This window comes from Stutzerimonas stutzeri, from assembly GCF_024448895.1.
Classification (GTDB): domain Bacteria; phylum Pseudomonadota; class Gammaproteobacteria; order Pseudomonadales; family Pseudomonadaceae; genus Stutzerimonas; species Stutzerimonas stutzeri_Q.
Genome location: NZ_JAMOIC010000002.1, coordinates 1 through 381,292, shown reverse-complemented (window position 1 = coordinate 381,292; position 381,292 = coordinate 1). Strand labels below are relative to the sequence as shown.

The window sequence follows — 381,292 nt, the reverse complement described above, 5'->3', positions numbered from 1 at the left end:
ATGCGCCTGCACAAGCTGAAAGCCAGTGACACGACAGGCACCTACCTGGTCGATTCGCCGGTGACGGAAAACGACATCCTGCTGATGGCCAAGCAACTGGCCAGTCTGCGCCTGCGCAAGGGACGCGCCCTGACGTCGCCTAAGGAGGTGTTCAGTCACCTACAGGCGCTGCTGGCTGACTATGAGCATGAGGTATTTGCCCTGCTCATGCTCGACAGCCGCCACCGGGTGATTGCGTTCGAGGAGCTGTTCAGGGGGACTCTCGATGGAGCCAGCGTGTACCCCAGGGAGGTCGTGAAGCTCGCCCTGGAGCACAACGCCGCCGCCTTGATCCTGGTGCACAACCACCCTTCGGGTGACCCTGAGCCCAGCATGGCGGATCGCAACCTCACCACGAAACTGCGGGACGCACTGAATCTCGTCGGTGTGCGCACGCTCGATCACATCGTGGTGGGGAACGAAGGCTGCGTGTCACTGGCAGAGCTGGGCTACCTGTAAGGAGGCGATATGAAGCTACTGCTACGCACGTTCGCAGCCGCGTTCATGTTTGCCGGCATCTTTGCCGGTTGCCTGACGGTGTTGCTTCTGGTGGCCCTGATGCTGCGCTTCCCACCGCTACTGGTCGCCATGGTGCTGGCTTGCTGGCTCCTTAACCGACTACAGCAAGCTGCAGATAAAAAATCTCACTGATAACTCGATGCGCCAGAGAGAGCAGCTTGGATGCCGCTCTCTCTAACTTAGCCATCTAATTATTTTTTGTGCAAACCAGCTTCCGCAGCCTTACACCAACTACGCCTCTGGTGTTTCATGCCCGCTCCCCATTCGCGTCGGTTGATGGGAGGCGTTTTTTTACGATCTTCCCGGTCGTATTGTCCATTCGGTACTGGGTGATGCTGCCGTCAATGATCCGGTTGATAACCTCTCGGGCAACCTCGAGCGACACCGCGAACCATTCGCGGGGGCGGTAATGTTTGCCATCCTTTCCGATCAGTTCCACATTCAAGCGCTGCGCCGCAAGGAAAGCATGCACCAAAGCCTCGAAGCGCTGGGGGTTCATATTGAAACACTCGAAGTCCGTGACCTTCTGAACCGGGCTCTCCAAAAATGCAATATCCCGCTCGGCATTGCGAATCCGCTCATCTACAGTCTGCTCGGTGTAGCCGATCTTGTAGAGATACGGGAACTGCTTCAGCGCGGGATTCTGGCTTAGCGTTTTGACGATGTAGATGCATCCCGTACGACGGTCGCGATGCGTGACTCGAATGTCCTGAAAAGCCTGGGCCAACGCCTCGTCACGATCCTGCAAGATGCGCCGACCGGTCTCGTCCATGTAAAGTGCCCGACCCAACGAACGGCGCAGCATGTTCGACTCGGTACCGTTCTCGAAAATCAGCCGTAGCCGGGCATCCGTATGCTCGCCACGTCCATGCTCTTCACCAACCTCATCCACGAAGCACATGACGCCGTTTAGGATAAACGCCTCACCAGGTGCGACTTGCCAGTTCTCTGCAAAACGGACTGTCTCGGCTTTGCCACTTTTGAGATCCGCATGCAAATCATTGAAGATCGACTTGAAGCGCCAGAAGTCCTCGCAAGGTGTGCGCTGGGCGACCTCATCCGGGACTTCTTTCGTCAGCGGGACATGCTTGAGATCCAGAATGCTGGTGTCACCCAGTTCCAGTAGCCCTAAATCATCCCCTCCCAGGATGTCATCGATGCAGATGACATCCTCTGGAGCCACCGCTGACTGAGGCGGGGGCTCGTCCTTGAGCACACCTTGTGTCAGGGAAAAACCGGACAGCAGTCCGTGCCGGTCGAAGGGCATCAACGCCTCATGATCCTCAGTTCTCTCCAGCGTCGCCGCCAGACGCTTGGCCATTTGACGTTCGGATAGATGGTCGCCATGCGCTAATGGCCGCCGCCCGTGATGATCGATGAACTGATTGATCTCCTCAAAGCGCGACGCCAGCAAATCCCCCTTACCAGGCGAGGCTGCTCGGGGCTTCACGTTGAGCAAGCCATACTCGTCCGACGCGCCAAAAACATCGTCCAGAGAACTATGCACTCGCTGCTTCTTTCCATGCAGGTTCATTCCATTGCCCCTCACACTTCCTGAGCCTGCTGCTGAAGCTTCTCGCGCTTACGCCTCTTGAGATACTCCAACCCTTCGGCATAGCGCGCCTCAATAGGATCATTCGAGGTCAAAGAAGGCTCCCGACCTTTCTCCTGGCGGAACTTCACAATACGTGGCCAGAGAATCACCGCCTCCTCGTCAGTCATGGTGATTCGAGCGCCCGCTACCACATCCTGAATGGTCTTCAGCATCGCCGGCGTAACGGACTTAGACAGGATCTCGTAAGCTCCATGGAACGGGTTAACCTGGTCAATCAGGTCGATGGTGACATTATCGATATTGATGAACCTGTCGCCCATTTTCACAAATTGGCGGCTGCCTTCTGGGGACTTGGGCGGCGGAAGAGGCAGTTTCTGGCCTGCGCCCCCATCAGAGTCTTCCAGCTGGATACCTACACCACCCGCATTGCTGCCAGAAGCATCCTCCTCCCCAATGATCACCGCCCCAGGCGGCAGATCTTTTTCATCGAACAGTCCACCTGAGCTACCAATCATGGCCTTGGTCAGCACGCCAACCCGGACCTGCTCAATCTCATCCGGGGTCAGGTCGGGGTACTTCGTTTCGATGATCTTCGGCAGCTCAACCTCGTTGATTACCTCGGGCTCGACACCACCAATCAGTGACTCGCCAACCTTGGGCTTCTGAAGCAAAGCGGCGACGATGTCATCACTGTCCCCATTAAGAATCTTGATGACCTTATCGGACACCGGGGCGGTAACGTCGTTGATGATGATCGTGCCGGGTTCAACAACTTCGCCATCCTTGAGCTGCGAGCGCGGCTTGAAGTTCACGGTCGGTGCCAGAACCTGCTCCATCAGCAAGGACAGGGTGATCGCCTTGAGCATGTTGTTCACCGACACTTTCACGTCTTCATCTTCGGCGTCCGGCTGGGCGATCAGGTTGGTGAACTGCGCGTGGGTTTTGCCCGGAGAATCACGCGTGGCACGACCGATGATTTGCACCACCTCGGTCATCGAGGCCCTATAGCCGATGGTCAGGACATGCTCACACCAGGGCCAGTCGAAGCCTTCCTTAGCCATGCCCAACGCAATCACAGCATCGAGATCATCGCCAGATGTGACGCCCCGCAGGTACTCCACGACCGAGGCACGAATCGGGCCATCATCAACCAGATTGGCCACTCTCATGAGCGAGCCATCAGAGCGGCGAACAGTGATGATTCCGGTGTTTGGATCTTGTTTGAGCACGGCCCCCATCACATCAAGGATGTGGTCAACTTCCCCGTGCTTGTCCTTGGTGGACTCACCACTGTTGACGTTCGGGATGTGAATGATGGTCTTTTTACGGGTATCCAGAACATCCTTCAGAGCATCGATGTAGCGCCCCTGGTAGAAGTGGTAGCCAAGGCCTAGCGACTTCAGGTAGCGGTAGCCATTCAGCTGTTCGTAGTAGGTGTAGGTCACCTTATCGAACTTTACCTCGTCCTCCGGCAACAGAATCGGCACTGTGTCACCGCGGAAGTAGGAGCCGGTCATCGCTACGATGTGAGCACTGGACTCCTTCATCACGGCATCCAGCAGCGCACCGAGGCGGTTTTCGCCGTCGACCGAAACGTGGTGGAACTCGTCAATGGCGATCAGCGTGTCATTGAAGTCGGCAGGGGTAAGCTGCTCGAAGGCAAAGCGCAGAGTCGCGTGGGTGCACACCAGCGTTTGCTCAGCAGGGTTATCCATGAATCGCTTGAATGCCTGCACCTTGCCAGGCTCACCGCCTGGCACGCACAGGTTGTTGTGCGGCAACACTGACCAGTCAGCAAAGAAACCATCCTTGGTCAGCGCGGTATCCCGGAATGAGGCGCCGATGGACATCTCCGGCACCGCTACGATCACCTTGCGAAGCCCTTGGTTGATCAGCTTGTCGAGGCCCAGGAACATCAAGGCCCGCGATTTCCCGCTGGCCGGTGGTGCCTTGAGCAGCAGGTACTGACTGTTACGGGAGGCGAAGGCCCTGGCCTGCATCTCGCGCATCCCCATCTCATTCAGCGTCGCACTCTTGCCCGTCTGGGCGTACTCAACCTTCAGCAAATCAACCATCGTGGGTGCATCCTTTCAAAGTTGTTCAGCGGTGACCGTCTTGGCTGCGCGCGGTTTACGAAGCTTCTTGGCAGCAGCCTCAGCAGCCTTCTGCTGATTCTCCTGCTCGATCAGCTTCTCATAGCGTGCGAACAGATGCTCTAGCCGCTCAAAAGCATCACGGAACGGCCGAGCACGGTAGAGATGCTCAACGGCAGCATCGAGCGCCTTGTGCGCAGCCTTAAGATCATCGGGCATTAATTCCGGGTCATACAGATTAGCAAGTGACTTATCGGGGTAGTTTTCGCGGGCCATCAGCACATCTTCTGCAAGTAACTCGATCTCCCTGCGCTGGGCATCGGTTACTTCTGGCCAAGGAAAGGTGTTGTAAACCAGAGAGGCTGAGTAACGGTAACGGCTCTCAAGCCGTCCACCAACCACCCTCAGCCAATCCATATGAGTCTCTGATGAAAGCACTCCGAACTCAAAGAGGCCAGCTTCCGGAATCATCAAAACTTGATTGCTGGTGATTACCGATGCGTCCATATACCCAATAGGGGCATAAACTCTTCGCTCAGACGTAACCCTAGGAACAATAAGGTATTGCCCATCTCTAGGCTGCCTAATCTCAGGGAAAAGATGTGGCACCAACGATGCTTTCTCGCGAGTCTCTTTCTTATCGCTGAGGAGTCGCTCTTGCCTTACGGAATCAACTCTATCTTTAACTAGCGGCATATCAAGAATTTCTTCAATTCTCGCATCTCTCAGCCAAAGGCACCATCGATCCTTCGATTTCAAAAACTCATCAGCACCAACAAACCTCCTAATCCACTTGGCAGATTTTGGCTCCAGCCGAATAAGCTCATCCTTCTCAGAGCTATCCATTATAAGTCCGCTGCTCTTTGTATAGTTATTACCATCCATAATCATACTGACATCGCACAGCGCAGCAGATCTAGACAGTACAGGTCCGCAATCAGAGTCAAGGAGGTAAGGATTTATGTTTTTCGCCTTCGACTCCATTAATTCACCAGAAGACTCATCAAATATCTTGAATTCTTTTCTTGAGGAAGAGAGTCCAATTACAACGACATGGACGCCAGCGTTTGACTTTGCGCTATTCTTCCAAACAAATGGTCTGTACGCAAAAGATATAGAAACCCCAATATCTTTTATCGATGGCCACAAAACCCCCACCTGCTCACCCTGAGCAATAGAGTTTGTTGCAACAAAAGAGCACTCACAAATCGTTCCGCAGACAAACTCAGCGGCCTTATAAAACCAGCACGAAACATAATCAAGGCACTTAAAGCCTTTAACCCCACCAAGAATTCTCTCAAGATCATCAGACTGAGCGCTTGTCCTGTCCTTCTTACCAACAAATGGAGGATTTCCACATATATAAACCTCAGCCGGAGATTTATTTTCACCAAACCGCGGACATATCGATTCCCAACTCATGGTCAAGCTATTTCCATGCACGATATTCCCACTCGCTTTCAGCGGCAGCATCGGCTCGGCATGCCCGAACGCCACCTGGAACTCCTGGTGCATCTGGTGCTCGGCCAGCCAAAGAGACAGCAGGGCAATCTCATGCGCGAAATCGTCAATCTCGATGCCGTAGAACTGAGACAGCTGGATACCCGTCATGAAGATGACGTTCTGCTTGCTGACGGCGTTCAGCGCACGGAACACCTCCATCTCGAAGCGGCGCAGCTCCTTGTAAGCGATGATCAAGAAGTTGCCAGAGCCGCAGGCAGGGTCGAATACCTTGATGGACGACACCCGCTCCAGCAGGGCCTGGAGCTTCTTCTCACTGCCACGGGAGCGTTCCAACTCGGCATAAAGCTTGTCGAGGAACAGCGGCTTGATGACCTTCATGATGTTGCTCACGGAGGTGTAGTGCTGCCCCAGCGTGCCGCGCTGATCCTCATCGATCACCGCCTGGAACATCGAGCCGAAGATGTCGGGGTTGATCTGCGACCAGTCCAGGGTGCTGCATTCCAGCAACAGACGGCGCGACTTGGCCCCAAACACCGGGATCGGCGTTTCCTTCTCGAACAGGCCGCCGTTCACATACGGGAAGTCGCTCAGGTGCTTCGGCAGTGACTGCCGCAGGCTGCTGTTGTCCGACTCGTTGAGCACAGCAAACAGCTTGCCCAAGAACTCAGCCAGATCCTCGCCATCCTCGCGGGTCGTCGACTTAATCGCATCTGTGAACTGGTTCTTGGCGAAGATCCCCGTATCTTCAGCAAAGAAACAGAACAGTAGCCGGGTCAGGAACACGTTGAGCGCATGAACCTCTTCAGCAGTGCTGATTTGGTTACGCTCACGAATCAGATCGAACAGCCGCCCCATTTTCTCAGCAGCCTTTACGTCTGCCACGCTTTCCGAATGGGTATAGCTTTTCTCGAGGCCGGCCAGCGGCAGGAAGAAGGTGTACTGCTGATGCAGGTCGGTGAACGGCGTTTCCATGCGCTCATCAGCCTTCACGTCATAGGCCACCAGATCATTGAAGTTGGTAACGATGACGAAGCGGATCTTCTGGGCCTTGATGACATCGCTGTCCTTCAGGCTTTCCGCCGCCTCATGAACATTTTCGCCCGCCGGAATCGCACGGAAATAGAGCTGGCCTTTCAGCGCCACATCACCCGCGACCTTAGCCACGTTGCGAGCACCGCCGTTCCTGACCTGGGTGATGGTGCTCTTGGCAAAGCCATAGGCATCCAGGAAGCCATAAATGAACTCGGCCTGGGCATCCTCACGCTGGGTAAGAGATTGAAGGGTGTCGTAGAGCTGAGTTTGGTTGATCGACATGAAGTCTTCCTTTTATTTATCTGTGGCCAGCCAAAAGCTTTGCCGCCCTAAAGCTTGCAGGGCAGGGCGTGCTCGCCGCTTCCCTGCGAGGTATATGTGATCGATGCCACACCTTAACCGGTTGGATAACTTCGGGCCAGTATCGGTAAGATGCATGGACACTGCGCAAGCGATTCAATGTCGTGGTCGAGAAAACTGTGCGCGAACTGCGCGGTGTGGCGTGCCTGGAGATCGAGAACGAGATCGAACCCAAGCAGGAGATATGCTCAAGCAGATCATTCGGTAAGCGCCTGCGAGAGTTAGCGCCTATCCAAGAGGCCGTCACCAGCTATGCGACGCGCGCTGCTGAAAAGCTCCGCAAGCAGGAGTCGCTCTGCAGGCAGGTGAGGGTCAGTCTGTGCACCGGGATGTTCAATCCAACTGAAGCGAAATATGCCAATGGCGTCCTCTGCCAGCTGCCCTACCCGACCGACGACAGCCGACTGATCGTCAAGGCTGTTCAGGCTGGATTGCAGCAGGTCTTCAGAGAAGGCTTCAGCTACGCCAAGGCTCAAGTGCTGCTCCTGGATCTGTGCCGCAAGAACGAATACACGCCGGATCTGTTTGCCCCTGAACAGCCCGTGAAAACCGAGCGACTGATGAGCACTCTGGACGCGATCAACAATCGCTGGGGACGCGGCACACTGCAGCCAGGACGCATAGCCAAGCCAGTCGAGTGGGCAATGCGCAGAGAGTTGCTTTCCCCCGCCTATACCACTCGCTGGTCTGAGTTAATGGTCGCAAAAGCCAAGTAGCCTTCGCATTCACTTATCCGCGACGAGCACGGCTCAGAGCCCCCTTACGCAGGCAACGCGCCCCTGCAGGCTTCAAGCGCAGGTGCTGATCGTCCTTGACTAGGTATTTCATGGCGTAGTGCGTATGGGGCCGTCTCGACTGATCGTCCCTCTGGATCTGGCCAATGCCTAGCTTGTCGCCGTACTGATCCTTGTCGTGATTGCAGCTATGGGCATAGCCCTGACCACGAGTGACCGCCTCCCACAGCTCGCTGATCTCAATCGCCTTCCAGACATCCCGGCACACCTGGTTGCCATTGAAGAAGTAGGCTGCATGGATGTGGTATCCCCTACCATCATTCCGATCCCCTTGCTCCACTGAGTACGTGTAGCCGATCAGGTGCTCGAAAGTCAGGTGACGGCTGTGCTCGTAGATCAGATCATCCAGGTGATCAAAGACTCGCTCGACTCGAAGTCTGGCCTGAGCTTCAGGTCGGTAATACAGATCCAGTCTGATGACCGTTGTGCGGGAGTACAGGCTCATCACAGCATCCGTGTACGCCTCCATTTCCCTCGCCTGCTGCTTGGCCAGCTCTCGTCGATCCCCTGGCCTGCGTCGATACCGTTGCTGACGAGTCAACTCACGGATCCGCTCGGTCAGGACGTTCATGCTCTGCTGATGACTTAGCCAGTAGGTACCCGTCTCACTCATGCAAATAGGGCCATTGGGTGAGCGCTGAAGGCCGATGTCGTCACAGGCCTCCCGGAACGCTAACAGGTGCTCGCTGTAGTCGTATGGCACACGATCATCGAACAGGTTGTACATCTGCTGGACGTTGGTGAAGTACCGGGAGAGTCTGGTCTGCTCGACCTGCTCATAGCCTGACCGTTTGTGCGTGATCCGATATGCGGGTGTATCGCTGCGCTCGATAGCCTGGACGAGTGATTCGATCTGCAGGGCTATGTCGGACTGTGAGAGGTGGGTGTTGTGCTTGCGGTTGTTCATGGCTGAGTACCTGATTGGTTGTTGGTGCATACCAGGTACGTGGTCTGTTTCTTTTTACTGGTCTTCTTTCCCTCTGGTGTAGTCAGTGATGATGGGTAGTGATGGATAGTAAGAGTTGGTAGTTAATAGCTATATCAATAGATGCAGCCCTGCCCATAACCGACCGTCCCGACCAGGCCGGGCAATGGGGAGCAACATTGCCGAGCCTGTCGAGAGATTTGCCGCATTGAGCTTTGGGAGAGTTAGCTGAGAGCCCAAAGCTGTTCGAGTCGGCATAAGCGCCATGACCAGCCGAAGCCGATCATGGCGCTGCTGGCGCTAGCTGGCCATGCTCAGATGGCCGATGGGGCGTGCGGAGGCTCCCTCAGCCAGATCGCGCTCCTCGATCTTGGCCAGGATCCAGTCGTGCACCTCGCTATCGACCCAGCCGACGCAGCGGTCGCCCAACGATACAGGCTTCGGGAAGGTGCCTTCGCCGATGTACTTGTACAGGGTCGACCGAGACAGGCCGGTCGAGTCGATGACTTCTTTCAGACGGATGATTCGCATGAGCAGGCTCCTCTGTGGCTCAGAGGATCTGCAGGGGCAGTAAAAAATCACCTGCCCTAGCTTGGCCTAGGGCACCTTGGTCTTGGTCAAGAGCGCCAGCCTATAGCGCAGCTCCAAACCCAACGCCTCCTCTCCCACATACGGGTCAGACCTCCCTCCGCGCACGTCCCATACCCAAAGGCATGTATTACTGGCTTTGGGCGCTGGATAGACAATCAGCGACACGACGCTCCAGCTATCCCCTGCATCAGGTGCAGGTATGAGCCTCACCAGCTGTGGCCTGTATTCTGGCCATACGCTCATACGGCGCAGCCCTTTGTAGATGCTTTCGGCCCATCGACACGCCTCAGCATGCAAGCTTTCCTTAAAGTCACTCCATCGGTCAGGCTCGCTCGATCTAGGGCTAACCGTCAGTGGCTCGACTGACTTACCGCCAACGCTTTCGAAGCCTGCAGCCTTCAGATCGGCAATATCGCACTTAGGATCAGACCAGAGAGCCGTCAGCAGCTGTGACGCATGACTTGCCAGCCTGTGATAAAGCATCTCTTTAACCTGATTATCCACCCCTGCTAACTGCACCGTCGAAGGCAGCGCAGCTTCGACCAGGCTGTACTTTTGCGGCCCTTTAAATGCATACACCACCAAGCCCCGATCCTGCTTCCCCTGCCTCACTGGAAGCTGGGGGTGGTCGAGGTTCAGGTAGTAGATGCTCATAGTCTTCGAGCCAACCAAGACCCCATTCGACACCCCCGGCACATAGCTTCGAAGAAAGCCCAAGCTCAATAGACGAATCAATTGGTGCTTGATCGACGAGGAGTCGAGCCCCGTCATTTCTCTCAGCTTACGCCCGCTAAGCTCCGCCACCACACCGCACTGATCGGCCTCACTGATAAGAGCCGCCAATAAAATTCGGGTTGCAGCGCCCAGCCGTCCCTTAGCCCCCGGGGCAGCAGGCCGACCATCTTTGCGGATAGCTGGACGGGATGATTTTTCCTTCTGAGCTATCGATGTCGACGTAGCCCCCAGCCCAGTCGCATAGATATTCGGCTCAAGAAAAAGGCGAACGATGAGCTCGTGGTGGGCAAGATCCCTGTCCACTTCGCAAAGCACTCGGCGCACGTACTCCGAGGCTACGTAACCGACACCTGGGCGCCCAAGACCACCGTGCTGCTTATTTTCTATCAGAAGCCCAGCCCTGATCAGCTCCCTCGACGCATCTCTAGCGAACCTCTCCGTCAAGCAGAGCTCCTTCGCTACCGACTTGATCTCATAAGGCGCACCCAGCCAGTCAGGCTTTCTGAGCATCAAAGCCTGAAGAAAAAATCTTGATTCAGCATTGACATCTATTAGTGACGACAGAGCTATCATGCGCAAATAGGCCCGGGTAAACACAGATTTGAAGTGATTTTATACCTATAAAATCAGTATCTACAATTCATGTAACGAATACGTTAACAATCCATTTAACACATCCATTAACAGTTCACTATTAACATCCTCTAACGAGGCAGTTAACATTGCCGTTAACAAGATGCAATTAGCTGAGCATCCACCGCGCAGCGGCACCGCTCAGCAACAGGAGAAAATTGGATGGAGACGACCGGGAATAAGCCGGGCTGGCTAAAGAAGCTCGATCGTGAGGAGACAGTGTGGGCCGCAAACTACCTGCTGAATCGATGGCCTGATGAACTTGAGCCTAAGCCCGACCCGTCGCCCGCCATGGTTTTCATCACCTTTGGTGACTCGATCCGCACCCTGGAGTCAGATGTCGCAGGCGTGAAGCTCATTGAGCGACTGAGAAACGCCATCAGACAGCGGCGCTATCGGCAAGCCGAAGGCGGTCGAAAGACGTGCTCGTTCACCCTGCCTCTCAACACCAAGGACAAGCTAAAAATCCTTGCAAAAAAAGCTGACACCACCGAAACAGCGATCATAGAAAGCCTGATCGCAGGCGCCCTGCAGTCGAGCCAAGAGCAGAAAGAGGGAAAGCGACGCGAGGCCCTGGAGAAAACAATCACCCGCAACTCAAGCAAGCTTGCGCAGGAGCTGAACAAGATCAGGCTCGAAGTGACTACCAAGCACCTGGACGCCAGCCTGAGACGACTGGCTGGCTGGCAGGTATACCTCAACGAGCAGGCCCCCGAGCTTTCGGCTGAGCAGGAGTCCGAAGCTAACAGGATTGCCGAGAAGCAAATGCGCGAGATCCAGGAAGCAATCAGGGCCGTCGTAGCGAAGTATGAAATGATGAGCCCAAGGAACATCTGAAATCATCACCCCAGGGCAGCGACCCGCCTCAGTGTGGGTCAAAGTGTGGGTCTGGACGACACACAAAATTAAATCACTTTAAAATCAATAACATATTCAAAAAGAAAACCGGCCACAAGCCGGCTTTTTTATGCCTGCTGCAATGACCAAATCCTCACTCGCATAAGGGCATTGCGGCAGGAGCCAAAAGGCTACATCCCTTGCCGACCTTGGCTTACCGCAGGTTGGTGGCCGGCACTGCCATTGGCTCAGGCGTCGGTGAGATTCCCGCTTTGCCCAATGCGATTTTCGAGGTTTCTGGAAGTGACAGCCCTCCCAGCAACGCCAAAATCGCTACCGCTATCAGGTAGACAGCCGGTGCCATGTTGTTACCTGTAGCGGTGATCAGCCAGGTGGCGATGAAAGGCGCTGTCCCGCCAAAAATTGTATAGGCCATGTTGTAGGTGATGGCCGATGCGGTATAGCGAGTGCGGGTTGGAAAAATTTCACTCAGCAATGGTGCCGTGACGACGTTGCAAATGACGGCCCCAAGCCCCAGCAGCAGACTGCCGGCCAGCGCCATTGCGAACAGCCCGGACCCCGCCATCATCAGAGCAGGATAGATCCCGACAGCCAATACGCCCGCCGCGAGGCACATGGTGGCTCGCCGGCCGATGCGGTCGGTGACTATGCCAATCAACGGACAGGCAGCGGCGGTCGCAAACAGGGTAATAAGGCTGATCAACAGCGCAGCAGCGCGACTGAAGCCTCCGGCTTGTTGCAGATACGTCGAGAAATACGTGGTGAAGGTATAGAAGGCCAGCGCGGTCAGGGAAATGAACGCACCGAGCTTGCACATCGAGCGCCCCTGCAGGCGCAGCGTTTCCCGCAAGGGCGAATGTGGTACCTGATGGTTCTCTTCCAGCGCCTGAAACGCGGGGGTTTCGTCCAGACGCAGACGCAAGTACAAGCCAATCAAGCCCAGAGGTGCGGCCATGATGAATGGCACTCGCCAGCCCCAGGCTGCCATTGCTTCCTCTGACAACGCGGCGTTGAACAGATAGGCAATCATCGCTGCGCTGGCGAACGCCAGGAAGGTCGATACCGGAACGTAGCTGCCCAGGCGCCCGCGCTTGTCGTCGGGGCAATGCTCCATGACGTAGGCGCAGGCGCCGGCGTATTCCCCACCGGCCGAAAATCCTTGAGCGCAGCGGATGACAGTTAGCATCAACGGTGCCCAGATCCCGGCAGTGGCATAGGTAGGCAGCAAACCGATCAGAGTCGTCGCGCCGGCCATGATGAAGATTGTCAGCGCCAGCGTGCGCTTACGGCCGATCCGGTCGCCCAGTTGGCCAAAGAACACACCTCCCAACGGGCGAAAGGCAAACGCGACCGCAAATACTGCAAAGGTTTTAAGCAACGCCGTGCCTGCACTCTCGCTGGGAAAGAACAGCTCGGCAATCAAGGTGGCGAAAAAGCCGTAAAGGGCGAAGTCGAACCATTCGACAAAGTTGCCAACGGACGCAGCGACGATAACGCGACGCAGGGTTCGCGGTGCTACATGAGTCTGTGAGGTGAAATCGGTCATAAGCGGGCTCTGCTCAATTGGCTGATGGGCGTGCAGGGCAGTAAAAGGCGCAACTTAGGCAAGAACAGAGATCGGTATTCTTATCGTTGAGCTGATACGTCAGACCGCCCGAAGCAGCTATGGCCAAATTAGACCTAGACCACATCGCTGACCGCCCGAAACGCGACCATCAGGGTTCGCAGAACGACACGTCGTGACGCGACGGTGCCACTCCGCCGCGCGCGCAGGGCAGATCTGAAAGCTAAATGAACACGGTGCGACGGCCTGACCGACAAGCGCAGCGCTCATATGAGGTGGTCGGCAACAAACCATGGGGTGCATGGCCGTCTTGTGATCAAGAGGACCTCATGAATGCTCCGCCTGGCGGCCGCGTTGTGCCGCCCGATAGGCATGGCGTCGAACAGGCCTGACGCCTTGGTTAGTCCGGCTAACAGGCAGCCCAGACTGCCAGGCTCATCGGTGGGCTCGGCCGGTCAGTCGAACGTCAATTTGACGCCCGCATACAGGGTCCGCCCCGGCGCGGGCTCGTAGTAGCGACCGAAGTTGTCGTTGATTCGCAGGTTGTCGTAGTAATCGCGACCGAAGAGGTTGTCGATACCCAGATACGGCTCCCATCGCTGATCGCCATCCACCAACCGCCAGCCAATACGCGCGTTGGTCACGGCGTAACCGGAGACGCGGCTGTCATTGGCGTTGTCGGCGTACTGAGCTCCGTTGGCCGTCAGGTTGATCCGTGCATACCAGTCCTCACGGTCATATCCCAGTTCGGCGAAGAGGCTCTGGCGCGGGATGCCGGCTATGCGGTTGCCGTCATTGTTTTCAAAGCGATCGAAACGATAGTCGTTGTAGCTCCAGGCACCGGTGAGGCGCCAGTACTGGCCAGCCAGCCACTGCGCGCTTAGCTCGACGCCGTCGCGACTTGAACGACCAGCGTTGGTGTAGAAGGTACGCCCGTCGACGACAGGCACCAGTTCGTCTTCGATGCGCATGCTGTAGACCACCGCCTCGTAGCGCAGCCCGGGGTGCTCGCCCTTGAAACCTATCTCGCGATTGGTGGCCTGCGCAGGGCCAAGCGAGGGGTTGAAGCCGCCGCCCTCCGGATTTGCCAGTTCATTGATCGTCGGGGTCTCGAAGGATGTGGCGTAACGCGCATAGAGGACATGGTGTGCGCCCAGCTGACGACTCAGGCCGAGGCTGTAGTTCCAGTCGTCCAGGGTCTGGCCGCCCGATGCGTTACCGTCGCTGAGATAACGGTCCTTGGCCCTTAAGCGCACGCTGTCGTAGCGCACGCCAGTAGTTAGCAACCAGGCGTCAGTGAGACTCAGCTGGTTTTCCAGAAACACCCCGCGGCTGTCTGCCGACTCGCGCTGGCGCTGAGTCAGCGAGCCGGTAGCCCCACCGACCAGGTTGTTATTGCGGCTGCGCTCATCGCGCTGGCTTTCCAGATCCACCCCAACCGTCAGCTGATTGGGCAAGCCCAACCATTCACGGCGGAACGTCCGCTGGGCACCCACACCAGCAAACCAGCGGTCGTAGCTCGTCTGGCCGTTGGCAGCCAGAGGCAGGCGGTTGCCAAACTCGCGGCGACCGTAATAGCTTCGGATCTGATAGGTGTCATCCGCCGCCGCCTGGCCATCCCAGACGAGCGAAAGTCGCTGTTGCCGAATCCATTCATCGGAGTCGAACTGCAGGCTCTGCGGCCTCGCCTGCGAGCGCCGTTCACGGACCTGCGCCAGCGTGAGCGCGCCGGAGTCCTCGGCGCGGTTGTCGATAGCATGAAGCGTGGCTGAGAGAACGCCGCCCTGCCCTTGCCACCGTAGCTTGCCGGTCAGATTGTTGGTCTCGGCGGCGCCTTGCGGTCGATAGCCGTCCAGGTGCGTCGAGCTCACCGCCAGCAAGCCGCCGAGCGATCCGGCAGTGCCACTGGTTTCCGCCCGCGCTCGGCGGTAGCCCAATTCCCCACCCGTAATTTCAAGCTGCGTGCGCGGCGTTTCGCTCGGTTGACGGGTCTCGATCGACAAGACGCCGCCCGCCGCGTTGCCGTGGATCGCCGAGGATGGCCCGCGGATCACTTCGATGCGCTCCACAAGCGAAGCGTCCAGTCCGTCCATCTCGGTCTGGCCGTCGGGCATGGTAAGCGGCACGCCATCGACCAGCACGCGAACGCCCCGCACGCCGAAGCTGGAGCGGGCACCGAAGCCACGAATCGACAAGCGCATCCCTTGGGCCAGGTTGTATCGGCTTTGCGACACTGCGCCGGGGACAGGTGCGAGCAGGCTATCGAGCGTAAGCAATTGCTCGCCAGGCTGATCCAGTACGGAGCGCGCACTCACAGCCATGGGCAGAGTCAACCAGTCGCTCTCACTGCGAGGCGAGGTGACCAGTAGCGGATCAAGAGTAACAGCGTCAGGGGTTTGAGCTGCGAGGGGGCCAGAACTGGCAACCATCGCGCCAACGAATAGCCTCTTGAACATGGGCAGGTCCTTTTGATAGGCGAAATCACGCCATGAGCGCTAACGGCAGAGGCGAAATCTGAGGGACGTTACGGTCGTCAGCGCGTAAGGCTAATCGGCGTAAGTAGACAAGACCAGAGCGAAGCGCTTCGGGTTCAGCCTTTGAACATCGCGCAGCCAGGTGCCAGATAGACAACCAGTTACGCAGACTAAGTGCGCTTACACCGGCATTGCAGCAATCCAGCAAGCGTGGTTAAGCAAAGAGATAGGTCAGACATGCACAGCTATTGGCGGGGAGCCAAGCATCTCTGCGGGGGATAGGCGGGAGTCGAGCTGTAACTGAATAAAGCAGCCGGTGCGGCTGACATCAGACGCACCGGCTGGCTACGCCGTCAGGCTTTGCCTTTCTTTCCGCTGGCAGCGGAGCCCGACACGGCAGCTCCCGACCCGAGGTCTGCGCCAGTCATGGGATCAACGGACACATCGGATTGGGTTCGCACCGCCATCTGTTGCACGACCTTCTTCTGGTCCTTGCTCAGATCGACGGACGCCATACCGTCGCCACCGTCCACGGCCGGTTGCGGGACTTCGACGAACTCCCACTCGGGACCCTGGTTCCACGGGCCGCGCAGGTCGCCTTCGCCCTGAGACAGGTTGTAGTAGACGTTGGCGAACTGCGGATCGCCCGGCAGCTTGCCCTGCGGGAAATTCGGCTGGATGGCATGCAACGCCTTCTCGAACGACTTCTGGTGAGCGATTTCACGGGTCATCAGGAATTTCAGCGCGTCCTTTATACCCGGGTCATCAGTGACGTTGATCAGGCGCTCGTAAACAATCTTGGCGCGCGCTTCGGCAGCGATGTTCGAACGCAGATCGGCAGTAGGCTCGCCGATGGAGTCGACATAGGCCGCCGTCCAGGGTACGCCTGCCGAGTTGGTCAGAGCAGGACCGCCGCCGTAAAGCAGCGAGGTGATATGCGAATCGTTGCCGCCGCCGGTGAGCGAGCGATACAGGTCCGCTTCCTTTTCCACGCCTTCGGCCAGATCGCCTTTGGCACCCTTGTTGAGCATGCCGACGATGGAACCGATAACCTCAAGGTGGCTGAGTTCTTCGGTAGCGATATCCATGAGCAAGTCTTTGCGGCCTGGATCATCCTCGGACACGCCTTGGACGAAGTAGCGCATCGCTGCGGCAAGCTCGCCTTGCGGACCGCCGAATTGCTCGAGCATCAGATTGGCCAGTCCCGGGTTGGGGGCTGCTACACGCACGGTATATTGAAGTCGTTTGTTATGGACGAACATGGTTCACCTCTCAGTAGTGGACTTCCCTATGAATAGCCTCCTTGAAGATCAGGTCGCTCCGATTGACATCAGCAGATACGAGCGACTCTATTGATGGAGTACCGACTGGCCTGAGGGTCACATTGTTTTTTTCTATCTCGCATATTGAATATGCCAATGGGAGGTTCGACGGGTTTTTCAGTCTTGCCCGCAAGGCTTCACCTTTCCCCTGAAAATCCAGTAGCCGTAGGTGCTGTAGGCGAGCGTGAAAGGAATCAACACAGCAAACCCGACGAGGATGAATGTCTGGCTCGAGGCTGAAGAAGCTGCCTCGGTGAAGGTCAGCGACGGGGGAATCACCATGGGATACATCGCGGCGAAGAGCGCTGCGAAGGCAATGACGAACCCGGTGATAACCACGAACAGCGGCAGAAAGTCATGGCGAGCAGCCAGTGCGCGCTTGAAGCCGGGGATCAACAGGGCCAGCAGAACGAGCAACGGGCCGGCGATCCAAGGCTGCGACAAGCGCCTGCCGTAAGTCGGATCCAGCTGCACAGTCCAGAACACAGCGATGGACATCAGGACCAAGGTAAACATCGCTAACCATCGCGCCTGCCTACGCGCCCGATGCTGTATCTCGCCTTTGGTGCGCCAGATCAGCCAGCAAGCCCCCATGAGCGCATAGCCGAGCACCAGGCCAGCGCCGCAGAAAACCGAGAAGCCGCTTAGCCATCCCCATCCATTGCCACTGTACTGCTGGCCATCATGAGGAATTCCCTGCATCAATGCCCCGAGCACGACGCCCTGGCAGAACGCGGCCAGGGTGGAACCACCCAGCAGAGCAAGATCGAGCAACCGCCGCCGTTGGCGAGTGGCCGCGCCATCACGATACTCAAGCGCCACGGCGCGAAAGATCAGAGCGAACAGCATGAGAAAGATCGGCACATAGTTCGCCGTGAGAAAAATGCTGTAAGCGGCCGGAAACAGCGCGATCAATCCCCCTCCGCCAAGTACAAGCCAGGTCTCGTTGCCATCCCAGATCGGCAGAATGGAAATCCCCATGATGTGCCGGTCCTCGTCGCTGTGGTTGGCGGCGAAGAGAATCCCCACGCCGAGATCGGTTCCGTCGAGGATGACGTAGCTAAGGATCGAGAACGCCAGCGCGGCGGCGCCCAGCAAAGGCAGAAGCTCCTCGGACGGCATGTGGTCTCCCCTGTTGATTGAAGCTGGTCGGCCGTCAGTCGCCGATCTGGCTGGCGAGACCGGGTTCCGGTCCCCGTTCGTCCTGTTTCGGCGGTTTGGCCAGCGCACGCAGCAGGTAGTAAAGCCCCAGACCGAACGCCAGCAGGTAGACCGCCAGAATGCCGATCGTCGAACTGGTAACGAAGGAAAGCGATACGGGTGAGTTGCTGTCCGCGGTGCGCAGCAGGCCGTACACGGTGAACGGCTGGCGCCCCACCTCGGTCACCACCCAACCGCTGAGCATGGCGATGAACCCCGCCGGCGCGAGACAGACGGTGGCGCGCTGCAACCAACGGGTCTGGAACAACCGACCACGCTTGCGCAGCGCCAGGCTGGCGATGCCCAGCACAGTCATCGCGACGCCCAGCCCGACCATTATTCGAAAGGCGTAGAACACCACTGGCACAGGTGGAATATCTTCGGCCGGAAACTCTTTGAGGCTCTTGATCGTTCCGGTCCAGTTGTGCCGAAGGTACAGCGAGCCAAGGTTCGGTATTGCTACCTCGAAATGGTTGCGCTGCTCTTCCATATCAGGGACTGCGAACAGCCTTAGCGGCTCACCCTGCCCTGACGGCGGCCGCTCCCAGGCGCCTTCCATCGCGGCCACTTTCTGGGGCTGGTGTTCCAGCGTATTGAGCCCGTGCAAATCACCGGCAACTATCTGCAACGGGCCTATCACCGCCACCACCCATAGGCCCATGGAAAACATCAACCGCGCGCCGGGGTTGCGATTGTCACGCAGCAGATGCCAGGCGCCGTTGGCTGCGACCACCATTGCCGTGCAGAGAAACGCGGCAAAGACCATATGCACGAAACGATAGGGAAACGAAGGGCTGAAGATGATCGCCAGCCAGTCTTCGGGCATGAAGCGACCGTCAGCCCCTACGCTGAAGCCGGCCGGCGTGTGCATCCAGGAATTGGCCGAGAGAATCCAGAAAGCGCTGAACAGGGAGCCGACCGCAACCATCAGGGTGGCAAAAAAATGCAGGCGCGGCCCGACCTTGTGCAACCCGAATAACATGATGCCGAGAAAGCCGGCCTCGAGAAAAAACGCCACCATCACTTCATAGAACATCAACGGCCCGATTACCGAGCCGGCTTTCGTGGCGAGCCGGCCCCAGTTCGTGCCGAACTCGAACTCCATCACCAATCCAGACGCAACCCCTACTGCGACCGTCAGGGCGAAAATGCGCAGCCAGAACTTGTAGCTGTCGAGATAGATCTGCTGCTTGCGGCGCAGCCACAACGCTTCGAGCACCAACAGGAAGTTAGCCAAACCGATGGAGAAGGCGGCCAGGACGATATGAAAGGCGATCGTGATACCAAACTGCAGCCGCGCAACGAAAACGGCCGGATCGCTGATCTCCACGGTTTCTCCTGTGTTCTCCAATGCGGCGAGACGCGCCTCGGACACTCGCGTCGTGAAAGATGTATCAGCGTGTGACGTTTGCCAGCGCTCGAATGTTCAGGCTGATTGTTCAGTTTCTGAGGGTTCAGCAGTTGATCGATCAGCAAGCCACGCGCCGAAGCTGAACGTATCCTGCGCGAGCGAATCTACTTGTCCACTTCCGCTACCGCTCAGGTGACACCATGCTGCGACTGAAACGCGCTTGCACACGTTCAATCCTTCCGATGCTGCTGGCGGCACTACCGATCGCAGCGTCGCCGGTACTGGCCGATTCGAAAAGCTCGTTTGGCTGGGTCGAGGAAGGGCTGATCATGCCGGAGGAAACCCGCGTGAAGTTCAAGCTCGACACCGGCGCACTCACCTCCTCGATGCATGCCGAGAACATCGACCGATTCAAGAAGGACGGCGACGACTGGGTGCGCTTCACTGTCGAGCTGGAGGACATGGACAGCGATAAGCAGGTCGAGACGCGACTGGAGCGCAAGGTGGTCCGGAAGATCAAGGTTCGCGGTGCGGGCGGCGCGGAAGATCGGCCGGTGGTGCTGATGAAGGTATGCCTGGGCAATCGCATCCATGAGGAACAGTTCTCGCTGAACGACCGCGACAAGATGAATTACCCGGTGTTGATCGGCCGTCGCATGCTCGAGGACGTTGGCCCGGTTGATTCGTCGAAGACCTTCACCACCGAACCAAACTGCAAGGGCAAGAACAAGAGCTGATCCCGTCATCCGTCGGCGCGGCTTCGCTCGGGGGAACCAGCACCGCCATCGCGACGTTCTGATGCGAAACGTCCTACATTCCCTGCGACTGCTGGAGCCCCGACATGAATGCTAGCCAACCGACCGTCGTCATCTGTGGCGCCACCGCTGGCGTGGGCCGTGCCACTGCCCACGCCTTCGCCCGCGCTGGCTATCGCGTTGCGCTGATCGCACGCGGTGCTGAGGGGCTCGCCGACACTAGTTCCGAACTGCAAGCCGGCGGTGCGACTGTGCTGGCCATTTCTGCGGACGTGGCCGATGCCGAAGCCATAGACCGTGCGGCCGAGCAAATCGAGAACGAACTGGGCTCCATCGACGTCTGGGTCAACGCGGCCATGGCAACGGTATTCGGGCCAGCGGAGAAGATCACGCCAGCCGAGTACAAGCGCGTCACGGACGTCACCTATCTGGGATTCGTACATGGCACGCTGGCCGCGCTGCGATACATGCAACCGCGTGATCGCGGCACCATCGTGCAGGTCGGCTCAGCGCTGTCCTATCGCGCCATCCCACTGCAATCGGCCTATTGCGCGGCAAAGTTTGCCGTCCGCGGCTTCACCGATTCCTTGCGTTGCGAGCTGATCCACGCCAAGAGCCGGGTTCGCCTCACCATGGTGCAACTCCCGGCGCATAACACGCCACAGTTTGACTGGTCGCGCAACAAGATGGCCCGGCGGCCACAGCCGGTGCCGCCCATTCACACGCCAGAGGTAGCCGCGCGAGCCATCCTGCGCGCTGCGACAGAAGCCCCACGAGAGCTGTGGCTTGGCAGCGCCTCGCTCAAGGCGATCATCGGCAACATGTTCATGCCTGGGCTGCTGGACAAGATGATGGCCAAGCAGGCCTGGAGCGGACAGCTGACCGACGAGCCAGCTGACGATACTCAGCCGGACAACCTTTTCGAACCGGTTGAAGGGCTGCACCGCACCGACGGCCGCTTCCACGAGCAGATCAAGGACGATGCCGTCGCCCTGAGCAGCGAAACCGTGGGCAAGCTGGCCGTGGCCGGACTTGCGGCAGTAACCGTAGGCGCAGTCGCTTTGGTGGCCTCCATCGCATCGGGCCGCGGCCGGAATTAGCCAACTGTGCGGAGCTCATGCCGGGCCTGACGAACCACCGAGTAGCCAGCGGAAATCGCCAAGCCGGCCATGATCAGCGCGACGATCAAGTCGGGCCAGGCAGAGTCGGTACCAAACACACCGGCTGCAGCGATCATCACGGCGATATTGCCGATGGCATCGTTGCGGCTGCACAGCCAGACCGAGCGCATGTTGGAATCGCCCTCGCGAAAGGCATAGAGCATCACGGCAACTATCACGTTAGCGATCAGTGCCAGCGCCCCGATAACACCCATGGTCAGCGGTTCCGGCACCACATCAGCGTAGATCGACCAGCCTGCACGGCCCAGCACGAACACGCCGAACGCCAGCATCGACAGGCCTTTGACCATCGCAGCCCGCGACCTCCAGACCAGCCCCATGGACAGCACTACGAGGGTGATGGCGTAGTTGGCAGCGTCGCCGGCAAAGTCGATGGCGTCGGCCAGTAGCGAGACCGAGCCCGAACGCAACCCGCTGACGATCTCAACGATGAACATGGCAAGGTTGATCGCCAACGCGATCCACAGCGCCTTGCGAAAACCCGGGCTGACCACCGGAGTCGAGCACCCGGAGTCACAACATCTCGACGACATATGAATGCCTCCTGAACTATAGTCGAGCCCATTGCACACCCTGGAGCAGCTCCAGGGTCAAGCCCTGTTTATCGGGCAGCGATCGACTGAGGTGAGGAGACGAAGATGCGCATAGGCGAACTCAGTACAGCGGCAGGCGTGGATGTAGAGACCATTCGCTATTACGAGAAGATCGGGCTGATGCCGGCCCCCCAACGTGGCGCCAACGGCTACCGCGCCTACTCCTCACGGCAACTCGCGCAGCTGACTTTCATCCGACATTGCCGCGCGCTGGATATCGGGCTGGCCGATATACGCAGGCTGCTGGCGTTCTCCAGCCACCCGGAAGACAGCTGCGGCGACATCAATCACCTGATCGACGACCAGCTCGAACGCGTGCGCTCGCGGCTGGAGAGCCTGCATGCGCTGGAGCGCCAGCTTCAGGAACTGCGCAGCTGTTGCAGCGGCAATCAACCTACGCATGGCTGCGGCATCCTCACCGAGTTGAAGAGCACCCGGCCAGACGAAGCCAGGCGCGCAGCTGAACATTGACGCCCTGGATTCGGCACCGCGCCATGCTGACAGCGAAACGCCCCTTGGATAATCTGCACCTCTTTTGCCGCGAGCTGCCCCGATGCCTTTGTTCGACATGCTGTTGCTCATCGCTGCCGGCTTTGCCGCCGGAGGCATGAATGCCCTTGCTGGCGGAGGCACCTTCTTCTCGTTCCCGGCGTTGCTCGCCACCGGCTTGCCGCCTGTGACCGCCAACGCAACCAACGCTGTCGCGCTCTGGCCTGCCAGCCTGGCCGCGGCCTGGGCAGCGCGTTCGGCGCTGCGTCCGCTAGGCGCTTATCTGACTCCACTATTGCTGGCCGGACTGATTGGCGGTCTGATCGGCGGCTTGCTACTACTCGCCAGCGGCGACGACGTGTTCAGTTTGCTCATCCCGTGGCTGCTGCTGATCGCCACTGCCCTGTTCGCCGCTAGCCCTTGGCTAAGCCGCTGGCTGACGGCACGCCGCAAAGAGGTAAACGCGATACCGCCCCATGCGCCGGCATCATTGGCTGCGCACGGTTTGGTATCCATCTACGGCGGCTTCTTTGGCGCAGGCATGGGCATCCTTCAGCTCGCGGCCTTTTCCATCGAAGGCCATCAGCTGGTTCGCGCCAATGCGCTGAAAAACCTGATATCGGCCGTGATCTACAGCGTAGCGACTGCCACCTTCGTGATCGCGGGACGCGTGAGCGGCTATGAGCTGGCAATCCTGCTAGTTGGCACTACGCTCGGAGGATATGCCGGCGGCGCGTTGAGCAAGAAACTGCCAGCCGCCTGGCTTCGCGCCTTCGTCATCGCGGTTGGCAGCGCCATGACGCTCTATTACTTTCAATCCATCTACTGGCGCTGAGCGGCGTCTGGCCCGGCCGGCTTATGGCTTATGCGGCCCAGCTCTGCTAGTGTCCTGCCCGTTTCAGAGCCGCCTCAGAGAACAGGTTTCGCCATGGCCCGCAAGAAAGTCGCCCTCGATTTCGAACAATCCCTCGCCGAGCTGCAACAGCTGGTCGAACGCCTGGAAAGCGGCGAGCTTTCGCTGGAGGACTCGCTGACCTGCTTCGAGCAGGGCATCGGCCTGACCCGCGACTGTCAGGCGTCGCTTAGCCAGGCCGAGCAGAAAGTGCAACTTCTTCTCGAGCGTGACGGCAAGCTCCAGGAAGTCCCCTTCGAGGCGGATCCTGAAACATGATCAGCGACTACCAGAAGCGCTGCCAGAAGCGCGTCGACAACTGCCTCGATACGCTCTTCACCCCACCCCGCCCGCAACTCGAACGTCTCTATCAAGCCATGCGCTACAGCGTGATGAATGGCGGCAAGCGCGTGCGACCTCTGCTGGTCTACGCCGCCTGCGAAGCGCTCGGCGGCGACAGCGCTCGAGCCGACGGCGCAGCCTGTGCGGTCGAGCTGATCCACGCCTACTCACTGGTGCACGACGATCTGCCGGCGATGGACGATGACGATCTGCGCCGCGGCCAGCCCACCACCCATAAAGCTTTCGACGAAGCCTGCGCCATTCTGGCAGGCGACGGGCTGCAGAGCCTTGCCTTCGAGGTTCTGGCGGGCGACGCGCTCAATCCGTCCGACCCGGCGTTGCGCCTGGAGATGTTCGCCAGCCTTGCCCGTGCCGCAGGGCCGGCAGGCATGGTGGGCGGCCAAGCCATCGACCTGGGCTCGGTTGGCCTGAAACTCGACCGCAACGACCTGGAATTGATGCACCGGCACAAGACCGGCGCTTTGATTGAAGCGAGCGTGCGACTCGGTGCGCTCGCCAGCGGTTACGCTGATGCACAGAAGCTGGCAGCCCTGCAGCAATACGCACAGGCGGTCGGGCTGGCATTCCAGGTGCAGGACGACATCCTCGATGTCGAAAGCGATACGGCGACTCTCGGCAAGCACCAGGGTGCCGACATCGCCCGCGACAAACCCACGTATCCGGCACTGCTGGGCATGCAAAGCGCCAAAGCCTACGCGCTGGAATTGCGTGACATGGCGCTCGAAGCGGTTGCCCCGTTTGCCGAACGCGCCGAGCCGCTGCGCCAACTGGCCTGCTTCATCGTCGAACGCCGCAGCTGAATCGCCGCGCCGCCACCCTGATCGCGCAGCAGTCGGCGGCGACCGTTGGTGCGTGAGCCGTTCTTATCGTAGTAACCATCGGGTAAACTGCGGCTCTTTTTTCAGCCAAAACGATTCGCCCGATGCCCAAGACGTTTCATGAGATTCCTCGGGTCCGCCCTGCGACGCCCGTTCTAGATCGCGCGGCCACCCCCGAGCAACTACGCCGGCTGGGCGAAGCGGAACTCGAAGAACTTGCCAACGAGCTGCGTCAGGACCTGCTTTACAGCGTGGGCCGGACCGGCGGGCATTTTGGCGCGGGTCTCGGCGTGATCGAGCTGACCATCGCGTTGCACTACGTCTACGACACACCGGCGGATCGCCTGGTCTGGGACGTGGGCCATCAGGCCTATCCGCACAAGATCCTCACCGGCCGTCGCGAACGCATGGGAAGCCTGCGCCAGAAGGATGGGCTGGCCGCCTTTCCGCGACGCAGCGAGAGCGAATACGACACCTTTGGCGTCGGCCACTCCAGCACCTCCATCAGCGCCGCCCTGGGCATGGCAATCGCCGCCCGCCTGCAAGGCAAGAAGCGCAAATCCATTGCCGTGATCGGCGACGGTGCACTGACCGCCGGCATGGCATTCGAAGCCTTGAACCACGCGCCCGAAGTGGGTGCCGACATGCTGATCGTACTCAACGACAACGACATGTCGATTTCGCGCAACGTTGGAGGGCTGTCCAACTATCTCGCCAAGATTCTCTCCAGCCGCACCTATTCGAGCATGCGTGAAGGCAGTAAGAAGGTGCTGTCGCGACTGCCCGGCGCTTGGGAAATCGCCCGGCGCACCGAGGAATACGCCAAGGGCATGCTGGTTCCCGGCACTCTCTTCGAGGAGCTTGGCTGGAACTACATTGGCCCCATCGACGGCCACGACCTGCCTACCCTGATCGCCACGCTGCGCAACATGCGCGATCTGCCAGGGCCGCAGTTTCTCCATGTGGTGACCAAGAAGGGCAAGGGCTTCGCCCCGGCGGAAGTCGACCCCATCACTTGGCATGCGATCAGCAAGCTGGAGCCGGTCGGCGCACCTGTTGCCCCCAAGAAACCCAGCGGCCCCAAGTATTCCAACGTGTTCGGCCAGTGGCTGTGCGACATGGCCGCGGCCGACCCACGCCTGACCGGCATCACGCCGGCGATGAAAGAAGGCTCTGATCTCATCGATTTCAGCGAGCGCTACCCGGACCGCTATTTCGACGTTGCCATCGCCGAGCAGCATGCCGTCACCCTGGCAGCCGGCATGGCCTGCGAAGGCGCCAAGCCCGTAGTGGCGATCTATTCAACGTTCCTGCAGCGCGCATATGACCAGCTGATCCATGACGTCGCGGTGCAGAACCTTGACGTCCTCTTCGCCATCGACCGTGCCGGACTGGTTGGTGAGGATGGCCCGACCCACGCGGGCAGTTTCGACCTGTCCTACCTGCGCTGCATCCCCGGCATGCTGGTGATGACGCCGAGTGACGAGAACGAAATGCGCCGCATGCTCACCACTGGCTATCACTTCCAAGGCCCGGCGGCGGTGCGTTATCCGCGCGGAACGGGACCAAACGCGACGATCGAGCCTGGCCTCGAGCCATTGGAGATCGGCAAGGGTGTGATCCGGCGGCAAGGAAACAAAGTTGCGTTGCTGGTCTTCGGCGTGCAGCTGACCGAAGCCCTGCAGGTGGGCGAGACGCTCGACGCCACGGTAGTCGACATGCGTTTCGTCAAACCCTTGGATGAAGCCCTGATCCGGCAGATGGCTGCAGACCATGAGCTTTTGGTGACTCTCGAAGAGAACAGCATCATGGGCGGCGCTGGAAGCGCGGTTAGCGAGTTTCTCGCTGCGAATAACCTGCAGATGCCGATCCTTCACCTAGGCCTGCCGGACTACTATGTCGAGCACGCCAAGCCCAGCGAAATGCTCAGGGAATGCGGTCTCGATGCGGCTGGCATCGATGCGGCTATCCGCGTACGACTGGCTCAACTCTGATATCAGATCGGCGCGAAATCCGCCCGCGCCGATCTGACGGCAAACGTTAGCGCACCAGAGTCTCTGTCGGGAACTGGCCTCGTTTGGGGCCAATCCGGCTCTCCGGGGTTCACGCCAGCGCAGCGCCACGCGAATCCCCAAGCAATGACCTGCGGCACCCAGACGCCTGGCAGTTGCTTGTCTTTCGCCTACGCAGCCCGTAAGGTTCGCGCGATTTTCTTATCCGCCCAGGTGTGCTCGACCGCAAGGTCCGCATTAAACGGGAAGCCGGTGCGCTCGATGAGCAAACCCGGCGCTGCCCCCGCAACGGTAATCGACCGTGGTCTTCGGACCACCGCCTGCTCAATGCCACTGTGCCAACGCACGGGAAGGCGAGCGAGGTGCGCGTCGAGAGCCCGGAGACCGGCCTGACGGATTCGACTGGTGTTGCGGAGGGCAGCACCGTCAAGCGCTGATGTTCGTCATTCCGCGTTTGTTCCTGCCCTCCTCAAAAGTGCTGATCTTTTGAGGATTGATCCTGATGAAATTGTCCCGTCTTGCGTTGGCCGTCGTGTTCATGCCCGGCCTTTCTGCATACGCCCAAATGCCTGATGGCGCTGACACGCTGCAACTCAACGATACTGTCGTGTCGGCCAACCGTGTGCCGCAGCTACGAACTGAGACTGCCGCCGCGACCACAGTATTCACGCGCTCAGACATCGACCGTCTTCAGGTGCACTCTGTCGCCGAGCTGCTCGAGCGCGTACCGGGTGTAAGCGTCGTTCGCACCGGGGGCGCTGGTAGCCTCACCAGTATTCTTGTCCGCGGCACTGCGAGCGGGCAAACACTTGTCTTGGTGGACGGTCAGCGGATTGCTGCGGCCTCCAGCGGTACAAGCAGCATCGAATTCATCAACCCGGACCATATCGAGCGGGTGGAAGTCGTTAGAGGCGCGCGGTCCGCGCTATACGGCTCCGATGCGATAGGCGGCGTGGTGCAGATATTCACCCGTCAAGGCAGCGGGACCGGCCTGGCTCCGCGCATGCGCATCGGCGCTGGCAGTCATTCCACGTTCGAGCGAAGCCTCGCACTGTCCGGCGGAGATGATCAGACCCGTGTCAACCTGGCCGCCTCACTCGCTGAAACGGCTGGGATTGACGTGACCCGCCACGGTGACAGCCTTAATCGTGATGACGACGCCTACCGCAATCGCGCGTTGAGCTTCAATCTGGGTCATCGTTTCAGCGAACACATGGAAGCAGGTCTCAGCGCGCTGGATCAGCGCGGACAGGTCGAGTACGACGACGTATTCGGTCCGTCTCAGCCGAGCACCGACTTTCAACTCAGCTCAATCTCCAGTTTCGTCAATCTGACCATTAGCGATCGTTGGGCCAGTCGCTTCGAACTAGGCCACAGCGAAGACAAGCGCGATACCGGAAACGATATGGCGGACGCCAGCCCTGACATGTTCTACAGCTTCAGCACCTATCGTGACTCGGCCAGCTGGATAAACACGGTATCCCTGGCGCCCGCTCATGAGCTCACATTGGGCGCGGATTGGTATGAAGACCGCTTACACAGCACCACGGACTTTGTAGAGGACTCGCGGTGGAACCACGCCGGTTTCGTTCAGCATCGCTACACCGGCAGCCGTTTCTCTACCGAGCTAGGCATACGCCATGACAAGAACCAGCAGTATGGGAGCGAAAACAGCTGGAACGGCGCCCTGACGGTGCCTCTGGATGCCCGCAACGATCTGGTTTTTTCCTACAGCGAAGGATTCCGCGCCCCGACGTTCAACGATCTCTACTATCCGGACGAGTGTTTTTTTGGCACTTGTTACTCAAGCGCGAACCCGGACTTGTCGCCCGAGCACTCGCGCAGTTACGAAATGCAATGGCGTAGTCGTTACAGCGAAAGCGGATCGCTGGAGCTATCGCTCTATCGCACCGATATCAAGGACGCAATCGTCTCGGATATCAGTACTGGCTGGCAGCCCTACAACGTCCAGACAGCCCGCATCAATGGCTTCGAAGCTGCACTGACCGAGCAACTGTTCGGCTGGCAAGCTCAACTGGCGCTCGGGCTGATCGATCCACGGGATCGCGACAGCGGCCACACCCTGCCTCGCCGCGCCAAACGCACTCTTAGCATGGATCTGGATCGCCAATTCGGAAACTTCTCGTTTGGCGGCAACTGGCGCGCCGTCAGCGGACGCTACGATAACGCAGCCAATTCAGTCGCATTGGGCGGTTATGGGCTGGTAGGCCTACGCGGCGGTTGGCAGGCGAGTCATGAAGTCAAACTGGAAGCCAAGTTGAACAACCTGTTCGACAAGGACCACGCCGAGGCAACGTACGGCTCAGGGCGCTACGGTTACAACACCGAGGGCCGGACCGCATCGCTCGCCGTAACCTGGACGCCCTCTATCTAAGGCCGACTCGGTGCGCCTTCGGGCGCCGCCTCTCCCATCACCTCGCAGAGCTTCCCGATTGCTGCAAGCATCTGGAAGCTCGGGCGCTCCAGCCCCTTGTCCGGGATCTCCCACAGATAGCCATTGCGTACCGCTGAGAGCTGCGGCCAGGCTTTCCATTCGGCCAACTGCGCGCCACTGCCCGCCAGAATCACTTCAGGATTGCGCGACAGCACTGACTCAATGCTGACCTGCGGTGCCGGCAACTGAAGATCGGCGAAGACATTGCGTCCGCCGCACACCTCGATGGCATCGCTGATGATCTGTCGACCGCCCAGCGTGTATAGCGGCCGATTCCATATCTGGTAGAACACCGACAGCGGCTGCTCGCGACGGTATTGATGGCGCAACCGCTCCAGGCCCTTCCCGAACTGCCTCTTGAGCCTGCGCCCCTGCTCTTCCCGACCGACACGCTGCCCGATTATCGCGAACTGCGCGGCCAATTGCGTCAAGGATTCAGGCTCAACCACCAGCACCTGTATGCCGAACTGCGCGATCTGATCGCGCTGCGCACGGGTGATGCTGTCCGGCCAGAGCAATACCAGCGTGGGCTGCAAAGCCAGCAGGCTTTCCATCTCCAGCTGACCGATACGGCCAACCGAAGGGATATCCACCAGCGGCGCAGGTCGTTCGCCGCCATCGAGCACGCCGACCAATATCTCGACAGCTTCCAGCTCGAGCATGATTTCGCTAAGCGAGGGCGCCAGACTGACGACTCGCTCGGACGCAGACAGCAACGACGAGGCCGTTAGCAGAAGACAAATCAGGAGGGGGCGCATCACTGCAACTGACGAGGAACGCGATACAGCACGAGCAATGTCAGGCTGCCGCAGACCAGCAGCAACTGGCCAACAGGCTCCAGACCGAGCGGTGCGCCTAGCGCGGCAACCCAGGCGGGCAATCCGGCGATGCGCAGAGCACGCAGACGGGTCTTGCGCAATGCAGCCCACGCCGTGGGCTCAGTGTCACCGCCGAAGGCCTTCTCGGTGTGAATGAGCGCATGTTTGTATGCAGTGAAGCGAGGCAGGCTGAGAAAAAGCAGGCCCAGGCCCGCAAAGAACAAGGGGAATGCGAGGCTATCGCCAATGTCGCCAGTCAGCCGGGGAAGCTGACCAGTCACAAGTACCGGCATGAGGATCAACAGCAACATCAACCAGCCATCCCGCGACAGCTGGCGGCGGGCGGTGGCTCGGTTCACGATTGCTCGGCTTCGCCCTGGTGGATTTCGCCGAGCATATGACCAAGCTTGCCAGCCTTGGTGGCGAGGTATTTCTGGTTGTGCGGGTTATGGGCTATTTCCAGCGGCATGCGCTCCGCGACACGGATGCCAAAGCCTTGCAGTGCCTTGACCTTGCGTGGATTGTTGGTCATCAGCTTGATCTCGGCGATGCCCAGATGCTCAAGCATCGGCAGACAGATCGCGTAATCCCGCATGTCCGGCGCGAAGCCGAGGCGCTCGTTGGCCTCGACGGTATCGGCACCGCCATCCTGCAGCTCATAAGCGCGAATCTTGTTCAGCAGGCCAATGCCTCGCCCTTCCTGCCGCAGGTAGAGCAACGCGCCACGACCTTCTTCGGATATTGCGCGCAGCGCCGCTTCCAACTGGAAGCCGCAATCGCAGCGCAAGCTGAACAGCGCGTCGCCGGTCAGGCACTCGGAGTGCAGTCGACCCAGAACAGGCTTGCCGTCAGCCACGTCACCGAGGGTCAATACGACATGCTCCTTGCCAGTGTCCTGGTCGAGAAAACCATGCATGGTGAACACGCCGAACGGTGTCGGCAGTTTGGAAGCGGCGACGAACACGACAGACACCGGAGAGACTCCAGAAGGCAGAAAAGCGGATATTGTAACAGCTACTGCAAGCTGCAAGCTGCAAGCGAGTCGGTGTCATGGTTGTAGATCAGAAGCGGTCAAGCTCACCCCTGAAGCTTGAAGCCCGTAGCTGCTCTTATATTTTCGACTCGAGCTTTAATACGCCTTGATCCTCGCGCCAGCTGACACGACCCAAAAAGCTCATGCCAAGCAAGGCTTCAGTGGGCGAACTACCTTCCACCACCACGGCTTCGACGCCTAGCACATCAATGGCGCCGACCTTGACGCTATTGAGGTTGACCCGCCAGGCCTTTGCCGTCCCACTTGCCGTGCCGACCACGATCTGCCGGCCATCGACTCGATAATCGATCCCCAGGCGACGTGCCTGGATCTCGTTGATGGCTACCGAGGTGGCGCCAGTGTCGACGAGAAACTGTACGGGTTGCCCGTTGATCGAGCCAGCCACCCAATAGTGCCCACCTTGCCCCTGCGCGATGCTCAACTGCCGACGCTCGGGCTCGGCAAAGCCAGTGCTCAGCTCGCGACTCAGTCCGTAGCGCCGCTCGACACCCTCGACCCGCAACACGGCACCGGTGGAATCAGCACTGACGACCTCGACACCACTTGGCCCAGCCTGGCCGACGCGCACCAGCTTGCGCTGACCATCGACATTCATCACAACGGCCCCTGGAAACAGGCCGACCACCTGCACGCGAGGCGCCGCCGAAAGGGGCGCTGAGAAAATCGAGGACAACAAGAGAGAGCCGGCGAGCAGCAGGGCAACGGTGCGCATCAGGGGCGGCTTCCTTGAAACGGGAGAGATCGGCATTCTTCCACGAGGGCGTGAGGAGATACAGCGATCAGGCGCACAGCCAGCGCGTCCCGTCTGCACCCTGGCTGATGACGAACCTCATCCCAGCCAGAACACGGCCAGATGCATCAACCCGCAGGCCGCAAAGCCGGCGAGGATGTCATCGAGCATGATTCCCAGCCCGCCGTGGACGTGTCGGTCGACCCAACTGATCGGCCACGGCTTGAAGATATCCAGCACGCGGAACACGGCAAAGCCGAGCAACAGCCAGTACCAGCCGGCAGGCACCAGCCAGAACGTTATCCAGATGCCGGCGAACTCATCCCAGACGATGCCTTCGTGGTCGTGCACGCCGAGGTCCTGGGCGACCTTTCCGCAAAGCCAGATGCCGAACAGCATGCTGGCGACAATCACCGCCGCATAGCTCCATCCCGGCAACATCTGAAGCAGCGGCACGAATGCAAGCGCCACCAGGGAGCCCCAGGTGCCCGGCGCTTTCGGCAGCGTACCGGAGCCAAAGCCGAAGGCCAGGTTGTGCCAGGGATTGCTCCATACCGACACCGGCATGGATTCGGTGGCTGGTTGTAGGGAGTCGCTCAAACGGCTGTCCTCTAGTCGTTGCCAAGCGGTATGTGTCGCTCAGTCATTGAAATGGTTGAAGCCAACACGTGCAGTGTTCACGACGCCACCGGCAGCATCGAGCAGCTGCACACCTAAGCCCTCAGCGACTCGGCCGATGACCTGGACGGGCCAGCCGTCGGCCAGCAGATCGGGTAGATGCGCAGGAGGCAAGGTGAACGCCAGCAGGTAGTCATCTCCGCCGCTCAAGGCGCACTGAAGCGCTTGCTCGGGACCGACGCAGGCAAGCAGGCTGGCCGAAAGCGGCACCCGGGCCTGCTCGATGATCAGCGAAACGGACGACGCGGCCGCGATGTGCGCGCAGTCAGCCAGCAGGCCATCGGATATATCCAGCGCCGCAGTAGCCTTGCCGCGCAACGCCTGACCGAGCGCGAGTTGGGGTTGCGGCGACCAGTAACGACGAAGAAGCGCGGCGGCTTCGGCATTATCACTCTCACGCTCACCCAATACGAAAGGCAGTGCGCCAGCAGCATCGCCAAGCGCGCCACCAACACATAGGAGATCGCCGGGTTGCGCACCGCTACGCCGCAGGGGCATCCCAACGGGAACGCGCCCGAATACCGTCACGGTCATGCTTAAAGGGCCGCGCGTCGTATCGCCGCCAATCAGACGCATGTTGCACCCAGCCGCCATCGAATCCAGCCCACGTGCAAACTCGGCCAGCCAGACGGGGTTCGCTGAAGGGATGGTCAAGGCAAGGGTGAAGCCGATGGGCGTTGCACCCATGCCCGCCAGATCGCTGGTCGACACCGCCAAGGCGCGCTGACCGAGCAGATAGGCATCACAGGACTCAGGGAAATGCACACCGGCGACAAGGGTGTCGGTCGAAACCGCCAGCTGTTCGCCCGCAGGCACGTCAAGCAAGGCGCAATCGTCACCTATGCCCAACACGACATCGCCGCCAGCCCTGGCACAAGCGGCGGCGGCGAAGTACTGGCGGATCAGCTCGAATTCACCCATCAGGCTGAACAGATCAGCGCTTGTGTGCGCTGACCTCAGCGCTGCGCAGGCTCGGGGCCAGCTTATCCAGCACACCATTGACGAACTTGTGCCCGTCAGTGGCCCCGAATACCTTGGCCAGCTCGATACCTTCGTTGATGACCACCCGATATGGCACGTCGATGCGGTGCATCAACTCATAGGTCGACAGCCGCAGAATCGCCAGTTCAACCGGGTCGAGCTCTTCAAGCGGACGATCGAGATTCGGCACGATGGCACCGTCGACCTCGGTCTTCGCGCGCGCGACGCCGGTGAGCAGCTCGTGAAAGTAGTTACCGTCTACCCCGGAGAAATCGTTGTCGACGCGAAACTGCGCTTCGATTTCGTTGAGGCTCTGACCCGCCATGTGCCACTGATACAGCGCCTGCATGGCCAAGCTCCGCGCGACACGGCGCGTAGCGATCTTGCCCTTGGCTTTAGGCTGCGGAGCATCCTGACTGTCGTCGTGATTAAGGCTCACTTGGCCTCCAGCTGCGCCAGCAGACTCACCATTTCCAGAGCGGAAAGTGCGGCTTCGGCGCCCTTGTTGCCGGCCTTGGTACCGGAGCGCTCGATTGCCTGTTCGATGGAGTCAACGGTCAGAACACCAAAGGCGACCGGCACGCCGAATTCCATGGAAACCTGGGACAGGCCCTTGGTGCATTCGCCAGCGACGTATTCAAAGTGCGGGGTGCCACCACGGATGACCGCGCCGAGGGCAATGATCGCGTCGTACTCGCCCTGCTGAGCGACTTTCTGCGCCACCAGAGGAATCTCGAAGGCGCCCGGCGCGCGGATGATGGTGATGGCGTCTTCCGGGATGCCGTGGCGTACCAACGCATCGACGGCGCCGCTTACCAGGCTTTCGACAACGAAGCTGTTGAAGCGGCCAACGACCAGGGCGAACTTGCCCTGAGGGGCGATGAAGGTACCTTCGATGGTCTTCAGTGTCATAGGTGGTTTCTCATCTCTTTAAAGAACAAAGGCGCCGCGTTGCGTTGCGGCGCCCTGACATCTTTTATTCGGCGGGCAGGTATTCTACAACTTCCAGGTCAAACCCGGATATCGCGTTGAACTTCATCGGCGAACTCATCAGGCGCATCTTTCGCACACCGAGGTCGCGAAGAATCTGCGAGCCTGCACCAACCGTGCTGTAAGTAGCCGGGCTTGGCGACAGCTGGCGGTTGAGCTGCGCCAGCAATTGCGAGCCGGTCAGCGGATTGCCCAGCAGCAGCACCACGCCACTGCCGGCCTTGGCCACTTCGCTCATCGCGGCACGCAAACTCCAGCGCCCGGGCACAGTGACCATCAGCAGATCACGCAGCGGCTCCATGTTATGCACGCGAACCAACGTTGGCTGCTCCGGTGAAATCTCGCCGCGGGTCAAAGCCATGTGAATGGTGTCTTCGACGCCGTCGCGGTAGGTGACGAGATTGAACTGCCCCAGCTCGGTCTCCAACGGCTGCTCGGAGACCCGCTCGACGGTGCGTTCGTGGATCATGCGGTAGTGGATCAAATCGGCGATGGTGCCGATCTTCAGCCCGTGCTGTTCGGCGAAGAGCTCGAGTTCCGGACGACGCGCCATGGTGCCGTCGTCATTCATGATCTCGCAGATCACACCGGACGGCTCGAAACCGCCCATACGCGCCAGATCACAAGCCGCTTCGGTATGCCCTGCGCGCGCCAGAACGCCACCAGGCTGAGCCATCAACGGGAAGATGTGACCAGGGCTGACGATGTCTTCGGCAACTGCATGCTTGGCCACGGCTGCCTGCACGGTGCGCGCGCGATCAGCCGCAGAGATACCGGTGGTCACACCGACTGCAGCCTCGATGGACACGGTGAATTTGGTACCAAAGCCGGAGCCGTTTCGCGGTGCCATCAGCGGCAGCTGCAGCGTTTCGCAGCGCTCGCGAGTCATTGGCATGCAGATCAGGCCACGAGCGAAACGGGCCATGAAATTGATGTGTTCGGCGGTTACGCATTCGGAGGCGACGATGATGTCGCCCTCGTTCTCGCGGTCTTCGTCATCCATGAGGATGACCATTTTGCCGGCGCGAATGTCTTCGATCAGTTCTTCAGCGGTATTCAGAGCCATGTGGCCGTTCCTTCTGTTCTTTAACGAGCCGGGTTCAGGTAGCCATTCTCGGCCAGGAAGCTTTCCGTCAGGCCTGAGGCATTCGGCTCGGCCGCCTTGTCGCCCATCAGCAGGCGCTCCAGGTAGCGCGCCAACAGGTCCACTTCCAGATTCACCTGCCGCCCGGGGCGGTAGTCAACCATGATGGTTTCAGCCAGGGTGTGCGGCACTATGGTGAGTTCGAATTCGGCGCCGTTGATCGAGTTGACGGTCAGGCTGGTGCCGTCGACCGTAATCGATCCTTTCAGGGCAATGTACTTGGCCAACTCACGCGGCGCACGGATGCGGAACTGCACGGCGCGGGCATTCTCCTCGCGTGAGACCACTTCGCCGACACCGTCGACGTGACCGCTGACCAGATGCCCACCGAGGCGACTGGTCGGCGTCAGTGCCTTTTCGAGATTGACTCGGCTGCCTGCTTTCAGATCGATGAAGGCGGTGCGCGCCAGCGTCTCGCGACTGACATCAGCCCAGAAGCCGTTGCCCGGCAACTCGACCGCCGTCAGGCAGACGCCATTGACCGCGATGCTGTCGCCGAGCTTGACGTCAGCCAGATCCAGCTTGCCGGTCTCGACCAGAACCCGGACATCCCCGCCCTTTGGCGTCATCGCGCGGATCGTGCCGATGGACTCGATTATTCCTGTGAACATATGGCCTCCCGCGGAAGGCTATTGAAACGATGCATATGACGAACTCCTGTTTTGGATAAAACAGGGCGCTGCAGATCGATAGGGAGTAGACGCGCGCACGAACGGCGCCCGTCGAGGCATCCCGCTCTCTCTCATCCGGACTATACCGTCGGCCCCGGAATCACACCGGGTCTGCTGACCTTGCCAATGCAAGCGCTCGCGGGCTAGGCAAGGAAAACTGCCATTACCGCCGGTGGGGAATCGCACCCCGCCCTGAGAACGTTGGGCCCCTCAGGGCCCGGCGCAGTTTTTACCACAGATGCACTGATTCTGCAGCCGGCAAACGACCGTTTGAATGCCAGACGGCTTGCGAAACATTATTTAACATCCTCAGCAACTACCGCTCCGCTTGTTTGTCCATACCCATCGCAACGGCGCTCATTGCGCGCGCTCGATGCGCAAGACGATCAGGATGGAACGTCACTCCCGCACTTCGTACCGACACGCCGAGCCAGGATCTGCTCGCTTTTTTGCGATCCCACCGCGCAGCACAAAGGACACGATCAGGAAGAACGCTCCGAACCTTCATATGTGCCAGGAGGGATGGGTATGTCAGGGGTTACGGCTACGGACAACATGGCTGCCGTTCAGGCTGCCGAGATCGACCGCAACGGTTATACGGTCGTTGAAAACTTCATTTCACCCGAGGAACTGGAGCAAGCCCGCGCTTACATCAACGACCAAGCGGCCAGGCATGGCGGCGAGTATTTCGCCATGCACGGGATCGAAGCGCTGAGCGGCTGTATTGCGAGCACGATGACGCTCTCGGCCCCGTTCAAAGAAATGCTTGCAGCCCTGTACCGACTTCAGGCCGGCCGCGAGGCGGCTGCAACGGAGCAGGTCTTTCCAGTGATTCGTTGTGTGCAGGGCCGCAAGGGTCTTCGCCAATCGCACTTCTACCACTTCGACGCCACGGCGGTCACCGCACTGCTGCCCTTGGTCATTCCCACCGAAGGCGAACACTGCGGCGATCTGATCATCTTCCCGAACACGCGTCGGGTTGGCTTCAACGCGCTGCGCAACGTGATCGAAAAGGCCGTGCTGCACAACACGGCCAGCCAGAAACTCGTGGCGTTCGCCGTACGACGGGGCTGGCTCAAGCCGATCCGACTGAAGCTGATACCGGGCAATCTTTATCTGTTCTCGGGCTATCGAAGCCTGCACGCGAACGATGAATGCGACCCGGCGATGCTGCGCGCCACCGTGTTGTTCCACTTCGGCAACCCGCACTACGACAGCGGCGTCGCGCGGTTTCTGTTGGGGACCAACAAGCGACGCGCCAAGCTGGATCACAATGGGCTCAGGCCAGTCAACTGACAGCGCCCAGGAAACGCCATGCCTCGCCGCTGTTATGGCGAGGCATTTGAGCGTTCATTTGCAGCGTCAGCCTCGAGTATCCTGCCTCGTCTTCTTCTCAGCACAAGCCGATGGGGTTCTGCATTGACTGATCAAACGGTGACTTACTACCTGGAAATGACGGACCCGTCTCAGCTACGGGCGAAGCCAGTGCCGCAGGACTTATTCGTCAGCGAGTGCGAAATAAAGCAATACCGCTACAACCAGTTTTTATATCGACTCATCGGCGGCCCTTGGCAATGGACCGAAAGGCTCGACCAGCCGGACGACGTCTGGCAACAAGAGATCGAAGGTCCGGATCACCGCACCTGGGTCGCCTATCACCGAGGCGCCATCGCGGGCTATTACGAGTTGCGCCGTCAGGGCGACGACGTGGAGATACTCTATTTCGGACTGGAGGCCAGCTTCTTCGGCCGCGGCTTTGGCGGCGGCCTGCTCAGCCACGCGATCACAAGTGCCTGGGGGTGGCCTGGGGCCCGACGCGTTTGGGTACACACCTGCACCCTCGATCACCCGAGCGCGCTGCAGAACTACCAGGCTCGGGGTTTCACACTGTACGACACGAAGATCGGCATCGAATGAGATCGGGCTTCAGCCCAACGGCACCGCGACGATTTTCCAGTCATCGCCAATTGCGCGGATGTCCTTGATCTGCAGTTCTCGCGCCTCGCTCATGCGCTCCAACGGCAGATCCAGCAAGGGCCGAGCCGATGAGCCGAGAAACTTGGCGGCGATGAATAGCTGGTATTCATCGACCAGCCCTAGCGCCGCAAACGCCCCAGCAAGGCGCGGCCCGGCTTCGAGCAGGACTTCGTTGGCGCCGCGTTCGGCTAACTGACGCAGCAGGCCGGCCAGATCGACTCGCCCTGACTCACTCATCATCGTAAGCAGCTCGTGACCAGCCGACTGGTAATCGGCTGCGAGGTCCGCTCGGGTACTTGCTACCAGCGCCGGGCCTGCCTGAAAAAACGGCGCATCCAGCGGCACGCGCAGCTGTCCGTCTACCATCACCCGCAGCGGCGGCCGCTGAATGGCTAATGCGGTCAGGCCCTCATCGAGCCCTAGCTCAGCTGCGCGCACGGTCAGGCGGGCCTGATCCATCAACACCGTATCGGCACCTGTCAGTACCACGCTCGATTGCGCGCGTAGCCGCTGCACTTCGGCACGGGCGGCAGGGCCGGTGATCCATTGGCTTTCACCACTGGCCATCGCGGTGCGGCCATCCAGGCTCATGGCAAGCTTGGCCCGCAGGTAAGGCAAGCCGGATTCCATGCGTTTGATGAAACCAACGTTCAGTGCGCGGGCATCAGCCTCCAGCACCCCGCTCGCCACCTCTATACCGGCGCTGCGCAAGCGCTCGAGACCACGTCCGGCGACCTGAGGATTCGGGTCCTGCATCGCAGCGACCACACGGCTGACGCCTGCCTCGACCAAAGCCTCGGCGCAGGGCGGCGTGCGCCCGTGATGACTGCAAGGCTCGAGGGTGACGTAAGCAGTGGCACCCTGCGCGCGATCTCCGGCCTGGCGCAGGGCATGGACTTCAGCGTGCGGCTCGCCAGCACGAACATGCCAACCCTCGCCGATGAGCTCGCCATCCTTGACGATGACGCAGCCAACGCGTGGGTTCGGATGCGTGGAGTACAGCCCTTTGCGTGCCAGCTGCAGCGCCAGGGCCATCCAGGCGTGATCGTTGGTGCTCATTCGGTTTTTACAGGCTCGCGTGACAGGCGTTCGATTTCCTCGCGGAATTCGTTGAGATCCTGAAAGCGGCGGTAGACCGATGCAAAGCGGATGTAGGCGACTTCATCAAGCTTCTGCAACTCGACCATCACCAGTTCGCCGAGCACGCGCGACTTGATCTCGCGCTCGCCGGTTGCGCGCAGCCGATGTTTGATATGGGCGATGGCCTCTTCCAGGCGTTCGACGCTGACCGGGCGCTTTTCCAGCGCGCGCTGCATGCCGGCGCGCAATTTCTCTTCGTCGAACGGCTGGCGGCTGCCGTCCTGCTTGATCAGCCGCGGCATGACCAACTCGGCCGTTTCGAAGGTGGTGAAACGCTCGCCGCAGGCGAGGCATTCACGGCGCCGGCGCACCTGATCGCCCTCGGCTACCAGGCGCGAATCGATGACTTTGGTGTCATGTGCACCACAGAAGGGACAATGCATAGGTTAGAGCTGTCAGACATCGGGAGGGCCATGGTAGCGCATCACGCCGGCAAGACAAATCGAGCGGATTGTTGCTATACAGGCGCGCATTAACGCCACGTTTTGGAGTTCTCCGTGCAGTTACGCCCATTTGTTCTGCCCGCTTTGATAGTGATGCTGGTTGGCTGTTCCAGCCAGCAGACCCAGCGGCCGACCGCCCCCGTGACCTTCGAGGAGCTGCCGCAGGAGACCACTCTGATGCACGAGCTGCACGGTAGCCTGATCGGCGTACCGGCTGACAGCGAGGTCGAACTGGCCCTGTTGGAGGTCAACCGTCGGGACCAGCCTGACCGCCTGCTCAGCAATGTTCAGCTGCAAGGTCGCGGAACCGAGCTGCCCTTCATTCTCAAGTTCAACGCCGAGGAATTCCCGAAAGAACAACAGGTAGAGCTGCGGGGTCGAGTGACGCGATCGGGCCAACTGATCATGCGTCTGCCGGCCGTTGAGGTCACCAGCTCGGCCAGTCAATCACTAGGCCCGCTGCGCCTGGTGCCCGCGCCTTGATGCCACCGGCTGAACTGCAGGTTGCCCTGACTGACCTGCTGGGCGACGCCCGCCTGTCTGTCGAATCGCTGCCCGGTACCGATGTACGCCTGTGGCTGATCGATGCCGCGAATATGGAGCGCGCCTTCAGCCCCGAGGAAACCCGCCGGATTCTCGACGAGCCGCCGTACTGGTGTTTCTGCTGGGCTAGCGGCCTGGTATTGGCGCGCTGGCTCGCAGCAAACCCCGAACGAGTGCGCGGCAAGCGCGTGCTGGATTTTGGCTCGGGCTCAGGCATAGCCGCCATCGCAGCGGCCAAAGCCGGAGCTGCGGAAGTGGTGGCCTGTGACCTCGACCCGCTGGCCCTGGCCGCCTGCCGCGCCAACGCTGACCTGAACGGTGTTCGACTGAGCTACTCGACGGACTTTTTCGCAGAAGCGGACCGTTACGACATGATCATCGTGGCCGATGTGCTCTATGACCGCGCCAACCTGCCCTTGCTGGACCAATTTCTCAGCCGCGGCCAGGTTGCGCTGGTTGCCGACTCCCGCGTCCGCGATTTTCAGCACCCGCTGTACGAGCGCCTGGATGTATTCGATGCCTGCACCTGGCCGGATCTGGCCGAGCCTGCGGAATTTCGCCGGGTCAGCCTTTATCAGGCCAGCCGGCCTGCCGCAGCTGAGGCGCAAATCGCCAGCTAAGCTTTCGTGTCCGGAGTAGCGGAGAAGCCAGCCATGCCAAGCGAGAAACCACTGCGCCTGTTCTTCGCCTTGCCCTGCCCGCCCGGGCTGGCAGCAAATATTTGCAGCTGGCGCGACAGCCACAATCTCCGCGGTCGACCTGTTCTGAAAAACAACCTGCACCTCACCCTGGCCTTTCTTGGCAGTCAGCCCGCCACGGTCCTGAACGGCTTGAGTCAGCTAGGTGATCTGTTGCACGGCAATGCCTTCACCCTGCGCCTGAATCAGGTGCAGACGATCGGCCACAGCTTCCTCTGTCTGACGCCCAGCCAGGTCCCGCCAGCCTTGCTTCATCTGGTCGAAGACTTGCGCAGCGGGCTGTCCGCGCTGGGCGTCGCGCTCGATTCGCGGTCATTTCTGCCGCACGTGACGCTGGCGCGCGAGGCCGATGCGCTGCAGCCAAGCACCGCTTCGCCAGAATTCGAATGGCGTGTGGATCGCTTCGGTCTGTTCCGCTCGGAAAACCTCAGCGGCGGCGTGCACTACGATGAATTGGCGCACTGGGTGCTGACTGCGCCGAGCGACTGACCAATACGACCTAGCCACTTGCTTCCGCTCAGCATCGCCCCCACATAAGATGCTCGCCTTTATCGCACGCGCATATTCCGAGACTTCCGATGAGCCAGACTCCCTATATCTTCGACGTCACCGGCGCCAACTTCGAGCAGCTGGTGTTGGAAAACTCCTTTCATAAACCGGTGCTGGTGGATTTCTGGGCCGAATGGTGCGCGCCGTGCAAAGCGTTGATGCCCCTGCTGGCGAAGATCACCGAGGAATATCAGGGCGAGCTGGTTTTGGCGAAAGTCAACTGCGACATCGAACAGGACGTGGTCGCCCGCTTCGGCGTGCGCAGCTTGCCCACGGTGGTGCTGTTCAAGGATGGTCAGCCGGTAGATGGTTTCGCGGGCGCTCAACCCGAATCAGCGATTCGCGCGATGCTGGCACCGCACGTACCGGCACCCGCCGAGCCTGAAGCCGATCTGCTGGAGTCTGCACAGGCAATGTTCGCCGAAGGCCGTATCGGTGACGCGGAAGCGCTGCTCAAGCAGTTGCTGACCGAGGACAACGAAAACGCAGCAGCGCTGATTCTCTATGCGCGCTGCCTGGCAGAGCGTGGAGAATTGGGCGAAGCCGAAACGGTGCTCAATGCAGTGAAAGGCGACGAACACAAGCAGGCGCTGGCCGGCGCTCGGGCTCAGCTGACTTTTCTTCGCCAAGCCAATGATCTGCCAGAAGTCGCCGACCTCAAAAGCCGTCTCGCACAGAACGCCGACGACGATGAAGCCGCCTATCAGCTGACCATTCAGCAACTGGCGCGCCAGCAGCACGAGGCCGCATTGGAAGGGCTGTTGAAGCTGTTCGTGCGCAATCGCGGATACGCCGAGGGGCTGCCGCACAAGACGCTGCTGCAGGTGTTCGACCTGCTCGGCAGCGATCACCCGCTGGTCACCACCTACCGCCGCAGGCTGTATCAGGCGCTGTATTGATCTCAAATGGATTAATGGGTATCGCTGCGCTCAACGCCATCCTACGACGCGAAGTGACCTGATCCGTAGGGTGTATGACGCTCTTTTCATCCACCTTTCCCACCGCTCGGTGGATCGGTGAAGCGGGATCCACCCTATGAAGCTGCTGCAGGTGGTCGACTTGCACGACAGCGATCCCCACTGGTCACCACCTACCGCCGCAGGCTGGACCAGGCGCTTTATTGATCTCAAATGGATTGATGGGTATCGCTCCGCTCAACGCCATCCTACGACGCGAAGTGAACTGATCCGTAGGGTGGATGACGCTCTTTTCATACACCTGTGCCAACGCCCGGTTGATCGGTGAAGCGAGATCCACCCTTACGAGCTGCTGCAGGTGTTTGACCTCCTGGGTAGCGATCACCCACTGGTCACCATCTACCGCCGCAGGCTCTACCAGGCGCTTTATTGATTCTCAGGCAGGGATCGATGGGTATCGCTGCGCTCAACGCCATCCTACGACGTGCAGTGAACTGATCCGTCGTAGGGTGGATGACGCTCTTTTCATCCACCTGTGCCACCGCTCGGTGGATCGGTGAAGCTGGATCCACCCTACGACGTGCAGTGGACTGATCCGTAGGATGGGTTGAGCCTGCGATACCCATCGAAGCTGAACCCGTGTTCAGCAAAGATTCGCGCCTCAGCCCAACGACCGCAGCAGCTCCGCGCAGTCACGCGCGTGCAATTCGGTCAGTTCCGGCCACGGATTTTCCAGAAGATTGACCAGCACCGCGCGCGCACCGGCAGCACGCGCGCATTCCAGATCGAAGCGATAGTCGCCCACCATGACCAGCGCGCTTGGCTCAACCAACCATTTTTCCGCCAGATGCAGCAAGCCACCGGGATCGGGTTTCGGCGGCGCCTCGTCTCGCCCGAGAATGTCTTCGCTGGCAAAGCAGTCGCCCATGCCCACCGCTTGCAAAGTGACCAGCGCCAGCTCGTGCGCATTGCGCGTGAGCACGCCGAGACGACACCCTCGATCACGCAACGCATGCAACAGCTCACGCGCACCAGGCGCCGGCGCGGCGGCATAGGCGAGCTCGCGCTCATGCTCAAGTAACCAGGCGCGTTTGCCTGCTGCTTCCTCAGCCGGGAGCGCGGCAAGATGGTGGAGGATGTCGTCCTCCTCGGGAATTTCGAGCGCCCGCTTGATCGCGGGGAAATCATGCACGGCCAGCGTCAGGGTGCCGTCCATATCGAACACCCAGTGCCGCGCCTGCGCCAGACTCATTTCCAATCCTCTCGCACACGAATCAGTCCTTCCTGCGCCACCGAGGCGACCAGCTGCCCGGCCCGGTTGAAGATGCTGCCACGCGCGAACCCCCGCGCATTGCCCGCCCATGGGCTGTCCATGGAGTAGAGCAGCCACTCATCCGCACGTACTTCGCGGTGAAACCAGATGGCATGGTCGAGGCTCGCCAGCTGGATGAACTTGCTCCACGAACTGACGCCGTGTGGCTGCAATGCGGTGCCGATGAAGCTGAAGTCCGATGCGTAGGCGACCAGATATTTATGCAGTGCTGGGTTATCCGGCAGCGAACCGTCGGCGCGGAACCAGATGTGCCGGATCGGCTCGATTGGCTGCGGATTGATCGGGTCCTGCAGGGTCACCGGCCGGATCTCAATGGGTTTGGGCCGGCGCAGCTTTTCCGCGACCCGCGCAGGCACCAGCGGTGTCAGCTTGTGCAGCAGCTCCCACTCGCTGAGCAGGTCTTCGGGGCCGACCACTTCAGGCATCGGCAGCTGATGCTCAAATCCGGTCTCGTCCGCCTGGAACGAGGCGCTGCAGGTGAAGATTGTCTGGCCCTTCTGAATCGCGCTGACCCGGCGAGTGGTGAAGCTGCCGCCGTCACGCACGCGGTCAACGTCATAGACAACCGGCTGATGGGAGTCGCCCGGGCGCAGGAAGTAGCCATGCATGGAGTGCACGTGGCGCTCCGGTGCGACGGTCTGGCTGGCAGCCGAAAGCGCCTGGCCTACCACCTGGCCTCCGAACAACTGCGGAAACCCCAGATCCTGGCTGGTGCCGCGGAACAGGTTTTCTTCTATTCGCTCCAGCGACAGCAGGTTGACCAGCGTGTCTAGGGTGTCGCTCATGGTGTTGTTCCTTTATGAATTACGGGCACGGGGCAGGAGCGCAATGTTACGGATTCCGCCATGCCGGCTCCACTGGTTGCGCTTATCGGCGAGTTTCGGCCCAGGCTTCCTGAGTGATGCGATACAACTGATGAGGTCGCAGCGGATGCCCCTCGGAGATGTTCGGATGTTCGAAGTCGTCATCGGGCTCATGCCGCATGCCGAGCGCCTGCATCAGCCCCAGCGAGGCGTCATTGATCGCCGCGGTGTAAGCCACGACGTCCGGTAGCTGCAGCCGGTCGAAGCCGCATGCCAGCGACGCCTCCGCCGCTTCGCGCGCATAGCCCTGCCCCCAATGTTCATGGGCAAGCCGCCAGCCGACTTCCACAGCTGGGCAGAATGGCAACTGCAAACGGCTCCAGGCCAATCCGGCCAATCCTATAAAGCGTCCGTCCTCTTTCAGTTCCAGCGCCCAGAAGCCAAACCCGAATCGCGCGAAATGAATCCGGCAGCGCGCCATCGCCGCCGCGCATTCATCTCGCGAGAGCAGCCCGGGAAAGTAGCGCATCACCAGCGGATCAGCGCACATCTCGGCCAGTGGATCGAGATCCGAATCGCGCCATGCGCGCAGGCGCAGACGTGGCGTTTCCAGTTCGATGCGTTCCATCGGTTCACCCATGCGGTTTCCTTGAAGAATGAAATACCTGCTCTGCATACTGGTCGCTGATTTCAACAGGCGCCACCCGATGTCCCTGCCGCTGGTATTCCACGACGACTACAGCCCGCAGCTGCCCCCGGGGCACCGCTTCCCGATGGAGAAGTTCCGGCTGCTGCGTGACCATCTCGTCGAGTGCGGATTGACCACTGACCAAGCACTGCTGCGCCCCGAACTGTGCTCGACCGACATGCTGGCGCTGGCCCATGACCGACATTACGTCGAGCGCTACTGCGGCGGCGACATGAGCCGCGAGGAACTGCGGCGCCTCGGCCTGCCCTGGAGTCCGCAACTGGCCCAGCGTACGGTCCGCGCAGTCGGGGGCTCATTGTTGGCCGCAGACCTTGCATTGCAACACGGGCTGGCCTGCCACCTGGCGGGCGGCACCCACCACGCCCATCACGACCACGCCTCTGGTTTCTGCATCTTCAATGACCTGGCGGTGATCGCACTTTCGCTGCTCGAGAGCGGCCGCGTCGGACGCGTTCTGATCTTTGACTGCGATGTGCATCAGGGCGATGGCACGGCACGTATTCTGGAAAATACCGCAGATGCGGTAACGGTTTCGCTGCATTGTGAAAAGAACTTTCCTACCCGCAAGGCACGCAGTGACTGGGACATCGGCCTGCCACCTGGAATGGGCGATGCCGAATACCTGAAAGTGGTCGACGACACGCTCAGCTACCTGCTGCCGCTGTATCAGCCTGACCTGGTCATTTATGACGCCGGCGTAGACGTTCACCAGGACGATGCGCTGGGTCTGTTGAATCTGAGCAATAAAGGCCTGGCCATGCGCGACAGCGCTGTGCTTGACCATTGCCTGGGTCGCGACATCCCGGTCGTGGGCGTGATCGGGGGCGGCTACGACAAGGACCGCTCCCTGCTCGCTCGCCGCCACGCGCAATTGCATTTCAGCGCCGCCGCCGCATGGCAGCGTCACGGCCTGCGTTGAGGGGCCGACGTCGCCCTTGAGCTGTCAGCCTGCGCAATGGTCCGGCCCAGGACCACCCGCTACAATGCCCGCCCGTCCCGCCACTACCGGCTGCGCTCATGTCTTTTGCTGAAACCCGTGTCGCCATCATCGGCGGTGGCCCTGCCGGGCTGATGGCCGCTGAAGTGCTGAGCCAGGCCGGCGTTGCGGTCGATCTGTATGACGCCATGCCCTCGGTGGGACGCAAGTTCTTGCTGGCCGGGGTTGGCGGCATGAACATCACCCATTCGGAAGCCTTCGAGCCGTTCGTGGCGCGCTATCGCGAACGAGCGCCCGATATCCGGCCCTTGCTAGAAAGCTTCGACCCGCAGGCGCTGCGCGACTGGATTCACGGCCTGGGCATCGACACCTTTGTCGGCAGCTCCGGGCGCGTTTTCCCTACCGATATGAAAGCCGCACCGCTGCTGCGGGCCTGGTTGCGGCGGCAGCGCGACAGCGGCGTGCGGATTCATACACGTCACCGCTTTCTAGGCTGGAACGCGGATGGCAGCTTGCGTATGCAGGGTCCGGACGGTGAGATGAATACCGTCGCCGATGCCGTGCTGCTGGCCCTTGGCGGCGGCAGTTGGGCACGCCTGGGCTCCGACGGCGCCTGGGTTCCTCTGCTGGAAAAGCAGGGCATTGCTATCCGCGCGCTGCGGCCGGCGAATTGCGGATTCGAGGTGGCGGGCTGGAGTCAGCACCTGCAGGAGCGGTTCGCTGGTGCGCCGTTGAAGACCGTCGCCCTTGCCCTCGCGAGCGGCCCGTCACGCAGGGGTGAGTTTGTGGTAACGGCCAGCGGCATCGAAGGCAGCCTGGTGTATGCGCTTTCCGCCGAGATCCGCCAGGCGATCGAGCAGGACGGCAGCGCAACCGTCCTGCTGGACCTGCTGCCGGACCACTCGTTGGAAAAGGTCGTTGGAGCTTTGAGCAAACCGCGCGGATCGCACTCCATGGCCAAGCACCTGAAACGGCAGCTCGGACTCGATGGCGTGAAGGCAGCCCTCCTACGCGAACTGGCGCCCGCAAATGCCTTCGATGGCCCGCAGCGACTGGCAAGCGCTATGAAGGCATTGCCCATCACCCTAGTGCGCCCTCGCCCGCTGGATGAAGCCATCAGCAGCGCGGGCGGTGTGCCCTTCGAAGCATTGGACGAAGCCCTGATGCTACGCCAGCTGGCCGGCGTGTTCTGCGCAGGTGAAATGCTTGACTGGGAAGCACCCACCGGCGGCTATCTGCTGACAGCCTGTTTCGCCAGCGGCCGCGAAGCCGCACACGGCATGTTGCGCTGGTTAGCGGAGCGCTAGCGCTTCTTCGCAGGCTTGCCGCCGCCCAGGCTCGGCACCTTGCGGATCGGTTTGGCGTTGGGCTTTTCGCTTTCATCGAACCAGTTGCCCAGATGGACACGGCCCTTGCCGGGAGACTCTTTTGCCTTCTTTGGCTTTTTCGGTTTCTTGATGATCTGCCCGCCCAAGAGCGTGGTCGGCACCCGGTGATCGGGGACGAAACCAAGTTCATCGTGACGCGTCAGCACTTGCTGTATCAGCGTTTCGATGGCGGCGAGCTGATCCACTTCATCGGCGGCAACCAGCGACACTGCTTCGCCTGTCGCACCCGCACGCCCGGTTCGGCCGATACGGTGCACGTAATCCTCGGCGACCGTGGGCAGGTCGAAGTTGACCACCTGCGGCAGGTCATGGATATCCAGGCCACGCGCGGCCACGTCGGTGGCTACCAGCACCTGCACTTCACCGGCTTTGAAGCGTTCCAGCGCCCGCAGCCGCGAAGCCTGCGGCTTGTCACCGTGGATTGCATCGCTGGAGATGCCCTGCGCCTGCAACTCCTCCACCAACTGATCGACACCTTTGCGTGTCTTGACGAAAACCAGCACCTGGGCCCAGCGTTTTTCCGCCAGCAGGTGCAGGAACAGCTCGGACTTGCGCTTCTTGTCCACCGGCACCAGCCACTGCTTCACAGTCTTGGCAGCGGCATTGCGCGGGCTGACCTCGATGGACAGCGGGTCGCGCAACAGCTTCTGCGCCATCTGCCGGATTACATCGGAGAAGGTCGCGGAAAACAGCAAGGTCTGGCGCTTTTTCGGCAAGGCGCTGAACAGCGCGTCCAGCTCTTCGGAAAAGCCGAGGTCGAGCATGCGGTCGGCTTCGTCCAGCACCAACGCCTGCACCTGGCTGAATTTCACGGCGTTCTGTCGATAGAGGTCGAGCAACCGGCCCGGCGTCGCTACCAGCACGTCGATGCCTTTGCGCAGCGCCATCATCTGCGGATTGATGCTGACGCCGCCGTAGACCGCGTAGGTGCGCAGCGGCAGGTCTTGCCCGTATGTTCTGAACGACTCATGCACCTGCTCGGCCAATTCCCGGGTCGGCACCAGTACCAGCGCGCGAATGGAATTGCTTGTCACCTGCGGTCCTTCGTGCAACAGCCGTTGCAGCAACGGCAAGGCGAAGCCGGCCGTCTTGCCAGTACCGGTCTGCGCGGCGGCCATCAAATCACGGCCCTTGAGCACGGCAGGGATGGCCTTGGCCTGAATCGGCGTCGGCTGGGTGTAATCGAGGGATTCGAGAGTGCGCAGCAGCTGATCGATCAGGCCGAGGGAGGCGAAGGTCATGGCGAAAACCGGGAGGAGGAAAACGAGGCGCGCAGTTTACTCGGAAAGGAAGCTGGAAGCTGGAAGCTGGAAGCTGGGCGTAGGGTGGATGTCGCTTTCTACATCCACCGTTGGTCGCCGATTGGAACATGCGCCGCCGGCAGACCCAGGAGTGACGCGCCAACAGCGCTATCGCAGCAGCAACTTGCCTTCGATAGGCACGTAACGAGTGGCGGCGCGAATCAGCGAATTCGCTGTAAGGCCCGGCGCGCCGTAGGCCGTCGCGTCAACACCACCGGCGCGTACGCGATCAAGCAGCAAGTCGAAATCACCGTCACCAGAGGCCAACACCACCTCATCGACTCGCGTGATCACATCCAGCACATCGATGGTGATGCCCACGTCCCAGTCTCCCTTGGCCGAACCGTCGCTGCGCTGGATATAGGGTTTGAGCTTCACCGTAAAGCCAAGATTGCGCAGGATCTGCTGGAACTGCTGCTGCTTGGAATCACCCCGGTCGATGGCGTAGGCATAGGCCTCGACGATTTCTCCGCGCTCGCTGAGTTCGGCCCACAGCGCGCCGTAGTTGAAGTGGCAGCCGTGAGCCTGGCGCACCGTGTAGTAGAGGTTCTGTACGTCGGCAAACAGGGCAATCTTCTTCACGCGGCGACCCGGGAGGAGGAATGGCCGATCAGTATGGACGGCAATAGCACGCATGTCGCCGGCTGGTGGCATCGGCTAAAGTGCGCCCCTGTTTTCCAAGAGTTGCCTGCACTGCGATGAATGCCCTGACCATCCTCCGTGACGCCTGGTTCTTCTATTCCCGCAACCTGCCGTCCATCGTCCGCCTCTGCTTGCCGTTGATCGTGCTGGAGAGCTGCGCCCGCCTGGCCGTCAGTCACCTGTTCGGCAAGGACGTCATGCCGGCGCAGGAATTGCTGATCGGACTGGTTTTCTACCCGCTGTACATCGCCGCGCTGATCCTGTTTCTCGATGCCCGCAGCCGGGGTCATGCGCCGCCGCTGCGGGAAGTGATGATGCGCGCGCTGCCGTTGTGGCCGTCGATGGCGGTGCTGGCCGGGCTGGGCACCCTGCTGATCATGCTTGGCGCTTCGCTGTTCGTGCTGCCGGGGCTCTGGGTGATGGTCAAGATCGCGTTCGCCGAGTACCTGCTCGTCCTGCGCGGCTTGAGCCCGTTGGCGGCATTGAAGCAGAGCTTTCTCGAGACCCGTGGCCACTTCCTGCTGATCCTCGGCTGCATCATGGCAGTCCTGCTGCCCTTGTGGCTTCTCGAAGCCTTCATCGCCGCTCAGCTGTGGGCCGGCGAAAGCCCACCGGGCGCGCTCGCCGTGTTGGTCGACAGCATTGTCGGGGTGGTCCAGCTGCTGGCCACGGTGGTGCTGTTTCGCTGCTTCATGCTCTGCAGCGCACCAGCCATCGTGCATGACGGAGAAAATTGACGCGGCCGGCGGCAGGTAGCGAGCTGCCGGTCTAGGCTTGGTCTCCACCCTTTGCGGAGGCCATACCCATGACCGATCAGAACCCCAGCATCCTTTCCCACGTATCCCTGGGCAGCAACCGCTTCGATGAAGCCGCTGCTTTCTACGATCAGACCCTCGCCGCCCTCGGCTGCACGCGCATCATGGCCCACCCTGGCGCCATCGCCTGGGGCCGTGAATATCCCGAGTTCTGGCTGCAAAAACCGATAGACGGCCAGTCCGCCACCGTAGGCAACGGTACGCATATCGGTTTCTTTGCGCCCGACAAGGCCTCCGTCGACGCCTTTCACCGGGCAGCGCTGGCTGCTGGAGCTACCGACGAAGGTGCTCCCGGGTCGCGTGAAGAGTATGGCGAGCCCTACTACGGCTGTTTTGTCCGCGACCTCGATGGCCACAAGATCGAAGCCGCCTACTGGGACGTCGAGCTGATGCAGCAACTGTATGACGGTGCGCCGACCGCCTAGCCGGTGCCGTGGGTATTCCGAGCACCTGCCAACCGCGGCAGCAGCAGGTGCTCGAACATCCGCGGAAAGCAGCGCGCCACCAGCCGCGCGCGCCAGTCCAGATTGGACAGCACCAGCAAGCGACGCCGCTTCAAGGCTCCTTGATAGATGGATTCGGCGACGTCCTGCGGAGACGCCACACGGCCCACAGCCAGCGCCGGTTGCGGCGCGGTGGAGCCATCGCCGATCAACACGTTCTTGCGCAGATCGGTGGCGGTATAGCCGGGACACACCATCATCACGTTGACGCCGGTCTCGGCCAGCTCGGTGCGCAGCGTCTCGAAAAGCCCGTGCAGAGCGTGCTTGCTCGCGTTGTAGGCGCCGCGATCCGGTACTGGCGCGTACTGCGAAAGCGAACTGAGTACGATGATCTGCCCACTGCGAGCGACAAGGCTCGGCATCGCTGCCTGTGTGCAGTGCAAAGCCCCGTAGAAGTTGACCGCCATGATCCGCTCGAACACCGCCAGGCTGGTCTCGGCAACACGGCTGCGGTGGGTGATGCCGGCGTTGTTGATCAGCACATCGATCCCGCCGAAGCGCTCCACTACCAGGGCGACAGCCTGCTGCACCGCGGCCTCGTCCGACACATCGCAGCGCAGGCCCAGGGCATCGGCATTGTGATGATCGACCAGATGCTGCACCAGCCCGTCGATGGCGTTCTGATCGAGATCGAAGATCACCACCCGCGCGCCCGCCTGCGCCATTCGTTCAGCCAGGGCGCGGCCGATGCCGGCACAGCCGCCGGTAATCAGCACCACCTTGCGATCGAACACCTTGTTGGTGAATACCTTGCGATACATAGACCTCTCCACCGCCGAATCCAGGCGCTACGGGGTTTACCCGCGGCACCGCTCTGGCTCCAGCATAGCCAGCCCGAGGCAGATCCGTCGCGCATGCTCGGTCGCAGCACCCGATATCGCGTACCCATACAGCCAATCTGGACAGCCAGCCGCGCGACGGCCATGCTGCTTTAGCGTCAATCGCAAGGGGCAGTGAATTACCTTGAAGTCATCATTCTGGATACCGTTTGCAGCGGCTCTGGCAGGACCATGCCTGGCAGCAGCCGAAGCCGAGCCATCGCGAGTACTGACTGTCGGTTATTACGATTTTCCACCGGCGATCTACAGCGATCGCCAAGGCCGTCCGCAGGGCCCACTGGTGGACATTACCCGCCGCGTAATCGAGCGAGCCGGCTATCAAGCGGACTTTCGCGGCCTGCCGAGTGCGCGACTGTACGCGGCGCTGCAGAACGGCAGTGTGGATCTGTGGCCAGGAGCACCGGGCAAGCCGGAATTGCGTGCCGACACGCTGGAGGGGCGCGAAACCCTCGCCGACATCAGCCTCAACCTCTATCACCGGCCTGACACGCCGCCGCCCTCCGGGCCAGACAGCCTGCGCAAGCGCGGTGTCATCATCATCGGCGGCTACAACTATTGGCCGCAGGTGAACAAGATGCTGCATGACCCGGCACTGGGCATTCGCCTGCACCGAACCGCCACGCACACCTCCGCGCTGGAAATGCTCAAGCATCGCCGCGCCGATTACCTGCTGGACTACGAAATCCCGATCAATCAGGCGCTAAAGCTGCTCGGCATGGAAAAACTGCCGCATATCGAAATACACAAGGTGGCCATTCGTTTCATCGTCTCGCGCCATGCCGAGGACAGCCAGAACGTCGTCGATGCGCTGGATAGCGCCTATGCCGAGATGGTTGCCGCCGGGGAAGACCTCAGCCTTCCGGAAGAATGACGATTATCGGGAGTTGTTACTGATCCGGCATCAGCAGCTCGGGCACTTCGCGGCCGGCGACGAACAACTCGTCGACGAGCTGCGTCACCTCTGCCTCGCTGCGCACGCGGTACCACTTGCCCGCCGGATAAACGCTCAGCGTCGGGCCCTGGTCGCAGGGGAACTGGCACTGGGTGCGGGTGATGTGCACGCCGCCCTCGCATTCAAGCTTGCCCGCAGCCTTGAGCTTTTCCCGCAGCCCTTTCCAGAGCGGCAAGGCACCGCGACGGGTGCAGCGCGGGCCGTTACACAGCAGCACACGGTGCTCATGCAGGGGAATCTTCGACCAGGCGTGTACGGCGGGAATTGGCGAGACGTCGGCGCACGGCAAATGCAACTCCGGTCGATCAATCAAGGCGCAGGCCGCTTCGACGGGCAGCGCCTCGGCGGTGCCGATCGCACTGGCCACGAAAATCTGTTCAGCGCCTTCGAGCTGCATGAGCTCGCTGCGTAGCCAGTCGAGATGAGCGCTGCTGCTCTGCGGCTCAAGGTCGACCACCAGTAGCGGTCGAGCACTTTCAGGGACCGCCTGCCAAAGCGGGCCGTAGCCCGAACCCGTATCGATCACGTCCAGCAGTGCTTGCTCGCCGCGCAGCGTGGCCAGACGTGCCCGGAATACTTCGGCGAAAGAACCTGCGGACAGATCGGGGCCGGCGAACAGGACCCGTGCGTAGGGTGAAACAGCGGTAGTCATTGGCTCTCTCCTTAGCGGCGCGCAGTCTAGCAGCGCCAGACAGAGGCGAGTGATCACTAGCCGGGCACGACTCCGATGGTTTTGAGCGCAGAAAGCAGCTCATCACGATGAGCGAATTCCCGAGTGACCGCCGGCAGCATCGGCCGCCGCAGCAGCAACACCGGCAGGCCTCGCTCGCGAGCCACCTGCAGTTTCGGTTCGGTGGAATCGCCGCCGCTGTTCTTGCTGATCAACACATCGCAGTTCAACCGCTCGAACAGCTGGCGCTCGCGTTCCAGATCGAACGGGCCGCGATCACCAATGACCTCGGCGCGAGTAATGGTCGGCTGAGCATCCAGGCAGCGCACCGTCCAGTGCTGGTGTTCAGGAATTTCGTGCAGGTGCGCCAGCGGCTCGCGCCCGAGCGTGAAGAACGGCCGCTGGAAATCGCCCAGGGCACCGATCAGCTCCGCCCAGTCGTTCACCTCGCGCCAATTGTCCCCCTCGCCTGCTTCCCAGGCTGGCCGACGCAACGCCCAGCATGGAATTCCCGCCTGTTCCGCCGCTATTGCTGCGTTAGTGCTGATCTGCGCCGCGTAGGGGTGCGTGGCGTCGACCAGCAGGTCGATACGTTCGGCCGTGATGTATTCCGCCAGCCCTTGCGCACCGCCAAAGCCACCGACGCGGACCTGACATTTGAGGTCGTCGGGCACGCGGCCCAGGCCGGCGAGGCTGTAGATATGCGACGGCCCGAGGCTGCGAGCAAGTCGCAGGGCATCGCCCGTACCGCCAAGCAGCAGGACGCGCTTCATCGCGGCTTCTCGACCTGCAGCAGCGTGATCGGCAGCGCGCCACGCCAAGTGTCGAAACCGCCAAGCGGCTGAGCGTGTGCCACCGACACCCGGGTCAGCTCGCCGCCGATGCGCTCACGCCAGCTCATCAGCAGCGCCTCGCTCTGCAGGGTCACGGCATTGGCCAACAGCCGGCCACCGGGCTTCAGGCTGGCCCAGCACTGCTCCATCACACCCGCAACCGTGACGCCGCCACCGATGAAGATCGCATCCGGCGCAGGAAGATTTGCCAATGCCTGCGGTGCGTGACCGGCCACCAATTTCAATGCGGGAACCCCCAGCGCGTCGCGGTTATGTTCGATATGGGCCTGACGCCCCGCATCGGCCTCTACCGCGATGGCGCGGCAACTGGGATGCGCGCGCATCCATTCGATGCCGATGGAGCCGCAGCCGGCGCCGACGTCCCAAAGCAGCTCGCCGGTCATGGGTGCGAGGCGAGCCAGGGTCAGCGCCCGCACGTCCCGTTTGGTCAGCTGGCCGTCGTGTCGGTAGAGGTGATCGGCAAGACCGGGTGTGAGCGGCAGGCACTGGGCATCCGCGTCGGCCAGGCATTCGACGGCCAGCAGATTCAGATCCGCGACGGCATCGAACGCCCAGTCTGCTGCAAGGGAATCCAGCCGCCGTTCCTTGGCGCCGCCCAGATGCTCAAGCGCGGTCAAACGGCTCGCGCCGAAGCCCCGGTTCGTTAGCAACTGCGCCACCTGAGCGGGGCTGGTTCCGTCATTGCAGAGAATTAACAGGCGGGCACCGGGGAAAAGCCGGGCGTTCAGCGCCGCGAGCGGCCTCGCGACCAGGGAAACAACCTCCGCGTCCTGCAGTGGCCAGCCAAGGCGCGTCGCCGCCAGTGATACGGACGACGGCGCTGAAAACACGCGCATCTCAGCGGCATCCAGTTGGCGCGCCAAGGTGGCACCGACGCCATAGAACATTGGATCGCCGCTCGCCAGTACGCACATCGGCGTGCCCCGGCGTGACAGGACCGGGTCAAGACTGAACGGGCTCGGCCAGTGTTCTCCCCTACCCTGCAGGTCGTCGGGCAACAACGCCAGCTGCCGTTCGCCGCCGATGATGCGTGTTGCCTCACCGAGTGCCTGTCGAGCCGCTTCGCCGAGCCCGGCCCAACCGTCCTCGCCGATCCCTACCACCGTCAACCAGGGTGTCATCCGCTTTCCCCACATCGCCAAGCCCTGCCTTTGTCGGGCGACAGGCTTGGCTGTCGCGTCGTCGGGCAAAGCGGGCATAATAGCGCCTTCGTCGGTGCCCGCCGCGACTACGCCAAGGGCCTAAGAGGGAATACGGAGCGATCTGATGATCGTGACCGAGCTGCCCCCGCAACTGTAAACAGCGAATCCTCCGCACGCATGCCACTGGGAAACCGGGAAGGCCGCGGATGATGAAGACCTGTCAGCCAGGAGACCTGCCGACGACGCTGGTCGCGAGTGCCAACATCGGGCGGGGTGTACCGATGCCAACGGAGTTCTCCGAACTCTGCCGGTCTGGTCGCCGCGTCTTTAGTTTCAGGTGACACCGTGCGCGACCATGCCTTCCATGACTGAACTGCCCGTTCCACACCCCAGCGCGTGTCCCGGCCTGCTGCGCATCGTGCAGGCGCTGGACGGTGGCATCTGCCGAGTCAAATTGCCCGGCGGCGTTCTTGCCGCGAGCCAGGCCCGCGCAATCGCCGAGGCAGCGCAGCGCTTCGCCAGCGGTGTGCTCGAGCTGACCAACCGCAGCAACCTGCAGATCCGTGGTGTACGTGCCGAATCGGAGCAAGACCTGATCCGCGCATTGCTCGCCGCGAATCTCGGCCCGTCGGTGGCCGATGCCGACGACGTGCGAAACCTCATGCTGAGCCCCGCTGCCGGGCTGGATCACCAGCAGCACATGGACACCCGTCCGCTGGCCGAAGACCTGCTAACCCTGCTGCAGGACAACCGAGCGCTGCACGCCTTGTCCGCCAAGTTCGCTATCCAGCTCGATGGCGGCGAGAGCCTGTGCATGCTCGAACATGCCCATGATCTCTGGTTGCGCGCCCTCCCCGGCGCCCCGCAGCAGCTTGTGTTCGGGCTGGCGGGTTGCCCGACTGACAGGCCTCTGGGCATGGTCGCTGCGGCGGACGCCGTACAGCTGGTCGAAGCGATCCTGCTGACCTTTCTTGAGTGCGCTGGCCCGGAGCAGAGCCGTATGCGCCAGCTGCTCGAATCCACCCCGGCCGAAGAACTATTGCGGCAGGTAAAGGCACGCCTGCCCATTGCTGTTTCGCCCGCGCCGGCCGATTGGCAACGGCACACCCCACCGGCAGACGCGCCATTTGGCATCGTCGCGCAACGCCAGCCAGGACTGGCGATGGTGGCGGCCAGCGCGCCGCTGGGGCGGATCGACGCTCAACAGCTTCTTGCTGTCGCCGAACTGGCGGGGCTGCACGGCGATGGCAGCCTACGACTGACGCCCTGGCAGGGCCTGCTGATTCCAAACGTGCAGATCCATGAGGCGGACACCGTACTCGCAGCCCTCGAACAAGCAGGACTGCTCACCAATAGAGCCGCCCCGCTGGCCACCCTGATCGCCTGCACCGGCTCCGCCGGCTGCGCGCGGGGCCTTGCCGACACTAAACACGACGCCCTCACACTGGCAGGCTGCCTGCAACAGCACGATGCCCGCCCGCAGGTACATCTCAGCGGCTGCTCGCGCTCATGTGCGGCCGCGCATGTCGCACCTTTCACCCTGCTTGCCGTGGGCGACAACCGATACCAGCTGTTCGAGCGCGCGGCAGGAATGGCCGGCTTCGGTCAAACACTGGCCTCACCTATGACCATCGACCAAGCGGGCGCATGGCTCGCCCAACACCACGCAACGGGACGCACCCATGCTTGATTACATCCGCGACGGTCAGGAAATCTACCGGCGCTCCTTCGCCACCATTCGTGCAGAAGCCGACCTCAGCGCGATTCCGCCTGACATGGAAAAGCTCGCCGTGCGGGTGATCCACGCCTGCGGGATGGTCGACATCGTCAGCGACCTGGCATTTTCTCCGGGCGCCGGTGCGGCTGGCCGAGCAGCGCTGCAGGCCGGCGCGCCGATCCTCTGCGACGCGCGCATGGTTGCCGAAGGCATTACCCGGCCGCGCTTGCCGAAGAACAACCGGGTCATCTGCACCCTGCACGAGGACGACGTGCCGGACCTCGCCAAGAGTCTCGGCAATACCCGCTCAGCCGCTGCGCTGGAGCACTGGCGTGAGCATCTGGAGGGCAGCGTGGTGGTGATCGGCAACGCGCCGACTGCGCTGTTCTACCTGCTGGAAATGCTCGATGCCGGCGCGCCAAAGCCTGCGCTGATCATCGGCATGCCGGTCGGTTTCATCGGTGCGGAGGAGTCCAAGGATGCGCTGGCGGCGGACAGCCGCGGCGTGCCCTACGTGGTGGTGCGTGGTCGGCGCGGCGGCAGTGCGATGGCGGTAGCAGCGGTCAACGCCATCGCCACGGAGGTGGAATGATGGCGGGCAAAGGACGGCTGATCGGTCTGGGCGTGGGCCCGGGCGATCCTGAACTGATTACGCTGAAGGCCCTGCGTCTGCTGCAGAGCGCGGCGGTGGTCGGTTATTTCGTGGCCAAGGCGAAAGCCAACAAGGGCCACGGCGGCAACGCCTTCGGGATCATCGAGCAACACCTGACCGACCAGCAGCAGCGCATGCCGCTGGTCTATCCGGTCACCACCGAAAAGCTCGCGCCGCCGCTCTCCTACGAGGATGTGATCGCAGACTTCTACGATACTTGCGCGATTCAGATTGCCGCCGAGCTCGACGCCGGGCGAGACGTGGCGGTGATCTGCGAAGGCGATCCGTTCTTCTACGGTTCCTACATGTACCTGCACGACCGACTGGCGGCGGACTATCCGGTCGAGGTCGTGCCCGGTGTTTGCTCGATGCTGGGCTGTACGTCGGTGCTCGGCACGCCACTGGTCTATCGCAATCAGAGCTTGTCGGTGCTGTCCGGCGTGCTGCCGGAGGCGGAGCTCAAGCAACGCCTGCGCGATGCCGAAGCAGCGGTGATCATGAAGCTCGGGCGCAACTTCGAAAAGGTCCGCCGCGTGCTGCAGGAGCTCGGACTGGAAAAGCGCGCGCACTACGTCGAACGAGCCACCATGGCCAATCAGAAGATCGTCCCGCTGGATGAGGTGGAGCCCATGTCGTCCCCGTACTTCTCGATGATCTTGGTTCCTGGCGAGAAATGGCGCGGCTAGCAGCCGTACCGAGCCCAACCCACGTTTTCTGATATCGGATCCCTATGCCCGACCCAGCCACCACAGCACCCGCGATCGTCGTACTCGGCGCCTCCGCCCTCGACACCGCCAGACGGATTCAACGCCTCTATCCGGGAGCACAGGTTCATGGGCTGAGCGGACGCGCTGACGAGGTCGACACGCCGTACGAAAACTTCGGCGAGCACTTGCGCGATCTGTATCGAGCCAATACCCCGATCATTGCGCTGTGCGCGGCAGGCATCGTGATCCGCAGCCTGGCCCCGGTACTCGGCGACAAGGACAACGAGCCGCCTGTGCTGGTGGTTGGCGAAGACGGCAGCGCCGTGGTGCCGCTGCTCGGCGGCCTGGCAGGCGTAAACCGGATGGCGCGAGAGATTGCCGCTGTGCTGGAAGTCAGCCCGGCCATCACCACCAGCGGCGAGCTGCGCTTCGGCGCCTGCCTGCTCTCCCCCCCGCCCGGTTACGTGCTGGCGGATCTGGAGCAGGGCAAGCGGTTCGTCAGCGACCTGCTGGCAGGTGCGCCTGTGTGCGTCGAAGGTCCGGCGCCCTGGCTGGATGAACTCAGCCTGCCGCTCGACCCGAGCGCGCAACACCGGGTGAGCGTCAGCCCGCTCAAGCAGGATGATGCTTCTACCCTGTGCATCCACCCCCAACAGGTCGCGATTCACGTCGAAAGCGGCGGCCCGGAATTGGATGCCGAGGTGCAGCGGCTGATCGATGAATCCGGCTTTTCTCTGCGCAGCCTCGCCTGCCTGGTCGCTCCGCTCGACCTCATGACCGACGCCGATGTGCAGTACACCGCCAACCAGTTGGGCCTGCCGATCCGTTACAGCGAGGACGCAGCGCAGCTGCCGCCGCCACACAGCCGCAGCCATCGCGCACGACTGCTACTGGCAGATGAGCCCATCGACATCGAGAAGATTGGTCAACCACGCGGCTCCCTGACGGTGATCGGCCTCGGCCCGGGCGCGGCCGAATTCATGGTGCCTGCGGCGCGGCAGGCACTGGACAGTGCGCAGGACCTGCTCGGTTACGAAACCTATATCCGCATGGCCGGCCCGCTACGGCCGGGTCAGATCAGCCACAGCAGCGACAACCGCGAAGAACTGCAGCGCGCGGGCCACGCGTTCGAACTCGCCGCCAGCGGTCGACGGGTCGTGGTGATCTCGTCCGGCGACCCCGGTGTGTTTGCCATGGCTGCCGCGGTACTGGAAGCGCTGCACGCATCAAGCGACCCGCGCTGGCACGCTGTGGATCTGCAGGTGCTGCCAGGCGTTTCCGCGGCGCTTGCCACCGCCGCCAAAGCCGGCGCGCCGCTGGGCCACGACTTCTGCATGCTCTCGCTATCGGACAATCTCAAACCCTGGGCGATGATCGAAAAGCGCCTGGAGCACGCAGCTTCGGCCGATCTGGTCATGGCCTTCTACAATCCCATTTCCAAGGCGCGGCCGTGGCAGCTCGGTCGGGCGTTGGAAATCCTCCGCCAACAGCGCAGCCCGGAAACCCTGGTGGTGCTGGGTCGCGATGTGGGGCGACCAGCCGAAGCGCTGACCGTCACCACGCTTGGCGAGCTAGTGCCCGAACAGGTGGACATGCGCACGCTGGTCATCATCGGCTCATCGCAGACCTGCCGATTTGCCAAGCCCGGCAGTGGCGAATGGGTCTATACCCCCAGAAGCTATCCGGACAACTGAACCGAACCCGCGTTTTAGACGTGATCAATACAGGCAAACCCATTACCCTAGCGACGCTTGATGGTTCTGCCCCAAAGGCAGAGGCAAGAGGGAAGCAGGTACGCCCACGGGCTATTCCTGCGCTGCCCCCGCAACTGTGAACGGCGAGTTCACCTGCAATGAAGTCACTGGCCTGATCGGCTGGGAAGACGCAGGTGCACGACGACCCGCGAGCCAGGAGACCTGCCATCAGCGTGCCGATCCCGGCGCCTTTCAACCCGCATCCCTCGGAGGGAGAACGATGCATATCGAACCTGGCGTACTCAACGCCGCAAAAATCGTCTTTGCCAACGCTGCTGCCGTTTCAACATTGGCGGTGTTCCTGCCCAAGCTGATGTGGCGGCCCGACATCTGGATCAAAACCCTGCTCGCCGCGCTGTTCTTCTCCATATTCATGGAGGTCTTTCACATGCCGGTCGGCGCCTCGGAGCTCCATTTCGTGGGTGCGTCGGCGGTGTACGTGATCTTCGGCTTCGTGCCGACGCTGTTCGGATTCGCCATCGGCTTGCTGCTGCAAGGGTTGCTGTTCGAGCCGACCGATCTGGTGCACCTGGCGGTCAACTCGCTGTCCCTGATCCTGCCGCTGATCGCCGCTCACGGCCTGCTCGGCCGGCACTTCTTCGCCGAAGGCGGGCGCGTGATTCGCTGGGCCGAAGTGGTCAAGTTCGACGCGGCCTTCTACGGCGGTGTAGTGCTGATGGTCGGTTTCTGGCTGTCGCTGGGTAACGAACCCACGCCGCTGCAGAATTGGGCGCTGTTCGCCGTGTCCTACCTGCCGCTGGTGTTGCTCGAGCCGCTGTTCACCTGCCTGGTTGTGCGCACGCTCAAGCGTTATGCGGACAACCCGCTGATCAGCCGCTTCACTACGGTCAAAACCCTCGCGACTGCCTGATCAGGCCAGGCCCGGCGCTGACGTTCAAGCCTCGTCAGCGCTGCGGCGACGCAGCAGATAGCTGTCCATGATCCAGCCATGCCGCTCGCGCAACTCGGCGCGGGTGCTGCGGATCTGCTCTTCAACCTCCCCTACCTTTCCGGCAATCAGCACTTCATCCGCAGTGCCCACGTATGCGCCCCAGTAGATATCCATCTCCTGATCGACGAACAGGCAATAGGTGTCCCGCGCATCAAGCATCACCAGCACACTATCCAGCCCCTCGGGAAAACCCTCGGCCAGTCGCCGGGCGGGCATGACCTGAAAGGCCTGGCCGATGCTGTTGAAGCAGACCTTATGCCTGGCCGCCAGCGCCTGCAGACTGGTGATGCCGGGAATCACCTCGTAGGTGATGGGCTCCGGGCTGGCTTGCACGATGTCCTCGACGATACGCAGCGTGCTGTCATACAGCGCCGGGTCGCCCCAGACCAGAAAACCGCCCACCTCACCATCGGCCAGCTCGTGGTGAACCATCTGCTCGAACACCCGCTGTTTGTCCTGATTAAGGTCGACGACGCTGGCCCGGTAGTCGGCGACACCTCGAACGCGCTCGGGGCATTCGGCTTCGACGAAGCGATACCCCGGCTGTTCGATGAAGCGCTCGCAGATGTGCTTGCGCAGGTGGATGAGTGAATCCTTCGAGGCGCCCTTGTCCATCAGAAAAAACACGTCGACGCGGTTCAGCGCCTTGATCGCCTGTACCGTCAGGAAATCGGGATCGCCTGCACCAATGCCGATGATCAACAGGGTCTTCACGGGGTGGGGCTCCATTCGCTAAAGATTTGTCGTTTAGACAGGGTCGTTCAGGGCCGCGAGCGTATCGATGTGTCGATACTCCGCGCCCAGTTGTTCGGCCAATTGCCGTGCGCGGCCTAGGCGAATAGGTGAGCTCTCGATATCCACCAGCAGGGCCGGACAGCGGCTTGGGTTCAGGGCTCCAGCGTCACGCAGCCGGCCATCCGTGAGGATCAGCAGTCGATGCTGTTCGGCGGGCTTCAGGCGTTGTCGACGCGTCTGCCAATCGGCCGCCTGCTGCAGTGCGTCCAGCAAGGGCGTACCGCCGCCGGCACCGAGATCAGCCAGCCATTGCTGCTGTGCAGCTTCGACCTTGCGGCCCGGCCACACCCAGTCGGCGCGCGTTCCGTTGGCTTGCATCAAAGCCAGACGGACACGTTGACGCCGTGCCTGTTCGAAGACTTCACCGAGCAGCCCCTTGGCCTTGCTCAGCGCGCCATGTCGACGCGTCGAGCCCGAAGCATCGACGATGACCAGCCACAGCTCGCTTGCCCGGAGGCTGCGGGGTCGCATCACCAGATCTACACGGCGGAGCGGTCTTCCGTTGAGCAAAAAGGTGGCTGCCCAGTCGATCCGTCCCGCTGCGCCACTGCGAGCGGCGCCCTGCCGACCACCGTTAATGCTGCCCGGTGCTGCTCGTGCATCCGCGCCGCGGGCGCTGGGTGGGCGGATGCTCAGGACTTTTTTGGCCATTGCGGCGGCTCTCGACGAGCGCCAACGGGCTGCGCCTGGGCCGGCATCTGCCCCCAGTCACCTGCTCCCTCGTTTTGCTGCCGAGGCGCGCTGGGCTGGTCGGGCTCACGTGGGGGCGGTGATTGCGGAGTCGATGAAGGAGGCGCTGCGCGGCCCTGACGATGGCGCAGCACGAAACCGGCGACGGCCTCGATATCTTCATCCTCGATTCGAGCCGAGGCGCGCCAGGCCGCATGAGCACGGGCCGCGCGCAGCCAGACCAGATCCGCTCGCAAACCATCGACTTGAGCTGCAAAGCAGCGCTGGCTGATCTGCTCCAGTGCGGCATCGTCCAGCGGGATGTCCAGCAAGAGTGTCCGAGCGCTCTGGCAGCGCGTTCGCAACGCCTCCTGCTCAACCGACCAGCTGGACAGGAACCTGACGGGATCGGCATCGAAACCCAGCCGGCGGCGCACGATTTCCGCTCGCTGAGCGGGCTGCGGCTGGGCATCGAGCGCAACGTTCAAGCCGAAACGGTCGAGCAGCTGCGGACGCAGCTCGCCTTCCTCGCTGTTCATGGTGCCGATGAGGACGAAGCGCGACGCGTGGCGATGGGACACGCCGTCACGCTCGACGTGATTGACGCCGCTGGAGGCTGCATCGAGCAACAGGTCGACCAGATGGTCCGGCAACAGATTCACCTCGTCGACGTAGAGCACGCCGCCATCGGCCTTGGCCAGCAAACCCGGAGAAAACTCGGCGCGTCCCTCGCCCAATGCGGCATCGAGATCCAGCGAGCCGACGATGCGTTCTTCACTGGCGCCCAGCGGCAAGGTGACGAACTGGCCGCTCGGCAGCAGGTCCGCCAGCCCGCGCGCCAGGGTCGATTTGGCCATGCCGCGAGGGCCTTCGATCAACACACCGCCAATCGCGGGATCGATTGCTGCCAGACAAAGGGCCAGCTTGAGGTCATCGGCTCCGACCACGGCGGCGAGTGGAAAATGGCTATCGGGCATGGCAGGCATCCGTGGGAGCGAAAAGCGGTACGTAGGATGGGTTAGCAGCGCAGAACGCCGGACGACGATACGCAGGCGATCGTGATGCGCCGCGTAACCCACCACGCGATGGCACGTGCTGCACCGATGGCGGGTTACGCCACAGCGATATCCTGCTAGCAAAGGACAAGCGAGACTCGCGGCCAGTCCGCTCCCGTGGCTCGAAGGAAATGCGCCTGCTCATGATTCCTCACTGTCGATCAGCAGGTTTTCCAGCGCTTCCCGATACTCGCCTGGCTCTTCCCAGAGACCGCGCTGCTGGGCTTCCAGCAGGCGTTCGAGGATGTCTTTCAGCGCTTCGGGATTGTGCTGCTGGATGAACTCCCGAGTGTCGCCGTCCAGCACGTAGGCATCCGCCAATAGCGCGTACTGGTGATCGTCGATCAGTTCGGTGGTGGCATCGAAGGCGAACAGGTAATCCACCGTGGCAGCCAGTTCGAACGCGCCCTTGTAGCCGTGGCGCTTCATGCCGGCGATCCACTTGGGGTTCGCCGCACGCGAACGCACCACCCGGCCCAGCTCTTCTTTCAGGCTGCGGATTTTCGGGTTGTCCGGCTGGCTGTTGTCGCCGTGGTAACTCGCGACCGACCCGCTGCGCAGGGTCTCGGCGGCGGCCAGCATGCCGCCCTGAAACTGGTAGTAGTCGTTGGAGTCGAGAATGTCGTGTTCGCGGTTGTCCTGATTCTGCAACACGGCCTGAACCTGCTGCAGCCGCTCGGCGAAGCGCGCCCGCGCCGGCAGGCCTTCGGCATCCTTGCCGTAGGCATAGCCGCCCCAGTTCAGGTAGACCTCGGCCAGGTCTTCGCGGCTCTGCCAGCGGCGGTCTTCGATGACGTTCTGCACGCCGGCGCCATAGGCGCCCGGCATGGAGCCGAAGATGCGCCAGCCGGCCTGACGCCGCGCCTCCGGCTCATCAAGGCCACCGTCTTCAAGTTCGAGCGATTCGCGCCAGACCCGAGCCGACAGCGGGTTCATGTCCTCTGGTTCGTCGAGATCGGCCACCGCCTGCACCGCCTCGTCGAATACGCGGATCAGGTTGCTGAAGGCATCGCGGAAAAAGCCGGAAACCCGCAGCGTCACATCCACCCGCGGCCGACCCAGCTCTTCGAGCGGCACGATCTCAAAGCGTTCCAGACGCCCGCTTCCCGCCTGCCAGACCGGTCGCACACCCAGCAGCGCCATGGCCTGGGCGATATCGTCGCCGCCGGTGCGCATGGTCGCGGTGCCCCACATGGACAGGCCAAGTTGCCGCAGATAATCACCGTGATCCTGCATATGCCGTTCGAGCAGCCGCTCGGTCGCCTGCACGCCGATTCGCCAGGCCGTAGGCGTCGGCAGGTTGCGCACATCGACGGTGTAGAAGTTACGCCCCGTCGGCAGCACATCGATACGTCCCCGGCTCGGCGCACCACTGGGGCCAGCAGGGACGAAACGGCCCTGCAATGCGGCCAGCAAGCCGGCCATTTCTTTGCTCCCACAGCTGTCGAGCAATGGTGCGATCCGGCCTCGCAGCTGCTGCACCACGTCACGACTGGCGGGCCCGACACCTGCGGATTCGCTTTCGATCATCTCCAGCGCAAGCAGCTCCAGCCGCTCACGGGTATCGCCCGCGGTGCGCCAGAGACTGGCGTCGCAGTGTGCCAACAGGTCCGGACGCGGCCCGTGCCAGGCCGCCGCCATGTCGCAATCGACGGGGTCAAAGCCCAGGGCCAGATCATCGGCCAGGGCGCGCAGCAGACTTGCATTGGCGCCCTGCCCGTCACCACGCGGAATACGCAGCAGCGCGAGCAAGGTGTCGCGCCGCAGTTGCCCGCCGGGAGACTCGCCAAAGACGTGCAACCCATCGCGTATCTGCGACTCTTTCAGGTCGCAGAGGTAGGCATCGAGCTGCGGCAGCCAGCTGTTCGGATCGTCGCTGAGCTGCAGCCCCAGCTCTCGGTCGAGATTGGCCGCACGCACCAGCACCAGGATCTCGCTGCGCAGCTCGGCCGCACGGCGCAGGTCGAGCTGGCTGGCTTCGTAGTACTCATCGGCCAATCGTTCGATGTCGCGCAGCGGGCCGTAACTTTCGGCGCGGGTCAGCGGCGGCATGAGGTGATCGATGATCACCGCCTGGGTGCGCCGTTTGGCCTGAGCGCCCTCGCCCGGGTCGTTGACGATGAAGGGATAGATATTAGGCATGGCGCCGAGCACCACGTCCGGCCAGCAGCCGTCGGACAGACCGACGCTCTTGCCGGGGAGCCATTCGAGATTGCCATGCTTGCCGACGTGGATGACCGCATCGGCGCCGTAGATTTTGCGCAACCATCCATAGAACGCGAGGTAGCCATGCGGCGGCACCAGATCGGGATCGTGGTACATCGCAGCGGCGTCCAGCTGATAACCACGCGCCGGCTGGATGCCAACGAAGGTAGAACCGAAACGCAGCCCGGCGATCATCAGCCGACCAGCCCTAAACATCGGGTCCTGCTCGGGCGCGCCCCAGCGATCGATCACCGCCTGCTGATTGGCGGCCGGCAGACGATCGAAGAACGCCCGGTATTCCTCCAGCGACAGGCTCTGGGCACAGGGCCGCAGGTCGAGGTTGTCGAGATCGTTGGTGACGCCACCAAGTAGCTCATGGATCAGCGCAGTGCCGCTCTCGGGCAGGTCGGCAACCGGATACCCCTGCGCCTGCAGCGCACGGAGGATGTTCAGAGCGGCGGCCGGGGTATCCAGGCCGACGCCGTTGCCGATGCGGCCGTCTCGTGTGGGGTAGTTGGCCAGGATGAGGGCGACGCGCTTGTCACTGTTCGGCAGCCGCGCCAGTCGGGTCCAGCGCCAGGCCAGCTCTGCCACGTGGTCCATGCCCGGCAGATGCGGCTGGTAGCAGATCACGTCGCTCTGGCTGCGCTCGCTGCGCCACGCCAGGCCCTTGAAGCTGATGGGTCGGGTGATCAGCCGACCGTCCAGCTCCGGCAGCACGACATGCATCGCCAGGTCACGCGAGCCCAGACCCTGGGCATTGGCATGCCACTGTTCATGATTGTCCAGCGCGCAGATGGCCTGCAGCACCGGCACGTCCAGCCGAAACGGCCGCAGGTTTGGCGCGTCCGGGCTGGACTGGGCGAAGCCCGTGGTGTTGATGATCACCGCGGCGCCGCTCTGCTCCAGCCAGGCTTCGACCTGCGTCAGACAAGCCGCCTCCTTCAGGCTCGCAACTGCGATGGGCAAGGGGTTAAGCCCTTGGGCAGTCAGCCTCTCGCAGAAGGTATCGATAAAGCCGGTGTTCGCCGCCTGCACTTGAGTGCGATAGAAGATCAGGCCAACCACCGGTGCATCCGCGCGCCAGTCGCGCTGCCAGTCAGCCAGCGTCGCGGATGGATGATGCGGGTGATAGATCGCCACCCGCGCCAGCGCCTCTGGCTCGTGCCAGGGGTAGTCACGGCCCAGCCAACGGTTGGCGATGCAATGGAAAAACTGCCGCGCGTTGTCCAAACCACCCTGGCGCAAGAACTGCCACAGCCGGTGGCTATCCTCGGCCGGCACGTTGCTCAGCTCGCTCAGCTCGGGATCGGCACAGTCATCGCCCGGGACCATGATGACGGTAGCGCCGCGCTGGCCTAGCTCCACCAGCCGCTCGATCCCGTAGCGCCAGTAACTGACGCCACCGTGCACGGAAATCAGGATGACCTTGGCGTGCTGCAACACCTGCTCGACATAGAAGTCGATGGACGCGTTGTTGCCCAACTGCGCCGGGCTCGCCAGCCGCAGGCTGGGGTAGTCCTCGGGCAGTTGTCCGGCCACCTCGGCAAGCAGTGACAGGTGCGAATCACCCGTGCACAGCACGACGATGTCCCCAGGCGTCTGGCCCAGGTCGGCAATGCTGTCGGCCGGCAATTGCTGGCCGGGCTGGGTGCGCAGCAGATGCACGGCCGGTCAGCCCGCCAATGCAGCGTTCAGTTCGGTATCTATCGCCGACGGGTCGAGTGACTGGCCGATGATGATCAGCCGGCTGACGCGTGCTTCACCAGCCTGCCAGGGACGATCGAAGTGCTTGTCGAACCGTTGCCCGACGCCCTGCAACAGCAGGCGCATGGGCTTGCCCGGAACCGCGGCGAAGCCCTTGATGCGCAGGATTCCGTGCTTGATCACGGCGCTCTTCAATACGTGCAGCAGCTTGTCTTCAGGCACCTCCGGCAGCTCGACCGCGAACGAGTCGAAGGCTTCATGATCGTGTTCTTCATGGCCTTCGAGATCGTGATGCGTCTTGCGCCCATCGATGTGCAGCTCGGTTTCGCAATCGAGACCCAGCAGCACGTTCAACGGCAGCTCGCCGCCGTGCGCCTCGATGACCTTGACTGCTTCGGGAAGCTCCTCAGCCACCTCGGCCCGCACCGCAGCGAGCGCCTCGGGGCTCAGCAGGTCGGCCTTGTTGAGGATGACCAGATCGGCACTGGCCAGCTGATCGGCGAACAGCTCGTGCAGCGGCGACTCGTGATCGAGGTTGGGATCGAGCTTGCGCTGAGCATCGACCTGATCGGGGAAGGCGGCAAAGGTGCCGGCCGCCACCGCCGGGCTGTCGACCACGGTGATCACCGCATCGACGGTGCAGGCGTTACGGATCTCAGGCCAGTTGAAGGCTTGCACCAGCGGCTTGGGCAATGCCAGGCCCGAGGTTTCGATGAGGATATGGTCGAGATCGCCCCGGCGCGCCACCAGCTCGCGCATGACCGGGAAGAACTCTTCCTGGACGGTGCAGCAGAGGCAGCCATTGGCCAGTTCGAAAACGCGGCCGTTGGCCTCTTCTTCGCTGCAGCCGATGGAGCACTGCTTGAGGATCTCGCCATCGATGCCCAGCTCGCCGAACTCGTTGACGATCACGGCGATCCGCCGCCCTTCGGCGTTGGCCAGCATGTGGCGCAGCAAGGTGGTTTTGCCGGCGCCGAGAAAGCCGGTGACGATGGTGACGGGAAGTTTGGAAAGGGTTTTCATCGTGGCCCTGCGAGCATCGGAAAAAGATGAGCAGGCAGGCGGACACTTACGTGGCGACAACGCGCCAACAAGCACCACCGGAGCACCCCGCCCGGTTGTCAATGTGTGGCGAGGCAGGTCTCCTGGCTCACGACCGGGCGACGCATGGCGCGTCTGCCATCACCCTCGCCTTCCCGCGTCATGCGCAGTGGCTGGAGCGCCAGCTACTCGGCGCACCCAAGGGTCAGTCATTTACAGTTGCGGGGGCAGCCACGGCTTTCCGTGTTCCCTCTTAGCTCTGGCAGCGCCAGAGAACCTCGACCCGTGAAGGCTACGCAGAGCCTGAGAGCGGGTCAATCGCCACGGTTGACCTCGGGAAAAGCTTCGTGGTGTCCTTGCGCGCCCTTTGTTCACACCGTGCCAGCCGCGGTCCATACGCCCGAGCGCCATGCCCATCCAGACCGCCCTAAACGATCCAGCCGCATCCAGCCCCCGAGCAGGGTCAGGCGGATCGTTGTACGTCGCGGGTCTTGGATGCCGCCAGGGGTGCAGCCGGATCGAGCTCGAGGCGCTTCTGCATCGTGCGTTACGCGAGCATGGATTGACGATCACCGCGCTCAGTTGCCTGGCCAGCAGTGAGCGAAAAGCGGACGAGCCGGGCCTGCACGAGCTGGCAGCGCACCTGGCGTTGCCCCTTGCCTTGCTGTCAGCCGCGCAGCTCGCGCCTTATGATGCGGCGCTCAGCGAGGCCTCGCCGCTCAGCAAAATGCTGACCGGCAGCGCCGGACTCGCCGAGGCCAGCGCCCTGGCACAAGCCGATACCCTGAGTCACGACAAAGCCCGGTTGCTGTGCAGCAAGCTGCGTTCTGCCAATGCGACCTGCGCGCTCGCCGTCGCCCGCCTTTCCTGATTGGAGTTTGCATGACCGTCTATTTCATCGGCGCCGGCCCTGGCGACCCGGAACTGATCACCGTCAAAGGGCAGCGCCTGGTGCGTAGTTGCCCGGTCATTCTCTATGCCGGCTCGCTGGTCCCTGCCGCCGTGCTCGAAGGCAACAGCGCCGAGCTGGTGATCAACACGGCGGAGTTGCACCTGAGTGAAATCATCGAGCTGATCCAGCAGACCGATGCCAAGGGCCAGGACGTGGCACGGGTACATTCGGGCGACCCGTCGCTTTACGGCGCCATCGGCGAGCAGATTCGTCATCTGCGCCGGCTGGGCATCGCCTTTCAGATCATCCCGGGCGTGACCGCAACGGCCGCCTGCGCTGCACTGCTGGACGTCGAACTGACGCTGCCGCAGGTCTCCCAGACGCTGATCATGACCCGCTACGCCACAAAATCCGACATGCCACCCGGTGAGCAGCTGCATGATCTGGCGCGGCACGGCGCAACCATGGCGATACACCTTGGTGTGCAGCACCTGTCGCGCATAGTGGCCGAGCTGTTGCCGCATTACGGCGGGGATTGCCCAATTGCCGTGGTGCACCGCGCCAGCTGGCCCGATCAGGATTGGGTCATGGGCACGCTGGCGGACATCGAGGCGAAGGTCAGCGAGAAAGGCTTTCGCCGTACTGCATTGATCCTTGTCGGCCGGGTGCTGACGGCCGAGGCGTTTGCCGATTCGGCGCTATACAACGTCGACACAAGACACCTCTATCGGGCGCCGAAAGACTGAGTCCTGCGGCTTACTTCCGTGGTTTGACCCGCGCCGTCGGTTCGGCGATCAAGGGGTCGTCGGGCCAGTAATGTTTGGGATATCGGCCTTTGAGGTCCTTCTTCACCTCGATGTAGGTGTTGGCCCAAAAGCTAGCCAGATCCTGGGTCACCTGCACCGGCCGGCGCGCGGGCGACAGCAGATGCAGCTTCACCACTTGCCGGCCGCCAGCGATGCGCGGCGTGTTGGCCAAACCGAACAGTTCCTGCAGACGCACCGCCAGCACCGGCGGTGATTCGTTGTAGTCGAGCCGCACGCGCGAACCGGATGGCACGGCAATGGCGACCGGTGCCAGTTCGTCGAGTCGCTGTGGCAGCGGCCAGAGCAACAAGGTCGCGAGCATGCTCTGAAGGTCGAGCCCAGCGAAGTGCGCCAGCCGCGAAACCTTGCCCAGATACGGCAGCAACCAGTCTTCGAGCCGCTCCAACAGTGCCGCGTCGCTGACGTCGGGCCATTCACTTGAGTCGCCCGTGCGCAGATCGAGCTGCCTGAGCAGGCCGATCCGCGCCTGCCACTGGCGCAGCTCCGGGGTCCAGGGCAGCAGCTCCAGACCCTTGCGCCGCACCAGCCCGAGCAGCGCGCGGCCACGGGCCTCGTCATCCAGCCCCGGCAAGGGTTCGCGACTGAGGATCAGCTCGCCGACGCGCCGCTGCCGCTCGGCGCGCAGCACACCTTCGCGCTCGTCCCATTCCAGTTCGTCGCGCTGGCTGACCTGCTCGGCCAGCACCTCCTCGAACAGTGCGGGGTCCAGTGCCGCCGCGCGGTAGATGCGCTCCTCGCGCTGGCCCTGACGACTGCCCAGTTCGGCGATCACCAGCCAAGCCTCTTTCATCAGGGCGTCCGGCTCGCCGAATACAGCCGCTCGACCGTTGGCCAGTCGATATTCGCCGCCGCCATCACGGCGCTGCCGGGCGATCCGGTCGGGATAGGCAAACGCCAGCAACGCGCCGTGCCAGCGATGATCGGAAGCATCGACCGGTGTCGGCGCCGAAGGCCCGCGCAGCAGGCCGCGAAACTGTCGGGCCAGCTGGCGCACCCGTTGTGCGCCGGCATGCCGCCCCGCGCTGCCGTCGAGCAGGCCGAGACGGGTGGAAATGTCAGCGCCGCCGCGCTCGCCGCCGCGCTGGATATCGCGCTCCACCAGCAGTGCAGCGAGATCGGCGGCCAGCGGCGCGAGGCCCAGCGCCTGACCGCGCAGCAGCAGATGGGCGATACGCGGGTGAGCGGGCAGTTCGGCCATGGCCTGGCCGTGGGCCGTCAACTGCCAGCCGCCGCGAGCACTCCGACCGAGCGCACCGAGACGCTCCAGCAGATCCTGCGCCTGCCGGTAAGCCGCAGCAGGCGGCTTGTCCAGCCAGGCGAGCTCATCCGGCTCGACACCCCAGCGCGCCAGCTGCAGCGCCACGCCGGCCAGATCCGCCTGTAGGATTTCCGCATCCCCATAGGCGGCCAGCTGGGCGTGCTGGTCTTCGGACCAAAGCCGGTAGCAGGTACCGGGTTCCAGGCGTCCAGCCCGCCCCGCCCTCTGCGTTGTGGACGCCAGTGAGATACGCCGTGTTTCCAGCCGCGTCATGCCGCTGCCGGGATCGAAGCGCGGCACCCGCGCCAGCCCCGCATCGACCACCACCCGCACGCCTTCGATGGTGAGGCTGGTCTCGGCGATGTTGGTCGCCAGTACCACCTTGCGCTTGCCGGCGGGCGCGGGTTCGATGGCCGCGCGTTGAGCCATCAACTCCAGTTCACCGTGAAGCGGGCAGAGCATCACTTCGCCCCGATCCGCCAGCTGCTCGGCGAGCATGTCATTCACGCGGCGAATTTCGGCCTGCCCCGACAGGAAGACCAGCACGCTGCCCGGCTCCTCATCGAGCGCCTGCAGCACGGTCTGCACCACACGCGGCTCAATTCGCTCGCCAGCTTGAAACGGACGCCCCCAACGCTGCGCAACCGGGTACATCCGCCCTTCACTGCGCACCACCGGCGCCTCGTCGAGCAGAGTGGAGAGCCGCGCGCCTTCCAGCGTCGCGGACATCAGCAGGAGTTTTAGTGGTTCTTCGCGCAGCAGCACTCGTGCGTTCAGGGTCAGCGCCAGGGCCAGATCGGCATCCAGGCTGCGCTCGTGGAACTCGTCGAAGATCACCAGCCCGACATCTTCAAGCGTCGGATCATCCTGCAAGCGGCGCGCAAGAATGCCTTCGGTCACCACTTCGATACGGGTGTTCGGCCCGACCTTGCTTTCGAGCCGGATGCGATAGCCGACCGTTTCACCGACCTTTTCGCCCAACTCGCTGGCCAGCCGCTCGGCCGCTGCCCGGGCTGCCAGGCGACGCGGTTCGAGCATCAGGATTTTTTGCCTGGCCAGCCAAGATTCACCCAGCAGCGCCAGCGGCACGCGGGTGGTCTTGCCGGCGCCGGGGGGCGCTTCGAGTACCGCTTCGTCACGGCTTTGCAGGGCCTGGCGCAGCGCCGGAAGGGCTTCATCGATGGGCAGGGAAATCATGGGTGCTCCGCTTTCGGGGTCGCGATTATAGCGGGCCCGGGCTCACACGCAGCGGCGAACCGAGCCGGGGCCACGGACATCGCAACGATGCCGAACAGAGCGCACCTCAGGAGTGTCTGATATCGAGAAAACATCACGCAGCCCTTGTATAGTTGCGCCACTTTTCCCGGAGGTCCTTTATGCGTACTCGTTCCCGTGTCATCGGCGGCGTGCTGGCCGTCTCCCTGGTTACCCAACTGACGGCGTGCGGCACGCTGTTCTACCCGGACCGCCGTGGACAGATCGACGGCAAAATCGACCCCGCCATCGCGATCGCCAATGCTGTGGGCCTGTTGTTCTATGTGATCCCTGGCCTGATCGCTTTCGGTATCGATTTCGCGACCGGTGCGATCTATCTGCCGGAGGGCAGCTATTCGATGGCACCCGAGAAACTTCAGGAAGCCATCGGGGCCGACGGCGTCGTAGACCAGGCCAAACTCAAGGCCATTATCGAAACGGAAACCGGTCGCAACCTGCCGTTCGATGACCCTCGCCTGATCCAGCACAGCGGTAGCGTCGAGCAACTCGCCGCCTTTGGACTCCGTCCGGCCGCCTGATGCAACACACCCGCGAGCGCAAGGGCGTCAGCGCCGAACACGCCAGGTTAATGCGCCGGGCCACACGGCTCGCACTGGCGGTCGCACTGACGCTGGCCGCGAGCAAGGCACTGGCCTGGTGGCTGAGCGGGTCGGTCAGTCTGCTGGCCGGGCTGACCGACTCGCTACTGGATGGCGCCGCCTCGCTGCTCAACCTGCTGGCGGTGCATTACTCGCTGCGCCCGGCCGACGATGATCATCGCTATGGTCATGGCAAGGCCGAAGCCCTGGCAGGGCTGGGTCAGGGTGCTTTCATTTCCGTCAGTGCGATCCTGGTCTGCGTCCAGGGTGTGGACCGCATGCTGCATCCGCAACCGCTGGGTGCGCCAACACTGGGCATCGCTGTGATGCTGCTGTCGCTGGCGCTGACCGTGGCGCTGCTGATGTACCAACGGCATGTGGTGCGCGAAACCGGCTCCACGGCGATTCGCGCGGACTCGTTGCACTACCGCTCCGATCTTCTGCTCAACGCCAGCATCCTCGTCGCCCTCGTATTGGCTGGCTACGGCTGGGAGCGTCTGGACGCCGTATTCGGCATCGCTATTGCGGCGTACATCTTCTGGAGTGCGCTGAGCATCGTTCGTGAAGCGGGCGCGGTGCTGATGGATACCGAGCTTGCGCCCGAGATCAGCGAACACATGCACCAGCTCGCATGTGACGTGCCCGGGGTGGTCGGTTGCCACGACCTGCGCACCCGGGTTTCCGGCACCCGTTGGTTTGTGCAGATGCATCTGGAGTTACCCGGGCAGCTGCCGCTGATCGAGGCGCATGCCTTGTGCGAGCAGGTCGAGGCGGCAATTCATGCCAGGTACCCTCGGGCGGAGGTGCTGGTGCATGCTGATCCGTTAGAGGTGGTGAAGCCGAAGGGCGGGACAGGATCCGATTGACGGATTCGCCGATCCGCGCGATCTGTTTACAGGCGATTACCGAGTGGCCCGCTCGCTTGGTTTCGCCCTGCTGGGCGAGTCACTTTTTCTTGAGTGGCCAAGAAAAAGTAACCAAAAAGAAGGCCACCCCTGCATCCGGGTTTTGCTTCGCAAAACTTCCCTCCCTCCGGTGCTGCTCCGGGGGGCGTCGCGAAGGGACATCCATGTCCCATCACTCCTCACTCGGCATCCATGCCTCGCGTCCCCCTGCGCAGCACCTACGCTCGGCCTTCTGAAGGGGAATCGAATCCGAGTTGTCTGAATGTTTTTGAACAGCGAAAAAACGCTTTGTTTATCCCTGACAAACGAACTACCAGACGCCTCCGAACGCCCCTTTCAGCAGGCCGAATGGAATCCGCGCGGAGGGGAGCGAGCGGCATGGATGCCGCGAGAGGCGTAAAGGGCCAGGGATGGCCCTTGTACGCCGGCCCCGTAGCGGGGATGGAATGAGGGAAGTCGAGCGCAGCGAGACCCGGATGCAGGGGCAAGACTTTTTGCTTACTTTTTTGGCGTTTGAAAAAAGTGAGGCGCCCAGCAGGGCGAAACCAAGCTATCAAACCGCTCGGAAGCGAGCTCATCTAGGGCCCCCGTTTCAAACGCCAAAACGAAAAAGACCACGCCTGGGCGTGGTCTTTTCGATTCGTTGGGCCGATGGTAACGGCTTCTTCTCTCGACACCTCGTGAGCATCGGGGGCCCGGACCGTCGACCTTGATAAGGTGTTCGGAGATCACGGCGGGGATCGCGTGCCGTGTCATTTCTGCCGGGGGCTGAAGTTGAATAAAGCTTACGCCCGCCGCACCGGCAGAAGTTTGCGAAGATTGCTCATCTATCGCCTACTTGCGCAATCAATGCGCGTCATAACATGATTCACCGCAATCATCTGACTCGAGCCACTAATAATGAGCAAACTAGACCGTTACGACCTGCGCATCCTTCATGAGCTTCAGCATGACGCGCGGATTTCAAATCAGGAGTTGGCCGAACGCATCGGCCTATCACCCTCGCCCTGTTCCCGCCGCGTCAAACAGCTTGAGGACGACGGTTATATAGCGCGCCAAGTTGCGCTGCTGGACCGCAAGAAGCTCGGCCTGACACTGACTGCCTATGTGCTCATCGGCATGGACCGACACACACCGGAGCGCTTCGAGCATTTCGAAGGGGTGATTGGCAAATGCCCGGAAGTGCTCGAATGCAGCCTGGTCACGGGAATGGACGCCGACTACCAACTCAAGGTAGTGGTACCGGACATGGAGCACTACCAAGCCTTCCTACTCGGCACCCTGACCCGCATCGAAGGCGTCTCCAGCGTTCGTTCCAGCTTCGTGCTGCGCCAGGTGTCGTCAAGCACCGAGCTGCCCCTCGAGCACTTGCGAGGCTGAGACGGGACGCACAGTTTAAGCCACACAACGAGAAGGGTTACTGCCTATAATCCGCGCCGTTCTGTCCCGCTCGGTCGGCGGATAATCATCCGAGCGGACCCGGACAACCGCTGTGCCTGTTCAGGCACGTCAGAGCTCCAGCCATCGATGCGCAAGGGAACTGCCCATGAAAGACACCAACCGCGTCATGCAGAGCTACGGCCGCTGCTGCGCCAGCGCCGACTTCTTCGACGACTTCTACGCATGCTTTCTCGCCAGCTCACCGGCGGTGCGGGAGAAGTTCGTCAAAACCGATATGGCGGCACAGAAGCATCTGTTGCGCGCCGGCATCCTCAATCTGGTGCTGTTTGCCCGCGGCATGCCCGACACCAAGCTTCAGGCGCTGGGCAAGAGCCATTCCCGTGCCCATCTCGACATCCGCCCCGAACTCTATGACCTCTGGATTGCAGCGCTGCTGAAGACCATCGGCCAGCACGATGCCCAACTGGAAAAGGAAGACCTGCAGGCCTGGCGTGTGGTGCTGAACAAGGGCATCGGCGTGATCAAGTCGCACTATTGAGTAGTGCCCCCGGGTTTAGAACAGAGCCTCTTGTTCGAACCCATGGAGCGCCGCGCCGTCCAATCTCCTGAGCAGCTGTACACCCTCTACGGGCGTATACTGCGCCGCTCGCGCCCGGCCTGCCCCGAGCGCATTCGTCGATGTCAGTCAGGAGAAATGCGTGGATCCGGAAGTATTTGAGAAGTGGATGATGATCGTCCTGGTCGGCGGGCTGATGGCCTTCATGGCATTCATCATCTGGGACCTGGCCAAGAAATCGAAGGCCGGGAGGATGGGCACAGCGGTCCTCTTCCTGGGTCTGGGTCTGTGCTTGTTTGCCTTCCTCGCCAAACCCATCATTGGCTATATCATCGAGGTCACCCAGGGCATTCCGCACTGATCGCACTACCCGGCTGGCGCCTCACAAGCGCGCCGGCACTTCCCGCCACTCCCCTGGCTGCAAGCCGTCAAGCGACCAGGGGCCAATTCGGACCCGCACCAGCCGCAACGTAGGCAGCCCCACCGCCGCGGTCATCCGCCGGACCTGCCGATTGCGCCCCTCACGTATCACCAGTTCCAGCCAACTGGTCGGCACGCTCTTGCGAAAACGCACCGGCGGGGTGCGCGGCCAAAGCTGAGGCTCATCCAGCTGCTGCGCTTCGGCGGGCAGGGTCATGCCGTCGTTCAGTTCGACGCCATCACGCAAGCGCTGCAGTTGTTCGGCACTGACCTCACCTTCCACCTGCACCCAGTACGTCTTTGCCAGCTTGTGCTTCGGGTCTGCGATGCGTGCTTGCAGCTGACCATCGTTGGTCAGCAGCAGCAACCCCTCGCTGTCACGGTCCAGGCGCCCGGCCGGATACACGCCAGGCACCGGTACGAAGTCTTTCAGGGTTGCCCGGCCATCGGCGTCGTTGAACTGGGTGAGCACGTCGAACGGCTTGTTCAACACCAGCAAACGCGGTTCGGCAGGCGGCGCCTTGGCGACCCGACGGGGCTGTGTTCGACCCAAAGCGGGGCGCGGTTGGCGATGAGGTGAGTTGCGCGGCATGACGTGGCCTTCGTAAACAAGCCGGACATGCTAGGGAAGGCATCTGCGACCGGCAAGCGCCGGTGCCTTTCCCGTTCGCGGATGACCGCAATCGCGCGGCAATGGCATCTAAGGCTCAACGCACGCCAAGCGTGGCCTGCAGTGTTGCCAGGTCTGCGTGCTACGTAGGATGGCGTTGAGCGAAGCGATACCCATCAACTGACACACGCTATGCGTAATCTCAAAGCGCACCACCGAGGTGCGTTGCGTGCCCTGCCGCCAGACAACGCGCCCCGTTATCGGACAACAGATGCTTCCCGCCCTGTAAAAGCGCATTTACCTAACGGCCGCAAAGCACCGACGCAGAAGGCTTCCGCCGAATTGGCACGGATGCTGCGATAGCGCTCCCTGTCCCCATGGACCAACCCCACAGTTGCGCATGGACAGCCAAGGAGCCGCCCACAATGAAACGCCGTCCCCTACTGAAGTCCACCCTCGCCGCCAGTGCCCTGATGCTCAGCGGTCTGTTCCCGTTCACGCTGCAGGCTGCCGAGACCATCAAGGTCGGCATCCTGCATTCGCTCTCCGGCACCATGGCCATTTCGGAAACCTCGCTGAAAGACATGGCGCTGATGACCATCGACGAGATCAACGCCAAGGGCGGCGTTCTCGGCAAGCAGCTTGAGCCGGTGGTGGTCGACCCTGCTTCAAACTGGCCGCTGTTCGCTGAAAAGGGCCGCCAGCTGCTGACCCAGGACAAGGTTGCGGTGACCTTTGGTTGCTGGACCTCCGTTTCGCGCAAATCCGTACTGCCGGTCTATGAAGAACTCGACGGCCTCCTGTTCTACCCCGTGCAGTACGAAGGTGAAGAGCTGTCGCCCAACGTCTTCTACACCGGCGCCGCGCCAAACCAGCAGGCCATCCCCGCCGTTGAATACCTGATGAGCGAAGACGGCGGCAGCGCCGAACGCTTCTTCCTGCTCGGAACCGACTACGTTTACCCGCGCACCACCAACAAGATCCTGCGCGCCTTCCTGATCAGCAAGGGCGTGCCGGAATCCAGCATCGAAGAGGTCTACACGCCGTTCGGCCACAGCGATTACCAGACCATCGTCGCCAACATCAAGAAGTTCTCCGCCGGCGGCAAAACCGCAGTGGTGTCGACCATCAACGGCGACTCCAACGTGCCCTTCTACAAGGAACTGGCCAACCAGGGCCTGGACGCTACCGACGTACCGGTCGTGGCCTTCTCGGTGGGCGAAGAAGAACTGCGCGGCATCGACACCAAGCCGCTCGTTGGCCACCTGGCCGCCTGGAACTACTTCCAGTCGGTGGAGAACCCGGTCAACGAACAGTTCGTCAGCAAGTGGAAGGCCTACGCCAAAGCCCAGAACCTGCCGGGCGCCGACAAGGCGGTAACCAACGACCCGATGGAAGCGACCTACGTCGGCATCAACATGTGGGCGCAGGCAGTCGAGAAAGCTGGCACCACGGATGTAGGCAAGGTCCGCGACGCCCTCGCCGGCCAGACCTTCGAAGCGCCGAGCGGCTACACCCTGACCATGGACGAAAAGAACCACCACCTGCACAAGCCGGTGATGATCGGCGAAGTCCAGGACGACGGTCAGTTCTCGGTGGTATGGGAAACCGAAAGCCCGGTCCGCGCGCAGCCGTGGAGCCCGTATATCCCCGGTAACGACAAGAAGCCGGATCACGCGGTGAAGTCGAACTGATCGAAGCGTCAATCGCATCGCCTCCGTAGGGTGGGCCTTAGCCCACCAGTGAATTCACTGGTGGGCTGAAGCGGAACGCCGCCCGCCCCTACGAGACGGTAACGGTGGATGGATGAAGCGCCTTCCACCCTACAACCGCTCCACTCATAGGTTGGATCGGGACGCGGAGTCGACGCTTTTTCATCCACCTGTCGACCATCACAAGCTCCACCAAGAGAGCTACGGGGTCCCTCGGGAACAAACGAATGAACACTGCCCTGTACCGAATTTTCCTGTTGCTCCTGCTGGCCCTGCCCTGGGCGGCGCACGCCGGAGACGCGACCGACTACGCCAAAGCGAGCCCGGCAAAACAAGCCAAGCTGCTGGAAGGCTGGGCCAATGCGCCAGCCCCTGAGCGGCTGGAACTGATCGAAGCCCTGCGCGCCAACCGCGTGGCAGTCGACAAGAACAAGACGCCCTTTATCGAGGAGAATGGCGACTACCGTGCCCTCGAAGGCGAAGCCGAACCCGTTGGCACGCCAAAGAAGCTGCGCCTGAACAACCGCCTGCGTGGCCTGCTCAATACTGCGCTAGCTACCCATCAACTGTTTTCCGAAGACCCATCCCAGCGCCTGAGCGCCGCCAAACGCCTGCAGCGAAGCGGAAAGCCGGAACAATTGCCGCTGCTCGAGCAGCGCCTGAAAGCCGAAGAAGATCCGGCCGTTAGCGAAGCTCTGACACTGACGCTCGCCAACCTGCAACTGAGCGCCGAAGATCCAGCCGTGCGTCTGGCCGCGGTGCGCCTGCTCGGCGAAACCGGTGCGCCACTGGCGCGGGTGCGGCTGGAGAACCTGCTGGCCGATGAAGCGGAAACCGATACCGCCGTGCGCAAGGCCGCCGAGACCAGCCTGGCTCAGGTCAAGCGCAAGCTGCTGATTGGTGAACTGCTCGGCCAGGCCTTCAGCGGCCTGTCGCTGGGCTCGATCCTGTTGCTCGCCGCGCTGGGCCTCGCCATTACCTTCGGGCTGCTCGGCGTGATCAACATGGCCCACGGCGAAATGCTGATGCTCGGTGCCTATTCCACCTACATGGTGCAAGTGCTGATGGCGCGTCTCGCCCCTGAAGCGCTGGCGTTCTATCCGCTGGTGGCACTGCCGGTAGCTTTCTTCGTCACCGCCGCAGTCGGCATGGCGCTGGAACGCACGGTGATCCGCCACCTCTACGGCCGTCCGCTGGAAACCCTGCTAGCCACATGGGGCATCAGCCTGATCCTGATTCAACTGGTACGCGTGCTGTTCGGCGCGCAGAACGTTGAGGTCGCCAACCCCGACTGGCTGTCCGGCGGGTTGCAGGTGCTGCCGAACCTGGTGCTGCCCTACAACCGTATGGTGATCATCGGCTTCGCACTGTTCGTGGTGCTCTTGACCTGGCTGCTACTGAACAAGACCCGCCTCGGCCTGAACGTGCGTGCCGTAACGCAGAACCGTAACATGGCCGCCTGCTGCGGCGTGCCCACAGGGCGCATCGACATGATGGCCTTCGGGCTCGGCTCCGGTATCGCCGGGCTGGGCGGCGTAGCCTTGAGTCAGATCGGCAACGTCGGCCCCGACCTCGGTCAAGGCTACATCATCGATTCCTTCCTGGTCGTGGTGCTGGGCGGGGTCGGCCAACTGGCCGGCAGCATCTTCGCCGCGTTCGGCCTTGGCATCGCCAACAAAATTCTCGAACCGCAGATCGGCGCCGTGCTGGGCAAAATCCTCATCCTCGCGCTGATCATCCTGTTCATTCAGAAGCGTCCGCAGGGGTTGTTCGCGCTGAAAGGGAGGGTGATCGATTGAATAGCTACCTTTCCTCCTTCGCAGGAACGATGAGGGGCGCCCAGTTCTCGCTAGTGATCAACGCCCCAGCCCACAACCGCGCAGGATCGCCAGCAAGCTGGCTCCTACAAAAGGCAGCAAGCGCAGGAATCGGCGCATACGCCACCAACCATCGTCAGGACGGCCTCGTATGAATCAGCCCCTTACCCTAACGGCTGCGCAGAAGGCTGGACCGAAAGTCACCGCCGTTGCCCTCGGCGTGGTGCTCGCAATCCTGCTGGCCATGCCGCTGCTGCATCTGCTTCCCGCTGACAATGCCTTTCACGTTTCGGCCTACACCCTGACGCTGGTCGGCAAGATACTCTGCTATGCCATCGTCGCCCTGGCGCTGGATCTGGTCTGGGGCTATGCGGGCCTGCTGTCGCTCGGCCACGGCCTGTTCTTCGCCCTCGGCGGTTATGCCATGGGTATGTATCTGATGCGTGAAACCGCTGGCGACGGTCTGCCAGCGTTCATGAGCTTTCTCGCATGGACCGAGCTGCCCTGGTATTGGTACGGCACCTCCAGCTTCCTCTGGGCGATGTGCCTGGTGGTGCTGGCGCCTGGGTTGCTGGCCTTCGTGTTCGGCTTCTTCGCCTTCCGTTCGCGGATCAAGGGCGTGTACTTCTCGATCATGACCCAGGCGCTGACGTTCGCCGGCATGCTGTTGTTCTTTCGTAACGAAACCGGCTTTGGTGGCAACAACGGGTTCACCGACTTCAAGACCATCCTCGGCTTCTCGATCTCGGCTCCGGCCACCCGCGCCACGCTGTTCCTGGCCACCGTCGCGCTGCTCGTTGGCAGCCTGTTCCTGGGCTGGAAGCTTGCGCGCAGTAAGTTCGGTCGCGTGCTGACCGCGCTGCGCGATGCGGAAAACCGCCTGATGTTCTGCGGCTACGATCCGCGCGGCTACAAGCTGTTTATCTGGACCCTGTCCGCCGTGCTCTGCGGCCTGGCCGGGGCGCTCTACGTGCCGCAGGTCGGCATCATCAACCCCAGCGAAATGGCCCCGACGCAATCCATCGAAGCCGCCGTCTGGGTCGCCCTGGGCGGTCGCGGCACGCTGATCGGCCCGCTGCTCGGCGCCGGCATCGTCAACGGCATGAAGAGCTGGTTCACCGTGGCCTTCCCTGAATATTGGCTGTTCGCCCTCGGCGCGCTGTTCATCATCGTCACCCTGTACCTGCCAAAAGGCGTCATCGGATTGCTGCGCCGGAGGGGCGAACAATGAAAACCGCACCCGTACCCGAACTGATCGATCCGGTGGACGCCAGCGGCAGCGGCCGCGACGCCATTGGCCTCGGCCGAGCGAAGAGCGCCGGGCTCGATGCCCGCCACGGCACCATCCTCAGCCTCGAAGACATCAACGTCAGCTTCGACGGTTTCAAGGCGCTGACCAACCTAAGCCTGTACATCGGCGTGGGCGAGTTGCGCTGCATCATCGGCCCCAACGGCGCCGGCAAGACCACCATGATGGACGTCATCACCGGCAAGACCCGTCCCGACAGCGGCACGGCCTTCTTTGGCGACACCCTCGACCTGACACGTATGAGCGAATTCGAGATTGCGCAATCCGGCATCGGCCGCAAGTTCCAAAAGCCGACGGTTTTCGAAGCGCTTTCCGTATTCGAAAACCTGGAGCTGGCGCAGAAGACCGACAAGTCGGTGTGGGCCAGCCTCAAAGCCAAGCTCAACGGCGAGCAGCGTGACCGCATCGATGAAGTCCTGACCACTATTCGCCTGGACACCTCACGCAATCGCCCGGCAGGGCTGCTGTCCCACGGGCAGAAGCAGTTTCTCGAGATCGGCATGCTGTTGATGCAGGACCCGCAACTGCTGCTGCTCGACGAGCCCGTGGCCGGTATGACGGACGCCGAAACCGAGTTCACCGCCGAGCTGTTCAAGAGCCTGGCACGCAAGCACTCGCTGATGGTGGTCGAGCACGACATGGGCTTCGTTGACACCATCGCCGACCACGTCACCGTGCTGCACCAGGGCCAGGTCCTGGCCGAGGGCTCGTTGCAAGCCGTGCAGAACGATGAGCGAGTGATCGAGGTTTATCTCGGACGGTGATTGATTCGAAGGGTGGGCGGCGCCCTTCTCATCACCCATGACATCCCATGGTGGATGGGTGAAGCGTCATCCACCCTACGCCCGCCGAACGTAGGGCGGTAAACGGAGAAGCCGGTCGCCGGCGTCCGCATCATCGCAAGCTAATCGTAGGGTGGATAACGCCAGAGGCTTATCCACCAAAGTGAAGGAGTCGCACATGCTGCAAGTCCAACAACTGCATCAGTACTACGGCGGCAGCCATATCCTCCGCGGTCTGTCGTTCGATGCAAAAATCGGCGAAGTGACCTGCCTGCTCGGGCGCAACGGCGTCGGCAAGACCACTTTGCTCAAATGCCTGATGGGCCTGATTCCGGCCAAGGAAGGCGCGGTGAATTGGGAGGGGAAGCCGATTACCGGCTTCAAACCGCACCAGCGTGTGCACGCCGGCATCGCCTATGTGCCCCAGGGGCGCGAGATTTTCGGGCGCCTCACTGTGGAAGAGAATCTGCTGATGGGCCTGTCGCGGTTCAGCGCGAAAGAGGCCAAGGAAGTGCCCGAGTTCATCTACGAGCTGTTCCCGGTGCTAAAGGAAATGAAGCACCGCCGCGGCGGCGACCTGTCTGGCGGTCAGCAGCAACAGCTCGCCATCGGCCGCGCGCTCGCCAGCAAGCCACGATTACTGATCCTCGATGAGCCCACCGAAGGCATCCAGCCCTCAGTGATCAAGGAAATCGGCGTCGTGATCAAGAAACTCGCAGCCCGCGGAGACATGGCGATCCTGCTGGTCGAGCAGTTCTACGACTTCGCCGCCGAGCTGGCCGACCAGTATCTGGTCATGAGCCGCGGCGAGATCATCCAGCAAGGTCGCGGCGAGACCATGGAAACCGAAGGGGTACGTGGGCTGGTGGCGATCTAAGCGGTTAACAAGCGGTTAACAAGCGGATTGGTTGCCAAGGGAAGCGCGCTAGGCAAGTTCTGGTAGGAGCCAGCTTGCTGGCGATCAGAGCGGTCGCTGCTGGATGCGTTCGCACAGCTTCGCGAGACAAGCTCTCCTACAAACTGGACGCCACTTGTTCAGGGGGCTCGGTCGCAATGAACCTTGCAGCTCGGGCAGCGTGTTGCTGCCGAGCGGCGTGAACGGATTACTCCCCGATCTCCTTGCGGACGATCTTGCCGTCCTCCACCACCGCCATCGTCGTCGGGGTGATGAAGCCGCCATCGTCCGTAATGCCGTCGATCGAGTAGAGGTTGTACTTGGGGTCCATTGCGCTGATCGCCTCGGCCATCTTGGCGCGGACCTGCTGCGGTTCGGTGCTGCCAGCCAGCTCCATGGCCTTGGCCATCGCGTGGAACGCCAGGTAGTTGTAGGCCGCTTCGGAGCCCGGCACCTTGCCGTGTGCCTGCTTGTAACGCTCGACAAACGCCTTGGCCGCCTCACCCTCGTATTCGGACAGCGGCACCACGCCAATCGCGCCCTCAAGCAGGTCGAAGCCGCCAGTGACGGCGGCGATCTCGTCCAGTTTGGCCTGATCCATCACGATGAAACCGCCGGGAAAGCCCAGCTGCCTTGCTTGCTGCATGACCAGCCCAGTCGGCTCAGAAGCGCCGCCAACGAACATCACATCCGGATTGGAAGCGATCACGCGGCTGACGCCGGTATAGAAGTCGGTCGACTTGTTGTAATCCATGGGATTGCTTTCGACGATCTCTCCGCCTTTCTCCTCCCAGGCCTTGGTCATCATGTCGGTCCAGATCTTGGCGTACTCGTGGGTCGCACCGGCGATGCCGAGCTTCTTGCCGTAATGCTTGAGTGCGTAGTCGGAAAAGGCATCGACGTAGCCGGTGAATTCCGGCGGGATGCGCACGGTCAGCGGATTGCCCTGCTCGGTCACCGACGGCACGCTGGTGTAAGCCATGATCAGGAAATCATCGGCGACGTTGAAGTCCTGCAGGGCGAACACGCCACCGGTATGCGGGACGAAGACTGCAGCGGCCTTCGACTCCTTCACCAACCGCTTGGCGTTGGTCGCCGCCTGGCTCGGTGAATATTTGTCGTCGAGGCTGATGAGATTCACCTTGTAGGTCTCGTCGCCGATCTTGAGCCCGCCCGCCTTGTTGGCATCCTCGACCGCCATGCGCAGGCCGGACAGGGTGTTCTCCCCGTAGAGCGCGGCGCCACCGCTGAGTGGGCCGGTGAAACCGATATTGAGCGTCTGCTCCGCAAACACCTGTGAAGAAGTAAAGGCGGCGGCGATTGCCAGTCCAAGCGCTTTGAGCGTTCTCATTGTTATCTCCTGGGTCATGACTGTTCAGGCGCCGATATAGGCTTTGCGCACGGCTTCGTTACCCAGCATGGCCTGCTGGTCACCTTCCATCACCAGGCTGCCGCCTTCGATGACATAGGCCCGGTGAGCGATCTTCAAAGCGGCAAAGGCATTTTGTTCGGCCAGCAACACGCTGGTGCCGGATTTGTTGATGCGCGAAATCACTTCGAACATCTGGTTGACCACCAAAGGCGCCAGCCCCAGCGAGGGCTCATCGAGCATCAGCAGCCGTGGGCGGCTCATCAGCGCTCGGCCAATCGCTACCATCTGCTGCTGGCCACCGCTCAGCGAGCCGGCCGACTGGTTGCGTTTGTCGTGCAGGATGGGAAACAGATCGAGTACTTCCTTCAGGTTGCGCTTGTTGCCCTCGCTGTCGCGGCGATGCAGATAGGCGCCAAGGGCGAGGTTCTGCGCAACCGACATCTGCGGGAACAGCTTGCGACCCTCCGGGCAGTGCACCACGCCAGCGGCAACCAGGCCGGACGGCCTGAGCCCGTCGATGCGCTTACCCTCCAGCGTGATGGTGCCGGCAGTGGGCTTGAGCAGCCCGCTAATGGTGTTGAACAAGGTTGTTTTACCGGCACCGTTAGCACCGAGCAGTACCACCAGTTCGCCGGCGCCAACCGTCATCGAGACTTGGTTCAGCGCTTTGAAACTGCCGTAGCAGACATCGACCCGATCAAGCTGCAGCATCGTAGTCACTCCCCAGGTAGGCTTCGATGACGGCCGGGTTCGCCTTGATCTCGGCGGGTGTGCCCTCGGCGATCTTCTCGCCGTAGTTGAGCACCATGATCTTGTCCGCCAGACCCATGATCATGTCCATCTTGTGTTCGATCAGGCACACGGTCAGGCCGTGCTCGGGCATCTTGCGGATCAGCTGCGCCAGCCCTTCAGTTTCCTCTGGATTGACACCCGCAGCCGGCTCGTCGAGCAGCACCAGCTTCGGCTCGGTGGCCAACGCCAGGGCAAAGGCGACGCGCTTGCGTTCTTCCTGGGAGATATCCAGCACTACGCGATTTTCCAGATGCGCAAGGCCGACGAAATCCAGCGCAGCGCGGGCCTTCTCGCGGCACTCGCGCTCTTCCTGCTGCAGGCGTTTGGAGTTGATCAGCACGTCCCACAGGCCGGAACGGGTGCGCAGACGATGCCCCACGATGAGGTTGTCGAGGACGGTTGCTTGCTCGAACAGATGCGTGGTCTGGAACGTACGACCGACGCCGAGCCGGGCCACACGGTCGCAACGCATCCGCGAAACATCGTGGCCGTCGATCAAGATGCGCCCGGAGCTGGGCTTGTGGACACCCGAGATAAGGTTGAAGAAGGTGCTCTTGCCGGCACCGTTGGGGCCGATGATGGCGTTGATCTTGCGCGCTTCGAACTCGACGCTGACGTCGTGTACCGCCGCCAGGCCGCCGAACATACGGGTCAGGTTTTCGACCTTAAGCATTGTTGTTCACCTCGCTGCCTGGGCTGACCTTGGTGGCGGCACGTGGGTCCTTCGCCCGCGCTGCCGCGGTGTCCTTGCGCAGCTTCCAACCGAGAAAGGTGCCGATCACGCCGCGGGGCATGAAGATCACCAGCACCACGATCAGCGGACCGAAGATGATCATTCGGTAGTCTGCAAGGACCTGCATCGACTGGGTGATCCAGACGATTCCCACGGTTCCGGCCAGCGGCCCGAACAGGGTGCCGAAGCCACCCACCAGCAGATAGGTGATCATGTCGAAGGTGTGGTTGGGGTTGGCCTCCTCCGGGCCGATGAAGCGAATCATCGAGGCGTAAAGCCCACCGGCGACACCGGCATAGGTGGTCGACAGGACGAACGCCAGCAACTTGTTGCGCATCAGGTCGATGCCCAGCGACTGGGCCAGCGCATCGCCGTTGCGGATCGCCATAAAGGTCCGACCCAACAGCGAAGAAGCAAGGCGCCCGGCGAACCAGATCGCCAGTACCAGAAACAGCAGCGCCAGATAGTAGAAGGGCACTGTCTGGCTGAAATCCACCAGCCCGAAGCCATCTGGCGCTGCGATGCCGCGAATGCCAATGGCGCCGTGGGTCAGCTCTTCCCACTTGTCGATCAGTAGGTAAATGATGAAGCCCACACAGAGCGTGAAGATGGCGAAGAAGTGCTCCCTCAGGCGCAGCGAGACGATGCCGACCAACGCACCCACCGCTGCCGAGACCAGTGCCGCGGCCACGAAAGCCGGCCAGAAATTCCAGCCATGGTCAGCCGTGAGAATCGCCAATGTGTAGGCGCCGATGGCGAAGAAGCCGCCGTGGGCCAGGTTCAGCTGGCCGCAGTAGCCGGTGATGATGTTCAGGCCGTAGACCGCTATGGCCCAGATGAAAGCACTGGCCATCACGTAGACCTGATACTCGCTCTTGGCGAACAGCGGGAAGGCCAGGGCCAATGCCAGCAGCACCAGCTTGGCGCCGCGGCCGGTCAGTAAGGACGCGAAACGATGCATCAGTGAGCCCCCTTGGCGAACAGCCCGGTCGGGCGGAAGGACAGGATCACCACCAGCAACGAGAAGGCGATGATGTCCTTGTAGTCGGACGAGAGGTAGAAGCCGCCGAAGCTCTCCGCGAAGCCGAGGATCATGGCGCCGATGATCGCCCCCGGAATACTGCCCATGCCGCCGAGCACGATGATGACGAAGGCCTTCATGATCACAAGATGCCCCATCGCCGGGTACACCAGGTTGATCGGTGCGTAGAGTGTCGCGGCAAAGGCGGCGAGCATGCCGGAGATAGCGAAGGTCAGCATCGCCACGCGGTTAGCGTCGATGCCGACGAGAAACGCACCTTCGCGGCTCTGCGCCATGGCGATGATGGTCGAACCCAGCATCGTCTTGCGCAGGAACAAATGCAGCGCAAACATCAGGGTAAAGGCGCCAACGATGATTAGCAGGCGCTGCTCAGGGATGATCAGCCCGTCGAAATTGAGGATGCCGGCATAAGGCGAGGCCATGCGGCGGAAGTCCGAGCCCCAGAGCATCTGCACCACCGCTTCGAGAAACAGCAGGATGCCGATCGCCGCGATCTTGTCGTGAATTGGCGGCGCATTGCGCAGCGGGTGAAAGACCAACCGTTCCGACAGCACCGCCAGCACCGCCACCACAACCCCGGAGGCCAGCATGGCGATCCAGTAATGCAGGCCGAGGTCGGTCATGAAGAAATACGACGCGAACGCGCCGACCATGTAGAGCGCGCCGTGGGCGAAGTTGGGGATGTGCAGGATGCCGTAGACGAGCGTCAGGCCGAGAGCAACCAGACCGTAGATGCTGCCCAGGGTCAGGCCGTTGAGCACTTGCTGGAACAATAGATTCAATGCGGCGTCTCCGTGGATCTTGTTGTTATGTGTGCCACCGAGCGATAGCCGATGCCGAAAGACAAGCCGGTCGAACGCGCGACCGCCGCCGGACGCATCGGAACTTCGCCTGACTGACATTGGCACTCGCTGGCAACCTCGTCAAACAGCCAGCTCGGAAGAGATAAAGGGCCATAAAGCAGCGTGATGCTGGCTGCTCGACATCCCAGCTTGCTTGGATGCAGCCTTCTTAGCTGAGCGAGGAGAACGGGAGACGTCTGCGAATCGCACGCCGGTGTAGGCACGTTCGCCGCGGGGCGCGCCTCCTACAACTGTTGAAGCGTTGTGTGGTGGTTTGGATTTGTGGGAGGCCCGACCTCGGGGCGAAGCTTGTTGAAGCCGGCAGACCTGCACCTGCGTTCGCCGCGGGGCGCGCCACCTACAACGGGACGCTGGCGGGTCGCGCACCAATAAAGGGCGCAAATCGCCTCATGCCAAGCATGCGCACCGCAACAGGGCATAGATAACCGTTCGTCCCGCTCGCCAAACACCGCATAGCCGCCAGTCCCAGCCTGGACGCGTCGCGAGCGCACCGCGGTGGCGCGAGAGGCACGACAATTGCTCGATCATCCATCAAACCTCTAATCGAACGGCTTATGACTGCGCTGACGCCACTGTTCACCCCACGTTGGAATGCCGAGCTTGAACTGGGTTACGCCCGCTTCGACGACTCGACACGCCCGGTGTTACGGCGTCACAGCGGGCCCCTGAGGGTTCAAAAACACCTGTATCCGGAGGGCTCCGAGGTCTGTCAGCACATCATTGTGCATCCACCGGGCGGCATCGCCGGTGGTGATCGATTGGATATAGCCGCTACCGTTGGGCAGAACGCCTGGGCCCAGCTAACCAGCCCCGGAGCGGCGAAGTGGTACCGCGCCAGCAGCGCCGCGTTCCAGACATTGACGCTACGTGTCGAAGCAGGCGCTACGCTTGAATGGCTGCCACAGGAGACCATCGTCTACTCCGCAGCGCAGGCCGAGCTGAGCACGTCCATCGACCTGCAAGGCGATGCCCGTCTGTTCTACTGGGACATCGTCGCGCTCGGTCGACCGGCCAGTGGCGAGCGCTTCGACGCCGGTTATTTCCAGGCGCAGCTGGACATCCGCCGTGACGGGGAACTGCTCTGGCATGAACGGCAACGCGTGGTCGGTGGAGACGGCCTGCTGGACTCGCCGATCGGTCTTGACGGCCAGCCGGTGTTCGCCACCCTGATCGTCAGCGGTGAGATCGATCCCGGACTGCTGGAGCGGTGCCGCGAATCGCCGAGCCAGGTACGCGGCGATCTGACCCAGCTGCCCGGTCTGCTGATCGGGCGTTGCCTGGCGAGCGAAGCATTGCACGCACGGGCCTGGCTGATCGACATGTGGCGGCTGCTGCGCCCGGAATTGCTGGGCCGCCAGGCGGTGCCGCCGAGGATCTGGAGTACCTGAACAACGGTGGGTGAGGCTCTGCCGTTACCCACCTGCACTGGCGCTCCGTAGAGGCGCGCCAGCCTGAATTAGCTGGGTGGTTTCGACCACCGGCCGGTGGATGTAAAAGCGACATCCACCCTACGACTGGAGCTGTTATGGATCTGTCACCGAGAGAGAAAGACAAGCTGCTTATCTTCACCGCCGGGCTGGTAGCCGAGCGACGCCTGGCGCGCGGCGTCAAGCTGAACTACCCCGAGGCGATGGCCTTTATCTCCGCGGCATTGCTCGAGGGTGCCCGCGACGGCAGGACTGTTGCCGAGCTGATGCACTTCGGCACCACCCTGCTGACCCGCGAGCAGGTGATGGAAGGCGTACCCGAGATGATTCCGGAAATCCAGGTCGAGGCGACCTTCCCCGACGGCACCAAGCTGGTCACCGTGCATCAACCAATCCCCTGAAACGCAGGTCCATGTCTATTGCGGCAGCGTCCGCTTCGACCCCGAACCGTTTTTTGAAGGATTCAACCGTGCAGATACGTGACGCCCTGGACGCCGACCTCGAAGGCATCCTGCAGATCTACAACGATGCGGTGCAGAACAGCACGGCGATCTGGAACGACCGCCTCGTCGACATCGACAACCGCCGCGCCTGGCTGGCCGAGCGCCACGAGCAGGGCTATCCCGTTCTGGTCGCCATCGATGACGAGCAAAAGGTAGCCGGCTACGCCTCCTTCGGCCCCTGGCGCCCCCACGACGGTTTTCGCCATACCGTCGAAAATTCAGTCTATGTGAGCCCTGACCATCGCGGCAGCGGCATCGGCCGCAGCCTCATGCAGGTGCTGATCGAGCGCGCCCGCCAGCTGGAAAAGCACGTGATGATCGCCGCCATCGAGAGCGAGAACCGCGCCTCGATTCATATGCACCAGCAACTGGGCTTCATGCACGCCGCGCAGATGCGCCAGGTGGGCTGCAAGTTCGGCCGCTGGCTGGACCTGACCATGATGCAACTGACGTTAGATAGGAGGTCCGAGCCATGATCCCCGGCGAATACCAGATCCAGGATGGCGACATCGAGCTCAACGCTGGCCGCCGTACTGTGCAGCTCACCGTTGCCAACAGTGGCGACCGGCCGATTCAAGTCGGCTCGCACTACCACTTCTTCGAAACCAACGATGCTCTCGCCTTCGACCGCGCCACCGCGCGCGGCATGCGCCTGAACATTCCAGCGGGTACAGCCGTGCGCTTCGAGCCCGGCCAGAGTCGCGACGTGGAGCTGGTCGATCTGGCCGGGGACCGCCGGGTGTTCGGCTTCGCCGGACGGGTGATGGGCGAGCTGTAGGGCGAATCGGACGATCAAGCCTTCAACAAGCGGGCGAATAAATTCGCCCCTACAGGGCAGGTGCACCCCACAAACTCGTAGCGTCAACGCAGCACCGTAGAGGCGAATTATTCGCCAAAAGACCACAGCAGCGCGCAAGACGCGCAGAGCAACGCAGCACCGTAGGGGCGAATTTATTCACCCAAAAAGCCACAGCAGCACGCACGACGCGCAAGGCCAACGCAACATCGTAGGGGCGAATTTATTCGCCCGAAAGGCCACAGCAGCACGCACGACGCGCAAGGCCAACGCAGCACCGTAAGGGCGAATTCATTCGCCCCTGAACGAACCACCGGCGGCCTACGTCCGCGCCCAGGCATCAAGGAACAGTCATGAAGATATCCCGCCAAGCCTACGCCGACATGTTCGGCCCCACCGTCGGCGACAAGGTGCGCCTGGCTGATACCGAGCTGTGGATTGAGGTCGAAAAGGACTTCACCACCTATGGCGAGGAAGTGAAGTTCGGCGGCGGCAAGGTCATCCGCGACGGCATGGGCCAGGGCCAGCTGTGCGCCGCTGATGTAGTCGACACGCTAATCACCAATGCGCTGATCCTCGACCACTGGGGCATCGTTAAGGCTGACGTAGGGCTTAAAGACGGCCGCATCGCCGCCATCGGCAAAGCCGGCAATCCGGACATCCAGCCGGACGTGACCATCGCCATCGGTGCGGCGACCGAAGTCATCGCCGGCGAAGGCATGATCCTCACGGCGGGCGGCATAGACTCGCACATCCACTTCATCTGCCCGCAGCAGATCGAAGAAGCCTTGATGAGCGGGGTGACCACCATGATCGGCGGCGGCACGGGTCCGGCCACCGGCACCAACGCCACCACCGTGACGCCCGGCCCCTGGCACATGGCAATGATGCTCAAGGCCGCCGATGCCTTCCCGATGAACATTGGCTTTACCGGCAAGGGCAACGCCTCGCTGCCCGAACCCTTGATCGAGCAGGTCAAGGCCGGCGCCATTGGTTTGAAGCTGCACGAAGACTGGGGTACCACCCCGGCCGCCATCGACAATTGCCTGAACGTGGCGGACCAGTACGACGTGCAGGTGGCGATCCATACCGACACGCTCAACGAATCCGGCTTCGTCGAGACAACGCTGGGCGCCTTCAAGGGCCGCACGATCCACACCTATCACACCGAAGGCGCCGGCGGCGGCCATGCGCCGGACATCATCAAGGCCTGCGGTTTGCCGAACGTGCTGCCGAGCTCGACCAACCCGACCCGGCCATTCACCCGCAACACCATCGATGAGCATCTGGACATGCTCATGGTCTGCCACCATCTCGACCCGAGCATCGCCGAGGACGTGGCTTTTGCCGAGAGCCGGATTCGCCGCGAAACCATCGCTGCCGAAGACATCCTTCACGACCTGGGTGCGTTCTCGATGATCAGCTCCGACAGCCAGGCCATGGGCCGCGTCGGCGAAGTGATCACCCGGACCTGGCAGACCGCCGACAAGATGAAAAAGCAGCGCGGCGCCCTGCCCGGAGATGGCGCCGGCAATGACAACTTCCGCGCCAAGCGCTACATCGCCAAGTACACCATCAACCCGGCGATCACCCACGGCGTCAGCCACGAGGTGGGCTCGATCGAAGTTGGCAAGTGGGCGGATCTGGTGCTCTGGCGCCCGGCGTTCTTTGGCGTCAAGCCGACGCTGATCCTCAAGGGAGGCGCCATTGCCGCCAGCCTGATGGGCGACGCCAACGCCTCCATCCCGACGCCGCAACCGGTGCACTACCGGCCGATGTTCGCCAGTTACGGCGGCTCGCTGCATGCCTCAAGCTTTACCTTTATCAGCCAGGCCGCGTTCGACGCTGGCGTGCCCGAGCAGCTAGAGCTGAAGAAGAAGATCGGTGTGGTGAAGGGCTGCCGCCAGGTGCAGAAGAAAGACCTGATCCACAACGACTACACACCGGACATCCAGGTCGACCCGCAGAACTATCAGGTATGTGCCGACGGCCAGCTGCTCTGGTGCGAACCGGCCGAGGTGCTGCCGATGGCGCAGCGGTACTTCCTATTCTGATCAGATAGCCAGGCGCGAATCTTGAATAGCGAGGGGCGGCAGCGAAGAGCAGTAATCCCCGGCCGCCCCAGCCACCCCACCCCCGTAGGAGCCAGGGGGACGCCCAGTCCTTGCTGGCGATTCTTTTGACGCCCCCTGATCGCGAGCAAGCTCACTCCTACAAGAACAGCATCACACTGCGACTGACCGCAGAGATCGGTGAGCGCTTTCGGTTTACCGCCACAGCCACACCCCTCGTATGAGCCGGCTTGCTGGCGATCAGTGTTCTGCTGTCGCGAAGCCGCGTCAGCACCGATCGCGAGCAAGCTCGCTCCTACGAAAAGCGCTGTGCTCGGTTCGCGGTGATCGCCGCGGAATCTGTAGGAGCCAGGGGGACGCCCAGTCCTTGCTGGCGATCCTCTTGACCCACCCTGATCGCGAGCAAGCTCGCTCCTACAAAAACAGCATCACACTGCGACTGACCGCAGAGATCAGTGAGCGCTTTCGGTTTACCGCCACAGCCACACCCCTGGTATGAGCCAGCTTGCTGGCGATCAACGTTCTGTTGTCGCGAAGCCGCGCCAGCACCGATCGCGAGCAAGCTCGCTCCTACGAAAAGCGCTGTGCTCGGTTCGCGATGATCGTTGCGGCATCTGTAGGAGCCAGGGGGACGCCCAGTCCTTGCTGGCGATCCATGTTCGGTTGTCGCGCTCCCTGAACGCAACTGGGGCGACGACGGTGTCCGTTGAGGCTCAGCTCTACCGGTTGGTGATGCCGTAGGCATTCGCATGCGCTCTTGCACCTAAGAAACGCCCTGGGTGCACGCTTAACGTGCGTCATCGAACGCTGTGCTGCAGGAAAGCGCAGGAAAGCCGAATCGAACAGCGAGGCACCTTTCTTTGTATACAAAAAATCTAACGGTGACGCTCACCATGTCTACTCTTTGCTGAGGCGCAGACCAGCAGGGCCATCGGTCGATCCACAAATGCTCGCGAACCTGCCGTACGCGGAACAAGAACTGCATACAAAAAGCGAACAACAATCTGCACAGGGCGCATACCGATGAATCACGACGACTATCAGATCAAGCAGATCGACCCGAGCTTGCACAACGAAGACCTTGCGCCACTCGCCCCTGCAAAACGCAAGTGGGGCTGGTTCGAGATTTTCAACGTCTGGTCCAATGACATTCAGAGCCTGTTCGGCTACACCCTGGCCGCGACGCTGTTCATCAGTTACGGCCTCAACGGCTGGGCCGTGCTGGCGGGCATTGTAGTCGCGGGTTTCATCGTAATGGGGCTGGTGCAACTGACCGGCAAACCCAGCGTCAAGTACGGCATCCCGTTCCCGGTGATGGCGCGCGCCAGCATGGGCGTACGCGGTGCGAACTTCCCGGCGGTGGTGCGCGGGATCGTCGCGATCTTCTGGTACGGCGTGCAGACCTACTTTGCCTCCACCGCCGTGGCACTGCTCATTCGTACCTTGTTCGGTCCAGGCTCTGAAGCCACGTTGCTGGGCCTGACCACCATCGACTGGATTGCCTACGTGATCGTCTGCGTCTTCCAGGTTGCGCTGTTCGTCAGGGGCGTGGACTGGGTAACGCGCTTTCTCAACTGGGCCGGCCCGCTGGTCTATCTGGTGATGATCGCCATGATGATCGCCATCTGCTACAAGGCCGGCCCAGGTCTCGCTGGCGCACTGGGCAGTATCTTCAGTGGCACTGGTACATATGCCGGCGGGCCGATTGCTGCGTTCGCCGCGGTGGTCGGCACGATGGTCGCCTACTTCGCCGCGGTGGTGATCAATTACGGGGACTTCGCACGCTTCGTCAAGGACGAGCGTCAGATGCGCATCGGCAACTTCCTGGGGCTGCCGGTGAGTCTGGCGATCTTCTCGCTGATTGCCTTAGTGATCACGGCCGGCACCGTGGTGGTGTTCGGCGAGACGCTGACCAACCCGACCGATATCGTCGCGCGCATCGACAATGTCGGCCTGACGCTCGTCGCGGCGATCACCTTCTTCGCCGCCACCGTCGGCATCAACCTGGTCGCGAACTTCATCCCGCCGGCGTATGACATCGCCAACCTGGCGCCAGCGCGCATCAGCGCCCGCACCGGCGGTTTCATCACTGCGGCCATCGCCTTCTTCATCGGCGCCCTGTGGGTGTCGTTCATCAGCGCGGTCGGCATCGCCGCGTTCGTCGATACCCTCGGCGCGGTACTGGCACCGCTGTACGGCATTATCGTTGCGGACTACTACCTGGTGCGTCGCCAGCAGCTGAGCGTGCAGGACCTGTTTTCCGCCGAGCCCGGTTCGAGCTACTACTTCAACGCCGGATGGAACCGCAAGGCGATCATCGCCTTTGGTGTCAGCTCGATATTCTCCGTCGCATCAGTCTGGACGCCTGGCCTGGAAAGCCTGTCAGGCTTTGCCTGGCTGCTCGGCGCGCTGTTTGGCGCGGTGGTGCATTACCTACTGATGCGCAAGCAGATCGTGCCGGCAAGCGTGGCGCCGACGTTTACCCCGCAGGGATGAATGCATACTCCAATCGGCCCGGCAATTTGTCGGGCCGATTCGGATAGAGGTTTCGCTCATGGTAAAGTGCCACGCCCTTCGCCGCGCTCTGACCAAGACGACACCCGCATGAAACGATCGGTAACCGATGACATCTCGGCGATCAGCCGTATCAACGCAGTCCCCGCCATTCTTCAAGTCATCTCGGACACGACCGGTTTGCGCTTCGCCGCCGTGGCGCGTGTCACTGACGATTCCTGGACGGCATGTGCGGTACTCGACCGGATCGACTTCGGCATGCAAGTCGGCAGCGAGCTGGACGTCGCCACAACGCTTTGCCACGAGATCTACGCATCCCACGAAACCATCGTCATCAGCAAGGTCAGTGAGGACGAGCGCTATTGCGATCACCACACGCCGAAGATCTACGGTTTCGAGAGCTATGTTTCGTCGCCCGTGTTCCGTACCGACGGCAGCTTCTTTGGCACCGTCTGCGCACTCGATCCGCACCCAGCGAATCTGCCCGAAGGGACGACCCGGGCGATGATTGAATCGTTCGCGAAACTACTGGGCATTCAGCTGGAGGCCGAGGAGCGTTTCGAGGCCACTGAGGCGGCGCTGATGGATGCAAGGCAAACCGCCGAGCTGCGTGAGCAGTTCATAGCCCTGCTCGGCCATGACCTGCGCAACCCGTTGTCCTCGATCATGTCTGGCGCGCAGCTGATGCTGCGGCGATCGAAGGAACCGGCGATTACCGGTATAGCCGAACACATGTTGACGGCGACTCACCGCGCCTCGCGGCTGGTCGATGACGTACTGGATTTCGCCCGCGGGCGGCTGGGCAATGGCATTCCGTTGAACATTCGCGACTGCGACAAGTTGCACGAGACGCTGGCGCATATCGTCTCGGAAATGCAGAGCAGCTACCCACAACGCAGGCTTCGCTGCGAGATTGAAAGCCTGGCCACCATCCGTTGCGACTCGGACCGGCTGGCGCAACTGTTATCCAATCTGCTGGCCAATGCCCTGACCCATGGGGCGTCCGATGGCGTTGTGCGGGTGAGCGCCCGAATCGAAGCCGGGCACTTCATCCTTGCGGTTAACAATCCGGGCGAGCCGATACCAGCCGAGCGACTCGCACATCTATTTCAACCTTACTGGCGGGAACCCTCGAGCACCCAGTCAGGGCTTGGGCTGGGACTGTACATCGCCAACGAAATCGCGCTGTCACACGGCGGTGGCATGCAAGCGACTTCTACCTCCGATGCGGGCACCACCTTCATTTTCAGCATGCCCACCGGAACGGCCGCAGGTTAGGCATGCTCGGCTTTCATCACTTCATAAGCGCCGAGGTAGGCGCCGGCTAGCTGGGTTTTCTGCTGATCGCTCAGCAGCTTTCCAGCCATCTGGAAGAACTTGTGCTCTTCCTCCTGCAGATGGTGATGGACCTTGTCCGACAGCTTGCGGGCCTGGGCCAGCCAGCTTGGACTGCTTGGATCGGTTTCTTCCAGTGCCTCGACCATTTCGTCCATCTCATGGTGCTCGGCGATGGCATGCCGGGACAGATCGACGCCGCTGTCGTCACCCATAAGCGGAATATAGAAGTGCCGCTCTTCGGCTACCGAGTGCACCCATAGCTCGTGCTTGAGTTGGGCAAACAGCTCTTTGCGTTCGGTGGTATCACCGCTGGTCTGCACCAGACGTTCGGAGAGGTCGCGCTGGATGTCGTGACTCAGACGAAGGGCTTCGAAGATCATCATGGGTGGTATTCCTCTTCCATGAAAGGGCGTGGGGGACGCGATGTGTGACACGCAGGCGCGTAGTGAGTGCGGTCACGCCGCTGATTTTTACGGTTATCCCACCCCTGATCCGCCTTGGCTGTCAGCGCAACTGGCTGTCCTTACTGCCGCGACGGTTGTAGCCGCTGAACTTGGCCTCCTGCTTGTCGTACTCGGTCTGGCACTTCACGCACAACCGAACGCCAGGCACCGCCTGCCGCCGTGCTTCCGGAATCTTCGCATCGCATTCTTCGCAATGGGTCAGGCTTTCGCCTCGTCCCAGACGACTGCGCGCACGCTGCACCGCATCTTCGATGGTGCTGTCGATCTGTTCCTGAACTGCACCTTCATTAGCCCAACCGGTGGCCATTGCACACCTCCTCACACGCTTTCGAGCCACTTTCAGTGGCACTTACCCTTCATTCGAAGGCGGCAGGAGAAAACGGTTCAGTCCAGGCGATTGGCGGCGCCAGCGATCAGTTACGCCAACGGCCAGGCACCACCCGTCGATTTGCTGGCGCCAAATCGACGAGTGGAGCACGAGCTATGGACGTCTTGGCTATCCTTCGGGCCGGAAAACGGTAAAGACCCATGTGCCAGAGCGCTTTGAATGTCCTGGCTGGTCTTCACCGCACGCAGTCGTCACTGGTCGGCTGCCCCAGAACTCAACCAGTGAAGCGGTATATGGACATGAGATACCTGATGGCAATGGCCATCGTGCTAACCGGTTGCGCCAGCCAGCCTGAGGTCGTGGAACGAGAAGTCGGGCAGTTCGACCTCAAGCTCGGTACGGCGCCGACCCGCAGCATGGCGCAAGGATTGGTTCAGCCAACCACTGCAAGCGCCTTTCGCGGCGGCCTGGATCTGACGCACGACAGCGGCTGGTACGTTGGGCAGTGGTCGCCCAGCATTGGCGTCTTGGATGGCAGCCAGCTGGAATTCAACAGTTACCTCGGCTTCGCCCAGCAGCGCCTGGATAATGCACCGGGGTACGAGCTTGGCGTGATTCGTTACAGCTTCCCAGAGCTGGAAAATCGCAACCGCGAGGCCTACTACGCCGGATTCAACCTGGGCGGCAGTCGCCTGGGTGGCGCGTTGAGCAGTGCCCTAGGGCGGACTGACAGCACGCTGTATCTGGAACTGGGTGCGGTGCAGCCGTTTGATCTGGGCGTGCGTTTGAAATACGCCAGCCACTCGATGGACAGCCCCATGTATCACCCCGGCGGCAGCGTGCGCGTGTTCAATGACTGGTCGCTGAATCTTTCCCGCGATCTGCTCGGCGTGCAGATGGACCTGTCCTACACCGACTCCAATCTGAGCGGCCCGCAGTGCGGCGTTTACTCAGGGCTCAACGCCCATTGCGAGCGCTTCATGATGTTCAAGGCCGAGCGCCAGTTCTTCTGACCGTTCGACCTTTGCCAATCAGCCCTGACGGAAGCGCCGCTGCGCGTTGCCGACCGCCAGCAGAAAAGCGGCAGCTGCGAAACCGTACAGCACGCCGAGATTGCCATCCTGGAACAGCCAGGAACCGAGCACCGGCCCGGTAGCCATGCCCATGAAGCGGAAAAAGTTGTAGCTGCCCACGGCTGTGGCCCGGTTATGGGGATACAGATCCATCAGCAGGCTGGTCTGCACCGGCAGTGACAGGCCCAGGAACAGACCGAACGCCGTCACCGCGACCACCAGCGCAGCGAGCGACCACTGCGCCACTGCGAGAAACAGCAGCAGGCTGAGCGCATTGAGCAGAGCGGTCACCAGCAGCATCGGCCGGGGCCGCCAGCGTCCGAGCAATCGCCCACCGGCGAACGAGCCCACCACCACCGCGATCGACAGCGGCAGAAACACCAAGCCTTTTTCGCTGGCACTCAGACCGTACGCGCTGTCCAACACCCGTGGCATGAACACCAGGTAGTTATAGAAGGCGTAATACTGCACGAAGCTCAGCAGCATCAGTGCTACGCCCTGAGGATTGCGCAGCACGTTTAGATACTCGGCCGGATGAAACGCCTTGGGCGCAACCCCGGTTGGCCGCGTCTCCTCCAGCCAGAGGGCGTTGACCAGCAGGACTACGCCGCCGACCACTGCGAGCAGCAGGAACACATAGTGAAAATCCACATGCTCGCCGATGAACCCGCCCACCACCGGGCCGACCACCGGCCCCAGCGCGACCATCATCTGGAACGAGCCCATCGCCCGGCCGCGCTCGGCGCCCTCGAACCGGTCGCCGATCACCGTGACGGCGACCACAGCACCGGCGGCGATACCGACGGCCTGTAAGGCGCGGAATACCAACAGCGTCTCGATGTTCTGTGCCAGAAAGCAGCCCAGCGACGCGACGATGTATACCGCGAGCCCCGCCAGCAAGGTGCCACGCCGGCCGCGTCGGTCGACCAGCGGACCGTAGACGATCTGCATGAACGCCAACACGAATGTGAAGATCGAGATGCTGAGGTTAATCAGCAGCGGCGTCGTGGACAGCGCGGCGCCAAGCTCCGGCAAAATCGGCGCGTAGACCGTCTGGGTGAAAGGCCCGAGAAAAGCGGCGAAGGCCACCATGAAGGTCAGCAGACGTGGATTCATCGGATCTCCCGTGATGGCACGTGGACGCAGGTTATTCCTTGACCTGCATGTATTCCTCGGCCCAAACCATGTACTCCTCGGCAGTCGAATATTTGACCGAAAGCTGCGAGGCGTTGAGGTCCGAGGCATCGATCTGGCGCTGTTCGCGTAGGCAGTCGTAGGTAGCCTTGATCGCAGCGAAATACGCCGCGTGGCCGTTGACCACGATGCGCACGCCAAGCTCGGCCAGTCGCGCGTTATCGCGCAGTTGCGGGTTGCCGTAGGTGACCAGCATCAGCGGCACGTTGAGCTTCTCGGCCACCTGCTCGAGCTGTGTGAAATCTACAATGCCAACCAGGCAGATGGCATCAGCGCCCGCAGCCTCGTAGGCCTGCACGCGCGCAATCACCTCCTCCAGCCCGATCACCCCGGCGTTGGTCCGGGCGATGATGCACAGCTCCGGGTCGATGCGCGCTTCGAGCGCCGCACGAATCTTGCCGACCGCCTCGAACATGCCGATCAGGTCGGTGGACTTGCGACCGAATTTGGCCGGCAGCAGCGTGTCTTCGATGGTCAACGCGGCGATCCCGGCGCGCTCCAGTTCGACCACGGTACGCATGACGTTGAGCGCGTTGCCATAGCCGTGGTCGGCGTCAGCGATGATCGGCAGGCGCGTGACGCGGCCAATGCGCGCGGCCTGCTCGACGAACTCGCTCAGAGTAATCAAGGCGAAGTCTGGCGCAGCCAGTACCTGCAGCGAGGCCACGGAGCCGCCGAGAATCCCGACCTCGAATTCGAGATCAGCCGCGATGCGTGCCGACATCGGATCGAAAACCGAAGCGGTGTGATAGCAGCGACCGGAGGCTAACAGCCGACGGAATTCGCTGCGCAGGGCGTGATGAGAAATACGTTGCATGTGTTTTCCTGATGAGTCGCACGCAAGGGTCGAGTCGCCCTTGTTCGGTAGTGTTGGAAGCGACACGGACGGCCGGAGGCACGCCCGCGGTGTTCTAGATTTGCGGGCGCGGTTGTCGGCCCTGCACATACGCCATGACCAGTCCGCTGGCGATGATGATGGCCATCCCGATGACTGCGCCGAGATCCGGCGCGTGATCGAAGACAACCACCCCCACCACGCCGGCGAAGATGATCTGCGAATAGGTGAACGGCGCCAGCGCGGCAGCACTGGCAAAGCGAAACGCATTGGTTAACAGCAGGTGCCCGCTCATTGCCATGGCACCGAGCGCCGCCATCATCAGCGCGTCGTGGAACGTCGGCGTCTGCCAATTGAAAATCACCAGCACGCTCATCACCAGACTGCCCACCAGACTGGTGATGAAGTTGCTCGTGACCGGATGATCCGTAGCGCTCAGCCGTCGCGTGATCAGTTGATAAAGAGTAAAGCTCACCGCCGCGCCGAACGGCAGCAGGATGGCCGGTGTAAACAAGGCGCCGCCCGGCCGCACGATGATCATCACACCCAGCAGGCCGCAGCCCACCGCCAGCCACTGGCTGCGACTGACGCGTTCGCCCAGCAGAGCGGATGCGATGGTGACCAGCAAAGGTGTAAGAAAGATGACAGCGGTGGCCTCGGCCAAGGGGATGTAGCTCAGGCCACTGATAAACAGCATGCTCACGCACACCAGGCTCAAGCCACGGCAGATCTGCAACTTCGGGCGCAGGGTATGAAACACGCGCCGTCCCATGCGCGGGGTGAACAAGCCGATCATGAGGACGGTTTGCGCCATATATCGCGCCCAGATGACCAGAAATACCGGATATAGCTGGGTGAGGTATTTGGAAAGGCCGTCATGAGTAGCGAGCGTCAGGCAGGAAACGAGGATGAGCGCCACGCCAAGCAACGGATTGTGCGAGTTGTTCAAGGGGATGACCGCGAAGATAGGTAGCTAACTAAGAAATTATGCCCGGAAATGCGCGACTCGTCAGTCATCACGTTAGCCCGGCCGACCAGCCGCCGCTCAAAGAAACAATGTGTCGAGCGGCCGGCCGACGTCGTTCACGCTGCGCATGCCGTGGCACGAAGGGCGATCGTATGGCTGTCATCAAGCGTGGCTTTAATGCAGGCGTCCGTCGGCAGGCGCTCCGTTCGCCTGCGGATCGCGTATGATCGCCGCCCCCCGGAGCGAGCCGCCATGCGGCCGCGTCAGTTCGAGTGTTGTTTCGATGTTCAAGTTACGAGCGATGCAGGCGCGCGATATTCCTGCAGTGATGTCGATTCAAGAAGAATCCTACGCCGTTGAAGTCCTTGAGGATGAAGCGGTGATCCGGGCGCGCTTCGCCGCCTGCCCGCAGCTGGCCTGGGTGGCCGAAGATGATCAGGGCGTTTGCGCCTACCTCTTCGCGTACCACTCGCGTGTCGGCAAGGTGACGCCGCTGGATGGCGAGTTTCAGCATCACGGTGAAGCCGACTGCCTGTATCTGCACGACCTGGCCGTCGCCCGGCGTGCCGGGGGTCGTGGCATCGGACCGGCGCTGGTGCGTTGGAACCTGGAGCAAGCCCGCACTCAGCAGCTGCGCTATTCGGCGCTTGTGTCAGTGCAGGAATCCGAAGCCTTCTGGTCGCGTCTGGGCTATACCGCCCACGAAGAACTGGACCAGCCCCAGGCGTCGAATCTGGCCAGCTACCAGATTCCAGCCGTATATATGGTGCGCGAACTGCATTAAGCGACTCTTTATGGTGCAGTCTAAGAGCGCTTGCACCCTAATGGATCATCAAGAGCCCCATTATCAGGCACTCATCCCACCAAGCCCGCTGGATGCGCCATTACCCAGGTTGGCAAGGGCCTTGCTCTGCTTGTACCCACAGGTACAACCGGAACCGCCCATGCTCGTCATACGCCAACGCACCGCACCGCACCCTCACCCCGACGCTGAACTGGAGCTGAGCTACGAAGCGCGCAGCAAATCCCGGCTGCGCTGCTTTACCACCAATACCGAAGACGTCGGCCTGTTTCTCGAGCGCGGCCAGCCTCCGTTACGCGATGGCGAGTGCTTGCAGGCAGAAGACGGCCGCATCGTTATCGTGCGGGCGCGCGCCGAGAAGCTTCTCCACGTCACCTGCGCCAGCGCTTTCGAACTGACCCGCGCGGCTTACCACTTGGGCAATCGCCATGTCGCTCTTCAGGTCGGTGACGGCTGGCTGCGATTGCTCGACGATTACGTGCTCAAGGACATGCTGCTGCAACTTGGCGCCAGCGTCGAACACATCGAGGCGCCCTTCCAGCCGGAACATGGCGCGTACGGTGGCGGCCATCACCACTCACATGCAGGCGAGGCGGAATTCAGCTACGCACCGCGCCTGCATCAGTTCGGCGTGCGTACGTGAATCCAGCCGCGTTCGCCTTGCTGCGCCTTGCCAGCCCACAGCTGCCAATCGGTGGATACAGCTATTCGCAGGGCCTGGAAATGGCCGTAGAACGCGAACAAGTAAAGGATGAAAGCACCGCGCGCAGCTGGCTGAGCGACCAGCTCATGCTGAACCTGGCACGTTTCGAAGCGCCACTCCTCTTTGCTCACTGCCGCGCCGCCAGCGCTCAAGATTGGCCTGAACTTAAACGGCTCGCAGCCTGCCATCGCGCCAGTCGGGAAACCCGTGAGCTGAGGCTGGAAAGTCGGCAGATGGGATATTCGCTCAAGCAGCTGTTGGACAATCTGCCGGAACTCGATGAAGCGGCACGCGCCCTTTATGAGCGTATCGAAGAGCCCGGTTTAGCCCTCGGCTGGGCCTTGGCCGCGCGGGCATGGGGGATCAGTGCTGAAGATGCGCTTACCGCCTGGCTCTGGGGTTGGTTAGAGAATCAGCTGGCGGTGTTGATGAAGACCCTGCCGCTCGGGCAGCAGGCGGCCCAGCGGTTGACCTCCCAGTTGCTGCCAAGCCTGCAACGGGCCCAGCGCGACGCGACCTCGATTGAGCCAGAGCATTGGGGAAGCGCGGCATTTGGGCTGGCGTTGGCCAGCATGGCGCATGAACGGCAGTACAGTCGGTTGTTTAGATCATGAGGGCCTTCGCGACACGCGGACAGATGCTGGCGGCACATACATTTTCGGATGACATCACTCGATCATTGGCCCGAACTTGGGTGCAACGCCCCACCACCGATACCACCCGTAGGATGGCGTTGAGCGAAGCGATACCCATCAAATCAGGAACTCACCGATGGGTATCGCAGGCTCAACCCATCCTACGGTCTGAAATGGTAGTTCAGCAGCGTCTGATGGTTCGATTCCCCTTCAGAAAGCCGAGCGCAGGCACAAAGCCGCACGCGCCGCGGCCGCCAGATCGATGCGGTACTCAGCGCGCGCTCTCGCGGAAAAGGAGCAGCGGCCATGCCGCCTGCAGCTCAAGACAAAAAATGCACAGCGCTTATTCCCAACACCCGAGCCAGCTCACGCGGGCGAACAAGTTCGCCCCTACGAATCCCATCCACCTGCCCCACCGGCAGGCGCGATTCCCTTGCATCAATCCCGAGGCAGCCAAGCTGCCTTCCAGAGGAGAATGTCCATGAACACCCAACCCCTGCGCGTCGGGATCGGCGGCCCGGTCGGTTCCGGCAAGACCGCGCTGACCCTTGCCCTTTGTCTGGCCCTACGCGAGCGCTACAACCTCGCGGTGGTCACCAACGACATCTACACCCAGGAAGACGCCCAGTTTTTGGTGCGCAACGAAGCCTTGGCGCCGGAACGCATCATTGGCGTTGAAACCGGCGGCTGCCCGCACACGGCGATCCGCGAAGATGCCTCGATCAATCTGGAAGCCGTCGAGCAGCTCAACCGCCGTTTCCCAGGGCTGGACCTGATCATCGTCGAATCCGGCGGCGACAACCTTTCGGCGACTTTCAGCCCCGAGCTGTCCGACCTGACCATCTACGTCATCGACGTCTCGGCTGGCGACAAGCTGCCACGCAAGGGCGGTCCGGGCATCTGCAAGTCCGATCTGCTGGTGATCAACAAGATCGACCTGGCACCCATGGTTGGCGCGTCGCTGGAGGTCATGGACCGCGACACCCGCAAGATGCGTGGCGACAAGCCATTCGTCTTCAGCAACCAGAAGGTTGGGCAGGGCCTCGACGAGATCATCGCCTTCATCGAGAAACAGGGAATGCTCAGCGCCACCTGACGCGACTACGGATTTCGCTGGGCCAGCCTCACCGGACCAGCACCCACGCATCCATCCGGCGCATTGCGCGTGCGCCATGCAACTCAGAGGAAAACCCGCATGAAACTGCAGAAACTGTTCGCCGTGTCCGCCCTGCTGCTCAGCCCGGCCCTGGCGCTGGCCCATCCCGGCCATGACCACGCGGGCGTGATGTCCGGCATTGCACACCCAATCTTCGGCCTTGATCACCTGTTGGCCATGCTCGCCGTCGGTCTCTGGGCCGCGCAGCAGACAGGCAAGGCGCGCTGGGCACTGCCGCTGACCTTCGTCGCGACCATGCTGGTTGGAGGCCTGTTCGGATTCACGGGGATGCAGCTGCCGTTCATGGAAACGGGTATCGCCGGATCGGTCCTCGCACTCGGGCTGCTGGTGGCTCTGGCGGTGCGTCCGCCTCTGGCTGTTGCAGCCGGGTTAACCGCTCTGTTCGCGCTCAGCCATGGCGTCGCGCACGGACTGGAGTTGCCGGCGCTCTCCAGCCCCTGGGGTTATGCGGCGGGCTTCATTGTCGCCACCGCAATGCTGCACGGGGCCGGTTACGTCGTGGCGCGTAATCTTCCGCAGGTCGCGGCACCGCTGGTGCGTATTGCGGGGGCTGCTTCTGCACTGGCCGGTGCCTGGTTGCTGGCAGCCTGACGAGCAGCGCCAAGCTGCAAGTAGAAGCAAAAGCTAAAAAGCCCGAGTTGATCTCGGGCTTTTCTATTGCAGCGTGCCGCTCCTTTACCGGAACGGCGGCTCGTCGAAGCTACGCAGTTTGCGAGAATGCAGCGAGTTGAGCTGGGTACGCAACAGATCGAGCGCAGCGATACCGATCTTCAGATGCTGGGTCACCGCGCGTTCATAGAAGGCGTTGGCCGATCCCGGCAGTTTGATCTCGCTGTGCAGCGGCTTGTCCGACACGCAGAGCAGGGTGCCGTAGGGCACTCGCAAGCGATAACCCTGGGCGGCGATGGTGCCACTTTCCATGTCCACCGCCACGGCGCGTGACAAGTTGATCAGCGGCCGCTCCTGCGCCCAGCGCAACTCCCAGTTCCGGTCGTCGTAGGTCAGCACGGTGCCTGTGCGCAAACGGCGCTTGAGCGCTTCGCCCTGTTCGCCCGTCACCTGGGCGGCGGCTTCCTGCAAGGCCTGCTGGACTTCAGCCAGCGCCGGCAGTGGGATGTGTGGCGGCAGCACGCGATCAAGAATGCCGTCACGACGCATGTAGGCGTGGGCCAGCACGTAGTCACCGATGGACTGCGACTGCCGCAGCCCTCCGCAGTGGCCGATCATCAACCAGCAATGCGGGCGCAGCACGGCAAGGTGATCGGTGATGTTCTTGGCGTTCGACGGGCCGACGCCGATGTTCACCAGGGTAACGCCGTCGCCATCTTTGGCCTGCAGGTGGTACGCCGGCATCTGGTAGCGGTGCCAGAGCACGCCGCCAATGATTGCCTGGGCCTCGCCCTCCTCCATGCCGCGCTCGATGGTGATGTTGCCGGGCAACACCATGCGCACGAAACGGGTGTCGTCACGCAGCATGTCGAGGCCGTGGCGGATGAACTGGTCGACATAGCGGTGATAGTTGGTCAGCAGGATCCAGGGCTGCACGTGGCGCCAGTCGCTGCCGGTGTAATGCACCAGCCGGCGCAGCGAGAAATCCACCCGCGCGCCGTCGAAGAGCGCCAGCGGATAGGGGTCGGCGTGCTCCCAGTCATAGAGACCGTCGGCGATGTCGTCGGTGGCCGCGGACAGATCGGTGCTGGGAAATACTCGGGCAAGCTCGGCAGCGGTCACACCAGTGCCGGCCAATTCATCGCCCTGCTCGATCACATAGGGATAGGGAATGTTGCGGTCGCTGATGCCGACCTCGACCGTTACCGCAAAGTCCTTGATCAATGGCTGCAGCTGATCGAGCAGATAGCTGCGGAAAGCCGCCGGATGGGTCACGGTCACGCTGTAGACACCCGGAGACTGCACCTTGGCATAGGCACGGGTAGATGCCGGCACCTCGCCGTGGCATTCATAGGTCAGGCGCAATTCGGGATAGCGAAACTGCGCGCGCTCGGCCGCATCGGGTTCCTGGCGCGTCTTGACGTAGCGTTTGAGCGCCTGGTTCAGCGAGCGGGTGGCATGCTGGTGCAGCTCGGCAAGGTGGTCCACGGCCGCTTCAGCGCTGGTGGCAATGCGAAAGGTCTCGCCTGCTGGATTCATGGTGGGTTTTCCTTGTCTGTTCATTGAAAACATCTTGCCTGCTGTTCGATGACAGCGGTAGCACCCGTTTTGGTGCGTTTAGCGAGGAGGAGAAGCCGCCAGCGCAAGGGCAATCGCTTCCAGCCGCGCCTTGAGTATCACCAGGCTGGGCGCTGCCGTCAGGCTCAGGCGCAGCGCATGGGGTGCGTCGTGGCCAACCGCGAAGACTTCCGCTAACGCCGCCTCGATGCCGGCATCGCGGCAGAGCCCTGCAAGATCACGATCACCCGGCAGCGACAACCAGAGATGCGGCGAGGCGACCAGCCCTGTTGGGCCAAGCAGTTTCTGCGCCAGGCGCCAGCGACGGGTCATCTGCTCGCGCTGCCAGGCCAGTCGGCGCGCCGCGGTGCCATCTTCGAGCCAGTCACTGGCAATCCGCAGGCACAGTGTCGACAAAGCCCAGCTGGTCGCCTGCCGTTCGGGATCAATGCGCGACAGCCAGTTTTCCGGCCCGGCAATAAAGCCCAGCCGCAGGCCTGGGGCGACCGTTTTCGACAGACTGCTAATCAGCAGCGTGCGTTCGGGCAGCACAGAGGCCAGAGGCGGCTCGTCTCCCAGCGCGCCATAGATGTCATCCTCGATGATCAGCAGGTCGTGCCGCCGCGCCACGGCAGCGATGGCGTCGCGCCGCCGGACATCCATGCTGACGCCGGTGGGGTTCTGCATGCAGGGCGTCAGCACCGCGACGCGCGCCGATGTGGCGCGCACCAAGCGGTCGAAATCATCCGGAAGGATGCCGTACTCATCCATCGCCACGCCATGCAGCGGCAGGCGCAACTGCCTTCCGGCCGCCTTGATGCCCGGCGAGGTCAGCGCCTCCACCAGCACCGGCTCACCGGGCTCGCATAATCCGATCAACGCAGCGAACACACCCTGCTGCGCACCTGCACAGAGCAGCACCTGCTGCGGGGTCATTTCCAGCGAACGGCTGCGCAACCAGTTGCTCACGGCAAGTTGGCCACGCTGCAGACTGCGCGCCGAGGGATAGCCTTGCAGCGTCGCCACCTCACCCTTCGCGCACAGCGCGGTCATGCTGCGCTGCAGATCTTCATCGTCGGGGTCGAGTACCGGCAGGTTGGTCGACAGGTCCACCAGCTCCGGATGCACATCGGGCAGCTTCAGGCGGAACAGACTGGCCTCGCGGCTGCTGGCCAGCACAAAGGTGCCGCGCCCCACCTCGCCACCTACCAGATGTCGGCGCGCCGCTTCGCGATAGGCCTGCATCGCCGTGCTCGGGTTGAGGCCGAGCGCCCAGGCCAGTCGCCGCTGAGGCGGTAAGCGGTCGCCAGGCTTGAGTTCACCCCGTGAAATGGCCGAGGCCATGGCGTCGACCAGTGCGAGATAGCGCGGCTGATCGTCGGCTTCGAGTTCAGGTAACCACATTGTCTGCCATGCAATATAAGTATTTACCCACACAATGCGCGTCCATAGGATCGACGTCAAACCCCGACAAGGAGCTATCCGATGTTCGATCTACCTGCACTGCGTCAGGCAGCCGAGCTGATAAATCAGAGCGTACCGCCGACGCCTCAGCTGTCCTGGCCATTGCTCGCCGAGCGGCTGGGCTGCGAGGTCTGGGTCAAGCATGAGAATCACACCCCGGCTGGCGCGTTCAAGGTGCGCGGCGGTGTGCTCTATGTGCACGAGCTGCTCAAGCGCGAACCTCATTTGCCAGGTCTCATTACCGCCACCCGCGGCAATCATGGCATCAGCATGGCGATGGCAGCACGCAAGGCAGGCCTGCGTTTGCAGATTCTGGTCCCGGAGGGTAACTCGGCGGAAAAAAACGCAGCCATGCGTGCCTGTGGCGCCGAGGTGATCGAGTATGGTCGCGACTTCGACACGGCTCGCCAGCGCGCCGCAGAACTGTCTGAGGAAAACGGCTGGCACTTCGTCCCATCCCTGCATCCGGACCTGATCTGCGGCGTCGCCACCTATGCGCTGGAGCTGCTCGAAGCGCTGCCGGATCTGCGCCGGGTTTATGTGCCGATCGGCCTCGGCTCCGGCATCTGCGGAATGATTCGAACCCGCGATCTGCTAGGCCTGGATACCGAGGTCATCGGCGTGGTGTCCAGCGCTGCCGACGCCTATGCCCTGAGCTTCGAGCAGAGCAGTCTGGTCTGCACCGAAACGGCCGATACCTTCGCCGATGGCATGGCGTGCCGGATGCCGGTACCGGAGGCATTGGAAATCATCCGATCAGGCGCGGCGCGCATCGTGCGAGTCGACGATGCCGAGATTCGCCAAGCCATCGTTGCGCTGCACGAGGACACCCATAACCTCGCCGAAGGCGCAGGCGCCGCTGCACTGGCAGCAGCGATGAAGGAGCGCGAGCGCAACCGTGGCGAGCGCATCGGCGTGGTGCTCAGCGGCGCCAATATCGACCGCCAGGTGTTGGCAAGCATCCTGGCCGGGCAAGCCTGACGCTGCGTGATCTACAACCGCTCGCTAGTCCAGGAACGGCGCACTGCGAGCCAGCAGCGCGCTGATGTCCAACCCACGCGGCAGGGTGCCGAAGACTCGCCCGCCGCCGTAAAGGCGACTGGCGATGAAAGCATCCGAAACCGCCTCGTTACCCGCCTCGAGCAGCAGTTTGGCCTGCAGCGCAACGGCCACATCCTCGGTGAGCTGACGCGCGCGGTACTGGATGTCGTCCTTATCGGTGAAAGCGCTTTGCAACCGGTCGATGTGCTTCTTCAAACGGGAATCGCCGTGACCATCGCCCAGCTCGGTGAATAGGACTTCGAGCACGCCAGCCTCCTTTGAAAGCGCGCGCAAAACATCCAGGCACTGAACGTTGCCCGAGCCTTCCCAGATGGAGTTCACCGGGGCCTCGCGGTATAGCCGCGGCATGATGGTTTCCTCGACGTATCCGGCGCCGCCCAAGCATTCACTGGCCTCGGCGATCATTTCTGGCGCACGTTTGCATATCCAGTACTTGCCGACCGCGGTCACCAGTCGGGCGAATTTCTCTTCCTGCTCTTCGAAGGGATTGTCGAGGGCTCGCCCCATGCGCATGGTAAGCGCCAGTGCGGCTTCGCTCTCCAGCGCCAGGTCGGCCAACACGTTCTGCATCAATGGCTGCTCGATCAGGGCACGACCGCCCACCTGGCGATGCGCGCAGTGATGCATGGCCTGGGTCAGCGCCTGTCGCATCAATGAACTGGAGCCGATCATGCAGTCGAAGCGGGTCGACGAAACCATCTCGATGATGGTTGGAACGCCCCGCCCTTCCTCGCCGATCATCCAGGCCAGCGCGCCGCGGTACTCGACCTCGCTGGACGCGTTCGACCAGTTGCCGAGCTTGTTCTTCAGCCGCTGGATATAAAACTGGTTACGGCTGCCGTCTGGTCGGTGGCGCGGCAGCAAGAAGCAGGACAGGCCCCTGTCGGTTTGCGCCAGGGTCAGAAAGGCATCGCACATGGGCGCCGAGCAGAACCACTTGTGCCCGACCAGCTCGTACATCTGCCCCGGCCCCGTAGCGCCAACGGCATGGGCACGGGTGGTATTGGCGCGCACATCAGTGCCGCCCTGCTTCTCGGTCATGGCCATGCCGATGGTCAGGCCGTTTTTCTGCTCCATCGGCACATTGCGCGGGTCGTAATCCAGGCTGAGGATCTTCGGCAACCAGATCTCGGCAATTCCAGGCTGTTGCCGCAGCGCCGGTACGCTGGCGTAGGTCATGGTCAACGGGCAGCTGCTGCCGGATTCGGCCTGATTGTGCAGATACATCAGCCCGGCTCGCGCCACCTGAGCGCCAGGTTGCGGATCGGTCCAGGGCAGCGACGGAATGCCATGGGCGATCGCTGCGCTCATGAGCTGGTGATAACCCGGGTGAAATTCCACCAGATCGAGACGATGGCCATAGCGGTCATGACTCTTGAAAACCGGCTTGTTTTCGTTGGCAAGAAAGCCTGCGGCCATCAGTGGACCACCGGCCAGAGCGCCGTAGGCATCCAGACGCGAGTCGGCCCAGCCTCCGCGGTATCGCCGCACCCAGTCCTGCAGCGGCAGGTCGAGGCGATACAGATTCGCACCTTCGAGCGGCGGGACCTGGTTCAGCACCTCATGGGTTTCAGCGTTATGGTGCAGGCTCATGTGGGTCTCCTCGGCAGTAGCAGCGAAGGGCCCGACAGGATATGGAATTATTTTGTTGGCGTTGTCTACGCCACGCTAGCCGGGCCGGCAGGGGTCGTCTCTGGCAGCGACCCGCCTACAGGAGTGAAGCACGCATGCCACATGCGAAAAAGTGAGGTTTCGGCCAATTGCTGCGCCAAGCACTGCGCCCCGCAAGGCGCTCTCAGCCCAACCGAAGCGGCAGGCGCACCATGAAGCGGCTGCCGCTGCCAAGCTCTGACCAGTACGAGATTTCGCCGCCTTGCAGCTCCACCAGCTGCCGGCATAGTGACAGGCCGATGCCTAGCCCGCCGTGCTGCCGGGTCATGCTGCCGTTGAGCTGGCGGAAATGCTGATACAGCGAATCATCGGCCGGCTCCTCAAAGCCGATGCCTGTATCGATCACTTCCACTTCCAGAACGAACCGGGACTGGTCGTCATCACGGCCATTTAGCGCGAGCGTCACCTGCCCCTGCGGGGTGAACTTGATGGCATTGTCGAGCAGATAGCCAAGGCTCTGTTTCAGCTTGGATACATCGGCGACGCAATGTGCAGGCAGGTGCTCTGCCAGGTGAACGTGTAGCTCGAGTCCGCGTACCGCAGCACGGGGACCGTAGATCCGGGCGAGTTCATCGGCCATCACACGCAGCTCGAAGGGCTCGTCATGCAGCTGCAGGCGACCGGCCTGCAGCTCGGTGAGGGCAAGAATGTCGTTGACCAGTTGCATCATCTCGCGCGCCGAGCCGGTAGCAATGCGCTGGTACTGATCCAGCTCGCCGTTCAGCTCCAGGGTGCGCATCAATTCGAGGCTGCCCAGTACGCCGTGCATCGGCGTGCGCAGTTCATGGGTGACGTTGGCCAGGAATTGATCCTTGAGCCGATTGCTCTCGGTCAGCTCACGGTTCATCTCCGCCAGTTTGCGGCCGGTCTCCTCGAGTACCCGCGCGCGCTCCTCCTTCATCATGTTGATCCGGTCGGCCAGCGCCAAAGACAACAGCGCAACTTCCAGTGCCGAACCGATCTGCCCGGCATACATGGTGAGAAACATGTGCGGCAGATAACCGAGGACCATCAACGTGTTGATCTGTCCACCGATGAGAAATGCGCTCCAGGCAATCAGGAAATAGCGCGCGACGCGCATCCCCCTGTGCCAGGCGACGATGCCGGCAACGAAGATGACCAGGATGAACCAGAGCGCGAGGAAGGTCGCCATTCGCAACGCGAGCGCGTAGCTGGCGAAGAGCGACAGAATCATCGTCAGCACACCCAGCGCCATCAGCAGCATCAACGTGTGGTCGATCCAGGGGCTATGTTCGCTGGTATGCAGGAAGCTACGCGCGAACTGGCAGCCGAACAGCCCCGCCGCGCCGATCAGAAAGGGTGTCGACGCATTCGCCCACCATGGCCAGTTCGGCCAGAGGTATTGCACGCCCAGACCGTTGACCGAGACCTGATACAGGCCGAACGAAGCGATATACAGGATGTAATAGAGATAGCTGCGATCGCGCACGCTGAGGTAGATGAACAGGTTGTAGACCAGCATCACCAGCAGCACGCCGTAGATGATCGCGAGCACATAGACGTGCCCGGATTGTTCTTCCAGATAGGCCACTGGCGCCCATAGGGTCAGCGGAATCTGGATCGATCCCTGGCTCTCGAGCCGCAGATAGATCCGCTGCGGCTGGTTGGGCGCCAACTCGAGTTCGAAGAGGTGGTTGCGCTGCCTGATCTGCCGATCATGGAACGGCAGCGCGTCGCCGCTCCGCTGCGCCAGTCGATATGTGCCAGGCCCATCGGGGAGATACAGGTCAAGATGATCGAGCGGCGGATAGGCAAGCTCCAGCCAGCGCCGGCCGCGCTCGGTGGCGGAATCGGCCCGGTAATTCAGGTCTACGCGCAACCAGAATGCCGAACGGGAGTAGCCGGCATTGACGACATCTTCCGTGCTCTGCACGAACTTGCCGGCCGCATCGAGAGCGACGACTTCTTCGATGGTGGCGCTGCGACTGGGATCTTCCAGCAGGGCCATGACCCGTCCAAGCGGCAGGCGCTGCGTGCGCTCATCGAAATCGACGGCAACGGCGATCATCGGCAGAAGGCCGAACAGGAATATGAGGATATGGTGCATGGAGGGGGCCTTGTCGAACCGCGTCAGGAGAACCCCGCTCCCCTGAATGCACGCAGCCGACTCAAAGTAGTGGCACTTTAGCATGTTCCCGAACGTCTTGAAGCGGTCGCCGCGCATATCCTGCCGGAAGGCTGTAGGGCGCGACAACTCCGCGCAGGGTGCCAGCGCAAGCCGCCCGCCGGGATTGATGTTAAGCTCGCACGCCATGAAAACCCGGCGATAACTGGTCAAGGCCAGCGCTCTCACCCATGCCTCGGGGAACCCCAATCGATGTCCGGCCCATGCTCCCGCCCTGTCGTCCTCTGCCTCTCCGGCCATGACCCAAGCGGAGGCGCCGGCCTGCAGGCTGATATCGAAGCCCTGATTGCACAGGGCTGTCATGCCGCGCCCGCGGTCACCGCGCTGACTGTTCAAGACACGGTCGACGTGACGGATTTCCGAGTCCTCGATCGCGAATGGGTGCTTGCGCAGGCCAATGCAGTGATTGCTGACCTACCGATTGCGGCCGTCAAACTGGGCATGCTCGGCTCGGTGGAAATGGTCGATACAGTCCTGGAGATCATGCAAAAGCTGCCCGGCGTTCCACTGGTGTGCGATCCGGTCCTGCGCGCCGGCGGTGGTGGTGCGCTGGGCAAGGATGAAGTGGGCTACGCCATGCGCGAGCGGCTTTTTCCGATTTCGACCATCGCCACGCCAAACCTGCCCGAAGCCCGGATTCTCGCCGAGCTACCGGACGGTAGCGCCGAAGAATGCGCCGAGAAACTGCTGCCCTTCATTCGCCACCTGCTGATCACCGGCGGGCATGGTGACGAGACGGAAGTCCACAACCGCCTTTATTGTCGCGATGGCAGCCGGTTCGACTTCAGCTGCCAGCGCCTTCCCGGCAGCTACCACGGCTCTGGCTGCACACTAGCGAGCGCACTGTCGGGACGGCTCGCGCTTGGGGAAGAACTCTCCAGTGCGGTGAAATCTGCCCTCGATTACACCTGGCGTACCCTGCGCGACGCTGAAGCGCCCGGGCGCGGCCAGTACATTCCCCGTCGCCTGCCGCTGGACTTGGCCTGACCGGAGCGCTGCACATGAAAGACACCAAGTTGCGCGGCCTCTACGCCATTACCGACAGCAAGTTGCTGGCCGACGGCCGCCTGCTGCCCTATGCCGAAGCTGCGCTCAAGGGCGGGGCGCGCCTGCTGCAGTACCGCGACAAATCCGAGAATGATGCCCGCAGGCTGCGTGAGGCCGAGGCGCTGCACGAGCTGTGCGAGCGCCACGGCGCAAAACTGATCATCAATGATGATGCAGAGCTGGCCGCCCGCCTCGGCGTCGGCCTGCACCTTGGGCAGGAAGACGGTTCACTCGCGGCCGCGCGCGCGCTCCTTGGTCGCAACGCGATCATCGGCGCCACCTGCCATTCCCGTCTGGACCTGGCTGAGCAGGCTATCGCAGAAGGTGCCAGCTATATCGCTTTTGGTCGTTTCTTCGACTCCAACACCAAGCCTGGTGCGCCGAGCGCCACGGCTGAAATGCTCGAGCAGGCGCGCCAGCAGTTCAGCCTGCCCATCGTTGCCATCGGCGGGGTAACCCTGGAAAACGCCCCTGGGCTAATTGCTCGAGGCGCCAGTTTGGTTGCCGTCATCCATGCGCTGTTCGCCGCCGAATCGCCCCATGAGGTCGAGCGTCGTGCCCGTGCTTTCAGTGATCTGTTCATCACCAGCTGACCCGCGTGGCGGTGCTGCAACGACCGCTACCCCTGTCATCCATTTTTCGAGAGGCTCCCGCATGTCCCGTTCCGAAACCCTCTTCGCCAGCGCCCAGAACCGTATACCCGGCGGTGTGAATTCACCGGTTCGCGCGTTCCGCAGCGTAGGTGGCACGCCATTGTTCTTCAAGCATGCCGAAGGCGCTTACGTCACTGATGAAGACGACAAGCGCTATGTGGATTACGTGGGCTCCTGGGGCCCGATGATTCTGGGCCACAGCCACCCCGAAGTGCTCGACGCGGTCCGCAATCAGTTGCAGCACGGACTTTCCTACGGCGCGCCGACCGCCATGGAGACCGAAATGGCCGAGCTGGTATGCAGCCTGGTGCCATCGATGGAAATGATGCGCATGGTCAGCTCGGGCACAGAAGCCACCATGAGCGCAATACGCCTGGCCCGCGGCTATACCGGACGCGACAGCATCATCAAATTTGAAGGCTGCTACCACGGGCATTCCGACAGCTTGTTGGTCAAGGCTGGTTCCGGCGCGCTGACCCAAGGCGTACCCAGCTCCGCAGGCGTCCCAGCAGCATTCGCCAAGCACACGCTGACCCTGCCCTTCAACGATTTGGCCGCCGTCGAGCAGATGCTTGGCGAGGTCGGTGGCGAAGTGGCCTGCATCATCGTCGAGCCCGTAGCGGGCAACATGAACTGCGTGCCGCCCGCGCCAGGGTATCTGCAAGGCCTGCGCGAGCAGTGCGACAAACACGGCGTCGTGCTGATCTTCGATGAGGTGATGACCGGCTTTCGAGTCGCACTGGGCGGCGCACAAGCCCACTACGGCGTGACGCCTGATCTGACCACCTTCGGCAAGATCATCGGTGGCGGCATGCCGGTCGGCTGTTTCGGTGGCAAGCGGGAAATCATGGAGCGCATCGCCCCCTTGGGACCTGTCTACCAAGCCGGCACCCTGTCCGGTAACCCACTGGCAATGGCTGCGGGCCTGACCACGTTGAAGCTGATCAGCCGCCCTGGATTTCACGACGAACTCACGACGTACACGACTCGGATGCTGGACGGCCTCAAAGAGCGCGCAACCGCAGCAGGCATTCCATTCGTCACCACTCAGGTCGGCGGCATGTTCGGTCTGTATTTCAGCGAGGCGGACGACATCGTCACCTTCGACGACGTCATGGCGAGCGACGCCGAGCGCTTCAAGCGGTTCTTCCACCTGATGCTCGATGGTGGCGTCTACCTGGCGCCCAGCGCATTCGAGGCGGGCTTTACCTCCATCGCCCATGGCGAGAAAGAATTGCAGCTAACGCTCGACGCTGCAGAACGCGCTTTCTGCCAGCTGAAATCTGCCTGATGCCCGAGCTGTTACAAGCCACGCTCCTGACCTTGACTGCACTGGCCAGTGCAGTCTGGATCGGTGCTGCGCGCCGCGGTTACGGCGAGCCGGACCAGCCGGCACTGTTCTGTGCGCTCCTCGCTTTCAGTCTCTCCGCAGGGACCGGCGCCTGCGCGGTCGCCAGACTGGGCTTTGGCCTCGACACGCTGGAAGCGGAGCGTTGGCTTATGCAAGCAACGCTGTTGCTCGGGCTACCACTGGTCGGCGTAGTGGCATTGACCTTGAGCCGGCAATGGACCTGGAGCCGACCGACCTGGGGGCGGGTCGTGATTGGTCTGTGTGCATTTTTCGAGCTCACCAGGCAGTTCGGCTGGGCCAGCGAATATGCCTTCGCACTGGGTTTGACCAGCGCATTGCTGGTGGCCTACGCCGGCTTGCTGCAATGGCCGGCACGCCTGCAGGCCTTTGCTGGCGCGGCCGGAGGCGGATTGATGCTGGCTTTGATGCCGCTGACCGGAATGACGATCGGGCCCAACCCACTCGCTGGCTTTGAGCAGCTCTGCCTCGCGCTGGCCTGCCCGATAATCGCCTGGTTGCTTCTCAACCTGCCGGGCAATCTTCGCGAAGAGAACAGCGCGCCCGCATAAAAAGCCGAACCCGCGCCATCAAAGCCTTTGTAAGCAGGCTAAGCCTTATCCATAATGTGAACGTCGGCCCGTTTTGCCGTACTTCCAGTCACGCCCTGATCTTCGAGGCGCTTTGATTCATGACTAGCACCGGCCGCAGCCTCGCCATTGGCTGCCTGCTGCTCCTCACACCCCTGCTGGGTAACGCGGGCGGCAACTCGCTGCTGATACCTGCGACGTCTCGCTGCGCGCTTAATACCGCCCCGGAAGCCATGAGCGAGGCGCTGCGTGCTTGCGAGCAGGCTGCCAGTGAGGGCGACCTGCAAGCTGCCTTCGAGCTGGGGGACTTCTACTACAGTGGCCGTCTGGCACCACGCGATCTGGTCAAGGCGCTGCACTGGTTCGAACGCGCATCGCTCAAGGGCCATGCACTGGCACAGCACCGTCTCGGCGTGATGTTCTTTCGTGGTGAAGGTGTACCGGCAAACAACGTGCAGGCCTATGTGGTGCTGAAAATGTCGGCGGTCAACGGCGAGGAAGATGCGCTGGACACGGCCGATCGCGTCTCTTCACAAATGGGGCGCGACGAGCTCGAGATCGCAACTCAAGTACTGGGCCAGATATTCCGCGACTATCTGATGGATATGCAAACGGCCGAGAGCCGCGAGCCATTCAGGCGTTAGCCCACTGGCCAGGTGATAACACCGCAGTCTCGCCCTCGTCTCATCTCTGAAAAAGCCTATCCACTCGCACTGCCACGCACCGCGCAGCAGCTCAGTTTTTTTCGTCACATCTCCCCGTTCATCAGCGCTTTTAACGGCCACGTCCCGGCCGTATAATCGCCGGTCATTTTTTGCACAACGCCGGCCCGAAACATGACCCGCAAGCTTTATATCGAAACCCACGGCTGCCAGATGAACGAGTACGACAGCTCGCGCATGGTGGACCTTCTGGGCGAGCAGCAACCTCTTGAGATCACGGCCAATCCGGCAGAAGCTGATGTGATCCTGCTCAATACCTGCTCGATTCGTGAAAAAGCCCAGGAAAAGGTCTTCTCTCAGCTGGGGCGCTGGCGGGAGCTCAAACTCGAAAACCCGCAGCTGGTGATCGGCGTGGGTGGGTGCGTGGCAAGCCAGGAAGGCGCGGCGATCCGCGACCGTGCGCCTTACGTGGATGTGGTGTTCGGCCCGCAGACGCTGCACCGGCTGCCCGAAATGATCAATGCCGCCCGCACGACGAAGCAACCTCAGGTCGACATATCATTCCCCGAGATCGAAAAGTTCGATCGCCTGCCTGAACCCCGCGTGGATGGCCCGACCGCCTTCGTATCGGTGATGGAAGGCTGCAGCAAATACTGCACGTTCTGCGTGGTGCCTTATACCCGCGGAGAGGAAGTCAGCCGCCCGTTTGACGATGTGCTTGCCGAAGTGGTGCATCTGGCCGAGAACGGCGTTCGCGAAGTGACCCTGCTGGGCCAGAACGTCAACGGTTACCGCGGCCCGACCCACGATGGCCGCATTGCGGACCTGGCCGAACTGATCCGTGTGGTGGCTGCAATCGACGGTATCGACCGGATCCGTTACACCACCAGCCACCCACTGGAATTTTCCGACGCGCTGATCCAGGCCCACGCCGAAGTGCCGGAACTGGTGAAGTACCTCCACCTGCCCGTGCAGTCAGGCTCCGATCGCGTGCTCGCGGCGATGAAGCGCAACCACACGGCGCTCGAGTACAAGTCACGCATTCGCAAGTTGAAGGCGGCGGTTCCGGACATCCTGATCAGCTCCGACTTCATTGTGGGTTTCCCCGGTGAAACGGAGAAGGATTTCGAACAGACGATGAAGCTGATTCAGGATGTCGGCTTCGATTTCTCGTACTCGTTCGTTTACAGCTCACGCCCCGGCACACCAGCGGCGGATCTCGCCGACGAAACGCCTGATGAGGTGAAGAAGCAGCGCCTTGCGATCCTGCAGCAGCGCATCAGCCAGCAAGGCTTCGAGAACAGCCGACGGATGGCAGGCACGCGCCAGCGCATTCTGGTCACGGACTACTCTAAGAAGGACCCGGGTATGCTTCAGGGACGCACCGAGCACAACCGGATCGTCAATTTCCGTTGCGACAATCCGCGGCTGATCGGCCAGTTTGTCGACGTCCATATCGACGATGCGCTGCCCCATTCGCTGCGCGGCACCTTGATCGAGCAGACAGCAAGCTGAGCAGATGCCGTGGCGACTGACCCCGCGGGGTCGGTCATGCTCGCTCAGGTGTACGGTGATCGCCATGCCGCTGCTTTTTTCGTTGCGCGGCGCTATCCTCATTCACTACTCAAGCAGAGCAGGTCAATCAAAAGCCCTTGAACGCCCCTATAGAACCTCATCGTTTCACCCTCGAACCCTTTGAAGCCAACCGCTTCGCCAACCTCTGCGGTCAGTTCGACGAGCATCTGCGCCTGATCGAGCAGCGCCTGGATCTGGAAATCCGCAATCGCGGCAACCAGTTCGAATTGGTCGGCCCGCCTGAAGTGGCTCAAGCGGCGGAGCATTTACTGCGCCGTCTGTACCGCGAAACCAAGAGCCTCGAGCTCTCGCCGGACACGGTTCACCTGTTCCTTCAGGAATCGGCCATGGAGGAGTTGAACAACTCGTCCACCACGCCGAACATTTCGCTGCGTACGCGCAAGGGCAATATCCGCCCGCGCGGCGTCAACCAGCAGCGCTACGTGCAGTCGATTCTGGATAACGACATCAACTTCGGCATCGGCCCGGCAGGCACCGGCAAGACATACCTCGCTGTCGCCTGCGCCGTAGATGCCCTGGAGCGTGAGCAGATTCGCCGCATCCTGCTGGTTCGCCCGGCGGTCGAGGCAGGCGAGAAGCTCGGCTTTCTGCCAGGCGATCTGGCGCAGAAGATCGACCCATACCTGCGCCCACTGTATGACGCCCTGTACGAAATGCTGGGTTTCGAACAGGTCGCCAGGCTGATCGAGAAGCAGGTGATCGAGATCGCTCCGCTGGCCTACATGCGCGGTCGCACGCTGAACAACAGCTTTATCATCCTCGACGAAAGCCAGAACACCACCCTGGAGCAGATGAAGATGTTCCTGACCCGCATCGGCTTCGGCTCGACTGCGGTGATCACCGGCGACATCACCCAGGTCGACTTGCCTCGCGGGACCAAGAGTGGCCTGGCGCATGTGATCGAAGTGCTCAAGGACGTCAATGGCATCAGCTTCACGCACTTCAAGCCCAAGGACGTCGTCCGTCACCCGCTGGTGCAGCGCATCGTCGAGGCTTACGAGGCCTTCGAAGGCAATCTGGCACATAACGGCAATCGCACGCTGCAGGAAACCCGACGTGATTGAGCTGGACCTGCAATGCGAAAGCCGGGGCGCAATTCCGGATGAAGCGGATCTGCGACGCTGGTGTGAACTGGCGTTGCGACAACGCAAGGGTGATTCCGAACTTACCATTCGGCTGGTCGATGAGGACGAAGGACGCGAGCTCAATCGCACCTGGCGGCAGAAGGACTACGCCACCAACGTACTGTCCTTCCCTGCCGACATACCCGACGGCCCTGGCGGCGTTCCGATGCTGGATATTCCGCTGCTCGGCGATCTGGTCATCTGCGTTCCAGTGGTCGAGCGCGAGGCCGAAGAACAGGGCAAGCCGCTATCGGCGCACTGGGCGCACCTGGTCATTCACGGCTGCCTGCATCTGCTCGGTTACGACCATATCGATGACGATGAAGCACAAGAGATGGAAGATCTCGAACGTCAATTGCTGGCTGAACTGGGTCACGCTGACCCTTACGCTGACGAATAGCCCGCTTCGGGCAACTGCAAGGACCATTGAGTCAAAGACATGAGCGAAGACCGATCGAGCAACGGGCATAAGTCCTGGTTTGGAAAAATCACCCAGGCTTTTGCCCATGAGCCCAAGAACCGTGAGGAGCTGCTGGAAATCCTGCGCGGCGCCCATCAGAACAAACTGCTCGACAACGAAGCCCTGGCGATCGTCGAGGGCGCTATACAGGTCGCCGACCTGCAGGTACGCGACATCATGGTGCCGCGATCCCAGGTCATGAGTATCCGCGCTGATCAGCCGCCGAGGGATTTCCTCCCAGCGATCATCTCCGCTGCGCACTCGCGTTATCCGGTCGTGGGCGACAGCCTGGATGATGTCATTGGCGTGCTATTGGCCAAGGATCTGCTACCACTGATTCTTCAAAGCGACCAACAAAACTTCGACATCAAGGATCTGCTGCGCCCCGCTACCTTTGTGCCCGAATCGAAGCGCCTGAACGTGCTGCTTCGCGAGTTCCGCGCCAATCACAGTCACATGGCCATCGTCATCGATGAATACGGCGGCGTTGCGGGCCTGGTGACCATTGAGGATGTACTCGAGCAGATCGTCGGTGACATCGAAGACGAACATGACATCGAAGAAGATAGCTACATTCGCCCTCTTCCCAGTGGTGATTTCCTGGTCAAGGCGCTGACACCGATCGACAGTTTCAACGAGTTCTTCCAGAGCGAGTTTCCCGACGAGGAGTTCGATACCGTTGCTGGCCTGGTGATGAGCACCTTCGGTCATCTGCCCAAGCGCAACGAAGTCACGGAGATCAACGGCTTCCGTTTCCGCGTACTGAATGCCGACAGTCGTCGCGTGCACATGCTGCGACTGACCCGCCTCGCCACTGATAGCCAATAATGCTTGCTGGCGCTGACCCCCGGCCTTACGCGATTTTCTAGCACCAACCGCAGCCAGCCCCGCTCGCTGCGGCCTATTCAAGGACCCACCATGCGCTGGATCACCCGCCCCGGCTGGCCGGGCAACCTGCTGGCGCTCGTCGCAGGCACGCTGACCACACTGGCGCTCGCGCCTTTCGATATCTGGCCGCTGGCGCTGTTGTCCATCGGACTGATCTATCTCGGTTTGCGCGACCTGCCCCCCAGGCAGGCCGCCGGGCGCGGCTGGTGCTATGGCTTCGGGCTGTTCGCCTCAGGCGTCAGCTGGGTCTACGTCAGCATCCACGACTTTGGTTCGGCACCGCCGATTCTGGCCGGCACGCTGACGTTGGGATTCGTCGCGGGGCTGGCCTTGTTCTTCGTCTTACTGGGCTGGGTCTGGGCACGCTGGTTGCGCCAGTCGGACGCGCCGCTGCCCAACGCCTTGTTGTTCGCTGCGCTCTGGCTGGCGTTGGATGCCCTACGCGGCTGGGTGCTGACCGGCTTTCCCTGGCTGTACGCTGGTTACAGCCAGCTAGAAGGTCCGCTGGCGGGGCTTGCGCCGCTGGGCGGCATCTGGCTACTCAGCTTCGTCGTCGCACTCAGCGCGGTCCTGATAGTGGAGTTGCCTCAGCTGACTCGCCATCGAGCCGCCCTTGCCGGCGCGCTGACGCTGCTTGTAGTCCTTTGGGGCGGAGCGCTGGGCTTGGGCAAACATGCCTGGACCTCGGCCAAGGCCGAACCCATCACGGTTGCCGCGATGCAGGGAAATGTGGCCCAGAGCATCAAGTGGGACCCGAAAAAGCTCGAAATGCAGCTGCTGCTCTATCGCGACATGACCTTCCGCAGTCAGCCGGCAGACCTGATCGTCTGGCCTGAGACTGCGGTACCCATTCTCAAGGAACACGCCGAAGGCTACCTGACGATGATGAGCCGTTTTGCCCAGGATCGGCAGTCCGCCCTGATCACCGGCGTGCCCGTACGCCAGCCCAATGCCGATGGCGAGATGCGCTATTACAACGGACTGACCAGCGCGGGCGATGCGCAGGGTACCTACCTGAAGCAGAAACTGGTGCCGTTCGGTGAATACGTGCCGCTGCAGGATATGCTGCGCGGTCTGATCGCCTTTTTCGACCTGCCCATGTCGGATTTCGCGCGCGGCGATGAGGACCAGCAATTGCTCCAGGCCAAGGGCTACCAGATCGCGCCCTTCATCTGCTACGAGGTGGTTTACCCGGAGTTTGCGGCCAGCCTTGCGGCAAAGAGCGACATCCTGCTGACTGTGAGTAACGATGCCTGGTTCGGGCACTCGATCGGCCCGTTACAGCATCTGCAGATGGCCCAGATGCGCGCGCTGGAGGCCGGACGCTGGATGATCCGCGCCACCAATAACGGCGTGACGGTATTGATTGACCCGCGGGGTCGCATCGTCGAGCAGATTCCTGCTTTCGAGGAAGCGGTGCTATATGGCGAAGTCACGCCCATGCAAGGGCTTACGCCCTATCTGCAGTGGCGATCCTGGCCGCTGATCGTTGTCTGTGTGCTGCTGCTCGGTTGGGGCGTGGTGCGTCGTCGGCAGAGCTAATGCTCGCCCCGGTCGCCGACGGCCAGCGCGCTTACTAATCGGAATCGTCGCCGTCATAAAGCAGCGGGTAGACCAGCATGCCGACCGCCTCGTTGAGCAGCATGCCGTTCTGCCAGACGGCTTTCGCCTCCGGTAGCCAGCCACCGAAGGGGCGTCCGTTGGGTACACCAAGAAATCCCACTGGGGCGGCGATCACCTCCAGCCCCACCTCTTCGAAACACCACCGCGAGCGTGGCATATGCGACGCGGAGGTCACTAACACGATACGTTCGATGCCGGCAGCCTTGAGCATCTCGGCGCTGTAGCGCGCGTTCTCCCATGTGGTCCGGCTGCGTTCTTCGAGCCAGCGAGTTTCTGTCGAGAAGTCTCGTTGCAGCGCTTCGGCAGCCAGTAGCGCCTCGCTCGGCGGTTCACCGTAATGCAAGCCTCCGCTGGCAAGGACCGGCAAGCCGGATGCATTCGCCAACCGAGACGCGTAACGCAGTCGTTCGAGCGCAATGTGGCTGGGCTGATCGGAGCCCCACGCCGGATCGGCCTGCTCACGACCGGCACCCAGCACGACGATTGCCTGCGCGCGGTCCTGCAAATCACTCCAATCAGACCGATCCAGCGCGGCCTCGCTTTCCAGCGTCCGCGCCGCCCACTCCACGGTGACCGGCAGGCTCATCAGCCACAGCCCACCAAATCCCAGAACGAAGCAGAGCGCGGCCAGCCTCGGAGCTCGCCTGCGCAGCATCCAGGCGGCAAGCAAGAGCAATAACAAACCGCCCGGGGGCAGCAGCAACTGTTTAAAGAAATAGCGAATAGGCATGGGCAACCCCGGTGGTTCGGTAGCTGCCACTTTACCTGTCGAGGCGTCCGCTTGTCGGCTATGCGGACGCCGTCAATGCTTTGGGTAGGTATGCAACCGCTGCCGCGCCCTGAGCAACTGCGAGCCACAGGCCGAACAGGCCACCGCACCAGCACCCTCAGGCCAGTGCACGCTTGCACCACATAACGCACAGGACATTGCCTGCTGCAAAGCGGGCGGGCTCTGTTTACAGCGCTTGCCCGAGTGATGCCGAAGAACATTTCTCAGCGCAGGACGCGTAGCCTGCCGCACCAGTTGGGCCTGCTCTTCAGCTGCAGCGTGCCAGCCGGAGAGCCACTGCGAATCCTGCTGAAGGTAGGCGCGGATCAGATCGAACTCGGCAGGCGTCAGCCCGCCCACCTCCAGCTCGGTAGCCGCTCCGGTTTCGCCCCCTGTTGATCGCTCGGCCTCTTCCAGCGCGGACGTCAGCCGCTGCAGCACGCGTCCGTACAAGTTGCCCTCATTCGCTTGGCGCTCTCTAGCCATGATTCACCTCTTGTTCGTCCCGCCCCCTGTACAAGCGTAGCTCAGACTCGAACATGCACGCCGGGCGCGACAAACGGGGCCGCGCGGCGCGGGCAAATCGGGTTTCCCTCGGTTGCTGGGGGTCATGTATGCTACGGCGCTTCCATGCTTTCGCATCCAGCCCGTTGCGCTGCCGTCTGCGCCAGATCTCGATCAGGCACTTTCGCAGCCACGCCGCTTCGCGAGCAGCCAGCCCTATTCAACGCCAGTAGCCATGCACGAACAGTATCAGCCCCGCGAAATCGAAGCCGCCGCGCAGTCCCAATGGGATGCGCAGAAATCCTTTGAAGTAAGCGAACAGCCCGGCAAGGACACCTTCTATTGCCTGTCGATGTTCCCCTACCCCAGCGGCAAGCTGCACATGGGGCACGTGCGCAACTACACCATCGGCGACGTGATCGCGCGCTACCAGCGCATGCAGGGCAAGAACGTGCTGCAGCCAATGGGCTGGGACGCGTTCGGCATGCCGGCAGAAAACGCGGCCATGAAAAACAAGGTCGCCCCGGCCAAGTGGACTTACGAGAACATCGACTACATGCGCACCCAGCTGAAAAGCCTGGGCCTGGCCGTCGACTGGACCCGTGAAGTCACCACCTGCAAGCCCGATTACTACCGCTGGGAGCAGTGGTTGTTCACCCGCCTCTACGAAAAAGGCGTGATCTACCGCAAGAACGGGACCGTCAACTGGGATCCGGTCGATCAGACCGTGCTGGCCAACGAGCAGGTTATCGATGGCCGCGGCTGGCGTTCCGGCGCGCTGATCGAGAAGCGCGAAATCCCGATGTATTACTTCAAGATCACCGCCTACGCGGATGAGCTGCTGGAGAGCCTGGACGACCTTGACGGCTGGCCCGAGCAGGTCAAGACCATGCAGCGCAACTGGATCGGCAAGTCGCGCGGCATGGAGATCAGCTTCCCTTACGACGTGGCCAGCATCGGCAACGAAGGCGTGATGAAGGTGTTCACCACTCGCCCCGACACGCTGATGGGCGCAACTTACGTGGCGGTTGCCGCGGAACATCCGCTGGCGACACTCTCTGCAAGAAACAATTCTGAACTGCAGGCATTCATCGACGAGTGCAAGCGCGGCGGTGTCGCAGAAGCCGATATCGCCACCCAGGAAAAGAAAGGTCTCGCCACCTCCCTGCGCGTACAGCACCCGCTGACCGGCGAGCTGCTGCCGGTGTGGGTCGCCAATTACGTGTTGATGAATTATGGCGAGGGCGCGGTGATGGCCGTACCTGCCCACGACGAACGCGACTTTGCCTTTGCCACTAAATACGATCTGCCGATCAAGCCCGTGGTGCGCACCAGCGCCGGCGACGAAACGCCTGCTCCCTGGAACGATGCCTACGGCGAACACGGCGAGCTGATCAATTCCGGTGATTTCGACGGCCTGGACTTCGACGGCGCTTTCGACGCCATGGAAGTTGCGCTGCAGCGCAAAAACCTCGGCCAGGCACGCACCCAGTTCCGTCTGCGCGACTGGGGCATCAGCCGCCAGCGCTATTGGGGTTGCCCGATCCCGATCATTCATTGCGACAGCTGCGGCGATGTACCGGTGCCGGAAGACCAGCTGCCGGTGGTCTTGCCCGAAGACGTCGTACCGGATGGTGCCGGTTCACCACTGGCACGCATGCCCGAGTTCTACGATTGCAACTGTCCCAAGTGTGGTGCCGCGGCCAAGCGCGAAACCGACACCATGGACACATTCGTCGAGTCGTCCTGGTACTTTGCCCGCTACGCCTCGCCCCATTACGATCAGGGCATGGTCGACCCGGCCGCAGCCAACCACTGGCTGCCAGTCGATCAATACATCGGCGGTATCGAACACGCCATTCTGCACCTGCTCTATGCGCGCTTCTTCCACAAGCTGATGCGCGATGAAGGCCTGGTTTCCTCGAACGAGCCATTCAAGAATCTGCTGACCCAGGGCATGGTGATTGCCGACACCTACTACCGCACCCTGGAAAACGGCGGCAAGGACTGGTTCAACCCCGCAGACGTCATCGTCGAACGCGATGCGAAAGCCAAGGTCATCGGTGCCAAGCTCGCCAGCGATGGCCTGCCGGTGGAAATCGGTGGCACCGAGAAGATGTCGAAATCGAAGAACAATGGTGTCGACCCCCAGGCGATGATCGATGCCTACGGCGCCGACACCTGCCGGCTGTTCATGATGTTTGCCTCCCCGCCGGACATGAGCCTGGAATGGTCCGACTCTGGTGTTGAAGGCGCCAGCCGCTTCCTGCGCCGCGTCTGGCGCCTGGCACACGCCCATGTAAGTGCTGGCGTCACCGCCAAACTGGACACTGGCAGCCTGAACGACGATCAGAAAGCTGTGCGCCGCGCGATTCATCTGGCGATCAAACAGGCCAGCGTGGATGTCGGACAGCACCACAAATTCAACACCGCCATCGCCCAGGTGATGACCCTGATGAACGTGCTGGAAAAAGCCGCCGTCACCACTGAGCAGGACCGTGCGCTGCTGCAGGAGGGACTGGAGACAGTGGCCATGCTTCTGGCACCGATCACTCCGCACATCTGCCACGAACTGTGGCAGCAGCTGGGCAAGGCGGGCCTGATCATTGACGCCCGGTGGCCGCAGGTCGATGAGTCGGCGCTGGTTCAGGACAGCCTGACGCTGGTGGTACAGGTCAACGGCAAGCTGCGCGGCCAGATAGAAGTACCGGCAAGCGCCACACGTGAAGAAGTCGAGGCCAGTGCTCGCGCAAACGAGAACGTGGTGCGATTCACCGAGGGCCTGACGATTCGTAAGGTCATCGTGGTGCCGGGCAAACTGGTCAACATCGTCGCTAACTGATTCGCCCTGGCGCACTGCGCCGGGCTGGCAAGGGGATAACAAGATGATCAAACGCAATCTGCTGGTGGCCGGCATGGCCCTGTTGCTGAGCGCCTGCGGCTTCCAATTGCGTGGCACCGGGGAAACCAGCTTCGGCCTGGACGAGCTCAACCTTCAAGCGCGCAACAGCTATGGCGAAACCGCTCAGCAGCTCGAGGAGATGCTCAAGGACAACGGCGTACGCGTTTACCCCGGCGCGCGTTATACGCTGGATCTGGTCCGCGAGCAAAATCGTCAGCGTACTGCCAGCTACACGACCTCTGCGCGCAGTGCTGAATACGAGCTCACCAGCGTCCTAGAGTACGAATTCCGCGGCCCACAGAACACGCTACTGCTGGAAGACAAGGTCGAAGTGCAGAAAGTCTACGTTCACGACAGCAGCAACCTGATCGGCTCTGATCAGGAAGCCGGTCAGCTGCGTCAGGAAATGCGTCGCGAACTCCTGCAACAACTGAGCATGCGGATCAGGGGCATCACCCCGGCCCGCCTCGACCAGCTGCAGGAAACAGCCGAAGCCCGGAGACGCGCCGAAGCCGAAGCGATCGAGGCGCAAATCCGCGAGCAGGCGTCGCAACCGCAGCAGTCACCCATCGAGCTGCCGATTCAGTGATGAGCGTGAGCCGCCTCGGCGGCTCCGATCGTATCTCGACATGAAGTTAGCCCCGGCCCAACTCGCCAAGCATCTGCAAGGCCCCCTCGCGCCAGTTTATGTCGTCAGCGGTGACGAGCATCTCTTATGCCAGGAGGCCTGCGATGCCATCCGTGGAGCGTGCCGCCGGCAAGACTTCAGCGAACGCCAAGTGCTTAACGTAGAGACCGGCTTCGACTGGGGATACCTGATTGAAGCTGGTGCCAGCCTTTCGCTCTTCGCGGAAAAACGTCTGCTGGAATTGCGTATTCCCAACGGCAAGCCAGGCGATAAGGGTGCTGCCGCGCTGCTCGAATACCTCGCCCGACCTGCCGAAGACACCGTGCTGCTGGTGAGCCTGCCGAAGCTCGATGGCAATGCGCAGAAGACCAAGTGGGCGAAAGCCCTCATCGACGGCAAGCAGGTCCAGTTTCTGCAGATATGGCCGGTGGATGCACAGGCGCTTCCACAGTGGATTCGTCAACGACTGTCACAAGCGGGACTCGCCGCTGACCAGGATGCGGTGGAACTGATCGCAGCCCGAGTCGAAGGCAATCTGCTGGCTGCCGCCCAGGAGATCGAAAAGCTCAAGTTGCTCGCGGAGGCCGGTCAGGTAACGACGGAGACCGTCCAGGCCGCCGTTGCAGATAGCGCACGCTACGACGTGTTCGGATTGATCGATGCCGCGCTGCTGGGTCAGCCGGAGCACATTCTGCAGATGCTGGCAGGATTGCGCGGCGAAGGTGTGGAAGCACCTGTGATTCTGTGGGCCGTAGCACGCGAGGTCCGCCAGTTGGCCAACATCGCACAGCAGTACAGCCAGGGTGTTCCCCTCGATCGCGCATTCAGTCAGGCGCGACCGCCGGTATGGGACAAGCGTAAGCCCCTGGTGAGCAAGGCGCTGCAGCGCCACGACGTCACCGGCTGGCAAGGGCTGCTGATGGATGCGCAGCGCATCGACGAACAGATCAAGGGACAAGCGCAAGGCAACCCCTGGATCGGCCTGACGGATCTATGTCTGCAACTGAGCGGGCGACGCGTGCGACTTTAAAGCCGCGCCCATCCCCTGTATCACAACGCCCTCACCGCGCTAAAGCCAGCCTGATGTCGCACGCTGGACAATTTCTGCCCACCCATTAAGATGCCCTCGCCTGATCGCAACGACCATGAGGGTAGATGATGAGCAAACAAAGAAAACGGCCGAATAAGGCTAAATCACTGGTGGCCCAACCGCTGTTCCGCAGCCGCCAGGAACAGCCGAAAAAAGGCAAAGGCAGTTACCGCCGCGAAGCCTCCCAGTCCACCAACTGGGAGGCTTCGGTCCTTCTGGCGGCTTGAAAAGCCAAGGCATTGAAAGCGTGATAATGTCAGCTGCCGATGACTTGCCGAGAGTGGTGCATGCTTTACACCTTCGTTCCCGTTCTGCTGCTGCGCACCCTGATCGCTGGATCAGCGCTGAGCATCATGGTCGCATGCGCGGCCGAACCGGTGGCACCGGCCGATCCAGTAGCGCCTAGCGCCCCGACGCCTGCCGTAGCCGAGACCGACTCGAGCCCGCAAGTTGAAGAACCCGTTCAGCAAAGCTTTGCGCAATGGCGAGAGGAATTCCGAAACGAGGCGCTGCAAGCAGGTATCTCCGAGCAGGTCTTCGATCGAGCCTTCGCAGGGGTCACCCCTGACCCGAGCATCATCACAGCTGACCGCAGCCAACCGGAATTCACCCGGCCGGTCTGGCAGTACTTGGAAGGGGCGCTGTCAAAACAGCGCGTCAGTGCCGGCAGAAATCTGCTCGACCGGCACCAGGCAACACTGAACGATATCGAAGCCCGCTATGGTGTCGATCGCAACACCCTGGTGGCGATCTGGGGATTGGAGAGCAGCTTCGGTCAGATCATGGGTGATAAGGGCGTTATCCGCTCACTGGCCACCCTTGCACATGAAGGCCGGCGGCCCGGCTTCGCCAAGAGCCAGTTGTTGGCGGCGCTGGAAATCCTTCAGCACGGTGACGTCAGCGCCGATCAGCTGCGCGGTTCTTGGGCCGGTGCCATGGGACAGACTCAGTTTATCCCGACCACCTACAATACCCATGCAGTGGATTTCGATGGCGACGGTCGTCGTGATATCTGGAACAGCTCCGCTGACGCACTGGCATCGGCCGCCCATTACCTGAAGGCATCAGGCTGGAAAGCCGGACAACCCTGGGGCTTTGAAGTTAGCCTGCCGGATGGATTCGACTATGCACAGGCCGACAACAGCATCCGCAAGCCCTTGTCCGAATGGCGTCGGCTCGGCCTGAGCGGGATACCCGCCGGCATGGAGGATACGAGTGCAAGCCTGCTGCTGCCGGCGGGTTATCGTGGCCCGGCATTCCTGGTTCTCGACAACTTCAGAGCCATCTTGCGGTACAACAACTCGTCGTCCTATGCACTGGCAATCGGACTGCTCTCGGAACGTTTCGAAGGTGCAGGTCAGGTCCGTGGCAGCTGGCCGCAGGGTGAGCAACCCTTGAGTCGCTCCGAACGTCTCGAACTACAGGAGAGACTGACCGAGCGTGGCTTCGACCCGGGCACGGCAGACGGCATCATCGGCGCCAATACCCGCAGCGCTATCCGTCGCTTCCAACAGCAATTGGGCTGGCCCGCAGACGGACACCCAACGCAAGAACTTTTGGGTCGGCTGCGCACGCAGCCTTAGCGAATACAGTCGACCTTTTCAGCCATAAGCTGCCCTGCCCACGCCGGGTCTGGCAGCTTCGGTAGCCCATCCTGATCGGCCATAGCGCCTCTTGATGGTGCAGGTTAGGGGCTCGCCGGCAGTTCTTTTGAGAGTCTCTCTAGCCATACGCATCACCCAGTCCCTTCCGAATGGGCGGTGCGGCCCACCTCGTGCCCGGGTTCGATCCGCGTCTACAGAAACAAGCTGATTGACCAGTCGTAATACGCGCTGCCCAGCGAGGCGTCAGCGATAACGGCCTGCCGCCAAGTCAGACCTGCAATGATTAATCGGGATCGGGCAACTCTGACAACGCTGTGGCCTTAGCAGCCGAGTCCACGTCTCGCCAGACAGACTGTGCGGTCAGCGCCTGTGATAAACTCCGCGCCGGCCACAAGCCGCCTCGTCCCGGAGCCTCTAGCGGAGCCCAGAAAGCCGATGTCCGATACCTCCCAGCCCAAAACTGTCGCCAGCGGCGAAAAATTCCGCACCACCCATGGCATCACCGCAATCAAGGACGGGCAAAAGCGCCGCGCCTCGAGCGAGCCCCAGGTATTCGAACCCAAGCCCAAGTGGCTACGGGTCAAGGCGCCAAGCGGTAGTCGGTTCGAAGCGGTCAAGCGCAACGTTGGCGAGCACCGTCTGAGCACCGTATGCCAGGAGTCCCACTGCCCGAATATGGGTGAGTGTTGGTCCAATGGCACTGCCACCATCATGCTGATGGGCTCAGTGTGTACCCGCGCATGCCGGTTCTGCGCAGTGGATACAGGCAACCCCAACGGCTGGCTGGATCAGGAGGAGCCGCAGAACACCGCCAAGTCGGTTGAGCTGATGGCGCTGCGCTATATCGTGCTGACCTCAGTAGACCGCGACGACCTGGACGACGGCGGCGCCGCGCACTACGCCGCTTGTGTGCGCGCCATCAAAGAGCGCACCCCGCATGTGGTGGTGGAGGCCCTTACTCCGGACTTCGACGGCGACCTGCAGGCCATCGAGCGCGTGGCGGATTCTGGCCTCGAAGTCTTCGCGCAGAACGTCGAGACGGTCAAGCGCCTGACCCATGAAGTGCGCGATCCCCGCGCCGGCTATGAGAAGACCCTGCGCGTACTGGAGCACGCCAAGCGCCATCGCCCACAGATGCTGACCAAGACCAGTCTGATGCTGGGCTTGGGCGAAACCGACGAGGAAGTGCTGCAGACCATGGATGATCTTCGCACCATCGGCGTGGATATCCTCACGCTCGGCCAGTACCTGCAGCCGACACGCAACCATCTGCCGGTCAGACGCTGGGTCAGTCCAGAAGAGTTCAACCGTTTCCGCGATATCGGCTTGGCCAAGGGCTTCATGGAAGTTGCCGCCGGCCCCCTGGTGCGCTCCAGCTATCGAGCCGACCGGGTATTCGAGAAGAACAACCTGGGTCTGTCCGCCCCTGTGCCTGTTCCAGGCCAGCCGTTCGACAGCAGCCTGATTCCAGCCCTCAATCTGAACTGATCCGAGCCGAACAGGCTCCGTCAGGTGGGTGGGCGTCTTCTACCCGCCATGTGCCGCACACACTGCATCAGGTAACGGTTGAATTAGCAGTTTATTGCGGTGCTCGTCTGGCTTTGCTGCGCGTAGCCGAGGTGCTTGACCAGCTGCTCACGCAGACGGCTACCGACCTCGGAAAACACAACTGGGCCCGCGACCTGATCGGCCAACTGGGTCATAGACATGCCCGCATAGCCGCAGGGATTGATTCGCCTAAAGGGCTCCAGGTCCATGTCCACGTTAAGCGCCAGGCCATGGAATGATCGTCCGTTGCGGATGCGCAAGCCTAGGGACGCGATCTTTGCCCCATCAACGTACACGCCAGGCGCGTCGGGTTTCGCCAGGGCATCCACGCCATAGCTGGCAAGCAAGTCGATCAAGCTCAGCTCAATTCGACTGACCAGCTCGCGCACACCAAGCCCCAGACGTCTTACATCCAGCATCAGGTAACACACCAGTTGCCCGGGGCCGTGGTAGGTGACTTGTCCGCCGCGGTCAGCCTGGACTACGGGAATATCGCCGGGTAACAGTAGGTGCTCGGCCTTGCCGGCCTGCCCTTGGGTAAATACCGGCGGATGTTGCAGCAGCCAGATTTCATCGACGGTGTCCGGCATCCGCTCGTTGGTGAAGCGCTGCATGGCCTGCCAGGCAATCGGATAGTCCACCAGCCCAAGCTCGCGCACCGCTAGCAGCGGGCCGCCTACCGCCGACTTGGACGCCGTCAAATCCGGACTGGAGGGTTGGTCTGTCATTACAGCACCATGTGAACGCGCCCAGTCGCACGCAGGTCGACGTGGATTGCCTGCAACTGCTCGAGGCTGGTCGCGGTGATCAGCACCTGCACCGACAGGAACCGACCGTTGCGGCTGTCGCGAGATACGAGCGTTGTTTCATCAAGATCGGGCGCGTGGCGCCGGACGACGTCCACAACCGTCTCACTGAATCCCTCGCCCGCGTCCCCGATCACCTTGATTGGATAACGCTCACAGGGAAACTCGATTTTGGGTGCCTGATTTTCGCTTTTACTTTCAGTCATGGCGACGGACTCGTGATCCGCAAGCGCGCCCGCCGGACGGCGTGGACGCGCTCCAGAGGTTCAGTTGAAAAGATTGAAGAAGAACAGCTGAATGCTGTCCCAGACCCGCCGGAACAGCCCGCCCTCTTCGATGGTTTGAAGGGCAATCAGATCAGTGCTCTGCAATACCTCACCATCGAGACTGACCTCGACCTTACCGACGACGTCGCCCTGCTGAATCGGTGCCGTCAGTTCCGGATTGAAGGTCAGGCCAGCCTGCAGCTTCTCCAGCTGACCGCGCGGAACGGTTAGCGTCAGGTCGTTCGCCAGTCCGGCACTGACCTGATCCTGCTGACCCTTCCAGACGCGCGACTGCGCCAACTCGACGCCTTTCTTGTAAAAGGTCCGCGTTTCAAAAAAGCGGAAGCCGTAGGTCAGCAGCTTCTGTGTTTCGGCGGCGCGCGCCTGCTCGCTATTGGTGCCGAAGACGGAAGTAATGAGGCGCATGTCATCACGAACGGCTGATGCAACCAGGCAAAAGCCCGCTTCTTCGGTGTGGCCGGTTTTCAGTCCATCGACGGTCTTGTCGCGCCATAGCAGCAGGTTGCGGTTGGGCTGCTTGATGTTATTCCAGAAGAACTCTTTTTGCGCGTAGATGCCGTAGTGGGCCTGATCTTCATAAATGATCGCTCGCGCCAGCTTGGCCATATCCGATGCCGACGAGTAATGCTCCGGATGGGGCAGTCCAGTGGCATTCATGAAATGGGTATTGGTCATCCCAAGGCGCTGGGCCGTGCTGTTCATCAGGTCCGCAAAGGCTTCTTCACTGCCGGCGATATGCTCGGCCATCGCTACGCTGGCGTCATTGCCCGACTGAATGATGATGCCGTGCAGCAGATCATCCACCGACACCTGAGTGTTGACCTGGATGAACATCCGCGAACCGCCCGTACGCCAGGCCTTCTCGCTGATGGTGACCATGTCGCTTTCGGAAATCTGGCCCTTCTGGATTTCCAATGTGGCGATGTAGGCAGTCATCAGTTTGGTCAGGCTGGCCGGGGGCAAGCGCTCGTCACCGGCGTTCTCGACCAATACCTCGCCACTGGCCGCGTCCATCAGGACATAGGACTTGGCCGCCAGCTGCGGCGGCGATGGGATGATCTGCTCGGCCCATGCGGCCGGCGCCACGGCCAACATGGTGAGAAGGAACAGGCGGTGCACGAAGGTGGTGATAGTCATTGCGCTCTCAGAGTGTTTGCTGTGGCAAAAAAGTTTGTATCGGCGTCTTTGATTCAACGCGGCAAGCCGCTCAGTCGCCCTGCACTCGCCGTGGATTGCCTAGATTGGCGAGACGGACCGTCTGCTCCAGTCGTGCAGCCTCATCCGCGGAGCCGATCGGCCCCAATCGGACGCGATGCAGAATCTGCTCTTGTCGCACTACCGAACTGACGAACACAGGTGCCTCGGTCATGCTGCTCAGCTTGTCACGCAGCAATTGTGCGGCATCTGGGTTAGCAAACGCGCCAACCTGTAGAAACATACCTGAACCCGCGGCCGAGTCGTCGCGATCAATCTGGACCGGAACCGTCGCGCCCGCGTGCTGCGTGGGCGGTGGGGTGTACTGCTCGACCGGTTGCGAAAGCTGCGCTTTCGCTGGCTGGCCGGCAGCCTTCTGTGATTGTGCAAGGACCATGGGCGGCTTCTGACCGCGCTCGGCCCACCACTGTTGCGGATCAATGCCTTCGACCTTGACCCGCGCGGTTCCCGTTTCTGCATAGCCCAGCTTCTTGGCGGCCGCGAAGGACAGGTCGATGATCCGATCAGAATAGAAAGGGCCACGATCATTCACGCGGAGCACGACGCTTTTGCCATTGTCGAGGCTGGTCACCCGGACGTAACTGGGCAAGGGCAGCGTCTTATGTGCCGCGCTCATGCCGTAAAGATCGTACTTTTCGCCGTTGGCGGTAGGTTGACCGTGAAACTTGGTTCCGTACCAGGACGCGGTGCCGGTCGCCTTGTAGTTGCGCCCGTCACCAATCGGGTAATAGGTCTGGCCCAGGACCGTGTAAGGATTGGCCTTGAAGGGTCCGTTATGCGGCATGGGTGTCGCGTCGGGAATGCGAGAAACATCTACATCCCACCATGGGGCTCCGTCCTTGTGAGGACGGGAATAGTCGCCAGGGCCGCTGATACCCTTGCTGGGCACCGGTGCGGGCGCCGGTGTTTGCGGCGCTGGGGACGACGAACAACCGGCGACCAGGACCGCGACTGCCGCTGCCGCAAGCAGACGGGTATTCATTGCGCGCCCCGGGCTTGAGCGAGCTGCTCAGCAAGTTCGTTAACCGCCATGGCATACATCACACTTCGGTTGTAGCGAGTGATCACATAGAAATTGGGCAAGCCCACCCAGTACTCATCGCCATCCGCCCCGTCGAGACGGAAGGCTGTCACTGCTGTGTCATCCGGCATTTCCGTTGGAGTCGCCCACTGCCAGCCAAGCTCGCGCAGCTCGGCTGCGCTCTTCACCGGCTCCAGCCCCTCGGTCAGGCCTTCGCTGTAACGCTCACCCTTCACTTCAGCCCGGGCAACGACCGGCGCACCTGCTGTCCAGCCGTGCTGCTTGAAATAGTTGGCTGCGCTACCGATGGCATCGACCGGATTCTTCCAGATGTCGATCCGGCCATCCTCGTCGAAGTCCACTGCGTAGGCGCGGAAACTGCTCGGCATGAACTGTGGCAGGCCCATCGCCCCGGCATAGGAACCACTCAAGGCCAGTGGATCGACCTGCTCCTCGCGGGCAAGCAGCAGGAACTCCTTGAGTTGCTGACGGAAGAACGGCTGGCGAGGCGGGTAATCGAACCCCAACGTCGACAACGCATCGATTACCCGGTAGTTACCGGTGTTGCGCCCATAGAATGTTTCGACACCGATTATCGCGACTATGACCTCAGCCGGCACGCCGAACGCCTGCTGGGCACGGGTCAGCGCAGCCTCGTTTTGACGCCAGAAGTCAACGCCCTGAGCGACCCGTGAATCGGTAATGAATATCGGCCGATATTCCTTCCACGGCTTGACGCGCTCTGCCGGACGGGAGATCGCATCGAGAATCGCCTGTTTGCGCTCAGCCTGAGCTAGCAATTCAACCACCTGCTCGCTGGCGAAGCCGTAATCCTCGGTCATCTCCCGCACGAACTCGGCTACTTTTTCGCCCTGGTAATCGGCGGCATAAGCTGCAGGAATACCGCCGAGCGCACCGAACAGACCTGCTCCGCAGAGCGTTCGTGCCAACCAGCCACGTCGTAATGGATTCAAGAAATTCACTCTAATCAGACCTGTGCGATCCACTTGCGATGGGTGTGGATCGACATCAAAACCCCAAACCCTGATAGCAGGGTCACCAAAGAAGTGCCACCAAAGCTGATAAAGGGCAACGGCACCCCTACGACTGGCAACAGCCCGCTGACCATACCGATATTGATGAACACGTAAACGAAAAACGTCATAGTCAGCGCGCCCGCCAGCAACTTGCCGAACAGCGTTTGTGCCTGGACGGTTATCACCAGCCCCCGAGCGATCAGAAGCAGATAGAGCAGCAACAGAAGGCAGACACCGACCAGGCCAAACTCTTCGGCAAGGACCGCAATGATAAAGTCCGTATGGCTTTCGGGCAAAAAATCCAGGTGCGATTGGGTACCTAACAGCCAGCCCTTGCCGAAGACGCCACCCGAGCCGATCGCCGCTTTGGATTGAATGATGTTCCAGCCGGTACCCAGCGGATCGCTTTCGGGGTCGAGAAAGGTCAGAACACGTTGTTTCTGATAGTTATGCAAAACGAAATACCACATGGCCACGGCGACAGGTACAAGCGCTGCCACCGCACTCATGATCCAGCGCCAACGCAGCCCTGCAATAAAAAGCACGAACGCGCCGGATACGAGCACCAGCAGCGATGTACCCAGATCCGGCTGCTTCAGGATCAGCACAAAGGGGGTCAGGATCAGGCCGAGACTGACCATGGTGTGTTTGATACCCGGCGGCAACGCCCGACCCGATAAATACCAGGCGATGGTCATCGGCATGATGATCTTCATGAATTCGGACGGCTGAAAGCGGATCACACCGGGGATATTGATCCAGCGAGTCGCACCCATCGCCGTGTAACCGACGAACTCCACTGCCACCAGCAGCGCGACGACCGCCAGATAACCGAGCGGCACCCAACGGGCCATCAGCCGCGGTTCGAATTGCGCGATGACCAGCATGGCGCCCAGGCCGATTCCGTAGGAAGTAGCCTGTTTGATCAACAGGTCCCAGTTCTTGCCACCAGCTGAATAAAGAACAAACAGACTACCCGCCGCGAGCGAAAGCAGAAGCAGCAGAAGTACGCCGTCGATGTGCATGCGCTGCAGCAGGCTTGCCCGTCGGCGCATCACATCGGTCGTGGAAAGCGTGCGGTCGAATGTTCCGCTCATGGTTGCGGTCCCTCGGCCGTCAGCGGCAGGGCGTACTCGGTTTTCACCTTGCCTTCCTGATCAAGCAGCCAAGCATCCATGACCTGTTTGGCCACAGGGGCCGCGACGCCGGAGCCCGACTCACCATTCTCAACCATGACCGCCACTGCGATCTGCGGGTCATGCACCGGCGCGAAGGCGACGAACAACGCATGGTCACGATGACGCTCGGCAAGCTTGCCACTGTCATAGCGCTCGCCCTGCTTGATGGCGACGACCTGTGCGGTGCCGCTCTTGCCGGCTATACGATAGCTGGCGCTGTCGCCAACCTTCTTCGCCGTACCACGCGCCCCGTGCAACACCTGCTCCATACCGTTGATAGCCGCATCCCAGTAGCTTGGATCCCGCAACTCGATGTCGGGAATGGGCTCAGGGTCGGAAGCCGCGCCGCCTTCGATGTCTTTTGCCAGATGGGGCCTGATCCACTTGCCGCGGGTTGCCATCAGTGCGGTCGCTTGAGCCAATTGAAGCGGAGTGGTCTGCATGTAACCCTGGCCGATCCCCAGAATAACCGTCTCACCCGGATACCAGGCCTGACGATACCGAGCACGTTTCCAGTCGCGAGACGGCATCAGTCCCGCGGTTTCTTCGAACATATCCAGCGAAACTCGCTGACCGATACCAAAACGGCTCATGTAGTCGTGCATCCGATCGATGCCCATCTTGTGCGCCATCTCGTAGAAGTAGGTGTCGTTGGAACGCATGATCGCCAGCTCCAGGTCCACCCAGCCATCGCCGCCGCGATTCCAGTTGCGGTACTTGTGCTTGACGTTGGGGAGCTGAAAAAAGCCGGGGTCGAACACCCGGGTATTCTTGGTGACCACACCGGTGTCGAGACCCGCCACCGCCATCATCGGCTTGATCGTTGACCCCGGTGGATAAAGGCCGCGCAAGACACGATTGAACAGTGGCTGATCGATCGAGTCACGCAGCTCTCCATATGCCTTGAAGCTGATACCGGTGACGAACAGATTGGGATCGAAGCTGGGCTGGCTGACCATCGCCAGCACTTCCCCGGTAGACGGCTGCAAGGCGACGATGGCCCCGCGACGCCCTGCGAGTGCGGCTTCGGCTGCCTCCTGCAACTCGAGATCGAGCGTCAGGGTAATGTCCTTGCCCGGAATGGGGTCGGTGCGTTTCAGCACCCGCAGAACCCGACCACGGGCATTGGTTTCAACTTCCTCGTAGCCTACCTGCCCGTGCAGATCGTCTTCGTAGAACCGCTCGATGCCGGTCTTGCCGATATGATGCGTGCCGCTGTAATTGACCGGATCGAGCTGCTTGACCTCGGCCTCGTTGATGCGGCCGACGTAGCCGACCGAATGCGCGAAGTGCTTGCCCTGCGGGTAGTGTCGAACCAGTTGCGCCGCCACCTCCACGCCGGGCAGACGGAACTGATCCACGGCGATGCGGGCGATCTGCTCTTCCGACAACTCGTACATGATCGGCACCGGCTCGAATGGCCTCCGCCCCTGCAGCACGCGCTTTTCGAACAGCGCGCGCTCTTCGCTGGAGAGTTCCAGCACCTCGACCACCGTGTCGAGTGTTTTGCGCCAATCTTCAGCTCGCTCGCGAGTCACCGTAAGACTGAAGCTCGGCCGGTTATCAGCGATGAGCTTGCCAGTCCGGTCGAAAATCAGCCCGCGATTGGGTGGAATCGGCTGGACGTGAACACGGTTGCTTTCGGATAGCGTCGAGTGATGCTCGTACTGCACGACCTGCAGGTAGTACAGCCGCGCAATCAAGGCGCCAATCAGGAGCAGCACCAATAACCCGCCCACAATCACCCGCTGACGCACCAGACGGGCGTCCTTTTCGTGGTCCTGGAGGGGAATCGACTTGGACATCTTGGGTTTGGCTGTACTACTTGTGGTAAGGGTGACCCGACAGCAACGTCCAGGCGCGATAGATCTGCTCGCCGATAAGAATGCGCACCAGCGGATGAGGCAAGGTAAGCGGCGACAGCGACCAGCGTTGCTCACTTCGTGCGCACACTTCCGGCGCCAGGCCCTCCGGCCCGCCGACCATCAGGTTGACGTTCCGCGCATCCAGCCGCCAGCGCTCCAACTCGGACGCCAACTGCTCGGTGCTCCAGGGCTTGCCTGTCACTTCCAGGGTCACGATTCGCTCGCCCGGCTGGACCTTCGCCAGCATGGCCTCGCCCTCCTGACGAATCAACCGCGCCACGTCGGCATTCTTGCCGCGCGTGTTAAGCGATATTTCATGCAGGTCCAGTGGCAACTCGGATGGCAGACGCTTGGCATATTCCTGCCAACCGTCCTCGACCCAGCGTGGCATCTTCGAGCCCACCGCAATCAGCTTGATCCGCACGAATCGGTTATTCCTGCTCGCCTGCGTGCTGCGCGCGGCTCTGCTCGGCACCCTGCCAAAGGCGCTCAAGATCATAGAACTGGCGAGTCGGCACCTGCATCACATGCACCACCACATCGCCCAGATCGAGCAACGCCCATTCGCCACCGTCCAGGCCTTCGCTGCCCAGCGGTCGCACGCCCTTCTCCTTGACCTTCTCGAGTACGTTCTCGGCCAGGGATTTCACGTGGCGACTGGAGGTGCCGCTGGCGATTACCATGAAGTCGGTGACGCTGGTCTTGCCACGGACATCGATAGTCGTGATGTCGGTGCCTTTCAGGTCTTCCAGGGCGCTAACGGCCAGCTGGGCCAAAGAATCATTTTGCATAGTGTGAAACAACCTCAGTTCGACGCCCGGTACAGTCCGTGCGCGTTGATATAAGCCAGTACGGCGTCGGGTACGAGAAAACGCACCGACCGGCCGCTGGCCAGAAATTGACGAATTCGTGTTGCCGAAACCCCGAGAGGTGCCTGCCAGACGAAGGCGATCTGCCCTCCGCCGCCCGCAAGTGTCAGCGGGTCACTCACGCTGCGTGCAGCCAAGAGATCGCGCAGCGCTTCCGGCGCCTCGCTGTCGGCGTCCGGCCGCTGCATGACCAGAATGTGGCAATGATCGAGCAGCTCATCCCAGCGATGCCAGCTGGGAAGCCCGCAGAACGCATCCCACCCGACGATGAGAAATACCTGATCGTCATCGTCCAGTTCGGCACGCAGAGACTCCAGCGTATCGAGCGTGTAGGAGGGTTTGTCGCGCTCCAGCTCCCGTGCGTCGACCGCCAGCAATGGCAGCTCCTGCGCAGCCAGCCGGACCATGGTCAACCTGTCCTGAGCTGAGCTGTTAGGCGTCTCACGGTGCGGTGGCCTGTAGTTTGGGACCAGACGAACCTCGTCAAGCCCGACTATTTCGGCTACCTCCAGAGCCCCACGCAAGTGCCCGATATGCACCGGATCAAAGGTGCCACCGAGAAGGCCTATGCGCCGGGGGGTGCCAGTCGCCCTCATCAAGTACGCACGTGGCCGTCGCCGAATACCACGTACTTCTCGCTGGTCAGGCCTTCAAGGCCGACCGGGCCGCGTGCGTGCAGCTTATCGGTGGAAATGCCGATCTCCGCCCCTAACCCGTACTCGAAGCCATCGGCAAAGCGAGTCGAGGCATTGATCATTACTGACGCCGAGTCGACTTCAGTAATGAAGCGGCGGGCATCGGTGAAGTTCTCGGTGACGATCGCATCGGTGTGCTGCGATCCATAGCGGTTGATGTGTTCAATGGCATCAGCAAGGGAATCGACGATACGGATCGACAGAATCGGCGCATTGTACTCGGTCGACCAATCTTCCTCGGCGGCAGCCAGAACATCTGTCCCCAGCAGTTCGCAGGTTCGCGGGCAGCCGCGCAGCTCGACGCCCTTCTCGCGATAGATGGCGATCAAGGGCGGCAGAACGCGCGGCGCGATGCCCGCATGAACCAGTAGCGTTTCCATGGTGTTGCAGGGGGCATACCGCTGTGTCTTGGCGTTGTCGGCAATGCGAATGGCTTTGTCGAGGTCAGCCGCCTGGTCGATGAACACATGGCAAATGCCATCCAGATGCTTGATGACCGGAACCTTCGCATCACGACTGATGCGTTCGATCAGGCCCTTGCCGCCACGCGGAACGATGACGTCGACGAACTCGGGCATGGTGATCAGCGCGCCGACCGCAGCGCGATCAGTGGTCTCGACGACCTGTACGGCCGCCGATGGCAGGTCGGCCTCGGCCAGCCCAAGCTGGATGCAGCGCGCAATCGCCTGATTCGAGTGAATGGCTTCGGACCCGCCGCGCAGGATGGTGGCATTGCCGGACTTCAAACAAAGGCTGGCCGCATCGATGGTCACGTTCGGGCGCGATTCGTAAATGATGCCGACTACTCCCAGCGGGACACGCATCTTGCCGACCTGAATGCCCGACGGCAGGTAGCGCATGTCACGGATCTCCCCAATGGGATCGGGCAGGCTGGCAACCTGACGCAGGCCCTCGATCATGTCGTCGATACGCGCCGGTGTCAGGGCCAGACGATCGAGCATGGCGTCGTCCAGTCCGTTAGCGCGCCCGGCAGCCAGATCTTTCTGATTGGCATTGACCAGTTCCTCGCGCGCCGCATCGAGCGCAGCGGCAGCGGCATGCAACGCGCGGTTCTTCTGAGCCGTAGTGGCACGCGCAAGCACGCGCGACGCCTCGCGCGCGGCGCGACCGAGGCGGGTCATGTAGTCGAGTACGGACTCGGTCATGGTCTGGCTGGCCTGACTGAAGGGAAAGCGGCTGATTATAGCTACCCTCGCGCCTCGCGCACAGCGGCGCCGGGCGAATGGCTGCAATGCCGCACGCCGACAACACCATCAGCCCGGCTTGCTGCCACGTTACAAGCCCTGGCACGGCGGATCACGGCCAACCATGTGGATCAAAAGTGTCCATCGCGACGACGCTATAAACCGTCGTTTTGAAACCTGGGCGCCAGACGTCGGGTCGAACCGGTTCGAACTAAGGAAACATTTATGCCCGAATGGCTCACCGCTCTTACCACCTGGCTCGCTGACAATCCACAATGGCTGGGCCTCAGCTTGTTCATAGTGGCCTGCCTCGAATGCCTTGCCGTAGTCGGGCTGCTGATGCCCGGCACGGTGATGATCTTCGCCATCGCGGTACTCGCAGGTAGCGGTGTGCTGAGCCTTGGCGAGACGCTCCTGCTGGGCTACGCCGGCGGCTTGCTGGGCGACCTGCTGTCGTACGGGCTTGGGCGGCGCTATCACCAGAACATTCGCAGTATGCGGGGGCTGCGAGATCATCCGGAATGGTTGGCACGAGCCGAGGTGTATTTCGAGCGTTACGGGATCGCCAGTTTGCTAGTCGGGCGATTCATCGGCCCGTTGCGACCAATGCTGCCGCTGACCGCAGGCATGCTGGACATGCCATTCGGGCGCTTCCTCCTGGTCAGCCTGTTTGCGGCAGCAGGCTGGTCGATGGCCTATCTGCTGCCGGGCTGGACCGCCGGCGCAGCCGTTCGACTGCCGCTACCGGAAGGCTTTTGGGGCGAGGCGGGCATTGTTACTGGGGGCTTGTTGCTGCTTATCGGCGGTGTCGTGCACTGCAGTCTTCACCAGATGCGCCGGGTAACGCCGCTCGCTGCCGGCCTGAGTGCGGCGATCCTGCTCGGCCTGTTCATAGGCTGGCCGTATCTGAAGGAATTCGATGAAGGCTTGATGACGGTCGTTCAAGGCGAGCGTAGTCCGATATTCGACCGCGTCATGGTTGTCGTCACCAGAGCGGGCGATTTCCAGACCCAGTTATGGGCTGCCGTGTTGCTCAGCCTGCTCCTGCTCATGATGAAACAAGGCAGAGCGGCCGCTTTCGCGATACTCACCCTCCTCGGGACTGCACTGGCCAACGGCTCTCTCAAAGCGACATTTGGTCGAATTCGCCCGGAAGTGCTTCTCGAGCCCCTGCACAGCTACAGTTTCCCCAGCGGCCACAGCTCCGCAGCCTTCGCCTTCTTCCTTACGCTGGGTGTGCTGGCCGGACGCGGGCAACCGCCAAGGCTGCGCCTGGCCTGGGTACTTCTGGCCACCCTGCCGGCTACCGCTATTGCCTTGTCGCGCGTCTATCTGGGCGTCCACTGGCCCACGGATGTAATTGCCGGAGCGGTACTGGCGGCCACCGTTTGCGCGGCGAGCCTGACCATCGTGCAATGGCGCGCCCCGATGAATGCGCTCTCACCCCGAATCTGGTCGCTGATACTGCCGGCGACGCTGGGCCTGATCGGGGCTTTCACCATCTGGGCGCTGCCCGGTGCCATGCTGCTCTATCGCTACCAGTAGCGTCGAACACAACGGCCTGCGTTATTGCTAATCGGACGCCTCGCCCTGGAGCTGCTCCAGCCAGCGCTGAATAGATTGCAACTGCAGCTCAGGATCGTTCAGCTGAAGCAAGTCCAGCTTCTGGTCGGGTCGGAATGGCAACAGATAGGCCAGTTGGTGCGCCAGTGAGCGTTGCCCCTGCGCTGGGTGCCCCATCCCCAGCGTTTCGACCAAGGGATGTTGTGCGAGCGCCTCGAGCAGTACCGCAAGATCAGCGTGCTCCTCGCTCAGAGGAAGGTCCTCGGGCTCCTCTCGCCAGTTGACCTCACCGATGGTCAGCTGATCGCGCTGCACTTCAGCCGAGACCACATCGAATCGGCGACCACCCTCTACCCTGATGCCAAGCAATCCGTTGGGACGCTGTTGCCAGTCGCGAATCAACGCTTCACAGCCGGTCAGGGCGTACTCGCTTGCAGCCATTCCCACCTCACTGCCTTCGAGGATGCGCACTACGCCGAAACCATGGCCGGCCTTGAGGCAGCTGCTGACCATATCCAGATAGCGCGCCTCGAATATCTGCAAATCAAGGGTGCAACCGGGGAACAGTACGGTATCCAGGGGGAACAGCGGCAGCTTCATGCGGACTCCTTACGACAACAGCAAAACGGCAAGCGGCAGCAGCACCGCCGTCATCACGCCCATCAGACTCATCGCCAGTGCCGCGAAGGCACCGCACTCGTCACCTTCCTGCAGGGCCTGCGCGGTTCCCACTGCGTGAGCAGTCAAACCCAGCGCCATGCCACGGGCGGCAGGATGCTGAACGCCAAACCGGCGCAACAGTTCCGGGCCAATGATCGCACCGATGATGCCAGTGATCATCACGAACACCGCAGCCAGCGCCACCACGCCGCCGATCTGGTCGGCCACCAGCATGGCGATGGGCGAGGTTACGGATTTCGGCGCAAGGGTCATCAGAATCATCTGATCGGCACCGAAGGCCCATGCGAGCCCCATTCCAAGCGCCGTCGCGCCCGTGCCGGCCACCAGCAAAGTGAGCATGATCGGCCCGAACAGCTCGCGAATACGCCTTAGATTGAGATACAGCGGTACCGCCAGCGCGACGGTGGCAGGCCCGAGCATTACCGTAAGCAATTGCGCGCTGTCGCGGTACTCGTTGTAGCTGAGGCCGCACAGGAGCAGCGTGCCTACCACGACCACCATCGATACAAGCACCGGCTGCAGAAATACCCAGCGAGTCTTTTCGTAGGCGGCATAGGCCAGCTGAAAGGCTGCGAGGGTGATGGCCACACCGAACAGCGGGTGATGAATCACCGCTTCCCACGCAGCCTGCCATTGCATCGTGATCATGCGCGGCCCGCCTTGCGCTGCTGACGACGAATCAGTGCTTGCATCAACCACCCGGTGAAAACCAGCGAAACCACCAACGAGATGACCAGCACGCCGACTATCGCCCAGAAGTCATCGAGAATCGCCTCGGTGTAGGCCATCACCCCAACGGCTGGCGGCACCAACAGCAGAGGCAGATAACGCAAGAGGCTGCTGGCAGCGACCTGTAGCGACTCACTGGCCTGCCCGCGCGCTAGCAGCGCGACGAACAGCAGGACGAGCCCGATGATGGGGCCTGGCAGCATTGGTAAAACCATCACATTCAAAGCAGTGCCAAGCAGCTGAAAGATCACCAGCCAGGTCAGTCCACGTAGCAGCATGACAGCCTCCATGAAAAAGGGGCGCGATTATAGGCATCTCGCCGCAACGAATCCCGCGACCATCGCCGGCTCAGCCTATGGCTCGCCATTCGCACGAACCATGCTTGGTTGATTCGCTTTGAGGCGCATGATGATCTAGCCCCGGCGCAACAACCGACCAGAACAACAAAAGCCCGGAGGACATATGCCGCAAGTACCCGTAGCAGAACTCAAGGACTACATAGGCAAGGAACTCGGCCATTCCGAGTGGTTCACTGTCGACCAGCAGCGAGTGGACCAGTTTGCCGATTGCACTGGTGATCACCAGTTCATTCACATCGACCCGGAAAAGGCCTCGCAGACCCCGTTCGGCGGGACGATCGCACATGGATTCCTATCGCTTTCGCTGCTGCCGATGCTGATGGAGGAGCTGATGATTCGCCCGGAGGGAATCAAGATGGGGGTGAACTACGGCCTCGACAGCTTGCGTTTCATTCAGCCGGTCAGGGTCGGCTCGCGGGTTCGGGTTGCCGCAACACTGATCGACGCCTACGAGAAGAACCCCGGACAGTGGCTGCTCAAATCTCGCGCCGTGATGGAAATTGAGGGCGTTGAGAAGCCCGCCTACATCGCCGAAACCCTGGCTCTCTGCTTCGTCTGATCACGCGGGGTGCGCCATTGTCGTACCCCGTCGCGATTACGGCATACTGCGGACTTCGCCATTTCGGATGACCGCATGCGCCACCTCGCCCCTGTTCTGCTCGCTTTTCTCCTGACCGCTTGCGGGGATGGCGAGCCATTGCTACCCGCCGATGCGGTACTGCCTGATGGCGGTCGTTATCGGGGTGAGATCGTCGACGGCCTGTTACAAGGCGAAGGCCGAATAGATTACCCGAATGGCAGCAACTATCGCGGCATCTTCAAAAATGGCCAATGGCACGGCAGGGGCGTCTGGCAGGGCGCCAACGGCGACCGCTATGAGGGCGAGTTCAAAGAGGGATTGTTCGACGGCCAAGGGCGGTTCAGCTATGCCACAGGCGGCGTCTATGAAGGGCAGTTCCAGCAAGGCAGCTTGAACGGCAAAGGTCGCTATACCGAACCGGGGCTGAGCTATGAAGGCGAATTCAAGGACGACCTCTACCACGGCAGCGGAAAGCTCGAAAGCACGGACGGTGGCGCCTATGAAGGGGCCTTCGTCGCTGGCCAGCCAAACGGCGAAGGCACCCGCAGCGATGCCAGCGGAACATTCATTGGCCGCTTCGAGCACGGCAGTCTGAACGGAGACGGCGTTTACCGCGGCAGCGATGGCGAGCATTACATCGGCCAATTCCAGGACGACCAATTTCATGGTCTGGGTCGCTACGAAGATGCCATCGGCAATGTCTGGAAAGGCAACTTCGAACAGGGCGAGCTAAGCGGCGACGGCGAGTATGCCGGCGTCGACGGCACTCGCTACAGCGGCGTATTCAAGCGCTGGCAATATCACGGCTTAGGCGATCTCAGCCAGCCGGACGGTACTCATTACAGCGGGCGTTTTCGCACAGGCCAGTACGCTGGACCCGGTACGCTCGTCCAGGCCGACGGGACGCAACAGAGCGGAATATGGAAGGCCGGTCGCCTGAGCCATGACCTTGAAGACAATCGCTTGCCCGATCCGCTGGAGGTCGGCCTGCTGCGTCAGGGCTCGTTGTTGTCAGAAGCCCTTGATGCGGTCCCGGCATCGACCTCCGCAGCCGAGCTCTACACCTTGACCCTGGGTGGCGATGGCCAGCAAAGCGTGTTTCTGCGCGAGGTCGACTACGTGAACAAGTTGCTGAGCGAGCGCTTCGCTGCACGGGGACAACTCAGCCTGGTCAATCATCGCGACCACTTCACCGATCGGCCGCTGGCCACTCGCGAAAACCTGTCTCGAGCGATACATCGGCTGGCCGAGCAAAGTGGTCCGGAAGACCTGGTCTTCATCTACCTGACCAGCCATGGGTCCGCTGACCATCAGCTCGTGCTGACACAGCCGCGGCTGGCGCTGGAGGACCTCCCCGCAGCCGACCTGGCGACGCTGCTGGAGCCTCTTGCCGAACGCAACAAGATAGTCGTGATCTCAGCCTGCTATTCCGGAGGGTTCATCGAGCCGCTGAAAAGCTCGAACACCGCGATCATCACCGCCGCTCGCGCTGACAGGGTGTCGTTCGGCTGCTCCGAGGAAAGCGACTTCACCTACTTCGGCCGAGCCCTCTTCGCCGAGGCGCTGCAGGAGAACCGGGATATTGTGCAGGCCTTCACGCTGGCTCAAGCAAGGGTTGCCGAACGGGAGCAAGCCGACCACTATCAGGCTTCGGAGCCACAGATATGGGCGCCGGAGCGCGTTGTCGAACACTGGCGGGCGCTGACCAGTCAGCTGCCAATGCCGACCGACTGAACGGTACAGGAAGCCACAACATGTATTTGACGCCACAGCGTATTTTGCTTGCCGGCGCCACCGGGCTGACCGGCGAGCATTTGCTGGACCGCCTGCTCAACGAACCTACTGTGGAATGCGTGCTTGCCCCCAGCCGCAGACCACTCGCCGAGCATCAGCGTCTTGAAAACCCGGTCGGCGGGCTTGAAGCGCTGCTGCCGCAACTATCAGGCAAGATCGATACCGCGTTCTGCTGCCTGGGAAGCACGCTGAAAGAGGCAGGCAGCCAGGAAGCCTTCCGCAAGATCGACCATGATCTGGTGCTGGCCTTTGGCGCCCGAGCTCGGGAGTTGGGGGCCCGGCACCTCTTGGTGATCAGTTCATTGGGCGCCGATCCGGCCAGCTCGATCTTCTACTGTCGGGTCAAAGGTGAGATGGAGCAGGCTCTGCAGGCTCAGGGCTGGCCACAGCTGACCATTGCACGCCCTTCGCAGCTGCTCGGGCCGCGCATGCAGGTGCGCCCGGTGGAACGTCTGACCGCCCCACTCTCCCATCTATTGCCGGGCAAATATCGAGGCATTTCGGCGTGCACCCTTGCCCATGCACTCTGGCGCCTCGCACTAGAGGAAGGCGAAGGAACGCGAGTGGTCGAGTCGGACGAGCTGCGCAAATTAGGCCGCAACTAAGACGCAACCAAGGCCGGGAGCACTGACCGAGGTCCCCGCCCTCGCTGCATACATGTCATCGTGCGAGTCACGCCCTGGCAATCAGACCTTGATGAAATGCTCGCGGTAGTGGCGCAGCTCCGCGATGGATTCGCGAATATCGTCCATCGCTAGGTGCGTGCCGCCCTTCTTGAAGCCCGCCAGCACCTCCGGCGCCCAACGCGCGGCCAGCTCCTTGAGGGTCGAAACATCCAAATTGCGGTAGTGGAAATAGCTTTCCAGCTGAGGCATGCGCCGATATAGAAAGCGGCGGTCCTGACAGATGCTGTTGCCGCAGATAGGGGACTTGCCCTTGGGCACCCATTGCTCGAGAAATGCGAGAGTCTGGGCTTCTGCTTCTTCAGTGGATATGCGGCTATCACGCACCCGCTGGGTCAGGCCGGAACCGCCGTGCTGGCGGGTATTCCATTCATCCATGCCAGCCAGGAGCTCATCGCTCTGACGGATGGCGATGACCGGCCCTTCCGCCAGCACATTGAGCTGGCTATCAGTGACGATGGTTGCCATTTCGATGATGACGTCGTTATCGGGATCCAGACCGGTCATTTCCAGGTCGATCCAGATTAGATTCTGCGGGTTCTGCATGGTGAGCTCCTTGGCCGTGGCGCGCAGTTTAGCTGCTCGCAGCCCGGCCGTCAGGTTGCGCATCGGCGCCGGGCCGCCAGATTAGCAAGCGCGAATGGCGCCAATCCTCGATCGGCAGCACTTCCTGCGGTGCCACCCCAGGCACCTCGAAACTATTGCTGATCAGCAAGGCGTGCGGCCGCATTTCGGCACGGGCTTTCTGCCACAGCGCCGGCATCGGGGCCGGGGACAGGAAGCAATAGACGACATCATAATCGGCCAGCGACTCGCGCCAGATACTGCGAAAGCGCACCCGGCAATTAGGTTGCAGCAGACAGCGCAACCAGCACAGGGCAAAGGTCAGAGGAGCGGTCTCGACACCGACGAAGTGCGCATTCGGGTAGGTTTGGGCCAGCCGCAGCAGGGTGCCACCGAGGCCGCTGCCAAGGTCGACGAATCGAAAACCGTCTGGCAGCTGAGCGAGCCGGTGGATCAGCTGGCCTTCAGCCGCCGTGCCTGTGAGGTACAGCGGCACCCGTTCGGTCAGCGCGTTCCAGTTCAACAGCAACAGCACAACAAAGCCAACGAGCAGCAGCCAGGGCGGCAGCGCATGGTCCTGCAGCAACACCAGCCCAGGCACGAAGCCAAGATTGATCGGTAGCCACCAGCGAGACAACCCGCACCGCCCTCCAATCAAGGCCGCCATGGTGCCCTGGAGCCAAGCCGCGGCCAGCAGCGTTAAGTGCCAGCCCGCCGTCCGAGCCAGGATAAGGATCAGCAGCCAGCAGAGGATCAGCGATAACAGCTGGCTGAATAGCGCCAGCAAGGCAGGCGAGCGTGCCATGGAAAAGGCCGGCATAGGAGCGCGTCGCATCAAGGAACAGGGGCAAAGTCTAACCGGCAGGCCGAGCCCCATACAGCGCCCATGGTCCAGTCGGGCGGCATGCTAGACTCGCCTACTTTTTACAACCCTGGACACCACACAGAAATGGCCAAACGCCACCTCAACCGCCGGCAAAGCTGGCGCATCGAGAAAATCCAGGAAGAGCGCGCCACGCGCGCCGCGCGACGCGAATCCCGAACTATAGAAGAGCTGGAAGGTGGTGATTTGGGCCCGGAACAGACCGGTCTGGTGATCGCACACTTCGGCGTTCAGGTTGAAGTAGAGGCCCAAGAAGGCGAGCAGCGCGGCCAGGTATTCCGCTGTCACCTGCGTGCCAACCTGCCCGCACTAGTGACCGGCGACCGGGTTGTCTGGCGTCCCGGCAATCAGGGCATCGGCGTGATCGTCGCGCAACTGCCTCGCCAGTCCGAACTCTGCAGACCCGACACCCGTGGCCAGCTCAAGCCGGTCGCCGCGAACGTCGACCTCATCGTCATCGTGTTCGCACCGCTTCCCGAACCACATGCCAATCTTATCGACCGCTACCTGATCGCCGCCGAGCATGCGGGCATCACGCCACTGCTGCTGCTGAACAAAGCTGATCTGATCAATGCTCAGAACGAGAAAGCGCTAAACGCCCTGCTGTCGGTGTACCGCACGTTGGGCTATCCGCTGATGGAAGTCTCAGCCCACGACGGGGCAGGCATGGAAGCATTGCAGACAAGGCTCGACGGCCACGTCAGCGTGTTTGTCGGGCAGTCGGGCGTAGGAAAGTCTTCGTTGGTGAACAGCCTGTTGCCGGGCGTCGACACTCGCGTCGGCCCGCTGTCCGAGTTGACTGGCAAAGGCACTCACACCACCACTACCGCACGGCTGTTCCACTTCCCTCGCGGTGGCGAGCTGATCGACTCCCCCGGCATTCGTGAATTCGGCCTGGGTCACGTCAGCCGCTCCGATGTCGAGGCGGGTTTCATCGAATTCCAGGATTTGCTGGGTCATTGCCGCTTTCGCGATTGCAAGCATGACCGCGAGCCGGGCTGTGCCCTTCTCAAGGCCTTGGAAGATGGGCAGATCCAGCCGCAGCGGATGGCCAGCTACCGCCACATCATCAGCAGCCTGCCTGAAGCCGAGTACTAGCGCCTTCGCAGTTGGCGGCTTCTTTACCGCCGCCTGTTCGGTAACATCAGCTGAACGCCTGCGTCAGTTGCCGCCTGGCTGATCGAACTTAAGCACGCCGTCTTCGAAGATGTTCAGCCGCTCGCGAAGTTGCGGTGCCTGGAGTGGATCGGGTACTGCCTCCGCGGGCGGCGCGGCGTCCGAAGGCGCTGCGCCAGAGTCTTCAGCGGCTTCCGACTGCTCACCCTCGATGTCGCGTTGCGCTTTCTTGGTGAGCACCAGGATGTCGATACGACGGTTTACCGGGTTCAGCGGGTCCTCACGGTCGAACAACGCGGATGACGCATAGCCCACCACCCGCGCCAGCTGTTCTTCAGGATAGCCACCGGCGACCAGTACGCGCCGCGCCGCATTGGCGCGGCCGGCTGATAGCTCCCAGTTGCCGAAATCACCCCGCCCCGAATAGGGCTTGGCGTCGGTGTGGCCGCTGATACTGATCTTGTTCGGCACCGCGCGGATGGTGTCGGCCATGGCTAGCAGGATGTCCTCGAAATAGGACTGCAGCTGAGCACTACCGAGCGCGAACATAGGCCGGTTGGCGGCATCCATGATCTGGATACGCAAGCCATCCTGGGTGATTTCGAACAGGATTTGATCCTTGAATCGGGTCAGATCCGGATTTTCGTCGACCTTGTTCTGCAGCTCCTGCAGCAGCAGCTCAAGGCGCTCCCGGTCCAGCTGCTCGGAAAAGGTCTGGGCCTGCTCGGCGTCGAGCGCGGATTCGGACTGTTGCACTTCCGGCTGGACCACGTCATTGAGCGTGCGATCCGGTGAGGGCGTAGGCGTACCGCCAAGGTCTATGACATGCGGGCTAGCGCTTTCGGTGAAGCCGATGGGGTCCTGGAAGTAGCCGGAAATGGCGCGTTTCTGCTCCGGTGTGGCGGAGGACATCAGCCACATCACCAAAAAGAACGCCATCATGGCGGTTGCGAAGTCGGCGAAAGCGATCTTCCAGGCGCCGCCATGGTGCCCAGCAGCGACCTTCTTGATCCGCTTGACGATGATTGGCTGGTTATTGTCCATGGCTGCGTTTAGCTACCACGCATGGCTTGTTCAAGCTCGGAAAAGCTTGGACGGTGCGCAGGCAAAAGTACCTTACGGCCAAATTCGACCGCGAGCGTTGGAGGCATACCGGACGCGGAGGCGACCAGCGTAGCCTTGATGCTTTCATAGAGGTTGAGCTCTTCCTTGGCATCATGCTCGAGCGCTCCAGCCAGCGGGCCGAAGAAACCATAGGACGCGAGAATACCGAGGAACGTGCCCACCAGAGCGGTGGCAACCTTCTCGCCAATTTCTGCGTTGGTAGCGGAGGCCAGGATCGACATGGTGATCACGATGCCGAGCACGGCCGCCACGATGCCCATCGCGGGCAGACCGTCGGCAATTTTCGCTACCGCGTGGGAGGGATGATCGAGCTCTTCTTTGAGACCGTTCAACTCCATGTCGAACAGGCCTTCGAGCTCGTGTGGCGCCATGTTGCCGGACGACATGATGCGCAGATAATCGCAAACGAAGGCCGTCATCCGCTCGTCTTTCAGGATCGCCGGGTACTTGCTGAAAATCGGGCTGGCGCTGGGCTCTTCGATATCGGCCTCGATAGCCATCATGCCTTCACGGCGGCTCTTGTTGAGGACTTCATAAAGCATCCCCAGCACTTCGAGGTAGTACTTGTGGGTAAACCGCGTGCTGAACATCTGCAGCGATTTCTTGAACACGATCTTGGTGGTGCTGCCTGGGTTGGCCTGAAGAAAGCCGCCAAGCGCCGCGCCGCCGATGATCATCACCTCGAACGGGTGAATGAGCGCGCCGATCTTTCCGCCAGAGAGCATAAAGCCGCCAAGCACGCTGGCGATAACTACGATGATGCCGATGATTTTTGCCATAGGAGGTACGTCTAGACCTGATCTCTGAGCAACTTGAAGGAGCCGCGGATTTTGCGCGCGCACTGAGTTGCAGGCGGGGCGTAAAAGAATTGTTCTGGTTATCGGAACTTTTGCGCCAGACTAAAGGCCATCTCGACGAAATGCTACTTCGGCGGCGCCATGACCATGACACCACTCCCCCGCTCGCTCGCAGCCTGGCTCGAAGCCTTGGATGCCGTTGTACTGCCGGCCGCCGCTGAGCCATATGCGCGGGTTCAGCGTGCGTTGCGCGACAGCAGCATGTCCATGCGGCAGATTTCGGAGTTGATTCAGGAGAGCCCGGTTCTTGCGCTCACTGTGATTCGCGAGGCGAACCGTAACGCAGCGGCCACCAGCAAACCGGCTGAAAGCCTTGAGATCGCGCTCAGCCGAATCGGACTGAAACGGGCCGAAGCGCTGTTCATCCAGGTCCCGGCGGTTCGACCGCAGGACATTCGATTGCCACTGCGGCAGATCCTGCTGATCAGCAGTCACGCCAGCCAGCAGGCCAATGGTCTGTTCGCGTCACGTCTCGCACGGCTCTGGCAGGAAATTCACTGGAGCAGTCTGCTGTTTCTTGCGCCGATCTGGGCGCTGATCGCCGCCCATCCGGAGTTCCTGGAGACCTGGGAACAGCGGGTACTGGTCAAGCGCGAGCCTGCACGTCAGGTCGAACAATCCTTGCTGGGCGTCTCGCTGCTGGACCTCTGCGCGGCCGCAGCTGAACGCTGGGGCCTGCCGGGCTGGATCTCTCAGGGGTATCACTTACTCAACGAGCATCGGCGGATGCTGATCAAGGCGCTGCACATCGCCCGGGACAACGAGCATCCGCTGCACCAGCAGCAGATGCTAGATGCCGATCCCGAGCTGAGGCGCTGGCTGACGCTGCCGAGCAACACCATTTTGCTGGCCAACGGTCTGGCCGTCTCGGCGCACCACAGCTGGAGCGGTATTCATAGCCTGCGCTGGCAGCGTCTGGCCGGCCTCTACTTGCAAGTGCCTCTATCCGAACTGCAGCAACTGACGCATCAGCAAGCGGTCGCCAGCGCACAGGCAATCGGGCCGACCGATCTCTGGCACCCCGCCCAAGGCCTGCTCTGGCCGTGGGAGAGCGTTTTTCAGAGCGAGAAAACAGCGAAAACCCAAGACACCGAAGTCTCGGCGCAGTGGCGCGCGCACTGCCGCGAACTCCTCAGCGAAGCCAGTCCTTACGACAACGTGGTCCAGCTCACCGCCACCGCCTGCAAGGCACTGACCGCGGCCGGCATGCAGCGCGTCCTGCTGCTGCTTGTGGACCGCAAGCAACAGCGCCTGGTCACCCAGCAGATCGACGGCCTGCCAAAGGACGCGAAAACGCTCACCCTTGAAGCCGAACAGAGCCAGGTCCTGCGCAGATTGCTCGAGAAACCGGTACTGCTCCGACTCAACCCGGACAACTTCGCGCAGTTCTCGGCGCTACTGCCAGGCGCGCTGAAGGCATTGTTTCCAAGCGAGCATGTTCTGTTGCGTTCGGTTGGTCGCGAGGGGCGAGTGGTCATGCTGCTGGTAGCCGATCAGAACAACACCGCCTTCAGCGACATGAGCCTGCAGGCCTTCACCAAGACCGTCCAATGCATAGAGCGAGCGCTGGCAGCATTTGGCAAACGAGGCCGCTAAGACTGCCTCATCGGACAGCGCTGCGTAGAAAATGGCCGCTTCTGAGCACCGTCTTTCCGACCGTCAGCCCTCGGCCTCGCCTACCTCGCCTTCGTTTTCAACAGCCTGCTAGACTTGCCCCTTTGTGATCATCCGAGGGTTGCCGTGTCCGCCTTTGCAAACTTGCCCCTGGTAATCGAGCCAGCCGATCTGGCCGAGCGCCTGACTGCGCCGGAGCTGATCCTCGTCGATCTCACCAGCGCAACCCGCTACGCCGAAGGACATCTGCCAGGCGCTCGGTTCGTCGACCCGAAGCAGACCCAGCTTGGCCAGCCACCAGCGCCAGGACAGCTGCCCGCGAAGGCGCAGCTAGAGGCGCTGTTTGGTGCACTGGGACATCGCTCCGATGCGGTTTATGTGGTTTATGACGATGAAGGCGGTGGTTGGGCCGGACGGTTCATCTGGCTATTGGACGTCATCGGCCACCATCGATATCACTACCTCAACGGCGGCCTGCACGCTTGGCTGGCCGAGCAGCGCCCGCTAACCCAGGACACCCCGAGCGCCGCGACCGGCGGCCCGGCAACGCTGAAGCTGGAAGAATCTCCGAGCGCGTCCCGGGAATACATCGAAAGCCGGCTGGGCGCTTCTGACCTGGTGATATGGGATGCCCGCTCGCCGGAGGAATACCGAGGCGAGAAGGCGCTGGCCGCGCGTGCGGGGCATATCCCAGGCGCGGTCAATTTCGAATGGACGGCCGCGATGGACTCATCGCGAGCGATGCGCATCCGTGAGGACATTGCCGAACATTTGGAGACGCTCGGCATCACCGCCGACAAAGAAATCATTACCCATTGCCAGACGCATCATCGCTCCGGCTTCACCTACCTGCTGGCCAAGGCGTTGGGCTACCCGCGTATCAAGGGATACCCCGGCTCCTGGGGCGAATGGGGCAACCTGCCCGACACCCCGATCCAGCAATGAAAAGGTCATCCATGAAAGATCGCTTGTTCGTATTCAGTCAGTATCTGCTCCCGCATCACCTGATATCGCGCCTCGCTGGCTGCCTCGCCGAGTGTCGCCTGCCATGGGTCAAGAACACCTTCATTAAAGCGTTCATCAAGCATTTCGGCGTGCCGATGCATGAGGCTCAGATTGAAGAACCGACCGCGTTCGAGCATTTCAACGCCTTTTTCACTCGCGCGTTAAAGGACGGCGCTCGACCGCTGGATCCAACCCCCGGAGCGATCCTGAACCCATGCGACGGCGCTATCAGCCAGCTCGGCAAGATCGAGCAAGGGCGCATATTCCAGGCCAAGGGTCATAGCTACAGCGTGATGGAACTACTCGGCGGGGACCATGAGCGCGCTGCGCCTTTCATGGGTGGCGATTTCGCCACGGTGTACCTCTCTCCCAAGGACTATCACCGTGTGCATATGCCGCTGGCTGGCACGCTGCGGGAAATGGTCTACGTGCCAGGGCGCATCTTCTCGGTGAACACCGTTACTGCCGAAGGCGTTCCGGAGCTTTTCGCGCGCAACGAGCGTGTGGTGTGCCTGTTCGATACCGAGCGCGGACCGATGGCCATGGTTCTGGTCGGCGCCATGATCGTGGCCAGTATCGAGACCGTATGGGCAGGGCTTGTGACCCCGCCCAAGCGGACCCTCAAGACCTTCCGTTATGACGAAGCTGCGCGTTCGGCCATCCACCTGGACAAAGGCGCGGAGATGGGACGCTTCAAGCTGGGTTCGACAGTAATTCTGCTGTTCGGGCCGGAGCAGGTAAGCTGGGCACAAGAACTCGCTGCGCTGTCTCCTGTAAGCATGGGCGAAGCGCTCGGCCAGGCTAAACCCTTGTCGCCAAAGGCGCCACCGGCCGTCGAGATCACTCAGTTATAACCGAACCAATGGTCGGTTGCCTCTAGCCAACCTCTTCGTGTCCGTTATGATGTCGCGGTAACAGTTGCATTTTGATATCACTTGTGACGCGGACTTGCCCTCCTAACCTTGAACAATCGTGATGGGTCGAGGCCACATGTCACGGAGTTCTACTGTTGGAAAATCAGAGCCAGCCATTGCTGTTGCGTGTGCCCAAGCCGGATCGTCAGGAGTTGTCCTTCTGCGAACCGACGGTGCGCGGCATCAAGCATTGGCTTGCCGGATTACCCAAGGCAAACCTGGGTGAGACCGCGCGTCAGCTCTACCAGGCCACGCAAGAACTCAATCAGTTGCGCGCCCCTGCCCAGACCCGTCTGCAGCTGCTCGAACTGATGCGGCCCGAAATCCATTTCGTCTGTCGCGACCTCGAACGCTACTTCATCAATCAACCGGTAGTGCTTGGTGAGCGTCCACGCAAGGTGGCGAGCCTTTGCCAGGCGCTGCACAACCATCTCGCGGTCGGTTACAAGCTGATCGCCATCGAGTTGGCGCCGCAGCCCGGGCGCGAGCGCTTGCAGCTGCTCACCATCTCCTTGCAACGTGCGATCCGCAGCTTGAGCACGATGCTGGTCCGCTCGACTCAACTCTATAGCCCGACGCCCGAAGGTCTGTGGCTCGAGCTTCATCAGCTGTATGCGCTCGCGGCCGAGCATGGTGTACATCGCACCCTGGTGCGTGACGATCTGGGTTACCGGGTGAAGGGCCTCAGTGCCGAGCAGAGCTACCTCGTCGCTTTGCTGCTGGGCAGTGCTCGTTGCAATCAGCTGCGTCAGCAGAACATTGCGCAACTGGCGCAGCTGCTCGAGCCGTGGAGCGCCATGGTGCAGCTACACCCCGGGCTGGCTTCGACCAGCCTCTTCGGTGTGCCTACCCGCATTGACGGCCCGCCGCGTTATCGCACCATGTTCGGGACCGACGAGCGCAGGAACCTGCTCGGCATAGACCCGCATGGCCTGGTCAAAGCCATCCAGACGTTTTTGCAGTCACCCCAGGACAGCGCCGCGGAATCCGCGCTGGCGCTGCCTGAAGGGATCAGCCTGGACCTCATGCAGCATGTAAGCGCCGCGTGGGGCGATATTTCCGAACGTAGCTTCCAACGCACGCCCACCACCGGCCAGATAAAACTCTGTATCGGCATGAGCGCGCTGCACTACTTCCTGGCAGGGCAACGCGCGTTCGGCGAGCTGCTGAAGCGACCGGAGGCGACTCGCTCGGCGGTCTTCAAGCTCAACAATGCGACCCCGGACGTCTGGTCCGTTGCGTTCGATGCCCAGGTGACGTGCGATGACGACATACTCCCGAACGAGTACATCGAATTCGTCCGACCCGACAAGGCATCAGACAAGAATGAGAGCAAGGTTGAGGCCGAGGTTGCACCGCAATCGCCGCCCCCCGAAAGCCTCTTCCCGACATTCGAAGTACAGCGAGTCGATCACAGCCCGGGGGGTTACTGCCTGTCGTGGCCGGATGAAGTCCCTGCGCAACTCCAGGCGGGAGAACTGCTCGGCTTGCAGGATGCGTCCAGCCAGACCTGGAGCATCGCCGTGGTGCGCTGGATCCGCCAGGTGCGCGGCAGCGGTCCGCGGATGGGGGTAGAACTCATAGCCCCCCAAGCGCAACCCTGTGGCCTTCGCCTGCTGCGCAAAACCGACCAGGGCAGTGAGTACCTGCGTGCGCTCGTGCTGCCTGAAATCAGCGTGATCTCCCGCCCAACGACTTTGATCGTGCCACGCTTGCCGTTCCAGGAAGGCCAGAAGGTGCAGATCAACCAGAATGGCGACGAGCACCGCGCATTGCTCTGCAGGCGCCAGGCAGGCACCAGCAGCTATAACCAGTTCGAGTATCAGCTCGTCGGCGTGACCGCCCCCACGCAGGAGACTCCGGTCACAGCCCGGGGCTCCCAGCCGACGTCACCGGGCGAAGATTTTGACTCGCTCTGGAACACGCTGTAGATTGCCGATCACCGTTTTTTAGCCTCAACGCCCCTATTACGGCGCGTTCCAAAGCTGCTGCCATGGCCCCGCAAAAGAAAACTATCCGCCTGCTGATCCTCGAAGATTCGCAGAATGAAGCTGAGCGACTCGTCAGCCTGTTTCGTAATGCGGGCCAGGCAACGCGTGTGCATCGCCTCACGTCCAGCGAAGACCTAGCCGAAGTCCTTCAGCAGACATGGGACTTGCTGATCAACGCGCCGACAAGCGTCAATCTCGACCCCAGTGAAACCATTGCCGCTATACGCAAGCAAGCCAAGGACATTCCGGTCATCCAGTTGATCGACGGCAACGACGCCGACGCGATAACCGAAGCCCTCACCCTCGGCGCTCATGGAGCGCTGCCGCAGGGCGAGGACGAGTGGCTGATCCTGGTTGCCAACCGCGAGCTGGCGAATCTCGAAGAGCGACGCGCACGCCGCTCCTCCGAAGTGGCCTTGCGCGAAGCCGAGAAGCGCTGCCAATTGCTGCTGGAAAGCTCGGTCGACGCTATCGCCTACGTACACGACGGCATGCATATCTATGCAAACCGCGCTTATCTAGAGCTGTTCGGCTACGAAGACGTAGAAGAGCTCGAGTGCATGCCGATGATCGACCTGATTGCCTCCAGTGATCAGAGCGCGTTCAAGAATTTCCTGAAGAATTATCAGAGCCTGCAGGGCAGTGCCGAGCTGGCTTGCGGCGGTGTTCGCGCCGATGGCAGCAGCTTCAAGGCAAGCATGCATTTCTCACCGGCCAGCTACGATGGCGAGCCCTGCATCCAGACCGTCATACGCGCAGAAAGCGACAACGCCGAACTGGAGAAGCTACGCGAAATCAGCAGTCAGGATCTGGTGACCGGCCTCTTCAACCGCAACCATTTTCTGGAGTCGCTCGATGGCGCTGTCGAGCGCGCCGTCAACGCCGGCAAAGGCTCGAGCCTGGCCTACATCCGCATCGATCGCTTCGCCAGCCTGCAGGCTGAAATCGGCCTGGGCGACTCGGACCGCCTACTGGCCGAGCTGGCGCAGCTGCTGCGCGAGCGCTTCCAGGACAAGGCGGAGCTCGCACGTTTCGGCGATGATGCTTTTGCGATGCTGATGGCTGAAGCCACTCCCACGCAGCTTGAGCAGCCTTTGACCGAGTTGCTACGCAAGGTCGAAGGACACCTGTTTGATGTCGGCGGCCGTACCGTTCAGACCAGCCTGAGTATTGGCGTCGCCGCACTCGATGAGCAAACCGCTAAGGCCCGTGACGTTATCGATCGCGCCCACCGTTGCGCGGAAGAGCTGACCGACGGCAACGCACTACGCATTTACGACCCCGCCCACGAACTCGCTGCTGCTGCTAACCGGGGCAACGTGCTGGCCATGCTGCAGCAGGCGCTGGAGAAGAACAGCTTCCGCCTGTTGTTCCAACCGATCATCAGCCTTCGCGGGGATAGCCACGAGCATTACGAGGTGCTGCTGCGGCTACTTGATTCCGAAGGAGCCGAGGTGCCGCCAGGCGAATTCCTCGATGCAGCTAAAGAAGCAGGACTGGCTACGAAGATCGACCGCTGGGTTCTGCTGAACTCCATCAAGCTGCTTGCCGGTCACCGCAGCAAGGGCCATAGCACCCGACTGATGATCCATCTGTCTGGCTCGAGCCTGCAGGATCCATCGCTGCTGAGCTGGCTGGGTGTAGCGCTGAAGGCATCGAAGCTGCCGCCCGACTCGCTGGTCTTCCAGCTGGACGAACAGGATGCAGTAGCCTATCTGAGGCAAGCCAAGGCCCTGACGCAAGGGCTCACGACACTTGGCTGCCACGTCGCGCTGAGTCAGTTCGGCTGCGTCTTGAATCCGTTCAACACCCTCAAGCACCTCAATGCCGAGTTCGTGAAGATCGATGGTTCTTACACCCAGGATCTGAGTCGACAGGAAAACCAGGAGTCACTCAAGCAACTGCTGGCGGATCTCCACGAGCAGGCCAAGCAGACCATCGTGCCCTTCGTGGACAGCGCCACCGTGCTGGCCACCCTTTGGCAAGCAGGCGTCGGTTATATCCAGGGCCAGTATCTGCAGGGCCCGAGCCAGTCAATGGACTACAACTTCTCCTCGGATGACGAATAGCGGCTGCAAGCCTCAAGCTAAGATCAGTATCGAAACTGCTGCTTAAAGGCCGTCGCGCTTTTTCTTGGGTGCGGTACTTACCGCTAACCGTCCGCGGTTGCAAGGCATGTGCAAGCCCAGCGAAGAGTCCTGCACCTCTCACTGCACCCAGTTTTGGCTCCTAACTTCTCGCTTGCAGCACCTTTTTATTCCGTCCCTTCCCGATCCCTGAACCCAAGCAGATACAAAATGCCGTCCAAGCCAAGCGTCGAGATCGCCTGCTTGGCGGATTGCTTGACCAACGGCTTGGCCCGGAAGGCAACACCAAGGCCCGCCAACCCGAGCATCGGCAGGTCATTGGCGCCGTCGCCTACCGCAATGGTCTGCTCCAGACGCAGCCCCTCACGCGCTGCCAACTCGCGAAGCAGATCGGCTTTGCGCTGCGCATCGACGATCGGCTCCTGAGCAACGCCCGTGAGCTTGCCATCAACGATCTCAAGCTCGTTCGCGTAGACATAGTCGATGCCAAGTCTGGCTTGCAGCTGACGGGCAAAATAGGTGAAGCCGCCTGACAGGATTGCCGTTTTGTAGCCCAGCCTTTTCAGCTCGGCAAACAGCAATTCGGCCCCCTCGGTGAGCCGCAGACGGGCTCCGACCTCGGCCAGCGCGCTTTCTTCCAGCCCTTCGAGCAGCGCCAGGCGCTCCCTGAAGCTGGCGCGGAAATCCAGCTCGCCGCGCATTGCGCGCTCTGTAATTTCGGACACCTGATCGCCGACTCCAGCGACCTTGGCCAATTCATCGATAACTTCAGCCTCGATCAACGTCGAGTCCATGTCGAACACTGCCAGGCGGCGGTTACGGCGGAACACCGAATCACGCTGGAAAGCGATATCGACATTGAGCTCCTGCGCCACGCTGAGAAACTCGGCGCGCAGTGCCGCGGTATCCTCGGGCTCGCCACGAACCGAAAACTCGATGCAGCCTTTGCCTCGCTCCTCTGGCATGTCCAGCGGCTGGCGGCCGGAAAGTCGGTCGATGTGATCGATATTCAGGCCGTACTTGGCTGTAATCGAGCTGACACGCTGAAGCTGCTCGGCGGTGACCTTTCTGGTCAGCAGCGTCACGATGTGCCGAGGCTTACCCTGACCTGCAACCCACTGCTGGTAATCCGCCTCCGCAACCGGCGTAAAGCGCACCTGCTGATCATGCTTGTAGCCCATGAACAGCACATCCTTGAGCACAGAGGAGGCGCGCTCGGTATCCGGAATTTCAACCAGGATGCCAAATGACAAGGTGTCATGAATCACGGCCTGCCCGATATCCAGGATATTCACGCCACCCTGAGCGAGCACGCCGGTGATGGCCGCAGTCAGCCCGGGGCGATCTTCCCCGGTGATGTTAATCAGGACGATTTCGCGCAAGGCGCAGCTCCTAAGCAAAGAAGGCGGGCATTCTACAACAGCGATCAGCTCGCGGAACGCTGCAACAAGCCAGCCGCCTTAAGGTTTCCAACGCCAGGTCCTCTGCAATTCGTCTGCTTTGAATAGGCGACCTTTAGCCACCAGTACGCTTTTCCGTATACTGCGCGGCACCTTCCTTAAGAGTAGAGCCGCGCTCTGTGAACCGGCCCGCATCCGTCAAGCCCGACAACTTCTTCCTGCTGATCTATCGCGCACTGCGCCAGCGTCGTGTACCGCTGGTCTTGCGCGTGGCCAGCCACACACTCTTGCTGGTCGCCCTTGCATTGATCATCTATGCCTGGGTAATGGGCATGCAGTTCAAGCACGCGATGGAACAGCAGGCCAATGCACTGGGCCAGAGTCTGATTACCCAGACTGCAGCCTCGGCAACGGACTTGCTGGTATCCAATGACATCCTCAGCCTGAATGTATTGCTGAGCAATCTGGTGAAGAATCCGCTTGTGGCGCATGCCGCGATCTACAGCGTAGACAACCGCGTGCTCGCTGAATCGGGTGCGCGGCCCCAGCGCAATCTGCTGGGCGATGAAGAGGGGCTTTTCTCGACCCCGATCAGCTTTCAGGAGGTAATCGCCGGACACTTGCGCATCAGCCTCGACATGAAGCAATTCCAGCAGCCGATGACCATCAGCCTGCAAAGCATGGGTTTGCTGAGCCTGATTCTTCTGGCATTGACCTTGACGCTGAGCATGCGCCTCGGCCGGCAGCTCTCGCTGCCGCTGATGCAGCTGCGCCTGTGGCTACGCGACCCGGATGACCCTGCCCCCGGTGCGGGGCGGCAAGATGAAATCGGCGACCTGGCACGTCAACTTCAGGCGAGGCTGGTGCCCGAAGAGGCCGAGCCGGAGATCGAGCTGGACGAAAGCATGCAGGACCTCTACTCGGCGCATTTCGATGTACCTGCCGCAGCGCAGGTCGGTGACTACCCCCGGCCCGCAGTGGACCTTAGCGACCATCTCGATGACGTTGATGAGGCAGTCATTCAAATGGATGACGCAGACATCGAAACGCCTTTTGGTGCAGATGATTTCGATGACGAGCCACCATTCGACGATGCCGAAGCTCGCACAAGCCAAAGGCTTGCTGAGGCGACACCGGCAGCAAAAAACGTCATCGGCAGCAAAAGCGGGGTACTGGCGATTCAGCTCGGTGCACAAGAGCAGCTTCGCCGTTTGCCGCGCGCGCGACTTACCGAACTCCTACAGCGGTATAGCGACTGCCTGCAGCAAGCCGCAACGCTGTATCAAGCCGAACTGCATACGCTTAACGATGGCAGCAGCCTAATGCTGTTCCACAGCCAGGACGACGAGCAGAACTACCTGACCCACGCGATTTGCTGTGGAGAACTGATGCGCGCACTCGGCCATGCCCTGCAGATCGAAGTTGCCGATAGCGGTATCACGCTTCAACTGCAACTTGGCCTGACCCAGGGCGAGAGACTATACGACCTCAGCCAAGGCGAGCTTTTGCTCAGTGATGCAGCTCAGGCAGCGCTGGCCATGTCACAACACAGCCGCAACCTGCTGCTCGTTGAACGAAGCGTTGGCGAGGACAACCTCATCCGCCAGCGCGCGCGAATTCGCCCCATTGCCAGCCCGGAGGGTGCGTGCTGCGTCGAGCGCTTGCTAGAACCTTATCCATCGTTGCTTGAGCGTCAGCTCGCGCGCATGCACGAGCTACGCAACCGCAGCTAAAGGAACATCGTCCGGCCATTGAAGGCCGGACACGTGGCATCTTTTATCCGAGGAAGGTTCGCGCAGCGCCGTCGTACAAACAGCCACGCACGAGATCAAAAACGCAGCCGGGCCAGGCACCGCGGATGGCGCTGACCTCAACCGGCTGCCAGCGACATGATGCTAGAAGCGGAACACTTCCATTTCGGTCCTGATTGGCTCCACCGCCGGAATCGTTGGCGGCGCCGCAGGCTTGGTTGGCGCTTTGACGATATTGCGCTTGGCTTGCGCCTTCGCCACCACGATCGGCTCGACAGCACTCGCCAGCATCTCGCTGAGGCGTTGCAAAAGCAGGCTCTGGGCGCGGACCTGATCGGTAGGATTGCCCTGATGATCTTCCTGCAACCTGACCAGGCGGCTGCCTTGGCGCTTACCTTGTTTATCCAGCAGTCGCCATTGGGCCTCCAGCACGGCAGGGTGCTGCGGACCGGAATCCAGGCGGGTTATTTCCAGTTCAATCTGTACATCGGGAGCAAACCCCTTACTTCCCGGGCTCAACTCCAGGCTTTGAGTTTTCAACCGAGAAGCCAGCTGACGCAGCAATAACTGGTTGATATCGCCCTGAAGCTCGCCAGCCCAACGCGCCTGTTGGCCATTGGCGGCAAGGCTTCCATCGGGCAGGCGCTGCAGGAGAGCATCCTGGCGCAGATAATCCGCCAACTCGACCGGCCCCAGCAGAATCGCCGGACCGTCGCTCACCTGCGTGGGTATTTCCACATTACCGTTGTCGAGTCGATACATCGGTACGGACTGAGTAACGCAGCCCGCTAGGCTGACACAGGCGAGTAACAGGATCGTTGTGAAGCGCTGCACGTTCGTTTCTACCTTTGTACCGGATCAGAGGACGAAACAACGGCCGGCGTGGGGGTTCACCGCCTGCTTCGTGCCTAGATTGATATGGACCGCCAACACAATTGCAGTCTGCTGCCGTCGTGGAAGTCGAATAAAAAATGGAAGGCCGCTATCTTCCGCGAAACCATCGCAGGAAGCCAGCCTCTAAGGCGCCCCGATTCAGTTACCCGTCTCGACCAGCAAGGCATCCACTCTCTGGAAGCCTCTTGGCAGCTTGTTGCCTCGCCTGCCACGTTCACCCTTGTAGTGCTCAAGATCATCGCTCCTGAGCGACAGGGTGCGTTTGCCGGCCTGCAGGACCAGTGTCGAGCCCTCTGGCAACACGGCAAGATCCGTCAAGTACTCCTCGCGGCTGGCGACACGATCACCTGGAATACCAATGATCTTGTTGCCCTTTCCCTTGCCCAGTTGCGGGAGATCGCGAACAGGGAACACCAGCAGGCGCCCCTCGGTCGTTACCGCAGCGAGCCAGTCCTGGTCGCGGCTTTTCAACGGTCTTGGCGCCACTACACGAGCACCGGAAGGCAACGAGAGCAGCGCCTTGCCGGCCTTGTTCTTGGCTTGCAGATCTTCGCCCCGAACCACGAAGCCATAGCCGGCGTCGGATGCGATCACGTAAAGCGCTTCGTCATCGGGCAGCAGTACACATTCGAAACTGGCCCCCGGCGGTGGCGTCAGTCGCCCGGTCAACGGCTCGCCCTGTCCACGCGCCGACGGCAACGAGTGAGCCGCGAGTGAGTAACTGCGGCCCGTGGAATCGATAAAGACAGCGTATTGGTTGGAGCGCCCCGCAGCTGCAGCCCGAAAGCCATCACCGGCCTTATAGGAAAGGCCGGTGGCATCAATGTCATGCCCCTTGGCGCAACGCGCCCAGCCTTTCTCGGAAATCACCACCGTTACCGGTTCGGACGGGAGCAGCTCGTTTTCGGATAGCGCCCGCGCCTCGGCACGCGCGACGATTGGCGAACGGCGGTCATCACCATAGGTTTCGGCGTCGGCAATCAGCTCCTTGCGTACCAGCTTCTTCAGCTTGGTTTCGCTGCCCAGAAGTGCCAGCAGTTTGTCGCGCTCCTTGGCCAGTTCGTCCTGCTCGCCACGGATCTTCATCTCCTCCAGCCGCGCCAGCTGCCGCAAGCGGGTGTCTAGAATGTAGTCAGCCTGCAACTCGGACAACTCGAAGCGCGCCATCAGCACTGGCTTGGGCTGATCCTCGGTACGGATGATGTGAATCACCTCGTCCAGATTGAGGAAGGCGACGAGCAAGCCCTCCAACAGATGCAGGCGCTTCTCGACCTTATCCAGCCGGAACTGCAGACGGCGGCGCACGGTATTGATGCGGTAGGTCAACCATTCGCTGAGCAGAACCTGCAGGTTTTTAACCTGCGGCCGACCGTCGAGCCCGATGACGTTGGTGTTGACACGATAGCTCGACTCCAGCTCCGTCGTAGCGAAGAGATGCTGCATAAGCTCGTCGGCATCGACTCGATTGGAGCGCGGAATGATAACGATCCGGCAAGGATTCTCATGATCCGACTCGTCCCGCAGATCCGCCACCATCGGCAATTTTTTCGCCTGCATCTGCGCGGCGATTTGCTCCAGCACCTTGGAGCCGGAGACCTGGTGAGGCAAAGCGGTTACCACGACATCGCCGTCTTCGACCCGATAGACGGCACGCATGCGCACCGAGCCGCGACCGGTCTCGTAGATCTTCAGCAAATCAGCGCGCGGCGTGATGATCTCCGCCTCGGTCGGGTAATCCGGCCCCTGAACGTGCTCGCAGAGCTGCTCTACTGTGGTTTTCGGATCATCCAGCAAGCGCACGCAGGCAGCGGCCACCTCGCGCAGATTGTGTGGCGGTACATCGGTCGCCATGCCCACGGCGATACCGGTCGTCCCGTTTAGCAACAGGTTGGGCAGGCGCGCCGGCAGGGTGGCGGGCTCGTTGAGCGTGCCGTCGAAATTCGGCACCCAGTCTACGGTGCCCTGCCCCAGCTCGGTGAGCAACACCTCGGAATAGCGTGAGAGGCGCGCCTCGGTGTAACGCATGGCAGCGAAGGATTTCGGATCGTCAGGAGCACCCCAGTTGCCCTGGCCGTCGACCAGCGTATAGCGATAGCTGAACGGCTGGGCCATTAGCACCATGGCTTCGTAGCAGGCGGAGTCACCATGAGGATGGAACTTGCCGAGCACGTCACCGACGGTACGCGCAGACTTCTTGTGCTTGGAGTCGGCATTGAGCCCCAGCTCACTCATGGCGTAGATGATGCGCCGCTGCACAGGCTTGAGCCCGTCGCCGATATGCGGCAGTGCGCGATCCATGATCACGTACATCGAGTAGTTGAGATAAGCCTGCTCAGTGAAGTCAGCGAGGGAGCGACGCTCCACGCCGTCCAGGCTCAGGTCGATAGTTTCGCTCATGGTCGATCCGTGGCGTGTTGGCGCAGCACCAGAGTGCCGGCGCGCTGGGTGAATTCGAGTTGTTTGAGGGCGCTCATGCCGAGCAGCACCTGATCTCCGCCAAAACCTGGCGCAATAAGGGCGCGCACGTCATGCAGGAGGATGTCACCAAGTCCAAGGCTGTTAAGCACGGTTCGATAACCGGTGGTTTGGCCATTGGCGGTCTGCAGCATTACCGCCGCGCCGCGCGGTAATCCCAGGCGCTCGGCCAACTCGGCAGGGATAGCGACGTCAGTGGCGCCGGTGTCCAGCAAAAACGTCACGGACTCTCCGTTGATACGCCCGTCGGCGACGAAATGGCCTTGGACATTGCTCTCCAGCCGCACTTCGATCTCCTTGCCCTGGACCACCGACACCGGCTCACGATTGGGATTGAAACGACTTTGCTCCCAATCGGCAAAGAACCGGGTGGCGAGCAGTATTCCCGCTCCCCAGGCCAACACCAGCATCACGCGGCCAGCCCGACGGCCAGCGGGCTGGGTCACTTTTTGGCACCCCAGCCGCCCTTGGGCGCAGCAACCCGCCATACGATCGGGCGTTTTTCGCCATCGGCGCGGGCAAGCCCGTTATTGTCAACGCCGATCCAGGCGCCGTCCTCATCTACCCATAACGCCTCGGCATTGCCGAACGGCGTGTTGTAGCGCCTGGATTCAGCTAACGCTGTGGCGGCGTAGGACCAGCACCTTTCGCTGTCGCCGGTAGACGGTCGGCGTCGGCAGATCTGATGAGGAACCGGTTCCAGGGTGAACAAGTTGTCCTTATGGAAAGCCAGCCCCGAGAACCTGCGTGGCTGCTCGGCCTCGCCCATCGCAGCGGGCGTCGCTTCCCTTCCGCCTTCGGCTAGCAACACACAGCCCCCGGTACATTGCCAGGCGCTCTGTTTGCGATGCATGACCATCAACCCACGGCGACTGTGCTCCGCCGCCAGCCACAAACGATCGGCGCTGGGATCGACCGCGACCCCTTCGAACATGGCATTGAAATCCAGCAGCATGCCGCTCGCGCGCGCCTGACGCACAAGCCCAGCAGGAAGCGTCAGCCATTCTGCAGTGCCTGCCGGGCTGACTCGCAGCACTGCGGCGTGCGCCTCGCTGACCAGATAACGATTGCCAAGGCTATCGCAGCTCAACCCTTCGAAATCCATCTCGCCGCCGCGAAAAAGGCCCGCTACGGCGCTGCGCATCCGTACACCCCAGGACAGCCCCGTTTTGGGTACTGGCGGCAGTTCGAAATGCTCGGCTTCGGCCTGCCAAACCGTTTCGCTCGCATCGAGCCGATACAGCACGTCGTCCTCACGATCCGATACTGCCCAGAGCGCATCCCCGCACCACGCCAATCCTGAAAGATTGCCCTTAGCGATGCCCTCGACAGGATGCTCGCTGACCAGCTCCAGCTCGGCAGTACCCTCGGCAGCCCAGACCGGCGCGGCCAGGGTCAACAGCAGCGCAATCCAGCGAGCGTTCAAATCAACACCTCAGCCAGATTTCCTTTGGACTCCAGCCAGCTTTTGCGGTCACCTGCGCGCTTTTTGGCCAACAGCATGTCCATCATCTCCCGGGTGCCGTCGAAGTCGTCGAGCGTCAGCTGTACCAGCCGCCGGGTATTTGGATCCATGGTGGTTTCACGCAATTGCGGCGGGTTCATCTCACCCAGCCCCTTGAATCGGGTGACCTGTGGTTTGCCGCGGCGCTTTTCGGCGATCAGGCGGTCAAGGATGCCATCGCGTTCGGCTTCGTCGAGCGCATAGAAAATGTCTTTGCCAAGATCGATGCGGTAGAGCGGAGGCATTGCCACGTAGACATTGCCGGCGTCCACCAGCGGGCGGAAGTGACGGACGAACAGCGCACACAGCAGCGTGGCGATGTGCAGTCCGTCCGAATCGGCATCCGCCAGAATGCAGATCTTGCCGTAGCGAAGCTGAGATATATCCGCAGCGCCTGGATCGACCCCGATGGCCACGGCGATGTCGTGTACCTCCTGACTTGCCAGCACCTCACCGCCATCGACTTCCCAGGTATTCAGAATCTTGCCGCGCAACGGCATGATCGCCTGGAACTCTTTGTCACGAGCCTGCTTGGCAGAACCACCGGCAGAATCGCCTTCCACCAGAAAAAGCTCCGAGCGAGCCGGGTCCTGCCCTGCGCAGTCGGCCAGTTTGCCTGGCAGCGCAGGCCCTTGGGTGATGCGCTTGCGCTCGACCTTCTTGCTTGCCTTGAGTCGCCGCCCGGCATTGCTGATGGCCAGCTCGGCGAGCTGGAGCCCGAGCTCCGGGTGGGCATTCAGCCAGAGGCTGAAGGCATCCTTGACCACGCCAGATACGAACGCCGCCGATTCCCGCGACGACAAACGCTCCTTGGTCTGACCAGAGAACTGAGGCTCCTGCATTTTCGTTGAGAGCACGAAAGCGATCCGCTCCCAGACGTCCTCTGGCGCCAGCTTGACCCCGCGCGGCAACAGATTGCGAAACTCGCAGAACTCGCGCATCGCATCGAGCAGGCCCTGCCGAAGGCCGTTGACGTGGGTACCACCTTGCGCCGTCGGAATCAGGTTGACGTAGCTTTCCTGAACACTGTCACCGCCCTCGGGCAGCCACAGCAGCGCCCAGTCCACCGCCTCCTTGCTGCCGGCTAGACTGCCGCAAAAGGGTTCGTCCGGCAGCCGTGCAAACTCACTGACGGCATCGACAAGATAAGAGCGCAGGCCATCCTCGTAATGCCATTCGATTTTTTCGCCAGTGCTCTTGTCTTCAAAGCTGACGTTCAGCCCCGGACAGAGCACAGCCTTGGCCTTGAGTACATGCTTGAGTCGGCTGATAGAGAACTTCGGTGAATCGAAATACTTGGGGTCAGCCCAGAAATGCACGCTGGTGCCGGTGTTGCGTTTACCAACCGTACCGATGATGTCCAGCTCGCTGGCCTTGAACCCATCGGCGAAGGCCATGCGGTATTCGCTGCCGTCGCGCTTGACCGTTACCTCGACCCGAGTCGACAGGGCGTTGACGACAGAGATCCCGACGCCATGCAGGCCGCCTGAAAACTGGTAGTTCTTGTTTGAGAACTTACCGCCGGCATGAAGCTTGGTAAGGATCAGCTCGACGCCCGACACACCTTCTTCAGGATGAATGTCTACCGGCATGCCGCGGCCGTCATCGATGACCTGCAGCGAGTTGTCCTGGTGCAGTATCACCTGCACTGAGCTGGCATGGCCTGCCAGTGCCTCGTCGACACTGTTATCGATGACTTCCTGGGCAAGGTGATTTGGACGCGAGGTGTCCGTATACATGCCCGGACGCTTGCGGACAGGATCCAGGCCCGAGAGGACTTCAATGGCTTCGGCGGTATAAGACATGTGCGTCTCTTGATGTCCTTATAGATCGGAAAAATCGAGGTCTGCGAACGACGCAGCATCAAAGCCTGCAAAGGCCAGCAACGCAGGAAGCCGCTCGGCGAAACCTTGAAAGCCGTGATCGCCACCAGCCTGAATGCGCACTGCGCACCCTCTGTAGAAATCGGCCGCGTGGCGGTAGTCCAGGGTTTCGTCACCCGTTTGCAGCCAGACCTGATAGCGCTCGGCATCCTGCGGCGGTGGCACTTCCAATTCGGCCAGGGAGGTGACGTGATCCTCGGTCAGGTCCCAAACCTCACCGGTATACAGATTGGTTTGCTGTCCGAGATAGCCATCGAAGCGGCGGTGTGGTGTCACAGCCGGATTGATCAGCAATGCCTTGAGACCGTGGCGTTCGGCGAGGTGCGTTGCATAGTATCCGCCGAGCGAGCTGCCGACCAGCAAAGGGCGCCCAAGCTCGGCGATTGCTGCTTCAAGCTGTGCGATTGCCTGCCGAGGATGATGATGCAAGGCCGGAACTTGCAGCCAGGCCCCCATGCCTATCCGCTCCAACGCAGCGGTCAACTGGCTGGCTTTCCGTGATACCGGGGAGCTGTTGAGGCCGTGCATGTAAAGGATGGAGGGTGACGTAGGGATCATGCTGGTTCGCTGAGCTGGCAAAGAGCGGAAAGGCTACTAGGCGAAGCGCGCAAGCTGCAAGCATCGGGGTAGTCGTGCCAATGAGGCCAAGCGCTTTGCTTTTCGCGTTTGCTCGCCAGTTAGAGTATTGCAGGGTGCCGTTTCAGTATCCCTTGACGCTGTAATCAACGACGAAGTCGATACCCACCACGCGCGACACACCGGTCTCCAGCTCGCCATTGGCGTACAGCCTTAGCCAGCGGTACCCGGGCGCCAGCGTGTCCACCTGAAAGTCTTCGCTGCCGGGAGCAAACTGTACGCCTGTGGAAGGAGTGGCCAGCAAGCGCACATCTCTGCGCCAGCCATCGAACTCCTGATGAATGTGCCCCCAGAGCAAGGCCTTCACGCATCCGAAGCGATCCAGAACCTCGAAAAGCGCATCGCGATTGCGAAGCCCGATGCTGTCCATCCAGCGACTACCGATTGAAACCGGATGATGATGCAGGCACACCAGGTGGGGCCGCTCCGGAGCCTGCATCAGAGTTCGCTCCAGCAGAGCCAGCTGCTCGTCGCTGAGCATGCCGAATACCGAGCCGGGCACCAGCGTATCAAGCATGATCACGCGCCAGGCGCCTATATCCAGTACCGGCAACATCAGCTCGCTCCCGCTAGCGGCCTGACGCATCACTTCCAGTTCGTCGTGGTTGCCGGGGCACCAGCGCGCAGGGGCATCGATACATTCGGAGAGCGCTCGAAAACGCTTGTACGAGTCAAGCGAGCCGTCCTGGGAAAGATCCCCGGTCGCCAGGACCAAGTCTATTTCTGGCTGCTCATCAAGGACTAGATCGACTACCCGCTTCAGACTCTCTGCGGTATCCATGCCCAGCAGCTTACCGCCCGCCTCGGCAAAGAGGTGGCTGTCGGTCAGCTGAACGAGCAGGACTGAGTCTTTTTCAGCAGTGAAGGGCGCAGCAGCCAAGACCCGTCTCCTTTGGCGAAATCGCAGAAGAATTATGGTGGCTGACAGTTGCAGGGGTAAACCGCGCGATGCGGGCATGCATCACAGAACCGCTTGGGAGCGCCACTAGCGCATAGCATAACGCCATCGCCAAGCTTGACGCTTATCTCTTTGCTTAAACCACGGGCTCGAGCTCGTGCCCGCAAGCGAGGCAGTGGCCGAGCCATTCGCCGAGGAAGAGATTGAGCTGGTTTTTCTCGTCGGGCTGATGCATCTGCGCGTTCGGATAGCTGTAGATGCCACGGAAGCGCCGCGCATGCTCGGCGCTGATCACCTCGGCCATTCGCGCATCGTGATAGACGCGTACGTCCATCTGCGGGACTGGCAGCCAGGGCAGACAATCCTGCTGACTAATCTGCAGCGTCGTGGTGTAGGGGCAGGTTTCGATAACCTTGAGGACCAGCACGCCGAGCAGCCGGTCGCCCTGACTCATGGCGATGCGGCGTGTATCTGGCTGATTGCGCATATCGGGCAGCAACCGCATCAGCCGCAGATAATTGGCTTCGCAAGCCGATTGCAGCTCCAGCAGGTCGACACGGTACCGCTCGCGGGTTCGCCTCATATCCATGCCTCCCGTATTTCATCGCGGTTCAAGGCCAGCCACTGCAGTGCAATGATAGTCGCCGCATTGTCGATCCTGCCGTCGCGTAAAGCCTTCAACGCATTTTCCAGAGACCACACTGCTGCACGAATATCTTCACCCTCCTCCTCCAGCCCGAACACGCCGCCTGCGCCAACGCTGCTGCAGCGTCCGACATAGAGGTGAATGCGTTCGGTGCTGCCGCCCGGGGACGGGTAATAAACCGAGACCGGCCAGAGCTCACCAAGCTCGAGACCCGCTTCTTCAACGGATTCCCGGCGTGCCACTTCTTCAGGCTGCTCGTCCTTGTCGATCAGCCCAGCAACGGTTTCCACCAACCAGGGGTTGTCACCATGGGCCATGGCGCCCACCCGAAACTGCTCAACAAGCACGACCTCGTCACGTTGCGGATCGTATGGCAACACACAGACCGCATCATGGCGAACGAACAGCTCGCGCTCGATCTCCGCACCCATGCCGCCGCGGAACAGACGATGGCGAAGGCGAAACCGGTCAAGGTTGTAAAAGCCACTGAAGCAGCGCTCGCGCTGGATGATCTCGACATCGCCTGCGCCGGCTTGGAAAATATCGTTCATGAACTACTCACATATCGGTTTGTTACCGCGCCCGTCGGCGCCGGGTAAGGCTGCAACCGTCACGATGTGAGCGGTTTAACTGAAGCCATCCTAGCGCGCCATTTGATCAGGCGCAGCCCTTTGCAGACCACTCGCATGGCAAAAAATTGCTCAAAGCCCGATTACGAACTTCATATCTTGCCCGCACTCGAAACCGCACCGTCACTATCACTAGAGCCATGAAATCACCTATGCCCATCCGCCAAACCTTAGTTCTGATCTCGCTTAGCCTGCTAATCAGCGCATGCCAGCACTTTGGCGGTGAACCGCCCGTCGAGGTTCGGCAAGTCGTCAGCGAACAGCGGCCTGCGGGCTGCCCTGAGACGGATGACCGCTGCCCACTGGTCAATATCGACACTCAACTGTTCGCGACCGAGCCTGCACTCAACGCACTCATCGACCAGCGACTGCGCAAGATGACGCTTAACAGTCCGGAAGCCACCATTCCACCGACGCTTGAAGGCTATGAACAAGAGTTTCTGCGTGTTGCCGAGCCAGGTTGGAGTAGCTACCTGCAAGCCAAGCTGCGCGAACAGCACGGCTCGCTGCTGGTAATCGAGCTGTCGAGCTACCTGCACACCGGCGGTGCTCACGGGATGCCCGGACGCGGCTTCATCAACTACGACCGCGAACAGGACCGAGAGCTAAAACTGGCCGATGTGTTATTGCCGGGCAAGGAAGGCGCATTCTGGCGCGCCGCTGCGAAGGCTCACCAGCAATGGCTGGCCGTGAACCCACAGGACGCCGAATATCTGCGCCAATGGCCCTTCCAGCAAACAGCCAATGTGGCCCTGCTGCGCGATAAGGTGCTTCTCAAATATGACGTCTACAGCATCGCGCCCTATTCGAGCGGACATCCAGAACTGGAGATCCCCTACAGCGACCTCAGCGGAATATTGAAACCTGCGTACCTGCTATAACGTGTCCGAGCGACATAACCCGAACAGCATGCGCAGCGAAGATTTCGCCGGCATCAACGCGTGCAAAAGACGCATAGAAACAAAGCGGCAACACATCGCCGTGCTCCGCCTGCAGGTAGAAGTGACGTATCGTCCAGGTGGATGTAGCCAACCATCCACCGGACGCAAGTCAAGCAGTAATCTTGGCGGCTTGGACCACTAGACCTGCTTGTAGATGACCGACCCCTCGTCCTTGAAGCGCGAGGATTGCTCGGCGAAGCCGGCCTCGATCGCCTTTTGCTCGTCAGTCAACCCATTCTGAGCCGCGTATTCGCGCACCTCCTGGGTAATCTTCATCGAACAGAACTTCGGCCCACACATAGAGCAGAAGTGGGCCACCTTGGCCGAATCCTTGGGCAAGGTTTCGTCGTGATAGCTACGCGCGGTGTCAGGGTCAAGGCCGAGGTTGAACTGGTCTTCCCAGCGAAATTCGAAGCGCGCCTTGCTCAAGGCATTGTCGCGGATCTGTGCACCCGGATGGCCTTTGGCAAGGTCCGCGGCATGCGCGGCGATCTTGTAGGTGATGATGCCTGTCTTGACGTCATCCTTGTTTGGCAGGCCGAGGTGCTCCTTGGGGGTGACGTAGCAGAGCATCGCGCAACCGAACCAGCCGATCATCGCCGCGCCGATACCGGAGGTGATGTGGTCATACCCTGGGGCGATGTCGGTGGTCAGCGGGCCGAGGGTGTAGAACGGCGCCTCGTCGCAGCACTCCAACTGCTTGTCCATGTTTTCTTTTATCAGTTGCATCGGCACGTGGCCCGGGCCCTCGATCATGCACTGCACGTCATGCTTCCAGGCGATCTTGGTCAGCTCGCCGAGGGTTTCCAGCTCACCGAACTGCGCGGCGTCGTTGGCGTCAGCAATCGAGCCCGGACGCAGGCCGTCACCCAGCGAGAAGCTGACGTCATAGGCCTTCATGATTTCGCAGATGTCTTCGAAGTGGGTGTAGAGGAAATTCTCCTGGTGATGCGCAAGGCACCACTTGGCCATGATCGAGCCGCCGCGGCTGACGATACCGGTGACCCGCTTGGCGGTCAGCGGCACATAGCGCAGCAGCACGCCAGCGTGGATGGTGAAGTAATCGACGCCCTGCTCGGCCTGCTCGATGAGCGTGTCGCGGAACAGCTCCCATGTCAGGTCTTCGGCAACGCCGTTGACCTTCTCCAGCGCCTGGTAAATGGGCACGGTGCCGATCGGCACGGGCGAGTTGCGGATGATCCACTCGCGGGTTTCGTGGATGTGCTTGCCGGTGGACAGGTCCATTACCGTATCCGAGCCCCAGCGGATGCCCCAGGTCAGCTTGGCCACTTCCTCTTCGATCGAGGAGCCCAGAGCCGAGTTGCCGATGTTGCCGTTGATCTTCACCAGAAAGTTGCGGCCGATGATCATCGGCTCGAGTTCGGTGTGGTTGATGTTGGCCGGGATGATGGCGCGACCGCGGGCTACTTCGTCACGCACGAATTCGGCAGTGATTTCTTTCGGAATTGAAGCACCGAAGCTCTGCCCGCCGTGTTGCTCGGTGAGCAGGCCCGCCGCGCGCGCTTCCTGCAGCTTCATGTTTTCGCGGATGGCGACGTATTCCATTTCCGGCGTGATGATGCCCTGACGCGCGTAGTGCATCTGGCTGACGTTCTTGCCCGGCTTGGCGCGGCGAGGATTGCGTACATGGGCGAAGCGCATCTTGGTCAGCTCGGCGTCTGCCAGGCGCTGCTGGCCGAAATTCGAGGTCAGGCCATCGAGCAGCTCGGTGTCGCCGCGATCATCGATCCAGGCCGAGCGAACGTCGCCGAGCCCTGTACGCACGTCGATTGTCACGTTCGGATCGGTATAGGGTCCGGAGGTGTCGTAGACGACGACCGGTGCGTTGATCTCGCCACCGAAGTCCGTCGGCGTGACATCGAGACTGATCTCGCGCATCGGCACGCGGATGTCGGGCCGTGAGCCCTGAACGTAGACTTTCTGGGAACGCGGGAAAGGTTGGATCGACTGCTGGTCGACCTGGGCTGATTCACTCAGATTTTGTTGTTCGGCACGCATCAGGCTGGCTCCTAGAGAATTGTCGGAGCGAACCTGAAAAACACGGCGGGGAAAGGGCATCGGGCGCGCCGGGAATGGCGCTGAGAGAGCTTGCCTGAGGACTGGCGAGCACATCTTGTTCCCTACGCAGGCCTTAACCTGATCAGGTTCAACGGGATCCGGAATTTTCCGATCTCAGCCTTCACTTCAAGGCACCCCGACAAGAACGGGGTCGAGTCTAATCAAGGCGACATGGGATTGCCATGCCGACCTGCAATCGGGGCGACCGTCGGGTCACGATCGGCTTCTTCCGTTCTTCCTCATCAAGGTCCTGAACACCCTGTTCACGCGCCTTGACCGGCACGATGACCGCGCATAGCCTTGCCCATCACTTCGCTTCAGGGAAAGACGCACATGCTGCGCAGACTCACGTTGGCACTCGCCGTGACCGCCGCCTCGTCGGGGCTGACCTGGGCCGAGACAGCACCAAAACTTTCCGTCCGTACCGACCTGATCAGCGTCTATCGACAGGCCGTAGAGAACAACGCGGACCTCGCTGCCGCACGCGCTCAGTACAAATCTATTCAGGAAGTCGTGCCGCAGGCGCGAGCCGGCTTGCTGCCCAACCTCAGCGCAAGCGCCGAAGCCAGCAATACGCAAACGGACGTGGATACCAGCATGGGCTCGCGATCGCTGGAGCGCAGTGGCACCGTTTATCAGGCAACCCTGAGCCAGCCGATCTTTCGCGCCGACCGTTGGTTTCAACTGCAAGCGGCCGAAGCCATCAGCGAACAGGCGGCACTGCAATACTCGATCGCCGAGCAGGATCTGATCCGGCTGACTGCGCAGGCCTACTTCGCCGTCCTGCGCGCGCAGGACAATCTTGCCGCGGCCAAGGCCGAGGAGTCGGCCTTCCAGCGCCAGCTCGATCAGGCGGATGAACGCTTTGAAGTAGGCCTTTCGGATCGCACCGACGTGCTCGAAGCACAAGCCGGATTCGATACCGCACGCGCCAATCGCCTGCTAGCCCAGCGTCAGGTCGACGATGCCTTTCAGTCGCTGTTTACCCTGACCAACCGGGAGTACCTTGCGCTGGAAGGCGTGGAGCACAGCTTGCCGGTGCTGCCACCCATACCAAACGACGCCAGCGCCTGGGTCAGCACCGCCACCCGCCAGAACCTCGATCTGCTGGCCAGCAACCAGGCGGTCAATGCCGCTGAAGAAACCCTTCGCCAGCGCCGTGCTGGCCACGCGCCAACGCTCGATGCCGTGGCGCGCTATAGCAAAGGCGACAATGACAGTCTCGGCTTTACGAACACGGGCAGCGAAGCCGTAAGTGGCATCCCCCGCTACACCGGAGACGTCGAGCAACGCAGCATCGGCCTGCAATTGAACATTCCGCTTTACAGCGGCGGCTTGACGAGTTCGCAAGGCCGTGAGGCCTTTTACCAACTGACCCAGACCGAACAGCAGCGTGAGAGTCTGCGGCGTCAGGTCGTCGAGTCCACACGCAACCTGCATCGCGCGGTCAATACCGATGTGGAGCAGGTGCAGGCGCGGCGTCAGTCGATCATCTCCAACCAGAGCGCGCTGGAAGCCACCGATATCGGCTATCAGGTCGGCACGCGCAATATCGTCGACGTTCTCGACACCCAACGCCGTCTGTTCGGCGCAGTGCGCGATTACAACAACGCGCGCTATGACTACATCCTCGACAGCCTGCGCCTGAAGCAGGCGGCCGGCACGCTCAACCCGGGAGACCTGGACGACCTTCAGCGTTATCTCAAGGCAGATTACGACCCGGACACTGACTTCCTGCCGCCTGATCTTTCGGAAAATTTTGGCAGACCGGTTCGAGTGGAATAGCGAAGGCCGAGCCATGCCCGCCAGACGCCCGCAGACGACAGGTCAGCGAGCATGCTGGCGTATCCTCGGATTATCCTTTCGGCTAATCCGAGCTACAGCTCTGTAGGATGAAATCGCCGAAGGCGCTTGCGTCGGTTACCGCGGGGGATTTGCCGGCGACGTGCACCGTTACGGTCTTGTGCTGAGAAGACGGGAGCGCTGCCAGCATGCCGCGTATCCTCGGATCGTCGGTTAACCCACGCTATAAAGTGGAGCCGCGCCACGGCTATCAAGCAGCTGTTCCAGTCCTGCCAACAGACGACCCAGCGCGCCCTGATTGTTCATGAGCACGGTGAAGCCAGCTGTTCGCGCTTGCTCAGTAAGAGCGGGGTCGCTCCAGAACGACAGGATCCCAGTCGCGAGCTCCGGAGCACTGCCAACCTCCGCCAGCGCGCCGGCGTCTCGCAGCTGTGCGGCGATATCCAGAAAGTTGAACAAATGAGGCCCTGTCAGGACCGGCTTGCCCAGTGCTGCCGGCTCCAGCAGATTGTGCCCGCCTGTCGGGACCAGACTGCCGCCGACGAACGCCGCATCAGCCAAGGCGAACAGAAACAGCAGCTCGCCCATGGTGTCGCCAAGCACCACTTGCGTATCGGCGGTAGGCCGCTCTTCAAGTGAACGCCGAACTGTCGTGAAATCCAGCTTTCGGCAAAGCTCCAGCACCGAGCCGAAGCGCTCTGGATGGCGCGGGACCAGAATCAGCAATGCATCAGGCCGCTCTGCGAGCAGCAGTCGATGTGCAGCCAGCAGGATTTCGTCTTCACCGGTGTGCGTGCTGGCAGCGATCCAGATAGGCCGCGCCGCAGCGCCCCATTGCTGACGCAGCAGCGCGGCTCGCTCCGGTAGCGCGGGATCGACGCTCAGGTCGAACTTGATCGAGCCGGTCACCTGCACACAAGACTCACGAGCGCCGAGCTGCCGGAAACGTACGGCTTCGACGTCGGTCTGCGCAGCAATCAGACCGAGTTCAGCCAGCATCGGGGCCGTGAGCCGGGCGAACCGCGCATATCCGCGCGCCGAGCGCTCGGACAGACGAGCATTGGCCAGCGCTACAGGTATACCGCGGCGCGCGCATTGGTGGATATGGTTGGGCCACAGCTCCGTCTCCATCACCACCGCCAGTTTCGGCTGCAGCTTCTGCAGGAAGAGCGACGCAGCCCAGGGGAGATCGTAGGGCAGATAGCAATGCTGAACAGCATCGCCAAACAGAGCCTTGATCCTCTCGGACCCGGTTGGCGTCATGCAGGTGACGGTGATCGGCAGGTGCGGGTAGCGAACCTTCAACTCACGAATCATCGGCGCCGCAGCGATGCTTTCACCGACAGACACCGCATGCACCCAGATTCCGCCCGGCTGCAAGTCGGGCAGACCAAGCGCGAAACGTTCGCCGATGCGCTTCGAATAAGCCGGGGCTCGGCGCGCTCGCCAGAACAGTCGAATCACCACCAGCGGCAAGGCCAGGTGGAACAGTAGGGTGTAGAGGATACGGTTCATGGGCGCGGAGCTTAGCAAGGCGCCACTCCAGCGACCACAGATAAGCCTGCAACATCCCCCTCTCGCGCCGCGAACTTGAGTCTCGCAACGGAGCCGAATGAACGCGGTGCGCACTTTCCAGACGCATCTACCGGAGACGTTATGACTGGCTACCTTTACCTCGCAATTGCCATTGCAGCCGAAGTGATCGCGACCACATCGATGAAGTCTCTCGCCGGATTCAGCCGCCCACTGCCGTTGTTGCTGGTGATCGTTGGCTACAGCCTTTCATTTTGGATGCTCGCGCTGGTGGTCAAGACCATCCCAGTCGGCATCGCCTATGCAATATGGGCGGGCCTCGGCATCGTTCTGGTCAGCGTTGCCGCAGCGCTTATCTATGGTCAGAAGCTGGATCTACCAGCGGCGCTCGGCATGGCATTGATAATCGCGGGCGTCGTGGTGATCCAGATTTTTTCCCGCAGTACCGGTCACTAGCCGCTCAAAGGACGCTGGCGAGCAAGGGGTTATACTGCGCGCCTGATTCCACAACGAGGCCCATTCATGTCCGAATCCCTGAGCACCGATATCCTGATTGTAGGCGGTGGTGTCGCCGGTCTGTGGCTGAACGCCCGCCTGCGCCGGCTTGGCTATTCGACACTGCTGGTGGACAAAGGCGTGCTCGGAGGCGGTCAGAGCGTCAAGTCGCAAGGGATCATTCATGGCGGCACCAAGTACGCGCTGAGCGGCGCACTGACGGGCGCTTCGGAAGCCATCGCCGATATGCCGCGACGTTGGCGCGAGGCCCTTGAAGGCAAGGGTGAGCTCGACCTGTCCGGCGTCCGCCTGCTGTCCGATGCGCATTACCTGTGGTCGCCCGGGACCCTCACCGGCAACCTCACCAGTTTCTTCGCCAGCAAGGCGGTGCGCTCGCGGGTCGGTCAGGTCAAAGGAGACGAGCTGCCCCCGGCGCTGCAGGATCCGCGCTTCAAGGGCAAGGTCTACCGCCTCAGCGAACTGGTGCTGGACGTGCCCAGCCTCATCCAACGCTTGGCTGAGCTGGCCGGAGACGGTTTGGTGAAAGCTGACAGCGTCGAGCCGCTGCGGGAAAACGGCGAACTCACCGGATTATTGGTCGATGGACGCCCGATCAACGCTCAGCGCATCGTTCTGACCGCTGGCGCCGGCAACGCCGAACTGCTGAATGGGCTGGATCTTGCCCAACCCGCCATGCAGAAGCGCCCGCTGCACATGGTCATCGTCAAGGCACCTTCACTCAAGGCACTCTACGCACACTGCCTCGGCGGCGGATCCAAGCCGCGCATTACGGTCACCGCGCATCCTGCCGCTGACGGTGAGTGGGTGTGGTATCTGGGCGGAGATCTTGCCGAAGCGGGTGGCGTCGCGCGCGACGAGGCCGCGCAGATCGCGGCAGCGAAAAGGGAGTTGGCCGAACTGGTGCCCTGGATCAATCTATCCGCAGCTAAATGGGCAACCTTGCGTATCGATCGGGCCGAACCTGCGCAGTCTGCCTTGGCCAGACCGGACAACGCCTTTCTCGCCGAGCAGGGTCGACTCCTGGTTGGCTGGCCGACCAAGCTGGCACTCTCTCCCGATTTCGCCGACCGCGTCGAAGCCGCCCTGAAGCGGGATGGCATTCGGCCCAAACCTCATAAAGTCTTACCCGAACTACCGCGACCGGCGATAACCGGTCCCTTCTGGGAAGGATTGGTCTGATGGAGACGACGCTCCACGACCTGCACCGCCCACTGGGCAGCACCGGGCTGAGCGTGTCCCCGCTGGGTTTAGGCACGGTCAAGCTGGGCCGCGATCAAGGCGTGAAGTACCCCAACGGCTTCCGCATCCCGGACGACGCCCAGGCACGCCAACTTTTGGCGCTGGCCCGCGACCTGGGCATTAATCTTATCGACACCGCACCCGCCTACGGCGTCAGCGAGGAGCGTCTGGGACCTCTGCTCACAGGCCAGCGCGACCATTGGGTCGTGGTCAGCAAGGTAGGTGAGGAATTCATCGATGGCCAATCGCATTTTGACTTCTCGCCTGCCCACACGCGATTTTCCGTAGAACGCAGCCTCCAGCGGCTCAAGACCGATCGCATCGATCTGGTTCTGGTGCATTCGGATGGCCGCGATGTAGAGGTCCTTAGAAACAGCGGGGTGTACGAGACCCTTGCCGACCTCAAGCGAGAGGGCAAGATTCTCGGCTATGGCTTGTCCGGCAAGACCGCCGAAGGCGGCCTGCTGGCACTCCAGCAAGGTGACTGCGCGATGGTGACCTACAACCTGAACGAGCAAAGCGAAAGACCGGTGCTCGATTATGCTCAGGCACACGCAAAAGGCATCCTGGTCAAGAAAGCGCTGGCCAGCGGTCACGTCTGCCTGAATGCCGGCGAAGATCCAGTACGAGCAAGCTTCGAACTGATTTTTGCTCATCCCGGTGTCGGCGCTGCCATCATTGGCACCATCAACCCGCAACACTTGTCAGATAACGTGATGACCGCCGCATCCGTTTTATCCCAACAACAATAAGTACGGCCCCACGGCCGCCTACTGCCAGGAAGAGCCGAATGCCGCGCGTACTGATTCGCAAGAACCCGACCGCTTTCAAGACCCTGCCGCTTCTCGTAGAAGCCAGCCCGGAAGGCCTGCGCTACCAGAGTCTCGGCCGCCCGCTCAACTTCAGTGAAATGCTCGAGCGCCGCCGCCCCGTTGCAGTCGAGGATCCCACTCGGTTCAACATCGAGCTGGCAAATCTGGGTGTTTCCGTACGCCTGACACTATGCTGGCAAGGTCAGGAGTACTGGGTGTTGGTGCGCCAGCAACGCCAGGATCGCGGCGACGTCGTGCTCAAGCTGATTTCCGGCTATGTGCCGGCGCATGAGCTCAGCCTGCCACTGCTGACCGCCATTCAAGAAGTCGCCGAAGAGTGCCTGCTGGAAACGCCCGAAGGCTGGTTGGCGGGTCGCTTCGGTGATACCTGGCTGCCAGCGCCTTATCAGGGCAGCCTTCGCTATCGTGAGGCGGTGCACTTCAATCTGGCTTCGCTATCCGGCTCAGCGAGGCCGGTGCAATGTGGTCAGATGACGTTGATGGAGCGCCCCCGTGCTTATGTCCATCTCCCAACCGCCTCCCTGCAGCTGGTCTACGACATGCGGCTCGAACTGCCGAAGGAGACCCGGGAGCTCAGTCTTTTCCATGTCGATGAACGACTCGACGACGGCAAGCTGGTTGCCGAACTATCTCGCAGCAGACCTGACCTCTACCTGGTTCCTTTGCAACAGGGGCGCCCGACAGCTGCGCTGTTCACATTACGCAAGGGCCTACCGGTACCAGCGGGCACGCGCGGCTTGTGGCTTTCTGAGAGTTTCGCCAGGCAAGACGATTGGGTGGTTCGCGAGGAGCGCATCAGCTGGCGCGACTGGATCAAGACCCTAGCAGTCGCCGCGTCGGGCTGAACCGTATTACGAGAGCGCCCGACCGGAGCGGTACGGACGCCATTGCCGACGAGCTACCGCTGGCGGATCTTCTCGACGATGGCCGTGGTCGAGCTGTTCTCGACCAGCCCCAGCACCCTGACTTCACCGCCATAAGCCGTGACCAGATCGGCACCGACGACCTGATCGACGCCGTAGTCGCCGCCCTTGACCAACACGTCCGGCTTGACCTCGGCGAGCAGGTTCTCCGGCGTGTCTTCCGAGAAGCACACCACCCAATCGACCGCACCGAGCCCAGCCAGCACAGCCATACGCCGATCAACCGAATTGATCGGTCGGCCTGGCCCCTTTAGACGGCTCACCGAACCATCGTCATTGACAGCCACGATCAATCGGTCACCTTGCGCGCGGGCTTGTTCCAGATAGGTCACGTGGCCTGCATGGAGAATGTCGAAGCAGCCGTTGGTGAAGACGATCTTCTCGCCCTCGGCGCGGGCATCCTCGATAGCGGTGAGCAGCTGCTCCAGGGTCATCACGCCACGCTCGGAACCTTCTTCACGCTGCACCGCGCGGCGCAGCTCTGGCGCACTGATGCAAGCGGTGCCCAGCTTGCCTACAACGATCCCAGCAGCAAGATTGGCCAATGCCACGGCTTGCGGCAGCTCTTCCCCCGCGGCGATGGCTGCAGCCAGGGTTGAAATAACGGTGTCACCCGCGCCGGTCACGTCGAACACTTCACGCGCACGCGCCGGCAAATGCAGCGCCGAATGATCGGGGCGAAGCAGCGTCATTCCATGCTCGCCGCGCGTGACCAGCAAGGCGCCCAGGTCGAGCTCGTGCATCAGGTCAGCCCCCTTCGCTACCAGCTCAGCTTCATCGGCACAGTGGCCGACTATGGCCTCAAACTCTGCGAGATTCGGCGTGATCACCGAAGCGCCTCGATAGATCTCGAAGTCCTTACCCTTGGGATCAGCCAGTACCGGCACATTCCGCTTACGCGCGGCCTCGATAAGCGCCTGATGATTACGCAGCGCGCCTTTTCCGTAGTCGGAAAGTATCAGTACCTTGACGCCGTCCAGCAGCGCTTCGACTTGAGCAAGCAAGGCGGCAGGATCGGTTTCGAACGGCTCCTCGAAGTCCATCCGCAGCAGCTGTTGATGGCGACTCATGACCCTGAGTTTGATGATGGTCGGCTGATGCTCGATGGATTGGAAATGCGCCTTCACGCCGGCTGCAGCAAGGCTGTCGGCCAAGCTCTGCCGCGCCTCGTCAACACCTGTAACGCCAACCAGAGCAGCAGGCGCACCCAGCGCAGCGATGTTCAGCGCAACGTTCGCTGCACCACCGGGCCGGTCCTCCACCTGCTCGACCTTGACCACCGGCACCGGCGCCTCCGGCGAAATCCGCGACGTGCCACCATGCCAGTAACGATCGAGCATGACATCGCCAACCACCAGAACGGCGGCGTGGTCGAAACGGGGCATGGACAGTTTCATGAGCTGACTCCGCGCATTCGAAAAGCCGGCATGATAGCAGCCCGCATGACGTACCAAGTGTCGCGCTGATACGCCGCCTCGGGCCAAGGTACCGACGAACGTACCAATCGGGCACTAATCAGGCACCGCCAGCCTCGGCGCGAGCTGCAGAGCCTCTCATCTATTGATCTTTCGACAGAGGTTCGACCAAGAACAGTTCATGGCGGCGGACCGCCTTGCGGAAAAACTCATCCTCGCCAGTGATCGGCCAGCGGCGCCCCAACAGTAATGCCTGAATGATGCGACGGATGCGTTTCTTGAGCGGTAGCGGAACCTGCAGGTCGTGCTGCATCGTCAAGGCCATCGCTTTGTCCAGCCGCGCTTCGGCATCCAGCACCGGACTCCACACAGCTAGCGCAGGAAGCGGCTCGATGGCTGGCGGCAAAGCGACACCGCAATCGGCAGGCCCCATCGGCCAGCGATCGTTGTCGTGCAAGTGATTGGCGTAGAGCAGCTTGATCTCGGGTTTCCACTGGCTCTTTTCGATTGCTACATTCAGCGCCATCGACGCATGAATGTGGTCGGCATGCGGATCGAGCTGAACGTGAGGCAGCACCACCACCTCAGGCTTGTAGTGCTCAAGCAGGGCGACGAGATCTGCGACCAGATTGTTCCAGGAGGGTTTGGCATCCAGATCCCCGGGCAGACGCAGCGCGTTGAAGGCACGCGCCCTGCGCATATCCAGCTCCCCTGACTCTTTCGAGCCGAAGGGTACATCCGGCTGCTCATGCATTGCCGGCAGGCGCACGCAGAAGTATCCCAGCTGCACGCACTGGGTCATCGGCACGCCGCCCCACAGCGGCACCGCCAGACTACTCCAGGTTCGCAGACCTCCCTTGAAGCGCGCCGCCCGCTCCTTGTCCAAGCCAAGGCGCTCATAGTGGCGTGCTTCGATTTCACCTTGGGTCAAAGTGACGATGGTGGCTTTGGGACAACGATGGTGGAGCCCAAAGACCGCCAACTCGGCGTCGTCTGCATGCGGTGCGATGACCATGGTCCGCTTCTGCGCGTAATCAGGTTGGCTGAAGGCGAACAGACGCGCAGGACTCACCCGACAGAAACGACCCCAAACTCGTACTTGATCCGCAAGAAGTGAATCGCAAAGACCGGACAGATTTATGTATCGGCACCCGGAGACGCGACGCTCGAAATCCTGACGATCACGAAGCTAGGGCGTCTCGATCCAAACTCCTTGGAGAGCGCCAGATAACGCCCCCAGCACGGCACGGCCGCGACAAGCTAACCTCGACTATGCCACCCCAGGTAGCGAACAGGTATGCCAGCCAGACCCGCGAGCCGCTCGACAACCTGTGGATGCGTAATAACGCTACCCCCGTGGCTTTGCCAGAGCGATGCGTATTCAGCCGAAGTGATAGGCGCCCAGCCGCGCTCTCGCCAGCATCGTATGAACTCGATCACGACGCTACGCCACTGCTCTCGTCGCCGGGCTCATCGCTGAATTGAGTGGCATGCAGCCTTGTATAGAACCCTCCCAGTGCCAAGAGCTCGGCATGCGTGCCGCGCTCCACGATCTCACCTGCATCCATCACCAGAATCTGATCGGCTTTCTCGATCGTGGACAAGCGATGGGCGATGACGAGCGTCGTACGACCCTGCATCACTTTGTCGAGCGCGGCCTGAATGTGCCGTTCCGACTCCGTATCGAGGGCAGAGGTCGCCTCATCAAGTATGAGGAGTGGAGCGTTTTTCAGCAGGGCGCGAGCAATGGCCAACCGCTGTCTTTGCCCGCCCGAAAGCAGGACACCGTTTTCGCCGACAAGCGTGTCGTACTTCATGGGTAGCTGCTGGATGAACTCATCGGCATAAGCGGCTTGGGCGGCGGCTACGACCTGTTCGATCGGAGCGTCGGCGAGATCGCCATACGCAATGTTTGCAGCGATCGTATCGTTGAATAGCGTAACGTTCTGGGTCACCAGCGCCATATGACGACGAAGATTGGACAGGCGGTAGCTCTGGATCTCCAGATTATCCAGACAGATCTGGCCATCTACGTGTTGATAGAAGCGCGGAATGATATTGGCCAGGGTAGATTTCCCGCTGCCCGAGCGGCCGACCAATGCAACCATCTGGCCCGGCTTTGCCGTAAACGAAATGTTCTTCAGCACGGCGCGCTCAGTTTCTGGGTACGAAAAGCTGAGGTTGGCAACTTCAAGCCGCCCTTCAACATGCTCTAGACATTCGGTTCCCGAATCCGGCTCGGCCTCCTCATCCAACTGTTGAAAGATGCTTTCTGCGCCAGCCACACCTTTCTGGATTGTAGAACTCACCTCGGATAACTGTCGGATGGGCTTCGGCAGCAAGCCTGCCATCGTGATGTAAGCAACCAAGTCACCGGCAGAAGCATCACCCCGTAATAACAGTACGAGGAACATCAAAACCGCCATGGCTGAATACGTCAGAAGCTGAAGCATTGGTGTGTATACAGCGCCGGTTTTGATCATCGCGAGCTGCTTGTCGGTGTTGCTGTTGCTGACCTCCAGAAACCGCTTACGCTCGTACGACTCCCCGCCAAAGCTCCTTACGACCCGATAACCCTGGATCACCTCGGACGTCACGTGGGTAACATCACCCATTGCCGTTTGGATCTTCTTGCTTTGCTTACGAAATTTGCGGCTTGCACTGGTGACCATCAGCGCGATGATCGGAAGTATGGCCAACATCACCAGCGTCAACTTCCAGTTCATATATAGAAGTGCCCCAAAGAGGAACACTACTGTCATCCCCTCTCGAATCACCACTTTGATGGCATCCGTGGCAGCACCCGTGACCATTGTCACGTTGAACGTAATCCTGGAGATGAGATGACCAGAGTTATGCGTATCGAAATAACGGTTTGGCAGCATTAGCAAGTGATTGAACAAGGCTATGCGCAAATCATGTACCAAGCCCAACGAAACGCGTGCCAGGAAATAATTTCCGAGGTATGAGCCTACGCCCTGCCATACCGCGATCACGATGATCAGCAGCGGAACTGCCTGAAGAAGTCGAAGTTCACCGAATATCGGCCAGCCTGGGAACATAACGGCATCCGGGTTGCTGAGCCCGTCGACAAAATACTTCAGCATGCCGGCCAGCATGGGCTGAGTGGACGCAAAGATCAGAAAGCCCACAATGCTAAGCATGAACATGCCGATATACGGCCGAACATAACCCAGCAGACGAAAATAGATCTTCAAGCTGGAACTGGAGGCGGGAGCTGCGTTGGTCATAGGAGAGCATGTGACAAAAAACTCATGCTACCACAGGGTCCATGAGCCGAATCACGCTTACAGTACCAAGAGCTATCGCCTACAATTCGGGGTTTTCTCTGATACCCAATTCATGCAGACCCAATCCCAGCCGATGCCCGCAGTCGAGCGCGCCTATAATCTAGCCGCGCGCTACCTATTACCCCTGGGCATCATCATGCTGCTGTCAGGCCTCGCCCTTCTGCCTGATCGCTCGATCTACCACAAACTGTATTACGGGTTGATCTGTTTGCCCGCGCTGTTCATGGCGATCACGAAACCGTCAATGATCAGATCTCTCTTGCGAGAACCAATTTTTATTGCATTCTTGGCCTTCACTTGCTGGATATGGCTGAGCATCGGCTGGACGGACGCGAGTGAGAGCTGGACGAGCCTTGTCAAGTGGCCACTCTATGTGATCATGCTTTTTGTGGCCTTCACGTTACTGCAACGCTACGACTCTGCGCGATTCTTCATCAGTATTCATTCAGCGGCGGCCATATTTGGCGTTTGCACCCTATATTCACTGATTAATAACGCCGCTCTTCTAGGAACCGGTTTCCGCCTGATCGGCACCGGCGCGTTGAGCAATCCACTGCTCAGCTCGCACGTGTTCGGATTCTTCACTGTGTTCTGGCTTGTCCTAACGGCGATGAGGAGTTCTCGGCCTTCGACCATCGCCATTAACTGCGCCGCCGCTACTGTGATGCTGTGCGCGGTGCTGGCGAGCGGCTCTCGCACCCCGCTATTGGCGCTAGCGTTTGCGTCCTTATGGCTGTGCATACTAAGGCCGAATCGCCAAACTCTCTTCCTGATTGCAAGCGCCCTGATCGGGGCAGCGATGTTCATCAGCATTGCCCCGGAATTGTTACTCGATCGCGGACTTTCCTACCGACCTGAAATCTGGAAACTGGCGCTCGGGCTGATCAAGGATCACCCGTGGATTGGCCACGGTTACAACTCGCCTATTGCCATCCCAATCGCATCGCTAAGCATGACTTTCAGTGAGCCCCACAACTTTGCCTTGGGCGTACTCCATAACGTCGGTCTGGTGGGTTTTGTTCCATGGTTCCTGATGCAAGCGCTGACGTTGTGGACAGGTTGGCGCAATCGACACGACTGGCGCTTCGTATTGGCTTCAACCTGGATGACGTACGGGATTTGTGCAGCACTCACGGAAGGCGGAGGCATACTTTCGCGCCCCAAGGAGCATTGGTTTTTACTTTGGATTCCACTTGCGATGATGGCCGCTCTGAGCGCCGTCAAGCGTGCCAGCGAAGCGAGGATCCAGCTCTCTCCACTTGGAATGACCGAATTGAATGTATTGATGGATGGTTCGACGGTGATCGAGCAGGATGGGCTCGGGCTTAAAGTCGTCAAACTAAAGGACGGTACGTTTCTGAAGCTCTTTCGACGTAAGCAATGGCTGTCTTCAGCGAGCCTGAGCCCTTACAGCAGACGGTTTGCGCATAACAGTTTGGAATTGTCTCAGCGGCAGATCGAGACGCCAGAAGTGCTTGAGTGCTTTCGCTTCGACGATGGCTCAACGGCCGTACATTACCGGCCGTTGCCAGGCGTGACGCTGCGGCAGGCGCTGGAAAGCGCGCCAGATGGAGCAGCCCGCGCACGCATTGTTCGTCAGGCAGGCCAGTTCATTGGCGAGATGCATGAGCGCGGTGTTTACTTCCGCTCCCTGCACCTGGGCAACGTGTTGGTTTTGCCGGACGGCAAGTTGGCCTTGATCGACATCGCGGACATGCGATTGTTTAACCGGCCATTGAGCTCGCTTATGCGACTGCGCAATCTCAAGCACATGCAACGTTACAAACAAGATCGCTTCTGGCTCTTTGAAGAACAACGAAAGGCGTTGATCGAAGGCTACACACATGGCGCTTCGGCTAGAGCAGCTCATTCGTTACTGAGCGATATTTGAACACTCTATTGAACCCCGCGCTTGCGATAGGCTGCTATGCACTGGCCATCGGGTGCGCAAATCTATTGCTTCGCCTTCCAACTATAAGTGCAATTGTCGGTTCGTTAGACGCACCTGACCGGCAAACAGCGATTGACGGCCTTCGTGGCTATCTAGCGTTTGGGGTATTCATCCACCACATGGTGATCTATTACCCGTATCTCGAAACCGGAGTTTTCGAGTTGCCTGCCTTGAACTTCTACTCGCAACTAGGCCGAGCCAGCGTCGCGCTTTTCTTCATGATTACCGGGTTTCTTTTTTGGAGCCGCGTTCTCGATACTCATGGACGTATGAGCTGGCGACAGTTTTTACTGGGCCGCCTGTTCCGAATTTACCCTCTTTATCTATTTGCACTTGGATGTGTAGTGCTCATCGTATTCGCACAGGCGAACTGGCAACTTCAAGTGAGCGGAGATCAACTGGCTTCGTCGCTTGCCAGATGGCTCATCTTCCAGCGCCCCGACATTAACGGTCATAGCGCAACAGGCGATCTGATTGCGAACGTGTCGTGGACGTTGTCTTATGAGCTCTTCTTCTATCTGACATTGCCGTGCTGGACCCTGATATTCATAAATCGGGGAAGGTGGGTGAGGCTCGCCTTATCACTGATTGGCATCTATGCGCTTTATAAATTAATGGGCGCAAGCTCAGTATTGAAGCACTCTGTACTGCTCAGCTTTCTCGGCGGCGTAGCCGCCGCCTACTGGATTCGCAACCAACGGTGCTGTGAGTGGGCTCAAGGCAGAATCGCGGCGACGGTGGCATTGATGGCGTTGGCCATAGTCATGCTGGGCTGGAATACCAGCTTCGCTCTGGTGCCCCTCGTTTTGCTAACGTTGTTCTTTTGCATCGTGGCGTCGGGAAACATGTTATTCGGCGCCCTGGGCTTCTCCTCGATAAGATGGCTAGGCGAGATCAGCTATAGCACCTACCTGCTACATGGCTTGGTGCTCTGGTCAGGTCTGGTCTGGTTGCCGTCAATGCTCGCAATCGACGCCCGCTCGCCTCTCTATCGGACAAGTTTCATCATCATAGGGAGTCTCACAGTCATCGTAATGAGTAGCGTCAGCTACTTGGTAATCGAGCGGTGGGGTATCAAATCGGGCCGACGCTTGAAAGCTAGGATGCATTTGCCTGATCAAAGCGCCCCTGCTTCGCAGCCTCGATGAACGCGCCGATGTCATCGGAGCAGAGCATCGGGATTGCAGCCATGACTTTCTCTTGAGGCCACTCCCACCAGCGGAGTTCCAGCAGTGCTAAGCGCGTCTCCTCATCGAAGCGCCAGCGGACGACTCGCGCAGGATTACCAGCCACGACGGCGTAGGGTGAAACGTCGCGAGTAACGACCGAAGCCGCAGCGACGACGGCACCATGACCAATAGTTACCCCGGAGAGAATGGTAGCGCCAGAGCACAACCAGACATCTGATCCTATCCGGACGTCGCCGCGGCTAATGGCGTAGCCTTGAATGTGTCTCGCCTCAGCAATGAATGCAGGAAATGGATAGGTAGTTACCCAGTCCGGACGATGCCCTCCGCCAAGATAGATATTCACCCTTTCTGCAATCGAACAATAACGCCCTATTTCAAGAGTGGTCCCCTCATCCCAGTCGTGAACCTCAGGAAAACCATATGACCCGAGCCCATATTGGTATTTGGGATATCGAGCTAGGAACTTCGCCTGTCCTCTCAATAAACGCGGCAGTTTTCGTATCTTACGAGCCGCACGCCTCTCCATAAAGCGCCTAAACCATCTCACGAGGCAGCACTTTTAGTGGTTAAAAGCCGCCATACACCCTTCATCGTCTTTAGGTTCCGCTTGCTCCACGGGATCTGCGCCAGAAGTTCACGAGCAAGTCTTCCATCTTCCGCCGCGACCTTGGCAAACATGGCATTCAGGTAGCGAAGTCGAGTGGTTTCATATCCGGGGTGCGACTCGAAATGCTTATAGATTGCCAGTTCCGTATCGACCATGAGCCTGCGGTTTTTATAGGTATTTGAGCCATGCACTCGATACAGCGCGAGCGGCTCGGACATGATGTCAATGAAATAGCCTGCATGAGCGATGCGCAACTCGATGAAGTAGTCTTCGATGCGAATGCGAGGATCGTAGCCGCCGACACGATCTATCGCCTCTCGCCGAAACAGTAGGGTCGGTGCGGGCGGACCAGGCTTACGATCGAGAAACAGATCGTCGAAGTCCAGTCGCCTTGCTGGGCGTGAGCGCTGTTTGCGCTCGGGAAGCGGCGTGCCGTCAGCATCGATCACTATGATGCCGCCCGCGCATATTCCGGTTTCTGGCCGCGCATCCAGATAAGGCACTTGCAAGGCCAGCCGATGAGGCAACATTGCGTCGTCGGAACCAAGCGGAGCGACATAGGCACCCTTGGTGCGAGCGATGGCATCGTTCAAGGTGGTGCATAGCCCCTTGTTCGCTTGAACGCGAAAATCGAAGCCCAGTTCTTGATGAAGCCGGGTGATGATTTCGACACTGTCATCCGTGGAACCGTCATCTACGATGAATAGTTCTATGTTGGGGTAGGTCTGCGCATAGACGCTCCTGATGCTAGCTTCGATGAAGCGAGCATGGTTATAAGACGCAATGACTACCGAGACGAGCGGCAGCTGATTCTGGATATCAGTCACTGCTGTGCCCCTTCAACCAACTGGCGGTACCTAAGTCGAAAATCGTCAATGTCATGCTCACGGCGTAAGTAGACATAAGCCCTCTCACCATGAGTCATGCGTTGCTCTGCGCTCATGCCGAGGTAGTCAGACAAGGCATGGGCGATCGCTGCTTCGTCGCCAGGCGGGAATGAGCGCCCTCCTGCCCCTTCAATCAACGGTCTCATTGCGGGTATGTCTGATCCAAGTACAGGCAGACGTCCGCACATTCCTTCAAGCAGGGCCAAACCAAGCCCTTCCTGCAATGAGGGCATAACAAACAGATCAAACGCACGTACATATCGCATGGCGTCCGGCACGGTGCCGCACAGGACGACGCGATTAGATAGCCCAAGCTTCGTGATCTCAGCTTGCAACGGATCGTGCTCACGGCCACCGCCGATGATCGCCAGCGACGCATTTGGATGCTCGTCCGCAATGTGTGCAAAAGCGCGGATCAGATGAATATGACCTTTGACCGGAACCAGCCGGCCTATAGCGCCCACTACGTCACGAGACGCGGGAAGGCCAAGCGCCGCCCGCGCGGAGTCCCGGTCCAGCTGGAGAGACTCAGCTAGCGAAATGTCGATGGCATTGGTGATGGCCAGGGTATTGGCGGAAGTAAATCCGCAATCCAGCCCTATCAGGTAGTCTCGTACGGCAGGTGAGACGCCAACGAAACGCCAATGCGCGTTAATCATCCGTTTCGCCTGCCACCTCCGGTAAAAGCGGTCGTACTCACCGAAACCATGCGAGACGCCAATGCACAGGGGTACACATAGCGCTCGATTGATATGCATGAAAAGATTAACGGCTTTGAAGCGATGCAACAGCACGACGTCGAACTGCTCACGCTTGCAGAACTCAGTCATAATTTTACGCACGCCAAGTCGCATGCCGCTCATCTGCTTGGGCGTAAAATTGAAATAGCGCTCACGCCAGTCCGAAACGTGCACGTCACCCTCTGGGCAACCCTCCAGATATCCATTGACCACGTCGAAACGATTCTTGGGAAGGCCCTGCAATATCTGCATGCCCAGGTCAGAGTTGGAATCAGCAACGTTGTAGCGAGTCTGGAGCTGCAACACTTTTAAACGGCGCGCCATCATTGCTTACCTAGCCAAACCCGCAGGGCTTTTCTGGTGTACGACAGTTTCAAAAGGGTTCGCCAGTCGCTCGCGAGGGCAAGCTGATAAAACCTTTTTGCGGCGTCGTAATCGCCTGCGAGATACGCGCCTCGGAAAAGCGACAGACAGCGCTGGACGTAAAAAGCCTTCTTCAGGCACTGCAGGGCATCTGGTAACCGTCGAAAAACCTCTTCAACCAGTCCCACCCCGCCTTTGATGCTGTAAGAAAGGTCGTGACGAAGGCTGTCGCTATGCTTATGTATCACCGCCAGCGGCTGATCCAGGGTCGAGACGGGATAAGCTGCCAGGACTTGCGCAAAGACAGGTATGTCCTCTGCGTTTCTGAATTTCTCAGGGTAATTACCAGGCTCGAAAACGGAACGATGCATGACACACGCGCCGTTTGAAATACTGATCGTCTTGTCCAGCAGATAGCCTCTCACGCGAGCGAGTGGAGTTTCGGGCCACACCCGCGGGGCGTGAACTCTCTGCCGGCCGCTCTCGTCAACCGTGCGGTGCCCACCAATGACCATGCGAGTGTCAGGGTGACTATTCAAATGAACGCGAATCAGCGAAAGGGCATCTGCCGCTTGCTCATCATCCGCATCCAGAAAGATCAACCAGTCGTTTCTTGCGGTATCTATCCCTAGATTTCGAACAGAGGCCAGTCCCCCGTTGCGCTTGTAGATTGATCGAAACGCCCCGGGATATTGTTGATGCAGAACATCGATAACCTCAGCCGTGTTGTCAGTTGATCCATCATCAATGACGAGCAGCTCGTCCTCAGTGGACAATTGGGGTATGACCGAGGTGACAGCTCGCATCAGAGAGGCGGCATAGTTGTACGCGGGGATAATAACGGTTAAACCCGAACTGCTCATCGGTGCCTCTTCTCACAAGCATTTTGGAGATCGACAAAGGCACGCTGTACCCGGGACACGCTCATAAAAGACGGCCACATATGTCGAGCGAAACCCAGAGTTAGTGATGGCCTGACCACAGCGCCTTCTGCCCAATCCGGCCGCCAACAAAAACCGTCACGGCGCTTGCGGTATATCGTCAACACCGGAACCCCGAGCATTGAACCAAGATGGCCCACACCGGAATCATTGCCGATGACATAACCCGACTCGTATAAATGAGCCGCCAGAGCTGATACGTCAGGAAATTCGGGCGCCGCGAACCCACCTGTGAAATCGCCTCCATGGAGTGCGCGCTCTTTGGGAGATAGGACAAACTGGGGCTGCCACCCTTGCGCCTCGAGCCGCCGGGCTAGCGCGACGAACTTGCCGCGGGGCCAGTTTTTCTTCTCGTTATGAGACAGTGGGTGAATCATCACACGCTTGGAAAAACGCCTTTGGCACAAGTGAGACGGAGCTTCTATACCTACATCTTTACACGCGCGGGTAAGCCCAAGCCTGTCGGTACAGAAACGGACCGCCTGCTCAACCATACTAACGCTGTCATCATCGACACAACGAAGCGAGCCTGCCGCGGCTGCCAGGGGCTCAAGTAACCTAACTTTTTCAGCAGGGAGCCGAGCAAGCGCAGCACCTGCAGGGTTAACCATGAGGTCAGGGTTGATCTTGCATGTACCGACAAACACGTAACGGTCAGCTAAGTCTCGAGCAGCGACATCATGACGGGTCACCATGCTACCGAGATCGGATATGACCAGATCGTACTTATTCAGCATCTCGAATGTTTGCTGCGGTGCCGGTAGCACTTGAATGTCGAACAGTGGAAACCAGTGGTCAAGAGCTGCCAGGTGATTGGAGAACACTGTCACCGCATAGCCAGCGCGAGCGAGATTCGCAGCCAACACTAGATAAACGCAGCCATCGCCGAGCCCCATGGATGGGACCAAAGCGACCCTGCAATGAGCCGTTCGCACATGCGGCTCGGTCGCGCAATGGCCTTGAGGCGGGAAAACCGATCCCATCAGCTCTCCTTCACCACCAACACATCCTCCATGATCAAATACTGCAGGTCCGATCCGTAGAACATGTTCAGTGCGTCCGTCGGCGAGCAGATCATCGGTTCGCCACGACGATTAAGGGATGTATTGAGGGATACACCGTTACCCGTCAGCTTTTCCAATTCGAGCATCAGATCGTACCAGCGCGGATTGAAGCGGCGCTCCAGCACCTGCGCGCGTGAGGTGCCGTCTTCGTGTACGACTTCGCTGACGCGATCTTTCCATTCATCGTTGACCTCGAAGGTGAAGGTCATGAACGGGCTCGGATGGTCGACTTTGAGCATCTGCTCGGCAACGGTATCGAGCATCGACGGGCAAAAGGGCCTCCAGCGCTCGCGGAACTTGATCTGCTGGTTGATGCGATCAGCCACCCCGGGAATGCTCGGGCAGCCGATGATCGACCGTCCGCCCAGCGCGCGCGGGCCGAACTCCATACGACCTTGAAACCAGGCCACCGGATTCCCCTCTACCATGATCTGCGAGATGCGCTGGGGCACATCTTCGATCTGTTGCCAGGCGGGTTTGTTTGGGTGACGGGCGCAGGCCGCGATCACGTCCTCGTTCGAGTAAGACGGGCCGAGGTAGACGTGCTCCATCTTTTCCACGGGTACGCCGCGCTGATGCGAAACATAGGCGGCCGCCCCGACGGCGGTGCCGGCATCACCGGACGCCGGCTGGACGAAGAGTTCCTTTACCTCGTCCCGCGCGATGATCTTCTGGTTGAGTTTGACATTCAGGGCGCAACCGCCGGCAAAGGCGATTCTTCCGGTCTGCTTGATGATGTCGCCGAGGTAATAATCCATCATCTGCAGAGCAAGCTTCTCGAACAGCGCCTGCATCGCGGCCGCGTAATGGATGTAGGGGTCGTCGGCAATATCGCCTTCGCGTTTCGGACCCAGCCACTCGACCAGCTTGGGCGAGAAGTAATACCCCTTGCCCTTCTCTTTGTAGCGGCGCAAGCCGATGACGTTGGCGTAATCGGTATTGATGGTCAGCTCGCCGTTCTCGAACGTGGCCAGCCGCGAGAAGTCGTACTTGGCGGCGTCACCATAGGGTGCCATGCCCATGACCTTGAACTCACCATCAAGCATTTCGAAGCCGAGGAATTCGGTGATCGCACCGTAGAGGCCGCCCAAGGAATCAGGATCGTAGAATTCCTTGATCTTGTGGATCTTGCCGTTCTCGCCATAGCCAAAGAAGGTCGTGGCGTATTCACCTTTGCCATCAATGCCGAGGATGGCGGTCTTCTCGGTGAATCCCGAGCAGTGGTAAGCGCTGGAGGCGTGGGCCAGGTGATGCTCGACCGGCTGCAACTTCACCTTTTTCAGATCGAAGCCCAGCTGCTGCAGGCACCATTCGATGCGCTTCTTGTAGCGGTTGTAGCGGCGGTTGCCAAAAAGAATGGCATCCAACGCACGATCCGGCGCATACCAATAGCGCTTGGCGTAGTGCCAACGCGCCTTTTCGAAAATGCTGATCGGGGCGAACGGGATGGCGACCACATCGACATCAGCCGGCTTGATACCCGCTTGCTCGAGGCAGAACTTCGCTGACTCATAGGGCATGCGGTTCTTGGCATGCTTATCCCGCACGAAGCGCTCCTCCTCGACAGCAGCGATTAATTTGCCATCGATATACAGCGCAGCAGAGGGATCATGACTTAGGGCGCCGGAAAGGCCGAGAATCGTCAATGCCACAGATATTGCCTCTTAATCTTCTATGCGGATGCCGGGCACCGCGGGTAATCGTTGGTCGAGCAGCTGATACAAGGCGCTGTTAGCCGGCCAGTTGCGTAACAAGCGCGCCCGATCCCGGGTGTAGGCGCGGGCAAAACTCGCAGCGCTTCGATGCTGCTGCACCGCGTCAAGGTCGATCAGCGTCCATTGCCCCTGTTCCCAGAACAGGTTGTGCCCTTTGAGGTCGCCATGGCTGATGCGCTCGCGGATCAAGGTCTGAAACAACTGGACCAGTGCCGATAGCTGGGACTCGGGTGGCGAGCTGTCCAAGTAAGGCTGAAAGCACCGGATTATATCTTCTCCCGCGAGCAATTCGGTAACCAGCCATGCCCTGCCTCGAAGCCATAACCAGCGCTGCTCCTTGACCGCGAGCAGGCGCGGCGTAGCGATGCCAAGAAATGCCAGCCGGTTGCCCTCGACCCAGCTGTGCCAGGCACGACTGGGCCGCCAGAAGCGCTTAAGCCAATGGATGGGACTTTTGATGTTGTAGCGCTTGATGATCAGTGATCGACCGTCTCCGGCGTCAACCCGAGCGACCGTAGCGGTGCCGCCATCCTTGTACAGATGCCCGGAGGCGATGAATGCGTCCGGATCGGTGAGCAAAACATCCAGTGACGTGACTTCCTCTCGACGCAGGACCTCGGCGCCGAAAGCACTGATGCGGGCGGAAAAAAGACTGCAATCCCTACCGACCTTTTTCAGAAAGTCAGCCAACCGCCAGGCACGCACCTTGCGTATGTCCTTCAACAGGATTTCCATCGGCAGCGCGTGTGAACTGTTTACCAGCAGGTAGTGAACCAGCAGATCTTCGATGTACGGGTCCAGCGATGCAGGCAGCTGCGCGAAGAACACGCTCAGGTTGGCCAGCGCCTGCGGACGATCGAGCGGCTGTCCGGGTCGCTGGGCCATCACGCCGCCACCGTCGACCACATGCAGCACACCAGCGTGCATCAGCAAGTTGTCCAGATGCAGATCATCTTGCCAGAGCCCTTGCAAATGCATGCGGGCGATCAGCTCGAAGGCCGAACCGAGCACCGCCTGCTGAGCCTCGGTCAAGGGTGGATTCCGCTCAAGCGCCTGCCAGCGGCTCCAGAGGCTCTGTGCATCGAGCAGAAACTCGAACAGCAGCCAACCGCCCTCACCTGCCTTCCAGCCCTCTGACAGCAATTGAGCTGTTGGCAGCTTTTGCTCGGCCAGCAGGACCGCGCCATCGCGCTCACGGATGTAATGCCGATGGGCATGATTGCCGACCAGCAGCTTGGCCAGGACCGTTCGTCCATTCCATCGTACCCGCCCGACATAGCGCTGGCCGGGCAGCACGCGCAGCCATTGCTCGACGACCAGCTCGCCCAGCCCCTGGATATGCAGGGTCATGGGCAAGGCAGGGGCCCGTCCAGCGTGGACAAGTTCGAGGAGCGTCATGTACGCATCTCTTTCTCGCGACGGCGGCTGTTCAAGCGCTGCGCCCAGCTATCGACGGCGCACTCATCGTGAAGGTAGGCCGCGAGCAGTTCATGGACATCCGTTTGAGACCAACAAAACGCTCGGCGAAACAATGGCTCGAGGTCCTTGATTCGATCCCGGCGACCGAGCAACAGCGGGCGTGTCTTTTCCAGGTCGATCAGACGGGCACTCCAGCCTTGCGCCTGTTCCTGGAGGAAGATGTGTTTGGGGTAGAAGCAGCCGTGAATCTGCCCAGCGTCGTGCAATTGCCTGGCGAGCAGCCCAGTCGCCTGCAGGATTGCCTGGCGTTGATCGACACTTAATGAAGGCCATCGCCCCAGCCAACTTTCTAGATCATCCCAGCCATCCAGCGCGCGCGTCAGCAGCACAGCTCTGTGCTCGTCGCCGATCTGTCGATGACCAAAAAAACTGGCGCTCAGAGCCGGAATACCGAGCTTCTGGTAGCGCTGAATAGTGCGAAATTCGCGCGCGAACGTAGGCTCGCCCAACGGGTGCATGAGGCTGCGCGTGAGATGGTTGGTTTGGCGCTTCAGGTAGAACGCCGCGTCGCCCAGGTCCAGACGAAACACGCTGCTCCACCCGCCGCGCTCCACGTTGGGCTCGTCTACCGCCTCAAGCTTGACCGCCCACAGCGCATCGAAATCAAGAAGGCCGTGTCGCTCGAGTAATGCTCTGTCGGCTTGTGCAATGAAGTCCGTCATTCACGCCCCTCAAAGAAATCTCGAACCTGACGGATGCGCGCCTTGTCATCACGGTTCAGATGGTCTCGCTGAACATATTGCAGGTAGAAGCGTAAACGCTGCGTCTGGCTCAATTGATATTTGGCTACCTTATCGAGGCAAGCGAGGTCCTTGATGATCCGACGCTGCAGGAATGGCCCCCACCAGAACGCGCCAGTGGGGCAATCGATTAGATAAAGGTTACGCTGTGGATCGACCAGCAGATTCCGCCATTTCAGATCATTGTGCGCAAACCGGTGCGCGTGCATGCGGCGAGTCGCTTCGGCGAGCTGCTGGCTTATATCGACTACCCAACTACCTTCCTTCAGCCGCTGATCATTGGCGGCTGCGAGCGCCGCCAAGTCTTCGGTCTGGGTCAGCTCACGAGTTATGAGCGCACCCCGAGCGAAGCTGCCGAATTGGCGCTCCAGCCCATATGCCACGATCGGGGCAGTCGGAATGCCCCATCGCTCGAAAAGCTTCAAGTTCTGCCATTCAGCCTTCACCCTTGGCCGGCCGACATATCGACGCATGCCCTTACCCGCGCCGGTGTAGCGCTTGAGGTAGTACGTGACACCGTCACGTTCGAGGCGGATGACCTCGGACAGCGGATCCTGCGTAACCCGCTCGCCGACGAGCGCGAACACCGCGTCGAGGCTGCCGAAGTCCGCCGCCAACGCCGAGTACGCAGGATCCAACACCCAGCCGGCCATCAGAGCGCGGCTCCGTATCTTTCCTTGCGAGCCATGAGCTTGGCCGCCTTGCGCTGCAGATCCGTCAGAAGGCGGGCTTCACTGCTCAGGATCTCTCTCAACGGCTTTTGGAAGTACAGTTTGAGGAAACGCAACGTATCGCGCCGGGTAAGGCCGATGCCCAAAACAGAAAAATACAACCCAGCCAAATCCTTGTCTCGCCAGCGCTGGGGTATCGCATCACGGACCTGGGCGCGGTGCAGGTCAATCACAGACAGACGAAAGTCCTCAGCCGTGACCGGTTTGTCGGTATGCAGCAGGAAATGGCAGATATAACAGTCTCGATGATTCACGCCAGCGCGGTGCATGGCGCCGGTCATACGAGCGACTTCGGCGATCAGAGCGCGCTTGAGCTTGGGTTCCGGCGGATGCTGCAGCCAGTCTGCACTGTAGTCCTCAAGGCTGATCGTAGGAGCAAGTTCTTCGGTGATGATGAACGAGTGCTGCGAGGCGGGATTGCCGCCTCGTTCGCCATAGGCAACCGCAGTCATGGTCGGGACACCTACCTCATGCAGACGCTGAATAGCGCGCCACTCCTGCCCTGCGCCCAGCACTGGCAATTTAGCGGTGGTGAGATTTTTGAAGATCTCGCCCCATCCGATACCGCGGTGGATCTTCACGAAGTAGCCGCGGCCTTGCACTTCCGTGCGCAGCGTGCGTCGACCTTCGAGCTCCCGATAGACCTGGCCTTGCAGTTGCTCGACGGCCTCGAACGGATCCCGGCCCGACCAGAGCGTCTTGAAGGGTTCTGCCAGGATGAGCTTCATGAGCGCTCCGCCAGGATCACGTCAGCCGCACGCTCGGGCATGCTGTAAAGGTCGGCCCTGTCGGCGTAGGCCAACGCATTCCGCGCCCAGCTGTCGCGCTGCTCGTCGTTGGCGAGCATCTCAGCCAGCAGAGCGTCGAGCTCGCTTTGTTCGAATGGGCTTGGGACGACCCTGCCGCAGTCCGCTTCATTGATGTAGTGAGCGTAACCGCAGACATCCGTCACCAGCACTGGCAGCCCTGCGACCAGCGCCTCTAAAAGAACGGTGCCAGTATTTTCGTTGTAGGCCGGATGGATCAACAGGTCTGCCCCGAGCAGAAAACGCGGGATGTCGCTGCGGCCCTTGAGAAACTCGACCTGACCCGAAATACCTAGCGTCTTAGCCTGCAGCTGGAATGGCTTTGGATCGTCCTGACCAATGACGAACAGACGGGCGCGCTTCTTCAGCTCACGCGGGAGCGAGGCGACCGCCCTGAGGCTGCGGTCGAGCCCCTTTGTTTTGAAGCCCGATCCGATCTGCACCAGCAGCAGCTCGTCGTCAGCCACCTCGAATTCATCACGGAACGCCCGGCGAATGTCAGACGCGTCGCTCGGTGCACGCCGATCCTGATCGATGCCCGGCGGAAGTAAATGAAAGCGCTCCGCAGGCGTTGAGTAATGTTTGACAAACAGGGGCTGCTGGACTTCGGAGATCATCAGGATCTCGGTTTTGGAGCGAGGTTCGAACACGGCGCGCTCATACTCGGCGAAATGCTTGTAGCGGCCCCAGCGGCGATAGATGGGGCTGCGCAGGGTCTGCGCCTTGTCTTCGAAACAGGGATCGGCCGCGTAGTAGACGTCGAGCCCAGGCATCTTATTGAAGCCAACCACCCGATCAACTGGACGCTTTGCCAGATCCGCTTCCACCCAGGCAGTGAAACGTTCATTGCGGGTATGGTTGAAGATCGCCTTGACCGGCGCGATCAAGACCTCGAAGCCGTTCGGCACCTCACCTTCCCAGATCATCGCGTAGACGCGAATCCCATTACCGCGACGCTGGCATTCAGTGGCAATGCGCATGAAGTCGCGCTGGAGCCCACCGAAGGGGAAATATTTGTAAAGGATGAAGGCCAGCTGCATCAGGATGTCTCCGACGACCGCAACAGGGCCTTGAGTTCGCTGGCGACCCGCTCGGCTGGCAGGTCGTCAAAGCATGGTTTGTGGCGATCGCCTTTGCCGGCGTTCGGTCCGGATGCACACAGGTGCACCTGCGAACGACCATAGGCGCCGACTCGACCTGGCAAAGTCGGGCCGTAAAGCGAAATGCTTGGGACGTCCAGTGCCGCTGCCAGGTGTCCGAGCCCGGTATCAACGGCGACACAGGCACGCGCTCCGGCGATGACTTTGGCGATGCCGCCAAGATTCAACCTCGGCAACACCGAAACGCTCGCGATGCCGTCAGCGATTCGTTCAGCTCGGGCCTTCTCATCCGCATTGCCCCAAGGTAAACGAATCGACCAACCAAACTCGCTCATCCGCTCGGCCAATTCTCGCCAGTATGCCTCCGGCCAGTGCTTGCTCGGCCAAGTGGTGCCATGCAGGAAAAGGAGATATGGCTGCTCGCCCGGCGTGGCCAGCTGACTGCGAACCAGCCCGTAATCAGCGATGGTTCCGGGCATCTGATAACCGAGCGCTTGAGCGAACAGTTGCCGAACACGCTCTAGCGCATGCTGATCCCGCGCAACGGCATAACGACGACCGTAGAAGCGAGAAGCAAGCGGCTCACGTGCGGATTCTCGGTCCAGCCCAGCGACAGGCGCCTTGACGTAGCGCGTCAGCCAGGCGCTCTTCAACAAGCCTTGCGCATCGATGACCAGATCATAGCGAGTCTCGCGCAAACGCGACTTGAAACGCCGCCATTCACCGGAGCGAAGCGTTTGCAATGGATGCTTGCGCCAGCGACGAATCGCCACGGTGATCACTTGGGACACGGCTGGATGCCAGGCGGGTATCTCGGCAAAACCCTCCTCCACTACCCAGTCGAATTGAATACCAGGGACGGCGCGCTGCGCATCCGTCAACGCAGGGAGCGTATGCACCACGTCACCCAGCGAAGACGTCTTGACCAGCAGCACCCTCACTCAGCGCACCTCAACCGACTGAGGTGCAAGACGTTCAAGCGCTTCAATGACCGGGCGCGGCTTCAATTCACGCATGCAGTTGTTATGACCGAAACGGCAAGTACGATCAAAACAGGGGCTGCAGTCGAGGCCCAAGCGCACGATCTCGACTTGCTCCGACAGCGGTGGCGTGAACGCTGGCGAGGTGGAGCCATAAACAGACACCAGCGGACGTCCGAGCGCAGCGGCAACATGCATAAGGCCCGAATCGTTTGACACAACCGCATCGGCGCAGGAAAGCAGGTCGATGGCCTCGGCCAGGCTGGTTTCGCCGGCAAGGTTTACTGCTTCTTCACGCAACCCAGGAATCAGTCCCTGCACGATTCCGTCACCAACGGCGTGATCGTTCTTCGAGCCGAACAGCCAGACCTGCCAGCCATCACGGATCTTGACCTCGGCGACCTTGGCGAAATGCTCGGCCGGCCAGCGTTTGGACTCGCCGAACTCGGCACCGGGACAAAGGGCCAACACCGGCCGGTCCAGTGACAGCCCGAAGCGCGCGAGAGCGGCGTCGCGCGTTTCCTCAACGATGCGCAGCGAAGGCTTCGGGTAGGGTTGGGCTAGTTCGGCGCCGGGTTCGTAAGCCAGCGCCATGAAGCGCTCGATCATTAGCGGATAGCGCTGCTTGTCCAGCTTGCGCATATCGTTGAGCAGGCCGAAGCGCATCTCGCCGCGCCACCCGGTGCGCTTGGGAATGCCCGCAAAGAATGGCACGAGAGCCGACTTCAGCGAGTTGGGCAACAGGATCGCCTGCTGATACTGCCCACGAAGGCTCTGCGCGATGCTGCGCCGGGTCGCCATGTCTAGCACGCCATGACCGACCGGAAAGCTCAGCGCCTGTCGCACCTCTGGCATGCGCTCGAGGATCGGGCGACTCCATTCAGGCGCGAGCACGTCGATCAGGCAGTCAGGGTGGCGTTGTTTCAGGCAGACGAACAGCGTCTGCGCCATCACCATGTCGCCGACCCAACTGGGACCCACAATCAGAATATTCATAAAGACAGCTTCAAGCTTCGGGCCTCAAGCCGCAAGCACGAGCAGCTCAGGCGCTCGTGCTTGCGCAAGGCCCGCGCTTACTTGACCAGCGTCCGCCATTCAGCGTGCGCATCGGTCTTGCCAGATACGAGATCGAAGTAGGCCTTCTGAACACGCTCGGTCACCGGGCCGCGACGGCCGATACCGATGTTGCGGCCATCCACTTCGCGGATTGGGGTGACCTCAGCGGCAGTGCCGGTGAAGAAGGCCTCGTCAGCGATGTAGACCTCGTCCCGGGTGATGCGCTTCTCTACTACCTTGATGCCAAGCTCTTCAGCCAGGGTCAGTACGGTGCCGCGGGTGATGCCATTGAGGCAGGCGGTGACTTCGGGGGTGTAGATCACGCCGTCCTTGATGATGAAGATGTTCTCGCCCGAACCTTCGGCGACATAGCCTTCCGGATCCAGCATCAGTGCTTCGTCGGCGCCGCCGGAGATGGCTTCCTGCAGGGCGAGCATGGAGTTGATGTAAGCACCGTTGGATTTGGCGCGGGTCATGCTGATGTTCACGTGATGGCGGGTAAAGGAGCTGGTACGCACCTTTATGCCCTTCTCCAAGGCCTCGTCGCCCATGTAGGCGCCCCAATGCCAAGCGGCGACGATCACATGGACCTTCAAGCCACTGGCGCGCAGGCCCATGCCTTCGGACCCGTAGAACACCATCGGACGGATGTAAGCGCTTTCCAGATTGTTTTCGCGAACGGCGGCGCGGGTCGCCTCGTTAATCTCTTCCTTCGAGTACGGCATCTTCATGTTCATGATGTGCGCCGAATCGAACAGGCGATCGGTGTGCGCCTGAAGGCGGAAGATCGCGGTGCCCGCCGGGGTGTTGTAGGCACGCACGCCTTCGAAGACGCCCATACCGTAATGCAGGGTGTGGGTCAGTACATGGGTGGTCGCGTCGCGCCACTGCACCATCTCACCGTCATACCAGATCACGCCATCACGATCGGCCATCGACATTGTTGCCACCTCGGAATTCGATAAATGCTGTTTGACGAGATCAGCTGAGCCCCAGCTCGCGCCAGATACGCATCACCGCGCGACGCTCGTCATGAAATTGATCCCCGCTTACCACGCCAGGCAGTTTCTGCAGTGATTGCCGGTGGGCCGCGGCGCGGTATGCCTTGTAGGCATCCTGCAGCAGCCGAACCTCATCGCCGGTCATCAACCCGGCCTGCTCCAACCCATCGAGAATGCGGATATTGTCGGTATAGCGCAGCAGTTGCGGATGCTGGTGCGACCACGCCAAAGCCGCGTATTGCACCATAAATTCGATATCGACGATACCACCGGCATCCTGCTTGAGGTTGAACTCGCCATCGCCCAAGAATGCCTTTTCAGCCGTACCAGCCTGGGTTACCCGAGTGCCGAGGTTGTCGCGCATCTTGGCGCGCATCTCACTGACCTCTCGACGAAGCTGGTCTAGGTCACGCGAACGTCCAAGGACAGAAGCTCGAACCTTCTCGAAATCCGCGGCCAGCTGCGGACAACCCACCAGGACTCGTGCACGCACCAGCGCCTGATGCTCCCAAGTCCACGCCTCGTCGCTTTGATAACGGTCGAAAGCGCTAAGCGAACTGACCAGCAAGCCTGAAACCCCTGACGGACGCAGGCGCATGTCGACCTCGTAGAGCTGCCCAGAAGTGGTTTGCGTGGTTAGCAGATGAATGATGCGCTGCCCCAGACGGGTATAGAACTGCGCGCCATCGATTGACTTGGCGCCGTCGGTTTCAGCATTGGGGTCGCCGTCATGGATGAACACCAGATCCAGGTCGGATCCGTGGCCGAACTCGAGGCCGCCCACCTTGCCGTACCCAAGAATGATGAAGGCTGGATCACAGAGCGATCCATCGACCCGCCTTGGCTGACCGTGACGCGCGACGGTGTGTCGCCAGGCCAGCGCCAGAACCTGTTCCAGAATGGCTTCAGCCAGCCAGGTGAGATAGTCGCTGACCTTCATCAGCGGCAAGGTACCGGCGATCTCCGAGGCTGCGACGCGCAGGCGATGCGCGAGCTTGAAGTGGCGCAGCGCTTCCATCTGCTGCTCGAGGTCATCTTCGGGAATGCGCGCCAGCCGCTCGCGCAGCTCGGCAGCAAGCTCCGGCGCCAGAGGAGGACTGAACAGTCTCCCGGCATTGAGCAGTTCGTCGAGCAGCAGCGGGAAACGCGCGATCTGCTCGGCAATCCATGGGCTGCCAGCGCAGAGTTCGAGCAAGCGCTGCAACGCGCCGGGATTTTCTGTCAGCAGCACCAGATAGGCGGAACGACGCGCGACCGCCTCGACCAGTGGCAGCACACGCTCCAGCACCAGATCCGGATCATCCTGCTCCACCGCCTGGGCCAGCAGCCGCGGGATGAATGCATCGAGTCGCTCGCGCCCGAGCCGCTGCATGGTTCGGACTTGATTACCGCTGCGCAACACAGCGAGACGCTGGCAGGCGGCCTGGCCGTCACGAAAACCCGCATCGCTGAGCTGGCGGCAGGCGAATTCCTCATCCCAGTCCTGCTCCCAAAGCGGCAGCCATTCGCCGCCCACCAGGGCTTCGCCTTCGGTTTCTTCATCTTCATCAGGGTCGGCAATGACCTGACGAAAATGCCAGTCGACCCGGCCGCGCCAATGCAGGAGTTGCTGATGAAAAGTTTCCCAGCTGTCGAAACCCATGATGAAGGCGACCCGATCACAGTCGGTCTGGTTATCCGGCAGCATCTGAGTCTGGCGGTCATCGATGGCCTGCAACGCATGTTCGGTGTAACGCAGAAATTCGTAAGCCTCACGCAGCTCATCGACCGCAGCGGCTGGCAGATAGCCTTGTCCGGACAGGATACCCAGCACCTTCAACAAGGGACGCTGCTGAAGGCTCAGGTCTCGCCCGCCGTGAATCAGCTGGAATGCCTGAGCGATGAATTCCACTTCGCGAATGCCACCGGAGCCCAGCTTGATGTTGGCGGCCATGCCCTTGCGCCGCACTTCCTGCTGAATCAGCTGCTTCATGGTACGCAGCGCGTCGATGGCAGAAAAATCCAGGTAGCGACGATAGACGAATGGCCGCAGCATCTCGAGCAGCTCCTTGCCGGCCAACTGATCCCCGCCGACCACCCGGGCCTTGATCATGGCGTAGCGCTCCCAGTCGCGGCCCTGATCCTGGTAGTACTGCTCCAGCGCGTTGAAGCTCAGCACCAGCGAGCCGGAGGAACCGTAAGGCCGCAAGCGCATGTCGACACGAAAGACAAAGCCATCGAGCGTTGGCGCATCCAGCGCCTTGATCAGTCGTTGACCGAGGCGAACGAAGAATTCCTGATTGTCCAGCGAGCGTTTCGCGCCTGCGGTTTCACCGCCCTCGGGGTAGCCGAAGATCAGGTCGATGTCGGAAGAGAGATTCAGCTCGCGAGCACCCAGCTTACCCATTCCAAGGATGACCATCTGCTGCGGCTGGCCGCTGCGACGCCCCGTCGGGACGCCGAACTGCTCGCAGTGCCGCCGATACAGCCACTGATAGGCAAGATCGATACAGGCATCCGCCATGTCGGACAAATCGCCGCAGGTCTCTGAAAGATCTGCCTGCCGGGTCAGGTCGCGCCAGATGATGCGCACCTGCTGGCGGTTGCGAAAGCGGCGTAGCTGGTGCGCCAAGCGGTCTTCATCGTCGCAATCGGTCAGCAGCTCAGCCAACGCCTCATGCATTTCCCCGTTCTTGAGCGCGCGCTCCAACAGGCCATCCTCGGCTAGCTGGAGCAGCATCTCGGGATCTCGGCTAACCTGTTCGATGACGAAATCACTGGCCGCACATACCCTGCCAAAGGCTTCCTGGCGCTCAGCGGGCCAGGCAAGAAACTGCTCAAGTGATGACTTCGATGTGTCATTCAGTGCACCGAGGAACGTCTCTTCGGCACGAGTGACCAATGTCAGTAACGGCTTTGGCAATGCAACCAGTGATGGCAGACTCATAAAAGTTCCTTTAAGCCATGAACGGCCGCGAGAAAGCGGGAGCGCCCGTATTAGAGCCTTTCCCGAGAGAACTAACGAGTCAGGCCAGATCGCACAGATGTAGTTTTACTACGAAAGACAATGGCAGGGGGCTGAAACGACGGTGGTTTTGTAGTAAAACTACAGAGCCCGGCTCTACCCCCGGCAATCATCCAAGAACATAAACGCACCGGCTCACAAAGCCGGCAGCGAAGCAGGCAACCGATTCTGGAAGCCTTTCCGCCCTGGAGCAAGCCATGCAAGATCTCGATCCCGTCGAAACCCAGGAATGGCTGGACGCCCTCGAGTCCGTTCTCGACCGCGAAGGTGAAGACCGCGCCCACTATCTGATGACCCGGATGGGGGAACTGGCCACCCGCAGCGGCACACCGCTGCCCTACGGCATCACCACGCCGTACCGCAACACCATCCCCGTCACCCGTGAAGCCAAAATGCCCGGCGATTTGTTCATGGAGCGCCGTATTCGCTCCCTAGTCCGCTGGAATGCACTGGCGATGGTGATGCGCGCGAACATGAGGGATCCGGATCTGGGTGGACACATCTCCACCTTCGCTTCCAGCGCGACGCTGTATGACATCGGTTTCAACTACTTCTTCCAGGCCCCAACGGAAGAGCACGGCGGCGACCTGATCTACTATCAGGGGCATGCCTCACCCGGCATCTACGCCCGCGCCTTCCTCGAAGGCCGCCTGACCGAAGATCAGATGCTCAACTTCCGCCAGGAAGTGGACGGACAGGGCCTATCGAGCTATCCGCACCCGCACCTGATGCCAGACTTCTGGCAGTTCCCGACCGTTTCCATGGGCCTCGGTCCGATCACCGCGATCTACCAGGCACGCTTCATGAAGTACCTGGAAAACCGCGGCTTCATTCCGAAAGGCAAGCAGCGCGTCTGGTGCTTCATCGGCGATGGCGAGTGCGATGAGCCGGAAACCTTGGGGGCCATCTCCCTGGCCGGCCGGGAAAACCTCGACAACCTGGTGTTCGTGATCAACTGCAATCTGCAGCGCCTGGACGGCCCGGTCCGCGGTAACAGCAAGATCATCCAAGAGCTGGAAGGCGTATTCAAAGGTGCCAACTGGAACGTGAACAAGGTCGTTTGGGGCCGCCTGTGGGACCCACTGTTCGCCGCCGACGAAGACGGTCGCATGCAGCGCCGCATGGACGAGGCTATTGACGGGGAATACCAGAACTACAAAGCCAAAGACGGCGCCTACGTGCGCAAGCACTTCTTTGGTGCCGATCCGGAATTGCTCAAACGCGTCGAGAAGATGTCCGACGAGGAAGTCTGGAAGCTCAACCGCGGCGGCCATGACCCCTACAAGGTCTATGCGGCCTACCACCAGGCCGTCAACCATAAGGGTCAGCCGACGGTCATTCTGGCCAAAACCATCAAGGGCTACGGCACCGGTGCCGGTGAGGCGAAGAACATCGCCCACAACACCAAGAAAGTCGATATCGACAGCCTGAAGATGTTCCGCGATCGCTTCGACATCCCGGTCAACGATTCGCAGCTCGAAGAATTGCCGTTCTACCGCCCGGCCGAAGACAGCGCCGAGATGCGCTACCTACGCAAGTGCCGCGAGAAGCTCGGTGGTTCCCTGCCGCAACGCCGACCGAAGAGCTTCAGCATCCCAACACCGCCGCTAGACACGCTCAAAGCCGTGCTCGACGGTTCCGGCGATCGCGAGATCTCCACCACCATGGCGTTCGGTCGGATCTTGTCGCAGCTGGTGAAGGACAAGGATCTGGGCAAGCGCATCGTGCCGATCCTCGCCGACGAGGCGCGTACGTTCGGCATGGAGGGCATGTTCCGCCAGCTGGGTATTTATTCCCCGGTGGGGCAGCTGTACGAGCCGGTCGACCGTGACCAGGTGATGTACTACCGCGAAGAAAAGGACGGCCAGATCCTGCAGGAAGGCCTCAACGAGGCCGGCGCGTTCTCCTCGTTCATCGCAGCCGGTACTGCCTACAGCAACTACAACCAGCCAATGCTGCCGGTCTACATCTTCTACTCGATGTTCGGCTTCCAGCGCATCGGCGACCTGGCTTGGGCAGCCGGCGATGCACAGACCCGCGGCTTCCTGCTGGGCGGTACCGCCGGACGCACCACGCTGAACGGTGAAGGCCTGCAGCACGAGGACGGGCACAGCCATATCCTCGCCAGCACCATCCCCAACTGCCGAAGCTATGACCCTACCTACGGTTACGAACTGGCAGTGATCATGCATCACGGCATGTACGAGATGATGGAGCAGCAGAAGAGCGTCTACTACTACATCACCGTAATGAACGAAAACTACCAGCAGCCGGCCATGCCGCAGGGCGTCGAAGACGGCATCCTCAAGGGCATGTACTTGCTCGAGGAAGCCAAGGGCGACTTCAAGCACCGTGTGCAGCTCCTGGGTTCGGGCACAATCCTGCGTGAAGTGCGTGCTGCGGTGGACATCCTCGCCAAGATGGGCGTGGGCGCCGACGTATGGAGCGTCACTAGCTTCAATGAGCTACGCCGCGATGGCCTGGCAGTGGATCGCTGGAACCGTCTGCACCCGACCGAAGAGCCGCGCAAGACGTACGTCGAGCAGTGTCTGGAAGGCCGCGAAGGCCCGGTTGTAGCCTCGACCGACTACATGAAGCTGTTCGCCGATCAGATTCGTCAGTGGATCCCATCACGCGAATACCACGTGCTGGGTACCGACGGCTTCGGCCGCAGCGACTCGCGCGCCAAGCTGCGTGACTTCTTTGAAGTCGACCGTCGCTGGGTTGCCGTCGCGGCACTGCAGGCACTCGCCGATCGCGGCGCCATCGAACGCACGGTCGTGGCCAATGCCATCACCGAGTTCGGTATCGACCCCGAGAAGCGCAATCCGCTGGATTGCTGATGCTGCGTGCGCACAGGAGAACCTATTGTGAGTGAAACCATACGCGTACCCGACATCGGCAGCGGTGAGGGTGAAGTAATCGAGTTGTTCGTCAAGGTTGGCGACCGTATCGAAGCCGACCAGAGCATCCTGACGCTCGAATCTGACAAGGCCAGCATGGAAATCCCGGCGCCCAAGGCGGGCGTGGTGAAAGCCCTGAAGGTCAAGCTCGGTGATCGACTGAAAGAAGGCGACGACCTGCTCGAACTGGAAAGCGAAGAACAGGACAGTGAGGCGCCGGCGCAAGCCGCTGCCGAGCCAGCCGGCGCCAGCAGCGGTGGTCCTGCCGATGAAGCTGAAGAGCCGACTCCTCCGGGCGATACAAATCCGTCAGCTTCGGCTGAGGAAGGCGAATCGCAGGAAATCAAGGTTCCGGACATCGGTTCGTCCGGCAAAGCCAGCGTGATCGAAATTTCGGTCAAAGCAGGCGATACCATTGCCGCCGAGCAGGCGTTGATCACCCTGGAATCCGACAAGGCTAGCATGGAGATCCCATCTCCAGCCGCCGGCGTGGTTGAGAGCATCTCCGTCAAAGTCGGCGACGAAGTCGGCACCGGCGATCTGATACTCATCCTCAAAGGCGAGGCAGCAAGCAAGCCGGCGACGGCCAGCAGTGCACCGCAAAGTCAGCCCAAGGAAAAGCTAACCGAGCAGGCGGCTGAAGAGCCCGCAGAATCGGCAGGCGAGTCCGTGGAAGAAGTTCGTATCCCGGATATCGGTTCCAGCGGCAGTGCCAATGTGATCGAAGTGATGATCAGGGCCGGCGACAGCGTCGAGGCGGATCAGTCGCTGATCACGCTGGAATCCGACAAGGCCAGCATGGAAATCCCAGCCCCCAAGGCCGGGGTGGTTGAATCGCTGTCGATCAAGGTTGGCGACGAAGCGAAGACCGGTGACCTGATTCTGACGCTTAAAGTCGCAGGCGCAGCTCCGGCGAAGAAAGCCGAAGCCAAGCCGCAGGAAGCCGCGTCCCAGCAGACCACGGTCGCACCCAACAAGCAGGGCGTACCGGAAGCCCAGGCCTCCGCGACGCCAGCTCCAGCAGTGAGCGGCCCCAGCAAGGCTGGCACCAAGGTGCACGCTGGCCCAGCGGTCCGTATGACGGCACGTGAGTTCGGTGTGGAACTGGCAGACGTCACTGGCACAGGCCCCAAAGGGCGGATCCTCAAGGAGGACGTCCAAGCCTACGTCAAGACCATGATGACCAAGGCCAAGCAGGGCCCAGCCACAGGCGCTTCGGGTGGGTCGGGTATTCCCCCGATCCCCGAGATTGATTTCAGCAAGTTTGGTGAAATCGAAGAAGTGCCAATGACGCGCCTGATGCAGGTCGGCGCAGCCAATCTGCACCGCAGCTGGCTCAACGTGCCACACGTGACTCAGTTCGAATCGTCTGACATCACTGAACTGGAAGCCTTCCGCGTTTCGCAGAAAGCAGTCGCCGAAAAAGCGGGCGTTAAGCTGACGGTACTGCCACTTTTGCTCAAAGCCTGCGCGCATCTGCTCAAAGAGCTGCCTGAGTTCAATGCCTCGCTAGCGCCAAGCGGCAAGGCTGTGATCCGTAAGAAGTACGTTCACATCGGCTTCGCCGTGGATACCCCGGACGGCTTGCTGGTACCGGTGATCAAGAACGTGGATCAGAAGAGCTTGCTGCAATTGGCGGGCGAAGCAGCTGAGCTGGCCGAGAAGGCGCGCACCAAGAAGCTTTCGCCGGATGCCATGCAGGGCGCCTGCTTCACGATCTCGAGCCTCGGCCACATTGGCGGAACCGGCTTTACGCCGATCGTCAATGCGCCGGAGGTGGCGATCCTCGGTGTATCCAAGGCGACCATGCAGCCAGTGTGGGATGGCAAGGCCTTCCAGCCTCGCCTGATGCTGCCGCTTTCGTTGTCCTATGACCACAGGGTCATCAACGGCGCCGCGGCGGCGCGCTTCACCAAGCGCCTGTCCGAGCTTCTGGCAGACATCCGTACCATGCTGCTGTGATCGGATGAACGACAAAAAACCCGCTGTTAGCGGGTTTTTTGTTTACTGCGATATGAACTCACCTGCGACAGTCAGCCCTTTTGCAGGTTGCGAAACAGAAATGACAAGGCCTTGGCTAGCTCTTCGGCTCCCTTGGGATCGCGAAGGATCGTCAACCACGGGTCCCCGCCAGTTGGGCTACCAAACGCACACACCACACCCTGAGGCGGACATTGATATTGAATGAAGGGGTCCAGGCCGAACACCGAGAAGCCGCGGTTGCGAACCGCAAGGTTGCCGGACGCATCGCGGCGCTCTTCACGAATACGCAGCTCCCCGGGCGAGCCGACGCTCAACTGGTATTGCAGGTCTGCCGGATTCGCCTGACCGACTTGATATTCAGCGCGTAGACCATAGGTTTTGAGCAGCGCATTGCTGTGCGTCAGCAGGGCTTTTCGCTCATCCGAAGTTAGATAAAGCGCTTTGAGCTCACCCAGATATCGGGCCGATTCATCAGAACCCAAGGCGTTCGACTCAGCGGCTTTCAGCTGCCCGCTGGCGATCAGGAAAACCGAGATCAACAGTAACTTTGATAGCCGACTTGTCAGTCCCTGCTGCATGATGCACCCTTGCGATAATTAATATTATTTAGCCATCGCTGCGCCCTAAAAAGCGTCTAAGCTGCGGCTAACGAAGCGACTCCCGCAGCATACTGGAAGCAAACCGCTCGATGAAAATACATACCGATGCCGCCAGCCGTTTGGCGACCGAGGTTGTGACGCAGTTGCCAGTGCCTTCGAGGCTGGGCATGCTGCGCTTCGAGCGTTTGAACGAGTCCAGCTGGGCACTGCTATTCCTTGATCCAGCCTGCGAGCGACATCTGGGTCTGCCCGCTCAGGACCTATGCTCGCTGATCGACTCACCGTACGCCAGCCTCATGGAGCCCCAGGTCCGACTTCGACTCCATGACGTCGTACAGGCCCAGCTGTCGAGCCAGGGCCATTACTCCATCCGTTACTGCCTCCACACCGCAAACGGTCCTAGAGACGTGCTGGAAACCGGCGAAGTCTGCCAGCAGTATGGCCGAGAATTGGTTCGGGGCTACCTGATCGTCGAACCGCATGCCGCTGGGGACTCACCCGCGCTGGAATCGCAGAACGCAAAGCTCCGCTCTTCGCTTGAGTTCTACCAGCACGCTCAGGACGATCACCTTGAGCATCTCATTCGCTCACGGGCCCAGCAGAGCCTGATCGTGCGTCTGGCAAGGCATCGCTATAGCGCGGTTGATCCGCAGCTCGAAGCCGCTCAATTGATCACCCAGGCGGCCAGCGAAGCCTATGGGATCGCACGGGCGTCCATCTGGCACGTGAACGGTGATCAACTCGAACCCATCGCCGCTTACCGACGCGACAAAGGAAGCATGGAGTATCCACAGTCGCTCGATCTGTCCGAGTGTCCCCGGTATGTGGAAGCCCTGCACAGCGGCCGGGTCATCGATGTCACCAACGTCATCGAAGACGTCAGAACTCAGGAGCTGCTCGGCAATTATTTCAAACCTCGCGGTATTACCTCGATCCTGGACGCATCCATCCGTATCGGTGGCGAGTTGATCGGCGTGCTCTGCCTGGAGCACTCCGGGTGCAGTCGGACCTGGCATACCGACGAGGCAGCGTTCGCGGGCGAACTGGCCGATCAGTACGCACAGGTGCTAGCCAATCAGCAGCGCCTCAGCGCCACCCACACACTGCACCTTTTCCAGCGCGCGGTGGAACAGAGCGCCAGCGCGTTCATCCTGGTCGACCGGGAAGGCATCGTCGAATATGTGAACCCCAGCTTCACCTCCATCACCCAGTTTTCAGCCGACGAAGTCCGTGGTCGACGCCTGGCTGACCTGACCGCTCTGGAAAATCTCAGCGAACTGCTGTTCGACACCTCTTCAACATTGACCAAAAGCAACAGCTGGCAAGGGGAGTTCCGCAGTCGACGCAAGAATCTCGAACCGTACTGGGGGCAACTGTCCATTTCCAAAGTGTTCGGCGAGCAAGGCGAACTCACGCATTACATCGGCATTTACGAAGACATCACACAGAGCAAAGTGGCGCAGCAGCATATCGAGCGCCTGGCCTACACCGACAACCTGACCAGCCTCGGCAACCGTCCGTTCTTCATTCGCAGCATCGAAGAGCGCTTCGCTACCACCAAAGAGCCAAAGGTGTGTCTGTTGCTGGTGGACATCGACAACTTCAAGCGCATCAATGACAGCCTTGGCCACCAGACCGGCGACAAGCTGTTGACCAGTCTCGCCCGCCGGCTTCGCAACAGCCTGAGCCGCGACAGTGTGCTGGCACGCTTTGCAAGCAACGAGTTCGCTCTGCTGCTCGACGACATGGATCTTGAAGAGGGCCAACATCTTGCGCATCAAGTGCTGCGCATACTGGACAAGCCACTGTTCGTGGACAAACAGCTGATCAGCGTCAGTGCCTCGCTGGGGCTTGCCTGTTCGCCAGTGCATGGCACCGACCCTGAAACGCTGATGAAGCATGCCGGTCAAGCGCTACACAAGGCCAAGGCCAACGGCAAGAATCAGGTTCAGGTCTTTACCGAAGCCTTGCACGCCGAGGCGAATTACAAGCTCTTCGTAGAGAACAATTTGCGTCGAGCGTTGGTGCAGAACGAGCTGGAGGTCTTTTATCAGCCCAAACTCTGTCTGCGCAGCGGCCGCCTGCAGGGCCTCGAAGCGCTCCTGCGATGGAATCACCCGGAAAAAGGCATGATCCGACCGGACCAATTCATCGGTGTCGCCGAGGAAACCGGGCTGATTATCCCAATCGGCAAGTGGGTCGCGCGTGAAGCGTGCCGGATGGGCATACAGCTCGCAGCGCTGGGCAACGGCTCGCCGCAGATAGCGATAAACCTTTCGCCGAAGCAATTCTCAGATCCGGATCTGGTGGGCTCGATTGCCGCGATTCTGGCCGAGGAGCGCTTCCCCGCGGCCTGCCTGGAACTGGAGCTGACCGAAAGCCTGCTCCTCGAAGCGACTGAAGATACACGCCAGCAGCTGATCGGATTGAAGGCGCTGGGCGTCACCCTGGCGATGGACGACTTCGGCACCGGTTACTCGTCGCTGAGCTACCTGAAGAAATTTCCCATCGATGTCATCAAGATCGATCGAAGCTTCATCAAGGACATTCCGGACAATCAGGACGATATCGAGATCACTTCGGCCGTGATCGCAATGGCCAGGAATCTCAACCTCAAGGTGGTGGCCGAGGGAATCGAAACCGTCGAGCAGCTGGCCTTTCTTCGTCATCAGCGCTGCGACATCGGGCAGGGCTATCTCTTCGACAAGCCCATCCCCGGCAGCCAGCTCATCAGCTCTCTCAGCCGCTACCCCAACTGGCTCTGACCTTTCGTCCGCGTCACGAGCGGGCGCAGCGCATTGGTTTTGTCAGCTTGGTAGCCTAGGCTACGCCTAGGCAATTCGATCTCCAGGCTTGAGGACCACCATGACTCTGCGCTCCCAAATTCTCGTTCACAAACAGGCCATACCGGATGCAGGGCAAGCCCTGCCAGGACGCGCCACGGCAGTGCCGGTGCCTGCAGCCCACTTCGTCAACCAGAACCCGCTCCAGCCGCCCTTCCCGGCGAATCTGCAACAGGCCGTATTTGCCATGGGCTGTTTCTGGGGAGCTGAGCGGCGCTTCTGGGAGCAGCCAGGCGTCTGGACCACCGCGGTGATCTACGCGGGGGGCCACACACCCAACCCGACCTACGAAGAGGTTTGCTCTGGTTTGACCGGGCACACTGAAGCAGTGCTCGTAGTGTTCGATCCGCAGGTGATTTCCTACGACGAGCTGCTGAAGCTGTTCTGGGAAGCACACAACCCAACTCAGGGCATGCGCCAGGGCAACGATATCGGCACTCAGTACCGTTCCGCGATCTATTGCTTCGATGCCGCTCAGCTGGAAGCTGCCCGCGCCAGCGAATCGCGCTTTCAGGCGGAGCTGGAGAAGCATGGTCTGGGTGAGATCACCACGGAAATCAGCGCTGCCCCTGCGTTTTATTACGCCGAGACTTACCATCAGCAGTATCTGGCCAAGAATCCAGGCGGTTACTGCGGCCTTGGCGGCACTGGGGTCTGCATGCCGGCTTGATAAGCGAGATTAAGCGCAGGGATTAGCCGTGACCCTGCGTGTATTTGCCTGAGTTCGGCAATCTTGCATCTGGCGGACTGGATCTAGCCCAGCTTCGGGAATAGCGATATGGCTCTGCGGCTTGATCGGCAGGGGCCATAAAAAGAAAACCCCGCCGAAGCGGGGCCTTTGCAGACTGAATCCTGACATCCGTGACTTACGCCATCCTGGCGTCGTTCCGCTACGCATCCATGTTTTTTGAGCGCTTCCCTACGCGGCGTCCACGGTGCAAAAGACTACCGTGCAGTCCGATGGACCTGTAGTAGCAATCTGCACCACGCTTTGTAAGTGAATGCTTACAAAGCACCCTTCCTTGAGCGCTTTATGTAAGCGATAACTTACAAATGATGCAGATCTAGGACTTAAGTAGTGGCGCTTTGTTCCGCAAGGTGGCGAATTAATTTCAATGTGCCGCTACAGCTTAATTCCGGTTAGAACTGCGCAGCGTCCAGCAGATAGAGTGAATCGCTGCCGGCACGTACTGAGGCACTCAACGAATGAATGCGGGGTAGGAGACGCGCAAAGTAGAAGCGCGCTGTGCCCAGCTTGCTGGCATAGAAGTCATCCTGGCCTTCCTTACCCATCGCTGCTCCGGCCATTCGCGCCCACATGTAGGCGTAAGCGGTGTAGCCGAACGCATGCAGATACTCCACAGAAGCAGCGCCGATTTCATTGGGGTTGTTCTTAGCTGCATCAAGAACGAAAGCCGTGAGTTCATCGAGCGTTTTGAGCGCCGCTTTCAGAGGTGTGACGAATTCGCCCAGTTCCGCGCCGGCAGCTGTGCAATAGCTACGGATCTCGTCGGCAAAAGCGTTATAGAGTTCGCCGCCGCTGCCAACGACCTTGCGCCCGAGCAGGTCCAGCGCCTGGATGCCGTTGGTGCCTTCGTAAATCTGAGTGATACGGCAATCACGAACAAGCTGCTCCTGACCCCATTCACGGATGAAGCCGTGGCCACCGAAGATCTGCTGGCCATGGATGGTGGTTTCCAGCCCCATGTCGGTGAGGAATGCCTTGGCCACAGGGGTCAGCAAAGCCACTTGCGCTTCGGCACGCTGACGGGCTTCGGCATCATCGCTGAACTTGGCGATGTCCAGCTGCAACGCAACGTAGCTGGAGAAGGCCCGTCCGCCCTCGTTCAGGGCTTTCATGGTCAGCAGCATCCGACGCACGTCCGGATGCACAATGATGGGATCCGCGGCTTTATCCTGCGATACCGGCCCGGTCGGTGCGCGACTCTGTGTGCGCTCGCGGGCGTAGTCGATGGCGCTCTGGTATGAGCGCTCTCCGGTGGAAAGCCCTTGAATGCCTACACCCAGACGCTCGTAGTTCATCATCGTGAACATCGCCGCCAAGCCCTTGTTCGGCTCGCCGACCATCCAGCCCGTCGCGCCATCGAAGTTCATGACGCATGTAGCAGAGGCCTGAATGCCCATCTTGTGCTCGATGGACCCACAGCTCAGGCTATTGCGCTCACCCAGACTGCCGTTGTCGTCGACCATTACCTTTGGCACGAGAAACAGCGAGATGCCCCGAGAACCCGCCGGGGCATCTGGCAGCTTGGCGAGTACGAGGTGAATGATGTTCTCGGTGAGATCGTGCTCACCACCGGTGATGAAAATCTTGGTGCCGCTGACCCTGTAGGAGCCGTCCGCCTGCGGCTCGGCCTTGGTGCGGATGATGCCCAGATCCGTCCCGGCATGAGGCTCGGTCAGGCACATCGAGCCGGACCAGACACCCGCGTACATGTTCGGCAGGTACTTCTGCTTTAACTCTTCGCTGGCGTGGGCATAGATCGACAGGCAAGCGCCGGATGTCAGCATCGGGTACAACCCGAATGCGAGGCTGGCGGAATTCATCATTTCTTCGACCTGAGCCGAGATAGCCTTCGGCATGCCCATGCCGCCATAGGCGGGATCGCCGCCCACGCCTACCCAGCCGCCTTCGGCGTACAGGCGATAGGCTTGCGGGTAGCCCGCCGGAGTCGAGACCACGCCATCTTTCCAGTGGCAACCTTCCTCGTCACCGCTGCGATTGAGCGGCGCGATTGTATTGGCTGTGATCTTGCCGGCCTCCTCCAGGATCGCTTCAGCGGTTTCTGCGTCCACGACCTCAGCCAGCGCTGGCAGCGTCTGCCAGAGCTTCGGGGCATCGAAGACTTCATTCAGGACAAAACGCATATCGCGCAGCGGTGCTTTGTAGTCAGCCATGGAATAGACCTCGCAGAAAACATGTCACCCGGCCGATTGGCCGCAGCAGTTTCGCGAGTCTAACTGAAGACTAATCAGCGCCCGAAGCGTCCTGAAATGACTGATCGGTTCTCATATCTACCGCCAGGTCGATTTCATCCGCCGTCCCGACGCCCTGCCCCATGCTAGCTTTAAGCGAAACAAAAAAGCCCGCACTTGGCGGGCTCGATCCATGCGGCTGCGTCAGAAGGCAAACTCATCCGCTGCCAGTTTCATCAGGCTTGAACTGCCCGCTTCGATCGCTGCTTTGTGCGCAGCGGTGCGAGGCAACAGGCGGGTGAAATAGAACTCGGCAGTGGTCAGCTTGGACCGGTAGAAGGCAGTGTCGTTATCAGCGGCATCCAGCCTGGTTTGGGCGACAACGGCCATGCGCAGCCAGAAGTAACCCAGGATCAGGTAGCCGCAGTACATCAGATAATCCACCGACGCTGCGCCTACTTCGTCCGGGTTCTTCATCGCCGCCATACCGATTCGTTGGGTGATTTCGCCAAGATCGCGATTGAGACCCGCCAGTTGCGCAACATACGGCTGCAGCTGCGGATGCTGCCCATGGGCTTCGCAGAGTTTGTGTACCTGTTTGGTGAAACCCAGCATCAGCTTACCCTGACTGCCGAGCACCTTTCGGCCAAGCAGATCCAGCGCCTGGATGCCGTTCGTGCCCTCGTAGATCGGGGCGATACGACAATCGCGAACCAGCTGCTCCATGCCCCACTCGCGGATATAGCCGTGACCACCGAATACCTGCATCCCGAGGTTTGTTACCTCCAGACCTGAATCGGTCATGAACGCCTTACAGATGGGTGTGAGAAAAGCGAGCAGGTCTTCAGCCTCCTTGCGTTTGGACGCGTCCGGGCTATGGATCTGATCGATCAGCTGCGCGGTGAAATAAGCCAGGGCGCGATTGCCTTCATTGAAGGCCTTCATGGTCAGTAGCATGCGCCGTACATCCGGGTGGACGATGATCGGGTCCGCCGGCTTGTCCGGAAATTTCGCCCCTGTGAGCGCACGCATCTGCAGGCGTTCATTGGCGTACTGGATGGCGCCCTGAAAGCTCGCCTCGCCACTGCACAGCCCCTGCATTCCAGTACCCAGCCGGGCGTGGTTCATCATGGTGAACATGCAGTTCAGGCCCTTGTTCGGCTCGCCAATGAGGAACCCGGTGGCGCCGTCGAAGTTGATCACGCAGGTCGCCGAGGCCTTGATGCCCATCTTGTGCTCAATGGAACCGCAGACAACCCCGTTGCGCGCGCCCGCTTCGCCCGAGGCATCAGGAAGGAACTTCGGCACAATGAACAATGAGATGCCTTTGGTTCCAGCCGGCGCATCGGGGAGCTTGGCCAGCACCAGATGCACGATATTCTCGCTCAGGTCGTGCTCGCCGGCCGAAATGAAAATCTTGGTGCCACTGATGGCGTAACTGCCATCGGCCTGCGGGACTGCACGCGTCTTGATGATGCCCAGGTCCGTGCCGCAGTGGGACTCGGTCAGGCACATGGTGCCGGTCCAGCGCCCTTCGGTCATCCGGGTCAGGTACGCCTGCTTCTGCTGATCGGTTCCGTGGGCGCCGATCGCAGCCATGGCGCCGTGGGTCAGCCCGGGATACATCCCGAAAGACGTATTGGCCGAGCCGATCATTTCACCAATGACCAGACCAAGCGAATGCGGCAGGCCCTGTCCACCATATTCAGGGTCCGATGCAAGGCCCATCCAGCCGCCCTCTGCATACTGGGCAAAGGCTTGCTTGAAGCCCTTCGGCGTAGTTACCACGCTATTGTCGAAGTGGCACCCTTCCTCATCGCCGCTACGGTTGAGGGGCGCAAGGACCTGCTCGCAGAACTTGGCACCTTCCTCGAGGATCGCATTGACCATATCCGGCGTCGCATCGCTCGCGCCGTTGGCGGCATAGCTGCCATGAAAGTCGAACACTTCATCAATGAGGAAGCGCATATCACGTAAGGGGGCCTTGTAAGCGGGCATTTTCGTTCTCCAGAACAGAACCGGCATCGTTATCCCGGCACGCTACTGGCAGATCTACCTGACCAACAATCACATTGCGCACGATGAATGCGTTGCCATAACCGTTAAGCGTCCGAGGCGGAACCCTTCGCCGTCCGCACCGCACCGCGACGGTTGTCACCGTGGGAACGGACGCAGTTACGGCCGGCAGCTTTGGCGCTGTAGAGCGCCCGATCGGCCAGCTTGATGACCTCTTCTGGCGCGCGCTGATTCATAAGCCGCTCCGCCACGCCGATGCTGATGGTCACCGAGACGGCCGTCGACGCACTGGCTCCACGGCGCTGTCGGCCCCGCTCCGCATCCTTAGGTCGATTGGGTTTGTCACGCAGCTGCAAAGGATATTCCTCGACCGACAGTCGCACGGCTTCAAGATGAGGCAGGCAGTGTTCCAGGTCCCGCCCCGGGAATACCAACGCGAACTCCTCTCCTCCATAACGGTAGGCACGTCCTCCGCCGCCGATTTTACGTAGCCTGCTCGCGACCAGCCGCAACACCTCGTCACCGACATCATGGCCATGGGTGTCGTTGAATGCCTTGAAGCGATCCACGTCCGCCATGGCGATCACGTACTGTCGTCCCAGACGTTGCAGTTTTTCATTCAACGCACGCCGGCCGGGCAGTCCGGTCAGCTCGTCACGGAACGCCATCTGATACGCCTCCTGCGCAACCGACACCACCAGCGCCAGCATCATCAAACTGCTCAGGACGTTGAGCGCGCCATGTCGAATGAACACTTGCGGCAGCATCAGGAGCAGGCCCAGCAGCACGATCAGCTGAGCGGCATGCACCGGTCGCGGTCGCCGCAGGTATTGCACCAGAAGACCCAGTATTGCCAAGACAAAGAGCGGATAGGCCAGCTGGATCAACTGCAGCCAGCCCGCCTGCAGCGACGGCCAGCGAATCTCGGTCAACCATGCGAGCAGGGTGTCGGGGAAGCGCCGAGCTAGGGCAAATGCCGACACCGACACGGCAAAGAGCACGGCCAGACGCGCCAGCCCATCCTGTAACAAATGGGCTCGCTCATGCCACAGCCCATACAGACCGTAGAGCGCCGGAAGCAGCAGAGAGCACAGGTGGAACGTAAGCGCAGCCTCCGGCAGGGGTTTGCCGGTGATCCGGAAGTGATCGACCTGAGTATCGAGCAGAAAATAGACCAGATAGATGACTGCCAGCAGGCAGGTTTCGCGAACCCGCGCGTAGGCGATGCAGAAGGCTCCGCCGAGCAACAGTAGAACGGTCGGCAACACATTGAACAGCGAGGTGAAGAACTCGTTCAGGCTTGGCTGCCGCGCAGCCACCAGCCCGCCCGCCAGAAGACCGAGTGGCGCATAGAAGTGACTGACGCGTGCGGGGCTCAGGCGAGGCACGACGGCTCCGGTGACGGCCGTGGAAGAGCCGGCATTCTGCCTGCACTTGATGACGCATTCACCCGCCGGTTTGAAAACATGGTCGGCGAAAGAAAATCGTAGGCAAAAAAAAACCGCTGCCGAAGCAGCGGTTTCATCGTGACGACTGGCCTTAGTAGGCCAGCTCGAAATGAGCCTCGTCCATGTCCATCAGGTTGTCAGCACCCGATAGCATGGCTTCGACGTGAGTACGCGTACGCGGCAGGATGCGCTGGAAGTAGAAGCGCGCGGTCTGCACCTTGGCGGTGTAGAAGCCGTCTGCGTCTTCACCGGCAGCGATCTTCTCCGACGCCAGACGCGCCATGTCGGCCCAGAAATAGGCCAGGCAGGCGTAGCCGCAATACATCAGGTAGTCGACCGAAGCGGCACCGACTTCTTCGCGGTTCTTCATGGCGGCCATACCGACCTTCATGGTCAGATCGCCCCACTCCTTGTTCAGCTTGGTCAGCGGCTCGACGAACTGCTTGACCGGCTCATTGCCTTCGTTGGCCTGGCAGAACTTGTGCACGACCTTGGTGAAGCCCTTAAGCGCTTCGCCCTGGGTCATCAGCACCTTTCGGCCCAGCAGGTCCAGCGCCTGAATACCGGTGGTGCCCTCGTACAGCATCGAGATGCGGCTGTCGCGCACGTTCTGCTCCATGCCCCACTCGGCGATGAAGCCGTGGCCGCCATAGATCTGCACGCCGTGGTTGGCCGCTTCGAAGCCGACTTCGGTCATGAACGCCTTGGCGATTGGAGTCAGGAACGCGAGCATCGCATCGGCGGCTTTGCGCTCGGCTTCATCCTTGCTGCGCTGGACGATATCGACCTGCTTGGCAGCGAAGTACATCATCGCCCGGTTGCCTTCGGCAAAGGCCTTCATGGTCAACAGCATACGGCGCACGTCCGGATGCACGATGATCGGATCAGCAGCCTTTTCGGGCGCCTTCGGGCCGGTCAGCGAACGCATTTGCAGGCGCTCACGCGCATACTTGATGCCACCCTGGAAGCCGATTTCGGCGTGTGCCAGGCCTTGCAGAGCTGTACCCAGGCGCGCCGTGTTCATGAAGGTGAACATGCAGTTCAGGCCCTTGTTCGGCGGGCCGATCAGGAAGCCCGTGGCGCCGTCGAAGTTCATGACGCAGGTTGCGTTGCCGTGGATGCCCATCTTGTGTTCCAGCGAGCCACAGGAAACGCCGTTACGCTCGCCAACACCACCTTCGGCGTTCGGCAGGAACTTGGGCACGATGAACAGGGAGATACCCTTGGTGCCAGCGGGCGCATCGGGCAGACGGGCCAATACGATATGGACGATGTTGTCGGCCATGTCGTGCTCGCCAGCGGAGATGAAGATCTTGGTGCCGGAGACTTTGTAGCTGCCGTCCGCCTGAGGCTCGGCCTTGGTACGCAGCATGCCAAGATCAGTACCGCAATGTGGTTCGGTCAGGCACATGGTGCCAGTCCACTCACCAGAGACCAGCTTGGTCAGGTAGGCCTGCTGCTGCTCTGGCGTACCGTGCTCGTGCAGCGTATTCATCGCACCATGGGACAGGCCGGGATACATGCCCCAGGACCAGTTGGCTTCGCCGATCATTTCGCTGATGGCCAGACCGAGCGACTCAGGCAGACCCTGACCGCCGTGCTCGACGTCGTGAGCCAGGCTCGGCCAGCCGCCTTCGACGAACTGCTTGTAGGCCTCCTTGAAGCCGGCAGGCGTCTTCACGCCGCTTTCGCTCCAGGTACAACCTTCAATGTCACCCACACGATTGAGGGGGGCGATCACCTGCTCACAAAATTTGGCGCCTTCATCGAGAATGGCGTTGACCATGTCCGGGGTGGCGTCTTCACAACCCGGAAGGCTCTGGTAATGCGCTTCGTAGCCGAGCAATTCGTCACGTACAAAGCGGATATCGCGCAAGGGGGCCTTGTAGTCAGGCATAGCGTAAACCTCAGCGGTGGTTTCTTGATTCAGCTGGCCGGCAGAGCAGCCACGCTTGATTTGGAATGGACCATCCGGCACTGCCCCGGCAGGTCAAACAGGCGTTTGAAACATACGTTTAGGCCTGAGTGATGTCAAGCAGCGACCCGCACGCCATTCGTCGGCGCAGATGAGTAGGGAGATAGGTTCAGAGGCCACAGGCGGGCCGTGCTGCTGGCCAGAGCGGCCAGCAGTAGGTAATCAGGCTTTGGTGTTAACCAGCGTGCCGAGCACTTCATCTGCGGTCTGAAGCACGCGCGCGCCGGCCTTGGCTTGATGCTCGCCGACTTTCATCTCAATCAGCTGTTCGGTCAGCTCGACCGAGTCATTCAAGGTCTGGGATGTATCGGCCATCGGCAGCGTCCGGCCCGCGATTGCTGCGCCAGCCTGTTCAACTCGCTGCTGCCCAGCCTGATAAGCTCCAAGCCCAGCGGTTAAAAGACTACTGTTTATTTGCATGAGGATCTCCAAAGCAGCAGGTTGCCATCATTGAAACAGGGCCGGACGCTTGACGCCAGTTACATGTCGCTATAACTGCAGATGTTTTATTACCTGAGTTGTACGGACGATCAAAGGAGCTGAGACAGCTCAAGATGGCGAGCCACCTCTGCGGGAGAAGGTGATCTCAGATGCGGCACGCGGCCCAGGCAGGGCGCAGAAATGCGTCCGGCGAGCGTTGCAAGGTTTTCCTCCAGCCGTGACATCGTGGGATCAACGATATTGGCGACCCAGCCGGCCAGCCTCAGCCCGTCACGCTCGATCGCTTCGGCACTGAGTAGCGCGTGATTGATGCAGCCGAGGCGCACACCTACGACCAGAATTACCGGCAGACCCAGTTGGACGGCCAGATCAGACAGCGTCTCTTGACCGGCCAACGGCACGCGCCAGCCGCCTGCGCCTTCAACCAATGAGACCTGCGCCTGCAGGGCCAAAATTCGCCGGACCGGCTCTGCCAGCGCAGCAACACTCAACTCTACCCCCGCCTCGCGTGCAGCAAGATGCGGCGCTATGGCGGGTTCGAAAGCCAGCGGATTGACCTGTTCATAGCGCAGCGGCAACGTGCATTCAGCTAGCAACGCCAGTGCATCGCCATTGCGCAACCCAGCGGCGGTCATTTCGCAGCCGGACGCCACGGGTTTGGAAGCGGCCGTGGTGAGACCCGACATTCGTGCGGCATGCAGCAGCCCGGCAGCGATGGTAGTTTTCCCGACCTCGGTATCTGTGCCGGTGACGAAAAAAGCTGCGGACATCTCAACGATCCTTGTGCAATACGCCGAAGACAACCTGATAGGTTGCCGGCAGCCCGAGCGGCGTGCGGAATTGTTCGTAGGCCTGGATCAATGCACGAATGCGCGCGCGCCCGGTAAGCCCACCCGGGCGACCGGGATTCAGGTTGTGCGCGCCGAGCGCCTTGAGCTCATAGGTCAACTGGCGAAGCTCCGCAAAGTGAAGCACTTGAGGCTGTACATCCAGACAACCGAGCCGGAATCCGCTGGCTGTGCACAGCTGCCGGTAACGCTCGACGGAGCGAAAACGATTCACATGCGAATGTCCATCGACGGCCTGCCAGCTGTCGCGCAGCTCGTGCAGGGTACCGCTGCACAAGCTGGTGAAAGCGAGGACACCGCCGGGGCGCAATACTCGGTGGGCCTCGCTCAGAACTGCTCTGAAATCCTCGCACCATTGCAGCGCCAGGCTGGAGAAGATCAGATCGACCGATCCGGCATGCAGCGGCAGGCATTCCGCGTCGCCGGCCACGAATGCGCTGGCGCCGCCTTGGGGGCGTGCATGCTGCAGCATGCCTTCGGCGATATCCATCGCCAGGCCTTCGGCAGAATCAAAACGGTTGGCCAGGATGCGCGAGAAATAGCCGGTACCGCAGCCCAGATCAAGCCAGCGCTCAGGCTCTAAGTCCATGGGCAAGCGATCCGCGAGAGCAGTGCCGACGGCACGCTGCAGTTCGGCGACTGCGTCATAGCTCGCGGCCGCCCGTGAAAACGAGGCAGCGACCTGACGTTTGTCAGGCAGCCCGGCTTCGTGATCCGGCGCGCGCACCGCAAGCATTTCGCTCATGCAGCAGGCCCCTTCATGAACGCAACCATGGCTCCTGCCACATCATCGGCTCGCTCCAGAGGCAAGGCGTGGCTGGCACCCAGCATCAGCTCAGTAACGACGCCGGGCATCCAGCGCTGTAAAGCACCGCATGCCGACGCTGGCACCAGCGAATCATTACCTGCAAAAAGGTGCAGCTGCGGTCCGAAATATCCGTGCAGCGCACCGCGACCATCCAACTCAGCCAGCAACTGCAAACCGGCGTCCAGAACCGGAGCCGGCAGGTCCGACTGGCTGACTTCCAGCTGCCTCGCCAGGGTTCGTGGATCGTAACCGCCACGGCTGCACAGCGAACGAAAGCGCTTGAGCGTTTCCTCCGAATCGAGCCGGAACGCCTCATGGAAGGAATCGAAAATATCCGACGCCATCGCCTCGGGCCACTGCGGACGAGCACGGAAACAGGGGTTGCTGGCAATTGTCATCAAGCCACGGCAGCTGTCGAGTCTGCGCGCCGCCAGCTGAGCGGCAAGCATGCCGCCCAACGACCAGCCCGCGAGCCAGCTGTCGCGCGGCAAACGCTGGTCCAGTTCGTCGAGCCACGCATCTGCCCTTTCAAGTTCGGGCAGCGGCTCGATCACTACATCAATATCCGGCGCCAACTCGGTCAGCGCCTCGCACAACGGCTGCAACGCCGCCAGGCCAAACGCCCATCCGGGCAGTAATATCAGCTGATCACGCATCCGATTCAGGCTCCTCGGCCATTCGATTCCAGCATTCGGCCAGGATATCCAGCAGACGTTCCACCTGGGCTTCGCTATGCGACGCGCTGAAGGTCACCCGAAGTCGCGCGCTGCCGGCCGGCACGGTTGGAGGGCGAATGGCGCCAACCAGAACCCCTCGCTCGCGTAGCGCCGCGGAGAGCTTCAGGGCGCGCTGGCTGCTTCCAACCAGAATCGGCTGGATCGGTGTAGGGCTGTCCATCAGCGTCAGGCCGATTTCGGCGGCGCCTTGCCGGAACCGCGCGATCAGCCGGTCGAGGTGCTCACGTCGCCAAGCCTCGCTACGCAGGATCTCCAGGCTTTTCAGTGTCGCGCAGGCGACTGCCGGTGGCTGGCTGGTGGTGTAGATGTATGGGCGGGCGAACTGGATCAACGTTTCGATCAGTTCCTCGCTGCCAGCAACAAAAGCACCAGCCGTGCCGAAGGCCTTGCCCAACGTGCCGACCAACACCTGCACGTCATCGATACCCAGACCGAAATGCTCGACGATGCCGCCGCCGGTTTTGCCCAACGGGCCGAAGCCATGGGCGTCGTCAACCATTACCCAGGCGTTTGCGGCTTTCGCAGTGGCGCAGAGCGCTGGCAGGTTGGCGAGATCACCGTCCATGCTGAACACGCCATCAGTGACGACCAGGGTATTACCAGTCGACTTTTCCAACCGCTTGGCGAGGCTTTGCGGATCGTTGTGCAGATAACGGGAGAAGCGCGCGCCGCTGAGCAGGCCGGCGTCGAGCAGCGAGGCGTGATTGATGCGGTCTTCCAATACCGTATCGCCCTGCCCCACCAGCGCAGTGACGGCCGCCAGATTCGCCATATAGCCGGTGGAGAACAGCAACGCCCGCGGCCTCCCCGTGAAATCGGCCAGGGCTTCTTCAAGCAGATGATGTGGGGTGCTGTGCCCCATCACCAGATGCGAGGCCCCGCCGCCCACGCCCCAGCGTTCGGCACCCTGCTGCATCGCGCGAATCACGTCAGGATGGCTGGCCAGCCCCAGATAATCATTCGAGCAGAACGCTAGAAGCAATTCGCCGTCGACCGTCACCTCGGGCTGCTGCGGAGTTTCCAGCAGTGGGCGCTGACGGTAGAGGTGCGCTGCACGGCGCTCGGCGAGACGGAGTTGCAAATCGAAAGGCAACAGGTTTGCTCCTGGCGGCGAGCAGCAAGCGGCGCGTAGGGGCGATTTATTCGCCCGCAGGGATCAACGGGCGAATAAATTCGCCCAACAAATCAAGCCGATGCGGCGTTGTAGAACAGCTTCGAATCGCGCTGCTCGACCAGCGCCTGCTCGATGGCGGCCTGGTGCACTTCGTCATCGTGCTCTTCGCGCGCTTCTGGCTGAATGCCTAGACGCTTGAACAGCAGCATGTCCTTGTCGGCCTCCGGGTTGCCGGTGGTCAGCAACTTCTCGCCGTAGAAGATCGAGTTGGCGCCGGCCAGGAAGGCCAGGGCCTGCATCTGCTCGTTCATCTGCTCGCGCCCGGCTGACAGCCGCACATGGGATTTCGGCATCATGATCCGCGCGACGGCAAGCATGCGGATGAAGTCGAACGGATCGACATCCTGTTCGTCAGCCAAGGGTGTGCCCTTGACCTTGACCAGCATGTTGATGGGCACCGACTCCGGGTGCTCGGGCAGGTTGGCCAACTGGATCAAGAGGCCCGCGCGATCGTTCAGCGACTCACCCATTCCGAGGATGCCGCCGGAACAGATCTTCATCCCCGACTCGCGCACGTAGCTCAGCGTCTCCAGACGGTCGGCGTAGGTACGAGTCGTGATGATCTTGCCGTAGAACTCCGGCGAGGTGTCGAGATTGTGGTTGTAGTAATCGAGGCCTGCAGCCGCCAGCGCCTGGGTCTGCTCCTGATCGAGCTTGCCGAGGGTCATGCACGTTTCCAGGCCCAGCGCTTTCACACCTTCGACCATTTTCAGCACGTAAGGCATGTCCTTGGCAGAGGGATGCTTCCAGGCCGCGCCCATGCAGAAACGCGTCGAGCCGATAGCCTTGGCTTCAGCCGCCGCCTCAAGCACCTTTTGCACCTCCATCAGCTTCTCTTTGTCGAGACCGGTGTTGTAGTGGCCGGATTGCGGGCAGTACTTGCAGTCTTCCGGGCATGCGCCCGTCTTGATCGAAAGCAGCGTGGAGACCTGAACGCGATTGGCATCGAAGTGCTGGCGGTGCACGCCCTGCGCCTGGAAAATCAGGTCGTTGAAGGGTTGCTCGAAGAGCGCCTTGACCTCGGCGAGGCTCCAGTCGTGGCGGGTAACGGAAGCGGCAGTGGCGCTCATGGGCATTCCTTGTATTAATAGCGGCTCGGCGGCCTGGCACGGATGCGAAATGGTTAGCCAAGGCCGAGGCGCTGTCAACCAGGAAAGGAATCATGGCTTACAACTGGTTAAATATTGAACACCACTGCGCGCTTTGTGATGAGCGTTGCGAGGCAGGTCAGGCCATCTGCGGGGCCTGCGAAGCGGATCTTCCCTGGCTGCAGGAGCGATGCACCGTGTGCGCACTGCCGCTGCCAGCGTCTGGCCTTATCTGCGGCGAATGCCTCAGGCGCCCGCCGAGTTTCGATCATGTGGCCGTACCCTGGCGCTTCGCCTTTCCGGTGGACAGCCTGATCAACCGCTTCAAACACCAATCACGCTGGCCGCTTGGCAGGCTGCTGGCCGAGCAACTGGCGCGACACCTGCACCATGAATTCGACGAAGGCCTGCCGCGCCCCGAGATGCTCCTGCCCGTGCCGCTGGCCCGTAAGCGCTTGCGGCAGCGGGGTTTCAATCAGGCGCAGATGCTTGCCGATTGGCTGAGCCCGGCACTGGATATTCCAGTCGATACGAAGCTGCTGCAGCGCGTGCAGGATACGCAGTCGCAGCAGCAACTGGATGCGGCAGGCCGGCGGCGCAATTTGCGTCAGGCGTTCGCGCTGAACGCTGCAGATCAGCTAAGCGGTCGACATGTCGCGATCATCGACGACGTGCTCACTACGGGCGCGACCGCCGAGGCACTAGCCCGTTTGCTGAAGCGAGCCGGCGCCGCTCGGGTCGATGTGTATTGCCTGGCGCGGACACCCAAGCCGGGCGAGTAGCCGGCAATTGCGCGGTTGTGTAAACACACCAGTGCAATACACTGGGCCGCCCGTCCACGGAGCCGACCATGAGCCACCCCTTCGACACACTCACGCCTGATCTTGTGCTCGATGCGGTGGAAAGTGCCGGTTTTATCAGTGATGCGCGCGTGCTGGCGCTGAACAGCTACGAAAACCGTGTGTATCAGGTCGGCATCGAAGACGAGACGCCGATCGTGGCGAAGTTTTATCGCCCCGGTCGCTGGACCAACGAAGCGATTCTCGAGGAGCATCAGTTCTCCAAGGAATTGGCTGATCGTGAGATTCCGGTGGTGGCGCCCTTCGAGCGCGACGGCCGGACACTTTTCGAACATGGCGGTTTTCGCTTCGCGCTCTTTCCACGGCGTGGCGGCCGCGCACCGGAACCAGGCAACCTCGACCAGCTCTACCGGCTCGGCCAACTGCTTGGGCGCATGCACGCCGTCAGCGCCAGCCGCCCCTTCGAGCACCGCGAGACCCTTAACGCTCAGCACTTCGGGCACGAATCGCTGGCCACCTTGCTGGAAGGCAACTTCGTTCCGAAAAGCCTGCTACCGGCTTATGAATCCGTGGCGCGCGACCTGCTCAAACGTGTCGACGATGTCTTTGCCCGCACCGAGTTTCAGCCAATCCGGCTGCATGGCGACTGCCATCCCGGCAATATCCTCGCCCGAGACGATGCCTTTCACTTGGTCGACCTGGATGACTGCCGAATGGGGCCATCCGTGCAGGACATCTGGATGATGCTAGCCGGCGAACGCCACGAGCGGCTCGGGCAGCTCTCCGAACTGGTGGATGGCTATAACGAATTCCATGATTTCGCACCGCGCGAACTCCCGCTGATCGAAGCCCTGCGCGCCCTGCGGCTGATGCATTACAGCGCATGGCTGGCTCGCCGCTGGGACGACCCGGCATTTCCCATGAGCTTTCCCTGGTTTGGTAGCGAACGTTACTGGGGTGATCAGGTGTTAATACTTCGCGAGCAGATGTCGGCGTTGCAGGAAGAGCCGTTGAAGCTTTTCTAGTCGGTGCATCTGGCGGGTTCAACCTGCCTACGTATGTGCACGATCAGACGCTGATGGCTTGAGCTTGAGATGCCCATCAGGGTTGTGTAGGGCGGCTCATGGGTATCGCTTCGCTCAACGCCATCCTACGGCTCGTGCGTAGGGTGGATGTCGCCTCATGCCTCCACCGAGGCCAGGCGGTACGGTGGAGTGTTCGTAGGATGGGTTGAGCCTGCGATACCCATCGGAATGATGCGAGAGAACAGATCAGCTTCGCTCGACGCCATCTTAGGGGCGCCGTGTTGGGTGATCGCTATTTTTCCTCGATCAACCAGTCCAGTCGCCAGTCGCCTTTGCTTTGGCCTAGCAGCGTGGCCAGCCAGGGGAGCAGCTCCCGCAATTCTTCTTCCAGTCCCCACGGCGGATTGCTGATGGCAAGTCCGGAGCCGTTGAGCCGCAGCGCATCGTCTGTCGGATGGACCAGCAACTCGGCACGCAACAGTTTTGGCGCACCGCTACGTGACAGGTCCTGGTAGAAGCGCTTGAGCTGACGCTCGTCCTTGATCGGGTACCAGATCACGCCAATGGTCTGGCGCATCCGCCCCAGCGCCTCGGTCAGCGCTTGCACGCAGCGGCTCAACTCATCGGCCTTTTCGAAAGGCGGATCTACCAGCAACACCACACGCTTTTCGGCTGTCGGCATCAATGCACGCGGCACGTGCCAACCTTCACCCAGGTGTACCGCGACGCGGTGATCGCCGGCCATGTTGTCTTTCAGCAGGCGGCCGTCTACAGGGTGTTTTTCATTGAGCTGCAGGCGATCCTGCGGGCGCGTCAGCTGGCGCGCCAGCTCTGGAGAACCGGGGTAATAACGCAGCGCACCGTCAGGATTGAGCGAGCGGATCACTTCCAAATAATTCTCGGCCATTGCCGGGACGTCGTCGGCCTGCCACAGGCGCGCAATGCCTTGCAGCCATTCGCCGGTCCGGCTGGCCTGGTCGCCAGCGAGATCATAGAGACCGACGCCGGCATGGCTATCCAGATAGGCGAACGGGGCTTCCTTGCGCGCCAGCATGACGAACAGCCGGGACAATACGAGGTGTTTGAAGACGTCGGCGTGATTGCCGGCATGGAAAGCGTGGCGGTAGTTCATCTGGCACTCCTGAAGTGCGCACAGTCTAACTGCGCAGCGCGGCGATTCGCAGGGGGCCGGTGAGGCGCACCGCAACCTCGCATGCAAATCATCGACAAACGGCTGCTACAGTCTGCAGCGCTGACCAGCCGCTTAAGGACTTCCGATGGACATTCGCACCCTGTTCAATATCAGCCTTCCCGTGATTCAGGCTCCGATGGCCGGCTCACAGAACCATCAGCTGGCCGCGGCGGTATCCGAGGCTGGCGGTCTGGGTTCGATTCCGGCCGGCATGCTCAATGCCGAAACGCTCGACGCCGAACTAACGGCTATCGCAGCGCTCACGCGCAAGCCCTACAACGTCAACTTCTTCTGCCATAAGACGCCCGCCGAGGACGTCGCGCGAACCGAGGCCTGGCTGGAATTGCTGGCGCCTTACCTGAAAGAACTCGCGATCGACCCGGCAAGCATTCCCGGCGGCGCAACTCGCAAACCATTCGACGCCGCGATGGCCGAGGTGGTGGAGCGACACCGTCCACCCGTGGTCAGCTTTCATTTCGGCCTGCCTGCGCCAGACCTAGTACAGCGCGTCAAAGCGACCGGTGCGAAGATCCTATCCAGCGCCACTACGCAGGAAGAAGGCCGCCGGCTCCAGGAACGCGGCGTCGATGCCGTGATCGCGCAAGGTATTGAAGCCGGCGGCCATCGGGGCATGTTCTTGAGCGACGATATCGACAGCCAGATCGGTACCTTTGCCCTGCTGCCACAGCTGGTTGCCGCGCTGGATATTCCCGTGATCGCTGCCGGTGGCATTGCCGATGCGCGGGGTGTGGCGGCAGCCCGAGCGCTTGGCGCAGCCGGGGTTCAAGTCGGGACTGCTTATCTTCTGTGCGACGAGAGCCGCGCCAGTCAGCTGCACCGTCAGGCCCTGCAGAGTGCGGCCGCTCAGCAGACAGTGCTGACCACCCTGTTCTCCGGAAGGCCCGCGCGGGGCATCGTCAATCGCCTGATTCGCGAACTGGGTGCCCGGCCGCCAGCGGTACCGGCGTTTCCGCTGGCGAGCAATGCCATCGTCAGCTTACGTGCAGCAGCGGAGCCTCAGGGTATCGATCATTTCTCACCGCTCTGGGCTGGGCAGAATGTCAGTGGTTGCCTGGCGGTGCCCGCCGCAGAACTGACCAGGACGCTAGCGTCGGGATGGAAAGGTTAAGCGACAATCAAGGCATCGCCAGGCGTCGGAGCCGGGGTCCATTAACTCGGCGTAGCGCGTAAACTGGTGCGACCTGCAGATGAACGGATCGGACTTGACCGTGCTGACGAACACTTTGGTTTTTCTCGCCACACTGGCCGGCATGGAGCTGTTCGCCTGGTGGGCGCACAAGTACGTGATGCACGGCTGGGGCTGGGGTTGGCACAAGTCCCACCACGAGCCACGTACCGGCTGGTTCGAGAAGAATGATCTGTATGCGGTGGTTTTTGCCGGTGTCGCGATTCTGCTGATCGCATTAGGCACGGCGGGCTACAACCCGCTGGAGTGGATCGGAGCGGGCATGACGGCCTACGGTTTTCTCTACTTCGTGGCCCACGACGGGCTGGTGCACCACCGCTGGCCGCTGCGCTACGTACCGCGCAACGGTTATCTCAAGCGCCTATATCAGGCGCACCGCATGCACCATGCGGTAGAAGGCAAGGAGCGCTGCGTCTCCTTCGGCTTCCTCTATGCGCCGCCGCTTCCGGTACTCAAGCAGCAGCTGCGAGAACTGCATGACGGGCCGCTTCGCAAGAGCAATCAGACCGAAGACAAGCGCGCAACGAACATCGGATAGACGAGTGACCGCCGCCGCAAGAACCCGCGTTGAACGAGCATCCGGACGTTACGCTCTTCGCTCCCCAACCCGATTCAGTGGCGCCGGTAGCCTCAGCTAGCGCGGACGCTTCCAGAGCAGATCAGGACGCGGCGTGACCTGCATCCGCCGCGAAGCCAACGCCAGTACCCCGCCACCCAGCAGGAACTGCAGCTTCTGCGCCTTGCTGGTCGAAACCCGTCTATCCCAGGCCGCTGCGCCCCGCGCTTTTACCTCGACGCCGATCTGCCGATAGACGCCATGCGCTGTAGCGATCGACCAGGCCGAGCGTAACGGCAGGTCCCGCAAGCCCTGAGATGCTGATTGATAGTAGGGTTCGGCCAGATCCACCAGTCGCGCTGCCAGCGTGGCCAATGCCGCACGATGCTCGGGTAGCGCGACCTCATCTTCAGGGATGCCCACTTCTCCCAGCCACTCGGCCGGCAGGTAGACGCGCCCGATCTGCGCATCCTCGACGATATCGCGCGCGATATTGGTCAGCTGAAACGCCAAGCCCAGATCACAGGCGCGATCCAGCGTCGGCTCCGCTTCGGCGCCCATCACCCGCGCCATCATCAGCCCCACCACCCCGGCGACGCGGTAGCAATAGAGCAAGGTGTCGTCGAGGGTCCGGTACTGATACTCCTGCACATCCATGCGAAAGCCGGCCAGGTGCTCGAGCGGATACTCTCGGGGGATATGGTGACGTTGAATCACCTGCTGGAACGCTGCGAAAGCCGGGTCCTGCATGGGCTCGTCGGCATAGGCGCGCTCGGTCAGATCCACCAGCTCGGCCAACCGCGCTTCCCCAGTGGAGCGATCGCCCTCGACCTGACCATGTCCCAGCGTTTGCCCGTCGATAACGTCATCACAGTGACGGCACCAGGCATAGAGCATCACGGCACCCTGGCGGGTGCGCTCGTCGAACAGCTTTGCCGCCGCCGCGAAACTCTTGGAGCCGACGTTGATTGCCTGGGTCGAATGGTCGATGACCTTGTCATTCATCCGGCCTGCTCCCCCAACTTGAAGTCCTCCAGCATCAGCCCGGCGGTGGCCTTGGCCGAGCCCACGACGCCCGGAACTCCCGCGCCCGGATGGGTGCCGGCGCCAACGATATAGAGGTTCGGAATCACGTCATCACGGTTATGCGGGCGGAACCAGGCGCTCTGGGTAAGGATCGGCTCCAGCGAAAACGCTGAACCCAGATGAGCGTTGAGCTCGTCGCGGAAATCATGCGGCGTGAAGATCCGGTGGGTGACCAGATCGCCACGCAGCCCCGGAATGTAATGACGCTCCAAGTATTCGAAAATGCGGTCGCGATACTTTGGCCCCTCCACCGCCCAATCGATATCCGCCGTGCCCAAATGCGGTACCGGCGCCAGCACGTAGTGGCTGGCGCAGCCTTCCGGCGCCAGCGAGGGGTCGGTTACGCAGGGCGCATGCAAGTAGAGTGAGAAGTCGTCGGCCAGGGTTTCATGCTTGAAGATCTCATTGATCAGCTCGCGGTAACGAGGCCCGAAGCAGACCGTGTGGTGCTGCAGGTGCTCATGGCGTCGTTTGAGGCCGAAATGGATGACAAACAAGGACATGGAGAAGCGTTTGCCGGAGAGCCGCTTGGCCTCGTCGCGACCGCGCTGTTCATGCCCGAGCAGCTGCTTGTAGGTGTTGACCACATCGGCGTTGGAAGCCACCGCATCGGCGTTGAAACGGCGGCCGTCCCACGTGGTCACCGCGCTCGCCCGACCACCAGCCAGCTCGATGCTCGCCACCTCGGCATTGAGCTCCAGCTTGCCGCCCAAGTCTTCGAACAGCCTTACCATCCCTTGCACCAGCGCACCGGTACCGCCGCGGGGAAACCAGACGCCGCCCTGGCGCTCCAGCGCGTGGATCAGCGCATAGATCGACGAGGTTTCAAAAGGGTTGCCGCCCACCAACAGGGAGTGAAAGGACAACGCCTGCCGCAGCCGGTCGTTCTCCACGAACTTCGAAACCATGCTGTACACGTTGCGCCAGGCCTGCAGTTTGGCCAGCTGCGGGGCGACGCCGATCATGCTGCGAAACGACAGGAAGGGTACGGTGCCGAGCTTGACGTAACCCTCTTCATACACCGCACGGGAATAGGCAAGAAAGCGCTGGTAACCCGCGACATCTTTCGGATTAAGGGCGTGTATCTGCCGGTCCAGTTCGACTTGATCGTTGACGTAATCGAAGCTGTAGCCATCTTCCCAGCACAGCCGGTAGAAGGGACTGACTGGTAGCAGCTCGACGTAGTCAGCCATACGCTTTCCGGCGCCGGTGAAGAGTTCGTCCAGCGCGGGCGGATCGGTGATCACCGTCGGGCCGGCATCGAAGGTGAAGCCCTGGTCGTGATAGACGTAGGCGCGGCCACCCGGCTTGTCGCGTTTTTCCAGCAGGGTGGTCTGCACGCCGCTGCGCTGCAGGCGAATCGCCAGCGCCAGCCCGCCGAAACCGGCACCAATCACCACGGCCCGTTTGGGCGCATTGCCTGATGACTCTTTCATCGCTTGTCCTTGTGGTGCAGATTACCGGCGGCCAGCGCGCGAAGCGCCTCACCCACCGGCACGGGAGGTTTACCTGAGACGATGCGCAAGCGGTCCCAGATTGTCAGATTGGCCGCGTAGAAGCGCCGAATCAGCGGTTCGCGCAGGCGGTAGAAACGTTGCATCACGGCCCAGCGGCGATCCGCCGGCCCGGCCATGAACAGCATCCGATTGAGCAGGCGGAAAAAGCCGCGCTGGCGCCACTGCGCCAATGAGTAGCTGCGCGTGGCCTCGAACAGGCTTGGCGCATCCCATCGATCGAGCGCGATCAAGTGATCGGCCAGGCGTACCGCGTCGGGCAGCGAGTAGCCGGTAGTGGGATGAAACAAGGCCGCTGACAGGCCCGTCTGCGGCACTCCGCGCGCTTCGCCCCAGAAAGCCGGCAAGTCACCGGATAGCACGATGGGCAGCACACCCTGCTCTTCCCGCAACACCTCGTTAATTGCCCAACCGCGGGCACTAGCGTAGTGACGGATGTTGTCGCGCAGGGTCTCAGGCGCCACGGCATCGCCATCGGCGTAATAGGTGTCCTCGATCAGCAGCGTTTGGTCGCTGAGCGGCAGCACGTAGACGAAGCGGTAGCCGTCCTGCTGAGCGACGCTGGCGTCCATGATGATCGGCTCGCGCAAGCCATGCGGCTGTTGCAGGCGCACTTCCTGGCCGAGAAATTTCTGAAAGCCCAGCGCCAGCTGATCGGTCCGACGCACGCCGCGCCCGTCGATCACCGCGCCGGCCCGCAGAATTTCGCCCGAAGCCAGGCGCACCTGCTGTGGCTTCACCTCCACAACGGACGTGCCCAACCGAACGCCATCACTCAGTTCAGCCATCAGGTGTTGATGAAACCGTTCTGAAAAAATACTCGCGTAACCGCTGTCCAGCCGGCGCTTGAGGTCCGGGAAGATCACTTCATAGCCCGGCCAACGGGTCTCCACCAACGGCTCCAGCCAACGGTGCTGGGCCGGCGTCAGATCGTGCTCATGAAACGACCAGGTATGGTTGCCGCCAAGCGTCTCGCCTTGTTCCAACAGCAACAGGCGCAGTTCCGGGCGCTGCTGTCGCAGCCGCAGCGCCAGCAAGCCATTGGCCAGGCCACCGCCAACGAGGATGAGGTCCGCATCAGCCATGCTCTGCTCCCTGCAACGCAAGCGACTCGATGCCGAGCGACCGTTCGATCAGCCGCGCCGCCCTGGGCGCACCACCCGCTGACCGCAGGTCGTCACCCAGGCTGCGTGCCCGCTGGGCGAAGCCGGGTTCGCGCAAGAGTCGGCGCAGGCCCTGCACAATGCGGCGGCGGCTGGCCAGGCGCGGATCGAGTTTCAGCCCCACGCCCGCATGCACCACGCGTGCGGCAACACCAGGCTGGTCAAAGGCTATCGGCACGGCCAGGCTCGGTACGCCGGCCTCCAGCGCATCGAGCACAGTATTCAGCCCGGCGTGAGTAATCAGCGCATCGGCCCGCGCCAGCACAGCGCGCTGTGGCGCGAAATCCGTGACCCAGTCAGCCCCGGCCTGCATCAATCGTTTTTCCTGCCGAGCATCCAAGCGGCCGCAATGCGCAATCAGCAATTGCACGTCAAGTTCGCGACAGGCCTCGGCGATGCGCTGGAACAGGCCGAAGCGATCCCCTTGAAGCGTGCCCAGCGAGGCGAAGACGAAGGGTTTGCCGTTGGCAACCGGAACGTTCAGCACGGGCTCGTCGGCCAATGCGGGACGCAGCGCACCCACGCCATAGCAGTGAGATGGCAGCGCCGTGCGAGGGAAGTCGAAGCGCGCGATTGTCTGGCTCAACTGCAACAGCGGCGACAGGCATTCATCGAGTCGCTGCCGCGGCGGCAGACCGAAGCTGGCTGCATAGCGCGTTATCACCTCGGCGTGCGCTTGCATGGCCCGGTCGTAGACGTTGCTGCTGTGTAGATTAAGCTGCTCGCCCCAGGGCGTCGCCCGGTAGCGCCAGGGCATGACCGGCAGCGGCACCAGCGCCTCGCGATTGACCGGCAAGGCACAGGCCACCGAGACGAATGGCAGACCGAGATACTCGGCCACCAGCCCTCCGCCAGGCTCCATCTGGTCGACGATCAGCGCTTCGACACCCAGCGCGCGCAGTAGCGGCGGCGCGTCCCGACAGAACATCTCGGTTGCTGCAGCCATGTCGGCGATGACCCTGCGAATACCCCAAGGCCCGCCCGGCCGAGCGGCGCGTTCGATCACAGCCTTGAGCGAGCCAGGTGGATGTGAATCAGCCCCGACCTGGGCGAAACCCAGCTTTGGGTGTAGCAGCGCAGCGCCCACATCTGCTTGCTGGAGAACGGTGACACGATGCCCCTTGCGCAACAGCTCGCCGGCGATGGCTTCCATCGCACGCAGATGGCTGTGAAACGGCGGAGCGATCACGGCGAAATGAGTCATGCGCAGCCACCTCGCCAGTCGCTAGCGAAACGATCCTGCCCGCACATCAGGGGGCAGATGGATTGAAAGGTGCCAGCAGCGGCGCCTTGGCCAACGCAACCAGGTTTGCCGAGCCGGTACAGAAGCACGCGATTCGCAGCTGCTGTATCAGCACCTGGAAATGCTCGATCACCGCTTCAGGCCCGATCAGCGCTGCATCCAGTACCCCGGCCGCCTGGCCGACCAGGTCAGCGCCGAGACGAATCGCCTTGGCCGCATCGATGCCATCGCGAATGCCGCCGGATGCAATCAGATGCGCGCCTGGACACGCACGGCGCACCTCTGCGATCGCCTGGGCGCTGGGGATTCCCCACCCGGCAAAGGCCTGAGCAATGGCACGCTGCTTAGGATCATGTGTCCGTTCAGATTCGACTGCAGCCCAACTGGTGCCGCCGGCGCCCGCCACATCAATGACTGACACCCCAACATCCAGCAGCCGCTGCGCCACTGCTGGCGAGATTCCCGCGCCCACTTCTTTCGCCACCAGCGGAACGGGCAAACGCGAAGCCAGCGCTTCGATCGCCATCAACACACCGCGCCAGTCACGGTCACCGCCCACCTGCACCGCTTCCTGCAACGGGTTGAGATGGATGATCAGCGCATCGGCCTCGATCATGTCCACCGCACGCTGGGCTTCCTCGACACCATATCCGGCCACCAGCTGCGCCGCGCCTAGATTGGCCAACAGCGGCACGGACGGGGCCAGTTCACGCAAATGTCGGGTCAGCCCCTGATCGGCACCGGTTTCCAGCGCGATGCGTTGCGAACCAACCGCCAGCGCGATACCCAGAGCTTCGGCTGCAATGGCCAAATGGCGATTTATCTGCGTTGCCCGGGCCGCTCCGCCGGTCATGGAGCTGATCAAAAGCGGCGCCGAAAGTACCTTGCCGAACAGCTGCGCACGAATATCAATGTCGTCCAGACGCAACTCCGGCACCGCGCAGTGCTCGAAAGTCAGTGCGGCATAGCCAGGATCGACCGCTGAGCAGGCGCGGCGAGGGTCGAGAACGATGTCCAGATGGTCATTTTTGCGCTCTGCAATATGTTCTTTACTCATTAGCGCCTCGTTCGATGACCTTATGTGGACGTAACTGGTCATTAAAAGTGCCAAGACTTATACACGCTGTACAGGTATTGTCACGATATCTAACGAAAAACGATACAGGAGGTCGTCATGGCCATCGCTTTGCCGAACACGCAACACGACTTCGAACAGAGGGTCGGTGCGTTGCGTGCCCAGGTTGACGAAAGGCTTGACCAGTGGCTGCCCCCGGCGCCCCCGCAAGATGCCATCGGCAACGCGATGCGTGACGGAACCCTTGCGCCGGGCAAGCGCATCCGGCCATTGCTGCTCCTGCTGACGCTGCAAGATCTGCAGGGCGAAACGGCTTCGGATGCTGGGCTCGATCTTGCCTGTGCGCTGGAAATGGTGCATGCCGCCTCGCTGTTTCTGGATGACATGCCGTGTATGGACAACGCCGAGCTGCGCCGAGGCCGCCCGACCATTCACCTGCAATTTGGCGAAGACGTCGCCGTGCTTGGCTCGGTCGCACTGCTCAGTCAAGCGTTCAGCATAGCCGCCTCGCCAGCCGACATTCCTGCACAGACGCGAAATCAGCTGGTAAAGCTGCTGGCTCAGGCTACCGGCGCTCAGGGCCTGGTTCGCGGTCAGTTTCATGATCTGCGCGAGGGTCAGCGCGCCCGGCCGCTGGAGGCCATTGCCCACACCAATCGCCTGAAGACGTGCCCGTTGTTCACCGCGGCGGTGGAGTTCGCTGCTCTGTTGAGCGATGCCAGCGCCAGCTGCACGCGCCACCTCAATGGATTCGCCACCGAACTGGGGCTCGCCTTTCAGTTGCTCGATGATCTTTCCGACGGCCTCAGCCCGCAGCAGATCGGCAAGGATTCGGGTAAGGATGCAGGCAAGAGCACGGTCGTCGCACTGCTCGGCCCAGAGGCGGCACGCCAGCACGTCGAGGAGCACCTCGCACGTGCCGAACAGCACCTGATCGACGCCGGCATTGGCGACGGCCATTTGGCCCAACTGCTCGAATATTTCTGCGCGAAGCCACACTGAGCCAGCCCAGGCAAGGCCCAGAAGACGCCGCTGTGTCGACCCATCACTCGAATGTATGGTGCTAGGCAGCCGTCTCGCCGGCTCCTTAGACTCGAGTGCATGTAAACGGAGGAATTTCCATGCCCGAGACTCTGCTCTGCCCGCGTAACCTGGCGTTCGAACTCTATGAAGTACTCGACGCCGAAGGCCTGACCCAGCGCGAGCGATTCGCCGATCACAGCCGCGAAACCTTCGATGCAGCAATCGATACCGCGCGCAGCATTGCCGAAAACCTCTTCGCGCCACACAACCGCAAAGCCGATGAGAACGAGCCGATCTACAAAGACGGCGAAGCCATCCTGATTCCCGAAGTGAAGCCCGCGGTCGATGCGTTCATCGAAGCCGGTTTCCACAATGCCTCGCGCAGTTTCGACGATGGTGGCATGCAGTTGCCCAATCTGCTTTCGCGAGCGTGCTTTGCGCATTTCCAGTCGGCCAACATCGGCACCTCGTCCTATCCGATGCTTTCCATGGGCGCCTCGCATCTGATCGAGGTGTTCGGCAGTGACGAGCAGAAACAGAGCTTCCTCCAGCCCATGCTCGAAGGTCGCTTCTTCGGCACCATGGCGCTGACCGAGCCGCACGCCGGCTCTTCCCTGTCGGACCTGCGCACCCGTGCCGAGCCAGCAGACGACGGTTCCTATCGCCTCAAGGGCAACAAGATCTTCATTTCCGGCGGCGACCACCCGCTGTCTGAAAACATCGTGCACATGGTGCTGGCCAAGCTGCCGGATGCACCGCCCGGTGTGAAAGGCATCAGCCTGTTCATCGTCCCGAAGTTTCTGGTCAACGATGACGGCTCGCTGGGCAAGCGCAACGACGTAATCCTTGCTGGCCTGTTCCACAAGATGGGCTGGCGCGGCACGACCTCCACCGCGCTGAACTTTGGCGACAACGGCGAATGCGTCGGCTATCTGGTAGGCGAGCCCCACAAGGGCCTGTCGTACATGTTCCAGATGATGAACGACGCGCGCATCGGCGTCGGCATGGGCGCGATCATGCTCGGCTATGCCGGCTACCTGTATTCGCTCAATTACGCGCGGGAACGTCCTCAAGGACGCCTGCCCGATGGCAAGAATCCAGCTTCGGCGCAGGTGCCGATCATCCAGCACACCGACGTCAAGCGCATGCTGCTGACGCAGAAGGCCTACGTCGAAGGATCCTTCGACCTCGGTTTGTATGCAGCGCGCATTGTCGACGAAGAGCAAACCGCGCAAACGGAAGAGGAGCGCAAGAACGCTCATGAGCTGCTCGACCTGCTCACTCCCATCGTCAAATCCTGGCCGTCGGAGTTCTGCCTCAAGGCCAACGAACTGGCGATCCAAATTCTCGGCGGCCACGGCTACACCCGTGAGTACCCGGTCGAGCAGTACTACCGCGATAACCGCCTGAATCCGATCCACGAAGGCACCCACGGCATCCAGTCGCTCGACCTGCTGGCACGCAAGCTGACCCAGAACGGCGGCGCCGGGCTGCGGCAGTTGCTCGGGCTGATTCAAGGAACCTGCAAGCGCGCCGTTGAACTCAGCTCGCTGGACGCGCTGCGCCAACCGCTGGAGCAGTTGGTCGCGCGCTTGACCGAGGTGACGCAGGCGCTGCTCGCTGACCTGATGGCTGGCAAGGTCAACCTGGCCTTGGCCAACTCGGCGCTGTATCTGAAGGTCTTTGGTCATGCAGTAATAGGCTGGCGCTGGCTGGAACAGGCGATCCGCGCCGAGCAGGGTCTGGCAAACGGCAACGCGGCAGACATCGATTTCTATCGCGGCAAAATCCAGGCAGCTCGTTACTTCCTGACCTGGGAGGTTCCGGGGTGCCATCACGAGCTCGATCTGCTCGCCGCTCGCGACGACACATGCCTGACCATGCAGGAAGACTGGTTCTGAAAACCGGCGCGGCACGGGTCGACTCCGGCCCGCGCCGCGCGCTCTGTTCAGGCGTACACCGAACGCTCGCCAACCCCCGGTCACTCCACCGGGCTTTTTTGACAGTAGGTCAAATCAGCAGGTTAGAATCGCTGGCATGCACTCTGCATGTTCGCTAGCGGCACTGACCCTGGAGGCCTCGTTTGGATATCGGCAACATCAATCACCTGTTTTTTATCGGTGCCTTGTTAGTTGCGGCGAGCATCCTGATGAGCTCTCTGTCGACACGCCTCGGCGTGCCGATCCTCGTGATATTTCTCGCTGTAGGCATGCTTGCGGGGGTCGATGGCATCGGCGGCATCGTTTTCAACGACTATTCACTGGCATTCCTGATCAGCAACCTGGCCCTCGCCATCATTCTGCTCGATGGGGGCATGCGCACCCGCGCCGCCACCTTTCGCGTCGCACTCTGGCCGGCCTTCTCGTTAGCTACAGCGGGTGTGGTAGTCACCTCCGGCCTAACCGGTCTGGCGGCGGCCTGGTTGTTCGACCTTCCGCTGATGCAAGGCCTGCTGGTGGGTGCCATCGTTGGCTCTACCGACGCGGCAGTGGTCTTCAACCTGCTGAACGGGCGCGGTCTGAACGAGCGGGTCGGTTCCACGCTTGAGATCGAGTCGGGCAGCAACGACCCGATGGCGATGTTCCTTACGGTCGCCCTGATCGACATGCTCGCATCGGGCGAGACCGGCTTCGGCTGGGGCTTCTTCTTCAATCTGCTACAGCAATTCGGCATTGGCACTCTGCTTGGCTTGTCTGGCGGCTGGCTGCTGCTTCACCTGATCAACAAACTTTCCGTCGCCGACGGCCTGTACCCACTGCTGGCGGTCGCGGGCGGCATCATGATCTACGCGTTCTCGGGCGCCATCGGCGGCAGCGGCATTCTGGCCGTCTACGTCTGCGGGCTGCTGCTCGGCAACCGGCCGATTCGCAACCGCCACGGCATTCTGCACATGTTCGACGGCCTGGCCTGGCTTAGCCAGATCGGCATGTTTCTGGTGCTCGGCCTGCTGCTCACGCCGAGCGAGCTCTTGCCGATTGCATTGCCGGCTCTGGCTCTGTCGCTGTGGATGATTCTGTTTGCCCGGCCGCTGGCCGTGTTCATTGGCCTGCTGCCGTTCCGCAGTTTTCAGCTGCGCGAACGCCTTTTCATTTCCTGGATTGGCTTGCGCGGCGCGGTCCCGGTCATTCTGGCTGTTTTCCCACTAATGGCCGGACTGGAGAACGCGCAGTTGTTCTTCAACGTCGCGTTCTTCATCGTGCTGGTGTCGCTGCTGTTGCAAGGTACGACGCTGACCTGGGCGGCGAAGAAGGCCAAGGTCGAGGTGCCACCTTCACCACTGCCGATCTCCCGCGCGGGCTTGCAGATCCACACCACTAGCCAGTGGGAGATGTTCATCTATCGCCTGAACGCCAAGAAATGGTGCGTCGGCGCGGCCTTGCGTGAACTGAAGATGCCCGCCGGCACGCGTATCGCGGCGCTGTTCCGTGGCAGAGCTCTGCTGCACCCATCGGGCAGTACGCGCCTGCAGGTCGATGACATCCTCTGCGTCATCGGCCATGACGAAGACCTGCCCGCGCTGGGCAGGCTTTTCAGTGAAGCACCGCAGCGCGGTCGCGACATGCGCTTCTTCGGTGATTTCATCCTTGAAGCCGAAGCCGAGATGAGTGCCCTGGCCGCACTGTACGGTCTCAAGTTGGGCGACGTGGATGGGCGCCTGCAGATCGGCCAATTCATTGCCGAGCGTGTCGGCGGCAAGCCCGTAATCGGCGACCAGATAGAATGGAACGGGCTGACCTGGACCATCGCTTCAATGGAGCACGGCCAGGTTCGCAAGGTCGGCCTGAAGTTTCCGGAGGGCAACAAGCCCGGTCCGTCGCTGCACTTCTGAGGCTGCCCGCCCGACCACGCGCGGACTGCTGCAACAGTTCCGATCTACGGACTCGCCTCGCCCTGACGCAGCCCTTAGACTCCGCACTCTTTTTCACCATTCGATGCAGCCATGGCTTTCTTTCGCACCCTACTCCTGGCGACTCTGCTCGCGGTCACTCCTACGGCGATTTTTGCCCAATCCGTTCCCGGCCTGCCAAGCGGCCAACCAGCCGAGGAGGAAGCCGCCAAACTTGCTCAGCCGAGCGCCGACGAACGTCGCCAAGCCCTTGCCGAACGTGCCGCCGCAGCGCAGAAGCGCCTTACCGAGCTCAAGACGGAGCTGTCCAATGCGCCCAAGGAAATCGCCGAATCCCAGCGCGAACTGAGCAAGCTCAAGGGCAGCGACGACAGCGATATGGCGCAGAAGCTGGCTGCGATGAAAGTGCCGGCGCTCGAGCAGCGCCTGGATGCACGCGTGGAAGAAATGTCCACCTGGCAGACGGCACTGACAGCCGCCAACAGCATGATCATCAGCGCGCAGACACGCCCCGAGCGTGCGCAGGCTGACATCAGCAAGTCTCAGACGCGCATCGATGAAATCAACACCCTGCTCAAGGCCGGACGGGAAGCCGGCAAACCACTGAGCGATGAGCGTCGGGAAGTACTCAACGCTGAAAAAGCCACACTCAACGCTCAGATCGAACTGCGTCGCAACGAACTGGCCGGCAACAGCCTGCTGCAGGATCTGGGCGTTGCCCGCCGAGATCTGCTTTCCGAGCGCATTGCCCGTGCCGAACGGGAAACCATGGCGCTGCAAACGGCGATCAACAACAAGCGCCGGGAGGAATCGGAACAGACTGTTGCGCAGTTCTCGCTCAAGGCCGAAAAAGCCGGCTCCGATAAGTTGCTCCCGGCTGAAAGCGAGGAGAACCGCAAGCTCTCTGGCTATCTGCTACGCGCCACCGAACGGCTCAACGACCTGACTCAGCAAAACCTGCAGACACGCCAGCAGCTCGACACGCTCAATCAGGCCGACCAGGCACTGGAAGAACAAATCGCAGTGCTGGAAGGCAGCCTGCTGCTTTCGAAGATTCTCTATCAGCAAAAGCAGGCATTGCCGCAGCTGAGCCTGGACAAAAACCTGGCCGATGATATTGCCGATATCCGGCTCTATCAGTTCGAGCTGAACCAGCGACGTGAGACGTCCGGTAATGTCGAGGACTATGTCGAGCAGCAACTGGCCAGCCAGCCGGTCGGCGAAGTGACCCCTGAACTGCGCAGCGCCCTTACCGAGCTGATACGCACCCGCAGTGAGCTGCTCGACCGGCTCAACCACTCCCTCAATGCCCTGCTGAGCGAATCCATCACGCTGCAGCTTAACCAGCGTCAGCTGCAGACCAAGGCCCAGGCACTGAGCGAAACACTCGACGAGCAGATGTTCTGGATTCCCAGCAACAAACCGCTCGATCTGGACTGGTTCAAGAGCGTACCAACCCTTCTCGATCGTCAGATCAAAGCCATGCCCTGGCGCTCGGTTTTCGACGCGCTGGGCGCCGGCCTGCTAGAACGCCCGCTGTTCTTCGTACCGCTGCTGCTGTTGATCGGTCTGCTGCTCTGGCGCCGCAAAGCGATCGACGCCAAGCTCGACTCGCTCAGTAGCGAAATTGGCCATTTCCGCAAGGACAGCCAGCTGCATACCCCGCTGGCACTGCTGCTCAATTTCCTGCTGGCACTGCCCGGCGCGCTGTTCCTGGCGCTTTGCGGCTACGTCCTGCAGATGGACGGGCGCGGGCAGAACATCAGCCTCGGCGCGTCGTTCTATCAGATGGCTCAAGCCTGGCTGGTGTTCTACAGCGCCTACCGCATGCTTTCACCGAACCGCGTCGCGGAGACGCACTTCGGCTGGTTCCGCCCGCAGGTCATGTTCCTGCGTAACGAAATCCGCCGCCTCGGTTTGGTGGTCATGGCCTTGGTCGCCGTGGTGGCCATCGCCGAGCATCAGCCAGGCAGCCTGGTCGATGATGTCATCGGCATCGTCGTGGTGCTGGTCTGCTTTGCATTAATGAGTTGGCGACTCACGCGTCTGCTGCTCAAGGGCCCGTCGAGCCAAAACGCCCCGCCGGTTCGCCGCTTCATCGGCTTGCTGTTCAGCGTATTGCCGCTGGCGCTGATTGTGGTGGTGGGCTTCGGCTACTACTACACGGCGCTGAAACTGACCGGGCGACTGATCGATACGCTGTACCTGCTGCTCGCCTGGATCGTCATCGAGGCGACGCTGATCCGTGGACTGACCGTCGCTGCCAGACGTCTTGCCTATCAGCGGGCGCTGGCCAAGCGCGAATCGCAGGTCGATGAATCCACGGATACCAGCGAGTCCACCGGGGCAGCAGGGCTGGACATCGAGCAGGTCAACCAGCAATCCCTGCGACTGACTCGCATGGCCATGTTCGGCCTGTTCTTTGCCGTGCTCTACTGGGTCTGGGCCGATCTGATAAGCGTGGTTTCTTATCTCGATAACGTGGTGCTCTACGAGTTCGTCAGCGGCACCGGAGAGACCGCGACTACCAACCCGATCACCCTGAACAACCTGCTTGGCGCGTTGCTGATCATCGCCATTACCGTAGCACTGGCGCGCAACCTTCCCGGCCTACTGGAAGTGCTGGTGCTATCGAAAATGCGTCTGGCGCAAGGCAGTGCCTATGCCACAACGACATTGCTGTCCTACCTGCTGGCGGGCATCGGCATCGTCTCTACGCTGTCGACCCTTGGGGTCAGCTGGGACAAATTGCAGTGGCTGGTCGCGGCGCTCTCGGTCGGTCTGGGTTTCGGCATGCAGGAGATCTTCGCCAACTTCATTTCCGGTCTGATCATTCTCTTCGAACGTCCGGTACGGATTGGCGACGTGGTGACCATTGGCAACCTTTCAGGCACGGTCAGCCGAATCCGCATTCGCGCCACCACCATCACCGACTTCGACCGCAAGGACATAATCGTTCCGAACAAGACCTTCATTACCGGTCAGCTGGTTAACTGGTCGCTGAGCGACACCGTCACGCGAGTGACGATCAAGGTTGGAGTGGCCTACGGTTCGGACCTTGATCTGGTCAAGACGCTGCTCTACAAGGCCGCCCAGGACAATCCTCGAGTGTTGAAGGATCCAGAGCCACTGGTGCTTTTCCTCACTTTTGGTGAAAGCACCCTCGATCACGAACTGCGCATCCACGTGCGCGACCTGGGCGACCGCAACCCGGCGACCGACGAGATCAACCGGTTCATCGACCGCGAATTCGCCAAGGCGGGTATCAACATCGCATTCCGTCAGGTTGACGTGTTCCTGAAGAACCTCGACGGCAAGCTGCTGCAGTTGGGTGCCGCGCCGCGGCTGAATCAGCCCAGCGACAAGCCGGACACGCCGCCGACCGAGAGCCAGTCCTGAGGAACGTCACAGGCATCGCGGCCTCCAAACCTTGAGTGCGTCCGCAACCGGGCGCCAATCTGCCATTGCCGGAGCCGCTGTGAAGACGCTTACCGAGCTGCATTTCGACAACCGCTTCGCCCGACTCGGCGACGTGTTTTCCACCGAGGTGACGCCACAGCCGCTGGAGCAACCGCGCCTAGTCGTCGCCAGCGAGGCCGCCATGGCCTTGCTCGATCTCGATCCGTCGGTAATGGAGGAAACGCTGTTCACCGAGCTGTTCTCCGGCCACAAGCTCTGGAGCACTGCTGAGCCACGGGCAATGGTCTATTCCGGACATCAGTTCGGCAGCTACAACCCGCAACTCGGTGATGGCCGCGGCCTCCTGCTTGGTGAAGTAGTCAACGACGCCAGTGAGCACTGGGACCTGCACCTCAAGGGCGCCGGCATGACGCCCTACTCACGCATGGGCGATGGCCGCGCCGTATTGCGCTCGTCGATACGCGAATTCCTTGCCAGCGAACACCTGCATGCGCTGGGCATTCCAAGCTCCCGCGCGCTTTGCGTGACCGGCTCGGATACGCCGGTCTACCGCGAGCGGCAGGAGCGCGGCGCAATGCTGCTGCGCCTCGCTCCCAGCCATGTGCGCTTCGGCCATTTCGAGTTCTTCTACTACACCAAGCAGCACGATGAGCTGAAGCGATTGCTCGATCATGTCGTCGAGTCCCATTTCGCCGAGTGCCTGGAGCATCCGGAGCCCTACCACTCCTTCTTCCGCGAGGTGCTGGAGCGTACCGCTGAGATGGTGGCTCGCTGGCAAGCCTATGGCTTCTGCCACGGAGTCATGAACACCGACAACATGTCGATTCTGGGCATTACCTTCGACTTCGGCCCTTACGCCTTTCTCGACGACTTCGATGCACGATTCATCTGCAATCACTCCGACCATGCCGGCCGCTATTCCTACGAGAATCAGGTACCGATTGCCCACTGGAACCTCGCCGCACTGGCTCAGGCGCTGACGCCCTTCATCGCAATCGAGCAATTGCGCGAAACGATGGACCTGTTCCTGCCAATCTACGAAGCGGCATGGCTCGACCTGATGCGCAAGCGGCTGGGCCTTCAGACGGGCGAAGAAGACGACAAAGACATGGTGCAGCGGCTCCTGCAGCTGATGCAGAGCAGCGCAATCGACTACACGCGCTTCTTCCGCGAGCTTGGCGACAGCCCGGCGGAGCAAGCAGTAGCGCGCCTTCGCGAGGACTTCGTCGACATCAAGGCTTTCGATGAATGGGCAACAGGTTATTGCCAGCGTAGCGAGCGCGAAACTCAAGACCAGTCACAGCGACAGGCACGTATGCGCGCCGCCAACCCGAAATACATCCTGCGCAATTACCTGGCGCAGCGGGCCATCGAAGCTGCCGAAGCGGGTGACTACGGTCCCGTGCGCGAACTGCATGCGGTACTCAGCCATCCCTTCGACGAACAACCGGGCATGGAGCAGTACGCCGAGCGCCCACCAGAATGGGGCAAGCATCTGGAAATCAGCTGCTCGTCCTGAGCAGCGGCCCTGTGCAGATTACTGCGCAGCAGACCGCTTGATTGCGCAAGATAGGCAGGCGCAAGGCCGGTAGCCACTGGGCTGGCGCGCACATGCGCCAAATCTTGCGCAACCGCCGGCAGATAGTTGCTCAGCTAAATGTGCGTCTGCCCTCAGAGCGATCCAATCGCGCCAGCGGATTAACGATAAGCTATTGATATTTATATTTTTTTATAAACTGGCACGACGCTTGTACTTGTAATTGCGCCATTCCGGCAATCAACAAGGCAAGGAGAGCGTTCATGCCAACACCCGCGTATCTGTCCCTCGAAGGCACCAAGCAAGGCCTGATCACCGCAGGCACTTTCACCGAGGACTCGGTCGGCAATATTTTCCAGGAAGGACACGAAGACCAGATCCTGGTGCAGGCTTTCCAGCACCAGGTCATCATCCCGCGCGACCCGCAGTCGGGGCAGCCAACCGGCCAGCGCGTTCACAAGCCGCTGATGATCACCAAGGTGTTCGACAAATCGTCGCCACTGATCTTCAACGCCCTGACCTCCGGCGAGCGCCTGAACAAGTGCCGCCTGGAGTGGTACCGCACCTCTTCAACCGGCACCCAGGAACACTACTACACCATCGAACTGGAAGATGCGGTGATCGTGGACGTGCAGTCGCGCATGCCTAACTGCCAAGACCCGAACATGTCTCACTTCACCCATTTGGAAGACGTGTACTTCACCTATCGCAAGATCGTCTGGACCCACGAAGTCTCCGGCACTTCCGGCTCCGATGACTGGCGCACCCCGATCGCCGGCTAAGGCGATGACCGCAAGAGGCATCGGCCGGGCAGTGTCCGGCCGATGCCTTTTTTGCGAAGCAGTAGCAGAATTCGAAACCGCGGCTTGGCAATGCGCGACTCAGCGCAACGCCATGCCGCCGGTGCGTGGTAAATCAAGGCCCCGCACGCGCCCTGGCGCGCACCATGGACGGATCCAGGAGGAACAAGGATGTTCGCCCCCGCCAATCAGCCCCATTTTTCCCTGCACATCGAAGGCGTTGCACACGACTTTCAGGTGCTCGAATTCAGTGGCCACGAAGCCATTAGCCAGCCTTACCGCTTCGAGCTTGAACTGGTCAGCGAACGTCCAGACATGGAGCTGGAAAGTCTGCTGCAACGCAGCGTATTCCTGGCGTTCAATGATGAAGGCTCTGGCATTCATGGCCAGGTCTATCGCGCTGCACAGGGCGAATCCGGCAAACGCCTGACGCGTTACCACCTGATTGTCGTCCCGCAGCTTGCCTATCTGGCGCACCGAACGAACCAGCGCATATTCCAGCATCTTTCGGTACAGCAGATCATCACTCGAGTACTCGACGATCACGGCATTCTCGCCGGCCACGGCCACCGCTTCGATCTCGGCCCGGTGGTCTACCCCGAGCGAGACTACTGCGTTCAGTACGATGAGACCGACCTGCACTTCATTCAGCGCCTATGCGCAGAAGAAGGCATTCATTACCACTTTCAGCACAGCCAATCCGGCCACGTGCTCGTATTCGGCGATGACCAGACGGTGTTTTCGACACTTGACCCGGTTGGCTATCAGCAGGATAGCGGTCTGGTTGCCGATCAACCCGTGATCAAGCGGTTCGGTGTGCGCATTGAAACTCGCACCGGGCGCGTCACCCGCCGCGATTACGACTTCCAGAATCCGCGCCTGACCATGGAAGGCGCAGCCAATGGCGACGCCAAACCCGACCTCGAAGACTACGACTACCCCGGGCGTTTCGCTGACCGCGCACGCGGTAAACACCTCGCCCGCCGCACCCTGGAAAGGCACCGCCATGATTTCGAGCTGGCCGAAGGTGAGAGCGACCAACCGCTGTTGCTCAGCGGGCATTTTTTGCCCCTGACCGATCACCCCCGCGACGACTGGAACCAGCTGTGGCTGCTCACCGCGGTGAGCCATGAAGGCAAGCAGCCGCAGGTGCTGGAGGAGTCAGTCACCAATTCTCGTGAGCCAGCAGAGCAGGACGACCAATTTACCCAAGGCTACCGCAACCGGTTCACCGCCACGCCCTGGGCTGTACCATTCCGCCCATCACTCGACCACCCCAAGTCGCGCATTCTTGGCAGCCAAAGCGCCGTCGTCACCGGCCCTGCCGGCGAAGAGATCCACTGCGACGAGTACGGTCGCGTGAAAGTACAGTTTTTCTGGGACCGCGAAGGTAAAGCCGATGAGCACACCAGCTGCTGGCTGCGCGTTTCATCCAGCTGGGCTGGTGACCGCTATGGCGGCATTGCGATTCCCCGCGTCGGCATGGAAGTGCTGGTCACTTTCCTGGAAGGAGACCCCGACCAGCCACTGATCACCGGCTGCCTGTACCACAAGGAAAACGCCGTCCCCTACGACCTGCCGGCCAACAAGACCCGCAGCGTCTTCAAGACCCTGAGCAGCCCGGGCGGTGGCGGCTATAACGAACTGCGCATCGAAGACCGCAAGGGCGCCGAACAGATCTACGTCCACGCCCAGCGCGACTGGGACGAGAACATCGAGCACGACCAGAAGATCCGCGTCGGCCACGAACGTCACGACACCGTTGAGTCCAACAGCTACAGCGAATTCCGCGCTGAAGAACACCGCACCACCCACGCCGACCGCCGCAGCGAAGTCAAAGCAGACGACCACCTGACCGTTGGCAACAACCAGCACATGAAAATCGGCACCGGCCAGTTCGTCGAAGCCGGCAACGAAATCCACCTCTCCAGCGGCCTTAAAGTCGTCCTCGAAGCGGGCAGTGAGCTGACCTTCAAGGCTGCCGGCAGCTTTATCAAGCTCGATGCCAGCGGCATCACCATGGTCGGGCCGCTGATCAGAATGAACTCGGGTGGCGCACCGTGCAGTGGCTCTGGGGCCGCGCCAACCTCACCAGTATTGCCCATACCAGCGGATACGGCGCCGGTAGGCGAGAAAACCGGCACAGCCAATCTGAACCAGTTGTCAGCCCCAAAGGAAAAAGCGGCGAAGGGGCCGCAGCAATTGATCGTAGATGTCTGGGGCGACCCAGAGCAAGGTGGGCAAGTTGAACTGCGCGACCCGGAGGGCGATGCATGAGCGCATTGAAGGATCAGCCTATCGAGCAAGGTGTTCGCAAGCGAACCCAATATGATGATGCTCAGCGTAAGCGGCTCGTGCTGAATATCGAGCGGAGGGATGGTGGCAAGCTTTCTCTGCCCATCGCTGTGGATATGCGCAGCCACGAGGAAGAAGAGAACATCCAACAGAACACCTTCCTGGCCATCATGCCGCTTGCCAGGTTGCCAGGCCATAACGCATATAACGAAGTGCCTCGAGGAGCGCTGCCGCGTCCTGGCCGTATCTATGTATTTCAGAATGGCAAGCTTTGGCGCGAGGTTTTAACCGACGGCAAAGGCAATATGGAGGATGTCGATCTTGCCCATTGGCGCAAGCGGGCCGATGGCGGAGCTGCTGCCGATGACCGGCCATCGGTCGGCAAGCAGCAGCAAGTGGTACTGATCCCAATCCTTGTGCAGGGCCAATCCGTCGCTAACGACTATCTGATGGCATACAGCGAGAAGCCCTGGACTTGGGAATATATTCGCTGGCTCGAGGCAGATCAGAGTCGTGTCAAGCGGCGTGCTCATCTCGTAGCGTTCGCCTGGTCGGCGGCCGTCGTGGGGGCCAGCCAATGGCGGCCAACGCAGGCCATGCCGGCTGTGGTGATCAGCGCTCAGAACGATGGTTTCCGAGCTCGGGACTTCAGCATCGAAAGCCTGCTGAACGATCCAGCCCTGTTCACTCCCAGCCTCAGCAGCATCCCCTCGAACGAAATGAGCAGCCGCATGCAGCTACGCCTGGAAGAGCTGGCGGCCGCGACCCAGGCGCCACCTCCACAGCCACTGCCAACCGCGGAAGCCGGCACGGATGTACTGGCCGAGCACAATATGCGTGCTTATCCGAAACTGGTGGGCTTGCTGCTCGATGACCCGCTGTTCGCACTCCGGCATACCTGTGCCCAGGCGCGCCTGGCGGAGTCCTACCTGTTTACTCTCAATGCTCTGGTGCCGCATCGCAGCAATGGTCTATATGCCCATGCGCTGTACAGTGCAGTCATGCAGAACCCAAGCAGCCCTCTGGGTAAATTCAAGAAACACCTGCATCTCGAACAATTGCAGGACACGGTCTTCGATGGCGAACGCAAACTGGCCCGTGATCGCCTCACGGCACAACTTCAACACCTGCTCAGCCTGTTATCGGACGAGCCATTGGCGGCGAGCTTATTGGACTGGCAGTACACCCAAGACGAACGCCTGCTGGAACCCTATCAGCTGTTGAGCGATATCTTCACCACCCTGGGCAAACTACCCGAACAGATCGACGCCCTGTCACAGGCCAGCACCCTCGGCACGCTGCAAAAGCGCATCATGCAACTGAGCGAAAAGCTCCTGAGCGGCCAGCATCCGCTAACCCGGCCCTTCCTGGCACAACAGGATGACAGCCTGCCCGACGCAGTGCAGCGACTTGTCGCCTTGTCCACTAACCCACGCGAACCGGCTCCGCAGAACCTGGGCATGAACAGCCTGCTGCATCTCGCCAGTATCGATCCGCAAGACACGGACAAGGGACTGGTCTACAAGAACCTGCACGCGCTGATCGGCGACTTCATGGACACCTTCTCCGTCGCCGTGCTGACCCAGGTGCAACGCCTGAATGCTGCCGAAGTGACGGTGGCCATCCAGTTCAACCGCCTGTTCGGGCCAACGCTCGGCGTGCTTGACAGGCTGTCCCCTAGCTGGCACGGCGTGCAATTGGTAACCGAGTCCCAGGCAACGAACCTGAGGATCATCGGCATCCAGGGTGAAGGACTGAGAAACGGTCTGACCGCCTCGGAGCGCTTGGCCCTGACGCGCAAGAACTATCTGTTCGCCAATATCACCAATGCTGACAAGCAGGTCGTAGCGTCCACCAGCCCTCGCCAGGTGGCGCAGGGGCTGCCCAAGCATGGCCCAGGTGTCATTTTCGCGGCGCCCGCCGATCACCCGGAGGTGGTCAAATACAGCATCTGGAGGCATGCCGTCGCCAGCAAGCTGGACACTGCAGCACAGTCACCCTCCCTGCCCGTGGTTGCTGTGGCCTGCGCTCTGTATAACCTGAGCGCGCAGACCGAGGGGATGAGGGCTTTGAAAAGTGAAGCGGGAGATGGCGAAGATCGCTACCGCGCTGGATACCTCTCCGCCGCCGCTGATCTTGTGGTTGCTTCAGGAAACCTGTCCAAATTTATCCTTGGTGGTGAAAGTCAACTCGTAACTGCTCTGAATAAACCTCGCTTCGACGTCTCCAAACTCTCCAGCCGCTGGGCCGTAAATCTGGCCGAGCAAACGGGCAGCCCGCGATTACCGGTGTTGCGTGCGCTTTCGGGAGCGGCCATGCTTTTTACGACAGCAATTACCGTCTGGGATGCCAAGCGCGCCTGGCACCAAGGTGACCGCGATGCCGCCTTGGCCTATGGCGTGGCAGCAGCAGGCGGAGCAGCCTGGACGGCCTACGCCTTGGGCATGTGCATCAACCCGGTGGTGCTGGTGGCGGGTGCGGTGCTATTTATCGGCGGCAGCATCGCCGCCGGCTGGCTGGTCGACAGCGATATCGAAGCATTGCTGAAGAACGGGCCATTCGGCAGGGATCATGGCCAGACCAGCCTGCTGGACAAGGCATTCGGTGACGACCAGCGCTTTGCCCATCTCAGCGACCCGAACATTGCCTACCAGCAACTGCTCGGTATTCTCGGCAGGCCCATGATCCAGGCCAGCCGCCTGGGTGACTGGCTCGACCAGGCACCACCTGGCGTACGCTCTGGTCTCGGTGCTCTCAACAGGCAACGCGCGCCCCTTAACAATGCCCTGGAATGCCGCCTTACAGCGGCGCAGCCCTTCGAGCGCGACGACTGGGTCGTACGCATGCATTCGCCACTGCTGGGCATGTTCGATACTCAACATTTTCAGTTCTACGCCCGGGAAGAAGTGGCAGTGCTGCCCTTCACCGGAGTCTTCAACGTAGAACGTCCAGAACGCCGGCCTATCGACGACGCCAAACTGGCGGCGTACCCGCTCGACAATACTTCGGTGCTTTACATTCTGCCCAAGCAGTTCCCCGTGATAACGCAAACCCCACTGCAACGCCAGGCCCAGCGGGTCACCCAACGCCTCAAGGTCTTCGGCCAGTTCCGCCTGGCCAAGCAGACAGGCCACAGCGACGAACTGATACTGCCACAACCCAGCCCCAAAACCTGGCAACCTTATCAACCGGCCTTTGCCTTGCCGCCAAAGCCGGACGCTCAAGCGGGCGAAGCGCTTTACTGGCAGATCGAAACCCCGGAATTCAAGGTATGACGACAGATATATAAGGCCCCGCAGCCTATCGTGGTAGTGCGCTGCCTGCACTACCGCCACCGATTCGCGACAAGCAGGGGCTGTTCGATACCGACCTGAAGTGGGGGCACTACGCCAATCTGGATTCGATAGCCGAGATCGAAGGCCAGTTGATAAGCGAAGCCCATCTGGCCTATGAGCGACAAGCAAAGGAGAAACGTAAACAACAGATTTACTGCGATGCTGAGCGCTGGAGCTTTGAGAACAGCAGCAAGTTTTTACACTTTCTATTTCTATCTAAATTAATGTGTGTGTTTTTTTTCTTCTTACCATGGACGCTCAAGCTAGCACGTGTTTTTGATAGCGATTTCCTAATAACAACATCCGGCCTTGTCATAATGATATTGAGTCTAATTGTTTACGGCTCTTCAAGACCTTGGGCAGCTTATGTCTTGGGATCATTATTAGGACTAATAACTGCCGGAACCATTGCCTGGGATCAAGGCACACTCTGGGGATACTGGGGTGAACAAACCGCCTTCTGGTTTGGCGCCATTCTGCTATTTATGGCCGTTATCGGCGTCGACCTGCTGATCGGCCTCTATTCCCTGATCTACAGACACGACGGCAGCGGCTTCAACCGACGCGATGGCATGCTGCGTATCGGCAGGCGCTTCCGTTCTCCCTTCGTCGCACCCTTCTACGAATTCGATCCCGTGATGCAATTGCAGATCACCCCCCATGGTGGGCATGACTATGTGCTCTGGCTGCATCATCGCTATACCGACAACAAGGTCTGCCTGGGCATGAAGATGCACAGTCTGGGCCTCGACAAGGCCAACCTGTATGCCTTCTGGGACACCCTGCAGCGCTATATGGATGTCGAGCAACCGCTGCCAGACCTGCCCGTGCTGGAACAAAGCCGCCACCTCGACCCCGTTACCGCCGCCCACGATGCCGCCAGCGGCCGCCCAGAACGCTACTGGCGTGACCGCACCCTCGAAGGCTGGAAACGCAGCTCCGCCCCCCGAAACCTGAGAGAGAAACTGGCCAGTCACCCGTGGCAGCAACAACCCTGCACCCTGCGCGCCAGGATCGACCCTGAGCTCGGCATCGCAAGCTACTACCGTAGCCAGGAGGCCAAGGGCATTGACGCTACCCCCAAGGGTGATGACTTCGATAACACCCATCGACATGAAGCCAGTGCTGAACAGCAAGGCTGAAAGGCACCCCGGAATTCAAGGTATGACGACAGATATATACGGCCCCGCAGCCTATCGTGGTAGTGCGCTGCCTGCACTACCGCCACCGATTCGCGACAAGCAGGGGCTGTTCGACACCGCCCTGAAGTGGGGGCACTACGCCAATCACCTGCTGGCCTGCGAGATGTTGAACGCTATGAGCACGCGCTGGCAACGGGGGCGAAAAAGCGCCAAGCATACGAACTTCGGGATTACCACCAGATCATCGATCACGAGCGTTATCGTCATGCGTCACTCTCCAAACCTAGCCTGTTCTGGTTTTATCTATGGGGAGGGGGCGCTTTGTTTTTTGGGTGACGTTGATTTTTTCTCCTATAGGCTGGCTAGCCCTGGCTGACGCAGATCCCGAAGGGTTCACAAAAGGATTAGTAAATATTGTTTTAGAGACAGCACCTTGGTTTTTGGGAGTTCCTCTCGCCTGCTGGGCCATAGGCGCTCTAGTCGTTCACAAGTTTACCAATTGGGTCGTTCGCCCTTCCAAAGGCCCGCTGTGGGAGTTCAACCGCCGCACAGGCATGGTCACGATCTTCGATTACGACAATATGGGCGAGTACAAACGCAGCGGCACCATCGGTGAGTTCACCTACCCCTTTCATGAGTTCGATGCCTATATCAGCAGTGCCCCTGACCGCCAGGGGCTGATCTGGCATCAACTGCATCTGGTGCATCTGGTGCATCTGGTGCATCGCTATCACGATCTGGCCATCGACCTCAGGCCCATCGCGCTCAAGGACTCCAGCATGGCGCCGCACTTCGCCGCCTGGGATTTTCTGCAGAACTACATGGACATCAGCCGCCCCCTGCCGGATATCCCGCTGTTCGAGCAGCACCGCGCCCAGGACCCGGTGACCGCAGAACATGATCGCCGTACTGGCCGCCTCGAGCGCTACTGGCGCGCTATGGACGATGCAACCTGGGAAGCGCAATTGACGCAGAACCTGGGCCGGGTCAACGCCTACGACATCACTGGCCGCCTTAACCTGATGGCTCGGCATGTGCAATATGCCGACTGACCTGTGACATCCGCGAAAAAACCCAAAGAACGCACTCATGACTGCCTACTGCAGCGCAAGCGCCGGCCTACGGCGCCACTGGCCATCAATCTAATGGGCGGGCATGCTTCACCGCCCAAGCGCGCCGTAGCAGGTGAGGCAGGTCATGTCCGCACATAGTTGGACAGACATCTAGCGCAACAGCTCTAACTCATGCAGCCCTACTCCGGCACCTCCACACACACATGAATCGCATCATGCCGCCAATACTCTACGTCGCACTCGATGATTCGCTCGTGCTGGTCACGATTAAGGCGGGTGATGCGCAGGGCTGGGCTGCCGGGGGTGATGCGCAGGGTGGTGGCGGCTTCGGGGTGGAGGGCGGTGGGGACCATGTCGAAGCGGACGCGGCCGTAGTGAATGCCGTACTCACTGGAGTAAAGCTCGGTCAGTGAGCGAGTGAGGTCGTATTCCAGAATTCCGGGGAAATAGCCTGGGTTCAGGTAATGCTCGACGTAGAGCACCAGGCGCCCGTCGATGCGGCGGGCGCGGCGGATCTGGATCACGCTGGACAGGGCCGGCAGTGCCAGCCGCGAGCAGATGTCAGCCGAGGCGGGCAGCAACTTTGCCGACAATACCTCGGTCGCGGGCAACCGGCCCTGCTCACTGACCATGGCATGAAAGTGACTGCGCACCAGCGGGTTGTAGAGCAGCCTGGGCGGCGACACGAACCAGCCGCGGCGATCCTCTCGGTAGATCATGCCGAGGGACTCCAGCTGGCCGAGCGCCTCGCGCAGCGTGATCCGCGTGGTGTCGAACAGCTCGCTGAGCTTTCGCTCGGATGGCAGCTGACCGCCAGGCGATAACAGGCCGTGACCGATCTGTTCCTGCAGCGACCGGCAGATTGCCGTCACCGTTCGCGGTGCCTCGTCACGCATCAAATACTCTCCAACTGGACTAGTCCAGCACCGGAACGGCGCGTGTGCTCCCGCCAGTTCCCACTCGAAACCGCCAGTAGCCTAGGTAATCCAGATGAAACCTGCATGACAGAGAATGGGCTCAGCTCGGTTCTGGCTGACTGCACATGCGATGCCAGCGCATCGACAGAAAGTGTCAAGCCCAGACCAGGCAAGGTTTTCAGCCTGAGCTAGGCTTGCTAGGTCCTCTCCGGTCGCGGTGTCGTCCTGCCGGGCGGCGGCGGAGGCAACGACATCAAACTGTCATTTTCACCCCCTAGATTGGCTTGCGTCTTGCTGATCTAGACCAACCCCACCTGCGTAAGGAGCTTCGAATGAAACGACTGCTGCTGGCTTCACTGCTGGGATCGGCGATCGCCCTGGCCACCTCGGCGAACGCTGCACAAATGGACATGAAGAGTCTCGAAGAGGCGGCCCGCGCGGAAGGTGAGGTCAATAGCGTCGGCATGCCGGACAGCTGGGCCAACTGGAAGGACACCTGGGAAGACCTGAAGAAGAAATACGGCCTCAAGCACATGGACACGGACATGAGCTCGGCCCAGGAGATCGCCAAGTTCGCCGCAGAAAAGGACAACGCGACGGCTGACATTGGCGATGTTGGTGCCGCGTTCGGCCCGATCGCTGTGCAGCAGGGCGTGACCCAGCCATACAAGCCAAGCACCTGGGAGCAGATTCCGGAGTGGGCCAAGGACAATGACGGTCACTGGATGCTGGCGTACACCGGCTCGATCGCCTTCATCGTCAACAAGCAGTTGGTCGACAAGGCCCCGACTTCCTGGGCGGAGCTCAAGGAAGGCAAGTACAAGGTTGCCATCGGTGACGTCAGCGCAGCCGCTCAGGCGGTGAACGGCGTGCTGGCTGCAGCCATCGCCAATGGCGGCGACGAGAAGAACATCCAGCCTGGCCTGGACTACTTCGCCGAGATCGCCAAGAAAGGCCGTCTGTCGCTGTCGAACCCGACGATCCAGACGCTCGAGCGCGGCGAAGTCGAAGTCGGCGTGGTCTGGGATTTCAATGGACTGTCGTACCGTGACCAGATCGATCCGAGCCGTTTCGAAGTGCTTATTCCCTCCGACGGTTCGGTCATTTCCGGCTACAGCACCATCATCAACAAGTGGGCCAAGCACCCCAATGCCGCCAAGCTGGCGCGCGAGTACATCCTCTCCGATGCCGGTCAGATCAATCTTGCCAAAGGCAATGCGCGGCCGATTCGTGCCGAGCACCTGACCCTGCCGGCCGAGGTACAGGCCAAGCTGCTGCCGAACGAGCAGTACGCCAAGGTCAAGCCGATCGAGGATGCGGATGCCTGGGAAGCGACGTCCAAGGCGCTGCCGCAGCAGTGGCAGGAAAACGTGATCATCGAGATGGAGTGATGGTTCACACATGAAGGGTGGTGGGCTAAAGCGGATTGCCGTCCGGCCCACCCCACGTGTCCAGGGACTGCCCTCGATAGGAACGATCCATGCGCAAAGCCATCCTCGTGATCCTCGACGGCCTGAGCTATCAGGTGGCCGAGCACGCGCTCGGCCACCTTCATGCGCACTGCATGGCCGGGCGCGGGGCGTTGTACCGGCTGCAATGCGAGCTGCCGGCGCTGTCGCGGCCGTTGTACGAATGCATCCTGACCGGCGTGCCACCAATCGACAGCGGCGTCGTACATAACGACGTGGTGCGGCTGTCCACCGAGCGCAGCATCTTCCATTACGTCCGCGATGCCGGTTTGAGCACAGCGGCCGCGGCCTATCATTGGGTCAGCGAGCTGTACAACCGGGCGCCCTTCCAGGCGGCACGCGACCGACACAGTGACACGCCCGAACTGCCAATTCAGCACGGCCACTTCTACTACGAGGACCACTATCCGGACTCGCACCTGTTCGCCGACGCGGAGAGCCTGCGCCTGCGATACAACCCGGACTTCCTGCTGGTACACCCGATGAACATCGACGACGCCGGCCACAAGCACGGCCTGGATTCGTCCCAGTACCGCAACGCTGCACGTCGCGCGGACATTCTTCTCGCCGAATACCTGCAGCGCTGGCTGGACGATGGCTATCAGCTGATCGTGACGGCCGATCACGGCATGAACCGTGATCGCTCCCACAATGGCCTGCTACCAGAGGAACGCGAGGTGCCCTTATTCGTGCTCGGCGCGGCCTTCAGTCTCGATGCAACGGCCCGTCCAAAGCAGACGGAGCTATGCGGCACCCTGTGCGAACTGCTCGGCGTACCGCATGACAAGCCGCTATGCCGGGAGCTGCTCACATGACTGCGCAGCTCGAGGACAACCTCAAGACCGCTGCCGTACGCGACCATGCCCCGCCAGCTATCGCCAGCCGCAGGGCACCGCGAAGCAGACGCCTCGCACTACTCTGCCTCGTACCGTTCGCCCTGTTCTTCGTTGCGTTTCAGATCGCCCCGCTGGTGTGGGTCACGTTCAACAGCCTGATCACGCCCGAGGGCTGGGGCCTGGCCAATTTCCAGAAGATCTTCGGCTCGAAGTTCTACCTGCAAGCCATCAAGCACAGCCTGCAGATCGCGTTCTGGTCGAGCTTGTTTGGCATCGTTATCGCGATCCTGGGCAGTTACTCGCTGCGTCAGGTCGATTCCAGGCTGCGTGACTTCGTCATGGCCTTTTCCAACATGACCAGCAACTTCGCTGGCGTCCCGCTGGCGTTCGCCTTCGTCATCCTGCTCGGCTTCAACGGCGCACTGACGATCCTGCTCAAGCAGGCCGGCATCATCGAGGACTTCAATCTCTACTCCAAGACCGGCCTGATCGTGCTCTACACCTACTTCCAGATCCCGCTGGGCGTACTGCTGCTCTACCCCGCCTTCGATGCGCTACGCGAGGACTGGCGCGAATCGTCCGCCCTGTTGGGCGCCGGCACCTGGAGCTACTGGCGATTCATCGGCTTGCCGGTGCTGACGCCAGCGTTGCTTGGCACCTTCGTCATCCTGCTTGCCAACGCGCTGGGCGCATACGCTACCGTCTACTACCTCACCACCGGCAACTTCAACGTATTGCCGATCCGCATCGCGGCGATGATTTCCGGCGACATCTCCCTCGACGCGAACATGGCCAGCGCCCTGGCGATGGTATTGGTGGGGTTGATGGCGGTGATCACCGTGGCGCATCAGCTGCTGCTCAAGAGGAGCTACCATGCGAGCCGCTGAAGCCAGGCGCGGCCAGCTCTACCACCGTGTCGTGGTGTGGTTGCTGTTCCTGATTCTGCTAATGCCGCTGGCAGCGACCTTTCTCTATTCGATCTCCAGCAGCTGGTCGGCGACGATTCTGCCGGACGGGTTGACCTTCGACTGGTATCTACAGCTCTGGAGCGAAGAGCGCTTCCTGCGTGCATTCGGCCAGTCGCTGCTGGTCTGCTTTGGCGCGCTGGCCCTGGCGGTGGTGCTGATACTGCCAATGCTGTTCGTGGTGCATTACCACTTCCCCAAACTCGACGGTTTGATGAACATCCTGATCCTGCTGCCGTTCGCCGTGCCGCCGGTGGTGTCCTCGGTCGGTCTGCTGCAGCTGTACGGCTCCGGCCCGCTGGCGATGGTCGGCACACCGTGGATCCTCATCGGCGCCTACTTCACCATCGCCCTGCCATTCATGTATCGCGCCATCAGCAACAACCTGCAGGCCATCAACCTGCGCGACCTGATGGACTCAGCCCACCTGCTGGGCGCCAGTACCTGGAAGGCGGCGTTTCTTGTGGTGCTGCCGAACCTGCGCAAAGGGCTGATGGTGTCGCTGTTCCTGTCGTTCTCCTTTCTATTCGGCGAATTCGTCTTTGCCAACCTGCTGGTCGGAACGCGCTACGAAACCCTGCAGGTGTATCTGAACAACATGAAAAACAGCAGCGGCCACTTCAACAGTGCGCTGGTCATTTCCTACTTTTTCTTCGTGCTGGTATTCACCTGGGCTGCGACCCGCCTAAATCGTGAGCGCACGTCATGACCCTTGCCGCTGCAGCCAACCAGAACAGGACGGCCTCATGAGCTATCTTTCCATCCGCAACCTGCACAAGGCCTTTGGCGATACCCAGGTCTTCAGCGATATCGATTGCGAAATCGGCAAGGGTGAACTGATCACCCTGCTGGGCCCGTCCGGCTGCGGCAAGTCGACCCTGCTGCGCTGCATCGCCGGGCTGACCGAGGTGGATGGCGGCCAGATTCTGCTCGACGGCGAGGACCTGGTGCCGCTGTCCCCGCAGAAGCGCCGCATCGGCATGGTCTTCCAGAGCTATGCGCTGTTCCCCAACATGACCGTGGAACAGAACGTTGCCTTTGGCCTGCGCATGCAGAAAGTCGCGCGAGACGAAAGCACCCGCCGCGTAAGCGAGGTGCTGGCGATGGTCGAGTTAAGCGACTTCGCCAAGCGCTACCCGAGCCAGCTGTCCGGCGGGCAATGCCAGCGGGTGGCCCTGGCGCGCTCGCTGGTCACACGCCCTCGCCTGCTATTGCTCGACGAACCGCTGTCGGCGCTGGATGCGCGTATCCGCAAGCACCTGCGCGAACAGATTCGCGCGATCCAGCAAGAGCTGGGCTTGACCACCATCTTCGTTACCCACGATCAGGAGGAAGCGCTGACGCTTTCCGACCGCATCCTGCTGATGAATGCCGGCCGGATCATCCAGAGCGCGGACGCCGAAACCCTGTACACCGCGCCGGTGGACGCCTTCGCTGCAGGCTTCATCGGCAACTACAACCTGCTCGCCGCCGACGTCGCCACCCGCCTGCTGCAACGCCCGATCAATGGGCAGGTCGCGATCCGGCCCGAAGCCATTGCGCTGACCAATGCAGCAAAAGAAAACGCCGGAATCACCGCCGTGATCAAGAGCCACAGTCTACTTGGCAATGTGATCCGCTATCGCGTCGAAGCACGTGAAGTCGAACTGCTGGTCGATGTACTCAATCGCTCCGCGGCCGATCTCTATCCCCACGGCCGGCAGGTAAGCCTTACCATCGACGCTTCGGCAATTCACGAGGTGGCTTGATGGCATTGGCAATATTTGACCTGGATGAAACCCTGATCGACGGCGACTGCGCCAGCCTTTGGGCGCAGGAGATGGCCAAGATCGGCTGGGTAGACGGCGAGTCCTTCCTGCGTAAGGACGCCGAACTCATGGCCGAGTACGCCTTCGGCCGGCTGGCGATGGAGGACTACATGACCTTCAGCCTGGCCCCGCTGGTGGGCCGCACCGCCGACGAGGTCGAGCATGTGGTCGAGCCCTTCGTCGAGGACGTGATCGAACCACTGATCTACAGCGATGCCATGCGCCACGTCGCCGAACATCGCAAAGCCGGCGACCGCGTGCTCATCATTTCGGCGTCGGCCGAATTTCTGGTCAAGGCAGTCTCCGCACGGCTTGGCATCGAGGATGTACTGGCGATCCGGCTGGAAGAGCAGCACGGGTTCTACAGCGGCAAGACGCAGGGAGTACTCAGCTATCGCGAAGGCAAGGTGACGCGGCTACAGGAGTGGGCAGAGGCTGAAGGCGAATCGCTGGACGGCGCGCACTTCTATTCCGACTCGATAAACGACCTACCCTTGCTTGAGCAAGTGGCGCATGCGCATGTGGTGAACCCTGACCCGCTCCTGCGCGAGCAGGCAGAGGTCAGAGGCTGGCCGATCCTGGCCTGGAGATAGAACGGCGGGGCCGTCTCAGGCCCCGGCGTTCAACGGCAGCAGCACACGGAACAGTGCGCCCTTGCCCTCTTCGCTCTCCACCTGGATACGGCCCTTGTGGGCTTTGACGATCTGCTCGGCGATGAACAGGCCGAGGCCAAGCCCCGCGCTGCTTTCGCTGCCTTCGGCACGCTCGAACTGACAGAAAATACGCTCCAGGCTCTTTGGGCTAATTCCGATGCCCTGGTCGCGTACCTCCACGCAGGCCGACTCGCCCTGGCGAGAAACACAGACCTGCACCGGATTGCCGGCGCCATAGCGCATGGCGTTGGTCAGCAGATTCGCCACAACCTGCTCGATGCGAAATTCGTCCCATACGCCGACGAGAGGATCGGGACGCTGGAACAGCAATGAGCATCCGCTGGCTTCCATTTGCGGGGCAAAGTTTTCGACCATGCTGGCGACAAGCTTGCCGATATCGACCTGCGAAGGACGGATCGACAGCTTCCCGGTGCGAATCCGTGACACGTCCAGCATGTCGTCGATCAGGCGGATCAGGCTCTGCACCTGACGCTCGTCCTTGTCGACCATATGGCGCAGCTTGTCTTCGCTGAAAGCGGCGAGGTTGTTACGCCCAAGCTGCAATTTACGCAGCTGCACTTCAAGAATGAGGGTATTGAGCGGGGTCTTCAGTTCGTGAGAGACGATGGACATGAAGTCGTCACGCGTGCGCACTGCGTCTTCCAGTTCGGCCTTGGTGCTGCGCAATTCGTCGAGAAGAACCTCCTGCTCACGGCGGCTGCGCTCGAGTTCTTCGAGCTGGCGCGCCATCCGCTTGCGGTTGCGATACAGGTCGACGAAAACGCTGACCTTGCTGCGCACCGCATGGATGTCCAGCGGTTTATGCATGAAGTCCACGGCGCCGGTTTCGTAACCCTTGAACGCGTAGTTGAGTTCACGGCCGGCAGCGCTGACGAAAACGATGGGGATCTGCTTGGTGCGCTCGGTGCTGCGCATCAGCTCGGCCAGTTGAAAGCCGTCCATACCGGGCATCTGCACATCGAGAATTGCCAAGGCGAACTCGTGCCGCAGCAGCAGCTCGAGCGCCTGCTCAGCCGACTCGGCCTGATGCACGCGGATCCCCGGCGCCTTGAGCAGCGCGTCCAGTGCCAGCAGATTCTCTGGCAGATCATCGACGATCAGCAGGTTCGCTTCATCCGTTTGGTCGGTCATCGGTCACTCCAGTGCACGCAACAGTCGATGGATATCGCGCAAGGGCAAAATGAAATCCGGCGCGAAGCGCTGGAGTGCTGCAAGTGGCATGGTAGCGACCTCGGCTTCGCCGGGATCCTGAACAACCGTCAAACCGCCGGCCAGCCTGATCGCATCGAGGCCAGCTGCGCCGTCTTCGTTGGCGCCCGTCAGCAAGATGCCGACGACCCGCTCTCCCCACGCATCGGCGGCCGACTCGAAAAGCACGTCGATCGATGGGCGGGAAAAATGCATCGCATCGTCCTGACTCAGCGACAGGCTCAAATCACTCTCGACCAGCAGGTGATAACCCGGAGACGCAAAATACAGGGTTCCGGGACGTACCGGTTCTTTATCACCCGCCTCTGTCACCTTGAGGTCGGTTTTGCGCCGGAAAATCTCCACCAACTGTGTAGGCCCTTTGGGTGGCACGTGCTGGACCATCAACAGTGGCAGCCGGTAGCTGCTCGGCAGGCCGGTCACCAAGGCGCTGAGCGCGGCAAGTCCACCGGCCGACGCACCGATCACCACCGCGTCCAGGGGTCGGTCAGCCAGCTTGGCAAAAACATCGGGGACCGGGCTGGTCATAGCTTGCGGAACACCCGCTCCTGCTTGTTGAACGCCTCGAAACGCTCGGCATAGCCGGAAAACTCGACGGTTTCCTTGCTGCCTAAGCCGAGAAAGCCGCGGTGACAGAGCGATTCGTGAAACAGGCCGAAGGCACGATCCTGCAACGGCTTGTTGAAATAGATCAGCACGTTGCGGCAGGAAACCAGCTGGGTCTCGGCGAAGACGCTGTCGGTCGCCAGGCTGTGATCGGCAAAAGTCACCTTCTCTTTCAATGACTTATCCATGATTGCGGAGTCATAGGCCGCCGTATAGTAATCGCTCAGGCTGCGCTTGCCACCGGCGCGCTGATAGTTGTCGGTGTACTGCCGCATGTTGTCGATCTTGAAAATGCCCTGGCGGGCCTGTTCCAGCGAGCGCGGGTTGATGTCCGTAGCGTAGAGGATCGTGCGATCCAGCAGCTCCTCTTCCTTGAGCAGAATGGCCATGGAGTAAACCTCCTCGCCCGTGCTGCAACCGGCAATCCAGATCTTCAGCGACGGATAAGTGCGCAGCACTGGCACCACCTGTTCACGCAGCGTCAGGTAATAGCTCGGGTCGCGAAACATCTCGCTCACCGGAATAGTGAGGAACTGCAGCAGGTCCATGAACGCTTTCGAATCGTAGAGAATCTTGCGCTGCAGCTCCGAGATGTTCTCGCACTGCATCTGCTTGAGCGCCAGCAGCACACGGCGCTTGAGCGAGGCGCTGGAGTAGTCCCGGAAGTCGTAGCTGTAGCGCAGGTAGATCGCTTCGATCAGCAGCTTCAGTTCGATGGCCTGGTTGCGGTCCGGCATGTCAGAGCAGCTCCACCTTCGGTAGCCAGACACGAATCAGCGAGAACAGGCGATCCAGATCGATGGGCTTGGCCAGGTAATCGTTGGCGCCGGACCGCAGGCAGCGATCCTGATCATCCTTCATGGCCTTGGCAGTGACCGCGATGATCGGCAACTTGGCGAAGCGCGGGTCTTTGCGGATCTCCTGCATGGCGGTGAAGCCGTCCATCTCCGGCATCATGATGTCCATCAGGACCAGATCGATATCGCTGACGTTCTGCAACTGGGCGATGGCTTCATGGCCGTTGCGGGCGATTTCGATCAGCGCGCCCTTCTGTTCCAGCGCGCTGGTCAGCGCGAAGACGTTGCGCACGTCATCGTCGACCACCAGTATCTTGCGGCCTTCGAAGGCCTTTTCACGGCTGCGCACGCTTTTGAGCATCTTCTGGCGCTCCGGCGGCATGTCCGATTCGACCTTGTGCAGGAACAGCGTGACCTCATCAAGCAGCCGCTCCGGCGATCGGGCGCCCTTGATGATGATCGAGCGCGAATACTTCATCAGCGCCGCCTCTTCATCTCGGGTCAGGTTACGCCCGGTGTAAACGATCACTGGCGGGAACGAGCAGATGTCCTCACGCGCCATGCGCTCGAGTAGCTGGTGGCCGTCCATGTCCGGCAGCTTGAGGTCGATGATCATGCAATCGAAAACGGTGGAACGCAGCAGCTCCAGCGCCTGTTCGCCGAACTCTACAGCGGTGATCTCGACGTCCACGTCCTCGATCAGCCGAGACACGCTTTCACGCTGACGGGCATCGTCCTCAACCAGCAGGATGCGTTTGACCTTCTGCGCCAGCTTGGCTTCGAGACGGCTGAAGACTTCCTTGAGATCCTCACGGGTAGTCGGCTTGGTCGCGTAGCCGATGGCGCCCATCTGCAGCGCGGCTTCCTTGCGATCCTCGACGGAGACGATGTGCACCGGGATATGCCGGGTGATGGGGTTTTCCTTGAGCCGCTCGAGCACCGTTAGCCCGGAATGGTCGGGCAGGCGCATGTCCAACAGGATCGCGTCAGGGCGGTATTGCACGGCCGTATCGAAGCCGTGATCGGCGTTGTGTGCGATCAGACAGCTGTACTTTAGTTCGTGCGCCAGGTCGCGAAGGATGCCGGCGAACTGCGGCTCGTCTTCAATCACCAGCACCGAACGTTCACTGAAGGGGAAGCCACCTCGATCATCGCTCACCGTGGGCAGCGCATATTCGCGCGCAGGCTCGATGCGCTGAGTGACGACCGGCTCGGCAGCCGCAATGGCCGTCACCAGCGGCTGGATCGGGGCCGGAGCGACGGTTTCCGACTCGGCTACCAGTGGCTCGCTGTAGTTTTCCGGAACGACCAGGGTAAACACGCTGCCGGCGCCCGGCTCGCTGCTGACCTCGATGGTGCCGCCCAGCAACTGCGCCAGCTCTCGGGAGATCGACAGGCCCAGACCAGTGCCGCCGTAACGCCGATTGGTGGTGCCGTCGGCCTGGCGGAACGCTTCGAAAATTACGTCGTGCTGATCAGCGGGAATACCGATGCCCGAGTCACGAACGGCAAACGCGATCTGCTCCCCCTCGCGGCGCGTCACACGCAGCTCTACCGAGCCTTTCTCGGTGAACTTGAAGGCATTCGACAGCAGGTTCTTGAGGATTTGCTCCAGCCGCTGGCGATCGGTGTAGAGGCTCGACGGCAGGCCTTCATCCAGTTCCACGTTGAACTGCAGCGTTTTCTCCAGCGCCTGGGCGAGGAACAGGCTTTTCAGACCGTCGACCATGCGCGTCAGAATCAGCAATTCTGGACGCACGTCGAGCTTGCCCGCCTCGACCTTGGAGATATCCAGGATGTCGTTGATCAGATTCAGCAGGTCGTTGCCTGCCGAATAGATCGAGCGCGCGAACTGAACCTGATCATCATGCAGATTACCGTCCGGGTTGTCGGCCAGCAGTTTGGCGAGAATCAGCGAGCTGTTCAGCGGCGTGCGCAGCTCATGGGACATGTTGGCGAGGAATTCGGATTTGTAACGGCTGGCTCGCTGGAGCTCATCGGCGCGCTCTTCGAGCATCAGCTGCACCTCGTGCAGGCGATTGTTCTTCAGGTCCATCGCGTCGCGCTGACGCGCCAGTTCCTGGGTGTGTTCCGCAAGCTGCTCGTTGGTCTGCTCCAGCTCGGCCTGCTGTTCTTCCATGTGCGCCTGGGATTCACGCAGGGCGCTGGATTGCTCTTCCAGTTCTTCGTTGGCGGCGCGAAGCTCTTCCTGTTGCACCTGCAGTTCTTCGTTGAGCTGCTGGGTTTCGGCGAGCATGCGTTGCAGCCGCTGGCGGTAGCGGGCCGCCTCGATCGCCGAACCGATGTTCTCCCGCACGCGGCTGAGCAGCTCGCTGTCCTCGTCACGCAACGGCCGCAGGAAGGCCACTTCCAGCACAGCGTTGAGCATTCCGCTGTCTTCTATGGGGAAGATCAGCACAGATGTCGCGTCCGCGCTGCCCAGCGCTGAGCTGACTTTCAGATACCCCTGAGGCAGGTTGTCCAGCCGCATCACGCGGCGCTCCAATGCGGCCTGGCCTACCAGGCCCTCGCCGATTTCCAGGGTGCGGTCACTGTTCAACCGGTCCTTGTCCCACCCGAACTCGGCGACACGCCGCAACTTGCTGTCCTGAGTGACGTATAGCGCGCCTACGGACACATCGATGTAGCGCGACAGAAAGGTCAGCACGTTCTGACCAAGGGTCGGCAGCGTCTGCTCGCCTATGATCGATTCACTGAGTTGGGTCTGACCACTTCGGTACCAGGCCTGCTTCTCCAGCGCAGCTGCATGCGCCTGCTGCCGATCGAGCGAATCGGCGTAGCTCTCCGCCAAGGTGAACAGATCGCGCCGGCCAAAATAGACCAACAAACCGCTGAATATCAGGCTGAACAGCAGAAAACTGCCAATCAGCACGGTTGTGATCATCTCCGACGTGTCGGTGCGTTCGGCTCGAATCTGGCGCTCGTGAGCGATGAAATCGTTCAGCAGGCGGCGCTGCTCCTCCTTTATCTGCAAGCCTTGCTTGCTGCGGACGTAGTCAACGATGGATTCTTCGGCAGCGCGACGGGTAATCGCTTCTTCGGCAAAGCCGACCCACTGCTCATGTAGCCGGCCGACTCGCTCAATACGATTCAGCTGTACCGGATCATCTTCCGCGTACTCTTTCAGCTTGCTCATTTGGCCGTCGAACACGGGTAGTTCGTTTCGATAGGGCTCCAGGAATACATCTTCTCCTGCGATGAGATAGCCGCGCATGGAGGCTTCCATGTCGCCCATCACTTTCAGCATATCGTGCGCGTGGGCAACCCCGACCACGGAGCGCTCGACCCAATGACCGACGTTGAGCAGAAAATAGACGATGGCGCTGAAAAAGAACGCACTGAGAAAACCGAAGCCGAGCGGCACCGCCACGTTACGGTTGAGGATGCGCTTGAATTGAGTTTGATCGATGAAAGAGTCGCCCATCTGGTTCCTTCCCAGGCTCTGTGCCAAGACAGAGACCCACGGCCGCGCGGGCAGTTGCATCGCGTCGAAGCGCGCGCTCTGATCCCGTCAAGTTCTAGGTGATTCGCGTGAGATGCCGCCAGGCACGCAGTAGACCGGGGACTTTACACCGCCTCGCTTGCAAGCACAAAAAAGCCCGGCCGAGCGGCCGGGCTTTGGATGCATAGATGTCGATCAGCGGCGAGCGATGATCCATACCGCATGAATGATGCCGGGGATGTAGCCCAGCAATGTCAGCAAAATGTTCAGCCAGAAGGCGCCACCCAGGCCGACTTGTAGAAAAACGCCGAGTGGCGGTAGCAGAATCGCGATGATGATGCGGATCAGGTCCATTGTGGTTCCCCTTGGTCAAATTTGGCCGTGCAGCCTTACCCTGAATCGACCGGGTTGCCGGATAGGGGTTCATTTATCTGTGCCAAACCACCGGCTCGTGCTGCTATCGGCATCGCTATAACGCTGATGCCAGGGCAATCACCATCAATCAGGCAGTGACTGTGAAAATCCGGAAGCGACCGTTTGAGTCGCCTAGGGCACCCAGAGGGGTACGGGAGGAGAGATGACGCGGCTCACCGTGGATGGGGTCGCTGATGCGTCGATGCCAGCGGCCTCGTGAGCGACCAGCATCACCAAACGACTCGCCTGGCGGGCCAACTGTCGCAGCCAATCGGCTGCCTTGCCATAGGCGGATAGTCGAAGACCGAAACCTGCGCATTCAATGGTCTCAGGAGCGCTCACGTGGCTGGGGCTTGTCGCGTTTGCGACGGATGTTGATCCATGAGAGCACCGCCAACGCGACCATTAATCCGGTCATGTTGTAGTTGCCGATCGCCGCGTAACCGAGCGCGGCCAACGAGCAGGCCAGTAGGCCGATCCAGCGCACATATCCCATCAGGACGCGCACTGTGGCGCCGACACGGTCATCCTCTTGGCGCGCCATCAGTGCGGCCTCGCCTGCATGCGCTCCAGCTCCTTGGCATCGTGGCTGCAGAACAAGGCCACCTCGTTCTTGTGTTCCAGCGAGAGCGTCCAGAGCCGGTGCTGATTGGCCAGCCGTGCCGTCCGATCCACTTCCATCATTCGCTGATAGAACCGCAGGCCCGGCGTGCAGTGCCGCTCGGTCTGACCCACCTCGTCACGATAGAAGTAGGCATCACCGGCATGCAGCAGCCAGCCATCGCCGGTCTGTACCGCAACACCGGCATGGCCGTGGGTGTGGCCGGTCAGCGGGATGAGCAGGATCTCGGGCGGCAAGCCGCGCAGATCCCGCACTGCCTGGAAACCGAACCAGGTGTCACCGCCCGGCTCATAGAACTGCCAATTACGCACCTCGTCCCATTGCTGATGGCGATAACGCCGATGACCGAGAAAACTCTGGGTCGCGCGCGCCGCATCCATCTCGCGCTGCAACACATGCACCTGCGCGCTGGGGAAGTCCTCCAGCCCGTCGGCATGGTCGAAATCCAGATGCGTCAGCACGATGTGCTGCACGTCCTCTGGGCTGAAACCGAGCTGACGGACCTGCTCCAGGGCGGTCAGCTGGCGCTCGAACTTGATGTTGTTAAAAGCTATGAAGAAACCGCTGAGACGCTTGCGCGGCTCCAGCACATCGCAGCTGCCAAAGCCGGTATCGACCAGCACCAGGCCATGCGACGTGGTCTCGATCAACAGACAATGACACACCAGACTGGCGGTAAGCCCGCTGCTGAAACCATCAAACAACTTTCCGCCAATCGGACACATACAGCCACAGTTGAGATGGTGAATGCGCATGGAACCTCCTCTGGAGCTGATACCGTTCGTGTGCTCGCAAACCTGTCGCCAGGCCCTGCTTGCCGATCTCATGCCTACTTTTGTTGATGCGGGAGACGCGCCGCGATCGGTCACATCAGGCCCCTATGATCTGTGAGGCCCGGGAGCGCAGCAGAGTTCAGGTGACGGCATCCTTCCTGATGACCTGAGCCACCTGCACGGTAGGAAGGACGTTCGCCGGAGTGGGCTATCCTCAAAAGGACCTGCCATCAATAACCGATGTATCGCCAGCACTGGAGGTCTAACCCGATGCGCCTTCACCCGGCTTTCCGATTCGCCTGGCTCTGGATGTTGCTGCTGACTGTTGCCAGCGCTACCCATGCCGCCGGTTCGGTGGCGGTGTTACGTGTTGACGGGATCATCGGCCCGGCCAGTGCGGATTACGTCATTCGCGGCATCCAGCAGGCGCAAGAAAGCGAGGCCCAGCTGCTGGTGCTGGAGCTCGATACCCCGGGCGGGCTCGACACCTCGATGCGCGACATCATCAAGGAAATCCTCGCCAGCCCGGTGCCGGTTGCCACCTATGTCACCCCCAGCGGCTCGCGCGCAGCCAGCGCGGGGACTTACATGCTCTACGCCAGCCACATCGCCGCCATGACGCCCGGCACCAATCTTGGCGCAGCCACCCCGGTACAGCTCGGCGGAACGGGTAGCCCCTCCGCGCCTTCGCCTGACGCGGAAAAGGATGACGGCTCGAACGGCGACGCCATGGGTCGCAAGCAGATGAATGACGCGGCGGCCTACATCCGCGGGCTGGCGCAACTGCGCGAACGCAATGCCGATTGGGCCGAACGCGCGGTACGTGAAGCCGTCAGCCTGTCCGCCCGCGAAGCGCTCGCCCAGGATGTGATCGACTACCTCGCCAGCGATCTCGACGACCTGCTCGTTCAACTGGACGGCAAGATCGTCGAGACCAACACGGGGGCGCGCACGCTGCAAACAGCCGGCGTCACGGTCGTGCGGCATGATCCAGACTGGCGGGTGCGTTTTCTGGCGGTGGTCACCAACCCCAGCGTGGCGCTGATCCTGATGATGATCGGCATCTACGGGTTGATATTCGAATTTTCCACTCCGGGCACTGGTGGCGGCGGTGTGATTGGCGGGATCTGCCTGTTGCTGGCGATGTTTTCGCTGCAGATGCTGCCGGTGAATTACGCCGGTGTCGCGCTGATCCTGCTGGGGCTGGCGTTCATGATTGCCGAAGCCTTCGTGCCGAGTTTCGGGGTGCTGGGCCTGGGCGGCGTTGCAGCCTTTGTCACCGGCGCGGTCATCCTGGTCGACACCGAGGTTCCCGGCTTCGGTATTCCGTTATCGCTTATCGCCACCCTTGCGGTCGTGAGCGCCTTGGTACTCGTGGTGATCGTACGGATGGCACTGAAAGCGCGGCGCCGCCCTCTGGTCAGCGGCGACAGCGAGCTGATCGGTGCACTGACTCCGATCACCGGCGTCGATGCGGGCGATCCAAGCAACGGCTGGGTGCAGCTGCAAGGCGAACACTGGCAGGTCCATAGCCCGGCACCCCTGCTGCCGGGCCAACAGGTACGCGTCGTGGCCAGGCGCGGATTACAACTGGATGTCACCGCGGCCGACGTGCCGCCAATCGAAAAGAGGTGAACCATGGGTTTGGAAATGAGCTTTATCGCGGTAGCGATACTGGTGATCGCGCTGCTTGCATCGACGTTCCGCATCCTGCGCGAATACGAGCGCGGCGTGGTGTTCCAGCTGGGACGCTTCTGGAAGGTTAAGGGCCCTGGGCTGATTCTGGTCATCCCCGGCATCCAGCAGATGGTGAAGGTGGACCTGCGCACTCTGGTGCTGGACGTTCCGACCCAGGACGTCATCTCGCGCGACAACGTTTCGGTCAAGGTGAACGCGGTCGTCTATTACCGCGTGCTGGACGCCGAGAAGGCCATCATCCAGGTCGAGGACTACCATTCGGCCACCAGTCAGCTGGCCCAGACCACCTTGCGCGCGGTCCTCGGCAAGCATGATCTGGACGACATGCTGGCCGAGCGCGAGCAGCTCAACAATGACATCCAGCAGGTGCTCGACGCACAGACCGATGCCTGGGGCATCAAGGTCGCCAATGTCGAGATCAAGCATGTGGATCTGGATGAGTCGATGATTCGCGCCATCGCTCGCCAGGCCGAGGCGGAACGCGAGCGCCGGGCCAAGGTCATTCATGCTGAGGGCGAATTGCAGGCGTCTGAGAAACTGATGCAGGCCGCCGAAATGCTAGGGCGTCAGCAAGGAGCGATGCAGCTGCGCTACATGCAGACCTTGAGCAACATCGCTGGTGACAAGAATTCGACCATCGTTTTCCCACTGCCCATGGAGTTGCTCCAGGGCCTGGGCAACCTCACCAAGAAATCCGAATAGAGACCCTTTATGCCCCTGCGCTCAGCCGTACCCGTTGTTCGCCTGCTGTCGGTCGTTCTGTTGACGCTGACACTCGCGGCCTGCGCCGCTTTCTCCAAGCGCGACCCGCTCAACGTGCAGGTCGCCGGCATTCAGCCGCTGCCCGGCGAAGGACTGGAGTTGCGCATGGCGGTCAAGCTGCGGATCCAGAACCCCAATGACATGGCGCTGGACTACAACGGCGTGGCGCTGGACCTGGAAATCAACGGCCGACGCCTGGCCAGCGGCGTCAGCGATGCGCTTGGCAGCGTGCCTCGATTTGGCGAAACCGTGCTCAGCATACCGGTGACCATTTCGGCCTTATCCGCCGCACGGCAGGCGCTGGGCCTGGCCGAACACATCGGCATGGAAGAGGTGCCCTACGTACTGCGCGGCAAACTCGCGGGCGGCCTGTTCGGCACTCAACGGTTTGTGGAGAAAGGCACGCTGGACCTCAACGGCGCATTAGCCAGCCCGTACCGACGTCCGTAGATATCGTCGAGATAAGCGCGCTCATTCGCCGCTTCGCGAGGCTTGTGGATCGGCACTTCGAGGAAGGGGCGTGCTGGGTAGTGAGTCAAAGGCGATCGCCAGCAAGCTCGCTCCTACGAAAAGCGCGACGTCTGATTGCTGACCTCTGCTCTCACCTCGCCGCTCCAGCGCTCATCTCGCCGCTCCGTAGGAGCCAGCTTGCTGGCGATCCGTACTTCAACGCCGCCTAGAATCCGAGCTACCACCTGATCGCGAGCAAGCTTTCTTCAGTGCCGCTCAATCCACCCGGCAATTGCCAGCCCGGCAGCGGTGAGCTTCGTGCGTTGGGTCCTGCTGCATCAGTTTGCGGGTCACGCCATTGGTCCAGCCGAAGCCGTCTTGAAGCGGGTACTCGCCTCCGCTTGCATGTTCGGTGCACGGCCTGAGCACGTATTTCTCCACCAGCTTGCTCTCGCGCTCGAACAGGTGCGAAACGATGCTTAGCCAGCGTTCCTCGATCTGCAGTGCCAGCGCATCGTGGCCGTAATGCTGCAGCCCGCGAATGCCCATCCACTGCAGGGGCGCCCAGCCGTTGGGGCGGTCCCATTGCTCACCGCTGCCGCTGACCTCGGTGGTCGCTAGCCCGCCAGGCGCCAGCAGACGCTTACTCACCACATCAGCCACCTTCCCCGCCTGCTCCGTGCTGGCGAGCTCGACGAACAGCGGCGTCAAGGTCGCGGCAGTTAGGTTGTCTCGCCGCTGCCCGAGGCACCAGTCGTAGTCGAAGTACGCGCCCCTCTGCTCGCTCCACAGGTATCGATCGATGGCCGCCAGCCTCGCTTCCGCCCGCTGGCGAAACTCCGCGGCGCAACCGTGGCGGCCCTTGGCCTCGCTGAGACGCGCGATCTGGCGTTCGAGCTTGTAGAGAAAGCTGTTCAGGTCCACCGGAATGATCTGCGTGGTTCGAATGCTTGAAAGCCGCTGCGGATCGCCCAGCCATCGTGAGCTGAAGTCCCAGCCGGATTCGGCTCCAGCGCGCAGGTCGCGGTAGACCTCATGGGCCGGCCGACTCGAGGAGCGCGCGGTTTCGATATCTTCGAGGTAGGACTCCTCGCGCGGCGTATCGCGCTCGTCCCAGTACCGGTTGAGCACGCTGCCGTCGGCCAGGCAGACGCAGCGTCGGTGCGTTTCACCGGGGCGCAGCTGATCGGCACCGTCATTCCAGAAGGCGTGCTCCTTGCGCAGCTGCGGCAGGTAATCGCTGGCGGGGTGAACACCGGATTCCTCGAACAGGTCGGTCATCAGCGCGAAAACCGGCGGCTGCGAGCGGCTCAGGTAGTAGGAGCGATTGCCATTGGGCACATGACCATAGGTGTCGATTAGATAGGCGAAATTGTCCGCCATTGCCTTCAGCAGTTCGCAGTGCCCACTTTCATCCAGGCCGAGCATGGTGAAGTAGGAATCCCAGTAGTACAGCTCGGAGAAACGCCCGCCCGGTACCACGTAATCGTGGGGCAGCGGCAGCAGCGACGAGTACTCGGGGTGCTGTCTGGGATGGCGCGTCAGCACCGGCCAGAGTCGATCGATGTGCTCGGCCAGCGAGTCGTTCGGATTGGCGACGAACTCGGTCTGCCTCTTTTCGTAGGGTTCGAAGTGCGTCATCACGAACGCCTTGAGGTCGAACCCGGGCTCGCCGCACTCAGCCCGATAGGCGTCGAGAATTCGCTCCGGATGCTGACGCGGGGCGCAGTCGACGAAGGTCTTGCTGTCTGGAAAGACGCGCTGCGTCTGAACGGCAACGAAGAGTTCCTGGTAACGGTCGGCCGGGCTCAGCGTGTCAGCGGCCGATACCGCATGAGTGTCGTAGTCGAAGGGGCTCAAGTCGGTATCAGTCATTGCTCGCTGTAGTTCCATAGCAGGCCGCCATCGATCACCAGTGTAGTACCGGTGACATAGTCAGCATCGTCCGAGGCAAGGAAGGCAACTGCGCCGGCCACGTCATGGGGCTGGCCGAGGCGCTTGGCCGGGATGTTCTCCAGCAGGCCTTCTAATTTCTCCGGCTGATTCATCAGCGCCTGATTGATTGGCGTCTCGATCGCGCCCGGGGCCACGTTGTTGACCGTGATCCCCAGCGGCGCCAGCTCGATTGCCATGTTTCGGGTGAGCATTTTCAGCCCGCCCTTGCTGGCGCAGTAAGCACTGAAATTGGGGAACGGCAGCTCCTCATGCACCGAGCTGTTGTTGATGATCCGCCCGCCGCGTCCGCTGTCACGCAGGTGCCGCGCAAACGCCTGGGACAGGAAGAACGGTCCGCGCAGATTGACGTTCAGCACCTGGTTGTAGTCCGCCTCGCTGGCATCCAGAAAGGCTGCATGTTTCTGAACCCCAGCGTTATTCACCAGGATGTCCAGCCGCCCCATCTGCTCGATGGCCTGCTCGATCAGCCGGTAGCAATTGGCGGGATCGCCTACATCGGCGGCGACAAAGAAGGCTTTGCGTCCGAGCGCACGAACCTGTTCCAAGGTTTCACGCGCTCCGTCATCCTCGCTTCGCCCGTTGATGATCAGGTCAGCACCCTCCCGCGCCAGGCGCACGGCGATGCCGCGGCCAATGCCCTGGGAGCTGCCTGTGACCAGCGCGACCTTGTTCTGCAATTTCATCGAAGCACCTCGTGTGGCTATCGAGCCGCATCGGCGACCCTGAGTCGTCAACGTGAGACGGATGCCGGCACCGGGGCGTTCAACGCCGCATGTTTTTGAATGCTTCAAGGCCGCCCGAAACGATGCCTTCAGGGCAGACAAATACGCTTTTGCAGGCGCAAAATGCCCGGCTCTCCGCTGCCCCGTTTCAGGACTTCCATGGCCACCGCCGATCTGCGCAAAGGTTATCTACTGGGTCTGACGACCTTTTCCATCTGGGGCCTGTTCCCGCTCTATTTCAAGTCCATCGAGCAATACGGCGCGCTGGAAATCGTCACCCAACGCGCGATCTGGTCGGCCCTGTTCGGCACGCTGGTGCTAAGCCTCTGGAAACATCCGGGCTGGTGGCAGGAGTTGCTCGCCCACCCGCGGCGGATTGGCGTGCTGATGATCTCCAGCATCCTGATCGCCAGCAACTGGCTGATCTACGTCTGGGCGGTCAACCACGGTCACATGGTCGAAGCGAGCCTGGGCTACTACATCAACCCCTTGGTGAATGTGCTGCTGGGGCTGATCGTACTACGCGAGCGCTTGCGACCCCTGCAATGGCTGGCCGTGGCGATGGCCGCGGTGGGTGTGCTGTTGCAACTGGTGAAGCTCGGCGATTTCCCTTGGGTTTCGATCGCTCTTGCGCTGAGCTTCGGCAGCTACGGCTTGTTGCGCAAACAAGCCCCTGTCGCCGCGCTGCCAGGGCTGGTAGTGGAAACATGGCTGTTACTACCAATTGCTTTGGGTTGGCTGTTCTTCTTTGGATCAGGCACGAGCACCGAATGGTCGTTCTGGAGCGATCCCCAGGCGCTCTGGCTGGTGGCCGCCGGGCCGGTGACGCTGTTGCCGCTGCTGTGCTTCAACGCCGCCGCGCGCCATCTGCCCTATTCCACGCTGGGGTTTCTGCAGTACATCACGCCGACGCTACTGCTGATCCTGGCGGTATGGGTGTTCAACGAACCCTTTCCCACGGACCGCCAGCTGGCATTCATCTTTATCTGGGCGGGCCTCGCCGTGTACAGCTACGACGCCTGGCGTGTGATGCGCAAAGCAGCGGTACGCTGACGGCTGCTTATTCGGCCGGCTGCAGCTTGAGCTCCACCATCAGATCATCGGCGAGCGTTTCCAGGTGTTCCTGCAGCTCGTCCAGGGGCAACTCGGTCGGCACCGCCAGCAGAGCGTCGGCACGGAACAGCAATTCGTTGGTCATTGGCGCAGGCAGCACGTCAGTGTCCAGGCTTTCCAGATTCACACCATGACGAGCCAGCAGCTGGGTGATGTCGCGAACAATCCCGGCGCGGTCATTGCCCACCAGCTGCAGCTGGATCATGCGCCAGCTCCGTTGCGGTTCTTTGCCGCTGTGAGCGAAGAGCACGCGGATGCCCTGCTGCTCGAGCTGCTGCAAGGCGTCGATCAGGTCGGCGTGCGCCTGAGCCGGAACCGCGACTCGAAGAATCCCGGCGAACTGACCGGCCATGCGCGACATGCGGCTCTCCAGCCAGTTGCCGCCATGATCGGCAATGCACTTGGCTACCCTCTCGACCAGCCCGGGCTGATCCTCGGCGATGACGGTTAGGACGAGATGATCCATCTTTGGCTCCTTCATTAGAAAGTTACGGCGACCGGCGCTGACCGGGCGCGCATTGAAAGCAATGGACCGCGCCCGTGGCGTCCGGCTCCATAGGTATAGAACAAACTGCTGCCTACGCCGGGTCAGCGAGGCAATTTCACGGATCGCCAACGGCCTCGGGCAAGGCCCTTAAAGGGCTCTGGCGCGCAGCTGCGTGGCGGACTGATTTTCCGAACGGCTTCATGTAGTATCCGTCGACCCGGACTACAAGAAGAAACTGTCCGACGGATTTGAAGAAGAACCAAGTGAGGCGAGAGATGACTGAGCGCGTTCAAGTCGGTGGCCTGCAGGTCGCCAAAGTCCTGTACGACTTCGTGAACAACGAAGCGATTCCTGGTACTGGTGTTGAGGTCGAAGCCTTCTGGGCCGGCGCTTCCAGCGTCATCCACGACCTGGCGCCGAAGAACCGCGCGCTGCTGGCCAAGCGCGACGACCTGCAGGCACAAATCGATGCCTGGCATCAGGCGCGCGCGGGTCAGGCTCATGATGCGGCAGCCTACAAAACCTTCCTGCAGGAGATCGGTTACCTGTTGCCGGAAGCCGAAGATTTCCAGGCCACTACACAGAACGTTGACGAAGAAATCGCCAGCATGGCAGGCCCGCAGCTGGTGGTGCCGATCATGAACGCGCGTTTCGCCCTGAACGCCGCCAACGCGCGCTGGGGCTCGCTGTATGACGCGCTCTACGGCACCGATGCCATCTCCGAAGACGATGGCGCGAGCAAAGGCCCCGGCTACAACGAAGTCCGCGGCAACAAGGTCATCGCTTATGCGCGCGCCTTCCTCGACGATGCCGCCCCGCTGGAAACCGGCTCGCATGCCGATTCCACCGGTTACCGCATCGAAGCCGGCAAGCTGGTCGTCACGCTGAAAGACGGAAGCACCGGGCTGAAGAACGCCGCTCAACTCCTTGGTTTCCAGGGCGACGCTAACGCGCCGATTGCCGTGCTGCTCAAGCACAACGGCATTCATTTCGAAATCCAGATCGACCCTGCCAGCCCCATCGGCCAGACCGATGCAGCGGGTGTGAAGGACGTGCTGATGGAATCGGCGCTGACCACCATCATGGATTGCGAAGACTCCATCGCCGCGGTCGACGCCGACGACAAGACCCTGGTCTACCGCAACTGGCTCGGCCTGATGAAGGGCGATCTGGTCGAGGAGCTGGACAAGGGCGGCAAGCGCATCACTCGCGCCATGAATCCGGATCGCGTCTATACCAAGGCCGACGGCAATGGCGACCTGACTCTGCATGGCCGCTCGCTGCTGTTCATCCGCAACGTCGGTCACCTGATGACCAACGACGCGATTCTCGACAAGGAAGGCAACGAGGTACCGGAAGGCATCATGGACGGCCTGTTCACCAGCCTGGCCGCGATGCATAACCTCAAGGGCAGCACCACCCGCGCCAACAGCCGCACCGGCTCGATGTACATCGTCAAACCGAAGATGCATGGCCCGGAAGAAGTGGCGTTCGCCACCGAACTGTTCGGTCGCGTCGAGGACGTGCTGGGCCTGCCGCGCAACACCCTGAAAGTCGGCATCATGGACGAGGAGCGCCGCACCACGGTCAACCTCAAGGCGTGCATCAAGGAAGCGCGCGAGCGCGTAGTGTTCATCAACACCGGCTTCCTCGACCGCACCGGTGACGAAATTCATACCTCCATGGAAGCCGGCCCTGTAGTCCGCAAGGCGGCCATGAAAGCCGAAAAGTGGATCACCTCTTACGAGAACAACAACGTCGACGTGGGTCTGGCCTGCGGCCTGCAGGGCAAGGCGCAGATCGGCAAAGGCATGTGGGCGATGCCCGACCTGATGGCGAGCATGCTCGAGCAGAAGATCGGACACCCCATGGCCGGTGCCAACACCGCCTGGGTCCCCTCGCCTACCGCCGCCACGCTGCACGCCATGCACTACCACAAGGTAGACGTGTTCGCCCGTCAGGCTGAACTGGCCAAGCGTGAAAAGGCATCGGTCGACGACATCCTCACCATCCCGTTGGCACCCAATACCAACTGGACCGAAGACGAGAAGCGCAACGAGCTGGACAACAACGCCCAGGGCATCCTCGGCTATGTGGTTCGCTGGATCGACGCGGGTGTCGGTTGCTCGAAAGTGCCGGACATCAACGACATCGCCCTGATGGAAGACCGCGCTACCCTGCGCATTTCCAGCCAGCACATGGCCAACTGGCTGCGCCATGGCGTCGTGACCCAGGAGCAGGTAGTCGAAAGCCTCAAGCGCATGGCACCTGTAGTGGATCGTCAGAACGCTGGTGATCCGACCTATCGCCCACTGGCCCCGGACTTCGACAGCAATGTCGCCTTCCAGGCCGCTTTGGAACTGGTCCTCGAAGGTACCAAGCAGCCCAACGGCTATACCGAGCCGGTCCTGCACCGCCGCCGCCGTGAGTTCAAGGCCAAGAACGGTCTGTAACCCCCGCGCCAGCAGCAAAAGAGCCGCCCTACGGGGCGGTTTTTTTATGCCTGAATCCGATAGATGACACTCAAGTTACAACCGCATCGTCCGATAAACGTGACCAAGAAAACAAATTCAGTCACAACTTTTCGGATTGATGGCGTATCGCCATCACACACCTTTTCGTAGTATCCGCTGCCCGCCGTGGAGTCGATGCATGTTCAAGAATTTTTCGCTGACCGCCAAGCTGTCCCTGGTGCCCGCCGTGGCCCTGTTCGGACTGGTGCTGTATGTCGGATACACCTCGTTGCAGCTGTCCGCCACGGACTCACGACTGGTCAGCATTGAAACGCAGAGTTATCCGACGCTGGAAAAAGCAGACGCCGTGATTTTTCAGTTTTCACGCGTACCGGGGCTGCTGAACAACGCTGTGGCCGCTGGTGAGTCAGGGGTTCTCGACGAGGCGCGTGACGTGCTCAAAGAGGTCGACGGACAGCAGCAGTCGCTGGCGACCCTTTTGGACGACCAGCCTCAGCAACGGCAGGCCCTGGATAGCTGGCGCGCCGCGGTCAAGGCGTACGCGGACAACTCCCTGGATGCCTCGGCAAAGCTGATCGATGGCAGCGCATCGTTCGATGACCTGCGACCGAGCCTGGACCGCATGGCCAGCGATCTGGCCCAGGCTCAAAAACTGGCAACCGAGTTTCGCGCCGGTGCTTATGCCGACTTCCAGCAGACACTTGCCGAAACTCGTGAGGCAAACGAGAACACCACTCGTCTGGGAATCATCCTGAGCCTGGTATTGATCGTGGTGGTGGGCGTCGGTGCCTGGCTGGTGATTCGCAGCGTCATGAGCAACGTGCGCGGCGTAATCGCTTCACTGCAATCCATCGCTCGTGGCGATGGCGATCTCACCCAACGTGTGAACGTGAAATCGAACGACGAAATCGGCGCGATGATCGAGCTGTTCAACGGCTTTCTGGACAAGCTGCAGCGCACGATTCGCCAGATCATCGAGGCTGCCAGCCCGCTCGGCCAGGTTTCCAAGGAGCTTTACAACCTGACCCAGGGCTCGGAAGAGAACGCCAAGTCGCAACAGCACCATACCGACTCGATCACCCGCGACATCCTCACCATGACCGGTAGCATTCAGGAAGTGGCGCATCGCTCGCAGCAGGCCTCCAATGAAGCCAACTCGGCTGCACGCCAGGCCGCTACCGCACGCGAGCACGTCGGAAGCCTCTCCAGCGGCATCAGCGATCTTGGCGACAGCGTAATGGGCGCGGTCAAGGCCATGGAACAGCTGGAAGAAGAAACCCAGGAAGTCGGCTCGGTCCTGACCGTCATCCGTAGCATCGCCGAACAGACCAACCTGCTGGCGCTCAACGCGGCTATCGAAGCCGCCCGTGCCGGCGAACAGGGTCGCGGTTTTGCCGTAGTGGCTGACGAAGTGCGCAACTTGGCGCAGAAGACCGCGGCCTCCACCGCCGAAATCCAGCAGATCATCCAGCGCCTGCAAAGCAGCGCCAACACCGTGCTCAACGTCATGAACAGCAATGGCGAAAAGTCACGAGCAAGCATCGAGCGCTCGGTCGAAGCGACTCAGCTACTCGAGACCATTGCGCGCACGGTCAACCAAATTGACGAACTCAATGCCGGCATCGCCCAGTTCACTCAGGAGCAGATAGGCCTTTCGAGTTCGATTCAGCAAGAAACCCAAGTGTTGCAGCAGGACGCGCAAGCAACCGCAAACGGAGCCGAAGCAACGGCCCGCCTGGGCGAACAACTGGTTAGCACGGGCGATCATCTGCGTGCAGCCACGGCCCAATTCCGCGTTTAAAAATAAGCTTTAAGGAGCATCTGATGACCGCAGTACGTGTTATCGGCCTGGCAGCCGTCTGCCTGGCAACCACCCAAGCCTTCGCCCTGGAACAGGGTGAGCACCGCTTCAACGGTTTCGGCACCGTCGGCTTCACCCACCTGGGTGGCGAAGATGAAGGCCGCAGCTATGGTATCCAGGGACAGACTAACGATTCCTGGCGCGGCGACCAGCTCTCCAAGTTCGGCGCGCAGCTGAGCTATGGCATCACCGATACCGTTGGCGTCACCGTTCAGACCACTGCCAAGGCGCAGCAGGATGAATGGAAAGCCAACCTGGAGTGGGCTTACCTCTCCTGGCAGACAACCGATCAGCTGATGCTTCGTGCCGGCCGCCTGCGCAGCCCGGTCTACATGTATTCCGAAAGTCTCGACGTTGGCTACAGCTACCCATGGCTGCGCCTACCGGACGAGGTTTACAGCCAAGTCCAGGTGACCAACTACGAAGGCGTCGATGCGGTCTACACCGTACCGCTTTCCTACGGCTCAGTGACCTTCCAGGTTGCTGGCGGTCAGGCAAAGAATCGCGACTACTACGCTTATGACGAACAGTTCGATATCGATTACGGCAATCTGTTTGGCGCCAGCGTAAGCCTGGCGACCAACGATTTCGGCACGCTGCGTATCGGTTATGTCGAAGCAGATATCAAGACTGATATCAACGGTACCGTTAATGTCGCGCCGGGCATCACCGCACCGCTGAGCCTACTGACTCTCGATAAAGAGAAAGGCAAGTTCACCTCGATCGGCTACCAGTATGACAATGGCACCTGGGTCAGCAGCAACGAGTGGACCTCGCGCATGATCGAGAATGATGGCATGGAGTCCATTGACTCGTTCTACCTGATGGGCGGCCGTCGCTTTGGCGACTTCCTGCCGCACGTGACCTACGCACAGCTGGACGACAACGGTGGTCGCCAGAGTTCGTGGACCATGGGTCTGAACTACCAAGCCGCACCTACTGTGGTGGTCAAAGGCGAGTACAAGCGCGTAGACACCAAGAACGGCTATGACGGCGTGTTTACCCGCAACGCTCAAGAAGTGTTCAACAACGCCGTGTACGATCTTAGCTCCGGCACCCGGGGCGCCCCTGCCCGCAACTACGACGGCGACATCGTTTCCGTCGGCGTTGATTTCGTATTCTGAGGAGCGTCCAGATGAAAACATCCCTTCGCATCCTCGGCAGCGCAGCGCTGCTTGGCATGGTGTCCATGGCTCACGCCGGGGTCGCCGTGATCGTCAACCCGGGCGCCGCCAAAGCACCCTCGCAGTCCGACGTGGCCAACATCTTCCTGGGCAAGGACAAGTCCATGAAGGGCGTCGACCAAGCCGGCTGGACGCCTGCCAAAGAGGCGTTCTATTCAGGCGTCACCAACAAGAACGAGTCGCAGCTCAAGTCGTACTGGTCAGGGCTGATCTTCACCGGTAAAGGCCAGCCACTGCCAAGCGTCGCAGACGACGCAGCGATGGTCGCCAAGGTTGCGGCTGAAGCCGACGCAATCGGCTATGTCGACAGCGCCGCAGTCAACGATTCGGTGAAAGTTGTGTTCACGCTTCCGTAACCAAGCACCACAGGAAATAACCGCCCCTTGCTTCGGCATCGGGCGGTTTTTTTATGCGTGCAAAACCCTGCAACACCCCCGGATCAATGGCTGACCCTTGTCAGCCCGAAGCGGGCCGCTGGCGACTAGACTTACGTCCAATGTGCCGGCATGGCCCCTCCGCCCACCATTGGGCGCAAACAATGGAATCGAACCATGAGCAAAGCCAATGCTTTCGCCGAGGCAGGCAAAACTGCCGTACTGCAGAACATCCATGGAACCATGGAATTTCTGCGCAAGTACCCGCCGTTCAATCAGATGGAGCCGGGACACCTCGCCTATCTGGTGGAGAATTGCCAGCTGCGCTTCTACAGCGAAGGCGACTGCATCATTTCGCCTGATGACGGCGTGGTCGAGCACTTCTATATCGTCAAGCAGGGCCGCGTTCATGGCCAGCGACCACATACCAGCAAACGCGGCACGGAAACCACCTTCGAGGTGATCGTGGGCGAGTGCTTTCCGATGGCCGCACTGATGGGCGAGCGCGCCACGCGCACCGGACATTTCGCTGCCGAGGACACCTTCTGCTTTCTGCTGAACAAGCCAGCATTCGTCAAGCTGGTGTCCAAGTCCGCCTCATTTCGTGACTTCGCCATGCGCGGCGTCAGCAGCCTGCTCGATCTGGTCAACCAACAGGCACAGATGCGCGCGGTAGAAAGCCTCGGCGAACAGTATTCACTGGAGACCAGTGTGGGCGAACTGGCGCTGCATCATCCGGTGTCCTGCCCGCCGACAATGCCGCTGGCCGAGGCGGTGGCGCTGATGCATGAAAACAATGTGGGCAGCGTGGTGATCACCGATCACGAATTGCACCCGCAGGGTATTTTCACATTGCGCGATTTGCGCCGCGTGATCGGAACCGGCACGACGGAGCTGACCACGCCCATCAGCCAGTTCATGACCCAGGACCCGTTCTACCTGCCCCCGGACGCAACGGCCTTCGACGCGGCGATCGCAATGACCGAGCGCCATATCGCCCACGTCTGCGTCGTCGAGAACGGACTGTTGCGAGGCGTCATCTCCGAACGTGATCTGTTCTCGTTGCAGCGCGTGGACCTGGTTCATCTGGCGCAGGCGATCTCTCATGCCGACCGCGTCGAAACACTGGTAATCATCCGCAGCCGCATCCTGCAGCTGGTCGACAACATGCTGGCTCACGGCGCATCGTCGACACAGATCACTCACATCATCACGTTGCTCAACGATCACACCGTGTGTCGTGTCATCGAGCTGGCCATTGAGGCGCTCGGCGACCCCGGTATTCCATTCACCTGGCTGTGTTTCGGCAGCGAGGGGCGCCGCGAGCAGACGCTGTATACCGATCAGGACAACGGCATTCTGTTCGAAGCCGCTGATGCTGCCGAAGCCGCACATATCCGTGGGCACCTGCTGCCCTTGGCCGAGAAGATCAACCGCGATCTGGATACCTGCGGCTTCACGCTGTGCAAGGGCAACATCATGGCCGGCAATCCGGAGCTTTGCCTGTCACGGCAGGAGTGGCGCCGGCGCTTCAGCTCCTTCATTCGCGATTCAACGCCGGAGAACCTGCTCAGCAGCACCATCTACTTCGATCTGCGGGCGATCTGGGGGCCCTGTGAAGGATATGAGCAACTGCGCGCACATCTGCTGGAGGAGATCGGCGAGAACCGCCTGTTCCAACGCATGCTCGCCGAAAATGCATTGCGCCACCGGCCGCCAGTTGGACGTTTCCGCGATTTCGTGGTGACCCGCAAAGGCGAAGGCAAAGCGACCCTGGATCTGAAAGTTCAAGGCCTCACACCCTTCGTCGATGGCGCCCGCCTGCTCGCACTGGGTCACGGCATCACCACCTGCAATACGCTGGAGCGGTTACGCCTTCTGGTGGAGAGAAAAGTCATCGATGACAAGGACGGCGCCGCATACGAAGAGGCCTACCACTTCATCCAGCAAACCCGCATGCAGCAACATCAACAGCAGGCGCGTGACGGGAGGCCTTACTCCAATCGCCTCGATCCCGACAGCCTCAACCACCTGGACCGGCGTATCCTGCGTGAATCATTCCGACAGGCCCAGCGCCTCCAAAGCAGTCTGGCCCTGCGCTATCAGTTATGAATATGCCCTGGTTCAAATTGCGTGGCCCCATACTCGACCTGGAGCAGCACCAGCGTCGCGATCAGCTGCACCCTCCTGCGGCGCTGGACCAATGTGCGCTGCAGGATCAGCGCATGGTGGTTCTGGACCTTGAGACCAGCGGGCTGGACATGCGCCGTGACATCGTTCTGTCCATTGGCGCTGTGGTGATCGAAGGTGGCGGTATCAATCTGGGTGACCAGTTCGAATCGACGCTGCTGCGGCCTGCGCAAAAGGTCAGCGAAAGCGTGCTGATTCATGGCATCGCGCCCAGCGAACTCGAGGCCGGCGAAGACCCGGCCGAAGCGCTGCTCGATTTCATGGAGTTCGTTGGTGACAGCCCTATCCTCGCATTCCATGCCAGTTTCGATCAGCGCATGCTGACCCGTGCGCTGAAGCAGACGCTGGGTTACAAGTTGCGCCATCCGTTCTTCGATGTTGCGGAGCTCGCGCCCATGCTCTGCCCGGACAACCGACTCCGACACAATGGCCTGGATGACTGGTGCACCCATTTCGGCCTGCACGTCCTGCAACGTCACCATGCCAGCGCCGATGCCCTTGCGACAGCCGAGCTGGCGTTGATCCTCATGAGCAAAGCCAAGCGCCAGGGGCTGGACAGCCTGACGGCCCTGCAACAACGGCTGGCAAACTGGCGACAGCGGCAGCAAGCTAACTTCATGTAAAGGTCGCCTCAACTGCCAGCAGAGCAGCCGGTCTCGTTGCTTGGCGATGCCAAGTGGGCCGCACATAACAAGCAGCGGAAGGACAGGGGCTGAAAGCGGCTTTGCTTCGCCGGGAAAGTTCTTTAATCGCAACCGATCCGCAGTGCGGTTAGAGCCAACGACCTCGCGGAACAGTCTACGACTGAGCACTCAATAACCGTTGCCCACCCAACTCCGAGCAGGCACCGATTTTTTTTAACAAAACTTGGGGCAGCTGCGCTCTACGAGCGGACTACAGCTTCTCACCCAGGCACACAACTCGATAAAGCGGCGCGTCGACATCAAGTTTGGTCATGCTTTCGAACTTTGCCTGACCAGCGTTATTGAGCCTGAACATCGTCCGCTCGCTGCAGAGCAACTGGTGAGGCCCGTTGGATACAGTGGACATCAGGTGTTCCTTCTTGAATCGGTAAAGAACGAACCGCGCTACACGCCCCTGGCTGGTCTCATCGATTTGCGCATTGGCGCCGTCCAGAACGGTATAGCCCAACGGCATCGGAAATTGCATGGTCCAGGGCCGCCAGAGCATTTCGCCCTTCTCGCTCGACACCACCACCGATCCTTCTGGCAGCCGTGCTTCGGTGCTCTCGAACCAGGTGTATTCGTAATGAATGGTGTAAGCCAGCATACCCAAGCCGGCGCATACCGGAATGATCCATTTCGGCACTCGCTTGCGCGTCAGTGAGCGCAGCAGCAGCCCGATCCCTGCACCCGCTACACCAGCGACGATTGCCGCGATTAAATGCCAGAACATATAAAACTCCCCTAAAAAAATCGGGCTTCCATATGGAAGCCCGACTTCTACCTCAACCTTGTGTCAGAACAGGTCTGACGTCCGGCTGCATTATCAGTTAGTGATCAAGCGCAACGCCAGCACCCTTAGGGGTACGAACGCTCTCGACCAGATCCTGAATCTCCTGCGGCGGCGGCTCGGTAGCCATCGAAACAGCGTAGGCAACAGCGAAGTTCAGCATGGCACCCACGGCACCGAAGGCCTGTGGGGAGATGCCCATCCACCACTGATCAGGCGTGTTCGGGATGCTCGCAGTGCCAGGGATGAAGAACCAGCCCAGGTACAGGAAGATGTACACCGCGGTGGAAATTACACCGACCAGCATACCGGCGACGGCGCCCTTGCTGTTCACGCGCTTGGAGAAGATCCCCATCATCAGCGCCGGGAACAGGCTCGCTGCGGCAAGACCGAACGCCAATGCCACCACCTGCGCGGCGAACCCAGGAGGATTCAAGCCCAGCCAGGTTGCCAGCAGGATCGCTGCCGTCATGGCTAGACGGGCGGCCAGCATCTCGTTCTTCTCACTGATTTTCGGATTGATGAGTGTCTTGATCAGGTCGTGACTGATTGCCGAGGAAATTGCCAGCAGCAGACCCGCAGCTGTCGACAAGGCTGCCGCAATGGCACCCGCAGCGATCAGACCAATAACCCAGCCTGGCAGATTGGCGATTTCCGGGTTGGCCAGAACGATGATGTCATTGTTCACGGTCAGCTCGTTGCCGTTCCAGCCACGCTCTGTGGCGGTGGGAGTGAAGGCGGCGTTGGTGTCGTTGTACATCTGCACACGACCGTCGGCGTTCTTGTCTTCCCAAGCGATCAGGCCAGTCGTTTCCCAGGTCTGGATCCACTCTGGACGATCTTCGTAGCGGATCGCTTCGGCCTGTGGGCCTTCCGGATAGATAGTCTGAACCAGGTTCAGACGAGCCATGGAGGCAACAGCTGGAGCGGTGAGGTACAGGAGGGCGATGAAGACCAGGGTCCAGCCAGCGGACCAGCGGGCATCAGCCACCTTTGGTACGGTGAAGAAGCGAATGATTACGTGCGGCAGACCAGCAGTACCGATCATCAGCGACAGGGTGAACAGGAACATGTTCAGCTTGTTGTCGACGTCAGCAGTGTAGGCAGTGAAACCAAGATCAGTAACGACTTGATCCAGCTTGTCCAGAAGCGGCACGCCCGACTCTAAGTGGGTGCCGAACATGCCGAACATTGGGATCGGGTTGCCAGTCAGCTGCATTGCAATGAACACGGCCGGAATGGTGTAGGCGATGATCAGCACTACGTACTGCGCAACCTGGGTGTAGGTAATGCCCTTCATGCCGCCGAATACCGCGTAGGCGAACACGATGGCAGCAGCAATCCAGATACCTGCGGAATTGCTCACTTCCAGGAAGCGGGAGAACGCAACGCCAGCACCGGCCATCTGACCGATTACGTAAGTAACGGAGATGAGGATGAGGCAGACGACTGCAGTCAGACGAGCGCCACGGCTGTAGAAACGGTCACCGATGAAGTCTGGCACGGTGAACTTCCCGAACTTGCGCAGGTAGGGCGCAAGCAGCATCGCCAGCAGCACGTAGCCGCCGGTCCAGCCCATCAGGTAGACGGAAGTGGCATAACCACCGGAGGCGATCAAGCCTGCCATGGAGATGAAGGAAGCTGCAGACATCCAGTCTGCCGCTGTAGCCATACCGTTGGTTACAGGGTGAACACCCCCACCAGCGACATAGAATTCTTTGGTCGAACCCGCGCGGGCCCAGATCGCGATCCCGATATAAAGCAGGAAGGACGCGCCCACGAACGACATGTTGATCCAATATTGACTCATGGCTTACTCCTCAACCCCGAATTCCTTGTCCAGTTTGTTCAGCCGCCACGCGTAGTGGAAGATGATCGCAATGAACGTGATGATGGAACCTTGTTGAGCGAACCAGAAGCCCAGATCCGTTCCCCCAACAGGGATACCGGATACCAGCGGACGCAATAGGATGCCAAAACCATATGAGACTAGAGCCCAGACCACTAAGCTCCATGTGATAAGGCGAACGTTCGCCTTCCAGTACGCAGCAGCATTTGTTTTATCGGCGTCGGCCATGACGTTCTCCGTCTTATTTTTATTACGGGTAAAGGGAACCACATCGTGAATCTAGCAAGGATGTGTAACAGAAAGATAGCCCCGACTTTAGTCTGACTAGGCATGCTGCGCGGGCGCGATCAGTGAGTTTGGCGAGCCCACAGGCGCTTTTGTATCGTCCTGTCTAGAGGCGATCAGCGTGCAGAGGGCAGGGATCGAAAAACCGCCAGAAAGTCCCTAACCTCGACCAATACTGCCCGCCCGTATGTGCTCGTCGACATCTATCTATAAGCCCGGCTTTGCCAGGTTTGCATATATAGCTGCCCACACTAAAACTCGGAAACTCTACTTATCCGTACCCAATCAATATTACATATATAAGTTGGATCGAACTTCGAGAAGTTAACAGTGAGCCATTCACGAATTCTTCCGCGGGCGAGATGTATGCATGAATATGTATGCACGAATGCATATCCAAACCGCTCGTTCGATCAATGATATTACTCACTATTGAAGTCGCATATTCGAACGCCGAGCGGCTCAGGACCAAGCGCACAGCAACAATGCACTGCTGATACTCCAGCCATGGGAAAAGGCTAAAGAATGCGGCCAACATCAATAGGCGTTGAATCTCGGAACGAGCTCAGAAGGCCCAGCGGTGCGAGCCGGCTGGCCGTTCGGGCCAGCCTGCAACGCTGTTGCGCAAAGCCAGGGGACTGATCGTCTTCTAACAGGTCGGGCGCCCTGCCGTGTACTTCTGCGCTGGATCGATAGCCGCTTCGAGATCTCGGATTGCCGTAGCACCGATCAGCAAGGGGTAACGGAAGTGGCTGCGATCAGTGAGGTTGACCTCTGTTTCGCGGAGCTGGTCGCCGATGCACAGCTGCATCTGAACGACGGGGCGTTCGGCGAAGTCAGGGCCCCTCTCGACATCGGTGTCGTCATCGGGGTCAGCCGAAGCGGCCTCTTCAGAGCGGGTCTTGATCTCGGCAATACGTGCGAGGCGGTGTTCATATAGGGTGTCGTCTGCGCCATCTACCGCAAGACGGAAACGCACCCAATCCTCGCCCTCGCGCTCGAAACGCTCGATATCCCGAGCGGACAAGGAAGCGGTCATCGCGCCAGTGTCCATTTTTGCCTTGAGTGTCTTGCCGAGGTCTTCGATCTTGATCTGCTCGTAGCGCCCGAAGAGGGCGGGCTCAGCAGCGACGGCGGGAAGGGTTAACGCGCTCAACAGCAGCAACAAACGGGACAAAACAAACCTCCGGTGATTTCAGGTGACCTCCTTGGGACCGGCTTGATCTTCGTGGGTTCGCTCCGATGGCCAGCCAACGGCACCACGACCGGCCTGATAGACTGCATGCCATTTCCTCTTGTGCAGATCTCACCGTGCCCAGTTCAGCTTTTGCCACCCTGCCCCTCAGCGCCGCGACGCTGGCCAACCTCGACGCGCTTGGCTACACCGAGATGACGCCGATCCAGGCCCAGAGTCTGCCCGTGATGCTCAAGGGCATGGATCTCATTGCCCAGGCCAAGACCGGCAGCGGCAAGACGGCCGCCTTTGGCATCGCCCTGCTCGAACCACTAAACCCGCGCTATTTCGGTTGCCAGTCACTGGTTCTTTGCCCGACCCGCGAGCTGGCCGATCAGGTAGCCAAGGAGCTGCGCCGGCTGGCTCGCTCGGCTGACAACATCAAGATTCTCACCCTCTGCGGCGGGGTTTCCATCGGCCCGCAGATCGGCTCGCTGGAGCACGGCGCGCACGTCATCGTCGGCACTCCGGGGCGCATTCAGGAACATTTGAAGAAGGGTTCGCTCAAGCTCGACGGCCTGAACACATTGGTCCTGGACGAAGCCGACCGCATGCTCGACATGGGTTTCTACGACGCCATCGCCGAGATCATCGGGCAGACGCCGAGCAAGCGCCAGACACTGTTGTTCTCGGCTACTTACCCGACCAGCATCAAACAGCTGTCCGCGACCTTCATGCGCGACCCGCAGCAGGTCAAGGCCGAGGCGTTGCACGACGACTCCCAGATCGAGCAGCGCTTCTACGAGATCGACCCCGATGACCGTATGAATGCAGTGGAGCGCATCCTCGCCAGCTTCCGGCCAGAGACCTGCGTGGCGTTCTGCTTCACCAAACAACAGTGTCAGGAGCTGGTCGACCAGCTCAGCGCCAAGGGCATTTCGGCTATGGCGCTCAATGGCGATCTCGAACAACGTGATCGCGATCAGGTGCTGGCGATGTTCTCCAACCGCAGCCTGTCCGTGCTAGTGGCGACTGATGTCGCGGCACGCGGTCTGGATATCGATGCGCTGGACATGGTGATCAACGTCGAACTGGCGCGCGATTCGGAGATTCACATCCACCGCGTGGGACGCACCGGACGTGCCGGCAAGAAAGGCATTGCCATCAGCCTGGTTGCACCGTCCGAAGCCCATCGCGCGCGCGCGATCGAGGAGCGCCAGAAGGCGCCACTCAACTGGCAGCCGCTGGGTAACCTGAAGCCTCAGCCTGGCGAGCCGCTGCAGCCGCCAATGGTTACGCTCTGCATTGGCGCAGGCCGCAAGGACAAGCTGCGACCTGGCGACATCCTCGGTGCACTCACCGGCGACGCAGGAATCCCCGGAACCCAGGTTGGCAAGATTGCGATCTTCGATTTCCAGGCGTTCGTTGCGGTCGAGCGTGACGTTGCCAGACAGGCGCTGAATCGCCTGAACGCCGGCAAGATCAAGGGCCGTTCATTGAAGGTCAGGCAGCTTTAAGCTCGAATGCTGGATGCTGGATGCTGGATGCTGGATGCTGGATGTAGGGCGGATCACGCTTCACCGATCCACCGGCCACGGTTGACGAAAGAAGCGACGTCCACCCTACAAATCAAACAAACCCGATCAGCTCCGTCTGATCGGGCTCATCAGACCAGACTTACAGCGATCCGCGCGCCCAAGGGCCCCAGATGGCAAAGGTGATGCCCGGGGTCTGGATGTTGACGAACAGGAAGTGTCCCGACGGATCGAAGCAGGCGCCGCAGAATTCGCGGTTGCGATAATCGCCCCCGGACACGTTCTTACCAGCCGCAGCGGCCTGAACGTCGTCGAACACCACGTTGTTCTTGGCGAATATGTACGCCTCGCCAGCCGTAGTCAGGCCGAGCAGGCGCTCGCCGAAGCCGTACATATCCTGCACGCCGCCACCGTCTTCACAGAGCAGCACGCCGCCGCGCGGGCTTACGGTGATGTTGTCGGGGTTGTTGGCGATCTCAGCATCGGTGGAAGCGAAGATACAGGTCAGACGATCATTGGCCAGGTCGTGCATCCACACTGCGCCCTCACCGTAGCCGGCGCGGCCCTGGCTGTCGGTACCTGCGCTGGTGTCTACGATGTAGAGCTTGCCTTCGCTGTACCAGATGCCTTCACCGCGGCTCATGCTCAGGCCGCCGGCCTGCCGCGCCTGGGCATAAGGTCCGCTGCCTTCGGGCTGAGGTTCAAGGTCCGGATTCGATACCTCCACCCACTCCAGTTGATAGCTATCGCCCTGCTTAGGCGCGTGCAGATCAACCAGTGCACGGTCGCGTACACGGGCTGCCTGCAGAATACCGCCCACCGCGAGCGAACCCGGCTGCTGGCTGGCGTCGGTAGGGATATAGCGGTAGTAGCCGGATTGGTTGCGGGCGTCTTCGGTCAGGTAGACGTAGCTGTTGCGCGGGTCCACTGCGACCGCTTCGTGGCGCAAGCGCCCCATCTGGACGATCGGCTGGCCAGTGGTCATGGACGGGTCGGCCGTCACTTCAAACACATAGCCGTGAGCGCGGCCACCGACGCTACGGTAGTCAGAGGTGTTCTCTTCACAGGACAGCCAGGTGCCCCAGGGCGTGACACCGCCAGCACAGTTGGTACGGGTGCCGCCAAGGCTCGGCAGGGTGCGCACCGGGTGCATGATGTCGCGGGAAACGTAGAGGTTGGTCGTGCCGCCGGCCGGACGCTGGCCGTTGGACAGGGTCACGTCATCGTAGATGCCGGTGGCGTCGATCAGCGGACCGGTACTGGCTTCATGGTTACGCACCAGCACGATTTCCTGGCCATTCGGGCCGCGACGCACATCGATGACACCCATACCGTCGTGCGAAGTTGGAACTGGCTGGCCGTTTTCCATCAGGTCACCGGTCCAGGAAAAGCTCTTGTACTGGAAGCCGTCGGGCAGTTGCAGCAACTCCAGGCCGGTGCTCAGATCCTTGACTGGACGCAGTGGACCATAGCTGCTGCGGACCAGGCCGGCGCCACGTCCTTGGGCATTACGGGCAGCAAAGGCCTCGAGAGTACCGAGGAAGGGGGTGCTGGCGACGACGGCGGCGGTGATGGCACCACCCTTGAGCAGGCTGCGGCGGCTGGCATCATGTTCACGGTTCATGCGATGTCCTCTATTTATAGGAATGGGGAGGGGGCGCATGAATGAAGCCAGCTGAATGCGGCAGTACGATGACTGTGCGATGTCGTTCCGGTTGGAAAAGATGAACGGTATAAGCTTTGCAACGCATACCGTGACGTCAGCACACCGCCGACGTCCAACTGCCACAGCCCACCAAGAGTCGGATTTTTCCTTATGCGCACACCTTCGCTCAGCCACTCCCTGCGCCGAATCTGGGCGTTGGACAAGTTCGGCTACAGCTTGCGTGTGCTGATCGCGCTGTCCAGCAGCATGGGCTTGAGCTGGTATCTGGGGCAGCCTTCGATGGCGATCCCCCTGTTTCTCGGGATCATCGCCAGTGCACTGTCCGAAACCGACGACAGCTGGCTGGGCCGGTTATCGGCGTTGCTGGTCACGTTGCTGTGTTTCACCGTAGCGGCCGCCTCGGTAAAGCTGCTGTTTCCCTATCCGCTGCTGTTTGTCAGCGGTATGGCTGCGGCCGCATTTGCGCTGGTCATGCTGGGCGCACTGGGCGAGCGCTACGCCACCATTGCCCAGGCCACACTGATTCTGTCCATCTACAGCATGATCGCCGCCGACCAGCGTGGAGGCGCCGCGCTCAATCCCTGGAGCGACCCATTGCTGCTACTGGCCGGGGCGACCTGGTACGGATTGCTCTCGGTATTGTGGAACGCGCTGTTCTCTCATCAGCCCGTTCAGCAGAGCCTGGCCCGGCTGTATCGAGAGCTGGGTCAGTACTTCAAGCTCAAGGCGACGCTGTTCGAGCCGGTTCGGCAACTCGACGTGGAAGAACGCCGCCTGCAGCTCGCGCAACAGAACGGGCGCGTGGTCAGCGCGCTGAACGCCACCAAGGAAACCCTGCTGCATCGCCTCGGCAATGGTCGGCCAGGGGCGAAAATCAGCCACTACCTAAAGCTGTACTTTCTCGCACAGGATCTGCACGAGCGTGTCAGCTCGTCGCACTATCCCTATCAGGAGCTGTCCGAGTCGTTCTTCCACAGCGACGTACTTTTTCGCTGCGGGCGGCTCCTGCGGCTGCAAGGCGTTGCCTGCAGCGAACTGGCCAGCGCCGTTCAGCTGCGCCAGCCCTTTCGCTATAGCGAAGCCAACGCCCAGGCTCAGGCTGATCTCGAATCTTCGCTCGAGCATCTGCGCATGCAGAGCAACCCGGCGTGGCGGGGCTTGCTGCGCTCACTGCGAGCCTTGTCCGGCAACCTGTCGACGATGCAGCGCCAGCTCGCCAGCGCCAGCAATCCGGACGCACTGGAAGGCGAGCAGGACAGCAGCCTGCTGGACCGCGAACCCCAATCGCTGAGTGATGCCCTTTCGCGGATTCGCCTGCAGTTGACCCCTACCTCCCTGCTGTTTCGCCACGCCTTGCGTATGAGCCTGGCGCTGGTCTGCGGCTATGCCGTGCTCCACGCGATTCATCCTGAGCAGGGCTATTGGGTATTGCTGACGACGGTGTTCGTCTGTCAACCGAACTATGGCGCAACGAGAATCAAACTGGTGCAGCGCGTGACTGGCACCGTGCTGGGGTTGGTCGTGGGCTGGGCGCTGTTCGAACTATTTCCCAGCCAGCAGGTGCAGGCGTCATTTGCCGTGGTGGCCGGCGTGGTGTTCTTCGCCATGCGAAGCAGCCGCTATACCCTGGCGACAGCGGCAATCACGCTTCTGGTGCTGTTCTGCTTCAATCAGGTCGGCGACGGCTATGGGCTGATCTGGCCGCGCCTGGTCGATACGCTGCTGGGCAGCCTGATCGCTGCGGCTGCGGTGTTCCTGATTCTTCCCGATTGGCAGGGTCGGCGCCTCAATCAGGTGGTCGCCAATACCCTCAGCCGCAGTGCCGATTACCTGCGCCAGATCATGCGACAGTACGAAAGTGGCAAGCGCGACGACCTGGCTTACCGGCTGGCACGGCGCAACGCACACAACGCTGATGCCGCCCTCTCCACAACGCTGTCCAACATGCTTCTGGAGCCTGGCCATTTCCGCAAGGACGCTGAGACCGGTTTTCGCTTTCTGATCCTCTCGCACACCCTGCTCAACTACCTCTCAGGGCTCGGCGCCCATCGCGAAAGCCTTCCTGATGATGCCCGTGACGAGATGCTCGAAGGAGCAGCCCAGCAGCTGGCGAGCAGCCTCGACGAACTGGCGACAGCTCTGCAGAACAATCAGCCGGTGGCCGTCTACAACGAAACCGAGCAAGTACTGGCGCAACAACTGGAGCAGGCACCCGAAGAACTGGATGACAGCCATCGCCTGCTACAGACGCAGCTCGGTCTCATCTGTCGACAACTGGCGCCACTGCGCAGCATGGCCGCACACCTGCTGCGCCAGCATCCCGAGCCTCAAGGCTGAGGCAACGACTCGGGTGCCGGCAGGCCGTGGCGGGTGAATATGGCTGCGTAGGTGCCGTCCATGACCATCGCCTCGATCTCTCGATTGAAGGCAGCCAGAATCGCGGCTTGTTGCGGATGGCTGTTACGCACGACCAGCGACAGATTGCGGGCACTGAATTCGCCCGGCACGAAGCTCAGTCCATCACTTACATCCCTGAGCGCTCCGTTGAAGTGGAACATCGCTGTGCGTTCGTCCTCCAGGGCCAGGTCGGCACGATCGGCCAGGAGCATGCGCGCCGCCTGCACGAAGTTGTTGGCGTAGCCCTTGTTCAGCTCTGCATCGCTAGCCAGCGCGTCACTGTAGGCATAGCCATTGGTCAGCACGATGCCGTAGGGGAGCAGACTCTCACGACCTTCGTAGCGGATGTCGTCACCCTTTCGCTGTACCCAGCGCACCCGATTGCTCAAAAACGGGCGGCTGTACTTCGCATAGCCCGCATGCCTCGTGGTGAACCAGTCGTTGATGATGTCGTACTTGCCCTGCTGCAGCCCCAGCACCACCCGCTCCCAAGGCACTTCGGTGAAGGTGACGTCATAACCCGCACGACCAAGCGCCGTGCGGATCAGCTCGGCCGACAGCCCATCGCCAGGCAAGGCTTGGTCCGTGTATGGAGGCCAGGCATCACCGGCCAGCCTCAGCACTTCGGCCGAAACCGAGGCACTGGCCGACAGCAGCATTCCAATCCAGAGATTTCTTATTTTTGTCAAAAGCACTCTCCCGCCCACTCATAGCGAAGCGCCACTAGCACAAGATAATCACAACCAGGGCCTTTTGGGATGTCCGGCTCGTCGGATGCCCGGAGAGTAGGCTGCAGGCAGTGGGCAGCAGGAGTACCATCGCGCATTTTCCGGGCGAGGTAGGCGGCAGTGCAGACGGACGTGGTAGTAATCGGCGCAGGCGCTGCCGGGCTGATGTGCGCCTTCACGGCGGCCGCGCGCGGCAGGCAGGTTCTGCTCATCGACCACGCCAACAAGGCTGGCAAGAAGATCCTCATGTCGGGTGGCGGCCGCTGCAATTTCACCAACATGTACACCGAGCCTGCCAACTTCCTTTCCGGCAACCCGCATTTCTGTAAATCCGCGCTGGCGCGCTATACGCAATGGGATTTCATCGAGATGGTCAGCCGTCACGGCGTGCCCTATCACGAAAAGAAGCTCGGTCAGCTGTTCTGCGATAACAAGGCCAGTGACATCCTCGGCATGCTGCTCGATGAATGCGAACAGGCCGGCGTCGACTTACGGCTGGACACCAGCGTGCAATCGATTGAAAGCATCGAGCCGGGCTATAGGCTGCAGACCAGCGTTGGCGAAGTGGCTTGTCAATCGCTGGTGATCGCCACCGGCGGCCTGTCGATCCCCACGCTCGGCGCCAGCGGTTTCGGCTACCAGATAGCGCGGCAATTCGGCCACAGCGTTTTGCCGACCCGTGCGGGACTGGTGCCCTTCACCATCACCGATCCGCTACTCAAGAGCATGTGCGAAGCGCTTTCCGGTACATCGGTCGAAGACTGCGTGGTCAGCTGTAACGGGCAGAGTTTCAGAGAGAACATTCTTTTCACCCACCGTGGGCTCTCCGGGCCGGCCATCTTGCAAGTGTCTTCATACTGGCATGCTGGCGAGGCCATCGAGATCAATCTGCTGCCCCATCTTGATCTCGTCGAATGGCTGGATCAGCAACGCCAGGAGCGACCCAATACTGAACTGAAAACGCTGCTTGGCGAGCTCTTCACCCGCAAGATGGCAACGTTGCTGGCCGAGCACTGGTTCGTTTCCAAGCCGCTGAAACAGTACAGCGCTGCTGAACTTGAGGAGGTGGCGCAAAGGCTCGGCCATTGGCGCCTGGTCCCAGCCGGCACCGAGGGTTATCGCACCGCAGAGGTCACGCTGGGGGGAGTGGATACACGCGAAGTTTCCTCAAAGACCATGGAGTCCCTGAAGTCGCCGGGGTTGTACTTCGTTGGCGAGGTACTGGATGTCACCGGCCATCTGGGAGGATTCAACTTCCAGTGGGCCTGGGCATCCGGCTACGCAGCGGCGCAATTCGTGTAGGCACCTGCGCCGCGCGCGACGGCTGAAGCGCTGCGGTCACTCGTTGGACAGATTGGACGGCGGCGAGGCTTCGCGTGGGCCAGCTGGGTCTGTCGCGGTGTTCTGATATTCCTGCTGATTTTCACTGACGTTGTCCATCGAAGACGGCTCGTCGTCCGGCGAGCATGCCGCGAGCAGCAGTGAAAGAGGCAGCGCGGCCGCCAAGCCGATGTATTTCATTTTCATACGAACTCCTCGGCAGGGTGCCTCGCTCGATGTCTAAGCACGCCTGCTGGCTATATTCAAACTACTGGGCAGCACCCGTCCCAGTACCCGTGGTGTTAGGCGCCGTGCCCGCACCAGACTCGGTACCCAGACCGCTGCCGTTATCGGCCGGTGCCGTGTCCATGCTCCCGCTGGTGCCGCTGCCGGTTCCAGTTCCTGGGGTGGTCTCGACACCACCGCCCGTGCCAGTGCCGGACGTACCGCTGCCGGTTCCGCTGTCAGCAGGTGTACCGGTAGCAGGTGCGGCTGGCTGTTCGGTGGTTGGCTGTGGTGGCGGAGCCTCGCGGGCAGGTTCTTCATCCGGACCACAGCCCACGAGCAACAGGCCAAGTAATGGGGCTGACAAATAAGCTAAACGCATAGAGAACCTCCTTCTTAGTTGAGCCAGCGTTTCGCCAGCAAGCCCTTGATTGTCAAAGGCATCGAAGAGTTGACCCTCATCTCCAACGAGAGTGCCGCGGTATGCGTGCCTGCGCAGAAGTCAGACTTGAAGCGCGCGTTGAACACCTGCATCCCCAGGTCCGAGTTGAGACAGTAAGCGCCAAAGACGTTCGGAACGCGCGTCGTCTCTGTACAGTCGCTAGAAGTCACCGGCGGGCATGGGCCAGCTGAACCAATCGCCTAGCACGTTCAGGCAACCTTCTTTCAAGACCAACGGCACCTTCGAGAATCGGAAGCGAAGGCACGTATGGTTCGCAGCGAGCCCGGGGCGAGGGTAATGGAACGCAGACTGAAAAACGGTTAGGCCGTCGATAGTCGAGCGTCGGGGCATTGCGCCCCGGCTCGGATGAATCAGGCCGCTTGGCTGGCCATCAATTCCTTCTTTAGCCGATTTCTCAGCTCAGTCATCTGCTGGCCCATTTCTTCAAGGCGCGCCTTGTCGAACAATTCACGGGCCTTCGGAAACATTTCCGACTCTTCTTCTTCAATATGGTGTTCCAGCAGCTCCTTGCATACCTTGGCGCGCCCGGCGAATTCAACGCTTCCGGGATCGGTAGCCTTCAGATCAGGCAGGACGAGCGAGTCCACCGTGCGGTGCTCTTCCTTGGCCTCGTGGTACATCTCGAGTTCTTCTTTGCCTCCCGCTTCCTTGTAGGCAGGGTAGAGAATCTGTTCTTCGAGTTGAGTATGGATCGTGACTTCCATCTCCAGCTTTTGCAGCAGTTCGGTACGGGTCTTGACCGCGCGCTCAGTGCTCTCGGTCATGCGCGTCAGGATATCCTTCACTTTCTCGTGATCTTCGATCAACAGGTCGATAGCGTTCATCAGGTTTCCTCATTCATCAGGCTTGCGAAACACCCAGGCTCTCTGGCCCGATCTGTTCGCCTGCGCAGGATTGCGCAGTAAGTACAGTCAGCCGACCAGCGAGAAAGCTGGCCGGCTGCTCTGCTCAGGCATATTCATAGGTCGGCAATGCGGTTCGGCTCTGGCTCTGCAACCTGGCGATAGCAGGCGACATTCCGGCCTCCAGCGCGAGGTCACGACGAATCGAGCTGACCACCCATTCCAGCTGAATGTTGGTCTGCGTCTGACCTTTGGAAAGCGCACGCTTGATGATGTCTCGACCATCGTTACGCAGGGTCAGGAGGAGCCCGCCATCCGGACGTGGAGCTGTGGTGACTTCGAACTCGGGGAATGCGGCAGTAAGAATTTTGTCAGCGGCGATCATTGTTGTTTACTCCAGTTATGGTCCAGCTCAAATAACAGGAGCAGCGTTCGTGCCAATCATTGCCAACAGAGAAATCGCCGTATTTCAGTGACTTGCGTCACATAATAGCGTTTTGAGGGCATGCAAAACGCATGAACGTTACGTTTACGGCATGCATTCTGCGTTGCCTGATGAACAATGCGGAACTTGCGATGTCATTGCTTCAGCCCTTGTGCCAGACGCTTGCGAGCCAGGGTTGCTGCTCGCGGGGCAGCCCGGCCGGGCGGTAATAGTGCTCGAGTTCGACGAAGCCAACGGACTCAAGCAGGCCACGCCAGGTCGGCCAGTTGTACCAGGTGCCGTAGCGTGCGCCACTCCAGCCTTCGCTGTTGTCACCGCGTGGATTGGAGCAGAACAGCACGCCATCAGTACGCAAGGTTGCATGCAGCTTGGACAACACCGCAGTGATTTCTCGGCTGGGCAGATGGAAGAGAACTGCATTGGCGAAAATGCCATCGAAGGCCTGGTTTGGCAGGTCCAGTTGCAAAAAATCCTGATGCACCACCTCGCAGCCCGTTGCTGCCCGCGCCATCTCAACGAACGGCTCTGCTCCATCGAGCCCGACGGCAATGTGCCCCAGCGCAGTGAATACCTTCAGGTCTCGCCCGGGGCCGCAGCCCAGGTCAAGTATGCGATACGGCGGTTCGCCTTGAATGTGCCGCAGCAGCGCCTCGATGTTCTGACTGACATCATGGTCACGGGTACCCTCACGGAATTCCTGCGCATTGGCGCGGTAATCGTCCAAGGTAAGGGCCGCGATGTTGCGGGCGTTTTCGTCAGTCATGACTCGCTCCGAAAAGTACATGCTCTGGAGCCTAACGACGCAGGGCAGCATCGCCTAGCCTCTGTAGACCTGAAAGAATGAATAATGCTTGACGAAAGGCCAGACTTTCATGAACTTGCAGCCTGCCCGCACGCTCCAAACTGCTACCTTCGAACCGGCTTAAGTATCAGCCCCACCCTACGCTATCGAAACTTCGAGAATCGCTCCGATGAGCCAAGCACCAACCAAAGTAGTTCTGCTCGTTGAGGACGAACCGCACATTCTGAGCCTGTTATCCGATTATCTGGCAGGAGAGGGTTACAAGGTGCTGGAGGCAGCTGACTCGGCCCGCGCCTTCGAAATCATGGCGACCAAGCCGCAGCTGGATTTACTGGTCACCGATTACAGGTTGCCCGGCGGCGTATCCGGCGTGATGATCGCCGAGCCGGCGCTCAAGCTGCGGCCGGAGCTAAAAGTCATTTTCATTAGCGGCTACCCGATCGAGATCCAGGAATCCGGTAGCCCCATCGCCCGCTCCGCCCCGATTCTCGCCAAGCCCTTCTCGCTCGACACCCTGCGCAGCCAGATCCAGCAGCTGCTGGCTTGAGCCACGTCGCTTATTCTTCCGCTCATATAACGCAACGAGCCCGCACTAGGCGGGCTCGTTTTCAGTAGCGATGACTCAGTTGACCTTAGGGTCCAGCTCGCCACGCGCGTAGCGCTCGAACATCGCGTCCAGGGAGATCGGCTTGATCTTCGAGGCGTTGCCGGCGGTGCCGAAGGCTTCGTAGCGCGCGATGCAGATGTCGCGCATGGCCGTTACGGTCTTGGCCAGGTACTTGCGCGGGTCGAATTCGGCAGGGTTCTTCGCCATGAATTCGCGGATCGCACCAGTGGAAGCCAACCGCAGGTCAGTGTCGATGTTGACCTTGCGTACACCGTACTTGATGCCTTCGACGATTTCCTCGACGGGCACGCCGTAGGTTTCCTTGATGTCACCACCATACTCATTGATGATTTTCAACCAGTCCTGCGGTACGGAGGAGGAGCCGTGCATCACCAGGTGAGTGTCAGGAATGCGCTTGTGGATTTCCTTGATGCGCTGGATCGACAAGGTGTCACCGGTTGGCGGCTTGGTGAACTTGTAGGCGCCGTGGCTGGTGCCGATGGCGATGGCCAGGGCGTCAACCTTGGTCTTGGCGACGAAATCGGCAGCCTCTTCCGGATCGGTCAGCAGCTGGCTGTGATCCAGCATGCCTTCTGCACCGACGCCATCTTCTTCACCGGCCATACCGGTTTCCAATGAGCCCAGGCAACCCAGCTCACCCTCTACAGACACACCACAGGCGTGGGCGAAGGCGACGGTCTGCTGAGTGACGCGAACGTTGTATTCGTAATCGGACGGGGTCTTGCCGTCTTCACGCAGCGAGCCATCCATCATGACCGAGCTGAAGCCCAGCTGGATCGAGCGCTGGCAGATATCCGGGCTGGTGCCGTGATCCTGGTGCATGACCACGGGGATGTGCGGGAATTCTTCAACTGCCGCGAGGATCAGGTGACGAAGAAACGGGGCACCTGCGTATTTGCGAGCACCGGCCGAAGCCTGGACGATCACCGGGGAGTCGGTCTTGTCGGCCGCTTCCATGATGGCTCGCATCTGCTCGAGGTTGTTCACGTTGAAAGCCGGCACGCCGTAGCCGAATTCGGCGGCGTGGTCGAGCATCTGGCGCATGCTGATGAGTGCCATGTTTTCCTTTCTCCCGGTTAGGGTCGATTAATCGTGTAAAGCCTGCCGCAGGGGCCGGCGCTGTTCAAGCACCACGCGGTATGGCGCGGCATTGTAGTGGTGGCCACCGTAAAAGCCATCAACTGTGGCGAAAACGCCTAAATCTCGCAGGCGCAACACTTCAAATAGTGATCAGAGAAGCGCTGCAACCATGCGCCAGCAGCTTGTCATCGGCGATCCGATAGACCAGCGCCTCGTTGCCTTTGTTGTGGAACCCCACAACGCCATCGCTATAGAAAGCACCTCGCGTGGCTGGTTCCTTGCGCAGGGTATACACCTGCTCGCTATTACCGACTGTCAGGTCCACCGTCTGGTGGCTTTCATCGGCATAGCGCCACGCGATGTTCTGCTGACTTTGGCATTTCCAGCGCACGAAGGGCGCATCAGGGCCGGATTGCCAGTGACCGCAGCCGCCGAGCAGCAGTGCGGCTAATGGAATGAACAGGCCTTTCATCGCTTCTCCTTGCTTTAGGTGTGCGTCGAATCAGGGGCAATCTTGAACATCCGCTGCGGTACCAGCAGTGGGATCGCCGGTGCTTTGCATCTGCACGCGCTGGTCGTTCTGCGCGGTGGGACTCTCAACCGGTGGCGGATCGAATACTTCACAGGCCGAATCTGGCACACCCCCGGCACAACCGGCCAGGCCGAGACAGCAAACCGCTATAGCCGCATATCGCATGGTGAGTCTCCATTCCTTGTCTGGACAGAACAGAGACAGCACCAAGCCCAAGGGGTTGCCTTTGCCGTTGCGCTTGTTTGACCGAACACGCGTTAACGGGTCCGGCAAACCGGGTTTATTGCGCTGCGCGTTGCTCCAGAACCTCGACGGCAGGCAGCACTTTGCCCTCGACGAACTCAAGGAAGGCGCCGCCGCCAGTGGAAATGTAGGAGATCTTGTCGCCTACTCCATACTTGTCGATGGCCGCCAGGGTGTCACCGCCGCCGGCAATGGAGAACGCCGGGCTTTCAGCAATCGCCTGGGCCAGCACCTTGGTGCCATTGCCGAACTGATCGAACTCGAATACACCGACCGGGCCGTTCCAGAGGATGGTCTTGGACGACTTCAGCAGCTCGGCGAAGTTGGCAGCAGTCTGCGGGCCGATATCCAGAATCATGTCGTCCTCTGCAACATCGGCAACTGCCTTGACGGTGGCTTCAGCGTCTTCTGCGAAGGCCTTCGCTACCACGACATCCACCGGCAGCGGCACGCTGACCTTGGCCGCGATGGCCTTAGCGGTATCCACCAGGTCCGCTTCATACAGCGACTTGCCGACTGGGAAACCAGCAGCGGCGAGGAAGGTATTGGCGATACCGCCGCCAACGATCAGCTGGTTGCAGACCTGGCTCAGGCTGTTGAGCACATCCAGTTTGGTCGACACCTTGGAACCGGCGACGATGGCAGCCATTGGCTGAGCTGGGCTTTTCAGCGCTTTGCCCAGCGCATCCAGCTCTTCGGCGAGCAGCGGGCCGGCACAGGCGACCTTGGCGAACTTCGCGACCCCGTGGGTCGAGCCCTGAGCACGGTGGGCAGTGCCGAAGGCGTCCATGACGAAAACGTCGCACAGCGCGGCGTATTTCTGCGCCAACTCGTCAGTGTTCTTTTTTTCACCCTTGTTGAAGCGCACGTTCTCCAGCAGCACCAGCTCACCGGCCTGCACCTGAACGCCGTCGAGGTAATCCTTGATCAGCGGGACTTCACGGTTAAGCGCTTTGCTCAGGTAATCGGCAACCGGCTTCAAGCTGTCTTCCTCGCTGTACACGCCCTCTTCCGGGCGCCCCAGATGCGAACTGACCAGCACCGCGGCACCCTTCTCCAGCGCCAGTTTGATGGTGGGCAACGAGGCCAGAATGCGCGCGTCGCTTTTCACTGCGCCATCCTTGACCGGCACGTTGAGGTCCTCGCGGATCAGCACGCGCTTACCCTGGAGGTCGAGGTCGGTCATCTTCAAAACGGTCATGTGATCTTCCTTAAGTTCAAGAACGGCGATGTTGTCGAGCTGCGGCTCCAAGCCTGTCGGCTAAGCGCGATGGGCCACGCGCAAATAGTGATCGGCCACATCGAGCATACGGTTGGCGAAACCCCATTCATTGTCGAACCAGGCCAACAGGTTCACCAATCGAGGCCCTGACGCCCGTGTAAGGCTGCCATCGACGATTGCCGAATGCGGGTCGTGGTTGAAATCACAACTGGCATGGGGCAGCTCGGTGTAAGCAAGCAGGCCATGTAACGGCCCGGACTCCGCGGCTTCGCGCAGGATCCGGTTGATCGTCTGAGCATCGGTATCGCGGGACATCTGCAAGGTGATATCCAGACAAGACACGTTCACCGTGGGCACCCGCACCGCTTTGGCCTGAATCCGCCCCGAGAGTTCCGGCAACAGTCGCTCAATGCCTTTCGCAAGCCCGGTGGACACTGGGATCACTGATTGAAACGCAGAGCGGGTGCGGCGCAGATCGTCATGGTGATAAGCGTCAATGACCGGCTGATCGTTCATTGCCGAATGGATAGTGGTGATCGAAACGTAGTCGAGGCCGATCGCATCATTGAGCAGCTTGAGCAGCGGCACACCACAGTTCGTGGTACAGGATGCGTTGGACACCAGCCGCTCGGTGCCGGTCAGCTGCTCATGGTTGATACCCATCACCACCGTCGCATCCACATCCGCGGCGCCGCTCATGGGCTGGGAAAACAATACCCGTGGAACGCCGGCATCGATAAAGCGTTGCCCTCCGGCACGCGTGTTGTAGGCGCCAGAACATTCCAGCACCAGGTCTACACCCAGCGCACGCCAGTCGACCGCCTCCGGCGTCGAATGACGCAGTACCTTCACGCAATGGCCGTTGATGTGCAGGCAGTCGCCCTCCACCGCCACGTCACCGGGGAACCGGCCATGGGTGGAGTCGAAACGAGTGAGGTATTCGAGACTCGCCATATCGGCGAGGTCGTTGAGGGCGACAACTTCGAAATCGAACGCGGCGTCGCGCTCGTAGAAAGCACGCAACACGCAACGGCCAATACGGCCATAGCCGTTGAGCGCGATGCGGTAGGGTCGGTTGAGCATAAGCGGAGCTCCAGGCTTCAAGCCTCAAGCTGCAAGAGAAACGCGGATGACCCGGCTTGCAGCTTGTAGCTTGTGGCTTGCAGCTACTCGTTAGTCTTCCAGCAGCTCTTCGGCGACCGCGAGGATGTTCTCGACGGTAAAGCCGAATTCCTCGAACAGCTGACCGGCCGGGGCCGACTCGCCGTAGGTGGTCATGCCGATGATGCGACCGTCGAGCCCGACGTACTTGTACCAGTAGTCCGCATGCGCCGCCTCGATGGCGATACGCGCGCCGACTTCGACCGGCAGCACGTGCTGCTTCCAGGAGGCATCCTGGGCGTCGAAAACGCTGGTGCACGGCATCGACACGACACGTACGTTGCGGCCCTGCTCGGTCAGCTTGTCGTAAGCCTGAACGGCCAAACCGACTTCCGAACCGGTGGAGATGAGGATCAGCTCCGGCTCGCCGACGCAATTCTTGAGGATGTAACCACCCTTGGAAATGGACGACTCGGTTTCGTTGTCGCGGATGTGATACGGCAGGTTCTGACGCGAGAAGATCAGCGCACTCGGGCCATCCTTGCGCTCGACCGCATGCTTCCAGGCGACTGCGGATTCAACGGTGTCGGCCGGGCGCCAGGTGTCCAGGTTCGGCGTGGTGCGCAGGCTGGTCAGCTGCTCGACCGGCTGGTGCGTTGGGCCGTCTTCGCCCAGGCCGATGGAGTCATGAGTGAACACGTAGAGCACGCGCAACTTCATCAGCGCCGACATGCGCACCGCGTTACGGGCGTATTCCATGAACATCAGGAAGGTCGCGCCGTAAGGGATCAGGCCGCCGTGCAGGGCGACGCCGTTCATGATCGCGGCCATGCCGAACTCGCGCACGCCGTAGTACATGTAGTTGCCGGAGGCATCCTCGGCAACCACCGGCTTGCAGCCCTTCCACAGGGTCAGGTTGGAACCGGCGAGGTCCGCCGAACCGCCTAGCAGTTCTGGCAGCAGCGGGCCGAATGCATTGAGGCAGTTCTGGCTGGCTTTGCGGCTGGCGATGGTTTCGCCCTTGGTGGCGACTTCACGAATGAATTCGCTGGCCTTTTCGGCGAAGTCAGCCGGCAGCTCGCCCGCCATGCGGCGCTTGAACTCGGACGCCAGCGCCGGGAATTCGGTCTCATAGGCGGCGAATCGCTTGTTCCACTCGTTTTCGGCGTCGGCGCCCTTCTGCTTGGCGTCCCACTCGGCGTAGATCTCGGCGGGAATCTCGAATGGGCCGTGAGTCCAACCCAGCGCTTCGCGGGTCAGGGCAATCTCGGCGTCGCCCAGAGCGGCACCGTGGGATTCTTCCTTGCCCTGCTTGTTCGGCGAACCGAAGCCGATCACGGTCTTGCAACAGATCAGTGTCGGACGATCGCTCTTGCGCGCAGTCTCGAGCGCAATCTGGATCTCCTCGGCATCGTGGCCGTTGACGTTGCGGATCACCTGCCAGCCGTAGGATTCGAAACGGCGCGGTGTGTCGTCAGTGAACCAGCCATGGACTTCGCCATCGATGGAAATGCCATTGTCGTCATAGAAGCCGATCAGCTTGTTCAGGCCCAGAGTGCCTGCCAGCGAGCAGACTTCATGGGAAATGCCCTCCATCAGGCAACCGTCACCCATGAATACATAGGTGTGGTGATCGACGATCTTGTGCCCGTCGCGGTTGAACTGCGCGGCCATCACCTTTTCTGCCAGGGCGAAACCGACAGCGTTAGCCAGGCCCTGACCCAGCGGGCCGGTAGTGGTCTCGACTCCCGGCGTATAGCCGAGTTCCGGGTGGCCAGGGGTCTTGCTGTGCAGTTGACGAAACTGTTTGAGGTCGTCGATGGACAGGTCGTAACCGGTCAGGTGCAGCAACGAATAAATCAGCATCGAGCCGTGGCCGTTGGACAGCACGAAGCGGTCGCGGTCCGCCCATAGCGGGTTGGTGGGGCTGTGCTTCAGGTGATCGCGCCAGAGAACCTCGGCGATGTCCGCCATGCCCATGGGGGCACCCGGGTGGCCGCTGTTGGCTTTCTGCACGGCATCCATGCTGAGGGCGCGGATGGCATTGGCTCGCTCACGACGGCTGGGCATCGCTGAATCTCCTGCGGGGTAGCTTCTGAAACGAAGGGGGCGGAAAAAGGCGGCCATTTTCCCCTACCGGGGCGGACGGGGCAATGATTGAATAAAAGGCCGCTTCGCTGCACGGAGCCTCAGTCGAGCAGCGTGACACCACGACTGCCAACGTCGGGCAGATGCTGCAGGAGATAATCCTTCATGCGCGTCAGTGTCATTGATGTCTCCCCAGCAGCAGGCCAGACCAGATAGTAGCTGTCACCGGAACGGACTGCCTGGCCGAACGGCAGCATCAGCGAGCCCTTCTGCAGCTCCGCATCCACAAGTGCCAGATCGCCAATGGAAATCCCGTGCCCCTGCGCCGCCGCTGATATCCCGAGCTCCAGAGTGTCGAACAGCTTGCCTTGCTGCCACGCCACGGCATCCACCAGACCAACGCGCTGCAGCCAGCGGCGCCAGTCACGGCAATCACGTGATGGGTGAATAAGCTCTGCATTGGCAAGCCGCTCGGCCGTCCAGGGTGAGCCACCCTGAAAATCCGGTGAACAGACTGGCACCAGCCACTCATCGAACAGCTTGATCCGGTTCCAGTCCGCTGGAAACCCGCCATGCCCAAGAAGGATGGCGCAGTCGAAGGGCTCGTTGTGGAAATCCACCGCATCCAGATCCATCCAGGCGCTGGTGAGCTGGACCCGGTCTTGCGGGTGACCGAGATGGAAGTCGTCGAGTGCGCCCAGCAGCCAGCGCATGGTCAGGGTTGAAGGCGCCTTCAGCCGCAGCGCGTCTCGCTGGCGGTTCACGGCGATGCAGGCATTCTCGATGGTGCGAAAGCCAACCTTGAGCTCCTGCGCCAGCAGCCGCCCGGTATCGGTCAGTGCCAAACGCGAGCCGCGACGCTCGAACAGCTGACAGCCCAGGTTTTCCTCCAGCGTCTTCACATGCCGGCTGATTGCACTCTGGGTGATGCACAGACTTTCCGCGGCCTGGGTAAAGGACCCAAAGCGGGCCGCCACCTCGAACGCGCGCAGCGCATAAAGCGGCGGCATTCGCAACGTCATGCGGGGCGACTCTGGCATGAGTAAAACTCATCGGAGCAGGCCGTTTTTTCCATTTTGCAACCCTCCAACCCCCACCAATACTCGCCCGCATTCGGGCCAGTACTGCGATGGCATCGACTCAAGAAAAAGAGGCTTATGCCTTGTATAAGGCTAGGGAAGGATGACATGCCCAATCGCGAATTTGACCAACTTTTATCTGCCAGCATTCGTCATGGGGGGCTCGATCAGGCGCAAATGGCGCAGCTTCTCGACTTCAAACTGTTCGGCAACCCCAAGGGATTCCTCCTGCTGGAAGAGCTGGCGATCGGCGACATCCCAGCGACGCCCGCTTCTCGCGCAGAACTTTCCAAGCCTGACGATACCAGTGAGCGCCTGCTGCTTCAGGCCACGGCACTGCTTGGCGAACCCATCGGCTACGTGCAGGAATCGGGAGGCTGCATCGTCAACAACTTCTTCCCGCAGCAGATGCAGTCCCGGGCGGCGACCTCTGACAGCTTCGACACTGAACTGGACCTGCACACCGAAAACGCTTTCCACGCTGTGCAACCGGACTACCTGCTGCTGCTCTGCCTGCGGCAGGATCCCGCCGCCGAAGCCGTCACATACATCGCCTCGGCCCAGCGCATCATCGAGCGCCTGACGTACGCAGACCAATTGTTCTTCCTCAACGAGCCTTACAACTTTCTCTCAGACTACGGCGCCAACGAGAAGAACCAGCGCATCGACATCAATAAGCACCAGACGGTGCTGTACGGCGACCCGGATTGTCCATTCATACGCTTCGATCCGCAGTTCATGGTGGCCTATAGCGACCGCGCGCAGCATGCGCTGGAACGGCTTCGCGGCATCGCCTGGGACGTGGTCGAGCCGGTGCGGCTGCGAAAGGGCGACCTGCTGGTCATCGATAACCGCCGCACCGCCCATGCCCGCAGCCCCTTCACCGCCAACTTCGACGGCTGCGACCGCTGGATGCAGCGAACCTTCGCCAGTTGCAACCTGCGTTTCTACACCGAGCGGCTGGGCAAGCAGTCGCGCATCTTCGAGCTGGTAACCGAGCTATGAACGCCACCTATCTCGCGTTCGCCGCCGCCGTCGCCCTGCTGATCGCCTCCCCCGGCCCCGTGGTGGCGCTGGTCATCGCCGATGCCAGGCGCAGCTGGCCGGCCTGGACCATCCTTGGCGGCGTGCTTTCCGCTCAACTGCTGATGATTGCCGCGCTGGTGCTGATCTATCTCGCACTGGACCTGCAACCAGTGATCCTGGAATGGGGCCAGGTCATCGGCGGGCTTTACCTCATCTGGCTCGGGGCCGATGGCCTCTGCGGTGGCGGCGAGGACGAAGCAGAGATCCCGCGGCCACAATCGCACTACTTCTGGCGGGCGATGGCGGTGGGGCTCTCCAATCCAAAGGACATCCTGTTCTTTCTCGCCTTCCTGCCAGGTTTCATCCTGCCGGCACAACCCTTCGCGCCCCAGGCCATGACCCTGATCGCCATTTGGGCGCTGGTCGACATATCCGTACTGGTGACTTACAGCCTGGTATTCCGACGGTTGGCCAGCCACGATGGGCTGCAGCGGGTACTGGCGCTACTGCCGAGTTTCTTCCTGCTCGGGCTTGGACTGGTCTCCTGCGGGATGGGCATTAACAGCCTGATCAAATGACCTACCGGCCGGCAATATCAAAACTTTTTGATATTGCCATTGCTGGACGAAAAACGACCGACTAGACTGCGCGGCCTATGAGCCTGCGCATTCCCCAGATCTCCTTAGACGACAGTGACCAGCTCGCCGCCCTGTGCAAGGCCGGCGGCGATTCGCTGCGCCTGAACGTTCTGCGCGCGCTGGCCAACGACTCGTTCGGCGTGCTCGAACTGGCGCAGATCTTCGCCACGGGGCAATCCGGCATCAGCCATCACCTCAAGGTGCTGACTCAAGCCGGCCTGCTGGCGACCCGTCGGGAAGGCAACGCGATCTTCTACCGCCGCGCCCTGCCCCAACCCGACAGCCTCGGCGGCAAGCTGCATGCCGCGCTGCTGGACGAAGTGGACCAGCTGAGCCTGCCACTCGACGTGCAGGCGCGCATCGGGGCGGTGCATGCCCAGCGCAGCGCAGCCAGCGAAGACTTTTTCGCACGGATGGCCGGCAGCTTTCAGGCACGGCAGGACATGATCGCCGGCTTCCCGCAGTACCGCGATAGCGTTGTCGCGCTGCTCGATGCACTGAATTTTTCTGCAGAATCCACCGCACTTGAAGTCGGCCCCGGAGATGGCAGCTTTCTGCCTGAACTCGCACACCGATTCGCTCGAGTGGTCGCGGTGGACAACAGTCCGGCAATGCTCGAACTGGCTCGGTCGCGCTGCGAGCGCGACGCACTTGGCAATGTCGAACTGAAACTTGCTGACGCATTGCAGGACGAATGTCCGTCAGCCGACTGCGTTGTGCTGAACATGGTTTTGCATCATCTGGCCGCGCCGGGTGAAGCACTCAAGCAACTGGCACGGCTGGTGAACGTAGGCGGAAGCCTGCTGGTCACCGAACTGTGCAGCCACAACCAGAGTTGGGCCAGGGAGGCCTGCGGCGATCTGTGGTTGGGCTTTGAACAGGACGATCTGGCCCGTTGGGCCGATGCCGCGGGGCTCACGCCCGGCGAGAGCCTCTACATTGGCTTGAAGAACGGTTTTCAGATCCAGGCCCGGTACTTTTCCCGGCCCGCTCCTGACAGCCGACTCACCCACCGGTAATTAGGAACCGATAGATGAGCGAATATTCGATTTTCACCTCCGAGTCCGTGTCCGAAGGGCACCCGGACAAGATCGCCGACCAGATCTCCGATGCGGTGCTGGACGCCATCATCGCCGAGGACAAACACGCCCGCGTGGCCTGTGAAACCCTGGTCAAGACCGGCGTCGCAATCGTTGCCGGCGAAGTATCTACCACTGCCTGGGTCGACCTCGAGCAGCTGGTGCGCGACGTTATCATCGACATCGGCTACAACAGCTCGGAAGTCGGCTTCGATGGCGCTACCTGCGGCATCATCAACATCATCGGCAAGCAGTCCGTAGACATCGCCCAAGGCGTGGACCGCAGCAAGCCGGAAGACCAGGGCGCCGGCGACCAGGGCCTGATGTTCGGCTACGCCAGCAACGAAACCGACGTGCTGATGCCGGCTCCGATCCGCTTCTCCCACGCGCTGGTCGAGCGCCAGGCTGAAGCGCGCAAGAACGGCTTGCTGCCGTGGCTGCGTCCGGATGCCAAGAGCCAGGTCACCTGTCGCTACGAAGGCGGCAAGGTCGTCGGCATCGACGCTATCGTGCTCTCCACCCAGCACAACCCGGAGGTCAAGCATTCCGACCTCAAGGAAGCGGTGATGGAGTTGATCGTCAAGCACGTGATCCCGGCCGAACTGCTGCACAAGGACACCCAGTTCCACATCAACCCGACCGGCCAGTTCATCATCGGCGGGCCGGTGGGCGACTGCGGCCTGACCGGGCGCAAGATCATCGTCGACACCTACGGCGGCATGGCCCGTCACGGTGGCGGCGCCTTCTCCGGCAAGGACCCATCCAAGGTCGACCGTTCGGCTGCCTACGCTGGCCGATATGTGGCGAAGAACATCGTTGCTGCCGGCCTGGCCGAACGCTGCGAAATCCAGGTTTCTTACGCCATTGGCGTGGCGCAGCCGACCTCGATCTCGATCAACACCTTCGGCACAGGCAAGCTCAGCGACGAGAAGATCGTTGCCCTGGTGCGCGAGCATTTCGATCTGCGTCCCTACGCGATCACCACCATGCTCGACCTCCTGCACCCGATGTACAAAGCCACAGCGGCCTATGGCCACTTCGGCCGTACTCCAGTTGAAATGACGGTAGGTAATGACACCTTTACCGCCTTCACTTGGGAAAAGACCGACAAGGCCGACGACCTGCGCGCAGCTGCTGGCCTGTAACCCAGACCGCAGCCAGAAAAAAGCCCCGCCAGCGAGAGCTGCGCGGGGCTTTTTATTGCCTCGGTGAAACGTTTCTGAGGCCCTTTCGCTAAACAACTGATGCCGTTACGCTTCCGCGCCGGCACATCGCCCGTAAACATCGTACGCATTAAAAGGATTTAGGCATGCGCAAGTTCTTGGTTATCGCGGCTCTGGTTTATCTCGGTTATGGCTATTTCACTGGCACCTGGAGCCTGCCTTGGGGCTCCAGCTCCAGCCCGGTTATCAGTACTCAAAACCAAAACAGCCAGCTCACCGCTAATAGATCTGCGCCAGCCCAGACATTCAATTGTGATGGCCGCCAGCACTGCAGCCAGATGCGCTCTTATGAAGAAGCCAGGTTCTTCATTCGCAACTGCCCCAATACAAAGATGGACGGAGATGGCGACGGCATTCCGTGCGAAAAGCAGTTTGGCCGCTAGGCATCAGGTCTCTACTTGTCTCAGTTCTTCAGCCGATACCCCGTCTTGAAGATCCACCAGATCAGCCCGAGACAAAGCGCCAGGAAGCCGAGCGTCATCGCCAGGCTGATCCCCACGTTTACGTCGGAGACCCCGTAGAAACTCCAGCGAAATCCACTGATCAGGTACACCACCGGATTGAACAGCGTGACCTTCTGCCAGACCGGCGGAAGCATTTCGATGGAGTAGAAGCTGCCGCCAAGAAAGGCCAGCGGCATGACGATCAGCGATGGAACGATCTGCAGCTTTTCCCAGCCATCCGCCCAGATGCCGATGATGAAACCGAACAGGCAGAAGGTGACCGCGGTGAGCACCAGGAACAGCGCCATCACCCACGGATGGGCAATCTCGTAGTCGACGAACAATCGCGCCGTCAGCAGGATCACCAGCCCGAGAATGATCGATTTGGTCGCCGCTGCGCCGACATAGCCGATGACAATCTCAAGATATGACACCGGTGCCGACAGCACCTCGTAGATGGTCCCTGAATAGCGTGGCATGTAGATGCCGAACGACGCATTGGAAATGCTCTCGGTGAGCAACGCCATCATGATCAGGCCGGGGATGATGAAGGCGCCGTACGGAATGCCGTGCATCGCCTCCATCCGCGAACCGATGGCTGAACCGAACACCACGAAGTACAGCGACGTGGATATGACTGGCGTTGCGATACTCTGCAGCAACGTGCGCCAGGTGCGCGCCAGTTCAAACAGGTAGATGGCGCGAATTGCGTGGAAATTCATGTGCGGCTGCCTTTTACCAAGCTGACGAAGATTTCTTCCAGCGAACTCTGGCTCGATTGCAGATCCTTGAAATCGATGCCGTGGGCCGCCAGCCGCCTGAGCAGCTCGGCAATACCGGTGTCTTCATGCTGAGCATCGAAGGTGAACACCAGCTGATTGCCCGAATCGACCAGCTCGAGCGGATAGCCGGCCAGATCCGCAGGAATTTCTGCCAACGGTCGCTGCAAATGCAGGGTCAGCTGCTTCTTGCCGAGTTTCTGCATCAATGCCTTCTTGTCCTCGACCAGGATGATCTCGCCCTTGCTGATCACCCCGATGCGGTCGGCCATCTCCTCGGCCTCTTCGATGTAGTGGGTGGTGAGAATGATGGTCACGCCGCGCTCGCGCAGCCGACGCACCATTTCCCACATATCACGGCGCAACTCGACGTCGACCCCTGCGGTGGGCTCATCGAGAAACAGGATGCTCGGTTCGTGCGACAACGCCTTGGCGATCATCACCCGCCGCTTCATGCCGCCAGACAGTTCGATGATGCGCGCGCTCTTTTTGTCCCACAGCGAGAGATCACGCAGCAGCTTTTCCAGATAGGCATCGTTCGGCGCTTTGCCGAACAGCCCGCGTGAGAAACGCACCGTTGCCCAGACGCTCTCGAAGCCTTCATTGAACAATTCCTGCGGCACCAGCCCGATCTTCGAACGGGCTTCCCGGTAGTCGTTGACGATGTCGTACCCGTCCACCAGCACCCGCCCACCGCCTGGATTGACGATGCCGCAGATGATGCTGATCAGGGTGGTCTTGCCGGCGCCATTCGGCCCGAGCAGGGCAAAGATTTCGCCTTTGTGGATTTCTAGATCGATCTGTTTGAGCGCTGGATGCCCCGAGGCGTAAGTCTTGGTGAGGTGTTCGATGGTGATCACGGGTTGCACTGATGAATCACTCCGCAAAACATTTGGCTGACGATTGTACGGCCCAGTTGATTAGCTCACTAATCAACGTCGTTGATAACGATCATGCCCACTGCTGCATTGCAGGCGCATGCTCACATGCCTTCACCACAGCAGAGGGGCATGCCATGCAACGGATCAGACTGGCTTTCGTCACGGTCTTCATGACCGTGACCCTCCTCTGGCTCATCACAGCAGGCGCCATCACAACCGACTACTCACGTTTCTGGCCGCTGCGTGCCGACATGGTTCACTTCAGCGGCGTCCTCTCGATCACTGCGATGAGCGTAGCGATCTACCTCGCCATCCGCCCCATTTGGTTAGAGCGCCTGTTCGATGGCCTGGACAAAAGCTACCGGCTGCACAAGTGGCTGGGCATTGCCGCACTGGCGGCTTCGGTCGTGCACTGGGGCTGGGCGCAGATCCCCAAATGGCTGGTTGGATTTGGCTGGCTCGAACGCCCTGCACGTCGCGGGACAGGCCAGGCACAGCAAGGACTGTTCGGCTGGTTACACGAGCAACGCGGTTTTGCTGAAGATATTGGTGAGTGGGCGTTTTATCTGGCCGCGCTGCTGATCATCCTCGCTCTGATCAAACGCCTGCCCTACCGCTGGTTTTTCAAGACGCATCGCTGGCTAGCCTTGGTTTATCTGGCCCTGGTGATGCACAGCCTGATCCTGATGCCGCCCGCCTATTGGTCGTCCGTGCTTGGAGCGGCGGTGGCCTTGCTGCTTCTCGCCGGCACTTTCGCCGCCTGCGTTTCATTGCTGCGTCAGGTGGGTCGCAGACACCAGGTGATCGGCCATATAGAGCAGCTCACACACCACGCTGCCAACCGCGTACTGCGGGTAGATATCGTCCTGGACGGCCCATGGTCGGGGCACAAGACAGGACAATTCGCCTTTGTCACCTTCGACGAGAAAGAAGGACCGCACCCTTTCAGCCTGTCCAGCGCCTGGCAGAACGACGGTCGACTGTGCTTTTCGATAAAGGGCCTTGGCGACTACACCCGCACCCTGCCGCATACCCTGCACATCGGCGAAGCCGTCACGGTAGAAGGCCCGTACGGCTGTTTTGATTTTGATGGGCACAAGCCAGGCCAGATATGGGTTGCCGGCGGTATCGGTATCGCCCCCTTCCTTGCAAGACTGCAGGCTTTGGCGAATAGCGACGATGTCAAAAATATCGATCTGTTCTATTGCACCAGCGCACCGGACCAAACCTTCGTCGAGCGCATACAGCAGCAGGCCGAGCGCGCCCGCATACGCTTGCACGTGCTGGTCGCAAGCGAGCACGGCAGACTGACGCCCGAACGCCTTCGCCATCTGGTTGCTGATTGGCAGGACCGGGATATCTGGTTCTGCGGGCCCGCCGATTTTGGAGATGAGCTGCGGCGCGACCTGACGAGCCGCGGTTTACCTCCCGGCGATTTCCATCAGGAACTGTTCAACATGCGCTAGCGCACGGAGCGAATCGACACGTGGGGGCAGAATGGCCACGAACCCACTGAGCAAGGATGCTCACATGCAACGCCTGATTGCGTTATGGCTGTGCTTCACCCCAATCCTGGGCCTGGCCGAATGCCCCAACTGGCCGAACGACCGCGGCATTGCTGAAACCCATCGTCTGCAGCGACAGCTAGCTGAGTGGGACGACGCCTACCACCGCCGCGGGGTGTCCCTGGTTGATGATGAGATATACGATCAGGCGCGCCTGCGTTTGCAGGTATGGCAGGACTGTTTCGAACCGCACCGCACGCGTACGGATCCGCTGATTACCGCCGGCGGCGAGTCAGCCCACCCCATCGCCCAGACGGGCTTATCCAAACTGGCCGACAAGGCCGCCGTTGCTGCCTGGATTGCGCCTCGCAGCGACCTGTGGATTCAACCGAAGGTCGATGGCGTCGCGGTGACACTGCTCTACCGCGACGGCAAACTGGTGCAGGCCATCAGCCGCGGCAATGGCCGGCGCGGCATGGATTGGACCGCGAAGGCCCGGACGATCCCCAGTGTTCCGTCCCAATTGCCGACCACTGCGGACATCGTCCTGCAAGGTGAACTGTATTGGCGATTACCCGAGCATGTTCAGGCCGCCGCAGGGAGTGCAGGCGCGCGTAGCGATGTTGCCGGTGCTATGGCACGGCAGGCGCTGGACGCGGATACCGCTGGGCATATCGGCCTGTTCGTCTGGGACTGGCCCAACGGCCCGGCAGACATGCAGGCGCGCCTGGACGGATTGGTCGCTATGGGTTTTCAGCAGAGCGCAGCACTGACATTGCCCATCAACACCTTCGAGCAAGCCGTGCACTGGCGTCACCGCTGGTTCAACCAACCGCTGCCCTTTGCCAGCGATGGGGTGGTGCTGCGCCAGGGGCAGCGCCCGGACGCCGGGCGCTGGCAAGCTGAACCACCAAGCTGGGCAGCGGCCTGGAAATATCCGCTGCGAACAGCACTGGCGACGGTGCGCAGCGTAGAGTTCAGCATTGGTCGCAGCGGTCGAATAACGCCAGTGTTGCAACTGGAGCCGGTGCAGCTGGATGACCGGCGCATCGCTCGCGTCAGCCTGGGCTCGCTGCAACGCTGGGAAGCTGAGGACGTACGCCCCGGCGACCAGATCACCATAGCCCTCGCCGGCCTCACCATTCCCCGATTCGAACGCGTCGCCTGGCGCGCGCAGCAGCGAGCTAAAGTCGAAGCCCCCGACCCCGGCGACTATCATCCTCAAAGTTGCTGGCAGCCCGGGCCGGGATGCGATCAGCAATTTCTGGCACGACTAACCTGGCTGAGCGGCAAACAGGGGCTCGATTTACCAAACCTCGGCGCCGGAACCTGGAAACGCCTGGTCGAGGCAGGCGAGCTGAATGACCTACTCGGTTGGCTGGAGCTCGACGCGCAGCGCCTTCAGCGCGTTCCTGGAATCGGTCTGCGCAAAGCGGAAGGTCTGGTTGCCAGCTTTCAGCTGGCCCGCGAGCGCTCCTTCGACGCCTGGCTTCGCGCTATCGGCCTGCCTCCCAGCCGCTCGGTGACACTTGGCCAGGACTGGCACGTACTGGCGAGCCGCAGTAACGATCAATGGCTCACCGAGCCGGGAATTGGTCCAGGGCGGGCGCAGCAGTTGCGAGATTTCTTTGCTGATCCGAACGTTCGTTCATTACAGCAAAAGCTCAATGCTGAGAAGGTTGCAGGCTTCTGATGGCACTTAGCGGACTCTATCCAGTCTCAGGGCAAGAACAATAAAAACGGAGCGTGCATGACTCTCAAGCGATACACCTTTGCCCCGCTGATACTGGCCTGCTGCATCATGCAGTCGGTGGGTGCGGAACAGGACCCGAAGGATGTCTGCGCCGACTCGCGCGAGCGTATCGGCGAGCAGATAAAGGAAGCGCGGCTACAGGGCGACAAGGCGAGGCGCACCAGCCTGGAAGAGCAATTGCAACAGCTGAACAAGACCTGTCGTGGCGTGGTCCCTGTGCAACCCAATCACCTGGCAATCGAGAGAGCGACACGTACGGCCGATGAACGCGAAGCGCAGCTGCGCGAAGCCTTGGGCAGTGGCGATCCGGAGCGAATCGAGTTGAGCAAGAGGCGGCTGGATCATGCTCGGCAGCAGCTGGACGCCGCCAAGCGCTAGCCCTCAATAAGCGCGAAACTCCTTGTGGCAGGCCTCGCACGCATCCTCGACCCGCTGAAACGCCGGTGAAACGATCTGCGCCGTAATCGGACCACCCGTGGTAGTGGAGACCAATGCCGCCGTGCGCGCTTCGAGCTCTCGCGCCAGCTCGTTGAAACGCGCTTGCTGTTGCCAGACGTCGTCACGCGCATCGCTCTGCGCTTCCTTGACCTCCGGGTAATGCTGCCAAGGCTGGCGCGACAGTTCATCGAGCTTGGTCGCGCCGCTGGCGAATTCCTGGGGATTGAACTCCAGGCGCCCGCGCAGCATCCCACCGAGGTCTTCCTTAACGTCGAGCATCTGCTGGTAGATCGCCTTACGCTTGCCCAGTGGCGAATTCGGATCGATTCGATCACAGCCTGCCACAGCGAGGACGGCAATCAGCGAGACACACAAGGACAACAGCTTCATTTCAACCACTCATGAACACAACGGGCGGCGATTATCCCTGCCGCCGTTCAATTCACCAAACCCCGACAGGTCACTGCGACCATTCACCACCCGCACTTTCACAATCGATCTTTGCCTGAGCGCGGTCGGTAGACTCGTAGTTGTACGTCACGATACGAGCGGTTTCAGGCACGGTGGTCGGCGCAGGCGTGTCGTTTGCCTGACTACCGGTGGCGCGTTCGTTGGCCAGTGTCTCCGGGGTCAATGCTGCCGTGCAGACGCCGAAATGACCGGACGGGCAGCTGTCGCGGATTTCACGCTGGGAATTCTTGATGGCTTCGTTGTCCTGGCAGACCCAGTCGATGGAATCATCTTCTGCGCCCTGAAACTCAAAGCATTTTTCCGTCACGACCGGTGGCGGCACGGCGCCGGACGTTTCCGCAGTGACGTAGCAGGAATTAGCCGCCGCCGGCAGGGACACCGCGGCACACACCGCAAGCAGCACAGAACGTAAGGAGAGGTTCATGTTGTCAGCTCCAGAGGGTCAATGGCCCGACGAGGTTCACCGAACCTTCATGTTCGACCCACCCGCCACCTGCTGAGTTCGTCGTCTTCGGGCGTTGCCGTCCGTAGCGATGGTCGGCACCAATCGTCGCTGGAGCGGGTCAACTCACCAATCACCCTATACAACCGTCTAGCTGGGGCCTGCATGCTGGAAATATCGGCACTGTTCATCACCCTCACCGCACTACTCGCTTATGTGAATTATCGGTTCATCAAACTGCCACCCACCATTGGGGTGATGGCGACGGCGCTGGTGTTTTCACTGCTGCTGCATGCGCTGGCGATGCTTGGATTCCCGCAGCTCGAGCGGCTGATCGAGTCCCTGATCGGCCGGATTGACTTCAATCACCTGTTGATGGACGGCATGCTGTCTTTTCTGCTGTTCGCCGGCGCGCTGCACATCAATCTCGCGGACCTGCGCGCGCGGCGGTGGGCCATCGGCCTACTGGCTACCGCAGGCGTACTGTTCTCCACCGCGGTAATCGGTTTCGGCAGTTGGTGGATTCTCGACCTTTTCGGGATGCAGCCGCCGCTGATCTATTGCCTGCTGTTCGGCGCACTTATTTCCCCGACCGACCCCATCGCAGTGCTCGGCATCATGCGATCTGCCGGAGCGCCGAAGGCGCTGGAGACCACCATTGTCGGCGAGTCGTTGTTCAACGACGGAGTCGCGGTCGTCGTCTTCACTGTGCTGCTGGGCGTACTGGCACGCGGCGAAGCGCCGGGCGCCGGGGAAGCTGTCTGGCTGTTCGTCGAGGAAGCTGGCGGCGGCATGCTGCTTGGCGCGCTGCTCGGCGCCCTGACCTTCGCCCTGCTGAAAAGCATCGACCAGTATCAGGTCGAAGTGCTGCTGACCCTTGCCCTGGTGCTCGGAGGCTACACCCTGGCAACGCACCTGCACGTATCCGGGCCGATTGCCATGGTGGTGGCGGGCCTGATCATCGGCAACCAGGGGCGCAAGCATGCAATGTCGGCGCATACCCGCGAGAACCTCGACAACTTCTGGGAGCTGCTCGACGAGATACTCAATGCGGTGCTGTTCGTTCTGATCGGAATGGAGCTGGTACTACTGCCCTTCAGTGCGCAATACCTGCTCATCGCCCTGTGCGTCACGCTGCTGATCCTCGCCACTCGCCTGGCCGCGGTCGGCCCACCTGCGTTGTTGCTGCGCAAGATGGGCCGCGCGCTGCCCAACGGCACGGTGCGTATCCTGACCTGGGGCGGGCTGCGAGGTGGAATTTCCGTGGCGCTTGTACTGGCACTGCCGGCCAGCGAAGAACGCAATCTGCTGCTCAACATCACCTACCTGGTCGTGCTGTTCTCGATTCTGGTCCAGGGGTTGAGCATCGGCCGGTTGGTGCGCCAGATCTGCACCCGTGACAAAGCCACTAGTCACTGACGAAGAGCGCTGCGTCGGGCTTGGGATTGCTCGCGGTCGCGGCTATAATCGCCGAGCTTCACACCGCCGACGCTGTTCGGCCGTGCCCGCCACCTGTCCGAGGGGCGCTGCAGCAGGGCGAAAGCCTGTTTTTGATCTCGCAAGCCACGCGGCTTATCTGTCGCGCCGCAGCAGATCCAAATCAGGCTCTACCTGTCAGGCTCGGATGGGGCGTTAACCATACGCATCAACGGCGCCCATTCGCACAAAACGAATGGAGAACTCTTCAATGAGCGCTGTCATGACGCCTGCAGGTTTCAACGATTTCAAGGTCGCCGACATTTCCCTGGCTGACTGGGGTCGTCGCGAGATCATCATCGCCGAATCAGAAATGCCCGCCCTGATGGGCCTGCGCCACAAGTACGCCGGTGAACTCCCGCTCCAGGGCGCGAAGATTCTCGGCTGCATCCACATGACCATCCAGACCGCCGTACTCATTGAGACGCTGACCGCCCTCGGCGCTGAAGTGCGCTGGTCCAGCTGCAATATCTTCTCGACCCAGGATCAGGCCGCCGCCGCAATCGCCGCCGCTGGCATCCCTGTGTTTGCTTGGAAAGGCGAAACCGAAGAAGAGTACGAGTGGTGTATCGAGCAGACCATCCTCAAGGATAGCCAGCCGTGGGATGCCAACATGATCCTCGACGACGGCGGCGATCTGACCCAGATCCTGCATGACAAGTACCCGCAAGTGCTCGAGCGCGTACATGGCGTCACCGAGGAAACCACCACCGGTGTGCATCGCCTGCAGGACATGCTGAAAAAAGGCACCCTGAAAATCCCGGCGATCAACGTCAACGACTCGGTCACCAAGAGCAAGAACGACAACAAGTACGGCTGCCGTCACAGCCTCAACGACGCGATCAAGCGCGCCACTGACCACTTGCTGTCTGGCAAGCAGGCATTGGTCATCGGCTACGGTGACGTGGGCAAAGGCTCAGCACAGTCGCTGCGCCAGGAAGGCATGATCGTCAAGGTGTCGGAAGTCGACCCGATCTGCGCCATGCAGGCGTGCATGGACGGTTATGAGCTGGTTTCCCCTTACAAGGACGGTCTAAATGACGGCACCGACGCCTGCATCGACACCGCACTGCTGGGCAAGATCGACCTGATCGTCACCACCACCGGCAATGCCAACGTCTGTGACGCCGGTATGCTCAAGGGCCTGAAGAAGCGCGCACTGGTGTGCAACATCGGTCACTTCGACAATGAGATCGACACCGCCTTCATGCGCAAGAACTGGGCGTGGGAAGAGGTCAAGCCGCAGGTACACAAGATCCACCGCACCGGCCCGGGCAGCTTCGATGCGCATAACGACGACTACCTGATTCTGTTGGCTGAAGGCCGTCTGGTGAACCTGGGCAATGCTACCGGTCACCCTAGCCGGATCATGGACGGCTCGTTTGCCAACCAGGTGCTGGCGCAGATCCACCTGTTCAACGAGAAGTTCGCGGACCTGCCGGTTACCGAAAAGACCAAGAATGTCACGGTCATGGTGTTGCCGAAGAAGCTCGACGAAGAAGTCGCAGCCGAAATGGTCAAAGGTTTCGGCGGCGTCATCACCCGCCTGACCCAAGGCCAGGCCGACTACATCGGAGTGGAAGTCGAAGGTCCGTTCAAGCCGGACAGCTACCGCTACTAATCAAGGCCACAGCCGCACCGGTCTCCAGGGTGAGTCTGCTCATCCAGGACCCGGTGTGGCTGGTCGATGAAAGGAATTGTCATGTCACACCCACGTAGCCACAGCTTCAGCTTCGAGTTCTTCCCCACCAAGACCGACGCCGGGCACGAAAAACTGATGGCAACGGCCAGCCGCCTGGCCGAGTACAACCCGGACTTCTTTTCCTGCACCTACGGTGCCGGCGGTTCGACTCGTGATCGAACCCTGAATACCGTGCTGCAGCTCGACGGCGAGGTGAAGGTGCCAACTGCGCCGCACCTGTCCTGCGTTGGCGACAGCAAGCAGGAGTTGCGCGAACTGCTCAACCTTTACAAGGACGCCGGCATCAAGCGCATCGTCGCGTTACGTGGCGACCTGCCGTCAGGCATGGGCATGGCCAGCGGCGAACTGCGCTATGCCAACGAACTGGTTGAGTTCATTCGCAGCGAAACGGGCGATCACTTCCATATCGAGATTGCGGCCTATCCCGAGATGCACCCTCAGGCACGCAATTTCGAAGACGATCTTGCCAACTTCGTGCGCAAGGCCAAGGCGGGTGCCGACAGCGCCATCACCCAATACTTCTTCAACGCCGACTGCTATTTCTACTTCGTAGAGCGGGTACGCAAACAAGGCGTCGAGACGCCGATCGTTCCGGGCATCATGCCGATCACCAACTACAGCAAACTGGCACGCTTCTCCGACGCATGCGGCGCCGAGATCCCGCGCTGGGTTCGCAAGCAGCTGGAGTCCTACGGGGACGACATGGAGAGCATCCAGGCCTTTGGCAACCAGGTCATTACCGAAATGTGCGAGAAGCTGCTCGCTGGCGGTGCGCCCGGTCTGCATTTCTACACCCTGAACCAGGCTGAGCCTAGCTTGGCCATCTGGGACAACCTCAAGCTGGTCCGCTGATCATCAACCGCTCCCTGCAGAAACAGGGAGCTGGTCAATGAACCTGCGAACTGACACACTGTCCTAGCAATGCGGCGTTAACAGGCTCTGTTATACTCCGCGCTTCCGCCAGGCTTACGCCCGGATGCCAGCATCTTCAAATGCGGCAGGACCGGACGGGATCGCACGCCAGTCGCGATTCGAGCCAGGCATGACCATCCCAGGGCCGCGCCCTACACAAGACAGGATTACTCATGTCCTTTGCTTCCCTCGGTCTCTCCGAGGCTTTGGCCGGTGCCGTCGAGGCCGCCGGTTACACCCAGCCTACACCAGTGCAACAGCGGGCTATTCCCGCCGTGTTGCAAGGACGCGACCTGATGGTCGCTGCACAGACGGGCACCGGTAAGACCGGTGGATTCGCACTTCCCGTACTGGAAATTCTGTTCCCAGGCGGTCACCCGGACCGCGAACACCGTCACGGGCCGCGCCAACCCCGCGTACTGGTACTGACGCCGACGCGCGAACTTGCTGCCCAGGTTCATGACAGCTTCAAGCTATACGCCCGCGACCTGCCGCTGAAAAGCGCTGTCATCTTTGGTGGCGTCGGCATGAATCCTCAGGTCCAGGCCATTGCAAAAGGCCTCGACGTGCTCGTCGCCTGCCCTGGCCGTCTGCTCGATCTGGCCAACCAGAAGGCGGTTGACCTCTCCCATGTAGAGATTCTGGTCCTCGATGAAGCCGACCGCATGCTCGACATGGGCTTCATCCATGACGTTAAGAAGGTCCTGGCGAAGCTGCCGACCAAACGTCAGAACCTGCTGTTCTCGGCCACGTTCTCTCAGGACATTACCGACCTCGCCAGCAAACTGCTGCACGAGCCGGAAAAAATCCAGGTCACGCCGCCGAACACCACGGTAGAACGCATTGAACAGCGTGTTTTCCGCCTGCCTGCCTCGCACAAGCGTGCACTGCTGGCGCACCTGATCACCAAAGGTGCCTGGGAACAGGTCCTGGTGTTCACTCGCACCAAGCATGGCGCCAATCGCCTTGCCGAGTATCTCGACAAGCACGGGCTGCCGGCAGTCGCGATTCACGGCAACAAGAGCCAGAACGCACGCACCAAGGCGCTGGCTGACTTCAAGGCCAACCAGGTGCGCATTCTGGTCGCCACAGATATCGCCGCCCGCGGCCTGGATATTGACCAGCTGCCACACGTGGTCAACTTCGAACTGCCGAACGTCGAGGAAGATTACGTTCACCGCATCGGTCGTACTGGCCGAGCAGGCCGTAGCGGCGAAGCGATTTCGCTGGTCGCGCCCGACGAGGAAAAGCTGCTCAAAGGCATCGAGCGGATGACCAAGCAGAAGATCCCTGACGGCGATCTGATGGGCTTCGACTCCAGCACCATCGAGGCGGAAAAGCCTGAAGTGCGCGAACCACGCCAGCCGCGCCCGCCCCGCAACGGCGAGCGCAAGCCACGCCCCGAGCGCGCTGCCAAAACCACCGAAGCCGCTGGCGAGTCGAAAGAGCGCGATCGCAACCGCCGCGGGCGTAGCAAGCCGCGCGGTGCCAGCGCAAGCCAGGCAGCACCCGCACAGGGAGCCGCAGCTGCACCAGTGAGCCGCCCGCCTCGCCTGCCTAATGATCGAGACCCAGAAGTGTTTCTCGATGACGAACTGGACAACTTCGGCAACAAGGTCGATTACGTCAGCCCGTACCAGAACAAGCAGGGTCGCGGGCGCCGCCCCGGCGCTCCAGCTCAGCCTGGCGCTCAACCGCGTGCAGCGGCCGCCCCACGTGGCGGTTCCGCACCCGCGGGCGGCGCTGCTGCTCCCGGCAAGGGCAAGCGTCAGGGTCCTGCGCGCGGTGGCCAGCCTAGGCGCAAGAATGAGGGACGCCGGATCGACAATGAAGGTCCGGCTCGTCAGGAAGCAGCCGTCAAGCCTAAGGAAAAGCAGCCGGTGATCATTCACAAGGAGTCGAAACTTGATCGGCTGCCTAGTGCTGATCAACTCGAACAGCTGCCGACCCGGCCGCGCGGCGAGAAGCCTGCCTTGCTGACTCGCAACCGCTAAGTCGAGCATACAAAAACGCCGCCCTCTGGGCGGCGTTCTTGTTTCAGCGATGCGGTGTAAGTACCGGCAGGTTCGCCCGCCGGTGACCACCTCAGCCCTCGTCGGCGACCGGTTCGGCTTGGGCATCCCATCCACCACCCAGGGCCTTGAACAGCTCCACCTCACTGGTCATTTGTGCCAGTCGGTCACCGATGAACTGCTGCTGCACGTCGAACAGTTGCCGCTGTGCATCCAGAAGCGTCAGGTAGCTGTCGACACCCGTGCGGTAGCGCCGCTCGGCAAGCCGATAATAGTCCTCGCTGGTTTCCAGCAAATCACGCTGAGCCTGAACCTGGCGAACATAGGTGGCTTGCGCGGCCAGTCCATCTGCCACTTCGCGGAACGCCGTCTGAATCGCGCGCTCATACTGCGCCACCTGGATATTGCGACTGATCTCGGCGTAGTCGAGGTTGGCTCGCAGTTGCCCTGCGTTGAAGATGGGCACACTGATGCTCGGCGCGAAGTTCCAGTAGCTGGACCCACCATCGAAAAGCCCTGAGAGCTCGCTGCTGGCCGTCCCCGCCGCGCCTGTGAGGCTGATCCGAGGGAAAAATGCTGCTCTCGCCGCGCCGATATTGGCGTTCGCCGCTCGCAATTGGTATTCGGCCTGAAGAATGTCAGGGCGCTTGTAGAGCAGATCGGACGGTAGCCCCACCGGCACGGTGGCTAGCAGATCGCGCTCCAGTCTGCCGTCGGCAGGTACTTCGACCGGGACACTCTGGCCCAGCAGCAAGCCGAGCGCATTACGATCCTGCGCGACCTGACGGGTGTAACGCTCAATGCGTACACGGGCGGTATCGACCGCACTTCGGGCCTGGCTCAGTTCGAGCGACGAAGCCACGCCGACGTCAAAACTGTGCTGGGTAAGTGAAAGGCTTTCTTCAAAGGCCTTCAAGGTGTCGCGACTCACCTGAAGCAGGGCCTGGTCGGCCTGCAAGGTCAGCCAGGCGTTGGCAACACTGGCAATCAGGCTGATCTGCGTGCTGTGCTGGGCCGCCTCGGTGGCGAAAAACTGCTGCAGGGCCTCTTCACGAAGGCTGCCCAGACGCCCGAACAGGTCCAGTTCCCAGGAAACACCGAGCGTCGCGCTGTACTGGCTGCTAATCGCACCTTCACCAGTTTGGTTCAGATCACCCGGGGTGCGGGTGCGGCTACCAGAGCCATCACCACTTACCGCCGGCAGCAAATCGGCCCGCTGCACGCGATAAAGCGCACGATAGGCATCGACATTCAACGCGGCGATTCGCAGGTCACGGTTGTTCTCCAGCGCACCGCTGATCAACTGCCGCAGAGCGGGGTCCCGGAAGAAGCTCTGCCAGTCCAGGGTCATCTGCTGCCCCTGTGCAGCGCTGGCTGAACCGACATAGGCTTCGCCCTCGGGCCAGCTGGCGGCCGTTGGAGTGTCGGGGCGCTGGTATTCGGGTATCAACGAGCAACCGCTCAGTGCGGCCAGCAGCGCGACACTCAATAGAGACCTCTTCATTGCGTATCTCCCTTCGGTGCTTCGACATTGGCTTTTTTACGCTTGCCAATCGAAGACACCAGCACATAGAACAGCGGCACCCAGAAAATAGCCAACAGCATGGCGCTGAGCATGCCGCCGATCACGCCGGTACCGATCGCATGTTTGCTGCCGGCACCCGCCCCACTGGAGATTGCCAACGGAAGTACACCAAGCATGAACGCCAAGGACGTCATGATGATAGGCCGCAAACGGATGCGGCAGGCTTCGATCGCTGCGTCGGCTATCGTCATCCCCTGCTCATGCAAGGTTTTCGCGAATTCCACGATGAGAATCGCGTTACGCGCCGACAACCCTACGGTGGTCAGTAGTCCGACCTGGAAGAAAACGTCATTGGACAGTCCGCGCCCCATGGTAAAGGCCAGCGCACCAACGATGCCCAGCGGCACGACCAGCATGACCGACAGCGGAACCGACCAGCTCTCGTACAACGCTGCGAGCGCGAGGAAGACCACCAGCAGGGACAGCGCATAGAGTGCCGGCGCCTGCGAGCCAGATAAACGCTCCTCATAGGATTGGCCGGTCCATGAGTAGCCAATGCCTGCTGGCAACTGACTGGCGATCCGCTCGACTGCCGCCATGGCTTCGCCGGAGCTGTAACCCGGTGCAGCCGCCCCCAGTATCTCCATCGCCGGTACGCCATTGAACCGGGTCAGCTTGGGCGGGCCGTACGTCCACTCACCCGTAGCGAACGCGGTAAACGGCACCATCTCACCCGCCGAGTTGCGCACATACCATTTGCCAAGATCCTCCGGATTCATCCGTGAGGTGGGCTCGCCCTGCATGTACACGCGCTTGACCCTACCTCGATCGATGAAGTCGTTGACGTAACTCGAGCCCCAGGCGATCGAAAGTGAGTCATTGATCGCGGCAAGGGAAACCTGATGCGCGCGCGCTTTTTCATCGTCGATGATCAGCCGATACTGCGGCTCGTCACGCATTCCATTGAAGCGCACGCCGGTGAGCGTTGGCTCCTCGGCGGCGAGTTGCATGAACTGATCACGTGCCTTTGTCAGGGCTTCATGGCCGAGCCCGGCCTGGTCCTGCAGAAACACATCGAAACCGGTGGCATTGCCCAGCTCCATCACGGCTGGCGGTGCGAAAGCGAACACCATGGCGTCGCGAAGGCTGAAGAAGTGGCCCTGAGCGCGCTCAGCGAGATCGAAAACACCCTGCCCAGCCTCTTTGCGCTCCTCCCACGGCTTGAGCATGATGAAGGCCATGCCTGAACTCTGACCACGACCCGCAAAGTTGAAGCCGGTAATGGTGAACACCGAATTGACCGTCTCGCTTTCCTCGGTCAGCAGGTATTCCCGCATTTGCTCGACGACCTCCTGGGTCCGGCTAGCGGTCGAACCAGCTGGCGTCTGAACCTGTGCGAACAGCACACCCTGATCTTCCTCAGGGAGGAAGGCCGTGGGAATGCGCGTGAACATCCAAATCATGATGCCTACGATGAGCAGGTACATCAGCAGGTAAGGCAATTTGCGCCGCAGCACAGCAACCACTCCACGCTCGTAGCGTAGGGTGCCGCGCTCGAAGGTCCGGTTGAACCAGCCGAAGAAACCACGCTTGCCCTCATGGTCGCCGCTGTGCGGCTTGAGAATGGAGGCGCATAGAGCGGGCGTGAAAATCAGCGCGACCAATACCGAAAGCACCATGGCCGAAACGATGGTGATGGAGAACTGACGGTAAATGACCCCGGTGGAGCCGCCGAAGAACGCCATGGGCAATAGCACGGCGGAAAGCACCACGCCGATACCCACCAGCGCGCCCTGGATCTGGCCCATCGATTTGCGAGTCGCCTCCCGCGCAGAGAGCCCCTCCTCTCGCATCACCCGTTCGACGTTCTCCACCACCACGATTGCATCGTCCACGAGCAGACCAATGGCCAGAATCATGGCGAACATGGTGAGCGTGTTGATGCTGTATCCGAACGTTAGCAGCACCGCGAAGGTGCCCAGGATCACCACCGGCACGGCCAGCGTCGGAATCAGCGTCGCCCGCAGGTTCTGCAGGAACAGGAACATAACCAGGAAGACCAGCACGAAGGCTTCCAGCAGCGTATGCACGACACCTTCGATAGAGGCTGAGATCACCGGCGTGGTGTCGTAGGGATAAACGACCTCGACCCCCGGCGGGAAAAATGGCTCCAGCTCGGCGATGGTTTGGCGAACCGCTGTTGCGGTATCAAGCGCGTTGCCACCCGCAGCGAGGCGTATGCCCAGACCCGCTGCAGGCCGGCCGTTGTACTCGGCGCGAATCGCGTAGCTTTCGGCGCCGAGTTCGACCCTGGCAACGTCGCGCAGTCGAACCTGTGCTCCGTCGGCATTGACCTTCAGCAGGATCTTTTCGAACTGCTCTGGCGTCTCCAACCGCGTCTTGCCAATGATGGTGGCGTTGAGCTGCTGGGTTTCCACCGCAGGCAGGCCGCCAAGCTGACCGGACGAAACCTGAACGTTCTGTTCCTGTATCGCAGACCGGACGTCCACCGCCGTAAGCTGGTACTGCTGCAACTTGGCCGGATCGAGCCAGATACGCATCGCGTACTGGGCGCCAAACACCTGGAAGTCACCGACTCCCGGGGTACGCGAGATCGGATCCTGCACGTTGGCCACGATGTAGTTGGCCAGGTCGAAGTTAGTCTGCCGCCCGTCCTGGGACACCAGCGCCACTACCATCAGGAAGTTACGGGCCGATTTCGACACGCGTATGCCCTGCTGTTGAACCGCCTGGGGCAGCAGAGGCGTGGCGAGCTGCAGCTTGTTCTGTACCTGCACCTGGGCGATGTCAGGGTCTGTGCCTTGCTCGAAAGTCACGTTGATGGTCATGCTGCCATCGGAGTTGCTTTCCGATGAGATATAGCGCAATCCGTCGAGCCCATTGAGCTGTTGCTCGATGACCTGGACGACCGTGTCCTGAACAGTCCGCGCCGAAGCGCCCGGATAATTAACTGAGATCGACACGTTCGGCGGTGCAATGCTCGGGTATTGGTTGACCGGCAGATTAAGGACCGCCAGCGCGCCGGCAAGCATCAACACCAAGGCGATCACCCAGGCGAAGATTGGCCGGTCGATGAAAAAGTTGGACATGTCTGGTTATTCCCCTTGGCCAGCAGCGGCTGCGCCAGCCTGGTCTTCGCTCTGCCCGGCCTGCTTGACGTTACCCGCCGGCTGCGGATTGACCTCCACACCAGGGCGAATGAACTGCAGCCCCTCGGTGATCACTCGATCACCTGCCTGCAGGCCTTCACTCACCAGCCAACGATTACCGACCGCACGCTCTGTCTTGATCTGACGCAGCTCGACCCTGTTGTCCGCACCCACCACCATCGCTGTCGGCTCGCCACGAGCGTCACGAGTCACGCCCTGCTGAGGCACCAGCAAGGCCTGCTCTCGAACACCAGCCGGCAACCGCGCATGCACGAACATGCCTGGCAGAAGGTCTTTTTCCGGGTTCGGGAACTTGGCGCGAATGGTGACCGAGCCTGTGCCTTCGTCCACGGCCACTTCCGCAACTTCCAGTGTGCCGTCATGCGGATACTCGGAGCCGTCCGGCAGGATCAACCGAGCCTTGGCTGCACTGTCGCCGGCCTGCTGCAGCCGGCCACTTTCCAGATCGCGCCGTAGGGCAATCAGATCCTGCACCGGCTGGGTCACATCGACATAGATCGGATCAAGCTGCTGGATAGTTGCCAGCTCCTGCGCCTGGCCGTTGCTCACCAACGCACCCTCGCTTACTGCAGAACGGCCGATTCGCCCCGATATGGGCGCGAGCACCTTGGTGTAACGGAGATCGATTTTTGCCCGCTCAAGCTCGGCCTGAGCCTGCAACGTCGCAGCTCGAGCCTCCTCATGGGCCTGCTGGCTCACCGCTTGCTCCTTGACCAGCAGCCCATAGCGATCCGACAGCGACTTGGCCGAGGCCATCCGCGCCTGCGCACTTTTCAGAGTGGCCTCGTATACGGCTGGATCGATCTGATAGAGCTGCTGCCCCTTGTTCACTTCACTGCCTTCAGTGAACAGACGCTTCTGAATGATTCCGCTGACCTGCGGCCGGACCTCGGCAATGCGGAAGGCAGTGGTTCGACCCGGTAGCTCCGTCGTCAGCTCAAACGGCTCAGCACCGAGCGTCACGATGCCCACCTGCGGCGCCTGGTCTGCAGCAGCAGGGGCCGTTGCCTGCTCATCCTGACAGCCGCTCAGCACAGCCGCGGCGGCAAAAAGGGTTATCAGAGCAGCACTGGCTGACTTGATTGACATCGAAAGCGACCTCATTGAACAGATAGTCCCAAGCAGAACAGCTTGGGCAGACTCGAATGGCAGAATGCGGCGAATATACTTACATTCACCAATGTCTGTAAACAGACGATCACGCCACCAATGCTCTATTACGCCGATTTAAATGATTAATTGGCACGCCGTGGTAGCGGCTTTTCATATCAACGCAGCAGAAACAAGAACGCCGGCTTTCGCCGGCGTCACATGAACAGCGTTCGGTTTACTGGCGGATGCCTTCCACCGAAATGATCAGGTCCACGGTTTGCGAAGCCGGGCCCAGATCCATCTTGATATCGAAGTCTTTCAGCTTGAGGGTCGTCATGCCTTCAAAGCCGGCACGGTAGCCACCCCACGGATCCTTGCCCTCGCCGAGAAACTTGGCCGCGATCACAACGGGCTTGGTAACGCCGTTCAGGGTCAGGTTGCCAGTGATGTCAGCGGTGCCGTCACCGGTCGACTTGACCGACGTGGACTCAAAAGTGGCAGTCGGATGCTTGGATACGTTGAGGAAGTCATCGCTGCGTAGGTGCTTGTCCCGCTCGGCGTGATTTGAATCGACGCTGGCAGTCTGCAGTTTGACGTTGACCTTGCTTGCTTCCGGCTGATCGGCGTCGAAGCTGAAGCTGCCGTCGAATTCCTTGAAGGTTCCCCACAGCCAGCTGTAGCCAAGGTGGCTGATCTTGAAATTGACGAAAGCGTGTTGGCCTTTGGTGTCGATCGCGTAATCGGCGGCAGCTACGGGACCAGCGACGATCATCGAGCCCAAGGCAAGTGCAGCAAGGGTTTTCTTCAGCATGGATGACTCCTTTGAGGGTTTATCAGGCATCGGCGCGGCCGAACATCCGCTTTAGCGTCGGATCGCGATCGATGAAATGGTGCTTGAGCGCGGCCAGGGCGTGCAGACCGGAGAAGATCACCAGGCCCCACGCCATGAACTCGTGAATAAGGCCGGCAATGTCTTCCTGATTTGGAATAGAGGTGACCAGTGCCGGCACTTCAAACCAATCGAACACGCTGATGGAGCGGCCATCAGCCGTGGAGATCAGATAGCCGGAAATCATTACTCCAAACAGACCAAGGTAGAGAACGCCGTGGCCAACCTTGGTGGCCAGGCGGGTCAGCTCGCCATGACTGGCAAGCGGCGCCGGGCCACTGCTCAGAAAACGCCAGCTGACTCGCAACACCATCAGGGCCAGCAACAACAGGCCGATGCTCTTGTGTATGTCAGGGGCGGTGCGATACCAGCTGCTGTAATAGGTAAGCCCGACCATCCAGTAACCCAGTGCGAACAACCCAACTACGACAAGCGCCACCAGCCAGTGCATCACGATGCTGACCAGGCCGTAATTGCTGGAGGAATTTCGCCATTGCATGGGGTCGCGTCTCGAGAAAGTAGAATGGGGTTAGCCTAACGGCTAATAGATCGAAATGAATCGCATTTTTTCGTTTCAAAATATCGGCCAGGCAGATAGATCTCCACGGTCCGGCCTGCTGTTCGGTTTCTGCTAGGCTGCGCCGACGCCAAAGCCAAGGAGCAACAATGAGCCTGAATGACAGCTGGATGCAGCGCGACCTTTCCGTACTCTGGCATCCCTGCACCCAGATGAAAGATCACGAGCAGCTTCCGCTGATTCCCATACGGCGCGGCGAGGGCGTCTGGCTGGAGGATTTCGACGGCAAGCAATACCTCGACGCAGTCAGCTCCTGGTGGGTCAACGTATTCGGGCATGCCAATCCGCGAATCAATCAGCGCATCAAGGACCAGCTTGATCAGCTCGAACACGTGATGCTTGCAGGCTTCAGTCACCAGCCTGTGGTGGAGCTGTCGGAGCGACTGGTACAGATCACCCCCGACGGGCTCGAGCGGGTGTTCTACACCGACAATGGCTCCACCGGCATTGAAGTTGCCTTGAAGATGAGCTTTCACTACTGGCGCAACGTCGGGCAGCCGAACAAGCAGCGCTTCGTGACGCTGACCAACAGCTATCACGGCGAAACCGTTGCCGCTATGTCGGTGGGCGATGTCGCGCTGTTCACCGACACTTACAAGCCTCTGTTATTGGATACCTTCAAAGTGCCAAGCCCGGACTGCTATCTACGGCCCGACGGAATGAGCTGGGAAGATCACTCGCGCAACATGTTCCTGCATATGGTGCAGACGCTGGCCCGCCATCACCAGGAGATCGCAGCGGTCATTGTCGAACCCCTGATCCAGGGCGCCGGAGGGATGCGCATGTATCACCCGGTTTACCTGAAACTGCTGCGTGACGCCTGTGACCGCTACGACGTGCACTTGATCCATGATGAAATCGCTGTGGGTTTCGGCCGTACCGGAACCATGTTTGCCTGTGAGCAAGCGGGCATCACGCCGGACTTCCTGTGCCTGTCAAAGGCGCTTACAGGCGGCTACCTACCAATGGCGGCAGTGCTGACCACTGACAAGCTGTACCAGGCGTTCTACGACGATTACACAACCTTGCGGGCCTTCCTTCATTCGCATACCTACACCGGGAACCCGCTGGCATGCGCAGCAGCCCTGGCCACCCTCGATATCTTCGAACAAGACGGGGTCATCGAAGCCAACAAGGCATTGGCTACCAGAATGGCCTCCGCTACAGCCCATCTTCGCGATCATCCACACGTCGCTGAAGTTCGGCAGACCGGCATGGCGGTTGCGATCGAAATGGTGCAGGACAAAGCAAGCAAGACGCCCTACGCCTGGCAAGAACGCCGCGGGCTGAAGGTCTATCAGCATGCTCTACAGCGAGGTGCGCTGCTGCGGCCGTTGGGCAGCGTGGTGTATTTTCTGCCGCCCTACACCATTACCGAAGAACAGATCGACTTCCTCGCCGAGGTCGCCACCGAAGGGATCGATATCGCGACGCGCAGCGCTGTAAGCGTGGCCGTAGCTCCAGGAGCACCGGACGAATTCCGCGACCCTGGCTAGTGCATCCCGCCTTCATGCTCGCTGGCTAACGCTATAAACTGCCGGCCCACCTTACGACCGTAGCTATAGCGATGCGACTATCCAGGTTTTTCATCGACGCCCCTTTGACCCTTGGCAGCTGCAACCTGCCAGAGGCCTCAGCCCACTACATCGGCCGCGTATTGAGGTTGAGCGCTGATACGGCCGTGCAGCTGTTTGATGGCAGCGGCCAGGAGTACTCAGGCTTACTCGTTGAAGTAGGGAAAAAGCACGTCACGGTCGAGCTGCGGGAGCAGTTTTCGGGGCTGCCCGAGTCCAGCCTGAGGATTCACCTGGGGCAAGGACTTTCGCGCGGCGAGCGAATGGATTGGGCGATTCAGAAAGCAACGGAGCTCGGCGCTGCTGAAATCACCCCTATCGTCAGTGAACGCTGCGAAGTTCGCCTCAAGGATGAACGTGCCGACAAGCGTTTGGCCCACTGGCGTCAGATCGCCATAAGCGCGTGCGAGCAATGTGGTCGCTCAGTCGTTCCGACCATACACCCACCGATCCCGCTGCAAGACTGGCTGAAGCTGGAAGCCGATCTGAAGCTGGTCCTCCATCCTGTCGCAGCGCCGCTTTCAGCTTACGCACGGCCAGCCAGCCTGGCATTTCTGATCGGCCCGGAAGGCGGCCTGAGTGATGGAGAGATCGATCAGGCACGCAGTGCCGGGTTTCAACCTGCGCGTCTCGGCCCGCGTGTGCTACGCACCGAAACTGCACCGGTAGTTGCGCTAAGCGTCGCGCAGCAGCTATGGGGCGATTTTCAGCCCGACCTCTGAGGCGCGAGTAGGAAATGAACTGTTGCTGAACAGCTGATCAGATCAGCCCAGCATCCGCCAGCTTCTGCTCAAGGGCGACCAGGTCCGGGATACGCGCCTGCACATCACCAAGGTTCACGGCGTCCAGCTCCAGAGGAGCCAAGGTCACATCCGAGCGCGCCAGACTGGCATCAATCTTGACCGAGCGAGGAATGCCCTGCACCAGCAGAGCGATGAACTTCACATGATCACGCCCACCGAGAGCGTTGAGCACCGCTACCCGTGCTCTCGAACCTGTCTCTGGCTGGCCATCGGATGCTGCTTCGAATGACAAGAGCGGCAACGTCAAGTCTCGCCAGGGCACCTGTCCGAGAAACCATGAAGGCGTGCCCTGCGCTGACTGTGGCGCGCGATAGGGGATCAGCTCGGCGACCGCAACGTTAGGCAGCAGCAGCGTACGATCGGCTAGCGGCACCAAGAGACCGGTGAGACTGGTGGAAGTATCCTGGGGAACAGCGGATTGGCTCATGGATTATCCAGTTGCAAGGCCGCAACAGGCGCGCTGGCCTGCTGCAAGAAATGATTGACCAAGGCTTGTGCCAGCTCGCGCGGATCGCCGCTGACCGAGCTGTAGCCGCCTTCGCGGAGGCTGTCAGGCATGCTCGAACAAACGCAGGAGTCGGCACGTTGAGTCCATACTTTCCCACCCTGTCGCAGCACGTACGCGGCAGCGGCGTTGCCATCGCTGCCCATGCCACTGAATGCAATGACGCCACAACGGTTGCCGAAATGCTGGGCCAGATTGAGCATCATCTGGTCGATGGAGGGGCTGTAAGGCTCCGGCCAGCTACGACCATTGAGCAGCATGGCGCCGTCCTTATCGAAACCCATTTCCTGGGTAATGGGGGCAATCACGACTTCACCGCACCGTATGGAATCATTCGGCCGCGCAAGGTTGACGCTCCACTGACTATGCCTTCCGACTGCCTGCGACAGCGCCGACTCGAAGCTCGCTTCAATGTGCTGCGCGTAGATGAAACCTACTGGCAACCCGACTGGCAGCGAATCAAGAAAGGCTTTTACCGCTTCAGGACCACCCAGCGAGGCCGCCAATAGCCAGACTTCACGCGCAGGCCCATCTCCCTCAACCGAAACTGCGCTCGTGAAGGCGCCCGGTAGTTCCAGGCGAGTCGAACGCTCGGGTTCGGCGCGCAGCACTTCGAGGCGAGGGCCTACCACTCTGGATGGGTCGCCAACCAATCGCTTGAGCTTGCCGAACATGCGGCGTTCCCAGCGTGGGTAATTTTCCGAGTGACGTTCTGGCGCGTGCCCCTCGCCAAATAAGACCGGACAGGTATCACGCTCAAGCAGTGCGTTGACCAGTGGCGAATCCTCCGTTTGAGCCAGGTCCACCAACCAGAGGTCAGCTTCTACTGCCGCGAGGTCCGCCTCCTCTAGCCGGGCGGGATCGCTGTTGAGCACAACCGTGTAACCATTGGCGGTCAGCGCCTGCTGCAGCACATGCCGTTGCAATGAGGTGTCGGCGATCACCCCAATGCGAGCCGCTACGACCTCACTCATGATGCTTGACCAGTTTTTGAATCGTCTCCAGCAGCAGCGACTCCTGGTAGGGCTTCCCGAGGTATTCGTTCACACCGATGGCCATGGCCCGATCCCGGTGCTTCTCACCGGTCCGCGAAGTGATCATGATGATCGGCAGATCTTTCAGATGCTCGTCATGGCGCACAAGGGTCGCTACTTCGAAGCCATCCATGCGGGGCATTTCGATGTCCAGAAGCATGACATCGGGCTTGCGCTCCTGCAGCTGAGTAATCGCGTCGACGCCATCTTTCGCCGTCAGCACATTCATGCCGTTACGCTCGAGTAGCCGGCTGGTCACCTTGCGTACAGTTACCGAGTCATCCACGACCATGACCAGTGTTGGCCGATCGACCTCCACCTCGACAGGCTCTTCCTGACCAAGCAGGCGCAGCGGCTGCTGCTGGGTGAGCAGATGTGCGTGCAGAACACGGATGGTCGCCAGCAGGTCGAGAATGACCACCACGCGACCGTCACCAAGGATGGTGGCACCGGAAATCCCCGGCACGGTGGCGAACTGCGGGCCGAGACTCTTCACCACGATCTCACGAGAACCAGCCAGGCTGTCGACCTGCACCGCCACGCTATGCTCGTTGGAACGCACCAGAATCACCGGAAGTGGCAAGCTCTGCCCGACCAACTTGGGCCGCTGCCCATTGTTTAGAAGCTCTCCGAGATAACGCAGCTCATAGGTCTGCCCCGCATATTCGAAGCGAGACGCGCCGGGCTGGTAATACGCTTCGAGCTCGTACGGGGAAACCCGCACGATACCTTCGATGGTATTCAATGGAATCGCATAGAGATCCTCGCCCGAATACACCATCAGTGCGCGGTTGACCGATACGGTGAACGGCAGACGGATGAGGAAGCGCGTGCCACTGCCAAGCGTCGACTCAATGCTCATCGAGCCACCGAGCTGCTTGACTTCAGAATGTACGACATCCATGCCGACACCGCGGCCGGATATCTGTGTAACCTTTTCCGCTGTGGAGAACCCGGCCTCGAGGATGAACTGCAGCACCTCATGATCTGACAGATCACTGCCAGGCAGCATCAGACCGCGCTCGACCGCTTTGCGGCGAACAGCTTCCAGGTTGATTCCCGCCCCGTCATCGCTCAACGCCAGAACGATGTCCCCGCCTTCACGGCTCAATTCAAGGCGAATGTTGCCTTGTTCAGGCTTGCCCGCCGCCACTCGCGCAGCCATCGATTCGATGCCGTGATCCACAGCGTTTCGCAGCATGTGTTCCAGCGGCGCGACGATGCGTTCGAGCACGCTGCGGTCCATCTCTCCAGTAGCGTTACCCACATGGAATTCAACCTGCTTGCCGAGCTCGCCGGCCACCTGACGTACGATTCGGCGCAGACGTGGCACAAGTCGATCGAAAGGCACCATGCGCGTGCGCATGAGACCTTCTTGAAGCTCCGTGTTGACCCGCGCCTGCTGTAGCAGCAGGGTCTCGGCGTCACGGTTTCGCGCCGCGAGCGTTTCCTTCAAATCTAGAAGGTCAGAAGCGGACTCGAAGAGAGCGCGAGACAGCTGCTGAAGTTGCGAGTGGCGGTCCATTTCCAGCGGATCGAAATCGTCATAACCCGCGCGCTCTGCCTCAGCTTGATAGCGGCTCAGAATCTGCGCCTGCGTCTCGGTATCCAGACGCCGCAACTGATCACGTACCCGCTCGATCGTGGCCTCCATCTCCCCCAGCGTAAAGCCTACGTCGCTGACCTGCTGCTCAACACGCCCGCGGAAAATTGACGTCTCGCCCGCAAGGTTGACCAGCCCCTCCAGCAAATCGGCTGGCACTTTGACCAGCTCCTGCGGTGCCCGTCGAGAGGCGGCATCCAACGCGGCCTCCTCGGCACGACGTATGAAAGGTAGAACCTTCGCTGGAGTGTTGGCCGTTGGGGACTGGACGCTCGCAGCCACGATTGGCGTCTCGAGCTGGATTACGGAAGGCTCGCCACGTTTCTCTTGGGCAGGCTCGCTTTGCGCCTGTTCGGAGGGCGCAGATTCTGGCTCGCTAGCCAGGCGCGACCGCATCAACTCGACTTCTTTCAGCAAGGCGTCGTAACCGCCCTGCACATCGAGGAACAAACTGTCGGTCCAACCGACGTCCTGCAATTGCGCCTCGCCAAGACGCTGCTCAAGGTCGTGGGCCATGTCGCCAAGGCGGACCTGCGCTGCGAGTCGTGCGCCACCTTTCAAGGTATGCAACACACGCATCATGTCTACCAGAGGCCCAGCACCATCACGCGTGGCCTCCCAGCGCCCCAATGCAGCTTCCATATCCTCGAGCAGGTCATCCGCTTCTTCGACGAATATGTCCAGGATTTCGGCTTCGGCCGAATCCTGTGCCGCGTCCTGCGCCGCCTTCAAGGCGACGCTATTGGGCATGCTCAGCTGTTCGTCCGGATTTGCCCGAAAGTGCCGAATCGTTGCGATCAGATCCTCCCCGTCGGGGAGTTCGCGGTAGGCCCGAACCGCATCGAGCATCGCTGCGAGCCGGTCATGGCAAGTCTGCAGCAACGTGAACAACATCGGGCTGGCCCGATAGCTACCGGCGCACAGACCTTCGTAGAGATACTCTAGCTCGTGGGCAAGATCCCCAATCTCGCGAATATCGGCCATTCGCGCTCCGCCCTTGAGCGTATGCAGATCACGCTGGAGCGCTTCTATCTCAAAGCTGTTATTGACGTCATCGACCCAGCGCTGAAGCGAAGCACTGGCTCGCTCCATGATGTCGAATCCTTCCTCGAGAAAGATCTCTACCAGTTCGGGATCGCGATTGTCCCAGCCACCGGCTTCGCCTTGTGCAGGGTCAGCCATCGCCGAGGGCTCGTCTGGGTAGGACTGATTGGTTTGGTCGAGGTTGGCGGCATCATCTCCCGCCTGCTCCGCATCCTGATCCGATATATCCAGGGTGACGGGTGAAGCTTCGCTCGGCTCGACCTCATCAAGCGGATGATCGTCCGTTTCAATTAACGTCTCAGAGTCGGTCGCGGACACTCGCTCTGTTTCGAGCGAGGCAGATAACTCATCGGTCAGCTGCTCTGAGTCCATCGACGCACCGGCATCACTGACGGAAAGCGCTGAAGGGACGTCATCATGATTCTGCGTCGCTTCATCAAGTTCGTCAGCGTTGCTTTCGAATGACGGGGTGACACCTTGACGATAGCCCTTGATGAGCGCGATGAGCTTCGTCGCAGCGTCCATTGGCCGGTGAGCCTGGAGCTGCTCAAGCTGAACCGCAAGTTGATCATGGCTGCGCAACAGAAGCGTCGCGAGTTCATCACTATGGGTATAGCGGCCGTCCGAAAGCCCTTCATAAAGGGTCTCCAACTCATGGGACAAGTCGCCGATCGGGCGTATCTCAGCCATCCGGGCGCCACCCTTGAGGGTGTGCAGGTCGCGCAGCAGGGCTGACAGCGCCAGCTGGTTGGCCGGATCGCTGAGCCAGCGATCCAAAGCAGCACCCGCGCTTTCGAGAAGATCGACGGCCTCGTCCAGAAAAATCTCGACCATCTCTTCGTCTAGATCATCGAGCTGGGCCTGCTCCAAAGCGGGCTCTGGAGCCCAGGCTTCGGCTTCGGCTTCGGCTTCGGCAATAGTTTCGACGACTTCAACCGGAGCAATGCTTGTCATCTCCGGTTGATCAACATCAACTGGCAACTCGAAGGATTGTGGATCGAGCGCTTCGGCCAGGAGTTCTTCGAGGCGCTCCACCAGCTCCGGTTGACCTGTTACCTGAAGCCCGGCCGCAACCTGATCCATCATGCCGACCAATGCTTCATGGCCTTGCTCGACGTCGTCGAAGAAGCGCCCGCTGACAGCGAGGCGCCCTTCCTGCACGACTGCATAGAGCTTCAGCAGCACCTGGCACAGGGCGTCGATCTGCGGCAGATCAGCCATTTGGGCGCCGAGGCCTAGTGTTGTCAGCTCTTCCAGCAGCGCACTGAGTTCCTGACGCTCAGCAGGATGTTCCCGCCAGCTGTGCAACAGATCTTCCGCATCCAGGAGGATGCTCATGCCTTCTGACAGAAACAACGAAATCATGCCTGGGTCGCGCGGCTCGCCCAATTCACTTTCGCCACGCTCGCCAGCATCAGCCAGACGGGCACTGTGCAACGCATGGACCTGCGCAATGAGCTCCTCAGCACCCTCTATTGTGGCCAAGGGTTCCCGCTCAAGATTTTCCAGCCCTTTACGCAACAGCTGTTCGGCAACATGCAGAAGTTCTGCCTCAGCCAGATCCATCTGAATCAGATTGGCCTTGAACTCCTTGACCATCTTTTCCAGCGGCGTGGCAATTTCAGCCATCGGCAGGATTCCGGCCATGTGCGCACTACCCTTGAGGGTATGCAAGGCACGTTGGAGAGAGTCAGTAACTGGCTGCGGGAGCCGCTGCGCACAGTCGGCAAGAAAGTCGACTAGTGCAGAGAGATGCGACTCAGCCTCGTTACGGAAAATCTCCAGCAGCTGGGGGTCCATCATCTCCTGCATCGGCTCTTGCTGCGTCGGCTTCTCGAGCTCGACACCGCCGCCCTGGGGATCAGGATCTGTCGGCAGCCCCTTGGCCAACGCATGGGCATTGGCTGCCAAGCGATCGACATCATCACGCTGACGCTGCGCCTTGGCTGCAAACTCTTCGACCAGAGCCGGCATCAGTGCAACGACATCATTCACCAACTTCTTGACCGAAACTCCCGGTTCGATACTGCGGTCGAGCACGCGATTGAGCAGATTTTCCACGGACCATGCGAGTTCACCGATAACCAGTGCCCGCACCATGCGACCGCTGCCCTTGAGAGTATGAAAGGCTCGGCGAATCTCGCCAAGCGTGGCCTTGTCCGAGGTGTCCTCGCACCACTTTGGCAAATATTCACCAATGGTTTCGAGAACCTCGGCGGCCTCCTCGATGAAGACTTCCAGCAGGTCATCGTCGACCGGCTCCTCGTCATCGGGCGGAGGCAGGATGCTAGGCGGAACATCCCGCGCGGGCGGATTGATGGAGACGACTGGTGCGGCCATGACGTCTTGAAGAGTCATCGCCGGTTGGCTAGCGACCGGCTGCTCCATCGGCTCAGGCAGCGAAACCTCGGGCATGTCGAGCTCGGCCATTTCAGCCTCACTCCACTCCACCGCGTAAGTCAGCGGCTCATCGGCAGGAAGCTCTTCGGAGGAGAACACCGACGAATCTTCCGCTTCGCCACCAGACAACTGAGTTGGCTCCGCTTCCGATAGCTCAATGACTTCAGCAGGCCATTCGGCTGCGGATTCGAACTCTGTTTGCCGCTCCGCAGATTCGGCTTGCTGTTCGGATTCCCATGCCGATACCTGTTCAGCGGCAAGTGTGTCGGTGTGATATCCCAGAGCAGCTTCATGCTGTTCGGAATTCTGTTCGGGCGCGGCTGAAGGGCCCGATCCCGGTTCAAGTTCAGGTTCAGGTTCAGGGAGTAAAACTTCAATCTCGTCCAGCGGATCGGATAGGAAATCCGCATCGGCCAAAGAAGTGTCAGCACCGGTTTCCGGCTGGGCGCTTTCTGACTGGGCGTTCAGCGGGTATCCCAAAGCCTGAAGGCTTTCCTCTGCGACATCGAGGATGAGGTCGCCCTGCGACCCGCAGTCTTCACTAAGGCGCTCGAGATAGTATTCGACGCTGGTTATTGCGTCCGCCAGGGTATCCAGACTCTGCCAGTCCGGAATGGCCTGTTTGGCGAGCAGCTGCTCCTGGATGTATCGATTACAGGCATCTAGCAAGCCAGCAGCGCGCGCCAGCGGCACCATTGCAAGGCCGCCCCGTGACTGGGTCAAGAGTTCGGGAACTCGGGCAAGATGCTGGTGATTCCATTGTGAGGCAATGAACTCGATGATCGCGTCCTTGGCCTGCTCGAGGCCGGTACGCGCCTCTCGGATGACCAGGCGATGAATCTGCGCGACATCGGTAGTCGGCAGGTGACTCTCCTCGCCGCGGTCCTCGCTCGTACCGCCGACCATACCAGCGAGGGTCGCCTCGACATATAACAATGCTCCCGCGACATCCATCAGCGCGGCATCGTCTGGCTGCTGCTGCCCGTTCGCAAGAGTCTCGACTACAGTGATCTGGTCGAGAATGATTCGCCGCGGCTGGCCAAAGCCCAGGACAGCAAGCGTGTCTGCAATCTGCTTGAGCGGAGGCTGTAGCGATGCAAGCTCCGCAAAGCCCATGCGATCGCTGCGTACGAACAGGTCAAGACTGTCTTTAACCCGGACCAGCTCTTCACACAACGCAGCTACAACTGAACGCATGGCACCACGATCAGGGCCTGCAAGCTGAGCGCGCTCTTCATCGACTACTGTGCTATCGGGGAGCGCTTCATCCAGGCTGTACTCGGCCTTCAACGCCTGGATGCGCGGCGTCTGCGTAGGCGCCTTCGCTACATAGAAAAGCAGATTCTTGGTCAGCTCGTCAGGGGCTGCCTGGTTGATACCCTCCGCCCCCTGAGCGACGAGACGCTTGAGTTCTTTATCGACTTGGCGCAGCAGGTTTTTCACCGTTGTGCCATTAGCCACCGCACCACTGGCGAGCCCTTCGACTAGACCCGAAGCGATTTGCCATAGCGCGCCAAGCGGGGCGTCTTTGCAAAGCATTTCCAGACGCGCAAAAACCCGAGCCATATAACCCAGGTTAGTTGCCAGATCTTGATTGCGAATAACCCCAACCAGCGCGACCTGAAGCATCTGCCGCAGCTTGCGAAGCAGCCCTGGGAGATCCTCGGTCTGCCGCTGCGCCAGGAACTCACCCGAAAGCGCGGGGGTCCGTGAAGACATGTTCGGCGAAAAAAGACTGGTTTCCGACAGCAGCTTCTCCCCGCGCGCCGCACGAAGATCGTTGAGCAGTGGCAGGACAACCATTGGGAGGTCGCGACGAGCGCTCTGAATGCGGTCCAAGTAGACCGGCATCTGCAGGATGGCCTGCATGAGGACCTCAAGCGCTTCCGCCTGGCTGGCAACACGCTCATCCAGTAAAGCCCGCGCAAGCTGCTCCATCTCTTCTGCGAGCAACGCGGCGCCATAGAATTCGACCATCTGCAGCGTGCCGTGCACCTGATGCACGTAAGTCATGCAGAAGCGCATCCGCGTCGAGTCTTGCGGGCTTTCGACGAACGCTTCCAAGGCCTGCCGCGCCTGCTTCAGCGTTTCGGCAATCTCGCCTTTCACCCACTCCAGGGCGACATAATCGTGCCGATCACCCATAGCGACTCCGCTCATAAACATTTCCGGGTAAAGGCCTGAACCTGACTGTCAGCCACCGGGGTCAGATCCGGATGCTGCCAGCCGACTACTTCACCTGCACCGATCACCAGCAAGCCCCCCGGTGCCAGCCGCTCGGCCAGACGATTGAGGATTTCGCGGCGGCGCCAGCGACGGAAGTAGATCAACAGGTTCTGGCAAAAAATGACGTCCATATTGGACATTGGTGCACCGTCCAGCTCCAGCACGTTAAGCCTGGCAAAGCACACCCGTGCAGCCAGGCTAGGTATCACTTGGAGACGGTCATCCGGCCCCGCTTGGAAGTATTGCTTGCGTAAATCAGGATCCAGCTGCTCAAGCCGTCGAGGGCTGTAATGTCCATCGCGGGAGCGACTCAACGCACTGAGGCTGATGTCAGTGCCGATCACCCCGAACTGTTGCGAATCACCATTAGCATGCTGAAGAACCTCAGCAGCTGTGATCGCCAGCGAGTAGGTTTCCTCACCACTTGCGCATCCGACGCTCCAGAGCGACCAAGGCCTGGAAATATCACGAGACTCGCAACGCTCCTGCATGTAGCTGGAAAGCAGCGCGAACGAAGGTGGATGACGGAAGAAACGGGTTTCCTGAACGGTCAGCCGATCCATCAGGGTCGACCATTCCACAGCACCACGAGCACCGTCCGTGACCTGACGGTAATAGCTGGAATAATCAGTAGCCCCGACTTCGCGCATCCGGCTACTCAAATTGGCTTGCAGGAATGTTCTCCGTTGCTCGGTAACAACCATGCCAGAGCGCTCTTCGAGCAATGCTTGCCAGTCCCGGAACTCCGCCGCCGACATTTCAGCCAAGGGTCTCAGTGCCCACTCAACGCCTGGCTGCATGTCCTGCCCCTTGCTCATGAACTTCCACGGCAGCCGTTACCGGCCGCCGCGCTCAATCAGGCCTGATCCTGTGTTTCCGGCAAGGTAAAGCCGGACACCGAGTGACGCATCTCATTGGCCATCTTCGCGAGATTACCAATGCTCTTTGCGGTGGCGGTGGTACCCGAGGACGTCTGCGAGGTAATTTCCTGAATGACGTTCATGGTGTTGGAGATATGGCCCGCCGAGGATGCCTGCTGACGTGCAGCATTCGAGATGTTTTGGATGAGTGCCGCAAGGCTTTTCGATACCTTCTCGATCTCCTCCAGCGCGACACCTGCGTCCTGCGCCAAACGCGCACCGCGTACCACCTCAGAGGTGGTCTGCTCCATCGAGATAACCGCCTCGTTGGTATCGGTCTGAATCGTTTTGACGAGTGCTTCGATCTGCTTGGTGGCTGCAGAGGAGCGCTCTGCCAGACGTTGAACTTCGTCAGCTACCACCGCGAAGCCTCGGCCTGCGTCACCAGCCATCGAAGCCTGAATGGCCGCGTTCAGAGCAAGAATGTTGGTCTGGTCGGCGATGTCGTTGATCAGACTGACGATGTCACCAATCTCCTGCGACGACTCACCCAGACGCTTGATCCGCTTGGAAGTGTCCTGGATCTGCTCACGGATGTTATCCATGCCGGTGATGGTGTTATGCACCACCTCGTTGCCCTTGTTCGCAATCGCAACCGAACGTTCAGCTACCGCGGAAGACTCGGCGGCGTTCGCAGATACCTGGTCAATCGACACAGCCATCTCGTTGATCGCAGCAGAAGCTCCGGCAATTTCCTGAGCCTGATGCTCGGACGCCTCGGCGAGATGCATAGCAGTCGCCTGCGTCTCCTGAGCGGCGCCGGATACCTGCACAGCGGTCTGGTTGATCGTTTCAACCAGATCACGCAGCTGGTCGATGGAGTAGTTGATCGAGTCCGCAATGGCACCCGTGAAGTCTTCGGTTACGGTAGCGGCCACCGTGAGGTCACCGTCAGCCAGGTCGCCAATCTCGTCGAGCAGACGCAAAATCGCAGTCTGGTTACGCTCGTTTTTCTCGGCTGTTTCACTCAAGCGACGGCGTGTTTCCTGAACCATTACCAGGCCGATCAGAAGAATCGAAGCCAGCGCCAGCGCACCCAGCACATAGCCAGCCAGCGCATTGATGTAACGCGCATCGGCTCGGCTCTGGAGGCCCTGCGTCAGCGCTGAAGTCTCATCGAGCAACGTTTGCGAAACCTCGAAGATGCTGTTCGATGATTCGCGCACTTGGAACAGTTCCGGCGAGGTTTCCAGGATCTCGTCCACCGAGCCGGAAACGAACTGGAACAGTTCGGAAATTGCAGCCAAACGATCGAGCGCTTCGACATCGCTTACACGACTGATGCCCATGGCTTCGTTGCCTTCAAGCATCGCGCTGAGTACGCGACCAAACAGACTGGCATCGCGACCAAACATGTCGGCAGCCTGTACGGAATCCTGGTCACCAGACAACACCTTGTTCACCGAACCCAAAATACGCTCAGCTAGCAGCGATTGGCGCTGAGCAACAGAAACCTGGGCGGCCGGAGCACCACTTTCCAGAAGAATGTCTACAACTTCCTCGTATTCCACCTGGAGCTGCGGAATGGTTTCGGCAAGGGTGGCAGCAACCTGGTGTAAAGACAGTACGGTCTGCTCGCTTGCGAGAATGGCGTCGGTGTTCTGCCGCAGCGTGTCCCAATCCTGCTGTACCGCTGCTACTTCTACCTGAAGTGATTCTGGCACCGCTGGAAGGCCGATGCGCTCGTCTCCACCCGAGAGGTAACCCCAACGCTCACTGAAGTCGTTACGAGCATCTTTCAGCGAATCGAATGCCTCTGCCGTACCTGCGGCCGCCTCTACAGCGTTCTTTGCGATGCGCTGCGATAGAACTCGCAGCTCACCGGCGTGTCCAACGTATTCGTTGTCATAGTCGGCCTGGGTATTGATGTACGCAAAGTTCACGAACAGCAGCACCATTGACACGATCAGAAGGATAAATAGCCCGGCGATCAACGTATTGCTACGTACCCCTGCCAGCAGTGCATTCGCGTTAAGTTTTTTCATTTTTCCCGGCCCCCGCCTGGACCACCCGTACGTTTCCTTCCAAGAACCAAAAGGCCGACATCAGCCGACCCCACCTAAATCAGTACGCCACATCCAGAAATGTCTGGTGGGCGGCAAGCGCGTGCGGGCTAAAAACCAGCCAAGGCTGCTCACGCTGAAACACACCATAAATAAAAGGCTGGATCGAAGCCTCGACCGGAGGAAGCTGCTCGGAGAACGCATCTACCGGAAAATGCTGCATGCCGAAAACCTCGTCGACCGTCAGCCCTGCAAACACTTCCTGATGATCCACCACCAATACCCGCCTCTGCTTGCGCAACGGCGAAAGCTCCAATCCGAGATACCCGCACAAATCCATCACCGGCAGTAATCTGCCCCGAACGTTGGCGACGCCTTTGACCCAGGACTTCACCCCAGGCAATAGCGTGTAGCGCGGCTCGTGCAGTATTTCGCCAACCTCCCCCATAGGGGCAACAAATAACCGCCCCCCCATCCGAAAACCAATTCCAGCCCAGGTCTGGATGGCCTCCTGCTGAGAAGGCAGCCCGGCTGCCAGCACTCGGCAGCGAGCTTGAATGTCCAAAAGTCGCTGAAATGGCGTAGGCACATCCGACATGCTGGCAACTTCCCTAGTCCGAATATCGAAATCGCCGTTCAACCGGCAAGTACGGCGCCCAGGGTCTTCAGCAATGTCGCTTCATCCACCGGCTTGGTCAGGTAGTCTTTAGCACCCTGACGCTTGCCCCAGACCTTATCGGTTTCCTGGTCCTTGGTGGTCACAATGATCACCGGAATGTGACTGGTTTCAGCATCTTTGGTCAGCTGGCGCGTTGCCTGGAAACCATTCAGGCCCGGCATCACGATATCCATCAAAACCACATCGGGTTTTTCCTGGCGGGCGAGCGCAACGCCGTCGGCTCCGTTCTCGGCCTTAAGAACGACATGACCATGCTTTTCTAGCATGGCCGTCAGCTTGTACATCTCGGTGGGCGAGTCATCAACAATCAGAACGCGAGCCATGGTTACTCCGTGGGAAAGGCTTCAGCGGCACTCAGGGCCGAACTTCAGGATACTTGCTCTATTGGAGTGAAATCAGGCACATGCGCCTTGATAGCACCGAGCAACTCTTCTTTGCTGAAAGGCTTGGTCAGGTATTGATCAGACCCCACGATCCGCCCCTTGGCCTTGTCGAACAGACCGTCTTTGGAGGACAGCATGATCACCGGGGTGGACTTGAAAGAACTGTTGTTCTTTATCAATGCGCAGGTCTGATAGCCATCAAGCCTAGGCATCATGATATCGACGAAAATGATGCGCGGGTGACTATCCGCGATCTTGGCCAGCGCATCGAAGCCATCCACTGCCGTGATCACATCACAACCTACTTTTTTCAGCAGCGTTTCAGCAGTGCGACGAATCGTTTTCGAATCGTCGATCACCATGACCTTCAAGCCCTCGGAGTGCTGTTCCATTTCGCCCTACCATCGCCTCGGTGAGTCGTAGTTTATCGTTATGTCAGTGCGCCTAGAGGCCCTGCCATCGATGGGCTGCACCCAATCGCCGGACCTTTTTAGCACACTACTCAAGTGCAAGCTATCTACCGCCAGAGCAGGGGAATTTTCCTTGACCCAGCGCACAACCGCCGCCAATCTGCGTCGACATTTCACGCCCTCGGCAGCCTTGTTCTGCCCCATCGCTGGAGAACACAACATGACTGTTCGCGTCGGGATCATCATGGATCCAATCGCGCAGATCGCCTTCAAGAAGGACAGCTCCCTGGCCATGCTTCTAGCGGCCCAGGCCCGTGGCTGGACGCTTCATTACATGGAACAGCGAGACCTTTATCAGCTGGGCGGCGAAGCGCGTGCGCGCATGCGCGCGCTCTCGGTATTCAACGACGCGCAGCGCTGGTACGAAACAGGCGAAGAAACTGATAATGCCCTGTCCGATCTCGATGTGATCCTGATGCGCAAGGATCCGCCGTTCAACAGCGAGTACGTCTATGCCACCTACCTGCTCGAGCTTGCCGAACAAGCCGGTACGCTGGTCGTAAATCGCCCGCAGAGCCTTCGCGACTGCAACGAAAAATTCTTTGCCACCCGTTTTCCTCAATTTACGCCGCCAACGCTGGTGAGTCGGCGGTCCGACATTCTGCGGGAGTTCGCTCGCGAGCAGCGTGACATCATTCTCAAACCGCTGGATGAAATGGGTGGTGCATCGATTTTCCGCCACCGTGAAGGTGACCCTAATCTGTCGGTCATTCTCGAAGTGCTCACCGAGCACGGCAGTCGCCAGATCATGGCGCAGCGATATGTCCCTGCCATCACCGAGGGAGACAAACGAATCCTGATGATCGACGGCGAGCCGGTACCTTATTGCCTGGCCCGCATACCAGCGGCCGGCGAAACACGTGGCAATCTCGCAGCAGGAGGCCGTGGGGTCGCTCAGCCACTGTCAGAACACGACAAAGAGATCGCTGCAGCGGTCGGGCCAGAACTGCGCAAGCGCGGCCTGCTCTTCGTCGGACTGGATGTAATCGGCGATTACCTCACTGAAATAAACATCACCAGCCCGACCTGTATTCGCGAGATCGACAATGCATTCGACACGCGCATCGGCGAACGCCTGATGGATGTCATTGCGGGGAAACTGACGAACCGGCCTGACACCTGATGTAGAGCCGGCTGGCTCCCGAGCCAGCCGCTTCGTCAGTTTCGCGCCACGGCGTTACCAGCTGCTCAAGCATTAGATGCATCGACACAGCGAAGCACCAAAGCTGTCGCCTGGTTCATAGACTTTTACAGTCGCGCTGGGCAGACTGCGCGCACTTCGAGCCGACTGAAATGCGATGAACGCCGCTACACGCCAACCCATTCCTGCCCCTACCGGCGTCCGCCCGGCGGACCGTCTCGGCTTTACGATATTTCTCGCGGCCGCGCTTCATGGCGCCCTTATTCTTGGTCTCGGTTTCACCCTCTCGGAACCGAAACAAACCAGCAAGTCGCTAGAGATAACGCTATCCACCTTCAAAAGCGAAGAAAAGCCCAAAGACGCCGACTTCCTGGCACAGGACAATCAACAGGGCAGCGGCACTCTGGAGCACAAGGCATCACCGAAGACGACTGAACAGGCACCGTTCCAGGACACCCAGGTACGCAAGGTCACTCCAGCGTCCTCCCCGCCGCCAAGCAGCACCAGAGAAGCGCCGAAAACGGCTGTTTCAACGCGCGCGCCGCAGCCCGAAAAGACTCCGGTGAAATCCCAGAAAGATAAGCCTCAGCCGCAAGCGCAGCCGGCCCCCGTGTATGACAGTTCGCAGCTCAGTGAGGAGATTGCCAGCCTCGAGGCGGAACTCGCGCAGCAAGTCGAGCAGTATGCGAAGCGACCTCGCGTCAGCCGCCAGAACAGCGCAGCGACCATGCGCGACATTAGCGCCTGGTACCGTGACGAATGGCGCAAGAAGGTCGAGCGCATCGGCAACCTCAACTATCCGGATGAAGCCCGCAGACAGCGCATCTACGGTAGCCTGCGGATGCTAGTGGTCATCGACCGAAACGGCACTGTCCAGGAGCTTCGGGTACTGGAGTCTTCGGGGCATACGGTGCTGGATGAAGCTGCAATGCGCATCGTTCGGCTCGCAGCTCCGTTTGCGCCATTCTCCGGAGAACTGGCACAGAACTTTGACCAGGTGGAGATCATCCGAACCTGGCGGTTCGAGCGCGGCGATCGCCTCTCCAGTCGCTGATCCAGGCACGCCCAGCCGTCTCAACCGGATGGCAAGCCGATCCGGGCGGCTTCACGGCCCGCCCTGCAACGCTTAAGCTAGCAGCCATGAACGCACCCTCGTCAAGCTACCTCAAGCATCATTTCCTGATTGCCATGCCGCACATGGCGGACCCTAATTTTGCGCAGACGCTGATCTATCTGGTTGAGCACAACCGGGACGGTGCAATGGGGCTCATCGTCAACCGTCCGAGTGGGCTGAACCTCGCCGACGTACTTGAGCAGCTGCGCCCGGACGAGCCGGTAGCGCCGGACAGGCAGCACCTGCCAATCTTCTCCGGCGGGCCTGTTCAGACCGACCGGGGGTTCGTCTTGCACGCCTCGGATGTCCGATTCCAGGCAACGGTTGATCTTGGCCAGCTCGGAGTGACAACCTCCCAGGACATTCTTTTTGCCATCGCCGATGGGTACGGCCCGCTCAATCACTTCATTGCACTTGGCTATGCCGGATGGGAGTCCGGCCAGCTTGAAACCGAACTGATCGAGAATGCATGGTTGAGCTGCCCGGCACAGCCGCACATCCTCTTCGACATGCCTGCTGATAAACGTCTAGCTGCAGCCGCCGCATCGCTGGGTGTCGACTTAAGACTACTCAGCAGCCAGGTCGGCCACGCATGAGCGGCGTCCGCCTGCTCCTCGGCTTCGATTACGGGACCAAGCAGATTGGCGTTGCAGTTGGCCAGGCGATCACCGGCCAGGCGCGGGAGCTGTGCGTATTGAAAGCTCAGAACGGAGTGCCTGACTGGTCGCAGATCGAAAAGCTGCTGAGCGAATGGCAACCGGACGCACTGGTCGTCGGCCTGCCTCTGAACATGGATGGCAGCGCTAGCGACATGAGCGCCCGAGCGGAGAAATTTGCCCGCCGCCTGAACGGCAGATTCAATCTGCCGGTTCATACCCACGACGAACGCCTGACTACCTACGAAGCCAAGGGCGAGCGCATGCGCGGGGGCCAGCATGGAGGCTATAGGGAACGCCCTGTCGATGCCCTCGCTGCAGCCCTGCTACTCGAAGGCTGGTTGACAGCACAACAGACCGCCTGAAGTCACATCAAGGAGACATGATGACCCTGCCGAACCCCGAACAGCTGCTCCCAGAAATGGCCGCCGCACTGGACCAGCACCTGAGCAGTCACGACATCTCCGATCCGCGTTTCATCGGCATCCATACGGGCGGTGTCTGGGTCGCCCGCACGCTCCTGGATCTGCGCGGCAAGCAAGAGGCTCTCGGCATGCTGGACGTCTCGTTTTATCGCGACGACTTCACTCAGAACGGCCTGCATCCGCAGGTCCGCCCCTCGGCGCTGCCCTTTGAGATCGAGGGCCAGCACTTGGTGCTGATCGACGATGTACTGATGAGCGGCCGCACCATTCGCGCCGCGCTCAATGAATTGTTCGACTATGGCCGCCCGGCTAGCGTCAGCCTGGTATGCCTGCTGGACCTGAACGCTCGCGAATTGCCGATCCGGCCAGATGTTGTCGGCGCGACCCTCTCCCTGGCGCCCGATCAACGGGTAAAGCTACTAGGCCCGGCACCGCTGGCGCTTGAACTCCAGTCCTTCGCCTCCGCTAACTGAGAATCCTGCGATGACGCCCACCGACGCCAAGCGCCCGCTGCAACTCAACGATAACGGCCAACTGCGCCATTTCCTGTCACTGGACGGGCTGCCACGCGCGCTTCTCACCGAAATCCTGGACACCGCCGACTCTTTTCTCGAGGTCGGAGCCAGGGCAGTCAAGAAAGTCCCGCTGCTGCGCGGCAAGACGGTTTGCAACGTATTTTTTGAGAACTCCACCCGGACCCGGACCACCTTTGAACTGGCGGCCAAGCGGCTCTCGGCCGACGTGATCACGCTGAATGTGTCGACATCTTCGACCAGCAAGGGCGAAACCCTGACTGACACCCTGCGCAATCTCGAAGCGATGGCTGCAGACATGTTTGTCGTTCGCCATGCTGAATCCGGCGCGGCACATTTCATTGCCGAGCATGTCTGTCCCGACGTGGCGGTCATCAACGGTGGCGACGGACGCCACGCCCATCCAACCCAGGGCATGCTCGACATGCTCACCATTCGCCGTCACAAGGGTGATTTCGAGAAGCTCTCAGTGGCCATCGTAGGCGACATCCTGCATTCGCGAGTGGCCCGCTCCAACATGCTGGCGCTGAAGACCCTAGGCTGCCCGGACATCCGTGTCATCGGCCCGAAAACCCTTCTGCCCGTTGGTCTGGAGCAATATGGGGTGAGCGTTTACAACGACATGGACGAGGGCCTGCGAGGCGTAGATGTCGTGATCATGCTGCGCCTGCAGCGCGAGCGCATGCAGGGTGGCCTGCTGCCGAGTGAGAGCGAGTTCTACCGACTCTACGGGCTGACCACCCAACGCATGGCGCTGGCCAAGCCCGACGCTATCGTGATGCACCCGGGTCCGATCAACCGCGGCGTGGAAATTGAGTCTGCCGTGGCCGATGGCGCTCAATCGGTAATCCTCAATCAGGTGACTTACGGCATCGCGATTCGCATGGCGGTGCTTTCCATGGCCATGAGCGGACAGACCGCTCAGCGGCAACTCGAACAGGAATACGCTGCCGAGGAGCAGAACTGATGCCTACACAAATCCTCGGCGCCCGGCTGATCGACCCTTGCAGCGGCCGTGACGAAGTTATCGATATCTACTGCCAGGACACCAAGATCATTGCGATCGGAGCGGCTCCAGTAGGCTTCAGCGCGGCAAACACCATCAATGCTGAAGGGCTTGTGGCGGCTCCAGGGCTGGTCGATCTTTCGGTCGCCCTACGCGAACCTGGTTACAGCCGCAAAGGCAACATCGCCAGCGAGACACTCGCAGCCACTGCCGGCGGCATCACCAGCCTATGCTGCCCGCCTGACACCAAGCCATTCCTGGACACTGCTGCTGTGGCTGAGCTGATCCTCGACCGCGCACGAGAGTCAGGCCATGCCAAGGTATTCCCTATTGGAGCGCTGAGCCGAGGGCTCAAAGGTGAGCAGCTGGCCGAGCTGATAGCCTTGCGCGATGCTGGCTGCGTAGCCTTCGGCAATGGGCTGACCAATTTCGCCAGCAATCGAAACCTGGGGCGTGCGCTGGAATACGCTGCAACCTTTGACCTCACTGTGGTCATTCACTCCCAGGACGCCGATCTGGCCGCCGGTGGCCTCGCCCACGAGGGGCCTGCGGCTGCGTTCCTCGGCCTGGCAGGCATTCCCGAAACAGCCGAAACCGTCGCTCTGGCCCGTAACCTGCTGCTCGTCGAACAGAGCGGAGTCCGCGCTCACTTCAGCCAGATCACCACGGCACGTGGCGCGCAGATGATTGCCGACGCCCAGGCGCGCGGCTTACCGGTTACCGCTGATGTGGCGATGTATCAGTTGATTCTTACCGACGCGGCCTTGCACGGTTTTTCCAGCCTTTATCACGTGCAACCACCGCTGCGCAGCTCCTTCGATCGCGATGGGTTGCGAGAGGCTGTTCGCTCGGGGGTCATCTCGGTGATTTCCAGCCATCACCAGCCACACGAGGCCGATGCAAAACTAGCCCCCTTCGGCGAAACAGAGCCGGGCATCAGCAGCGCTGAAGTCCTGCTGCCGCTGGCGATGACACTGGTAGAAGATGGCCTGCTCGACCTGCCAACCCTGCTCGCTCGGCTGACCAGTGGCCCTGCTGCTGCACTTAAGTTACCGGCGGGCCGCCTCGCGGTGGGAGACGCGGCAGATCTGGTGCTTTTCGATCCCCATAGCTCGACCCTCGCCGGGGAAGCCTGGCATTCGAAGGGGCGAAACTGCCCGTTCATGGGCCACTGCCTGCCCGGAGCGGTGCGCTACACGCTAGTAGACGGACGAATCGCCTTCCAGGCCTGAGTAGCACCCAAACCGCTCGCCATTACACTGGCGAGCGGTTACGGGGGTCCCCTCAGTAGGTCTTTTCCATGTTGCGCATCGACACCTGATTGTTGAGCGTCCAGAAGTCATAAAGCACTCCAACAAAGAACAGGCCGCCCGTGCACAGGTAGATCAGGCCGGTAATCCACTTGCCCTGATACATCCGGTGCACACCAAACACCCCCAGGAACGTCAGAAGAATCCAGGCAACCGTATAGTCGATCGGGCCTGGCTGGAAGCGCATGTCTGCTTGTCGGTCCATGGCCGGGATCAGGAACAGGTCAATGATCCAGCCGACGAAGAACAGGCCAAGCGTGAAGAACCAGATCGTCCCGGTGACGGGCTTGCCATAGTAAAAGCGGTGAGCGCCGAGAAATCCGAATATCCACAGAAGGTAACCGATGAGAATGCTATGGGTGTTCTGCTGCATCTGAGCCTCGCTGACAGGTTAAGGTGACGCGCTTCGAGCTTATCCCATTGCCGCCCGGCTTACCGTCCGCCGAGCGGAGGTTATCCCGGGATCAAGGCGTGATACTGTACATGCAAACAGTATCACGTGGCCGATATGCAACTGATCGAGAAGCTCAGCGTCCTTGCCGACGCAGCCAAGTATGACGTTTCGTGCGCAAGCAGTGGGGCATCCAAACGCAGCTCCAAGGGCCGAAGGGGGCTCGGGGCAACCGACGGCATGGGCATATGCCACAGCTTCACGCCTGACGGTCGCTGTGTGTCGCTGCTGAAAGTTTTGCTGACCAATTTCTGTCTGTACGACTGCCAGTATTGTGTGAATCGCCGCTCCAGTGACGTGCCGCGTGCACGCTTCACGCCAGAAGAAGTAGTGACTCTGACCCTGGATTTCTATCGGAGAAACTGCATCAGTGGGCTGTTCCTCAGTTCCGGCATCATCCGCTCAGCGGACTACACCATGGAGCAGTTGATCCGCGTGGCCAAGCTCCTGCGCGAAGACCACGAATTTCGCGGATACATACATCTCAAGACCATTCCGGATGCCGATCCACTCTTGATTGCAGAGGCTGGCCGCTATGCCGATCGGCTCAGCGTCAACATCGAGTTGCCGACCGAAGCCAGTCTGATTCGCCTCGCCCCGGAAAAGCAGGTGCTGACGATCAAGCAGGCCATGCACAGTATCCACCAGGGCGAAACCGAAGCCAGCGCCGAGAAGCGAGCGCCGCGATTCGCGCCGGCGGGGCAGAGCACGCAGATGATAGTCGGAGCCGACAGCACGGATGACAGCACCATTCTGCACACCGCGCAGTCCCTTTATGGGAGCTACCGGTTGAGGCGAGTCTACTACTCAGCCTTCAGCCCGATCCCGCACAGCCCCGCCACTGTCCCATTCGAAGCGCCGCCCCTTATGCGTGAGCATCGGCTCTATCAGGCGGATTTCCTCATGCGGGGATATGGCTTTCAGGCGGGTGAATTGCTCAGCGGACCTGGCAACCTCGCGCTGGACATCGATCCAAAACTGGCCTGGGCGCTGGCTCATCGGGAACAGTTCCCGGTTGACCTCAATCGAGCTGACACCACTATGATCGCCCGAATTCCTGGCATAGGTATGCTCAGCGCCAAGCGCCTGGTCGATCTGCGTCGACAAAAGCGGATCCGCTTTGAAGACCTGACCCGCCTGCGTTGCGCCCTGGAGAAAGCCAAACCTTTCGTCATCACTCAGGATTACCGTCCGGCCCGCGCTGGAGACGAATCAGCCGTCTTACGTCACTACATGCGTGATACGCCCGCGCAGATGGCGCTGTGGTGATGAGAACGGCGCGCTTCGATGGAAGCTTTGAAGGCTGGCGAAGCCACGCACGTGCGCTGCTGCTCAGCCACGTTGCACCGCATGAGGTGAACTGGGCGAGTGGCGACGAATCCGCTGGGCTTTTCGATGACCCACTGCCTGACCGACCCATTGAGTCCACACGACAGGTAAGAATCCCCAAGCCGCTGCTGGACGAGCTGGAGATGGCGGCTCGCTATCGCGTCGAAAATCGCTGGAGTCTGCTCTATCGCGTGCTTTGGAGAGTTTCCCAGGGCGACTCGACGGCACGGCTGGTTGGCGATATCGATGGCAGCGAACTGCACGCCCGCATCAAAGCGGTGCGCCGTGAAGCCCACCATCTGCACGCTTTTGTTCGCTTCAGCCCTGTTCAGCAAAGCATGGGGCCCAGGCATGTCGCCTGGTTCGAACCAGCCCACAACGTCCTGCCCTGGGCAGCAGAGCATTTTGCTGAGCGCATGGGTGAGAACAGCTGGCTGATCGCAACGCCGGACGACGGGGTTTGCTGGGATGGGCAACAGATGTACTACGCCCGGCCCTGCCCAGCCGAATGGCGACAGCTGGCTCTGGAGGCAAAGGATCCAGGAGGAGAGCTATGGAAGGCGTATTACGAGAGCACGTTCAACCCGTCCCGGCTGAACCGCAGCGTCATGGAAAGCAACTTACCGGTGCGATTCTGGAAAAATCTACCCGAAGGAGTGCTGATTCCTCAGCTGATGAGTCGCGCACGAGCCGGTGCGCAGCGTGACGGTCAGTCCGAACGCGTCGCCGAAAAAACCGGCAAGCGCATCGGACGACCGCCAGAGCAGTTCAGCTAGCGGAAGCTGCGGCCCTTGTCATCGTCGCTGACTTCGAGCGTCAAGCCCTGGGATACGCTACTCAGGTGCTCGCCATCGGTTTCGGAGCCAAGCTTGATCATCAATCGCAGGTCGTTGGAAGAGTCGGCATGCGCCAGGGCGTCCTCGTAGGTGATTTCGCCTTGGACGTACAAGTTGTACAGCGCCTGGTCGAAGGTCTGCATGCCCAGATCGGTCGAGCGCTTCATCAGCGACTTTAGTTCGTGCACTTCACCCTTGCGAATCAAGTCAGACGCCAACGGCGTATTGATAAGCACCTCGATGACTGCACGGCGTCCCTTGCCATCGGGAGTCGGTATCAGCTGCTGTGCAACGATTGCCTTCAGGTTCAGTGAAAGGTCCATCCAGACCTGCTGATGCCGGTCGGCAGGGAAGAAGTTGATGATACGGTCCAGCGCCTGGTTGGCGTTGTTGGCGTGCAGAGTTGCCAGACAGAGGTGGCCGGTCTCAGCGAACGCCACCGCATAATCCATGGTTTCGCGGGTCCGCACCTCACCGATCAGGATCACGTCGGGCGCCTGCCGTAGGGTGTTCTTGAGGGCCACGTCGAAGGAGTCGGTATCAATCCCGACCTCACGCTGGGTGACGATGCAGCTTTGGTGCTGATGGATGAACTCGATCGGATCTTCAATCGAGATGATATGGCCGCTCGAGTTCTTGTTGCGGTAGCCGATCATCGCAGCGAGCGAGGTGGACTTGCCGGTACCGGTCGCACCGACGAACAGCACCAGACCCCGCTTGGTCATCGCCAGCTTCTTGAGCACTTCCGGCAGTTTCAGGTCTTCGAGCGTCGGAATGTTGGTCTCGATGCGGCGCAAGACCATGCCGGCAAGGTTGCGCTGATAGAAGGCGCTGACTCGGAACCGCCCGATTCCGCGCGCACTGATGGCGAAGTTGCATTCGTGATTTTCGGTGAACTCGCGACGCTGCTGCTCGTTCATCACTGCGTGCACCGTTTCGCGGGTCATTTCCGGCGACATCGGTGTCTTGTTCACCGGCAGGATCTTGCCGTTGACCTTCATCGACGGCGGCACGCCGGCCGTAATGAACAGGTCGGAACCGCCCTTTTCCACCATCAGGCGCAACAGTTTCTCGAATTCCATCGTCGTTCTCGTAGTCCGGCGTAGCCGATTTGTAGCGAAGCGGAAGGCCCAGCAGTATCACCAAGGCCTTGTAAAGAATCAGAAATTTTCCGGCTGCTTGGCCTTTTCCTTGGCGTTGTCGCGCGAAATGATCCCCTTGGCCAACAGTCCTTTCAGGCAAGAATCCAGCGTTTGCATGCCCAACGATCCACCGGTCTGGATGGACGAATACATTTGCGCCACCTTGTCTTCGCGGATCAGGTTTCGGATCGCCGGAGTGCCGATCATGATTTCATGCGCCGCAACGCGGCCGCCGCCAACCTTCTTCAACAGTGTCTGCGAGATTACCGCCTGCAGTGACTCCGACAGCATCGAGCGGACCATCGACTTTTCTTCCGCAGGGAAAACGTCAACGACCCGATCGATGGTCTTGGCGGCAGAGGTGGTGTGCAAGGTACCGAACACCAGGTGACCGGTTTCCGCGGCAGTCAGCGCCAGACGGATAGTCTCCAGATCGCGCATTTCACCGACCAGAATGATGTCCGGGTCTTCACGCAGCGCCGAGCGCAGTGCTTCGGAGAAGCCGAGCGTATCGCGATGCACCTCACGCTGGTTGACCAGGCACTTCTTCGACTCGTGAACGAATTCGATGGGGTCTTCGATGGTGAGAATGTGGTGGTACTTGGTGCTGTTCAGGTAGTCCAGCATCGCCGCCAGGGTGGTCGACTTGCCCGAACCGGTCGGCCCGGTCACCAGCACCAGCCCGCGAGGTACGTCGGTGATCTTGCGGAAGACCTCACCCATTCCAAGGTCTTCCATTGTCAGCACCTTGGACGGAATAGTCCGGAATACTGCACCAGCGCCGCGGTTCTGGTTGAAGGCGTTGACCCGGAAACGCGCCACGCCCGGTACTTCGAACGAGAAATCGGTCTCGAGGAACTCTTCGAAATCCTTGCGCTGTTTGTCGTTCATGATGTCGTAGATCAGCGCGTGCACTTGCTTGTGATCCATCGCCGGAAGGTTGATGCGGCGTACATCGCCGTCAACGCGGATCATCGGCGGCAGGCCGGACGAAAGGTGCAAATCCGACGCACCCTGCTTGGCACTGAACGCCAGCAGCTCTGTGATATCCATGGGACTCCCCAATTACAAGCAAGCAGGTAGAATGCCGCGCAGACCCTAAGGTGGCAGGCGCAGGTAATGTCCACGATAGCGACGAATATTGCAAAGGTCGGAACGCGCATCCGTGAGGCGGCGCAAGCTGTGGCGCGCGATCCCGATGAGGTGCGGCTGCTGGCGGTGAGCAAGACCCAGCCGGCGGGCGCTATCCGCGAGGCCAGCGACGCCGGCCAGCGTGATTTTGGTGAGAACTATCTGCAGGAAGCGTTGGAGAAACAGGCCGACCTCCGTGATCTCTCACTGACCTGGCATTTCATTGGTCCCATTCAGTCGAACAAGACCAAATTGATCGCCGAGCATTTCGACTGGGTTCACTCGGTGGACCGCCTGAAGATTGCCCAGCGCCTCTCGGATCAACGCCCGCCCGAGCTAGCCCCATTGAATGTCTGCCTGCAGGTCAACGTCAGTGGCGAAGCCAGCAAGTCAGGCTGCGAACTGTTGGACGTACCCGAGTTGGCACAGGCGATTATCGCCCTGCCCCGTCTGCGCCTGCGCGGGCTGATGGCGATCCCTGAACCGACCGACGACCCAGCGGAGCAACGCGCCGCATTCGCCCGTCTGCGCCAGCTGCAAAGCGAACTCAACCTTGATCTCGACACTCTTTCCATGGGCATGAGCCAGGACCTTGAAGCCGCCATCGCCGAAGGCGCTACTTGGGTCCGTATCGGCACTGCGCTGTTTGGCGCCCGCGCCTATCCACCGCAGACGGCCTCGGCCGGCCCTTCGCATGAATAAAGGAACCTCCGCATGAGCTCTCCCCGTATCGCCTTCATTGGCGGCGGCAACATGGCCGCCAGCTTGATTGGCGGCCTGCGCGCTCAAGGCATTCCGGCCTCAGCCATCTGCGCAAGTGACCCCGGCGCAGAAAGGCGTAAAGAACTGGAAAGCACTTACGGCATCGATACCTTCGCAGAGAACACCCAAGCCATCGCAAGCGCAGAAGTGATCGTGCTGGCGGTCAAACCGCAGGTCATGCAGACGGTGTGTCGCGACCTGGCCGCACATCTGCAAACGGATCAACTGATTGTGTCGATCGCAGCAGGCATCAGCTGCGCCAGCCTGCAGTCGTGGCTGGGCGAGCAAACCCCACGCGCGATAGTGCGCTGTATGCCCAATACCCCCTCCCTTTTGCGCCAGGGCGTCAGCGGGTTGTTCGCCAACGGCGAGGTGTCGGACAGGCAGAAGCAACAGGCCGAGCAGCTGCTATCGGCTGTAGGGGTGGCGCTTTGGCTGGACCAGGAGGCGTTGATTGACGCCGTGACGGCCGTATCCGGCAGCGGCCCGGCCTATTTTTTTCTGATGATCGAAGCCATGACCGCTGCCGGCGAGAGGCTCGGCTTGCCGCGGAACACAGCAGCCCAGCTGACAATGCAGACCGCTTTGGGCGCCGCGCGTATGGCCTGTGAAAGCGATGTGGAGGCAGCAGAATTACGCCGTCGGGTCACCTCGCCGAACGGAACGACCGAAGCGGCAATCAAAGCCTTTCAGGCGGGCGGCTTCGAAACCCTGGTTACACAGGCGATGAACGCAGCAGCACAACGCTCGGCCGAACTCGCCGAACAACTGGGCAACTAAGGAGCCTTCATGTCGCAACTCTCGCAAGCCCTGATCCTGATCGTACAAACGCTCGGCAGCCTTTACCTGCTGATCGTTCTTCTGCGCTTCATCCTGCAGTTGGTTCGGGCCGATTTCTATAACCCGCTGAGCCAGTTCATCGTCCGCGCTACCCACCCGCTGCTGCGGCCGCTACGCCGGGTGATCCCCAGCATTGGTGGCATCGACCTGTCCTCATTGGTCCTGGCTATCATCCTTCAAGTGCTGTTGATGGCAGCCATTCTGATGATCGCCTTTGGCACCATCGGCAACCCGCTGCAGCTTCTGGTCTGGGCCATCATTGGCGTGACCGGACTGTTCCTGAACATCTTTTTCTATGCGCTGATCATCAGCGTGATCCTGTCCTGGGTTGCCCCCGGCAGCCAGAACCCGGGCGCTCAGCTGGTCAGTCAGATCTGTGAACCGGCGCTCGCGCCCTTCCGTCGGCTGCTGCCCAACCTGGGCGGACTGGATATCTCGCCAATCTTCGCGTTCCTCGCACTCAAGCTGCTGGACATGCTGGTCATCAACAATCTGGCAATGATGACCCACATGCCGAACATCCTCCGTTCGCTGATTTGAGCCGTACCGCCCATGTGCCGTTGCGGCGTTTGGGCGGTAGTTCACAAAGGCTGGATTGACCGGCATCGGGCGACTGGGATAATCGCCCGATTCGCCTTTCAGGAAGCAACAGGATCATGGAACGACTCGACCGGCAGGTGGACGCCTACGTCACCTGGAAGCGCGACCTGGTCCGCGAAATCACCCGTTACCGCAGCTGGCTGGCGCACAACCGGCTCAACTCGGATGCGGTCGATGCCAGGCTCGACCGTGCGCTTAAGCTGCTACGCACCGATCACATCACACTGGCCTTTGTGGGCGAGTTCTCCCGAGGCAAGACAGAGCTGATCAACAGCCTGTTCTTTTCCGGCTACGGCCAACGCATTCTTCCCTCACGCGCCGGCCGCACCACCATGTGCCCCACCGAATTGTTCTACGACCCTCGCGCCGAGCGTTCGTATATCCGGCTGCTGCCCATCGAATCACGCCTCGAGGACACCAGCATCGCCCAGCTCAAGCGCAGCCCGCGCCTCTGGACGAATGTCGCGCTCGACCCTGAAAACCCTGACGCTATGGTTGAAGCCTTCACGCAGGTCGCCTCCTCCAAGTCGATGCCGGTCGAGCAGGCCATTCAGCTGGGCTTCCACCCTGACGCGCTGGAGCAGTCTGAAACCGCTGGCGAAGTGGTAGTGCCGGCCTGGCGGCACGCGATGGTAAACTTCGACCACCCCTTGTTGCGCCAGGGCCTGAGAATTCTCGATACGCCGGGCCTGAATGCCTTGGGCAGCGAGCCGGAGCTCACCCTGTCCATGCTGCCGAACGCCCAGGCGGTGATCTTCCTGCTGTCTGCCGATGCCGGCGTCACCGCAAGCGACATGGACATCTGGCAGCAGCACATCCGCCAGCTCGATGATGGCGACCGGCACCGCCTGTTCGCCGTACTGAACAAGATCGACGTCCTGTGGGATGACGTGTCCGGTGATGCCTTCGTCAATGACGCGATTCAACGCATGCAGGCTGCTACTGCACAGCAGCTTGGGATCGCGGTTGAGGACGTGCTCCCGCTCTCGGCCAAACAAGCCCTGCTTGCCAGAATTCGCGGTGACCAGCAGCTGCTGGAACGCAGCCGGCTGGAAACGCTGGAGCAGTTGCTTTGCGAGCGCATCCTCGCGCAGAAGGAACGCCTGCTGGAGCAGCAGGTAGTGCGTCAGGTGCTAGCGCTGTTGCAGAACAGTCAGCAAATACTGACCCAGCGCCTGGGCAAGGTGCGCGAGCAGTGTGAGTCGCTCGACAGCCAACGCCAGGACAGCGGGCAGCTGCTGATGGAGCTCACGGCTCGCACCCGCCATGACCACAACCAGCACCATAAACGCCTGCTGCAATTGAAGACCAATCAACGCCTGCTGCAGCGTCAGGGTGAACTGCTGCGCGGCACGGTGCGCGCCGAGCGTCTGGACGAGCACCTTGCACGTCTGCGCCGCAGCCTGACAGGCAGCCTTACCACCTTGGGTATCAACCTGAGCATCCTGCACTTCTTCCGCTCGGTGGAGCAGGATCTGGCCGCGCTCGAGCACGAGGCTGCACTGGCAAACAAGATGGTCTCGGCCATCTACCGCCGTCACAACGATGAAAACCCCCTGCACGGCGTTGACGCTCCGCTGTTCCGTCTGGCGCCCTATCAAAGGGAGCTCAAGCGTCTGCAGAACAAGGCAGACCAGTTCCGCCTGCAACTCAAGACGATGCTCACCGAGCAGCGCGCGCTGACCCGGCGATTCTTCGCCACGCTGGTGCAGGAGGTCATCGGCATGCATCAACGCCTGCGCCAGGACGCCGAGCAGTGGGCCAACGAAGCACTGATGCCGCTGATGCAGCATTCACTGGAGCATAAGCAGCAGCTCGAAGCCCACATGCTGAGGCTCAAGCATCTGGCGCAGGACAGCCAGCAAAGCAGCCAGCGCGGGCGCTTGCTGGCGCGTTACAGCCTCGAACTGGAACAGCAGCTGGCCCAGGCCGGTGAAATGCTCAGACTGCTGCGCCGCCCGGCCCCGATCCGGCGCCAGGGAAAGGTGGTCAGTCTCACCGGTACAAGTCTGGTGTAAACCCTGCGTTTCGATTGAGGATGAATTGAGGCGCGCTAACCTTTAGACTTTGCCGCCTTCTTCCAGTACGAGCCAGGGTCGATGCCCACTGCTATTCCAGCCGATTCCGTTGGTCTGGTGAGTCCGAAGGTCGAGCACTTTGCCGAGCCGCTGGCACTTGCCTGCGGCCGCACGCTCAATACCTACCAGCTGATCTACGAAACCTATGGCGAACTGAACGCCGCGCGCAGCAACGCCGTGCTGATCTGTCACGCGTTGTCAGGGCATCATCATGCCGCAGGCTTTCACGATTCCGAAGACCGCAAACCTGGCTGGTGGGACAGCTGTATCGGCCCGGGCAAGGCAATCGACACCAATCGCTTCTTCGTGGTGAGCCTGAACAACCTCGGTGGCTGCAATGGATCTACCGGCCCCAGCAGCGTCAACCCGCAGACCGGCAAGCCCTACGGCGCAGATTTCCCGGTGGTCACCGTCGAGGATTGGGTCAACAGTCAGGCGCGTCTGGCCGATGTACTGGGAATCGCGCAGTGGGCAGCGGTAGTGGGTGGCAGCCTGGGCGGCATGCAGGCGCTGCAGTGGACGATCAGCTACCCCGAGCGGGTTCGCCATTGCGTGGCGATTGCCTCGGCGCCCAAGCTGTCCGCGCAGAACATTGCGTTCAACGAGGTGGCTCGCCAGGCCATCCTCTCCGACCCGGAATTTCACGGCGGGCACTTCCTGGAACAGGGCGTGATCCCCAAGCGTGGATTGATGCTGGCCCGGATGGTCGGCCATATCACCTACCTTTCCGACGATGCCATGGGCACCAAGTTCGGCCGCGGACTCAAGAGTGAAAAGCTCAACTACGATTTCAACAGCGTCGAGTTTCAGGTCGAGAGCTATCTGCGCTATCAGGGCGAGGAGTTCTCCAGCCGTTTCGACGCCAACACCTACCTGTTGATGACCAAGGCGCTGGACTATTTCGATCCGGCCGCCGCTCATGACGACGACCTTGCACGCGCCCTGTCGAGCGCCAAGGCGGACTTCTGCGTGATCTCATTCACTACGGACTGGCGGTTCTCACCGGAGCGCTCGCACGAGATCGTCAATGCACTCATGGCAGCGCGCAAGAACGTCTGTTATCTGGAAGTTGATGCCCCCCAGGGCCACGATGCGTTTCTGATCCCCATCCCCCGCTATTTGCAGGCCTTCAGCGGTTACATGAACCGCATTGTCGTATAAGGAACCCACATGCGCGCCGATCTGGACATCATCCAAGACTGGATACCGGCTGGGAGCCGCGTGCTCGACCTCGGCTGCGGCAACGGCGAGCTGCTGGCCTGGCTGCGCGACAACAAGCAGGTCAGTGGTTACGGGCTGGAGATCGATCCGGACAATATCGCGGCCTGTGTCGAGAAAGGCGTCAACGTCATCGAGCAGGACCTCGACAAAGGCCTGGGCAACTTTGCCAGCGACAGCTTCGATATGGTCGTCATGACTCAGGCGCTGCAGGCGGTCCACTACCCTGACGAACTGCTCAAGGAAATGCTCCGGGTTGGTCGTGAATGCATCATCACCTTTCCCAACTTCGGTCATTGGCGCTGCCGTTGGTATCTGGCCAGCAAGGGCCGCATGCCGGTCTCGGAGTTTCTGCCCTACACGTGGTACAACACGCCGAACATCCACTTCTGCACGTTCGAGGATTTCGAGCGACTGTGCCGCGAACGGGGCGCGCGCGTGCTCGAGCGGCTGGCCGTGGATCGTCACCACAAGCACGGTATCGCGAGTCGACTGTGGCCCAACCTGATTGGCGAAATCGGCATCTACCGCGTCACCGGCCCGGGCCGCTGACTTTCCCATCGCTGGAGATAAACCATGAGATCTAGCCTGATATGCCTGCTGACCCTGCTGCTCGCGATGCCCGCCTGGGCAGAGCGCAAGCACAGCGTCGGTGAATACGACGTGCATTACATAGCCTTCAATTCCGGCTTCCTGCAACCCGATATCGCTGCAGCCGCCGGGCTTGTGCGCAGCAAGACCCAGGGCGTAGTCAACATCTCCGTTTTGAAAGCCGGCAAGCCGGTCGCGGCACAGGTCAGCGGAGTAGTGAAGAATCTCCTGGGTCAGGATTACCCGCTGACGTTCAAGCAGCTCAAGGAGGGCGACGAGGCAATCTACTACCTTGCCCAGTTTCCCTTCGACTCCCGTGAAACGCTGCGTTTCAGCCTGAACGTTCAGCCCACTGGCGCCGCCCCGATCCATTTCGATTTCTCTCAAGAATTCTTTCCGGACGAATGATGCCCTTCAATGAACTGGTGCTGGCCAGCCACAACACCGGCAAGCTCAAGGAACTTCAAGCCATGCTGGGCGACGCGGTACGCGTACGCTCGATTGGTGAGTTCAGCGACATCGAGCCCGAGGAAACCGGGCTGTCGTTCGTCGAGAACGCCATCCTCAAGGCCCGCAATGCGGCCAGGATCTCCGGACTTCCAGCCCTGGCCGATGATTCGGGCCTGGCGGTGGATCATCTCGGCGGCGCCCCTGGCATTTATTCGGCGCGCTATGCCGATGGCAAGGGCGATGCGGCAAACAATGCCAAGCTGCTAAACGTCTTGAGAGACGTACCTGAGAGCGAGCGCGGTGCGCAGTTCGTTTGCGCCCTTGCCCTCGTTCGGCACTCAGAGGATCCGCTCCCGATCATCTGCGAAGGCCTCTGGCACGGTCGTATCCTGCATGCGACTCAGGGTGAGCACGGCTTCGGTTATGACCCGCTGTTCTGGGTGCCGGAACGCAACTGTTCCAGCGCTGAAATGACACCGATCGACAAGAACCAGCTCAGCCATCGCGCACGGGCTATGGCCCTGCTCAAGCAGCGCCTGGGCATCGCATGAGCGGAACCGGGACGCCAGGGCCGATTCCTCAAATCGGCGGCCTGGCGGCGGTGTCGTCGGGATCAGTCTTTCAGCTTCCGCCCCTGGCGGCCTATGTCCATATTCCCTGGTGCGTGCGCAAATGCCCGTACTGCGACTTCAATTCGCACGCTGCAGGCCCGTCGCTCCCCGAAGACGCTTATGTCACGGCGCTGCTTGCCGACCTCGAATGCGATCTGGATCAGGCTCAGGGCCGCAAACTCAGCTCGATCTTCTTTGGCGGCGGTACGCCAAGTCTGTTTTCGGCCGGCGCGCTAGGCAGGATTCTGCATGGGCTGGAGCAGCGGATCGGCTTCACCGACGACATCGAAATTACCCTGGAAGCCAATCCGGGCACGTTCGAACAGGAAAAATTTCGCGACTACCGCAGCCTTGGCATCAATCGTCTGTCCATCGGCGTGCAGAGTTTCCAACCGGCAAAACTAGCCGCGCTGGGTCGCATTCACGATGGTGACGAAGCAGTGCGCGCCGCCGATATGGCACGTGCAGCCGGCTTCGATAACTTCAACCTCGACCTCATGCACGGCTTACCGGACCAGAGCCTGGATGATGCATTGAGCGACCTGCGAATCGCCATTGCGCAGCAGCCGACTCACCTGTCCTGGTACCAGCTCACGGTCGAGCCGAACACCGAGTTCTGGAGCAAACCACCAGAACTGCCGGAAGACGAAACCCTGTGGGACATTCAAGAGGCCGGCCAGGTGCTGCTTGCCGAGCACGGCTACGGCCAGTACGAGACCTCTGCTTATGCGCAGCCGGGTCGTCAGGCGCGACACAACCTCAATTACTGGACCTTTGGTGACTTCCTCGGCCTGGGCGCCGGCGCCCATGGAAAGTCGAGCGGCCCCGACGGGAAGATCCGCCGCCATTGGAAGACCCGTCTGCCAAAGGACTATCTAGACCCGACCAAACGCTTTCGCTCGGGTGAAAAGCAGCTGACAGAGGATGAATTGCCCTTCGAGTTCCTGATGAACGTGCTGCGCCTCAACGACGGCGTGCCCGCAGTGTTGTTCACTCAACGCACTGGCCTCGCACCGGCACTGCTCGCCGACGGTCGTCGCGAAGCCGAAGCGCGCGGACTCCTGGAGCGCGACCCGCTACGGCTAGTCGCCACCGCCAAAGGCCAACTGTTCCTCAATGACCTGCTGCAACTCTTCCTGCCCTAAGGACCCCGCATGGATCTCGTACTCGACCTTATTGCCACGCTGTCACGGTGGAGCCGCCATCACCTGTCCGACATTTCACTGGCGATAATGGCCACACTGTTCGTCCTGTTCGGGCCCGCATTGAATGCCTGGGTACAGCGGAATATCGGAGGATGGAATTTCGTATTGCGGACGCTAGCCTTTGTCCTGTTCTGCGCGCTGGTGTACGGCCTCGGCATCATCTATCTCAGCCCCTGGCTGGCAAAGGGACTGTCGCAATTCAACAACTACACCCTGGCGCCGGTGCTGTTACTGATGCTGTTCATCATTGGGGTGGTCGCTGACCGAAATTGACGTGAACTCGTCTTCTCGCAAGAAGCGTTCGAGGTCCACAGGCTCGCCGGGCATCCCGTGCAGCTGGTGGCGCAAGTCTTCGAACATCGGATCGTAATCCGCGTGAAATGCGAACAGCACATCCGTGTGCAGGTGCAAGCCGCGCTTACGCAGGCATTGACGGATGCGCTGCAGGAAATTGAACGCAACGTCGCGATGCATCGCGAATCGTTCGTCGATCGGCGTCTGGTCGATCTTCCCGTGCAGGTGGAAAGAGGCCCATTCCGGCTTCTGAGCCGGCCCTTCGACATGGTATTCGAGTAGCAGGTGAAACCCCGGAAAGTCTCCCGATGGCAATCGGCTGACCTCCACATGACCTGGTCTAAACACGACATCCCCCTTCGTGCATTTCTGAATGCGCAACCGCTCTAGCTCGGTATCTTCCAGGGCGTCAGGCACGCCTTGACCGTCAAGCTCATCCTTGCACCACTACCCCGGCGCTTTGTTGATCCCTGTCATGACCACGTCGTGCAGATAGGCATTCAATGGCCTCGACTAAGCACGTTCCTTGAAGGAGACAGGTATGGTCACGGCCTCGAAACAATTGAAACTCAGTGCGCTGATCGCATTGGTGGTGGGCTCGATGATTGGCGGCGGGATATTTTCTCTGCCGCAGAACATGGCCGCGAGCGCCAGTGCCGGCGCGATCCTCATCGGCTGGGGCATCACAGCCATCGGCATGCTCACCCTTGCCTTCGTCTTCCAGACTCTAGCCAACCGCAAACCGGACCTCGATGCAGGTGTCTATGCCTACGCCAAGGCGGGCTTCGGCGACTATATGGGTTTCTCGTCTGCCTGGGGCTACTGGATAAGTGCCTGGATCGGCAACGTCAGTTATTTCGTCCTGCTGTTCAGCACCTTGGGCTATTTCTTCCCGATCTTTGGGGAGGGCAACACCTTGCCGGCTGTGATCGGCGCATCACTGGTGCTTTGGGGTGTACATCTGCTAGTCCTGCGTGGCATTCAGCAGGCCGCGTTCATCAATCTGGTCAGCACCATCGCCAAGATCGTGCCGCTAATCATGTTTATTGTCCTTGCCGCCATCGCCTTTCGCCTGGAAGTGTTCACCGCAGACTTCTGGGGCCGCGGCAATCTGGAGCTGGGCAGTGTCATGCAGCAGGTGCGCAACATGATGCTGGTGACCGTATGGGTCTTCATCGGCATCGAGGGCGCCAGCGTCTACTCGGCGCGTGCCGAGCGACGCAGCGATGTCGGCAAGGCGACCGTGATCGGCTTCATTGGTGTGCTCGCGCTACTCGTGCTGGTCAACGTCCTGTCCATGGGAATCATGAGCCAGGCTGAACTCGCAGGCTTGAAGAACCCTTCCATGGCCGGGGTACTGGAGCACGTGGTGGGACGCTGGGGCGCTGTGCTGATCAGTGCCGGGCTGGTGGTTTCACTGGCCGGCGCCCTGCTTTCCTGGACCCTGCTATGCGCCGAGATTCTCTTTGCCGGCGCGCGGGACCACACCATGCCGAACTTCCTGCGCAAGGAAAATGCGAATCACGTTCCCGTCAACGCGCTCTGACTGTCCAATGGGCTGATCCAATTCTTTCTGATCATCACGCTGTTCAGCGCTTCGACCTACCTGAGCCTGCTCTACCTCGCCACTTCGATGATCCTTGTGCCCTATTTCTGGTCCGCGGCCTACGCGCTGCTGATCAGCATTCGGGGGGAAGGCTACGAGAATGCGCCTGGTGAGCGACGCAAGGATCTGCTGGTGGCCGCCATTGCCACGCTGTACGCACTCTGGCTCGTTTACGCCGGCGGCGTGCAATACCTGCTGCTGTCTGCGCTGCTCTATGCACCCGGCGCGCTGCTGTTCGCCAAAGCCAAGCATGAACGCGGCGAGCCGGTATTCACCACGGTCGAGAAGCTGATCTTCGCCGCGGTCGTGATAGGCGCTGGCATCGCGGCCTACGGTTTGTACGACGGTTTCCTTTCGCTTTGATCCTTTTAGGCGCCAACTGCGCCTACTCCTCGACCATTGCCACGAGCGATGGCGAACCACTGAGCACCTACCGGTGCGAAGACCTGCAAGGAGTACTGCCATGACCCCGCAACCCCTGAAATTGGGTGTCCATTCAGAAGCCGGCAAGCTGCGCAAAGTGATGGTCTGCTCGCCAGGCCTTGCTCACCAACGGCTTACCCCAACCAACTGCGACGAACTGTTGTTCGATGATGTGATGTGGGTAAACCAGGCCAAGCGCGATCACTTCGATTTCGTCACAAAGATGCGTGAGCGAGGCGTTGAAGTCCTCGAAATGCATAACTTGCTGACCGAGACGGTAAGCAATCCTGAGGCGCTGAAATGGATCCTCGACCGCAAGATCACGGCGAATCAGGTCGGCATTGGCCTTCAGAACGAAGTGCGCAGCTGGCTCGAGGAGCAACAGCCCCGCCACCTCGCTGAGTATCTGATCGGCGGCGTCTCGGGCAGTGACCTGCCGGGCACGCAAAGCGGCGAAATCGTCAGCATGTTCCGCGACTACCTTGGCCATTCGAGCTTTATCCTGCCGCCGCTGCCCAACACGATTTTCACCCGCGACACCAGTTGCTGGATCTACGGCGGCGTATCGCTCAACCCCATGCACTGGACAGCACGGCGTCAGGAAACACTGCTCACCGCGTCGATCTACCACTTCCACCCCGAGTTTGCCGATCAGGACTTCAAGATCTGGTACGGCGACCCCGAGCTCGATCACGGCCTGGCCACACTGGAGGGCGGCGACGTGATGCCCATCGGCAATGGCGTGGTCCTGATCGGGATGGGTGAGCGCAGCTCCCGCCAGGCGATTGGCCAGTTGGCCCAGTCACTGTTCCGCCAGGGCGCAGCCGAGCGAGTGATCGTCGCCGGCCTGCCTCGCTCGCGCTCGGCAATGCATCTGGACACGGTGTTCAGCTTCTGCGACCGGGATCTGGTCACCGTCTACCCCGACGTAGTGCAAGGCATCGTCGCCTTCAGCCTGCGCCCGGACGAAAGCAAGACCGGTGGCATCGATGTGCGCCGCGAGAGTTCGACCTTCCTTGAGGTGGTGGCCGAGGCCCTCGGCCTACCCGCTTTACGCGTAGTCGAAACGGGCGGCGATAGCTATGAAGTCGAGCGCGAGCAGTGGGACGACGGCAACAACGTTGTCGCGCTTGAGCCGGGCGTAGTCATTGGCTACGACCGCAACACCTTCACCAATACCATGCTGCGCAAAGCTGGCGTCGAAGTCATCACCATCAGCGCCAGTGAGCTGGGACGAGGCCGCGGCGGTGGCCACTGCATGACCTGCCCGATCGTCCGCGACGCACTCGACTATTGATTGCAGCGCCGGACGAGCTTCGCCCGGCACGCCCACATCAGAGGAACACCCATCATGCCCTTCAATATCCACAACCGTAGCCTGCTCAGCCTGATGCACCACAGCGAACGCGAGCTGCGTCACCTGCTCGACCTGTCCCGTGATCTAAAGCGCGCCAAATACACAGGTACCGAGCGCCAGCACCTGAAAGGCAAGAACATTGCGCTGATCTTCGAGAAAACTTCTACTCGCACCCGTTGCGCTTTTGAAGTGGCGGCTTACGACCAGGGCGCGAACGTCACCTACATCGACCCCAACTCCTCGCAGATCGGCCACAAGGAAAGCATGAAGGACACCGCGCGCGTGCTGGGGCGCATGTATGACGCGATCGAGTACCGCGGCTTCAAGCAGGAGATCGTCGAAGAGCTGGCCCGCTATGCCGGTGTGCCTGTCTACAACGGCCTGACGGATGAATATCACCCCACGCAGATGATTGCCGACGTGATGACCATGCGCGAGCACAGCGACAAGGCACTGCATCAGATCAGCTATGCCTACCTCGGCGATGCGCGCAACAACATGGGTAATTCCCTGCTGTTGATCGGTGCCAAGCTGGGCATGGACGTACGCATCGCTGCGCCCCGCGCACTCTGGCCAAGCGAAGCGCACATCAAGGCCTGTCAGGATTTCGCCGCACAGAGTGGCGCGCGGCTGACGCTTACCGAGGACCCGATCGCAGCCGTAGAAGGTGTGGACTTCGTGCACACCGATGTGTGGGTGTCCATGGGTGAGCCGGTCGAAGCCTGGGCCGAGCGCATCGAGCAACTGCTCCCCTATCAGGTGAACACGGCGCTGATGCAGGCCACCGGCAACCCGCGCAGCAAGTTCATGCACTGCCTGCCTGCGTTCCATAACAGCGAGACCAAGGTCGGCAAGGAGATCGCGGCCAATTACCCGCACCTGGCCAACGGTATAGAGGTCACCGAGGACGTGTTCGAGTCGCCCTACAACATTGCCTTCGAGCAGGCGGAAAACCGCATGCACACCATCAAGGCAATCCTGGTCTCGACGCTGGCTGACATCTGAGCCTGTACCTCCCCTCTTCTTACGAAGAGGGCCCAAGGGCGAGGCGGCTCCCAGCCGCCAAGCCCGCACGAGGAGTAACACACCATGAGATTAGTCATTGCGCTGGGCGGCAACGCCCTCCTGCGTCGCGGTGAGCCCATGACCGCAGAAAACCAACGCGACAACGTTCGTGTCGCCTGCGAGCAAATCGCAAAAGTGGCACCCGGCAACGAACTGGTGATTGCCCACGGTAACGGCCCACAGGTCGGCCTGCTGGCGCTTCAAGGTGCCGCCTATGACGCGGGCAACCCCTTCCCGCTGGACGTGCTCGGCGCCGAAACCGAAGGCATGATCGGCTACATCATCGAGCAGGAGCTGGGCAATCTGCTGCCGTTCGAGGTTCCCTTCGCGACCTTGCTGACTCAGGTCGAGGTAGACGCTGCCGACCCTGCGTTCAAAAGCCCGAGCAAACCAATCGGCCCGGTCTACAGTCGCGAAGAGGCCGACCGCCTGGCGCGGGAAAAAGGCTGGAGCATCGCCGCAGACGGCGATCGCTTTCGCAGAGTGGTCGCAAGCCCCCGACCGAAGCGAATTTTCGAGATCCGGCCGATCCGCTGGCTGCTGGAAAAAGGCAGCGTGGTGATCTGTGCAGGCGGAGGCGGGATTCCCACTGTCTACAACCAGAATGGTCGGCTTGAGGGCGTCGAGGCGGTGATCGACAAGGACCTGTGTTCAGCCCTCCTGGCCGAGCAACTTGAGGCCGATCTGCTGGTGATCGCGACGGATGTCGATGGGGCGTATTTGGACTGGGGCACACCACAGCAGCGTCGGATCGCCGAGGCGCACCCCGATCAGCTGGAGGAACTCGGCTTCGCCGCCGGTTCGATGGGGCCGAAGGTGCAGGCAGCCTGCGAGTTTGTTCGGCATACCGGCAAGGTAGCGGTGATCGGCTCGCTGGGCGACATCGAGGCGATCGTCCAGGGCCGAGCAGGAACACGGGTCAGCCTCACGGCAAAAACCGTTACCTAGCCTGAGGACTCAACAATCAGGAAGTAAGCTGCTTGTCGGGCGTGGGGGAACAAAAAAGCCGCCTGAAAAGGCGGCTTCTTTGTATCGGGGGATCAGTTTCCGCCGCGGCGCAGTGCTGCGGGGGAGAAATCGCGCGGCGTCAGCTTGGCGTCGAAGTCATACATTTGCTCATTGTTGTCCAGACCGTCGACGAAGTAGTTGCCGTCCTTGAGGTGGTAGAGCGTTTCCACTGTGCTGTTGAACATCGGCACGTCGTAGTAGCTGATCGGATGGCTCTCCTGCAGCCCGATCAACGCACCCTTCTCGTCAAACAGGTCAACAGCCAGGATCGACCAGCTGTCCTCGTCGATATAGAAACGACGCTTGTCATAGGGGTGATTGAAGCCCTTGCGCAGTGTTGCGTCGACGACCCACACCCGATGCAACTCGTAGCGCAGCAATTCCGGATTCAAGGTTTTCGGGCCGACGATCTTTTCGTAGGGGATGCCCTTCTGGTGAACGGCATAGCTGTTGTACGGCACAAGCATTTCGCGCTTGCCGACCAGCTGCCACTCGTAACGGTCGGGCGCGCCATTGAAGGAGTCCACCACGTCAGCAGTGGCCAGGCCACTGGTATCCGGTTGCAGCGAGTCATAGGCAAGCGATGGCAGGCGACGAACGCGACGGTCGGCCGGGCTGTAGCGCCAGGCCTTGCGAACCGCAAGAACCTGATCCAGCGGGTCCTGGACCACCAGTGCGGTGCCCGACAGCTTGGCTGGCGCAGTCACTCGGTATTTGTAGTACAGGGACGTGTTGTCCAGATCAGCCTGGGTCATCCCTTCACGGTTGTAGACGTAGTAGATGTGGCGATCACGTTTGATGTAGGTCGGGTTGCCATTGATGACTACGGCCTGGTTGTTGACGAAGTGCGTCTGGTCACCCTTGTAATGCAACACGTGATTCCAGATCACTTCCATCCCGTCTTTCGGAATCGGAAAGGGGATACCTGCCGAGGCGCCCCTGATTCCGTTGCCGTTGGCGATCAGCTCGGCATTGACCGCATTCAGGCGGGTCGCATCATAGATACGCTGCGGATTGGCAGCGCTGCGGCGAGATGGAAATACTCGCAGGTGGAAGTCCGAATGCCGCTCAACCAATGCTCGCAACCCTTCGGGCAGCAGCGCGGCGTATTCGGCAACGTTGCTCTGGTCGACCTTGTACAGCACAGGATCGGACGCGTAGGGATCGGGATGGTGCATGCCCGGCTCGTAACCTGCGGGGGCTTGCACGCCGCCGGTCCAGGCCGGAATCGTACCGGCGGCGTTAGCGGCGCGCTCGGCACCCAGTGGGGTCAGGTCCTGACCCAGGCGCACGGCCTGTGCATCATCGACCTGGGCGTGGGCCTGGCTGGCACAGGCCGCCAGTAGCAGAATTCCAAATTTTCTGTACATCTCTTGCTCCTTGCTGCGCTAGATATGCGCGGCAGATGACGGCCTCTGCCGGCGGGCAGAGCTCTAGTGATGTTGGGGATCGTGCCTTCCTGGCGTTCGGTCTTACCGGTTTCCATGGCCGCTGGACGGCTCTAGTCGATGTAGCGGTGTCACACGATTGCGATCAATCGATGCGCTCGAATTTCAAGTCCCAGACTCCATGTCCCAGACGCTCACCGCGGCGCTCGAACTTGGTCGTCGGGCGCTCCGATGGGCGCTCGACGTACTGTCCGTTTAGGGCTTGGTTCAGATAGCCAGGCGCGACGCTCATGACGTCGAGCATGTGCTCTGCATAGGCCTCCCAGTCAGTGGCCATATGCAATACACCACCGACCTTGAGTTTCTGCCGTACCAGCTCGGCGAATGCCGGCTGGACGATGCGCCGCTTATGGTGGCGACTTTTATGCCAGGGATCAGGGAAGAACAGTAGAACCCTGTCCAGGCTGGCGTCGGGGACGCATTCACGCAGCACTTCAAGCGCATCGCAACTGTAGATGCGCACATTATTTAAATTCTGTGACAGAAGTCCGCTCAGGAGCGCACCCACACCGGGCGAATGCACCTCAACTGCAATGAAGTCATGCTCCGGTGCTGCAGCAGCCATCTCCAGGGTTGAGTGACCCATGCCAAACCCGATTTCAAATGTCCGTGGCGCGTGGCGACCGAACACCTCATCGAAGTCTCGCAAACCATCGGCCAAATCCAGACCGAAGCGCGGCCATCCCTGATCAAGGCCGCGCTGTTGGCCCTCGGTCATACGACCGGCACGCATCACGAAACTCTTGATGGTGCGCATGCGCTTCTCGACGGGGGCCGGGTTTGGAGTGTCAGTCATGAACGATCCTGCGGACAAAAGACCGGCCAGGTGGGTGCTGCCCACGCGGCCGGCAAGTAGTGTGAATTAGCGGATCAGGCCTTCCAGAGGCGAGGAAGCGCTGGCGTAAAGTTTTTTCGGCATGCGGCCAGCCAGATAGGCCAATCGGCCAGCATCGATTGCGTACTTCATGGCTTCGGCCATCAGGACCGGGTGCTGCGCGTGGGCGATAGCGCTGTTCATCAGCACCGCCTCGCAGCCCAGCTCCATCGCAATAGTGGCATCGGAGGCGGTACCGACGCCGGCGTCGACCAGCACCGGCACCTTGGCTTCCTCAAGGATGATGCGCAGGTTGTAGGGATTGCAGATCCCCAGCCCCGTACCGATCAGCCCGGCCAGCGGCATCACCGCGATGCAACCCATGTCCGCCAGCTGACGGGCGATGATGGGGTCGTCGCTGGTGTACACCATGACGTCGAAACCATCTTTGACCAGAACCTCGGCGGCCTTCAGGGTTTCTATGACGTTCGGGAACAAGGTCTTCTGATCGGCCAGAACTTCCAGCTTGACCAGCTTGTGGCCATCGAGCAGCTCGCGAGCGAGACGGCAAGTACGTACCGCCTCTTCAGCGTCGTAGCAGCCGGCAGTGTTCGGCAGGATGGTGTAACGATCCGGCGAGATGACGTCGAGCAGATTGGGCTCGCCTGGATTCTG

The 381,292-nt window shown here is 60.8% G+C and carries 335 protein-coding genes, 6 pseudogenes and 7 riboswitches; of the genes and pseudogenes, 166 read left to right on the top strand and 175 right to left on the bottom strand.

All coding sequences use genetic code 11. The features are described 5' to 3' along the window. Positions 1–498, top strand: coding sequence for a RadC family protein (gene radC, locus NA619_RS04005; protein ID WP_158187352.1), 498 nt, complete (start codon positions 1–3; stop codon positions 496–498). Between the two features lie 9 nt (positions 499–507). Next, a complete protein-coding gene (locus NA619_RS04000) occupies positions 508–690 on the top strand; it encodes a hypothetical protein (protein WP_125863951.1) in 183 nt (60 codons plus the stop codon). A 115-nt stretch (positions 691–805) separates the two neighbouring features. Here the strand turns inward: NA619_RS04000 and NA619_RS03995 are convergent, their stop codons facing one another. Genes NA619_RS03995 through NA619_RS03985 form a run of 3 tightly spaced genes read right to left on the bottom strand, consistent with a single transcriptional unit; the run spans position 806 to position 6,984 of the window. Then, positions 806–2,092 (bottom strand): GIY-YIG nuclease family protein, encoded by a 1,287-nt coding sequence (locus NA619_RS03995; RefSeq protein WP_125863952.1) that lies wholly within the window; start codon positions 2,090–2,092, stop codon positions 806–808. An 11-nt stretch (positions 2,093–2,103) separates the two neighbouring features. Beyond that, positions 2,104–4,188 (bottom strand): DEAD/DEAH box helicase, encoded by a 2,085-nt coding sequence (locus NA619_RS03990; protein WP_125863953.1) that lies wholly within the window; start codon positions 4,186–4,188, stop codon positions 2,104–2,106. Positions 4,189–4,203: 15 nt separating this feature from the next. Beyond that, entirely contained in the window at positions 4,204–6,984 is a 2,781-nt protein-coding gene (locus tag NA619_RS03985; protein ID WP_199270109.1) for a DNA methyltransferase, read from the bottom strand. Positions 6,985–7,133: 149 nt separating this feature from the next. On the opposite strand from NA619_RS03985, the pseudogene NA619_RS03980 reads away from it, so the two are divergent. Continuing rightward, positions 7,134–7,778 (top strand): annotated as a pseudogene (locus tag NA619_RS03980) (DUF4113 domain-containing protein); the annotation flags it as partial. A gap of 13 nt (positions 7,779–7,791) precedes the next feature. Here NA619_RS03980 and NA619_RS03975 read toward each other — a convergent pair. The 3 genes from NA619_RS03975 to NA619_RS03965 all read right to left on the bottom strand — a co-directional run bounded on the left by NA619_RS03975 (position 7,792) and on the right by NA619_RS03965 (position 10,680). Further along, positions 7,792–8,763: an inovirus-type Gp2 protein gene (locus NA619_RS03975; RefSeq protein WP_158187351.1), complete on the bottom strand. Its 972-nt coding sequence runs from the start codon at positions 8,761–8,763 to the stop codon at positions 7,792–7,794. A gap of 318 nt (positions 8,764–9,081) precedes the next feature. Beyond that, positions 9,082–9,312, bottom strand: a complete 231-nt coding sequence (locus tag NA619_RS03970) for a helix-turn-helix transcriptional regulator (protein WP_158187350.1) — start codon at positions 9,310–9,312, stop codon at positions 9,082–9,084. A gap of 66 nt (positions 9,313–9,378) precedes the next feature. Then, entirely contained in the window at positions 9,379–10,680 is a 1,302-nt protein-coding gene (locus NA619_RS03965; protein ID WP_158187349.1) for a hypothetical protein, read from the bottom strand. Between the two features lie 222 nt (positions 10,681–10,902). On the opposite strand from NA619_RS03965, the gene NA619_RS03960 reads away from it, so the two are divergent. Next, a complete protein-coding gene (locus NA619_RS03960; RefSeq protein ID WP_158187348.1) occupies positions 10,903–11,577 on the top strand; it encodes a hypothetical protein in 675 nt (224 codons plus the stop codon). A 214-nt stretch (positions 11,578–11,791) separates the two neighbouring features. Here the strand turns inward: NA619_RS03960 and NA619_RS03955 are convergent, their stop codons facing one another. The 5 genes from NA619_RS03955 to NA619_RS03935 form a co-directional block, all read right to left on the bottom strand. Further along, positions 11,792–13,144, bottom strand: a complete 1,353-nt coding sequence (locus tag NA619_RS03955; protein ID WP_255960129.1) for an MFS transporter — start codon at positions 13,142–13,144, stop codon at positions 11,792–11,794. A gap of 473 nt (positions 13,145–13,617) precedes the next feature. After that, positions 13,618–15,618 (bottom strand): TonB-dependent receptor family protein, encoded by a 2,001-nt coding sequence (locus NA619_RS03950; protein WP_255960127.1) that lies wholly within the window; start codon positions 15,616–15,618, stop codon positions 13,618–13,620. Between the two features lie 371 nt (positions 15,619–15,989). Further along, the gene (locus tag NA619_RS03945; protein ID WP_255960126.1) at positions 15,990–16,898 is read right to left on the bottom strand and encodes a manganese catalase family protein; all 909 of its coding nucleotides are present in this window, start codon (positions 16,896–16,898) and stop codon (positions 15,990–15,992) included. 177 nt (positions 16,899–17,075) lie between these two features. Further along, a complete protein-coding gene (gene cydB, locus NA619_RS03940; RefSeq protein WP_255960125.1) occupies positions 17,076–18,080 on the bottom strand; it encodes a cytochrome d ubiquinol oxidase subunit II in 1,005 nt (334 codons plus the stop codon). A 34-nt stretch (positions 18,081–18,114) separates the two neighbouring features. Next, positions 18,115–19,488 (bottom strand): cytochrome ubiquinol oxidase subunit I, encoded by a 1,374-nt coding sequence (locus NA619_RS03935; protein ID WP_255960123.1) that lies wholly within the window; start codon positions 19,486–19,488, stop codon positions 18,115–18,117. 263 nt (positions 19,489–19,751) lie between these two features. Between NA619_RS03935 and NA619_RS03930 the strand changes: the two genes are divergently transcribed. Both NA619_RS03930 and NA619_RS03925 read left to right on the top strand, forming a co-directional pair. Continuing rightward, entirely contained in the window at positions 19,752–20,246 is a 495-nt protein-coding gene (locus tag NA619_RS03930) for an ATP-dependent zinc protease (RefSeq protein ID WP_423836796.1), read from the top strand. A gap of 104 nt (positions 20,247–20,350) precedes the next feature. After that, a complete protein-coding gene (locus NA619_RS03925; RefSeq protein ID WP_255960120.1) occupies positions 20,351–21,364 on the top strand; it encodes an SDR family oxidoreductase in 1,014 nt (337 codons plus the stop codon). Here NA619_RS03925 and NA619_RS03920 read toward each other — a convergent pair. Continuing rightward, the gene (locus NA619_RS03920) at positions 21,361–21,978 is read right to left on the bottom strand and encodes a cation transporter (RefSeq protein WP_255960118.1); all 618 of its coding nucleotides are present in this window, start codon (positions 21,976–21,978) and stop codon (positions 21,361–21,363) included. The genes NA619_RS03925 and NA619_RS03920 overlap by 4 nt on opposite strands. A 105-nt stretch (positions 21,979–22,083) precedes the next feature. Between NA619_RS03920 and NA619_RS03915 the strand changes: the two genes are divergently transcribed. The 6 genes from NA619_RS03915 to NA619_RS03890 all read left to right on the top strand — a co-directional run bounded on the left by NA619_RS03915 (position 22,084) and on the right by NA619_RS03890 (position 29,007). Further along, on the top strand, positions 22,084–22,509 hold the full coding sequence (locus NA619_RS03915) for a Cd(II)/Pb(II)-responsive transcriptional regulator (protein ID WP_255960116.1): 426 nt from the start codon (positions 22,084–22,086) through the stop codon (positions 22,507–22,509). Between the two features lie 82 nt (positions 22,510–22,591). Next, positions 22,592–23,362, top strand: coding sequence for a sulfite exporter TauE/SafE family protein (locus NA619_RS03910; protein ID WP_255960114.1), 771 nt, complete (start codon positions 22,592–22,594; stop codon positions 23,360–23,362). Positions 23,363–23,455: 93 nt separating this feature from the next. Beyond that, a complete protein-coding gene (locus NA619_RS03905; protein ID WP_255960113.1) occupies positions 23,456–23,698 on the top strand; it encodes an exodeoxyribonuclease VII small subunit in 243 nt (80 codons plus the stop codon). Beyond that, entirely contained in the window at positions 23,695–24,582 is an 888-nt protein-coding gene (locus tag NA619_RS03900) for a polyprenyl synthetase family protein (RefSeq protein ID WP_255960112.1), read from the top strand. The genes NA619_RS03905 and NA619_RS03900 overlap by 4 nt, the downstream gene beginning before the upstream one ends. 122 nt (positions 24,583–24,704) lie before the next feature. Further along, a complete protein-coding gene (gene dxs, locus NA619_RS03895) occupies positions 24,705–26,594 on the top strand; it encodes a 1-deoxy-D-xylulose-5-phosphate synthase (RefSeq protein ID WP_255960110.1) in 1,890 nt (629 codons plus the stop codon). A gap of 211 nt (positions 26,595–26,805) precedes the next feature. Beyond that, positions 26,806–27,019: riboswitch (cobalamin riboswitch) on the top strand. Between the two features lie 95 nt (positions 27,020–27,114). Further along, positions 27,115–29,007 carry a TonB-dependent receptor domain-containing protein gene (locus tag NA619_RS03890; RefSeq protein ID WP_255960108.1) on the top strand — a complete coding sequence of 631 codons (1,893 nt, stop codon included), beginning with the start codon at positions 27,115–27,117 and terminating at the stop codon, positions 29,005–29,007. Here NA619_RS03890 and NA619_RS03885 read toward each other — a convergent pair. The 10 genes from NA619_RS03885 to NA619_RS03840 form a co-directional block, all read right to left on the bottom strand. After that, complete coding sequence (locus NA619_RS03885) at positions 29,004–29,825, bottom strand: cobalamin-binding protein (RefSeq protein WP_255960106.1); 822 nt, start codon at positions 29,823–29,825, stop codon at positions 29,004–29,006. The genes NA619_RS03890 and NA619_RS03885 overlap by 4 nt on opposite strands. Then, positions 29,825–30,244 carry a hypothetical protein gene (locus NA619_RS03880; RefSeq protein ID WP_255960103.1) on the bottom strand — a complete coding sequence of 140 codons (420 nt, stop codon included), beginning with the start codon at positions 30,242–30,244 and terminating at the stop codon, positions 29,825–29,827. Before NA619_RS03880 ends, NA619_RS03885 begins: the two co-directional genes overlap by 1 nt. Then, positions 30,241–30,858, bottom strand: a complete 618-nt coding sequence (ribA, locus tag NA619_RS03875; protein ID WP_255960101.1) for a GTP cyclohydrolase II — start codon at positions 30,856–30,858, stop codon at positions 30,241–30,243. Before ribA ends, NA619_RS03880 begins: the two co-directional genes overlap by 4 nt. A gap of 136 nt (positions 30,859–30,994) precedes the next feature. Then, on the bottom strand, positions 30,995–31,651 hold the full coding sequence (locus NA619_RS03870; RefSeq protein WP_255960098.1) for a retropepsin-like aspartic protease family protein: 657 nt from the start codon (positions 31,649–31,651) through the stop codon (positions 30,995–30,997). Between the two features lie 117 nt (positions 31,652–31,768). Beyond that, positions 31,769–32,236, bottom strand: coding sequence for a phosphatidylglycerophosphatase A family protein (locus NA619_RS03865; RefSeq protein ID WP_255960166.1), 468 nt, complete (start codon positions 32,234–32,236; stop codon positions 31,769–31,771). A gap of 72 nt (positions 32,237–32,308) precedes the next feature. Next, positions 32,309–33,268: a thiamine-phosphate kinase gene (gene thiL, locus NA619_RS03860; RefSeq protein ID WP_255960096.1), complete on the bottom strand. Its 960-nt coding sequence runs from the start codon at positions 33,266–33,268 to the stop codon at positions 32,309–32,311. A gap of 13 nt (positions 33,269–33,281) precedes the next feature. Continuing rightward, entirely contained in the window at positions 33,282–33,767 is a 486-nt protein-coding gene (nusB, locus tag NA619_RS03855) for a transcription antitermination factor NusB (protein WP_255960095.1), read from the bottom strand. After that, complete coding sequence (ribE, locus tag NA619_RS03850; protein WP_122163748.1) at positions 33,764–34,240, bottom strand: 6,7-dimethyl-8-ribityllumazine synthase; 477 nt, start codon at positions 34,238–34,240, stop codon at positions 33,764–33,766. Before ribE ends, nusB begins: the two co-directional genes overlap by 4 nt. 64 nt (positions 34,241–34,304) lie before the next feature. After that, positions 34,305–35,384 carry a bifunctional 3,4-dihydroxy-2-butanone-4-phosphate synthase/GTP cyclohydrolase II gene (gene ribBA / locus NA619_RS03845; RefSeq protein ID WP_255960094.1) on the bottom strand — a complete coding sequence of 360 codons (1,080 nt, stop codon included), beginning with the start codon at positions 35,382–35,384 and terminating at the stop codon, positions 34,305–34,307. A 20-nt stretch (positions 35,385–35,404) separates the two neighbouring features. Further along, the gene (locus NA619_RS03840) at positions 35,405–36,073 is read right to left on the bottom strand and encodes a riboflavin synthase (RefSeq protein WP_255960092.1); all 669 of its coding nucleotides are present in this window, start codon (positions 36,071–36,073) and stop codon (positions 35,405–35,407) included. A gap of 119 nt (positions 36,074–36,192) precedes the next feature. Beyond that, positions 36,193–36,337: riboswitch (FMN riboswitch) on the bottom strand. 324 nt (positions 36,338–36,661) lie between these two features. Here NA619_RS03840 and NA619_RS03835 point away from each other — a divergent pair. Next, positions 36,662–37,429, top strand: a complete 768-nt coding sequence (locus tag NA619_RS03835; protein ID WP_255960091.1) for a hypothetical protein — start codon at positions 36,662–36,664, stop codon at positions 37,427–37,429. A gap of 123 nt (positions 37,430–37,552) precedes the next feature. Next, a complete protein-coding gene (locus NA619_RS03830; RefSeq protein ID WP_423836794.1) occupies positions 37,553–38,050 on the top strand; it encodes a GNAT family N-acetyltransferase in 498 nt (165 codons plus the stop codon). Positions 38,051–38,059: 9 nt separating this feature from the next. On the opposite strand, the gene ribD is transcribed toward NA619_RS03830, so the two are convergent. After that, the gene (gene ribD, locus NA619_RS03825) at positions 38,060–39,169 is read right to left on the bottom strand and encodes a bifunctional diaminohydroxyphosphoribosylaminopyrimidine deaminase/5-amino-6-(5-phosphoribosylamino)uracil reductase RibD (protein ID WP_255960090.1); all 1,110 of its coding nucleotides are present in this window, start codon (positions 39,167–39,169) and stop codon (positions 38,060–38,062) included. Further along, a complete protein-coding gene (gene nrdR, locus NA619_RS03820) occupies positions 39,166–39,633 on the bottom strand; it encodes a transcriptional regulator NrdR (RefSeq protein ID WP_122163744.1) in 468 nt (155 codons plus the stop codon). Before nrdR ends, ribD begins: the two co-directional genes overlap by 4 nt. Before the next feature lie 114 nt (positions 39,634–39,747). Here nrdR and NA619_RS03815 point away from each other — a divergent pair, with 114 nt between their 5' ends. The 5 genes and pseudogenes from NA619_RS03815 to NA619_RS03795 all read left to right on the top strand — a co-directional run. Beyond that, complete coding sequence (locus NA619_RS03815; RefSeq protein ID WP_423836793.1) at positions 39,748–40,176, top strand: YbaY family lipoprotein; 429 nt, start codon at positions 39,748–39,750, stop codon at positions 40,174–40,176. Continuing rightward, positions 40,173–40,856, top strand: a complete 684-nt coding sequence (locus NA619_RS03810) for a class I SAM-dependent methyltransferase (protein ID WP_255960089.1) — start codon at positions 40,173–40,175, stop codon at positions 40,854–40,856. The genes NA619_RS03815 and NA619_RS03810 overlap by 4 nt, the downstream gene beginning before the upstream one ends. 33 nt (positions 40,857–40,889) lie before the next feature. Next, on the top strand, positions 40,890–41,423 hold the full coding sequence (thpR, locus tag NA619_RS03805) for an RNA 2',3'-cyclic phosphodiesterase (RefSeq protein ID WP_255960086.1): 534 nt from the start codon (positions 40,890–40,892) through the stop codon (positions 41,421–41,423). 89 nt (positions 41,424–41,512) lie between these two features. Continuing rightward, positions 41,513–42,382, top strand: coding sequence for a thioredoxin (gene trxA / locus NA619_RS03800; RefSeq protein ID WP_255960083.1), 870 nt, complete (start codon positions 41,513–41,515; stop codon positions 42,380–42,382). 367 nt (positions 42,383–42,749) lie between these two features. Beyond that, a pseudogene (locus NA619_RS03795) lies at positions 42,750–42,833 on the top strand (tetratricopeptide repeat protein); the annotation flags it as partial. 228 nt (positions 42,834–43,061) lie between these two features. On the opposite strand, the gene NA619_RS03790 reads toward NA619_RS03795, so the two are convergent. The 3 genes from NA619_RS03790 to NA619_RS03780 all read right to left on the bottom strand — a co-directional run bounded on the left by NA619_RS03790 (position 43,062) and on the right by NA619_RS03780 (position 45,164). Further along, a complete protein-coding gene (locus NA619_RS03790; RefSeq protein WP_255960081.1) occupies positions 43,062–43,652 on the bottom strand; it encodes an HAD family hydrolase in 591 nt (196 codons plus the stop codon). Then, positions 43,649–44,518: an acyl-CoA thioesterase II gene (tesB, locus tag NA619_RS03785; RefSeq protein ID WP_255960080.1), complete on the bottom strand. Its 870-nt coding sequence runs from the start codon at positions 44,516–44,518 to the stop codon at positions 43,649–43,651. Before tesB ends, NA619_RS03790 begins: the two co-directional genes overlap by 4 nt. An 82-nt stretch (positions 44,519–44,600) precedes the next feature. Then, the gene (locus NA619_RS03780) at positions 44,601–45,164 is read right to left on the bottom strand and encodes a GNAT family N-acetyltransferase (protein WP_255960158.1); all 564 of its coding nucleotides are present in this window, start codon (positions 45,162–45,164) and stop codon (positions 44,601–44,603) included. 79 nt (positions 45,165–45,243) lie between these two features. Here NA619_RS03780 and NA619_RS03775 point away from each other — a divergent pair, with 79 nt between their 5' ends. Both NA619_RS03775 and NA619_RS03770 read left to right on the top strand, forming a co-directional pair. Beyond that, positions 45,244–46,164 carry a histone deacetylase family protein gene (locus NA619_RS03775; RefSeq protein WP_255960079.1) on the top strand — a complete coding sequence of 307 codons (921 nt, stop codon included), beginning with the start codon at positions 45,244–45,246 and terminating at the stop codon, positions 46,162–46,164. Between the two features lie 98 nt (positions 46,165–46,262). Next, complete coding sequence (locus NA619_RS03770) at positions 46,263–47,489, top strand: TIGR03862 family flavoprotein (RefSeq protein ID WP_255960078.1); 1,227 nt, start codon at positions 46,263–46,265, stop codon at positions 47,487–47,489. Here the strand turns inward: NA619_RS03770 and NA619_RS03765 are convergent. Both NA619_RS03765 and NA619_RS03760 read right to left on the bottom strand, forming a co-directional pair. Further along, positions 47,486–48,811: a DEAD/DEAH box helicase gene (locus NA619_RS03765; protein WP_255960076.1), complete on the bottom strand. Its 1,326-nt coding sequence runs from the start codon at positions 48,809–48,811 to the stop codon at positions 47,486–47,488. The two genes, NA619_RS03770 and NA619_RS03765, sit on opposite strands and share 4 nt — an antisense overlap. Positions 48,812–48,979: 168 nt before the next feature. Beyond that, complete coding sequence (locus NA619_RS03760) at positions 48,980–49,453, bottom strand: NYN domain-containing protein (protein WP_336605440.1); 474 nt, start codon at positions 49,451–49,453, stop codon at positions 48,980–48,982. A gap of 116 nt (positions 49,454–49,569) precedes the next feature. Between NA619_RS03760 and NA619_RS03755 the strand changes: the two genes are divergently transcribed. Beyond that, complete coding sequence (locus NA619_RS03755; RefSeq protein WP_255960072.1) at positions 49,570–50,250, top strand: YciC family protein; 681 nt, start codon at positions 49,570–49,572, stop codon at positions 50,248–50,250. A 68-nt stretch (positions 50,251–50,318) separates the two neighbouring features. After that, positions 50,319–50,753: a VOC family protein gene (locus tag NA619_RS03750; protein WP_255960069.1), complete on the top strand. Its 435-nt coding sequence runs from the start codon at positions 50,319–50,321 to the stop codon at positions 50,751–50,753. Here NA619_RS03750 and NA619_RS03745 read toward each other — a convergent pair. Then, entirely contained in the window at positions 50,750–51,592 is an 843-nt protein-coding gene (locus tag NA619_RS03745) for an SDR family oxidoreductase (protein ID WP_255960067.1), read from the bottom strand. The genes NA619_RS03750 and NA619_RS03745 overlap by 4 nt on opposite strands. 202 nt (positions 51,593–51,794) lie before the next feature. Between NA619_RS03745 and NA619_RS03740 the strand changes: the two genes are divergently transcribed. After that, positions 51,795–52,541, top strand: a complete 747-nt coding sequence (locus tag NA619_RS03740; RefSeq protein WP_255960064.1) for a substrate-binding periplasmic protein — start codon at positions 51,795–51,797, stop codon at positions 52,539–52,541. A gap of 16 nt (positions 52,542–52,557) precedes the next feature. Here NA619_RS03740 and NA619_RS03735 read toward each other — a convergent pair whose 3' ends face one another. The 3 genes from NA619_RS03735 to cbiE are packed head-to-tail and all read right to left on the bottom strand — an operon-like array spanning position 52,558 to position 55,267. Next, positions 52,558–53,274 carry a (2Fe-2S) ferredoxin domain-containing protein gene (locus tag NA619_RS03735; protein WP_255960062.1) on the bottom strand — a complete coding sequence of 239 codons (717 nt, stop codon included), beginning with the start codon at positions 53,272–53,274 and terminating at the stop codon, positions 52,558–52,560. A 56-nt stretch (positions 53,275–53,330) separates the two neighbouring features. Then, on the bottom strand, positions 53,331–54,065 hold the full coding sequence (locus tag NA619_RS03730; protein WP_255960060.1) for a cobalt-precorrin-6A reductase: 735 nt from the start codon (positions 54,063–54,065) through the stop codon (positions 53,331–53,333). Further along, positions 54,062–55,267 (bottom strand): precorrin-6y C5,15-methyltransferase (decarboxylating) subunit CbiE, encoded by a 1,206-nt coding sequence (cbiE, locus tag NA619_RS03725; RefSeq protein ID WP_255960155.1) that lies wholly within the window; start codon positions 55,265–55,267, stop codon positions 54,062–54,064. The genes NA619_RS03730 and cbiE overlap by 4 nt, the downstream gene beginning before the upstream one ends. A gap of 75 nt (positions 55,268–55,342) precedes the next feature. Further along, positions 55,343–55,543: riboswitch (cobalamin riboswitch) on the top strand. Between the two features lie 100 nt (positions 55,544–55,643). Between cbiE and cobG the strand changes: the two genes are divergently transcribed. From cobG to NA619_RS03700, 5 genes are all read left to right on the top strand, one after another. Further along, positions 55,644–56,978 (top strand): precorrin-3B synthase, encoded by a 1,335-nt coding sequence (gene cobG, locus NA619_RS03720; RefSeq protein ID WP_255960058.1) that lies wholly within the window; start codon positions 55,644–55,646, stop codon positions 56,976–56,978. Next, entirely contained in the window at positions 56,971–57,597 is a 627-nt protein-coding gene (locus NA619_RS03715; RefSeq protein WP_255960056.1) for a precorrin-8X methylmutase, read from the top strand. Before cobG ends, NA619_RS03715 begins: the two co-directional genes overlap by 8 nt. Further along, a complete protein-coding gene (locus NA619_RS03710; protein WP_255960054.1) occupies positions 57,594–58,343 on the top strand; it encodes a precorrin-2 C(20)-methyltransferase in 750 nt (249 codons plus the stop codon). The genes NA619_RS03715 and NA619_RS03710 overlap by 4 nt, the downstream gene beginning before the upstream one ends. A gap of 44 nt (positions 58,344–58,387) precedes the next feature. Further along, positions 58,388–60,058 carry a precorrin-3B C(17)-methyltransferase gene (gene cobJ, locus NA619_RS03705; RefSeq protein ID WP_255960052.1) on the top strand — a complete coding sequence of 557 codons (1,671 nt, stop codon included), beginning with the start codon at positions 58,388–58,390 and terminating at the stop codon, positions 60,056–60,058. A gap of 44 nt (positions 60,059–60,102) precedes the next feature. Next, a riboswitch (cobalamin riboswitch) is annotated at positions 60,103–60,302 on the top strand. A 36-nt stretch (positions 60,303–60,338) separates the two neighbouring features. Continuing rightward, positions 60,339–60,989, top strand: coding sequence for an energy-coupling factor ABC transporter permease (locus NA619_RS03700; RefSeq protein ID WP_255960051.1), 651 nt, complete (start codon positions 60,339–60,341; stop codon positions 60,987–60,989). Between the two features lie 24 nt (positions 60,990–61,013). Here the strand turns inward: NA619_RS03700 and cobF are convergent, their stop codons facing one another. From cobF to cobW, 5 genes are all read right to left on the bottom strand, one after another. Further along, entirely contained in the window at positions 61,014–61,784 is a 771-nt protein-coding gene (gene cobF, locus NA619_RS03695) for a precorrin-6A synthase (deacetylating) (protein WP_255960049.1), read from the bottom strand. Between the two features lie 33 nt (positions 61,785–61,817). Next, on the bottom strand, positions 61,818–62,516 hold the full coding sequence (locus NA619_RS03690) for a vWA domain-containing protein (RefSeq protein ID WP_255960047.1): 699 nt from the start codon (positions 62,514–62,516) through the stop codon (positions 61,818–61,820). Continuing rightward, positions 62,498–63,511 (bottom strand): ATP-binding protein, encoded by a 1,014-nt coding sequence (locus tag NA619_RS03685; protein WP_255960045.1) that lies wholly within the window; start codon positions 63,509–63,511, stop codon positions 62,498–62,500. The genes NA619_RS03690 and NA619_RS03685 overlap by 19 nt, the downstream gene beginning before the upstream one ends. Positions 63,512–63,730: 219 nt before the next feature. Beyond that, on the bottom strand, positions 63,731–67,462 hold the full coding sequence (gene cobN, locus NA619_RS03680) for a cobaltochelatase subunit CobN (protein ID WP_255960043.1): 3,732 nt from the start codon (positions 67,460–67,462) through the stop codon (positions 63,731–63,733). A gap of 6 nt (positions 67,463–67,468) precedes the next feature. Beyond that, complete coding sequence (gene cobW / locus NA619_RS03675) at positions 67,469–68,524, bottom strand: cobalamin biosynthesis protein CobW (protein WP_255960041.1); 1,056 nt, start codon at positions 68,522–68,524, stop codon at positions 67,469–67,471. A gap of 95 nt (positions 68,525–68,619) precedes the next feature. Then, a riboswitch (cobalamin riboswitch) is annotated at positions 68,620–68,838 on the bottom strand. Between the two features lie 113 nt (positions 68,839–68,951). Here cobW and NA619_RS03670 point away from each other — a divergent pair. Both NA619_RS03670 and cobM read left to right on the top strand, forming a co-directional pair. Then, positions 68,952–69,413 carry a cobalamin biosynthesis protein gene (locus NA619_RS03670; protein ID WP_255960039.1) on the top strand — a complete coding sequence of 154 codons (462 nt, stop codon included), beginning with the start codon at positions 68,952–68,954 and terminating at the stop codon, positions 69,411–69,413. A gap of 11 nt (positions 69,414–69,424) precedes the next feature. Then, positions 69,425–70,180 carry a precorrin-4 C(11)-methyltransferase gene (cobM, locus tag NA619_RS03665; protein ID WP_255960037.1) on the top strand — a complete coding sequence of 252 codons (756 nt, stop codon included), beginning with the start codon at positions 69,425–69,427 and terminating at the stop codon, positions 70,178–70,180. A gap of 10 nt (positions 70,181–70,190) precedes the next feature. Here cobM and hrpB read toward each other — a convergent pair whose 3' ends face one another. Next, positions 70,191–72,716 (bottom strand): ATP-dependent helicase HrpB, encoded by a 2,526-nt coding sequence (gene hrpB / locus NA619_RS03660; protein WP_255960035.1) that lies wholly within the window; start codon positions 72,714–72,716, stop codon positions 70,191–70,193. A gap of 179 nt (positions 72,717–72,895) precedes the next feature. Here hrpB and NA619_RS03655 point away from each other — a divergent pair, with 179 nt between their 5' ends. The 5 genes from NA619_RS03655 to NA619_RS03635 all read left to right on the top strand — a co-directional run bounded on the left by NA619_RS03655 (position 72,896) and on the right by NA619_RS03635 (position 76,595). Beyond that, positions 72,896–73,312, top strand: coding sequence for a polyribonucleotide nucleotidyltransferase (locus NA619_RS03655; RefSeq protein ID WP_255960033.1), 417 nt, complete (start codon positions 72,896–72,898; stop codon positions 73,310–73,312). After that, positions 73,312–74,238 carry a cation diffusion facilitator family transporter gene (locus NA619_RS03650; RefSeq protein ID WP_255960031.1) on the top strand — a complete coding sequence of 309 codons (927 nt, stop codon included), beginning with the start codon at positions 73,312–73,314 and terminating at the stop codon, positions 74,236–74,238. Before NA619_RS03655 ends, NA619_RS03650 begins: the two co-directional genes overlap by 1 nt. A 939-nt stretch (positions 74,239–75,177) precedes the next feature. After that, a complete protein-coding gene (locus NA619_RS03645) occupies positions 75,178–75,657 on the top strand; it encodes an Lrp/AsnC family transcriptional regulator (RefSeq protein WP_255960029.1) in 480 nt (159 codons plus the stop codon). A gap of 166 nt (positions 75,658–75,823) precedes the next feature. Further along, positions 75,824–76,216, top strand: coding sequence for a globin (locus NA619_RS03640; protein ID WP_255960027.1), 393 nt, complete (start codon positions 75,824–75,826; stop codon positions 76,214–76,216). Between the two features lie 160 nt (positions 76,217–76,376). Further along, entirely contained in the window at positions 76,377–76,595 is a 219-nt protein-coding gene (locus NA619_RS03635) for a DUF2788 domain-containing protein (protein WP_255960025.1), read from the top strand. A 21-nt stretch (positions 76,596–76,616) separates the two neighbouring features. Here NA619_RS03635 and NA619_RS03630 read toward each other — a convergent pair whose 3' ends face one another. Continuing rightward, entirely contained in the window at positions 76,617–77,246 is a 630-nt protein-coding gene (locus NA619_RS03630; RefSeq protein ID WP_255960023.1) for a pseudouridine synthase, read from the bottom strand. Between the two features lie 443 nt (positions 77,247–77,689). Here NA619_RS03630 and urtA point away from each other — a divergent pair, with 443 nt between their 5' ends. The 5 genes from urtA (at position 77,690) to urtE (ending at position 83,761) form a co-directional block, all read left to right on the top strand. Beyond that, positions 77,690–78,958: an urea ABC transporter substrate-binding protein gene (urtA, locus tag NA619_RS03625; protein ID WP_255960021.1), complete on the top strand. Its 1,269-nt coding sequence runs from the start codon at positions 77,690–77,692 to the stop codon at positions 78,956–78,958. 245 nt (positions 78,959–79,203) lie between these two features. Continuing rightward, complete coding sequence (urtB, locus tag NA619_RS03620; protein WP_255960019.1) at positions 79,204–80,775, top strand: urea ABC transporter permease subunit UrtB; 1,572 nt, start codon at positions 79,204–79,206, stop codon at positions 80,773–80,775. A 169-nt stretch (positions 80,776–80,944) separates the two neighbouring features. Then, the gene (urtC, locus tag NA619_RS03615) at positions 80,945–82,024 is read left to right on the top strand and encodes an urea ABC transporter permease subunit UrtC (protein WP_255960017.1); all 1,080 of its coding nucleotides are present in this window, start codon (positions 80,945–80,947) and stop codon (positions 82,022–82,024) included. Beyond that, positions 82,021–82,866 carry an urea ABC transporter ATP-binding protein UrtD gene (gene urtD, locus NA619_RS03610; RefSeq protein ID WP_255960015.1) on the top strand — a complete coding sequence of 282 codons (846 nt, stop codon included), beginning with the start codon at positions 82,021–82,023 and terminating at the stop codon, positions 82,864–82,866. The genes urtC and urtD overlap by 4 nt, the downstream gene beginning before the upstream one ends. A gap of 196 nt (positions 82,867–83,062) precedes the next feature. Continuing rightward, a complete protein-coding gene (gene urtE / locus NA619_RS03605; protein ID WP_255960014.1) occupies positions 83,063–83,761 on the top strand; it encodes an urea ABC transporter ATP-binding subunit UrtE in 699 nt (232 codons plus the stop codon). 226 nt (positions 83,762–83,987) lie between these two features. On the opposite strand, the gene NA619_RS03600 is transcribed toward urtE, so the two are convergent. The 5 genes from NA619_RS03600 to NA619_RS03580 are packed head-to-tail and all read right to left on the bottom strand — an operon-like array spanning position 83,988 to position 88,500. Further along, the gene (locus NA619_RS03600) at positions 83,988–85,130 is read right to left on the bottom strand and encodes an ABC transporter substrate-binding protein (protein WP_255960013.1); all 1,143 of its coding nucleotides are present in this window, start codon (positions 85,128–85,130) and stop codon (positions 83,988–83,990) included. 24 nt (positions 85,131–85,154) lie between these two features. Beyond that, positions 85,155–85,862, bottom strand: a complete 708-nt coding sequence (locus tag NA619_RS03595) for an ABC transporter ATP-binding protein (RefSeq protein WP_255960011.1) — start codon at positions 85,860–85,862, stop codon at positions 85,155–85,157. Further along, the gene (locus tag NA619_RS03590) at positions 85,849–86,616 is read right to left on the bottom strand and encodes an ABC transporter ATP-binding protein (protein ID WP_128120742.1); all 768 of its coding nucleotides are present in this window, start codon (positions 86,614–86,616) and stop codon (positions 85,849–85,851) included. The genes NA619_RS03595 and NA619_RS03590 overlap by 14 nt, the downstream gene beginning before the upstream one ends. Next, on the bottom strand, positions 86,609–87,637 hold the full coding sequence (locus tag NA619_RS03585) for a branched-chain amino acid ABC transporter permease (RefSeq protein ID WP_255960010.1): 1,029 nt from the start codon (positions 87,635–87,637) through the stop codon (positions 86,609–86,611). The genes NA619_RS03590 and NA619_RS03585 overlap by 8 nt, the downstream gene beginning before the upstream one ends. Then, positions 87,637–88,500: a branched-chain amino acid ABC transporter permease gene (locus NA619_RS03580; protein ID WP_128120740.1), complete on the bottom strand. Its 864-nt coding sequence runs from the start codon at positions 88,498–88,500 to the stop codon at positions 87,637–87,639. The genes NA619_RS03585 and NA619_RS03580 overlap by 1 nt, the downstream gene beginning before the upstream one ends. 635 nt (positions 88,501–89,135) lie before the next feature. Here NA619_RS03580 and NA619_RS03575 point away from each other — a divergent pair. The 7 genes from NA619_RS03575 to NA619_RS03545 all read left to right on the top strand — a co-directional run bounded on the left by NA619_RS03575 (position 89,136) and on the right by NA619_RS03545 (position 97,171). Then, positions 89,136–89,969, top strand: a complete 834-nt coding sequence (locus tag NA619_RS03575; protein WP_255960007.1) for an urease accessory protein UreD — start codon at positions 89,136–89,138, stop codon at positions 89,967–89,969. Between the two features lie 137 nt (positions 89,970–90,106). After that, a complete protein-coding gene (gene ureA, locus NA619_RS03570; RefSeq protein ID WP_222909541.1) occupies positions 90,107–90,409 on the top strand; it encodes an urease subunit gamma in 303 nt (100 codons plus the stop codon). Between the two features lie 68 nt (positions 90,410–90,477). Continuing rightward, positions 90,478–90,987 (top strand): GNAT family N-acetyltransferase, encoded by a 510-nt coding sequence (locus NA619_RS03565; RefSeq protein WP_255960005.1) that lies wholly within the window; start codon positions 90,478–90,480, stop codon positions 90,985–90,987. Beyond that, positions 90,984–91,289, top strand: a complete 306-nt coding sequence (locus tag NA619_RS03560) for an urease subunit beta (RefSeq protein ID WP_255960003.1) — start codon at positions 90,984–90,986, stop codon at positions 91,287–91,289. Before NA619_RS03565 ends, NA619_RS03560 begins: the two co-directional genes overlap by 4 nt. Before the next feature lie 371 nt (positions 91,290–91,660). Beyond that, a complete protein-coding gene (gene ureC, locus NA619_RS03555) occupies positions 91,661–93,361 on the top strand; it encodes an urease subunit alpha (RefSeq protein ID WP_255960000.1) in 1,701 nt (566 codons plus the stop codon). A 1,041-nt stretch (positions 93,362–94,402) separates the two neighbouring features. After that, the gene (locus NA619_RS03550; protein ID WP_255959998.1) at positions 94,403–95,875 is read left to right on the top strand and encodes an NCS1 family nucleobase:cation symporter-1; all 1,473 of its coding nucleotides are present in this window, start codon (positions 94,403–94,405) and stop codon (positions 95,873–95,875) included. Between the two features lie 108 nt (positions 95,876–95,983). Continuing rightward, entirely contained in the window at positions 95,984–97,171 is a 1,188-nt protein-coding gene (locus NA619_RS03545) for a GAF domain-containing sensor histidine kinase (protein WP_255959996.1), read from the top strand. Here NA619_RS03545 and NA619_RS03540 read toward each other — a convergent pair. After that, positions 97,168–97,614: a hemerythrin domain-containing protein gene (locus tag NA619_RS03540; RefSeq protein WP_255959994.1), complete on the bottom strand. Its 447-nt coding sequence runs from the start codon at positions 97,612–97,614 to the stop codon at positions 97,168–97,170. The genes NA619_RS03545 and NA619_RS03540 overlap by 4 nt on opposite strands. Before the next feature lie 121 nt (positions 97,615–97,735). Then, positions 97,736–98,002 carry a DksA/TraR family C4-type zinc finger protein gene (locus NA619_RS03535; protein WP_255959992.1) on the bottom strand — a complete coding sequence of 89 codons (267 nt, stop codon included), beginning with the start codon at positions 98,000–98,002 and terminating at the stop codon, positions 97,736–97,738. A 314-nt stretch (positions 98,003–98,316) separates the two neighbouring features. Here NA619_RS03535 and NA619_RS03530 point away from each other — a divergent pair, with 314 nt between their 5' ends. Beyond that, positions 98,317–99,036 carry a TorF family putative porin gene (locus NA619_RS03530; protein ID WP_255959990.1) on the top strand — a complete coding sequence of 240 codons (720 nt, stop codon included), beginning with the start codon at positions 98,317–98,319 and terminating at the stop codon, positions 99,034–99,036. An 18-nt stretch (positions 99,037–99,054) separates the two neighbouring features. Here NA619_RS03530 and NA619_RS03525 read toward each other — a convergent pair whose 3' ends face one another. From NA619_RS03525 to NA619_RS03515, 3 genes are all read right to left on the bottom strand, one after another. Continuing rightward, on the bottom strand, positions 99,055–100,212 hold the full coding sequence (locus NA619_RS03525; protein WP_255959979.1) for an MFS transporter: 1,158 nt from the start codon (positions 100,210–100,212) through the stop codon (positions 99,055–99,057). A gap of 31 nt (positions 100,213–100,243) precedes the next feature. Then, on the bottom strand, positions 100,244–101,107 hold the full coding sequence (locus NA619_RS03520) for an isocitrate lyase/PEP mutase family protein (RefSeq protein ID WP_255959976.1): 864 nt from the start codon (positions 101,105–101,107) through the stop codon (positions 100,244–100,246). A 94-nt stretch (positions 101,108–101,201) separates the two neighbouring features. Then, positions 101,202–102,074 (bottom strand): DMT family transporter, encoded by an 873-nt coding sequence (locus tag NA619_RS03515; protein ID WP_255959974.1) that lies wholly within the window; start codon positions 102,072–102,074, stop codon positions 101,202–101,204. 319 nt (positions 102,075–102,393) lie between these two features. On the opposite strand from NA619_RS03515, the gene NA619_RS03510 reads away from it, so the two are divergent. The 5 genes from NA619_RS03510 to NA619_RS03490 all read left to right on the top strand — a co-directional run bounded on the left by NA619_RS03510 (position 102,394) and on the right by NA619_RS03490 (position 106,000). After that, positions 102,394–102,876 (top strand): GNAT family N-acetyltransferase, encoded by a 483-nt coding sequence (locus tag NA619_RS03510; RefSeq protein ID WP_255960153.1) that lies wholly within the window; start codon positions 102,394–102,396, stop codon positions 102,874–102,876. 160 nt (positions 102,877–103,036) lie between these two features. Continuing rightward, the gene (gene ureE, locus NA619_RS03505; protein ID WP_255959972.1) at positions 103,037–103,537 is read left to right on the top strand and encodes an urease accessory protein UreE; all 501 of its coding nucleotides are present in this window, start codon (positions 103,037–103,039) and stop codon (positions 103,535–103,537) included. Next, a complete protein-coding gene (locus tag NA619_RS03500; RefSeq protein WP_255959970.1) occupies positions 103,534–104,211 on the top strand; it encodes an urease accessory protein UreF in 678 nt (225 codons plus the stop codon). The genes ureE and NA619_RS03500 overlap by 4 nt, the downstream gene beginning before the upstream one ends. 502 nt (positions 104,212–104,713) lie before the next feature. Continuing rightward, complete coding sequence (gene ureG, locus NA619_RS03495; RefSeq protein WP_255959962.1) at positions 104,714–105,328, top strand: urease accessory protein UreG; 615 nt, start codon at positions 104,714–104,716, stop codon at positions 105,326–105,328. A 99-nt stretch (positions 105,329–105,427) separates the two neighbouring features. Then, on the top strand, positions 105,428–106,000 hold the full coding sequence (locus NA619_RS03490) for a HupE/UreJ family protein (protein WP_255959960.1): 573 nt from the start codon (positions 105,428–105,430) through the stop codon (positions 105,998–106,000). 84 nt (positions 106,001–106,084) lie between these two features. Here the strand turns inward: NA619_RS03490 and amn are convergent, their stop codons facing one another. Both amn and NA619_RS03480 read right to left on the bottom strand, forming a co-directional pair. Continuing rightward, a complete protein-coding gene (amn, locus tag NA619_RS03485) occupies positions 106,085–107,581 on the bottom strand; it encodes an AMP nucleosidase (RefSeq protein ID WP_255959958.1) in 1,497 nt (498 codons plus the stop codon). A 54-nt stretch (positions 107,582–107,635) separates the two neighbouring features. After that, positions 107,636–108,979, bottom strand: a complete 1,344-nt coding sequence (locus NA619_RS03480; RefSeq protein WP_255959956.1) for a PLP-dependent aminotransferase family protein — start codon at positions 108,977–108,979, stop codon at positions 107,636–107,638. 81 nt (positions 108,980–109,060) lie between these two features. Here NA619_RS03480 and NA619_RS03475 point away from each other — a divergent pair, with 81 nt between their 5' ends. Continuing rightward, positions 109,061–110,020, top strand: coding sequence for a threonine dehydratase (locus NA619_RS03475; RefSeq protein ID WP_255959954.1), 960 nt, complete (start codon positions 109,061–109,063; stop codon positions 110,018–110,020). A 24-nt stretch (positions 110,021–110,044) separates the two neighbouring features. Here NA619_RS03475 and NA619_RS03470 read toward each other — a convergent pair whose 3' ends face one another. Further along, positions 110,045–111,694 carry an acyl-CoA dehydrogenase family protein gene (locus tag NA619_RS03470; RefSeq protein ID WP_255959952.1) on the bottom strand — a complete coding sequence of 550 codons (1,650 nt, stop codon included), beginning with the start codon at positions 111,692–111,694 and terminating at the stop codon, positions 110,045–110,047. 214 nt (positions 111,695–111,908) lie between these two features. Beyond that, positions 111,909–113,840 (bottom strand): annotated as a pseudogene (locus NA619_RS03465) (sensor histidine kinase); the annotation flags it as partial. 270 nt (positions 113,841–114,110) lie between these two features. Between NA619_RS03465 and NA619_RS03460 the strand changes: the two are divergent. The 10 genes from NA619_RS03460 to lnt all read left to right on the top strand — a co-directional run bounded on the left by NA619_RS03460 (position 114,111) and on the right by lnt (position 123,828). Next, positions 114,111–114,905, top strand: a complete 795-nt coding sequence (locus NA619_RS03460; RefSeq protein WP_255959948.1) for a hydroxymethylpyrimidine/phosphomethylpyrimidine kinase — start codon at positions 114,111–114,113, stop codon at positions 114,903–114,905. A 14-nt stretch (positions 114,906–114,919) separates the two neighbouring features. Next, the gene (gene thiE, locus NA619_RS03455) at positions 114,920–115,558 is read left to right on the top strand and encodes a thiamine phosphate synthase (RefSeq protein WP_255959946.1); all 639 of its coding nucleotides are present in this window, start codon (positions 114,920–114,922) and stop codon (positions 115,556–115,558) included. Positions 115,559–115,619: 61 nt separating this feature from the next. Then, the gene (gene hemL / locus NA619_RS03450; RefSeq protein WP_255959944.1) at positions 115,620–116,909 is read left to right on the top strand and encodes a glutamate-1-semialdehyde 2,1-aminomutase; all 1,290 of its coding nucleotides are present in this window, start codon (positions 115,620–115,622) and stop codon (positions 116,907–116,909) included. Next, on the top strand, positions 116,909–117,538 hold the full coding sequence (locus tag NA619_RS03445; protein ID WP_255959942.1) for a hypothetical protein: 630 nt from the start codon (positions 116,909–116,911) through the stop codon (positions 117,536–117,538). Before hemL ends, NA619_RS03445 begins: the two co-directional genes overlap by 1 nt. Positions 117,539–117,657: 119 nt before the next feature. After that, positions 117,658–118,200 (top strand): tetratricopeptide repeat protein, encoded by a 543-nt coding sequence (locus tag NA619_RS03440; protein WP_255959940.1) that lies wholly within the window; start codon positions 117,658–117,660, stop codon positions 118,198–118,200. Between the two features lie 192 nt (positions 118,201–118,392). Next, positions 118,393–119,733, top strand: coding sequence for a tRNA (N6-isopentenyl adenosine(37)-C2)-methylthiotransferase MiaB (miaB, locus tag NA619_RS03435; RefSeq protein WP_255959938.1), 1,341 nt, complete (start codon positions 118,393–118,395; stop codon positions 119,731–119,733). Between the two features lie 137 nt (positions 119,734–119,870). Further along, a complete protein-coding gene (locus NA619_RS03430; RefSeq protein ID WP_255959936.1) occupies positions 119,871–120,878 on the top strand; it encodes a PhoH family protein in 1,008 nt (335 codons plus the stop codon). Beyond that, positions 120,871–121,338, top strand: a complete 468-nt coding sequence (ybeY, locus tag NA619_RS03425) for an rRNA maturation RNase YbeY (protein ID WP_255959934.1) — start codon at positions 120,871–120,873, stop codon at positions 121,336–121,338. Before NA619_RS03430 ends, ybeY begins: the two co-directional genes overlap by 8 nt. 39 nt (positions 121,339–121,377) lie before the next feature. Next, positions 121,378–122,226, top strand: coding sequence for an HlyC/CorC family transporter (locus tag NA619_RS03420; RefSeq protein ID WP_255959932.1), 849 nt, complete (start codon positions 121,378–121,380; stop codon positions 122,224–122,226). Between the two features lie 90 nt (positions 122,227–122,316). Continuing rightward, positions 122,317–123,828, top strand: a complete 1,512-nt coding sequence (gene lnt, locus NA619_RS03415; RefSeq protein ID WP_255959930.1) for an apolipoprotein N-acyltransferase — start codon at positions 122,317–122,319, stop codon at positions 123,826–123,828. 34 nt (positions 123,829–123,862) lie between these two features. Here the strand turns inward: lnt and NA619_RS03410 are convergent, their stop codons facing one another. Beyond that, the gene (locus NA619_RS03410; RefSeq protein ID WP_255959927.1) at positions 123,863–124,639 is read right to left on the bottom strand and encodes a YdcF family protein; all 777 of its coding nucleotides are present in this window, start codon (positions 124,637–124,639) and stop codon (positions 123,863–123,865) included. A 72-nt stretch (positions 124,640–124,711) separates the two neighbouring features. Continuing rightward, entirely contained in the window at positions 124,712–125,164 is a 453-nt protein-coding gene (locus tag NA619_RS03405; RefSeq protein WP_255959925.1) for a hypothetical protein, read from the bottom strand. A gap of 253 nt (positions 125,165–125,417) precedes the next feature. Here NA619_RS03405 and leuS point away from each other — a divergent pair, with 253 nt between their 5' ends. The 6 genes from leuS to lipA all read left to right on the top strand — a co-directional run bounded on the left by leuS (position 125,418) and on the right by lipA (position 132,894). After that, complete coding sequence (leuS, locus tag NA619_RS03400) at positions 125,418–128,024, top strand: leucine--tRNA ligase (protein WP_255959923.1); 2,607 nt, start codon at positions 125,418–125,420, stop codon at positions 128,022–128,024. Between the two features lie 43 nt (positions 128,025–128,067). Further along, a complete protein-coding gene (gene lptE / locus NA619_RS03395) occupies positions 128,068–128,673 on the top strand; it encodes an LPS assembly lipoprotein LptE (protein ID WP_255959921.1) in 606 nt (201 codons plus the stop codon). A 40-nt stretch (positions 128,674–128,713) separates the two neighbouring features. Then, a complete protein-coding gene (gene holA / locus NA619_RS03390) occupies positions 128,714–129,742 on the top strand; it encodes a DNA polymerase III subunit delta (protein WP_255959919.1) in 1,029 nt (342 codons plus the stop codon). A gap of 128 nt (positions 129,743–129,870) precedes the next feature. Further along, positions 129,871–130,029 carry an alternative ribosome rescue factor ArfA gene (gene arfA, locus NA619_RS03385; protein ID WP_021209677.1) on the top strand — a complete coding sequence of 53 codons (159 nt, stop codon included), beginning with the start codon at positions 129,871–129,873 and terminating at the stop codon, positions 130,027–130,029. 60 nt (positions 130,030–130,089) lie between these two features. Continuing rightward, positions 130,090–131,385, top strand: coding sequence for a lytic murein transglycosylase (locus NA619_RS03380; protein WP_255959916.1), 1,296 nt, complete (start codon positions 130,090–130,092; stop codon positions 131,383–131,385). 456 nt (positions 131,386–131,841) lie between these two features. Next, positions 131,842–132,894, top strand: a complete 1,053-nt coding sequence (gene lipA, locus NA619_RS03375; protein ID WP_255959914.1) for a lipoyl synthase — start codon at positions 131,842–131,844, stop codon at positions 132,892–132,894. An 83-nt stretch (positions 132,895–132,977) separates the two neighbouring features. Here lipA and lipB read toward each other — a convergent pair whose 3' ends face one another. The 11 genes from lipB to NA619_RS03320 form a co-directional block, all read right to left on the bottom strand. Beyond that, the gene (gene lipB / locus NA619_RS03370; protein WP_255959912.1) at positions 132,978–133,682 is read right to left on the bottom strand and encodes a lipoyl(octanoyl) transferase LipB; all 705 of its coding nucleotides are present in this window, start codon (positions 133,680–133,682) and stop codon (positions 132,978–132,980) included. Next, positions 133,682–133,966: a DUF493 domain-containing protein gene (locus tag NA619_RS03365; RefSeq protein WP_255959910.1), complete on the bottom strand. Its 285-nt coding sequence runs from the start codon at positions 133,964–133,966 to the stop codon at positions 133,682–133,684. Before NA619_RS03365 ends, lipB begins: the two co-directional genes overlap by 1 nt. 60 nt (positions 133,967–134,026) lie before the next feature. Continuing rightward, positions 134,027–135,184, bottom strand: a complete 1,158-nt coding sequence (locus NA619_RS03360; protein WP_255959908.1) for a D-alanyl-D-alanine carboxypeptidase family protein — start codon at positions 135,182–135,184, stop codon at positions 134,027–134,029. A gap of 70 nt (positions 135,185–135,254) precedes the next feature. Beyond that, a complete protein-coding gene (locus NA619_RS03355; RefSeq protein WP_255959906.1) occupies positions 135,255–136,244 on the bottom strand; it encodes a septal ring lytic transglycosylase RlpA family protein in 990 nt (329 codons plus the stop codon). Continuing rightward, on the bottom strand, positions 136,241–137,257 hold the full coding sequence (mltB, locus tag NA619_RS03350; RefSeq protein WP_423836792.1) for a lytic murein transglycosylase B: 1,017 nt from the start codon (positions 137,255–137,257) through the stop codon (positions 136,241–136,243). Before mltB ends, NA619_RS03355 begins: the two co-directional genes overlap by 4 nt. Positions 137,258–137,271: 14 nt before the next feature. Next, a complete protein-coding gene (rodA, locus tag NA619_RS03345) occupies positions 137,272–138,417 on the bottom strand; it encodes a rod shape-determining protein RodA (protein ID WP_272891616.1) in 1,146 nt (381 codons plus the stop codon). Further along, entirely contained in the window at positions 138,414–140,303 is a 1,890-nt protein-coding gene (mrdA, locus tag NA619_RS03340; protein WP_255959905.1) for a penicillin-binding protein 2, read from the bottom strand. Before mrdA ends, rodA begins: the two co-directional genes overlap by 4 nt. A gap of 16 nt (positions 140,304–140,319) precedes the next feature. Beyond that, entirely contained in the window at positions 140,320–140,787 is a 468-nt protein-coding gene (gene rlmH, locus NA619_RS03335; protein ID WP_222909609.1) for a 23S rRNA (pseudouridine(1915)-N(3))-methyltransferase RlmH, read from the bottom strand. A gap of 7 nt (positions 140,788–140,794) precedes the next feature. Beyond that, complete coding sequence (gene rsfS, locus NA619_RS03330; protein ID WP_255959904.1) at positions 140,795–141,154, bottom strand: ribosome silencing factor; 360 nt, start codon at positions 141,152–141,154, stop codon at positions 140,795–140,797. Between the two features lie 14 nt (positions 141,155–141,168). Further along, positions 141,169–141,828, bottom strand: coding sequence for a nicotinate-nucleotide adenylyltransferase (nadD, locus tag NA619_RS03325; protein WP_255959903.1), 660 nt, complete (start codon positions 141,826–141,828; stop codon positions 141,169–141,171). Further along, positions 141,828–143,093: a glutamate-5-semialdehyde dehydrogenase gene (locus tag NA619_RS03320; protein ID WP_222909611.1), complete on the bottom strand. Its 1,266-nt coding sequence runs from the start codon at positions 143,091–143,093 to the stop codon at positions 141,828–141,830. The genes nadD and NA619_RS03320 overlap by 1 nt, the downstream gene beginning before the upstream one ends. Positions 143,094–143,357: 264 nt before the next feature. Between NA619_RS03320 and NA619_RS03315 the strand changes: the two genes are divergently transcribed. Next, a complete protein-coding gene (locus tag NA619_RS03315; RefSeq protein ID WP_255959901.1) occupies positions 143,358–144,677 on the top strand; it encodes a bifunctional DedA family/phosphatase PAP2 family protein in 1,320 nt (439 codons plus the stop codon). 27 nt (positions 144,678–144,704) lie between these two features. Here NA619_RS03315 and NA619_RS03310 read toward each other — a convergent pair whose 3' ends face one another. The 3 genes from NA619_RS03310 to NA619_RS03300 are packed head-to-tail and all read right to left on the bottom strand — an operon-like array spanning position 144,705 to position 146,383. Continuing rightward, on the bottom strand, positions 144,705–145,295 hold the full coding sequence (locus NA619_RS03310) for an LON peptidase substrate-binding domain-containing protein (protein WP_255959899.1): 591 nt from the start codon (positions 145,293–145,295) through the stop codon (positions 144,705–144,707). Between the two features lie 9 nt (positions 145,296–145,304). Next, positions 145,305–146,015, bottom strand: a complete 711-nt coding sequence (locus NA619_RS03305; protein ID WP_255960147.1) for an LrgB family protein — start codon at positions 146,013–146,015, stop codon at positions 145,305–145,307. 5 nt (positions 146,016–146,020) lie between these two features. Next, a complete protein-coding gene (locus NA619_RS03300; protein ID WP_255959897.1) occupies positions 146,021–146,383 on the bottom strand; it encodes a CidA/LrgA family protein in 363 nt (120 codons plus the stop codon). A gap of 184 nt (positions 146,384–146,567) precedes the next feature. On the opposite strand from NA619_RS03300, the gene NA619_RS03295 reads away from it, so the two are divergent. From NA619_RS03295 to NA619_RS03285, 3 genes are all read left to right on the top strand, one after another. Further along, on the top strand, positions 146,568–147,023 hold the full coding sequence (locus NA619_RS03295) for a MaoC family dehydratase (RefSeq protein ID WP_255959895.1): 456 nt from the start codon (positions 146,568–146,570) through the stop codon (positions 147,021–147,023). Positions 147,024–147,098: 75 nt separating this feature from the next. Next, positions 147,099–148,778 (top strand): C13 family peptidase, encoded by a 1,680-nt coding sequence (locus NA619_RS03290; RefSeq protein ID WP_255959893.1) that lies wholly within the window; start codon positions 147,099–147,101, stop codon positions 148,776–148,778. A gap of 20 nt (positions 148,779–148,798) precedes the next feature. Next, a complete protein-coding gene (locus NA619_RS03285) occupies positions 148,799–149,443 on the top strand; it encodes an oxidoreductase (RefSeq protein WP_255959891.1) in 645 nt (214 codons plus the stop codon). 81 nt (positions 149,444–149,524) lie between these two features. Here the strand turns inward: NA619_RS03285 and orn are convergent, their stop codons facing one another. Both orn and NA619_RS03275 read right to left on the bottom strand, forming a co-directional pair. Then, positions 149,525–150,067 carry an oligoribonuclease gene (orn, locus tag NA619_RS03280; protein ID WP_255959889.1) on the bottom strand — a complete coding sequence of 181 codons (543 nt, stop codon included), beginning with the start codon at positions 150,065–150,067 and terminating at the stop codon, positions 149,525–149,527. A gap of 28 nt (positions 150,068–150,095) precedes the next feature. Further along, positions 150,096–150,905 (bottom strand): class I SAM-dependent methyltransferase, encoded by an 810-nt coding sequence (locus NA619_RS03275; RefSeq protein ID WP_255959887.1) that lies wholly within the window; start codon positions 150,903–150,905, stop codon positions 150,096–150,098. A 129-nt stretch (positions 150,906–151,034) separates the two neighbouring features. Between NA619_RS03275 and rsgA the strand changes: the two genes are divergently transcribed. Next, the gene (rsgA, locus tag NA619_RS03270) at positions 151,035–152,066 is read left to right on the top strand and encodes a small ribosomal subunit biogenesis GTPase RsgA (RefSeq protein ID WP_255959885.1); all 1,032 of its coding nucleotides are present in this window, start codon (positions 151,035–151,037) and stop codon (positions 152,064–152,066) included. A gap of 63 nt (positions 152,067–152,129) precedes the next feature. Here rsgA and motB read toward each other — a convergent pair whose 3' ends face one another. Both motB and motA read right to left on the bottom strand, forming a co-directional pair. Continuing rightward, the gene (motB, locus tag NA619_RS03265; RefSeq protein WP_255959884.1) at positions 152,130–153,128 is read right to left on the bottom strand and encodes a flagellar motor protein MotB; all 999 of its coding nucleotides are present in this window, start codon (positions 153,126–153,128) and stop codon (positions 152,130–152,132) included. 8 nt (positions 153,129–153,136) lie between these two features. Then, the gene (gene motA, locus NA619_RS03260; protein WP_255959883.1) at positions 153,137–153,988 is read right to left on the bottom strand and encodes a flagellar motor stator protein MotA; all 852 of its coding nucleotides are present in this window, start codon (positions 153,986–153,988) and stop codon (positions 153,137–153,139) included. A gap of 159 nt (positions 153,989–154,147) precedes the next feature. Between motA and NA619_RS03255 the strand changes: the two genes are divergently transcribed. The 5 genes from NA619_RS03255 to NA619_RS03235 all read left to right on the top strand — a co-directional run bounded on the left by NA619_RS03255 (position 154,148) and on the right by NA619_RS03235 (position 161,659). Further along, complete coding sequence (locus tag NA619_RS03255) at positions 154,148–155,662, top strand: HDOD domain-containing protein (RefSeq protein ID WP_255959882.1); 1,515 nt, start codon at positions 154,148–154,150, stop codon at positions 155,660–155,662. Positions 155,663–155,806: 144 nt separating this feature from the next. After that, positions 155,807–156,625: a rhodanese-like domain-containing protein gene (locus NA619_RS03250; protein ID WP_255959880.1), complete on the top strand. Its 819-nt coding sequence runs from the start codon at positions 155,807–155,809 to the stop codon at positions 156,623–156,625. A gap of 11 nt (positions 156,626–156,636) precedes the next feature. Beyond that, on the top strand, positions 156,637–157,539 hold the full coding sequence (gene asd, locus NA619_RS03245) for an archaetidylserine decarboxylase (RefSeq protein WP_255959878.1): 903 nt from the start codon (positions 156,637–156,639) through the stop codon (positions 157,537–157,539). 155 nt (positions 157,540–157,694) lie between these two features. After that, the gene (locus tag NA619_RS03240; protein WP_255959876.1) at positions 157,695–159,530 is read left to right on the top strand and encodes a molecular chaperone; all 1,836 of its coding nucleotides are present in this window, start codon (positions 157,695–157,697) and stop codon (positions 159,528–159,530) included. 62 nt (positions 159,531–159,592) lie between these two features. After that, the gene (locus NA619_RS03235) at positions 159,593–161,659 is read left to right on the top strand and encodes an EAL domain-containing response regulator (RefSeq protein WP_255959874.1); all 2,067 of its coding nucleotides are present in this window, start codon (positions 159,593–159,595) and stop codon (positions 161,657–161,659) included. A 185-nt stretch (positions 161,660–161,844) separates the two neighbouring features. Here NA619_RS03235 and serB read toward each other — a convergent pair whose 3' ends face one another. Further along, positions 161,845–163,059 (bottom strand): phosphoserine phosphatase SerB, encoded by a 1,215-nt coding sequence (gene serB, locus NA619_RS03230; RefSeq protein ID WP_255959872.1) that lies wholly within the window; start codon positions 163,057–163,059, stop codon positions 161,845–161,847. Positions 163,060–163,256: 197 nt separating this feature from the next. Between serB and NA619_RS03225 the strand changes: the two genes are divergently transcribed. Next, a complete protein-coding gene (locus NA619_RS03225; protein ID WP_255959870.1) occupies positions 163,257–164,810 on the top strand; it encodes an AhpA/YtjB family protein in 1,554 nt (517 codons plus the stop codon). A 162-nt stretch (positions 164,811–164,972) separates the two neighbouring features. Here the strand turns inward: NA619_RS03225 and NA619_RS03220 are convergent, their stop codons facing one another. The 9 genes from NA619_RS03220 to NA619_RS03180 form a co-directional block, all read right to left on the bottom strand. Next, positions 164,973–165,662: a PqiC family protein gene (locus tag NA619_RS03220; RefSeq protein ID WP_255959869.1), complete on the bottom strand. Its 690-nt coding sequence runs from the start codon at positions 165,660–165,662 to the stop codon at positions 164,973–164,975. 198 nt (positions 165,663–165,860) lie between these two features. Further along, positions 165,861–168,119: a DNA topoisomerase IV subunit A gene (gene parC / locus NA619_RS03215; protein WP_255959868.1), complete on the bottom strand. Its 2,259-nt coding sequence runs from the start codon at positions 168,117–168,119 to the stop codon at positions 165,861–165,863. Next, a complete protein-coding gene (locus NA619_RS03210) occupies positions 168,116–168,643 on the bottom strand; it encodes a retropepsin-like aspartic protease family protein (RefSeq protein ID WP_255959867.1) in 528 nt (175 codons plus the stop codon). Before NA619_RS03210 ends, parC begins: the two co-directional genes overlap by 4 nt. Next, positions 168,640–169,623, bottom strand: a complete 984-nt coding sequence (locus NA619_RS03205) for an esterase-like activity of phytase family protein (RefSeq protein ID WP_255959865.1) — start codon at positions 169,621–169,623, stop codon at positions 168,640–168,642. The genes NA619_RS03210 and NA619_RS03205 overlap by 4 nt, the downstream gene beginning before the upstream one ends. Further along, positions 169,620–171,506 (bottom strand): DNA topoisomerase IV subunit B, encoded by a 1,887-nt coding sequence (gene parE / locus NA619_RS03200; RefSeq protein WP_255959863.1) that lies wholly within the window; start codon positions 171,504–171,506, stop codon positions 169,620–169,622. The genes NA619_RS03205 and parE overlap by 4 nt, the downstream gene beginning before the upstream one ends. 18 nt (positions 171,507–171,524) lie before the next feature. After that, positions 171,525–172,142, bottom strand: a complete 618-nt coding sequence (locus tag NA619_RS03195) for a YqiA/YcfP family alpha/beta fold hydrolase (protein ID WP_255959861.1) — start codon at positions 172,140–172,142, stop codon at positions 171,525–171,527. A gap of 142 nt (positions 172,143–172,284) precedes the next feature. Continuing rightward, entirely contained in the window at positions 172,285–173,100 is an 816-nt protein-coding gene (cpdA, locus tag NA619_RS03190) for a 3',5'-cyclic-AMP phosphodiesterase (protein ID WP_255959859.1), read from the bottom strand. 154 nt (positions 173,101–173,254) lie between these two features. Continuing rightward, complete coding sequence (locus NA619_RS03185) at positions 173,255–173,701, bottom strand: DUF1249 domain-containing protein (RefSeq protein WP_423836791.1); 447 nt, start codon at positions 173,699–173,701, stop codon at positions 173,255–173,257. Continuing rightward, complete coding sequence (locus NA619_RS03180; protein ID WP_255959855.1) at positions 173,698–174,315, bottom strand: NUDIX domain-containing protein; 618 nt, start codon at positions 174,313–174,315, stop codon at positions 173,698–173,700. The genes NA619_RS03185 and NA619_RS03180 overlap by 4 nt, the downstream gene beginning before the upstream one ends. A gap of 230 nt (positions 174,316–174,545) precedes the next feature. Between NA619_RS03180 and NA619_RS03175 the strand changes: the two genes are divergently transcribed. After that, a complete protein-coding gene (locus NA619_RS03175; protein ID WP_255959853.1) occupies positions 174,546–175,274 on the top strand; it encodes an RsiV family protein in 729 nt (242 codons plus the stop codon). A gap of 198 nt (positions 175,275–175,472) precedes the next feature. Here NA619_RS03175 and thiC read toward each other — a convergent pair whose 3' ends face one another. Continuing rightward, entirely contained in the window at positions 175,473–177,353 is a 1,881-nt protein-coding gene (thiC, locus tag NA619_RS03170) for a phosphomethylpyrimidine synthase ThiC (RefSeq protein ID WP_272891614.1), read from the bottom strand. A 102-nt stretch (positions 177,354–177,455) separates the two neighbouring features. Further along, a riboswitch (TPP riboswitch) is annotated at positions 177,456–177,562 on the bottom strand. Positions 177,563–177,746: 184 nt separating this feature from the next. On the opposite strand from thiC, the gene NA619_RS03165 reads away from it, so the two are divergent. Continuing rightward, the gene (locus NA619_RS03165; RefSeq protein ID WP_255959851.1) at positions 177,747–179,198 is read left to right on the top strand and encodes a TolC family outer membrane protein; all 1,452 of its coding nucleotides are present in this window, start codon (positions 177,747–177,749) and stop codon (positions 179,196–179,198) included. Between the two features lie 231 nt (positions 179,199–179,429). On the opposite strand, the gene waaA is transcribed toward NA619_RS03165, so the two are convergent. Then, positions 179,430–180,731: a lipid IV(A) 3-deoxy-D-manno-octulosonic acid transferase gene (gene waaA, locus NA619_RS03160; protein WP_255959849.1), complete on the bottom strand. Its 1,302-nt coding sequence runs from the start codon at positions 180,729–180,731 to the stop codon at positions 179,430–179,432. A 141-nt stretch (positions 180,732–180,872) separates the two neighbouring features. Between waaA and NA619_RS03155 the strand changes: the two genes are divergently transcribed. The 4 genes from NA619_RS03155 (at position 180,873) to NA619_RS03140 (ending at position 184,182) form a co-directional block, all read left to right on the top strand. Beyond that, entirely contained in the window at positions 180,873–181,205 is a 333-nt protein-coding gene (locus tag NA619_RS03155) for an SMR family transporter (protein ID WP_255959845.1), read from the top strand. A gap of 66 nt (positions 181,206–181,271) precedes the next feature. Continuing rightward, positions 181,272–182,444 (top strand): NAD(P)/FAD-dependent oxidoreductase, encoded by a 1,173-nt coding sequence (locus tag NA619_RS03150; RefSeq protein ID WP_255959843.1) that lies wholly within the window; start codon positions 181,272–181,274, stop codon positions 182,442–182,444. Further along, positions 182,444–183,256, top strand: coding sequence for an aldo/keto reductase (locus NA619_RS03145; RefSeq protein ID WP_272891613.1), 813 nt, complete (start codon positions 182,444–182,446; stop codon positions 183,254–183,256). The genes NA619_RS03150 and NA619_RS03145 overlap by 1 nt, the downstream gene beginning before the upstream one ends. 38 nt (positions 183,257–183,294) lie before the next feature. Then, complete coding sequence (locus NA619_RS03140; protein WP_255959841.1) at positions 183,295–184,182, top strand: metal ABC transporter ATPase; 888 nt, start codon at positions 183,295–183,297, stop codon at positions 184,180–184,182. Between the two features lie 53 nt (positions 184,183–184,235). Here the strand turns inward: NA619_RS03140 and hldE are convergent, their stop codons facing one another. From hldE to msbA, 4 genes and pseudogenes are all read right to left on the bottom strand, one after another. Next, entirely contained in the window at positions 184,236–185,657 is a 1,422-nt protein-coding gene (hldE, locus tag NA619_RS03135) for a bifunctional D-glycero-beta-D-manno-heptose-7-phosphate kinase/D-glycero-beta-D-manno-heptose 1-phosphate adenylyltransferase HldE (protein ID WP_255959839.1), read from the bottom strand. 160 nt (positions 185,658–185,817) lie between these two features. Then, positions 185,818–186,858: pseudogene (locus NA619_RS03130) on the bottom strand (PIG-L deacetylase family protein); the annotation flags it as partial. A gap of 80 nt (positions 186,859–186,938) precedes the next feature. Continuing rightward, positions 186,939–187,115: pseudogene (locus NA619_RS03125) on the bottom strand (GNAT family N-acetyltransferase); the annotation flags it as partial. Then, positions 187,112–188,926, bottom strand: coding sequence for a lipid A export permease/ATP-binding protein MsbA (gene msbA / locus NA619_RS03120; RefSeq protein ID WP_255959837.1), 1,815 nt, complete (start codon positions 188,924–188,926; stop codon positions 187,112–187,114). The gene msbA and the pseudogene NA619_RS03125, both read right to left, overlap by 4 nt. A 112-nt stretch (positions 188,927–189,038) precedes the next feature. On the opposite strand from msbA, the gene NA619_RS03115 reads away from it, so the two are divergent. Both NA619_RS03115 and NA619_RS03110 read left to right on the top strand, forming a co-directional pair. Beyond that, positions 189,039–190,877: a bifunctional O-antigen ligase/aminoglycoside phosphotransferase family protein gene (locus NA619_RS03115; protein WP_255959836.1), complete on the top strand. Its 1,839-nt coding sequence runs from the start codon at positions 189,039–189,041 to the stop codon at positions 190,875–190,877. Then, positions 190,874–192,085, top strand: coding sequence for an acyltransferase family protein (locus NA619_RS03110; RefSeq protein ID WP_255959834.1), 1,212 nt, complete (start codon positions 190,874–190,876; stop codon positions 192,083–192,085). The genes NA619_RS03115 and NA619_RS03110 overlap by 4 nt, the downstream gene beginning before the upstream one ends. On the opposite strand, the gene NA619_RS03105 is transcribed toward NA619_RS03110, so the two are convergent. From NA619_RS03105 to glnE, 15 genes are all read right to left on the bottom strand, one after another. Beyond that, positions 192,036–192,470 (bottom strand): CatB-related O-acetyltransferase, encoded by a 435-nt coding sequence (locus NA619_RS03105; protein ID WP_336605439.1) that lies wholly within the window; start codon positions 192,468–192,470, stop codon positions 192,036–192,038. The two genes, NA619_RS03110 and NA619_RS03105, sit on opposite strands and share 50 nt — an antisense overlap. Before the next feature lie 200 nt (positions 192,471–192,670). Next, the gene (locus NA619_RS03100; RefSeq protein ID WP_255960141.1) at positions 192,671–193,552 is read right to left on the bottom strand and encodes a glycosyltransferase; all 882 of its coding nucleotides are present in this window, start codon (positions 193,550–193,552) and stop codon (positions 192,671–192,673) included. A 5-nt stretch (positions 193,553–193,557) separates the two neighbouring features. Further along, positions 193,558–194,685 carry a glycosyltransferase gene (locus NA619_RS03095; RefSeq protein WP_255959830.1) on the bottom strand — a complete coding sequence of 376 codons (1,128 nt, stop codon included), beginning with the start codon at positions 194,683–194,685 and terminating at the stop codon, positions 193,558–193,560. Then, positions 194,685–195,587: a glycosyltransferase family 2 protein gene (locus NA619_RS03090; RefSeq protein ID WP_255959828.1), complete on the bottom strand. Its 903-nt coding sequence runs from the start codon at positions 195,585–195,587 to the stop codon at positions 194,685–194,687. The genes NA619_RS03095 and NA619_RS03090 overlap by 1 nt, the downstream gene beginning before the upstream one ends. Then, positions 195,584–196,648, bottom strand: coding sequence for a glycosyltransferase family 9 protein (locus NA619_RS03085; RefSeq protein WP_255959826.1), 1,065 nt, complete (start codon positions 196,646–196,648; stop codon positions 195,584–195,586). The genes NA619_RS03090 and NA619_RS03085 overlap by 4 nt, the downstream gene beginning before the upstream one ends. Then, on the bottom strand, positions 196,648–198,381 hold the full coding sequence (locus tag NA619_RS03080; RefSeq protein WP_255959824.1) for a carbamoyltransferase family protein: 1,734 nt from the start codon (positions 198,379–198,381) through the stop codon (positions 196,648–196,650). The genes NA619_RS03085 and NA619_RS03080 overlap by 1 nt, the downstream gene beginning before the upstream one ends. A 12-nt stretch (positions 198,382–198,393) precedes the next feature. Next, a complete protein-coding gene (locus tag NA619_RS03075) occupies positions 198,394–199,842 on the bottom strand; it encodes a lipopolysaccharide kinase InaA family protein (protein ID WP_255959822.1) in 1,449 nt (482 codons plus the stop codon). Next, complete coding sequence (locus NA619_RS03070) at positions 199,839–200,585, bottom strand: lipopolysaccharide kinase InaA family protein (RefSeq protein WP_255959820.1); 747 nt, start codon at positions 200,583–200,585, stop codon at positions 199,839–199,841. Before NA619_RS03070 ends, NA619_RS03075 begins: the two co-directional genes overlap by 4 nt. Further along, positions 200,582–201,316, bottom strand: a complete 735-nt coding sequence (locus NA619_RS03065) for a lipopolysaccharide kinase InaA family protein (protein ID WP_255959818.1) — start codon at positions 201,314–201,316, stop codon at positions 200,582–200,584. Before NA619_RS03065 ends, NA619_RS03070 begins: the two co-directional genes overlap by 4 nt. Then, a complete protein-coding gene (rfaP, locus tag NA619_RS03060) occupies positions 201,316–202,122 on the bottom strand; it encodes a lipopolysaccharide core heptose(I) kinase RfaP (protein WP_255959816.1) in 807 nt (268 codons plus the stop codon). The genes NA619_RS03065 and rfaP overlap by 1 nt, the downstream gene beginning before the upstream one ends. Next, on the bottom strand, positions 202,119–203,240 hold the full coding sequence (locus tag NA619_RS03055; RefSeq protein WP_255959814.1) for a glycosyltransferase family 4 protein: 1,122 nt from the start codon (positions 203,238–203,240) through the stop codon (positions 202,119–202,121). The genes rfaP and NA619_RS03055 overlap by 4 nt, the downstream gene beginning before the upstream one ends. Further along, a complete protein-coding gene (gene waaC / locus NA619_RS03050) occupies positions 203,240–204,241 on the bottom strand; it encodes a lipopolysaccharide heptosyltransferase I (RefSeq protein ID WP_255959813.1) in 1,002 nt (333 codons plus the stop codon). Before waaC ends, NA619_RS03055 begins: the two co-directional genes overlap by 1 nt. Then, positions 204,242–205,276, bottom strand: a complete 1,035-nt coding sequence (waaF, locus tag NA619_RS03045) for a lipopolysaccharide heptosyltransferase II (RefSeq protein WP_255959811.1) — start codon at positions 205,274–205,276, stop codon at positions 204,242–204,244. A 77-nt stretch (positions 205,277–205,353) separates the two neighbouring features. Next, entirely contained in the window at positions 205,354–206,277 is a 924-nt protein-coding gene (gene ilvE / locus NA619_RS03040) for a branched-chain-amino-acid transaminase (protein WP_255959809.1), read from the bottom strand. A 40-nt stretch (positions 206,278–206,317) separates the two neighbouring features. Then, on the bottom strand, positions 206,318–209,263 hold the full coding sequence (glnE, locus tag NA619_RS03035; protein ID WP_255959807.1) for a bifunctional [glutamate--ammonia ligase]-adenylyl-L-tyrosine phosphorylase/[glutamate--ammonia-ligase] adenylyltransferase: 2,946 nt from the start codon (positions 209,261–209,263) through the stop codon (positions 206,318–206,320). Positions 209,264–209,538: 275 nt separating this feature from the next. Here glnE and aceE point away from each other — a divergent pair, with 275 nt between their 5' ends. Together aceE and aceF are read left to right on the top strand one after the other, a co-directional pair. Next, positions 209,539–212,184: a pyruvate dehydrogenase (acetyl-transferring), homodimeric type gene (aceE, locus tag NA619_RS03030; protein ID WP_255959805.1), complete on the top strand. Its 2,646-nt coding sequence runs from the start codon at positions 209,539–209,541 to the stop codon at positions 212,182–212,184. Between the two features lie 27 nt (positions 212,185–212,211). Further along, on the top strand, positions 212,212–214,206 hold the full coding sequence (gene aceF / locus NA619_RS03025; RefSeq protein ID WP_255959804.1) for a dihydrolipoyllysine-residue acetyltransferase: 1,995 nt from the start codon (positions 212,212–212,214) through the stop codon (positions 214,204–214,206). A 71-nt stretch (positions 214,207–214,277) separates the two neighbouring features. On the opposite strand, the gene NA619_RS03020 is transcribed toward aceF, so the two are convergent. Continuing rightward, on the bottom strand, positions 214,278–214,805 hold the full coding sequence (locus NA619_RS03020) for a hypothetical protein (protein ID WP_255959802.1): 528 nt from the start codon (positions 214,803–214,805) through the stop codon (positions 214,278–214,280). 110 nt (positions 214,806–214,915) lie between these two features. Between NA619_RS03020 and NA619_RS03015 the strand changes: the two genes are divergently transcribed. After that, positions 214,916–217,591 carry a bifunctional diguanylate cyclase/phosphodiesterase gene (locus tag NA619_RS03015; protein ID WP_255959800.1) on the top strand — a complete coding sequence of 892 codons (2,676 nt, stop codon included), beginning with the start codon at positions 214,916–214,918 and terminating at the stop codon, positions 217,589–217,591. A gap of 100 nt (positions 217,592–217,691) precedes the next feature. Then, positions 217,692–218,339, top strand: coding sequence for a peptide-methionine (S)-S-oxide reductase MsrA (gene msrA / locus NA619_RS03010; protein WP_255959798.1), 648 nt, complete (start codon positions 217,692–217,694; stop codon positions 218,337–218,339). A gap of 470 nt (positions 218,340–218,809) precedes the next feature. On the opposite strand, the gene NA619_RS03005 is transcribed toward msrA, so the two are convergent. The 10 genes from NA619_RS03005 to bioB form a co-directional block, all read right to left on the bottom strand. Next, positions 218,810–220,588 (bottom strand): acyl-CoA dehydrogenase C-terminal domain-containing protein, encoded by a 1,779-nt coding sequence (locus NA619_RS03005; protein WP_255959796.1) that lies wholly within the window; start codon positions 220,586–220,588, stop codon positions 218,810–218,812. 222 nt (positions 220,589–220,810) lie between these two features. Beyond that, complete coding sequence (locus tag NA619_RS03000; protein ID WP_255959794.1) at positions 220,811–222,604, bottom strand: acyl-CoA dehydrogenase C-terminal domain-containing protein; 1,794 nt, start codon at positions 222,602–222,604, stop codon at positions 220,811–220,813. A 104-nt stretch (positions 222,605–222,708) separates the two neighbouring features. Further along, positions 222,709–224,010, bottom strand: coding sequence for a GGDEF domain-containing protein (locus NA619_RS02995; protein ID WP_255959792.1), 1,302 nt, complete (start codon positions 224,008–224,010; stop codon positions 222,709–222,711). 151 nt (positions 224,011–224,161) lie between these two features. After that, positions 224,162–225,967 carry a phenylacyl-CoA dehydrogenase gene (locus NA619_RS02990; protein WP_255959790.1) on the bottom strand — a complete coding sequence of 602 codons (1,806 nt, stop codon included), beginning with the start codon at positions 225,965–225,967 and terminating at the stop codon, positions 224,162–224,164. 240 nt (positions 225,968–226,207) lie between these two features. Then, on the bottom strand, positions 226,208–226,465 hold the full coding sequence (locus NA619_RS02985) for a hypothetical protein (RefSeq protein WP_255959789.1): 258 nt from the start codon (positions 226,463–226,465) through the stop codon (positions 226,208–226,210). 110 nt (positions 226,466–226,575) lie between these two features. Then, the gene (gene bioD, locus NA619_RS02980) at positions 226,576–227,256 is read right to left on the bottom strand and encodes a dethiobiotin synthase (RefSeq protein ID WP_255959787.1); all 681 of its coding nucleotides are present in this window, start codon (positions 227,254–227,256) and stop codon (positions 226,576–226,578) included. A gap of 1 nt (position 227,257) precedes the next feature. After that, positions 227,258–228,070: a malonyl-ACP O-methyltransferase BioC gene (bioC, locus tag NA619_RS02975; protein ID WP_423836795.1), complete on the bottom strand. Its 813-nt coding sequence runs from the start codon at positions 228,068–228,070 to the stop codon at positions 227,258–227,260. Positions 228,071–228,075: 5 nt separating this feature from the next. After that, positions 228,076–228,807, bottom strand: a complete 732-nt coding sequence (locus NA619_RS02970) for an alpha/beta fold hydrolase (RefSeq protein ID WP_336605442.1) — start codon at positions 228,805–228,807, stop codon at positions 228,076–228,078. Further along, positions 228,791–229,972 (bottom strand): 8-amino-7-oxononanoate synthase, encoded by a 1,182-nt coding sequence (gene bioF / locus NA619_RS02965; protein WP_255959781.1) that lies wholly within the window; start codon positions 229,970–229,972, stop codon positions 228,791–228,793. Before bioF ends, NA619_RS02970 begins: the two co-directional genes overlap by 17 nt. A gap of 92 nt (positions 229,973–230,064) precedes the next feature. Next, positions 230,065–231,123, bottom strand: coding sequence for a biotin synthase BioB (bioB, locus tag NA619_RS02960; RefSeq protein WP_255959778.1), 1,059 nt, complete (start codon positions 231,121–231,123; stop codon positions 230,065–230,067). A gap of 92 nt (positions 231,124–231,215) precedes the next feature. Between bioB and NA619_RS02955 the strand changes: the two genes are divergently transcribed. Both NA619_RS02955 and NA619_RS02950 read left to right on the top strand, forming a co-directional pair. Further along, positions 231,216–231,923, top strand: coding sequence for a ComF family protein (locus NA619_RS02955; RefSeq protein WP_255959776.1), 708 nt, complete (start codon positions 231,216–231,218; stop codon positions 231,921–231,923). Between the two features lie 68 nt (positions 231,924–231,991). Further along, positions 231,992–232,966: a serine/threonine protein kinase gene (locus NA619_RS02950; RefSeq protein WP_255959775.1), complete on the top strand. Its 975-nt coding sequence runs from the start codon at positions 231,992–231,994 to the stop codon at positions 232,964–232,966. Between the two features lie 292 nt (positions 232,967–233,258). Here NA619_RS02950 and NA619_RS02945 read toward each other — a convergent pair whose 3' ends face one another. Beyond that, positions 233,259–234,098 carry a 23S rRNA (adenine(2030)-N(6))-methyltransferase RlmJ gene (locus NA619_RS02945; RefSeq protein ID WP_255959773.1) on the bottom strand — a complete coding sequence of 280 codons (840 nt, stop codon included), beginning with the start codon at positions 234,096–234,098 and terminating at the stop codon, positions 233,259–233,261. Positions 234,099–234,243: 145 nt separating this feature from the next. Here NA619_RS02945 and NA619_RS02940 point away from each other — a divergent pair, with 145 nt between their 5' ends. Both NA619_RS02940 and NA619_RS02935 read left to right on the top strand, forming a co-directional pair. Then, positions 234,244–235,287, top strand: a complete 1,044-nt coding sequence (locus NA619_RS02940; RefSeq protein WP_255959771.1) for an NAD(P)H-dependent flavin oxidoreductase — start codon at positions 234,244–234,246, stop codon at positions 235,285–235,287. 94 nt (positions 235,288–235,381) lie between these two features. Further along, entirely contained in the window at positions 235,382–235,903 is a 522-nt protein-coding gene (locus NA619_RS02935; protein ID WP_255959769.1) for a sterol desaturase family protein, read from the top strand. Between the two features lie 96 nt (positions 235,904–235,999). On the opposite strand, the gene NA619_RS02930 is transcribed toward NA619_RS02935, so the two are convergent. From NA619_RS02930 to fni, 5 genes are read right to left on the bottom strand one after another with little or no spacing between them, the layout of a single operon-like run. Then, complete coding sequence (locus NA619_RS02930) at positions 236,000–236,926, bottom strand: phytoene/squalene synthase family protein (RefSeq protein WP_255959767.1); 927 nt, start codon at positions 236,924–236,926, stop codon at positions 236,000–236,002. Then, positions 236,923–238,443 (bottom strand): phytoene desaturase, encoded by a 1,521-nt coding sequence (locus NA619_RS02925; RefSeq protein WP_255959765.1) that lies wholly within the window; start codon positions 238,441–238,443, stop codon positions 236,923–236,925. The genes NA619_RS02930 and NA619_RS02925 overlap by 4 nt, the downstream gene beginning before the upstream one ends. Beyond that, positions 238,440–239,606, bottom strand: coding sequence for a lycopene beta-cyclase CrtY (gene crtY / locus NA619_RS02920; RefSeq protein ID WP_255959763.1), 1,167 nt, complete (start codon positions 239,604–239,606; stop codon positions 238,440–238,442). The genes NA619_RS02925 and crtY overlap by 4 nt, the downstream gene beginning before the upstream one ends. Beyond that, positions 239,599–240,888: a glycosyltransferase gene (locus NA619_RS02915; RefSeq protein ID WP_255959761.1), complete on the bottom strand. Its 1,290-nt coding sequence runs from the start codon at positions 240,886–240,888 to the stop codon at positions 239,599–239,601. Before NA619_RS02915 ends, crtY begins: the two co-directional genes overlap by 8 nt. 46 nt (positions 240,889–240,934) lie before the next feature. Next, complete coding sequence (gene fni / locus NA619_RS02910; RefSeq protein ID WP_255959760.1) at positions 240,935–241,984, bottom strand: type 2 isopentenyl-diphosphate Delta-isomerase; 1,050 nt, start codon at positions 241,982–241,984, stop codon at positions 240,935–240,937. A gap of 117 nt (positions 241,985–242,101) precedes the next feature. Here fni and NA619_RS02905 point away from each other — a divergent pair, with 117 nt between their 5' ends. The 11 genes from NA619_RS02905 to NA619_RS02855 all read left to right on the top strand — a co-directional run bounded on the left by NA619_RS02905 (position 242,102) and on the right by NA619_RS02855 (position 260,453). Beyond that, the gene (locus NA619_RS02905) at positions 242,102–243,004 is read left to right on the top strand and encodes a polyprenyl synthetase family protein (protein ID WP_255959759.1); all 903 of its coding nucleotides are present in this window, start codon (positions 242,102–242,104) and stop codon (positions 243,002–243,004) included. A gap of 119 nt (positions 243,005–243,123) precedes the next feature. Further along, on the top strand, positions 243,124–244,926 hold the full coding sequence (locus tag NA619_RS02900; protein ID WP_255959757.1) for an acyl-CoA dehydrogenase: 1,803 nt from the start codon (positions 243,124–243,126) through the stop codon (positions 244,924–244,926). Between the two features lie 182 nt (positions 244,927–245,108). Then, positions 245,109–246,854, top strand: coding sequence for a potassium/proton antiporter (locus NA619_RS02895; RefSeq protein WP_255959755.1), 1,746 nt, complete (start codon positions 245,109–245,111; stop codon positions 246,852–246,854). A gap of 111 nt (positions 246,855–246,965) precedes the next feature. Then, entirely contained in the window at positions 246,966–250,271 is a 3,306-nt protein-coding gene (mscK, locus tag NA619_RS02890; protein ID WP_255959752.1) for a mechanosensitive channel MscK, read from the top strand. Between the two features lie 79 nt (positions 250,272–250,350). Further along, the gene (gene selO, locus NA619_RS02885) at positions 250,351–251,811 is read left to right on the top strand and encodes a protein adenylyltransferase SelO (RefSeq protein WP_255959750.1); all 1,461 of its coding nucleotides are present in this window, start codon (positions 250,351–250,353) and stop codon (positions 251,809–251,811) included. A 281-nt stretch (positions 251,812–252,092) separates the two neighbouring features. Further along, positions 252,093–252,611: an Hcp family type VI secretion system effector gene (locus NA619_RS02880; protein WP_003284174.1), complete on the top strand. Its 519-nt coding sequence runs from the start codon at positions 252,093–252,095 to the stop codon at positions 252,609–252,611. A gap of 189 nt (positions 252,612–252,800) precedes the next feature. Next, complete coding sequence (gene tssI, locus NA619_RS02875; RefSeq protein WP_255959748.1) at positions 252,801–254,906, top strand: type VI secretion system tip protein TssI/VgrG; 2,106 nt, start codon at positions 252,801–252,803, stop codon at positions 254,904–254,906. Next, entirely contained in the window at positions 254,903–258,199 is a 3,297-nt protein-coding gene (locus NA619_RS02870; RefSeq protein WP_255959746.1) for a hypothetical protein, read from the top strand. The genes tssI and NA619_RS02870 overlap by 4 nt, the downstream gene beginning before the upstream one ends. A 545-nt stretch (positions 258,200–258,744) precedes the next feature. Next, complete coding sequence (locus NA619_RS25120; protein WP_336605441.1) at positions 258,745–259,401, top strand: hypothetical protein; 657 nt, start codon at positions 258,745–258,747, stop codon at positions 259,399–259,401. Positions 259,402–259,423: 22 nt separating this feature from the next. Continuing rightward, positions 259,424–259,777 carry a hypothetical protein gene (locus NA619_RS02860; protein WP_255959742.1) on the top strand — a complete coding sequence of 118 codons (354 nt, stop codon included), beginning with the start codon at positions 259,424–259,426 and terminating at the stop codon, positions 259,775–259,777. 64 nt (positions 259,778–259,841) lie between these two features. Beyond that, on the top strand, positions 259,842–260,453 hold the full coding sequence (locus tag NA619_RS02855; RefSeq protein WP_255959740.1) for a hypothetical protein: 612 nt from the start codon (positions 259,842–259,844) through the stop codon (positions 260,451–260,453). 200 nt (positions 260,454–260,653) lie between these two features. On the opposite strand, the gene NA619_RS02850 is transcribed toward NA619_RS02855, so the two are convergent. Beyond that, positions 260,654–261,370 (bottom strand): UTRA domain-containing protein, encoded by a 717-nt coding sequence (locus tag NA619_RS02850; protein WP_255959738.1) that lies wholly within the window; start codon positions 261,368–261,370, stop codon positions 260,654–260,656. Between the two features lie 353 nt (positions 261,371–261,723). Here NA619_RS02850 and NA619_RS02845 point away from each other — a divergent pair, with 353 nt between their 5' ends. The 6 genes from NA619_RS02845 to NA619_RS02820 all read left to right on the top strand — a co-directional run bounded on the left by NA619_RS02845 (position 261,724) and on the right by NA619_RS02820 (position 267,062). Further along, positions 261,724–262,782: an ABC transporter substrate-binding protein gene (locus NA619_RS02845; RefSeq protein WP_255959735.1), complete on the top strand. Its 1,059-nt coding sequence runs from the start codon at positions 261,724–261,726 to the stop codon at positions 262,780–262,782. Positions 262,783–262,871: 89 nt separating this feature from the next. Beyond that, positions 262,872–263,675, top strand: coding sequence for an alkaline phosphatase family protein (locus NA619_RS02840; RefSeq protein ID WP_255959733.1), 804 nt, complete (start codon positions 262,872–262,874; stop codon positions 263,673–263,675). Then, positions 263,672–264,583 (top strand): ABC transporter permease, encoded by a 912-nt coding sequence (locus tag NA619_RS02835; RefSeq protein ID WP_255959731.1) that lies wholly within the window; start codon positions 263,672–263,674, stop codon positions 264,581–264,583. The genes NA619_RS02840 and NA619_RS02835 overlap by 4 nt, the downstream gene beginning before the upstream one ends. Further along, positions 264,570–265,370: an ABC transporter permease gene (locus tag NA619_RS02830; protein ID WP_255959729.1), complete on the top strand. Its 801-nt coding sequence runs from the start codon at positions 264,570–264,572 to the stop codon at positions 265,368–265,370. The genes NA619_RS02835 and NA619_RS02830 overlap by 14 nt, the downstream gene beginning before the upstream one ends. 37 nt (positions 265,371–265,407) lie before the next feature. Further along, entirely contained in the window at positions 265,408–266,409 is a 1,002-nt protein-coding gene (locus NA619_RS02825) for an ABC transporter ATP-binding protein (protein ID WP_255959727.1), read from the top strand. After that, complete coding sequence (locus NA619_RS02820) at positions 266,409–267,062, top strand: HAD family hydrolase (protein ID WP_255959725.1); 654 nt, start codon at positions 266,409–266,411, stop codon at positions 267,060–267,062. Before NA619_RS02825 ends, NA619_RS02820 begins: the two co-directional genes overlap by 1 nt. Before the next feature lie 15 nt (positions 267,063–267,077). On the opposite strand, the gene NA619_RS02815 is transcribed toward NA619_RS02820, so the two are convergent. The 7 genes from NA619_RS02815 to NA619_RS02785 all read right to left on the bottom strand — a co-directional run bounded on the left by NA619_RS02815 (position 267,078) and on the right by NA619_RS02785 (position 275,009). After that, entirely contained in the window at positions 267,078–268,274 is a 1,197-nt protein-coding gene (locus NA619_RS02815; protein ID WP_255959724.1) for a hybrid sensor histidine kinase/response regulator, read from the bottom strand. Between the two features lie 3 nt (positions 268,275–268,277). Further along, complete coding sequence (locus tag NA619_RS02810) at positions 268,278–268,880, bottom strand: chemotaxis protein CheB (RefSeq protein WP_255959722.1); 603 nt, start codon at positions 268,878–268,880, stop codon at positions 268,278–268,280. Further along, complete coding sequence (locus tag NA619_RS02805; RefSeq protein ID WP_255959719.1) at positions 268,877–269,695, bottom strand: CheR family methyltransferase; 819 nt, start codon at positions 269,693–269,695, stop codon at positions 268,877–268,879. The genes NA619_RS02810 and NA619_RS02805 overlap by 4 nt, the downstream gene beginning before the upstream one ends. Position 269,696: 1 nt before the next feature. Further along, positions 269,697–273,200 (bottom strand): response regulator, encoded by a 3,504-nt coding sequence (locus NA619_RS02800; protein WP_255959717.1) that lies wholly within the window; start codon positions 273,198–273,200, stop codon positions 269,697–269,699. Positions 273,201–273,413: 213 nt separating this feature from the next. Beyond that, the gene (locus NA619_RS02795; protein ID WP_045423855.1) at positions 273,414–273,572 is read right to left on the bottom strand and encodes a YqaE/Pmp3 family membrane protein; all 159 of its coding nucleotides are present in this window, start codon (positions 273,570–273,572) and stop codon (positions 273,414–273,416) included. Between the two features lie 388 nt (positions 273,573–273,960). Further along, the gene (locus NA619_RS02790; protein ID WP_255959714.1) at positions 273,961–274,176 is read right to left on the bottom strand and encodes a hypothetical protein; all 216 of its coding nucleotides are present in this window, start codon (positions 274,174–274,176) and stop codon (positions 273,961–273,963) included. After that, positions 274,176–275,009: an MBL fold metallo-hydrolase gene (locus NA619_RS02785; protein WP_255959712.1), complete on the bottom strand. Its 834-nt coding sequence runs from the start codon at positions 275,007–275,009 to the stop codon at positions 274,176–274,178. Before NA619_RS02785 ends, NA619_RS02790 begins: the two co-directional genes overlap by 1 nt. Positions 275,010–275,297: 288 nt before the next feature. Here NA619_RS02785 and NA619_RS02780 point away from each other — a divergent pair, with 288 nt between their 5' ends. The 3 genes from NA619_RS02780 to NA619_RS02770 are packed head-to-tail and all read left to right on the top strand — an operon-like array spanning position 275,298 to position 277,937. Further along, positions 275,298–276,662, top strand: coding sequence for an NfeD family protein (locus NA619_RS02780; protein ID WP_255959710.1), 1,365 nt, complete (start codon positions 275,298–275,300; stop codon positions 276,660–276,662). 3 nt (positions 276,663–276,665) lie between these two features. Next, a complete protein-coding gene (locus NA619_RS02775) occupies positions 276,666–277,427 on the top strand; it encodes a slipin family protein (RefSeq protein ID WP_272891611.1) in 762 nt (253 codons plus the stop codon). Between the two features lie 9 nt (positions 277,428–277,436). Continuing rightward, positions 277,437–277,937, top strand: coding sequence for an LEA type 2 family protein (locus NA619_RS02770; protein ID WP_255959708.1), 501 nt, complete (start codon positions 277,437–277,439; stop codon positions 277,935–277,937). A gap of 276 nt (positions 277,938–278,213) precedes the next feature. Here the strand turns inward: NA619_RS02770 and treF are convergent, their stop codons facing one another. Together treF and NA619_RS02760 are read right to left on the bottom strand one after the other, a co-directional pair. Then, complete coding sequence (gene treF / locus NA619_RS02765) at positions 278,214–279,812, bottom strand: alpha,alpha-trehalase TreF (protein WP_255959706.1); 1,599 nt, start codon at positions 279,810–279,812, stop codon at positions 278,214–278,216. Further along, positions 279,809–280,576, bottom strand: coding sequence for an SDR family oxidoreductase (locus NA619_RS02760; RefSeq protein WP_255959704.1), 768 nt, complete (start codon positions 280,574–280,576; stop codon positions 279,809–279,811). Before NA619_RS02760 ends, treF begins: the two co-directional genes overlap by 4 nt. A 198-nt stretch (positions 280,577–280,774) precedes the next feature. Here NA619_RS02760 and rarD point away from each other — a divergent pair, with 198 nt between their 5' ends. Further along, entirely contained in the window at positions 280,775–281,668 is an 894-nt protein-coding gene (gene rarD, locus NA619_RS02755; protein ID WP_255959702.1) for an EamA family transporter RarD, read from the top strand. A gap of 7 nt (positions 281,669–281,675) precedes the next feature. On the opposite strand, the gene NA619_RS02750 is transcribed toward rarD, so the two are convergent. Further along, positions 281,676–282,194: a glycine cleavage system protein R gene (locus NA619_RS02750; protein ID WP_255959700.1), complete on the bottom strand. Its 519-nt coding sequence runs from the start codon at positions 282,192–282,194 to the stop codon at positions 281,676–281,678. A 296-nt stretch (positions 282,195–282,490) separates the two neighbouring features. On the opposite strand from NA619_RS02750, the gene NA619_RS02745 reads away from it, so the two are divergent. From NA619_RS02745 to NA619_RS02720, 6 genes are all read left to right on the top strand, one after another. Further along, positions 282,491–284,668 carry a malate synthase G gene (locus NA619_RS02745; protein WP_255959698.1) on the top strand — a complete coding sequence of 726 codons (2,178 nt, stop codon included), beginning with the start codon at positions 282,491–282,493 and terminating at the stop codon, positions 284,666–284,668. 199 nt (positions 284,669–284,867) lie between these two features. Beyond that, entirely contained in the window at positions 284,868–286,490 is a 1,623-nt protein-coding gene (locus NA619_RS02740; RefSeq protein ID WP_255959696.1) for a methyl-accepting chemotaxis protein, read from the top strand. A gap of 23 nt (positions 286,491–286,513) precedes the next feature. Further along, the gene (locus tag NA619_RS02735; RefSeq protein WP_255959694.1) at positions 286,514–287,674 is read left to right on the top strand and encodes a hypothetical protein; all 1,161 of its coding nucleotides are present in this window, start codon (positions 286,514–286,516) and stop codon (positions 287,672–287,674) included. Between the two features lie 11 nt (positions 287,675–287,685). Further along, entirely contained in the window at positions 287,686–288,090 is a 405-nt protein-coding gene (locus NA619_RS02730; protein ID WP_255959692.1) for a phosphate ABC transporter substrate-binding protein, read from the top strand. 195 nt (positions 288,091–288,285) lie between these two features. Beyond that, the gene (locus tag NA619_RS02725) at positions 288,286–290,220 is read left to right on the top strand and encodes a putative nucleotidyltransferase substrate binding domain-containing protein (protein WP_255959690.1); all 1,935 of its coding nucleotides are present in this window, start codon (positions 288,286–288,288) and stop codon (positions 290,218–290,220) included. Then, positions 290,217–290,921, top strand: a complete 705-nt coding sequence (locus NA619_RS02720; RefSeq protein WP_255959688.1) for a 3'-5' exonuclease — start codon at positions 290,217–290,219, stop codon at positions 290,919–290,921. The genes NA619_RS02725 and NA619_RS02720 overlap by 4 nt, the downstream gene beginning before the upstream one ends. A 271-nt stretch (positions 290,922–291,192) precedes the next feature. On the opposite strand, the gene NA619_RS02715 is transcribed toward NA619_RS02720, so the two are convergent. The 4 genes from NA619_RS02715 to NA619_RS02700 form a co-directional block, all read right to left on the bottom strand. After that, positions 291,193–291,714 (bottom strand): hypothetical protein, encoded by a 522-nt coding sequence (locus NA619_RS02715; RefSeq protein ID WP_255959686.1) that lies wholly within the window; start codon positions 291,712–291,714, stop codon positions 291,193–291,195. 97 nt (positions 291,715–291,811) lie between these two features. Further along, positions 291,812–293,581 carry a sodium:solute symporter family protein gene (locus NA619_RS02710; RefSeq protein ID WP_255959684.1) on the bottom strand — a complete coding sequence of 590 codons (1,770 nt, stop codon included), beginning with the start codon at positions 293,579–293,581 and terminating at the stop codon, positions 291,812–291,814. Positions 293,582–293,584: 3 nt separating this feature from the next. Then, positions 293,585–293,848, bottom strand: a complete 264-nt coding sequence (locus NA619_RS02705; RefSeq protein WP_122163532.1) for a DUF4212 domain-containing protein — start codon at positions 293,846–293,848, stop codon at positions 293,585–293,587. Positions 293,849–294,554: 706 nt separating this feature from the next. After that, entirely contained in the window at positions 294,555–295,082 is a 528-nt protein-coding gene (locus NA619_RS02700; protein WP_255959682.1) for an ATP-dependent zinc protease, read from the bottom strand. Between the two features lie 134 nt (positions 295,083–295,216). Between NA619_RS02700 and dbpA the strand changes: the two genes are divergently transcribed. Continuing rightward, the gene (gene dbpA / locus NA619_RS02695) at positions 295,217–296,596 is read left to right on the top strand and encodes an ATP-dependent RNA helicase DbpA (protein ID WP_255959680.1); all 1,380 of its coding nucleotides are present in this window, start codon (positions 295,217–295,219) and stop codon (positions 296,594–296,596) included. 160 nt (positions 296,597–296,756) lie between these two features. Here dbpA and NA619_RS02690 read toward each other — a convergent pair whose 3' ends face one another. Beyond that, on the bottom strand, positions 296,757–298,238 hold the full coding sequence (locus NA619_RS02690; protein WP_255959678.1) for a PhoX family protein: 1,482 nt from the start codon (positions 298,236–298,238) through the stop codon (positions 296,757–296,759). Positions 298,239–298,430: 192 nt separating this feature from the next. Between NA619_RS02690 and yccS the strand changes: the two genes are divergently transcribed. Further along, the gene (gene yccS, locus NA619_RS02685; protein WP_255959676.1) at positions 298,431–300,617 is read left to right on the top strand and encodes a YccS family putative transporter; all 2,187 of its coding nucleotides are present in this window, start codon (positions 298,431–298,433) and stop codon (positions 300,615–300,617) included. Here yccS and NA619_RS02680 read toward each other — a convergent pair. Continuing rightward, complete coding sequence (locus tag NA619_RS02680; RefSeq protein WP_423836790.1) at positions 300,608–301,366, bottom strand: substrate-binding periplasmic protein; 759 nt, start codon at positions 301,364–301,366, stop codon at positions 300,608–300,610. The genes yccS and NA619_RS02680 overlap by 10 nt on opposite strands. Positions 301,367–301,525: 159 nt before the next feature. Between NA619_RS02680 and NA619_RS02675 the strand changes: the two genes are divergently transcribed. Then, a complete protein-coding gene (locus NA619_RS02675; protein ID WP_255959672.1) occupies positions 301,526–302,707 on the top strand; it encodes an NAD(P)/FAD-dependent oxidoreductase in 1,182 nt (393 codons plus the stop codon). Between the two features lie 36 nt (positions 302,708–302,743). Here the strand turns inward: NA619_RS02675 and NA619_RS02670 are convergent, their stop codons facing one another. The 5 genes from NA619_RS02670 to NA619_RS02650 form a co-directional block, all read right to left on the bottom strand. Further along, positions 302,744–302,932, bottom strand: coding sequence for a hypothetical protein (locus NA619_RS02670; RefSeq protein WP_255959671.1), 189 nt, complete (start codon positions 302,930–302,932; stop codon positions 302,744–302,746). A 61-nt stretch (positions 302,933–302,993) separates the two neighbouring features. Continuing rightward, on the bottom strand, positions 302,994–303,332 hold the full coding sequence (locus NA619_RS02665) for a hypothetical protein (RefSeq protein WP_255959669.1): 339 nt from the start codon (positions 303,330–303,332) through the stop codon (positions 302,994–302,996). A gap of 431 nt (positions 303,333–303,763) precedes the next feature. Next, on the bottom strand, positions 303,764–304,237 hold the full coding sequence (locus tag NA619_RS02660; RefSeq protein ID WP_255959667.1) for a hemerythrin domain-containing protein: 474 nt from the start codon (positions 304,235–304,237) through the stop codon (positions 303,764–303,766). Positions 304,238–304,361: 124 nt separating this feature from the next. Then, positions 304,362–304,640, bottom strand: coding sequence for a DUF3509 domain-containing protein (locus NA619_RS02655; RefSeq protein WP_255959665.1), 279 nt, complete (start codon positions 304,638–304,640; stop codon positions 304,362–304,364). Between the two features lie 202 nt (positions 304,641–304,842). Next, positions 304,843–305,463, bottom strand: coding sequence for a class I SAM-dependent methyltransferase (locus tag NA619_RS02650; protein WP_255959663.1), 621 nt, complete (start codon positions 305,461–305,463; stop codon positions 304,843–304,845). 208 nt (positions 305,464–305,671) lie between these two features. On the opposite strand from NA619_RS02650, the gene NA619_RS02645 reads away from it, so the two are divergent. Further along, entirely contained in the window at positions 305,672–306,049 is a 378-nt protein-coding gene (locus tag NA619_RS02645; RefSeq protein ID WP_255959661.1) for a response regulator, read from the top strand. Positions 306,050–306,124: 75 nt separating this feature from the next. Here the strand turns inward: NA619_RS02645 and fba are convergent, their stop codons facing one another. The 7 genes from fba to NA619_RS02610 all read right to left on the bottom strand — a co-directional run bounded on the left by fba (position 306,125) and on the right by NA619_RS02610 (position 313,418). Further along, positions 306,125–307,189 carry a class II fructose-bisphosphate aldolase gene (fba, locus tag NA619_RS02640; RefSeq protein ID WP_255959660.1) on the bottom strand — a complete coding sequence of 355 codons (1,065 nt, stop codon included), beginning with the start codon at positions 307,187–307,189 and terminating at the stop codon, positions 306,125–306,127. A 160-nt stretch (positions 307,190–307,349) separates the two neighbouring features. Then, a complete protein-coding gene (locus tag NA619_RS02635; protein ID WP_255959659.1) occupies positions 307,350–307,682 on the bottom strand; it encodes an MliC family protein in 333 nt (110 codons plus the stop codon). Positions 307,683–307,712: 30 nt separating this feature from the next. After that, the gene (locus tag NA619_RS02630) at positions 307,713–307,907 is read right to left on the bottom strand and encodes a hypothetical protein (protein ID WP_248493987.1); all 195 of its coding nucleotides are present in this window, start codon (positions 307,905–307,907) and stop codon (positions 307,713–307,715) included. Positions 307,908–308,022: 115 nt separating this feature from the next. Next, entirely contained in the window at positions 308,023–309,186 is a 1,164-nt protein-coding gene (locus tag NA619_RS02625; RefSeq protein ID WP_255959654.1) for a phosphoglycerate kinase, read from the bottom strand. A gap of 60 nt (positions 309,187–309,246) precedes the next feature. Next, positions 309,247–310,290 carry an erythrose-4-phosphate dehydrogenase gene (epd, locus tag NA619_RS02620; protein ID WP_255959652.1) on the bottom strand — a complete coding sequence of 348 codons (1,044 nt, stop codon included), beginning with the start codon at positions 310,288–310,290 and terminating at the stop codon, positions 309,247–309,249. 90 nt (positions 310,291–310,380) lie between these two features. Next, on the bottom strand, positions 310,381–312,378 hold the full coding sequence (tkt, locus tag NA619_RS02615) for a transketolase (protein ID WP_255959650.1): 1,998 nt from the start codon (positions 312,376–312,378) through the stop codon (positions 310,381–310,383). A 119-nt stretch (positions 312,379–312,497) separates the two neighbouring features. Continuing rightward, on the bottom strand, positions 312,498–313,418 hold the full coding sequence (locus NA619_RS02610; protein ID WP_272891619.1) for a LysR substrate-binding domain-containing protein: 921 nt from the start codon (positions 313,416–313,418) through the stop codon (positions 312,498–312,500). Positions 313,419–313,583: 165 nt separating this feature from the next. Between NA619_RS02610 and NA619_RS02605 the strand changes: the two genes are divergently transcribed. The 5 genes from NA619_RS02605 to NA619_RS02585 all read left to right on the top strand — a co-directional run bounded on the left by NA619_RS02605 (position 313,584) and on the right by NA619_RS02585 (position 317,824). Beyond that, entirely contained in the window at positions 313,584–314,480 is an 897-nt protein-coding gene (locus NA619_RS02605; protein WP_255959646.1) for a TauD/TfdA family dioxygenase, read from the top strand. Further along, complete coding sequence (locus tag NA619_RS02600) at positions 314,477–315,079, top strand: LysE family translocator (protein ID WP_255959644.1); 603 nt, start codon at positions 314,477–314,479, stop codon at positions 315,077–315,079. The genes NA619_RS02605 and NA619_RS02600 overlap by 4 nt, the downstream gene beginning before the upstream one ends. 77 nt (positions 315,080–315,156) lie before the next feature. Beyond that, positions 315,157–316,158, top strand: coding sequence for an ArsR/SmtB family transcription factor (locus tag NA619_RS02595; protein WP_255959642.1), 1,002 nt, complete (start codon positions 315,157–315,159; stop codon positions 316,156–316,158). Between the two features lie 14 nt (positions 316,159–316,172). After that, positions 316,173–317,363, top strand: coding sequence for a methionine adenosyltransferase (gene metK / locus NA619_RS02590; RefSeq protein WP_255959640.1), 1,191 nt, complete (start codon positions 316,173–316,175; stop codon positions 317,361–317,363). Between the two features lie 164 nt (positions 317,364–317,527). Continuing rightward, positions 317,528–317,824: an excalibur calcium-binding domain-containing protein gene (locus NA619_RS02585; protein WP_255959638.1), complete on the top strand. Its 297-nt coding sequence runs from the start codon at positions 317,528–317,530 to the stop codon at positions 317,822–317,824. A gap of 20 nt (positions 317,825–317,844) precedes the next feature. Here the strand turns inward: NA619_RS02585 and NA619_RS02580 are convergent, their stop codons facing one another. Further along, entirely contained in the window at positions 317,845–318,606 is a 762-nt protein-coding gene (locus NA619_RS02580; protein ID WP_073299140.1) for an ABC transporter permease, read from the bottom strand. Then, the gene (locus NA619_RS02575) at positions 318,603–319,532 is read right to left on the bottom strand and encodes an ABC transporter ATP-binding protein (RefSeq protein WP_255959635.1); all 930 of its coding nucleotides are present in this window, start codon (positions 319,530–319,532) and stop codon (positions 318,603–318,605) included. The genes NA619_RS02580 and NA619_RS02575 overlap by 4 nt, the downstream gene beginning before the upstream one ends. Positions 319,533–319,678: 146 nt before the next feature. Between NA619_RS02575 and NA619_RS02570 the strand changes: the two genes are divergently transcribed. The 3 genes from NA619_RS02570 to NA619_RS02560 all read left to right on the top strand — a co-directional run bounded on the left by NA619_RS02570 (position 319,679) and on the right by NA619_RS02560 (position 323,180). Next, on the top strand, positions 319,679–321,010 hold the full coding sequence (locus NA619_RS02570) for a ferredoxin reductase family protein (RefSeq protein WP_255959632.1): 1,332 nt from the start codon (positions 319,679–319,681) through the stop codon (positions 321,008–321,010). Between the two features lie 64 nt (positions 321,011–321,074). Then, the gene (gene ligB / locus NA619_RS02565) at positions 321,075–322,742 is read left to right on the top strand and encodes an NAD-dependent DNA ligase LigB (protein WP_255959630.1); all 1,668 of its coding nucleotides are present in this window, start codon (positions 321,075–321,077) and stop codon (positions 322,740–322,742) included. 57 nt (positions 322,743–322,799) lie between these two features. After that, on the top strand, positions 322,800–323,180 hold the full coding sequence (locus tag NA619_RS02560; protein ID WP_255959628.1) for a DUF1090 family protein: 381 nt from the start codon (positions 322,800–322,802) through the stop codon (positions 323,178–323,180). 3 nt (positions 323,181–323,183) lie between these two features. Here the strand turns inward: NA619_RS02560 and NA619_RS02555 are convergent, their stop codons facing one another. After that, positions 323,184–323,630 carry a c-type cytochrome gene (locus NA619_RS02555; RefSeq protein ID WP_255959626.1) on the bottom strand — a complete coding sequence of 149 codons (447 nt, stop codon included), beginning with the start codon at positions 323,628–323,630 and terminating at the stop codon, positions 323,184–323,186. 70 nt (positions 323,631–323,700) lie between these two features. Beyond that, positions 323,701–324,135, bottom strand: coding sequence for a hypothetical protein (locus NA619_RS02550; protein WP_255959624.1), 435 nt, complete (start codon positions 324,133–324,135; stop codon positions 323,701–323,703). Between the two features lie 183 nt (positions 324,136–324,318). Here NA619_RS02550 and NA619_RS02545 point away from each other — a divergent pair, with 183 nt between their 5' ends. The 4 genes from NA619_RS02545 to NA619_RS02530 all read left to right on the top strand — a co-directional run bounded on the left by NA619_RS02545 (position 324,319) and on the right by NA619_RS02530 (position 330,237). Continuing rightward, positions 324,319–325,572: a cation:proton antiporter gene (locus NA619_RS02545; RefSeq protein WP_255959622.1), complete on the top strand. Its 1,254-nt coding sequence runs from the start codon at positions 324,319–324,321 to the stop codon at positions 325,570–325,572. A gap of 93 nt (positions 325,573–325,665) precedes the next feature. Beyond that, positions 325,666–325,817, top strand: a riboswitch (S-adenosyl-L-homocysteine riboswitch). Between the two features lie 23 nt (positions 325,818–325,840). Continuing rightward, positions 325,841–327,250, top strand: a complete 1,410-nt coding sequence (ahcY, locus tag NA619_RS02540; RefSeq protein WP_255959620.1) for an adenosylhomocysteinase — start codon at positions 325,841–325,843, stop codon at positions 327,248–327,250. Between the two features lie 81 nt (positions 327,251–327,331). Then, positions 327,332–328,183 (top strand): methylenetetrahydrofolate reductase [NAD(P)H], encoded by an 852-nt coding sequence (metF, locus tag NA619_RS02535; RefSeq protein ID WP_255959617.1) that lies wholly within the window; start codon positions 327,332–327,334, stop codon positions 328,181–328,183. A gap of 233 nt (positions 328,184–328,416) precedes the next feature. Next, entirely contained in the window at positions 328,417–330,237 is a 1,821-nt protein-coding gene (locus NA619_RS02530; protein ID WP_255959614.1) for a DEAD/DEAH box helicase, read from the top strand. Positions 330,238–330,328: 91 nt separating this feature from the next. On the opposite strand, the gene adeC is transcribed toward NA619_RS02530, so the two are convergent. From adeC to NA619_RS02505, 5 genes are all read right to left on the bottom strand, one after another. After that, positions 330,329–331,759 (bottom strand): AdeC/AdeK/OprM family multidrug efflux complex outer membrane factor, encoded by a 1,431-nt coding sequence (gene adeC / locus NA619_RS02525; RefSeq protein WP_255959613.1) that lies wholly within the window; start codon positions 331,757–331,759, stop codon positions 330,329–330,331. Continuing rightward, positions 331,756–334,890 carry an efflux RND transporter permease subunit gene (locus NA619_RS02520; RefSeq protein WP_255959611.1) on the bottom strand — a complete coding sequence of 1,045 codons (3,135 nt, stop codon included), beginning with the start codon at positions 334,888–334,890 and terminating at the stop codon, positions 331,756–331,758. Before NA619_RS02520 ends, adeC begins: the two co-directional genes overlap by 4 nt. Positions 334,891–334,896: 6 nt before the next feature. After that, positions 334,897–336,060: an efflux RND transporter periplasmic adaptor subunit gene (locus tag NA619_RS02515; protein ID WP_255959609.1), complete on the bottom strand. Its 1,164-nt coding sequence runs from the start codon at positions 336,058–336,060 to the stop codon at positions 334,897–334,899. A 238-nt stretch (positions 336,061–336,298) separates the two neighbouring features. After that, positions 336,299–336,874 carry a YceI family protein gene (locus NA619_RS02510; RefSeq protein WP_255959607.1) on the bottom strand — a complete coding sequence of 192 codons (576 nt, stop codon included), beginning with the start codon at positions 336,872–336,874 and terminating at the stop codon, positions 336,299–336,301. 22 nt (positions 336,875–336,896) lie between these two features. Continuing rightward, the gene (locus NA619_RS02505; RefSeq protein WP_255959606.1) at positions 336,897–337,451 is read right to left on the bottom strand and encodes a cytochrome b; all 555 of its coding nucleotides are present in this window, start codon (positions 337,449–337,451) and stop codon (positions 336,897–336,899) included. A 167-nt stretch (positions 337,452–337,618) separates the two neighbouring features. On the opposite strand from NA619_RS02505, the gene NA619_RS02500 reads away from it, so the two are divergent. Together NA619_RS02500 and NA619_RS02495 are read left to right on the top strand one after the other, a co-directional pair. Then, positions 337,619–339,025 carry an adenosylmethionine--8-amino-7-oxononanoate transaminase gene (locus tag NA619_RS02500; protein ID WP_255959604.1) on the top strand — a complete coding sequence of 469 codons (1,407 nt, stop codon included), beginning with the start codon at positions 337,619–337,621 and terminating at the stop codon, positions 339,023–339,025. A 71-nt stretch (positions 339,026–339,096) separates the two neighbouring features. Next, positions 339,097–339,825: a 16S rRNA (uracil(1498)-N(3))-methyltransferase gene (locus tag NA619_RS02495; protein WP_255959602.1), complete on the top strand. Its 729-nt coding sequence runs from the start codon at positions 339,097–339,099 to the stop codon at positions 339,823–339,825. Positions 339,826–339,862: 37 nt separating this feature from the next. On the opposite strand, the gene NA619_RS02490 is transcribed toward NA619_RS02495, so the two are convergent. From NA619_RS02490 to pilG, 8 genes are all read right to left on the bottom strand, one after another. Then, positions 339,863–340,333: a chemotaxis protein CheW gene (locus NA619_RS02490; protein WP_255959600.1), complete on the bottom strand. Its 471-nt coding sequence runs from the start codon at positions 340,331–340,333 to the stop codon at positions 339,863–339,865. Beyond that, complete coding sequence (locus NA619_RS02485; protein WP_255959599.1) at positions 340,330–341,385, bottom strand: chemotaxis protein CheB; 1,056 nt, start codon at positions 341,383–341,385, stop codon at positions 340,330–340,332. Before NA619_RS02485 ends, NA619_RS02490 begins: the two co-directional genes overlap by 4 nt. Then, complete coding sequence (locus NA619_RS02480; protein WP_255960137.1) at positions 341,378–348,637, bottom strand: Hpt domain-containing protein; 7,260 nt, start codon at positions 348,635–348,637, stop codon at positions 341,378–341,380. Before NA619_RS02480 ends, NA619_RS02485 begins: the two co-directional genes overlap by 8 nt. 11 nt (positions 348,638–348,648) lie before the next feature. Next, entirely contained in the window at positions 348,649–349,518 is an 870-nt protein-coding gene (locus NA619_RS02475) for a protein-glutamate O-methyltransferase (RefSeq protein ID WP_255960135.1), read from the bottom strand. A gap of 56 nt (positions 349,519–349,574) precedes the next feature. Beyond that, positions 349,575–351,623 carry a methyl-accepting chemotaxis protein gene (locus NA619_RS02470; protein ID WP_255959598.1) on the bottom strand — a complete coding sequence of 683 codons (2,049 nt, stop codon included), beginning with the start codon at positions 351,621–351,623 and terminating at the stop codon, positions 349,575–349,577. 79 nt (positions 351,624–351,702) lie between these two features. Next, positions 351,703–352,239 (bottom strand): chemotaxis protein CheW, encoded by a 537-nt coding sequence (locus tag NA619_RS02465; protein ID WP_255960133.1) that lies wholly within the window; start codon positions 352,237–352,239, stop codon positions 351,703–351,705. Between the two features lie 38 nt (positions 352,240–352,277). After that, positions 352,278–352,643 carry a twitching motility response regulator PilH gene (pilH, locus tag NA619_RS02460; protein ID WP_255959597.1) on the bottom strand — a complete coding sequence of 122 codons (366 nt, stop codon included), beginning with the start codon at positions 352,641–352,643 and terminating at the stop codon, positions 352,278–352,280. A 44-nt stretch (positions 352,644–352,687) separates the two neighbouring features. Next, a complete protein-coding gene (gene pilG / locus NA619_RS02455) occupies positions 352,688–353,095 on the bottom strand; it encodes a twitching motility response regulator PilG (RefSeq protein WP_255959595.1) in 408 nt (135 codons plus the stop codon). 238 nt (positions 353,096–353,333) lie between these two features. On the opposite strand from pilG, the gene gshB reads away from it, so the two are divergent. The 7 genes from gshB to NA619_RS02420 all read left to right on the top strand — a co-directional run bounded on the left by gshB (position 353,334) and on the right by NA619_RS02420 (position 359,280). Next, positions 353,334–354,296, top strand: a complete 963-nt coding sequence (gene gshB / locus NA619_RS02450) for a glutathione synthase (RefSeq protein ID WP_255960131.1) — start codon at positions 353,334–353,336, stop codon at positions 354,294–354,296. Between the two features lie 175 nt (positions 354,297–354,471). After that, positions 354,472–355,368, top strand: a complete 897-nt coding sequence (locus tag NA619_RS02445) for an energy transducer TonB (RefSeq protein WP_255959593.1) — start codon at positions 354,472–354,474, stop codon at positions 355,366–355,368. Between the two features lie 86 nt (positions 355,369–355,454). Beyond that, positions 355,455–356,024, top strand: a complete 570-nt coding sequence (locus NA619_RS02440) for a YqgE/AlgH family protein (RefSeq protein WP_255959591.1) — start codon at positions 355,455–355,457, stop codon at positions 356,022–356,024. Then, positions 356,021–356,449 (top strand): Holliday junction resolvase RuvX, encoded by a 429-nt coding sequence (gene ruvX, locus NA619_RS02435; RefSeq protein ID WP_255959588.1) that lies wholly within the window; start codon positions 356,021–356,023, stop codon positions 356,447–356,449. The genes NA619_RS02440 and ruvX overlap by 4 nt, the downstream gene beginning before the upstream one ends. Before the next feature lie 20 nt (positions 356,450–356,469). Then, positions 356,470–356,982, top strand: a complete 513-nt coding sequence (gene pyrR / locus NA619_RS02430) for a bifunctional pyr operon transcriptional regulator/uracil phosphoribosyltransferase PyrR (RefSeq protein WP_255959586.1) — start codon at positions 356,470–356,472, stop codon at positions 356,980–356,982. 10 nt (positions 356,983–356,992) lie between these two features. Next, positions 356,993–358,009: an aspartate carbamoyltransferase catalytic subunit gene (locus tag NA619_RS02425; RefSeq protein ID WP_255959584.1), complete on the top strand. Its 1,017-nt coding sequence runs from the start codon at positions 356,993–356,995 to the stop codon at positions 358,007–358,009. Continuing rightward, positions 358,009–359,280: a dihydroorotase gene (locus NA619_RS02420; protein WP_255959583.1), complete on the top strand. Its 1,272-nt coding sequence runs from the start codon at positions 358,009–358,011 to the stop codon at positions 359,278–359,280. Before NA619_RS02425 ends, NA619_RS02420 begins: the two co-directional genes overlap by 1 nt. A gap of 52 nt (positions 359,281–359,332) precedes the next feature. Here NA619_RS02420 and NA619_RS02415 read toward each other — a convergent pair whose 3' ends face one another. Further along, complete coding sequence (locus tag NA619_RS02415) at positions 359,333–359,731, bottom strand: NINE protein (RefSeq protein ID WP_255959581.1); 399 nt, start codon at positions 359,729–359,731, stop codon at positions 359,333–359,335. A 135-nt stretch (positions 359,732–359,866) separates the two neighbouring features. Here NA619_RS02415 and NA619_RS02410 point away from each other — a divergent pair, with 135 nt between their 5' ends. Both NA619_RS02410 and NA619_RS02405 read left to right on the top strand, forming a co-directional pair. Further along, the gene (locus NA619_RS02410) at positions 359,867–361,078 is read left to right on the top strand and encodes a putative DNA modification/repair radical SAM protein (RefSeq protein WP_255959579.1); all 1,212 of its coding nucleotides are present in this window, start codon (positions 359,867–359,869) and stop codon (positions 361,076–361,078) included. Then, positions 361,078–361,914: a TIGR03915 family putative DNA repair protein gene (locus NA619_RS02405; RefSeq protein ID WP_255959577.1), complete on the top strand. Its 837-nt coding sequence runs from the start codon at positions 361,078–361,080 to the stop codon at positions 361,912–361,914. The genes NA619_RS02410 and NA619_RS02405 overlap by 1 nt, the downstream gene beginning before the upstream one ends. Here the strand turns inward: NA619_RS02405 and NA619_RS02400 are convergent. Next, positions 361,911–363,056, bottom strand: a complete 1,146-nt coding sequence (locus NA619_RS02400) for a PilT/PilU family type 4a pilus ATPase (RefSeq protein WP_255959575.1) — start codon at positions 363,054–363,056, stop codon at positions 361,911–361,913. The two genes, NA619_RS02405 and NA619_RS02400, sit on opposite strands and share 4 nt — an antisense overlap. A gap of 78 nt (positions 363,057–363,134) precedes the next feature. Continuing rightward, positions 363,135–364,169 carry a type IV pilus twitching motility protein PilT gene (locus NA619_RS02395; protein ID WP_046161608.1) on the bottom strand — a complete coding sequence of 345 codons (1,035 nt, stop codon included), beginning with the start codon at positions 364,167–364,169 and terminating at the stop codon, positions 363,135–363,137. A gap of 66 nt (positions 364,170–364,235) precedes the next feature. Here NA619_RS02395 and NA619_RS02390 point away from each other — a divergent pair, with 66 nt between their 5' ends. The 10 genes from NA619_RS02390 (at position 364,236) to NA619_RS02345 (ending at position 372,875) form a co-directional block, all read left to right on the top strand. Then, a complete protein-coding gene (locus tag NA619_RS02390; RefSeq protein ID WP_255959574.1) occupies positions 364,236–364,949 on the top strand; it encodes a YggS family pyridoxal phosphate-dependent enzyme in 714 nt (237 codons plus the stop codon). 12 nt (positions 364,950–364,961) lie between these two features. Beyond that, positions 364,962–365,789 carry a pyrroline-5-carboxylate reductase gene (gene proC / locus NA619_RS02385; RefSeq protein WP_255959572.1) on the top strand — a complete coding sequence of 276 codons (828 nt, stop codon included), beginning with the start codon at positions 364,962–364,964 and terminating at the stop codon, positions 365,787–365,789. Between the two features lie 9 nt (positions 365,790–365,798). Then, positions 365,799–366,389, top strand: a complete 591-nt coding sequence (locus NA619_RS02380) for a YggT family protein (protein WP_122163475.1) — start codon at positions 365,799–365,801, stop codon at positions 366,387–366,389. Positions 366,390–366,505: 116 nt separating this feature from the next. Continuing rightward, the gene (locus NA619_RS02375) at positions 366,506–368,467 is read left to right on the top strand and encodes a dynamin-like GTPase family protein (RefSeq protein WP_255959570.1); all 1,962 of its coding nucleotides are present in this window, start codon (positions 366,506–366,508) and stop codon (positions 368,465–368,467) included. Positions 368,468–368,548: 81 nt separating this feature from the next. After that, a complete protein-coding gene (gene metX, locus NA619_RS02370) occupies positions 368,549–369,688 on the top strand; it encodes a homoserine O-succinyltransferase MetX (RefSeq protein WP_255959569.1) in 1,140 nt (379 codons plus the stop codon). Positions 369,689–369,697: 9 nt separating this feature from the next. Next, a complete protein-coding gene (metW, locus tag NA619_RS02365) occupies positions 369,698–370,297 on the top strand; it encodes a methionine biosynthesis protein MetW (RefSeq protein WP_255959567.1) in 600 nt (199 codons plus the stop codon). Positions 370,298–370,321: 24 nt separating this feature from the next. Beyond that, on the top strand, positions 370,322–370,744 hold the full coding sequence (locus tag NA619_RS02360) for a DUF4426 domain-containing protein (RefSeq protein ID WP_255959565.1): 423 nt from the start codon (positions 370,322–370,324) through the stop codon (positions 370,742–370,744). After that, positions 370,741–371,337 carry an RdgB/HAM1 family non-canonical purine NTP pyrophosphatase gene (rdgB, locus tag NA619_RS02355; RefSeq protein WP_255959563.1) on the top strand — a complete coding sequence of 199 codons (597 nt, stop codon included), beginning with the start codon at positions 370,741–370,743 and terminating at the stop codon, positions 371,335–371,337. Before NA619_RS02360 ends, rdgB begins: the two co-directional genes overlap by 4 nt. Beyond that, a complete protein-coding gene (gene hemW / locus NA619_RS02350) occupies positions 371,334–372,542 on the top strand; it encodes a radical SAM family heme chaperone HemW (RefSeq protein WP_255959561.1) in 1,209 nt (402 codons plus the stop codon). Before rdgB ends, hemW begins: the two co-directional genes overlap by 4 nt. Positions 372,543–372,551: 9 nt before the next feature. Further along, positions 372,552–372,875 (top strand): DUF3392 domain-containing protein, encoded by a 324-nt coding sequence (locus NA619_RS02345; RefSeq protein WP_255959559.1) that lies wholly within the window; start codon positions 372,552–372,554, stop codon positions 372,873–372,875. Here NA619_RS02345 and NA619_RS02340 read toward each other — a convergent pair. Further along, positions 372,831–373,244: a DUF5064 family protein gene (locus NA619_RS02340; protein WP_255959557.1), complete on the bottom strand. Its 414-nt coding sequence runs from the start codon at positions 373,242–373,244 to the stop codon at positions 372,831–372,833. The two genes, NA619_RS02345 and NA619_RS02340, sit on opposite strands and share 45 nt — an antisense overlap. Before the next feature lie 193 nt (positions 373,245–373,437). On the opposite strand from NA619_RS02340, the pseudogene arcD reads away from it, so the two are divergent. From arcD to arcC, 4 genes and pseudogenes are all read left to right on the top strand, one after another. Continuing rightward, positions 373,438–374,865, top strand: a pseudogene (arcD, locus tag NA619_RS02335) (arginine-ornithine antiporter). 100 nt (positions 374,866–374,965) lie between these two features. Continuing rightward, positions 374,966–376,222 carry an arginine deiminase gene (arcA, locus tag NA619_RS02330; RefSeq protein ID WP_255959556.1) on the top strand — a complete coding sequence of 419 codons (1,257 nt, stop codon included), beginning with the start codon at positions 374,966–374,968 and terminating at the stop codon, positions 376,220–376,222. A 54-nt stretch (positions 376,223–376,276) separates the two neighbouring features. After that, positions 376,277–377,287 carry an ornithine carbamoyltransferase gene (locus NA619_RS02325; protein ID WP_255959555.1) on the top strand — a complete coding sequence of 337 codons (1,011 nt, stop codon included), beginning with the start codon at positions 376,277–376,279 and terminating at the stop codon, positions 377,285–377,287. Positions 377,288–377,371: 84 nt separating this feature from the next. After that, positions 377,372–378,295, top strand: coding sequence for a carbamate kinase (gene arcC / locus NA619_RS02320; protein ID WP_255959554.1), 924 nt, complete (start codon positions 377,372–377,374; stop codon positions 378,293–378,295). Positions 378,296–378,387: 92 nt separating this feature from the next. On the opposite strand, the gene NA619_RS02315 is transcribed toward arcC, so the two are convergent. From NA619_RS02315 to NA619_RS02305, 3 genes are all read right to left on the bottom strand, one after another. Next, positions 378,388–379,725: a DUF1329 domain-containing protein gene (locus NA619_RS02315; RefSeq protein WP_255959553.1), complete on the bottom strand. Its 1,338-nt coding sequence runs from the start codon at positions 379,723–379,725 to the stop codon at positions 378,388–378,390. A 163-nt stretch (positions 379,726–379,888) separates the two neighbouring features. Beyond that, positions 379,889–380,599, bottom strand: coding sequence for a tRNA (guanosine(46)-N7)-methyltransferase TrmB (gene trmB, locus NA619_RS02310; protein WP_272891609.1), 711 nt, complete (start codon positions 380,597–380,599; stop codon positions 379,889–379,891). A gap of 66 nt (positions 380,600–380,665) precedes the next feature. After that, positions 380,666–381,292 (bottom strand): thiazole synthase (locus tag NA619_RS02305; RefSeq protein ID WP_255959552.1); only part of this gene is annotated, 627 nt, incomplete at its 5' end.

Bases quoted from the DNA above. Each gene is read 5' to 3' on its own strand.
- NA619_RS02530 (WP_255959614.1), top strand. From the start codon at position 328,417: ATGTCCTTTGCTTCCCTCGGTCTCTCCGAGGCTTTGGCCGGTGCCGTC.
- pyrR (WP_255959586.1), top strand. From the start codon at position 356,470: ATGACCCTGCCGAACCCCGAACAGCTGCTCCCAGAAATGGCCGCCGCA.
- NA619_RS02645 (WP_255959661.1), top strand. From the start codon at position 305,672: ATGAGCCAAGCACCAACCAAAGTAGTTCTGCTCGTTGAGGACGAACCG.
- NA619_RS03765 (WP_255960076.1), bottom strand. From the start codon at position 48,811: ATGACCTTCGCCTCCCTCGGCCTGATCGATCAGCTGCTGCGCACTCTC.
- NA619_RS02690 (WP_255959678.1), bottom strand. From the start codon at position 298,238: ATGAACCGTGAACATGATGCCAGCCGCCGCAGCCTGCTCAAGGGTGGT.
- parE (WP_255959863.1), bottom strand. From the start codon at position 171,506: ATGTCTTATACCGCCGAAGCCATTGAAGTCCTCTCGGGCCTGGATCCT.
- NA619_RS03735 (WP_255960062.1), bottom strand. From the start codon at position 53,274: ATGACTACCGCTGTTTCACCCTACGCACGGGTCCTGTTCGCCGGCCCC.
- NA619_RS03510 (WP_255960153.1), top strand. From the start codon at position 102,394: ATGCAGGCGCGCGATATTCCTGCAGTGATGTCGATTCAAGAAGAATCC.
- rsfS (WP_255959904.1), bottom strand. From the start codon at position 141,154: ATGCAAAATGATTCTTTGGCCCAGCTGGCCGTTAGCGCCCTGGAAGAC.
- proC (WP_255959572.1), top strand. From the start codon at position 364,962: ATGAGCTCTCCCCGTATCGCCTTCATTGGCGGCGGCAACATGGCCGCC.
- NA619_RS02800 (WP_255959717.1), bottom strand. From the start codon at position 273,200: ATGGGCGACTCTTTCATCGATCAAACTCAATTCAAGCGCATCCTCAAC.
- NA619_RS02405 (WP_255959577.1), top strand. From the start codon at position 361,078: ATGAGAACGGCGCGCTTCGATGGAAGCTTTGAAGGCTGGCGAAGCCAC.
- NA619_RS02580 (WP_073299140.1), bottom strand. From the start codon at position 318,606: ATGAATTTCCACGCAATTCGCGCCATCTACCTGTTTGAACTGGCGCGC.
- ribD (WP_255960090.1), bottom strand. From the start codon at position 39,169: ATGAGCACCAACGATCACGCCTGGATGGCCCTGGCGCTGCAGCTGGCA.
- NA619_RS02815 (WP_255959724.1), bottom strand. From the start codon at position 268,274: ATGACCGACCAAACGGATGAAGCGAACCTGCTGATCGTCGATGATCTG.
- NA619_RS03540 (WP_255959994.1), bottom strand. From the start codon at position 97,614: ATGATGATCTTCGAAGCCCTTCGTCTGAGTCACGACATCCAGCGCGAC.
- NA619_RS02990 (WP_255959790.1), bottom strand. From the start codon at position 225,967: ATGCCTGACTACAAGGCCCCCTTGCGCGATATCCGCTTTGTACGTGAC.
- NA619_RS03530 (WP_255959990.1), top strand. From the start codon at position 98,317: ATGGACATGAGATACCTGATGGCAATGGCCATCGTGCTAACCGGTTGC.
- pilH (WP_255959597.1), bottom strand. From the start codon at position 352,643: ATGGCTCGCGTTCTGATTGTTGATGACTCGCCCACCGAGATGTACAAG.
- metK (WP_255959640.1), top strand. From the start codon at position 316,173: ATGAGCGAATATTCGATTTTCACCTCCGAGTCCGTGTCCGAAGGGCAC.
- NA619_RS03085 (WP_255959826.1), bottom strand. From the start codon at position 196,648: ATGGGATCGGTTTTCCCGCCTCAAGGCCATTGCGCGACCGAGCCGCAT.
- NA619_RS02660 (WP_255959667.1), bottom strand. From the start codon at position 304,237: ATGAACGCTATCGACCTGTTGATCGAAGATCACGAGAAAGTGAAGGAT.
- NA619_RS03065 (WP_255959818.1), bottom strand. From the start codon at position 201,316: ATGGCCGGCTGGGTGTTGGATCCTGCGTACTCGGCGTTGGCGGCGGAC.
- hldE (WP_255959839.1), bottom strand. From the start codon at position 185,657: ATGAAACTGTCCATGCCCCGTTTCGACCACGCCGCCGTTCTGGTGGTT.
- NA619_RS02605 (WP_255959646.1), top strand. From the start codon at position 313,584: ATGCCCAATCGCGAATTTGACCAACTTTTATCTGCCAGCATTCGTCAT.
- yccS (WP_255959676.1), top strand. From the start codon at position 298,431: ATGCGCACACCTTCGCTCAGCCACTCCCTGCGCCGAATCTGGGCGTTG.
- NA619_RS02610 (WP_272891619.1), bottom strand. From the start codon at position 313,418: ATGACGTTGCGAATGCCGCCGCTTTATGCGCTGCGCGCGTTCGAGGTG.
- NA619_RS03295 (WP_255959895.1), top strand. From the start codon at position 146,568: ATGCCGCAAGTACCCGTAGCAGAACTCAAGGACTACATAGGCAAGGAA.
- NA619_RS02665 (WP_255959669.1), bottom strand. From the start codon at position 303,332: ATGCGTTTAGCTTATTTGTCAGCCCCATTACTTGGCCTGTTGCTCGTG.
- hemW (WP_255959561.1), top strand. From the start codon at position 371,334: ATGAGCGGAACCGGGACGCCAGGGCCGATTCCTCAAATCGGCGGCCTG.
- dxs (WP_255960110.1), top strand. From the start codon at position 24,705: ATGCCCAAGACGTTTCATGAGATTCCTCGGGTCCGCCCTGCGACGCCC.
- NA619_RS02500 (WP_255959604.1), top strand. From the start codon at position 337,619: ATGAGCCTGAATGACAGCTGGATGCAGCGCGACCTTTCCGTACTCTGG.
- urtD (WP_255960015.1), top strand. From the start codon at position 82,021: ATGAAAACCGCACCCGTACCCGAACTGATCGATCCGGTGGACGCCAGC.
- NA619_RS03770 (WP_255960078.1), top strand. From the start codon at position 46,263: ATGTCTTTTGCTGAAACCCGTGTCGCCATCATCGGCGGTGGCCCTGCC.
- NA619_RS03835 (WP_255960091.1), top strand. From the start codon at position 36,662: ATGTCAGGGGTTACGGCTACGGACAACATGGCTGCCGTTCAGGCTGCC.
- lptE (WP_255959921.1), top strand. From the start codon at position 128,068: ATGATCAAACGCAATCTGCTGGTGGCCGGCATGGCCCTGTTGCTGAGC.
- miaB (WP_255959938.1), top strand. From the start codon at position 118,393: ATGACCCGCAAGCTTTATATCGAAACCCACGGCTGCCAGATGAACGAG.
- trxA (WP_255960083.1), top strand. From the start codon at position 41,513: ATGAGCCAGACTCCCTATATCTTCGACGTCACCGGCGCCAACTTCGAG.
- NA619_RS03995 (WP_125863952.1), bottom strand. From the start codon at position 2,092: ATGAACCTGCATGGAAAGAAGCAGCGAGTGCATAGTTCTCTGGACGAT.
- NA619_RS03890 (WP_255960108.1), top strand. From the start codon at position 27,115: ATGAAATTGTCCCGTCTTGCGTTGGCCGTCGTGTTCATGCCCGGCCTT.
- motA (WP_255959883.1), bottom strand. From the start codon at position 153,988: ATGGCAAAAATCATCGGCATCATCGTAGTTATCGCCAGCGTGCTTGGC.
- NA619_RS02790 (WP_255959714.1), bottom strand. From the start codon at position 274,176: ATGGCGCGCCAAGAGGATGACCGTGTCGGCGCCACAGTGCGCGTCCTG.
- NA619_RS03090 (WP_255959828.1), bottom strand. From the start codon at position 195,587: ATGAGCAGTTCGGGTTTAACCGTTATTATCCCCGCGTACAACTATGCC.
- NA619_RS03070 (WP_255959820.1), bottom strand. From the start codon at position 200,585: ATGACGGACTTCATTGCACAAGCCGACAGAGCATTACTCGAGCGACAC.
- NA619_RS03535 (WP_255959992.1), bottom strand. From the start codon at position 98,002: ATGGCCACCGGTTGGGCTAATGAAGGTGCAGTTCAGGAACAGATCGAC.
- ruvX (WP_255959588.1), top strand. From the start codon at position 356,021: ATGAGCGGCGTCCGCCTGCTCCTCGGCTTCGATTACGGGACCAAGCAG.
- NA619_RS02375 (WP_255959570.1), top strand. From the start codon at position 366,506: ATGGAACGACTCGACCGGCAGGTGGACGCCTACGTCACCTGGAAGCGC.
- NA619_RS02900 (WP_255959757.1), top strand. From the start codon at position 243,124: ATGCCCGAGACTCTGCTCTGCCCGCGTAACCTGGCGTTCGAACTCTAT.
- NA619_RS03780 (WP_255960158.1), bottom strand. From the start codon at position 45,164: ATGGAACGCATCGAACTGGAAACGCCACGTCTGCGCCTGCGCGCATGG.
- NA619_RS03750 (WP_255960069.1), top strand. From the start codon at position 50,319: ATGACCGATCAGAACCCCAGCATCCTTTCCCACGTATCCCTGGGCAGC.
- NA619_RS02475 (WP_255960135.1), bottom strand. From the start codon at position 349,518: ATGCAGCCAGGCGTTGAGTGGGCACTGAGACCCTTGGCTGAAATGTCG.
- rarD (WP_255959702.1), top strand. From the start codon at position 280,775: ATGGCCACCGCCGATCTGCGCAAAGGTTATCTACTGGGTCTGACGACC.
- hrpB (WP_255960035.1), bottom strand. From the start codon at position 72,716: ATGATTTCCCTGCCCATCGATGAAGCCCTTCCGGCGCTGCGCCAGGCC.
- NA619_RS03180 (WP_255959855.1), bottom strand. From the start codon at position 174,315: ATGAACGATATTTTCCAAGCCGGCGCAGGCGATGTCGAGATCATCCAG.
- adeC (WP_255959613.1), bottom strand. From the start codon at position 331,759: ATGAAGAGGTCTCTATTGAGTGTCGCGCTGCTGGCCGCACTGAGCGGT.
- NA619_RS02545 (WP_255959622.1), top strand. From the start codon at position 324,319: ATGCTGGAAATATCGGCACTGTTCATCACCCTCACCGCACTACTCGCT.
- NA619_RS03545 (WP_255959996.1), top strand. From the start codon at position 95,984: ATGAAACGATCGGTAACCGATGACATCTCGGCGATCAGCCGTATCAAC.
- NA619_RS03985 (WP_199270109.1), bottom strand. From the start codon at position 6,984: ATGTCGATCAACCAAACTCAGCTCTACGACACCCTTCAATCTCTTACC.
- urtA (WP_255960021.1), top strand. From the start codon at position 77,690: ATGAAACGCCGTCCCCTACTGAAGTCCACCCTCGCCGCCAGTGCCCTG.
- NA619_RS03990 (WP_125863953.1), bottom strand. From the start codon at position 4,188: ATGGTTGATTTGCTGAAGGTTGAGTACGCCCAGACGGGCAAGAGTGCG.
- NA619_RS25120 (WP_336605441.1), top strand. From the start codon at position 258,745: ATGGCCGTTATCGGCGTCGACCTGCTGATCGGCCTCTATTCCCTGATC.
- radC (WP_158187352.1), top strand. From the start codon at position 1: ATGCGCCTGCACAAGCTGAAAGCCAGTGACACGACAGGCACCTACCTG.
- bioC (WP_423836795.1), bottom strand. From the start codon at position 228,070: ATGCTTGCGGTGCGCGCGCCGGATCACGAAGCCGGGCTGCCTGACAAA.
- NA619_RS03235 (WP_255959874.1), top strand. From the start codon at position 159,593: ATGGCCCCGCAAAAGAAAACTATCCGCCTGCTGATCCTCGAAGATTCG.
- urtC (WP_255960017.1), top strand. From the start codon at position 80,945: ATGAATCAGCCCCTTACCCTAACGGCTGCGCAGAAGGCTGGACCGAAA.
- NA619_RS03145 (WP_272891613.1), top strand. From the start codon at position 182,444: ATGGAGACGACGCTCCACGACCTGCACCGCCCACTGGGCAGCACCGGG.
- glnE (WP_255959807.1), bottom strand. From the start codon at position 209,263: ATGAGTCTGCCATCACTGGTTGCATTGCCAAAGCCGTTACTGACATTG.
- NA619_RS03965 (WP_158187349.1), bottom strand. From the start codon at position 10,680: ATGATAGCTCTGTCGTCACTAATAGATGTCAATGCTGAATCAAGATTT.
- orn (WP_255959889.1), bottom strand. From the start codon at position 150,067: ATGCAGAACCCGCAGAATCTAATCTGGATCGACCTGGAAATGACCGGT.
- NA619_RS02520 (WP_255959611.1), bottom strand. From the start codon at position 334,890: ATGTCCAACTTTTTCATCGACCGGCCAATCTTCGCCTGGGTGATCGCC.
- NA619_RS02550 (WP_255959624.1), bottom strand. From the start codon at position 324,135: ATGAACCTCTCCTTACGTTCTGTGCTGCTTGCGGTGTGTGCCGCGGTG.
- holA (WP_255959919.1), top strand. From the start codon at position 128,714: ATGAAGTTAGCCCCGGCCCAACTCGCCAAGCATCTGCAAGGCCCCCTC.
- NA619_RS03715 (WP_255960056.1), top strand. From the start codon at position 56,971: ATGCTTGATTACATCCGCGACGGTCAGGAAATCTACCGGCGCTCCTTC.
- NA619_RS03865 (WP_255960166.1), bottom strand. From the start codon at position 32,236: ATGCCGGTGTCGGTATGGAGCAATCCCTGGCACAACCTGGCCTTCGGC.
- ribE (WP_122163748.1), bottom strand. From the start codon at position 34,240: ATGACACTGAAGACCATCGAAGGTACCTTCATCGCCCCTCAGGGCAAG.
- NA619_RS02325 (WP_255959555.1), top strand. From the start codon at position 376,277: ATGCCCTTCAATATCCACAACCGTAGCCTGCTCAGCCTGATGCACCAC.
- NA619_RS02820 (WP_255959725.1), top strand. From the start codon at position 266,409: ATGGCATTGGCAATATTTGACCTGGATGAAACCCTGATCGACGGCGAC.
- nrdR (WP_122163744.1), bottom strand. From the start codon at position 39,633: ATGCATTGTCCCTTCTGTGGTGCACATGACACCAAAGTCATCGATTCG.
- NA619_RS03315 (WP_255959901.1), top strand. From the start codon at position 143,358: ATGCCCGAATGGCTCACCGCTCTTACCACCTGGCTCGCTGACAATCCA.
- NA619_RS03595 (WP_255960011.1), bottom strand. From the start codon at position 85,862: ATGCTGCAGCTTGATCGGGTCGATGTCTGCTACGGCAGTTTCAAAGCG.
- NA619_RS03945 (WP_255960126.1), bottom strand. From the start codon at position 16,898: ATGTTCGTCCATAACAAACGACTTCAATATACCGTGCGTGTAGCAGCC.
- NA619_RS03015 (WP_255959800.1), top strand. From the start codon at position 214,916: ATGAAAATACATACCGATGCCGCCAGCCGTTTGGCGACCGAGGTTGTG.
- ilvE (WP_255959809.1), bottom strand. From the start codon at position 206,277: ATGTCGATGGCCGATCGTGATGGCGTGATCTGGTATGACGGTGAGATG.
- mrdA (WP_255959905.1), bottom strand. From the start codon at position 140,303: ATGTCCAAGTCGATTCCCCTCCAGGACCACGAAAAGGACGCCCGTCTG.
- NA619_RS02395 (WP_046161608.1), bottom strand. From the start codon at position 364,169: ATGGATATCACAGAGCTGCTGGCGTTCAGTGCCAAGCAGGGTGCGTCG.
- treF (WP_255959706.1), bottom strand. From the start codon at position 279,812: ATGACTGATACCGACTTGAGCCCCTTCGACTACGACACTCATGCGGTA.
- NA619_RS03900 (WP_255960112.1), top strand. From the start codon at position 23,695: ATGATCAGCGACTACCAGAAGCGCTGCCAGAAGCGCGTCGACAACTGC.
- NA619_RS03305 (WP_255960147.1), bottom strand. From the start codon at position 146,015: ATGCAATGGCAGGCTGCGTGGGAAGCGGTGATTCATCACCCGCTGTTC.
- metX (WP_255959569.1), top strand. From the start codon at position 368,549: ATGCCCACTGCTATTCCAGCCGATTCCGTTGGTCTGGTGAGTCCGAAG.
- NA619_RS02400 (WP_255959575.1), bottom strand. From the start codon at position 363,056: ATGGAATTCGAGAAACTGTTGCGCCTGATGGTGGAAAAGGGCGGTTCC.
- msbA (WP_255959837.1), bottom strand. From the start codon at position 188,926: ATGACCAACGCAGCTCCCGCCTCCAGTTCCAGCTTGAAGATCTATTTT.
- ureE (WP_255959972.1), top strand. From the start codon at position 103,037: ATGCTCGTCATACGCCAACGCACCGCACCGCACCCTCACCCCGACGCT.
- NA619_RS03930 (WP_423836796.1), top strand. From the start codon at position 19,752: ATGCTGCTGGCGGCACTACCGATCGCAGCGTCGCCGGTACTGGCCGAT.
- NA619_RS02480 (WP_255960137.1), bottom strand. From the start codon at position 348,637: ATGGGTGATCGGCACGATTATGTCGCCCTGGAGTGGGTGAAAGGCGAG.
- NA619_RS03550 (WP_255959998.1), top strand. From the start codon at position 94,403: ATGAATCACGACGACTATCAGATCAAGCAGATCGACCCGAGCTTGCAC.
- NA619_RS02470 (WP_255959598.1), bottom strand. From the start codon at position 351,623: ATGAAAAAACTTAACGCGAATGCACTGCTGGCAGGGGTACGTAGCAAT.
- metF (WP_255959617.1), top strand. From the start codon at position 327,332: ATGTCACACCCACGTAGCCACAGCTTCAGCTTCGAGTTCTTCCCCACC.
- NA619_RS03950 (WP_255960127.1), bottom strand. From the start codon at position 15,618: ATGTTCAAGAGGCTATTCGTTGGCGCGATGGTTGCCAGTTCTGGCCCC.
- rsgA (WP_255959885.1), top strand. From the start codon at position 151,035: ATGGCCAAACGCCACCTCAACCGCCGGCAAAGCTGGCGCATCGAGAAA.
- NA619_RS02670 (WP_255959671.1), bottom strand. From the start codon at position 302,932: ATGAAAATGAAATACATCGGCTTGGCGGCCGCGCTGCCTCTTTCACTG.
- tssI (WP_255959748.1), top strand. From the start codon at position 252,801: ATGTTCGCCCCCGCCAATCAGCCCCATTTTTCCCTGCACATCGAAGGC.
- NA619_RS03585 (WP_255960010.1), bottom strand. From the start codon at position 87,637: ATGCATCGTTTCGCGTCCTTACTGACCGGCCGCGGCGCCAAGCTGGTG.
- NA619_RS02625 (WP_255959654.1), bottom strand. From the start codon at position 309,186: ATGACCGTTTTGAAGATGACCGACCTCGACCTCCAGGGTAAGCGCGTG.
- NA619_RS02985 (WP_255959789.1), bottom strand. From the start codon at position 226,465: ATGCAAATAAACAGTAGTCTTTTAACCGCTGGGCTTGGAGCTTATCAG.
- arcA (WP_255959556.1), top strand. From the start codon at position 374,966: ATGACCCCGCAACCCCTGAAATTGGGTGTCCATTCAGAAGCCGGCAAG.
- NA619_RS02560 (WP_255959628.1), top strand. From the start codon at position 322,800: ATGACTCTCAAGCGATACACCTTTGCCCCGCTGATACTGGCCTGCTGC.
- NA619_RS02585 (WP_255959638.1), top strand. From the start codon at position 317,528: ATGCGCAAGTTCTTGGTTATCGCGGCTCTGGTTTATCTCGGTTATGGC.
- leuS (WP_255959923.1), top strand. From the start codon at position 125,418: ATGCACGAACAGTATCAGCCCCGCGAAATCGAAGCCGCCGCGCAGTCC.
- NA619_RS02515 (WP_255959609.1), bottom strand. From the start codon at position 336,060: ATGTCAATCAAGTCAGCCAGTGCTGCTCTGATAACCCTTTTTGCCGCC.
- bioD (WP_255959787.1), bottom strand. From the start codon at position 227,256: ATGTCCGCAGCTTTTTTCGTCACCGGCACAGATACCGAGGTCGGGAAA.
- lipA (WP_255959914.1), top strand. From the start codon at position 131,842: ATGTCCGATACCTCCCAGCCCAAAACTGTCGCCAGCGGCGAAAAATTC.
- asd (WP_255959878.1), top strand. From the start codon at position 156,637: ATGAAAGATCGCTTGTTCGTATTCAGTCAGTATCTGCTCCCGCATCAC.
- NA619_RS02825 (WP_255959727.1), top strand. From the start codon at position 265,408: ATGAGCTATCTTTCCATCCGCAACCTGCACAAGGCCTTTGGCGATACC.
- NA619_RS02735 (WP_255959694.1), top strand. From the start codon at position 286,514: ATGACCGCAGTACGTGTTATCGGCCTGGCAGCCGTCTGCCTGGCAACC.
- NA619_RS03020 (WP_255959802.1), bottom strand. From the start codon at position 214,805: ATGCAGCAGGGACTGACAAGTCGGCTATCAAAGTTACTGTTGATCTCG.
- NA619_RS03645 (WP_255960029.1), top strand. From the start codon at position 75,178: ATGAGCAAACTAGACCGTTACGACCTGCGCATCCTTCATGAGCTTCAG.
- NA619_RS03630 (WP_255960023.1), bottom strand. From the start codon at position 77,246: ATGCCGCGCAACTCACCTCATCGCCAACCGCGCCCCGCTTTGGGTCGA.
- NA619_RS03115 (WP_255959836.1), top strand. From the start codon at position 189,039: ATGCAGACCCAATCCCAGCCGATGCCCGCAGTCGAGCGCGCCTATAAT.
- NA619_RS02715 (WP_255959686.1), bottom strand. From the start codon at position 291,714: ATGTTCTGGCATTTAATCGCGGCAATCGTCGCTGGTGTAGCGGGTGCA.
- NA619_RS03790 (WP_255960081.1), bottom strand. From the start codon at position 43,652: ATGAGTCTGGCGCAGGCGCGGCACTGGGTGTTCGATATGGACGGCACC.
- NA619_RS03480 (WP_255959956.1), bottom strand. From the start codon at position 108,979: ATGTGGTTACCTGAACTCGAAGCCGACGATCAGCCGCGCTATCTCGCA.
- NA619_RS02420 (WP_255959583.1), top strand. From the start codon at position 358,009: ATGCCTACACAAATCCTCGGCGCCCGGCTGATCGACCCTTGCAGCGGC.
- arcC (WP_255959554.1), top strand. From the start codon at position 377,372: ATGAGATTAGTCATTGCGCTGGGCGGCAACGCCCTCCTGCGTCGCGGT.
- NA619_RS03185 (WP_423836791.1), bottom strand. From the start codon at position 173,701: ATGAGGCGAACCCGCGAGCGGTACCGTGTCGACCTGCTGGAGCTGCAA.
- NA619_RS02415 (WP_255959581.1), bottom strand. From the start codon at position 359,731: ATGCAGCAGAACACCCATAGCATTCTCATCGGTTACCTTCTGTGGATA.
- NA619_RS03405 (WP_255959925.1), bottom strand. From the start codon at position 125,164: ATGGCTAGAGAGCGCCAAGCGAATGAGGGCAACTTGTACGGACGCGTG.
- fba (WP_255959660.1), bottom strand. From the start codon at position 307,189: ATGGCACTCATCAGCATGCGCCAGATGCTCGACCACGCCGCCGAATTC.
- NA619_RS03275 (WP_255959887.1), bottom strand. From the start codon at position 150,905: ATGCCGGCCTTTTCCATGGCACGCTCGCCTGCCTTGCTGGCGCTATTC.
- NA619_RS03255 (WP_255959882.1), top strand. From the start codon at position 154,148: ATGACCATGACACCACTCCCCCGCTCGCTCGCAGCCTGGCTCGAAGCC.
- NA619_RS03055 (WP_255959814.1), bottom strand. From the start codon at position 203,240: ATGCAGCTGGCCTTCATCCTTTACAAATATTTCCCCTTCGGTGGGCTC.
- waaA (WP_255959849.1), bottom strand. From the start codon at position 180,731: ATGAACCGTATCCTCTACACCCTACTGTTCCACCTGGCCTTGCCGCTG.
- NA619_RS03445 (WP_255959942.1), top strand. From the start codon at position 116,909: ATGCCCGAGCTGTTACAAGCCACGCTCCTGACCTTGACTGCACTGGCC.
- hemL (WP_255959944.1), top strand. From the start codon at position 115,620: ATGTCCCGTTCCGAAACCCTCTTCGCCAGCGCCCAGAACCGTATACCC.
- NA619_RS02850 (WP_255959738.1), bottom strand. From the start codon at position 261,370: ATGCGTGACGAGGCACCGCGAACGGTGACGGCAATCTGCCGGTCGCTG.
- msrA (WP_255959798.1), top strand. From the start codon at position 217,692: ATGACTCTGCGCTCCCAAATTCTCGTTCACAAACAGGCCATACCGGAT.
- rodA (WP_272891616.1), bottom strand. From the start codon at position 138,417: ATGAGCGGAACATTCGACCGCACGCTTTCCACGACCGATGTGATGCGC.
- NA619_RS03640 (WP_255960027.1), top strand. From the start codon at position 75,824: ATGAAAGACACCAACCGCGTCATGCAGAGCTACGGCCGCTGCTGCGCC.
- NA619_RS03600 (WP_255960013.1), bottom strand. From the start codon at position 85,130: ATGAGAACGCTCAAAGCGCTTGGACTGGCAATCGCCGCCGCCTTTACT.
- NA619_RS02830 (WP_255959729.1), top strand. From the start codon at position 264,570: ATGCGAGCCGCTGAAGCCAGGCGCGGCCAGCTCTACCACCGTGTCGTG.
- NA619_RS02840 (WP_255959733.1), top strand. From the start codon at position 262,872: ATGCGCAAAGCCATCCTCGTGATCCTCGACGGCCTGAGCTATCAGGTG.
- NA619_RS02440 (WP_255959591.1), top strand. From the start codon at position 355,455: ATGAACGCACCCTCGTCAAGCTACCTCAAGCATCATTTCCTGATTGCC.
- NA619_RS03970 (WP_158187350.1), bottom strand. From the start codon at position 9,312: ATGCGAATCATCCGTCTGAAAGAAGTCATCGACTCGACCGGCCTGTCT.
- NA619_RS03355 (WP_255959906.1), bottom strand. From the start codon at position 136,244: ATGAATACCCGTCTGCTTGCGGCAGCGGCAGTCGCGGTCCTGGTCGCC.
- cobW (WP_255960041.1), bottom strand. From the start codon at position 68,524: ATGAAAACCCTTTCCAAACTTCCCGTCACCATCGTCACCGGCTTTCTC.
- NA619_RS02795 (WP_045423855.1), bottom strand. From the start codon at position 273,572: ATGGACCTGATCCGCATCATCATCGCGATTCTGCTACCGCCACTCGGC.
- NA619_RS03560 (WP_255960003.1), top strand. From the start codon at position 90,984: ATGATCCCCGGCGAATACCAGATCCAGGATGGCGACATCGAGCTCAAC.
- NA619_RS02705 (WP_122163532.1), bottom strand. From the start codon at position 293,848: ATGGCCGACGCCGATAAAACAAATGCTGCTGCGTACTGGAAGGCGAAC.
- NA619_RS03365 (WP_255959910.1), bottom strand. From the start codon at position 133,966: ATGACTGAAAGTAAAAGCGAAAATCAGGCACCCAAAATCGAGTTTCCC.
- aceE (WP_255959805.1), top strand. From the start codon at position 209,539: ATGCAAGATCTCGATCCCGTCGAAACCCAGGAATGGCTGGACGCCCTC.
- NA619_RS03915 (WP_255960116.1), top strand. From the start codon at position 22,084: ATGCGCATAGGCGAACTCAGTACAGCGGCAGGCGTGGATGTAGAGACC.
- NA619_RS03470 (WP_255959952.1), bottom strand. From the start codon at position 111,694: ATGAGCCTGCACCATAACGCTGAAACCCATGAGGTGCTGAACCAGGTC.
- NA619_RS03490 (WP_255959960.1), top strand. From the start codon at position 105,428: ATGAAACTGCAGAAACTGTTCGCCGTGTCCGCCCTGCTGCTCAGCCCG.
- NA619_RS03155 (WP_255959845.1), top strand. From the start codon at position 180,873: ATGACTGGCTACCTTTACCTCGCAATTGCCATTGCAGCCGAAGTGATC.
- rfaP (WP_255959816.1), bottom strand. From the start codon at position 202,122: ATGAAGCTCATCCTGGCAGAACCCTTCAAGACGCTCTGGTCGGGCCGG.
- NA619_RS02745 (WP_255959698.1), top strand. From the start codon at position 282,491: ATGACTGAGCGCGTTCAAGTCGGTGGCCTGCAGGTCGCCAAAGTCCTG.
- tkt (WP_255959650.1), bottom strand. From the start codon at position 312,378: ATGCCCAGCCGTCGTGAGCGAGCCAATGCCATCCGCGCCCTCAGCATG.
- NA619_RS02445 (WP_255959593.1), top strand. From the start codon at position 354,472: ATGAACGCCGCTACACGCCAACCCATTCCTGCCCCTACCGGCGTCCGC.
- ureG (WP_255959962.1), top strand. From the start codon at position 104,714: ATGAACACCCAACCCCTGCGCGTCGGGATCGGCGGCCCGGTCGGTTCC.
- thiC (WP_272891614.1), bottom strand. From the start codon at position 177,353: ATGCGTGCCGAACAACAAAATCTGAGTGAATCAGCCCAGGTCGACCAG.
- rdgB (WP_255959563.1), top strand. From the start codon at position 370,741: ATGATGCCCTTCAATGAACTGGTGCTGGCCAGCCACAACACCGGCAAG.
- fni (WP_255959760.1), bottom strand. From the start codon at position 241,984: ATGAGTAAAGAACATATTGCAGAGCGCAAAAATGACCATCTGGACATC.
- NA619_RS03300 (WP_255959897.1), bottom strand. From the start codon at position 146,383: ATGCTGCTACGTGGACTGACCTGGCTGGTGATCTTTCAGCTGCTTGGC.
- NA619_RS03685 (WP_255960045.1), bottom strand. From the start codon at position 63,511: ATGCCCGATAGCCATTTTCCACTCGCCGCCGTGGTCGGAGCCGATGAC.
- trmB (WP_272891609.1), bottom strand. From the start codon at position 380,599: ATGACTGACACTCCAAACCCGGCCCCCGTCGAGAAGCGCATGCGCACC.
- NA619_RS02955 (WP_255959776.1), top strand. From the start codon at position 231,216: ATGGCTTACAACTGGTTAAATATTGAACACCACTGCGCGCTTTGTGAT.
- NA619_RS02315 (WP_255959553.1), bottom strand. From the start codon at position 379,725: ATGTACAGAAAATTTGGAATTCTGCTACTGGCGGCCTGTGCCAGCCAG.
- metW (WP_255959567.1), top strand. From the start codon at position 369,698: ATGCGCGCCGATCTGGACATCATCCAAGACTGGATACCGGCTGGGAGC.
- NA619_RS02600 (WP_255959644.1), top strand. From the start codon at position 314,477: ATGAACGCCACCTATCTCGCGTTCGCCGCCGCCGTCGCCCTGCTGATC.
- NA619_RS03460 (WP_255959948.1), top strand. From the start codon at position 114,111: ATGTCCGGCCCATGCTCCCGCCCTGTCGTCCTCTGCCTCTCCGGCCAT.
- NA619_RS03420 (WP_255959932.1), top strand. From the start codon at position 121,378: ATGAGCGAAGACCGATCGAGCAACGGGCATAAGTCCTGGTTTGGAAAA.
- NA619_RS02805 (WP_255959719.1), bottom strand. From the start codon at position 269,695: ATGCCGGACCGCAACCAGGCCATCGAACTGAAGCTGCTGATCGAAGCG.
- ribBA (WP_255960094.1), bottom strand. From the start codon at position 35,384: ATGGCTCTGAATACCGCTGAAGAACTGATCGAAGACATTCGCGCCGGC.
- NA619_RS03175 (WP_255959853.1), top strand. From the start codon at position 174,546: ATGCCCATCCGCCAAACCTTAGTTCTGATCTCGCTTAGCCTGCTAATC.
- NA619_RS02740 (WP_255959696.1), top strand. From the start codon at position 284,868: ATGTTCAAGAATTTTTCGCTGACCGCCAAGCTGTCCCTGGTGCCCGCC.
- thiE (WP_255959946.1), top strand. From the start codon at position 114,920: ATGAAAGACACCAAGTTGCGCGGCCTCTACGCCATTACCGACAGCAAG.
- NA619_RS02835 (WP_255959731.1), top strand. From the start codon at position 263,672: ATGACTGCGCAGCTCGAGGACAACCTCAAGACCGCTGCCGTACGCGAC.
- NA619_RS02465 (WP_255960133.1), bottom strand. From the start codon at position 352,239: ATGTCGGATGTGCCTACGCCATTTCAGCGACTTTTGGACATTCAAGCT.
- parC (WP_255959868.1), bottom strand. From the start codon at position 168,119: ATGAGCGAAACTATCGACCTGAGCCTGGACGGCGTGGAGCGTCGCTCC.
- thiL (WP_255960096.1), bottom strand. From the start codon at position 33,268: ATGGGTGAATTCGAGCTGATCCGCCAGTACTTCGCCGCCGCCGCTTGT.
- NA619_RS03075 (WP_255959822.1), bottom strand. From the start codon at position 199,842: ATGACGCTCCTCGAACTTGTCCACGCTGGACGGGCCCCTGCCTTGCCC.
- NA619_RS03745 (WP_255960067.1), bottom strand. From the start codon at position 51,592: ATGTATCGCAAGGTATTCACCAACAAGGTGTTCGATCGCAAGGTGGTG.
- NA619_RS02410 (WP_255959579.1), top strand. From the start codon at position 359,867: ATGCAACTGATCGAGAAGCTCAGCGTCCTTGCCGACGCAGCCAAGTAT.
- NA619_RS03410 (WP_255959927.1), bottom strand. From the start codon at position 124,639: ATGCCTATTCGCTATTTCTTTAAACAGTTGCTGCTGCCCCCGGGCGGT.
- NA619_RS02630 (WP_248493987.1), bottom strand. From the start codon at position 307,907: ATGCGATATGCGGCTATAGCGGTTTGCTGTCTCGGCCTGGCCGGTTGT.
- cobG (WP_255960058.1), top strand. From the start codon at position 55,644: ATGCCTTCCATGACTGAACTGCCCGTTCCACACCCCAGCGCGTGTCCC.
- NA619_RS02750 (WP_255959700.1), bottom strand. From the start codon at position 282,194: ATGGATCATCTCGTCCTAACCGTCATCGCCGAGGATCAGCCCGGGCTG.
- NA619_RS02860 (WP_255959742.1), top strand. From the start codon at position 259,424: ATGACGACAGATATATACGGCCCCGCAGCCTATCGTGGTAGTGCGCTG.
- NA619_RS03195 (WP_255959861.1), bottom strand. From the start codon at position 172,142: ATGATCCCTACGTCACCCTCCATCCTTTACATGCACGGCCTCAACAGC.
- NA619_RS03730 (WP_255960060.1), bottom strand. From the start codon at position 54,065: ATGAAGCGCGTCCTGCTGCTTGGCGGTACGGGCGATGCCCTGCGACTT.
- NA619_RS03755 (WP_255960072.1), top strand. From the start codon at position 49,570: ATGAATGCCCTGACCATCCTCCGTGACGCCTGGTTCTTCTATTCCCGC.
- NA619_RS03870 (WP_255960098.1), bottom strand. From the start codon at position 31,651: ATGCGCACCGTTGCCCTGCTGCTCGCCGGCTCTCTCTTGTTGTCCTCG.
- waaF (WP_255959811.1), bottom strand. From the start codon at position 205,276: ATGAATATTCTGATTGTGGGTCCCAGTTGGGTCGGCGACATGGTGATG.
- NA619_RS02635 (WP_255959659.1), bottom strand. From the start codon at position 307,682: ATGAAAGGCCTGTTCATTCCATTAGCCGCACTGCTGCTCGGCGGCTGC.
- NA619_RS03905 (WP_255960113.1), top strand. From the start codon at position 23,456: ATGGCCCGCAAGAAAGTCGCCCTCGATTTCGAACAATCCCTCGCCGAG.
- lnt (WP_255959930.1), top strand. From the start codon at position 122,317: ATGCGCTGGATCACCCGCCCCGGCTGGCCGGGCAACCTGCTGGCGCTC.
- NA619_RS03310 (WP_255959899.1), bottom strand. From the start codon at position 145,295: ATGAAGCTGCCGCTGTTCCCCCTGGATACCGTACTGTTCCCCGGTTGC.
- NA619_RS02495 (WP_255959602.1), top strand. From the start codon at position 339,097: ATGCGACTATCCAGGTTTTTCATCGACGCCCCTTTGACCCTTGGCAGC.
- NA619_RS03320 (WP_222909611.1), bottom strand. From the start codon at position 143,093: ATGACCGAGTCCGTACTCGACTACATGACCCGCCTCGGTCGCGCCGCG.
- NA619_RS02940 (WP_255959771.1), top strand. From the start codon at position 234,244: ATGGACATTCGCACCCTGTTCAATATCAGCCTTCCCGTGATTCAGGCT.
- NA619_RS02880 (WP_003284174.1), top strand. From the start codon at position 252,093: ATGCCAACACCCGCGTATCTGTCCCTCGAAGGCACCAAGCAAGGCCTG.
- NA619_RS03290 (WP_255959893.1), top strand. From the start codon at position 147,099: ATGCGCCACCTCGCCCCTGTTCTGCTCGCTTTTCTCCTGACCGCTTGC.
- NA619_RS03700 (WP_255960051.1), top strand. From the start codon at position 60,339: ATGCATATCGAACCTGGCGTACTCAACGCCGCAAAAATCGTCTTTGCC.
- NA619_RS03360 (WP_255959908.1), bottom strand. From the start codon at position 135,184: ATGACTATCACCACCTTCGTGCACCGCCTGTTCCTTCTCACCATGTTG.
- NA619_RS03885 (WP_255960106.1), bottom strand. From the start codon at position 29,825: ATGCGCCCCCTCCTGATTTGTCTTCTGCTAACGGCCTCGTCGTTGCTG.
- NA619_RS02870 (WP_255959746.1), top strand. From the start codon at position 254,903: ATGAGCGCATTGAAGGATCAGCCTATCGAGCAAGGTGTTCGCAAGCGA.
- NA619_RS02925 (WP_255959765.1), bottom strand. From the start codon at position 238,443: ATGAAAGAGTCATCAGGCAATGCGCCCAAACGGGCCGTGGTGATTGGT.
- NA619_RS02710 (WP_255959684.1), bottom strand. From the start codon at position 293,581: ATGAGTCAATATTGGATCAACATGTCGTTCGTGGGCGCGTCCTTCCTG.
- ahcY (WP_255959620.1), top strand. From the start codon at position 325,841: ATGAGCGCTGTCATGACGCCTGCAGGTTTCAACGATTTCAAGGTCGCC.
- NA619_RS03285 (WP_255959891.1), top strand. From the start codon at position 148,799: ATGTATTTGACGCCACAGCGTATTTTGCTTGCCGGCGCCACCGGGCTG.
- cydB (WP_255960125.1), bottom strand. From the start codon at position 18,080: ATGCCGTCCGAGGAGCTTCTGCCTTTGCTGGGCGCCGCCGCGCTGGCG.
- NA619_RS03655 (WP_255960033.1), top strand. From the start codon at position 72,896: ATGCGTACTCGTTCCCGTGTCATCGGCGGCGTGCTGGCCGTCTCCCTG.
- NA619_RS03960 (WP_158187348.1), top strand. From the start codon at position 10,903: ATGGAGACGACCGGGAATAAGCCGGGCTGGCTAAAGAAGCTCGATCGT.
- tesB (WP_255960080.1), bottom strand. From the start codon at position 44,518: ATGAGCGACACCCTAGACACGCTGGTCAACCTGCTGTCGCTGGAGCGA.
- pilG (WP_255959595.1), bottom strand. From the start codon at position 353,095: ATGGAACAGCACTCCGAGGGCTTGAAGGTCATGGTGATCGACGATTCG.
- NA619_RS02760 (WP_255959704.1), bottom strand. From the start codon at position 280,576: ATGAAATTGCAGAACAAGGTCGCGCTGGTCACAGGCAGCTCCCAGGGC.
- NA619_RS03005 (WP_255959796.1), bottom strand. From the start codon at position 220,588: ATGGCTGACTACAAAGCACCGCTGCGCGATATGCGTTTTGTCCTGAAT.
- ureC (WP_255960000.1), top strand. From the start codon at position 91,661: ATGAAGATATCCCGCCAAGCCTACGCCGACATGTTCGGCCCCACCGTC.
- NA619_RS03590 (WP_128120742.1), bottom strand. From the start codon at position 86,616: ATGCTTAAGGTCGAAAACCTGACCCGTATGTTCGGCGGCCTGGCGGCG.
- NA619_RS03095 (WP_255959830.1), bottom strand. From the start codon at position 194,685: ATGGCGCGCCGTTTAAAAGTGTTGCAGCTCCAGACTCGCTACAACGTT.
- NA619_RS03775 (WP_255960079.1), top strand. From the start codon at position 45,244: ATGTCCCTGCCGCTGGTATTCCACGACGACTACAGCCCGCAGCTGCCC.
- NA619_RS02950 (WP_255959775.1), top strand. From the start codon at position 231,992: ATGAGCCACCCCTTCGACACACTCACGCCTGATCTTGTGCTCGATGCG.
- NA619_RS03000 (WP_255959794.1), bottom strand. From the start codon at position 222,604: ATGCCCGCTTACAAGGCCCCCTTACGTGATATGCGCTTCCTCATTGAT.
- NA619_RS03380 (WP_255959916.1), top strand. From the start codon at position 130,090: ATGCTTTACACCTTCGTTCCCGTTCTGCTGCTGCGCACCCTGATCGCT.
- NA619_RS02425 (WP_255959584.1), top strand. From the start codon at position 356,993: ATGACGCCCACCGACGCCAAGCGCCCGCTGCAACTCAACGATAACGGC.
- NA619_RS02845 (WP_255959735.1), top strand. From the start codon at position 261,724: ATGAAACGACTGCTGCTGGCTTCACTGCTGGGATCGGCGATCGCCCTG.
- urtB (WP_255960019.1), top strand. From the start codon at position 79,204: ATGAACACTGCCCTGTACCGAATTTTCCTGTTGCTCCTGCTGGCCCTG.
- gshB (WP_255960131.1), top strand. From the start codon at position 353,334: ATGACTGTTCGCGTCGGGATCATCATGGATCCAATCGCGCAGATCGCC.
- NA619_RS02775 (WP_272891611.1), top strand. From the start codon at position 276,666: ATGGGTTTGGAAATGAGCTTTATCGCGGTAGCGATACTGGTGATCGCG.
- motB (WP_255959884.1), bottom strand. From the start codon at position 153,128: ATGGACAATAACCAGCCAATCATCGTCAAGCGGATCAAGAAGGTCGCT.
- NA619_RS03920 (WP_255960118.1), bottom strand. From the start codon at position 21,978: ATGTCGTCGAGATGTTGTGACTCCGGGTGCTCGACTCCGGTGGTCAGC.
- NA619_RS02380 (WP_122163475.1), top strand. From the start codon at position 365,799: ATGTCGCAACTCTCGCAAGCCCTGATCCTGATCGTACAAACGCTCGGC.
- NA619_RS02490 (WP_255959600.1), bottom strand. From the start codon at position 340,333: ATGAGCCAATCCGCTGTTCCCCAGGATACTTCCACCAGTCTCACCGGT.
- NA619_RS02915 (WP_255959761.1), bottom strand. From the start codon at position 240,888: ATGACTCATTTCGCCGTGATCGCTCCGCCGTTTCACAGCCATCTGCGT.
- cobM (WP_255960037.1), top strand. From the start codon at position 69,425: ATGACCGTCTATTTCATCGGCGCCGGCCCTGGCGACCCGGAACTGATC.
- NA619_RS02345 (WP_255959559.1), top strand. From the start codon at position 372,552: ATGGATCTCGTACTCGACCTTATTGCCACGCTGTCACGGTGGAGCCGC.
- NA619_RS02570 (WP_255959632.1), top strand. From the start codon at position 319,679: ATGCAACGGATCAGACTGGCTTTCGTCACGGTCTTCATGACCGTGACC.
- NA619_RS03975 (WP_158187351.1), bottom strand. From the start codon at position 8,763: ATGAACAACCGCAAGCACAACACCCACCTCTCACAGTCCGACATAGCC.
- NA619_RS02390 (WP_255959574.1), top strand. From the start codon at position 364,236: ATGTCCACGATAGCGACGAATATTGCAAAGGTCGGAACGCGCATCCGT.
- urtE (WP_255960014.1), top strand. From the start codon at position 83,063: ATGCTGCAAGTCCAACAACTGCATCAGTACTACGGCGGCAGCCATATC.
- NA619_RS02360 (WP_255959565.1), top strand. From the start codon at position 370,322: ATGAGATCTAGCCTGATATGCCTGCTGACCCTGCTGCTCGCGATGCCC.
- cobJ (WP_255960052.1), top strand. From the start codon at position 58,388: ATGCCCGACCCAGCCACCACAGCACCCGCGATCGTCGTACTCGGCGCC.
- NA619_RS03475 (WP_255959954.1), top strand. From the start codon at position 109,061: ATGTTCGATCTACCTGCACTGCGTCAGGCAGCCGAGCTGATAAATCAG.
- NA619_RS02510 (WP_255959607.1), bottom strand. From the start codon at position 336,874: ATGCTGAAGAAAACCCTTGCTGCACTTGCCTTGGGCTCGATGATCGTC.
- NA619_RS03150 (WP_255959843.1), top strand. From the start codon at position 181,272: ATGTCCGAATCCCTGAGCACCGATATCCTGATTGTAGGCGGTGGTGTC.
- NA619_RS02650 (WP_255959663.1), bottom strand. From the start codon at position 305,463: ATGACTGACGAAAACGCCCGCAACATCGCGGCCCTTACCTTGGACGAT.
- NA619_RS02505 (WP_255959606.1), bottom strand. From the start codon at position 337,451: ATGCAATGGCGAAATTCCTCCAGCAATTACGGCCTGGTCAGCATCGTG.
- NA619_RS02485 (WP_255959599.1), bottom strand. From the start codon at position 341,385: ATGAGTGAGGTCGTAGCGGCTCGCATTGGGGTGATCGCCGACACCTCA.
- nadD (WP_255959903.1), bottom strand. From the start codon at position 141,828: ATGAGGGCGACTGGCACCCCCCGGCGCATAGGCCTTCTCGGTGGCACC.
- NA619_RS03165 (WP_255959851.1), top strand. From the start codon at position 177,747: ATGCTGCGCAGACTCACGTTGGCACTCGCCGTGACCGCCGCCTCGTCG.
- NA619_RS02785 (WP_255959712.1), bottom strand. From the start codon at position 275,009: ATGCGCATTCACCATCTCAACTGTGGCTGTATGTGTCCGATTGGCGGA.
- NA619_RS02595 (WP_255959642.1), top strand. From the start codon at position 315,157: ATGAGCCTGCGCATTCCCCAGATCTCCTTAGACGACAGTGACCAGCTC.
- crtY (WP_255959763.1), bottom strand. From the start codon at position 239,606: ATGGCTGATGCGGACCTCATCCTCGTTGGCGGTGGCCTGGCCAATGGC.
- NA619_RS02780 (WP_255959710.1), top strand. From the start codon at position 275,298: ATGCGCCTTCACCCGGCTTTCCGATTCGCCTGGCTCTGGATGTTGCTG.
- NA619_RS03520 (WP_255959976.1), bottom strand. From the start codon at position 101,107: ATGCAACGTATTTCTCATCACGCCCTGCGCAGCGAATTCCGTCGGCTG.
- lipB (WP_255959912.1), bottom strand. From the start codon at position 133,682: ATGACAGACCAACCCTCCAGTCCGGATTTGACGGCGTCCAAGTCGGCG.
- NA619_RS03690 (WP_255960047.1), bottom strand. From the start codon at position 62,516: ATGGCCAAAAAAGTCCTGAGCATCCGCCCACCCAGCGCCCGCGGCGCG.
- NA619_RS02905 (WP_255959759.1), top strand. From the start codon at position 242,102: ATGGCCATCGCTTTGCCGAACACGCAACACGACTTCGAACAGAGGGTC.
- NA619_RS02945 (WP_255959773.1), bottom strand. From the start codon at position 234,098: ATGAACTACCGCCACGCTTTCCATGCCGGCAATCACGCCGACGTCTTC.
- NA619_RS02930 (WP_255959767.1), bottom strand. From the start codon at position 236,926: ATGAATGACAAGGTCATCGACCATTCGACCCAGGCAATCAACGTCGGC.
- ligB (WP_255959630.1), top strand. From the start codon at position 321,075: ATGCAACGCCTGATTGCGTTATGGCTGTGCTTCACCCCAATCCTGGGC.
- bioB (WP_255959778.1), bottom strand. From the start codon at position 231,123: ATGAGCGCCACTGCCGCTTCCGTTACCCGCCACGACTGGAGCCTCGCC.
- NA619_RS03925 (WP_255960120.1), top strand. From the start codon at position 20,351: ATGAATGCTAGCCAACCGACCGTCGTCATCTGTGGCGCCACCGCTGGC.
- mscK (WP_255959752.1), top strand. From the start codon at position 246,966: ATGGCTTTCTTTCGCACCCTACTCCTGGCGACTCTGCTCGCGGTCACT.
- NA619_RS02725 (WP_255959690.1), top strand. From the start codon at position 288,286: ATGAGCAAAGCCAATGCTTTCGCCGAGGCAGGCAAAACTGCCGTACTG.
- cbiE (WP_255960155.1), bottom strand. From the start codon at position 55,267: ATGACACCCTGGTTGACGGTGGTAGGGATCGGCGAGGACGGTTGGGCC.
- NA619_RS02730 (WP_255959692.1), top strand. From the start codon at position 287,686: ATGAAAACATCCCTTCGCATCCTCGGCAGCGCAGCGCTGCTTGGCATG.
- NA619_RS03955 (WP_255960129.1), bottom strand. From the start codon at position 13,144: ATGACCGATTTCACCTCACAGACTCATGTAGCACCGCGAACCCTGCGT.
- thpR (WP_255960086.1), top strand. From the start codon at position 40,890: ATGCCAAGCGAGAAACCACTGCGCCTGTTCTTCGCCTTGCCCTGCCCG.
- epd (WP_255959652.1), bottom strand. From the start codon at position 310,290: ATGCTCAACCGACCCTACCGCATCGCGCTCAACGGCTATGGCCGTATT.
- ureA (WP_222909541.1), top strand. From the start codon at position 90,107: ATGGATCTGTCACCGAGAGAGAAAGACAAGCTGCTTATCTTCACCGCC.
- NA619_RS03650 (WP_255960031.1), top strand. From the start codon at position 73,312: ATGCAACACACCCGCGAGCGCAAGGGCGTCAGCGCCGAACACGCCAGG.
- NA619_RS03670 (WP_255960039.1), top strand. From the start codon at position 68,952: ATGCCCATCCAGACCGCCCTAAACGATCCAGCCGCATCCAGCCCCCGA.
- NA619_RS02555 (WP_255959626.1), bottom strand. From the start codon at position 323,630: ATGAAGCTGTTGTCCTTGTGTGTCTCGCTGATTGCCGTCCTCGCTGTG.
- NA619_RS02770 (WP_255959708.1), top strand. From the start codon at position 277,437: ATGCCCCTGCGCTCAGCCGTACCCGTTGTTCGCCTGCTGTCGGTCGTT.
- NA619_RS03140 (WP_255959841.1), top strand. From the start codon at position 183,295: ATGCCGCGCGTACTGATTCGCAAGAACCCGACCGCTTTCAAGACCCTG.
- NA619_RS02720 (WP_255959688.1), top strand. From the start codon at position 290,217: ATGAATATGCCCTGGTTCAAATTGCGTGGCCCCATACTCGACCTGGAG.
- NA619_RS04000 (WP_125863951.1), top strand. From the start codon at position 508: ATGAAGCTACTGCTACGCACGTTCGCAGCCGCGTTCATGTTTGCCGGC.
- NA619_RS02655 (WP_255959665.1), bottom strand. From the start codon at position 304,640: ATGATCGCCGCTGACAAAATTCTTACTGCCGCATTCCCCGAGTTCGAA.
- NA619_RS03840 (WP_255960092.1), bottom strand. From the start codon at position 36,073: ATGTTCACAGGAATAATCGAGTCCATCGGCACGATCCGCGCGATGACG.
- arfA (WP_021209677.1), top strand. From the start codon at position 129,871: ATGAGCAAACAAAGAAAACGGCCGAATAAGGCTAAATCACTGGTGGCC.
- NA619_RS03525 (WP_255959979.1), bottom strand. From the start codon at position 100,212: ATGAATCCACGTCTGCTGACCTTCATGGTGGCCTTCGCCGCTTTTCTC.
- amn (WP_255959958.1), bottom strand. From the start codon at position 107,581: ATGAACAGACAAGGAAAACCCACCATGAATCCAGCAGGCGAGACCTTT.
- NA619_RS02810 (WP_255959722.1), bottom strand. From the start codon at position 268,880: ATGACCAGCCCGGTCCCCGATGTTTTTGCCAAGCTGGCTGACCGACCC.
- NA619_RS03710 (WP_255960054.1), top strand. From the start codon at position 57,594: ATGATGGCGGGCAAAGGACGGCTGATCGGTCTGGGCGTGGGCCCGGGC.
- NA619_RS03910 (WP_255960114.1), top strand. From the start codon at position 22,592: ATGCCTTTGTTCGACATGCTGTTGCTCATCGCTGCCGGCTTTGCCGCC.
- NA619_RS03575 (WP_255960007.1), top strand. From the start codon at position 89,136: ATGACTGCGCTGACGCCACTGTTCACCCCACGTTGGAATGCCGAGCTT.
- NA619_RS03440 (WP_255959940.1), top strand. From the start codon at position 117,658: ATGACTAGCACCGGCCGCAGCCTCGCCATTGGCTGCCTGCTGCTCCTC.